This window comes from Clostridium intestinale (genome assembly GCF_035905475.1).
In the GTDB taxonomy this organism is placed as follows: Bacteria; Bacillota; Clostridia; order Clostridiales; family Clostridiaceae; genus Clostridium_T; species Clostridium_T intestinale.
In genome coordinates, this window is the sequence record NZ_CP121166.1 from 3,493,529 (window position 1) to 3,954,901 (window position 461,373).

411 protein-coding genes, 26 tRNA genes, 15 rRNA genes, 1 other RNA gene, 1 pseudogene, 1 riboswitch and 4 other annotated features (2 of these 459 only partly in view) are annotated in these 461,373 nt (G+C 30.8%); of the genes and pseudogenes, 272 read left to right on the plus strand and 182 right to left on the minus strand.

Annotated features, from left to right (window positions below; translation table 11 throughout):
- From P8F83_RS17860 to P8F83_RS17875, 4 genes are all read right to left on the minus strand, one after another.
- Positions 1–4,960, minus strand: the 5' portion of a protein-coding gene (locus P8F83_RS17860; protein ID WP_326512123.1) for a SpaA isopeptide-forming pilin-related protein. 3,053 nt of this gene lie to the left of the window's left edge; 4,960 of the gene's 8,013 nt are visible here — the first part of the coding sequence; the start codon lies at positions 4,958–4,960; its stop codon lies off the left edge, out of view.
- Between the two features lie 244 nt (positions 4,961–5,204).
- Positions 5,205–6,266, minus strand: coding sequence for an anti-sigma-I factor RsgI family protein (locus P8F83_RS17865; RefSeq protein ID WP_326512124.1), 1,062 nt, complete (start codon positions 6,264–6,266; stop codon positions 5,205–5,207).
- A gap of 2 nt (positions 6,267–6,268) precedes the next feature.
- On the minus strand, positions 6,269–6,970 hold the full coding sequence (sigI, locus tag P8F83_RS17870) for an RNA polymerase sigma-I factor (RefSeq protein WP_326512125.1): 702 nt from the start codon (positions 6,968–6,970) through the stop codon (positions 6,269–6,271).
- Between the two features lie 203 nt (positions 6,971–7,173).
- The gene (locus P8F83_RS17875; RefSeq protein ID WP_326512126.1) at positions 7,174–12,789 is read right to left on the minus strand and encodes a SpaA isopeptide-forming pilin-related protein; all 5,616 of its coding nucleotides are present in this window, start codon (positions 12,787–12,789) and stop codon (positions 7,174–7,176) included.
- 363 nt (positions 12,790–13,152) lie between these two features.
- Here P8F83_RS17875 and rsgA point away from each other — a divergent pair, with 363 nt between their 5' ends.
- The gene (gene rsgA / locus P8F83_RS17880) at positions 13,153–14,220 is read left to right on the plus strand and encodes a ribosome small subunit-dependent GTPase A (protein WP_326512127.1); all 1,068 of its coding nucleotides are present in this window, start codon (positions 13,153–13,155) and stop codon (positions 14,218–14,220) included.
- 63 nt (positions 14,221–14,283) lie between these two features.
- Here rsgA and P8F83_RS17885 read toward each other — a convergent pair whose 3' ends face one another.
- Positions 14,284–15,240, minus strand: a complete 957-nt coding sequence (locus P8F83_RS17885; RefSeq protein ID WP_326512128.1) for a metallophosphoesterase family protein — start codon at positions 15,238–15,240, stop codon at positions 14,284–14,286.
- A gap of 141 nt (positions 15,241–15,381) precedes the next feature.
- The gene (locus tag P8F83_RS17890) at positions 15,382–15,936 is read right to left on the minus strand and encodes a rubrerythrin family protein (RefSeq protein ID WP_238904314.1); all 555 of its coding nucleotides are present in this window, start codon (positions 15,934–15,936) and stop codon (positions 15,382–15,384) included.
- A 178-nt stretch (positions 15,937–16,114) separates the two neighbouring features.
- Here P8F83_RS17890 and P8F83_RS17895 point away from each other — a divergent pair, with 178 nt between their 5' ends.
- Together P8F83_RS17895 and P8F83_RS17900 are read left to right on the plus strand one after the other, a co-directional pair.
- Complete coding sequence (locus P8F83_RS17895) at positions 16,115–16,540, plus strand: Fur family transcriptional regulator (RefSeq protein ID WP_326512129.1); 426 nt, start codon at positions 16,115–16,117, stop codon at positions 16,538–16,540.
- A 177-nt stretch (positions 16,541–16,717) separates the two neighbouring features.
- Positions 16,718–17,194, plus strand: coding sequence for a Dps family protein (locus P8F83_RS17900; protein WP_326512130.1), 477 nt, complete (start codon positions 16,718–16,720; stop codon positions 17,192–17,194).
- Positions 17,195–17,454: 260 nt separating this feature from the next.
- On the opposite strand, the gene tyrS is transcribed toward P8F83_RS17900, so the two are convergent.
- The 3 genes from tyrS to P8F83_RS17915 all read right to left on the minus strand — a co-directional run bounded on the left by tyrS (position 17,455) and on the right by P8F83_RS17915 (position 21,416).
- Positions 17,455–18,648, minus strand: coding sequence for a tyrosine--tRNA ligase (gene tyrS / locus P8F83_RS17905; protein ID WP_326512131.1), 1,194 nt, complete (start codon positions 18,646–18,648; stop codon positions 17,455–17,457).
- A gap of 151 nt (positions 18,649–18,799) precedes the next feature.
- Positions 18,800–19,060: a binding site (T-box leader), on the minus strand.
- A gap of 154 nt (positions 19,061–19,214) precedes the next feature.
- Positions 19,215–21,101: a ribosomal protection-like ABC-F family protein gene (gene abc-f / locus P8F83_RS17910; protein ID WP_326512132.1), complete on the minus strand. Its 1,887-nt coding sequence runs from the start codon at positions 21,099–21,101 to the stop codon at positions 19,215–19,217.
- A gap of 183 nt (positions 21,102–21,284) precedes the next feature.
- Entirely contained in the window at positions 21,285–21,416 is a 132-nt protein-coding gene (locus tag P8F83_RS17915; protein WP_275299576.1) for a hypothetical protein, read from the minus strand.
- Between the two features lie 129 nt (positions 21,417–21,545).
- Between P8F83_RS17915 and P8F83_RS17920 the strand changes: the two genes are divergently transcribed.
- Complete coding sequence (locus P8F83_RS17920; RefSeq protein ID WP_326512133.1) at positions 21,546–22,301, plus strand: TSUP family transporter; 756 nt, start codon at positions 21,546–21,548, stop codon at positions 22,299–22,301.
- A 95-nt stretch (positions 22,302–22,396) separates the two neighbouring features.
- A complete protein-coding gene (locus P8F83_RS17925; RefSeq protein WP_326512134.1) occupies positions 22,397–23,098 on the plus strand; it encodes a hypothetical protein in 702 nt (233 codons plus the stop codon).
- On the opposite strand, the gene desB is transcribed toward P8F83_RS17925, so the two are convergent.
- A complete protein-coding gene (desB, locus tag P8F83_RS17930) occupies positions 23,095–24,153 on the minus strand; it encodes a Delta(10) desaturase DesB (protein ID WP_326512135.1) in 1,059 nt (352 codons plus the stop codon). The genes P8F83_RS17925 and desB overlap by 4 nt on opposite strands.
- Positions 24,154–24,307: 154 nt before the next feature.
- Positions 24,308–25,159 carry a GNAT family N-acetyltransferase gene (locus tag P8F83_RS17935; protein ID WP_326512136.1) on the minus strand — a complete coding sequence of 284 codons (852 nt, stop codon included), beginning with the start codon at positions 25,157–25,159 and terminating at the stop codon, positions 24,308–24,310.
- A 121-nt stretch (positions 25,160–25,280) separates the two neighbouring features.
- Here P8F83_RS17935 and P8F83_RS17940 point away from each other — a divergent pair, with 121 nt between their 5' ends.
- Both P8F83_RS17940 and P8F83_RS17945 read left to right on the plus strand, forming a co-directional pair.
- Entirely contained in the window at positions 25,281–26,108 is an 828-nt protein-coding gene (locus tag P8F83_RS17940; protein WP_326512137.1) for a TPM domain-containing protein, read from the plus strand.
- A gap of 26 nt (positions 26,109–26,134) precedes the next feature.
- On the plus strand, positions 26,135–26,698 hold the full coding sequence (locus P8F83_RS17945; RefSeq protein ID WP_073021077.1) for a LemA family protein: 564 nt from the start codon (positions 26,135–26,137) through the stop codon (positions 26,696–26,698).
- 50 nt (positions 26,699–26,748) lie between these two features.
- Here the strand turns inward: P8F83_RS17945 and P8F83_RS17950 are convergent, their stop codons facing one another.
- From P8F83_RS17950 to P8F83_RS18010, 13 genes are all read right to left on the minus strand, one after another.
- Entirely contained in the window at positions 26,749–27,723 is a 975-nt protein-coding gene (locus tag P8F83_RS17950) for a 2-hydroxyacid dehydrogenase (protein WP_326512138.1), read from the minus strand.
- 97 nt (positions 27,724–27,820) lie between these two features.
- Entirely contained in the window at positions 27,821–28,843 is a 1,023-nt protein-coding gene (locus P8F83_RS17955; RefSeq protein ID WP_326512139.1) for a DUF4179 domain-containing protein, read from the minus strand.
- Positions 28,815–29,408 (minus strand): sigma-70 family RNA polymerase sigma factor, encoded by a 594-nt coding sequence (locus P8F83_RS17960; protein ID WP_326512140.1) that lies wholly within the window; start codon positions 29,406–29,408, stop codon positions 28,815–28,817. The genes P8F83_RS17955 and P8F83_RS17960 overlap by 29 nt, the downstream gene beginning before the upstream one ends.
- Positions 29,409–29,532: 124 nt before the next feature.
- Positions 29,533–30,981, minus strand: a complete 1,449-nt coding sequence (pdxR, locus tag P8F83_RS17965) for a MocR-like pyridoxine biosynthesis transcription factor PdxR (protein WP_326512141.1) — start codon at positions 30,979–30,981, stop codon at positions 29,533–29,535.
- A gap of 14 nt (positions 30,982–30,995) precedes the next feature.
- Positions 30,996–31,892, minus strand: coding sequence for a D-alanine--D-alanine ligase (locus P8F83_RS17970; protein WP_326512142.1), 897 nt, complete (start codon positions 31,890–31,892; stop codon positions 30,996–30,998).
- A gap of 280 nt (positions 31,893–32,172) precedes the next feature.
- Positions 32,173–32,694 (minus strand): cysteine hydrolase family protein, encoded by a 522-nt coding sequence (locus P8F83_RS17975; RefSeq protein ID WP_326512143.1) that lies wholly within the window; start codon positions 32,692–32,694, stop codon positions 32,173–32,175.
- A 14-nt stretch (positions 32,695–32,708) separates the two neighbouring features.
- The gene (locus tag P8F83_RS17980) at positions 32,709–33,035 is read right to left on the minus strand and encodes a DUF1904 family protein (protein ID WP_326512144.1); all 327 of its coding nucleotides are present in this window, start codon (positions 33,033–33,035) and stop codon (positions 32,709–32,711) included.
- Between the two features lie 97 nt (positions 33,036–33,132).
- Positions 33,133–34,476: a M56 family metallopeptidase gene (locus tag P8F83_RS17985; RefSeq protein WP_326512145.1), complete on the minus strand. Its 1,344-nt coding sequence runs from the start codon at positions 34,474–34,476 to the stop codon at positions 33,133–33,135.
- Positions 34,473–34,832 carry a BlaI/MecI/CopY family transcriptional regulator gene (locus P8F83_RS17990; protein WP_073021105.1) on the minus strand — a complete coding sequence of 120 codons (360 nt, stop codon included), beginning with the start codon at positions 34,830–34,832 and terminating at the stop codon, positions 34,473–34,475. Before P8F83_RS17990 ends, P8F83_RS17985 begins: the two co-directional genes overlap by 4 nt.
- Positions 34,833–34,997: 165 nt before the next feature.
- Positions 34,998–36,140, minus strand: coding sequence for a glycerate kinase family protein (locus P8F83_RS17995; protein ID WP_326512146.1), 1,143 nt, complete (start codon positions 36,138–36,140; stop codon positions 34,998–35,000).
- 22 nt (positions 36,141–36,162) lie between these two features.
- Positions 36,163–36,675, minus strand: a complete 513-nt coding sequence (locus P8F83_RS18000; protein ID WP_326512147.1) for a PTS sugar transporter subunit IIA — start codon at positions 36,673–36,675, stop codon at positions 36,163–36,165.
- Positions 36,676–36,755: 80 nt separating this feature from the next.
- On the minus strand, positions 36,756–38,078 hold the full coding sequence (locus P8F83_RS18005) for a 6-phospho-alpha-glucosidase (protein WP_326512148.1): 1,323 nt from the start codon (positions 38,076–38,078) through the stop codon (positions 36,756–36,758).
- Between the two features lie 65 nt (positions 38,079–38,143).
- Positions 38,144–39,703 carry a PTS transporter subunit EIIC gene (locus P8F83_RS18010; protein WP_326512149.1) on the minus strand — a complete coding sequence of 520 codons (1,560 nt, stop codon included), beginning with the start codon at positions 39,701–39,703 and terminating at the stop codon, positions 38,144–38,146.
- A 239-nt stretch (positions 39,704–39,942) separates the two neighbouring features.
- On the opposite strand from P8F83_RS18010, the gene P8F83_RS18015 reads away from it, so the two are divergent.
- Complete coding sequence (locus tag P8F83_RS18015) at positions 39,943–40,713, plus strand: MurR/RpiR family transcriptional regulator (RefSeq protein WP_315111959.1); 771 nt, start codon at positions 39,943–39,945, stop codon at positions 40,711–40,713.
- 11 nt (positions 40,714–40,724) lie between these two features.
- On the opposite strand, the gene yeiL is transcribed toward P8F83_RS18015, so the two are convergent.
- Positions 40,725–41,399: a transcriptional regulator YeiL gene (yeiL, locus tag P8F83_RS18020; RefSeq protein ID WP_286908919.1), complete on the minus strand. Its 675-nt coding sequence runs from the start codon at positions 41,397–41,399 to the stop codon at positions 40,725–40,727.
- 134 nt (positions 41,400–41,533) lie between these two features.
- Here yeiL and P8F83_RS18025 point away from each other — a divergent pair, with 134 nt between their 5' ends.
- On the plus strand, positions 41,534–41,956 hold the full coding sequence (locus P8F83_RS18025; protein ID WP_326512150.1) for a DMT family transporter: 423 nt from the start codon (positions 41,534–41,536) through the stop codon (positions 41,954–41,956).
- Positions 41,957–41,968: 12 nt separating this feature from the next.
- Positions 41,969–42,439: a DMT family transporter gene (locus P8F83_RS18030; RefSeq protein WP_420022599.1), complete on the plus strand. Its 471-nt coding sequence runs from the start codon at positions 41,969–41,971 to the stop codon at positions 42,437–42,439.
- Positions 42,440–42,491: 52 nt separating this feature from the next.
- On the opposite strand, the gene P8F83_RS18035 is transcribed toward P8F83_RS18030, so the two are convergent.
- From P8F83_RS18035 to P8F83_RS18070, 8 genes are all read right to left on the minus strand, one after another.
- The gene (locus P8F83_RS18035) at positions 42,492–42,713 is read right to left on the minus strand and encodes a hypothetical protein (RefSeq protein WP_326512151.1); all 222 of its coding nucleotides are present in this window, start codon (positions 42,711–42,713) and stop codon (positions 42,492–42,494) included.
- Between the two features lie 32 nt (positions 42,714–42,745).
- On the minus strand, positions 42,746–43,810 hold the full coding sequence (locus P8F83_RS18040; RefSeq protein ID WP_326512152.1) for a galactose ABC transporter substrate-binding protein: 1,065 nt from the start codon (positions 43,808–43,810) through the stop codon (positions 42,746–42,748).
- Between the two features lie 345 nt (positions 43,811–44,155).
- Complete coding sequence (locus P8F83_RS18045; protein ID WP_326512153.1) at positions 44,156–45,517, minus strand: DUF4179 domain-containing protein; 1,362 nt, start codon at positions 45,515–45,517, stop codon at positions 44,156–44,158.
- Positions 45,510–45,821: an RNA polymerase sigma factor gene (locus tag P8F83_RS18050; protein WP_326512154.1), complete on the minus strand. Its 312-nt coding sequence runs from the start codon at positions 45,819–45,821 to the stop codon at positions 45,510–45,512. The genes P8F83_RS18045 and P8F83_RS18050 overlap by 8 nt, the downstream gene beginning before the upstream one ends.
- 3 nt (positions 45,822–45,824) lie before the next feature.
- Complete coding sequence (locus tag P8F83_RS18055) at positions 45,825–46,064, minus strand: RNA polymerase sigma factor (RefSeq protein WP_326512155.1); 240 nt, start codon at positions 46,062–46,064, stop codon at positions 45,825–45,827.
- 130 nt (positions 46,065–46,194) lie between these two features.
- Positions 46,195–46,932: an ABC transporter permease gene (locus tag P8F83_RS18060; RefSeq protein WP_326512156.1), complete on the minus strand. Its 738-nt coding sequence runs from the start codon at positions 46,930–46,932 to the stop codon at positions 46,195–46,197.
- Between the two features lie 2 nt (positions 46,933–46,934).
- Positions 46,935–47,690 (minus strand): ABC transporter permease, encoded by a 756-nt coding sequence (locus P8F83_RS18065; RefSeq protein ID WP_326512157.1) that lies wholly within the window; start codon positions 47,688–47,690, stop codon positions 46,935–46,937.
- The gene (locus tag P8F83_RS18070) at positions 47,690–48,601 is read right to left on the minus strand and encodes an ABC transporter ATP-binding protein (RefSeq protein WP_326512158.1); all 912 of its coding nucleotides are present in this window, start codon (positions 48,599–48,601) and stop codon (positions 47,690–47,692) included. Before P8F83_RS18070 ends, P8F83_RS18065 begins: the two co-directional genes overlap by 1 nt.
- Before the next feature lie 151 nt (positions 48,602–48,752).
- Between P8F83_RS18070 and P8F83_RS18075 the strand changes: the two genes are divergently transcribed.
- From P8F83_RS18075 to P8F83_RS18110, 8 genes are all read left to right on the plus strand, one after another.
- Complete coding sequence (locus P8F83_RS18075; RefSeq protein ID WP_326512159.1) at positions 48,753–49,466, plus strand: response regulator transcription factor; 714 nt, start codon at positions 48,753–48,755, stop codon at positions 49,464–49,466.
- The gene (locus P8F83_RS18080) at positions 49,466–50,875 is read left to right on the plus strand and encodes a sensor histidine kinase (RefSeq protein WP_326512160.1); all 1,410 of its coding nucleotides are present in this window, start codon (positions 49,466–49,468) and stop codon (positions 50,873–50,875) included. The genes P8F83_RS18075 and P8F83_RS18080 overlap by 1 nt, the downstream gene beginning before the upstream one ends.
- Positions 50,876–50,989: 114 nt before the next feature.
- The gene (locus tag P8F83_RS18085; protein WP_326512161.1) at positions 50,990–52,915 is read left to right on the plus strand and encodes a U32 family peptidase; all 1,926 of its coding nucleotides are present in this window, start codon (positions 50,990–50,992) and stop codon (positions 52,913–52,915) included.
- A gap of 15 nt (positions 52,916–52,930) precedes the next feature.
- On the plus strand, positions 52,931–54,199 hold the full coding sequence (locus tag P8F83_RS18090) for an aspartate aminotransferase family protein (protein ID WP_326512162.1): 1,269 nt from the start codon (positions 52,931–52,933) through the stop codon (positions 54,197–54,199).
- A gap of 81 nt (positions 54,200–54,280) precedes the next feature.
- Positions 54,281–55,150, plus strand: a complete 870-nt coding sequence (locus tag P8F83_RS18095) for a UbiA-like polyprenyltransferase (protein WP_326512163.1) — start codon at positions 54,281–54,283, stop codon at positions 55,148–55,150.
- Positions 55,151–55,169: 19 nt separating this feature from the next.
- Positions 55,170–56,120, plus strand: a complete 951-nt coding sequence (locus P8F83_RS18100) for an ABC transporter substrate-binding protein (RefSeq protein ID WP_286908943.1) — start codon at positions 55,170–55,172, stop codon at positions 56,118–56,120.
- A gap of 19 nt (positions 56,121–56,139) precedes the next feature.
- Positions 56,140–56,895: an ABC transporter ATP-binding protein gene (locus P8F83_RS18105; protein WP_326512164.1), complete on the plus strand. Its 756-nt coding sequence runs from the start codon at positions 56,140–56,142 to the stop codon at positions 56,893–56,895.
- The gene (locus P8F83_RS18110; protein WP_326512165.1) at positions 56,892–57,635 is read left to right on the plus strand and encodes an ABC transporter permease; all 744 of its coding nucleotides are present in this window, start codon (positions 56,892–56,894) and stop codon (positions 57,633–57,635) included. Before P8F83_RS18105 ends, P8F83_RS18110 begins: the two co-directional genes overlap by 4 nt.
- Before the next feature lie 64 nt (positions 57,636–57,699).
- Here P8F83_RS18110 and P8F83_RS18115 read toward each other — a convergent pair whose 3' ends face one another.
- Positions 57,700–57,861, minus strand: coding sequence for an aspartyl-phosphate phosphatase Spo0E family protein (locus tag P8F83_RS18115; protein WP_326512166.1), 162 nt, complete (start codon positions 57,859–57,861; stop codon positions 57,700–57,702).
- A 154-nt stretch (positions 57,862–58,015) separates the two neighbouring features.
- On the opposite strand from P8F83_RS18115, the gene P8F83_RS18120 reads away from it, so the two are divergent.
- Positions 58,016–58,399 (plus strand): helix-turn-helix domain-containing protein, encoded by a 384-nt coding sequence (locus tag P8F83_RS18120; RefSeq protein WP_181601928.1) that lies wholly within the window; start codon positions 58,016–58,018, stop codon positions 58,397–58,399.
- A gap of 81 nt (positions 58,400–58,480) precedes the next feature.
- Here the strand turns inward: P8F83_RS18120 and P8F83_RS18125 are convergent, their stop codons facing one another.
- The 4 genes from P8F83_RS18125 to P8F83_RS18140 all read right to left on the minus strand — a co-directional run bounded on the left by P8F83_RS18125 (position 58,481) and on the right by P8F83_RS18140 (position 61,887).
- Positions 58,481–58,963, minus strand: a complete 483-nt coding sequence (locus P8F83_RS18125) for an Hsp20/alpha crystallin family protein (protein WP_073021150.1) — start codon at positions 58,961–58,963, stop codon at positions 58,481–58,483.
- Positions 58,964–59,086: 123 nt separating this feature from the next.
- Complete coding sequence (serS, locus tag P8F83_RS18130) at positions 59,087–60,364, minus strand: serine--tRNA ligase (protein ID WP_326512167.1); 1,278 nt, start codon at positions 60,362–60,364, stop codon at positions 59,087–59,089.
- A 69-nt stretch (positions 60,365–60,433) separates the two neighbouring features.
- Positions 60,434–60,640 (minus strand) — a binding site (T-box leader).
- A 141-nt stretch (positions 60,641–60,781) separates the two neighbouring features.
- Positions 60,782–61,057, minus strand: coding sequence for a CD3324 family protein (locus tag P8F83_RS18135; RefSeq protein ID WP_326512168.1), 276 nt, complete (start codon positions 61,055–61,057; stop codon positions 60,782–60,784).
- 212 nt (positions 61,058–61,269) lie between these two features.
- Complete coding sequence (locus P8F83_RS18140; protein ID WP_326512169.1) at positions 61,270–61,887, minus strand: DUF1062 domain-containing protein; 618 nt, start codon at positions 61,885–61,887, stop codon at positions 61,270–61,272.
- Positions 61,888–62,199: 312 nt separating this feature from the next.
- Between P8F83_RS18140 and P8F83_RS18145 the strand changes: the two genes are divergently transcribed.
- From P8F83_RS18145 to P8F83_RS18175, 7 genes are all read left to right on the plus strand, one after another.
- The gene (locus P8F83_RS18145; protein ID WP_326512170.1) at positions 62,200–62,397 is read left to right on the plus strand and encodes an RNA polymerase sigma factor; all 198 of its coding nucleotides are present in this window, start codon (positions 62,200–62,202) and stop codon (positions 62,395–62,397) included.
- The gene (locus tag P8F83_RS18150) at positions 62,384–62,680 is read left to right on the plus strand and encodes an RNA polymerase sigma factor (protein WP_326512171.1); all 297 of its coding nucleotides are present in this window, start codon (positions 62,384–62,386) and stop codon (positions 62,678–62,680) included. The genes P8F83_RS18145 and P8F83_RS18150 overlap by 14 nt, the downstream gene beginning before the upstream one ends.
- Positions 62,673–63,821, plus strand: coding sequence for a hypothetical protein (locus P8F83_RS18155; protein WP_326512172.1), 1,149 nt, complete (start codon positions 62,673–62,675; stop codon positions 63,819–63,821). The genes P8F83_RS18150 and P8F83_RS18155 overlap by 8 nt, the downstream gene beginning before the upstream one ends.
- A gap of 280 nt (positions 63,822–64,101) precedes the next feature.
- Entirely contained in the window at positions 64,102–64,650 is a 549-nt protein-coding gene (locus P8F83_RS18160; RefSeq protein WP_326512173.1) for a PadR family transcriptional regulator, read from the plus strand.
- 265 nt (positions 64,651–64,915) lie between these two features.
- Entirely contained in the window at positions 64,916–66,151 is a 1,236-nt protein-coding gene (locus tag P8F83_RS18165) for an L-lactate MFS transporter (protein WP_326512174.1), read from the plus strand.
- A gap of 235 nt (positions 66,152–66,386) precedes the next feature.
- Positions 66,387–68,372 (plus strand): methyl-accepting chemotaxis protein, encoded by a 1,986-nt coding sequence (locus tag P8F83_RS18170; RefSeq protein WP_326512175.1) that lies wholly within the window; start codon positions 66,387–66,389, stop codon positions 68,370–68,372.
- Between the two features lie 259 nt (positions 68,373–68,631).
- Positions 68,632–69,267: a phage replisome organizer N-terminal domain-containing protein gene (locus tag P8F83_RS18175; protein WP_326512176.1), complete on the plus strand. Its 636-nt coding sequence runs from the start codon at positions 68,632–68,634 to the stop codon at positions 69,265–69,267.
- A gap of 268 nt (positions 69,268–69,535) precedes the next feature.
- Here P8F83_RS18175 and P8F83_RS18180 read toward each other — a convergent pair whose 3' ends face one another.
- From P8F83_RS18180 to P8F83_RS18260, 17 genes are all read right to left on the minus strand, one after another.
- Positions 69,536–69,784, minus strand: a complete 249-nt coding sequence (locus P8F83_RS18180) for a hypothetical protein (RefSeq protein ID WP_326512177.1) — start codon at positions 69,782–69,784, stop codon at positions 69,536–69,538.
- Between the two features lie 101 nt (positions 69,785–69,885).
- Positions 69,886–70,635 (minus strand): NAD(+)--rifampin ADP-ribosyltransferase, encoded by a 750-nt coding sequence (gene arr, locus P8F83_RS18185; RefSeq protein ID WP_326512178.1) that lies wholly within the window; start codon positions 70,633–70,635, stop codon positions 69,886–69,888.
- A gap of 696 nt (positions 70,636–71,331) precedes the next feature.
- Positions 71,332–71,865, minus strand: coding sequence for a hypothetical protein (locus tag P8F83_RS18190; protein WP_326512179.1), 534 nt, complete (start codon positions 71,863–71,865; stop codon positions 71,332–71,334).
- A 62-nt stretch (positions 71,866–71,927) separates the two neighbouring features.
- A complete protein-coding gene (locus P8F83_RS18195; protein WP_326512180.1) occupies positions 71,928–72,473 on the minus strand; it encodes a hypothetical protein in 546 nt (181 codons plus the stop codon).
- A gap of 41 nt (positions 72,474–72,514) precedes the next feature.
- Positions 72,515–73,549, minus strand: coding sequence for a hypothetical protein (locus tag P8F83_RS18200; protein ID WP_326512181.1), 1,035 nt, complete (start codon positions 73,547–73,549; stop codon positions 72,515–72,517).
- 171 nt (positions 73,550–73,720) lie between these two features.
- Positions 73,721–73,972 (minus strand): hypothetical protein, encoded by a 252-nt coding sequence (locus P8F83_RS18205; protein ID WP_326512182.1) that lies wholly within the window; start codon positions 73,970–73,972, stop codon positions 73,721–73,723.
- A gap of 120 nt (positions 73,973–74,092) precedes the next feature.
- Positions 74,093–74,695, minus strand: coding sequence for a hypothetical protein (locus tag P8F83_RS18210; protein WP_326512183.1), 603 nt, complete (start codon positions 74,693–74,695; stop codon positions 74,093–74,095).
- A 117-nt stretch (positions 74,696–74,812) separates the two neighbouring features.
- A complete protein-coding gene (locus P8F83_RS18215; RefSeq protein WP_326512184.1) occupies positions 74,813–76,429 on the minus strand; it encodes a recombinase family protein in 1,617 nt (538 codons plus the stop codon).
- A complete protein-coding gene (locus tag P8F83_RS18220; protein WP_326512185.1) occupies positions 76,422–76,562 on the minus strand; it encodes a hypothetical protein in 141 nt (46 codons plus the stop codon). The genes P8F83_RS18215 and P8F83_RS18220 overlap by 8 nt, the downstream gene beginning before the upstream one ends.
- Positions 76,563–76,781: 219 nt before the next feature.
- The gene (locus tag P8F83_RS18225) at positions 76,782–77,159 is read right to left on the minus strand and encodes a hypothetical protein (RefSeq protein WP_326512186.1); all 378 of its coding nucleotides are present in this window, start codon (positions 77,157–77,159) and stop codon (positions 76,782–76,784) included.
- Positions 77,160–77,471: 312 nt separating this feature from the next.
- Positions 77,472–79,196 carry a DNA polymerase gene (locus tag P8F83_RS18230; RefSeq protein ID WP_326512187.1) on the minus strand — a complete coding sequence of 575 codons (1,725 nt, stop codon included), beginning with the start codon at positions 79,194–79,196 and terminating at the stop codon, positions 77,472–77,474.
- Between the two features lie 66 nt (positions 79,197–79,262).
- A complete protein-coding gene (locus P8F83_RS18235; protein WP_326512188.1) occupies positions 79,263–82,067 on the minus strand; it encodes a phage/plasmid primase, P4 family in 2,805 nt (934 codons plus the stop codon).
- 288 nt (positions 82,068–82,355) lie between these two features.
- Positions 82,356–83,309 (minus strand): hypothetical protein, encoded by a 954-nt coding sequence (locus P8F83_RS18240; RefSeq protein ID WP_326512189.1) that lies wholly within the window; start codon positions 83,307–83,309, stop codon positions 82,356–82,358.
- 230 nt (positions 83,310–83,539) lie between these two features.
- Positions 83,540–83,782 (minus strand): hypothetical protein, encoded by a 243-nt coding sequence (locus P8F83_RS18245; protein ID WP_326512190.1) that lies wholly within the window; start codon positions 83,780–83,782, stop codon positions 83,540–83,542.
- 21 nt (positions 83,783–83,803) lie between these two features.
- Positions 83,804–84,442 carry a hypothetical protein gene (locus P8F83_RS18250; protein WP_326512191.1) on the minus strand — a complete coding sequence of 213 codons (639 nt, stop codon included), beginning with the start codon at positions 84,440–84,442 and terminating at the stop codon, positions 83,804–83,806.
- A gap of 9 nt (positions 84,443–84,451) precedes the next feature.
- Positions 84,452–84,757, minus strand: coding sequence for a hypothetical protein (locus P8F83_RS18255; RefSeq protein ID WP_326512192.1), 306 nt, complete (start codon positions 84,755–84,757; stop codon positions 84,452–84,454).
- A gap of 90 nt (positions 84,758–84,847) precedes the next feature.
- Positions 84,848–85,039, minus strand: a complete 192-nt coding sequence (locus P8F83_RS18260) for a helix-turn-helix domain-containing protein (RefSeq protein ID WP_326512193.1) — start codon at positions 85,037–85,039, stop codon at positions 84,848–84,850.
- A gap of 162 nt (positions 85,040–85,201) precedes the next feature.
- On the opposite strand from P8F83_RS18260, the gene P8F83_RS18265 reads away from it, so the two are divergent.
- On the plus strand, positions 85,202–85,558 hold the full coding sequence (locus P8F83_RS18265) for a helix-turn-helix domain-containing protein (protein WP_326512194.1): 357 nt from the start codon (positions 85,202–85,204) through the stop codon (positions 85,556–85,558).
- A gap of 76 nt (positions 85,559–85,634) precedes the next feature.
- Here the strand turns inward: P8F83_RS18265 and P8F83_RS18270 are convergent, their stop codons facing one another.
- From P8F83_RS18270 to P8F83_RS18345, 16 genes are all read right to left on the minus strand, one after another.
- On the minus strand, positions 85,635–85,772 hold the full coding sequence (locus tag P8F83_RS18270) for a hypothetical protein (RefSeq protein WP_326512195.1): 138 nt from the start codon (positions 85,770–85,772) through the stop codon (positions 85,635–85,637).
- A gap of 140 nt (positions 85,773–85,912) precedes the next feature.
- Positions 85,913–86,206, minus strand: coding sequence for a hypothetical protein (locus P8F83_RS18275; RefSeq protein WP_326512196.1), 294 nt, complete (start codon positions 86,204–86,206; stop codon positions 85,913–85,915).
- Positions 86,199–86,561, minus strand: a complete 363-nt coding sequence (locus tag P8F83_RS18280; RefSeq protein WP_326512197.1) for a hypothetical protein — start codon at positions 86,559–86,561, stop codon at positions 86,199–86,201. Before P8F83_RS18280 ends, P8F83_RS18275 begins: the two co-directional genes overlap by 8 nt.
- Positions 86,562–86,679: 118 nt before the next feature.
- A complete protein-coding gene (locus P8F83_RS18285) occupies positions 86,680–87,312 on the minus strand; it encodes a hypothetical protein (protein WP_326512198.1) in 633 nt (210 codons plus the stop codon).
- Positions 87,313–87,335: 23 nt separating this feature from the next.
- Positions 87,336–87,908, minus strand: a complete 573-nt coding sequence (locus P8F83_RS18290; protein WP_326512199.1) for a DUF6037 family protein — start codon at positions 87,906–87,908, stop codon at positions 87,336–87,338.
- Between the two features lie 106 nt (positions 87,909–88,014).
- Positions 88,015–88,536, minus strand: coding sequence for a hypothetical protein (locus tag P8F83_RS18295; protein ID WP_326512200.1), 522 nt, complete (start codon positions 88,534–88,536; stop codon positions 88,015–88,017).
- A gap of 143 nt (positions 88,537–88,679) precedes the next feature.
- A complete protein-coding gene (rlmH, locus tag P8F83_RS18300; RefSeq protein ID WP_326512201.1) occupies positions 88,680–89,159 on the minus strand; it encodes a 23S rRNA (pseudouridine(1915)-N(3))-methyltransferase RlmH in 480 nt (159 codons plus the stop codon).
- Positions 89,160–89,317: 158 nt separating this feature from the next.
- Positions 89,318–90,379 carry an ROK family protein gene (locus P8F83_RS18305; protein WP_326512202.1) on the minus strand — a complete coding sequence of 354 codons (1,062 nt, stop codon included), beginning with the start codon at positions 90,377–90,379 and terminating at the stop codon, positions 89,318–89,320.
- A 123-nt stretch (positions 90,380–90,502) separates the two neighbouring features.
- Positions 90,503–91,933 carry an MFS transporter gene (locus P8F83_RS18310; protein ID WP_326512203.1) on the minus strand — a complete coding sequence of 477 codons (1,431 nt, stop codon included), beginning with the start codon at positions 91,931–91,933 and terminating at the stop codon, positions 90,503–90,505.
- Between the two features lie 161 nt (positions 91,934–92,094).
- Positions 92,095–93,231: a trans-sulfuration enzyme family protein gene (locus P8F83_RS18315; protein ID WP_326512204.1), complete on the minus strand. Its 1,137-nt coding sequence runs from the start codon at positions 93,229–93,231 to the stop codon at positions 92,095–92,097.
- Positions 93,232–93,236: 5 nt separating this feature from the next.
- Positions 93,237–94,388 (minus strand): trans-sulfuration enzyme family protein, encoded by a 1,152-nt coding sequence (locus P8F83_RS18320; RefSeq protein WP_326512205.1) that lies wholly within the window; start codon positions 94,386–94,388, stop codon positions 93,237–93,239.
- 75 nt (positions 94,389–94,463) lie between these two features.
- A riboswitch (SAM riboswitch) is annotated at positions 94,464–94,578 on the minus strand.
- Between the two features lie 49 nt (positions 94,579–94,627).
- Positions 94,628–95,131, minus strand: coding sequence for an SEC-C metal-binding domain-containing protein (locus P8F83_RS18325; protein WP_073021211.1), 504 nt, complete (start codon positions 95,129–95,131; stop codon positions 94,628–94,630).
- A gap of 65 nt (positions 95,132–95,196) precedes the next feature.
- Positions 95,197–95,349, minus strand: a complete 153-nt coding sequence (locus tag P8F83_RS18330; protein ID WP_021804048.1) for a CxxH/CxxC protein — start codon at positions 95,347–95,349, stop codon at positions 95,197–95,199.
- A gap of 16 nt (positions 95,350–95,365) precedes the next feature.
- Positions 95,366–96,157, minus strand: a complete 792-nt coding sequence (locus P8F83_RS18335; RefSeq protein ID WP_326512206.1) for an MBL fold metallo-hydrolase — start codon at positions 96,155–96,157, stop codon at positions 95,366–95,368.
- 18 nt (positions 96,158–96,175) lie between these two features.
- On the minus strand, positions 96,176–97,438 hold the full coding sequence (locus P8F83_RS18340; RefSeq protein ID WP_286909013.1) for a UDP-N-acetylglucosamine 1-carboxyvinyltransferase: 1,263 nt from the start codon (positions 97,436–97,438) through the stop codon (positions 96,176–96,178).
- Between the two features lie 259 nt (positions 97,439–97,697).
- A complete protein-coding gene (locus tag P8F83_RS18345) occupies positions 97,698–97,865 on the minus strand; it encodes a DUF1540 domain-containing protein (protein WP_021804046.1) in 168 nt (55 codons plus the stop codon).
- A gap of 129 nt (positions 97,866–97,994) precedes the next feature.
- Between P8F83_RS18345 and P8F83_RS18350 the strand changes: the two genes are divergently transcribed.
- The 5 genes from P8F83_RS18350 to P8F83_RS18370 all read left to right on the plus strand — a co-directional run bounded on the left by P8F83_RS18350 (position 97,995) and on the right by P8F83_RS18370 (position 101,804).
- A complete protein-coding gene (locus tag P8F83_RS18350; protein ID WP_021804045.1) occupies positions 97,995–98,543 on the plus strand; it encodes a 2'-5' RNA ligase family protein in 549 nt (182 codons plus the stop codon).
- A gap of 135 nt (positions 98,544–98,678) precedes the next feature.
- On the plus strand, positions 98,679–99,158 hold the full coding sequence (locus P8F83_RS18355; protein ID WP_326512207.1) for a dUTP diphosphatase: 480 nt from the start codon (positions 98,679–98,681) through the stop codon (positions 99,156–99,158).
- A gap of 100 nt (positions 99,159–99,258) precedes the next feature.
- A complete protein-coding gene (locus P8F83_RS18360) occupies positions 99,259–99,690 on the plus strand; it encodes a DMT family transporter (RefSeq protein WP_021804043.1) in 432 nt (143 codons plus the stop codon).
- A gap of 14 nt (positions 99,691–99,704) precedes the next feature.
- Positions 99,705–100,520 (plus strand): MBL fold metallo-hydrolase, encoded by an 816-nt coding sequence (locus P8F83_RS18365; RefSeq protein WP_326512208.1) that lies wholly within the window; start codon positions 99,705–99,707, stop codon positions 100,518–100,520.
- Positions 100,521–100,607: 87 nt separating this feature from the next.
- A complete protein-coding gene (locus P8F83_RS18370) occupies positions 100,608–101,804 on the plus strand; it encodes a S8 family serine peptidase (RefSeq protein ID WP_326512209.1) in 1,197 nt (398 codons plus the stop codon).
- 30 nt (positions 101,805–101,834) lie between these two features.
- On the opposite strand, the gene P8F83_RS18375 is transcribed toward P8F83_RS18370, so the two are convergent.
- Positions 101,835–102,992, minus strand: coding sequence for a peptidoglycan DD-metalloendopeptidase family protein (locus P8F83_RS18375; RefSeq protein WP_326512210.1), 1,158 nt, complete (start codon positions 102,990–102,992; stop codon positions 101,835–101,837).
- Between the two features lie 252 nt (positions 102,993–103,244).
- On the opposite strand from P8F83_RS18375, the gene P8F83_RS18380 reads away from it, so the two are divergent.
- Both P8F83_RS18380 and P8F83_RS18385 read left to right on the plus strand, forming a co-directional pair.
- Complete coding sequence (locus P8F83_RS18380; protein WP_073021223.1) at positions 103,245–104,240, plus strand: DnaD domain protein; 996 nt, start codon at positions 103,245–103,247, stop codon at positions 104,238–104,240.
- Positions 104,233–105,219, plus strand: coding sequence for an ATP-binding protein (locus P8F83_RS18385; protein WP_326514860.1), 987 nt, complete (start codon positions 104,233–104,235; stop codon positions 105,217–105,219). The genes P8F83_RS18380 and P8F83_RS18385 overlap by 8 nt, the downstream gene beginning before the upstream one ends.
- Before the next feature lie 92 nt (positions 105,220–105,311).
- Here the strand turns inward: P8F83_RS18385 and P8F83_RS18390 are convergent.
- The 12 genes from P8F83_RS18390 to P8F83_RS18445 all read right to left on the minus strand — a co-directional run bounded on the left by P8F83_RS18390 (position 105,312) and on the right by P8F83_RS18445 (position 106,900).
- Positions 105,312–105,388: transfer RNA gene (locus P8F83_RS18390), tRNA-Asp, on the minus strand.
- 9 nt (positions 105,389–105,397) lie between these two features.
- Positions 105,398–105,473, minus strand: a tRNA-Val gene (locus P8F83_RS18395).
- A gap of 10 nt (positions 105,474–105,483) precedes the next feature.
- Positions 105,484–105,558, minus strand: a tRNA-Glu gene (locus P8F83_RS18400).
- A gap of 26 nt (positions 105,559–105,584) precedes the next feature.
- Positions 105,585–105,661 (minus strand) — tRNA-Asp (locus tag P8F83_RS18405).
- A gap of 10 nt (positions 105,662–105,671) precedes the next feature.
- Positions 105,672–105,747: transfer RNA gene (locus P8F83_RS18410), tRNA-Val, on the minus strand.
- An 11-nt stretch (positions 105,748–105,758) separates the two neighbouring features.
- A tRNA-Glu gene (locus P8F83_RS18415) sits at positions 105,759–105,833 on the minus strand.
- A gap of 22 nt (positions 105,834–105,855) precedes the next feature.
- Positions 105,856–105,930: transfer RNA gene (locus P8F83_RS18420), tRNA-Thr, on the minus strand.
- 5 nt (positions 105,931–105,935) lie between these two features.
- Positions 105,936–106,012, minus strand: a tRNA-Asp gene (locus P8F83_RS18425).
- 9 nt (positions 106,013–106,021) lie between these two features.
- Positions 106,022–106,097: transfer RNA gene (locus P8F83_RS18430), tRNA-Val, on the minus strand.
- 10 nt (positions 106,098–106,107) lie between these two features.
- Positions 106,108–106,182, minus strand: a tRNA-Glu gene (locus tag P8F83_RS18435).
- 191 nt (positions 106,183–106,373) lie between these two features.
- Entirely contained in the window at positions 106,374–106,520 is a 147-nt protein-coding gene (locus P8F83_RS18440; RefSeq protein WP_326512211.1) for a hypothetical protein, read from the minus strand.
- Between the two features lie 17 nt (positions 106,521–106,537).
- Entirely contained in the window at positions 106,538–106,900 is a 363-nt protein-coding gene (locus tag P8F83_RS18445) for a CoA-binding protein (RefSeq protein ID WP_326512212.1), read from the minus strand.
- 174 nt (positions 106,901–107,074) lie between these two features.
- On the opposite strand from P8F83_RS18445, the gene P8F83_RS18450 reads away from it, so the two are divergent.
- On the plus strand, positions 107,075–108,316 hold the full coding sequence (locus P8F83_RS18450; RefSeq protein ID WP_326512213.1) for a BaiN/RdsA family NAD(P)/FAD-dependent oxidoreductase: 1,242 nt from the start codon (positions 107,075–107,077) through the stop codon (positions 108,314–108,316).
- A 20-nt stretch (positions 108,317–108,336) separates the two neighbouring features.
- On the opposite strand, the gene P8F83_RS18455 is transcribed toward P8F83_RS18450, so the two are convergent.
- Together P8F83_RS18455 and P8F83_RS18460 are read right to left on the minus strand one after the other, a co-directional pair.
- Positions 108,337–109,086 (minus strand): acyl-[acyl-carrier-protein] thioesterase, encoded by a 750-nt coding sequence (locus P8F83_RS18455; protein WP_326512214.1) that lies wholly within the window; start codon positions 109,084–109,086, stop codon positions 108,337–108,339.
- Between the two features lie 73 nt (positions 109,087–109,159).
- Entirely contained in the window at positions 109,160–109,342 is a 183-nt protein-coding gene (locus P8F83_RS18460) for a DUF1858 domain-containing protein (protein WP_021804033.1), read from the minus strand.
- 161 nt (positions 109,343–109,503) lie between these two features.
- Between P8F83_RS18460 and P8F83_RS18465 the strand changes: the two genes are divergently transcribed.
- Entirely contained in the window at positions 109,504–110,559 is a 1,056-nt protein-coding gene (locus P8F83_RS18465) for an AI-2E family transporter (protein WP_326512215.1), read from the plus strand.
- A gap of 52 nt (positions 110,560–110,611) precedes the next feature.
- Here the strand turns inward: P8F83_RS18465 and P8F83_RS18470 are convergent, their stop codons facing one another.
- Positions 110,612–111,898 (minus strand): adenylosuccinate synthase, encoded by a 1,287-nt coding sequence (locus P8F83_RS18470; protein WP_326512216.1) that lies wholly within the window; start codon positions 111,896–111,898, stop codon positions 110,612–110,614.
- Between the two features lie 366 nt (positions 111,899–112,264).
- On the opposite strand from P8F83_RS18470, the gene P8F83_RS18475 reads away from it, so the two are divergent.
- Entirely contained in the window at positions 112,265–113,437 is a 1,173-nt protein-coding gene (locus P8F83_RS18475) for an NAD(P)-dependent malic enzyme (protein WP_315115606.1), read from the plus strand.
- A gap of 44 nt (positions 113,438–113,481) precedes the next feature.
- On the opposite strand, the gene P8F83_RS18480 is transcribed toward P8F83_RS18475, so the two are convergent.
- Complete coding sequence (locus P8F83_RS18480; RefSeq protein ID WP_238907101.1) at positions 113,482–113,625, minus strand: hypothetical protein; 144 nt, start codon at positions 113,623–113,625, stop codon at positions 113,482–113,484.
- Between the two features lie 627 nt (positions 113,626–114,252).
- On the opposite strand from P8F83_RS18480, the gene P8F83_RS18485 reads away from it, so the two are divergent.
- On the plus strand, positions 114,253–114,663 hold the full coding sequence (locus P8F83_RS18485) for an Hsp20 family protein (protein WP_238907102.1): 411 nt from the start codon (positions 114,253–114,255) through the stop codon (positions 114,661–114,663).
- A 5-nt stretch (positions 114,664–114,668) separates the two neighbouring features.
- Here P8F83_RS18485 and P8F83_RS18490 read toward each other — a convergent pair whose 3' ends face one another.
- The 16 genes from P8F83_RS18490 to P8F83_RS18565 all read right to left on the minus strand — a co-directional run bounded on the left by P8F83_RS18490 (position 114,669) and on the right by P8F83_RS18565 (position 131,659).
- Positions 114,669–116,168 carry a response regulator transcription factor gene (locus P8F83_RS18490; RefSeq protein WP_326512217.1) on the minus strand — a complete coding sequence of 500 codons (1,500 nt, stop codon included), beginning with the start codon at positions 116,166–116,168 and terminating at the stop codon, positions 114,669–114,671.
- Positions 116,146–117,888 (minus strand): sensor histidine kinase, encoded by a 1,743-nt coding sequence (locus tag P8F83_RS18495; RefSeq protein ID WP_326512218.1) that lies wholly within the window; start codon positions 117,886–117,888, stop codon positions 116,146–116,148. The genes P8F83_RS18490 and P8F83_RS18495 overlap by 23 nt, the downstream gene beginning before the upstream one ends.
- A gap of 70 nt (positions 117,889–117,958) precedes the next feature.
- Positions 117,959–118,678: an MgtC/SapB family protein gene (locus P8F83_RS18500; protein WP_021804025.1), complete on the minus strand. Its 720-nt coding sequence runs from the start codon at positions 118,676–118,678 to the stop codon at positions 117,959–117,961.
- Between the two features lie 49 nt (positions 118,679–118,727).
- Positions 118,728–119,801, minus strand: a complete 1,074-nt coding sequence (locus P8F83_RS18505) for an ABC transporter ATP-binding protein (protein WP_326512219.1) — start codon at positions 119,799–119,801, stop codon at positions 118,728–118,730.
- An 18-nt stretch (positions 119,802–119,819) separates the two neighbouring features.
- A complete protein-coding gene (locus P8F83_RS18510; protein ID WP_326512220.1) occupies positions 119,820–121,490 on the minus strand; it encodes an ABC transporter permease in 1,671 nt (556 codons plus the stop codon).
- Positions 121,491–121,579: 89 nt separating this feature from the next.
- Positions 121,580–122,614: an ABC transporter substrate-binding protein gene (locus tag P8F83_RS18515; protein ID WP_326512221.1), complete on the minus strand. Its 1,035-nt coding sequence runs from the start codon at positions 122,612–122,614 to the stop codon at positions 121,580–121,582.
- A 467-nt stretch (positions 122,615–123,081) separates the two neighbouring features.
- Positions 123,082–124,416, minus strand: a complete 1,335-nt coding sequence (locus tag P8F83_RS18520) for a replicative DNA helicase (protein WP_073021249.1) — start codon at positions 124,414–124,416, stop codon at positions 123,082–123,084.
- 138 nt (positions 124,417–124,554) lie between these two features.
- Complete coding sequence (lonC, locus tag P8F83_RS18525) at positions 124,555–126,414, minus strand: Lon family ATP-dependent protease (RefSeq protein WP_420022625.1); 1,860 nt, start codon at positions 126,412–126,414, stop codon at positions 124,555–124,557.
- 52 nt (positions 126,415–126,466) lie between these two features.
- On the minus strand, positions 126,467–126,913 hold the full coding sequence (gene rplI, locus P8F83_RS18530; RefSeq protein ID WP_021804019.1) for a 50S ribosomal protein L9: 447 nt from the start codon (positions 126,911–126,913) through the stop codon (positions 126,467–126,469).
- A 1-nt stretch (position 126,914) separates the two neighbouring features.
- Positions 126,915–128,873, minus strand: a complete 1,959-nt coding sequence (locus P8F83_RS18535; protein ID WP_326512223.1) for a DHH family phosphoesterase — start codon at positions 128,871–128,873, stop codon at positions 126,915–126,917.
- A 99-nt stretch (positions 128,874–128,972) separates the two neighbouring features.
- Positions 128,973–129,287 carry a MazG-like family protein gene (locus P8F83_RS18540; RefSeq protein WP_021804017.1) on the minus strand — a complete coding sequence of 105 codons (315 nt, stop codon included), beginning with the start codon at positions 129,285–129,287 and terminating at the stop codon, positions 128,973–128,975.
- A gap of 128 nt (positions 129,288–129,415) precedes the next feature.
- Positions 129,416–129,661, minus strand: coding sequence for a 30S ribosomal protein S18 (gene rpsR / locus P8F83_RS18545; protein WP_021804016.1), 246 nt, complete (start codon positions 129,659–129,661; stop codon positions 129,416–129,418).
- Positions 129,662–129,684: 23 nt separating this feature from the next.
- Positions 129,685–130,134: a single-stranded DNA-binding protein gene (locus P8F83_RS18550; protein WP_326512224.1), complete on the minus strand. Its 450-nt coding sequence runs from the start codon at positions 130,132–130,134 to the stop codon at positions 129,685–129,687.
- A 13-nt stretch (positions 130,135–130,147) separates the two neighbouring features.
- The gene (rpsF, locus tag P8F83_RS18555; protein WP_073021255.1) at positions 130,148–130,435 is read right to left on the minus strand and encodes a 30S ribosomal protein S6; all 288 of its coding nucleotides are present in this window, start codon (positions 130,433–130,435) and stop codon (positions 130,148–130,150) included.
- 105 nt (positions 130,436–130,540) lie between these two features.
- Positions 130,541–130,747 carry a DUF951 domain-containing protein gene (locus P8F83_RS18560; RefSeq protein WP_073021257.1) on the minus strand — a complete coding sequence of 69 codons (207 nt, stop codon included), beginning with the start codon at positions 130,745–130,747 and terminating at the stop codon, positions 130,541–130,543.
- Between the two features lie 15 nt (positions 130,748–130,762).
- A complete protein-coding gene (locus P8F83_RS18565) occupies positions 130,763–131,659 on the minus strand; it encodes a mechanosensitive ion channel family protein (RefSeq protein ID WP_326512225.1) in 897 nt (298 codons plus the stop codon).
- Positions 131,660–131,935: 276 nt separating this feature from the next.
- Between P8F83_RS18565 and ytvI the strand changes: the two genes are divergently transcribed.
- Together ytvI and yyaC are read left to right on the plus strand one after the other, a co-directional pair.
- Positions 131,936–132,994, plus strand: a complete 1,059-nt coding sequence (gene ytvI / locus P8F83_RS18570; protein WP_073021261.1) for a sporulation integral membrane protein YtvI — start codon at positions 131,936–131,938, stop codon at positions 132,992–132,994.
- A gap of 51 nt (positions 132,995–133,045) precedes the next feature.
- Entirely contained in the window at positions 133,046–133,630 is a 585-nt protein-coding gene (yyaC, locus tag P8F83_RS18575) for a spore protease YyaC (RefSeq protein ID WP_315114646.1), read from the plus strand.
- Positions 133,631–133,637: 7 nt separating this feature from the next.
- Here yyaC and P8F83_RS18580 read toward each other — a convergent pair whose 3' ends face one another.
- From P8F83_RS18580 to rpmH, 13 genes are all read right to left on the minus strand, one after another.
- A complete protein-coding gene (locus P8F83_RS18580; RefSeq protein ID WP_315114644.1) occupies positions 133,638–133,880 on the minus strand; it encodes a hypothetical protein in 243 nt (80 codons plus the stop codon).
- 57 nt (positions 133,881–133,937) lie between these two features.
- The gene (locus P8F83_RS18585) at positions 133,938–134,438 is read right to left on the minus strand and encodes a DUF4446 family protein (RefSeq protein WP_073021271.1); all 501 of its coding nucleotides are present in this window, start codon (positions 134,436–134,438) and stop codon (positions 133,938–133,940) included.
- 37 nt (positions 134,439–134,475) lie between these two features.
- Positions 134,476–135,339 carry a ParB/RepB/Spo0J family partition protein gene (locus P8F83_RS18590; protein ID WP_326512226.1) on the minus strand — a complete coding sequence of 288 codons (864 nt, stop codon included), beginning with the start codon at positions 135,337–135,339 and terminating at the stop codon, positions 134,476–134,478.
- Positions 135,340–135,349: 10 nt separating this feature from the next.
- Positions 135,350–136,111, minus strand: a complete 762-nt coding sequence (locus tag P8F83_RS18595) for a ParA family protein (RefSeq protein ID WP_073021276.1) — start codon at positions 136,109–136,111, stop codon at positions 135,350–135,352.
- 177 nt (positions 136,112–136,288) lie between these two features.
- Positions 136,289–137,065, minus strand: coding sequence for a nucleoid occlusion protein (gene noc / locus P8F83_RS18600; protein WP_073021279.1), 777 nt, complete (start codon positions 137,063–137,065; stop codon positions 136,289–136,291).
- A gap of 122 nt (positions 137,066–137,187) precedes the next feature.
- Positions 137,188–137,907 carry a 16S rRNA (guanine(527)-N(7))-methyltransferase RsmG gene (gene rsmG / locus P8F83_RS18605; RefSeq protein ID WP_326512227.1) on the minus strand — a complete coding sequence of 240 codons (720 nt, stop codon included), beginning with the start codon at positions 137,905–137,907 and terminating at the stop codon, positions 137,188–137,190.
- 11 nt (positions 137,908–137,918) lie between these two features.
- Positions 137,919–139,802 (minus strand): tRNA uridine-5-carboxymethylaminomethyl(34) synthesis enzyme MnmG, encoded by a 1,884-nt coding sequence (gene mnmG, locus P8F83_RS18610; RefSeq protein ID WP_326512228.1) that lies wholly within the window; start codon positions 139,800–139,802, stop codon positions 137,919–137,921.
- 8 nt (positions 139,803–139,810) lie between these two features.
- Positions 139,811–141,184 carry a tRNA uridine-5-carboxymethylaminomethyl(34) synthesis GTPase MnmE gene (gene mnmE, locus P8F83_RS18615; RefSeq protein WP_286906108.1) on the minus strand — a complete coding sequence of 458 codons (1,374 nt, stop codon included), beginning with the start codon at positions 141,182–141,184 and terminating at the stop codon, positions 139,811–139,813.
- A 122-nt stretch (positions 141,185–141,306) separates the two neighbouring features.
- The gene (gene jag / locus P8F83_RS18620; protein ID WP_021804001.1) at positions 141,307–141,933 is read right to left on the minus strand and encodes an RNA-binding cell elongation regulator Jag/EloR; all 627 of its coding nucleotides are present in this window, start codon (positions 141,931–141,933) and stop codon (positions 141,307–141,309) included.
- A 39-nt stretch (positions 141,934–141,972) separates the two neighbouring features.
- Positions 141,973–142,668 carry a membrane protein insertase YidC gene (gene yidC / locus P8F83_RS18625; RefSeq protein WP_242950183.1) on the minus strand — a complete coding sequence of 232 codons (696 nt, stop codon included), beginning with the start codon at positions 142,666–142,668 and terminating at the stop codon, positions 141,973–141,975.
- A 20-nt stretch (positions 142,669–142,688) separates the two neighbouring features.
- The gene (gene yidD / locus P8F83_RS18630) at positions 142,689–142,901 is read right to left on the minus strand and encodes a membrane protein insertion efficiency factor YidD (RefSeq protein ID WP_175550921.1); all 213 of its coding nucleotides are present in this window, start codon (positions 142,899–142,901) and stop codon (positions 142,689–142,691) included.
- Complete coding sequence (rnpA, locus tag P8F83_RS18635; protein ID WP_073021296.1) at positions 142,861–143,247, minus strand: ribonuclease P protein component; 387 nt, start codon at positions 143,245–143,247, stop codon at positions 142,861–142,863. Before rnpA ends, yidD begins: the two co-directional genes overlap by 41 nt.
- A gap of 56 nt (positions 143,248–143,303) precedes the next feature.
- Positions 143,304–143,438, minus strand: coding sequence for a 50S ribosomal protein L34 (gene rpmH, locus P8F83_RS18640; RefSeq protein ID WP_021803997.1), 135 nt, complete (start codon positions 143,436–143,438; stop codon positions 143,304–143,306).
- Between the two features lie 559 nt (positions 143,439–143,997).
- Between rpmH and dnaA the strand changes: the two genes are divergently transcribed.
- The 34 genes from dnaA to addA all read left to right on the plus strand — a co-directional run bounded on the left by dnaA (position 143,998) and on the right by addA (position 183,396).
- Complete coding sequence (gene dnaA, locus P8F83_RS18645; protein ID WP_073021299.1) at positions 143,998–145,353, plus strand: chromosomal replication initiator protein DnaA; 1,356 nt, start codon at positions 143,998–144,000, stop codon at positions 145,351–145,353.
- A gap of 258 nt (positions 145,354–145,611) precedes the next feature.
- Entirely contained in the window at positions 145,612–146,721 is a 1,110-nt protein-coding gene (gene dnaN / locus P8F83_RS18650; RefSeq protein ID WP_073021301.1) for a DNA polymerase III subunit beta, read from the plus strand.
- A gap of 77 nt (positions 146,722–146,798) precedes the next feature.
- Entirely contained in the window at positions 146,799–147,005 is a 207-nt protein-coding gene (yaaA, locus tag P8F83_RS18655) for a S4 domain-containing protein YaaA (RefSeq protein ID WP_073021303.1), read from the plus strand.
- A 57-nt stretch (positions 147,006–147,062) separates the two neighbouring features.
- Positions 147,063–148,148, plus strand: a complete 1,086-nt coding sequence (gene recF, locus P8F83_RS18660) for a DNA replication/repair protein RecF (RefSeq protein WP_238907118.1) — start codon at positions 147,063–147,065, stop codon at positions 148,146–148,148.
- Between the two features lie 13 nt (positions 148,149–148,161).
- Positions 148,162–148,422 (plus strand): extracellular matrix regulator RemB, encoded by a 261-nt coding sequence (gene remB / locus P8F83_RS18665; RefSeq protein ID WP_021803992.1) that lies wholly within the window; start codon positions 148,162–148,164, stop codon positions 148,420–148,422.
- 60 nt (positions 148,423–148,482) lie between these two features.
- Positions 148,483–150,399, plus strand: coding sequence for a DNA topoisomerase (ATP-hydrolyzing) subunit B (gene gyrB / locus P8F83_RS18670; protein ID WP_175550919.1), 1,917 nt, complete (start codon positions 148,483–148,485; stop codon positions 150,397–150,399).
- A 21-nt stretch (positions 150,400–150,420) separates the two neighbouring features.
- Positions 150,421–152,958, plus strand: coding sequence for a DNA gyrase subunit A (gene gyrA, locus P8F83_RS18675; protein ID WP_073021307.1), 2,538 nt, complete (start codon positions 150,421–150,423; stop codon positions 152,956–152,958).
- Positions 152,959–153,633: 675 nt separating this feature from the next.
- A 16S ribosomal RNA gene (locus tag P8F83_RS18680) occupies positions 153,634–155,154 on the plus strand.
- Between the two features lie 212 nt (positions 155,155–155,366).
- A 23S ribosomal RNA gene (locus P8F83_RS18685) occupies positions 155,367–158,270 on the plus strand.
- Positions 158,271–158,463: 193 nt separating this feature from the next.
- A 5S ribosomal RNA gene (rrf, locus tag P8F83_RS18690) occupies positions 158,464–158,580 on the plus strand.
- The 16S, 23S and 5S rRNA genes sit together here with 2 tRNA genes alongside, the layout of an rRNA operon.
- Before the next feature lie 7 nt (positions 158,581–158,587).
- Positions 158,588–158,664, plus strand: a tRNA-Ile gene (locus tag P8F83_RS18695).
- Between the two features lie 6 nt (positions 158,665–158,670).
- Positions 158,671–158,746, plus strand: a tRNA-Ala gene (locus P8F83_RS18700).
- A gap of 68 nt (positions 158,747–158,814) precedes the next feature.
- A complete protein-coding gene (locus P8F83_RS18705) occupies positions 158,815–159,351 on the plus strand; it encodes an HD domain-containing protein (protein WP_326512229.1) in 537 nt (178 codons plus the stop codon).
- Positions 159,352–159,372: 21 nt separating this feature from the next.
- Positions 159,373–159,885, plus strand: a complete 513-nt coding sequence (locus P8F83_RS18710; RefSeq protein WP_326512230.1) for a transcription repressor NadR — start codon at positions 159,373–159,375, stop codon at positions 159,883–159,885.
- A 13-nt stretch (positions 159,886–159,898) separates the two neighbouring features.
- A complete protein-coding gene (locus tag P8F83_RS18715; protein WP_326512231.1) occupies positions 159,899–162,553 on the plus strand; it encodes a UPF0182 family protein in 2,655 nt (884 codons plus the stop codon).
- Positions 162,554–162,585: 32 nt separating this feature from the next.
- Positions 162,586–163,983 carry an NAD(P)/FAD-dependent oxidoreductase gene (locus tag P8F83_RS18720; RefSeq protein ID WP_315110653.1) on the plus strand — a complete coding sequence of 466 codons (1,398 nt, stop codon included), beginning with the start codon at positions 162,586–162,588 and terminating at the stop codon, positions 163,981–163,983.
- A 2-nt stretch (positions 163,984–163,985) separates the two neighbouring features.
- The gene (locus P8F83_RS18725; protein ID WP_073021832.1) at positions 163,986–164,219 is read left to right on the plus strand and encodes a DUF1667 domain-containing protein; all 234 of its coding nucleotides are present in this window, start codon (positions 163,986–163,988) and stop codon (positions 164,217–164,219) included.
- A gap of 78 nt (positions 164,220–164,297) precedes the next feature.
- Positions 164,298–164,388, plus strand: a tRNA-Ser gene (locus P8F83_RS18730).
- Positions 164,389–164,504: 116 nt separating this feature from the next.
- Positions 164,505–165,680 (plus strand): sensor histidine kinase, encoded by a 1,176-nt coding sequence (locus P8F83_RS18735; RefSeq protein WP_326512232.1) that lies wholly within the window; start codon positions 164,505–164,507, stop codon positions 165,678–165,680.
- Positions 165,677–166,333, plus strand: coding sequence for a response regulator transcription factor (locus P8F83_RS18740; RefSeq protein ID WP_326512233.1), 657 nt, complete (start codon positions 165,677–165,679; stop codon positions 166,331–166,333). Before P8F83_RS18735 ends, P8F83_RS18740 begins: the two co-directional genes overlap by 4 nt.
- A 94-nt stretch (positions 166,334–166,427) precedes the next feature.
- Positions 166,428–167,366 carry an ABC transporter ATP-binding protein gene (locus tag P8F83_RS18745; protein WP_326512234.1) on the plus strand — a complete coding sequence of 313 codons (939 nt, stop codon included), beginning with the start codon at positions 166,428–166,430 and terminating at the stop codon, positions 167,364–167,366.
- A gap of 11 nt (positions 167,367–167,377) precedes the next feature.
- Positions 167,378–168,523 (plus strand): ABC transporter permease, encoded by a 1,146-nt coding sequence (locus tag P8F83_RS18750; RefSeq protein WP_326512235.1) that lies wholly within the window; start codon positions 167,378–167,380, stop codon positions 168,521–168,523.
- 3 nt (positions 168,524–168,526) lie between these two features.
- The gene (locus tag P8F83_RS18755; protein WP_326512236.1) at positions 168,527–169,618 is read left to right on the plus strand and encodes an ABC transporter permease; all 1,092 of its coding nucleotides are present in this window, start codon (positions 168,527–168,529) and stop codon (positions 169,616–169,618) included.
- Positions 169,619–169,724: 106 nt separating this feature from the next.
- A tRNA-Ser gene (locus P8F83_RS18760) sits at positions 169,725–169,815 on the plus strand.
- A 26-nt stretch (positions 169,816–169,841) separates the two neighbouring features.
- Positions 169,842–169,932: transfer RNA gene (locus P8F83_RS18765), tRNA-Ser, on the plus strand.
- Positions 169,933–170,035: 103 nt separating this feature from the next.
- Positions 170,036–170,974 carry a lysophospholipase gene (locus tag P8F83_RS18770; RefSeq protein WP_326512237.1) on the plus strand — a complete coding sequence of 313 codons (939 nt, stop codon included), beginning with the start codon at positions 170,036–170,038 and terminating at the stop codon, positions 170,972–170,974.
- 37 nt (positions 170,975–171,011) lie between these two features.
- Positions 171,012–171,102 (plus strand) — tRNA-Ser (locus tag P8F83_RS18775).
- Positions 171,103–171,128: 26 nt separating this feature from the next.
- Positions 171,129–171,219: transfer RNA gene (locus P8F83_RS18780), tRNA-Ser, on the plus strand.
- Between the two features lie 243 nt (positions 171,220–171,462).
- Positions 171,463–171,981, plus strand: a complete 519-nt coding sequence (locus P8F83_RS18785) for a GNAT family N-acetyltransferase (RefSeq protein ID WP_326512238.1) — start codon at positions 171,463–171,465, stop codon at positions 171,979–171,981.
- A 198-nt stretch (positions 171,982–172,179) separates the two neighbouring features.
- On the plus strand, positions 172,180–173,595 hold the full coding sequence (gene treP / locus P8F83_RS18790) for a PTS system trehalose-specific EIIBC component (protein WP_326512239.1): 1,416 nt from the start codon (positions 172,180–172,182) through the stop codon (positions 173,593–173,595).
- A gap of 75 nt (positions 173,596–173,670) precedes the next feature.
- Complete coding sequence (gene treC / locus P8F83_RS18795) at positions 173,671–175,317, plus strand: alpha,alpha-phosphotrehalase (RefSeq protein ID WP_326512240.1); 1,647 nt, start codon at positions 173,671–173,673, stop codon at positions 175,315–175,317.
- Positions 175,318–175,381: 64 nt separating this feature from the next.
- Positions 175,382–176,095, plus strand: a complete 714-nt coding sequence (gene treR / locus P8F83_RS18800; RefSeq protein WP_326512241.1) for a trehalose operon repressor — start codon at positions 175,382–175,384, stop codon at positions 176,093–176,095.
- Between the two features lie 99 nt (positions 176,096–176,194).
- On the plus strand, positions 176,195–179,659 hold the full coding sequence (gene addB / locus P8F83_RS18805; protein ID WP_326512242.1) for a helicase-exonuclease AddAB subunit AddB: 3,465 nt from the start codon (positions 176,195–176,197) through the stop codon (positions 179,657–179,659).
- On the plus strand, positions 179,659–183,396 hold the full coding sequence (addA, locus tag P8F83_RS18810) for a helicase-exonuclease AddAB subunit AddA (RefSeq protein WP_326512243.1): 3,738 nt from the start codon (positions 179,659–179,661) through the stop codon (positions 183,394–183,396). The genes addB and addA overlap by 1 nt, the downstream gene beginning before the upstream one ends.
- A 29-nt stretch (positions 183,397–183,425) precedes the next feature.
- Here the strand turns inward: addA and P8F83_RS18815 are convergent, their stop codons facing one another.
- The 3 genes from P8F83_RS18815 to P8F83_RS18825 form a co-directional block, all read right to left on the minus strand.
- Positions 183,426–184,775: a CCA tRNA nucleotidyltransferase gene (locus P8F83_RS18815; protein ID WP_326512244.1), complete on the minus strand. Its 1,350-nt coding sequence runs from the start codon at positions 184,773–184,775 to the stop codon at positions 183,426–183,428.
- Positions 184,776–184,856: 81 nt separating this feature from the next.
- Complete coding sequence (locus tag P8F83_RS18820; protein WP_326512245.1) at positions 184,857–186,071, minus strand: NAD(P)/FAD-dependent oxidoreductase; 1,215 nt, start codon at positions 186,069–186,071, stop codon at positions 184,857–184,859.
- A 301-nt stretch (positions 186,072–186,372) separates the two neighbouring features.
- The gene (locus P8F83_RS18825) at positions 186,373–187,551 is read right to left on the minus strand and encodes a L,D-transpeptidase (RefSeq protein ID WP_326512246.1); all 1,179 of its coding nucleotides are present in this window, start codon (positions 187,549–187,551) and stop codon (positions 186,373–186,375) included.
- Between the two features lie 144 nt (positions 187,552–187,695).
- Between P8F83_RS18825 and P8F83_RS18830 the strand changes: the two genes are divergently transcribed.
- From P8F83_RS18830 to P8F83_RS18855, 6 genes are all read left to right on the plus strand, one after another.
- The gene (locus P8F83_RS18830; RefSeq protein ID WP_326512247.1) at positions 187,696–188,469 is read left to right on the plus strand and encodes a DUF1189 domain-containing protein; all 774 of its coding nucleotides are present in this window, start codon (positions 187,696–187,698) and stop codon (positions 188,467–188,469) included.
- Between the two features lie 53 nt (positions 188,470–188,522).
- A complete protein-coding gene (locus P8F83_RS18835) occupies positions 188,523–189,329 on the plus strand; it encodes a DUF1189 domain-containing protein (RefSeq protein ID WP_326512248.1) in 807 nt (268 codons plus the stop codon).
- A gap of 16 nt (positions 189,330–189,345) precedes the next feature.
- Complete coding sequence (pepT, locus tag P8F83_RS18840; protein ID WP_326512249.1) at positions 189,346–190,566, plus strand: peptidase T; 1,221 nt, start codon at positions 189,346–189,348, stop codon at positions 190,564–190,566.
- A 67-nt stretch (positions 190,567–190,633) separates the two neighbouring features.
- Positions 190,634–192,100: a 4-alpha-glucanotransferase gene (gene malQ, locus P8F83_RS18845; protein WP_326512250.1), complete on the plus strand. Its 1,467-nt coding sequence runs from the start codon at positions 190,634–190,636 to the stop codon at positions 192,098–192,100.
- Positions 192,101–192,185: 85 nt separating this feature from the next.
- Complete coding sequence (locus P8F83_RS18850) at positions 192,186–193,388, plus strand: exonuclease SbcCD subunit D (RefSeq protein ID WP_326512251.1); 1,203 nt, start codon at positions 192,186–192,188, stop codon at positions 193,386–193,388.
- The gene (locus tag P8F83_RS18855; RefSeq protein WP_326512252.1) at positions 193,389–196,526 is read left to right on the plus strand and encodes an AAA family ATPase; all 3,138 of its coding nucleotides are present in this window, start codon (positions 193,389–193,391) and stop codon (positions 196,524–196,526) included.
- Positions 196,527–196,564: 38 nt separating this feature from the next.
- On the opposite strand, the gene P8F83_RS18860 is transcribed toward P8F83_RS18855, so the two are convergent.
- On the minus strand, positions 196,565–197,440 hold the full coding sequence (locus P8F83_RS18860; RefSeq protein WP_326512253.1) for a DegV family protein: 876 nt from the start codon (positions 197,438–197,440) through the stop codon (positions 196,565–196,567).
- A 217-nt stretch (positions 197,441–197,657) separates the two neighbouring features.
- Between P8F83_RS18860 and P8F83_RS18865 the strand changes: the two genes are divergently transcribed.
- The 8 genes from P8F83_RS18865 to P8F83_RS18900 all read left to right on the plus strand — a co-directional run bounded on the left by P8F83_RS18865 (position 197,658) and on the right by P8F83_RS18900 (position 204,289).
- Positions 197,658–198,521, plus strand: a complete 864-nt coding sequence (locus P8F83_RS18865) for a sensor histidine kinase (RefSeq protein WP_286905647.1) — start codon at positions 197,658–197,660, stop codon at positions 198,519–198,521.
- Positions 198,522–198,584: 63 nt separating this feature from the next.
- Positions 198,585–198,661 (plus strand) — tRNA-Arg (locus tag P8F83_RS18870).
- A 233-nt stretch (positions 198,662–198,894) separates the two neighbouring features.
- Positions 198,895–199,419 carry a JAB domain-containing protein gene (locus P8F83_RS18875; RefSeq protein ID WP_337250844.1) on the plus strand — a complete coding sequence of 175 codons (525 nt, stop codon included), beginning with the start codon at positions 198,895–198,897 and terminating at the stop codon, positions 199,417–199,419.
- Between the two features lie 321 nt (positions 199,420–199,740).
- A complete protein-coding gene (locus P8F83_RS18880; protein WP_326512254.1) occupies positions 199,741–200,856 on the plus strand; it encodes a DNA cytosine methyltransferase in 1,116 nt (371 codons plus the stop codon).
- A gap of 4 nt (positions 200,857–200,860) precedes the next feature.
- Positions 200,861–202,096: a DNA cytosine methyltransferase gene (locus P8F83_RS18885; RefSeq protein ID WP_326512255.1), complete on the plus strand. Its 1,236-nt coding sequence runs from the start codon at positions 200,861–200,863 to the stop codon at positions 202,094–202,096.
- A 178-nt stretch (positions 202,097–202,274) separates the two neighbouring features.
- Positions 202,275–203,567 carry an HNH endonuclease gene (locus P8F83_RS18890; protein ID WP_326512256.1) on the plus strand — a complete coding sequence of 431 codons (1,293 nt, stop codon included), beginning with the start codon at positions 202,275–202,277 and terminating at the stop codon, positions 203,565–203,567.
- 84 nt (positions 203,568–203,651) lie between these two features.
- Positions 203,652–203,969, plus strand: coding sequence for a hypothetical protein (locus P8F83_RS18895; protein WP_326512257.1), 318 nt, complete (start codon positions 203,652–203,654; stop codon positions 203,967–203,969).
- 143 nt (positions 203,970–204,112) lie between these two features.
- Entirely contained in the window at positions 204,113–204,289 is a 177-nt protein-coding gene (locus P8F83_RS18900; RefSeq protein ID WP_326512258.1) for a hypothetical protein, read from the plus strand.
- Between the two features lie 19 nt (positions 204,290–204,308).
- Here the strand turns inward: P8F83_RS18900 and P8F83_RS18905 are convergent, their stop codons facing one another.
- Positions 204,309–204,638 carry a helix-turn-helix domain-containing protein gene (locus P8F83_RS18905; protein ID WP_326512259.1) on the minus strand — a complete coding sequence of 110 codons (330 nt, stop codon included), beginning with the start codon at positions 204,636–204,638 and terminating at the stop codon, positions 204,309–204,311.
- Between the two features lie 193 nt (positions 204,639–204,831).
- Between P8F83_RS18905 and P8F83_RS18910 the strand changes: the two genes are divergently transcribed.
- Genes P8F83_RS18910 through P8F83_RS18920 form a run of 3 tightly spaced genes read left to right on the plus strand, consistent with a single transcriptional unit; the run spans position 204,832 to position 206,797 of the window.
- A complete protein-coding gene (locus P8F83_RS18910; protein ID WP_326512260.1) occupies positions 204,832–205,344 on the plus strand; it encodes a zinc ribbon domain-containing protein in 513 nt (170 codons plus the stop codon).
- A 21-nt stretch (positions 205,345–205,365) separates the two neighbouring features.
- Positions 205,366–205,866 carry a hypothetical protein gene (locus P8F83_RS18915; protein WP_326512261.1) on the plus strand — a complete coding sequence of 167 codons (501 nt, stop codon included), beginning with the start codon at positions 205,366–205,368 and terminating at the stop codon, positions 205,864–205,866.
- A 49-nt stretch (positions 205,867–205,915) separates the two neighbouring features.
- The gene (locus P8F83_RS18920) at positions 205,916–206,797 is read left to right on the plus strand and encodes a hypothetical protein (protein ID WP_326512262.1); all 882 of its coding nucleotides are present in this window, start codon (positions 205,916–205,918) and stop codon (positions 206,795–206,797) included.
- A 312-nt stretch (positions 206,798–207,109) separates the two neighbouring features.
- Here P8F83_RS18920 and P8F83_RS18925 read toward each other — a convergent pair whose 3' ends face one another.
- On the minus strand, positions 207,110–208,804 hold the full coding sequence (locus P8F83_RS18925) for a hypothetical protein (protein WP_326512263.1): 1,695 nt from the start codon (positions 208,802–208,804) through the stop codon (positions 207,110–207,112).
- 154 nt (positions 208,805–208,958) lie between these two features.
- Here P8F83_RS18925 and P8F83_RS18930 point away from each other — a divergent pair, with 154 nt between their 5' ends.
- The 3 genes from P8F83_RS18930 (at position 208,959) to P8F83_RS18940 (ending at position 212,621) form a co-directional block, all read left to right on the plus strand.
- The gene (locus P8F83_RS18930; protein WP_326512264.1) at positions 208,959–211,067 is read left to right on the plus strand and encodes a hypothetical protein; all 2,109 of its coding nucleotides are present in this window, start codon (positions 208,959–208,961) and stop codon (positions 211,065–211,067) included.
- A 208-nt stretch (positions 211,068–211,275) separates the two neighbouring features.
- A complete protein-coding gene (locus P8F83_RS18935; protein ID WP_326512265.1) occupies positions 211,276–211,461 on the plus strand; it encodes a helix-turn-helix domain-containing protein in 186 nt (61 codons plus the stop codon).
- A 38-nt stretch (positions 211,462–211,499) separates the two neighbouring features.
- Positions 211,500–212,621 carry a site-specific integrase gene (locus P8F83_RS18940; RefSeq protein WP_326512266.1) on the plus strand — a complete coding sequence of 374 codons (1,122 nt, stop codon included), beginning with the start codon at positions 211,500–211,502 and terminating at the stop codon, positions 212,619–212,621.
- A gap of 129 nt (positions 212,622–212,750) precedes the next feature.
- Here P8F83_RS18940 and P8F83_RS18945 read toward each other — a convergent pair whose 3' ends face one another.
- Positions 212,751–213,515, minus strand: coding sequence for a hypothetical protein (locus P8F83_RS18945; RefSeq protein ID WP_326512267.1), 765 nt, complete (start codon positions 213,513–213,515; stop codon positions 212,751–212,753).
- Positions 213,516–214,404: 889 nt separating this feature from the next.
- Between P8F83_RS18945 and P8F83_RS18950 the strand changes: the two genes are divergently transcribed.
- From P8F83_RS18950 to P8F83_RS18975, 6 genes are all read left to right on the plus strand, one after another.
- Entirely contained in the window at positions 214,405–216,183 is a 1,779-nt protein-coding gene (locus tag P8F83_RS18950; RefSeq protein WP_326512268.1) for an aminopeptidase P family protein, read from the plus strand.
- Positions 216,184–216,409: 226 nt separating this feature from the next.
- Positions 216,410–218,677, plus strand: a complete 2,268-nt coding sequence (locus P8F83_RS18955) for a glycosyltransferase (protein WP_326512269.1) — start codon at positions 216,410–216,412, stop codon at positions 218,675–218,677.
- A complete protein-coding gene (locus P8F83_RS18960) occupies positions 218,649–219,749 on the plus strand; it encodes a hypothetical protein (RefSeq protein ID WP_326512270.1) in 1,101 nt (366 codons plus the stop codon). Before P8F83_RS18955 ends, P8F83_RS18960 begins: the two co-directional genes overlap by 29 nt.
- A gap of 27 nt (positions 219,750–219,776) precedes the next feature.
- Complete coding sequence (locus tag P8F83_RS18965) at positions 219,777–221,195, plus strand: MBOAT family O-acyltransferase (RefSeq protein ID WP_326512271.1); 1,419 nt, start codon at positions 219,777–219,779, stop codon at positions 221,193–221,195.
- Between the two features lie 12 nt (positions 221,196–221,207).
- Entirely contained in the window at positions 221,208–222,413 is a 1,206-nt protein-coding gene (locus tag P8F83_RS18970; protein WP_326512272.1) for an alginate O-acetyltransferase AlgX-related protein, read from the plus strand.
- Between the two features lie 30 nt (positions 222,414–222,443).
- Entirely contained in the window at positions 222,444–223,502 is a 1,059-nt protein-coding gene (locus P8F83_RS18975; RefSeq protein WP_326512273.1) for a family 8 glycosyl hydrolase, read from the plus strand.
- Here the strand turns inward: P8F83_RS18975 and P8F83_RS18980 are convergent.
- Entirely contained in the window at positions 223,499–224,218 is a 720-nt protein-coding gene (locus P8F83_RS18980) for a GntR family transcriptional regulator (protein WP_326512274.1), read from the minus strand. The two genes, P8F83_RS18975 and P8F83_RS18980, sit on opposite strands and share 4 nt — an antisense overlap.
- 200 nt (positions 224,219–224,418) lie before the next feature.
- Between P8F83_RS18980 and P8F83_RS18985 the strand changes: the two genes are divergently transcribed.
- Both P8F83_RS18985 and P8F83_RS18990 read left to right on the plus strand, forming a co-directional pair.
- Positions 224,419–225,579, plus strand: coding sequence for a Card1-like endonuclease domain-containing protein (locus P8F83_RS18985; RefSeq protein ID WP_326512275.1), 1,161 nt, complete (start codon positions 224,419–224,421; stop codon positions 225,577–225,579).
- Between the two features lie 30 nt (positions 225,580–225,609).
- Entirely contained in the window at positions 225,610–225,975 is a 366-nt protein-coding gene (locus tag P8F83_RS18990; protein WP_021803954.1) for a zinc ribbon domain-containing protein, read from the plus strand.
- 31 nt (positions 225,976–226,006) lie between these two features.
- Here P8F83_RS18990 and P8F83_RS18995 read toward each other — a convergent pair whose 3' ends face one another.
- Entirely contained in the window at positions 226,007–226,894 is an 888-nt protein-coding gene (locus tag P8F83_RS18995) for a phosphatidylserine decarboxylase (protein WP_326512276.1), read from the minus strand.
- 305 nt (positions 226,895–227,199) lie between these two features.
- On the opposite strand from P8F83_RS18995, the gene P8F83_RS19000 reads away from it, so the two are divergent.
- The 5 genes from P8F83_RS19000 (at position 227,200) to P8F83_RS19020 (ending at position 234,597) form a co-directional block, all read left to right on the plus strand.
- Complete coding sequence (locus P8F83_RS19000; RefSeq protein WP_326512277.1) at positions 227,200–227,766, plus strand: TetR/AcrR family transcriptional regulator; 567 nt, start codon at positions 227,200–227,202, stop codon at positions 227,764–227,766.
- 235 nt (positions 227,767–228,001) lie between these two features.
- Positions 228,002–230,902 (plus strand): YhgE/Pip domain-containing protein, encoded by a 2,901-nt coding sequence (locus tag P8F83_RS19005; RefSeq protein ID WP_326512278.1) that lies wholly within the window; start codon positions 228,002–228,004, stop codon positions 230,900–230,902.
- Positions 230,903–231,030: 128 nt separating this feature from the next.
- On the plus strand, positions 231,031–232,014 hold the full coding sequence (locus tag P8F83_RS19010; RefSeq protein ID WP_326512279.1) for a DUF4003 family protein: 984 nt from the start codon (positions 231,031–231,033) through the stop codon (positions 232,012–232,014).
- 15 nt (positions 232,015–232,029) lie between these two features.
- On the plus strand, positions 232,030–233,649 hold the full coding sequence (locus tag P8F83_RS19015; RefSeq protein WP_326512280.1) for a DUF2207 domain-containing protein: 1,620 nt from the start codon (positions 232,030–232,032) through the stop codon (positions 233,647–233,649).
- An 87-nt stretch (positions 233,650–233,736) separates the two neighbouring features.
- Positions 233,737–234,597 carry a pyridoxamine kinase gene (locus tag P8F83_RS19020; RefSeq protein WP_021803948.1) on the plus strand — a complete coding sequence of 287 codons (861 nt, stop codon included), beginning with the start codon at positions 233,737–233,739 and terminating at the stop codon, positions 234,595–234,597.
- 45 nt (positions 234,598–234,642) lie between these two features.
- Here P8F83_RS19020 and P8F83_RS19025 read toward each other — a convergent pair whose 3' ends face one another.
- The gene (locus tag P8F83_RS19025; protein ID WP_181602005.1) at positions 234,643–235,722 is read right to left on the minus strand and encodes a tetratricopeptide repeat-containing glycosyltransferase family 2 protein; all 1,080 of its coding nucleotides are present in this window, start codon (positions 235,720–235,722) and stop codon (positions 234,643–234,645) included.
- 200 nt (positions 235,723–235,922) lie between these two features.
- Here P8F83_RS19025 and P8F83_RS19030 point away from each other — a divergent pair, with 200 nt between their 5' ends.
- On the plus strand, positions 235,923–237,290 hold the full coding sequence (locus P8F83_RS19030; protein WP_326512281.1) for a bifunctional glycosyltransferase family 2 protein/class I SAM-dependent methyltransferase: 1,368 nt from the start codon (positions 235,923–235,925) through the stop codon (positions 237,288–237,290).
- 258 nt (positions 237,291–237,548) lie between these two features.
- Here the strand turns inward: P8F83_RS19030 and P8F83_RS19035 are convergent, their stop codons facing one another.
- On the minus strand, positions 237,549–238,679 hold the full coding sequence (locus P8F83_RS19035) for an exosporium glycoprotein BclB-related protein (RefSeq protein ID WP_337250848.1): 1,131 nt from the start codon (positions 238,677–238,679) through the stop codon (positions 237,549–237,551).
- A 183-nt stretch (positions 238,680–238,862) separates the two neighbouring features.
- Here P8F83_RS19035 and P8F83_RS19040 point away from each other — a divergent pair.
- The 5 genes from P8F83_RS19040 to P8F83_RS19060 all read left to right on the plus strand — a co-directional run bounded on the left by P8F83_RS19040 (position 238,863) and on the right by P8F83_RS19060 (position 244,050).
- Positions 238,863–238,937: transfer RNA gene (locus P8F83_RS19040), tRNA-Arg, on the plus strand.
- A gap of 691 nt (positions 238,938–239,628) precedes the next feature.
- Positions 239,629–240,924, plus strand: coding sequence for a sensor histidine kinase (locus P8F83_RS19045; protein WP_326512282.1), 1,296 nt, complete (start codon positions 239,629–239,631; stop codon positions 240,922–240,924).
- Positions 240,925–241,072: 148 nt separating this feature from the next.
- On the plus strand, positions 241,073–242,191 hold the full coding sequence (locus P8F83_RS19050) for an efflux RND transporter periplasmic adaptor subunit (protein WP_326512283.1): 1,119 nt from the start codon (positions 241,073–241,075) through the stop codon (positions 242,189–242,191).
- On the plus strand, positions 242,181–242,903 hold the full coding sequence (locus P8F83_RS19055; protein ID WP_337250876.1) for an ABC transporter ATP-binding protein: 723 nt from the start codon (positions 242,181–242,183) through the stop codon (positions 242,901–242,903). Before P8F83_RS19050 ends, P8F83_RS19055 begins: the two co-directional genes overlap by 11 nt.
- Positions 242,866–244,050: an ABC transporter permease gene (locus tag P8F83_RS19060; protein ID WP_326512284.1), complete on the plus strand. Its 1,185-nt coding sequence runs from the start codon at positions 242,866–242,868 to the stop codon at positions 244,048–244,050. The genes P8F83_RS19055 and P8F83_RS19060 overlap by 38 nt, the downstream gene beginning before the upstream one ends.
- Before the next feature lie 75 nt (positions 244,051–244,125).
- Here P8F83_RS19060 and P8F83_RS19065 read toward each other — a convergent pair whose 3' ends face one another.
- Positions 244,126–244,563, minus strand: a complete 438-nt coding sequence (locus P8F83_RS19065) for a hypothetical protein (protein ID WP_326512285.1) — start codon at positions 244,561–244,563, stop codon at positions 244,126–244,128.
- A gap of 166 nt (positions 244,564–244,729) precedes the next feature.
- Between P8F83_RS19065 and P8F83_RS19070 the strand changes: the two genes are divergently transcribed.
- The 5 genes from P8F83_RS19070 to P8F83_RS19090 all read left to right on the plus strand — a co-directional run bounded on the left by P8F83_RS19070 (position 244,730) and on the right by P8F83_RS19090 (position 248,759).
- Positions 244,730–245,455: a LytR/AlgR family response regulator transcription factor gene (locus tag P8F83_RS19070; RefSeq protein ID WP_315110562.1), complete on the plus strand. Its 726-nt coding sequence runs from the start codon at positions 244,730–244,732 to the stop codon at positions 245,453–245,455.
- A 24-nt stretch (positions 245,456–245,479) separates the two neighbouring features.
- Positions 245,480–246,778, plus strand: coding sequence for a sensor histidine kinase (locus P8F83_RS19075; RefSeq protein WP_326512286.1), 1,299 nt, complete (start codon positions 245,480–245,482; stop codon positions 246,776–246,778).
- Between the two features lie 330 nt (positions 246,779–247,108).
- Positions 247,109–247,888, plus strand: a complete 780-nt coding sequence (locus tag P8F83_RS19080; protein WP_326512287.1) for a hypothetical protein — start codon at positions 247,109–247,111, stop codon at positions 247,886–247,888.
- A complete protein-coding gene (locus tag P8F83_RS19085) occupies positions 247,878–248,399 on the plus strand; it encodes a sigma-70 family RNA polymerase sigma factor (RefSeq protein ID WP_326512288.1) in 522 nt (173 codons plus the stop codon). The genes P8F83_RS19080 and P8F83_RS19085 overlap by 11 nt, the downstream gene beginning before the upstream one ends.
- Positions 248,400–248,411: 12 nt before the next feature.
- Positions 248,412–248,759 carry a hypothetical protein gene (locus P8F83_RS19090; protein ID WP_326512289.1) on the plus strand — a complete coding sequence of 116 codons (348 nt, stop codon included), beginning with the start codon at positions 248,412–248,414 and terminating at the stop codon, positions 248,757–248,759.
- Positions 248,760–248,836: 77 nt separating this feature from the next.
- On the opposite strand, the gene P8F83_RS19095 is transcribed toward P8F83_RS19090, so the two are convergent.
- Positions 248,837–249,781 carry an alpha/beta hydrolase gene (locus P8F83_RS19095; protein ID WP_326512290.1) on the minus strand — a complete coding sequence of 315 codons (945 nt, stop codon included), beginning with the start codon at positions 249,779–249,781 and terminating at the stop codon, positions 248,837–248,839.
- Between the two features lie 186 nt (positions 249,782–249,967).
- Here P8F83_RS19095 and P8F83_RS19100 point away from each other — a divergent pair, with 186 nt between their 5' ends.
- Complete coding sequence (locus P8F83_RS19100; RefSeq protein ID WP_326512291.1) at positions 249,968–250,156, plus strand: hypothetical protein; 189 nt, start codon at positions 249,968–249,970, stop codon at positions 250,154–250,156.
- Between the two features lie 47 nt (positions 250,157–250,203).
- Here P8F83_RS19100 and P8F83_RS19105 read toward each other — a convergent pair whose 3' ends face one another.
- The 3 genes from P8F83_RS19105 to P8F83_RS19115 all read right to left on the minus strand — a co-directional run bounded on the left by P8F83_RS19105 (position 250,204) and on the right by P8F83_RS19115 (position 254,051).
- Positions 250,204–251,904: an MFS transporter gene (locus P8F83_RS19105; RefSeq protein ID WP_326512292.1), complete on the minus strand. Its 1,701-nt coding sequence runs from the start codon at positions 251,902–251,904 to the stop codon at positions 250,204–250,206.
- Between the two features lie 71 nt (positions 251,905–251,975).
- On the minus strand, positions 251,976–252,500 hold the full coding sequence (locus tag P8F83_RS19110) for a TetR/AcrR family transcriptional regulator (protein ID WP_326512293.1): 525 nt from the start codon (positions 252,498–252,500) through the stop codon (positions 251,976–251,978).
- A gap of 168 nt (positions 252,501–252,668) precedes the next feature.
- Complete coding sequence (locus P8F83_RS19115; protein WP_326512294.1) at positions 252,669–254,051, minus strand: MATE family efflux transporter; 1,383 nt, start codon at positions 254,049–254,051, stop codon at positions 252,669–252,671.
- 290 nt (positions 254,052–254,341) lie between these two features.
- Here P8F83_RS19115 and P8F83_RS19120 point away from each other — a divergent pair, with 290 nt between their 5' ends.
- Positions 254,342–255,583, plus strand: a complete 1,242-nt coding sequence (locus P8F83_RS19120) for an HlyC/CorC family transporter (protein WP_073021687.1) — start codon at positions 254,342–254,344, stop codon at positions 255,581–255,583.
- A 25-nt stretch (positions 255,584–255,608) separates the two neighbouring features.
- A complete protein-coding gene (locus tag P8F83_RS19125) occupies positions 255,609–256,043 on the plus strand; it encodes a nucleoside deaminase (RefSeq protein ID WP_326514862.1) in 435 nt (144 codons plus the stop codon).
- A gap of 24 nt (positions 256,044–256,067) precedes the next feature.
- Here the strand turns inward: P8F83_RS19125 and P8F83_RS19130 are convergent, their stop codons facing one another.
- Entirely contained in the window at positions 256,068–256,598 is a 531-nt protein-coding gene (locus P8F83_RS19130; protein WP_326512295.1) for a hypothetical protein, read from the minus strand.
- A 121-nt stretch (positions 256,599–256,719) separates the two neighbouring features.
- Here P8F83_RS19130 and P8F83_RS19135 point away from each other — a divergent pair, with 121 nt between their 5' ends.
- The 4 genes from P8F83_RS19135 (at position 256,720) to P8F83_RS19150 (ending at position 260,168) form a co-directional block, all read left to right on the plus strand.
- Positions 256,720–257,733 (plus strand): homoserine dehydrogenase, encoded by a 1,014-nt coding sequence (locus P8F83_RS19135; RefSeq protein WP_326512296.1) that lies wholly within the window; start codon positions 256,720–256,722, stop codon positions 257,731–257,733.
- 110 nt (positions 257,734–257,843) lie between these two features.
- Positions 257,844–258,686, plus strand: coding sequence for a hypothetical protein (locus P8F83_RS19140; RefSeq protein ID WP_073021679.1), 843 nt, complete (start codon positions 257,844–257,846; stop codon positions 258,684–258,686).
- A gap of 71 nt (positions 258,687–258,757) precedes the next feature.
- Positions 258,758–259,021, plus strand: coding sequence for a putative Se/S carrier protein (locus P8F83_RS19145; protein WP_326512297.1), 264 nt, complete (start codon positions 258,758–258,760; stop codon positions 259,019–259,021).
- A gap of 10 nt (positions 259,022–259,031) precedes the next feature.
- Positions 259,032–260,168, plus strand: a complete 1,137-nt coding sequence (locus P8F83_RS19150) for an aminotransferase class V-fold PLP-dependent enzyme (protein ID WP_326512298.1) — start codon at positions 259,032–259,034, stop codon at positions 260,166–260,168.
- 49 nt (positions 260,169–260,217) lie between these two features.
- On the opposite strand, the gene P8F83_RS19155 is transcribed toward P8F83_RS19150, so the two are convergent.
- Complete coding sequence (locus tag P8F83_RS19155) at positions 260,218–261,747, minus strand: hypothetical protein (RefSeq protein WP_326512299.1); 1,530 nt, start codon at positions 261,745–261,747, stop codon at positions 260,218–260,220.
- Between the two features lie 116 nt (positions 261,748–261,863).
- On the opposite strand from P8F83_RS19155, the gene P8F83_RS19160 reads away from it, so the two are divergent.
- From P8F83_RS19160 to P8F83_RS19215, 12 genes are all read left to right on the plus strand, one after another.
- Positions 261,864–262,484, plus strand: a complete 621-nt coding sequence (locus P8F83_RS19160; RefSeq protein WP_238905234.1) for a GTP-binding protein — start codon at positions 261,864–261,866, stop codon at positions 262,482–262,484.
- Positions 262,485–262,505: 21 nt separating this feature from the next.
- Positions 262,506–263,393 carry a permease gene (locus P8F83_RS19165; RefSeq protein WP_326512300.1) on the plus strand — a complete coding sequence of 296 codons (888 nt, stop codon included), beginning with the start codon at positions 262,506–262,508 and terminating at the stop codon, positions 263,391–263,393.
- Positions 263,394–263,402: 9 nt separating this feature from the next.
- Positions 263,403–264,143, plus strand: a complete 741-nt coding sequence (locus P8F83_RS19170) for a TIGR03943 family putative permease subunit (RefSeq protein ID WP_326512301.1) — start codon at positions 263,403–263,405, stop codon at positions 264,141–264,143.
- 109 nt (positions 264,144–264,252) lie between these two features.
- Positions 264,253–265,785: a sensor histidine kinase gene (locus tag P8F83_RS19175; RefSeq protein WP_326512302.1), complete on the plus strand. Its 1,533-nt coding sequence runs from the start codon at positions 264,253–264,255 to the stop codon at positions 265,783–265,785.
- A gap of 14 nt (positions 265,786–265,799) precedes the next feature.
- A complete protein-coding gene (locus P8F83_RS19180) occupies positions 265,800–266,480 on the plus strand; it encodes a response regulator (RefSeq protein WP_326512303.1) in 681 nt (226 codons plus the stop codon).
- Between the two features lie 206 nt (positions 266,481–266,686).
- Positions 266,687–268,105 (plus strand): flavocytochrome c, encoded by a 1,419-nt coding sequence (locus P8F83_RS19185; protein ID WP_326512304.1) that lies wholly within the window; start codon positions 266,687–266,689, stop codon positions 268,103–268,105.
- Between the two features lie 24 nt (positions 268,106–268,129).
- Positions 268,130–268,474 carry an FMN-binding protein gene (locus P8F83_RS19190; protein WP_021803915.1) on the plus strand — a complete coding sequence of 115 codons (345 nt, stop codon included), beginning with the start codon at positions 268,130–268,132 and terminating at the stop codon, positions 268,472–268,474.
- Between the two features lie 276 nt (positions 268,475–268,750).
- Entirely contained in the window at positions 268,751–269,524 is a 774-nt protein-coding gene (lgt, locus tag P8F83_RS19195; RefSeq protein ID WP_021803914.1) for a prolipoprotein diacylglyceryl transferase, read from the plus strand.
- A 175-nt stretch (positions 269,525–269,699) separates the two neighbouring features.
- A tRNA-Ser gene (locus P8F83_RS19200) sits at positions 269,700–269,789 on the plus strand.
- A gap of 4 nt (positions 269,790–269,793) precedes the next feature.
- An RNA gene (ffs, locus tag P8F83_RS19205) (signal recognition particle sRNA large type) lies at positions 269,794–270,058 on the plus strand.
- A gap of 275 nt (positions 270,059–270,333) precedes the next feature.
- Positions 270,334–271,041, plus strand: coding sequence for a superoxide dismutase (locus tag P8F83_RS19210; RefSeq protein ID WP_474198366.1), 708 nt, complete (start codon positions 270,334–270,336; stop codon positions 271,039–271,041).
- 161 nt (positions 271,042–271,202) lie between these two features.
- Entirely contained in the window at positions 271,203–272,009 is an 807-nt protein-coding gene (locus P8F83_RS19215; protein WP_326514864.1) for a YitT family protein, read from the plus strand.
- A gap of 24 nt (positions 272,010–272,033) precedes the next feature.
- Here P8F83_RS19215 and P8F83_RS19220 read toward each other — a convergent pair whose 3' ends face one another.
- The gene (locus tag P8F83_RS19220) at positions 272,034–272,525 is read right to left on the minus strand and encodes a dihydrofolate reductase (protein ID WP_326512305.1); all 492 of its coding nucleotides are present in this window, start codon (positions 272,523–272,525) and stop codon (positions 272,034–272,036) included.
- Positions 272,526–272,791: 266 nt separating this feature from the next.
- On the opposite strand from P8F83_RS19220, the gene thiS reads away from it, so the two are divergent.
- From thiS to P8F83_RS19285, 13 genes are read left to right on the plus strand one after another with little or no spacing between them, the layout of a single operon-like run.
- Positions 272,792–273,007, plus strand: a complete 216-nt coding sequence (gene thiS / locus P8F83_RS19225) for a sulfur carrier protein ThiS (RefSeq protein WP_073021663.1) — start codon at positions 272,792–272,794, stop codon at positions 273,005–273,007.
- A complete protein-coding gene (locus P8F83_RS19230; protein WP_326512306.1) occupies positions 272,997–273,812 on the plus strand; it encodes a HesA/MoeB/ThiF family protein in 816 nt (271 codons plus the stop codon). The genes thiS and P8F83_RS19230 overlap by 11 nt, the downstream gene beginning before the upstream one ends.
- A 22-nt stretch (positions 273,813–273,834) precedes the next feature.
- Positions 273,835–274,242, plus strand: a complete 408-nt coding sequence (locus P8F83_RS19235; protein WP_326512307.1) for a M67 family metallopeptidase — start codon at positions 273,835–273,837, stop codon at positions 274,240–274,242.
- Between the two features lie 22 nt (positions 274,243–274,264).
- The gene (locus tag P8F83_RS19240) at positions 274,265–276,568 is read left to right on the plus strand and encodes a sulfurtransferase TusA family protein (protein ID WP_326512308.1); all 2,304 of its coding nucleotides are present in this window, start codon (positions 274,265–274,267) and stop codon (positions 276,566–276,568) included.
- A gap of 11 nt (positions 276,569–276,579) precedes the next feature.
- On the plus strand, positions 276,580–277,809 hold the full coding sequence (locus tag P8F83_RS19245) for an O-acetylhomoserine aminocarboxypropyltransferase/cysteine synthase family protein (protein ID WP_326512309.1): 1,230 nt from the start codon (positions 276,580–276,582) through the stop codon (positions 277,807–277,809).
- A gap of 9 nt (positions 277,810–277,818) precedes the next feature.
- Positions 277,819–278,418 carry an adenylyl-sulfate kinase gene (gene cysC, locus P8F83_RS19250; RefSeq protein ID WP_326512310.1) on the plus strand — a complete coding sequence of 200 codons (600 nt, stop codon included), beginning with the start codon at positions 277,819–277,821 and terminating at the stop codon, positions 278,416–278,418.
- Positions 278,409–280,100 carry an adenylyl-sulfate reductase subunit alpha gene (locus tag P8F83_RS19255; RefSeq protein ID WP_326512311.1) on the plus strand — a complete coding sequence of 564 codons (1,692 nt, stop codon included), beginning with the start codon at positions 278,409–278,411 and terminating at the stop codon, positions 280,098–280,100. The genes cysC and P8F83_RS19255 overlap by 10 nt, the downstream gene beginning before the upstream one ends.
- A complete protein-coding gene (locus P8F83_RS19260; RefSeq protein WP_073021647.1) occupies positions 280,081–280,395 on the plus strand; it encodes a 4Fe-4S dicluster domain-containing protein in 315 nt (104 codons plus the stop codon). Before P8F83_RS19255 ends, P8F83_RS19260 begins: the two co-directional genes overlap by 20 nt.
- A gap of 28 nt (positions 280,396–280,423) precedes the next feature.
- Entirely contained in the window at positions 280,424–281,446 is a 1,023-nt protein-coding gene (locus tag P8F83_RS19265) for an aliphatic sulfonate ABC transporter substrate-binding protein (RefSeq protein WP_326512312.1), read from the plus strand.
- Positions 281,443–282,282, plus strand: coding sequence for an ABC transporter ATP-binding protein (locus P8F83_RS19270; RefSeq protein WP_326512313.1), 840 nt, complete (start codon positions 281,443–281,445; stop codon positions 282,280–282,282). The genes P8F83_RS19265 and P8F83_RS19270 overlap by 4 nt, the downstream gene beginning before the upstream one ends.
- Complete coding sequence (locus P8F83_RS19275) at positions 282,248–282,988, plus strand: ABC transporter permease (RefSeq protein ID WP_326512314.1); 741 nt, start codon at positions 282,248–282,250, stop codon at positions 282,986–282,988. The genes P8F83_RS19270 and P8F83_RS19275 overlap by 35 nt, the downstream gene beginning before the upstream one ends.
- A 15-nt stretch (positions 282,989–283,003) precedes the next feature.
- A complete protein-coding gene (gene cysD / locus P8F83_RS19280; RefSeq protein WP_326512315.1) occupies positions 283,004–283,804 on the plus strand; it encodes a sulfate adenylyltransferase subunit CysD in 801 nt (266 codons plus the stop codon).
- Positions 283,805–283,821: 17 nt separating this feature from the next.
- On the plus strand, positions 283,822–285,672 hold the full coding sequence (locus P8F83_RS19285; protein WP_326512316.1) for a GTP-binding protein: 1,851 nt from the start codon (positions 283,822–283,824) through the stop codon (positions 285,670–285,672).
- Positions 285,673–285,716: 44 nt separating this feature from the next.
- Here the strand turns inward: P8F83_RS19285 and P8F83_RS19290 are convergent, their stop codons facing one another.
- The 7 genes from P8F83_RS19290 to P8F83_RS19320 form a co-directional block, all read right to left on the minus strand.
- Positions 285,717–286,823 carry a sensor histidine kinase gene (locus P8F83_RS19290; RefSeq protein ID WP_326512317.1) on the minus strand — a complete coding sequence of 369 codons (1,107 nt, stop codon included), beginning with the start codon at positions 286,821–286,823 and terminating at the stop codon, positions 285,717–285,719.
- Positions 286,810–287,511, minus strand: a complete 702-nt coding sequence (locus tag P8F83_RS19295) for a response regulator transcription factor (protein ID WP_326512318.1) — start codon at positions 287,509–287,511, stop codon at positions 286,810–286,812. Before P8F83_RS19295 ends, P8F83_RS19290 begins: the two co-directional genes overlap by 14 nt.
- A 31-nt stretch (positions 287,512–287,542) precedes the next feature.
- Positions 287,543–288,220 carry a M15 family metallopeptidase gene (locus P8F83_RS19300; RefSeq protein WP_326512319.1) on the minus strand — a complete coding sequence of 226 codons (678 nt, stop codon included), beginning with the start codon at positions 288,218–288,220 and terminating at the stop codon, positions 287,543–287,545.
- Between the two features lie 246 nt (positions 288,221–288,466).
- Complete coding sequence (locus tag P8F83_RS19305) at positions 288,467–289,381, minus strand: DUF4097 family beta strand repeat-containing protein (RefSeq protein WP_326512320.1); 915 nt, start codon at positions 289,379–289,381, stop codon at positions 288,467–288,469.
- 2 nt (positions 289,382–289,383) lie between these two features.
- Positions 289,384–290,043 carry a permease prefix domain 1-containing protein gene (locus P8F83_RS19310; protein ID WP_326512321.1) on the minus strand — a complete coding sequence of 220 codons (660 nt, stop codon included), beginning with the start codon at positions 290,041–290,043 and terminating at the stop codon, positions 289,384–289,386.
- Positions 290,044–290,057: 14 nt separating this feature from the next.
- Positions 290,058–290,378, minus strand: coding sequence for a PadR family transcriptional regulator (locus tag P8F83_RS19315; protein WP_021803892.1), 321 nt, complete (start codon positions 290,376–290,378; stop codon positions 290,058–290,060).
- Positions 290,379–290,735: 357 nt separating this feature from the next.
- Positions 290,736–291,527, minus strand: coding sequence for a thymidylate synthase (locus P8F83_RS19320; protein ID WP_326512322.1), 792 nt, complete (start codon positions 291,525–291,527; stop codon positions 290,736–290,738).
- Between the two features lie 174 nt (positions 291,528–291,701).
- Here P8F83_RS19320 and dnaX point away from each other — a divergent pair, with 174 nt between their 5' ends.
- From dnaX to P8F83_RS19340, 4 genes are all read left to right on the plus strand, one after another.
- The gene (gene dnaX, locus P8F83_RS19325; protein ID WP_326512323.1) at positions 291,702–293,327 is read left to right on the plus strand and encodes a DNA polymerase III subunit gamma/tau; all 1,626 of its coding nucleotides are present in this window, start codon (positions 291,702–291,704) and stop codon (positions 293,325–293,327) included.
- Positions 293,328–293,423: 96 nt separating this feature from the next.
- Entirely contained in the window at positions 293,424–293,768 is a 345-nt protein-coding gene (locus P8F83_RS19330) for a YbaB/EbfC family nucleoid-associated protein (protein ID WP_073021619.1), read from the plus strand.
- Between the two features lie 95 nt (positions 293,769–293,863).
- Positions 293,864–294,460, plus strand: a complete 597-nt coding sequence (gene recR, locus P8F83_RS19335) for a recombination mediator RecR (RefSeq protein WP_238905178.1) — start codon at positions 293,864–293,866, stop codon at positions 294,458–294,460.
- Between the two features lie 135 nt (positions 294,461–294,595).
- Entirely contained in the window at positions 294,596–295,513 is a 918-nt protein-coding gene (locus P8F83_RS19340) for an ROK family protein (RefSeq protein WP_326512324.1), read from the plus strand.
- A gap of 80 nt (positions 295,514–295,593) precedes the next feature.
- On the opposite strand, the gene P8F83_RS19345 is transcribed toward P8F83_RS19340, so the two are convergent.
- Entirely contained in the window at positions 295,594–296,193 is a 600-nt protein-coding gene (locus tag P8F83_RS19345) for a tyrosine-type recombinase/integrase (RefSeq protein ID WP_021803886.1), read from the minus strand.
- Positions 296,194–296,355: 162 nt separating this feature from the next.
- Between P8F83_RS19345 and P8F83_RS19350 the strand changes: the two genes are divergently transcribed.
- From P8F83_RS19350 to P8F83_RS19395, 10 genes are all read left to right on the plus strand, one after another.
- Entirely contained in the window at positions 296,356–296,628 is a 273-nt protein-coding gene (locus P8F83_RS19350) for a DUF2508 family protein (RefSeq protein WP_326512325.1), read from the plus strand.
- 26 nt (positions 296,629–296,654) lie between these two features.
- The gene (locus tag P8F83_RS19355; protein ID WP_238905173.1) at positions 296,655–296,915 is read left to right on the plus strand and encodes a pro-sigmaK processing inhibitor BofA family protein; all 261 of its coding nucleotides are present in this window, start codon (positions 296,655–296,657) and stop codon (positions 296,913–296,915) included.
- A gap of 316 nt (positions 296,916–297,231) precedes the next feature.
- The gene (locus P8F83_RS19360) at positions 297,232–298,251 is read left to right on the plus strand and encodes a hypothetical protein (RefSeq protein WP_326512326.1); all 1,020 of its coding nucleotides are present in this window, start codon (positions 297,232–297,234) and stop codon (positions 298,249–298,251) included.
- A gap of 264 nt (positions 298,252–298,515) precedes the next feature.
- Positions 298,516–299,778, plus strand: a complete 1,263-nt coding sequence (locus P8F83_RS19365) for an ammonium transporter (RefSeq protein WP_326512327.1) — start codon at positions 298,516–298,518, stop codon at positions 299,776–299,778.
- Between the two features lie 304 nt (positions 299,779–300,082).
- Positions 300,083–300,256 (plus strand): hypothetical protein, encoded by a 174-nt coding sequence (locus tag P8F83_RS19370; RefSeq protein ID WP_326512328.1) that lies wholly within the window; start codon positions 300,083–300,085, stop codon positions 300,254–300,256.
- A 15-nt stretch (positions 300,257–300,271) separates the two neighbouring features.
- On the plus strand, positions 300,272–301,780 hold the full coding sequence (locus P8F83_RS19375) for a carboxypeptidase M32 (RefSeq protein ID WP_326512329.1): 1,509 nt from the start codon (positions 300,272–300,274) through the stop codon (positions 301,778–301,780).
- 51 nt (positions 301,781–301,831) lie between these two features.
- Positions 301,832–302,014 carry a hypothetical protein gene (locus tag P8F83_RS19380; RefSeq protein ID WP_073022773.1) on the plus strand — a complete coding sequence of 61 codons (183 nt, stop codon included), beginning with the start codon at positions 301,832–301,834 and terminating at the stop codon, positions 302,012–302,014.
- 283 nt (positions 302,015–302,297) lie between these two features.
- Complete coding sequence (gene serC, locus P8F83_RS19385; RefSeq protein WP_326512330.1) at positions 302,298–303,380, plus strand: 3-phosphoserine/phosphohydroxythreonine transaminase; 1,083 nt, start codon at positions 302,298–302,300, stop codon at positions 303,378–303,380.
- A 21-nt stretch (positions 303,381–303,401) separates the two neighbouring features.
- Entirely contained in the window at positions 303,402–304,565 is a 1,164-nt protein-coding gene (locus tag P8F83_RS19390; RefSeq protein ID WP_315114299.1) for a phosphoglycerate dehydrogenase, read from the plus strand.
- A gap of 63 nt (positions 304,566–304,628) precedes the next feature.
- A complete protein-coding gene (locus tag P8F83_RS19395; RefSeq protein ID WP_326512331.1) occupies positions 304,629–305,867 on the plus strand; it encodes a DUF1015 domain-containing protein in 1,239 nt (412 codons plus the stop codon).
- Between the two features lie 199 nt (positions 305,868–306,066).
- On the opposite strand, the gene P8F83_RS19400 is transcribed toward P8F83_RS19395, so the two are convergent.
- Both P8F83_RS19400 and P8F83_RS19405 read right to left on the minus strand, forming a co-directional pair.
- Positions 306,067–306,501: an SRPBCC domain-containing protein gene (locus P8F83_RS19400; RefSeq protein ID WP_326512332.1), complete on the minus strand. Its 435-nt coding sequence runs from the start codon at positions 306,499–306,501 to the stop codon at positions 306,067–306,069.
- A gap of 21 nt (positions 306,502–306,522) precedes the next feature.
- Positions 306,523–307,110: a TetR family transcriptional regulator gene (locus P8F83_RS19405; RefSeq protein WP_326512333.1), complete on the minus strand. Its 588-nt coding sequence runs from the start codon at positions 307,108–307,110 to the stop codon at positions 306,523–306,525.
- 451 nt (positions 307,111–307,561) lie between these two features.
- Here P8F83_RS19405 and P8F83_RS19410 point away from each other — a divergent pair, with 451 nt between their 5' ends.
- Positions 307,562–309,088, plus strand: coding sequence for an MASE3 domain-containing protein (locus tag P8F83_RS19410; RefSeq protein WP_326512334.1), 1,527 nt, complete (start codon positions 307,562–307,564; stop codon positions 309,086–309,088).
- Positions 309,072–309,515, plus strand: a complete 444-nt coding sequence (locus tag P8F83_RS19415) for a sensor histidine kinase (RefSeq protein ID WP_326512335.1) — start codon at positions 309,072–309,074, stop codon at positions 309,513–309,515. Before P8F83_RS19410 ends, P8F83_RS19415 begins: the two co-directional genes overlap by 17 nt.
- 57 nt (positions 309,516–309,572) lie before the next feature.
- Here P8F83_RS19415 and P8F83_RS19420 read toward each other — a convergent pair whose 3' ends face one another.
- From P8F83_RS19420 to P8F83_RS19435, 4 genes are read right to left on the minus strand one after another with little or no spacing between them, the layout of a single operon-like run.
- Complete coding sequence (locus tag P8F83_RS19420) at positions 309,573–310,316, minus strand: TIGR03943 family putative permease subunit (protein WP_326512336.1); 744 nt, start codon at positions 310,314–310,316, stop codon at positions 309,573–309,575.
- On the minus strand, positions 310,313–311,356 hold the full coding sequence (locus P8F83_RS19425) for a permease (RefSeq protein ID WP_326512337.1): 1,044 nt from the start codon (positions 311,354–311,356) through the stop codon (positions 310,313–310,315). The genes P8F83_RS19420 and P8F83_RS19425 overlap by 4 nt, the downstream gene beginning before the upstream one ends.
- A gap of 4 nt (positions 311,357–311,360) precedes the next feature.
- Entirely contained in the window at positions 311,361–312,017 is a 657-nt protein-coding gene (locus P8F83_RS19430) for a GTP-binding protein (RefSeq protein ID WP_326512338.1), read from the minus strand.
- Positions 312,018–312,045: 28 nt separating this feature from the next.
- Positions 312,046–312,999 (minus strand): CobW family GTP-binding protein, encoded by a 954-nt coding sequence (locus tag P8F83_RS19435; protein ID WP_326512339.1) that lies wholly within the window; start codon positions 312,997–312,999, stop codon positions 312,046–312,048.
- 270 nt (positions 313,000–313,269) lie between these two features.
- Between P8F83_RS19435 and gshAB the strand changes: the two genes are divergently transcribed.
- From gshAB to P8F83_RS19460, 5 genes are all read left to right on the plus strand, one after another.
- On the plus strand, positions 313,270–315,612 hold the full coding sequence (gshAB, locus tag P8F83_RS19440) for a bifunctional glutamate--cysteine ligase GshA/glutathione synthetase GshB (RefSeq protein WP_326512340.1): 2,343 nt from the start codon (positions 313,270–313,272) through the stop codon (positions 315,610–315,612).
- An 18-nt stretch (positions 315,613–315,630) separates the two neighbouring features.
- Positions 315,631–315,909: an ArsR/SmtB family transcription factor gene (locus tag P8F83_RS19445; RefSeq protein ID WP_326512341.1), complete on the plus strand. Its 279-nt coding sequence runs from the start codon at positions 315,631–315,633 to the stop codon at positions 315,907–315,909.
- A gap of 204 nt (positions 315,910–316,113) precedes the next feature.
- A complete protein-coding gene (locus tag P8F83_RS19450) occupies positions 316,114–316,902 on the plus strand; it encodes a hypothetical protein (RefSeq protein WP_326512342.1) in 789 nt (262 codons plus the stop codon).
- A gap of 241 nt (positions 316,903–317,143) precedes the next feature.
- Positions 317,144–318,148, plus strand: coding sequence for an alpha/beta hydrolase (locus P8F83_RS19455; RefSeq protein ID WP_326512343.1), 1,005 nt, complete (start codon positions 317,144–317,146; stop codon positions 318,146–318,148).
- Positions 318,149–318,305: 157 nt separating this feature from the next.
- Positions 318,306–319,829: a C40 family peptidase gene (locus P8F83_RS19460; RefSeq protein WP_326512344.1), complete on the plus strand. Its 1,524-nt coding sequence runs from the start codon at positions 318,306–318,308 to the stop codon at positions 319,827–319,829.
- 73 nt (positions 319,830–319,902) lie between these two features.
- Here the strand turns inward: P8F83_RS19460 and P8F83_RS19465 are convergent, their stop codons facing one another.
- Entirely contained in the window at positions 319,903–320,595 is a 693-nt protein-coding gene (locus P8F83_RS19465) for a 5'-methylthioadenosine/adenosylhomocysteine nucleosidase (protein WP_326512345.1), read from the minus strand.
- 163 nt (positions 320,596–320,758) lie between these two features.
- Here P8F83_RS19465 and P8F83_RS19470 point away from each other — a divergent pair, with 163 nt between their 5' ends.
- Positions 320,759–321,514, plus strand: a complete 756-nt coding sequence (locus tag P8F83_RS19470) for a tRNA threonylcarbamoyladenosine dehydratase (protein ID WP_326512346.1) — start codon at positions 320,759–320,761, stop codon at positions 321,512–321,514.
- A 121-nt stretch (positions 321,515–321,635) separates the two neighbouring features.
- Here the strand turns inward: P8F83_RS19470 and P8F83_RS19475 are convergent, their stop codons facing one another.
- Entirely contained in the window at positions 321,636–322,292 is a 657-nt protein-coding gene (locus P8F83_RS19475; RefSeq protein ID WP_326512347.1) for a DUF4230 domain-containing protein, read from the minus strand.
- Positions 322,293–322,317: 25 nt separating this feature from the next.
- Positions 322,318–323,529, minus strand: coding sequence for a class I SAM-dependent methyltransferase (locus P8F83_RS19480; RefSeq protein WP_021803863.1), 1,212 nt, complete (start codon positions 323,527–323,529; stop codon positions 322,318–322,320).
- Positions 323,530–323,688: 159 nt separating this feature from the next.
- On the opposite strand from P8F83_RS19480, the gene P8F83_RS19485 reads away from it, so the two are divergent.
- From P8F83_RS19485 to P8F83_RS19545, 13 genes are all read left to right on the plus strand, one after another.
- Positions 323,689–324,636, plus strand: a complete 948-nt coding sequence (locus P8F83_RS19485; RefSeq protein ID WP_073022754.1) for a GNAT family N-acetyltransferase — start codon at positions 323,689–323,691, stop codon at positions 324,634–324,636.
- 78 nt (positions 324,637–324,714) lie between these two features.
- A complete protein-coding gene (locus tag P8F83_RS19490; protein WP_326514865.1) occupies positions 324,715–325,317 on the plus strand; it encodes a deoxynucleoside kinase in 603 nt (200 codons plus the stop codon).
- Between the two features lie 393 nt (positions 325,318–325,710).
- A complete protein-coding gene (locus P8F83_RS19495; RefSeq protein ID WP_326512348.1) occupies positions 325,711–327,006 on the plus strand; it encodes an IS30 family transposase in 1,296 nt (431 codons plus the stop codon).
- A gap of 418 nt (positions 327,007–327,424) precedes the next feature.
- On the plus strand, positions 327,425–328,033 hold the full coding sequence (locus P8F83_RS19500) for a B12-binding domain-containing radical SAM protein (RefSeq protein WP_326512349.1): 609 nt from the start codon (positions 327,425–327,427) through the stop codon (positions 328,031–328,033).
- A gap of 14 nt (positions 328,034–328,047) precedes the next feature.
- The gene (locus tag P8F83_RS19505; RefSeq protein WP_326512350.1) at positions 328,048–328,737 is read left to right on the plus strand and encodes a B12-binding domain-containing radical SAM protein; all 690 of its coding nucleotides are present in this window, start codon (positions 328,048–328,050) and stop codon (positions 328,735–328,737) included.
- On the plus strand, positions 328,734–329,225 hold the full coding sequence (locus P8F83_RS19510; protein ID WP_326512351.1) for a DUF2975 domain-containing protein: 492 nt from the start codon (positions 328,734–328,736) through the stop codon (positions 329,223–329,225). Before P8F83_RS19505 ends, P8F83_RS19510 begins: the two co-directional genes overlap by 4 nt.
- 17 nt (positions 329,226–329,242) lie before the next feature.
- Entirely contained in the window at positions 329,243–329,452 is a 210-nt protein-coding gene (locus P8F83_RS19515) for a helix-turn-helix domain-containing protein (RefSeq protein WP_021803858.1), read from the plus strand.
- Between the two features lies 1 nt (position 329,453).
- Complete coding sequence (locus tag P8F83_RS19520; protein ID WP_326512352.1) at positions 329,454–331,328, plus strand: DUF4153 domain-containing protein; 1,875 nt, start codon at positions 329,454–329,456, stop codon at positions 331,326–331,328.
- 12 nt (positions 331,329–331,340) lie between these two features.
- On the plus strand, positions 331,341–331,991 hold the full coding sequence (locus tag P8F83_RS19525; RefSeq protein WP_326512353.1) for a hypothetical protein: 651 nt from the start codon (positions 331,341–331,343) through the stop codon (positions 331,989–331,991).
- 439 nt (positions 331,992–332,430) lie between these two features.
- Positions 332,431–333,951 (plus strand): 16S ribosomal RNA (locus P8F83_RS19530).
- Between the two features lie 213 nt (positions 333,952–334,164).
- Positions 334,165–337,068: ribosomal RNA gene (locus P8F83_RS19535) — 23S ribosomal RNA — on the plus strand.
- Between the two features lie 74 nt (positions 337,069–337,142).
- Positions 337,143–337,259 (plus strand): 5S ribosomal RNA (rrf, locus tag P8F83_RS19540).
- A 5-nt stretch (positions 337,260–337,264) separates the two neighbouring features.
- Positions 337,265–337,340 (plus strand) — tRNA-Phe (locus tag P8F83_RS19545).
- A 76-nt stretch (positions 337,341–337,416) separates the two neighbouring features.
- Here P8F83_RS19545 and P8F83_RS19550 read toward each other — a convergent pair.
- On the minus strand, positions 337,417–337,995 hold the full coding sequence (locus tag P8F83_RS19550) for a hydrolase (RefSeq protein ID WP_326512354.1): 579 nt from the start codon (positions 337,993–337,995) through the stop codon (positions 337,417–337,419).
- Positions 337,996–338,116: 121 nt separating this feature from the next.
- Here P8F83_RS19550 and P8F83_RS19555 point away from each other — a divergent pair, with 121 nt between their 5' ends.
- A complete protein-coding gene (locus P8F83_RS19555; RefSeq protein WP_326512355.1) occupies positions 338,117–339,208 on the plus strand; it encodes a mechanosensitive ion channel family protein in 1,092 nt (363 codons plus the stop codon).
- A 131-nt stretch (positions 339,209–339,339) separates the two neighbouring features.
- Entirely contained in the window at positions 339,340–340,047 is a 708-nt protein-coding gene (locus P8F83_RS19560) for a DUF1287 domain-containing protein (protein ID WP_326512356.1), read from the plus strand.
- Positions 340,048–340,114: 67 nt separating this feature from the next.
- Here the strand turns inward: P8F83_RS19560 and P8F83_RS19565 are convergent, their stop codons facing one another.
- Positions 340,115–340,792 carry a uracil-DNA glycosylase gene (locus P8F83_RS19565; RefSeq protein ID WP_238907683.1) on the minus strand — a complete coding sequence of 226 codons (678 nt, stop codon included), beginning with the start codon at positions 340,790–340,792 and terminating at the stop codon, positions 340,115–340,117.
- Between the two features lie 525 nt (positions 340,793–341,317).
- On the opposite strand from P8F83_RS19565, the gene P8F83_RS19570 reads away from it, so the two are divergent.
- The 5 genes from P8F83_RS19570 (at position 341,318) to glcT (ending at position 347,291) form a co-directional block, all read left to right on the plus strand.
- Positions 341,318–342,838, plus strand: a 16S ribosomal RNA gene (locus P8F83_RS19570).
- Positions 342,839–343,051: 213 nt separating this feature from the next.
- A 23S ribosomal RNA gene (locus P8F83_RS19575) occupies positions 343,052–345,955 on the plus strand.
- Positions 345,956–346,029: 74 nt separating this feature from the next.
- Positions 346,030–346,146: ribosomal RNA gene (gene rrf, locus P8F83_RS19580) — 5S ribosomal RNA — on the plus strand.
- A gap of 5 nt (positions 346,147–346,151) precedes the next feature.
- A tRNA-Lys gene (locus P8F83_RS19585) sits at positions 346,152–346,227 on the plus strand.
- Positions 346,228–346,433: 206 nt separating this feature from the next.
- Positions 346,434–347,291: a glucose PTS transporter transcription antiterminator GlcT gene (gene glcT, locus P8F83_RS19590; protein ID WP_326512357.1), complete on the plus strand. Its 858-nt coding sequence runs from the start codon at positions 346,434–346,436 to the stop codon at positions 347,289–347,291.
- A 27-nt stretch (positions 347,292–347,318) separates the two neighbouring features.
- Here glcT and P8F83_RS19595 read toward each other — a convergent pair whose 3' ends face one another.
- Complete coding sequence (locus P8F83_RS19595; RefSeq protein ID WP_315113898.1) at positions 347,319–347,798, minus strand: PTS sugar transporter subunit IIA; 480 nt, start codon at positions 347,796–347,798, stop codon at positions 347,319–347,321.
- A gap of 470 nt (positions 347,799–348,268) precedes the next feature.
- Between P8F83_RS19595 and nagE the strand changes: the two genes are divergently transcribed.
- Positions 348,269–349,753 carry an N-acetylglucosamine-specific PTS transporter subunit IIBC gene (gene nagE, locus P8F83_RS19600; protein WP_238907585.1) on the plus strand — a complete coding sequence of 495 codons (1,485 nt, stop codon included), beginning with the start codon at positions 348,269–348,271 and terminating at the stop codon, positions 349,751–349,753.
- 41 nt (positions 349,754–349,794) lie between these two features.
- On the opposite strand, the gene asnB is transcribed toward nagE, so the two are convergent.
- Positions 349,795–351,636 carry an asparagine synthase (glutamine-hydrolyzing) gene (asnB, locus tag P8F83_RS19605; RefSeq protein WP_326512358.1) on the minus strand — a complete coding sequence of 614 codons (1,842 nt, stop codon included), beginning with the start codon at positions 351,634–351,636 and terminating at the stop codon, positions 349,795–349,797.
- Positions 351,637–351,777: 141 nt separating this feature from the next.
- Positions 351,778–352,215, minus strand: a complete 438-nt coding sequence (locus P8F83_RS19610) for an RrF2 family transcriptional regulator (RefSeq protein ID WP_073022680.1) — start codon at positions 352,213–352,215, stop codon at positions 351,778–351,780.
- Positions 352,216–352,512: 297 nt separating this feature from the next.
- On the opposite strand from P8F83_RS19610, the gene P8F83_RS19615 reads away from it, so the two are divergent.
- A complete protein-coding gene (locus tag P8F83_RS19615) occupies positions 352,513–353,463 on the plus strand; it encodes an L-lactate dehydrogenase (RefSeq protein WP_326512359.1) in 951 nt (316 codons plus the stop codon).
- Between the two features lie 59 nt (positions 353,464–353,522).
- Positions 353,523–353,598: transfer RNA gene (locus tag P8F83_RS19620), tRNA-Lys, on the plus strand.
- Positions 353,599–353,682: 84 nt separating this feature from the next.
- Here the strand turns inward: P8F83_RS19620 and P8F83_RS19625 are convergent.
- Positions 353,683–354,930: an MFS transporter gene (locus P8F83_RS19625; protein ID WP_326512360.1), complete on the minus strand. Its 1,248-nt coding sequence runs from the start codon at positions 354,928–354,930 to the stop codon at positions 353,683–353,685.
- A gap of 152 nt (positions 354,931–355,082) precedes the next feature.
- Between P8F83_RS19625 and P8F83_RS19630 the strand changes: the two genes are divergently transcribed.
- The 6 genes from P8F83_RS19630 to P8F83_RS19655 all read left to right on the plus strand — a co-directional run bounded on the left by P8F83_RS19630 (position 355,083) and on the right by P8F83_RS19655 (position 360,580).
- Positions 355,083–355,985: an AEC family transporter gene (locus P8F83_RS19630; RefSeq protein WP_326512361.1), complete on the plus strand. Its 903-nt coding sequence runs from the start codon at positions 355,083–355,085 to the stop codon at positions 355,983–355,985.
- 180 nt (positions 355,986–356,165) lie between these two features.
- The gene (locus P8F83_RS19635) at positions 356,166–358,091 is read left to right on the plus strand and encodes a methyl-accepting chemotaxis protein (protein ID WP_326512362.1); all 1,926 of its coding nucleotides are present in this window, start codon (positions 356,166–356,168) and stop codon (positions 358,089–358,091) included.
- Between the two features lie 114 nt (positions 358,092–358,205).
- Positions 358,206–358,454: a binding site (T-box leader), on the plus strand.
- 56 nt (positions 358,455–358,510) lie between these two features.
- Entirely contained in the window at positions 358,511–358,672 is a 162-nt protein-coding gene (locus P8F83_RS19640; RefSeq protein WP_238907244.1) for a YezD family protein, read from the plus strand.
- Positions 358,672–359,118 (plus strand): hypothetical protein, encoded by a 447-nt coding sequence (locus P8F83_RS19645; protein WP_326512363.1) that lies wholly within the window; start codon positions 358,672–358,674, stop codon positions 359,116–359,118. Before P8F83_RS19640 ends, P8F83_RS19645 begins: the two co-directional genes overlap by 1 nt.
- A 54-nt stretch (positions 359,119–359,172) precedes the next feature.
- On the plus strand, positions 359,173–359,586 hold the full coding sequence (locus tag P8F83_RS19650; protein ID WP_326514866.1) for an RrF2 family transcriptional regulator: 414 nt from the start codon (positions 359,173–359,175) through the stop codon (positions 359,584–359,586).
- 94 nt (positions 359,587–359,680) lie between these two features.
- Positions 359,681–360,580 (plus strand): radical SAM protein, encoded by a 900-nt coding sequence (locus P8F83_RS19655; RefSeq protein WP_326512364.1) that lies wholly within the window; start codon positions 359,681–359,683, stop codon positions 360,578–360,580.
- Positions 360,581–360,759: 179 nt separating this feature from the next.
- Here the strand turns inward: P8F83_RS19655 and hydF are convergent, their stop codons facing one another.
- From hydF to P8F83_RS19670, 3 genes are read right to left on the minus strand one after another with little or no spacing between them, the layout of a single operon-like run.
- A complete protein-coding gene (gene hydF, locus P8F83_RS19660) occupies positions 360,760–361,956 on the minus strand; it encodes a [FeFe] hydrogenase H-cluster maturation GTPase HydF (protein WP_326512365.1) in 1,197 nt (398 codons plus the stop codon).
- Between the two features lie 20 nt (positions 361,957–361,976).
- Positions 361,977–363,389 carry a [FeFe] hydrogenase H-cluster radical SAM maturase HydG gene (gene hydG, locus P8F83_RS19665; RefSeq protein WP_326512366.1) on the minus strand — a complete coding sequence of 471 codons (1,413 nt, stop codon included), beginning with the start codon at positions 363,387–363,389 and terminating at the stop codon, positions 361,977–361,979.
- Between the two features lie 23 nt (positions 363,390–363,412).
- A complete protein-coding gene (locus tag P8F83_RS19670; protein WP_021803840.1) occupies positions 363,413–363,658 on the minus strand; it encodes a TM1266 family iron-only hydrogenase system putative regulator in 246 nt (81 codons plus the stop codon).
- 281 nt (positions 363,659–363,939) lie between these two features.
- On the opposite strand from P8F83_RS19670, the gene P8F83_RS19675 reads away from it, so the two are divergent.
- Together P8F83_RS19675 and P8F83_RS19680 are read left to right on the plus strand one after the other, a co-directional pair.
- Positions 363,940–364,383 (plus strand): GNAT family N-acetyltransferase, encoded by a 444-nt coding sequence (locus P8F83_RS19675; protein WP_326512367.1) that lies wholly within the window; start codon positions 363,940–363,942, stop codon positions 364,381–364,383.
- 142 nt (positions 364,384–364,525) lie between these two features.
- Positions 364,526–365,563: a hypothetical protein gene (locus tag P8F83_RS19680; protein ID WP_326512368.1), complete on the plus strand. Its 1,038-nt coding sequence runs from the start codon at positions 364,526–364,528 to the stop codon at positions 365,561–365,563.
- Positions 365,564–365,608: 45 nt separating this feature from the next.
- On the opposite strand, the gene P8F83_RS19685 is transcribed toward P8F83_RS19680, so the two are convergent.
- From P8F83_RS19685 to P8F83_RS19700, 4 genes are all read right to left on the minus strand, one after another.
- Positions 365,609–366,229, minus strand: coding sequence for a hypothetical protein (locus P8F83_RS19685; RefSeq protein ID WP_326512369.1), 621 nt, complete (start codon positions 366,227–366,229; stop codon positions 365,609–365,611).
- A 126-nt stretch (positions 366,230–366,355) separates the two neighbouring features.
- Complete coding sequence (locus P8F83_RS19690; protein ID WP_326512370.1) at positions 366,356–367,570, minus strand: hypothetical protein; 1,215 nt, start codon at positions 367,568–367,570, stop codon at positions 366,356–366,358.
- Positions 367,571–367,628: 58 nt separating this feature from the next.
- Positions 367,629–369,071 carry a HAMP domain-containing sensor histidine kinase gene (locus P8F83_RS19695; protein ID WP_326512371.1) on the minus strand — a complete coding sequence of 481 codons (1,443 nt, stop codon included), beginning with the start codon at positions 369,069–369,071 and terminating at the stop codon, positions 367,629–367,631.
- A gap of 3 nt (positions 369,072–369,074) precedes the next feature.
- The gene (locus P8F83_RS19700; RefSeq protein WP_315113856.1) at positions 369,075–369,767 is read right to left on the minus strand and encodes a response regulator transcription factor; all 693 of its coding nucleotides are present in this window, start codon (positions 369,765–369,767) and stop codon (positions 369,075–369,077) included.
- 383 nt (positions 369,768–370,150) lie between these two features.
- Between P8F83_RS19700 and P8F83_RS19705 the strand changes: the two genes are divergently transcribed.
- From P8F83_RS19705 to P8F83_RS19755, 11 genes are all read left to right on the plus strand, one after another.
- Positions 370,151–371,881 (plus strand): ABC transporter ATP-binding protein, encoded by a 1,731-nt coding sequence (locus P8F83_RS19705; protein ID WP_326512372.1) that lies wholly within the window; start codon positions 370,151–370,153, stop codon positions 371,879–371,881.
- On the plus strand, positions 371,881–373,737 hold the full coding sequence (locus P8F83_RS19710; protein WP_326512373.1) for an ABC transporter ATP-binding protein: 1,857 nt from the start codon (positions 371,881–371,883) through the stop codon (positions 373,735–373,737). The genes P8F83_RS19705 and P8F83_RS19710 overlap by 1 nt, the downstream gene beginning before the upstream one ends.
- A gap of 58 nt (positions 373,738–373,795) precedes the next feature.
- Complete coding sequence (locus P8F83_RS19715; protein ID WP_326512374.1) at positions 373,796–374,563, plus strand: HAD-IIB family hydrolase; 768 nt, start codon at positions 373,796–373,798, stop codon at positions 374,561–374,563.
- Positions 374,564–374,826: 263 nt separating this feature from the next.
- Positions 374,827–376,158: a type I glutamate--ammonia ligase gene (gene glnA, locus P8F83_RS19720; protein ID WP_238907260.1), complete on the plus strand. Its 1,332-nt coding sequence runs from the start codon at positions 374,827–374,829 to the stop codon at positions 376,156–376,158.
- 22 nt (positions 376,159–376,180) lie between these two features.
- Positions 376,181–376,741 carry an ANTAR domain-containing response regulator gene (locus P8F83_RS19725; protein ID WP_021803828.1) on the plus strand — a complete coding sequence of 187 codons (561 nt, stop codon included), beginning with the start codon at positions 376,181–376,183 and terminating at the stop codon, positions 376,739–376,741.
- Positions 376,742–376,882: 141 nt separating this feature from the next.
- The gene (gltB, locus tag P8F83_RS19730; RefSeq protein WP_326512375.1) at positions 376,883–381,466 is read left to right on the plus strand and encodes a glutamate synthase large subunit; all 4,584 of its coding nucleotides are present in this window, start codon (positions 376,883–376,885) and stop codon (positions 381,464–381,466) included.
- Between the two features lie 15 nt (positions 381,467–381,481).
- Entirely contained in the window at positions 381,482–382,951 is a 1,470-nt protein-coding gene (locus P8F83_RS19735; RefSeq protein WP_326512376.1) for a glutamate synthase subunit beta, read from the plus strand.
- A 196-nt stretch (positions 382,952–383,147) separates the two neighbouring features.
- Positions 383,148–383,543 carry a VOC family protein gene (locus tag P8F83_RS19740; protein ID WP_238907263.1) on the plus strand — a complete coding sequence of 132 codons (396 nt, stop codon included), beginning with the start codon at positions 383,148–383,150 and terminating at the stop codon, positions 383,541–383,543.
- A 134-nt stretch (positions 383,544–383,677) separates the two neighbouring features.
- The gene (locus P8F83_RS19745; RefSeq protein WP_326512377.1) at positions 383,678–384,313 is read left to right on the plus strand and encodes an FMN-dependent NADH-azoreductase; all 636 of its coding nucleotides are present in this window, start codon (positions 383,678–383,680) and stop codon (positions 384,311–384,313) included.
- 168 nt (positions 384,314–384,481) lie between these two features.
- Positions 384,482–384,802, plus strand: coding sequence for a heavy metal-binding domain-containing protein (locus P8F83_RS19750; protein WP_021803823.1), 321 nt, complete (start codon positions 384,482–384,484; stop codon positions 384,800–384,802).
- 131 nt (positions 384,803–384,933) lie between these two features.
- Positions 384,934–385,407, plus strand: a complete 474-nt coding sequence (locus P8F83_RS19755) for a glutathione peroxidase (protein ID WP_315113833.1) — start codon at positions 384,934–384,936, stop codon at positions 385,405–385,407.
- Between the two features lie 68 nt (positions 385,408–385,475).
- On the opposite strand, the gene P8F83_RS19760 is transcribed toward P8F83_RS19755, so the two are convergent.
- Positions 385,476–386,147 carry an undecaprenyl diphosphate synthase family protein gene (locus P8F83_RS19760; protein ID WP_315113830.1) on the minus strand — a complete coding sequence of 224 codons (672 nt, stop codon included), beginning with the start codon at positions 386,145–386,147 and terminating at the stop codon, positions 385,476–385,478.
- 56 nt (positions 386,148–386,203) lie between these two features.
- Complete coding sequence (locus tag P8F83_RS19765; RefSeq protein WP_326512378.1) at positions 386,204–386,944, minus strand: signal peptidase II; 741 nt, start codon at positions 386,942–386,944, stop codon at positions 386,204–386,206.
- A 156-nt stretch (positions 386,945–387,100) separates the two neighbouring features.
- Between P8F83_RS19765 and P8F83_RS19770 the strand changes: the two genes are divergently transcribed.
- The 6 genes from P8F83_RS19770 to P8F83_RS19795 all read left to right on the plus strand — a co-directional run bounded on the left by P8F83_RS19770 (position 387,101) and on the right by P8F83_RS19795 (position 393,759).
- Positions 387,101–387,913: a pyruvate, water dikinase regulatory protein gene (locus tag P8F83_RS19770; protein WP_073022707.1), complete on the plus strand. Its 813-nt coding sequence runs from the start codon at positions 387,101–387,103 to the stop codon at positions 387,911–387,913.
- A gap of 186 nt (positions 387,914–388,099) precedes the next feature.
- The gene (locus P8F83_RS19775) at positions 388,100–388,606 is read left to right on the plus strand and encodes an NADH-quinone oxidoreductase subunit NuoE family protein (protein WP_073022708.1); all 507 of its coding nucleotides are present in this window, start codon (positions 388,100–388,102) and stop codon (positions 388,604–388,606) included.
- A gap of 61 nt (positions 388,607–388,667) precedes the next feature.
- Entirely contained in the window at positions 388,668–390,467 is a 1,800-nt protein-coding gene (locus P8F83_RS19780; protein ID WP_420022626.1) for an NADH-ubiquinone oxidoreductase-F iron-sulfur binding region domain-containing protein, read from the plus strand.
- An 11-nt stretch (positions 390,468–390,478) separates the two neighbouring features.
- Entirely contained in the window at positions 390,479–392,209 is a 1,731-nt protein-coding gene (locus P8F83_RS19785) for an NADH-dependent [FeFe] hydrogenase, group A6 (RefSeq protein WP_326512379.1), read from the plus strand.
- 357 nt (positions 392,210–392,566) lie between these two features.
- Positions 392,567–393,517: a patatin-like phospholipase family protein gene (locus P8F83_RS19790; protein ID WP_326512380.1), complete on the plus strand. Its 951-nt coding sequence runs from the start codon at positions 392,567–392,569 to the stop codon at positions 393,515–393,517.
- 38 nt (positions 393,518–393,555) lie between these two features.
- Positions 393,556–393,759: a cold-shock protein gene (locus P8F83_RS19795; RefSeq protein WP_326512381.1), complete on the plus strand. Its 204-nt coding sequence runs from the start codon at positions 393,556–393,558 to the stop codon at positions 393,757–393,759.
- 80 nt (positions 393,760–393,839) lie between these two features.
- Here P8F83_RS19795 and P8F83_RS19800 read toward each other — a convergent pair whose 3' ends face one another.
- Positions 393,840–394,400 carry a DUF6512 family protein gene (locus P8F83_RS19800; RefSeq protein ID WP_326512382.1) on the minus strand — a complete coding sequence of 187 codons (561 nt, stop codon included), beginning with the start codon at positions 394,398–394,400 and terminating at the stop codon, positions 393,840–393,842.
- A gap of 371 nt (positions 394,401–394,771) precedes the next feature.
- Here P8F83_RS19800 and P8F83_RS19805 point away from each other — a divergent pair.
- The 11 genes from P8F83_RS19805 (at position 394,772) to P8F83_RS19855 (ending at position 408,557) form a co-directional block, all read left to right on the plus strand.
- A 16S ribosomal RNA gene (locus tag P8F83_RS19805) occupies positions 394,772–396,292 on the plus strand.
- A gap of 212 nt (positions 396,293–396,504) precedes the next feature.
- Positions 396,505–399,408: ribosomal RNA gene (locus P8F83_RS19810) — 23S ribosomal RNA — on the plus strand.
- Between the two features lie 74 nt (positions 399,409–399,482).
- Positions 399,483–399,599 (plus strand): 5S ribosomal RNA (gene rrf, locus P8F83_RS19815).
- 7 nt (positions 399,600–399,606) lie between these two features.
- A tRNA-Ile gene (locus P8F83_RS19820) sits at positions 399,607–399,683 on the plus strand.
- A 5-nt stretch (positions 399,684–399,688) separates the two neighbouring features.
- A tRNA-Ala gene (locus P8F83_RS19825) sits at positions 399,689–399,764 on the plus strand.
- Positions 399,765–399,951: 187 nt separating this feature from the next.
- Entirely contained in the window at positions 399,952–400,224 is a 273-nt protein-coding gene (locus tag P8F83_RS19830) for a hypothetical protein (protein ID WP_073022855.1), read from the plus strand.
- Positions 400,225–400,504: 280 nt separating this feature from the next.
- Positions 400,505–400,657, plus strand: a complete 153-nt coding sequence (locus tag P8F83_RS19835) for a hypothetical protein (protein ID WP_175550948.1) — start codon at positions 400,505–400,507, stop codon at positions 400,655–400,657.
- Positions 400,658–400,769: 112 nt separating this feature from the next.
- The gene (glgB, locus tag P8F83_RS19840) at positions 400,770–402,806 is read left to right on the plus strand and encodes a 1,4-alpha-glucan branching protein GlgB (protein ID WP_420022600.1); all 2,037 of its coding nucleotides are present in this window, start codon (positions 400,770–400,772) and stop codon (positions 402,804–402,806) included.
- Between the two features lie 16 nt (positions 402,807–402,822).
- Positions 402,823–404,256, plus strand: a complete 1,434-nt coding sequence (glgA, locus tag P8F83_RS19845; protein ID WP_326512383.1) for a glycogen synthase GlgA — start codon at positions 402,823–402,825, stop codon at positions 404,254–404,256.
- A 23-nt stretch (positions 404,257–404,279) separates the two neighbouring features.
- Positions 404,280–406,715 (plus strand): glycogen/starch/alpha-glucan phosphorylase, encoded by a 2,436-nt coding sequence (locus P8F83_RS19850; protein ID WP_326512384.1) that lies wholly within the window; start codon positions 404,280–404,282, stop codon positions 406,713–406,715.
- A gap of 24 nt (positions 406,716–406,739) precedes the next feature.
- On the plus strand, positions 406,740–408,557 hold the full coding sequence (locus P8F83_RS19855) for a glycoside hydrolase family 13 protein (protein ID WP_326512385.1): 1,818 nt from the start codon (positions 406,740–406,742) through the stop codon (positions 408,555–408,557).
- A gap of 43 nt (positions 408,558–408,600) precedes the next feature.
- On the opposite strand, the gene P8F83_RS19860 is transcribed toward P8F83_RS19855, so the two are convergent.
- Complete coding sequence (locus P8F83_RS19860) at positions 408,601–408,843, minus strand: DUF2164 domain-containing protein (RefSeq protein WP_326512386.1); 243 nt, start codon at positions 408,841–408,843, stop codon at positions 408,601–408,603.
- Entirely contained in the window at positions 408,840–409,349 is a 510-nt protein-coding gene (locus tag P8F83_RS19865) for a deoxycytidylate deaminase (RefSeq protein WP_326512387.1), read from the minus strand. The genes P8F83_RS19860 and P8F83_RS19865 overlap by 4 nt, the downstream gene beginning before the upstream one ends.
- Positions 409,350–409,651: 302 nt before the next feature.
- Between P8F83_RS19865 and P8F83_RS19870 the strand changes: the two genes are divergently transcribed.
- From P8F83_RS19870 to P8F83_RS19890, 5 genes are all read left to right on the plus strand, one after another.
- Entirely contained in the window at positions 409,652–410,095 is a 444-nt protein-coding gene (locus P8F83_RS19870) for a hypothetical protein (protein ID WP_021803804.1), read from the plus strand.
- 256 nt (positions 410,096–410,351) lie between these two features.
- Positions 410,352–411,497: a glucose-1-phosphate adenylyltransferase gene (locus tag P8F83_RS19875; RefSeq protein ID WP_021803803.1), complete on the plus strand. Its 1,146-nt coding sequence runs from the start codon at positions 410,352–410,354 to the stop codon at positions 411,495–411,497.
- A gap of 34 nt (positions 411,498–411,531) precedes the next feature.
- The gene (glgD, locus tag P8F83_RS19880) at positions 411,532–412,638 is read left to right on the plus strand and encodes a glucose-1-phosphate adenylyltransferase subunit GlgD (RefSeq protein WP_181602101.1); all 1,107 of its coding nucleotides are present in this window, start codon (positions 411,532–411,534) and stop codon (positions 412,636–412,638) included.
- 127 nt (positions 412,639–412,765) lie between these two features.
- Positions 412,766–412,933 carry a hypothetical protein gene (locus tag P8F83_RS19885; RefSeq protein WP_181602102.1) on the plus strand — a complete coding sequence of 56 codons (168 nt, stop codon included), beginning with the start codon at positions 412,766–412,768 and terminating at the stop codon, positions 412,931–412,933.
- 11 nt (positions 412,934–412,944) lie between these two features.
- Positions 412,945–413,391, plus strand: a complete 447-nt coding sequence (locus tag P8F83_RS19890; RefSeq protein WP_326512388.1) for a VanZ family protein — start codon at positions 412,945–412,947, stop codon at positions 413,389–413,391.
- A 17-nt stretch (positions 413,392–413,408) separates the two neighbouring features.
- Here the strand turns inward: P8F83_RS19890 and P8F83_RS19895 are convergent, their stop codons facing one another.
- A complete protein-coding gene (locus tag P8F83_RS19895) occupies positions 413,409–414,119 on the minus strand; it encodes a GntR family transcriptional regulator (RefSeq protein ID WP_021803801.1) in 711 nt (236 codons plus the stop codon).
- Between the two features lie 189 nt (positions 414,120–414,308).
- Between P8F83_RS19895 and P8F83_RS19900 the strand changes: the two genes are divergently transcribed.
- From P8F83_RS19900 to truA, 5 genes are all read left to right on the plus strand, one after another.
- On the plus strand, positions 414,309–415,706 hold the full coding sequence (locus tag P8F83_RS19900; protein WP_326512389.1) for a glycoside hydrolase family 1 protein: 1,398 nt from the start codon (positions 414,309–414,311) through the stop codon (positions 415,704–415,706).
- 179 nt (positions 415,707–415,885) lie between these two features.
- Complete coding sequence (locus P8F83_RS19905; protein WP_021803800.1) at positions 415,886–416,185, plus strand: PTS sugar transporter subunit IIB; 300 nt, start codon at positions 415,886–415,888, stop codon at positions 416,183–416,185.
- A gap of 46 nt (positions 416,186–416,231) precedes the next feature.
- The gene (gene celB / locus P8F83_RS19910) at positions 416,232–417,647 is read left to right on the plus strand and encodes a PTS cellobiose transporter subunit IIC (RefSeq protein WP_073022845.1); all 1,416 of its coding nucleotides are present in this window, start codon (positions 416,232–416,234) and stop codon (positions 417,645–417,647) included.
- 85 nt (positions 417,648–417,732) lie between these two features.
- Positions 417,733–418,047 carry a PTS sugar transporter subunit IIA gene (locus P8F83_RS19915; protein WP_326512390.1) on the plus strand — a complete coding sequence of 105 codons (315 nt, stop codon included), beginning with the start codon at positions 417,733–417,735 and terminating at the stop codon, positions 418,045–418,047.
- Positions 418,048–418,126: 79 nt separating this feature from the next.
- Complete coding sequence (truA, locus tag P8F83_RS19920) at positions 418,127–418,864, plus strand: tRNA pseudouridine(38-40) synthase TruA (protein WP_238907618.1); 738 nt, start codon at positions 418,127–418,129, stop codon at positions 418,862–418,864.
- A gap of 144 nt (positions 418,865–419,008) precedes the next feature.
- Here truA and P8F83_RS19925 read toward each other — a convergent pair.
- Positions 419,009–420,208, minus strand: a pseudogene (locus P8F83_RS19925) (IS3 family transposase).
- A gap of 342 nt (positions 420,209–420,550) precedes the next feature.
- Here P8F83_RS19925 and P8F83_RS19930 point away from each other — a divergent pair.
- A complete protein-coding gene (locus P8F83_RS19930; protein ID WP_021803796.1) occupies positions 420,551–420,820 on the plus strand; it encodes a hypothetical protein in 270 nt (89 codons plus the stop codon).
- Between the two features lie 62 nt (positions 420,821–420,882).
- On the opposite strand, the gene P8F83_RS19935 is transcribed toward P8F83_RS19930, so the two are convergent.
- Entirely contained in the window at positions 420,883–421,119 is a 237-nt protein-coding gene (locus P8F83_RS19935) for a DUF1292 domain-containing protein (protein ID WP_326512391.1), read from the minus strand.
- 153 nt (positions 421,120–421,272) lie between these two features.
- On the opposite strand from P8F83_RS19935, the gene P8F83_RS19940 reads away from it, so the two are divergent.
- On the plus strand, positions 421,273–422,157 hold the full coding sequence (locus P8F83_RS19940; protein ID WP_326512392.1) for a VIT1/CCC1 transporter family protein: 885 nt from the start codon (positions 421,273–421,275) through the stop codon (positions 422,155–422,157).
- Positions 422,158–422,226: 69 nt separating this feature from the next.
- The gene (locus P8F83_RS19945) at positions 422,227–423,102 is read left to right on the plus strand and encodes an SPL family radical SAM protein (RefSeq protein WP_326512393.1); all 876 of its coding nucleotides are present in this window, start codon (positions 422,227–422,229) and stop codon (positions 423,100–423,102) included.
- Between the two features lie 47 nt (positions 423,103–423,149).
- On the opposite strand, the gene P8F83_RS19950 is transcribed toward P8F83_RS19945, so the two are convergent.
- Together P8F83_RS19950 and cls are read right to left on the minus strand one after the other, a co-directional pair.
- Positions 423,150–424,532, minus strand: a complete 1,383-nt coding sequence (locus P8F83_RS19950) for a DUF2334 domain-containing protein (RefSeq protein WP_326512394.1) — start codon at positions 424,530–424,532, stop codon at positions 423,150–423,152.
- 144 nt (positions 424,533–424,676) lie between these two features.
- Positions 424,677–426,110 carry a cardiolipin synthase gene (gene cls, locus P8F83_RS19955; protein WP_326512395.1) on the minus strand — a complete coding sequence of 478 codons (1,434 nt, stop codon included), beginning with the start codon at positions 426,108–426,110 and terminating at the stop codon, positions 424,677–424,679.
- 602 nt (positions 426,111–426,712) lie between these two features.
- Between cls and P8F83_RS19960 the strand changes: the two genes are divergently transcribed.
- The 21 genes from P8F83_RS19960 (at position 426,713) to P8F83_RS20060 (ending at position 449,947) form a co-directional block, all read left to right on the plus strand.
- Positions 426,713–428,233, plus strand: a 16S ribosomal RNA gene (locus P8F83_RS19960).
- Positions 428,234–428,445: 212 nt separating this feature from the next.
- Positions 428,446–431,349, plus strand: a 23S ribosomal RNA gene (locus P8F83_RS19965).
- 74 nt (positions 431,350–431,423) lie between these two features.
- Positions 431,424–431,540 (plus strand): 5S ribosomal RNA (gene rrf / locus P8F83_RS19970).
- Between the two features lie 5 nt (positions 431,541–431,545).
- A tRNA-Asn gene (locus tag P8F83_RS19975) sits at positions 431,546–431,620 on the plus strand.
- Between the two features lie 263 nt (positions 431,621–431,883).
- Positions 431,884–432,645 (plus strand): DeoR/GlpR family DNA-binding transcription regulator, encoded by a 762-nt coding sequence (locus P8F83_RS19980; RefSeq protein ID WP_073022129.1) that lies wholly within the window; start codon positions 431,884–431,886, stop codon positions 432,643–432,645.
- 17 nt (positions 432,646–432,662) lie between these two features.
- On the plus strand, positions 432,663–433,601 hold the full coding sequence (gene pfkB / locus P8F83_RS19985) for a 1-phosphofructokinase (RefSeq protein ID WP_326512396.1): 939 nt from the start codon (positions 432,663–432,665) through the stop codon (positions 433,599–433,601).
- 1 nt (position 433,602) lies between these two features.
- Positions 433,603–434,046: a PTS sugar transporter subunit IIA gene (locus P8F83_RS19990; RefSeq protein ID WP_021803788.1), complete on the plus strand. Its 444-nt coding sequence runs from the start codon at positions 433,603–433,605 to the stop codon at positions 434,044–434,046.
- 30 nt (positions 434,047–434,076) lie between these two features.
- The gene (locus P8F83_RS19995; protein WP_326512397.1) at positions 434,077–435,441 is read left to right on the plus strand and encodes a PTS fructose transporter subunit IIC; all 1,365 of its coding nucleotides are present in this window, start codon (positions 434,077–434,079) and stop codon (positions 435,439–435,441) included.
- A gap of 109 nt (positions 435,442–435,550) precedes the next feature.
- The gene (locus tag P8F83_RS20000) at positions 435,551–436,123 is read left to right on the plus strand and encodes a nitroreductase family protein (protein ID WP_326512398.1); all 573 of its coding nucleotides are present in this window, start codon (positions 435,551–435,553) and stop codon (positions 436,121–436,123) included.
- A gap of 56 nt (positions 436,124–436,179) precedes the next feature.
- Positions 436,180–436,396, plus strand: a binding site (T-box leader).
- 207 nt (positions 436,397–436,603) lie between these two features.
- Positions 436,604–437,887, plus strand: coding sequence for an aspartate--tRNA(Asn) ligase (gene aspS, locus P8F83_RS20005; protein WP_326512399.1), 1,284 nt, complete (start codon positions 436,604–436,606; stop codon positions 437,885–437,887).
- Between the two features lie 161 nt (positions 437,888–438,048).
- Positions 438,049–438,204, plus strand: a complete 156-nt coding sequence (locus tag P8F83_RS20010; RefSeq protein WP_073022141.1) for a zinc-ribbon domain-containing protein — start codon at positions 438,049–438,051, stop codon at positions 438,202–438,204.
- 173 nt (positions 438,205–438,377) lie between these two features.
- On the plus strand, positions 438,378–439,511 hold the full coding sequence (locus P8F83_RS20015; RefSeq protein ID WP_238907292.1) for a zinc-dependent alcohol dehydrogenase: 1,134 nt from the start codon (positions 438,378–438,380) through the stop codon (positions 439,509–439,511).
- Between the two features lie 266 nt (positions 439,512–439,777).
- Positions 439,778–441,874 carry an elongation factor G gene (fusA, locus tag P8F83_RS20020; protein WP_326512400.1) on the plus strand — a complete coding sequence of 699 codons (2,097 nt, stop codon included), beginning with the start codon at positions 439,778–439,780 and terminating at the stop codon, positions 441,872–441,874.
- A gap of 187 nt (positions 441,875–442,061) precedes the next feature.
- Complete coding sequence (locus tag P8F83_RS20025) at positions 442,062–442,298, plus strand: hypothetical protein (protein ID WP_073022147.1); 237 nt, start codon at positions 442,062–442,064, stop codon at positions 442,296–442,298.
- Positions 442,299–442,417: 119 nt separating this feature from the next.
- The gene (locus tag P8F83_RS20030) at positions 442,418–443,365 is read left to right on the plus strand and encodes an ROK family protein (protein ID WP_073022149.1); all 948 of its coding nucleotides are present in this window, start codon (positions 442,418–442,420) and stop codon (positions 443,363–443,365) included.
- Positions 443,366–443,494: 129 nt separating this feature from the next.
- A complete protein-coding gene (locus P8F83_RS20035; RefSeq protein WP_326512401.1) occupies positions 443,495–445,948 on the plus strand; it encodes a tetratricopeptide repeat protein in 2,454 nt (817 codons plus the stop codon).
- A 78-nt stretch (positions 445,949–446,026) separates the two neighbouring features.
- Complete coding sequence (locus P8F83_RS20040; protein ID WP_315115648.1) at positions 446,027–446,668, plus strand: histidine phosphatase family protein; 642 nt, start codon at positions 446,027–446,029, stop codon at positions 446,666–446,668.
- 219 nt (positions 446,669–446,887) lie between these two features.
- The gene (locus tag P8F83_RS20045) at positions 446,888–447,025 is read left to right on the plus strand and encodes a hypothetical protein (RefSeq protein ID WP_021803777.1); all 138 of its coding nucleotides are present in this window, start codon (positions 446,888–446,890) and stop codon (positions 447,023–447,025) included.
- A gap of 302 nt (positions 447,026–447,327) precedes the next feature.
- Positions 447,328–448,560, plus strand: coding sequence for a competence/damage-inducible protein A (locus P8F83_RS20050; RefSeq protein ID WP_326512402.1), 1,233 nt, complete (start codon positions 447,328–447,330; stop codon positions 448,558–448,560).
- A 170-nt stretch (positions 448,561–448,730) separates the two neighbouring features.
- The gene (locus P8F83_RS20055; RefSeq protein ID WP_326512403.1) at positions 448,731–449,753 is read left to right on the plus strand and encodes a CPBP family intramembrane glutamic endopeptidase; all 1,023 of its coding nucleotides are present in this window, start codon (positions 448,731–448,733) and stop codon (positions 449,751–449,753) included.
- Positions 449,754–449,812: 59 nt separating this feature from the next.
- Positions 449,813–449,947 carry a clostri-philic family protein gene (locus P8F83_RS20060; RefSeq protein WP_315112029.1) on the plus strand — a complete coding sequence of 45 codons (135 nt, stop codon included), beginning with the start codon at positions 449,813–449,815 and terminating at the stop codon, positions 449,945–449,947.
- Between the two features lie 40 nt (positions 449,948–449,987).
- Here the strand turns inward: P8F83_RS20060 and hisC are convergent, their stop codons facing one another.
- The 4 genes from hisC to P8F83_RS20080 all read right to left on the minus strand — a co-directional run bounded on the left by hisC (position 449,988) and on the right by P8F83_RS20080 (position 453,191).
- Positions 449,988–451,046 (minus strand): histidinol-phosphate transaminase, encoded by a 1,059-nt coding sequence (hisC, locus tag P8F83_RS20065; protein ID WP_326512404.1) that lies wholly within the window; start codon positions 451,044–451,046, stop codon positions 449,988–449,990.
- 12 nt (positions 451,047–451,058) lie between these two features.
- Positions 451,059–452,246 (minus strand): pyridoxal phosphate-dependent aminotransferase, encoded by a 1,188-nt coding sequence (locus tag P8F83_RS20070; RefSeq protein WP_326512405.1) that lies wholly within the window; start codon positions 452,244–452,246, stop codon positions 451,059–451,061.
- Positions 452,247–452,303: 57 nt separating this feature from the next.
- On the minus strand, positions 452,304–452,843 hold the full coding sequence (locus P8F83_RS20075) for a biotin transporter BioY (protein WP_326512406.1): 540 nt from the start codon (positions 452,841–452,843) through the stop codon (positions 452,304–452,306).
- A 144-nt stretch (positions 452,844–452,987) separates the two neighbouring features.
- Positions 452,988–453,191 (minus strand): hypothetical protein, encoded by a 204-nt coding sequence (locus P8F83_RS20080; protein ID WP_315112039.1) that lies wholly within the window; start codon positions 453,189–453,191, stop codon positions 452,988–452,990.
- A 371-nt stretch (positions 453,192–453,562) separates the two neighbouring features.
- Between P8F83_RS20080 and P8F83_RS20085 the strand changes: the two genes are divergently transcribed.
- Positions 453,563–455,119 carry an ABC-F family ATP-binding cassette domain-containing protein gene (locus P8F83_RS20085; RefSeq protein WP_326512407.1) on the plus strand — a complete coding sequence of 519 codons (1,557 nt, stop codon included), beginning with the start codon at positions 453,563–453,565 and terminating at the stop codon, positions 455,117–455,119.
- Between the two features lie 279 nt (positions 455,120–455,398).
- Positions 455,399–455,824 (plus strand): hypothetical protein, encoded by a 426-nt coding sequence (locus P8F83_RS20090; protein ID WP_315112043.1) that lies wholly within the window; start codon positions 455,399–455,401, stop codon positions 455,822–455,824.
- Positions 455,825–456,499: 675 nt separating this feature from the next.
- Here the strand turns inward: P8F83_RS20090 and P8F83_RS20095 are convergent.
- Positions 456,500–456,667, minus strand: coding sequence for a hypothetical protein (locus P8F83_RS20095; protein ID WP_326512408.1), 168 nt, complete (start codon positions 456,665–456,667; stop codon positions 456,500–456,502).
- 218 nt (positions 456,668–456,885) lie between these two features.
- Here P8F83_RS20095 and P8F83_RS20100 point away from each other — a divergent pair, with 218 nt between their 5' ends.
- Complete coding sequence (locus P8F83_RS20100; protein WP_326512409.1) at positions 456,886–457,368, plus strand: GNAT family N-acetyltransferase; 483 nt, start codon at positions 456,886–456,888, stop codon at positions 457,366–457,368.
- Here the strand turns inward: P8F83_RS20100 and P8F83_RS20105 are convergent.
- On the minus strand, positions 457,358–457,822 hold the full coding sequence (locus tag P8F83_RS20105) for a hypothetical protein (RefSeq protein WP_326512410.1): 465 nt from the start codon (positions 457,820–457,822) through the stop codon (positions 457,358–457,360). The genes P8F83_RS20100 and P8F83_RS20105 overlap by 11 nt on opposite strands.
- Before the next feature lie 271 nt (positions 457,823–458,093).
- On the opposite strand from P8F83_RS20105, the gene P8F83_RS20110 reads away from it, so the two are divergent.
- The 4 genes from P8F83_RS20110 to P8F83_RS20125 all read left to right on the plus strand — a co-directional run.
- Positions 458,094–459,389 carry an IS30 family transposase gene (locus P8F83_RS20110; protein WP_326512348.1) on the plus strand — a complete coding sequence of 432 codons (1,296 nt, stop codon included), beginning with the start codon at positions 458,094–458,096 and terminating at the stop codon, positions 459,387–459,389.
- Between the two features lie 464 nt (positions 459,390–459,853).
- Positions 459,854–460,300, plus strand: coding sequence for a DUF2975 domain-containing protein (locus tag P8F83_RS20115; RefSeq protein WP_315112056.1), 447 nt, complete (start codon positions 459,854–459,856; stop codon positions 460,298–460,300).
- Positions 460,301–460,396: 96 nt separating this feature from the next.
- The gene (locus P8F83_RS20120) at positions 460,397–461,242 is read left to right on the plus strand and encodes a DUF4367 domain-containing protein (protein WP_326512411.1); all 846 of its coding nucleotides are present in this window, start codon (positions 460,397–460,399) and stop codon (positions 461,240–461,242) included.
- A gap of 23 nt (positions 461,243–461,265) precedes the next feature.
- Positions 461,266–461,373, plus strand: the beginning of a protein-coding gene (locus P8F83_RS20125; RefSeq protein ID WP_326512412.1) for an ABC transporter ATP-binding protein. The gene runs 801 nt beyond the window's last position; 108 of the gene's 909 nt are visible here — the first part of the coding sequence; the start codon lies at positions 461,266–461,268; its stop codon lies beyond the right edge, outside the window.

Consider the following 461,373-nt stretch of genomic DNA (forward strand, 5'->3'; position numbering starts at 1 on the left):
AAACTTTACCGTCTTCAGTTACATTAATTGACTTTTCTTCATTATTAATATTAAATCCTGTAGGTGCTTTTGTTTCTTTTACGCTGTATTGTCCATATATTACGTTATTGAAAGTTACTAATCCATTGTTATCACTAATTACAGTCTCTACTTCATTTTCATTACTATCATAAAGAGTAAATTCTGCTCCTTTTAATGGATTTTCACCTATATCAGTTTTTTTGATTTTAATGGTTCCTTTTTTCTTAACATTTACAACAGGTCCTAACTCTATATTTTTACCATCATCATTATCACCTATTGCTGCATTTAAAGGAGTTGTTGAAAGCACAAAGCTATCATCAGATGTTTTAGTTTCAACTACAACATAATCTCCATATACTACATTTAAGAATTTAATCACTCCATCATCATCACTTAATACAACTGCTAATGGATTTAAATATAAAGTATCTGACTTATCATAAAGTGTAAATTCTGCACCTTTAATAGCACTACCCTTTTCGTCATTCTTTTGAAGGCTTATACTACCTGTTATTTTTACATTTGTAACATCATAAGTATATGTCTGAGCGTTATCGCTAGTTGAGCCTATCTCTCTTTTAATAATTATTTGAGATAAAACATATCCTTGTGGTGCTTTTGTTTCTTGCACTCTATATTTTCCATACTTTAAGTTTCCAAAAAGTATTATTCCACTTACATCAGTAGTTTTTGTCTCTATAACTTGATTCGTATCATCATTATAAAGTGTAAATTCTGCGCCTGCTAAAGGTGTTGTACCATCAGCTTCATATTTAACAATTTTAATAGTTGATTTAACTTTTGAATTATTAAATACAGAAACATCATTTCCTGAAATACTGTCTTTAGGTGTAACTGTGTTTCCTTGTACTTGTATGGTCGCATTTAAAACTTGATTTGATACATTGTATCCTGTAGGCGATAGAATTTCTTTTATCTTATAGCTACCATATTCAACTCCACTGAATCTTACTTTACCGTCAATATCACTGGTTGATGTTATATCTCCAAGTAAATTTGTAACTGGTGTAACTCCGTCTTCTTGATATAATCCAAATACTGCACCTTGAAGTGCTTGAGCATCTGAGCCTTCTCCAGTTTTGATAAACTCTATAGTTCCTCTTATTTTAATATTTTTCACAGTACTTACAGTTTGACCATCAATTTTAGGATTTACAGTTTGTCCATTATCATTTTCTCCAATTGTAGCTTCTAAAACTTCAGTATTCAAATTATAACCTACTGGTGGAGTTATTTCTTTTATCTTATAGTTTCCATACTCAATATTATTAAATACTACTTTTCCATCATTCCCGCTAGTAACTCTTACAGGTTGATTGCTTGAATTTCTAACTTCAGTAACCCCATCATTTTGATAAAGCCCAAAAACTGCTCCTTGAAGCTTACTACTATCACTGCCTTCTCCAACTTTTGTGAAAGATATGTTGCCTTTTACCTTTCTATTAGTAAAACTTAAAGCCTGAGGATTTGACGATGTGCTGTCTGCTTCGATTTTAAATGAATGATAAGTATTATCTAAAACATAGTTATCTGGAGAACTAATTTCTTGATAAAAATAATCTCCAAATTCCAAATTATCAAATTGAACTTGTCCGTTTGCATCTGTACTTTTAGCATTTCTAATCTGTTCTTTATTGTTATCAAAAATAGCTATTGATGCACCCTGTATTTTAGCTCCAGTTTCTTCGTCAGTTTTCGTTATTTTTACTGATCCTTTTATCTTAATATTAAATACTAGATAAGGAGCTGCATGCACGGATTGTCCATCTCCATTAATAGTTGTTAGGTCAGCTGTTATGTCTCCCTTATATATGCTATAAGATGTAGGTGCTGAAGTTTCCTTTATCTTATATTTTCCATAAGGTATGTTTGTAAATAACACCTTTCCATCGTTTCCACTAGTTGCAGTTATGTTGTTTCCGGAAGAATCCTTAACTATTGTGTTACCATCTTCTGTGTAAAGCATAAATACTGACCCTTGTAAAACTCCGTCTACCCCATTTTTATAAAATTCTATACTACCTTTAAATATGCTATCTGTATAGTTATAAGTAACAATTTTATTAGTATTATCACTACTTGAATATTTAAGTACTCCATCTGAACTATCGTAAGTAGTACCTTGGTTTAAACCTGTTTTAATTTGGAATGTATATACACTACTATTTAGTTTATACCCTGTTGGTGCTGTAATTTCTTTAATAGAGTAATCCCTATCATACTTAAGTTTACTAAATGTAACAGCTCCATCACTTCCGGTAGCAGCTGAAGTTGCCTTAACATTTCCATACTTATCTATAAGTTGGAATACTGCCCCACTTAATTTTTTAGAGCCATCATCATTATATTTCACTAACTTAATGCTAGCAGTATCTCCAGTAGCGCTTCCACCACCTACTGAAAACCAAACATTATTTCTATCATTACTAGAGCTTTGTTGAACTCCACTTCCTTTAAACTCAACTGTATTAGAAAAATTACCTGTTCTAGTTGTATTTGTTCTAAACTTAAGTATATATGCATTTGTACCTGCATCTGCTGGGAAGGTAAATTCAAATTTTCTAGTTACAGGGTCATATTTAACATTATCTCCTGTAAGTTCTATACTGCTTCCTTGAGTTAAACTTCCATCACTTGAACTTACTATTGCCTTATATAATTCTACGGTATCTGTATCTAACTCTAATCCACTAGGTAGCGAATCTGTTATAGTTGCGTTAGATAAATCGATATTCCAGTTAGAATTAGTTTTTACTGTCCAATCTATATATGAGTTACCATAACTATATGATGATGTCTTATTAACTACAGAATTACTAATGGTTCTACTACCTTGACTATTCGCTACTCCAGTTGTAGGGATTTCACTTCCAGTAATTAATGCAGTATTATAAACCGTTTTATTTCCATTTGTATTAAAAATACTTAAATCTATAATCTTTGTTTTAAAAGTTATAGTGTATGTTTTACTTATCTGACTATTAAAGGTATATTTAACTACACCTGTTGAACTTATATTGCTATTACTATCAAATGCACCTTTAGTGGAATCATCGATAGTAGCCGATCCGCTAACATACTGTTGACCTGCTGGAATTGCATCAGTAACTACTACATTAGTTATAGGCATCCCATTCTTATTAACTTCTATTTTCCAAGTAAGTTCTCTTGTTAAATAGTTATAATTTGTTCCTGTTTTAGTAATTACATTACTAGTAATACTTTGAGTTCCTGTAGTAGTTTGATTTATGCTTTGCGCTACTACTTTAGCATCATTACTAAAACTACCATTATAGTTTGCTCTAAACTTATTAACATCAGTCACTTGTGTTTTTAAAGTTATAGCATACGTTTTATTAAATCCATTATTAAAAGTATATACTACTTGACCTGATTCTAAAGTAGTGAATGAACCATTTGTAATATCATCTATACTTGCAGAACCCTCAACATATGTTTGTCCACTAGGAATTGTATCAGTAACTACTGCTCCTGCTCCTACATTGGTTAGATTGCTATTCACAGTAATTTTCCATGTAATTATACCTGTAGAGGCATCATATCCCATACCATCTTTTCTGATTATATTAGTAGGAACCCCAACTCCTATACTTGCAGATGTTCCACTTGCTACTCCATCTCCTGCTAATGTTGCTGTATTTGTATATGTTGGCTCATTATTGCTGTTGTAAACAGCTGAATCTACATTGGTAGAAAAAGTAATAACTTTTTGTGTATTTATATTACCTAGATTATAAGTAAAGTTCTGTCCTGAAATTGTATAGCTTGATCCATTAGTACCATCGACTTTAACTGTTGAAGGATCTAAGGTAAGCCCATTAGGAATTAGGTCACTAACTACCGCATTATTAATCGTTCTACCACTTTCATTGACAGTTATAGTCCAATTAATTCTCTTATTTTCACTATCATAACTTCCGCTTTTACTAATTAGCTTCACTGGAACAGAAACAGACTTAGTACTTGATGTTACACTTTTAGCTGAACCTTTTTCTGTGTATTTCAATGTTGCATTGTTACTATAAGTATAAGTATTTTGTCCTTTGGCTGCTAAATCATCGTGTATGCTTGTCTTAAATGTTATTATCTTTTGTGTGGTTATGTCACCAAAGTTATAAACAAATTTTTTGCTATCTGAATCATAAGTATAATTGTCACTGTTATCTATAGCTCCATTAACTTTAACTGATCCAGGTACAAAATTCTGCCCTGCCTGTATGGTATCCTCAATACTTGCACTATCTACATTTACATTTTCCTTATTAATAGTTATCTTCCATGTTATTTCATCAGTAGCTGCACTATATCCACCATCTACATCTTTTTGTATGGATGGATTTGCTTGAGCAAAGTCTACTTTTACTATAGTCGGTTCCTCAACACCAGGAATAGTAAACTCAATTGGTATAGGATTATTCGTACCTATTTTAGTAGAATCAAATCGACTACTAGCATAAAAATTTCCTACTACATTTGAGTGCGTGGATGGGTAATCTGTAAATGTAATTGTCACTAATCCACTAGTATTTATGTTCATGGTTGCTACTCTATTTCCACTAGTATCATTAATATTTGAACTTATAGCTGAATAAATTTTAATTTCTTGAGGTAATTGCAATCTATAATAATCACCTGAATTAACATCTAAATCTTGACCATCAATTCTATTAGGTATACTCCAAGTATAATTAATTCTTACCTCTGCATCTTTAGCTACATTTGCACCTAAAGCATTTCCATTGTTATCAGTTAAACTTATCCCAGTTATAAAATTAAATGTATTAGTAACATCCTTTCCTGTAGCTGCAAGACCCCTTACAGGCTGGATTATAGAAATAATCTGCATAATCAATGTAAAGATAGCAGTAACCATAGAAAATCTCTTTTTCTTCATTCTCTCACCTCTTTCAATAAAAAATTCAACATATTATCTATGTTACATTACAGTATACTAATGTATTCTAAACACTTTCTAAACATTTGGATGCATTTGTCGCAAAATATGCCTATGTTACATGCTTTTATACAATAATAATTAATATTTATAAGATATTTTTTTAAAAAATAAAAATAGAGCATTACAAAATTATTATTACTTGATTTTGCAATACTCTATTTACATATAAAACCCTTAGAAGTTATTTACCATTAGGTTTATTACCTTTACTTTTTTCACTAGCATTATTCTCTTTATCTTTTGAATTATTACTTTTTTCTTGTGAATTTGAGTTAGCATTTTCAGACTGTTGTTGACCTTTTTGGCTATTATCACTTGGAGAATTGTTAGCTTTACTCTTTACTTCAGTAGTTTTTTCAGATTGTTTCTCATCGTTTTTATTTATAGACTTGGTTTCAACTTTCTCTTCTGTTACTGCTTCGTTAGAAGATTGTTCTGTCCCCCCTAGTAATGAATTATCTTCAACACTACTATCTTTATCTTTTTTAGCCTCTTTTTTGATTTCTTTAGCTTCAGCTCTGTCTTCGGCCCTTTTAGCATTTAATACCTTCATTATTTCTCTCACTGATTTATTTGCATACTCCTCAGCATTAACCTCTAAATCAGCCGCTTTAAGCTTTTCTATTAATAACATCTTTCCTGGTGATATTCCTAATCGTTCTGCTTCTTTATGTCTTTCTGTATTTATATTTTCAGCTATAATCTCAGTATCTTCTAAATTTTGATTTTCAAGTTCAGATTTTACTGCTTCTTCGGCAGATTTTAGAATATCTTCTCCTTTAGCTTCATTGTCAGTTGAAACAGTAACCGCTACAGCATTATCTAAATTCTCATCAAGGTATCCTTCGTTCTTAGCTTCCTCAATTAAAGTTTGTAATGCATCTTCAACTTTCTGACCCTCAAGAGTTAACCCCTCGCTTATTTTCTCACCATCTTCATTTAATGGGTTAACATCAATAACTGTTCCAAAAGAATTAGTTGCTAATTCCACGCTAGGATTTATGTCAAGTGATACATATGCATTAGGCAATGCATATGCGTTATAACCAAACAGACCCAATGTTCCAACTATCATTAACGCAGATACTTTAAAAACTAATCCCTTGTTTAATCTTAAAAACCTAGCTTTCTCATATTCAGCTCCAACTATTATGTCATTTTTATCTTTCACTTTGTGAAACTTTCCTTGTTTATCCACCAAAACTGCATGCCCATCTTTTTTTTCTAAAACTATACCCTTCATCCTCATTCCTCCAAACTTATATAATCTCTTAAGTATTCATAATCTCCAACAAGTATTATTAATACCGCTACTATATATCTTCGCGCTCTTTCTATTTTTTTTCGGGGTATATTCGTAACTTTTTCTAACTCTCTAATATTTAATGTTTTATTTCTAGTAAAACTGTTCATAACTAAAGGGTTTTTAATAGATTCCTTAATCAATTCGTTATATAAAACTTTTGTTGACTTCCATTTAGGAGACACTTTAATTAAATCATCAAAGCTTATATCATACTCTAATAACTCCTTTGAAAATTGTTCTATCTCTAATTTTCTTAAATAATCTATTCCTTCTTGCTTATAGTTTTCTAAAGAAGCTTTATCTATATATTGAACTTTAATCTCATCTTCTAATTCCTCTAAACCTCTAAACTTAGCTTCTTTTTGCCTATTCTGTTTTCTATAATTATCAATTAATCTTAACTTTATTAATCTTTGAGCAAAAGATAAGAAGTCTCCCCTGTCTACTTTATAACTCTGAATTGCCTCTGAGAAAGCCATTAATGCTATACTATATTCTTCATCGTTATGATAATCTATGTATCTTTTAAGTATTTTACTGGTTGCAGATATTATAAATGGTCTATACTGCTCAATAAATATGTTTATATCTTCATTATTATTTTTAATGTCTATTATTTTATTATTAATACTTTTAATCAAGTGAATATCCTCCTAAAAGATATACTTAAATATATAATTCGAAAAAATGAATATATTTTTTAAGGTACAAGGAAACTTTTTATTATTATTTAACTTAGAATAGATTTTTATAATTTTAATTAACCTGTTAATATAAACAATTAAGGAGTATTATGAGTTTAAAACTTAAACTACACAATACTCCTAGATCTTAATCTTTTATTTTAGCTTATTTTTCTTTTCCTAATGAATATAAATACAAATCCTAATACTATAGAGAAAATCCCTATATATATTAAAGTTGTAAGACTTATTAATCCACCTGTTTGTGGAAGATCTATGACAACTTTCTTTGTATTTGTTATACTATCTTTTAATATTACACCATCTTCTTTTATGCTGAATTCATGCTTATCTGTATTCAATACATATCCATCCGGTGCATTTGTTTCTACAAAATAGTACTCTCCATAGTTTAGTTTTTCGAACTTAACTTTTCCATCTTTATCAGTTACTCCTTCAATCACTTTTCTACCATCTTTAGTGTAGATAGTTATTGTAGCTCCTGGTACTGGTGCTGAAGTTGAAATATCTGTCTTTGAGATTTCTATTCCTCCAGTTATCATAGTGTTACTTAGATTAGCTTTTAGTACTGCACCATCTTCCTTAATACTAAATTCATGCTTATCTGGATTTAGTAAATATCCTTCTGGTGCATTTGTTTCTAAGAAATAATAATCTCCGTAGTTTAGTTTTTTAAACTTAACTTTTCCATCTTCTCCTGTTACAGCTTCAACTACCTTTGTACCATCTTTAGTATAGATAGTAAGAGTTGCTCCTGGTACTGGTGCTGAAGTTGAGATATCGCTCTTAGATATTTCTATTCCTCCAGTTATCATGGTATTAGTCAATGTAGCTTTTAGTACTACACCATCTTCCCTAATACTAAACTCATGCTTATTTGTATTTAGTAAATATCCCTCTGGTGCCTTTGTTTCTAAGAAGTAGTAATCTCCATAGTTTAGTTTTTCGAATTTAACCTTTCCGTCTTTATCTGTCACTGCTTCAACTACCTTTGTACCATCTTTAGTATAGATAGTAAGAGTTGCTCCTGGTACTGGTGCTGATGTTGAGATATCTGTCTTTGAGATTTCAATTCCTCCAGTTATCATTGTATTAGTTAATGTAGCTTTTAATATAGTTCCATCTTCTTTTATGCTAAACTCATGCTTATCTGTATTTAGTAAATATCCTTCTGGGGCGTTTGTTTCTACGAAGTAGTAATCTCCATAGTTTAGTTTTTCGAACTTAACCTTTCCATCTTCTCCAGTTATAGCTTCAACTACCTTGTCCCCAGTTTTAGTATAGATAGTTATTGTTGCTCCTGGTACTGGAGCTGAGGTTGAGATATCTGTTTTAGAGATTTCAATTCCTCCTGTTATCATTGTGTTACTTAGATTAGCTTTTAGTATTGCTCCATCTTCTTTTATGCTAAACTCATGCTTATCTGGATTTAGCAAATATCCTTCAGGTGCGTTTGTTTCTAGGAAGTAGTAATCTCCGTAGTTTAATTTCTCAAATACTACTTTTCCGTCTTCTCCTGTTACAGCTTCAACTACCTTTGTACCATCTTTTGTATAGATAGCAATAGTTGCTCCTGGCACTGGTGCTGAGGTTGAGATATCTGTTTTAGAGATTTCAATTCCTCCAGTTATAATCTTGTTTATAAGAGAGCTTGCAGCAACTCCGCTAGCAAATGTCGGAGTAACAGTCACACCATCTTCTGTTATATTTGCGCTAAGAACTTCTTTAGATAAATTATATCCTTCTGGTGCTTTTGTCTCTTTTATTTTGTATTTTCCATACTTAATACCACTAAATCTTACCTTACCATTTTCATCGCTAGTTGAGGTTATATTACCTAATAAGTTTGTAACTGGCGTAATGCCATCTTCCTCGTAAAGTGTAAATTCAGCCCCTTTAAGAGCTTCTTTATCTAACAAGTCACCCTTTTTTGTAAATTCTATATTCCCTCTTATTTTAATGTTTTTAACTTTATCTCCACTTTCAGGTTTAACAGTTTTTCCGTTATCATCTTTCCCTATAACTGCTGTTAAAACTTCCGTAGATAATTTATATCCTGTTGGAGCATTTATTTCTATTATTTTATAGGTACCATATTCAATGTTCTTAAATTGAACTTTTCCATCATCTCCACTAGTTGAAGTTATGGCTTCTTCATTAGAACTTTTAACTGGAGTTACTCCATCATTTTGATAAAGCCCAAATACTGCTCCTTTAAGTTTACTGCTATCTGAATCTTCTCCAACCTTTGTAAACTCTATATCTCCTTTTACCTTTTTATTGGTAAAATTAATCAGTTGAGGAGCTAAAGCTGTACTATCTGATTCTATTTTAAATGCATGGTAGTTATCATCTAATACGTAATTATCAGGTGCAGAAATTTCTTTATAATAATAATCTCCATATTCTAAATTATCAAATTGAACTGATCCATCTTCTCCAGTAACCTTTGAGTTTCCCTTTTGTTCTTTTTCATTATCATAAAGTGCTATCTTAACTCCTTGTATCGGTTGTCCAGTATTTTCATCGGTTTTAATTATTTTTAGTGAGCCTTTAATTTTAGAATTATATACATTGTATGGATTAGCATAAATAACTTGTCCGTTTGCGGTTAAACTTGTTAAATCTACAGATATATCACCTTTATAGATGCTGTATGGTGCTGGTACAGATATTTCCTTGATCTTATATTTTCCATAAGGTATATTAGTGAATAATACTATTCCATCTTTTTTACTAGTTGAAATTATATTATTACCATCAGAATCCTTAACTGGAGTTATTCCATCTTCTTTATAAAGTTGAAATACTGCCCCCTCAATATCTTCTTCAATCCCTGCTTTGTGAAGTTGAATATTTCCTCTTAATATCTCATCTTTATAGTTATAAGTTACTACTTTTTTACTATTGTCACTACTTGAGAACTTAAGCACTCCATCAACACTATCATAAGATGTTCCTTGATTTAACCCATTTTTTATTTGGAAAGTATATATATTACTATTAAGTGTGTATCCTGTTGGCGCTGTTATTTCTCTAATTGAATAGTTTCTTTCATATTTAAGTTTATCAAACAAAACAGCTCCATCAGCTTTCGTTGGCTCTGAAATAGCTTTAACACTTCCATATTGATCTATAAGTTGGAATACTGCACCACTTAATGGTTTGGAATCTGCATCTGTTTTTACAATCTTAATTCCTGTTGTATCGCCTGTAGCACTACCTCCTCCATCTGAGAACCAAACTCCATTTTGAGTAGTTCCATCCTCATCACTTACTCCAGTAGCTTTAAAATTAACTGTATTTGTGTAATTACCTGTTTTAGATACATTAGTTCTGAATTTAAGAATAAATGCTCCAGACCCAGAATTTTGAGGAAATGTAAAATCAAATTTCCTAGTATTTATATCATACTTTACATTTTCTCCTGTAAGGGTTACTTTCTCGCCTTGAACAAGAGTTCCATCAGAGTTTACAGAAGCTTTGTATAGTTCAACTGTATCTGTATCTAGTGAAAGTCCATCTTGTAAAATATCAGTTATAGTAGCTCCAGACATAGGAACATTCCAGTTAGGATTACTTTTTACTGTCCAATCAATATAAGCATTACCATTAGTATAACTAGAGGTCTTACTAACTATTTCATTGCTAATAGTTTTACTTCCTTTACTATCATTATCTCCATTTGTTGGTATCTCATTTCCAGTAATACTTGCTGTATTTTCTACTGTTCTATTTCCACTAGTATTAAATATGCTTAAATCTATAATCTTAGTTTTAAATGTTATTGTATATGTCTTATTTATAGTGCCATTAAAAGTATATTTTAATATTCTTGTAGATTCTATATTACTATCACTATTAAAAAATCCTGCTGTACTATCATCTATCGTAGCTGAACCAGCCACATAATCATGTCCATTCGGAATTGCATCTGTAACAACAGCATTAGTTATTGGCATTTTATTTCTATTAACAACTATTTTCCACGTTACTTCTCTTGTAGCGTAATTATAGCTTACTCCTTCTTTTCTAATTATCTCGCTATCTACCCTCTGATACCCTGTAGTATTTTGATTTATATTAGGTGCAGTTAAATTAACTATATTTTTATAATTCTCGCTATGGTTTGCTCTATAATGAGTAGGGTTTATTACTTGAGTTTTAAATGTTATTACATACTTTTTATTAAAAGCGTTATTAAACTTATATACAACTTGACTACTGGATAAGTTAATAAAAGATCCATTACTTCCATCATCTATAGTGGCAGAACCTTCTAAATAACTCTGATTTGCTTCAATATTATCTGTAACTACCGCTCCAGCTCCTACATTTGTTTCATTACTATTTACAATAACCTGCCAAGTAATTATTCCTGTAGCTGCATCATAACCTGCTCCATTTTTCTGAATAATATTAGGGGTAAATCCTACTCCATTATTTGAAGACGTTCCTTCTTTTACTCCTTCTCCCGATAAAACAGCCTTATTATTATATCCTACTGGATTATTGGAATTATAAACATTTATATCAACATCAGTTGTAAAAGTTATAACCTTTTTGTCAGTTATATTTCCTAAATTAATATCAAGAATACTGTCTGTTTGGTAATCTACAAACTGATATTGATATTGGTTAGTCTGAAGAGTATTTCCATTAACTTTTAAACTTCCTTCTACTAGCTTTAATCCCTTAGGAAGAGTATCTTTTATAGTTGCATTATTAATTGTTCTACCACTTTCATTTACTGTTATTGTCCAGTCTATTTTCTTATTGGTATTTCCTTTATATTCTCCACTCTTCTTAATTAAATTTATAGGAACAGTAACCGATGCATTATTTGAAGTTACGCTCTTAGGGGTACCATCATCTTTATAATTTAAAGTAGCTTTATTACTATACGTGTAATCTCCTTGATCCTTAGTTGCTAAATCGTCATGTATGCTGGTCTTAAATGTTATGGTTTGTTGCTTAGTTATATCTCCAAGATTATAGGTGAACTTTCTAGTGGCTTCGTCATAATTATAATTTGTATTACTTGCTGGCTGCCCATTTATTGTTACTGAATTTGAAATAAACTTTTGTCCTGCTTCTATAGTATCCTCTATGCTAGCATCAGCAACATTAACATTCTCTTTGTTAACTACTATCTTCCATGTTATTTCATCAGTAGCCTTATTATATTCAACTGATTTTTGAATAGATGGATTTGGTTGCTCAAAATCAATATTAACTCTTACTGGCTCAGATTTACCTGGAATATTAAATATAATCTCAACCGGATTATTAGTTCCTATCTCATCGGCTTTAAAATGGCAGTTTACATAGAAGTTACCTGCTACATTCGAATAATTATTGGCGAAATTAGTAAAAGTAAGCTTTACCAATCCATTTGTATTTATATTCATATCAGCTACTTTTCCATCTGCTGCATTTATCTCTTTATTAATTGGGGCCACAATTTTAATTTCTTTTGGCAATTGAAGTGTGTAATAATCTCCTGGATTAACATCCTCACTATTAGGAATCATCCAGCTATACTTAATAAAAATAGCTGAATCTTTTTTTACATCTTCCCCTAATTCAGTATCATTATTATCCTTTTTGATCTCTACATTAGTAATCTGAAACTTAGATGTACCTGTAATATCTTCTCCTGTTTCGGCTAAAACACTAGCAGGTTGTATTATAAAAACAAGCTGCATAAACAATGTAAGTATAGCTGTAAACACTGAAAATTTTCTTTTTCTCATTTTTCCACTCCTTATTGAAATAAACTTAACTATGCAATCCCTATTTACATAGTTTGGTAATCTATATTATGTTTACTCAACAAGGTTTATTACATTAATTCTCATTTAATCAAAACTACGGAAAATCTATTTACCTTCTTGTGCATATTAAAATAAAATGCTATACTTATTAGGTATTAAACGAAAGGAGTGATGTTATATGAGCAAATATATATCAGAAATATTGGTTTTTAATAACAATTACTCCGGAGTTAAATTCGCTTAGAATTCATTTTATTTAACGCTATTTACCCGAGAGTAATTTGTTTGAACTACTCTCGGGTATTTTTATACCCAAATTTAATTAAATTGGAGGATTCAGCGTTGAATAATAATTTAGAAAAAATAGGTTTAAATCAAGAAATTTTAAATAGTTATGAAATTTATAAAGATGGTTATTTAGGAAGAGTCATCTCAGAGCATAAAGGATCTTATAAAGTTGCTACTGACATAGATACATTAATTGCAAAGGTTCCTGGAAAACTTCTTTATAGCTCTCAAGGAAGAGAAAGTTACCCAGCAGTTGGCGATTGGGTTGTATTAGATAGAAATGATAGCTCTTCTGGTGATGCAATTATAAATAAAATACTTCCTAGGAAAAGTAAACTTTCTAGAAAAATTGCTGGAAACACTATTGAGGAGCAAATTATAGCAGTAAATATAGATACTATATTTATTTGTATGTCTTTAAATAGAGATTTTAACTTAAGAAGATTAGAAAGATATATAAGCATTTCTTGGGATAGTGGGGCTACCCCAGTAGTTATTCTGACTAAAGCAGATTTATGTGAAGACTTAGACGATAAATTATCTGAGGTTTATAATACTGCAATTGGTATAGAAGTTCTAGTAGTAAGTTCCCTTAAAGATGCAGGAATTGATAAGGTGAAGTCTATAATAACAAATGGTTCTACAATAGCATTTTTAGGTTCTTCTGGAGTTGGTAAATCAACTTTAATAAATAAATTATTAGAGGAAGATAAGCAATTAGTAAGTAATATTAGTGAATTTAATGATAAAGGAAGGCATACAACAACTCATAGAGAACTAATTCCTCTACCTTTTAATGGGGCTGTAATAGATACACCTGGTATGAGGGAACTTCAGCTTTTAGATAATTCGGATGGCATAGATGATTCCTTTTCTGATATTCAGGAACTTTCTAATAAGTGTAAGTTCTCAAATTGTAATCATAACACTGAACCCGGCTGCGCAGTAAAAGAAGCTATAGAAAATGGCACCTTATCCTTGGATCGTTTTAATAGTTATAAAAAATTAAAAAAAGAAGCTTTATTTATGGAATCTAAGATAAATAAATCTCTTAAATCGGAAAAGAAAAAAGAATTTATTAAGATTAACAAATCTCAAAGAAAAAATAAAGATATATTTTAAAAATTAAGATAAAAAGTGGCTATTACAAATTGCTTTGTAATAGCCACTTAAATTATTAAGTTATTATTTTGAAATTTCCTTACTAAATATCCATTGTTTTTCTTTAAAATCTCTACCTTTAACTGTAACCTTATTTCCTTTAACTTCTACATATAAGCCTTTAATATAAGGTTCATTTCTTCTTCCACCTTCACTATTTTCATCTGGAATTATTGTGTAATGAATTGCTCCAGTATGAATAGTTGTGAAAGGTTGATCTAAAACTACACTACTTTCAGTTAAATCTCTATGAGTATGTGAAGTAAACAGAATAACTTCAGGATACTTATCTAATATCTGTCTAACCTCATCAGCTTGATCTGAACCTACCCATCCACCATTTTTACCATTACTTAAGTGTTGATGTAAAAATACAAATATAGGCTTACCCTTCTCATATTTCTCCTCCAATTTTTCTTTTAGCCAATTTTGCTGCTCTGAAGAAATATAAGCTTTTACAGAATTTAAAGTTTCGGAATTCCCATCTTCTGATCCTAAAGATATAAAATGATAGTTATTTACCCAAGTATCATGATATACCTTATCTTCTCCCGCAAAATCTAGATATCTATTAATAAATGATTGAACTTGCTCTTTAGAGTTAACCTCTATATCATAGTTAAAGAACTCATGATTACCTATATTTTTTATAATTTTATTAGGAAGTAAATCCTTATTTTTATCTATTATCTTTTTCATTGATTCATATTGTTTTTCAATCCCTTGGTCCACACTATCTCCATTTAGTACAAGTGCATTAATGGCAGGATTTATTGTATACATGTCATTAATGGCCTTCTGGAAACTATCTACATTTTCATGTACATCTCCAAAAACCCCAAAAGAAAGATCTACATCTGGAATCTCAGCAGTTTTTATATATTTACTAACAGGACTATTTTGATTTTTAATAACTAAGCTAGCAATAATTCCTACAACAAATATTACAGCTATAATAATTAACACTCTAAATCTCTTCATATATAAATCACCTCTAAAACAATTTAAACTTATATAAATTATACCATATAATTCCTAGTAAAATGGTCATGTTTTATTCATTTTAAAAAAAATTGCTAATACTCTTAAGTATTAACAATTTTTTTGTTTTATATATAAATTTTAGAATGCTTTAAATCTATCTTTACTTACTCCGCAAACTGGGCATTTTTCAACATTATCACCTATTTCAGTAAAGCCGCAAACAGGACAAATATATATAGTATCTGCTTCAATATCTTTTCCTTGTTTAGCTTTATCCTGAGCTTTTTGAAATAAGTCAGCATGGATTTTTTCTGCTTCTAAAGCATAATGAAATGCCCTTTGAGCATCTTTTTCATCTTGAAATTTGGCTGTCTCAAGATATACTGGATACATTTGTTCAACTTCATGAAGCTCTCCATCTATAGCCCCTTGAAGATTATCTACTATATTAGTTTCTCCAAATACAGCTCCTGCTGCTACAGTATTATCTCCAACTTGATTCTTAAGTACATTAAAATGGTTTTTTGCATGAGCCCATTCAGCATAAGCTACAGCCTTAAATAGTCTTGCTATGTTAGGATATCCATCCTTTTCAGCTGCATCACCCCAAATTAGATATCTCATATGAGCCATACTTTCTCCACCGTAAGCTGAACGTAAAAAATCTGCTGTCATCGCATTTTTTAATGCCATTGTAAACACATCCTCTCAAATAATCATTACTCCCCTATATTATGTACCTTATGAAGGATATTATACCTAAATATTCTAGTAATATAAGTTTATCCCCATTCACATACTTCATAAAATCTGATAATATTATAATAAATATAAAATTGTAACGTTTATAACTCTGAAGGAGGTTTTATATATGATTAACATAGACAATGTTGAAAAATACTTAAGAGATAATGGAATAAGTCCTTCTTATCAAAGAAAAAGAATACTTGAATACCTTTATGCAAATAAAAACCATCCAAATGTGATACAGATATATGAAAACTTAGTGAAAGAGATTCCCACTTTATCAAAAACTACAGTTTACAATACTCTTAATTTATTTGTGGAGAAAAAAATAGCTGAAGTAATTACTGTAGAAGATAATGAAGTTCGCTATGATTTATTTAATCCTAATGTTCATGGTCATTTCAAGTGTGAGAACTGTAATGAAGTATATGATATAGATATTGATTTTAACAATCTTGCAATTAAGGATTTAGAAGGTTTTACAATAAAAGAACAATACTTTAACTTTAAAGGTATTTGTAAAAAATGCGGGGATTTAAATAAAGAATAATCTTATTTCTTTTAGGGTATGTTAAGCACTGTAAAATTAAAATTTTACAGTGCTTTTTATTTATAATTTCTTAATAATCATTATTGACAAGACTTATCGATAATGTTATTATAATATTGTAATCATTGCAAAGTTTAAATGATTATAAAATTTATTTATTATTTGGAGGGATTATTTATGAGTAAAAATTTTATAGGTTTAGAAAAAAAATCGTTAGAAAATGTAGTAAAGGAACTTAATGTTTATTTAGCAAATTTAAATACATTATATACAAAAATACACAATCTTCACTGGAATGTTGAAGGACCTGCTTTCTTCCAATTACATGCAAAATTCGAAGAATTCTATAATGGAATATCAGAGGATTTAGATGCTGTTGCAGAAAGAATATTGATATTAGGTTTTAGACCGGCTGCTTCTTTAAAAGAATATTTAGGTTTAGCAACTATTAAAGAATTAGATAGCAAGGGAATCTCTGGAGATGAATCAATTAATATACTTCAAGAAGATTTTACTTCAATGGTCGAACATTCAAGAAAAATACTTACTTTAGCTGAAGATGCTAAAGATCAAGGAACTATAGATCTTGTAGCTGGATTTATATCAAATTACGAAAAAGCTTTATGGATGATAAGCGCATATAAAGCTAAATAATTTAAAGGAAGTTTTTTACTTCCTTTATTTGTTTTTAGGTATAAATTTCTAAATACTTGTCCACAATTTCTAATGAGGTGATTGTGGTGAGTTTAAAAAATATTTATCTTAATGAAAATTTCTATATAACCTTGGCTTTTATATCATGGTTTGGTTTTATGTGTATTCAACTAGCTCCTTAGAGGGAGCTTTTTCATTTATATAAAAAACTCCATAAGCCTAATTTCTAAGCTCATGGAGTTTTAATACTGGTACATATTCTAATCCTCAATTATAATTTTTATAAATTTCTTTTTTCCTATTTGTATAATCATTTCTTCAACTAATTTAATATTTTCTAGTTCTAAGATTCTAGTATCATTTATTTTTATTCCACCTTGTTCTATAAGTCTTCTAACTTCCTTTTTGCTTTGAACTAAAGAATGTTCAGTTAATATCTTCATTAAATCAAACTCACTTGAAGTTGCTTTTACAGTTAAAATATCATTAGGAATATTGCCTTTTTGAAAAATTTCAATAAATCTTTCTTCTGCTTCCTTAGCCTCTTCTTCTCCATGATAAAGTTTTACAATTTCTTTTGATAACTTCATTTTTATATTTCTTGGATTTTCACCATCATCTAAAGACTTTTTTATTAACTGTATATCATCTGGATGTACATCCGTTACTAATTCGTAGTACTTAATTATTAGTTCGTCTGGTATAGACATTGCTTTTTCATACATTACTTTACTAGGCTCATCTATTCCTATATAATTACCAAGACTCTTACTCATCTTCTCAATTCCATCTAAACCTTCTAATAAAGGCATAAATATAGTTGTTTGAGAGTCCTGTTTATATTCTTTTTGCAAAGTTCTCCCCATAAGAAGGTTAAACCTCTGATCTGTGCCTCCAAGTTCAATGTCTGCCTTAATTTCTACAGAATCATAAGCCTGCATTAATGGGTAAAAAAATTCGTGAATACCAATTGGTTCGTATTGAGTATATCTTTTCTTAAAATCCTCCCTTTCAAGCATTCTTGCTACAGTTGTGGTTGCCGCTAATTTAATTACATCTTCAAAATTTAACTTTGATAACCACTCACTGTTGAATCTAAGCTCTGTTTTACTTTTATCAAGTACTTTAAAAATCTGTTTTTCATAGGTTTTAGCATTTTCTATTACCTGCTCTTTTGTAAGCTGTTTTCTTGTTTTTGATTTTCCAGTAGGATCTCCTATCATTCCAGTAAAATCTCCAATAATTATCACTGCCTTATGACCTAAATCTTGAAGTTGTTTTATTTTTCTTAATACTACGGTATGACCTAGATGAATATCTGGTGCACTAGGATCTAATCCTAGTTTTACAGTTAAGGCTTTTCCTGTTTCAAGTTTTTCCTTAAGTTCATCTTTACCTACAACCTCATCTACTCCTTTCATAATTATTTTTAGTTGTTCTTCAATGCTTTTCATTTAAATTTCCTCCTTTAAACTAATATATATTCATACATAGATAATTACTTAATTACCTATTTATCTAAGTATCTACGTTCCTAATTACCTAATTATTTAATTAGATAATTAAGTATGCAGTTTTTTTGCGCAAAAAAACTCCCGTCCTTATAAAAAGGACGAGAGTAATAATCCCGTGTTACCACCTTAGTTTATCTATGCGTCACCACATAAACCTTATCAAGTACGCCAAAATTCTTGGTTATACTCTAGCACTATAACGTGTGCAGGATACGTCTTATTCCTACTAGTTGTTATCTTTCGGAATGCTGCTCAGAGATGTATTCAAATTAAAATCCTTTGCCCCTCTCACCTACCGGGAACTCTCTTTAAAGGTTATCCTAATCCTACTTATTCTCTTCAAAGCTTTTAACCATATATATTTTATCTGATGTCTAGCCATTGTAACACTCCCATTTCTTCAAGTGGGAAATAACAATGGCACGACCCTAGATAAGTTAAACTAAGATTCGGATGGAAATCAAACTCCATCCGAATCAAGTTTAACTTGATATTATTCTAATTTATTAACTTTGCTCTGTCAAGTATAACCACTCTTCCATACAAAGTTCTAGTTCAACTTGTAAATTTTCTTTATTTTTGAAACATTTATTTATTTCTTCGTAGTTTCCTTGAATAGTCTCCATCAATTCGTCCAAGGCTTTTATTTCTTTTTCTATTTCTACTATTTTTTCCTCTAACTTATTTAATTTATAGCTGTTATTTTGATTGTTGTTAGCTTTAGTCTTTTGTTGTTTTTCTATCTTTAAAGGTTTTATATCTATTTTGATTTCTTCTCTTTCATTTTTCTTAACCTTATAATAATCATAATCTCCTAAATAGCTGTTAAATTTTCCACCCTCTAAAGCTACTATTCTACTGCTCATTTTATTAATAAAATATCTGTCATGAGATATAAAAAATATTGTTCCTTTAAACTCATCTAAGGTATCTTCTAGGGTCTCTATAGAATCAATATCTAAGTGATTTGTAGGCTCATCTAATATTAATAAATTCGCCTCATGATATAACAGCTTACTAAGTTTTAATCTAGTTCTCTCTCCACCAGACAATCCCTTAACCTTTTTGAATACTATTTCTCCAAAAAACATATATTTAGCTAAATACTCTCTAGCTTTTCCTTCTAATATTTCTACATCTTCTCTAAAACACTCTAATACAGTTAATTCCTCATTATTAAATATAATATTTTGAGGTAGATAAGCTAATTTTACATTAGCACCAATCTCTGAAACTCCACTATCTAAGGATTCTTCCTTTAATAATGTTTTTAATAAAGTTGACTTTCCAGAACCATTCGCACCTATTAGGGCCACTCTTTCCTTAAATCTAACTAATAAATCACCTTCAACAAATAGAATCTTATCCTCAAATCTTTTAGAAGCACTTATAACTTTAATCACTTCCTGAGCTGACCTATCCCCTTGAGATATAGTAATGTGCATATTTACTTTTTCAGTTTTTGGTTTATCTACCTTATCCATTTTTTCTAATCTTTTTTGCATACTGAAAGCTCTTCTATAGAATTTTTCATTTCCAGAGCGATTAGCCCAATCTCTTAAGGTCTTTATGGACTTCTCCATTGAGTTTATCTTTTTTTGTTGTACCTTATATAACTCATATTGCTGCAATAGATTATCTTCTTTTTCTTTAACATAAGCTGAATAGTTCCCTTTATAACTAGTGCTTATTAAATCCTCTATTTCTATAGTTTTTGTTATTACATTATCTAAAAAATATCTGTCATGGGATACTATAATAACTGTTCCTTTATAATTTCTAAGATACTCTTCAAGCCATTCTAAGGACTCCATATCAAGATGATTAGTAGGCTCATCTAAAAGAAGAATATCTGGATTTTCTAGCAGTATCTTTCCAAGTACTACTGTAGTTTTCTCTCCGCCACTTAATAAATCAAAGCTCCTATCTAAAAAACTTTCTTTAAATTTAAGGCCTTCACAAACCTTACTAAGCTTCTCTTCCTTATCGTATCCTCCTAGAACTTCATAATTTTGCTGAAGCTCGCTATATTGACTTAATAACCTAGAAATATCTTCTCTCTCATCTGACATTATACTTTCTAGAGACTTCATTTTCTTCTCAAGCACTAATAGTTCATCAAATGCTATATTTAAAATTTCTCTTACTGTTGAACCTTCTTCGAACCCATGAATCTGTTCTAAATAGCCAATAGAAGCACCTCTTCTAATACTTATACTTCCATTATCAAGATTTTCAGTTCCATAAATGAGTTTTAAAACAGTACTTTTTCCACATCCATTCCTTCCTACTATACCTATCCTTTCACCTTTATTAACTTCAAAGGTTATATTTTTTAGAACTCTATTAGCTCCAAAATACTTTTCTACATTGTTTAATGATAATTCGATCATGTTAAAATCCTCCTTAATTTTAGGCAGGAATGTACTTGTGGAATTTTAAAGTATATTTTTAAATAGAGAAAAATCCGCACAAGTAAAACATTGCCCGGATAAGATAAAAAAACATATAAAAAAACCAGGCAAGGCCACACCCTACCTGGATACTATCTCTAAATAAAAAATATATCTGGTAAACTATGAATTACTCGCTTCTTGCATTGAATATCTAATTTTAGACGCACCTATCCCGTAAACTATAGAATTTGCTGAAATTCTAGTGGAAGTTGCTCTAACTTTTGACATTCTATCAATAAAGCAATTATTCATTTTCTACCCTCCTTAAATAATATATTTGGTTTAATTATAGTGTAAATATAAGTAAAAATCAATATTTAAATAAATTTCTGTGCTATCATAGTAATATTGATATATAAATCGCAGCATAGGAGGAGTATAATGAGCAGCACTTTAATATTTTTATGTATAGCAGGTTTTTTCGCCACTTTAGTAGATTCTATAGCTGGAGGTGGTGGACTTATAAGTCTTCCTGCATATATGCTTACAGGAATGCCTACATATTTAGCCTTAGGAACTAATAAATTTTCAGCATCTTGTGGTTCCTTTACTAGCTCTCTTGAATTTGCTAAATCTAAAATCCTAGACTTTAAACTTTTAAGAATTTTAGTACCTTTTACCTTTATAGGCGCTATATTAGGAGTTAATACAGTTTTAATTATTGATACAAAATATCTTAATGTTATTGTACTTATATTATTGTTATCTGTAGGTATTTATAGTCTATTTTCTAAAACTGCTGGGATGGAGGACAAGTTTCAAGGTCTTACTAACAAATCTATCTTTTTAGGAATAATATTAGCATTTTCATTAGGTTTTTATGATGGCTTTTTTGGTGCAGGAGTTGGATCATTTTTAATATTTGGACTGGTTAAAGTATTTTCTTTTAATTTTGTACGAGCTAGTGCCAACTCTAAAATCTTAAACTTTACTAGCAATATAACATCATTAGTTATGTTTGCAATAAAGGGGCAGATAGATTATAAACTTGGAATTCCTGTAGCTATATTTATGATATTAGGAGCCCAAGTAGGAACAAGAATGGCTTTGGATAAAGGTGTTAAACTAATAAAGCCACTATTTGTAACCATGTCTTTAGGAGTCGCCTTAAAGATGCTTTATGAAATTGTCTTATAATTCTTGTGAATAGAAACATAGATTAAAGAAAAAAATAGCTGAGAATAGAGTAAATCTGTTCTTAGCTATTTTTTATTTCACATAGGAGTTTTGATATGAGTAAAAGTTCAATAATCAAGTCATTAATAATATTAAATATACTTCTTTATTTCACTTTTCTAATTATAGATATAACCAATAAAGATACAGGAACTATATACTCCCAATTCTTAAAATATTCAACAATACTACTATGCTTTGTTATATCTTTACTAATAGATAAAGATGGTTTTAACAAAAAGGATACTAAATTTTTGCATATAGCATTATTTTTCACTACTTTAGCTGACTTGTTCTTAGTTATCTTAAATATACTAAGTCCAGGTCTAATCTTTTTTATATTAGTTCAGCTTACCTATATAAAAAGACATCTAAGCATTTATAAACCCTCCAAAAAAATAATTTTTCTAGTTTTATCTGTATATCTAGTGCTTCTTATTTCTTTATTTCCACTTAAGCCCACCTATATAGATTGGAGTTTATATTTCTTAGGCATAACCTATGGGGTTATCTTAATAACCAGCTTATTAATTGCCTTAAGCACACTAAAAAAGAAATCCTATCCTAAAGAGAACTCAATAATTATAGCCCTAGGTATGTTTCTATTTTTTATGTGCGATTTGAATGTAGGCCTAATGAACATTCTGAAGGGCTATAATTTTTATATAGCTTTTTTAATATGGTTATTCTATTTTCCTTCTCAGCTTCTTCTTTCATTAAGTGGTTTTTCATTTAAATATTTAAAAAGTTTATTTTAATTATCTTTTGCTAGCTTATAGGGTTTAATATTATTACTCTTCAAACCATTAGCTAAGGATTTGTATAATGTTTTTTTATGTGGATCAACTAGTTCTTCATCCTTATAATAAATCCTTGGAGTTTTCCACAAAGCCCTTAGTGCTGCAAATAAAGGCATCTCATGATACTTATCCGGCCAAAGCTCTAATATGTGTGCTTTAATAATAGGATAATGTTTGGGATTTATTCCTGGGAACAAATGATGTTCTGTGTGATAAGAGAAATTAAAATGCAATACATCTAACCATTTAGGTACTGTAACTGTAAGGCTATTTGCTAATGGATCATTTACAGGTACTAATGGATTTAACCTATGGTTGGTTGATATATATCCCATAACTATAAGATTACCAATAAGTACAGGTATTAGATATATATATGCCCACTTTTCAAAACCTACAATAGCTAATAACCCAAACCAAAAAGTCCAAGGGAAAATAAATTGAAACCAAGTACTTATTGACTTTTCTTCTACTAGCTCCTTAAAATACACAAAAAACATTCTAACGGAATGCAGAGTAAAAGAGATGCTTAATGCAGTAAAGCTAAATAAAGATCTAAACCATAGTGGAAGTTTATATACTAATTTTATAAAACCTCTTTTATTAAAACTCTCTAAACTCATCCATGCATCAGGATCTTTTTCATCATCTTGAGTATGAGCGTGGTGATTAAGATTATGCCACTTAACCCAAAGTCTTGGCCCAACACTTAAAGGTAAAAATGCTATTCCTCCTAAAAAATTTCTAAGCCACTTATTTCTAACAACAGTTCCATGTAGTATTTCATGACCTAAAAAACCCATAGAACCAAAACTAAAGCCTAATATTAAAGCTATAGCTAACTTCCCAACTGTATTTATATCAAATAGAACTACCACTGACATTCCTATAGCTACAACTATAAGATATATAAGTCCCCCAATAAGTCTTGTTGGGGCAGGTTTAAAAATATCCTTATCCAATTTAGGATGTATTTGCTTAGCATACCAACTCATATTATGAAGATCCTTCATATTTTTCACACCTTTCAATAATTACTTTGATTATCAAAGTAATATAATAAATAAATTTACTATATCTTATCAATAATATTTATCACTTGTCAATAGTTATCATTTAATAATTGTATTTCATAGAGAAAAAACAGACATAATTTTATGACTGTCTTTACAATAGTTTATACATTTCATGCTGTTCTATCTTTTGTTTATTAAAGTTTAGCTTTCTCAAAAATCCCTCAAGAAAAGAATTATTAGTAAAACCTATATTGATTTTATCTAGATTCAAGTTTTTTATTGCTTCAATAAGAAGATTCCTTGCGATACCTTTTAATCTATATGCTTTATCTACATACAAGTTCCCTATTCTCCCTTTATCATTTATTGAAATACAGCCTATTATCTGCTTTTCATCATAAGCTCCATAACAAATATAATCCTTAGAAGCTTTTATATAGTCAATATCATTTTGCCAAGGAATATGAAGGTTTTCTTTATTAGAAAAATATTTTTCGTATTCTTCTATAGTTATTATTTTAATTTCTATACCCTTTAATGGATAGTTTTTTATTTCCTGGGAATTTTCTAAAGAAAAATATGAAATGTTGTATATTTTTTCATACCCTTGCTTTTTATAAAAGTTAATAGCCCTATCATTTCCTTTTATAACTTCTAAAAACAGTTGTTTACATCCATTTTTTCTACCATCTTCTAAATGTAGTTTAAATAACTCTTCGCTTATACCTTGCCCTCTATAGTTATTATCTACTGCTAATGTTCCACATCTTAATGTCTTAATTCCTTCATAAGATTTTATTCCACCTAAAATTATTCCAAGACCTACTCCATCTTTAATGGCAATATAAGAATTATTTAAAGAATTTCCCTCAACTTCAAAAAATTTATGAAAAAAATCTTCTTCTTTCATTTCAAATTTGATTATATAATCACTAAATCCCTTTATAAATGTCTTATAAATTGTTTCTTTATCTATATCTATACATTTAATATAATTAATCATTTTATCCTTCCTTAAATATTATAATTTTAATCTTTCTACATACACTAATATTATCATATTAAGATTATTTTCAATATCTAATTGTCCAAATATGGTATAATTAAGTAAAAGGGAGGGTATTATGCGAATATATATTAAGAGATTTCTATTATCATCATTTTTAATAATATTGAGTTTATTATCAATAGGATACCCTAGTAAAGCTTCTGAACTTCCTAAGAAACCTACTTCTGAAATATATTTTCAGGATTATGCAGAGATGTTTTCTAGTGGCACTAAAAACTACATTTTAAATGCATCGGAAGATGTTAAAAGCAAAACCACTGCTGAAGTTGCAGTAGTTACAATAAATTCACTCGATGGTGATTCTATTGAAAATTATGCTAATAACCTTTTCAGATCATGGGGTATAGGAGATAAAGAAAAAAATAATGGAGTTTTAATTCTTATATCTAAGGATGACAGACAGTTTAGAATAGAGGTTGGATATGGATTAGAAGGAGCTATTCCTGATGGAAAAGCAGGTACATATCTAAGGGAACTTACTACTAATTTTAAATCTGGAAAATATGATGAAGGCATAACAACTCTATATAATAGGATTATTGGGGATATTGGACAAGAATATAATGTAGATGTTAGCAGTTATACCCAAGATACACCTAAACTTTCTTCTTCAAATTCAGGAGATGATTCATCCTTCTTTAATGTAGGATTAATAATATTTCTTTTATTAATAGGTATTTCTTTCATTGGAAGAGGAGGTCCTGAAGGCAGAGGAGGAAGAAGACGTAGAAGACCTTACAATAATGGTGGTTTCTTTGGTGGCGGTTTTTATGGCGGCGGCTTCGGAGGTGGCTCTGATGGTGGCTTTGGCGGCGGTTCATCTGGTGGTGGCGGCTTTGGTGGTGGTTCTTCAGGCGGCGGTGGCTCTTCTGGAGGGTGGTAATTAAATATTTAAGGAGGTTTGCATTAATGAAAAAAGGATTACTTTTTACTATAATAGGATTTGTTATAGTTATTATAATAGCAGTTGGAGGTTATATTGGAACTTACAATAGCCTAGTTTCTAAAGATCAGAATGTTTCTTCTAAATTAAGTCAAATAGACAATCAGCTTCAAAGAAGAAACGATTTGATACCTAACCTTGTTGAAACAGTAAAGGGATATACTAAACACGAAGAAAAGGTATTTGGTGATTTAGCTGCTGCAAGAGCTAAGATCTCAGGAGCATCTAGTGTTCAAGAAAAAGCAGAAGGAGATGCTGAATTAACTTCAGCTCTTAGAAGTCTTAATGTTATAGTTGAAAACTATCCAGTACTCAAAGCTAATGAAAATTACTTGAAACTTCAAGATGAATTAGCTGGAACTGAAAACAGAATTGCTGTTGCAAGAAAAGATTATAATGATTCAGTTCAAGTTTTCAATAGTTATAAAAAGAGATTTTTTGTGAATATGTTCTTTGGTGGAAGATACCCAGATAAAGAATACTTTAAAGCTGCAGAAGGAGCTACAGAAGTTCCTAATGTTAATTTCTAGAATATTAAAAGCTGTGCAATAGATAAAACTCTATGCCCAGCTTTTTTAATTTATATATTTTTAAGTTCTGGAACAATGTTTGAAGGAATTTCCCCGCTTACACCTTTTATAAGATTCTCTGCTCCCACCTTAGCCATTTCAAAACGTGTTTGATCATTAGATGAACCTATGTGAGGAAGTGTTACTACATTGTCTAGTTTAAGTAGAGGATTATCCTTATCTACAGGTTCCTTTTCAAAAACATCAAGACCTGCTGCATATATCTTTTTATTCTCTAAAGCATCAATTAACGCTTTTTCATTTACAGTCTGCCCTCTAGAAGCATTTATAAATATGGCTGTTTTCTTCATTAAATCAAATTCTTTATATCCTATTAATCCTTCAGTTTCCTTTGTTAGTGGAGTCATTAAAACTATAAAATCTGAAACCTTTAAAAGCTCTTCCATCTCACTATATTTAGCACCTAGTTTTTCTTCAACCTCTGGTTTTCTACTTCTATTATGATACATAACATCCATATCAAAACCTAATTTAGCTCTTTTAGCTACAGCTTCTCCTATTCTTCCCATACCTATTATTCCTAGGGTTTTATGATGTACATTTAAACCAAACAGATTTAAATCATCTCCTCTTTTCCACTTTCCATCTTTAACATACCTATCTAACTCAGGTATTCTTCTTGCTGAGGATAAAATAAGTCCAAATATTAAATCTGCCACAGTATCATCTAAAACATTAGGAGTATGCGTTCCTATTACATTTCTGGCTTTCATAGCCTCTAAATCAAAATTATTATATCCAACAGATATATTGCTAACTATCTTTAGATTTGGTGCATGACTTAATAACTCTTCATCTATACGAGTTCCAGTAGTTATTAACCCATCTTTATCTGAAAGCTTTTTATATAGTTCTTCTCTTGTTCTTTTCTCATCTGAGTCCCATTTTTCATAGTCACAGTACTTACCTATATACTCTAATATTTCATATGGAACCTTCCTTGCAATAAAAACCTTTGGCTTCATAACTATCCCTCCTGTTACAACTAATTAATAGTTTAATTATAGCATAATGTTAATTTTTAGCACAAAAAGTCTGTACATTAAATGTACAGACCCTCTTTTAATTTAGCTCTACTTCCATAGAGCTTATATTTTCATCATTATCTGTGTACTCTAGAATAATTTTATTAGGAATAGTAGTAATAGGCTCAAATTTATATAGTGCCTTAGCGCTATATATAAAGTTTGCATTAACATCAAAACTATACATTGTAGGGTTTAACTCTGTTCCGTCTTCAGCTTTAAATTTAACCTTAGTATAATCAAACTCTCCATCACCTTTAATAAGTATAGCCGTAGATATAGGAGAAAAACTTAATTTGTTAAAAGTTAAAGTCATATCTTTATTGTTTACATCTTTAATTTTAAGTTTTTTATCTATATCATAGCTCTTGATATCTTTATTTATTTTTTCTTTACTCATATTAAAAGAAAAATCCCAGTTTCCTGCTATATTATTGATTTTGTTAAATTTTATATCTATGGTAAAATTCGCAGGAATTTTAGTGTCTTCGATATCAAAATCATTTATTACTTGAACTGTATGTTCATCTATAATTCTATGACTTCCACCAGCTCCGCCTAAAAACTTTTTATTATTTAAAGTAATACTTGTACCAGGTGTATATGGGAAAGGATTATCTACACCTACATTATTAATTAAATCTTCAATCTTTTCAGGTGTTTTTATAGTATATATAAGCTTAAAGCTAAAGTCATCCATAACAGCTTCATTAATTGTAACCTCATACCCCTTATCTACTATACTCTTGTTTATTACCTCAGTATAATTTTCAAATTCTCCACTATATTTAAACTCATGAAATAAAGTGTTTAGAACAGGAATGTTATCGGCAAAAGCAGAAATCTGAGGGGAATATACAGTGACTACTCCAGCTAAAAACACTACCATAGCAGCTCCTACTATAATCTTTTTAGGAGTACTTTTTTTATTTCTTAAACTTTTATGGAGATTATTTTTTATTCTCTTTTTTGTCAACTCGTCCAGCTCTATATCCAATAAATTTATACTTTCCATGTCCATATCTATATCATTAAAGTACTCGTACAGGTTGTTTTCCATTATTATATTCCTCCTTACTATTAGCTTGTAATTTTAGTTTCAAGAAACGCCTTCCTCTTGATAGTCTTGAATCCACACTCCCTCTAGCTAGATTTAAGGATTTGGCTATATTATTTATAGATTCATCAAGAAAATATCTCGTTATAAATATCTTTTTATCTAAAGGTTCCATTAAATCAATATATTTAAGAAGTTCTGTACTATTTTCTTCACTAATTAGTTCTTCTTCAACTGATAAATCTGAGATAAGCACACAATCATCTATATCTGTAGTTTTCTTAGCCTTTGAGAGTTTACGCTGATAGTCTATAGCCTTGTATTTAGCAATAACACAAATCCACTTAGGGAACTTAGACTCCTCTCCTGAAAACTTGTTTATATTATTCCAAATATTTAAAAGTACATCATTTAAACATTCTTCAACAATTCCTGTGTCTCCATAACTTCCAATAACATTATAAATTACCTTATATAAAAGATTTCCATATACATCTACTAATGAATCCAAAGCTTTGGGATTTTTAGATTTTAATTGAGGAAGCAAATTATCCTTGCTTATTTTCATAACAGAAAAACCTCCTTGGTTTATTTTGAGCTGCTCATATATATAAACGAAAAGACCTATTAATTTCTTGCAAGAATTATGAAAAAAGTCCCAAAATCTTAATTTTGAGACTTAATTCTAATACCTATATGTTTTTAATTGAATTAATAACTTCCCCAATTACCCTAATCCCTTTTTCTATATCCTCTTCACTAACTCTAGAAAATCCTATTCTAAAGGTATCTTCTCCTCCTCCATCAGTATAGAAGATATCTCCTGGAGTAAAAACCACTCCTTTTTCATAACATTTTTGAAGAACTTCTCTTGCATTTATCCCTTTAAGTTTTATGAAGATATGCAGTCCACCTTCTCCAGTTATGCTTTTATAAGAAATATATTTATTAACCTGTTTTAAAGTAAATTCATATTTGTCCTTATAATGTTTTCTTACCTTTTTTACGTATTTATCAAAAGCCCCACTTTTCATATAATGATAGAATATTCCCTGATCAATAAAAGAACTGTGGATGGTTCTAGCTCTTTTAACGCTTTCTAGGGTATCAATTAAATCTTTATCTCCAAATATCCATCCAAGTCTTAAGCCTGGAAAAAGTATTTTAGATAAGCTCCCAACATACACGACCCCGTTTCCATCCGTACAAAAAGAGGCTAAAGAAGGTACAGGAGAACTAGTATATAAAAGTTCTTCATTAAACCCATCTTCTATAACTGGAATGGAGTGTTTTTGAAATATATTGAGTACTTCCTGCCTCTTTTCACCATTCATAACTATCCCTGTAGGATTGTGATAAGAAGGTATAATATATGCAAATTTAGGTGAAGTATTTTCTAGCGCCTTCTCTAAGGATCTAGTATCAATTCCATCCTCATTCATAGGAACTCCTATAATATCTAATCCATGAGCCTTCATTATTTTTATTGCTGTATTATGAGTAGGATTTTCACATATAATCACATCTCCAGGCTCTGTTAATGTATTTATTATTATATCAAAACCCTCTGTAAAGCCATTAGTTACAAGTATATCTTTTCCTTCAGTATTGATTCCCTTACTTTTCATATACTCCATCAAATATTCTAATAAAGGTTTATACCCTTTTGCATATCCATAGTTTAATATCTTATTTCCCTCTAAAGATATTACATCTAAAAAGGCTCTTTTAAATTCTTCTATATCAAATAAATTTTCCTCTGGTGCAATGCTTTTAAAAGAAATCATATTTTTTTCCCAAGGAAGTTCAGTTTTTAATATATCCATACTTTCACATATAGAGCCATAACTATTAATTCTAGTTCCCCAGTCAATATTAAATTCATTTTTAGGTTTAGAAGCCTCTATAGTAACAAAAGTTCCTTTGCCCCTTGAACTTTTTATTATTCCATCTATCTCTAGATTTTCATAAGCAACTACTACAGAATTTCTACTTATATTCAAAAAACTACTTACCTCTCTAGTAGATGGAAGTTTACTGCCTTTTTGAAGCATTCCTTTTTCTATACTTTCTTTTATATGATTTTCAACTTGAATATATATAGGCTCATCTTTATTAAGCTTTAGGGATGAAAATATCATCTACACTACCCCTCTCAAACTAGTGAATATTCTATAATCTTATCTAATAATTCACTATACTCCAAATTTGCTCCCTTTGCACTTTTAGGAAAAAGTGAGTTTTTAGTCATTCCTGGTAAAGTATTTATTTCAAGTACATAAGGAAGCCCCTTACTTACTATAATATCAATTCTTACATATGCTTTACAATTAAATATATCCCAGCATCTTTTTCCTATCTCTTCAAACTCTACTTGTAATTTTTTAGGCAAGGTTACTAATTCCTCTGTCGCTCCATCATCTGCATATTTTGATACATAATCAAAAAACTCTGTATCAGATTTTATTAAAAGTATAGGAAAAACCTCTCCATTTAATACTGGTATAGTATACTCTTCGCCTTCTAAATATTCCTCAACTAATATTTCTGTAGAATATTTTAATGCTTCTAGTATACTTTTTTGTAGTTCTTCTTTATTTCTAACTATTGATACTCCTATACTAGATCCTCCAGCATTAGGCTTAACCACCATGGGATAGCCTAATGCTTCTAAATCCTCTATGCTGAAGTTTTTATTTTTTAAATTAATTTTTATATCTTTAGCTACCCTTATTCCTTCGCTTTTTAATATTCTCTTAGTTTGCTTTTTATCCATACAAAGTGCACTAGTTAAAACTCCACATCCAGAATAATTCATTCCTATGCTTTCTAATAAAGCTTGAATACTTCCATCCTCTCCAAACTCACCATGCAAAGCTAAAAACACAAAATCCAAACCTTGAACTTTTTCTATTACTTCTTTTTTTGAATTTATTATTATAGGAAAAACCTCATATTTATTTTTATCTAAATTTTTTATTATTCCTTCTCCTGATTTTAAAGACACTTCTCTTTCTGATGATATGCCTCCCATTAAAACTCCAACCTTCATTTCTCTTCACTCCTATTAATTATATTTTCATTACAATTATATTCGTATTGAGAGCTTTACTTAAAATCCACTTTTATAGGAATTTTCTTATGAGGTGGAGAATTTCTATTCTTAAACTTTTTTTCCACAGCTTTTTTAAAACTTTTGTACAATTGTACAGCTGTACAATTTTTCTCCTGTACACTTGTACAACTGTACATCTGTACATCTGTACATCTGTACAAAATATTTTTTCCAAAATAAAAATAGCTAAAACCTTAAGTCTCAGCTATTTTTATATTTAAAATGTTATATCCTCTAAATTCTTTAACTCCCCAAAAGATCCCCAAGTTCTCTCATGATGTTTTATTATATCCTCTGCCTTTAATACTTCTGTATCAAAAGTTGTATGGCAACCTCTCACAAATGTATTTTTATATTCTTTACTAAAAGCTGCTCTTATTGTTGTATCTACACAGAACTCAGTTTGCATACCAACTATAGTCAATTTCTCTATGGCTTTTTCTTTAAGAACCTCTTCTAAATTAGTTTTAAAAAATGAATCACATTTAGTTTTAGCAACAACAACTTCATTTTCTCTAGGAGCTATCTCAGGATGTATATTCCAAGTTTCTGTCCCTCTTTTGTATGGACTATCATAGTCTACAGTATGTTGAACAAAAATAACTGGAGTTTCTTTTTCTCTTGCTCTTTCTAAGAGAGTTTTTATGTTAGCTAAAGTTTCCTCTCCTCTATATACTCCCCCGTCACACATAAACATAGCCAGTTGCACATCTATAATTAATAAAGCTTCCTTATTCATCTTGTTCCCCTCCCTTAAAAATGTTCGCCATTTTCATAGTACTTTTTCTCTTCAAGAGCAGTAAATATAACGTCAACGTCTTTATATCCAATGGAATTTATGTTTTTAGTAATTATTTTTGCAGCTTCATCTTGAACATCTTGACCTCTGTCAAACCAAGCTACTTCAACTACTGGACTTCCTTCAACATAGGCTCCATCTTTTATAAATTTTGATTCTACAAGCTCTAAGGAAAAATAGCTTCTTGGACATTTTATTAAAGACTCTAATTCATCTATAAGATTTTTACTAACTGTAATTAACTTTCTACCTTCTATAGCTTTAAACTTTAATAATGGCATAACTTTTCACCCCTACTTTAATTTAAATATAATTAAAGCATACCATAAATATAAAGGTAGTAGCTACAAAATCACCTTAGCTACTACCTTTATATTTTTATTCATAGATATTTTTTAATTTATCATTTAAATCCTTAAATTTCTCTATAGAAGTTACGTAATTAGTGATATCTTCACCAACTTTTTCAGAAGCCCACTCCCTTGTATATTCAGGAATTCTATCTCCCATAAAGTACTTTATATTATCCAAATTATCAATAAGGGCAAACATAAGAATTGCATTTTTCTCAAGTTTATCTCTGCCTTCCTCATTTAGATAATATATTTTATTTTCTCCTGATTCAACTAAATTTACAACTATCCCATAAGGAGGTCTATCTGTTTGAAGTTGTACTGTTCCTCTTTTAGCTCCTTCTGGAAAATCTAGTCCAGATACTATATTAACTACTTTCGAATTATCTCCTACATATGGTGTTTTATTTTTATACAAGGTTTCAGTTACATCTTCTTTAATAAAACTCCTAGTATAGGAGTTTGTAACTAATCCTATTATTACCGCTATGACTATAATTGAAGTTACCAAGATTCCTATAAAAGTTCTTTTTCTATTTATTAATATATTCTTTATACGAGTCTTTACACTACTTTCTCCAAAAGCAAAAGGTGTAGTTAAACTACTTTCCCTTACTGAATAAGAAAGTAATATATTAGAATATACTTTTTTATCCTTAACACTATAATTTTTTATAACACTCTCATCACAGGACATTTCCATGTCCTTTTCCATAAGATAATAACACATCCACACAACTGGATTAAACCAATGAAGCATAACAATAAAAAATGCAAACAGTTTTATAATATAATCTTTTCTTTTAACATGAACTTTTTCATGGTTAAGCATATACTCAAATTCACTTTGCTTTATATTTATAGGCATATAAATCCTTGGTTTTAACGCTCCGAACACAAAAGGCGACTCTATTAAATCTGTTTCATAAATATTTTCTTTAATAAGTGTAGCAAATTTCAACTTGTTTTTAAGCCTTATATAATCTAATAAACTTTTTAAAAGAAAAATAACAAACCCAACCATCCAAATTACTGCTAATGTTTTCATTATATTATCTATGTTGGTTAAATCATTATTTGAGTGATTAGGTAATATATTAGACTCAACTAATGCAGTTATATTACTATTTGATGATATGTTATTTGAATTTCCAACTTGATATGATATTGGAGTATTCATTTTGGGCATAAAGCTAAACATGCTATTAATTGAAAAAGGAACTATAAGTCTAAAGAATACAGGAATCCAAAGGATATAGCTAAATATCTTAGGTGACTTCTTTAATAAAACCCTAACTAATATTACAACTAAAGCTACATAAGTGCCGGTAATACTCATATTTAATAAATACTCAAATATATTTTTCACTCAATAGCCTCCTCTATCATTTTTTTGATTTCATCAGCTTCTTTGTTTGATAGCTTCTTTCCTTTTAAAAATGTTGTTATAAATTCTGGGATGGAACCATTAAAAGCTTTATCTAAAAGTGCATCACTTTCATATTTTTGAACCTGCTCCCTATTAATTAAACTTGTAACAATTGCATTATCATTTTTAAGTATTTCACGTTCAGAAAGCTTACGAATCATATTGAAAGTTGTGGATTTTTTCCACCCAAGCTTTTCTAAACACACTTTTGATAACTCAGTAGAATTAACTGGCTCTATTTCCCATATTATACTTATAAATTTAAATTCTGCATCAAAAAGTTTGTAATCTTTCATTTTAGTCCCCCTTTTGGTTTGTCTTAATAAACCTATTATATCTAGTTTATCGTGACAAACCTATTTTGTCAAACAAAAAAAGACATGCATATCACATGTCTCTTTTTTTATTCTTTAGGTATAGTTCATATCTATTAAATGAATTTTATGAAGCTGAAAAAGCTTCTACAGCAATAATGTGTGTAGCTTAACTATTCTCATTATTCTCTCAGCTGTATCTTCTAATAAATTTTCTGCATTTTCCATAGCTTCATCTAATGTCATAGGTTTATCTACTATTGAAAAAATACTATCTATTCCTTTGTTATAAAGGTCTGATGCATCTTTACCTATTCCTCCAGCTATAGCTATTACTGGTCTATTGTATTTTTTACTCGTCTCCGCTACCCCAAAAGGCGTTTTACCAAATTGGGTTTGATAATCTATCATTCCTTCTCCAGTTATAACTAGATCACTATCTTTAATCTTTTTTTCTAAATTTGAGGCCTCTATAACTATATCTATTCCCCTTTTAAGTTCTGCATTTAAAAAAGCTAAAAGCGCAGCTCCAAGTCCACCTGCTGCTCCTGCCCCTGGGTAGTTAAGTACTGATACATTAAGATTTTCCTCAAGTAAATTTCCATAATACTCTAAATACTCATCTAGAACTTTTACCATATCTTCATCTGCCCCCTTTTGAGGTCCAAAAATATGGGAAGCTCCCTTTTCCCCAACAAGAGGATTATCAACATCACAGGCAGCTATAAATTTACATTCTCTTATTTTCTCATCAAAAGTAGATAAATCTATGGTTTTAAGTTTTATTAATCCTTCAGCTCCTAAATGTATATCTTTCCCCTCTTTATCTAGAAGTTTTGCTCCTAATGCCATAGCCATACCAGCTCCACCATCATTTGTAGCACTTCCACCTATTCCAATTATTATATTTTTACAACCACTATTTACTGCATGTTTTATTAACTGTCCTGTTCCATAAGTAGTAGTTTTCATAGGATTTCTTTCTTCTTTTTTTAGTAGTGGTAACCCTGAGGCCTGAGCCATTTCTATTACTGCTGTTTTATTATCACCTAATATCCCATAAACAGCCTCTATTTCTCTCATTAAAGGGTCATTAACCTTAACTTTAATATATTTTCCACCTGTAGCTTCTACCAAGGACTCTACAGTTCCTTCTCCCCCATCTGCCATTGGAATCTTAACTGTTTCTATATTTTTATCAACTTTTTTTAGTCCTTTTTCAATGGCATTTGCAACTTCCGTAGCTGATAAACTTCCCTTAAAAGAATCTGGTGCAATAGCTATTTTCATTTTAATCCCACCTTATCACAAACTATTTTTTAATTATAACAGCTACAGCCTGCTCTGCAAGAGAAACTTGTTTGTATTTTTCTACTACAATTTTTTCATCCTCTTTTAGATTAGCTATAACTACTGGTGTGATAATTGATGGAACCTTATTTTTAATTTTTTCTATATCTATTTTTAGTAACTCATCGCCTATAGAAACTTTCTGCCCTATTTCAGCTAAAACCTCAAAACCTTCTCCATTTAAGTTAACTGTTTCTAATCCAAAATGTATTATTATCTCATATCCTTCTTTTGATGTAAGTCCAATAGCATGTTTTGTTGGAAATATACTTCCTACTGTTCCTTCTATAGGAGAGACTATTATGCCAAGAGTAGGTTTAATTGCAAAGCCCTCCCCCATCATTTTCTCTGAAAATACTGGATCTGGAACTTCTGTTATAGAAACCAGCTCACCCTCTAGTGGTGCTGCTAAAATTAGCTTAGGCTTAACTTGAGGTTCTTTATTAGAAAATATGTTTTTTATAGTATTAAACATTTTAAAATCCTCCTTTTTAAATAAGGAAAAAATCCAGCATAACTGAATTTTCTCCTTCATTGTACATTCTAAACTATCTATTACTTAAGTTCTGGCCAATATCCCTTATTAGCTTCTATTAAAGCATCTAATACTTGTCTCGCTTTTTTAGCAGATACTATAGTTCTATTTAAAGTTAATGCTTGTAAAGCCTTGTCATAAGATTCTTCAAAATAAGCATCCACTGCAAGTTTTTCATAAGCTAATTGAGATTCCATTAAACCTTTGTAGAAAGTTCCTATTTTTCCTACAGCTAGAGGACGTGGTCCGTTTGAAGTCATAACGGCTGCTACTTCTACCATTGCATCATCTTGAATATTAGATATTATTCCGTTATTCTCAATAATTACAATATATATGCGTTGTTTATTGTATGCTATAGATTCTGCTAGTTCTATTATAAACTCACTATGAGCATCATTGTGCACAAGTACTGAACCTTCAGAAGTCCCAACTTCTGCTACTCTTTTGCACTCTTCAAATATTCTCTTTTCTCTTCCGTTCATAACCTCGTTTGCACGAGTATAATTAGGATCTAAGTGTGATACTTTATAGTCTGGATAATAATAGTATTGTAAATAAGTGTTTGGTAGATATTCTGGGAAATCATCTAACATATCTTTAACCATTCCATAAGTATCTAACCAAGACTTGTCTCTTTGCTCTGCATCTACTGGTTTAAAGCCATTTTCTCTTATAGTGTCTCTTAATTTAGGTAACAAATCATTTCCTTGTCCATCATAAAGATTAGTAAACCAGCCAAAATGATTAAGCCCAAAGTATACTGGTTCAAACTGACTATCATTCATTCCTAATATTCTTCCATAAGATCTTAATAAGTTTACAGGCTGATCGCATATGTTTAGAATTCTCTTATCATCATGGAACACTCTATTAGTAGCCTCTGCAACTATAGCCGCTGGGTTTGTGTAGTTTAATATCCATGCATTTGGAGAATATTTACGTATATCCTTTATAGTCTTTATCATATCTCTTATAGACCTAAGGCCATATGCGAATCCTCCTGGACCACATGTTTCTTGTCCTAATACCCCAAGGCTTAGTGGAATTTTTTCATCTAGCTCACGCATCTTATATCCGCCAGTTCTCATTTGCATAAACACAAAATCTACATCTACATAAGCTTCTTCAACCTTTGTAGTATAGCTAAAATCTAATTCTGGGTAATTTTCTTTAAATAATATCCTTGCAAATTCACCTATAGTCGCTTGACGCTCTTCATTTACATCAAACATAACTAGTTTCTTTAGAGGAAAACTATCCTTCATTTTGCATAAACTTTGTAGAAGTCCTGGTGTCCAAGTACTGCCTCCACCTACTATTGTTATATTAAATTTCTTCATTATGAAATCCTCCTATGCTTCTAAAACTATATTATTTGTGTTGCTGTATTTATGTTAAAATTTAATTATGACTTTCTCTTAAGCTCTTTTGCTACTGAAGCTTTTATACTTGAAACTGAAGGTCCATATATTACTTGAATATCTGTCTCACTTGGTTTTATAACCCCAGCAGCTCCAGTTCTCTTAAATCCACTCTCTTCAACTAAACTCATATCTTTAACTACCACACGAAGTCTAGTAAAACAATTATTAACTGTCTCTATATTGTCTTTTCCACCTAAATACTTAATTATTTCTATAGCTTTTCCATCAAAATCACTATTGTCTAAAACTAAATTTTCTTCGTCTAGTTCTATATCATCTTCTCTACCTGGAGTTTTTAAGTTCATCTTTAATATTACGAACTTGAAAGTAAAGTAATATATAAATGCATAAGCAATCCCTATTAATAATGTTATAAACCATTTGGTATTAGGTTGAAGCATACCGAAAACTACTAAATCAATAGCGCCTCCTTGAGTATTACCTATTGCAACTCCTAAAATATGATTTAACATAAAGGATATTCCTGATAGTACTGAATGAATTCCATATAATACTGGTGCAACAAATAAGAAAGAGAATTCTAATGGTTCAGTTATTCCTGTAACCAGCGATGCTAAAGCCCCAGCTGTAAGTATTCCTTTTATTCTATTTCTATTTTCAGGATTTGCAGTTCTATACATTGCAAGGGCTGCCGCTGGTAAACCAAACATCATTATTGGTATTTTTCCTTGTGCTAAAAAACGTGTTGCTTCAGTTGAAAATGATGTAGTATTAGGGTCAGCAAGCTGAGCATAAAAAATATTTAGTGCTCCTGCTATAGAGTTTCCTCCTATAACCATTTCTCCACCAACAGGTGTAAATCTAAACATGGCATTTAATATATGATGTAACCCAAATGGTATAAGAAGTCTTTCAAGTAATCCAAATAAGAAGGTTCCAAAGTATCCTAACCTAGCTATTGTATATCCCAAACCTTGAATTCCAGCTCCTATTGGAGGCCATATTACTGGAATAAGCAATCCAACTACTGTAAATGCTAAAGTTGTTATAATTGGTACAAAACGTGTTCCCCCAAAAAATCCTATATAGTCAGGAAGTTTTATTGTATAGAACTTATTATGAAGCTCTGCCACAATTATCCCTACGATTATCCCTCCAAAAACACCTAACTCTATTGATTGAATACCTAGAGTCATTCCTTGACCAGCTGATCTTAAATTTTCTGCTGTTGCTAAGGTTTTGCTACTTATAAGAAATGCATTTATTGTTATGTGCATTACTATATATCCAATAAATCCTGAAAATCCAGCTACAGCTGTTTCATCCTTTGCAAGGCCTATAGCTAAAGAAATAGCAAAAAGTACTGGTAAGTTACTAAAAAGTACTCCTGTTATTGCTTTTGTAAATACAAATATTAATTGTAATATTTCATTGCCTAAGAAAGGCATTTTTGCTATAACATTAGGATTTGAAAATGCTGAACTGATTCCTAGGAATATACCTGCAAAAGATATCAATGCTATAGGAAGCATAAAGGCTTTACCTAGACGCTGAAAATAATTATTCATCTTTTTTAACATTTGAGATCCTCCTCTTAATTCATATTGTTTTGAATCTAATTATTAAATATAATTTGTTATAAATCCCTTTAATTTGTCGACAAATTTATTGATTAATTATATTATATATATGATAACGTATTTAAGAAACCGTTTCAGACCATTCAGTAATTATGTTCAAAGGTTGAATTTTTTTCACTTTCTGAAATTTTTTTCACCACTTTTTCTTTTATCGTTAATTATTGAAACGAGGTGTTATTTTGAATTTTTTTAATTACATTGAAAAAACAAGAGTAAATTTAAATAAAAATGAAAATGAACTGTTGCAGTATTTTATAGAAAACGCAAGCTCTGTTAAAAGCATGAAAATTCAAGACGTATCAAAAAAGACCTTTGTTTCTACAGCTGCAATAATAAGATTTTGTAAAAAGCTAGGCTTTAGCGGCTATTCAGAATTTAAAAACACTTTATATCATACTGTGGAAAACCAAGAAGATAATAATAAACTTCAAAGTCCTAAAAATATTGGATCACACTTTGATATATTTGATGATATATTGAAAACTAAAAACCTTATTAATGATTCGGTTATTGATGAAATAGTAGATTTAATCTATGAAAGTAATAGATTAGAGTTTTATGGGGAAGGTTCCTCAAGAATAGTTTGTGAAGATATGACTAGACGATTTAGATTGGTGGAAAAACAAGCATATTATTATGATGATACAAGTCTTATGTATTTATCCGCATCTAATTTAAACTCAAAAGATTTAGCATTTTGTATATCTATGTCTGGAGAAACATCTCAAATTGTCAAAGCTGCAAATATTGCTAAAACAAAAAAAGCTACTGTAATATCAGTAACTACTATGAGTAATAATACTTTATCTAATATTGCTCACAAACCTCTATTTGTATGCTCTACTAGATACTCAGTTGGAGAGATGAACTTTGTTTCAAGAATTCCTGCTACCACTGTATTAGAATATATATTTAATAAATACCTTCATAAATACTCTTCTCCTAAGTAAAAAGCGGAGATTTACTCATATAAATCTTCCGCAAGCCCTCTTAATACATCTTCATCTATAATTTCATAATAATTTTTCTTCTTTCTTATTATTGATTTACTACATAAAGAGTTTAGTGTTCTTAATAAATGTCTATAACTAGATCCTAAAAGCTCTGCAGTTTCTGTAAGATTTTCTTTAAAGGTGTTTTTTTCTTTATTAGATAATATATAACTAGCCACTCTATTTTCTAAAGGGTACAATAAATTAATTGAACTATACTTACTTAACCTTGTAAGTTTTTCAGCCAATCCATCGCATATAAATCTTAAAAACTTACTATCTTCAATGGAGTATTTTCTTATATGTTCAAAAGCTATTCCAACACAGTAGGTTTCTTCAATAGCTTGAACACTACAGTCGGCTTTATTAAAGTACATAAATTCAACATCACCTATTACCTTAAATGGTGTATAAAAACACAATAACAGAGACTTTCCATTGCTCATTACAGTGTAAACTTTAGCTTTTCCACTAACAAAAAAATATAAATACTCTAAATCCTCTTGTACTCTACATATATGTTCACCCTTATTAAACTTAAATAAATGCATATAGGGTTTCATATCATTACTGAAAACCTCGTCTATTTGATATTTATTTATATAGTTTTCTAAAATCTTCTTATCAATAATCTTTTCTCCCATATATTAACTCCACCCTCAATTTTACTCCAATATTAACATTAAAATTATAGCATAAATTCATATGACATATGTCATAATATCATTTATCTAATCTATGATAAATTTATATTAATCGTAGAAAAAGGAGAAATGTTATGTATAAAATATATTCTGCTCTAATAGGTATTTTAATTACTATAATGATTGTTTTTAACGGAAAACTCTCTTCCTCTTTGGGTAATTATACTGCTATTATAATAATTCATATCACTGGACTTATTGCAATGATTATATGGGTTATAGTAAAAAAACAAAAAATATCTTTTGATAAAAACATTCCACTTTATATCTATAGTGCCGGTTTAATAGGAATTTTTACTGTTTTATTTACAAATATAAGTTTTAATTATTTAGGTGCTTCTTTAACTCTTTCTTTAGGCCTCTTGGGTCAGTCAGTAGCTTCAATACTTATAGATCATTATGGTTTTCTTGGAGCTGAAGTTGTTAAATTTAATAAACAAAAGCTTATTGGATTAATCGCTATTTCTTTAGGTATTTTTATAATGAGCGTATATTAAGGGGGATTATCTATGATTTTAATTATAATATTATCTATACTAGCTGGTGCCTCTACGGTAATTGCTAGAAATATAAATTCTTCTTTAGCAGAAAAAATAGGACTAGTTCAAGGAACCTTTTATAACTATGTTACTGGACTTGCCGGAGGAATTCTTGTTTTCCTTATAAGCAGAGAATTTATGAATTTTTCCACAGACACCTTAAAATCTGTACCCTTTTGGGCATATTTAGGTGGACTAGTAGGTGTACTGGTTGTATCTTCATCAAATATAGTTACTCCCAAAGTTCCTGCTTTTTATCTAACCCTATTAATGTTTATAGGACAACTTTTTTCAGGAATGGCTGTTGATTACTTTAAAGACGGATTGTTGTCTAAAGGTAAGTTGATTGGTGGTATTCTTATATTAATAGGTCTTACCTATAACTTGTTTGTTGATAAAAAGGCTGAAAACAAAATTAAAACTGAAGAACTATCATCATAAAATAATAAGTCATGAAAATACAAATTTTCATGACTTATTATTATGCTAGTAGTTATTTTAAATCTATCCTTACTTGTTGGTCTTTTAGTAGCGTTATTTTTTCTGAAGTATACATTGATAATTTCACATATTTTGAGAAATCCTCAACATCCTTATATGATGTATAGGTAGTAGTGTAAACCCCTGTTTCTCTATTAACGTAGTTCTCAACAACGGCCTCATCAAACTCTAGTTTATTGTTATTATAATCATAGAATTTGAAATCTCCATCCATGTCAACTACTCCATTTTTTCGATAATTAATTTTTATTTAAACATTGGTCCGGTATATTCTTCATACGGAAAGTAAACCGCCACTCCTGATTCATCTAAGATATAAGGTTTAGATATACCTTCAATAGGATTTCTACCATAAACTAAATTCATCCCTACCGTATAAATTGCATTAACAATATTAACAGGATCTTGTGAAGCAGTACCTAACATAAAACCTTTTGAAATTAATTCTTTAGCTTCAGATACTCCATCTACCCCAACAACTGGAATAGATCTCAATTTATTTCCTTTGTTATATCCAGAATTCTGAAGAGCTTGAACTGCACCAATTGCCATAGTATCATCATTTGAAATTATTGCTTCTATTTTTTTATCATATCTTATAAGCAATGCACTCATGGTATTAAAAGCTGACTCCTTACTCCATCCCAAAATAGGTGATGCAAGATTTTCTGTTTTTATACGAGTTTCTTGAATAGTTAAGAGAGAGTATGCTGATCTATTAATAGCTGTTTCATTAAGCTCTTCACCAACTAACATTATATATTGCAATACGCCATCGTTGTTTTTATCAATTAATTCTTTATGATTTTTCCAAGCATTCACAATCATTTTCCCTTGCAACATTCCAGCTTGCACTGAATCTGATCCTACATAAAAAGCCTTTTTATAAAATTTAATAGCATCTAGTGTAAAAGGTATCCTGTTGAAGACTACAACTGGGACGTTATATTCCTCAATTTTGCTAATTAATCCTCTTAGTTCAAGCAGATTAACCGCATCTAATAATATAAGATCAATGCCTTTTTTAAGTGCATTTTCCATATCCGTATTTTGTGTTGATTCATCAAAATTAGCATTATAAAAACTAAATACAACTTTTCCTGGATTATTCTTTTGAACATCTTCAAAACCTTTGCGAAGAAACATAATGTAATCATCATTAATATCTCTTGTAAAGAAGCCTATCCTAACAGGAAGTTTTTGCTGATAATTTACACTGGCCCCTACAGTTATATATAAGTTATTTCCTAATGTTATAGTTAATATGATTATAATCAAAGCTATTTTTAAAATTCTATTAAATATCTTCATTTAACTCCTCCTAACCATTTGTTTTATAGTTCTATTATGCATTTTGAATAAAAATCTTATACTGGTTGCCCATATATCCATCAATCTTAGAAAACTTAAAGAAATGCTTAGTAAGCAAAATGAAATTTTATTACAAAAAGATAATACTTTATATACAGTTTTCACGAATTACCTCTATTATAAAAGGTGTTATTTCAAAATAGCACCTTCCCAAAATAAATCCAATCAAAACATTTAGAAATCGGTGGAATTAACTTAATCCCTTTTCTACCAATACTTACAAAAAAAGAGTTATTGCGCCTCTAGAAATCTAGATTTGCAACAACTCCATTATTTTTACTATTATTATTTTAAATCTACTCTTATCCTCTGATCTTCTGCTAGTTTTATTCCATTTCTGGGCTTACTAGTTGCTATTTTAGCATATTTTGAGAAGTCTTCTGACTCATTATAAGACGTATAAGTAGTTGTGTAAACCCCTGTTGATCTATCAACTGTTCTTTCAAGTGCACCTCCTTTACTAAACTCAAGTCCATTTCCATCTTTATCATAAAACTCAAACTCATCTGTGCTTAATACTACTCCAGTCTTTCTGAACTTAACTTTTATTTGATTCTTAGAGAATATAACATCATCTATAGTAATACTTCCATTATCATTTAAGTTAATAATAGAAGGTAGCTTTTTAACATCTATTTTTTCTGTATCTTCTAACCTACCATCATAATATTTTATAGGTATTATATTTACATAATCTGTATCTTTATCAAGTCCTATAAACTCAAAAGTATTCGTCATTTTATTCCCATCCGTACCCCTAGATGCGTAATTAAGAGGTGTAGTAATATTCTCCTTTGAATCCTCTATTGCAAAATTCTGAAAGCTATTAGCATCTTTATCTGTATATTCGGTTATAACTATTTGATTTCCTAAAGGTGACATAGCCACTTTATCTATTTTTATGTTATTAATTCTTACTCCATTATCAATTTTAACTTTTTTATTAGGGGTAACTATTTTACTTACTGCTACTACCTTACTTTTATCTACTGATGCTTCTATCTTCCAGTTACCTTCTGTTTTTAGAACTCTATCTGTAGATATTTTTATATTAAGTTTATCTGTTAATTTTGTTTCAGCTACATTAGCTCTATATACTCCTTTTAATATCTTATTAGTTTCAAGATATGCTTCGTCCTTATAGCTACCTGCATCCTTTATTCTCTGTCCATTTACATTTAAATCCAAGAAAGGTTTTGCCTCAAAAGCCGACCAATAATCTTGGTACTCTGACCTAGGTATATCATCTTTACTTTCAGCAGTATAGAAAATATTTAAAAAGTTATCATCTGCTACTATGTTGTCTATAGTAAGTTTAATCCCCTTATCTTCGGCACTTATTCCTATAGAATTATTAAACTCTTGAAATGTATTTGCTTCTCCTACATACTCCGAGTTTTTATTTATATTAAAGTATTCTATAACATTGCTAACTGCTGCCTTAACCGAAGAAGAGTTAAATGCTAGTAAAATTGTTAAAGTCACCACTGCAGCTGAGGCTATTTTTCTATAACCTCTACTATTTACGCTCTTAGGTTCACTAGGTAATTCATCAATAATTTTGCTTAATTTATCATCTAATGTCTTAGGCACTGCCCATGCTTCTTTATTAATTTTATTTTTAATAAGTTCGTCAAAACTACTCATTATATCCACCCCATTCACTATTTTCTAAAAGTTTTTTAAGTTTCTCCTTTGATCTACTGAGCCTAGATTTAACTGTCCCATTAGATATTTCTAAAACTTCGCTTATACTTTTTATACTCATATCTTCATAATAAAATAAGGTCAATATTACTCTAGCGTCTTTGTCTAACTTGTTTATATAATCAATCATATCTCCCTTATGGTTATCTTCGTAAGTTATATCATAAACACCCATGTCATCTTGAAGATCCACCCTTTTTTTCTTGTTTAATAGGCTATAACACTCATTTACAAGTATTCTCATAATCTATGCTTTAAAATTGTTTTTATCTTTTAGTTTATTTAAGTTTTTAAATGCTTTGAGAACTGATTCACTTACTGAATCTTCAACATCATATTCATTTCTTAATATCCCCTTTGCAACTCTGTATAGAGAAACTTTATAAGTTTCAATAAGTGTTGCAAACTCTTTCTTGTCTATTTCTTTCGTTTTTTCTCTTTTAAGTCCCATATTATAAATACTTATTACGTTCTCCCCTACTTTCAAATTATTCACCTCCTACACTACTAAGATAAACTCATATGTACAAAGGTTCCATTTTTGCATCAAGTTCATTATAAAACAAAAAGAACCGTTATACACGGCTCCATTTATCTTATACTTCTATACCTCTTACCTAAACCACTACGTCTATCTTTTTCATTCTTCTTATTGTAACTCTGCTAATTAAAACAATATAAAAAAGATTTACCACAAAAAATATTATCCACTGGATTCCTGAAATACTTTGCTGGCTTATTATTCCCATACCAATAGATAGTAATGAGTAAGGAAAAATCATACCTAACTTTACTACATATAATCCAAGTCCTATAAAAGAAAAACATAGTCCAATACCTATAGGAACTGCAAAACTCTTCATTCTAATTGATAAAGCTAGCTGAATTGTACTTATTGTTAAAGATGCTAACCATCCTCGTATAAACCATCCATATATCTCTATAGGAAAAGGACTGTTAAGACCTATAAGCTTCCCACTAAGATAATATAGTGTAAAAAATAATCCTTGAATAAAGAAACTTATTATTCCTGCCATAATAAGTTTTGACAAAAAAACATTACCTATTGGTACAGGAGTAGTCATTGTCATGTTCCAATTTCTATTTAAATGTTCTAATCTACATAAGTAGGCGCAACATATGCCAAGCAAAATAGGTAAAAAGAACTCTCCATAAAATAAGCCTACTTGAGACCATAAACTATACCACTCTTTTTGTAAAACTCCTATATTCATAGAAAAATTTGCACATCCAATTAACACACTTATACTTGGTAGCGTAACCATTACAATCCATATATGCGAATGCTTTATTTTTATAAATTCTGCTATAATACTACTTTTTAAACTTCTCACATTTACACCTCCTGGCTCTCTATATGCATACTTCCTAAGAAATAAATGATTATTCCCATCATAGCTATTATTGCTAACAATGAAGCCGAGGCTCCTATGTTTTGAACTGTAAAACTCATTTTCTCATTTTCATAAAGTTGGATGATAGGGCTTAATCCACTATAGTAAGACCATATAAATATTCTTCTTATAACTATAGGAAATAAGTCAGCTGATAGTCCTATAAATCCACCAATCATCCCAACACATAATGAAAAAGCTTGATTACTAATAGCCATAGATACCCATTGCTGTAAAGCTATTATTACTACATTTACTATAAATATACCCATGAAATATCTAATTAGTAAAGTTGTAGGCAAAGGTTGTGTAAAACCACTCTTTTTCCCATAAATAGCTACTGCAAAAATTTGAATAAGAGTTGCATAACTCATGATTATACATGAACATATATATTTAGCTTTATAGATATCTCCTCTCTTTAGTGAAACAGATAATAACAATTTCCATGTATTCCCCTTATTCTCCATATCACAAATCCTAGATACTACAATAGCGCAAAGTATAGGTAAAAAAAGCCCATTCATTGATGATAACATAGCAATTACAGGTTCCCACCCCGCTGTTTTAGGATTACGTGAAAAGGACATACTTGCTGCCATAAAGGCCCAGGCTATCTCCCCTAACATAAACATTGTAATCATACTAAATAAACGTTTATGTCTTAATTTATAAAATTCTAAACTAATGGCTTTCATTATAAGCTCTGCTCCTTTCCAGTAAGACTAAGAAAAATGTTTTCTAAACTTTTCTTATGTTCCTCTATACGCAATACACCAATATCATGATTAGTTAATTCTTTATTTATTTGAACTACTTGTCTATCGATGATATCTCTAAGCATTAAGAAATCCCCTTCTTGAGTATTTACAATCCCTCTTCTGACTAATATATCCTTAGCTAATCTATTATTATCTGTCTTAATTGCTATAGTTGACTTACTTTTCATCTTAAGCTCATCCATTTCTCCTTGGAAAAGCATTTTTCCGTTATTTATTATACCTACAGATGTAGCTATTTGCTCAATTTCAGAAAGAAGATGGCTTGATATTAAAACAGTAATTCCATATCTTCTTGGCAAAGTTTGAATTAGTTCTCTAATTTCACTAATACCAGCAGGATCAAGTCCATTTGTAGGTTCATCCAATATTAGCAATTTAGGAAACGCTAAAAGCGCCATAGCTATTCCTAATCTTTGCTTCATTCCAAGCGAATAATGAGAAACCTTTTTATCCTTTTGATTTTCTAATCTTACTATTCTTAATGCTTCCGCTACATTCTTATCTGGAACTTCTCTTAATCGTTGCATTACCCTCATATTCTCTATTCCACTAAGATGTCCATAATATGAAGATGATTCAATTAAAGAGCCTACCTCTTTTAAAATACTACTTCTATTACTCTCAAATTCTTGATCGAAAATCTTAAAAGTTCCGCTTGTTGGTTTAACTAATCCTAAAAGCATCTTTAAAGTAGTCGATTTACCAGCTCCATTAGGCCCTAAGAAACCATAAATATCTCCTTTTTTTACGAATAAATCAATATCCTTAACTCTATAGATATCACCATATTTTTTAGATAGTTTACTTGTTGAAACAATGTTATTCATTATTTACTCCATCCTTCCTAATGTTTTTATAGGTTAAGTATATATATCTTATATTTCTTCAATCTAACATCAACATTACGCTAACCTTAAATAATTACCAAGAATGTTTATAATATCTTATAACTGATATAATATTTTTAGGTGATTTAATATGAATGATATAAAAAACAAAAAGTTACTTATCGTTGATGATGAGTTTGAGATAAGAAATATGCTTCACGGTTTCTTACGTAAAAATGGATTCAATAGAATATATGAAGCGTCTAATTGTTCGGAGGCCTTAAAGATATTTTATGAAATAAGTCCAGATATTGCTGTTTTAGATATAATGTTACCTGATGGAGATGGATTTTCTCTTTTATCGACTATTCGTAAAACTTCAAGTATACCTGTAGTTTTTCTATCGGCAAAAGGAGAGGATGAGGATCGTTTATTAGGACTTGGTCTTGGGGCTGATGATTACATAGTTAAACCATTTTTGCCACGTGAATTAGTTTTAAGATTAACATCAATTCTACGAAGAGTTTATTCTCCAATTGTTCAAGAAAAGAAACCTATTTTTGAATTAGGAAATCATAAAATAGACTTAGAGAGTGGAATTGTATCATATGATGATAAAGAATGTCCTTTTACCGCAAAAGAGCTTATTTTATTAAATAAATTCTACGAAAATAAAAATCGTATTGTTACTAATGATGCCCTTTGCCAAGTTACCTGGGGTGATGATTATTATGGATATGAAAATACCTTAGCAGTTCATATACGTAGAATTCGTGAAAAGATTGAAGTCAATCCCTCAGACCCAAAACACCTAGTTACAGTTAGAGGTTTAGGCTATAAGCTTTTAATAAAGGAGATTTCTTGATGGAGGGAGCTATAAAAATTTTAAAGAGATTTATTGGGTCAACAATATTTATTGTTATATTTATATTGTTACTTAACTTTTTTTTGCTTTTTATTTGGTTATCTAAAGGCATGAACTCAGGTCACTCGCCTTCAGTTGTAGTAGAAGAAATATCAAAGGATATATGCGAAACAAATAATGATTTTTATTTATCCACACCCTCAAAAGAACTTTTAGATAAAAATTCTGCTTGGGCAATGCTACTTAATAATAATGGGGAAATATTATGGAGTTATGCTCTCCCTACTGAAACTATTAAAAATTATTCGATAACTGATGTAGCTAAATTCTCTCGAGGTTATCTTATGGATTATCCGGTATTTGTTTGGGAAAATGCTTACGGTCTAATGGTAGTAGGATACCCAAAAGGTACTCTCGCAAAATATCAGCATGTTCTTCCCTTTAACTGGATAAAAGATCTTCCTTTTAGAATCTTACTTCTAATAATGGGTAATATTTTTTTAATACTGATCTTATCATTATTAATAGGTTCAAAACTAATTACATCTATTCGTCCTCTTACTAAGGCTATAAAATCTTTAGAGGAAGATAAAAATGTATTTATAGAACCAAAAGGGGTTTTATCTAATCTTGCTGAAAGCATAAACCATGCTTCCTCATTATTAAGTAATAAAAACGCAGCTCTAAAATCTAGAGATGAAGCAAGATCTAACTGGATTGCAGGTATCTCTCATGATATACGTACTCCATTATCCATAATTCTCGGATATGCCAATGACTTAGAAGAAAACTATAATATTTCAAGTGAACAAAGATTGCAAGCAGGCATTATTCGTAAACAAGCTGAAAAATTAGGTGTTTTAGTTAGCGATTTAAACCTTGTTTCTATGCTAGAATATGAAATGCAGCCACTAAATAAAAAAATAGTTAGATTATCTTCCTTGGTTAGATACGTAGTATCAGATTTTTTAAATAATGATTTAAATGAAAAATTTGTTCTAGAAATAGATGAATTTGACGATAAATCAACTATAAACGGAGATGAACGTCTATTAATTCGTGCTATTACAAATCTTATACAAAATAGTATTCATCATAATGAAGATGGCTGTCATATACATCTAAAAGTCTCTTGTGATTCAATTTGTAACATAGCTTCTCTTTCTATATATGATAACGGAAAAGGAGTTAACAGAGACTCTTTAAATGACTTACTTGAACTTCCTTTTTCATCTAAAAGAAAACATCAGATTCACAATGGTCATGGACTTGGCTTACCCATGGTTTCAAGAATTATAAAAGCTCATGATGGTACGTTAACTTTATCAAGCGATATTGGAGAAGGCTTCTATTCAAAAATAGAACTTCCTTTAATAAATTCTTATAGTGGAAATTTACAAGAAAGATAGTTTTATTTTTAAACTATCTTTTGTTTATATTCCATTAATTTTGATTTGTGATAATATTATCTATATGATTATTTTATAAAATATAACTAATGAGGCATTTATATAGGAGGAAAAATGGCAAGATATTTTAATGGTAAAAAAGTAGAATTACTAGCTCCAGCAGGAAATATGGAGATTTTTAAAAGTGTGGTAAATGCAAATTGTGACGCCATCTATCTAGGTGGAAAATCCCTTAACATGAGAATGATGAGAAAAGGATATAATTTCTCAAACGAAGAGATTAAAGAAGCCTTAGATTTAGCTCATGAACAAGATAAAAAAATCTATATAACAGTGAATAATATGATGAATGATTCTGAAGTTGATGAAGCTATCGAATACTTAAGGTACTTAAATGATATTAAAGTAGATGGATTAATAGTTCAGGATCTAGGTATTCTTCAAATTTGTAAAGAACATAATTTCAACAATTTTGAGATACATTCTTCTGTTATGATGAACGTTCATAATATAGAGTTTGTAAATGCCCTTAAAGAACTTGGAGTTACAAGAGTCGTATTATCAAGGGAAATGGATTTAAAAACTGCTAAAGCTCTTCAAATTGCAACTGGAGTAGAAACTGAATATTTCATGCATGGAGATATGTGCACTGTAAATGGTGCTAATTGTTATTATAGCTCTGTAGTTTTAGGTAATAGCTCAAATAGAGGAAGATGTTTTAAACCTTGTAGATGGGCTTATACTATAAAAAAAGATGGATACTCTTATCCCTCAGAATACCCTTTAGCTGCAAAAGATATGTATATGTATGAACATATTCCTGAACTTATTGAGGCAAACATAACTTCATTTAAAGTTGAAGGACGTATGAGAGATACAGATTTTATTGTTAATTTAATAAACACTTATGGTGAAGCCATTGATCGTTACATAGAAGATCCATTAAGTTTTAATCGTAAAAAACATGCTGAAGAATTATTTGAAGGTAGAAAACGTGATTTTACTACTGCCTACGCCTTTTCAAAACCTGGTTTAGATTTCATAAATACTCGCTATGAAGGTACTGGAAAATTCTACTCTACCGGAAAAGTATTTTCTTCCCCAACAGAAGAGCCTGAAATTACTGACACTTCTATTGAGAAAGTTTTATCTGAATTAAATATTCCTGATTCTAAGTCTAACCTGAAACATAATTTATCTGTAAAGGTAAATAACTTTGAACAAGCTAAACTTGCTATAGAAAAAAATGTAGATAGGATTTATTTGCCTAGTGAAGTTCTTCTTCCTGATGAATTCATTAATTTAGATGAACTTAACACTTTGATGACTATAAAAAACTCTACTAAGATTTATTTGGAACTACCTCAAATGATGAATGAACTTCAATTTGATATTATAGATCAATATTTAAGCAAACATGGTCACCTATTTGATGGATTACTAGTTTCTAACTTAGGTGCTATAAAGAAGTATGCACATAAGTATAAAACTATTTCAAATTATAACTTAAATATTTATAACCATAAGGCTCTAGAGTTCTATAAAAATCTTGGAGTTAATGAATTTACCTTATCCATTGAAACAAGGAATAATGAACTTGGTTCTTTTATTACTTCTACCAAAGAACCTTTAGAGATGATTGTTCACGGCCCAATAAAGGTAATGTATTTAGATCACAATTTATACGACAATATAGATAGTCTAAAACCTATAGAAAAGGCAGATAATTCTTATGTAAATAATAGTATATTAGTACTTATGACAGATAAAGGAGAAAATCCAGTATATATAGATCAAAATGGGAAAAATCATTTATTTACTGCCAAGGAACTATGTTTATTACCTATTTTAGAGGGAATTAATAACTCTGTAAGTTTACGTATTGAAGGAGAAACATACTCAACTCAAGAACTTGAGAGTGTAATTGATGTTTATAAAAAGGCTATAGAAGACACTAGTAAATCTAAGGATTTATTTAATAAATTAAAAACACTTAGAGCTGGTTTCACTCTTGGTGCATTAAACTTTAAAGCTATTTAGAAGGGAGATTATATTATGACATTTATAGGACCTCAAAAGATATTAGAAAAAAGAAAAGAATACTTTTTCCCAGCTACTGCACACTTTTATAAAAATCCACCTCAAATAACAGCTGGAAGCATGCAATACTTATTTGACGAAAATAATAAAAAATATACTGACTTTTTCTCTGGTGTATCGGTTATGAATTGTGGTCATTCAAATCCAGAAATACTTAAGTCAACAATAGAACAGTTAAATACTCTTCAACATACAACAACGCTATATTTAACTCAACCTATGGTAGACCTAGCTGAAAAACTTTCTGAGATATTCCCGGGAAATATTAAAAGAACTTTCTTTTGTGCTACTGGTTCAGAAGCTAATGAAGGTGCTATGGCCTTAGCAAGACTACATACTAAAAAAAATGGATTTATAGCTTTAAATGGAGGATTACACGGCAGAACACATTTAACCTTAAGTGTCACAGGAATACCAATGTGGAGATTAGATGATAACCTAGTTAAAGAGAATATCTTCTTTATAGAAAGACCTTATTCTCCTGATACAAGTTATGAGGAAGCCATGGAAAAGTCTTTAACTCAATTGGAAGAAGTTCTAAAGGAAAATGGAGATAAAATAGCTGCCATGATGCTTGAACCACTTCAAGGAAACGGAGGCATAATTCTATATCCCTTTGATTATATAGTTAAAGTCAAAAGCCTTTTAGAAAAATATAATGTTTTACTAATTGTTGACGAAGTTCAAACTGGATATGGAAGAACAGGAAAAATGTTCTGTATAGAACACTATAACGTAGTTCCAGATATAATTGTAACTGCAAAAGCTCTAGGTAATGGTATTCCTATATCTACATTTTCTACTACAGATGAGATAGCTAAGTCTTTTGATAGACCTTCAGCATCTACTCTAGGAGGAAATCCAGTGGCTGCTTACACTGCTTTAAGTGTTCTTAATTATATTGAGAAGAATTCCTTAGTTAAAAAGTCCGAGGAACTAGGTGCTTATTTAAAGTCAAAATTAGAAGAGCTATCCTCTCCAGTTATTAAAGAAATTAGAGGTATAGGTCTTATGCTAGGAATACAAACTCAATCAAGCAATAACCTTACTTCTGCAGAGATCACAGACATTATATTAGAGGACATGAAGGATTCTGGATTCTTTATTGGGAAAAATGGTTTAAATAGAGATGTTATAGCCTTCCAGCCTCCTTTAATTATAACAAAGGAAGATATACACAATATGTTATTTGCTTTGAAAAACATTCTCAAAAAATTTGATTAACTAGTTACATTCATACTTTAGTTGTGCTATACTTTCATTTGTGAAAATTTACGTAGCATAATTGCCGAAAGGAGCATTAAAATGGTACTTAATAAAGCTATAAAAAAAGCCCATGATTATGGAGTATTAGTTATGTTTTCACATACAATATTCTCTCTATCCTTCGCATTAATATCCATGTTGCTTGCAAGTAAAGGACTTCCTTCTCCTTACGTTATATTTTGGATATTAGTAGCCTTCATGGGAGCTAGAACTGGTGCAAATGCTATTAATAGAGTTATAGATGCTGAAATAGACAAGAAGAACCCTCGTACTGCTACAAGACAATTACCTCAAGGACTTATGAAAAAGAAAGAGGTAATATTATTTTCTTCTATATGTTTCTTAGTAATGATTATAGGGGCCTATATGTTAAACCCTCTATGCTTATTGCTTTCACCTATAGCACTATTTTTATTAATTATATATTCATACACTAAACGCTTTACTTGGGCTTGCCACTTGGTTTTAGGCATAACCTCAGCAGCTGCCCCTGTTGGAGCTTGGCTTGCAGTTACAGGAAAAATATCTTGGCTTCCTCTTTTTATTGGAGCAGCTAACACATTATGGGTTGCTGGTTTTGACATAATATATGGATCTCAAGATTATGACTTCGATACAGCTAATGGAATTAATTCAATTCCTGCAAAATTCGGAGTTAAAAATGCCCTACATATTGCAGCTTTTTTTCATGCTATAACATTAGTAATATTAATCATAGTAGGATTATTAAGTCCACAACTTGGTTTAATATACTTTATTGGTATAGGAATCATTTCAGTTTTATTTATTTTAGAACACAGAATGGTTTCTCCAACTAATTTATCAAATGTTAAATTAGCTTCTTATAGCATAAATCAATTAATAAGTATTGTATTTTTAATCTTTGGCGTTATTGACGCATTAATTTAAAAAATAGGAGAATTATAAAATGACTAAATTAAAAAAACTATTAACTATATTAACCTCAGCAGCTGTATTATTATCACTTACAGCTTGTTCAAAAACTGAAGAAACTAAAACGCCTGAAAAACAAAGTTTAACTTTTGGAATGATGGGTTCTATAGACTCAGTACCTTTCGTAATTGCAAAAGAAAAAGGTCTTTTTGAAAAAGCAGGTGTTGATGTAACAATTGAAACCTTCAAAAACTCAAAAGACAGAGATGCAGCTTTTCAAGCTGGAAGCTTAGATGGAGTAATATGCGATGAAGTAGCTATATCCCTTTATCAAAATGCTGACTTTGATGTTAAAATAACTGGAATTACAGATGGTGATTTTATGCTTGTAGCTGGAGCTAAATCTGGAATAAAGTCCTTAAGCGATCTTAAAGAAAAAAGTGTAGCTATATCAGAAAAAACTTCAATAGAATACACTCTAGATAAAATATTAGAGAAAAATTCTATGAATCCTAAAGATGTAAAAAAATCAGTAGTTCCTGCTATACCAACTAGACTTGAGATGCTTAATAATGGTAATGTAGATGCTGCTTTACTTCCGGAACCATTCTCTTCAATGGCAATAAATAGTGGTGGAATTCTATTAGGAAGTGCTAGCAACTTAGCTTCATACCCTTCAGTATCTGCTTTCACTCAAAAAGCTATAGATGATAAATCTAGTGAAATACAAGCTTTCTACAAGGCATATAATGAAGCTGTTGAATATATAAATAGCACATCTGTTACTGAATATGAAGACTTAATTATAAAAACAGTTGGTTATCCAGAAGATATGAAAGGTAAAATTAAATTACCTACTTTTAGAAAAAATATGCTTCCTAAAGATGAAGAAGTTCAAGAAGCTATAAATTGGTGCAAGGATAATAACTTAATTACTAAAAACTTAACTCCTAAAGATGTTACAAATAATATAGGCGTTAAATAAATTTCTATGGAGGTCTCTTATGCTAAATATAAATAATCTTACAGTTAATTATAAATCAAATAATCAAATAATTAATGCATTAGGACCTATAAATATGACTATAGCAGAAGGGGATATCTATGCTATCATAGGCCCTTCTGGCTGTGGTAAATCCACTCTACTTAATGTTCTTAGTGGTATCATTAAAAGTTCTACCGGGGATGTTCTTTTGAATGATAAATCACTAAACCCAAAGACTCATAATATAGGCCTTATTCCTCAAAATTTTGGACTTCTGCCTTGGAAAAGTGTACAGAAAAATTGCCTATTAGCTCTTAAAATAAAAGGAGTAAAAGTTGACTCCTCTTTAACTGAAAGAATAGAGCTTATTCAAACTAAACTAGGCATAAATGAGCTAAAAGATAGGTATCCTAATGAATTAAGTGGTGGTCAAAAACAAAGAGTTGCCATAGCAAGAGCTTTTATAATGAATCCAGATATATTACTTATGGACGAGCCGTTCTCTGCACTTGATGCTTTAACTCGTGAAGAAGCTCAAGAACTTTTCATAAACATATGGAATCAATATAAGCTTACAACCCTATTTATAACTCATAACATAGAAGAAGCTATATATATGGGGAAAAAGATAGTTATAATGTCTCATTGTCCTGGAACTATAGTTGAAATTATTGATAATCCATTATTTAATACAGAAAACCTACGAGAGGATGAAAGATATTTAAAACTATCTTCATACTTAAGAAGCATTATAAAAAGAGGTTGGAAAATATGAAAATTAGAAAAAAACTATTAGTATTCATACAAGGATTCATTACCTTTAATTTGTTATGGTATCTTTTTTCACTAAAAGTTAATATGAAAATCCTTCCCCGCCCTACTGAAGTATACTTAAATATGTTCAAGTTATCTAATCAAGAGCTTTATAAACATGTTTTAGTAAGTCTCTATAGGGTTTCAAGTGGAATTATAATTTCCTTAATTATAGGATCATTGATTGGATTACTTATGGCTTACTCTAAAACGTGGAATAAAATTTTAAATCCATTAGTTTATTTCACCTATCCTATCCCTAAAACTGCTCTGCTTCCTATAGTGATGCTATTATATGGATTAGGGGATAAATCAAAAATTATTATTATAGTTCTTATTTTGGTATTCCAAATTATTGTAGCAGTAAGAGATGCAGCTCTTAATATACCCTATGAAACCTATAATCCTATACGAAGCCTTGGAGCCTCAAAACTTCAAATATTTTCTCACATAACATTACCAGCTATATTGCCAGAGCTACTTACAACCTTAAGACTATCTATAGGAACAGCACTCTCAATATTGTTTTTTGCAGAAGGTTATGGAACCAAATATGGCATAGGTTATTATATATTAGATGCATGGAGCAGAATTAGCTATTTGGAAATGTACACAGGAATAATAATCCTTGGTCTATTGGGATTTGTTTTGTTTATGTTAATAGATATACTTGAAGAAAGTTTATTTAAATGGAAATCTTAATAATTAGATGAGCATATTAATAAGCTTAATATGCTTATTCTTATTATAGATCAGGAAATATGTACTACAACTCATCTTTATCTTTATTCTTCTCTTTATTATTAATAAATTCCGCTATTAACTTGTCTAGTTCAACGCTTGTCTTTAATATTTCATTATAATCAGCATTTTCATTTATCAGCGAATGTAATTCATCTCTTAATTCGCTTATTTCTCTTTTAATCATCAACTCTCCTCCACCTTAGCTTAACTATCAGTAAATATTTAACATATATAATTTTACTGAACTACTATGCTATTTGCAAACAAAATATAATAGCTCTCTGCTTATTTATCTAATTAATTTTTATGTATAGAGTTATCTTGAGGAGTGAACTAAATTGAAGAATGAATTACTAAATATAGATAATAAAGCCATCGGGCATAGAATAAGAACTGAGCGAGAAGCATTAAGCCTGACTAGAGAGAAATTTGCTGAGATTGTTGACTTTTCACCCTTATATATTGGACAACTTGAACGTGGGGAAAGACAGATGAGCCTTATCGCTTTAGTTAAAATATCTAACTGTCTCCATATATCTACCGACTATTTGATATATGGAAATAAATACACTGATACTGCTAATGCGATTTTAAGAGAAGATTTAGAGAATTACTCTGTACAGAGTAAAAACTTAATATATGACTTAATTAATAAATGTTCCACTAAAGAACTACATTTAATTGAGGACATTATAAAATTAATACTACCTTACATAAAATAATAGCTTAATCTAGCCTTTTATTATCTTTAACAAAAAACCTCCTATGCACCCTATTTCCTTTGCAAAGGAGGTTTTTTTATTTCACTCAACTTCATAACTATCTACATCTACTATTATTGGAGTTTCCTCTTCCTCATATTTTTTTATCATCTTTTTCTTAGGTAAAGTTAATAGAAGTATGCTTCTATCAAAGGCTGCACCTATCTTACTTTTATCTATCTCTTCTATATTGAAAGTTTTAATTAAATTACCGCCAGTCTCAACTATACTCATCATTACGTTCAATCCATTACTATATACTTGTCTTCTTCTAATAGTTAAAATAGCTCTATTCCTTTCAAAATCTATACTTATATCTTTAGGTGAAACCCCTGGTAAATACCCTTTTAATAGATAATAATCTCCATGATCTTTCATCTCAACACTATAATCCTGCTCTCTTGGTCTTTCATTAACTAAACTACTCGCTAAGACTTGATTAATCATATTATTAAAAAATGTATCAGTAAACATACCACTGAAAATATTAATTCCGTTAAGCATAAAAGGAAACATTCTAAACATATATGCCATCCTTTCTAAAATATACTTTTACTATATAAGTATTAATATTTTCCTATTTTTGACACTGCTTTACCAAATAAATATAGCGCATTGAATTAAATAAATTCAATGCGCTAATATATACTATTTAATTACTTCATTATTACCCATATACGGTCTTAATGCTACAGGAATATTTATAGAGCCATCTTCATTTAAGTTATTCTCTAAAAATGCAATTAACATTCTTGGAGGCGCCACTACTGTATTATTTAAAGTGTGTGCAAAATATTTACCATCTTTTCCATCTACACGAATCTTTAAACGACGAGCTTGTGCATCACCTAAATTAGAGCAGCTTCCAACTTCAAAGTATTTCTTTTGTCTAGGAGACCAAGCTTCAACGTCAACTGACTTAACTTTCAAATCTGCTAAATCACCTGAACAACATTCTAATGTTCTTACTGGAATATCTAAAGAACGGAATAAATCTACAGTATCTCTCCATAATTTATCGTACCATTCCATACTTTCTTCTGGTTTACATACAACAATCATCTCTTGCTTTTCAAATTGATGAATTCTGTATACTCCCCTTTCCTCTATACCATGAGCCCCTTTTTCTTTTCTAAAACAAGGAGAATAACTAGTTAAAGTTTGTGGAAGTGAAGTTTCTGGCAATATAGTATCTATGAACTTTCCAATCATAGAATGTTCACTTGTTCCGATTAAATATAGATCTTCTCCTTCTATCTTGTACATCATAGCTTCCATCTCTGCGAAACTCATAACTCCAGTTACAACTTCACTACGAATCATAAATGGAGGAATACAGTATGTGAAGCCCCTATCTATCATGAAGTCTCTAGCATAAGAAATTATTGCTGAATGTAGTCTTGCAATGTTACCCATTAAATAGTAGAAACCATTTCCAGCTACCTTTCTAGCACTATCTAAATCTATTCCTTGTAATTTTTCCATTATCTCTGTGTGATATGGAATCTCAAACTCTGGAACAAATGGATCACCATAACGTTGAACTTCAACATTTTCACTGTCATCTTTACCTATTGGTACACTTGGATCAATTATATTTGGAATTACTAGCATAATATTTCTTACTTTTTCTTCTAGTTCAGCCTCTTTTGCTTCTAACTCAGCCAACTTTTCAGATTGCTCAGTAACCTTTTTCTTCATTTCTTCGGCTTCATCTCTTTTTCCTTGAGCCATTAATCCACCTATTTGTTTAGAAAATTTATTTCTATCAGCTCTTAGTCCATCGGCTATTACCTTTGCCCCTCTAAGCTCTGCATCTAACGCAATAACCTCATCTACTAATGGAAGTTTGTTATCTTGGAATTTATTCCTTATATTTTGTTTAACTAACTCTGGATTTTCTCTAACAAATTTTAAATCTAACATTTTTTATCCTCCTGATACATTTAATATAAATTGAAATAAAAAAAACCATCCCATATATAAAAATATATATATTGGGACGGAGATATCCGCGTTGCCACCCAACTTGCTAGTCTATAAATCAACTAGCCACTCGACAATAGTACAATAAAGAGTACAAACCTTTCGATTCATCACCGACAGCTCCAAAAGTGGAAAGATTTAACCTTTCACCGATTCACACCAACCATCGGCTCTCTTAAGAAATTTATAAATCGTAGCTTTTATAATCACTGTTTTCCATATATAACTATTATGTACTAATTATATATGCATTTATTCAGTTCTTCAAGATTTTTATTCATTAAATAGTTAAAATTACATATATGATAAAAATGGCTCTGTAACACTAATTATTTAGTGCTACAGCCCCATCTTCAATTATCCAATACTCTTTTTTTGTAAGATAATTCTTTGTATAGTCTTATATGACAAATAATATTTATCAGAAATACTTTGTATTGATTCTCCACTTAAGTAATCTTCGTATATATTTGTATTTCTATCTGAAAGTTCTTTTTTACTTTGTGATAGTTCTCCCCATGCAATTTTATTTTCTTCCTTTCTAGGTATATAAATATACTTCCCATCTACATACTTTTGAATTAACTCTAATATTTCATCAGGAAAAATATCCTTAGCATTTGCATAGCTCATTATATGCCCTCCTAAATATAATTTGTTTCTTTAGGATTGAGCAAAGGCTAAAACTATTTATTATTTGATTTTTATGCAGTAGCCTTTGCTATGCATATATAACATATTTTCTCATAAACAAACTATGCCCCTTTCAATGTTTTATATTTTACCTTATATATACAATTATAATGTTTTATTCAATATTTTGTCTAACAAAATGATTCAAACTTCTATACTATATGATGTAAGGCTTTCATAACCTCTTCTTCAATCCAAATACGTATCTCCATTCCATTCTTTATTTTGGTAGCTGAAGGATTTTCATTACCTTTAATATAAAGTTGTCCAAGTTTCTCCTTACTCTTTATTTTACTTCTAGATAATCCAAGCTTCTCACTTAATAGTCTATCTACTCTCACATCTATAGGATATCTACATTCTATTTCAATAATAAGTTCAGATTCCATTTTATAATTTATTCCTATTTTCTGTGATACTAACTTATATTTCAAATCTTCTAAAATAACTTCAACTTTATTTTTACTATATACGCTTAAATTAAATCCGTACTCTTTTATTAAATTCTCATCATTCACAAGAAATTTCTCATACTCATTTCTATTAATTTTATGAGATTTTACTCTCTCATGTATAGTCATATTCCAAGTTGATTTACACTTATCACATTGATAAATCATCCAAACATCTATATTATTCTTGTTTGCATTCACTCTAAATTTCCCACTATTAATGTAATGTGATTTTTCATTACATTTAGAACAAATTCTTTTCACCTTAGGTAAACTTTCAGGTATTAGTTCCCACCTATATTTATTTAAATAGCTCATATCGCTCCTCCTAATTATTAAAATCTTAGGATTAGCAAAGGCTACTTTATTATTTTTTAATAATGCACTAGCCTTTGCTATGCATTAAAAATCTCCGTAGTCATAAAAATCGCCTCCAATATTTTATATACTTATATTTTATCAATCCTAATTAATTCATAAAACCTCATTCTTATTTCATAAATAAAAATGAGGTTAGTGTAGTTCTTTCATTTGATTATTTTATATAATATTCTTATAAAATAGCACGATATTTTTCCAATTTAATCGTATATATAATGACAGACTTTAAAAAAGTATGGAGGTGACTGCTTGAAAGGGGACTCATTTATTAAAATTTATAAAGAATATTTTCCTTATGTATATAGATACCTTTATGGACTTACCTATAGCCACCAAACAGCAGAAGACTTGACTCAAGAGTCTTTCGTTAAAGCTTTAAGTATTCTTCAAATTTCAAATGAAAGCATAAAATCCTGGCTTCTCACAGTAGCTCATGGACTATGTTAAAAAAAATAGTAGATTAAGTTTTCATGAAGATAATTTTTTAAATGAAATAAACGTACAAGATTTTACAGATAAGTTAATGCTTAAGGAAAGTATAAACTCTGCTTTTATATTAATAAAACAACTTCCAGAGAATCAACGACAGGTAGTGCTGTTATGTCTAATAAACGAGTTATCTTATCATCAAGCATCAGAAATTTTAGATATAAGCGTTTCTGCAGTTACTAATTTAATCTACAGAGCTAGAAAAACACTTAGAGAATTAAGGAGGGAAATTGATGGATAACGAATTCCAAGAAAAACTCAAGTTATATAAAGAAGGAAAATTAAATAAAGAAGAAGTTTCTGAAATAGAATCCTCTATTGATAAATTCATTGCTATATCAGATTATCTTAATAATGATGAGAATGATTTCTTTGAAGAACTGAAACAGCAGCTACCAACAAGTAATGTACAAGAAAATAAATTTGACAAGGTATTAAAACGTAAAATAAATCTACGAATTATACTAATAACCGCAATTTCATCTATTTGTGTTTTTTTATTTTTTATATTTCTATATTTTACTTCATCTAAAATAATTACATCTTTGTTTGGATTAGACTATAAGGAATTATATGTAAAAAGAGAGATTATAGTTCAATTTGCAGGAATGTTTCAACCTCAATATAAATCAAATCGTAGCGGAGTTAGTTCATCACTTTTTGCTCAACAAAATATCGATATCTCTCTTGAAAATACTATTAGAAACACTAAAATAGATGAAATGAATCTAAAGGTAAAATACAGTTTTGGTGAGCCTTCTAAATCAAAAGAAACAACGACACCTCAACTAATATTTCAAGAATTTACTCCTTTTTTTGATCATGAATCTAATCCAAAAGCAGGTTTTAATGTACTTGAAAATGCTCCTCAAGGAACTAAAGCAAAAATATTTATACAATTTAATAAACCCTTAACCGCTGAAGAAATAAAAGAAACTTTTGTAGATAAGCTTGACTCTACAGATGCCGCTATGTCATCTTTTGATATCACACCTATAGCTGTATTTAACTCAAACTTTGTATTAGCAAATCCTTCTTATTTTCTATGTACAACAGTCTTTCCATATGACAATAAGAATGCAAAACAACTAGAGAATAACAGAGGAGAACAAACTCAATATGAAAATATGGATAATGAAGCCCATAAAGAATCTCTTATAGGAAATCTATATCTTATAAAGAACAATCTAAGCCTTCTGAGGTCTATGTACTATCAGGATATGTTTGAAAATATTAATATTGACGACTTAATTAAAGAATCTGAAGATAATGGTGCTGAATATGCTGGTATGTATATATCTGCTGACAGTAAAGATCTATTAAAACTTAAAGATAGTTCTTTTATTCACTGGGTTGGAGTTCAGAATATAGTTATCTGGTGAATTTAAGCATTTGATCAAAGTGTAAAAGATCATTTGGGAGATATCCTTAACCATATTAATAATCAAATAACTTTATTAAAAACATCATAATAATTATTTATGTGATATAATATACAAGTAATAATTTTACTGTTTACAATATGAGAAATACTAAACTAAAGATTCGAATTTGATAAAGGTGTTACCAAAACAGTAACACCTTTATATTGCTATAAAAATATAAAAATTATTTCTAGATAATCAAATATGAAAATAATTGTTAAAGTAATGGAGGATTAATATGAGAGTTCTTAAACACGCTATTTTAGGTCTACTGGATAGAGGCGAAATGAGCGGTTATGATATTATGACTGAATTTAAAGATAAAGAAATTAGACACTTTTGGAGCGCAAAGCATAGTCAGATATATCCAGAATTAAAAAAATTAACAGATGAAGGCCTAATAGAATTCAAAATAGAAATACAAGGGGAAAAATTAGAAAAGAAAGTTTATTCAATTACTAATGCGGGGAAAAAAGAGTTAAATAAATGGTTAAGTACACTAGAGCAAGAATTTATTACTTTAAAAGATGAGTTTATGTTAAAGGCTTATTTTATTTCATCTATACCCAAAGATGAGGCTAGAGAACAATTTTTAAATGAGTTAGAAAAACATAAAAACAGGTTATCTTTTTTAGAAGAGGAGTTTGAAAAACTAAAAGTAGTTATAGGTGATGAAATTACATATGAATCAAAAGAGTTTGGAAATTACTTAGTTTTAACCAATGCTCTAAAACGTGAAAATAGATACTGTGAATGGTTAGAAGACTCCTTACAATTTATGAAATAAATCATTTAAATTAATATCATTTTTATAAAGCAATTAGTTTTTAACTAATTGTTTTTTTTTTAACAAAAATATATTGATTTAGATTAAAATATATGATATTTTATACATGTAAATAGTGACATATATAAAATTTCTATGTATTTATAGTCTCTTGTTTTATATATTACTATTTATGAGAAATATATACAAAAATATTTGTTAAAAATATAATTATAGAGCAAATAAAATTACAAAAATATACATAAAAAAGGGAGAATGATTAGTAATGGTAGATAAAAAGATTAATCGTAATTTAGTTCTTTTAGCATCTGTAATGGTAAACTTATGTGTAGGTGCAGTTTATGCTTTTAGTGTACTTGCAGGACCACTTGGTGAAAAGTTTGGATGGTCTAAGGCGGTGGTAATGACAGCTTTTACTATAAACGCAGCAATATCACCAATTCCAATGATTTTAGGTGGAAAACTATTAGACAGAGGGTTAGCAAAACTATCTATTATAGGTGGTGGAGCACTGTTTGGTTTAGGATTTATGCTAACAGGTTTTGTGAAAGAACCTATACATCTATACTTAGCATATGGAGTACTTGGAGGTTTAGGACAAGGTATAGCATATTCAGGTACTATAGGTAATACTGTTAAACTATTCCCAGATAAGAAGGGATTAGCGACTGGTATAGTTACAGCAGGTTTTGGTGGAGCTACAATTCTAGCCGCTCCAATAGCTAACAACTTAATTCAAAATAGCGGAGTTTTATCAACATTTAAAATCATGGGAATAGCGTATATGGTGATTACAGTAGTTTTTGGTCTACTTATAACGGCTACCCCAGCAGGCTATAAGCCAGAAGGCTGGAATCCACCAACTACTAGTTCAGCTAATGGATCAAATGTAAATATTAATTGGATAGATATGATAAAAACTTCAAAATTCTATATAATTGCATCTATGTTTACAATTGGAGCTTTATCAGGAATGATGATAACATCTAATGCTTCAATTATTGGACAAACAATGTTTGGATTATCAGCAGCGGTAGCAGCATTATATGTAAGTCTATACTCATTAAGTAACTGTATGGGACGTATATTCTGGGGAGCTGTTTCCGATAAGCTTGGTCGTTACAATGCTTTAATTTGTATATATACTGTTGTAGCTGCTATGTTGTTAGTTCTTGCTACAACACACTCTGTAGTTGGATTTGCTATTGGATTAATAGGAATAGGTTTGTGCTTTGGTGGAACCTTAGGTATTTTCCCTTCAATAGTAGCTGAAAAATTTGGTATGAAATATTATGGAGTGAATTATGGAATCACATTTATAGGATACTCAGCAGCAGCATTTTTCGGACCTAAAATAGCAGTTCAAGTTGCTGGTGCAAATAATGGTAGCTTCACAAATGCATTTTATATAGCATTAGTACTTAGCTTAGTAGGTATAGCATTAACAACATTATTTATAAAAATAGAAAAAAAATCAGCAAATAAAAAACTTGCAGCATAAGTTGTTACATCAATATTTTAAGGTTAGATTATCTTAGTATGAAAAAGAGCTAATAAGACTTCGAAAGTGGTTTTATTAGCTCTTTTATAATTATATTAACAAATTTGTTAAAGTTTCTCTTATTATCAGTCGAATATACTTATATAATGTAAATTTTACAGATAAAAGCAGATTATAAATTATAACTAAAGATGGATAACCATCTTTAAATACATATATCTAAAAAGGAGATATTATGAAAAGTTTAAAATCAAAATTAATGGTATTATTCGGATCATTAGTTTGTGTTGTGTGTATAGGATTAGGTATAATTTCTTTCATTAACTCATCAAATGCTCTAAAATCTAACTTAAATAACACTATGCCTAGAATTGCTGAACAAACAGCTAGTAATATTCAAAGTAAGCTTCAAGGAGAATTAAATACACTAGAAGCTATTGCTGCAAGACTAGATATAAAAGATCCGAACAATTCAATAGAGAATAAAGTATCAATTCTTACAGATGAGTCTAAAAGAATTGGAAGTATTAGTATGGGTATTGTTGATATTAATGGAAATTCCATTCTTACTGATGGGTCAAAATCAAACTTTAGTGAGAGATCATATTTTAAACAAGCACTAGAAGGCAAAGCTAGTGTATCCGACCCAATAGTTAGCAAAACATACGGTATGGTAATCGTTGTATATGCAGTTCCAATTAAAGATAATAATAAAGTTGTAGGAGTACTTGTTCAAGCTAGAGATGGTAATTATTTAAGTGATATGACCGATGAAGTAAAAGTTGGTAAAACAGGTACCGCATTTATGCTAAACAAAGATGGAACCTCTATTGCAAATAGTAATAGAGATTTAGTTATACAAATGTCAAACATCATAGAAGAGTCAAAAGAAAATTCTGATTTTCAAGCCTTAGCTGATGTACAAAGAAAAATGCTTGCAAAAGAAGCTGGTCTAGGTGAGTATGAATATGGCGGGGAAGAAAAATATGTTGGGTATGCCCCAGTAGGCGGAACTGATTGGTCCGTAGGAATTACAGTAACTCAAAATGAAATATTATCAGAATTAAATAGTTTAAAAACTTTAGTTATACTAACGTCTATAATATTTATTATAATTGCATTTATCATAATTTACATAATCTCTAGTTCTTTAGCTAAAGGAATAAAATCAGCTTCAAGCCACCTGAGATTGTTATCAGACGGAAACTTATCTGTTGAGATTCCTACAAGGTATTTGAATTCAAAAGATGAAATTGGGGTTATGATTAATTCTATGAAATCAATGCAGGATTCTCTAAGAATGATGATTAAAAAAATTAAAAACAATTCCCTAAATATCAATACTCAATCGGAAAACTTATCTGCCATTTCAGAAGAGATAGCAAGCGTATCTGAAAGCTCTGTACAGTCAACATCTGAAATAGCTCAAGGTATAAATACTCAATCTCAAGATTTAATGCAAATGACAGAAATTCTAACTGAGTTTGGTAATAAGTTATCAGAAATGCTTGGAGAGATAAAAGTTGTAGACTCAAATTCTAGAGAAATAAGTATAATGGCTAATGATAGTAGTACTGAAATGAATGGATTAAATCAATCTGTAAAAAATATAAGTAATTCATTTAAGGCATTTAATTCAAAAATAATGGATCTAGGAAAAGATATAAACGAGATTACAAATATGATTAATAGTGTTGCTGAACAAACAAATTTATTAGCATTAAATGCAGCTATTGAGGCAGCTAGAGCTGGTGAGGCAGGCAGAGGCTTCACGGTGGTTTCAGAAGAAATAAGAAAACTCGCTGAACAATCAAAGACTTCATCAGAGAATATTAGTAATTTAATAAATGTAATATCTAATAATACAGCTATTATAGTACAAGAAGCTGTAACAATGGATGGTGAGATGATTAGTCAAGCTGGAATTATTGACAATACTATAGTTTCCTTTAAGCGAATAATACAAGCTGTGGATGAGGTAATTCCTAAAATAGAAATGGTTAAAAGTTCAGCTGATAATATAGATAACGATAAGGATATTATTCTAAGTAGAATAAACACATTATCATCAATTTCTGAAGAAATTTCAGGGTCATCTGAGGAAATCTCAGCATCCTCTGAGGAGCTTAATGCCTCTATAGAAGAAGTAGCCTCCTCCGCTCAAGATCTTAGTAACATGACTAATAAAATGATAGAGGAAGTAAATAGATTTAAAGTTTAAATTACTATTTATAGAAAAGGACGATTTACTTTGAGTAAGACGTCCTTTTTCTATAGAGTCAATACTTAATCCAGTATGGAGGTTGAAAAATTATTGATTGAGTTTAAAAGTTTTTTAATTTTTAAAAAAAATACTATAATACCCGCTAATTATTTCAATTATTGTATATATATTAACTGTAAGTATTTCTTCTATCTTAAGTCATAGTGCAAAGACAAGGAATGCTGAATTTTACAAAAATATTAGGAGGGTGAAACACATGAAAGAGAGAAAATATGTAAAATTAAGAGTCGATATGTATGAGGATACTAAATTAAAAATAATTGATATGAAGCCTGAAAGAGATGTTATTTATTATATCTGGAGCAGAATTTTGCTGTTAGCAGGCAAGGTTAATTTGGAGGGGGAGCTATATCTTTCTAAGAGTATTCCATATACTATGGAGACTTTCTCAATAGAGTTTAATAGAGATATTACTCAAATTAAATTAGCCTTAGATATATTTATAGAATTAGAAATGCTTGAACTTACTTTAGATAATGTTTATAAGGTGAGAAACTTTGCTAAACATCAAAATATCAAGGTGAAAGAAAAAGAAATATCTAAGAATAAAGAATTTGAGGTTAAGGATAATCCAACGTTAAGTGAAAACTTAACCCCTGAAATTCTTGATACAAAAGATAATAATATTAAAGGAAATAGTACCCTTAAAGATACGCAACTATTATTTGATACTATGAAAAACAAAAAGAAAACTAGAAAAAAGAAAGATACCGTAATAGATATTATTGATACAGATGAAGGGTTTATAGATGGTGATATAAGTAATTTTAGCGATGTATATATACCTTTAGATAAGGATGATAGCATGGTTTCAAAGTGGAGTTTTGAATAAAAGGAGACAGTACATCTGATTAAAAATAATTTTCTTTTACCATCTTAATTTTATATTTATCTTATACTAAAAATATTTTCCTTTTTATAGAACGCTTTATAATTAAAGCATTACTTGTGATACATTTTTTTACACAAAAATAGCCTTAACCAAGTAAATTCTATAGTTAAGGCCAAAACTTGTGCTTTTTTATGGTATCACTTAAAGTACAAATGAGGATTTTTTATTGGTATCACTAAAACAAATTTGCTGATTCATTCTTTTGTTGCTATATTGTATAATTAGTCTTTTTAAATATGTTACTTCCAATTGCTATTTTCTTTTCTGTGAACTTACAGTTTAATTCTCTACTCTCTATAAACTCTTTTGTCACATTGACAAGCAATTGATTTTGTTCCAACTCAACCAAATAGTAAATTGACATGTCATTTAACGAGTCAGCTACCTGTAATACACCCGGCTGAACTATGAAATCAACAATATTTTCTACTAAACTCAGTTTCTTATGTCGTGTCAAAGGATATATAATAAATGAATTCTATTATATCTCTTAAATTTATTCAATTATGCAATCACTTAACCTAAAAGTATTTTACTTAAAAATTATTAACTATACCTTTAATTAATAATTTCCCCCTTATTGTTAGCTAGTTTTTCACGCCATTTGCTAAGTTCTTCATCTGTCTGTTTCATATAGTCAACTTTTTCACCTACAATTCTTAAAGGAGCTTTCGAACGATAAGAACATGTCAAGTTTCCTGGGAATTTCTTATCAGTTACATTCGGATCATTTTCAAATGGTCCTGTTGGTTCTACAATATAAACACGTTCTCTACCTACTCCTTTTGCTAATGCAGCAGCAAGTCCAGCCCCATTAAGATTGGATGTGAAATAAATATGATTCATCTTAAGTTCATCATTATAATTTGAGTTTCTGCCTGCTACAAGCAAATCACCAGTCTGCAAATCTGCTCGAGTCCCGTGGTAAAAAGGTCCTTTATCATAAGGTTCAGTATTATATGAATTTGATAATTCATAGTTTGTTTTTGCCTTATTAGAATCACCTAATTCTTCATAGCATTTTGAGATACTTAAATATACTGCTGGAAAAGCACTCTTAACACTATCATCATTTGATTCTATTGCATACTTTAAAGATGTTTCCATCCATTTTAATCTATCTAGAATATCTTTTTCGTATTTAGCTATATGATAAGCTGCAATAAATCTTTCAAAGTCATTTACTGCTTCATTCCAAGCTTGAATAAATAACTCACTCGCTTCTTCAGATTTACCTTGGTTTTCCATCCCCATTCCCAACATGCATAGTCTTATAATTTTATTTTTCGGATTAAATTTATTGCTCATTTAGTATCCTCTTTTCTTATTACTATAGTTACATTATCTTAATATATATATAATAATAAATATAGACTTATATTTTCATTTTATATGTACTATAATTAAATTAGGGAGATGTATTTAAATAAATACGAGTAGTCTCTCTTTTTTATGTTTATTTTACATAAATTAACTCATAATGTAATAAACATTATTTCTCTAGATACTTAAACTAATCTAGTTCCTATTTATCTCTAATTAATTATCCAATTTTAGTAAAAACCTCACTTGTTTATACGGAAACTCGACTCACATGCGTTCGCTGAGTAAGTTCGAGATACCAAATATAAAATTTGGACTCTCACTTATGGTACGGTTCTCCGTAACGGGTATAACGTATACTTTTTTTTAAAGCTATTATCCTAGAATTAGCTTTTACCAATCATTTCTTCTTATTCGTTTATCCATTAGAATTGCATATAAATATGGTGGTGCTTGAAGATTTTGTAATGGTACTGTATATTCAAAGGCACTTCCTTTAATGCTTCATTAAATGCAGCTTTTGATATCGAACGGTTTGTCCTACTTAGTGTTATCAGATTTCCTTTTACTTTATACGAAAATTCACCACCTCTAATTTGCTGAAACATTTGTCCTTCACATTCTTTCTCATAAGTCTTCAATAGTCATAATACCTCTCCTTAAAACCAAACTTTTACAAATCTAAATATTAAAACAACAAATAATTACCTCACAGCTATTACTATTGTCTACAGGAACTTTAACTCTACTGCAATTCTCTTCTTCTGTTAATTCTTTACCTATTTCATTGGATATTCTACTTAAATATTCTATCCACCTATTATCACCAACTGGAACAGGAAACAATACAAATGCTATTATCCCATTTCCTACACACTTTTCAAGCTTCTTTGTATCAATAATAATTGAAGTAATATTTTTAGTAATAGGTCTCCCTTTATTCTCAATTCCTTCTATACGCCAATTAGCATTAGGAGTTTTTAATTCTACATCATAACGAATACCATTATAAGCAAATCCTAAATCAGCTCTATCATTACTATCGACATAGTTTGATTCAACTTCTACATTAGACATTCCAAGTTTTTGGAGATGGTCAGCAAGTTCAAATTTTAACCATCCTTCAAATTTAGCCCGTTGTCTTATGGCAATTGAAACCAACTGAGTATGATTTTTTATTATTTCTGAAATGCTTTTTCTTATTAATTCATCCATATAGGATTATCCTTTCAGTTCACAAGAAAATATTAGAAATACATTGCATGAATTCATTAATTTTATTCCCTTATTTGCCATAAAACAAAATCAATCTTTTTTACTTCAGTAATAGGTGTATCTGGATAATTTTTATCAAAAATCGAGATTATTTCTTTCCCTTCATCTGTTAATATAAATTTTTGATACCATTGATTTATTTTATCATACAAATTAATAATTTCCTGAATTCTATTCTTACTATAATAATGTGGTTGACTTAGATTTAAATTTTTTAATACTACAGAATCCCATATTGGTAAATTAGGATTAATTGTTGCAACTAATTTACTTGAAAATGAAGCTTCAACTCGCCCCAATTCACTATAAAAATATAACAATGTCTTATCGAACGAAATATCTCTGCTCTTATAACTTTCCATAAATGAATAGTATTTTTCATAGAAGATACTGCTTCTTTGACGTATCCTGTAAAAACCATTAAAAGCCTTTTGAAAGTTCTCATCTTTTGATACATCTACTTCATTTACAATATTCATTATATTTAAATACTTTTCAAGCCCTGGTTTGACTTTTTTCATCGCTTCGTTAATCTTTATAGCATCCATTTTAACTCCTCCAAATGTATTAAATATAAAAATATAACCGTTTATTCTATCTTTAATATCATCTTAATCTCATTTCTCAGTTCTTCTTCACTTATATTAATATATTTATCGTATATTCTCTGCATATCATCTGGTAAGCTTTCATATTGCCAATATCCTTTTCTTTTATTTCCTCTTGTTTTAATCGAATTACAGAATGGGTCAAATCTATCTCTTTTTTGCCTTAGAGTAGCATCTTTTATTTGTAATATTTCACTAATTCTTATGAACGCATCTGTCTGATTTAACTCTGGAAATAATAAATCATGTTCAAACCTGCTTAAATAATATGCCACTTTATGTTCGTTATCTAAAGCTTCATCACTAATCAAATCTCTTGTTCTATAATTACCTCTTTTCTGCGACTGAATTTTTATATCTTTTATATCATTCAATGTAGTTTCAAACATGTTTAGTAACTGATAACTCCTTAGAAATAATTCCGATGTATCTGCAATTACATTAGAGTTAACAAGCACTTTATTAAGTATTCCATCTTTAAAATCATCATTGGCTATTATTTTTATTTCATAATTATTATCTTTTATTGTTTCATTAATAATTTCTCTTAATTTTATTATTCCAGCATCTATTTCACTAAGATAGCTCATTTTAGGTGCTGTAAAAATAATCTTTCCTTTTTTTGAACCAAATTTACAGTACAAAATAAAAATAGCTCTTATTATTTTCTTTAGAATATTTGCTATAGTAATTTCTTTATTACCATAATTAACCCCACCTTCATGGAATGCTACTTCTACTAAATAATAATCTTGTACTTCATTACCTAATAGTTTTACTCCTAATACATCTATTTCAGCTTGTTTAATTAATTGATTCCAACTACTATTATTTTTAAAAATTCCTATCCCATTATTAGTGAACTCTACTCTTACTTTTTCAAATAGTTCACTAATGGTTTCCTCATCATATGTTCCCCATAGATTACTTGGTTTGTAATTTAATTCAGTTACATTACATTCTTCAATATGTTTTAACCAGCTTTTTACCAAGGATTCACACATCTCTATTTTCATAACTAAACCTCACATAGCTCATTCATTTATTAAAATTATACCATAATTTAAAATTATTAGGCTTTATTTGGCATTATATCTTTATCGTAATCAAAATAAAAGAAGAAGCCCCATCTTCTTGAGGATTCTCCTTCTTTATTATCAGCATGAACCATTATAGTTATAGTTAATTTAAGGTATATTATTTAATCTGAAATACGTCATGCTCCTAATAGGTTTTCCATCTTTCTCATATCTTCCACAGCTCCAATAATCATCTCTATCCATGAAAACCTTAAAAACTATTAACCCGAAAATTTGAGCGGCTATATCTATACTTCTACCACAGGCATAGTATATTGGTTCAAAAACAGTTCCAGTCCAATCATGTCCTGGTATCCATCCAGCAGTATGCACTTCATTACTATCTATTCTTTTATTCAATTCATCAACAATAATGTTATAATAATTATCGGTAATTCTTTTCCGCCATGTGTTAAAATCTTTTTCATGAGGTAACTTAGTAATTAACTGTTCTTTCCCCCCTAAAACGTTTCCGATAATTTATTTTGAGTACTGTAGCAATCCTACTGCTGCCTTTACTCTGATTTCCTCATTCTCTGATTGAAGTGCATCATTTAGTACCTGTATTGCTCTAGTAAGTATCTCTTCATCAAGATTTATATTAGTACCTTGAGTTGGATTGTTTGCTAAAGCTTTATCTAGTTCAGCTATATCTGCTGGATGTTTGAACTTAGTAACAATACTTCTATTCCTAAGTAATTCTCTAACATATTCATTTAGATTATCTCTTTTAACTTTACCAAGCCAGACTACACTTCTTCTATGGCACATTCCTTCTGCTTCAAAATTATCATCATATTTATAATCATCAAGTTTACCAATATGAACCCACTCATTTTCATTTATAAGAACAATATCATCTTTTTTCATACTATTTACAAAGACATTAACAGTCCCTAAATGGTTTCCCAACTGACTTCCAGTCCATTTGTATTTCTTGTTCAATCTATCTCTTATTTCGTCTTTATCAACATTTGTCAAATCGCCTATTCCAGGATACCCAATGCAAACAAAATCTTGTTTAATGAACAAATCAATTCTCTCTGTTCCATGTGGCTGTGTTTTAATTTGAAATATATTCATAACTTTACCTCCTAAAATCTCGTTACGATTCGTAACGGTTATAAATAAATTATAAGCGATAAAGTCGCATTTGTAAACCGTAATCATTCGTCAATATTCCTTACGAATAATTACGATTTATATCTTAATAGTAAACAAAATAAAAGAGGGAGAACCCCCATCATCTGGAGATTCTCCCTCTTCATTATTTATAAAATATTTCTGTGTCTTTTCATCAAAGTGTAACTCTATGCTGGCTATATCTTTTTTGTTCTTTATAGTTATCTTACTTATAATTAATTGTAGTAAAGTTTTTTTATCCTCTGTAGCGGAGACTTCTAATAATTTGTGGAAATTACTTAATGTATCCTTTACAACTTCGTACGGTATGTTTACAGAATTATTACTTTCTAATTCTTTTTGTATCTTTATTCTACGCTTGGATTTGACATCTATTTCTTTCGTCATATTTTCTATTCTTTGTGCTAGTGTTTGCTTATCTATTGTGCCATCTTCGTATAGCTCAAAGACTCTGTTTTTCCTGTTTTCAAGTTCTTTTAGGCTCTTAGTTAGTTGCTCCAACTCTCTTTCTAGTGGCTTTATTGTATCTTTTCTATCTTTATTTAAGTTCTTAACAATATCCTTGAGTATATTTTCATTAAATACTACTTCCTTAATCCTTGATACTACATACTCCTCTGCATAGTCAGCTCTAACCCCATTGGAATGGCAAGCTGCAGTACCTTTGCTTCTCCAATTGCCACAGACATAGTATCTAGTAACTAAGTAGGTTCCATCTTTACGTTTTTTCCTAGTCCTTGACGCTACCATAGAAGCTCCACAAACAGGACATTTCATTAAACCAGTCAAAATATAGTCGCTTTCAAAGGCTTTCTTTGGTTTACCAGATTTGAGCTTGTACATCTCTTGAACCTTTTCCCAAAGGTCTACTGGAATTATAGCTTCATGCTCTCCATCTACAATTATTGGATTCTTATTTATTCCTTTTCTTCTTTTTTCACCCCAATTTTCCCTAACATTATATCTTATCTTACCAATATAAGTAGGATTCATTAGAATGTCTTTAACTCCACCAGTAGTAAACATATTACCTTTTTTAGTTTTGTATCCTTCATGATTTATTTGATTAGTTATTGCTTTTAATCCTTTACCAGAAGAATACAGCTCAAATATCTTTTTTACTGTAGTTGCTTCTTCTTGCACTATTTCTAATCTTGTATCTTTCTCATTAACAGTTACAGTTCTATAACCAAGTATAATCCCACCATTCCATTTTCCAGTTTTTGCTCTTTGCTTCATTCCCATTTTTACGTTATCTACTATTGTTTCTCTTTCAAATTCCCCAATGGATGCTAAAACATTCATCATTAGTTTTCCTGCTGGAGTAGAAGTTTCAAAAGCTTCGGAGCAACTTCGAAATGCAACATCATACTTTTCAAGTCTTTTTACTATTGTAAGTAAATCATATTGATTACGAGCCATACGATTTGTCTTCCAAACCCACACTTCATCAAATTTATTGCTTTTAGCATCCTTAAGCATCTGCTGCAATTGAAGTCTATTGTTCATTGATTTACCGCTAATGCCTTTATCAGCATAAATAGCAACTAACTCACCTCCTTCCTGTTCACACTTCTGTCTAATTGCATTTTCCTGCGCATCAATACTGTATCCTTCCTCGGCTTGTTCTGCCGTGGATACTCTTAGATAGGCAACTATTCTTTTTTTATTCATCATTCCCCCTCCTTACTGGAGGTTTTTCTCTACAAATAATCACCTTAACTGTATCCTCTAAGTCCTTAATGCTGAGGTCTTTTTCATCAAAATCCTTTGTAGAAAATTTCAAATAAACTAGTGCTTTATTCATATTTTTCATCCTCCTTTGTTACTTTTTCTTTATCATCAATATACTTTTTAACTATGTTGGAAATTAAATCTATAATTAATTTATACCTTATATTTTCATTTCTCATTGAAACCCCTCCATTATCATTAGTTCAAATTAATAATATATATTTATTAGCATAATTTAGTACCCTAAAATCTCTTCAAAAGCCTCAGTAAGAAGCTTTTGAAGTTCTTAAAATTAATTGAATATCTGATACATATATTCATTACAAAAGTAATCTCCTGAAAAATCATTTTCCAAGTTCTTATCAATCTCTATATGAGTTTTACCATGTTTTCTAGATGTGAAAACCTGAATACCTCTTAAATTCAAATTGAGCCTAATCTTATTTAACTCTGTTTGAAATATACACTCACTACCAAAACTTCCCACATGGTTATAATCTCCTTCTAATGACTTCCTATATCTAGCAAGTATAATAATTAATTTATCTAAATTACCTTCCCATCTATGACATGTGTCTGTAAATTTAATAATATAGTTGAGTAGCAGACTACCTTCATTTCTTCTAATTTGTCTCATCTCATTTTTATAAGTTGAAAAATTCTTCTTCATCTTCTTCCCTCCATTTTTTTATAAATTGTTCCTCCAGAACCCTAAACCAGTTATCTCATCATTCTCGTGATTATTTTCCGATATACCTTGAGCATATTAATTAAGTAAACTCAATACTTCTCCGGAAAAACTCCGAAAATGAATTTTTATATATCTAAATCTCATATTTTTTCATTTTCATCATCTTAATTAAAAATAAATCTCTTAATTTATTATTAATATTTTCAATTTCGGAATATTTTTCGGAAATATCTTATGTTAACTAGATTTTATCTAAGTGCATTACTCCGAAATTTAACCTAAATTCCAAATTTATTTTTCAGACCAATTTTCAGCGATTTTAGCTTCTGAAATTATAGGAATTCTTTTAAGAATTAAACTACCTGCCTTTTCCATTACAGTTTTAAGTATCATCTTTACCTTTTCAGCATCAGCCTTTTCAGCTTCAATAATGATTTCATCATGTACTGTTGCTACTAATTTTGCAGAAGTATCTTTTAATGCTTTAGGAAGTACTGAAAGTGCTATTTTTAATATATCTGCTCCTGTTCCCTGTACTGGAAAGTTAGTAAATTCAGTAAAGGAAGGTTTTCCATTCCACAATCTTCTTCTATTTGCTAGAGTTCTTGCTTCTGATATTGCACTTTCACTAGTTCCTTTTACTTTTACTGAATTAACCATATGCCACTTCTTAAGACCTGAGTAATAAGTGAAAAATTTGTTTCTAAATTCATTTGCTTCCTCTAAACTCATTTCTACACCATAGTTATTCATGGCATACTCCTTAAATCTTTCACTTCCCATTCCGTAAAGTAATCCAAAATTTAGAGCTTTAGCAGCCTGCCTGTCATCTTTTGAAATTTCACTAGATTTTTTATTATTTATAAGTGAAGCTGTTAAACTATGAAGGTCTTGTCCATCAGTATAGGCTTTAATAATTCTATAATCATCAGCTATCTCTCCTGCTATCCTAAGTTCAACTTGTGAGTAATCTGCAATAACTAAAACCTTCTCATTTGGTGCAGAAAAGCACTCTCTTATTCTGTAATCATGAGGTATCTGTTGTAAATTAAAATCAGAACAAGAAAATCTCCCTGTTTTTGTAATGCATTGAAAGTAGTTAGAATACAATCTATTATCTTCACTGACATTTAGTAATATCTTTTCAATAAATTGTAGAAGTTTATCTAGTTTTTTATATTCAAGAATTATAGCAATTACAGGATATTTATTACTAAGAGGTATTAATACTTCTTTTGAGGTACTATTAACATAAATATTTATGCCCTCTAGTGCCCCCTTTAATTGCTTTGGACTATTAATATTAATGTCGGTATTAGGTAGGTACAATCTAATTTCTTTTTCTAACTGCTTTTTCTCTTCTAAAAACTTACTTTGAACCTCTCTAAGCTTGATTGTATCAACGTAAATACCATTTAACTCTATTTGTGCAACAGCTGGAACTGTTGAAAATTCTATACTTGCAATATAAGTGAGATTATCAGATTTAAGCTGCTTATTAATCTCTTCTCTCAAGGATAATAATATATAGGCATCATAAGCAGAATATTCTAGCTGTTCCTTAGATAATATTTCTTTGCTCCAATTACTTTTCTGTTGTTCTTTTCTCATTTCAATTCCAGTATAGTGGAACACAACATTTTCTAATTTGAAGTTGGTAGATCCAATGCCTGAATCAATTACCTGAGCTGCAAGCATCGTATCATATAAGTTATTGGAAATATCAATACTTTCAGTAATAAGGAATTTATAATCAAATTTTGAATTATGAAGTACCTTAATCACATCGCCTTCTAAAAATGTTTTTATTATGTTTTTTCCGTGACTAGATATTTTAAACCAATCTATGATTATTACATTCTTATTCTCTGGTGCTATCTGAACTAAACGTATTTTATATTTCTTAGGATTTAATCCAGTTGTTTCTATATCTAAACCAATGACTTTTGCATTTCTAATATCTTCTATAGCTCTTACTAATTCTTCATCATTTATAATATAATTATATTTAACCAATTCTCCCATCTCCTCTGTAACTAATAATATACAGCGAGGCTTGTCTACCTCGCTGTAATAAGAGTGTTATGCAAAAAGCTTTTTGTTGAACATATCATCTATTGTAATATTTAGTGCATCATCAGAAGCTATCACTTCTTTCGAGTCAGAAACTAATTCACTTTTCACTTTTATAGATTCTAGACCTTCTGATTTTCGGTATATTTTTCGGTTTATATCATCCCAATGTATTACAACACATAGTTGGTCGGGCTTTGATTTATGAATTACTTCAATGCCTTCTATATTTTCCAAAGCTGTTTTGAAGTTTCTTTTAATAAGAGGTTTCAGCTCTTCATTAATACAAAATGTTTTATAATCATCAAATAATTCTTTTAAAGTATAAAAATCTTTATTTGTATTTAATAAATCCTTCTGAGTTTTAAACCAGTAAACAACTGAGTTATTCTCCTCCCTCATCCTTTCTTTAAGCTCTATCATTGAAGGACTCTCAATGAAATATCCTCTTTTAAATAATCTTAATCTTCCTTCTATAGCCCAATTTAAAATCCCACTAAGCTCTCCTTCTAATTTCAATTTTAAATTTGGATCTCTTTCCTCAACTGGAACATAGTTATCAACCGATATTGCCAAAATCCTTTCATACATGGCATTTGACCTATCTTGTATTAGCGGTATATGATTACAAGAAAATATTAGTTTAGATTCATTTTTGAAGGAAATTGGGTTTTTATATAGCATTTTGCCTGAGATTTTATCTTCACCAGTCAACATTTTTACAAAAGAAACTTTGAATTTTTCATATGAATCAACTTCCCCACCTATGTTTGCTAATTTTCCAAGAAGCATTGCAGAGTTAACCTTATCATGCAATTCCCCAATGGAGAATGCAGAAACATTTTCCTGTCCAATTAAACATGCCATTATATGCTCTAACACCCCTTTTCCAGTTCTTGGTCTTCCAATAAGAAATAACATTCTTTGAAGTTGATTTCCCGGGATTAATAGGTATCCAAACCACTCTTGTAATGCTTGTATTATGATGGTTTTATCTTGCTCATCAAAATTTCTAAAACTCTTATCTAGAAAATTCAGCCACAGGTCACATTTAGCATTTTTATCGTACGCAATATTCAACTGGTTTAAGCAGTTGAACTGTGGATTATGTGGGTAAAGTACAGGTGCTTCTGTATCAGAAATTTTTAGCATCCCATTCTCACCACACACCATATTTTCTTTTTTGTTGAAATTAACATGTTCTTCCTTAATAGCTGTTTTAGATATTATGTAATATAAAATATTTTCAACATTATTTTTAGTATAATCATCCTCAATTTTCTCTATAATTTCTTTCTTCAATATCTCATCATCAATAATTTTGTAATAGCCGTTATTATATCTGTATAATACCTTTGCAATAGATATCATAGTTTTATTTTCAAGTATTTCATTTCCTATCTTAAGAAATAAATTTTCTTCAAGTGAATCGCTATTTTTTAACAGTTTCTTTAATGAAGATAAGCCACCTTTAATTTCAAGTTTTTTCATTGCTTTTTTAAGGTATTCTACCTTCACTAGTTCATCTTCTTTAGTTTTGTTTATATTATTGAAAATAAAGTCTCTAAGTTTCCTCATATTTTTTACATTATCATCTTCTGGTTCTAAAGCCTCAATAGCTTCATCTATTGCAATATCGTTATTTACTTGCTTTCTTATGTTGTATAAATTGCTAAATATATTACCAGCTATTGATTTCTTATTGCATTTACAACTACACTGAAAACCTTCCTTACAAATAGTTTCACATAATACTGAACCAACTTCCCCTGCAACTATCCTTTTTGAAACACTGTCAAAAACTGCAGTAGCTTCTTCAAAGTCATAATTTTCATATTGCTTGCTAATTAAGTGGAATGTCTCTCTTCCTAATTCACCAAATGATGCAAGCGTTGATGCTATGAATATCCAATATTGATAACTCTGCTCCTGTGGATTTTCATAAACATGTTTCATAAATTCACAATTTAAAATTTCATCTGTTAGTTCATCAATAGTAACATTATCAAGCTTTTTAAAAGCTTTATATAAGCTTTTTTCAAAGCTCTTATCACTATCTTTATTTATACTAACTTCATTAAACTTAACAAATTCAAATATTTTATCAAAGTCATGTATTATTTCATCATTAGAATCTATGGGTTCACAAGGCTTAGGATTGTCTATATCCTTGTAATTATAAGTTCCTGGGAGCCTTAACATGTGCGCTATATTACAAACTGCTCTATCCCCTTTAAATTCTGGAAGTATATTAGCAAAATACCTTAGCGTTGCTTCAAATTCCAACCTGCATTTTTGAACATCTATTGGAACTGTAGTTCTCCAATAACAATGTATTCCATTGCCTGAGTTTACGATATATGAAGGTTTAAAATATAAACTCCTCAATTCTTCAACTAATTTAACTTTTAATATATTCCTTTCATCAGGATTCATATCCTTAAATTTGATTCCGTTATGCTCATCAATATCTATGTAAAGAGTTGAGCATTTCACACAATGCTCCTTCTTTCCATCTTTCATATCTTTTACCACTGGTGCATAAAAAATATTATATTCTTTATGCTTGTCTACAATTTCAATAACGTCTCTGATAGTTTCATTAAAGTCATCCTTGATTTCAACGAAGTATTCTCTAGGCTTTAATTTACTTTCATTATTGGGAATAGCCCTAATATTAATAAATTCACCTTTCATACTTTCAAATAAATTTGAAACATGTGACTTAATCATTCTATTTAAATCTTTATTTATTTGATTAATTTTACTTTCTATTACAATATTGCTTTCTCTTCCTACAATGTTCTTATACATAAATAGTTCCTCCTAAGATTAAAGTTTTAAGTTAATAATCATTTTCTACTAAGTATTTCTTATTCTATTGATTTCTTATAAGCTCATTTTTAATTTCTTGAATCTGCATCTAAACCCCTCCCCTGTATGTTGGTTCTGGAAGTTTATATTGAATTTTCAAAGAACAATTAACCCTTTGTCGACGAAAGTTATAGTTACAGTATGCAATATTAACGAAAGTAAAAAATCCTTGGAAAATAAAAAAAATATTCTCCCACCTTTCTGTGAAAGAATATTTTCATTTCTTTTTTATTTCTTATTTTTCTTTTTATATCCAAGTTCAGCTAAAATTTTATTAAACTCTTCTCTAGTGTGTCCTATAGCATTTATAGGTTTTAACTTCTCTTTAATATCTTCTTGATAATTACTTATGGATAATTTTAACAAAGCCTCGCTTGAAATCAACTTACTTTTATTTATTACAAACTCTGAAACATTATCCTCTCTTAACTCAGCAGCAATATCAACAATCTTTTTCCATTCTTTAATATTACTTATTATAAAAACTTTTAAATATTTTAATAGTTTCAATCTATCCTCATGATTTAATTTTGCTCTATATGGTAATTCAACTGTATCCCCATTATTTATTGATTTAAAAAGCTCTTCTTCTGAAAACTCAGTATATTTACCATTATCTACTGTTACTAATCCGTCTAATTCACTTATAGACCCGACCTTTAGCATACATGCCTCCATTATCATATTTACCTCTAATTCTGTTTCTACAATTTCATCCTTTACTAGTTCACTATATTGGGCTTCACCCATCCAGCCTCTATGTAAATCCTCTAATTCTTTATATATTTTTTCTCTATTTTCATATTCTTTATATTTATCTTTCAACTCTTTGACTACTTTTTCAATAAATATTTCCTTCTCATTAAGAGATATCTCAAAAAACTTTTTTCCTTTTACATTACTTATGTAACTTCCCTTTCCGCTCTCCTCACTAAGATATAACTTAAATATTTCCGCTATTACAATTGGTATCTCATACCTTTCCTTATCATTTTTAAATTGTTCAATGTTAAATTTCATGGCTTTGAATATATCTTTTAATTTCTTTGTATTATCTTTAACAAAATTCTTATATTGAGAATCTGACGTATCTATATCACTTATGCTAATCTTCTCTTTTTCAGCATACAGCTCAATAAATATTTCATTTAATGCTACTCTTCTTTCATCAATATTATCCATAAAACACCTCTATCTTGCTTGTTATCAAAATATTATACTTTATTTCTAACTTATACGCTACTAGGAGCATAGTAAGTAAACTGCTATTACTTATTTCTTCCTAGTATAATCAAAAAAAATTCTATAAATATTTATTTATTATTTATAGAATTAACATTTAAAATTTACTATTTTAGGTAATATCCTACTAACCTAAAAGTTATCTCTAATGTATACACGACTATTAATTCTTAATAGCTAAAATCATCAGACTTAGCAGACCCAGTGTTATCTTCTTTAACTATTTCTAACAATTCATATGCCCCATTAGCATAAATTGCAAAATTGTTTATTAATTGATTATTATCTTTTAAATAAACCACTACCTTATAATATTTTCTTCCTTTTTGGTCATATTGAAAATCTGATATTACTTCAAATCTTGTGTTTCCAGTATTAATGCTTCTATTATTTTCAGCAAATTCTTTAGCCATTTCTACAGTAAACTTTTCATCTTAGCTCTTCAGCTCATTTGATTCTGATTCTAGTTGTTTCTTATCTTCTACTTTTCTTAATTCAAATAGTTCATCGTTAATTTTTGCATCTAATTCAGTTACTTTATCTCTCTTCTTAGAGGGCAAATCAAAATAAAATTTAGAACCATTAATATTAATAATTATCCCTTGTGCTTTTTTATATGCTTCATAATTTTTATTACTGATTGAACTCTCCACTTCTTTTATTAAGTTGTCAACCTCTACTATGTAGTCTTCTCTTTCTTTAATATCTATTTTTATCTTTTCAACATCTTCTTTCAATGTTGAATACTTTGTATAACTATCATCCATCTTATTTAAAAATTCTTTTGCTTTATCAATTTTTTTATTAGCATATAGTTCTGTACTTGCTTCTTGGAAACAGTATACTATATTCCATAACTTGTCCACTTCTTTGTTATTGCCTTCAACTACACTTCCTAATGCCTCTATTGCATATTCATAATCCCTATTTTCTATAGCTTTTATACTGTTATCAATCATTCTTTGTTCTTCTCTAGTAGTTCCTTTACACGCTGTTAAAATTAAACTTACTAATAATATGCCAAATATACTTATAAAACCTCTTTTATTTACTACTCTTCCTCTCATATTCATATGTATTTACTACTCCTTCTTACTATTTAGATTGCCATATATGAACTTTCCTATTGTAACTATAATCGCAATTATAGCTCCTACTTTTATCAGAAACCATATTACTGAAAAAATTCCCCCAACTATTCCACCTAAAAAGTTAACAATGAAAGCTGCCACTATACAACATACAAACCACATTGAAGCCATAGCTCCAAATCCGAAATGTATAATATCAAATATTTTATGTAGCAACATAAATATTACTGTACCGCCGAGTATAGTAGCGACCACTGCTATGAAAGTTGTTAATCCCCCTACGTCGAAAATATTCATTTTTCTTCATCTCCTTTATCTGATTTATTATTGTAATTTATATATTTCTAATTTCTTCATAATGTTTAACTGTAAAATGTATTAACTACTTTATAAAAATATCTTAATATCAACTTCTAATGCTTTTGATATCTTATCTAATGTTTTTAATGATATAGATGTTCTCCCTACTTCAATATCCGATAAATATGTATTACTTATTCCTGCTTTCTTAGCAAGCTCATATTGCTTTAAACTTTTCTTAAGCCTTTCACACTTTATTTTTTGACCTATATCTTCCAAAAATATCCCCCCTTAAACAATTACGTTATTACAGTAAAATTATAGCATTATTTTACGTTTTTAGCATGGTTTTTTTAGAAAATTTATAAAGAAATTTACATTTTTCCTTATTTTACTTATACTATAATTAGTACGGTATTTACGGAAAATTAGGAGGCTACTATGAACCTTGGAGAGAAACTTAAAGCTATTAGAAAGTCTAAAGGTCTTTCACTAAAAGAATTATCTAATACTACCAACGGAAATATATCAATATCATTTCTAAGTGATATTGAAAACGGTAGAGGTAAACCATCAATAGAAACACTAAAAGTTATTGCTACTGCACTTAATACACCTGTATCATATTTTATTGATGATTCGGAAAGTAACATTTTCAGTGAATCTATTGAAGATACTGACTTTGTGCCTATAGTTGAATTACTAAAAGACTTTAAGAATTGGAGTTTAGAAGATAAAAAAGAATTGCTACATTATTTAAAGGCTAAAAATATTATCAGAAATAATAAATTACAGTAGTATGTTGGGTGAAAGGCTTATTATTATGAATGCATATATTTAACAGCATATATCTGTTAAAGAAATCATTTCTACATTACATATATTGCTTTAACAGCTCCTTAGAAATCCCACTGCTACTAGCTATACTTGATATAGCACTTTCAGAGTCAATTCCTGCAACAATTAGATTTAAAATCATCACTATTAATCTTAATATTGTTATTATATTCATTGGTTGCTCTCCTTCTTATTACAAGTCTTTATGGTCATTTTTCCACTTCTAATTACTCCTACGCATATAATTCTTTTCATGTCATTTATCCTCCTTAAAATAATAAAAGCCTAATCACTATCTCTGTAGTAATTAGGACTTTATATCTTATTAATTTCTTTCTTTAGCGTTTCAATGAACTCATCTGAAAATACTTTTTCTTTAATAGCACCTCCTATTAATTGAACAAATTCTCCTTCTGTCACATCAAGACTCCTTGGAATGTATGTTTCGTCACCTCTTCTAGTACATTTATATAAGCAGAACCTAAGCTCATATCTTTTCAATGCCTTTATATATATCTTTTCTATTGAGTAAGTGTACTCATTTTCACTAACTTTCGCTTGACTTATTATATTACAGTATTTAGTTTCTTTTATTATTTTTTTAGTCATTAATTTCTTCCTTTCCTTTGTCTAGTAAAACTTTAGTTAGTTCTTCTGTCATAATTACTACAATTGAAAAATCACTTGAAAGTAAAAATAAAGAAGAAGTATAATTAACTCCTTCTTCACATTCAATTAAATCAGTATATTCTGCTATTAACCCTTGTAACTCATTTTGTTTCAATACTTCAATATCTACGATACTTTCAGCTATAAGCATATATCCACCTAAATCATTATCAACCGCCCTACCTTCTCCGTAATTATCATCTAGTATCTCTATAGTTTCTGATATACTATCAGTAATTTCTATGGGATAATCCTTTAATTCTTTTAATTGTTCCTTTAAATAAATCTTTTTCATTATATATTTCTCCCTTCTAAATATAAAAAACCCCTACCTGTATGTTTAACACAAGTAGGAGTTTTTATTATCTTTATAATATATATTTGAAGATAGCATTCTATACTTTAAATCTAGGTTATTCATAAATTAAAAACTTATTTTGTATTCCTATTTCTAATTCAATATCGTCTTTAATAAATCCTATAAGTTTTGCGGCTATTTCTTTGGTCATTTCTTCCTCGTTGATTACCTTATATCCTGAGTCTTTTGCTAATGCATACAAATACTTTTTTTGTTTTTCTGTTGGTATTTCTATTTCTCCTTTAAAACTAAATAGATTCTTTTCTAAAGTTTTTGATTGTTCGAAGCTGTAACTAATTTCTCCTTCAACCGATTTAATTCCGTTGTAGTGCTTGCGACCATCATGCCCAGAAATATCATTCTTTTTTATATAGTAAAAATATGGGATTTTTAAATCAATATACAGCGCTGTATCGTTTTTTAATCTTTCGTACAATGAAGTAATCATATATGCATTATATACAGATTTATTATACATTTTAAAATAACTTTTATACTTGTCCAAAAATATTTCTGCATGGTAAGTTCTATCAAGAGCATCTAATTTTTTTGGATTAAGTTTTTTACCTACTACTTCATGTGAAACATAATTTCCTAGCTTTATAGCAAATCTAAAATTATCTTTGTCAGGTTCATCTGAAATGAAACTAAAAAATCTGTAGTTTTTATAAACATATTCATTAGTCAATTAGCAGACCTCCTTTATCTATATTATTGCGGCAAAGAAAATTCAATAGCAGAATTTTTATCTGGTGTCCAACAACTACTTATATTTTTCCTTTTACACATCTCATAGGCTTCATTCCCTAATATCTCTTTGGTTTTTACTAGATTTTTGGGTTTTACGTTTTTACCAACCTTTTCATTGTCAAACCAACCACAAAAGTATCTCTTTTCTGATTCCTCAACATTTTTTTTATAATATGTAGTATCATGTGGTTGCCACTTGTTTTTTTTATCAGCTTTTTGTGGCACTTGTTTATTAAATTCTGAAAAGAAATGTATGGTTTTAAAAGGACTTTGAGGATTGTATTTTAACCCCAAAATTTCAATTAGTTTTAAATACTTATCCCCAATATTAGGATTAATAATAAAACCCCGCTTTACTTCCAATTCAAAATAAAAATTTTCTGCTCTTACACCAAATGCAAGCTTAAATGGTTGTTCATCAATGAAAAAGAACACATCAAAAATTACATTGTTATAATTAAACATAAATTTATATCTTTTTATGTCATTTTCTTTCATATCATTATATAATTTTACTAATCCATCTAACTTCATAACCCTAACCCCTTAAATAGTTATTTTATGTCTTTATTCAACAAATATCATATACCTATTATACCATAAAATAACAAAATTCTTTTGGATTAAATAAAGTACTTTACTACTTTTTCAATAATTGTTGTATTTCTACATAATCAAAAGCACATATAATTCTACTTCGTTGAACTTTATCTTTGCGTGCTAAGCAATTTCCTTTTGCACTTCCTTCAATTGGGATAAAATTCTCACATGAACTACAACGTCTTCTTTCCTTTTTCTTTCCACGTCCTTCGCATTTAATCATGTTGTATCCGACAATATATTTTTCTAATTCATTACAGAGTATACACTTTTCAAGTAACTCACCACTATTATTTCTCAATACAAAATGAACATCTTTTCCATTTATATCTGCTTTTAATCGAATATCGTTATTTATTAGTCCCTCTTCATTGTACTCATCAATTTTCTCACAATCTAACTCTTCAATATATTGCACTATATCTTGCATAACATCATATACTAATCCATATCCGTTACTACTATATTCATAGTAAATATTTCCGAAATAATCTCCTTCTTGTAATACAATTGCTACTACATAATCCCTAAACTTATAATCATCTGATAAATCATGGTACATAATTTGCCCCCTTTCTAATATTGGCATATTTAAATTAAAAAAGTATCTTACTATAGCATATCATTAATTACTTCTTATATTAGACTAAGTTTTCAGCGATTGATAAAACCATCTGCTACTCCTAATTTTAGTAAAAACCTCCGTTATTTATGGTACGGTTCCCCCTTCATAATCCTAAAGCTTCTATAAATTTGTTCCAAAAGCATAACTCTAAAAAGTTGATGTGGAAACGTCATTTTAGAAAAACAAAGCTTATAGTTAGACCTATTTAAAACGGCCTTAGATATACCTAAACTTCCCCCTATTATAAAAGCTATATTAGAGTTACCAGTTACTCCAAGATTATCTATGTAATCTGAAAATTCTTCTGAGGATAATTGCTTACCACCTAAATCCATAGCTATTACAAACATATTATCTTTAATTTTACTTAATATGTTTTGCCCTTCCTTTTCTTTAATTGCTTCCTCTTCTTTTGCGGATGCATTATCTGGAGTTTTTTCATCTGGAAGTTCTATTATATCTAATTTACAGTATCTACTTAGTCTTTTTGAGTACTCATCTATTGCATCTTTTAAATATTTTTCTTTTAACTTTCCTACTGTTATTATGGTTATGTTCATTATATTCTCCTTATAGCTGTAGAATCTTTTTCTTTATCAGCTTAATCATATCATAAAACAAGGGATGTGCATTTCATTTAGTATGCATCATCCCAAGTAATATTAAAAGTTTTAAGTTACGCTAACCATTATGTTATTGCGCCTTAATAAACTAATAATCAATTTTTTGTAATTTTTATATCCGAATACATAAATTCAGAAGTTATATATGCTATACCTGCTAAATAATCTTTTTCACTGTCTTCTGATAAAAGTATTGCTGGTTTTATATTATTAGCTAAATATTTTTCACAAGTGTTTTTTATTTTATCTATTAAGTTTTTTCTTAGTGTTTCTCCGCCTATAACTATAAAAGATGGATTAGTAACACAATTTAAAATTGCTATAGTTTGAGAAATAATATCTACATATGTATTATCATCAATGTTATTATCTAAAACTTTTTCCAAATGTCCCATGCCGTTTATAGGAAGAAATCCTAGTTCACCAGCAAAATTATTTCCACCTCTTATTAATTGACCATTTGCTATTATTCCAGCCCCTACTCCAGCTTCAGTAAAATGTATATATACAAGATTTAAATTCTCTATATCTAATACCTCTATGCTTTGAGAATAATTTAAACTAAATCCTAATGCCATAGAATTTAGATCATTTTCTAACACTACAGGTATGCCTATTTTTTTCTGTATGTAGTCTCCAAGTTCAAATTTTCTCCAGTCATTAAGCCCTTTTCCACTAAAAAAAGTTCCATTTTCAACTACTCCAGGAACCCCTATCCCTATAGCTCTTATATCCCTATCCTTAACTATATTGTTTATGAAACCATTAACCACAGTATCTATAAAGTCTTCTATAATCTTTTCATTATAATCAGAATATATTTTTACTTTGTTTTCCTCAATAATGTTTCCTAGTAGATTTGTTATTGCGTAATTTATATAACTGTCTTTAATATAAAAAGATAATGCATTATTATAATCCAAATTAAGTGAATATCTCTCAGCTCTTCTACCCCCACTTGAATCATCAAATCCTAAGCTTATTATCTCTTTTTTTAAAAGTAATTCCTCAATCAACGTCCTTACAGTTGTTATACTAATTCCAGTGATTTCAGATATTTCGGCTTTAGTTGCAGAACCATTATTCTTTAATGAATCTTTAATTAATGCACTATTTACTCTTTTCATTATTTGTGGCTTTGCTGATAAGTTGTTCATTTCTAATCACCCTTAATAAACTTATATCAGATACTTTTAAAAGTATCTGATATAAGTTTATTATATTTATTTGCAAAATACAATAGCACAGAAAAGAAAAAAGTTGATGCTTAACATCAACCTCTATAAAACCTCTGCTTTTTCTTTCAATTTTGAGCCATACAATCTATATGCAGTAAGTACAGCGCCTACTGAGCAAATTATAGCTGCTGATATATATACCCATCTCATTCCATATACAAATACATCATCTCTTCCTGATATATATCCAGTAACATGGTAACCTATCTTATTACTCATCCTATTGTATAAAAGGGTAGTAGAAAATGATATTCCAAATACAAGTCCTAGATTCCTAACTAAAGCATTGATACTTCCTGCTATACCTAGCTTATTTTTAGGAACAGTTGACATTACTAAAGAGTTGTTAGGCGACTGGAACATTCCATTTCCTATAGTCATTATTGCTATAAATGAAATTAATACACCTAAATGAGAATATTGATTTAAAGTAGACATTAAAAATAATCCTAAACTAGTTCCTAAAAGACCTAAGAAGGTAAGAATTTCTGAACCTATCTTGTCTGATATATATCCACTTAAAGGTGCTACAACTGCCAATATTATAGGTGATACCATCATAAGTAATCCAGTAACAGAAGGTGTTAATTTCATTACATATTGTAAATAGAATGGCAATATTATATTTGAGCAACTTATTGCTACAAATGATATAAATGCACAGAATATACTAAGTGAAAATAATGTGTTTTTAAATATCTCAAGATTTAATAGTGGAATTTTAACTCTTTTCTCTGTCTCTATAAAAACTACAAATAGTATTGCTGAAAGTGCAAAGCACATAATAATTATAGTATTATTATATCCAACTTCTTGGCCGTGAGTTAATGCTCCAAATAATAATATAATCGTAAGAGAAAATAAGCTTCCACCTTTCAAATCAAGTTTCTCATTAACCACTTCACTATGTTTTGATAATGTATTACTCGCAAGAATAAATGCTACTATTCCTATTGGAACATTTATTAAAAAAATATATTGCCAGCTTAACGCATCTACAATTAATCCACCAAGAGGGGGACCCACCATAGAACCTAATGCCACAAATGTACCATTTATACCAAGGGCTCTGCCTCTTTCATTGGGAGGAAATACGTGTGTTATAATTCCATGGCTTGTAGACATAGATGCTGCAGCGCCTATAGCTTGAAGTGCTCTAGATATTACTAACATCACTAAGGAATTAGATATTCCACAAGCTAATGATCCAATTGTAAAAATAATTATTCCTAACTTAAAAATATTTCCTTTGCCTTTAAGATCTGCAAGTCTTCCGAATATAAGTATAGTCGCTACAATGACAATTAAATAAATTGTTACTACCCATTCTATTGAAGCCATACTTACAGATAACTTATTTGATATGACAGGTAATGCAACATTTACTATACTACTATCTAGTGTGGCCATAAATGTTAGCATAACCGTGGTAAGCAGTATTACCCATCTCTTACTATCAACTTTATTCTCCATTATAATTTATCCTTTCACTGTTTAATAAAGAATAGTTGCGATTGCAACTATTCTTCATTATTATAATATATCTCTATTATTTATTCAAATACTAAAATTAATACTGTAGAAAAAAATTAAAGTAGAAGATTTAATTTCTTAATTCTCCTACTTTACTATAATTAAATATTTAATGCTTTATCAAAACTTTCTATCAAGTCCTCAAATTCCTCTAGCCCTACAGAAACTCTTATTAGTGTGTCTGTCACACCTAGTTTTTCTCTCTCTTCCCTAGGTATAGCAGCATGAGACATCTTTGCTGGATAAGACACTATAGTTTCAACGCCACCTAATGAAACTGCAAAGGCAGCATTTTCTATATTATTTAAAAAATACTTTGTTACATCTAAAGATTTTAGTCTAAAAGATAAAACAGCTCCTCCTCCTGATGCTTGAGCTAAATGAATCTCTCTACCTGGATGTCCTTCTAGTGATGGATAATATACAGTTTCTACTTCTTCTCTTTTTAGAAGCCAACTAGATAATTTTTCTGCTGTTTGTTGATGAACATCTAATCTTACCTTTAAGGTTTTTAATCCTCTAAGCAAAAGCCAACAATCCTGAGGTCCTAAAATTGCTCCAAAGGAATTCTGTATTGCATATATTCTATTTGCCAAATCTTCTGTCTTAGCTACAGCTAAACCTCCTACTACATCACTATGTCCTCCTATAAATTTAGTTGCACTATGAACTACTATATCAGCTCCTAAGTCTAAAGGTTTTTGAAGATATGGTGACATAAAAGTATTGTCAACTATAACAATTAATTCGTTACTCTTAGCTATTTCTATAGCACCCTTTAAATCTGTTATTTTTAATAATGGATTTGATGGTGTTTCTAAAAATATAGCTTTAGTATTTTCTCTTACAGCCGCTTTTATATTATCTAAATTAGATGCATCAACAAAAGTAAATTCAATATTAAATCTACTAAGAACTTTAGTAGTAATTCTATAAGTTCCGCCATAAACATCTTCGCAAATAATTATATGATCTCCAGCTGAAAATATTGAAAGTACCGATGATGTAGCAGCCATTCCTGATGAAAAAGCAAATCCGCTGCACCCATTCTCTAATTGAGCAATAGTATTTTCTAAAGCCTCTCTTGTAGGATTTCCACTTCTTGAATAATCGTATTTTCCAAAACTATCTATATCTCTTTGATGATAGGTAGATGCTTGATAAATAGGTATACTTAAAGCCCCTGTTTCTTCATCTATTTCATTTCCATTATGAATTAATTTTGTTCCAAATTTCATATTTATCACCCCAATGCTTTCTCTAAATCTTTAATTAAGTCCTCAACATTTTCTATTCCAACAGACAGCCTTAAAAGAGTTTTAGTTATACCTAATTTATTTTTTATTTCCTCTGGAATTTCCGCGTGAGTTTGAGTCTGAGGATATGTAATTAAAGTTTCTACTCCACCTAAGCTCTCCGCAAAGGTTATAACTTCTACACTTTTTAATATTTTTGCTACCTGCTCCTCTTCATAAACATTAAAAGAAATCATGGCTCCAAAACCTGTTGCTTGACTTTTAGATATTTCGTACCCCTTATGATCCTCTAAACCTACATAAAATACCTCTTTTACCTTATGATGATTCTTTAAATAATTAGCTATCTTTATAGCATTTTCCTGACTTTTATCCATTCTTAGATGTAGTGTTTTTATTCCTCTCAATAAAAGCCATGAATCAAATGGTGCTAGTACTGCTCCTGTAGATTTCTGATAAAATCTTATCTTATCATTTATCTCATCACTATTTGTTAATACAAATCCAGCTAAAGCATCATTGTGGCCACCAAGGAATTTTGTTCCACTATGAACTACTATGTCTGCTCCTAGATCTAAAGGCTTTTGATAATAAGGTGTTAAGAATGTATTATCAACAATTACTTTTAAATCTCTTTCTTTAGCTATCTCAACTATTTTTCTTATATCAGTTACCTTCATCATAGGATTTGAAGGTGTCTCTAAAAAGATTGCTTTAGTATTTTCCTTAAGGTTACTTAAAACCTCCTCAATACATGTAGTATCTATAAAATCATGTTCAATTCCATAAGGTTTATATATTTCCTCAAATAACCTGAATGTTCCTCCATATAAATCGTCTGAAACTAAAATGTGATCCCCACTTTTAAAAAGATTTATAATAGCTGTTATCCCCGCTACTCCAGTAGAAAAAGCTATGCCCCACTTTCCACCTTCTAACTTTGCTACTGTTCCCTCAACTTCTTCTCTAGTTGGATTTTGAAGTCTTGAATAATCATACCCCGTACTCTCATTTAAACCATTATGCTTAAATGTAGCTGTTTGATATATAGGAAAACTCAAAGCGCCTGTTAATGGATCTACTCCTTTTTTCCCATGAACCGCTATCGTCTCAAAGGATAAACATTTATCTTTACACATAATATAACCCCCTTATAAAATAAAAAATGCCAGAGATAAACTCTGGCATACAAATATGCTTATTACAGAAATCTACCCTCATCTACCAGTTTAAAAACTGCAGGAATTAGCACCACTACATAAATTGAATGAAATTTATGTTGGTTGCTGGGCTTCATAGGGCCAGTCCCTCCACCTCTCTTGATAAGTTTTTTAATTTATTAGTATTATTGCACTTTTATATTGCTTTGTCAAATTAATTACGCATTAACTCCACAACATTTTTTATATTTCTTTCCACTACCACATGGACATGGATCATTTCTTCCTATTTTATTTTCATTTCTTACTGTCTTAGATTCTTTATATGACTTAGATATTTCTTTTCTCTTTTCTTCTGAGAATATACCTTCCCATTGAGAAAGAGTATAAAGGTATTCAGCTTTTGCATCTAACATATTAAAATATAGTTTTTCTAGATCCATATCAAAAACTAACTCTTGTTCAGCAGTTACTGTTTCTAAATCGTATGGATTATTTAAACTGTCATTTATTCCATCTAAAAATCCCATAACGAATTCATTAGTAGCATTAAATTCTTTTGCTAACTCTTCAATAGTTGATTTTTTTATTTCCTTGTGGTTTGATAAAAGTTTTTTATATATTCTAGTTTCTATATCACTATATTCAGCCCAAAAAGCTTCTTCCCCTTTACTTTTAACATATTCTACAACCATGTCTGTCCATTGTTTATATAGACTCATATTATCTTCTCCTCTTTCTTATATGTATTAATTTATACCAAGCACCTTTAATATAGACAATTTCTCTATTTCTCTAAAGAATACTCTGCTTTATCATTGCAATAATTACATTTTCCTTCTTTTGCTTCGTTCATTATTGGAAAGGTCTCATTAACTACTAAGAATTCATCTAAAGCCTCGTCTATGTGTTCTTTACATGCCAACACTTTATTTTCCATGAGTATCTTCTCCTTACTAGAATTCTATATAATTACTAGGTTTGTGCCTTTCAGCTAAAGAAATAGCAACATCTTTACCTATATAAATATTATTCTCATTTAATATATTAAGTACTGTTTGATATGCTAAATCTGGATGATTATTTGTATTGCTTAAATGTCCTAAATATAGGTTTCTAAGTATTCCGTGATTTATCAGAGTTACTATAGCTTTACCACAGTCATCGTTAGATAAATGTCCTATTTCACTTAGAACTCTTCTCTTTAAAGGATATGGATAAGGTCCAAATTTAAGCATTTCAACATCATGATTACTTTCAAGTAACACTACTTCAGATGATTTTATATTCTCAAGAATTTCATCTGTAAATACTCCAAAATCAGTTGCTACACTTGACTGCTTTCCTTCTGCTTGTATGGTATATCCTACAGGGCCTGCCGCATCATGAGGTATACAAAATGACTTTACTTGCATGTCATTTACCTCCACCACTGTTCTTTTATCCATAATTTTTATATTATGTTCTTTTATTTTTCCTAGAGATGATTCCATTGCGCACCAAGTAGCATCATTTGCATATATAGGTATGTCATATTTCCTAGAAATTATGCCTACCCCCTTAATATGATCTGAATGCTCATGTGTTATAAATATTCCATTTAAATCTCTTGGATTTTGCCCAATCGAAACAATTGCTTCGTCTATCCTCTTTCCTGGAAGACCTGCATCTACTAAAATTTTTGTATTTTTGGTTCCTATAAAAACCGAATTTCCACTACTACCACTATATAATGGGCAAAAAATCATAATATATTTCCCCCAATGTTATTCGACTTCTTTTCTACAAATACTTGCTCCTAAGTCTTTAAATTTATTTTCTATATGAGGATATCCTCTATCTATATGCTCAATATTATGAATTTCAGTGACTCCTTCAGCTACTAATCCAGCTATAACCATTGCAGCTCCAGCTCTTAAATCTGTAGCTTTTACTATAGCTCCTGTCAATCTCTTAACTCCATCTATAATAGCAGTTCTTCCTTCTACTTTAATATCTGCACCCATTTTCTTCAATTCATCTATATGCTTATGTCTGCTTTCCCATATAGTTTCAGTTATTATACTTCTTCCTGAAACAGAACTTAATAAAGTTGACATAGGTTGTTGTATATCTGTAGGGAATCCTGGGTAAGGAGCAGTTTTTATATTAACTCCTTTTAAAGGCTCATCTACATATACTCTAACAGTGTCATCTCCCTCTTCAATCTTTACTCCCATTTCTATAAGTTTTGCAGAAATAGATTCTAAATGTTTTGGTATTACATTTTTAATTAAAATATTTCCTTTTGTTGCTGCTGCTGCAATCATGAATGTTGATGCTTCTATTTGATCTGGAATTACACTGTAATTACAACCTTTTAAAGATTCAACCCCTTTAATTCTTATAATATCAGTTCCCGCACCTTTAATATCCGCACCCATGGAATTTAAGAAGTTTGCTACATCAACAACATGTGGTTCTTTAGCAACATTCTCAAGACTTGTAGTACCCTCTGCTAAAGTAGCTGCTATCATAACATTTATAGTTGCTCCAACACTTACAACATCAAAAAATATATTTGCACCTTTTAATTCTTCCGCTTGAACTCTTACCGCTCCATGCTCTATACTTACCTTTGCTCCAAGTGCTTCAAAGCCTTTTATATGCTGATCTATAGGTCTTACACCTATAGGGCAACCCCCTGGAAGCTCTACTCTTGCTTCTTTAAATCTCGACAATAAAGCCCCTATAAAGTAATAAGAAGCTCTCATTCTTCTAACATCTTCAGTACAAGCATCAACTCTTTGTATAGTTGTTGCATCAACTTCTAATGTATTTCTATCAATTTTATTTATTTTACAACCTAAGTCAGTTAATATTCTTTCTAAACAATGTACGTCTTCAATATCAGGAATATTTTCAATCAAACATTTTCCATTACTAGCTAGTACTGCCGCTGGCAAAATTGCTACTGCTGCATTTTTAGCGCCATTAATATCAACTTCGCCTCTTAAGATTTTGCCTCCATCGATAACTAATTTTTCCATCCGTTTTCACCCTTACCAATTTATTTATATATATTAAAGTTCCCAAACAAAAAATATTTATCCATATTATAACATTAAATCATTTTATTCATTCTATCCATAGTTCCCATTATAACATAAAGCATAAATATTTAAATATTTTTTTAACTGTTTTTATTAGTAATTTATTGCTTTTGTACTTCTAGCATAAATATTTGATTCATATGGTTTTAATCTTATAATAAAATGAAGTCGAACTATTAAGTTCGACTTCATTTTATTAGTACATTCCTTTTTCAAAACTTCCACAATCTGTACATTCAACTGTTTCAGCTTTATGATCATGCTTTACCACCATTATTTTGTCTAAAGTACAAAACTCTTCACTTCTAGCATGAAATTTACATTCAGAAACATTGCAACCTATACTCTTATTCTTTTGATCCATTACAATCTACCTCCTTTCACACAAAATTAGTATTGGCATTACAAAATAATTTATACTAGTGTTTTGATTATTCAAATATGGTATAATCTAAAATAATAGTTAAATTTATTCCAATTGGTGAGGTTAAATATGAGATATTACTTAGTTGCATTATTTGATGATGACTCTTATAAACAAATAGAGCCTATACAAAAAAATTTATCAAAAAAATATAAATTATATAGAAATTTACCTAAATTACACATAACCTTGGAAGTAATAGAAGATCCTGACATAGAAAAATTAGATATTGTTCTATCGAAAATTTTTAAACCTTATAAAAGATTTAAAGTTGAGCTTAAAGATATTCTTTGTTTTAATGAACCATATAAATCTGTGAATCTTAAGGTTGAAAGTAAAGGTTATATAAAAAAGATAACAAGAAATGTCAACGATACTCTTAAACTACATGGCTTCCGTGTTAGAGATAACATAGATAACTGGGATTTACATGTATCCTTAGCTAATACTAACTTTGCTCAAAGAGAGTGGAAAAAGAATGAATATGAAATTGCTTGCAGTACTGCTAAAACTGAAGGATTTTATAATTTAGCTAAAATATCAAAGGTTGAACTATGGAAACCTATAAATAATAAAAAGGAAATGGTTATTAAATCTTATGAATTAAAAACCTTTTAAATTTTAATTATGAGAATATTCATAAATTTTTTATAGAAAAATCTTTGAATTCGTTTACCCAGTCTTTTCAATATCAAAAACTTTTTGTACAATATAAAAGACATAGTTCCTAAATGGAATAGGGGGATTTATAGAATGAATTTACAAAACTTTTTTAAAGTACAAGATGAAGCAAATAAACTATTAGTTATGGATAAAACTCTTAATGATTATAGGTTAACTGCTAGAAAACTGTTATCTCTTCATGTTAAATTAAGTGATCTAGCAAATGAAACTAAGTGTTTTAGATACTGGGAGGAAGAGGATAATTCCCCTTCTAAGGACGCTATTATGACAAAGTATATTGATTGCTTAAGTCACATATTAACTATAGGATTGGATAAAAATTATTCTGACTTAAAAGAAGTTGATTTAAACCCTAATGATGATTGCTTAAGTGATCAGTTTTTAAATCTATTTATAGATTTAAATGACATAATTATTTCTCCCTCAAAGGATCACTATCAAACATTGTTTGAAGATTTTATGAGTCTAGGAATCAGCTTAGGTTATTCTGAAAGTATTATTGATGATAAATATCACTCAAAAATGCACTCATTTATTTCTACTAAATAGAATTAAAGTTAACGGCTAAGAGAAAAGATACTTTTTAATTTCTCTTAGCTTTAATTATATTAATTTTTATTTTGAGAAATACTACTCTAGAGGTGATATTATGATAGGTGTTTTAATTTCTATACTTGCTGGAGTAGCTATGTCTTTTCAAGGAGTATTTAATACAAAACTTTCCGAAAAAATAGGTCTTTGGGAAACTAATACCTTTGTTCAAGGAAGTGCTTTTATTGTTACGTTAATAATCACATATTTTTTTGGTAAAGGAAGTTTTAAAGATATAACCACAGCTAAAAAAATATATCTTTTAGGTGGAATTTTAGGTGTAGTAATTATCTTCACAGTTATGATGGGAATTAAAAGTTTAGGTACTACCTGCTCAATTGCCATTATATTAGTTGCTCAATTAACAGCCGCCGCTCTTATAGATGCGTTTGGTTTATTTGATACTGACAAAATAACATTTGGAGTTAATGAGATAATAGGTATTATTCTAATGATTATAGGTATAGTTATTTTTAAATGGAAATTTTAATTAAGGGGTTATAGATGGATACTTTAAAAAATATTAAATTTCTTACCGCACTTACTTTAAATAATATAAAAACATACAGAACTAAACCGTATCTTACCAACAGTCAAGAAATCGAAGAAAATTCTATATATTGGTATGGTCATGCAACTACAATTATAAATATTGAAGGAAAGCTCATTTTAACTGATCCAGTTATCACTAAAAATTTGGGATACTTTAAACGACAAGCAGAAATTCCTATGGATATTACTAATTTAAAATTTGATTATATTCTTTTATCCCATGGTCATATGGATCATTTGAATTTCTCCTCTTTAAAAAGACTTAATAAGGATGCTATAATAATAGTCCCAAAAGGCTATAAAAGATTAATAAGTCTTTTGGGTTATAAAAATGTTCATGTAATTCGCCATAATGAAACATATAAAGATTCTTATTTAACTATAAAATCTTTTGAAGCTAATCATGATGGGAGAAGATATTATCTTGGAATAGATAATGAAAGCCATTCATTTTTAATTAGTGGTAAAACTAAAAAAGTTTTCTTTGCAGGAGATACTGCCTATACAGAGGCTTTTAAAGGAATTTCTTCTGATGTTGCACTATTACCTGTTGGGTGTTATAAACCAGAGAGATTTTCTAAGATGCATTGTAATCCTGAAGAGAGTTATAAGATCTTTAAAATGATGGATTGTCCATTAATGATTCCTATACACTATAAAACTTTTATTTTATCTTTAGAAAATTTTGATGAGACTATTACCTCTTTAAAATCATTAAATGATAATACTATTAATGTACTTCATATTGGAGAAGTCTCAAAATTTTAAAGCAGCTTAGGCTGCTTTTTATTTATAGTATCTAATTTGGTGGAATATAAATATACTATATAGTGTATTAATTTAAAGGAGTTATTAATGTTTTCTTTAAAGAACAAATTAGATCCTCAACTTAAACAAGTTTATACTTCACCTTTATATAAAAGCTTCAGAGTCATAATAAAGTGCAAAAACTTTTTAAAAGATATTGAAAAAAAACTTAATAGTTATAAATGTACTCATATAGGCTCAATTTCGTCTGAAAAACTTATCTTTGCTGAAGTTAATAAAAGAGGTCTCGATAGACTTCTTGAATTTCCTGAAGTATCATCTATACATTTTGATGAGTTTTGTCATATATGTGGTGGTATGTCCGTTTCCACAGCCAATAGAGTAAACTTTCCAGATAAATATAGATTAACTGGAAGGGGTGTATCTATTGGTATTATAGATACAGGGGTTTATCCTCATACAGACCTAACGCTTCCTTGGAATAAGATTTCTGGATTTAAGGATTTTATAAATAACTATAATTATGCTTATGATGACAATGGACATGGAACTATGGTAGCTGGAATAATAAGTGGTAGCGGATATATGTCTAAAAATATTTTTAAAGGTATAGCAGAAAATTCATCACTTTATGTTTATAAGTCATTTGATGCAAAAGGGAAAGGTTATATTTCTGATATACTATTGGCTATAGATGATGTTATTAATAAGAAATCTGAAACTAACATAAAACTATTATCTCTACCATTTGAATACTTAGGGAACAACCCCTTAATTTTAGACTTATTTTCAAAATTTTTCTCAAGATGTATTAACAATAATATAGTTCCTATAGTTCCTTCTGGAAGCCTACCCAATATTAGTCAAAGTATAATTGGTTTTAGTAGATTAGATAATTGTATAACGGTCGGTGGGATAGATACCACAAAAGATTTAAAACCTTATACCTATTCTTCCTGTGGTTTTATAGGAAAAACACTTAAGCCTGATTTATCGGCGGCTGCTAAAGATATTTTATCCTTAAATACTGAAGTCTCTTATATACCAGAAAAATCCGGAATAAAGATCTATCCACCTAAACTTGAAAAGTCATACTTAACATTTAGCGGAACTTCTTGCTCTTGTGCTTATATTACCGGAGTTTGTGCGCTTATATTTGAAAATAATCCAAACCTCTCTTTTAGTGACTTATTATCGCTCCTAAAACTATCTTGCGAGGAACTCCCTTATGATAAACCTCTTGGAGGTGAAGGGTATATTAACTTATCTAAGATAATGAATTAAAAAATCCACCGATTATGTCGGTGGATTTTCTTAATCTATGTACTTTATAGGATTTATAGCACTACCATTTACCTTTAATTCAAAGTGCAAATGTGGACCTGTGCTTCTTCCAGTATTACCAATCTTCGCTATGATATCCCCTCTTTTTACCTCTTGGCCTTCTTTAGCTAATAATTTACTACAATGAGCATATAAAGTTTGTATTCCATTTCCATGCTCTATGGTAATAACATTACCATAAGAACTACTATAATATGCTTCTATTACTTTTCCATCCAATGCAGCTTTTATAGGATCCCCTATGTTTCCTGCAATATCTATTCCTTTATGTACCTTTCCCCATCTAGCTCCATAGTTTGATGTAATACTCCCTCTGGATGGATTCTCTAAAAATGCTACTCCACCTGCAATAGGATCTTTTACCCCTTTATAAACTATGTTATCTTTAGGCTCCACTATAACTTTTTCAGATATATTTTTCTCATTTATCTTCTTACCATTTGAATATTTTATCTCCTTTAATACTTCTTTTTCACCTGCTACGCCTTCTTGATTTTTACTTTGCCCTAAATATATTTCGTTTGTAGATAATATTGTTGTTTTTGGCATTATAGTTTCTTTAAAAGTTTCATTTAATGTAATATCTATATTTAAAATAGGTTTATCTCCTTTATTAGTTTCATATAGTCTTTCAACAATAATTTCTAATGGATCTAAAGAAGATATATTAACCGTCTCTTTTTTAAGTTCTATGCTTCCATTTATATTTACAGATAAAACATTGTCTTTATCAACATTTATATCTTTTAAGTATTTTCCCACTAATGAATTTAGTGCGCTCTTTTTTTCTTCTTCCGATGATATATATCCAAATTCAATACCATTTATAATTAATCTATTAGTATTAACTGTACCTTCTAGACTCTTAAGTACATTTTTTTTAACTTCTACATCATTAGTTATTGTAGTTTCGCTTTTATTAATTTTTTTGAAGCTTAACTTATATTTTTTTATATTAATGGTTGGGTATTGATCTACAAGCCCATTAGCTATACTTTTAATAGACTCTTTAAAATCTTTTTTATTATCTACATATCCTATAAGTCTGTTACTTATATATGCAGAATAATTTAAATTATTTTTACTATATGCTCTATATGTGATTATTCCTATAGATGTTGTGAGCATAATTACAATAAAACATATATATATCACAACCCTTTTCAGTATAATATTTTCCTTATTACAATTTTTCAGACTATCTTCCATGCAATTTCCTCATTTACTTTAATTTTGAAATACAAATACTACTATTCCCGAAATTAAAAATACTATACATTTTTTTATACTGAATTAAGTTGTTAGATGTTTTCTGCTTTGTTATAATGATTTTACACTTATGAGTGTTATTAAATTTATGGGGAAGGTGTAAATAAATATATGAGTACTTTTATGCTAAAAAATTCACCTGTTACCTTTACTCCTATTAGTAATATTTTTATTGAAAAACATATGCCAAAAGCGCGAGGAGAATTTGTTAAAGTTTATATATTAATGCTTAAATATATTTTATCTGGAGAGCTTGGAGTAAGTTCTTCTATAATAGCCTCTAAACTTAATCTTTTAGAGTCAGATATTATGAATGCTTTTTATTATTGGCAAGATGAAGGATTACTAAAAATAGTTCCTATAGACAAAATGGGTAACTACAGTATTGAGTTTTCTACTTTATCAGAGGAAATAGAAGAAACAAATCCTAAGCTCAGTCTATTAGAAGCTTTAAATTCTAGTGGAACTAAAGATATGCTTAAGGATATAGAAAAACTTATAGGAAGACCTCTGTCTCCTAAAGAAATGTCTTCATATTTAGGTTGGCAAAAAGATTTTGGTTTTTCATCAGAACTTATTTTGCTTCTAATTGAATACTGTGTATCTAAAGGAAAAAAAGATTCCAGGTATATTGAAAAAGTTGCTCTTGCTTGGAACGATAACAATATTAAAACTATAGAAGCAGCTCAAAGCTATATAACTAAATCCGAGGACAAATGGGTAAAAATAAGAAGTATTCTTTCTTATTTGGGAATTAAAAATACAGATATTATGAAACCTCAAGAGGAGCTTTTAGATAAGTGGATTACTAAATACAATTATTCTCTAGAAGTTATATATAAAGCTGTACAAATTTGTTTTGATAGATTAGGACGCTCTGATTTTAAATATATTGATGGAATATTATCTAAATGGTATGGAAGTAATCTTAAAACCCTTAAAGACATAGAACAGAGTGAGGCTAACTATAAAGCTACTAACTCAAATAAAACCAAGTATACTCAAAAAAATGAAAAACCTAAGCTTAGGTTTGATAATTTTCAAGGAAGAAATTATGATTATGATTCCTTAGAAAAAAAATTATTAGGATGGGATAATGATGATTAAAGGATATAGGTCAGAAGTTTTATCTCTCTATGAGTTAATAAGAGAAAGAGAATCTAATGCCCTTAAAACTAGAAAAAAAGAAATTCAAGAGCTTCATCCAGAAATTATAGCTATAGACCAAGAAATAGGAAAACTATCTTTGAGTCTTTCTATGAATATTTTAAAAAATCATGATGATATAGCTCCAGTAATTACAAACTTAAAGAATAAAATAATGGATTTAAGAGCTAAAAAATATGAAATGCTTGTTCAAAACGGTTATCCTCAAAATTACTTAAATATACGTTATACATGTAGTAAATGTAAAGATACCGGTTATATAGGAATTGAACAATGCGAATGCTATAAACGTAAACTTATTGAAGTATATTATAAAAACTCCGAGTTATCTGATACTGTTAGAAATAATAATTTTGATAACTTCGATTTATCTTTATTTTCTTCCCATAGAGTTGGCGATGAAAAATTTTCGCCTAGAAAAAATATGGAAAGTATATTTCAAGATATAATAACCAGGTATATGCCCTCTTTTAAACATCATAATGAAAATCTATTGTTTTATGGAGATCCAGGTACAGGCAAAACGTACTTAACCAACTGTATAGCAAGAGAACTTTTAGATAGCGGAATTTTAGTTGTTTATAGAACAGCTGATGAGCTTATCAAAAATCTTAGGGAAGTTAGATTTGATAATAATAAAATCTTAGAAGAATTGCTTATTAACTGTGATTTGCTTATTATAGATGATTTAGGAACTGAACAAATAACAGAATTCTCTATAGCCGAGTTATTTAACTTATTAAATGTCAAACTATTAAGGAAGAAAAAGATGATAATATCAACAAATCTTACCTTAACTGATATAACAAAAACCTATACTGAAAGAATAGGCTCTAGGCTTATAGGAAATTTCAAACTTCATAAATTTTATGGAGATGATATTAGAGTACAAATTAATTTAAAGAAAAATAGAAGCTAGAATATTTAATTCTGGCTTCTATTTTTATAATTAATTATCTCATATTTATTTTTAATATAAAAAAAGCTTTAGTTTTAACTAAAGCTTTTTTGTGGCGACTCAGAAGGGGCTCGAACCCTCGACCTCCGGCGTGACAGGCCGGCACTCTAACCAACTGAGCTACTGAGCCATATTTATTTGGTGGGCACAACAGGGATCGAACCTGTGACCCCCTGCTTGTAAGGCAGGTGCTCTCCCAGCTGAGCTATGCGCCCAAATAAAAAATGGTGACCCCTAGGGGAATCGAACCCCTGTTACCACCGTGAAAGGGTGGTGTCTTGACCGCTTGACCAAGGGGCCATAATAAATATAATTTTAAGTAAAAGTGGCGACTCAGAAGGGGCTCGAACCCTCGACCTCCGGCGTGACAGGCCGGCACTCTAACCAACTGAGCTACTGAGCCATAATTTATTTGGTGGGCACAACAGGGATCGAACCTGTGACCCCCTGCTTGTAAGGCAGGTGCTCTCCCAGCTGAGCTATGCGCCCAAATAAAAAAATGGTGACCCCTAGGGGAATCGAACCCCTGTTACCACCGTGAAAGGGTGGTGTCTTGACCGCTTGACCAAGGGGCCATAATAAGTATTATGAAAAAAATGGAGCTGGCAATAGGAATCGAACCTACAACCTGCTGATTACAAGTCAGCTGCTCTACCGTTGAGCCATGCCAGCGTAAATGGCGACTCAGAAGGGGCTCGAACCCTCGACCTCCGGCGTGACAGGCCGGCACTCTAACCAACTGAGCTACTGAGCCATATTTATTTGGTGGGCACAACAGGGATCGAACCTGTGACCCCCTGCTTGTAAGGCAGGTGCTCTCCCAGCTGAGCTATGCGCCCAAATAAAAAATGGTGACCCCTAGGGGAATCGAACCCCTGTTACCACCGTGAAAGGGTGGTGTCTTGACCGCTTGACCAAGGGGCCATAATTATTTAATCTATTGTCGCCTTATCTTGCGACCCGACAATGAATATGATACCTAAAATTGATAATAGTGTCAACACTTTTTTTATTTTTTTTTAAATACTGCCTTAAATATTGATTTTATCTTAATTATAAACACAATTCTAATAAAACTTTTAAAAAAGCTATCATTTTTTGATAGCTTTTTTATATTATTTACTATGGTCTTTTGAATTCTCGTAATGACCTATCTTTTCTCCATCTATTACTCCAATTTCAGCACCATTTTTAGGATTCATTTTTCTTAATTCTGCGTTAGACTTTTCTCTATCTTTTCTTCTGTTTTTATTATTATCCATTAGACTTTCTCCTTTTCTTATCCAAGAGCTACTAATGCACAGCCTTCGATAGCTATAATACCATTATCTTTGCAGTAGCTTAAAATTTCTCTACTTTCTGCTCCTGGTTGTATTAGTATATATTTTATACCTAAAGCTTTTGCTTCTTCTATAAATTTTATTCCACTTAGAGGGTTTATACATAAATCTATAACATCAATTTTATATGGTACTTCTCCCAATGTTTTATAAATATTTTCTCCACCTTTAGGATGGACACCTTCAGTATTATACCCTCTTGAAATTAACTTGCTCAGTATTTTACTAGCATACTTCTCTTTATTTAATGTGTCACCTATTACAACCCAATTTTTGTATTTTAATAATTCTGTAGCATTCATAAAAAAATCTCCTTTTTTAATTCTATAATTTTATTATAATAAATTTCATTATTTATTAATATATGATACCATTAATTCTATTTATATAAAATTTATTATAAATATAAGCTCTAGTTATATTATTTCAATAATGATACAATTTATTTATTCCAATATAGTGAAGGAGGTTTCCTAATGATTCATCATAATATGCTCGTAGTTGGTGGTGGTGCATCAGGATTAATGAGTGCAATACTTTTAAAAGATTTTGGGTTAGATGTAGCAATTGTTGAAGGTACAGACAGAGTCGGAAAAAAGATTTTAACTACTGGTAATGGTAGGTGTAATATATCAAATAATAATATAGATTACCCCTTTTCAGGTTATTACAGTGATACTGAGAATTTTTTTATTGAAGCTTTAAATAAATTTTCTGTAGAAGATACCTTAAACTTTTTTTCATTTTTAGGATTACCTATTGTTGAATTAGAAAAAGGTAAACTTTATCCACAGTCTCTTCAGGCTTCTTCCGTTGTGGATATTTTTCGTTTAGCTTTAGAGGATAGAAAAATCCCTGTGTATAACTCCTGTAAAATTAAATCTATCCACAAACGCAAAAAATTTATTTTATCCACAGATAATGCTGATTTGAGTGAGTTTTCTTGTGATAAACTTATTTTATCTTGCGGAGGAAAATCTGCTGAAAAAACAGGCTCAGATGGTTCTGGTTATAAACTTGCTAAAGAATTAGGCCATAGCATAATAAAACCGCTTCCTGCTATAGTACAATTAAAGCTTAACTATCCTAGTTTAAAAGCTTTGTCTGGCATTAAGTTTGATGCTCTTGCTTCAATTTTAGTTGATGATATTGTCATAAGAAGTGATTTTGGAGAGGTACTTTTTACTGATTACGGCATCTCTGGTCCACCGATCCTTCAGCTTTCTCATATTGCATCTAAATCCTTAGAGAATGATAAGAAAGTTAGCGTAGTTGTAGATTTATTTCCTAATAAATCTAAAGAAGATATTGAAAATTTTATATATGGTCATTTTAGTATGTTTTCTCATAGAAAAGTTATAGATTCTCTCATAGGCGTTCTGAATAAAAAATTAATTCCTATATTCCTAAAAGAAGCTAAAGTAAATGATTTACATAAACCAGTCTATGATTTAACTTGGTCAGAAAAATCAAATATTATTTCTCTAATGAAAAAGTGGCAATTTTCTTGCGTTGGGACAAATGGATTTAACAATGCTCAGGTTACATCAGGTGGAATAAATACTTCTGAAGTTAACAGTTCAACTTTGGAGTCTAAAATCATTGATAACTTATATTTTACTGGGGAAATTTTAGATGTTCATGGAGATTGCGGCGGATTTAATTTACAATGGGCTTGGAGCTCAGCCTATACAGTTGCAACTGCATTAAAAAACTAGCAAAAGATGAAATTCTTTTGCTAGTTTTTTCTCCAAAAAGTATTTATAAGAGTAATATCTCTTCCCTCATCATCTTGAATTAAATGACGAATTTTCATTACTCCATTTTCTTCATTATGAACTGAACATTTAGTTTTTACCATATGTCCATAAGTGATTTCTTTAGAATATATAATACTAATATTATCTAATTCATATTCATCAACTATCTCATCAGGAATAACCTCTAGAGCCCATTCAACATACTTAGTGTTATTTACATGTTTGTTAGAATCTATATCACTACGTCTTACATAAAACTCTCTAAAATATTGATCTTCTTCCAGTTTTTCTGGATCTACTATTGTTGGATTATCCTTTATTTCATCCGCACATCCATAAGCTTCATACAAGTCCCTTGGTATTCTAGCAGGTCTTCTTTTAGCTAAATCTATTAGAAAGAAAAGGCTCTTTCCTTCACCTATAATCTTATCGGCTTCATCTAATATTGTATAATCTCTAAAGGCATAAAACTTTTTAAAGCCTATTGGATCTGTTATTATTTTTATTTTTTCCCCATATCTAGGGTATCTTTTCATATTTATATTGTATTTATAAAATACCCATGTTAAGTTTCTTCCAGTTAAGGAATCAACCCCTACCCCAAGTTCTTCCGATTGCTGCATACCTATATCACAGAAAAAGTCTAATATAGAAGTTATTTTACATTTTAAACTATTATCTAAATTATAATAATTTATTTCATATTGTTTTTCAAAAACTCTCCCCATAACGATCTCCCTTAAACCTATTTTAATAAACAAAAAGGCTTAACAAGTTTAACTTGTTAGCCTTTAATTATGTCTATTTATTTAATGCTTCTAATAAATTTTCAACATTTAATCCATGTACCATAGCCGCTTCTTCTAAAGTTTCTGCTTGAGCTGATGGGCATCCTACACAACCCATTCCAAAACTCATAAGTACATCTACTTTATCTGGATTTTCCCTTACTACTTGACCTATTGTCATGTCTTTAGTTACCATAATATACCACCCTCACTTTTATCATTTTATTTAACATAAAGAAATTATATATCTTTGTTAAAAGAAAGTCAAGTAAAATGGTCGGATTTAACTTGTAACAAACATATTTACCTAAACTATTGTAAATACTAACTAAAGACAACATTAAAAGGAGCAATACTATGAATAAGAAAAACATACTAATTAATTTATTAATCTATAACTTAGTACTTTTATTAATAATATTATTCTCTAAAACTCCCTTATTAATTATTTTAATAAAGAAACTCTTAATAGCTATATTTCTACCTATAGTCATAGGCGCTTTTTTATATTATTTAATAAGACCACTAAGAAATATATTTTTGAAGAAAGGTTTTAAAATAAGGTTTTCAATTTTTCTATCATTACTTATATCATGTTTAGTATTTGCATTATTAGTATCATCAATATCAAGAAGCCTTGTAAATCAAGTTTATTTACTTATAGATAGAGTAAGTTACTCTATTAAAAACTTTGATTTAACTAAATTTAACGATATTAATGCTTGGTTGGAAAACTACATAGATATTGATAATATAAAATCCTCTTTACTTCAGCAAAGCCAAAATTATATATATAAAATAGGAAGTATATTCAAGATTGTACTTGACTTTGGTTGGAATCTATTTGCTAATGTAATCTTATTTTTATTAATAACTTATCATCTTTTGAAAGATGATAAAAAATTCAAAAAATCTTTAAGTAATCTTCCATTTATAAAAAATCATTCAAAAGCTGAAACAATTATAAATAAGGCTGATGATGCTTTATTTAGTTACATAACAGGTCAGGCATCTGTTGCATTTTGCCTTGCAGTATTAGTTTTTATAGGTTACTGGATTTTAAATTTTCCTGGGAAATTAATATTTGCTATATCAACATTTATTTTAGCTTTTATACCATTTTTAGGATTCTTTATTTCTATGATAATACCCTATATAATAGCTCTTACTCTAGGCATTCCAATGATTATTAAATTAACTATTGTTTTTATGATAGCTCAAACCATAAAGGGCAGATTCGTAGTTCCATTAATTATGTCTAGAGCTATGAAGATTCACCCACTTACAGACATATTTTTAGTTATAGGTGCTGCTACTCTCTTTGGCATACCTGGCGCATTTTTAGTGGTTCCTATTTATGCTATATTAAAAATTATATGGGAAAATAGAGAAATTGATTTAGATAAATCATAAAATAAAATTAGCTGTATAAAGCAATTTTCCTTTGCTTTATACAGCTAATTAATTAGATTTCGCCTACTCTTATAGTTTGATCTCTCTTTGGACCTACTCCAACTATAGAAACCTTAGTTCCTGTAGCTTCTTCTATTCTTTTTAAATATACCTTTGCATTTTCTGGTAATTCTTCATAACTTCTTGCATCAGCTACAGAATCATCCCATCCATCAAATTCTTCGTATATAGGTTCACACTTAGCTAAATCTTCTAAAGATGCTGGGAAATAATCTATTACTTTATCTTCAAATTTATATCCTACACACATTTTTATTTTTTTAAGTCCTGCTAAAGTATCTATCTTTGTTATACAAAGAGAAGTTAATCCAGATACCCTTACAGTTGTTTTTAATATTACAAGATCTAACCATCCGCATCTTCTTGATCTTCCAGTATTAACTCCATACTCATGGCCTTTTTCTCTTATCCATTCTCCTACTTCATTATCTAATTCTGTTGGGAATGGTCCTTTGCCAACTCTTGTTGTATATGCTTTTGCAATACCTACTGCATTAGTTACCATATTAGGTCCAATACCAACACCACTAGCAACTCCACAAGCTGTAGTATTTGATGACGTAACATATGGATAAGTACCATAATCTATATCAAGTAACATTCCTTGAGCACCTTCAAATAAAACATTTTTATCAGCCTTTATTTCATTATAAACTCTAACTGATGTATCTTGTACATATGGTCTTAGTCTTTCTGCAGCACTTAAATATTCTGAAGCTATTTCTTCAAAATTTAATTCTTCTCCACCTAAAACCTTAGTTATATAAGGATTCTTAGCTTCTATATTTTGTTGTAATTTATCTTTAAATAAGGCTTCGCTCATAAGATCACATATTCTTATTCCGCATCTTTCAAATTTATCTGTATAACATGGGCCTATACCTCTACCAGTTGTACCTATGTCATTTTTTCCTCTTGATTTTTCTTTTAATTTATCTAAAACTTTATGATATGGCATTATAACATGAGCTCTATCACTTATTATAAGTTTCTCTGGAGTAACCTTAACTCCTTCTCTCTCAAGATAATCTATCTCTTCAAATAGAGCTATAGGATCTACAACAACACCATTACCTATTACATTCAACTTATCATCGTGTAATATACCTGATGGAATCAAACGAAGTTTATATTGTCTATCCTCAACTTCTACTGTATGTCCTGCGTTGTTTCCTCCTTGGAATCTAACTACTACATCTGCTTCTTCTGCTAGGTAATCTGTCATTTTACCTTTTCCTTCGTCTCCCCATTGAGCACCTAATACAACAAATGCTGACATATAAATTTCCTCCTTAAATGTGCTAATGTATAATATTAGCTTTATTTCATCTATTTAAAATATGTCTTTAATCATAAAACCCCTAAGTAAAGTAGAGAGTTTTATCTTAGTATTCACTATTGGGAAAAATTTATAAGTATTAAACTTGTCCCCTATACAATACTATCAAAGTAAATTCTTAAGGTCAATAAATTAGCGAATATTTATATTCATATGTTTATAAAAATTCGTGAAACTATCGGCTTTTGCTATATAAATAATAAAGAGTGTATAGCTTCAACCACTATTTATTATAATTATCTTTTGAAATAACGTAAATTTTGTTTATAATATACTTAAATAATAAATATGTCGAAGAGGTGTTTTATGAACATATATGAAGAGTCTTTAAAATTTCATAAAGAAAAAAAAGGTAAACTTGAAATAATCTCAAGAGTAAAAATAGAAAACTCTAAGGACTTAAGTTTAGCTTATACTCCCGGTGTCGCTGAACCATGTAAAGAGATACATAAAGATCCATCCACTGCTTATGAATATACTAGAAAGTGGAACACTATTGCTGTAATCTCAGATGGAACTGCTGTTTTAGGATTAGGTGATATAGGCCCCTTAGCTTCCTTGCCTGTTATGGAAGGTAAAAGTATCCTGTTTAAAGAATTTGGAAATGTAGATGCTTTCCCAATAGTTTTAGATACCAAAAATGTAGATGAAATAGTAGATACAATTGTAAGAATATCACCTTCATTAGGAGGAATAAATTTAGAAGATATTTCTGCTCCACGATGTTTTGAAATTGAAAAAAGATTAAAAGAAAAGCTAGATATTCCAGTATTTCATGACGACCAACATGGAACTGCTATAGTTACCTTAGCTGGTTTATTGAATGCTTTAAAAATAGTAAAAAAAGATCTTAAGGATTTAAAAATAGTAATGAATGGCGCCGGTGCAGCTGGAACTGCTATATGTAAATTATTACTTTCTTCTGGTGTTAAAAACATTATTGTTTGTAATAGAGATGGGGCTATACATAGAAATATGACTTTCAAAAACTCATCTGTTGAAGAATTAGCACAAATAACAAACCCTAATAATGAGTCAGGATCTTTAGAGGATGTTATTAAAAACTCTGATGTATTTATAGGTGTTTCTGCCCCAAATTCAGTTTCTAAAGATATGGTCAAATCTATGGCAAAAGATTCTATCATTTTTGCTATGGCAAACCCTATACCAGAAATTTTCCCAGAAGACGCTAAAGAAGCTGGCGCAAGAGTAATAGGTACTGGTCGTTCTGACTTCCCTAATCAAGTAAATAACGTATTAGCTTTTCCAGGGATATTTAGAGGCGCTCTTGATGTTAGAGCAAAAGATATAAATGAAGAAATGAAAGTTGCCGCTGCTTATGCTATAGCTAATGCTATTTCAGAAGATGAACTGAATGAGGATTATATTATCCCGAAATCTTTCGATAAAACAGTTCAAAATAAAGTTGCAGAAGCCGTAAAAAAAGCTGCTATAGAAAGTGGTATATCACGTATATAACCTTCAAAAGGATATCTTAACTTTAAGATATCCTTTTATAAACTCTATTTTTTCCCTTTAGTATTTATTCTTCCTGCTTGTTTTCCTGCATTTCCATTATTATTAAACCCATTAATAGCATTAGCTGATTGTTCACTTTTATCTTTTAACGATTGATTTTCTGGATTAACACTTCTATTCTTAGCCAAACATATCACTCCTTTAATTTAATTCTCTAATAGTTTTTCCTAAACATATTTGTATATGCAAAAAAATCTAGGTATGCCCAGTACCTAGATTCTTCTAACAAAAGTAATATTAAGAGGAGTTTTACTTTGTTACTAATATGTGTGCTTGTCAGTTCTAAATTCAGTAATAATCACCTCTTTCCCTGATAATGATTATCACTTGCTATGAATATAGTATATCTTATGATTATATTCTTGTCAATCACTTCTTTTATATTATTTTTAAACTTTTATGATAAATTTTATTGAACTTACTTTTTATACTTTTATAAAACAAAAAACCTAGGTATGCCCAGTACCTAGGTTTTTCCTAACAAAAGTAATATTAAGAGGAGTTTTACTTTGTTACTAATATGTGTGTTTGCCAGTTCTAAATTCAAGAATAATTATTTACTTGATAATGATTATCACTATCTTTAAATATAGTATATTTTATATTTCTATATCTGTCAATAGATTTATTAAAAACTTTTATTACTAATATTATGCTCTTGTTTTAAGTTTTATATACTACTCCAATAACATTACAGTATCATGATTTAATTACATCCATAAAATAAAGTTGTAATAGGAAAGGAGGCTTCATTTATGAGAGATCTACTTTCTACAAAGTCTACTTATTCAATGACATCTAGAGAGTTTTTTGATGTATTATGGGAAAAAGTTTACCTTAATGAAGATTTTAAAATCTTAGAAAATGAAAAAAACTTTAAGACTCATGTTTTAGAAACCTCTAAAGAATTTATTGTTTATGCTGATATTCCTGGTGTGGATAAGCAAGATTTAACTATTACTTACGAAAATAACTTTTTAGTTATCGCTATAAAGAGAGCGGAAGCTGATACAACATCAACCGATACTCTTTTTAATGAGAGATATTATGGTGAAACCAGAAGAATGTTCTATGTGCCTGATATAAAAATCGAAACTATTCGTTATACTTTAGAAAAAGGTGAATTAGCTTTAAGTTTACAAAAGAACCTAAAAAAGAGTGATTAAATTTTTTAGTCACTCTTTTTTAAGTATTCCCTTGGAATATAGCCTGTATACTTCTTAAAATTTAGAGAAAAACTTCTATAATCAGTATATCCCACTTCATTTGCTATTTCATTTATGCTCTTACCAGTCTTCATCAATTCAATTGCCTTTTTCATTCTTAGTTTTGTTATATACTCTGTAAAACTCATTCCTTTATGTTTTTTAAAACTTCTACTTAAATAACTTTCATTTAAATACACCTCTTTTGCAACAATTCCTAAAGATATATTTTTATTATAATTTTTTTGTATATATATAAGTGCTTTCTCCATAGATGTATCCTCAAGCTTAGAACTTTTTTCTCTTAACTTCTCTATAACCTCTAGTAAATAACTTTTTAAAAACTTTATTATATCCTCTAGGTATTTACTGTTATAAATATCCGATTTTTCTTCTATATTTATATCTATCTTATAATTTTCCATTTCTTCTTTAAATGAAATAATTATTTGCATAACCATATTTATTACAGTGGCTTTATTTAAGTTTACATCTTTGAAATATGCTGAGAGTTTATCAACGTATAATATTACTTTATCTTTCTTTTTGGCATTAACTGATAGAACTATGTCCTCTATTATTTGTGAAGCTATTTTTCTATCAAAGCTCTTATTTGCCTGTAGCTTATTTTTAATTATCAATCTTTTATTGAGATTAAATCTATTATCAAGCAGTTCTTTACTTTTATCATATAAGCCTTTTATATTTTCCACCTTATCATATTGAGTTAGAGCTACAGAAATAACAGTTTTATATTTATTTTCTGTTTCATATTTTAAACTTAATATACTATTTTCTAAATCAATGTCTGCCTTTTTAAATATAACTACAATCCTATGCTGATGTGCCTCTATTACATAGCCTTTTTCTTTAAATATATCTTTAAATCTATTTTTTAAATGATCTATAATACTGTAATTAACATTACTCTGCAAACTCTTAGCATAATAATCATAATAGTCATTTTCTATCAATGCAATTTTCACTTCATCTTGATTATCCCAAAAATTATAGATCTCAGTAATTTTTCTTTGTCCTCTTATTACCTCAAGCAGCATCTTTTCTCTAGATATTATACTATTACTTTTTTCTTCCTTAATTACTTCTACTGCCTTTTTTATTGCATTTATAAGTTCTTCATAATCTATAGGTTTTAAAATAAAATCTAATGCATTAATTTTAATAGCTCTTCTAGCATATTGAAAATCATCATACCCAGTAATTATAATAAATTTACTACTTGGTAAATATTTTTTTATTTCCTGGGACATAGAGATTCCATCTATCCCAGGCATGTTTATATCCGTTATAATTAACTCTGGCTTATATACTTTTGCTACCTCAATGGCTTTTAACGCATTATCTGCTTCACCACATATTTCACATTCCAGGTTATTCCAAGGTATTGTTCTTTTCATCCCTTCTCTTGCATAATACTCATCATCAACTATTAGGGTTTTTATCATTATTAACACCACCGTCTTTAGGAATTATTATTAAAGCCTCTGTTAATCCATTTATATTACTATAGGTTACTCCATAATCCTTTCCATAATAAATTTTTATTCTCTTGTTTACATTACTTATCCCAATTCCTTCTCCATTATGTTTACTTTGCCCAAACCCTATTCCGTCATCTATTATTTTAAATATTAATAAGTTATCTTTAATAAAACCTTTTATTATTAATTTACCTGAATCTATCTTAGGTTCAAGCCCATGTATTATTGCATTCTCTACTAGAGGCTGCAGTATTAATTTTAATATTTTTAGATTTAAGATCTCTTCACTTACTTCTATTGATATGCTAAGTTTATCTCTGTATCTATTTTTTTGTATCTTTAAATAATTGTTTATCTGCTCTATCTCTTGCTTAACTTCAACTATTTCCCCAGTATTGCTTATACTATATCTAAAAAACTTACTAAGTGCATTAGTCATATCTTCTACTTCATTGTTTAATCCTAATCTAGCCATCCAACTTATAGAATTAAGTGCATTATAGAGGAAATGAGGGTTTATTTGAGCCTTTAAAGCTTTAAACTCTGTTTGTTGAATTAATATTTGTTTTTTATAATCCTCTTCTATTAATCTATTTATTTCTTTTATCATATTATTAAATCTTTTTACTAATAGGCCTGTTTCGTCATTACTATTAAAATCTACATAAACATCTCTATTTCCTAATTCAACTTCTTTCATCTGTAATGATATCTCATGAATTGGTTTAGATATCTTATTAGAAAGTATTCTTGATAAAACATAACCAATTATTGCAACGAATAAAATTATAATCATAAATATTTCAATATTCTTAAAGGCTTCTGTAAAGAAATAATTAGATGGTATAGTTTGAATAACTTTTACATTATTGCTTTTAGAAGTAGTATAGTATGCCTTATATTTTTCATTATTTATAGTAATACTTAGATCCCCGCTTTCTTTATTCATTTTTTTTAAATACTCTTCATTAAATCTAAATCCTGTTTGATTCTTAAGCAATTTATCAGTTATTATATAGCCCTTTTCATCTAATAAATAAATATTACTATCCTCTACAAAAGATATATTATTTAATATATTATCGTAATAACTATCATAGATATCTGCAACTACATACCCTATTATTTCTCCATTATCCTTATTTTTTATAGCCTCTCCTATTACCATTACTATATCCTGAGCATTTTCACCATCTACTCTTCTATGTATCTGTTTGACTACCTTCCCTTCATTTTTAGCTAATGTATCAAAAAAGTTCCCTCTTTCATCACTATATATAGGTTTATAATAATTAGTTGTAGAAAATCTACTCATGCCATTTTTATTAACTATATGTATGGGTATTTTCAAAGCTTGTGCAGCTGTTATACCATTTATTATAGTATACATTTTTTGTGTATCTTCAAACCTTTCATTCCTGTCAACGTATTCATCGTTTTTATTTGCTATTTTTCTTACTTCTTCATTTTGAGCTATAAAATTTACTATATTAAAGAAATTATTCATGTTATCATCTAACAAATTTGCTGTTAACTTTATATTACTTTCAGTATACTTTTCTATACTTTTAGTTGAATATCTTACTTCAAATATAAAATTATATATAGCAAGTATCAGTAATGGTATTACCCCAACAATTAAAAAAGTAGTCTGTAGTTTTTTTCTAAAAGTTTGATTTTTCACAGCATATACTCTCCTTGCATATATATTATTTCTATACCAATAAACGACAGACACTTGTCCGTCGTTTATCTTATTCCTCTATTTCACTAGCTTTTATTATATTATCATTTAAAATTATTTCATTTAAGATTCTAGTACCATCCATATATTTAGGTAGTCTAATGGTATATAGGCATGTGTGGAGCTTTTCATTTTGAAAATAAGTATCCTCTTCTTCATTTATAGAAAACTCTATGTTTTTTATAAGAATATTTTTATAATTAAAGTATTCCTCAAGAAATTGTAGTAGCTTTTTTTTATCAAGAAAATGTATCTCTATCTTTGTAACACCTGCCTGAGATATAAATTTATTTTGAAATCTCTTAAGAATTACAAGTATTAAAACTATAGCTACCCCTGAAAATATACTTATTTCATAATACCCCATTCCTATAGCTAAACCTACACATGCTACCACCCAAAGAGTAGCCGCCGTAGTTAGCCCTTTTATAGAACCTTTTGTATGGAGTATTGTACCTGCACCTAAAAATCCTACCCCACTTATCACTTGAGCTCCTAATCTCCCGTAGTCTACCTTTATTACCTGAGCTAGCTCAGGTCTATCAGAAATCATTTTAATAGCCTCATTTGCCATATTAATCTGAATTAATGATATTATAGCTGCACCTACACACACAAGAATGTGTGTCCTAAATCCCGCTGGGCTATTTCTAAAAGCTCTCTCATATCCTATAGCCCCTCCTATTAATATAGCTAAGCTTAATCTTAAAATGATCTCAATAGTTGACATTATCACCTCAACCCCTCTTGATTATTGTCTTTTATTATATTTAATATTTCTAAAGAATATGAACGTTGTCAGATATAAAGTCTAACATTATATCTTGTCCTACATCAAATACATCCTTACCTTGAGGATTATTATCTTCTACCATTACTACTTTTTCTCCAACTTTAACTCTATAATCTTGGAATGCTCCCATAAATGTAGAATCTACTATATTCCCAGATATTTTACCCTTATGACCAATTTTTATAGCTTCAGGTCTTAAAATAATTTTACATATATCTCCGACTTCTTTGCTACCATTATATTTTAATTCTAATATATTTCCCTCTATATCAAGCTTAATTTTCTCATCTTTTTTCTCTAATATTTTCCCATTTAAAAAGTTAGCCTCTCCTATGAAGTCTGCAACAAACTCTGATGCTGGTTTATAATATATCTCCTTGGGTGTTCCTACTTGTTCAATAACCCCTTTATTCATTATTATTATTCTATCTGATAAACTCATAGCTTCTGATTGGTCATGAGTTACATATATAGCTGTAATCTTAACTTTTTTCTGTATCTTTCTTATTTCTGTTCTCATGTATACCCTTAATTTAGCATCAAGGTTTGATAAAGGTTCATCAAATAGAAGTACTCCAGGCTCCATAACTAAAGCTCTAGCTAAAGCCACTCTTTGCTGTTGTCCACCTGATAATTGATTTGGATATCTTAATTCCATCCCTTCAAGTCCTACTAAATTTATTATATCATTTACTCTGTTTTTTATTTCCTCTTTTGATATCTTTTTTAATTTTAATCCATATGCTACATTATCATATATATTTAAATGAGGAAATAAAGCATAGCTTTGGAATACCATGGCTGTATCCCTTTTATCTGGAGTTAAATCATTTATAACATCTCCTCCTAGATATATTTCTCCATCTGTTGGCACTTCAAACCCAGCTATCATTCTAAGTATAGTGGTCTTTCCACATCCTGAAGGCCCCAAAAGAGTAACAAACTCTCCTGCATTAATATCTACAGAGACATTATCTACTGCCTTAAATTCTGATTTTTTTTCATGAGTTATATATATCTTAGTTATATCTTTTATATTTACACCTTTACTTCTTTGCATATCTCTCACCCCTATTAGTTATATAATATTACTTTCTGTTTTACTTACTCCGAACTTACCTAAAACAAAATACATTATAGCTATTGCTGCATAAACTATAATTATTAATATTGTTGAAAATGCCGATGCAACTCCAAACCTACCATTATCAACCTGAGATAATATAGATGCTGTAAGCAATTGATATTTAGGAGTTACTAAAAATATAACTGCACTTACAGCTGTCATACTTCTAACAAATGTATATACTAACCCACTAAAAAATGCAGATTTTATTAATGGTAAAGTAACTGAAGTAAATACTTTAGTTGTACTAGCGCCTAAGTCTTGAGCAGCTTCCTCTATTGCAGGATCTATTTGCTGAAGTGCAGTGACTCCTGATCTTACACCTACAGGAATACTTCTAACTATAAATGCTATTACTATTATTAAAGCTGTCCCCGTTAATATAAGGGGCTTAGTATTATATGCACTTATATAACCTAATCCTAAAACAGTTCCTGGTACAGCCATAGCTAGTAGTGATGTAAATTCTATAAAACCTTTTCCCCAGAATTTCTTTCTTACTATAAGGAATGCTATAACCATTCCTAATATACCTGTTATAGGGGTAGCCCATAAAGATAGAATTGTTGTATCTTTAAGCGACTTCATTCCTAAATCAAATACATACTTAAAATGATTTAATGTAAATGAATAATCTATTCCCATTACTTTAAAGAAGCCACCTAATGGTATTAATAAGTAAAATGAAAATACAAATATGGATACTAATAAACAAAATACATCTATGGGCCATACTATATGATTTTCTTTAATTAGATCCCTCTCTCTTGATGCCTTACCTGTTACTGTAACGTAGGACTTTTTCTCTAGCCAGAATTTTTCAACTACAAACAATAAAATGGATAAACAAAGTAATACTACTGCTATAGCAGCTCCTCCTGCCATATCATAATTTCCTATTGCCTGCATATATATTTTTGTTGCCAAGGTTGAAAAATTTCCTCCTATAACCATAGGATTAGAAAAGTCTGCAACAACCTCTATAAAAGTTAATAAAAATGCATTTGCAAGTCCTGGCAGCATAAGTGGTAGCGTAACTGTCCTAAAGGTTTTCCATCTAGAGGCTCCCATATTTCTTGCAGCTTCTTCTAAAGATGGATCTATTCTATTTAATAATCCTATAAGTAAAAGATAAGCTACTGGAAAAAATGTCATGGTTTGAACCATAACTACTCCCTTAAATCCGTATATATTAAAATTAGTTATACCAAGGAGTTGCCTTGTCACTAATCCAAATTGTCCAAATAACATTATAGCTGATAAAGCTAATACAAACGGTGGTGATATTACTGGTAATATAGATACTATTTTAAATAATCTTTTAAAATGTGAACGCATATAAGCATCCGCGTAAGCAAATATAAAGCCTATTAATGTTGCTAATATTCCCACTGTAGTTCCTAATAATAATGTGTTTAAAAATGTCTTTCTAAAGTCAATATCTCTTAATACCTTTAAATATGCATTCATAGAAAATCCCTGATTTTCTATAAAGCTTACTTTTAATACTGAATATAATGGGTATATTATAAATATTGATAATGTAATTATTAAAAATATTATAGTTGTTAAAAGCATTGGATCTCTCCAAATCTTTTTCATATCATTTATTTCATGTTTCATCCGAATTTTTCGCGAACTAAAACCCATTTTTACCACTCCTATATAAAATTATTTTATAATAGAGGGGATAAAACCCCTCTATTAATAATTTATTTTATTGCTTGATTCCATTTTTCAACTAAAGCACTTCTATTTTTACCTGCCCAGTCTAAATCATAGTCAATTAATTTTGTGTCTTTGATTTCATTTGCTAACTCTGGTGCTACAGCTTTTTCATTTGTTAAGAATTGATAGGAACCTACAGTTTTTCCAAGCTCTTGAACCTCTTTTGTTAATACGTAATCTATAAACATCTTAGCAGCCTCTTGATCTGGACCACCTTTAAGAATTGCTGTTGAACCGATCTCATAGCCGGTACCTTCTACAGGTGCTGTTAATACTAAATCCTTCATGCCTTCTTCTCTATATTTAATTCCATCATGTAAAAATGATATCCCAACCATTACTTCACCTTGTCCAGCCATTCTAGCTGGAGCAGTTCCTGATTTTTCATAAGACTTAATATTAGCATTTAACTCCTTCATGTATTTTAATCCCTCTTCTTCGCCCATTAACTGTATCATTGTTGCTAACATTGTATAAGCAGTTCCTGAAGATCCTGGATTAGCTATAGATACTTGTCCCTTAAATTCTGGTTTTAATAAATCTTTCCATGAAGTTGGTGCTTTAACACCCTTTTCCTCTAATAACTTCTCGTTAGACGCAAACCCTAAATACCCAACATATATTCCTGTCCAAGCTCCGTCTTTATCCTTATATTTATCTGGTATATCCGATGCATTTTTAGATATATAATTCTCAAGCAACCCCTCTTCCTTTGCTTGAACAAATGCATCTGCTGGTCCCCCATACCATATTGACGCTTTTGGATTATCCTTTTCTGCTCTTATTCTTCCTAAGATTTCTCCAGAAGACATTCTAACAGCTTCAGCCTGAACCCCTGTTTCTTTTTTAAATTCTTCTACAACCTTTACCATGTGATCTTCCATTAATCCGCAGTAAATTGTTAATTTTAAGTCCTTCTTGCCATCAGCACTTGAGTCATCCTTCTTACCGCATGCTGTAATAGCTCCAGCTAACATTAATGTACTTAGTGTTAAAGCAAATATTCTTCTTTTTTTCATTAATGAACCCCTCCAACTCATTTTTATTACAAGATTATTTTACAGTAAACAATTTCATTTTTGTTTATTAAGGTAATAATTTCATACATATAGGTAAAAATTTATTACATACCAAGCTGTAACCCGCATAAACACTATATATAGTTATATATATAACTACTTTTCTATTTTTCTATTTAACTTCTTTTCTACTTTTCTATTTAAGTATTTTTCTATTTTTCTACTTAAGTACTTAACTTCTTATTAAACATAAATCAAGCAAAATGACTTTGATGAAGCTGAGGAACGCTTCTACAATACTAAAGTGCTTAACTTCTTATTAAACATAATTACTAAAAGGATTTTAATGAAAATTGAGAAAAAGCCCCTACAAATCAGAAGTTAAAATAGTTTTAATGGTTTTTATATAGAAAAAAAGCTACCACAAAATAATTGTGATAGCTTATAAGATAGTTCGTTATATACTATTAATCCCTATGAACAGTATCTAAATTACCAAATTTACTGAATTGTCCTAACCATGCAAGCTTTACTGTTCCTACAGGACCGTTTCTTTGCTTTGCTATTATACATTCACCTACATTTTTTTCTTCTGTTTCTTTGTTATAGTATTCATCTCTATATAAAAACATAACAACGTCAGCATCCTGCTCTATTGACCCAGATTCTCTTAAGTCAGATAACATAGGTCTATGGTCTGCTCTTTGCTCTGGAGCACGTGATAGCTGTGATAAGGCTATTACAGGGCATTCCATTTCTTTAGCTAATGCTTTTATACTTCTTGATATTTCAGAAACTTCTTGTTGTCTACTTTCACTTCCTGAACCCGACATAAGCTGAAGATAGTCTATCATTATTAGATCTATGCCGTGTTCTATTTTTATTCTTCTACACTTGCTTCTCATTTCCATTACTGTTACGCCGGCTGTATCATCAATATATATTTTAGCCTTTGATAATGGTCCTGAAGCCCTAGCTATGCTATCCCAATCTTTGTCTTCTAAGTTTCCCGTTCTAAGCGCAAGCATATCTACATTTGCCTCTGAACAAAGTAATTTGTATGCAAGCTGATCTTTAGACATTTCCAGCGAAAATATAACTACACTTTTTCCTTCTCTTAAAGCCGCATGCTCAGCTATATTTAGTGCAAACGTAGTTTTTCCCATTGATGGTCTTGCCGCAATCAGAACCATGTCACCTTTTTGGAATCCTGATGTTTTTGCATCTAAATCCATAAAGCCTGATCCTACTCCAGTTATATCACCTTTATTATTAAAAAGCTTCTCTATTTGTTGAAAACTTCTTTCCAAAACATCGCTTAAAGCTTCATAATCAGAAGTGCTTCTCTTCTCAGATATATCAAATATTCTTTTTTCCGCAGTATCTAATACTTTTTCTACATTACCTTGCTCATTATAACTAGACTCAATAATCTCAGTAGACGCCCTTATAAGCCTTCTTAGTAAAGACTTTTCTGAAACAATCTTTATGTATGAACTTAAATTTGCAGTTGTTGGAACTGATCCGCTGATCTCAGTAACATAAGTGGCTCCCCCTGCATTTTCAAGTTGACTAGTAGATTTTAAATATTCTAATAATGTTACTAAGTCTACAGCCATATCTTTTTGAAACATTTTTATTATTGCTTTAAATATTACTTTATGTGAATCTCTATAAAAATCTTCTTCTTTTAAACCTTCTGCAGCTTGAGCTATAGCTGTTTTATCTATAATCATTGACCCTATTACAGACTGCTCAGCTTCAATGCTTTGTGGCAAACTCTTCATTATGCTGTTTTCCATACTCTTCACCACCCTATATTAATGCCTATATAAAAAGATTATAGTAATTTTACACCCAAAAGTAAATTACCTTTGGATTAATTAACCTATATTTTCACATGCGATAAAAAATAGAGGCTATGCCTCTATTTTTTAGTATTAACCAAATATTATATTCATAACCTCTTCTACAGAGCTTACCGTTTTAACTGTAATATCTTTTAAACCATCAGGAATCTCTTTTTCATTATCTTTAGGTATGATAACAAGATTAATTCCTTTTCTTCTTGCGCCGTATATCTTTTCAAATATTCCTCCTACAGGCTTAACTTTACCTCTTAAAGATACTTCTCCTGTAATTGCAACATCTTGTCTTATTGGTTTTTCTTCTAAAGCACTTATTATACACATTGTAATAGCTACTCCAGCTGATGGACCATCTATATTTCCTCCACCAACTACATTTACATGTATATTATAATCTTTAATATCTTTGTTTGTGACTTTTCTTATAACAGATGCAGCATTAAATACTGAGTCCTTAGCCATAGATCCTGCTGTTTCATTGAACCTTATTGAACCTGTCCCTTTTTCCTTTGCAGGATATACTGTAGCTTCTATTTCTAGAGTTGAGCCTAAAAATCCTGAAACTCCAAGTCCATATACATGTCCAATTTCACTATCTGTATTTTTATCTAATCTCTCATAAGGAATAAATCTTCCTATAGCTAATACTTCTTCAACATCTTTTAATGTTATAGTGGATTGTTCTGGAATATCTTCTTTATTATTATAAAGTGAATATCCATAGGCATCTGCTAATATGTTTACTGCTTTTCTTCCTTCAATTGTATATCTACTTATTAATTCAGATACACCATCTTCTAGAATAACATTAAGTTTTTTAGCTGCATTTTTTATAATATCTTCTATATCACTTACTGCTAATGGTTCAAAATATACTTCTGTACATCTTGATCTTAATGCTGGGTTTATTTCTCCCGGATCTCTTGTTGTAGCACCTATTAATACAAAATCTGCTGGCGCTCCATTTTCAAAAAGATACTTTATATATTTAGGTGTATTTTCATCATCTGGATCATAATATGAAGATGAGAACTCCACTCTTTTATCTTCTAATACTTTTAATAATTTATTTTGAAGAATATCATCTAATTCTCCAATTTCATCAATAAATAATACTCCACCATGAGCTTCAGTTACTAGACCTGGCTTTGGTTCTGGAACTCCTATTTCTGCCAAATCTCTTTTGCTTCCTTGGTAAATAGGGTCGTGAACTGATCCTAATAACGGATTAGTTATTTCTCTTGGATCCCATCTTACGGTTGTTCCATCTACTTCAACGAATTTTGAGTCCTCATCAAAAGGTGTAAAATTCATCTTTTTTACGGCTTCAAGAGCTATTCTTGCAGCTGTGGTTTTACCTACCCCTGGAGGCCCATAAAGAATTATATGTTGAGGATATGGAGAAGCCATTTTGGATAATAGAGATTTAATAGCTCTCTCCTGTCCAACTATTTCATCAAAATCTGAAGGCCTTAATAAACTCATTATATTTTTGCTTGTTTTTCTAGCATCAAGGACTTCTAAATCTGCATATTTTTTAAGAGTTTTTGCATTTTCAGGACCTTTCTGTTTGCGTATTATTCCAAGTCTCATTTCATCTATATATTTATCTTGTCTTTCCATTAGTGCCTGTTCTACATCAGACTCTATTCTATTTTGAATATATTTTCTTGCTAGTTCTTCTGATACCCAGCCAAAAACTTCTTCCATAACTTCATGAATATTTTTGGAATCCGGAACTACTTTTATTCCTTTTCCATCTGATGCAATTTTATTTAATGCATAAACCCTTTCATATATAGAGTCAGATTTAACGTATTTTTGAAGCTTATATTTTACGGTTCTTGCTCTTATAGCTCCTTCATCTAATACATTCTTTAATATATCAAATAGTACATTAACTTGTGATTCTAAAGAAAGCTCGTTATTCATCAATTCTTGTAATACATTAGCTTCATTTTTTGTTCTCAATATATTATCCTCCTTATGCTTCAGGAACAATAACAACCTTCATTTTTGTTGTAACTTCTGGATAAAGCTTTAACTCTATTTCATAAGTTCCAGCTATCTTAATTGTATCCATAGATATTTTTTTCTTATCAATTTCAACTTTGTGTTGAACTTTAATAAGTGCTGCAACATCTTTACTAGTTATAGCTCCAAATAGTCTCCCTTGTTCCCCTGCTTTAGCCTTTACTGTTATTTCTTTATTCTTTAATTCACCTGCTAATTTCTGAGCAGCTTCAATTTCAGCTAGTTTTTTCTTTCTTTCATTTTCTTTTTGAGTATTTAAAATGTGTAAGTTATTGCCTGTAGCTTCTTGTGCTAATTTCCTAGGAAATAGAAAATTTCTAGCGTATCCATCTGACGCCTCAATAACCTCACCTTTCTTTCCAACTTTTTTAACATCTTGAAGTAATATTACTTTCATGTTATTCACCTTCCTTTAAGTAGTTTTTTATAGCTTTTTTCAATTTCTCTTTTGCTTGAGCTATTGTTAAGTCACTTAACTTAGCTCCTGCCATGGTCATATGACCACCACCACCTAAAGCTTCTAAAATAACCTGAACATTTATATCACCAAGTGATCTTGCACTAATATAAATTTCTCCTTCTATTTTAACAAATACAAAGGACGCTTGAATACCAGTAATATTTAGAAGATCATCCGCAGCTTGGGCTGCTAATACAATTTCTGTGGTTTCTGGTGGACAGGTGGCAATAGCCATATTATTTTCAACTTCTGCTGATTTAATAGTTTCTGCTTTTTTTATATAATTCTCTAAATCATCAGAAAAGAGTTTTTTAATGTGTATTGTGTCAGCTCCCAATCTTCTTAAGAATGAGGCAGCTTCAAAGGTTCTTACACCTGTTTTAAATATAAAGTTTTTAGTATCTATAAATATACCTGCAAGTAAAGCTTCTGCTTCTATAGTTTCTAGTTTAGGTTTATCCAGCATATATTGAACTACTTCTGTTACCAATTCTGATGTTGAAGAGGCATATATTTCTATAAAGTTTAGGAGCGCCCCCTCTATCATATCTGGACTTCTTCTATGGTGATCAATTATAACTAATTTTTGTGCTTTATTTACAGTTTCTATATCTTGAACATAATTACTGTTATGAACGTCAACTATTATAACTAAAGTTTCTTTATCAATTTTCTCTACGGCTTCTTGAGCTGAAATAAATAAGTCATCGTATTTACTATGACCCTTCACTTCCTCCATAAAGAATTCTATATTTCTGTTGTCATTTCCTAGTATTATCTTACATTCCTTACCTAGTTGCTTTATTGCTGATGATAACCCAAAAGCTGAACCAAAGCAATCCATATCCGGATTTTTATGTCCCATTATATATATTTTAGAACTTTCATATACTAAGTCTTTTAAAGCTCTTGCTACTACTCTTGCTCTAACTCTAGTTCTTTTTTCTAATTCTTTAGTGTTACCACCAAAAAATGATATTTTTTCTTTCCATTTTACTACCGCTTGGTCTCCGCCTCTTCCTAGGGCAAGCTCTTTTGCTGTTACTGCATAACTATGATTTTCTGCAGATGAATTTTCACCTATTCCAACCCCTATACTTAATGTAACATCTATTTTATTTCCCATATCTATATCTCTTATTGCATCAAGGATATCAAATTTTTTCTTTATCTGTTCCTCAATTAATTTATTTGATACAGATAATACATATTTATTTGATTCATACTTCCTTATCATTGCTCCTAGGTTGGACGCATAGTTATTTATGGTTCTCTCAACTTCTGCTACTAAAAGCGGTCCATTATCATCCTCCATAGATTTTACTACATCGCTTAAATTATCTACTTCTATAAGCATGATACTTTCTTTAGTTGCAGTGCTACTTTTTAGATATGTTACATCATTAAAATATATTATAAATGATTCTTTCTCATCTACAAATTCTATTTTCTGTGCATAAACATCATAAATCTTACCTTTAAGATTTATTCTATGAGGTATATTTGTATCTTGTTTAATTAGTTTATCTAAAGATACTCCTCTAATGATATTCAAAATATTATAATGTGGATTTTTATCCGAATTTAATTCTTTATGAAACTTTTTATTGTTCCATATTATGTCTCCATTATCTTTTATTATAGCTACTGGATATATGTTGGTTTGTATGTTTTTTTCTATAGAATTAGTTAAATACTTACTAACGTTATCTATTTTCGTAGAAAAACTCTTTTGTAATTGATTACTTTTATATATATTATAGAGGCCATCTACTACTATTAGTAATAAAGTTATAAATAAATATCCTATTTTCTCTGATATATAAAATACAGACGCCAATGTCAGTAATATGATCAGTATAATTAATTTATCATACTTTTTAATACTTTCTTTCATTAATTGCCTCCTTTATGGCTATTTTTGAGGCTACTCTATTGTTTTCTATAAATAATTTGCATTCATTTAAATAAATTTTTAGTACTCTATATTTATAAATTATACTCTATCTTTTAAATGGCTATGCAATTTATTTAATGAACTTCCATATTTATCTTCTTCATCGTCTAATATACCAATTCTTATTTTTTCTTTTGTATTTTCATCTATCTGTATATATGAATATCCGAGCTTTTCTCCTAGTAGATATAATATTATCATTGCTGAAGATATACATTCTAAAACTGCATCCTTAGCCACATTACTTCCCTTAGTTAATAATAAATAAAATTCCCCTATTATACACAATAATTGAGCTTTCATTTCTTCAATTAACTTTATGTCACCCATTATATTTAAATTATCTTTCTTCAAGGACCGCTCCCCCCTTTATTGTTCAATACCCTGTATATCTATTTTAGTTTTTTTTTGATACTATTTCAACTATACCTTTTTAAAATTCTCATAATAAAAAATAAAACCCCTTATACAGGGGTTTTTGTTTACTCTGTTGTAAATGGTAATAAAGCTATATTTCTAGCTCTCTTTACAGCATCAGTTAATTGTCTTTGATGTTTTGCGCATGTACCTGAAATTCTTCTTGGTAATATCTTACCTCTTTCAGTAACATACTTTCTTAGCTTATTTATATCTTTATAATCTATAGAGTCAGCTTTATCAACACAAAAAGCACAAACTTTTCTCTTTGGTCTTCTCATCTTGCCGCCTTTTCTTACTTCTCTGCTCATCATTTTCCCTCCTTACCTAAATTTTAGAATGGAATGTCTCCATCATCTACAGGAGTCATATCCTCTGCAAAGCTCATTCCACCACCGAATGTATCTTGTGGCGCATTATATTCAGAACCATTGTTGAAACCATTGTTTCTTCCATTTGAAGAAGAATTAGATTTGCTCAAGAAGCTTACTTCATTAGCAACAACTTCTGTAACATATCTCTTGGTTCCATCTTTAGCATCATAAGATCTAGTTTGTATTCTACCGCTAATAGCCATTAAGCTTCCTTTGCTCATGTAATTAGCCGTAGATTCCGCTTGTTTACCCCATATTGTTACTGAGATAAAGTCCGCTTCTCTTTGTCCAGTTGAAGAATTATACTTATCAACTGCTAGAGTTACAGTGGTTACTGCAGTACCATTTCCTGGAGTAAACTTTAACTCAGGATCTTTAGTAAGTCTGCCTATTAGAACTACTTTATTCATTCAAAACACCACCTTATTTCTCTTCTTTAACTATTATGTGTCTTATGATTCCGTCTGTTATTCTAAATACTCTGTCTAACTCGCTTGGTAATTCTGGGTTAGCACTGAAGTTGAATAATGTGTAGAATCCTTCGTTAACTTTTTTTATTTCATAAGCAAGTTTTCTCTTACCCCAGAAATCTACGTTGTCAACAGTTCCTCCACCATTTTCAATAACACCTTTAAACTTCTCGATTGTAGCTTTAACAGCCTCCTCTTCGAATGATGGGTGTATTACAAATATAGTTTCATATTTTCTCATTCTTTTCACCTCCCTCCGGACTATTGGCTATGCTAAACATAGCAGGGACTTACAATAAACTAGTATATCACTTTTATATATCTATTTCAAGCATTATTATGTAAATTATTTGCTTTTTTCCTCTTTAGTAGAATTTACGATTTTTTTTACCCCTTTTTGAAATTTATTTCTAGGTAGCATTACTAGCCTTCCACATCCAACACATTTTATTTTTATATCTGCTCCTAGCCTTATTATTTCCCATTCAGAGCTTCCACAAGGATGTTGTTTTTTCATTAATACTACATCCCCTAAATTAAATTCTTCCATTATTTATTCCCCCACTCTTTACTCGTTATCAGTACTTTTAATTGTTATCATTTCAGTTCTAGGATATGGTATTTCTATTGATCCTTCTTCTAATGCTTTTTTGATTTCCTTCTTCAAGGTTCTTTCTATTTCCCATTGTCCCATTGGCTTACTTGTTCCATTTACTCTTATTGTCATTGATGAACTATCTAATGAAACTATTCCTAATACCTTAGGCTCATCTATAACATTTTCATTTTCTTCAACGACTTTCTTACATGCATTATTTATTATATTTGATACTTTATCATAGTTTTCTTTATAAGGTACAACAACATCAACTTCTACCTTCATTGCTCCTCTAGAATGGTTTGTTACTTGCTGTATTGTTCCATTTGGTATTAAATGAATATCTCCACTAAATCCTTTTAGTACTGTTGTCCTAATACCAATTGTTTCAACTGTTCCAGAAAATGAACCTATGGTTACATAATCTCCTACAGCATATTGATCTTCAAATAATATAAAAAATCCGTTTATCAAGTCCTTAACTAAATTTTGAGCTCCAAACCCTAAAGCTACCCCTCCAATAGATGCTAAAGTTAATGAAATACCAGTAAATATATTTGCAACAATTGCAGCTACTCCAAAAAAGTAAACTGAATATCTTAATATACTTTTTAAAACTTCCCCAATAGTAGTAGCTTTCTTTTCATCTAATGTAAAACTTGCTCTACTCATCGCCTGTCTTTTCACAAACCTATTTATAATATAATTACCCACTTTAATAGCTATTGCCATTAATATTAGTATTATTATAATCTGAATAATTTTACCTATTATAATTTGAATTTTTTCTAGATCAATAGGGTATTTTCCTATATATACCTTCTCACTATCAAAATCTATCGAAAAAAAAGAGTTTAATATATACATTTAATCTTCCTCCAGTTATTTACTTGTGCTTATCTTTCATTAGTTTTACGCAAAACTTATTTCATGCTTTTTCATATTATATTATACAAAACATCCATTATTTTTTTAAGTTATATTTTAATATTATTGATTAAAATTTTTTTGTATAGTCTAAAATTTAATATTCTATCTTTTATACTTCACTTATCAATTAGACTTTATGTATTATGAAATATTTGGTATAATGTGTAGAACAAGCTTATTGCTTATAAGTACTTTATTAAAGGGGAGATGATCATGAAAAAATTTGAAGATAAAATTAGCAAATTAGCACTTTTTTTTATTCTTTACACATTGGGATTTATTATTTTCTTTAAAACCTTGCCATATACAGTTCCATTTGTGCTTGCTGCTTTATTTGCTTTGATTTTGCGTAAACCAACTAAGTATCTAATTAAAAGCTTTAAATTAAAGGATTCATTAGCTTCAATTATAACAACGCTTTTGTTTTTCTCTATACTTATTATAACAATAACTATACTAATAGGATCATTATCTTCTCAAATTGTAAATTTAACAAAAAATGTTCAGGAATACTTATCCAAAAATCCTGCTGATATTGCGACTAAGTTTACTGAAATTCAGGATTACTTTTATAATCTAGATATAGACCCAGTTATAATTAGCTCTATTCAAGATGCTACATCAGGGTCTATAAGTAAAATTGTAAATATTAGTGTTTCAGTTGGATCATCAGTTGTTACTTTTGTTTTATCAGTTGCTTCTTATATTCCTTACATGCTTATGATAATAATTTTTACACTTTTAACAACATACTTCTTTACAAAAAAATTTGCAACCTCTGACTCAAGAGATTTGATGTCTTCATTACCTTTAGAGAACAATTCTTTTTTTGTTATTTTTGCCAAGGTAAGACATAAACTTATTACTTATGGAATTTCATATATGTTATTAATTTTGATGTCTTTTGTAATCACTCTTATTGGCTTTACTATCTTTAGAGTTAAATATGCACTTATCCTTAGTATGTTATGTGCATTGTTAGATCTGTTACCTGTGTTGGGAATGCCTATGATTTATATACCATTAATTATTTATAATCTGTTTATTGGAAATCATTTGGTTGGCGTAGGTTTATTGATTTGGTATGTCATTGTATTTATCACAAGACAAATTATTGAACCTAAGGTTATGTCAACTTCATTAGGATTAAATCCTGTTGCAGTATTAGCTGCCATATTTATTGGATTAAAAGCTAATGGTGTTTCAGGTATGTTCTTTTGTATGTTTATGGTAGTGTTTTATGCTATATTTAAAGAAGAAGGTATTCTTTAAGTATAGAAACCTCCTTAAATGGAAATAATTCCATTTAAAGGAGGTTTTTTTATGTCTAAATTAATTTGCGATGCTACGTCTTCAAAAACTATATTTGAAATAAGAGATTATCTATTTGAAAATTTAAAACCTATAATAAGTGATAATAGAACTATTGTTTTTATATGCATTGGCACTGATAGATCCACTGGAGATTCTCTTGGTCCTTTAGTCGGTTATAAACTCAAATGTTTAATCAGAAAAAATATTATACTTTATGGAGATTTAGAGAATCCTGTACATGCAAAAAATCTTCACCAAACACTTAATGAAATTAATTCTTTATATGATGATCCATATATCATTGCCATTGATGCTTGTTTAGGTAATCTTCAGAATGTAGGTAAGGTTATATTGGACCAAAAACCGTTGTTTCCTGGCCTAGCTGTTAATAAAGACCTACCGGCTGTAGGAGATTTAAGTATAACTGGTATTGTTAATATTTCTGGAAATTTTGAATTTATGGTTCTTCAAAATACTAGACTTTTCACAGTTATGACTTTAGCTGACACTATATCTAAAGGTATTTATCATTTTGCTATTAAAGCTATTGGTGGTAGAAATAACTCCATCGTTAAAGTTTTAGAAAATTTATAGAATATATTTAATACAATTCATTTCCATAGTAGTTTGTTAATATATTCTCTATATCTTTTATATTCCTACTTACAGAATCTATTATTATTATATTTGAATTTCTCATTCTATTATTGATATTACTTAAGTTTGTTTCTTTTAGATTGGTTAATATTACATCACTTTTGTAAGGATCCTTTACTAATTTATATCCTTTACTTATAAAATCTTTTCTTAGATACTCTAGTTCATCACTTATGTATATATTCATGTAAAAAACCTCCCTTAAAGCTAGTATTTCTTTAAGGGAGGTTTTTATACTTTTGTATTAAACAGTTCCAATTGCTTTATTTAAAACACTCATCTCTTCTTCTGATAAATCATATCTTGATATTCCTTTATCTATTGGTTTTGCATAAGTAGTGCTTTCATTTCTTCCATATATTCCTGTAAGTATCACACCATCATTGTTTTCATCTAAAAGTGCTACAGAGAAACTCAAATCGCTTCCAACATCTTCAAACGCCTTATATCTTATAACAGAAACCTTTTGAATTGACTTTTTCATTTTTTCTTCAACTTTATTGCATAGATCAAATGCCTCTTGAGACTTTTCATTTGCTTTATCTACTTTGTCTAGATATCCCATTATTAGCTCTTCAATATTTTTACTATTTGCTCCACGCATTAATTTTCTATACCTATTTTCAACCTTATTAAGAGATCTAAATAATATCATTATTAGAATGAATAAGAATACTATTACTACTCCCATACCTATAAATATATATGCTCCGTAAGAATTTATAATACTAAGTATATTTTCCATCATTTTCTCCTTTTCATTATGTTTCACGTGAAACTGTCTATTGCATATTAATTATATCTAATATTCTTTGTAAATCTTCTTCAGAATAATACTCTATTTCTATTTTACCTTTATTCTTCTTTTTTTCAATATTGACCTTAGTTCCAAAGTAGTTTTCTAATTTTTCTCTAATATCCTTGTAGTAAATAGATAAATCTTTAATCTTTTCCTCTAATTTTTTTTCATTTTTAATATCCGTAATATTTCTAACTATTTTTTCTAGTTCACGTACAGATATTTTATCATCTATAACTTTTTGTGCAAGTTCATATTGAATATCCTTTTCTTTAATTCCTAATAAAGTTCTTCCATGACCTTCACTAATAACGCCATCTATTATATAATCTTGAACTCTATCATCTAAATTAAGTAATCTCATAGTATTAGTTATAGATGTTCTGGATTTGGATAGAGTTTCACTCAAAGATTCCTGAGTTAAATTAAAATCCTCAAGTAATTTTTTAAAAGCTTTTCCTTCTTCTATAGGATTTAAATCCTCTCTTTGGATATTTTCTATTAAAGAAAGTTCTAGCAACTCTCTATCTGTGATATCCATTATAATTGCTGGAACCTCTTTTAAACCTGCCAATTTTGCGGCTCTCCATCTTCTTTCTCCTGCAATTATTACATAAAAATCATCTTTCTTTTTTAAAATTAAAGGTTGAATAATGCCATGATTTTTAATTGATTGTGATAACTCCAATATTTTTTCATTATCAAAACTTTTTCTTGGCTGCTCTCTATTAGCTTTAATATCATTTAGTGATATTAAAGTTTGACTGCTTTTTTCCACTGCTATTTCTTCATAATCATTAGGGATTAAAGCATTTAACCCTTTCCCTAGTCCAAATTTTTTACTCATATCCTACCCCTTATTGCCTACTTAAAAATTCTTTTGTCAAATTTGCATATGATTCTGCACCTTTACATTTATCATCATATAACATTATAGGTAGTCCAAAACTTGGAGCCTCAGCTAACCTAATATTTCTAGGAATTGTTGTTTTATATACCTTATCTCCGAAATATTTATCAACTTCCTTAAGCACTTCATTACTCAAATTTGTTCTGCTGTCATACATAGTCATAACAACACCCTCGATATCTATATTCTTATTTAAGGACTTTTTTACTAAACCAATTGTATTTATAAGTTGACCAACGCCTTCCAAAGCATAAAATTCACATTGAATTGGTATAAAAACAGAATTTGAACTGGTTAATGCATTAATAGTTAGTATCCCTAACGAAGGCGGGCAATCAATAAATACAAAATCGAATTTTCCATCTAACTTCTTAATTTGATTTAATAAAATTTTTTCTCTCTGAGTATTATTTATTATCTCAACTTCTGCTCCAGCTAATTCCATTGTTGCAGGTGCTATGTATAGATTTTCTACCAAACTTGACTGCTGTATAATTTCTTCTAAGGGTACATCTGAAGTTATAACGTCATATATGGATTTTTCTAATATCCTCTTATCTATGCCAACTCCAGAAGTAGTGTTTCCCTGAGGATCCATATCTATTGCTAAAACCTTGTACCCTTCCATTGCTAAATATGAACATAAATTTATATTAGTAGTAGTTTTACCAACTCCGCCTTTTTGATTAAAAACACATATAACTTTCATAGTTCCCCCTCTTTTATCCCTTAATTTTATTATGTACAATAACATTATATATTTTAAATACATATATTAAAAGCATTTATCTAATTTATAATTCAAATTTAATAAAAATGTTTCACGTGAAACACTTTATTCTTTTATAACAAAAAAATCCACCTACTAATAGATGGATTTCTAGATTTATTTCTTTGGTATATTTACGGTAATCTGAATATACTCGCCACAGTCTTTAGATTTGTATTGAGCTGGAATCTTGAACTTATCAAATACTTGTTTTATTGAATTAACATATATCTTAGGAGAAAATATTCCTGTTATTCTTTTTGTACCTTTTGAGCTTAGCTCATCCCCAGCTAATTTTAATAGTTCTTTATTTATAAGTTCTTCAGTTTTCTTAACATTTAAACCTTGTTCTATAATTTTCTTTACAACTTTTAATTGCATTTCTTCATTTGGTAAAGATAATAAAGCCCTAGCATGTCTTTCTGTCAAACTATTTTCTAAGCATAACTCTCTAATTTTAGAGTCAAGTTTTAGTAACCTCAGTTTATTTGCAATTGTAGATTGCTTTTTTCCCATTCTATTAGCTAATTCATCTTGAGTAAAATTATGTTCATTTATTAGGTTATAATATGCTTCCGCTTCTTCAATAAAGTTTAAGTCCTCTCTTTGTAGATTTTCCAATAAAGCAATCTCAGCCGATTCTGTATCAGTTATATCAATTATATTACAAGGAACAGTTTGAATATTTGCTAATTTTGCTGCACGCCATCTTCTTTCACCTGCAACTAATTCATAGCTAACTCCCCTTTTTCTAACAGTTAAAGGTTGTATAATTCCATATTGTTTTATAGATTGAGATAATTCTACTAAAGTTTCTTCATCGAAGAATTTCCTAGGTTGATAAGTATTTGGTATAATACTTTCTATATTTACATACAAGACTTCATTTTGCATAGACCTCTACCATCCCTTACTATTGGTTTAACATTATTTCCCATTATTTAACATTTTCTACAAAGACATTAATTTATCCTTCTTTTATATTTAAAAATCGTTAGACAAAATAATCTAAGAATTTACACAATCGGTTTTTTATTTATAGTTCCAGCCTTCCTTGGATAAATATTTGAGGTTGATTTAATCTTTTTCACTAAAACTAAATTGTGTTTTAAATCAGTATCCTCAACTTCAACTTCTACCACATCTATTAATTTTGCACCAAGTACCTTTAATGCATTTCGAGACCCTTCTAACTCACCTTCAATAGATGGACCTTTAAGTGCAATGAAATGTCCATTGTTTTTGACATAAGGAATACATAACTCTGATAACATACTCATGTTCGCAACTGCTCTAGATGTTGCTATATCAAATTTTTCTCTTAATTCACTGTTCCTAGCACCATCTTCTGCTCTAGAGTGAATAGTTGTAACGTTATTAAGATTTAATTTATTAACTACAACATTAAGGAAATTAACTCTTTTATTTAGTGAATCTAGAAGAGTTATTTCCACATCTTCATTCATTATAGCTAATGGAATACCAGGAAATCCTGCTCCTGTTCCAACATCAATTATAGATTTAGCATTTTTAAATTCATCAACTTTAAAAGCTTTTATACAATCTATAAAATGTTTTTTTATTATGTCTTCATCTTCAATAATAGTTGTAAGATTTATTTGTTTATTCCATTCTTGTATAAGATCTTTATACATTATAAATTTATTGTATTTCTCTTCTGTTAATTCTAAACCTACATCTTTACAAGCTCTACTCATTAAATCAAAGAATTCCATATAACTCTCCTTTAAGAATTTTTTTGTCTACTATATTGTTCCATATAAATTAATAAAACAGAAATATCAGCTGGAGATACACCAGAAATTCTTGATGCCTGCCCTATATTAATTGGTCTAATCTTCGCAAGCTTTTGAATAGCTTCTTTTCTTAATCCTCTAATATCGTTAAAATCTAATTCCTGCGGTATTAATCTCTTTTCTATTTTTTTAAACTGTTCTACCTGTTCTAGTTGCTTATCTATATAACCTTCATATTTTGCAATTATATTTACTTGTTCTCCAATATTATAAGGTAAACCTACTCTCTCTTCATCCAATCGGCTTACAGAAAAATAATCTAATTCTGGCCTTTTAATAAGCTCATACATGGAAATAGGTTTCTTTAACTCTGAAGAGTCTAAAGATAACAATATTTCGTTATTCTCTCTTTTATTAGTTACTTGAAGCTTCTTCATTCTATCAATTTCTTGTTCTATATTATTTTTTCTATTCAAATATCTTTTATATCGCTCTTCTGTTACTAATCCAACTTTATATCCAAATTCAGTTAATCTTAAATCCGCGTTGTCCTGCCTTAATAATAACCTGTACTCTGAACGAGATGTCATCATTCTATATGGTTCAGATGTTCCCTTAGTAACAAGATCATCTATTAAAACACCAATATAAGCATCAGATCTAGTTAAAATCAAAGGCTCTTCATTTTTTACGTTTAAAGCTGCATTTATTCCAGCAATTATACCTTGCGCTGCCGCCTCTTCATAACCCGAACTTCCATTAAGTTGACCTGCACCAAATAATCCTTTTATATTTTTGAATTCCAAAGAAGGTTTTAATTGAGTTGGATCAATGCAATCATACTCTATTGCATAGGCAGTTCTCATTATTTCAACATTCTCCAAACCCTTTATAGTTCTTAACATTTCTATTTGAACATCCTCAGGCAATGATGAGCTCATTCCACCAACATACATTTCTTCAGTATCATTACCCTCAGGCTCTATAAAAATTTGATGTTGCAATTTATCCGGGAATCTCATTACTTTATCTTCAATAGATGGGCAGTATCTAGGACCTATTCCTTCGATTGACCCATTATAAATTGGAGATCTATTTATATTTTTTCTTATAACCTCATGAGTATTTTCATTAGTATAAGCTAACCAACAAGATACCTGCTCTTTATCAATATTATCATGCATAAATGAGAATGGGACTATTTTTTCATCACCTTTTTGCTCGGACATATTGCTGAAATCCACACTACGTTTATTTATTCTTGCAGGAGTACCTGTTTTGAACCTTCTTAACGATATATCTAAATCTAATAATGACTGAGATAAATCATTTGCAGGAAATAATCCATTAGGACCACTACTATACGCAGTTTCCCCAATTATAACTTTTCCTTTAAGATATGTACCTGTTGCCAATACAACTGATGCAGCTTTAAAGACTGCTCCATTTTTAGTAACTACTCCAGTAACCTTTCCATCTTCCACTTCAAGTTCTGTTACTTCAAGTTGACGCAAAAAAAGATTTTCTTGATTCTCAATTATATTTTTCATTCTCTCTTGGTACCTTTTTTTATCAGCTTGAGCTCTTAAAGAGTGTACTGCAGGTCCTTTTGAGGTATTTAACATTCTCGATTGAATAAAAGTATAATCTATATTAACGCCCATTTCTCCCCCTAAGGCATCAACTTCTTTTACTAAATGTCCTTTTGCTGTTCCACCAATATTGGGATTGCAAGGCATAAATGCTACAGAATCTAAATTCATTGTGCACAATAAAGTCTTGCATCCCATTCTCGCTGAAGCAAGAGCAGCTTCACTACCTGCATGACCTGCTCCAACTATTATAACATCAAATATTCCGCCTAAATACTTCATATTTTTTCCTACTTTCCTACACAGAATTCTGAGAAGATCTTATTCACTAAATCTTCTTCAATCTCTGAACCAGTAATCTCACCAAGAGCCTTTAATCCAGAGGTTACATATATAGATATTAAATCCAAAAACTCATTTTTCCTTACACTCATTAAAGCTAATTCACAATTTTCTTTTGCTCTATATAGAGCTTCTTTATGCCTTGTATTGGATATAATAATACTTTCACTTTGTAATTTTCCACCAAAAAATAACTCTTTAATCTTATTTTTAAAAGATTCTATGCCTTCATCATTTCTAATAGAGACTTCCAAGATATTTTCTAAATCTATAAGACTATCTCTATTTATCTTATAATCTAAATCCACCTTATTTAAAAGTACTATATGTTTTTTATCTTTAATATAGTTAACTATCTCTCTATCTTGTTCTTCAAAATCCCTACTAATATCCAGCATTAATACCACTAAATCTGCCTCATCTATTTTTTCTTTAGATTTTTCAACACCTATTTTCTCTACAATGTCTTCTGTTTCTCTAATACCAGCGGTATCAACAATTTTAACTGGAATTCCATCTAAATTTATATATTCTTCTATTACATCTCGAGTTGTTCCAGGAATATCAGTTACTATAGCCCTTTTTTCTTGAAGTAAATAGTTAAGCAAAGAAGATTTTCCAACATTAGGTTTTCCTATTATAACCATGTTTAAACCTTCCCTTAATATTTTACCTTCCTCAGCATTTACAATTAGTTTATTAATTTTGTCTATAGACTCTACCAAATTTTCTTCTACTCTTATTGGAATAGTCTCATCTGGTTCTTCTTCATCTTCCGTAAAATCAACATCATACTCTATTAACGCCAAAGCATTAAGAAGATGTTCTTTTAATTTATTTATTTCCTGGGAAAGTAATCCCTGACTTTGAGCTAAAGCAGATTTCATAGACAAGTCTGTTTTTGCTCTTATTATATCAATAACAGCCTCTGCTTGACTTAAGTCTATTCTTCCATTTAAAAATGCCCTTTTAGTAAACTCACCTGGTTCTGCAAGTCTAGCACCAAATCTTATAACCGAATCTAAAACTTTATTTGTTGAAACAACTCCACCATGACAATTTATCTCAACTATATCTTCTGAAGTAAAACTCTTAGGACCTTTCATAAAGCTTACTATTACTTCATCTATAATATCTCCATCATTTACTATATATCCGTATCTCATAGTATAAGATTTCATATCTAAAATACTTTTATTATTTTTAGCCTTGAATATTTTATCAACAATATCCAATGAATTACTTCCAGAAATTCTTATTATAGATATGCCCCCTTCTCCAACTGGAGTAGCAATGGCAGCTATAGTATCAAACTCTTTCATTATTAACTAGGCCTCCTTAAAAAATTTATACCTAATATATCCCTACTACAAAATATTTTACATAATAGATTTATCTTAGTCAAAATTTATTGAATATATAAAAGAAAGCCCAAACAGGCTTTCTAATCTCTTTTAAAATCAATAACTATTTTTCTGAAAGGCTCTTCTCCCTCACTGTAAGTGTATACGGATTTATCATTTTGTAATGCCGCATGTATTATCCTTCTTTCGTAAGGATTCATAGGTTCTAATTTAATAGCCTTTTTAAATTTTCGTACTTTAAATGCAGTTTTTCCAGCTAATCGTTTAAGAGTTTCTTCTCTCTTAGCTCTATAGTTTTCAGTATCTAGTACTACCCTTTTATAAGGATTTTCATGCCCTTTATTAACTACAAGAGAAATAAGATATTGCAAAGAATCTAAGGTTTCCCCCCTATAACCAATAATTAATCCCATATTAGGACCAATTAGATTAATATTTAGAGTATCATCTTCTTCCTTCATTCTTATTTCAGCCTTAATTTCCATAGAATTTAAAACATTTCTCAAAAAACTTTTTGCTTCAACTATATAATCTCTTTTAACTTTAACTTTTATTCTGGCAGGTTTTGCACCAAAAATGTTTAAGAATCCTTTATTTCCTTCATCTAGGATTTCAATTTCAACTTTATCTTTAGTAACATTCAGTTCCTTTAAGGCAGAATCTACTGCCTCATCTACAGTTCTTCCATTAACTTCTATTAACTTCATATTAAATTCACCTACCCTGCAGTTATATAAAATAAATATCTATGAAATTTGAGCTTGCTTTGCTTTTCTTTTCTTAGGTAAAGTAACTATAACATATGTTTGGATTATTTGTATTACGCTACCCATTATCCAATATAAAACTAGTAATGATCTAAAATTAATCGCTGATACTCCTATCATAACAGACATAGCTATATTCATAGAACCCATATTTGGAGTTCCTGGCGCCTGAGCTGCAGATGCAGAATTTGCTTTTGTAGAATACACCGTTGATAAGTATGTTAAAGCCGCTGCTAAAACTGGTAATATAAAAGACGGATCTTTTTTAGATAAATCTGCTATCCATAAAAATGACTGTCCTTCTACTGCAGTAATTTTCATAAATGCACCGTATAAAGCAAATAATATCGGCATCTGAATTATCATTGGAAGACATCCACCCGTCATACTAACATTATTTTCTTTATACAACTTTACTGTTTCTTGTTGTAATTTTTCAGGATTATTTTTATACTTAGTTTGTATCTTTTTTAATTCAGGTTGAATCTCTTGCATCTTAGCTGTTGACTTCATAGACTTTATATTTAGTGGTAATATCAACAATCTTATTATTAATGTAAGAAGTAATACTGATAAAACATAAGATACACCTATATCTGTTATTCCTATATTTGAAATAAAACCTTGTAACTTTTCTACAACCGTATATAAAAATTCAGCTATACCATTAAACAAAATAAATACCTCCTAGTAATTTACTTAACTGGATCATAACCACCCTTGTGGAAAGGATGACATCTTAAAATTCTTTTTATAGCCATAAAACTTCCTTTTATAGCTCCATATTTTTCAATTGCATCAATTGCATATTGAGAGCAAGTTGGTATGTATATACAATTGGACCTCATCATAGGAGAAATGAACCTTTTATAAAACTTTATCAGAATTATTAAAATCCTTTTCATTATATATCATCCCTGACCTTTTAAATAAATTAAGCATAGCTTTTTCTATATCCCAATAGCTCTTATCTTTAATAGCATTTCTAGCAATAAAAACTAAATCGTGTCCTTCTTTCAAGTTATTACAATTTAATCTATAACACTCGCTAATTAACCTTTTAACTCTACTCCTAACTACACTCTTTCCAACTTTTTTGCTTACTGATATCCCAATCCTATTAAATTTATCATTATTATCTCTATTTCTTCTATTATAAAATATATATAAAACTAAAGTATCATTAGAAAAAGACTTTCCTCTTCTATATACATTTCTAAACTCAAGATTTTTTCTTAGTTTTTGTATACTCATTTATCAAGTCTCCCTTTTATTTCTGCATTTGCAGAAAAAGGCCACAAAAGCGGCCCTTATGCTGTTAATCTTTTTCTTCCTTTTAGTCTTCTTCTCTTAAGCACGTTTCTTCCAGATAAAGTGCTCATTCTCTTTCTAAATCCATGTTCTCTTTTTCTTTGTTTCTTTTTAGGTTGGTATGTCATGAACATGTAGCTACACCCCCTTCAAATTATATTTTATATAGTAAAACTATATTATTGCTCATTTTGAGTTTTACCTTTTAATTATATATTTCCTTAATAGTCATGTCAAGAAAACTTAATATGTTAATAAAATACTTAACAAAGATAAAAATTGTGGATAAATTATTGAACCCCTTTGTTTATTTATGTTATTATTAATAATATGTTGTGAATAAATTAATTTCACACCAAACTTATCCACAGCTGTGGATATTTATGTGTATAACTTGTTCAACTTTTGGCAGTTCTCATCATCACCTTATATATTTTTATCTTATTTCAAGATATTATTCATTGTTTATAGTGTTGATTTTATTTTTTCCACAATTGTTGATAACATAACTTTTTATATACACTTTAAAACATATCAACAAATTTATTAACATGTGAATATTTTTTTATACATAGTCAATCATTATAGGATGTGTACATATTTTCTGTTAGTAAGTTGTTTATATTTATAGATTTTTTTATTTATACATACTTTTTTTGAAATTTTTATAATTAGGTAACTGGAGGATATACGATGGATACCCAACTAAATCAACTATGGGAAAAAACATTAAACATAATAAAAAGTGAAATGTCTGAAGTTAGTTTTAATACTTGGATAAAAAGTTGCGAACCTTTATCTATATCTTCTGATAGCATAAAACTAGGCGTTCCTAACGAATTTACTAAGGACATATTGGAACAACGATACAAGGATTTGGTAGCTAACGCAATAAAACTTATTTCATCTAAGAAATATAATATAGAGTTTTTAATTGAATCCGATACTAGTGAATTACATTCAGAAGATACTACGTTGAGACATAATAAAAAAAACAGTGCTGTTGTAGTAAATGATTTAATGCTAGCAACCTTAAATCCTAAATATACTTTTGACTCGTTCGTTATAGGTAATTCCAACAGATTTGCCCATGCCGCATCACTTGCTGTTGCTGAATCACCTGCTAAGGCTTATAATCCTTTATTTATATATGGGGGAGTTGGTCTAGGAAAAACTCACTTAATGCATGCTATAGGACACTATATTCTTCAAAATAACTCAAAATCTAAAGTTGTTTATGTATCATCTGAAAAATTTACTAATGAACTTATTAATGCAATTAAAGATGATAAAAATGAAGAATTTCGAAATAAATATAGAAATATAGATGTGCTTCTTATTGATGATATTCAATTTATAGCTGGTAAAGAGCGAACTCAAGAGGAATTTTTCCATACATTTAACGCTCTTCATGAAGCCAGTAAACAAATAATTCTATCATCTGATAGACCACCTAAAGAAATCCCTACTTTAGAAGACAGATTAAGAAGTAGATTCGAATGGGGGCTTATCGCTGATATTCAAGCACCTGATTTTGAAACTAGAATGGCGATATTAAAGAAGAAAGCAGATGTAGAAAATTTAAATGTTGCTAACGAAGTAATGGTATATATAGCTACAAAAATAAAATCTAACATAAGAGAGTTAGAAGGCGCCCTTATTAGAATAGTTGCGTATTCATCTCTTACCGGTAGAGATATTACAGTAGATCTAGCTACAGAGGCCTTAAAAGATATCATATCAAATAAACAAAGCAAAAATATAACCATTGAAACAATACAAGATGTTGTTTCATCATATTATAACTTAAGAGTAGAGGACTTAAAATCTCAAAGAAGAACTAGAAATATAGCGTACCCAAGACAAATAGCTATGTATTTAAGTAGAAAACTTACAGATTTATCTTTGCCTAAAATAGGAGAAGAATTTGGTGGAAGAGATCACACTACCGTTATTCATGCATATGAGAAAATATCAGGCGGTTTAAAAAATGATGAATCCACACAAAATACAATAAATGATTTAACAAAGAAGCTTACTCAAAAATAATTAACATTGTACATAACTAAAGTTAATATTCTGTTGATAAAATTTTAATTAACATTTTGCTTTTAATAATGTGGATAGTTTATAGTAAATACGCTCAACTTATCCACAGTATTTTTTTGTTAACTTTTTTGTATTTATAAGGCCTAGAGGTACTTATGAACAAATCCACAGCCCCTACTACTATTGTTACTATATTTTATTATTAATTTTATCTATATTTAGAGCGATTTTGCTGTGAATAATTAGGGAGGTTTTATATTGAAATTCATATGTGAAAAAACAAAATTACAAGAAGCTATATCAATAGCGCAAAAAGCTATAACTGGAAAATCTACTATGCCTATTCTAGAAGGTATTTATATAAAGGCAGATTCAGAAGGATTAACATTAATTGGATCTGACATAGATATATCAATAGAAACAAAAATAAATGCTGAAGTACTACAAAAAGGAACAATAGTTGTAGATGCTAAATTATTTGGAGAAATTATAAGAAAACTACCAAATGACAAAATTGTAATAGAACAACTACAAATTGGCGAAGATAATACTATACAAATAACTTGTAAAAAATCTGTCTTTAATTTACTTTATATGAACAGCGATGAATTTCCATCTTTACCAAACATAAACGAAACTAAAATATTTTCAATTCCTCAAAACTTATTAAAAAATATGATTAAAGGTACATCTTTTGCTATAGCTCAAGATGAAGCAAGACCTATACTTCAAGGAATTCTTTTTGAAGTAAACAATTCATATTTAAATTTAGTTGCATTAGATGGCTATAGATTAGCTATAAGAAAAGAAATCATAGACTCAGAAAATACAATAAGTTCTGTTATTCCAGGAAAAACATTAAATGAAGTTGCAAAAATATTAGAAGATACAGATAAAGACGTAGATATAACATTTACTACTAATCACATATTATTTAATTTAGGTGAAACTAAAGTTATATCAAGATTATTAGAGGGAGAATTTATAAAATACAGCTCTTTACTTCCTCAAGAATATAAAGGATTGGTAACTGCAAATAAACAAGAACTTCAAAATGGAATAGAAAGAGCTTCACTTATGGCAAAGGAAGGAAACACTAATCTTATAAAATTTGAATTAAAAGAAGACACTTTAATCATAACATCCAATTCTCAATTGGGAAAAGTAAGAGAAGAGGTTTCGGTGAATTTGCAAGGAGATGAAATGCAAATTGCATTTAACTCTAGATATTTATTAGATGTGCTAAAAGTCATGGATGAAGAGGAAGTTATTTTGGAGTTAACATCTAGTGTAAGTCCTTGTGTTATTAGAAATAAAAATATAGAAGATAGTAAATATCTAGTTTTACCTGTAAGATTAGCTAGATAATTTAAGGGAGGAGCAAATTTACAGATGCATAAATATACTAAAATTAATAATTATGCATCTGTAATTAGGAGTTATGTATGAATGAAATTAGTATAAATACAGAATTTATAAAGTTAGATTCATTTCTAAAATGGGTAGGAGCAGTTTCATTAGGATCTGAGGCTAAAATGATAATTCAAGATGGTGAAGTTTTAGTTAATGGAGAAGTATGTACCCAAAGAGGAAGAAAATTAAGAAGTGGAGATATAATTTCTATAGAGAATGAAAGTTTTAAAATTGTTTAAAATTTTCATGTAAAGCCACAAAAGATATTATGTGTTATAATTAAGTTGGGTGTTTTTATGTATATAAAAAAATTAATGTTATTAAATTATAGGAATTATAGGAAGCTGGATATAGAACTTGGTCCAGCTGTAAATGTGTTTATAGGAAATAATGCTCAAGGAAAAACTAATATACTAGAATCAATTTATTATTGTGGTTTTGCAAGATCTCATAGAAATTCAAAAGATAGGGAACTTGTTAATTGGAATGAAAATAATGCTTATGTTAGTGTGAGTGTAAGTAAGGATAGACTGGATAAAAAAATAGATATTAATATTTTGAAAGATGGAAAAAAATCTATTCGGGTTAATTCTATAAAAATAACTAAAATAGGGGAACTAATTGGAGTTTTCAATGTAGTTATGTTTTCTCCAGAAGACTTAAAAATAGTTAAAGAATCTCCAGGGATAAGACGAAGATTTATAGATATGGAGTTGTGCCAACTAAGTAATAGGTATTATTATAATCTGGTTCAATATAATAAGGTTTTAAATGAAAGAAATTTAGTTTTAAAAAATAGAAAAATAGATGAATTCATTCTAGATGTTTATGATGAACAATTATCAAATTTTGCAGAACAAATAATAAAAGACCGTATTAATTATATAAATAACTTGAATAATCATGGGAAAGCAATTCATAAAGACATTACTTCTGGAAAAGAAGATATTGAATTTAAATATGTCTCTAGTGTGAAAGATTTAGGAAATATAAAAATATCCATGAAAGAAGGGCTTTTAAAAAACAGACCGAAGGATATCGAAAGAAGAATTACTAGTATTGGACCACATAGAGATGATTTTATAATACTTATAAATAATATTGATGCTAAGAGTTATGGATCGCAGGGACAACAAAGAACGGCAGTTTTAACCATAAAATTCGCTTCGTTGAACATCATAAAAGATATCACGAAAGAATATCCTGTACTTCTTTTAGATGATGTATTATCAGAATTAGATTTTACTAGAAAAGCATATATTTTAAATTCTATTCACGGAATACAAACCTTAATAACCTGTACAGGAATAGAAGATATATCTAAATATATAAAAGAAAGTGCAAAAGTTTTTAACGTTAAGGATGGTAGCGTTAAAGTTTAAAGGAGGAATATTTGTGTTTTTACACTTGGGAGAAAATGTTGTAGTTCCTATAAAAGATGTTATAGGAATATTTGATTTACAAAATACTATGTATAGTTCAGATACTAGTCAGTTTTTAAGGCTAGCTGAGGAGGATGGATTCGTACAAAGAATATCAAAAGAAAAACCAAAATCTTTTGTTATTGCTGAAGTTAATAAAAAAAGTAAAATATATCTTTCGCCGATATCCTCATCTACTTTAACAAAAAGAACAGACATAGATTACAATACATAAGTTGTTCCAATGTTTAACTTAATATAGATAAAAAATAAAATTATAGTTTAGGAGGAGTTAATGTTGGAGGAAAATAAGCAAAAATATGACGACAGCCAGATTCAAGTTCTTGAAGGACTTGAGGCAGTAAGAAAAAGACCAGGAATGTATATAGGAAGCACTAGTTCTAGAGGTCTTCATCATTTGGTTTATGAAATAGTTGATAATAGTATAGATGAGGCCTTAGCAGGTTATTGTAAAAATATAGATGTTTATATACATGAAGATAATTCAATAACTGTAATAGATGATGGTAGAGGCATGCCGGTAGGGATAAATGATAAGCTAGGAAAAGCTACTGTTGAAGTTATAATGACAGTGCTACATGCTGGAGGAAAATTCGGCGGTGGAGGATATAAAGTATCCGGTGGATTACATGGGGTAGGAGCATCAGTTGTTAATGCTCTCTCAGAAGCTTGCGAAGTTATAGTAACAAGAGATGGATATATATGGAAACAAAGCTATTCTAAAGGTAATGTATTAACACCACTAATTAAACTAGAAGAATCAGAACCAGAAGCTCATGGTACTAAAACTCATTTTAAGCCTGATGAAGAAATTTTTGAAGAAACAGTTTTTGATTTTGAAATTTTATCGAAAAGGTTAAGAGAGTTAGCTTTTTTAAATAAAGGAATAAACATAAGACTTGTAGATGAAAGAGATGAAAATGAGGAATTATATTACTACGAAGGTGGAATTAAATCTTTTGTTAGTTATTTAAATAGAAACAAAGAAGTTCTTCATAAGGAGCCTATATATGTTGAAGGATTAAAAGATGGTGTAGCTGTTGAAGTAGCACTTCAATACCACGATGGTTATAATGAAAACATATTTTCTTTTGCAAATAACATAGATACTATAGAGGGGGGAACCCATCTAGTAGGATTTAAAACTGCATTAACAAGAGCTGTTAACGACTATGGAAAAAAATTCGGGCATTTAAAGGATGCTGACAAAAATTTATCTGGAGATGATATTAGAGAAGGGCTAACTGCGGTTGTATCAGTAAAAATATCAGATCCACAATTTGAAGGTCAAACAAAAACTAAGTTGGGAAATTCAGAGGTTAGAGGAATAGTAGACGGAGTAGTAGGAGAAACGGTTTCTTTATTCTTAGAAGAAAATCCCAATATAGGTAAAATAATAATAGATAAAGCTTTAGTTGCAGCTAGAGCTAGAGAAGCTGCTAGGAAAGCTAGAGAATTAACAAGAAAATCAGTATTGGAAAGAAGTTCTTTACCAGGGAAACTTGCAGACTGTTCATCTAAAGATCCTCTAGAATGTGAAATTTATATAGTTGAGGGTGATTCTGCGGGGGGATCGGCTAAACAAGGTAGAAATAGACGATTCCAAGCTATATTACCACTTAGAGGAAAAATATTAAACGTTGAGAAACAAAGATTAGATAGAATTCTTAATGCTGATTCGATTAGAAGTATGATTACTGCGTTTGGTGCTGGAATAGGAACCGATTTTGATGTAGAAAAAATAAGGTATAACAGAATAATAATAATGACAGATGCAGATGTAGATGGAGCTCATATAAGAACACTATTATTGACGTTCTTCTATAGATATATGAGAGAGCTTATAGACGGAGGGCATGTATATATAGCGCAACCACCACTATATAAAGTTACTAGAAATAAAAAAGAGTGGTATGCATATACTGATGCTGAATTAGAAGTAGTCTTAAAAGAAATAGGCGGAAAAGATAATAATACCAACATACAAAGATATAAGGGACTTGGAGAAATGAATGCAAGTCAACTTTGGGAAACTACAATGGATCCTGATAAAAGAACCTTATTAAAAGCTACTGTTGATGATGCAATGGCAGCAGATGAAATATTCACTATTTTAATGGGAGACAAAGTAGAACCTAGAAGAGAGTTCATAACTAATAATGCAAAAAAAGTAGTTAATCTAGATATATAGTTAAAAATTGAGGTGAAACCTATGAGTTTAAATGAGGGAAAAGTAGTACCCGTTGACATAAGAAATGAAATGAAAAAGTGTTATATTGATTATGCTATGAGTGTAATTGTAGGCCGTGCACTTCCTGATGTTAGAGATGGATTAAAACCAGTGCATAGAAGAATTTTATTTTCTATGCATGAATTGGGGATAAGACCAGATAAGGGATACAGAAAATGCGCAAGAATAGTTGGAGAAGTTTTAGGTAAGTATCATCCACATGGAGATTCATCTGTATATGATGCTTTAGTTAGAATGGCACAAGATTTCTCTATGAGATATATGTTAGTTGATGGACATGGAAATTTTGGTTCTGTAGACGGTGACTCAGCAGCAGCAATGAGATATACAGAAGCAAAAATGAACAAAATTTCATCAGAAATATTAAGAGACATCAATAAAAATACCGTAGACTTTATAGATAATTTCGATGGAGAAGAGCAAGAGCCAGTAGTACTACCATCAAGATTTCCAAATCTTTTAGTTAATGGGTCATCTGGTATTGCAGTTGGAATGGCAACTAATATACCTCCACATAATTTAGGTGAAATTATAGATGGAACAATAATGCTAATAGATAATTCAGAGGTTACGGTTCTTGATTTAATGTCTAAAATTAAAGGACCAGACTTTCCAACAGCGGCAACTATAATGGGCAAAAATGGAATAAGAGAAGCTTATGAAACTGGAAAAGGTAAAGTTATAGTTAGAGCAAAAGCTGATATAGAAGAGGAAAATGGAAGACATAGAATAGTTGTTACAGAAATACCGTACCAAGTAAATAAAGCTAAATTAATAGAAAATATAGCAGATTTAGTTAAAGATAAAAAAATAAATGGAATATATGATTTAAGAGATGAGTCAGATAGAGATGGTATGAGAATAGTAATTGAACTAAAAAGAGATGCAAATCCTAGTGTAGTTCTTAATTTATTATATAAACATACTAAAATGCAGGATACTTTTGGAGTAATAATGTTGGCATTAGTTGATAATGAACCAAAGGTACTTAATTTAAAAGAAATACTAGTTCATTATATAAACTTCCAAAAGCAAGTAATAACTAGAAGAACAGAATTTGAACTAAGTAAAGCTGAAGAAAGAGCTCATATTTTAGAAGGATTAAAGATAGCATTAGATAATATTGATGAAGTTATAAGCATTATAAGAGGATCTAAAAACTCAGAAATAGCTAGAAACACTCTTATTGAAAGATTTGCATTAAGTGAAAAACAATCTCAAGCTATACTAGATATGAGACTTGCAAGATTAACAGGACTAGAAAGAGATAAAATAGAAGATGAATATAACGAGCTTATGGTACTAATAAATAGATTAAAAGATATATTAGGATCAGAAGTCAAACTTCTAGAAGTTATAAAAGAAGAACTTTTAGAAATAAAGAGTAGATATGGCGATGAAAGAAGAACTCAAATAGAGAAACAAGAAAATGAAATTGATCTAGAAGACTTAATACAAGAAGAGGATATAGTTATTACATTAACTCATAGTGGATATGTAAAAAGAATTGCAGCTGATACTTATTCTGCTCAAAAAAGAGGGGGAAAAGGCATACAGGCAATGACTACTAAAGAGGATGATTTTGTTGATCATGTTGTAGTAACATCAACTCACTCAGATGTATTATTCTTTACTAATAGAGGTAGAGTATATAAAGTTAGAGCATATGAGATACCTGATGCAGGAAGATCAGCAAAAGGAACTAATCTTGTTAATATAATTCCAATAGAACAAGATGAAAGAGTTGAAACTGTACTTTCTATAAAGGATCCTAATTTAGAGGGATACTTATTTATGGCTACAAAAAATGGAATAGTCAAAAAGACACCTTTAAGTGAATTTAAGAATCTAAGAAAGAATGGATTAATAGCTCTTAATTTGAGAGATGAAGATGAACTTCTTAAAGTTAAGTTAACATTTGGAGATGCTAAGATAATTATTGTTACTCAAGATGGATATGCTATAAAATTCAGTGAAAAAGATGTAAGACCAATGGGTAGAACAGCATCTGGGGTAAAGGCAATATCCTTAAGAAAGAATGACATTGCAGTTTGTATGGATATAGCAACAGATGATGAAGAATTATTAGTTATAAGTGAAAATGGTTTTGGTAAAAGAACACCTTTAACAGAGTATAAAACTCAAAATAGAGGTGGAGTAGGACTTATAACTTATAAAGTTGCAGAGAAGACTGGTAAATTAGTAGGAGCGTCTGTATGCAAAAAAGATGATGAAATGATGCTTATAAACACATCAGGAGTAGCTATAAGAATTAATGTAGCTGATATATCAATAACTAGTAGATCTGCAATGGGAGTAACTCTTATGAGAACATTAGGAGAGGAAAAAGTTGTTGCAGTTGCAAAAATATCTTCAGCAGATAGCAGTGAAAAGAATGAAATTCTACAGGAAGTAGTAGTAGAAAGCATAGATACAGTAAAGACTGAGGATGATACTTCTATAGAGAAGCTATTAGAAAGATCAGAAGAAGAAAAATAAACAAAAAATAATAAAAAGTCATTACAAATTATAAAATTGTAGTGGCTTTTTATTATTATAAATTAGTAAATCAAATAGGAAAATATATAATACATTCAAATATTATAAATAAAAATAAAACATATTTATTTATAAAAAGTACAAAAAATAAGCTAAACAAAGGAGTATATAAATAATAAATATAGAAGAAAATATAGTGTATTTAAATTTAAATAGCAATTTAGTATAGAAACATGTCCTAGTGTATCAATAATAAGAAAACAAAGAAATTAAAAGGAATTATTAGATAAATAAGAATAATTTAATATTACTAGGAATATAGAGAAATATTATGTATTGTAGAGGTGGTAAGATAAAACACGTCGCAAGAACAACAAAACATTTCAGATAAGAAATAAATCAACAAAAATTGATTAAAAAGAAATGAAAAAACTTGTTGACAGAGAAAAGTGTATATGATAAGATAACACTTGTCGCTGAGAGAGATTAGCGAAAAAGAAAAAATGGTCTTTGAAAATTAAACAGAGGAAACTTAAGAAGTTTTGAATAAAACTTACACAACGAAAGTTGTGAGTAAGTAATTGTAACAAATGTAAAGTTTGGAACAACTACTTAAAGTCAACGTAATTCTTAGAGTAAGATTAAACTAAAATTTGTGCACATTAGTGTGACACTTAAATTGAGAGTTTGATCCTGGCTCAGGACGAACGCTGGCGGCGTGCTTAACACATGCAAGTCGAGCGAGGAAATTGCTTCGGTAATTTCCTAGCGGCGGACGGGTGAGTAACACGTGGGCAACCTGCCTGATAGAGGGGGATAGCCTCCCGAAAGGGAGATTAATACCGCATAAAGTCAAATGAAGGCATCTTCAAATGACCAAAGGAGTAATCCGCTATCAGATGGGCCCGCGGCGCATTAGCTAGTTGGTGAGGTAACGGCTCACCAAGGCGACGATGCGTAGCCGACCTGAGAGGGTGATCGGCCACATTGGGACTGAGACACGGCCCAGACTCCTACGGGAGGCAGCAGTGGGGAATATTGCACAATGGGGGAAACCCTGATGCAGCAACGCCGCGTGAGTGATGAAGGCCTTCGGGTTGTAAAGCTCTGTCTTCAGGGACGATAATGACGGTACCTGAGGAGGAAGCCACGGCTAACTACGTGCCAGCAGCCGCGGTAATACGTAGGTGGCAAGCGTTGTCCGGATTTACTGGGCGTAAAGGGAGCGTAGGCGGATACTTAAGTGGGATGTGAAATACCTGGGCTTAACTTGGGTGCTGCATTCCAAACTGGGTGTCTAGAGTGTTGGAGAGGAAAGTGGAATTCCTAGTGTAGCGGTGAAATGCGTAGAGATTAGGAAGAACACCAGTGGCGAAGGCGACTTTCTGGACAATAACTGACGCTGAGGCTCGAAAGCGTGGGGAGCAAACAGGATTAGATACCCTGGTAGTCCACGCCGTAAACGATGGGTACTAGGTGTAGGGGGTATCGACTCCCCCTGTGCCGCCGTTAACACAATAAGTACCCCGCCTGGGGAGTACGGTCGCAAGATTAAAACTCAAAGGAATTGACGGGGGCCCGCACAAGCAGCGGAGCATGTGGTTTAATTCGAAGCAACGCGAAGAACCTTACCTAGACTTGACATCTCCTGAATTACTCTTAATCGAGGAAGTTCTCCCTTCGGGGAGGACAGGAAGACAGGTGGTGCATGGTTGTCGTCAGCTCGTGTCGTGAGATGTTGGGTTAAGTCCCGCAACGAGCGCAACCCTTATTGTTAGTTGCTACCATTTAGTTGAGCACTCTAGCAAGACTGCCGTGGTTAACGCGGAGGAAGGTGGGGATGACGTCAAATCATCATGCCCCTTATGTCTAGGGCTACACACGTGCTACAATGGCGAGTACAAAGAGACGCAAAGCCGCGAGGTGGAGCAAAACTTATAAAACTCGTCTCAGTTCGGATTGCAGGCTGAAACTCGCCTGCATGAAGCTGGAGTTGCTAGTAATCGCGAATCAGAATGTCGCGGTGAATACGTTCCCGGGCCTTGTACACACCGCCCGTCACACCATGAGAGTTGGCAATACCCGAAGTCCGTAGCCTAACCTTTTAGGAGGGCGCGGCCGAAGGTAGGGTCAGCGATTGGGGTGAAGTCGTAACAAGGTAGCCGTAGGAGAACCTGCGGCTGGATCACCTCCTTTCTATGGAGAAATTACTTAAAACTACAACTTAGTAGAATTTAAGTATAAAATTCAGTCAATATAATTGACAAAGATTTACGTTTTCCTCTGTTTAATTTTGAACGACCATAAGTTGTTCAATGTTCTTTGAAAATTGCACATAAGTAAGTAAAGTAATATATAATAAAGCCAGTTGGCAATTAATTAATCAAATTCTTTTATAGAATGACATAGGTCAAGATATAAAGGGCGTATGGTGAATGCCTTGGCATCGGGAGCCGAAGAAGGACGCGATAAGCTGCGAAAAGCTCTGGGTAGGCGCAAATAGCCTGTGATCCAGAGATGTCCGAATGAGGAAACTCACATGGGAAACCCCATGTATCCATAAGTGAATACATAGCTTATGGAGGGTAAACTCAGGGAACTGAAACATCTAAGTACCTGAAGGAAGAGAAAGAAAAATCGATTTCCTAAGTAGCGGCGAGCGAAAGGGAAAGAGCCCAAACCAGAAATTTATTTCTGGGGTTGCGGACAGAACATAAAAGCTAAATTACGTTAATCGAAGAGAACTGGAAAGTTCCACCGCATAAGGTAATAGTCCTGTAGATGAAAACGCGAAATAGTAAGTTCTGATCCAGAGTACCACGAGACACGTGAAACCTTGTGGGAAGCAGGGAGGACCACCTCCCAAGGCTAAATACTACCCGATGACCGATAGTGAAGAAGTACCGTGAGGGAAAGGTGAAAAGAACCCCGGGAGGGGAGTGAAATAGAACCTGAAACCGTATGCCCACAACCGGTCATAGCACTTTATATGTGTGATGACGTGCTTTTTGTAGAACGAGCCAACGAGTCACGATATGTAGCGAGGTTAAGTACTTAAGGTACGGAGCCGAAGGGAAACCGAGTCTTAATAGGGCACAAAGTTGCATGTCGTGGACCCGAAACCGGGTGACCTATCCATGGCCAGGTTGAAGCGAGAGTAAAATCTCGTGGAGGACCGAACCACGTTGGTGTTGAAAAACCATGGGATGAGCTGTGGATAGCGGAGAAATTCCAATCGAACTCGGAGATAGCTGGTTCTCCTCGAAATAGCTTTAGGGCTAGCGTCGAATATGAGTAATGGAGGTAGAGCACTGAATGGGCTAGGGGGCATATCGCTTACCGAACCTTATCAAACTCCGAATGCCATATACTATTAGTTCGGCAGTCAGACTGCGAATGATAAGATCCGTAGTCAAAAGGGAAACAGCCCAGATCGTCAGCTAAGGTCCCAAAGTGTAAGTTAAGTGGAAAAGGATGTGGGATTTCGAAGACAACTAGGATGTTGGCTTAGAAGCAGCCACTCATTAAAAGAGTGCGTAATAGCTCACTAGTCGAGAGATCCTGCGCCGAAGATGTTCGGGGCTCAAACTTACCACCGAAGCTACGGGCTTACAGTAATGTAAGCGGTAGAGGAGCGTCGTAAACGGGCAGAAGTCGTACCGAAAGGAGCGGTGGACTGTTTACGAGTGAGAATGTTGGCATTAGTAGCGAGATGTGAGTGAGAATCTCACAGGCCGAAAACCTAAGGTTTCCTCAGGAAGGCTCGTCCGCTGAGGGTTAGTCGGGACCTAAGCCGAGGCCGAAAGGCGTAGGTGATGGACAATAGGTTGATATTCCTATACCACTACCATCGTTATTACCGATGGCGTGACGCAGGAGGATAGTGTGTGCTAGCTATTGGATGCTAGTCTAAGCACTTAGGGAGTTAAGACAGGAAAATCCGTTTTAACAATTCTGAGGTGTGATGGGGAAGTCCATTTATGGATGAAGTACATGATTCCACGCTGCCAAGAAAAGCGTCTAGGGAGAAAAGTAGTGCCCGTACCGCAAACCGACACAGGTAGGTGAGGAGAGAATCCTAAGGCCGGCGGAAGAATTGCAGTTAAGGAACTCGGCAAATTGACCCCGTAACTTCGGGAGAAGGGGTGCCTACGAGAGTAGGTCGCAGAGAATAGGCCCAAGCAACTGTTTAGCAAAAACACAGGTCTCTGCTAAAGCGAAAGCTGATGTATAGGGGCTGACGCCTGCCCGGTGCTGGAAGGTTAAGGGGAACACTTAGCGCAAGCGAAGGTGTGAACTTAAGCCCCAGTAAACGGCGGCCGTAACTATAACGGTCCTAAGGTAGCGAAATTCCTTGTCGGGTAAGTTCCGACCCGCACGAATGGCGTAATGATTTGGGCACTGTCTCAACTGCAAATCCGGCGAAGTTGTAGTGCAAGTGAAGATGCTTGCTACCCGCGATTGGACGGAAAGACCCCGTAGAGCTTTACTGTAGTTTAGCATTGAGTTTCGGTATTGTCTGTACAGGATAGGTGGGAGACTGGGAAACTAGGGCGTCAGCTTTAGTGGAGTCAACCTTGGGATACCACCCTGATAGTACTGGAATTCTAACTGGACACCATGAAACTGGTGACAGGACATTGTTAGATGGGCAGTTTGACTGGGGCGGTCGCCTCCGAAAAAGTAACGGAGGCGCTCAAAGGTTCCCTCAGAAGGGTCGGAAATCCTTCGAAGAGTGCAAAGGCAGAAGGGAGCCTGACTGCGACACCTACAAGTGGAGCAGGGACGAAAGTCGGACTTAGTGATCCGGTGGTACCTCGTGGGAGGGCCATCGCTCAACGGATAAAAGCTACCTCGGGGATAACAGGCTGATCTCCCCCAAGAGTCCACATCGACGGGGAGGTTTGGCACCTCGATGTCGGCTCGTCGCATCCTGGGGCTGAAGTAGGTCCCAAGGGTTGGGCTGTTCGCCCATTAAAGCGGCACGCGAGCTGGGTTCAGAACGTCGTGAGACAGTTCGGTCCCTATCCGTCGCGGGCGTAGGAAATTTGAGAGGAGCTGTCCTTAGTACGAGAGGACCGGGATGGACTGACCTCTGGTGTACCAGTTGTTCCGCCAGGAGCATAGCTGGGTAGCTAAGTCGGGAAGGGATAAACGCTGAAGGCATCTAAGCGTGAAGCCCACCTCAAGATAAGATTTCCCATAGAGTAATCTAGTAAGATCCCTTGAAGAACACAAGGTTGATAGGTGAGGGGTGTAAGTGTGGTAACATATTTAGCTGACTCATACTAATAGATCGAGGGCTTGACCAATAAGTTAACTGGAATATATATTATTAGAAGGAAACTCCTTAGCTAAAGCTAATGAGTAACTTCGAAGGACTAAATCAAAGATTTAGATTCTCACTTATGTGCAATTTTCAGAGAATAATTTCTTTGAAAAAGTGTTGACAAAGCTTTGACAGCACTATATAATAATCAATGTAACATGTAACTGACAAGTAAATCTGGTGATAATGGCATAAAGGTAACACCCCTTCCCATTCCGAACAGGATCGTTAAGCTTTATTACGCCGATGGTACTGCATGGGAGACTGTGTGGGAGAGTAGGAAGTCGCCAGTTTACATGAGGATCTTTAGCTCAGTTGGTTAGAGCAACCGGCTCATAACCGGTAGGTCCGGGGTTCGAGTCCCTGAAGGTCCACCATTTTTTGGGGGTATAGCTCAGCTGGGAGAGCACCTGCCTTGCACGCAGGGGGTCAAGAGTTCGAATCTCTTTATCTCCACCAATGAAAAGCTATGAACAATTGTTCATAGCTTTTTTTGTAATATAAAGGTTAAGGAGGATTGTTTAGAGATGCTATATAGAATAAAACAATTTATATGGGCAGTTGAATCTTTATATAAATCATTAGATGATAAGTACATAAAAAAGTATTTAGATGAAGATGAGATACAACTATTCTCTCTTTTAAAGAAAACGGATAAACATCATTGTGTCAGAGTATCAAAGGATATTCTAAAGCATATAGAGAATTTAAATAATATACCAGAAGTGAATGACGAAGTTTCTGTAGATATGGATGTTGATAAGGATAGAATATTAAAGTTAGCACTACTTCATGATATAGGAAAAATCAAAAGACCTCTTAACGTAATTGAAAAATCTATAATTGTTATATTTGATAAAATAACTAAAGGAAAAATAAAAAAATATGATAATATAAAAAGTATAGATATATATTATAATCATCCTAAAATAGGATCAGACATATTGAGGAAAAGTTCAAAATATGATGATGAGTTTTTAGAGATAGTAGAGAACCATCACATAAAAAAAGATACTTCTAATAAGTTACTAGAGATAGTACAATATTATGATAATAAAAATTAGAATTTAATATGGGGTGAATTTATGAACAGTTTAATTAGGAGAAAAGAGATTATAAGTCATATAGCTAAAATACATAGGCCTATTAAAGGCGTAGAATTGGCTAATATTTTTGGCGTAACTAGACAGGTTATAGTTAAAGATATAGCTATTATAAGAGCAGCAGGCGTTAATATAATAGCTACTCCTGAAGGTTATATGATAACAAAAGAAGAATCAAGATATAAGAAAGTTTTAGCTTTAGCTCATAAAGAAGAAGAAATGGTAAGTGAACTAGAAATAGTTATAAAATTTGGTGGAATAATTGAAGATGTTATAATAGAACATCCTATATATGGCGAAATAAAAGCAAATTTAATGATCAGAAATTTGAATGATTTAGATAATTTTATAGATTTATATAAAAAGAATAAAGCTAGACCCTTATCAGCATTGACTGAAGGGATTCATCTTCATACTATATCTACTGATAATGAAAAAGATATGCAACTAATAGTAGAAAACCTAGAAAAGGCTGGATATATATTAAAAGATTAGCGGGGGTAAGGAGATGAAGAAAAAACAGTTTTTGATACTAATAGGGGTTTTGTTTATGATATTAGCTTTAATAATATCGTCAACAAAGCTTATTATAGATATCGAATGGTTTCAAGAAGTAGGTTATATAAAGGTGTATCTTACAAAAATGCTAGCAGTATTAAAGCTTATGGGCCCCTTATTCCTATCATGTTTTGTATTAATATATCTATTGAGCAAAAGTATATTAATAAGCATAGAGAAAGAATTTAAATCTGAGAGTTTATTTAAATTGAGAAAAGCTGTATTAGTTTTTAATATAATAATCTCCTTTATTATATCTATAAATGCTTCTATGAAATATTGGTATAATATATTATTATTTACTAATTCAAATCTTTTTAATTATAAAGATCCTATCTTTAATATAGATGCATCTTTTTATATATTTAAATTACCATTAATAGATATAATTTATAATTTTTTTAAAGATATTTTATTTATTGCTTTAATCATAACAATAGGGATTTATGTATTTATTAGTTTAAAGAAATATGCTATAAATAAAAATTATATGAAATTTAGTCAGCATTTAAAAGAGTTTAAAGAAATATTAGGTAAACAAGCAGCTACTTTAGTATCTATGATTATATTCCTTATAGGAGTAGGATATATATTGAAAAGTTTCTATATATTATATAGTAATAATGGAGGATCATTTGGTGCTAGTTTTACAGATATAAATATAACACTAAACTTTTATAAAGTAATAATAATAGTTTCAATAATATCATCAATTATCGCATTTATTATGTTAAGAAGAAATAAATTTAAGCCACTAATATTTTTTACAGGAATAATATTGTTTTTAATAATAATACAGCCACTAATATATAATATTGTGTATAAATTCTTTGTAAAACCTAATGAAATAGAATATGAAAGCCCTTATATATCTTATAACATAGATGCAACCAATGAAGGTTTTAATATAAATAATATAGAAGAAAAAGATTTTGATCCAGGAATGGATTTAAATAGTACTAAAATAAAAAATAATAAACAAATAATATCAAATCTTAAAGTAAACTCTTCAGGACCAGTTTTAAACTTTTATAATCAAGTACAAGAAATAAGAAGTTATTATAAATTTTTAGATATAGATACAGATCGCTATATTATAGATGGTAAGTACACACAAGTATTTTTGGCACCAAGAGAGATAGAAACATCAGCCATAGATAATTGGCAGAGTAATCACATGGTATATACACATGGGTATGGAGTGGTTATGAGTAAAGTAAATAAGGTTACAGATGAGGGGCAACCAGATTTTTTGATGAAAAATTTGCCCACTGAAAATCTTACTAATATATATTTGAAAAATCCTAGAATCTATTTTGGTGAAGTTACAAATGATTATGCAATTGTAAATACCTCAAGTGGTGAATTGGATTACCCTAAAGAAAATGGAGATACTAACTATAAGTATGATGATAAAGGTGGCATAAAATTAAGCCTATTTAATAGAATATTATTTAGTTTAAGAGAGCAAAATTTTAAAATTTTATTCTCTGGAAATATTACAAACGAAAGTAAGATTTTAATTAATAGAAATATATTAGAGAGAGTAAAAAAGATAGCTCCTTTTTTGGAATATGATGAAGATCCTTATATGGTAATAAATGAAGGCAAGTTATATTGGGTTATTGATGGATATACAACTGCTAATAATTTTCCTTACTCTCAGCCATATGGAGGAATAAATTATATTAGAAATTCATTTAAAGTTGTTGTAGATGCTTCATCAGGAGAAACTAATTATTATATTGTAGATGAAAAAGACCCTATAGTTTTAGGATATTCTAAAATATTTAAAGGATTATTTAAAAATAAAGAAGAAATTCCTTCAGGATTACAAAGCCATTTTAAATATCCTAAGAAGATATTTGATATTCAAAGCAACGTGTTATCAACCTATCATATAAAAGACCCTAAAGAGTTTTTTACTTTAGAAGATGTATGGGAAGTTTCTAGTAATAGCTCGGATGCTAAAGAAAGCTTAAATAATAATGAAGGGTTGTATCTTGTTACACAATTGCCTGGAGAGAAAAATGAAGAGATGGTATTATTCAATTACTTTAATATGAAAAGTAAGAAGAATATGATTTCTATGTTAGGTGCAAGAATGGATGGAGAAAATTATGGGGATTTAGTATTATTTAAATTTTCACCTGAAAAAACTATCTATGGACCATACTTATTTAGAAATCAGATACTACAAGATCCATATATTTCGCAGGAGATTTCTTTATGGGAAGGTAAAGGTTCTAAAGTTGAATATGGTGAGACCGTAATATTACCTATAGAAAATTCCCTTATATATATGCTTCCAATTTATCTTAAGGCAGATGTAGAAAAAACTATACCAGAAATGAAGAGAATTATTTTATCAGATGGTAAAAAAATAGTTATGGAAGAAGATTTAAATAAAGCATTAGAAAGCTTATTTAATTATAAAGAAAAAATAATAAATGAAAATACTATAAATGAAGAACAAAGAGAAACTAATATAGAGATTCAAGATTTATATAATAAAGCAATTGAATCGCAAACAAAAGGAAATTGGGCTGAATATGGAGAATATATAAAGAAGCTAGGAGAAGCCATAGAAAAGTTAAATAAGTAATAAACAAAAAGGGAAAAGTTGAGGTTAGATTTATGGATTACGACATACTTATATTAGGTGGTGGTGTAATAGGATGTGCCGCTGCCTATGAGTTATCTAAATATAACTTAAATATAGCTCTAATAGAAAGAGATTATGATATAGCTGATGATCTATCATCAGTTCATACAGCTATAGTTTATGACGGATCAGAGGCATCTAATAATCTCATGTCATCATTAGAATACATGGGAAATGAATTAATTGAAGAAATAGCTTTAAAATTTGATGTTCCTTTTAAAAGAATAGGATCTATGAGAATTGCTCAAACAGATAAGTCAGTAGAAAAATTAAATAAGATATACGATAGGGCAATAAAAAGAGGAATAAAGGATATACATTTAATAGAAGAGGAACATGCTAAAGAATTAAACGGTAATTTGAAGGTTCCTATAAAAAAGGCATTATATTCTCAAAATACAGCAATAATAAGTCCTTATGACTTAGCATTAGCTTACGCAGAAGTAGCTGCCGATAATGGTGTTTTTTTTAGGTTAGAGGAAACAGTACTAAATATTCAAAAAGCAGCTAAAGGATTTAGAGTAACTACAAATAAAAATAAATTTAACTGTAGAGTAGTTATTAATACAATACCTAGTGAACAATATGATTTAAATTATAATACTAATGCTGAAGAGAAAAGAAAAGATAAGAAATTGTATTATCTCTTATTAGATCATGATTTTAAGGATACTGTTAATAGTTTAGTGATAAATGAGTTAGATACTAATGGGTTTATATTTCAAACGCCTACCTTTTCATCAGGAACGCTTATAGCAGTGAAAAGTGATGTTACTTTAAGTTTAGATGAAATAATAAAAACATCCAATACTATATTACCTAATTTATCTAAAAAGGATGTAAATCATATGTTTTCTGATGAATTTAATGTAGATTCAATGCTCATAGATGAAAGTGAAATATCTAAAGGATATATAAGTGTTACAGGAAATCATTATGGTGAAGTTACTATAGCTCCAGCTTTATCTCAGATGTTATGTGAGACTATAGTAAATAATCTAAAATGTTCTTTAAAGAAAAATTTTGTAGATAAAAGAAGAGATTATTATAGATTTAAAGATTTATCAAACAAAGAACGCAATGAAATAATAAAGTTAGAACCTAGATACGGGAAGATAATTTGTTTATGTAATATGATTTCTGAAGGTGAAATAGTTGATTCTATTAGAAGACCTTTAGGCGCAAGGACAGTAGAGGGTGTTAAGAGAAGAACTGGAGCTACATTTGGTAATTGCCATGGTTCATATTGTATAAATAAAGTAATTGATATACTTTCTAAAGAATTAAATAAAAAATCAACAGACATAGTTAAGGATTCTAAGGGGTCAAGGGTTTTAGCAGCTAGGATTAAAGAATTTGATGGGGTGTAAATATGGGAAGAAAAGATATATTTACAAGTGTGGTAAGAACTAAAGGGAGTAATAAATATAAGGTTATACCAGTTAAAAGTACAGAAGAGATAGATGTAGATCTTTGGAAAGAATTTTCTAAAGTATTAAGTAGACTTTATATAAGTACTCCAATAAAAATAGGCGATAGTATCTGCTCAAATATATTAAATACTGGAGTAGACATTATATGTACCAGAGATGTTGATAAAGATTAAAAATATATTATTATAATAAAAACACAAATAAGTATTGACATAATTATTTTTTTTGGTAAAATAGTCTTTGTGAGACTTGGAGAGATGGTCGAGTTGGTTTAAGGCACCGGTCTTGAAAACCGGCGTACGTGTGAGCGTACCGTGGGTTCGAATCCCACTTTCTCCGCCAAAAAAAGTTAGCTAAGATTTTAGCTAGCTTTTTTATTTTATGTAAGATAAAACATCTAGAAGAATTTCTAGATGTTTTTTTATGATATAATCTTTTTAGGATTATAAGGAGGATTTATGTGGAATAAGAAATTATTAACAGTAATTAGATATTCATTGCTACTTATTATCATTGCAAGTATAGTAATGCATAAAAATGATATAGATAAAATTGAAATAGTTTTTGTCCTTACATTTATAATAAACAATCAACTAAGGTTCTTTTCTTTGGATAAGATAAGTTATAGATGCCTATCTTTTATCGTAGAATTAGCTATGATAATATTTTGCTACAAATATATAGGTGGATATCTGTTCGCATATCTTGTACTAATAGCTTTAGATAGTAACATACTCTTTAAGAACCCAATAAAAACTATACTAAATGTATTAATAACATTTGAAGGAATGATGTTATCTTTAAAAGATCCATTAGATACTCAGATAATGAATATGAGCATAGTTATAATATTAATCTTAATATTATATTTTATAAATGATGAATATAATAAGAAAATAGAGGCACAGGAATTATATGATAAGCTTAGAATATCTGAAGATAAGCTTAAAAAAGCTAATAATGATTTAGAGATGTATGCAAGTTCAATTGAGGAAATAACTCTGTTAAGAGAAAGAAATAGACTGTCTAGAGAAATACATGATAGCGTAGGGCATGCTCTATCTACAATTATTATACAATTAGGTGCTATTGAGAAAGTAGTAGATAAAAACCCTACTGGAGGAAAACAATTAGCAGCTAATCTTAGAGAATTTACGCAAAAAAGTCTAAATGATGTAAGAGGTGCAGTAAGAGAAATAAAACCTAAGGAATTTGAAAATTATGAAGGAATTATAATCATTGATGAGTTAATAAATAAATTTAAAAAACTTACAGGGGTGGATGTAAGATTATCATTCACAAAGGAAAAGTGGGCATTAAATTCAGATCAAACCTTTGTAATATATAGAATAATACAAGAATTTTTATCTAATTCATTAAGACATGGGAAATCCACTGTAATAAAAATAACAATGGCATTTAACGAATATAGTTTAATAGTTGCATTAAAGGATAATGGAATAGGTAAAGATAAGGTAATTGAAGGTTTAGGTCTACGAAGCATGAGAGAAAGAGTAGAGGAACTAGGTGGTGCCTTTGATTATTCTACAAAACCTAATGATGGATTTTTAGTAAGAATAGAATTAGATAAAAAAGAAAAATTAAAAATCTATTCACAGGAGGAAGAATCTTGAATAAGATAAAACTAATACTGGTAGATGATGAAAAGTTAATAAGGGATGGATTAAAAATTATATTAGAAAGTTATGATGATATAGAAGTAATAGATGTTTGTTCTAATGGAAGAGAAGCCTTAGAGTCTTGTAAAAAAAATCCTCCTAATGTAGTTTTAATGGATATAAGAATGCCTCAGTGTGATGGAGTTACAGGAACAAAACTTATAAAAGAACAGTTTAAGGATATAAAAATTCTTATATTAACAACATTTAATGATGTAGAATATATTCAAGAAGCCTTAAAATATGGGGCATCAGGATATATACTTAAAGATAGTGATTACGACTTAATATATGAGGGAATAAAGGCCTGCATAAAAGGTACAATAGTAATTAATCAAGAAGTCGCTAATAAAATGCTAGGATCAGGGCTAAAAACTAATAAAAAGAATTTAGAAGATGTAAAAATCCGATACAATTTGAATTCTAAAGAGATTAATATTATAAAAGAAATAGCAAATGGACTATCTAATAAGGAAATAGGAGAGAGGTTATTCCTATCAGAAGGAACTATTAAGAACAATATAAGTAATATATTATCAAAATTATCGTTAAGAGATAGAACACAATTGACTATATTTGCATTTAAAAATGATATAGCAGATGAATAGTGACTTAAGTAACGGCTTATAGTTACTTAGGATAATAGTAAATCCCCTTTTAGTATTTTAAAATATTATTAAAGTACTAAAGGGGGATTTTTTTATGAATTATATAGAAGTTAAAAATATTACAAAAAGATTTGATGATAAGTTGGTTTTAGATAATATATCCTTTAATATCGAAGAAGGAGATATATTTGGTTTAATAGGACCTAATGGAGCGGGAAAATCTACATTAATAAATATAATTACTGGATTATTAAAAAGTAATGGTGGAGAAGTAAATATAGGTGGATATTCTATAGAGAAGCAACCGCTAGATGCTAAGGGGCTAATAGGACTTGTACCTCAGGAGTTAGCTCTTATGGAAGAATTAACAGCCTATGATAACTTAGAATACTTTGGAGCCTTTTATGGGTTAGGGGGAAAGCTACTAAAGGAAAGAATTGAAGAAGCTTTAGTGGTGACTGGATTAGTAGATAAGAGGAAGGAAAAAGTCAAAAAATTCTCAGGCGGAATGAAAAGACGATTAAATCTAGCTGTAGCTATAATGCATAAGCCAAAAGTATTGATTATGGATGAACCTACAGTAGGAGTTGATCCTCAATCAAGAAACTATATATTTGAGTTTATAAAAAGAATTAATAAAGAAAATAAAACAACAGTAATTTACACGTCTCACTATATGGAAGAAGTAGAAAGCTTGTGTAACAGCATATTTATAATAGATTTAGGTAAAGAAATAGCATCTGGATCAAAATCTACTATAAAGGCTATGTCTAGTGAAAATGGAACAATAAAATTAAGAATAGACGATTATAACGAGGAGTTTATAGTTAAAATAAAGGAATTAAAAGGGGTAAAAGATTGTTTTAGAGAAGAAGATAATATAAAAATATTAGTTAGAGAATTAGTTTTTAAAATAGAAGATTTATTGAATTTAGTAAGTAAAGAAGGAAAGAAAATAAAGTATTTAAATATAGAAGAAGCATCTTTAGAAGAGGTCTTTCTAGCACTTACTGGCAAGAAATTAAGGGATTAGGAGGGCTAAAAATGAAAGTAAAAGCTACTATAAAAGTTACAGTTAAAGCGTTACTGGCACAATGGAAGCAAGTATTACTAATGTATGCAGTATTTCCATTACTGTTAATAGGGGTAATGGGATATTTTCAAAGAGATTTATACAAGCCTGAGACAAAAATAGATGCGATAAATATTTCTATAGTAGATAAAGATAAAAGCGATGTATCTAAAAATTTTATAAGTTTACTAAATTCTGATGAATTGAAAAATCTGTTTAATATATCTGACAATGGAGATTATATAATTAATATTCCTAAAAATTATGAAAAAGATTTACTCCAGCTTAAAGATACTACAATTACTATAGATGAAAAAAACAGAGTATCAAGGCAGAATGAAGTAATATTAAAGTCATTAATAGAGCAATATGGAAAAAGCTTAACAGAATCTTTAATAGTAAATAATAATATGGATTTAAGAGACAATGAAGAAATAATAAATAAAATAACGACAACATTAAAATCAATAAATGAAACAACTTCTATAAAAAGCAATAAAATAGAAGCTGAAAGAGTTCTTACATCCTTTGAGAACCAATCTGCATCTATGATGACTTTTATGCTTTTTACTATTATTATGGGCTGTGTTGCAGGATATCATCTAGATAAAGAAAATGGAAGTTTTAAACGATTGATGTCTACATCAATAACTAAACAAACATTTTTTAAACTTGATTTATTAATATTTTTTATGTCTAGCTTTGTATATGGAGGTATATATGTTATAGTTTCTAGAATTGCAGGGTTTGCATTTAAAGGAGTATCTTTGATTAATATAATAGTTTTATTATCAGTACAAAGCATACTTATAACTGCACTGTCAGGATTGATAATTGCATTTTTAAGCAAAAAGGTTTCACAGATAGTAATAATTCTGTTTATGTATTTTCAAATTATATTTGGTGGAGGATTTATACCGTTAAAGGAAATATCTAATAAAGTATTTTTAACTATAGCTAAGTTCTCACCTGGGGATATAATTACAGATGCATATAGAAAATGTATGCTGTTTAATTCTATTAAGGATATCTCTACTGAATTAATATTGATGTTAGCAATATCAATAGCTGCATATTTAATAAGTATAACTAAAGTAAGACTTAGATGGGAGGAATAGTGGATGAAATTTATTAGAATGGTATTAGTAAATTGTAAAAAATACATCAGGGATTATGCCAATATAGTAATGATGTTTGTAGTTCCCATAGTCTGTGTAGGAATGGTAAATGTGTTAGCTGGCAAAGGTAGTAGTGGATTAGATATAAAGGCAGCTATAGTAAATTTAGATAAAGGTGATTTAGGGAATAAGCTAGTAGAGGATTTAGATGTAAATAGCATATATTCTGATAAGGATAAGGCACTAGAAGATTTAAAAAAATATGAATCTATAGCTGTGTATGAAATTCCAGAGAACTTCACTGAAAATATAAATAAAGGAATTAAGCCTATAGTTAATTCTTATAAGATCGAAGAGGGAAATAGTACTTTAATATTTGAATCTAAGCTTGAGAAAGATATAAATAATCTAATGAAGATAAAATTGTTTAAAGATAATAATGTAATAAATGAGGAAAGTGAATTAGATAAGAATATAGTAAATGTAGAATATAATATGCACAAAGGGTTGTTATCAACTGAGTCATTTATGCCTATAGTTTTAATAATATTCTTTTTAGTAACATTTTCTGCAAATATAACTGTTGACTTATTAAGACTTAGAAAACAGAGAATATTAGAAAGATTTTTAACTACAAATAATAGAGGTTATGAAATAATGGGAAGTATTTATATTTCTATGTGGTTAGTGCAAATAATTTTTTATACAGCCTCATTTGTAGTTCTTAATACTATATTTAAATATAATTTTGAGAATTTTGGGATACTGCTTTTGAATATTTCATTGATGAGTTTGGTATCTATAAGTTTAGGAATAATGATTAGCAGATTGTTTAAAAATGAAGGTGTAGCAAGTTTGGTAGTTTATTTAACATCACTACTAATGTTCTTTGTATATATTAATACTATAGAATCAGGTGGAAAATCAGAAGGAATTATGGCAACATTAGCTAAGTTCACACCATTTTATTGGTCATTAGGAAGTATAGAAAAATCTGTATTGTTTCCAAATGTATTTATTTTATTATTGTTTGCATTGATATTCTTTAGTGCAGGAAGTATTAAATATTCAAATTTTGCTAAAAAAATTAATTAATTAAGAGGGTGACTAATATTTTTAAATTAGTTGCCCTTAAATTTCTATTAAAAAGATGTTGACATTACATAAGCTCGTTGATATAATACTAATTGTTGTAACATACGGAGAGATGGTCGAGTTGGTTTAAGGCACCGGTCTTGAAAACCGGCGTACGTGTGAGCGTACCGTGGGTTCGAATCCCACTTTCTCCGCCATTATAATTTAAAGATATTTTCAGCTTGGAGAAATACTCAAGTGGCTGAAGAGGCGCCCCTGCTAAGGGCGTAGGTTGGGCAACCGGCGCCCGGGTTCAAATCCCGGTTTCTCCGCCAAAAATACACTGATATTTATATCAGTGTATTTTTTTGTTATAATATTTATAATTACATTCCTGTTAATTTTAAAATATTTATAAGATATATTAGGAGTAAAGAGATGAGAGAAAATATTATAAAACATAAATCAAGAGACTCTAAAGAATTGTCATTATATAAATGGGAACCAGAAAATAAAGAGAATATAAAAGGAATAGTTCAAATAGTTCATGGATCCTGTGAACATTCAGGGAGATACAGAGATTTTAGTAGTTTTTTAGTTCAAAATGGATATGTAGTTTATTCTAATGATCATAGAGGACATGGATTGACAGCAGAAAGTGAAGAGGAGTTAGGTTTTATTGCGGATAAAAATGGATGGGAAGTTTTAGTTGAAGATGTTTTAGAAATAAATAAACTAATAACTAATGATTACCCTAACTTACCTATATTTATGATTGGTCATAGCATGGGTTCTTTTATAGCGAGGCATTACGCTACTTTATATGGAAACACTATAAAGGGAGTTGTGTTAAGTGGTACGGCTCATAATAATAGATTACTTTTAAAGTTTGCGATAACACTTTCTGATATATATATAAAAATACATGGAAACAAATATAGAAGTAAGTTCATAAATTATTTAACTTATGGAGCATTTAATAGAAAAGTAAACAGCCATAGAACAAAATATGATTGGATTTGTATAGATGAAAAAGTAGTAGATGAATATGAAAAAGATGTTCATTGCGGATATATATTCACCAGTAATGCGTTTAAAGAAATGTTTAGAGGACTTTATTATATAACAAACATTAAAAATATAAAAAAGACACCAAAAGATCTTCCTATATTATTACTATCAGGTAAAAAAGATGTAGTAGGAAATGAAGGGAAGATGGTTATCAAATGTTATGAAAAATATAAAGAAGCAGGAATAGAAGACTTAGATATAAAGTTGTATGAGAAAATGAGGCATGAGATATTAAATGAAGTTGGAAAAAAAGAGGTATATGAGGATATACTAAGCTGGATCAGAAAACATTTAACTATTGACTAATACTATGTTGGTTGATATAATAAATTTTGTGAAAAATGGAGAGATGGTCGAGTTGGTTTAAGGCACCGGTCTTGAAAACCGGCGTACGTGTGAGCGTACCGTGGGTTCGAATCCCACTTTCTCCGCCATTATAATTTAAAGATATTTTCAGCTTGGAGAAATACTCAAGTGGCTGAAGAGGCGCCCCTGCTAAGGGCGTAGGTCGGGCAACCGGCGCCCGGGTTCAAATCCCGGTTTCTCCGCCAAAGAACAATTTTAAATTGTTCTTTTTTTGTTTATAAAAGAAAATGTGATTTAATTTATTTTGTACTTAAGAAATTTCTCATAAAGAAAAATAAAAAAGTAAGAGAACAATAATATAATGACAGATATTTCAAATAGATTTAAAAACATTAATTGATATAGTCACAGAAGCACATTGAGATAAATATATAAGAAGAATATAATATTATTGGTCAGTTAAAATTTGCTAGTAAGAAGGTGGGATATTGCTAAAGGGTGACAAAGTTTATTTAAGGTTAGTAGAGAAAAAAGATGTAAGTAGAATTTATAATATATGTTCTGAGCCAGAGGTTAGAGAGTATGATGGTGGGCAGTCTACATTACCATCTTTACAGTATATGCTTAAGCATTTTGATGATATGTTTAATATTGAAAGAAAAAGACTTTCTATAATAAATGAAAAAGATGTTTTAGTAGGGTATATAACTTATAAGGAAATAAAAGATACTTTAGATGTGTATTCTATAGGGATAACTATAGGAAGTAAGTTCTGGGGACGAGGATATGGGAAAGACTCTATAAAAACGTTAGTAGATTATTTATTTGTGAATAATAATGCTCATAGAGTAGAATTAGAGGTTGTAGATTATAACCTAAGAGCGATAAGATGTTATCTTTCTTGTGGTTTTATAGAAGAGGGACGCAAAAGAAAAAGATATTTCTTTCAAGGAAAATATAGCGATACAGTTATGATGAGTATTTTGAGAGATGAATATTTAAAATAATATAGAGAGAAAACCTAAGATTATAATTAAATCTATATATCTTAGGTTTTTTTATTTTTTGAAATAAATGATGAAAACGTATTGACTAACATATACGTACAAGTTATAATTAAAACATAGAGAACTTGTACGTATATGTTTAGATTGCAAAAAAGTTTTCTGTTTCTGGAATTATAAATATTTTAGGGGGTTTTTTTAATGGGTAAATTTCAAAATGATGCTCAAGAGTTATTAGCACTTGTTGGTGGAAAAGAGAACATATCAGCAGTAACTCATTGTGCTACAAGAATGCGTTTTGTTCTAGTAGAGCCTAAAAAGGCAGATGTAAAATCTATTGAAGCTTTAAAGAGTGTGAAAGGCACATTCACTCAAGCAGGACAGTTTCAAGTTATCATAGGTAATGAAGTTTCAACTTTTTACAACGACTTTACAGCAATAGCAGGAATAGACGGGGTAAGTAAAGATCAAGTAAAATCAGTTGCTAAGGGAAATATGAATGTTTTCCAAAGATTATTAGCTGATTTAGCAGAAATATTTGCACCACTTATACCAGCTCTTGTAGTTGGAGGTTTGATATTAGGTTTCCGTAATGTAATAGGTGATATAAAACTTCTAGAGGGAGGTACTAAAAGTTTAGTTGAAGTATCTCAGTTCTGGGCAGGAACTCATGCATTCTTATGGCTTATTGGAGAAGCTATATTTCACTTCTTACCAGTAGGAATCACTTGGTCAATATCTAAAAAGATGGGCACAACTCAAATATTAGGAATTGTATTAGGTATTACTTTAGTTTCACCTCAGCTTTTAAATGCTTATGGAGTGGCTGGAGCTACAGAAATTCCTTTCTGGGATTTTGGTTTTGCAAAAGTTCAGATGATAGGATACCAAGCACAAGTAATTCCAGCTATGCTTGCAGGATTTGTTTTAGTGTTCTTGGAAAAGAATATACGTAAAGTAGTTCCTGAATATATATCTATGATAGTAGTTCCATTTTTAGCATTAGTACCAACAGTTTTAATAGCTCATACTGTATTAGGTCCAATAGGTTGGAAAATAGGTTCAGCTATATCAACTGTAGTTTATGCAGGATTAACATCAGGATTAAATTGGTTATTTGCAGCTTTATTTGGCTTTGCATATGCACCACTTGTTATAACAGGATTACATCATATGACAAATGCTATAGACATGCAGTTAGTTGCTGAATTTGGAGGAACTAACCTATGGCCTATGATAGCATTATCAAATATTGCTCAAGGTTCAGCTGTACTAGCTATGATATTCTTAAATAGACATGATGAAGATGAAAAGCAAGTATCTATTCCAGCGGCTATTTCATGTTATTTAGGTGTAACTGAGCCTGCTATGTTTGGTATTAATTTAAAATATGTATATCCTTTCTTCGCAGCAATGATAGGTTCAGCTACAGCGGCAGTAGTTTCAGTAGGAGCTGGCGTTATGGCTAACTCAATAGGTGTTGGAGGACTTCCAGGGATATTATCAATACAGCCTAAATATATGGGGATATTTGCAATAAGTATGCTTATAGCCATAGTAGTACCATTTATACTGACTGTAATATTTAATAAAAATAAAATACTAGCTAAAAAATAATTTGCATTTATAGGAAGGAACCTAATTAGTTCCTTCCTTTAGTACTATAAATTGAAGCATAAGGAGTAAATAAATATGAAGGACTTTAAAAAGAGTGTGTTTTATCAAATATATCCTAAATCTTTTAAGGACTCGAATGGAGATGGGTTTGGGGATATAAAAGGGGTTACTACTAGTTTAGGATATTTAAAAGATTTGGGCGTTGATTATATATGGCTGACACCTTTTTATATATCTCCTCAGAAGGATAATGGATATGATGTTGAGGATTATAAGAGTATAGATAAAAGATTTGGAACTATGGAAGACTTTGAAGAATTAGTAGCAGAATCTAAAAAACTTGATATAGATATAATGTTAGATATGGTTTTTAATCATACATCAACAGAACATCAATGGTTTAAAAATGCATTAAATGGAGATAAAAAGTTTAAAGATTACTATATATTTAAAGCTCCTGTGGATGGAAAAGAACCTACTAACTGGATATCAAAATTTGGGGGAAATACCTGGGAGTATGTAGAAAAGTTTGATGAGTATTATTTACATCTATTTGATAAGACTCAAGCTGATTTAAACTGGGAGAATGAAGCTGTTAGAGAGGAAATATATGATGTTGTTAACTATTGGGTAAAAAAAGGCGTGAAAGGCTTCAGATTAGATGTTATAAATCTGATATCTAAACCAGAAGAATTTATAAATGATTACGAAGGTGATGGTCGTAGGTTCTATACAGATGGTCCTAAGATACATGAATATCTAAAGGAGCTTAATAGTAATAGTTTTGGGAAAAATAAAGATTTAATCACAGTAGGTGAGATGTCTTCAACAAGTATAGAAAACTGTGTTAGATATTCAAATCCACAAGAACAGGAATTAGATATGGTGTTTAACTTTCATCATTTAAAAGTAGATTATAAAAATGGTGAAAAGTGGACCTTGATGGATTTTGACTTCATGAAATTAAAGAATCTATTAAACGAATGGCAAATAGGAATGGAAAAAGGATGGAATGCCTTATTTTGGTGTAATCATGATCAGCCTAGAATAGTATCGCGTTTTGGAGATGATAAAAACTATCCCAAGGAATCAGCAAAAATGCTAGCTACAACCCTTCATTTGTTAAGAGGCACTCCCTATATTTATCAAGGAGAAGAAATAGGCATGACAAATGCATATTTTGATAATATAGAGGAGTATAGAGATATAGAATCAATTAATTATTATAATATTTTAAAGTCAGAAGGAAAAAGTGAAAAAGAAATAATAAAAATACTGCAAGCTAAATCTAGGGATAATTCACGTACACCAATGCAATGGAGTAGTGAAAAAAATTCTGGATTTACAGAAGGGATTCCATGGATACCACTAAGTAAAAATACAGATATAACGGTTGAAAGTTCTTTAAGAGATGAAGACTCAGTTTATTATCATTATAAGAAGCTAATATCTCTAAGAAAAGAGCATGATATTATAGCTTATGGAAACTATAGACCTATATTAGAAGAAAACTTAAAGGTTTTTGGGTATATAAGAAGTTATGAAAATAAGGAGCTTATAGTTTTAAATAACTTTTATGGAGAAACTATAGATGTAAAAGAATTTGTAGATGAGTATAAGACGTTAGATATATTAATATCTAATTATAAAGATTCTACTAAAGATTTAAAAAATATTAAACTTAGACCTTATGAATCCATTGCATATATTATTGAAAAATAAATATAAGAGAGTATATTGTTGAGAAGTAGATATAGTCATGTTAAAATATTTATGGTGATAATATATGAATAGTAAATATATAACTCTCTATAATAAAATTATAGAAAAAATAGAACAAGGAAGTTATCCTCCTAGTTCAAAACTTCCATCGGAAAATGAGTTGATGGAAAAATATAAATTCTCTAGAGATACAGTGAGAAAAGCACTAAATATGCTTGAACACAATGGATATATAAATAAAGTAAAAGGTAAAGGCTCCTTTGTCCTAGATATAAATAGGCATAAATTTCCGGTATCTGGCTTAATAAGCTTTAAGGAAATGGCTGAAAGTATGGAGGGGGAGTCTAAAACCTTAGTTAAAAATTTAGAACTAACTAAAGGTGATAAATTTTTAAGAAATAAGTTAGTTTTGGAAGATGATGAAAAGCTCTGGAAGGTTGTCAGAGTAAGAGAAATTGGTGGTAAAAAAATTATATTAGATAAAGACCACTTTAACAGTACATATATTCCAGAATTAACTGAAGAGATATGTAGAGACTCTATATATGACTACATAGAAAAAGAGCTGGGACTAAAGATAGGATTTGCAAAAAAAGAGATAACAGTTAGATCTAGCTCAGAAGAAGACATAGAACATTTAGACTTAGAAGGATATGATATGATAGTAGTAGTAGATACCATGGTTTATTTACAAGATGGAACTCTATTTCAATACACAGAATCAAGACATAGACCTGATAAATTTAAATTTGTAGACTTTGCTAGAAGAGCTTATTAATATTGTTCTAAAAGATTCCTAAAAAGGTAATAATCTTTGTTAGGAGTCTTTTTTTACTTTATAATAATATATAATGACAAATTTAAGGAGAAATTTTCTATGGGTATTAGGTTTGTATATGGTAAATCTGGAGCTGGAAAGACTCATTTTTGTCTTCAAGCTATAAAAAAGAGAATAGATGAAAATAAAGAAGGAAAGTTTATACTAATAGTTCCTGAACAATTTACATTTAGAGCTGAAAATGCATTACTAAATCAAGTTGGAGAGAGAGCCTTACTTAAAACAGAAGTATTAAGCTTTAAAAGGATGGCTCAAAGAGTTTTTTCAGAATGTGGTGGATTAACTATTAGGAAGATGCAGGATTCAGGAAAAGCTATGATAATATATAAGGTTCTTCAAGAAATAGAAAAAGAACTTAAGATATTTAATAAAGCATCTAAGCAAAATGGATTTATAGATATTATAGATAAGACAATAACTGAATTTAAAAAGTATAATATTACCCCGGAAATATTAGAGGAAATATCAAAGGATTTAAGCGATGAAAATTTAGAGTTAAAATATAAGCTTATAGATTTAGAAAAGATATATTTACGTTTTAACGAAGTTTTACATGAAAATTATATTGATACAGATGATGAACTTACTATGTTGTCTACTAAGTTAGAGGATTGTAAGCTATATGATAAAACAGAAATTTGGATAGACGAATTCACTACATTTACTCCTCAGCAGTTAGACATAATAAAAACTATTTCTAAAAAAGCGAAGAGAGTAAATATAACCTTAGTAGGCGATGAATGGAATCCCAGAGAAGAGGTTGAATCTACAGATTTATTTAATGTAACTAAAAGTACAGAAAAGAGAATTCTTAAGATTATGGAGGAAAATAGAATTCCTTTTGATGGAGTTATAAATGTTAATGATGGAACCCCATACAAGTTAAGAGGTTCTAAGGAACTAGCCCATCTTGAAAAATACTTTTATTCGTATCCATTTAATGAGTTTAAAAACAAAATAGAAGGCTTAAGCATATATAAGGCTTCTAATAGTTATGAGGAGATTCAAACTATCGCTAAAAAGATTAAGGAATATGTTAGAGATAGAGGATATAGGTATAAAGATATATCCATAGTTTGTAGAAATATTGATGACTATGAAAAAATAACCTCAGTTGTATTTAATGAATACGAAATTCCTTATTATATTGATAAAAAAAGAGATATATTAAATAATCCCTTTGTGGTTTTAGTTACATCTCTGTTTGAAGTTTATAATAAGAATTGGAATTATGAGAGCTTATTTAAGTATCTAAAGACAGGGCTTACAGGGCTTGAAACTAAATATATAGATATAATAGAGAATTATGTCCTTGCTTATGGAGTAAATAAAAAACATTGGATATCAGAAGAGGAATGGGATTATTATCCATTAGGTTTCTCCAATGAGAATGAGCAAGATGAGAATATGAAAATACTTATAAATGAGATTAAAGATGAGGTAAAAAGGCCTCTTATAAGTTTTTATAATAAAACTAAGGGAGAAAAGAAAGTAAGAGAAATATGTGAAGCTATTTATGACTTTTTAACTGAGATAAATGCAGTAAACAGGGTATCAAGTTGGATAGACAAATTTAATGAAGAAGGTATTCAAGATAAAGAAAAAGAATATTCTCAAATTCTTTCTATAGTAATGGAAGTTTTAGATCAAGCTGTAGATGTAATGGGAAATGAGAAAATGGATATAAAGAAATTCTCGAAAGTATTAACTGGAGGTTTTGAGAAATATGAGTTAGGACTTATCCCACTATCTTTGGATGAGGTAACAGTAGGTGACATAACAAGGGTAAGAAGTAAAGAGGTAAGGATTTTATTTTTAATAGGAGTTAACGATGGGGTTATTCCAGCTACTACTAAAGATGAAGGAATATTGTCTGATAGAGATAGAGAATTATTAAAAAATAAAGGGGTAACATTAGCATCGGATTCAAAAGCAAAAGCATTTGAAGAGCAGCTATTAGTTTATACAGCTCTAACAATATCAAGTGAAATATTAATAATAACCTATCCTATGGCAGACTTTGAAGGAAAGTCTCTAAGACCTTCAATAATAATACCTAGAATAAAAAAATTATTTCCTAAGTTAATTGAGGATAGTGATATAAATAAAAAGGTTCAGGATTTTGATAAGATAGTTGCGCCTATTCCAACCTTTAATGAACTTATAGGAGCAGTAAGAAAAGACTATGATGAAGAGGTTGTAGAGGAATATTGGGGAGAGGTTTATAGCTGGTACAAGAAAGCGGATAAGTGGAAGCAAAAAGCTAAAAATCTTGAAAGAGCTTTAAATTACACAAATCAAGATGAAGATTTACCTAAAGATAAAGCTAGAAAGATATACTCCTCCCAAAATGGAAAACTTTTGTTTTCAGTTTCTAGGCTTGAAAAATATGCTCAGTGTCCATTTTCTTATTATGTTCAATATGGATTAAAAGCAAAAGATAGAAAGATATATGAGTTCTCAGCGCCAGATTTGGGTTCCTTTATGCATGAGATATTAGATGGTTTTACTACTTATGTAAGAGATAAGAAGCTAAACTGGAGTGAACTAGATAAGGATAAGTGCAGCAATATAATTTCTATGCTTGTAGATAAAAAACTAGATGAAAATCAAGGGTTTATATTAAATAGTTCAAAAAGATATAAGTATTTTACAGATAGATTTAAAAGAATATTATCTAAATCTGTATCAGCGGTATCTGAACATATGAAAAGAAGTACTTTTGAAATCTATAAAAATGAGTTTGAGTTCTCAAGTTTTAAGGATGCAGAGCCTATAAAAATCAAACTTGATGATGGGGAAGAAGTATCTCTAGTAGGAAGAGTTGATAGAGTTGATGTAGCTGATATAGATGGAGAAAGCTATATTAGGGTTATTGATTATAAGTCAGGTAGTAAGAAGTTTGACTTAACAAAGCTTTATCATGGTCTCCAAATTCAGCTTTTAGTATATTTAGATGCTTTAATAAAGAATTCTAAATACTTCTTAAATAAAAGCACTCTTCCAGGAGCTATATTATATTTTAGGATAGATGATCCACTTATAGCAGCTGAAAAGAGAATAACTGAAGAAGAGATACAAAAGAAGGTCCTATCCTCTTTTAAGATGGATGGATTGGTACTTAAAGATCCTAAGATAATAAAAGCTATGGATAATGATCCAGGACTTTATTCCGTAGTTATACCAGCAGGAATAAAAAAGGACGGAGATGTTTCTTCCACAAGCTCAGTTGCTACTGAAGAACAGTTTGAAACCTTAAGGAAGTATGTTAACTATAAGATAAAAGAAATATGTTCAGATATGCTAAAAGGTAACATAAAGATAAATCCTGCTAAAGAGAGCAATTTTGCTTACTGTGATTTTTGTGATTACTCATCAGTATGTCAGTTTGATACTAGCTTAAAGGATAATAAATATAAGCTAATTAAGTTAAAGAAAAAAGAAGAAGTATGGCAAGAAATGCAGGAAGATATAAAAAAGAATGAAGAAGGAGGGGAAAGGTAATGGCAACTAAATGGACAGAAGAACAGCTTCAGGCTATTAATACTAGAGACTGTAACCTTTTAGTAGCAGCAGCAGCTGGTTCAGGTAAAACAGCTGTTTTGGTTGAAAGAATAATAAAAATAATAACGGATAAAGAAAATCCTGTTGATATTGATAAACTATTAGTTGTTACTTTTACCTCAGCAGCGGCAGGAGAAATGAGAGAAAGAATAGCTGATGCCATATCTAAAGAGTTAGAGCACGAGCCTAACTCTAAAAACCTTCAAAGGCAACTAACCTTATTAAGTAAAGCTAATATAACTACCATGCACTCTTTTTGTTTAGATACTATAAAAAACAACTTTCATCATATAGATTTAGACCCAGCCTTTAGAATAAGTGATGATACTGAAGGAACTTTAATGAAGCTTGAAACTTTAACAGAACTTTTTGAAGAAAAGTATGATCAGGAGAATAAAGAGTTCATACTTCTCTTAGATGCTTATGGAAGTGGTAAAGATGATAAAAAACTACAAGAGTTAGTTTTAAATCTCTATGAGTTTTCAATGAGTGGTCCTTGGCCAGAAAACTGGCTTAAAGAGAAATCAGAAGATTTTAATATAGATAATGAAGAGGAGTTAGAAAATACTCCTTGGATAAAGGTATTAAAGGAATCAGTACTTCTTGAACTAAACAGTCTTATAAAAAATCTCTATATAGCGTTAGACCTAGCTGAAAACAGCGGAGGACTAGAGCCTTATGGGGAAAATCTCAATGATGATATTAATATTCTTAATAATATAAGAGTGAGCTTAGAGGAAGGTTACTTAAATGAAATATATCTAAAGGTAAGTGGAGTAAAATTTTCAACACTTAAAAGGGTTCTAGCTAAAAATGTTGAAGATCCAGATACCCAAGAAAGAGTAAAAAAGATAAGAGATGAAGTGAAAAAATCTATAGCTAAAATGGGAGATGGGGCCTTTAATGTAGCTCCAGAAGAAATCTTAGAAGGTTTAAAACTTCTACATCCTCTTATGAAGTCTCTTTCTAACTTAGTAATAGACTTTAAGAATAGATATGAAGCTAAAAAAAGAGAACGAGGAGTTTTAGATTTTAATGACCTAGAGCATTTATGTTTAAAGATTCTTATAGATGAGGACAATGGAGAAATAAAACCTTCTTCAGTCTCAAGTTCTTTAAGAGAGAAGTTTAATGAAGTGCTTGTAGATGAATATCAAGACTCTAACAATGTACAAGAAACCATAATAAACCTTGTTTCAAGAAAAGAATTAGAAAATCCTAATGTGTTTATGGTTGGAGATGTAAAACAGAGTATATATAGGTTTAGGCAAGCAAAACCAGAGCTTTTCTTAGAGAAATACAATAGCTATGGAACTGAAGATACAGATAAAAATAGAAAAATAATGCTCTATAAAAATTTTAGAAGTAGAGAAGAAGTTATAAATGGAGTTAACTTTATATTCACTCAGCTTATGTCAACTACTGTGGGAGAGCTTGAATATGATGAGAAAGAAGCCTTAAACTTAGGAGCTAGCTATTCATATCCTGAAGAAGAAGGGGTACAGGTAGCTGGAGATATTGAGCTTCACATAATAGATAAAAGTGGAGAAGAAGAAAAAGAAGAGTATGAAGTTACAGAAGAAATAGAGATAGATCCAGAGGAAGAAGAGGACTTAACCGCTGTTCAAATAGAGGCAAGAATAGTTGGAAACAGAATTAATAATCTTATGAATCCTAAGGACGGAAGTATATATAAGGTTTTAGATAAAGGTACTGGAGAATATAGAAAAATAAGATTTAAAGATATAGTAATTCTTTTAAGAGCAACTAAAAACTGGGCTGACACTTTCTTAGAAGAACTGGGAGCTATGGGTATACCAATCTATGCTGATACTGGAAGTGGATATTTTGAAACTATAGAAATAAGAACTATACTTTCTGTACTTAAAGTTATAGATAACCCACTTCAAGATGTTCCTATAATATCAACATTAAGAAGTCCTATATTTTCTTTTACAGCAGAAGAACTTGCGGATTTAAGAATTATAGGTGAAGAAGACTACTACTATGAAACCATAGAAAAAATAGCTTTAGGGGAAAAAGAAGTAAATCAAAGCCTAAAGGAAAAATGTATTTATTTTATAGAGAGCATAAAACGTTGGAGAGAAAAGGCTATATATATTCCTATAGATGAGTTTATATGGTACTTATACATGGACACATCTTATTATGGATATGTAGGAGCTATGAGCAATGGAATACAAAGGCAAGCTAACTTAAGAATATTATTCCAAAGAGCTAGACAATTTGAAAGAACTAGCTTTAAAGGATTATTTAATTTTATAAACTTCATTCATAGACTTAGAAGCTCCTCTGGTGATATGGGAAGTGCTAAAATTCTTGGTGAAAATGAAGATGTAGTAAGAATAATGAGCATTCATAAAAGTAAGGGTCTTGAATTTCCAGTAGTATTTTTAAGTGGCTGTGGAAAACAATTTAATCTTATGGATTTAAATAAAGAAGTTCTTTTTCATGAGGATTTAGGATTTGGCCCTCAGGTTATAGATGTAGAAAGAAGAGTATCCTATCCATCTATAGCTAAAAATGCTATAAAGAAAAAATTCTTAGTAGAAGCATTATCAGAGGAAATGAGAATACTTTATGTAGCCTTAACTAGAGCTAAGGAAAAGCTTATAATAACAGGAGCTACAACTAATTTTGATAGAAATGTAGATAAGTGGAGAAGAGCAACATCCTTAGGTGATAATAAAATATCTCCATCAGAGGTACTGAAGAAAAGAAGCTTTTTAGATTGGATAGCCTTAGCTTTATGTAGACATAAAGATGGTGGTATATTGAGAGGCGAAAATAACTTTGTGGAAAACTTAAGCCTTGATAATTCTCACTGGAATATAAACTTGTGGAGAAAATCTCAAATGCCTGTGGAAGAAAATTTTATTGCTGTGGATAAAAATGAAGAAAAAGAATTGTTTATAAATAAGGAATATAAGTCTATAAATAAAGAGATAGAAAGAAGACTAGGCTTTAAATATAAGTACAGAGAGTCGTCTTTACTTCCTTCAAATATATCAGTATCTGATTTAAAGAAAAGAGCTTATGAGGATTTGCAAGAAGAAGCTACTTATGATGTATTTAAAGTTGAAAAAGTAGTAAAACCAGTATTTTTACAAGAAGAGAGAGGATTATCACCAGCAGAAAGAGGAACCATAGTTCATTTCTTTATGCAGAAGTTAGAACTAGGAAAAAGTAATACTTATGGTGATATAAAAGAGCAAATAGAAGACTTAATAAACAGGGACTTACTAAGAGAAGATGAAAGTAAAGTAATAAACATAAAGAAAATACTAAACTTTATGAATAGTAATTTAGGGCAGCGAATGAAGAGCGCTTTTGAAGAAGGCAGAGAAGTAAATAGGGAATTAGCTTTCTATACAGAAATAAGTGCCTTAAATTTTGATAAAACTCTTCCTAAAGAATATGAAACTGAGAAGGTAAGACTTCAAGGAGTAATAGATGCCTACTTTGAAGAAGAAGATGGAATAGTTCTTCTAGACTATAAAACCGATTATGTAGGGGAAAAAGGTGCAGAGGAAATAATAGATAGGTATAGATTACAGCTAGACTACTATGAAGAAGCTTTAGAGAAAATAACAGGTAAAAAAGTTAAAGAAAGATATCTATATTTATTTAATATAGATAAAGAAGTTAAGATATAAAAAGGAAACCCTTAGGATTTTAAATATTCCTAAGGGTTTGTTTTATCATTTATATAATCTCTAGCTAAAGTTAATAAATCAGCTTCGGTGTTTAAGTTAGGCTCATCTATAACTTTATTCATAAGATAATCAATTATTTCTCCAACTATTTTTCCAGGTGTTATATTTAAGGATTTCATTAATATGTTTCCATTTATATTTAAAGAAGATTTATCTAAAGGTTCGTCTGCTTCTAAAATTTCTTTTGTTTTTTCTTTAGTAGACTCCAGAGCTTCCAATGCTATAAACGGAGGTGCGGAAGATAAGATATCTGCTTTTTGTAAATCATATAAATCAAATATAAGATCTTTTCCTACTCGATTAATTAACCTTTTAATAGCAGCGGATTTGGGTTTAAAAAGTATACTCATATGTTCTCTAACAAGGGTAGAAACTTTATCTATAGTATCATTATCAAAGGATAGGCTTTTTAGTATATTTTTAGATAAATCTTTTCCTACCTTTTGATGTTCGTAAAAATGGCCTATACCATCTTCTCCAATAAAAAAACATTGAGGTTTAGCTATATCATGAAAAAGGGCCGCTAATCTTAAGGTTAAATTATTAGGAACTTTTTCTACAACAGAAAGAGTGTGCTCAAATATATCTTTATCATGATAAGGCGTTTTTTGATCAAAACCAACAGCCTTTTGAAGCTCAGGAAGTATATATTTAAGTATTCCTGTAGAGTTTAAAAGTCTAAATCCCTTAGCAGGATTAGGTGAAGTTAGGATTTTACAAAGTTCATCTCGTATTCTTTCAGAACTTATATTTAAAATAAGAGAACTATTTTTTTCTATAGCTTTTAGTGTTTTTAATTCTATATTAAAGTTAAGCTGACAGGAAAAACGTATAGCTCTAAGCATTCTTAAAGCATCTTCATTAAAGCGCTTATCAGCATTACCTACAGCTTTAATAAGTTTTGAGGATAAGTCCTCTGTGCCATTAAAAAAGTCCTGTAGACCATCTTTATTGTTATAAGCTAAAGCATTTATCGTGAAGTCTCTTCTAGATAGATCATCTTTAAGTGAAGAAACAAACTGAACATCTTCAGGTCTTCGATTATCTTTATAATCACCATCAATTCTATAGGTTGTAACTTCGTATGGAGTATCATTAATTAAAACAGTCACTGTTCCATGTTTTAAACCAGTAGGTATTGTTTTTGAAAATAATGACATGACCTGCTCAGGTAGAGCGTTAGTTGTTATATCATAGTCCTTAGGTTTTGTATCTAAAAGAATATCTCTAACACATCCTCCAACTAAAAAAGCTTCATAATTATTTTTAGTTAATGTATCTATAACGTATTGAACATCTTTAGGATAAAAAATAACCATATAAATCACCTCAATTAATTTTACTACAAAAACATTAAATAAAAAAAGGAGCTATTGCACTAATTTCTTAGTGCAATAGCTCTAGATAGTATTTCTACTAAATTCAAATAAGTCCAAGTGGGAGGCATTCTGATTAAGATAGAGATCTAATAGCATCTTTGCTCCAAAGGTTGAATATAAAATTCCATTAGAACCGTAGCCTAAGCAAAAATAGTGATTTGGAAAGTCTTGATTTTCTCCTATTATAGGAAGACTATCATTTGTATCATCAAATACACCATTAAATTGGAATTCAATCTTAAAATCTTTAGGAGAACAGAGCAAATCTCTTAATCTCTTTTCTAGTATTAGATATTTTTTAGAATTTAATTCATCATTATATTCTAAATTATCTATGTCCTCTCCGCCTATTAATATCCTACCATCTACAGTTGGTCTAAGGTATGTATAAGGATCACTCATATCTCTAACTATAGAATTTTTATACCAAACTTCTTCATTTTCATTTAAAAATTTTGTTGTACTAATAGTAAAACTTCTAGTTAATTTTTGATTAGGTATATGATAATCTTCTATAGCCTCGTAACCAGTAGCAATAATAACTTTTTTTGCATTTATTTTGGCTTTAGGGGTATTTATTAAAACACCTGTATAAAGAGATTTTATATTATCTACAGGAGTATGTTCAAAGACTCTAGCCCCATTATCAAAAGCATTTCTTATTAAAGCATTTATTAATTTGTAAGGATCAACTATTCCAGAACCTTCGTGAGAAAGTATTCCTGAATAAATTGGGAAAGGGAAATAATCTCTGGAATTATTGAAGTCTATATACTGAACATCAAATCCAGCAGATTTTCTAAGATTATATTCATTTCTTAATGCCTGTGAATGTGCAGGTTTATTAGTATAAAGTAAAGATGGAACAGCTTTAAAGTCACAATCAATATTTAATTCATTTATTATATCTTTTAAATCATTAAAAGCTTGAAGGGTTTCGGAAAAAGCCTCAAAAGCTTTTTCTTTTCCGAGCTTACTACTTAAACCTGAAATATTTGAATCAATTTCATATTGAAGAATAGAGGTAGAGCAAGAACTACTGCTGTAACCAAGAATATTTGATTCAAGTAGAACAGTTTTTATACCTGCCTTAGCAAAGTAATAACAACATAAAGCTCCAGATATTCCTCCACCAACAATAACAACATCACAATCAATATTTTCATTTAAACTTGGATAATGATAACTTATTGGATTTACACTGGTCCAAATTGGATTATCACCTATGGTTTTCATATAATCAACTCCTATCATTAAAACTTATCTATATATTTGTTACCATAAGATAGAGGGTTTATGCTAAAGTATCTAAGTAAGTTATATAAAAAAATGTAGAAGTCTATTTAATTGATTTTAAACAGGTATTAGTTAAGCATTTACCTAAGATAATTTATATTATGAATGTACAATTGTACAAAAAAATAAGTGTACAGTTGTACAAATGTACAGAAATTTCTAAAGATATTAGAAAAAGATATTTTAAAAGGAAAATATAAAAATAAACTAAAAAAGCGGCTCAATATATTGAGCCACCTTCTTAGTTTATTATTACCTTAGTTCCCTTTTTAGCATTTTCATATAGCCATTTAGCATTAGCGACATCAAGCCTTATACAGCCATGGGAGGATGGTTTGCCTAAAGTTGTATCTAATATAGTTTTTTTATCTTCAGCAAATGGTAGTGAGTGGAATAAATAATCGCCTTTAAACTGCACCCAATACTTACCACCTTGCTCATATTTTTCTGAGAAAAACCATTCACCCTTTTCTAAAACTTCAAATATACCAGAAGGAGTATCTTTTCCAGATATACCTGTAGAGGAAGAAAAGGTTTTGTCTAACTTCCAAGAATTTTTAGATCCCTTATAAACATAAGTTTTTTGAGTATTTTTATTAACATATATAAGCATTGATGTTGAACTACTTAGATTTAAGGTATTGATATTACTTGAACTTATTACAGGTAAAGATGCTGATGCAGCGACAGTAGAAGAATTTTTACCCGTTGAAGCAAGATAACTCTTTTTATCGCTTTCATAAGATGCTAGTAGATCCTCTATTTCTTTATCCTGAGATATGTATTCACCTAAGTTGTTATTGATTAAGTCAATGGCCTTAGTATAATATTTATCTTCAGCTAATTTTTTACTTTCATCTATTATTGATACTTTATAATTATTAAAAGCTTCTTTTTTATATTCTAATGCTGATTTATAGCTGGAATCAAAAAGAGATACTTTAGAGAAACTATCAATAGCTTCCTTGTATTTCTCATTATTTAAGCTAGCGATTCCATTTTTTAAATTATCTTCGGACTCTTTAATAGTTGGTAAAGAGGTTTTAAATGATTGTATATCTTCATTAAAAAAACCGTAACTTTCTACCTCTTTAACTAAAAATAAAGCTTCATTTTCACCGAGTTCCTTATTGTCATAGGATGATACTACATCATCAAAAAACTGCCTTAAAAATTTCTGTAAATCTCTATTTATTAACAGAGTTTTAACTGGATTATATTTTTGCTGATTAATGATTATATTATTAGCAGAACTATATTGACCATTATTAAATTGAGATCTAAAGGCACTAATTAAGTAGTTATATGAAATAACTGAAGCTACTATAAGGGAGGTAGCCAAGGTAACTAAGGTTAGATATATAAATATAAAACCTTTATTATCCTTTATTAAAGTCTTAAGTGATGATTTTTTACGCATAAGCAGAACCTCCTAGTAAAGAATTCTTTAAAAAGTATTACCAAAAATTCTATTAATAATCATTTTATAGGAAATATAGTTATTAATTTTAATATTGGGAAAAATGGTAATAATATAAAAAAAGAATTAAGATTAGGTGAAAACATGAAAAAAATAAATTTTGTTAAAGCGTTTTTTATAAGTATTTTTAAGCCAGGAGAATATTATAATTTAATAAAGGAAAGTCTTGTAAGAGCTTTTGTATACATGATATCTATAACTGTTATCACTGGACTTATTAGCTTTACGACACCAGCTAGAGACTATTTAGACTTTATTAATCTTATAGAAGATGAGGTGGGAAATGGTTTTCCTGAGTTTACCTTATACAATGGGATTTTAGATGTAAAAGAAAAGGAGCCAATAATAATAATAAAGGCTAAAAAACCTACTATAATCATAGATACTTCAGGAGAAACAACAGAAAGTAAACTGGATGAATATGACAAATGTATTTTAATTTTGAAAGATAAGCTTTTTTATAAAAAAAGTAATATAAATATAGATCAAGCAACCTATGATTTTTTTAAGTGGATTAATTTAGATAAAGAAAAAACACAAGAACTTTTACCTAAGTTAAAAATGGGAGCTTATTTAATTGAATTTGTAACCCCAGTTTTGATGATAGTTTTAAATTTATTTTCTGCATTTATAATATCTTTAGCTGGGGTAATTATTAATGCTTTATTAAGATGGCCTCTAAAATATAGAAATATTTATAAAATGAGTTTATACTCTATTACAACAGGTATAATTTTAGGAGCTATTTTGAGATTTTTAAATATATCTTTATTATTTACAAATTATATTTATTTGATCATTGGAATTATATATGTTTTTATAGCATTTAAAGGAGTGGTAATTAATATAGAAGATTGATTTAAAGTATAGTATAATAGAAATGATATGGAAATTTAAGGGGGAAACTTTTTATGAAGAAAATGAATGTAGCAGAGAAGTTTATAAAAAGTATTATAGATATAAAAAGTTATTTGGTCTTTTTGAAAGAAAGAACAAGTAAGGCTATAATATATATTTTGTTATTGTCTATAATACTTGGTGGCATTAAAGGATTTAATGTATCTAGAAATATTCAAAAGGCAATAAATGAAACTAAAAACTACCTAACTGAAAATGAAGACACTTTTAAATTAGAAAATGGAGAATTAACCGTTGGGGAAAATCCCATACTTATAAAAGAAGAAGGTGTATTGGTATTAGTTGACACTAGCTATACATATGATTCTTATGGACAGAAAAATCTATCTGATCTTAATCTAGAAAAATATATAAATTCAGTTTTGATTTTTAAAGATAGAGTTATAATCAACAATAATGGGCAACAAACGGTTCAGAATTTTTCAGATATAACAACTAATATATATCCTAGAGATATAATCAATATATTAAATGCTGCTAGTATAGTGTGGATTTTTGTATTGCTTATTTATACAATAGGTGGTTTTATAGGAAACCTACTATGGGCATTAATTATAGCATTAGTTGGAACTGTAGTTAGTTATATTGTTAAGGTGAAAATTAAATTTAAAGGTTTATATAGAATATCATTATATTCTATTACATTGCCAGTAATAATAGATACTATATTTGTATCTGCAAATGTAAGAGTACCTATGTTTAGCCTTATATTTTTAGCTGTTTCTATGGTTTATATATACCTAGCGCTAAAGCTTATAAAGAAAGAAGTTACAGAAGAGGAATTGTTTATAATAGGTTAATAAAGGAGTATAAATTATGAAAAAGGTTCAAGATAGATTTTTAGAATATGTAAAAATCAATACAACAGCTGATGAAAGTACAGGCACAACTCCAAGTTTTGAAGGTGAGTTTGACTTAGCTAAAATTTTAGTTGAGGAATTAAAAACTTTAGGTCTTAAAAATGTAGAAATGTGTGAACATGGTTATGTGTATGCTACTTTAGAAAGCAATATAGATAAAAAAGTACCAGTTATAGGATTTATTGCACACATGGACACATCGCCAGATATGACAGGTAAAAATGTAAATCCTCAAATAGTTGATTATAAAGGTGGAGATATAATATTAAACAAAGAAAAAAATGTAGTATTATCTCCAAAAAACTTCCCAGAGCTAAAACTTTATGAGGGAAAAACTTTAATAACTACAGATGGAACTACTCTTTTAGGTGCTGATGATAAGGCTGGAATAGCAGAAATCATAACAGCAATAGAATATTTGATAGAACATCCAGAAATTAAGCATGGAGAAATAAGAATAGCATTTACTCCAGATGAAGAAATAGGAGAAGGAACTAAATTCTTTAATGTAGAGAAATTTGGAGCTAAATATGCCTACACTATGGATGGTGGAAGAATAGGTGAACTTGAATATGAAAACTTTAATGCTGCAAGTGCTAAGGTAGTCGTTAAAGGAAGAAATGTTCATCCAGGATATGCATTTAATAAGATGATTAATTCTATGACTGTAGCTATGGAATATGCAGATCTTCTACCGAAACATCAAGTTCCAGAAAAAACAGAAGGTTACGATGGATTTTATCATTTAGTAGGAATAGAAGGTGGAGTAGAGGAAACTACTTTAACTTATATAATAAGAGACTTTTCTCTTGAGATATATAAATCAAGATTAAAGGTGTTAGAAGAAAAGCAGCATGCTATAAATAGTAAATACGGAATGGATCTAGTAAATATAGAGATAACAGAAAGTTATAGGAATATGAAGGAAAAAATAGAGCCTGTTATGTTTGTAGTAGATCATGCTAAAAAGGCTATGGAAAAAGCTAGAGTTAAAGCTGATATAAGACCTATAAGAGGTGGTACAGATGGCGCTAGACTATCATTTATGGGAATACCAACACCTAATATATTTGCTGGGGGAGAGAACTTCCATGGTAAATATGAATATGTTCCTATAGAGTCTATGGAAAAGGCTGTAGAAGTAATAATAAATTTAGTTCAGATATATTGTGAGTAAAATTTTAAGAGTGTTGACTAAAATCAGCACTCTTAATTTTTTAATATATTAAAAAGGGGAGAATTTTATGGAAAGAGGCAGTGGAATAATAATGCACATTACATCTCTTCCTAATAAACATGGTATAGGAAGTTTTGGGGAAGAGTCTTTTAAGTTTGTTGATTTTCTTAAAAATGCTGGTCAAAAATATTGGCAGGTACTGCCTTTAGGACCCACGGGATATGGAGATTCACCATATCAATGTTTTTCTGCTTTTGCAGGGAATCCATATTTTATAGGGTTAGATCTTTTAGTTAAGGATGGGTTACTTAAGCTAGAGGATATAGAAAATATAGATTTAGGAAAAGAAAAAGAGAGAGTAGATTATTATAAAATATTTAGAAATAAGATGGAGATTTTAAAAAAAGCTTATAAAAACAATAAAGAAAGTTTAGATGAATTTAAAGTAGAAAATAAAAAATGGATAGAAGACTATGGTTTATTTATGGCTTTAAAGAATAAATTTGATTTAAAGGCTTGGTATACTTGGGATAAGAATATTAGGTTTAGAGAAAAAGAAGCTATGGATAAATATAAAAAAGAGTTAGAGGATGAAATAGGCTACTGGACATTTTTACAATATGTATTTCATAAGCAATGGAGCTCCTTAAAAGAGTACGCTAATAGTAATGGTATTAAAATAATTGGAGATATACCTATTTATGTGGCTGGAGATAGCTGTGATGTTTGGGCAAATCATAAGATGTTTTTATTAGATGAGGAGCGTGTTCCTTTAAGGGTGGCAGGATGTCCTCCGGATTATTTCTCTGAAACAGGGCAGTTATGGGGAAATCCATTATATGATTGGGAGTATTTAGATAAAAATAATTATATCTGGTGGATTAATAGGATAAAGACGAGTTTAAAATTATACGATTTAGTTAGAATAGATCATTTTAGAGGGTTTGAAGCTTTTTGGTCAATACCTTATGGAGATGAAACTGCTATTAATGGGAAGTGGGTAAAGGGACCAGGAGTAAAATTGTTTAATAAAATTAAAGAAGAACTAGGAGAGGTTAATATAATTGCTGAAGATTTAGGACTATTAACTCAAGAAGTAATAGATTTTCTTAAGGAAACTGGATTCCCAGGTATGAAAGTATTACAATTTGCCTTTAGTAGAGATTATGAAAGTCAATATGTTCCTCATAATCACATTAAAAACTGTGTTGTTTATACAGGAACACACGATAATGATACTTTTTTAGGATGGTTTCAGGATGAAAGAAACAAAGGTGATGTAGAATATGCTAAAGAGTATTTAAAATTAAGTAAGGAAGAGGGATACAACTGGGGATTTATAAGAGGGGCATGGAGCTCAGTTGCTGCTTTAGCCATAGCGCCTATGCAGGATTTTTTAGGACTAGATAATAATTATAGAATGAATAAGCCCTCAATTGCCGAAAATAATTGGACGTGGAGAGCTAGAGAAGAACAGCTTAATGAAGATTTAGAAATTAAGATTAAGAAGTTAACTGAACTATATAAAAGATGATGAAGTTTAGAATTCTAATCGTAAGATTGGAATTCTTTTTTAATTTTGTTAGAATAAAAATAAGAAAGTCTAATGGAGGTATATTATGAAATTTATTCATACAGCTGATTGGCATATAGGTAAAATAGTAAATGAGTTTAGCATGCTAGAAGATCAAGAGTTTATATTAAATGAACTTATAAAATTAATAGTTGAGGAGAAACCAGATGCCTTAATAATAGCAGGAGATTTATATGATAGATCAGTGCCACCAGCTGATGGAGTAGAACTTTTAGATAAATTTTTAAGTAAAATAGTAGTAGAACTAAAAGTTCCTGTCTTAGCCGTATCAGGAAATCATGATAGTCCAGAGCGATTATCTTTTGGAAGTTCACTTTTAAAAAATAGTGGTCTTCATATAGAAGGATTATTAGGAAAAGAGATAACTAAGGTTCCTCTAAAAGATGTGTATGGAATTGTTAATTTTTATTTAGTACCATATACAGATCCTGCTTATGTTAGAGAACTTTATGAAGATAGCGCTATAAAAACTCATGAAGATGGGGCTAAAAAGATAATTGAAAATATTGAAACTCAATTAGATATAAATCAAAGGAATATACTTATAACTCATGGATATATAACAAATATGAAAGATAAAGAGCAAGAAATAACTGAAGATGGTGAAGAGGAAAGGGCTGGACTTGTTACATCATCTTCCGAGAGACCTCTATCTATAGGGGGAACAGATTTAATATCAGCAGAAGTTTTTAATAAATTTAATTATGTAGCGTTAGGTCATCTTCATAGACCACAAAAAGTTGGATCAGATAAGATTAGATATTCTGGATCACTATTAAAGTATTCTATCTCAGAGGCGAGACAAAAGAAAAGCGTAACTATAGTAAACATAGATTCAAAAGGAGAAGTTGATATTGAAATAAAGGAGCTTAAAGCTCTTAGAGACTTAAGAACCATTAAAGGGCCAATTGATGAAATAATATCTCCAAAAGTTTATAAAGGCACAAATACCGATGACTATGTATTTGCTATATTAACAGACGAAGGAGAACTATTAGACCCAATATCTAAGCTAAGAGCTGTATATCCTAATATAATGGGCTTAAGCAGAGAAGCTTTTATAAATACAGAAAGTAATAGAACTTCAGCAGAAGAGGGATATAAAAGCAAAAGCAAAGAAGAATTATTTAATGAATTTTATAAAACTCTTACAGGAAAAGAGTTAGATGATGAAAGAGTAGAAGTTCTTAAAAAGGTAATAGAAGAAGTTCAAAGAGAGGTAATATAGATGAGACCAATTAAACTCGTTATGAGTGCGTTTGGACCTTATGCAAAAGAAGAGGTATTAGATTTTACTAATCTTAGAGAAAAAAACATATTTCTAATAACTGGCCCAACGGGAGCAGGAAAAACAACTATATTTGATGCCTTAAGTGTTGCCTTATATGGAGAAGCTTCTGGAAGTAGCAGAGATAAGGATAGCTTAAGGAGTGATTTTGCAGAAGATGGAATAGATACTTATGTGGAGTTATCATTTTCTCTTAGAGGTAAAAACTATACTATAAAAAGGCATCCTCAGCAGTTTAAAAAGAAATCAAGAGGAGAAGGGTATATTCAAAAAAGTGCTGAAGCAGAGTTAATGCTTCCAGAAGGTAAAATAGTTACTGGGGTAAAATCGGTAGACGAAAAGATAGCTGAAATATTGGGTATAACAAGTCAACAATTTAAACAAATAGTAATGCTTCCTCAGGGAGAGTTTAGAAGACTATTAGAGGCAGAGAGTTTAGAGCGAGAGAAAATATTTAGAAAGATATTTGGGACAGAAGCCTTTTTAATGGTTCAAAAGAACTTAGAAGAAAAAGAAAGAGAGTTAAATAAAGGAATATCTAAAATTATTGAAGAAAGAGATGTTTACATAAGAAGTATAGACCCTGGTGAGGAAGAGTATCTTTTTGCACTAAAGGAAGCTAAGGATAAAAACCTACAAGAGATATTAGATTTAACTAAAGATTTAGTAGCTAGAGATGAAGAGGCGATGTGGAAGTTTAAAGAGGATATAGAGAATATTAAGCTTACTACAGAAGAACATCAAACCAAACTCACAAGAGCTTTAGATATAAATAAAAAGTTAAAATATAAAATAGAACTTAAAGAGCACTTAGAAAGAGAATTGTTAAAAGATAGTGAGATTAAATATAAGGTGAAAGAACTTGATTTAGGAAGAAAAGCCTTAGAATTAATGCCTATTGAAGAGCAGTTAATACAAAAAAATCAAACCAAGATTAATAGAGAAAAAGAATTAATAGAGAGTAGAAATGCATTCGAGATAAATTCTAGAAAATTAGAAGAAGCAAAGAAGGTTTTAGAGCAAGAAAATAAAAATGAGGATTTAAGAAAAAAAATAACAGAAATAATAGGAAATCTTAAAAGCTTTGAGCCAAAGGTCATTAATTATGAGAAGAAGAAATCTAATTTAAGAGAAATAATAAGCAGAAGTAAAGATATAGAAGCAAAAAGAAGTAATGTTAAAATAGAAATAATAAATCTAAAAGCTGAACTTGAAAAAATAGATAGTACTATTAATGATATTCAGAGGAAAGAACTATTAAAAGTAAAAAAAGAACAAGAACTAGATTTTATATCGAAGGATATAAAACTATTGCTTGAGCTTCATAATAAGTGCAGTAAGTATTATAACAAAAAATTAGAATATAAAAAAGCTTTAATAGAATTAGATGTATTAAGAAAAAATCATGAGGAATGTAATAAAGTTTACATGGAAGCTTATGATTTGTTTATAAAAGGGCAGGCAGGTATCTTAGCGGAAGCTTTAGAAGCGAATAAACCTTGCCCTGTATGTGGGTCGATGGAACATCCTAAAAAAGCATTAAAGCTTAAAGAAACACCTACAGCAGAGCAGGTGGATGATAAGAAACTTATACTTAATAAGTCAGAGCAAGAACTTACAGCCAAGGGAAATGATATAGCAGCTATAAAAGCATCTTTAGAGGAGTTAAAAACCTCTTATATGGATAGCTATGAAAATACATCACATATAATAAAAGAAAATTTAGAAGATCTTAAAATTGAAGAGAAGTTAAATGTAATAAAATCCAAAGGTATAGAAATAAGGAATTTACAAAAGGGTTTAGAGAAGGAAATAGAAGAACTTAATACCATTATAATTATAAAAGATAGAGTTCAGAAGCAAAGGGAAGAGATAATTACTAAGTCTAATGAAAAAGAAAAACAAAGAGAAAGTTTAGAAAAAGATTTTACTGAAATATATGGTGTTGTTAAATCTGAAAAAGAACTTTTATTAAATATTGAACTAGAGATACCTGAAGATAAGAGAGAACTTAATTTGCTAAAGGCTGAGATAGAAAAGTATACACTTTCTCTTGAAACCTTAGAAAAAGCCTATAAAGATGCAATAAACAATTTTAGTAACTTAAGTTCTATAAAAGCATCAAGTGAGGAAAATTTAAAAGGTAAAGAGAATAATTTAAAAGAAATAATTAAGGAATTAGAGGAAAGTAAAGATAAGTTTAATGATTCTTTAAAGAAACATGGCTTTATGGATTACAATGAATACATTAATTTAAAGAGAACTAAGGTTCAAATAGATATTTTAGATAAAGAAATAAAAAAATATAATGAAAACTTGAAATCCTTAAAAGACAGATTGTTAGAAATAGAAAAAGAAACACAGGGCTTGAATGAAATAGATATAGAAATCATAAATGAAAAAATAAAGTTATTGAAAAATAAAGAAGAAGCCATAAATGAAGAAAATAGCAGAATATTCTCAAGGGTGGATAATAATAAAAAACAGTTAAATAAAATTGTAAAATTAACGGCTAGTATAGCTAAAGGAGAAAAAGAATACAGTATAATAGGTGACTTATCAAGATTAGCTAAAGGTGATAACAGTGAGAAAATTAGCTTTGAAAGATATGTTCTGGCAGCTTATTTTAATGAAATAATAAATGCTGCAAATATAAGACTTATGAAAATGACTAGTAGAAGGTTTATGCTCAAAAGAAAAGAAAACAGAGTAAAGGGAAGTAAACAGTCAGGTTTAGAATTAGAGGTATTTGATAATTATACAGGTAAAGCGAGACATGTAAAAACTTTATCTGGTGGAGAAAGTTTTAAAGCTTCCTTAGCTTTAGCATTAGGATTAGCAGATGTTGTCCAAAGCTATACTGGTGGAATAAAAGTTGATACCATGTTTATAGATGAAGGATTTGGAAGCCTAGACCAAGAATCTTTAGATAATGCAATAAACTGCTTAATTGACCTTCAGCAAGGGGGAAGGCTAGTAGGCATAATATCTCACGTGTCTGAGTTAAAAGAAAGAATAGATGCAAGGTTAGAAGTAACTCCTGCAAAAGAAGGAAGTCATATAAGATTTAATCTATGATTTATTAAAAAAGGGGCTTTAACTAGCCCCTTAAAATTTTATGGATTTCTATCATTACCTAAGAAAAATACAGTCATAGCATCTGCACCAGTATGGCTGCCTATTGCACATCCTATATAATTTATGATAACTTCTTTTACTTTAATAGCTTCTTTTAAAGATGTAGCAAGTCCTTCAGCATCCTCTAAACAATCTGCATGAGTAATAATGATTGTTTGGTTTTCTGAATTAACTATCTTTCTCTCCAGACTATCTAGAAGATATTTTATTGCCTTTTTTCTTCCTTTTGCTTTAGCGATGTTTATTAGTTTTCCTTCTTCATTTACATGAAGAACAGGTTTTATGTTAAGCAATCCGCCAACTATAGCAGAAGTAGAAGAAATTCTACCACCTCTTCTTAAATGATTTAAGTCTTCAACAAAAAAGTAACTATTGAGCTTTAAATAATTTTCTTCAAGCCATGTAACTAATTCTTCTTTTGTAGCTCCTTCTTGCCTTTTTTTAGCTGCAAGGTAAACTAAAAGACCGTGACCACCAGAGGCAGCTTTACTATCAAAAACTGTTATATCAGCATCAGGATATTTTTCTAATACTTCATTTCTAGCTACTAAAGAACTACTATAGGTGCCACTTAGAGCGGATGAAAATGAAATATAAACTATTGCCTTATTAGCCTCTACATGTTTTTCAAACTCTTGAACAAACCTATAAGAGTTTACTTGACCGGTAGTAGGTTGTTCTCCCTCTCTAATACCTTTATAGAAGTCTTTATAGGAAAGAGATTGACCACAATCTTCGATATATTCTGAACCTTTAAATAAGCATACTAGACCAATATAATTTACGTCTAAATCTTTAACTAAATCTTTAGGTAAATCACAACCCGAATCAGTTAAGATAACATAATCCTTCATAAAATTTATCTCCTTAAGAAATTATTATTATATTGATTTTAATATAATGGGTGGAAATATTCAATTAATAACTATAATAAAATAAGTTATTAATTTTATTTGTTAAAAATTTACAAATAAAAGCATGAATGGTATAATATAGTAGACACGCGAGGAAAAGTAAATTAAAATTATAATATATATGGTATATAAGATTTGTGAAGATGAGGTTTTGAAAATGGAGGAGAAATTAAAATATAGCGATTTTAATGCATTTGAAAGTATTTTAAATGATTATGAGGCTAAAATTAGTGACTTAAGACAAAAAGATTATTTAAAAGAAGAATTTATACTTAATATTTCTCATGATTTGAGAACTCATCTAAATGTGGTATTAAGTATAATGCAATTATTAAAAAATAAAGAATATTATACAAATAATAATGAAAATAAGTGGAATGAGTATTCTAACTCAATTAAAAAAAGTTGTTATAAGATGTTAAAACTTATAAACAATCTAATTGACGTAACAAAATTAGAAAATAATTACTTCATATGCAATAAAGAAAACCTAGATATAGTAAGTTTTCTTGAAAACATAGTAACTTCAGTGGACAAGTATGCAAAAGATAAAAATATATCATTAATATTTGATACTAATGAGGAAGAATGTATTATAGGGGTAGATCCAGAAGTAATAGATAGAATAGTTATGAATTTATTATCAAATGCAATAAAGTTTTCGCCTAAATCCTCTGAGATACTTATAACATTAGACATAGATAAAAATAGTGTTTGTATATCAGTAAGGGATCAAGGGCCAGGAATTCCTGAACAAGAAAAACAATTAGTATTTAATAGGTTCCATAAGGTTAATAAGCTATTAACTTCTGAATATGAAGGTAGTGGAATAGGTCTTAACTTAGTTAATAATCTAGTTAAAACACATAAAGGATCTATAGATATAATAAATCATAAAGATGGCTGTGAATTTGTCGTAAAATTTCCAAGAGAATATTGTCAAGAATGTCAAACCAGAAAGAAAATATCATCAAACAATAAGGTGGAAGTTTTAGAAATAGAGTTTTCTGATATTTACTAACAGGTAACTATTGACTTTTTAAAAATGATTATGTTAATATAAGTCTTGACGTGTTTTATATCTGCGGTGGTAGCTCAGCTGGATAGAGCATTTGGCTACGGACCAAAGGGCCGGGAGTTCGAATCTTCTCCGCCGCACCAACAAAAGCCTTGCAATAGCAAGGCTTTTGTTTATTTTAAATTATAAATTGTAGACATTTTGTAGACATAGGTTAATTTTAAGGCTATAAATATTGAAAATCGTGGCTACATTTAATCATATAGTAAATTATATCAAAATAATAGAATGTAATAAAGTATTTTAAAAGAGTAGTTGTTCTCTAAACTAGAACAACTACTCTTTTTATTTTATTTAAATGAAAGGAGTTTTTATAATGTCAAAACAATTATATTGTTCAGGGAAAATTGATGGAGGAAAATATGAAATAAATATAGGCGATAAAAAATCTGCTAAACATAGAAAAAGAATTGATATTGTGTCTATAAAGATGATAAGGGAATCTAGTATGCTATACGGAATCAGAAGAATAAATCAGCCTAATGATGCGGTTGGAATAGCAAGAAGATTTCTTGATGATGCAGATAGAGAGCAACTATTAGTATGTAGCATAGATGTGAAGAATCAACCTACTTCTATAGCGGTAGTAAGTATAGGTTCTATAAACTCATCTATAGTACATCCAAGGGAAGTATTTAAAACAGCAATATTAAGTAATGCAGCTAGCATAATAGTATTTCATAATCACCCATCAGGGGATACTACTCCATCAAAAGAAGATATAAATGTTACTAATAGGCTAAAAGAAGCAGGAAAGATATTGGGTATAGAAGTTTTAGATCATATAATAATAGGGAAAAATGGTAATTTTCATAGCATCCGAGAAAGTGGAGTTATTTAGATGAATATATATGGAATAATTAATTTATTTTAGTTTATGATGGGTTATAATGGTCAAATATAATAATTAGACAATTATGAAGATATTAATGTCTATTAACAGATGGTATAATAGAAAATATAACTTTTATAATAGAGTAAAACTCTATATTGAATATATACAGAGTTATTAGAAATAAATTACTCTATGTAAAACACCATTATATTAGTATAGGTGAGATTAAAAATATAGGTAAAAAAGAACGTACGTTTGAAAAAAATACGTTTTTTGTGTATATTAATATATAGTAGTTAAATTGATAGATTTTGATAGGAGGAACATATGATTACAGAAGATAACAAAAAATTAAAAGTTATTGATTTATTTTGTGGTTGTGGTGGATTATCCCATGGTTTTTTAGATGCAGGATTTGATGTAGTTATTGGTGTAGATCATGAGGAAGCTGCATTGAAAACTTATAGATATAATCATAAAAATTCATTTGCACTAAATGCAGATTTATTTAGGGATGAGACAATACTTGAAATAAGAAACAAGTATGTGGAAATAACTGGGGAAGAAAATGTAGATTTAATAATAGGAGGGCCTCCATGTCAAGGATTTTCTTTGACAGGTTCAAGAGATATTAATGACACAAGAAATACTTTATATCTAGCCGTAGTAAAAAGCGTAGATAAATTAAGACCAAAAGCTTTTTTAATTGAAAATGTTCCAGGAATTGCAACATTATATGGAGGCTTAGTAAAGGAACAAATAGTAAATACATTTGAAGATATGGGGTATAGAGTAAGTGTCACACCAAAGCCTTTAGTAGCAGCTGATTATGGTGTGCCTCAAGTAAGAAAAAGAATGTTTTTTGTAGGAATAAGAGAGGATATAGCTAATAGGGTAGGAGCTAAATTTAGTTTTCCTTCACCAACACATGTGCCTATAAATTATATCACTTGTGAGGATGCTCTAAGTGATTTACAAGATAGAGAAGATGAATTAGGTTTAGAGGAGGATATATATATTTCTAAACCTAAGAGTAAGTATCAACAAGTAATGAGAAAGAACAGTTCTAAATTATATAATCATGTTGCAACAAAGCATACTGATATGGTCAAAAAAACTATAGCGTTAGTACCTGATGGAGGAAATTATAAAGACTTGCCTGAAGGAATTGGAGGAAGCAGAAAGTTTAATGAGGCATGGACTAGATATTCAGCAAACAAACCATCAAGAACAATAGATACTGGGCACAGAAATCACTTTCACTATAAATATAATAGAGTACCAACTATAAGAGAAAATGCAAGATTACAATCATTCCCAGATGATTTTATATTTTTAGGAACAAAAACTCAACAAAATAAACAAGTAGGAAATGCTGTGCCGCCTTTGCTATCATACAATATTGCAAAAAAGCTTAAAGAATATCTTAAAATGGGTGATTAGAAAAATGAATAAACTAAATACTATTGAGTTATTTGCAGGTTGTGGTGGATTAGTTGATGGATTTGAAAAAACTAATAGGTATACTACACTTGCATGTGTTGAATGGAATGTAAAGCCATATGAAGTATTGAAAAATAGGCTAAAAAATAAGTACAAATATAATGATACTGAAAAAAGAGTCCTTAGATTTGATATTCAGAGAACAGATGAATTAATAAATGGGTGGAATAATGATCATGAATATGGTGATGGAGTAGGATTATCAAATTTAATTAAAGATAAAAAGGTTGATTTGATAGTTGGGGGACCGCCTTGCCAAGCTTATTCTATGGCAGGAAGAATTCAAGATGAAAATGGAATGCATTATGACTATAGAAATTATCTTTTTGAAAGCTATATTGAAGTTGTTCGGAGATTTAGACCGAAAGTAATTGTATTTGAAAATGTAGAAGGAATATTATCAGCTAATCCCGGTGGAATAAATATTATATCTAGGATAAAGCAATCATTTTCAGAAGTAGGATATTGTATTACTGATGATATAAGAAGAAATGCATTATTAGATTTAAGTGAATTTGGTGTTGCACAAAAAAGAAAAAGAGTAATATTAATAGGACTAAACAAGGACATATTTGGAGAAAATTGCAATGAAATATTAGAAGATTTTTATAATAATAAGTTGCATAAATATAAAACGAAAAAGATAAAAACTGTATATGATGTAATAGGTGATTTACCTAAACTATTACCTAGAGATGTAGAAGTAAAAATAGGAAGAACAAAATACTCACATTTTCCAGAGCAAACTGAATATAGGGATCATTATCCTAGATATCATAATAATAGAGATATTGAAATTTTTAGGGAATTAGCTTTAGATATAGAAAGTGGAACAAATAAGTATAATTCAACTGAAGCAATAAAAAAGTTATATACAGAAAAGACAGGGAAAGAATCTAATATACATAAATATAATGTGTTAAGATGGAATGATAGAAGTAACACAATCCCTGCACATTTGAAAAAGGATGGATTAAGGCATATACATCCTGACCCACAACAAGCTAGGACAATAACAGTTCGTGAAGCTGCTAGACTACAAAGTTTTGACGATGATTTTGAATTCTCAGGAAGTATGTCATCTGATTATGAGATGATAGGGAATGCTGTTCCTCCGGAATTCTCAAAAAGATTAGCGGAGTGTATTTTTCATCTATTTAAAGAGCATGACTTAATATAAAGGTTGTGCTCTTTAAGAATTTTCATTGCTGTTATATAAGGAGTTAATTATAGAAAAAATAAAAAAATGACATATCTCTCCAGAAAAAAGTATTGCATATCAATTTAATTGCTGTTATAATGGGTTTATACCGGTGATAATTATAAAAAGTATTGCAATACTCCAGAGGAGAGGTTTTATGTTAGAGGAAATATATAAAAAATATGGTTTAACTAAAAATCATTTAGCCAATTTATTATCAAAAACTGAAAAAGCAATAGATGATGAATTGATGAATACTAATCAATTATCAAAAGCATTAGTTGAAATTTTAGCAACACCATCTAAGCTTCTTAAACTCTTAAATGACAATAAGGATAATATCCCATTTACGATATATAAAAGAGCAAAATCAAGCCTAGAAACAGAAATAGTCAATCAATTTAGTGAAGTTTTTAAAAATAGAGCTTTTGTAAAACAAGTAAAAAGTAATGAATTAGGGTTTAGGAATGGTATTTCTGGAAGAGCAGGATCTTTTATACTTGTGCCGAAAAATTGTTTGGAGATATTTCCAGAGCTTTCAGAGATTATAGAAAATGATAAGCAAACAATAAGAGTTTCTATAGAACCAGAAAGAGAGACAAGATTAATTGAATTTACTTATCATAACAGCAAAATAACTCAAGGTGATGAAACTGGGCGAGATGAATTTAGACTATATAATAATAATTTTATCAATGGCAGAGTATTATTATCTCCAGAAGATATTATAATTATGATGAAAGATTTAGATGATAATGGTGAATTTTATCATTTATATAGGTTTAGTCAAAACAGCGAAGAGCATGAAAAGTTATTACAACTTATTATAAAATATAAGAATGGAAGAGCCTTTGCGACTATGATTCCAATATCTGAATTCATACTAAATGGATTTTTAATTAATGAAGTATTACAAATAGATGATATAGAGCAAGATAATAGTGAAGAAGATAAAGTGATGCATTATGATGAAATTGATAACTTTGAATTAAGTAAAAGAAGCCTTGAAAAGATGATGTCTCAAGATGTTCAAGAGAATGTCGAAGTTGTATTAAGAAAAATTAAACAGATTAAAAGAAATATGAAGTTTAGAAAATTGATAGTAAGTGCTTATGAAAATAAATGTTCTATAACTGGACTAAATATTTCATATAATGGAGTTTCTAATATACAAGCCTGTCATATTATAGGAAAGTCATATGGTGGAAGTGATAATCCAACTAATGGAATTGCATTAGATATGAATTTGCATTGGGCATTTGACAAAGGAATGTTTACAATAAATGATTCTTACGAGGTAGAAGTACATCCTTTAATGGCAGAAAATGAAATATTAAGAGGATTAAATGGTACAAAAATATTTTTACCTAAAGATGAAAGGTATCATCCAAGTAAGGATGCTCTAGAATATCACAGAACAAAAATATTTGGAGAGTTTTTGAGAAATTAGATATATATAAATATTAATAAATAGCTCATATCAATTGATTTGATATGAGCTATTTATTTAGTATAAAATAGGAGATGTAAAATTATGAATAAGTATAATAAAAGAAATCTAATAATAAATTTTCTACAATGGAATGATAGAAATGGTTGCTATACAGATAAGAATCGTGATTTAGATGGAATTCCTAGAATGACGTATGAGGATGCTGTAAAGTACTTTTTTAGTATAATTAATGATGATTTTTATTATAAAATTGTAGATAATATATTTGAATTAACATATGATGAGGTAATTAATTACGCAAAGGAACAAGATATTTATAAAATAACAATTAAAAAGCTACATAAGCTAATTGGTGAAAATAATCCTTCAGCAAATTTTTATAAAGGGTTTATTATATAAACGAATAAAATAATAGAGCTAAAATAACTATTCTTTATATCGAATTTTTATATAAATTTGATTATATATTATATAAATGTGCGATACCTAGTCGATAGGTAATCTCTCTAGAGAAATTGGAACATAGAAAGGATCATAAAAATATGAGTGATAAATTTAATTCAAAAGTAATCTTAAATATAAAAATAAAAGACCCTGATTTAATATCAGAGTTTAATATTATTGCTATGGAAATGTCATTATCACTAGATGAATTTATTATAAATTCTATTAACAAATTGATTAATGATATAAAATTTATTAGACAGTTAAGAAAATAGACTAATAAGTTATTAATTACTATAGTTCATCAACATGAGAAAACATTATCTTTAAAACATCTAAAGCCATTTGCTTTTCTTTTAAATTTCTACCATCCATAAGTTGAGTAACTTGATTTAAAAATGTATCGTTATTTACATTTACGTATTCCTGTAATAAATAATCTATAGTAACCCCTAGCCTTTTAGAGAGCCTAATTAGTTTATCGATTGTGAGACTACGTTCTCCTCTTTCTATTTGTCCCATATATGAATTTGAAATATCTATACTTTCAGATAATTGTTCTTGAGTTAAATTGAGTTTTAACCTTTCTTCTCTAATTCTTTTCCCTAAAGCTTTGTAATCCATTAAAATCACTCCTTATCTCTTACTTTAAAAGGAAAAGATAAGAAAATTAACATGCTATATGAGTTATATACATTTACTGATAGTATTATTTTTGTTATACTATCTGTATATTTGAAGAATTACTATAAATTTGTAGTAATTCTTTTATCAAAGATTAATATTTAGAAACCAATTATTAAAGGGGGATTTTATAATGAGTAAACTAGTATTATGCAAAACATGTGGCAAGGAGATTGCAAGTTCAGCTAAGCAATGTCCTAATTGTGGAACGAAACAAAAAAGTAAAAAGTTAAAGATAATAGTAGGAACTATACTAGCGTTAGCAGTTGTTTTTATTTTTGCTATGGCTGGAAATAATGATTCTTCTTCTAGACTAAACTCAAATAATAGTAAAAATTCTATTATATTTTGTGAAAGCGTGGATGAAAAATTAAATCCAATAAATGAGGGAAATAAATTTTCTCTTGGGAATGTAACAGCAAGACTTAAAATGTCCAAATCATTTGGAACAGATAAAATTAAAGTAACTGTATATAAGATGAATGGAGCTGCTGAATCTATATATGATTCTGCTAATCAAGAAGTTAATCCTGAATGGACTACAATGGCTATTCCTATAAACTTTACTGATGTAGGAGATTATAAGGTAACAATATCTATTAATGATACAGAAATATTAGGAAGCGGATCAGTAACTATACAATAATAGAGATTTTAGGAGGAATTTATGAATAATAAATTTAATGATAATATTGACTCTAATTACTATGAAAAAAATATAAGTTTAGAATCTCAAGAATTTCAATTCATTAGACATAAAAGTTTAGGAAGATTAGATATTTCTCATATCATATCTGATTTAAAGATAACAGGAGAAGATTTAACGATTGTTCAACAAAAGATAGTCTTATATTTCTTTAAAAAGAATCAAATAAAAACAGTACATAATATAAATGATATAGCATCTGTTAAAGTAAAAAGAATATTTGATATAAGTGATATGATATTCTCTGTAATATTTGCATTACTTGGGTTATCACAACCAGTATTTTTTATTGTAGCAGCAATATTGTTTTGGGTAGGAGTGGGTAAAAAAATTGAAATTAAAAAGAAAAATAATTTTGTTATAACTATACCTACTGGTAGCAGTACTATGTGTTTAGAATTAGTAAAAAGTATAAATAGGATTAATAAGAGCGTAGTAGTTGAAAATATTAAATCTTTATAATCAAAAGTACAAGCTATAAAATAAATACAATTATAGGAGGAATTTTTATATGTTCGTAAGAGTTAAAAATACATTAAGTCTATTGCTGCTGTGTTTTGTTACACTAGGTTTCTTAGGTTGTACTAATACTGAAAAAGAAGAGCAAATAAATAGTAGTGAAACTACTACTGAATCAAATACATCAAGTAATATAGGTATAACTAAAAAAGAATTTAACTTATTAGATTACATTGGAAAATCTTCAAAGGATTTAGAAAATGATTTTGGGAAACCCATAAAAATTGATAATACTGAATTAGGGCAGTTATATATCTATGACAGCATAAATTTTTCAATAGATGATGACAAGGTTATTGTTATAAGTGTAAAAGATGCAGAATCTACTATAAATGTAAATGGTGTAACGTTTGGAATGACTCCAAAAGATATTAAAGCTAAAATTGGAGAGCCAACCAAAGAAACTAATAGTAATGGATTCATTATGGAGTATAGACTTAACAATAACACTATATCACTTCAATACTATTGTGATGACTTTCGTAGTCCAATAAGCCTAATTACAGTTACAGATTTAACTTTTGGTAAAGAAAAACCTATGGAGGTTACAAAAGAACAAGTTAACCAATTAATGAACGGCACGTGGATACTTGAAAAAAATATTTATGAAGAGAATCTCTCTTTTTATAAACACATTTTTTCAAATGGGATTATGGATATCCAGCTCTCAGAGCACTTACAAAAAAAGTACGAAGTTACAAGCTACAATGCATTAATCATACGTGGGGAAACTCTAAATGGATTTGGGAGTACAGAATATCTTGAAGCAGAGTTCTTTATTGAATTCTTTGATAATGGAGATAAGATGGTAATATATCACTTAGATGAAGTAGGAGATAAAGATTCTGAAGATATGTATGTTAGGTATAATTGAAAAATATTAAATATACAAAATTGAGAAATAGTCATTTAAATATTTGGTACAGATTGTATTTGGAAGAATTTTGAAAAATATATAAGAATATTATTGCTTGGAACTGGATTAAAAAAGCAGTGACAGTTAAGTCACTGCTTTAAACTTGTTAAAATTAATATAAAATAGGAAAATATTATTTAAAATTGTAAAATGTTATATTAATTATTTAAAGGGTATTTGTGATTAAAAAATAAAATATTTACTACAATATAGTAATAATTAAAGGTATAAGTTTTACTTTAAAATGCCTATATACTAACTGATTGTATCTTATAAACTATTATTTTTAAAAATCTTATAATTTGAATATAGCCTATTGAAAGGAAAGTTATCATAATAGATATAATTATTATATCTATTTGCTAAAACCTGATTTTTTAGAGAGTCTTCACCATTTAGAATATCCATATAATCAAGGATATTCTCCTCATCAAGAGTAGGAGAGTGATAATAATTGTAATTATAAATCAATTCAGTTACATTTATTTGAAATGCCTCACTGCCTATATTTCTAAATATATCTCTATCTTCATCATTAATCATAATAGTATTTAAGTTATAGTAATCAAAATTATTTTTTATATAATCTTCTAAAAGGTCTTTTATAAAATTTACAACTTCTTCTTCAGTAGAATATATATCTTTAAAATGTGTATATAAAAGATAGTAATATGTCTTTGATATAAGAGGAAGGATATAATTACTTAAATATAAAAATTTGTTTTTTAATCTATCAGCCCAATAAATATCTTTTTCATCGACTTTTTCATATGCAGTGGAAATAATATCAATGTAATTATATCTTGAAAAGATCATAGGTATAGATAAAAGTTGTGTTGATAACATCAGTCTTATTGAAGCATTTATTTGAGAGTTAATGTAAGGGAATCTCTCTGGATTATTAATATCAAGATATTTTTCTTGTAATAGATTTAAAATAATTTTATCTAGTTCTTCATCATCTTTATAGGGGATAGTTTTAGAAACATAAATATTTGAACTTTTATATATTTTTTCTTTTGTTAGTCTTATTATCTTAGATTTCATTAAGGCTTCTTTATCAGGTTTAAAAGGCGAATTAATGAACTTATATTTTCCTTTTAAAAATTTATATATTTTATCTATTTTTAGTTTGATTATCTTAGAGTGTTTTAGTAATTTAATTATTTTATAGCATTCAATATATTTAATTCTATATTCTAGTTCACTTTCAAATTTATTTTGAATATATTCGGATAAATTTTTTAAAAAAGAAATATTAAATATTCTTTCTATATAATATGCATTTATAGTTTTACTAAGACGGCTATGGGATAAATCAACAACATTCTTTAACTCTCCATAAAATTTTTCTAACTTGGAAAAATTCATTCCTAAAATGTTTTTTTTGTTATAAGGGCAAGAGTTCCAACTATTTATTACTGTATAGAATAACTTAGGGTCTGCATATATGGCGTATTGATTAATTCTTTTTCTTTGAGTAAAAGTACTATACTCATCAAAACTATCTTTATAGAAATAAGAATAGAAATCAGAATCACCAACCCAGTCATTATAATCAGGAGAAAAAATTGATTTTATAGATTTTACCCATTTCTTATCAAAATTGTAATATTTATAGTCAAAATCAGTATCATCATCAGTATAGTCATAATTTTTGCTGAAGCATTGCCTTAGTGATAGAGGCTTTTTATTTTTATTAAGAATAGATATGTAAACATTAAAAATTATATGAAATTTAATATCTTTTAAAAGTTCAGACTTATCTATTTCTATATTCAAAAGATCAGTATCTATAAACTTATTGCATACAAATTCTGTTTCGTCCCAAATTAATCCTAATAAATTAGAATTATTATCAGTATATCGTTCTTTTTTTAAATTTTTAAGTTGTTTTAGAATATCGGATGGTAAATCATTAATTATTGTTTCATTAAAGTTATTAATCATACCATGTAAAATCATAATATCACCTCAAACTAATAATTATATCATAATTAAAATATAAAAGTATATATAGTAAAAAAAACTTTAAATTTATTATTCTAACTTTTTCCAATAAGTAATGTTAAACTTATCTCACTAAAAAAATCATTAATTAATTTTAGGAGGTAATTTTATGCAAGAAGAGTTTAAAGTTAGAATTATTGGAAGAGAATCAAAAGAATCGGATAATTATGTTACAGAAACATTAAGTAAGGAGAATAATATTACAGATAATAAAAAAAAATTAGATATTGTGAGTTCTGGTAAGAAATCACCCATAAGTTTTGGTAAGAAATCACCCATAAGTTTTGGTAAGAAATCACCCATAAGTTTTGGTAAGAAGGGAGAAAAGCAAACAATCATTAGCATTGAAGATGAACAAAGAGACAGTCATTACAATAGAGAGAATAATGCGTTTACAGACTTAAGAGAGAGAGAAATATCAGTAACTAATGCAGAGCATGATAGGATTACTAAAATCAATGCAAATGTTAAAGAAGAACAAAAAAATCAAAATTTAATATATGCTTTTAGCGAAAATGATGAGATTAAATTTATAAAAGGATATAATGGACACTTATATATAAGAGGAGGAGATAGGGAATTTGAATTATGTAATTTCATAATACTACCAGTAAAAATCATTATTAGAGATAACGGAGTAGACTTGAAAACTGTATATAAAATGAAATGCATATTGGAAAATGGAGATGAAGAAAAAGAGATATACATTTCTAATTCTGATTTGAATGATTTTAAGTGGATAGGAATGAAGTTAGGGGTTAAATACTATATTTCGGCTCAAAATGATTCATACGCTTTACTTAAGATTTACATTTCTAAATCTTTCAAAGATACATTACAAGAATATAAGTACGATATGATAGGTTGGAGATTTGTAAAAGGTAAATATGTTTATCTACATGGGGGTGGAGCTATTGGGATGAATAATTCAAATATAAAAGGTGAGATTAATAAAATTATAGAGATAAATAATTCACTAAATCCATATGATGCCTTAAAGAATTCATTGACACTAATAGATATGAGTAGAAACAAAGGCAAAACAGTTCCTTTATTTTTATATGCACACTTAAGTGTTTTAACGCAATTATTTATTTCGTGCAATGCTAGACCTCAATTCACATTGTGGATATATGGAGTTAGTGGTTCAATGAAGACTTCAATAAGCAAGGTGTTTTTCAATTTATTTAATAGATCTAGTAATAAAGAAATATCAAGTACATTTAAAGATACTCAATCAGTCGTAGAAATTAAAGCCTTTGAAGCTAAAGATTCTGTACTATTAGTGGATGATTATCATCCTACAACATCATCTACTGAAAAGAAAAGTATGGAGGGATTAGCATCTCATATTCTTAGAATGTATGGTGATGGTATAACGAAGGGCAGAGCTACTAAAAATATGGAAAAGCAGAGAGAGTATCCCCCAAGAGGTATATGTGTGATAACTGGAGAAGATGTGTTGGGGGGAGAATCTACTGTTGCAAGATATGTTGGTATAGAAGTTACAAGAGAAGATTATGATACAAATATACTAAGATATCATCAAGATAATCCATTAATATTCTCAACACATATGTACCATTTTATTAATTGGGTTAGTTGTAATTATCAGCATATTAAGAGCCAGATAGATAGTAAATTTGCTCAACATAGAAATGATGGAGTTGATTTCTTTAGACATAAAAGATTTGGTGAATGTTTAGCTATCTTTAATTTGATTAGTGATATATTTCTGAAATATTGTTGTAGTATAGGATATTTGGATAGTTATAGCGCAGGATTAATAGCAAATGATTGGAATGATGTAATAATAGATACTATAAAATTACATGAAGATAATAGCACAAATCAAGATCCTGCAATAATGTATCTTATAGCTATTGATGAGTTAATACGTAGTAATAGATGTATTCTTCTAGAAGTAGGACAAACATCATCAACAAGAGCTAATATAATAGGCTATAGAGATGATAGTTACTACTATTTAATTCCTGAAACATCGTATAATAATGTAAAAAGTTTCTGGAAAAATCAAGGTGTTGAATTTCCTATTGGAAAAGAATCCACACATAAAGCTTTAGATAAATTAAATGTCATTGAGACTGTTATGGAGTCAGGAAAAGTAAGAAGGACTGTTAAATGTACACTAGATGGGAATAGAACAAGATACTTGAAAATAGACAGAAATATAGTGAGTATACTATTAAATAAATAGCTATTAATATTTAGTGGGACAATGGGACATATACCTAAAGTCAACACAAATAAAGGCTTTAGAAGAAAAAGAGTGAATATTTAATGGGACAATAATTGGGGCGTGCAATAGAAATTATTCATGTGTCACATGAGAGGTAAAATAACAAAGTAACTTTGTAAAAAGGTTTAGAAATAATTATATATTATATTATTGAGGAGGAAAAGGCATGAATGAAATTAAAACTACTTTAACTGTCGAGGATATTGGTAGGATTTTAAATATAGGAAGAAATAAGGCATATTCATTAGTAAAGGAAGAGGGTTTTCCAAAGATAAGAATTGGAAAACAGTTTAGAATTCCTTATGATGCTTTTAATCATTGGATAGAAAATAAGGTTTCAAATAATAGTTAACAGTGCTAGTTTTTTATATAAGATAGGGGGAGTAACTAATGGCAAGTATACAAAAGAGAGGAAAGAAATACAGAGTAACTTTAGAATACGGAAAAGATTCAAATGGAAAAAGAATAAGAAAATATGTAACAGCTAATAGCAAAGATGAAGCTGAAAAAATAATAAATGAGTTTGAATACAATAAGAATAAGAATTTATTAGTGAATCCAGAAGACATAAGTATGGAGGAGTATTTAGAAATTTGGCTCTCTAACTATGTAAAATATAGCTGTGAGATTACTACGATGAGTGGATATATTAATATAATAAAGAACCATATAAATCCGCATCTAGGGAATATTAAATTACAAAAGTTACAGCCTATTCAAATACAACAGTATTACGTGTATATTATGGATAAGAAAGGGCTATCGCCTAATACAGTTATAAAACATCATGCTCTTATTAGAAAGAGTTTAGATTATGCTTTAAAGCAACAATTAGTATATAGAAATGTTGCTGATGCAGTAAGTTTACCTAAAAAAATAAAATATGAAGCAAAAGTATATAATAAGGATCAACTAAAAAAACTCCTAGAGCTATTAGAAGGAGAAAAAATAGAATTGCCAGTTAACTTAGCTGCTTATTTAGGATTAAGGAGAGAAGAGATTTTAGGATTGAAATGGAGTAAGATAAACCTAGATGAGAAATTAATGTATATTCATGAGGTTAGAGTAAGGGCAGGAAAGAATGTGGTTACTAAAAAACCTAAAACAGATAAAAGTATGAGAACACTTCATATTCCAGAAAGAGTGTACAACATATTGTTAAAAGAGAAAAATAAACAAAACTATTTTAAATCAATATTAGGTAAAGATTACTATGACAATGATTATGTTTATTGTCATGAAGATGGAAAAGAGTTTAGAGTAAATACAATAACAGATAACTTTAGAAAGTTTTTAGATAAAAATAATTTACCTAAAATTAGATTACATGATTTAAGACATACATTTGCAAGTATATTATATGATGAGGGAGTAGATTTAAAATCAATTTCTGAGGTTTTAGGTCATTCAGATTTAGCAACTACTAATAAGATATATACTCATAGATTTGATAAGACTCACTCTAAGACAATTGATGTGATGAATAGAGTACTAAGTATTAACAAGATTTAATCTAAGGTAGAATAAATAAAAATATGAAAAGAAGATAGAGCTATTAGTAATTTACTAATAGCTCTATTTAAAATTAGAGGTTATTATCTTCCTAAAAACAATTATTTATTAAATATGTAACTTTAAAATTTAATAAATAGCTTCAACATCCCAAATTTGACCTGAAGATGGTGCTCCTAGACCAACAACTCGTGCACGTCCAGTAGTCTGAGCATTTTCTAATTGATTAATTGCAGGCAGGTAAGTTATTGCAGCTCCAAACATAAGTGCAGCAGCATTAGCAGCACCAACAAATGGGATGAAGCCGATTAGAGCAGCGCCTGCTCCTTGAGCAGCAAGTTCAGCTGTAAGATTATTCTTCAGCATAGCACAACCATCTTTATTTACTATAGTGTTATATCCCCACCAATACCATGTGTAATTTGAACAATATGAGTAATTGGATAAAATACTTCCATTAGAAGTTGCAGAAGCTCTTGCAAAAGATTTTTGAATTCCATTATTTAATGTTCTTGAACTATTATCTTCAATTACTTTTACATCTACTTGTCCATTAGCATTTTTGACTTCAAACTTTATTGTGTTAGAAAGTATTAGAGTGTTTATCTCTGCCATTTTTGATTTTAAAAAATCAACTGCTTCGGCATCTATAACATCATAAGCTTCATCAAGAATATAAAAAGTACCGTTTTCATTTTGTTTTAAATAGTTTTGTTCAATTATATCGATTGCATTTTTGCCTACTGTATCATTTTGAGTGTACTCAGTAGGTGTATTTGTTGTTATAGGATATACCTCAGCCGCATGTACTACTTTAGGTTGAATAATTGAGGATACTCCCGCAACCAATACACAATTTAATGTTAATACACATAGTATTTTTTTGAAATTCATTCAAATTCCCCCTTATTTGTGTTAAAATTATAATAAAATAATAAATTAAAGAAAGGATTGTATTATGAAAATTGCAATATATATACTTTTTATACTTTTTAATATTGAATATACTAAAATATTAATTAAAATCAATTTAAATAAGTTTCCAGTGAGATATTTTTGTTTTTCAGAAATAAAAGAAACTATATCATATAAGAGTTTAAAATATATAAATTTATACTGTGTAATTAGTATTTTTATTAATTTCTTAACCATATATTTGATAAGTAAAGATTCATATTTCTTTTTAACTACTATTTTATTTCATTTATTATTAGTACATCAGACACAAAAAATATTGTAATTAATAATACCTTTTTCTTCAATTTAAAATAATATTTTACAATAATACTATTTATATGATTCTACAAGGAATATTTTAACACGGATATTGTTGGAAAACAATACAATATATTACTTTATAAGAATTAAATATACAAATATAAATAGGTTTATAAAATAATTGAAATAATGTTGAATAAGGAAAATAATTATATTAATCATTATTTAAGTAAAATTAATATAAAAAATTATTACGCAGTAAAAAATGTTATTATGTAGACCATAGTAGACAAATAATAAAAAAATTGAATTACCGTATAAAATAGATTGTAATTCGAAAATCTAGGGATTATTGATTTTTAAAGGATTAGATAATATTCAAGAGTATAGAGTAAAAATAGCTAAAACCATAGGGGCAAGAGTTCGAATCTTCTCCGCCGCACCAATAAAAGCCTTGCAATAGCAAGGCTTTTATTTTTTATATTTTTAAAGTAAAATTCTTGAATCAATTGATGTATAATATCATTAAAGCAGTAGGAGATTTAGGAAAGAGAAGGTAAGAACTATGGATGTTAAAAAAAGAATAGAAAAATTAAGAAATTTAATGAAAGAAAATAAAATAGATGCATATATAATTCCTAGTTTTGATGCACATCAAAGCGAATATGTAGCAGACCATTGGAAAAGTAGACAGTGGATATCGGGTTTTACAGGTTCTGCTGGTACTGTTGTTATTACTTTAGATGATGCTGGATTATGGACAGATGGGAGATATTATATTCAAGCAGAAAAGCAACTTGAAGGTTCAGGTATAAGACTGTTTAAGATGGTAGATTTAGGGGTTCCTTCATACACAGAGTGGTTAAGAAGTACTCTTAAAGAAGGTAGTACAGTTGGATTTGATGGAAGTGTTTTTTCAGTAGATTTATTTAAAGGAATGGAGAAAGCATTTAAATCTAAAAACATAAATATAAAAATAGAAAAAGATTTAATTGATGAAATATGGGAAGATAGACCAGAAATACCTAAGGAATTAGTTTTTTTACATGGAATAAAATATGCTGGGAAATCAAGAGTAGAAAAATTAAGTAAAGTAAGAGCTAACATGAGTACTAAGGGGGCAAATTGTTATTTATTAACCTCTTTAGATGATATAGCATGGCTACTTAATATTAGAGGAAATGATGTTCCCAATAATCCTGTTGTAATTTCCAATGTATTAGTGGGTGAGGATAAGTGCTATTTGTTTGTTGATGGGTCAAAAGTTACTAATGATATAAGATTAGAGTTAGAGAATGATGGAATAGAAATTAAAGGATATAATGAGATACATCAAATTTTAAATCAGCTATCTATTGATGATTCAGTTATTTTTGATGCAAATAAAACAAGTATTAGTATGTATAATTCTATTAACACTGATACAACTAAACTTGATGAACCTAATATAACTACAGCTTTAAAAGCTATTAAAAATGAAGTTGAAATAGAAAATCTAAGAAACTGCCAAGTAAGTGATGGATTAGCTATGGTTAAGTTTATAAAATGGCTTAAAGAATCTGTTACTAAGGAAAAGATCACTGAAATATCAGCACAAGAAATGCTAGAGTCTTTTAGAAGACAACAAGATTTATTTGTTGAACCTAGCTTTGATACAATAGCAGGATATAAAGATCATGCTGCTATGATGCATTATAAGGCAACTAAAGAAACTCAATATACCCTTAAAGATGAAGGGTTTTTCTTAGTAGATTCAGGTGGACAATATTTTAATGGAACAACAGATACTACAAGAACTATAACATTAGGAAAGCTTAGTGAAGAAGAAAAAAGAGACTTCACTTTAGTATTAAAGGGGCATATTGCATTAAGTTCAGTTAAGTTCTTGGAGGGAGCAACAGGATCTAGTTTAGATGTACTGGCTAGACAACCTATTTGGGAATATGGATTAGATTATAAATGTGGAACTGGTCATGGAGTAGGATTTTTCTTAAATGTCCATGAAGGACCTCAAGGTTTTAGAAAAGAACCTAATAGCGTTAAGTTAGAAAAAGGAATGGTTATTACTAATGAGCCTGGAATATACAAAGAAGGAAAACACGGTGTTAGAACTGAAAATATAATGCTTGTAGTAGAAGAAGAAAAAACAGAATTTGGGCAATTTATGAGCTTTGAGGCTATTACTTACTGTCCTATAGACTTAGATGGAATAGATAAAGATATGCTTACATATAAGGAAAAGCAATGGTTAAATGACTATCATAAAATGGTATATAAAAGATTATCTCCTTATTTAGATGATGAGCATAAATCTTGGTTAAAAAAAGAAACTAGAGAAATATAAGAGAGTTATATATTAAGGTTAGATTTCAATAATAAGAAATCTGACCTTTTTTGCTTATATATAATTATTTAATAAAAAATAAATATAAAACAATACTATAAATACAAGTTATATTTATAAATAGTAAATATTTTGAGAAATATTGTAGAAATTTGGTTTTAATTGTATTAAATATAATATATAATAATTATTAGTTGATTTTAAATATTAGAAAGGTATGGTGATTATGAATTATAAAAGAGTAAGGAATTATTCATTAATAATAGCGACAGTAATAATGAATATAATTTATTTGATATGGAGAATTTTTTTTACTATACCTACTAAGGCTGGAATAATATCTTTAGTTTCAGCTATTATTCTATTAATAGTTGAAATAGTGGGAATGTTAGAAGCAGCAGTACACTATTACAATATGTACGATATAAAACATCCAGAAAAACCACAGATAGATGATGAAAGTCTTTTTCCTCATGTAGATGTTTTTATAACAACATATAATGAACCAGAAGAATTACTTTTTAAAACTATAAATGGATGCAAGAATATGGACTATCCAGATAAAAAGAAGATACATATATATTTATGTGATGATGGAAATCGTGAATCAATGAAAAAATTAGCTTATGAAATGGGAATAGGATATTTAACTCGAACTGAAAGAAAAGGAGCAAAGGCTGGGAATCTTAACAACGCTCTTGAGAAGTCAAACTCAACATTAATAGCAAACTTTGATGCAGATATGATTCCTATGCATGATTTTTTAATGGCTACAGTTCCATATTTCCTAGGCAATGAAAAAGTTGGATTTGTGCAGACGCCTCAAAGCTTTTATAATACGGACTTATTTCAGTATTATCTTTTTTCAGAAGGAAGAATTCCTAATGAACAAGATTATTTCTACAGAGATGTACAGATTTCTAAAAATAAAAACAACTCCATAATATATGGAGGAACAAATACAGTAATATCTAGAAAAGCTCTTGAAGATGCTGGTGGATATTATACAAAGGCAATAACAGAAGATTTTGCTACAGGGTTAATAATACAAAGTAAAGGGTATCAATGTTTTGCAGTAGGAGAAGTTCACGCGTCTGGTTTAGCGCCCTCTGATTTAATGAGTCTTGTTAAACAACGTCAAAGATGGGCAAGAGGATGTATCCAGACAGGAAGAAGACTAAATATATTATTTAGAAAGGGACTTAATTTCAGTCAAAAGATTAGTTATATATCCTCAATTTCTTATTGGTATTCAGGTCTTAAAAGAGTTGCATATATAATGGCTCCAATATTATTTGCTGTATTTGGGGTAATAGTTGTTGATTGTAATCTGACAGAAGTTCTGATATTTTGGCTTCCTATGTATTATTTAAGTAATAAAGAGCTAAGGAGTTTATCTAGAAATATTAGAACAACCAAATGGACTAACATATATGAAACTATTTTATTTCCATCTCTTGTAGTACCAGTTATATTAGAAACCTTTGGAATATCACAAAACAGCTTTTTAGTTACAAGGAAAGACAACGCTAAAGTAGATGATAGAGTATATAGATTAAAAAAAGCTATACCACATATAGCATTTGCAGTACTTTCTATAATAGGAATCTTTAATTGTATAAGAATGATTTTTGAGGCAGGATCAGCCACATATAGTGTAGTTTTATTTTGGCTTGTAGTTAATTTTTATAATATTTTAATGGCAATATTTTTTATGGTAGGAAGAAAGTCCTTTAGAAAAACAGAGAGAGTTTTAGCAGAGGTTCCTTGTAAAATAACCTATAACAATAAAGAGTTAAACTGCAAAACTATAGATGTATCAGAAGGTGGATTAGCAGTTAGATTCGAATTTCCAGAATACATACCTTATGACGAAGTAATAAAGATTAAGTTATTTACAGATAGATATCTATCTGAATTTAGTGGGAAAGTTGTACATATTGCAAAAGGGGAAAAAGAGTGGAAATATGCATTTGAAATAACAGATATAGATAAAGATAATTTTAAACAACTATTATACATAACCTATGATAGAGTTCCAACTCTCCCTAATAATTTAGATGAAAACACCAGTATTTTTGATGATATAAGAGTAAACATTCTTACAAGAAATAAAAAGTTGTTTCTGTTTAAGAGAAAATTACCAAGAGTGGATTTAGATAAAACAATAGATTCAAAAGAGTGTGGAGATGTAAAACTTAAATCCTTTAATTATGAGTATATGGCTTTAGAAGGAATTAGTGAATCAATACTAAAAGATAAAATTACTTTAAGAATAAAAGAAGATAGGGAAATGGTAGGTATTTTAGAGAAGGTCCAAGACAAAAACATCTACCTTTATAAAATTAAAAACTACAAAGAAATAGCTGACGATAAAGAGATAAGAAATATATTAAATGACTGTATCAGAGAATACAATGAAAGTTTATCAGAAAGCTCTGTAGTTAGAAGAGAGGAGTCCTTTGATGAATTTAATGAAATGCAATTTTTATAAGATATTTATGACTTTTTCTCTTGTATTTTTAGTAATAGGTAATAATAGAGTAGCTTTAGCTGAGGAAATAAATAATTATCAGAAAATATCTCCACAAAATATATATGTAGAAGAAGATAAAGCTAAATTAAATTATGACTTTGATAAAGCTAATAATAGCTTAGAGATAAAAGTTAATTCTATAGGTTTAGAGGAAGGATATTATACATCAAACTTATATAGCAAAGGAAAGTATGATTGGAATAGCTTTGGTATGATATCATTTAATGCTCAAAATAATTCTCAAGAAGAATTGAAGTTTAACTTTTCTGTTGTAAAAACTGATGGAACCTTTCTCTCAGTTAGTGAAGATAAATCTGTTTTAATAAAAAATGAAAACAATCAGGATTTTGAGAAACTGTCACCTGCTTACGGGACTATAAATATACCCTCTGGATTTAAGGGAGTAGTTTATGTACCTTTTACGAGTTTAAATAGTAAATCAGGTGATAATAATCAACACTTATTTTCCAATATAAGTTCGTGGGGAATAAGCATAACAACAGAGGAAAATAAAGAAAAAGATATACACCTAAGTAACTTTGCACTTATACCTAAAGATGATCCATTTATTAAATATGGGGATTTGAATTTTAAAATAGAAGGCGACGATAGAGTACAAATACCTGTTCAAGGGGAAGCTATATCCATATATAAAACCTCACTAAATAAAGATAATGTGATCTATAGTTTAGCTGAGGATTATGAGGGAGTTTCTATAGATAAGTCTGGAAAATTAACTTTAAGTACTTCAGTAGATGTAGAAAAGATAAAAATAGAAGCAAAATATGAATACTTAATGGTTAAAAAAGAAATTCAATTATATAAATCATGGACTCTAGGTGCAAAAGAGATAGATGGAACTAGCAAGAGTATTCCAGGATTTGAAGAAGTTAAAAATCTTATGGGAGGAATTTATCCATTAATTATGTCCCAAAGATTTATAGATTTCATTAGAGCAATATGGATAGTCTTTGTTTTAATATTCTCTGGATTATATATTTTTTGGAGTAGAAAAAAGAATATTAGATAAAGTATTGTTTGATTGAGAGGTAATAAAATGCTGTTTTCAAGTGTTATATTTATATTATATTTTTTACCAGTAGCTTTAATATTATATTATGGAGCTTTTTTTTCTAAGGGCTTACAGAATTATATACTACTATTCTTAAGCCTAGGATTTTATGCTTGGGGAGAGCCTTATTATGTAATTCTGATGATAGCTTCAATATTTTTTAACTATGTAGTGGGGCATCTGATAGTAGGCTTTAAAAATAAATCGTATAGTAAATATTTTTTAATATTAGGTTGCGTAGGTAATTTAGGATCACTGTTTATTTTTAAATACTTAAATTTTTTTATAAAAAACATAAATCAACTGCAAGGATATCAAATTCCTTTGCCTAAAATAGCTTTACCAATAGGGATTTCATTTTTTACATTTAAAGCAGTGTCTTATCTAGTAGACCTGTATAGAGAAAAAACTACGGCTGAAAAGAATCCTCTATATGTAGGATTATATATAGCATTATTTCCGCAACTTTTAGCTGGGCCTATTTCACGTTATGGAGATATAGTAGAGCAAATCAAAAATAGAAAATTTACTTGGCAGAAGTTTTCGGTAGGTACTTGTAGATTTGTAATTGGTATGGGAAAAAAGATTTTAATATCTAATAGTATGGCAGTTATTGTAGATAGAGTTTTTCAAATGAACTTAAACTCTGACATTGCAGTGACTTTAGCTTGGCTTGGCTCTATAGCATACACCTTTCAAATATATTTTGACTTCTCAGGATATTCTAACATGGCTATAGGAATAGGGCTAATGTTTGGATTTAAGTTTGAAGAGAATTTCAATTATCCTTACATATCGAAATCTATTACTGAATTTTGGAGAAGGTGGCATATATCTTTAAGCCTTTGGTTTAAGGATTATCTATATTTTCCCCTAGGTGGATCTAGAGTTAAAAACAAAGATAAACTTATAAGAAACCTATTGATAGTATGGGTTTCAACAGGAGTATGGCATGGAGCAGAGTGGACTTTTGTAGTATGGGGTTTTTTAAATTTTGTATGCATAGCCTTTGAAAGGTTAATATCCTTTAATCAGATTGATATAGCTGCAAAATATAAGAGAATATATGCATTATTTATTATAAATTTAGGGTGGGTAATATTTAGATCTTCTGATCTTTTAGAAGCAGGAAAATACATATCTTCAATGTTTGGATTTACACAAGGGGGATTCTGGAGTCCATACACATACATGTTTATAAAAGAAAATTTAGTATTTCTAATAGCAGCAATAATTTTCTCCACTCCAATAGCAAGAAAAGTTAATAAATTTATTGTAGATAAGTCCTTGGGACATAATATTTTAGAGGGATTATATCCACTTGCTATACTTGGTATCTTCTTAATATGTATGTCTTATATTGTAAAGGGTAGCTACAATCCTTTCATATACTTTAAATTTTAAAGGGGGGATAGTATGGAGAGATTTTTTTTCAAAAAGCTTATAACTTCCATTTTGATTGTTTTAATAATCTTTGGATTATCCATAACAAATCTAATAAATAATTATAAGACTATAATTGATACAGTAGAAGCTCAAAAGGATATTTCCATAAGTAATAGTATAAAAAACATAGACGCATCAATTAAAGATAATACCTATGGGAAGTATGCTTTTATTGATTTTTATGGATATCTACAAAAACTAATGGATAAAAATGAAGAATCAAATTTTGAGGTTGTTAAAGATGATAATGGAACACTTCATTACACCTTTTTCGGTGATAAAGCTAATCCTGTATATGAATTAGTTAAAAGGACTGAGGCACTTAAAAATGGATTAAAAGATGAAAGTGTAAAGTTTGCATATATAATGCCACCAGATAAATTTTATAAAGGTTATAGTAATTTACCTTATGGAATTCCATATAATTATGCAAATGAAACTGCAGATTCATTTCTTGATTTATTAAAGCAAAATAATATAGATACCATAGATTTAAGAGAAAATCTAGCTGAAAGTGGTATTGAACCTAAAGATTTATTTTTTAAAACTGACCATCATTGGAAAACAGAAACTGCTTTTTGGGAGTTTGGACAGTTAGCTAATACTTTAAAAAATAAATATGGAGCTAATATAGAGGACATTGATTTTTATACTAATAAAGATAACTATAATTTTATAACTTATAAAGATTCTTATGTAGGGTCAATGGGGAGAAAAACAGGAATACCTTATTCAGGAGTAGATGATTTTACCCTTATATATCCTAAATTCAATACTGATTATACATATTATTCAAAAACGGGAGAACAGGAAACCAATTTAAAGGGAAGATTTGAAGAAGCACTTATAACTATATCTCCATTTAGAACAAATAAGGGAGTATATGCTTTAGAAGGAGATAAGTATTCTTCATACTTGTTTGGTAATCAAGGGATAGTTCATGTAGTAAATAAAAAAGTGGATAATGGACCTAAGATATTGTTTGTGAAGGACTCCTATACGGTAGCCCTGGCAGCCTTTTTATCAACAGTGTGTTCAGATATTTATATGGTAGATCCAAGATATTATACAGGAAGTATTCCAGAATATATAGATAGTGTTAAAACTGATTTTGTATTTGTGTCTTTTTATCCTCAAGACTTAACAGAAGATTTCTTTAAGTTTCATGATAAATAAACTAGAAAAAAAGTAGGTGTTAAAGCTTTTATGAAAATAACATATAAGTTTATAGGAATATTTATTGCAATTATTTTAACAGCCTTACTTATATTTAAATTTATAAATAATAATATTAGTGAAGATAAAGATATGTATAGTAAAGACTATTATGAAAAATGGAAACAAAACTTTGTAGTAGATGTAGATTCAAATAAAAGTAAAGTAATAGATCCACAAAGAAATAACATAACAGTAAGTGAAGGAATGGGTTATGGTATGTTATTTGCTGTAGCATTAAATGATTTGGTGGAGTTTGATAAACTTTGGAACTTTACTAAGAATTATTTAGATGAATACGGACTTATGAATTGGCAAATAGGTGAAGATGGAAAGGTAATAGGTGAAGGTTCAGCATCTGATGCAGATGAAGACATAGCCTATGCCCTACATCTTGCAGCTAAAAAGTGGAAAAATGCTGATTATTCTAAAGCAGCAAGTGATATGATAAATTCAATAAAAAAATATGATATATCTTCTGAATATATATTGCTGCCTGGAGATAAGTGGAGAGATAATATAAAACTTAATCCTTCATATATAGCACCATTATATTATTTAGATTTTCAGAATATAGAAGGTCAAGATAAAAATTATTGGAAAAAAGTTAGTGAAACAAACATGAGTTTACTTGAAAAGTATGCTGATAAAGATACAGGTTTTCTACCAGATTGGATTAAAGAGGATGGAACTGTAGAGGATAAAGATAATATAGTAGGTTACGATTCAGTAAGAGTTCCTATAAGATTATTAAGCTTTTACAAGAGAAGCGAGGATTCAAGAGTAAAAAATATATTATTAAAACAAGAAGGCTTTTTAAATAAAATAGGTGCAAATAACCTAGTAGCAGGATACAGCACCAGAGGAGAAGGTCTACAAAGCTATATAAATACTACTTATTTAGCTTCATACACTTCCTCTGCACTTATAAAACCTAAATCTTCATTAAGTAAAGAGCTTATAAATAAACTTAAAGAGGATGATGACAATAGTTATTATGGAAGCTCTTTAAAGCTTTGGATACTTCTTATTGAAGAAGGAAGATTCTAAACATTCATTTCCATTGAATAAGAATAGTCAAGTGGGTTAATAAAAGCATTTGTACATGAGATAGGAATATTTTTATCTGTATAATAGATTCTTGTGAATCTTACTATAAGAGAACCTTTTTTTATTGAAAGAATATCTTTTGGGGCAGTAATAATATTAACTATCTCTTTTTTCTTAACTATATCTATATCATTATATTTTTCTAAGGTTTCACGTAAATCTAAGTCAATTTCATCTATATTTTTAGGAAGAATAATATCATTTTTTATTAGGTTTTGCAAAAGACCAATAGTTCTATCATTGGAAGATATTTCAGTTTCAACTACAATTGCCCTATACCCTTCATTTACATTTAATAGAGTTGCATAACGACTAGGAAGTTCATTTGAATATAGAGAATTGCGTAGGATGTAATTTTTTGTATTATTACTCAAGAAACTATCTGAATCAGTTAAAATGTTTTTAAAACTTCTTTGAAGCTTGTTGTTTATAACGACAGTTCTTTGTCCTTTCTTTTTAGAAATATAACCATCCTTAACTAATTGATCTAATGCTCTTACAATTGTAGTTCTGTTTACATTAAACTCATTGGATAGATCTATCTCAGAAGGAATAAAGTCGCCCACCTTATACACTTCATTCTCAATTTTTTCTTTTAAAATTTCTTTTATTTGATAATAGATTGGTAATGTGTGTTTATTACGATTTATTTTCATTTGTTTAAGCTCCTTTTTACTTATACTTATAAATTATTCTTAAAAGTTATATTTTGTACCGCCATTGTATGATAGCCTGAGTACTTGAGTCCTCAGGTAGTCAAGTCCTCAGGTACTCAAGTACTTATATAGTCAGGCTGTTAAAATATTTATTTTTAAAATTGGATAAACTAATAAAAAACTAGAAAGGTAAAAATAATATGAATTATGATTTTTTTATTAGTTCTTTAGATGACCATAATCAAGAAAGTATTTTATTATCTGAAAAAATAAAACCTAAAGAAGTTATATATGTTTGTGAAGATGAAGAAAAAAGTATAAATAGATTAGAGGCTTTAAAAGAGTTTTATAAAGAAAAGTTTCCTAAGATTATTTTTAATAGCATAATAATTAAAAATATTAATTTAAAAGAGATCATAGGGGAACTAGAGAAATACTTAAAAAAGAAATGTATCGTAAATTTAAGCGCTTCAGACAAAATATTGAATATTATACTAATGCATATATGTGAGGTTTATAATCTTGAAGGTATTTGCCTTGATATAGAAAAGGGTAGGGTACTAGAAGTTATAAATGGTCAGATATTTATGAATAAACACAGTAATATGGATTTAGATATAGATGAGATAATAGAAAGCTTTGGAGGAAGCATATTAGTAGAGTCTACGGACATTGATAATAGTGAAGTTATTAGAAAAATAAGTCACACAATAGCTAATAACTTAGATAAATGGGAAAGTTTAAAATATAGGCTTTACGATAAAAGAATTTTTATGGTAGATGAGATAGATTCTAGAATTATGAGAATTAATTTAGAGTTTCTGACTAATGAAGAAAAAAGTATATGCACTTCTACTCTTAATTTCTTAAGAGAATATGAGCAGCTTAGTTATAGTGAAAAATCAGAAAATATAACTGTAGAGTTTAAAAATGATTATATAAGAAGTTTTATATTTAAGAGTGGAAGTTGGTTAGAAGCATATGTGAAAGATGTAATATCTGAAATTAAACAAATAGATGAAGTAAAAAGTGGTGTGGTTTTTTTATGGAATGATGAGAGGGCAAGAATTAAAAATGAAATAGATGTTATGGCAATTAAGGATTCAACTCTTATATGTATATCCTGTAAAGATAGTGCTAAATATGATGATGTAGCCTTAAATGAGCTTAATGTATATAGTGAAAAAGTTGGAGGAGATAATATTAAAAAGATTCTTGTTGCTACAAAAGAGCCATTAAAGACCTCTATGTTTTCAAGAGCTAAAGAGATGGATATTAATATAGTAATATTTGATGGAAATAGAGAGAAGTTTAAAAAGTCCTTGGAAGCGGTTGTAAAAGGAGAGCTAGTACACTTATAATAGAGTTAATATATAGAAGGTGGGATTAGCATGTTTTTTATAGGGATCTTTGGAATAGATAGAAGGCATAAAGAGATAAAAGAAATTAAAGATGTTTCATGCAAAGAGTGTAAGGATGGAACTTTAAAGTTATACAAAGAGTATTCTTTATTTCACTTTTTCTTTTTACCTTTAATTAAGTGGGGAGAAGAGTATTTTATATTCTGTAGTAAATGTGGAACGACATATGAACTTAATAAAGAGAAGGGTAAAAATGTAGAAAAAGGAATAGAAGAAATCAATTATTGGGATTTAAAAGTTCTAAAAAGAGGCGTAATAAAAACTTATTGCAATAACTGTCATAAAGAACTTAATGAAGATTATGAGTTTTGTCCATATTGTGGAGAAAAAATTTAAGCAGTACTCAGTGGGAGTACTGCTTAAATTTCTATATTTTTTTACCTATTGTTTCGCCCATTAAAACCTTAGTTTCATATCCTAAAGCAGTTTGAGCTAGGATGTCTCCATCTATTTTTAAGGTATCCTTTTTAAAGAATAAAATTGTGGTAGAACCTCCAAATTTAAAGTAACCTTTTTCAGATCCTTTTTTAACTGGTTCTCCAGTCTTATAGGTTTGAATTATTGTTCCAACACAGGTAGCACCAACTTCTACATGTATGATGTCATCGAAGTTTTCAGATTTAAATATACTCCATTCTCTTTTGTTTTGGCAGAAAAGTTTAGGTATTCTTTCTAGGGCTATAGGATTTACTGAATAATAGCCTCCATTAATAAATCTACTTTCACCACATACACCATTATCTACAAAATGAAATCTATGATAATCAGTAGGGCATAATCTTAATATTAAACATACCCCACCATCATATTCTTTAGCTACTTCGTCATCTTGAAGAAGTTCTTTTAAAGAATATGTTAATCCCTTAATTTGAACTAGTTTATGCATATCTATATTTTCAAAAGCACTTAATCTTCCATCACCTGGAGATACTAATATATTAGGGTTTTTATCGATAGGTCTAGCTTCATCAGTTAATTCTCTAATAAAAAAGTCATTAAAACTATTAAAATCAGATGCTTTTTTTCTGCTTTTAGTCATATCTATATCAAAATCATTTATAAACGAGTTTATCTTTTTTATACTTCCTCTTGTATCACAGTAAGAGCCATATATTTTAGAAAATAGCTTTTTCTTTATCAAAAGCTCAGTTATATTTTTCCCTACAGGAGAAGAGTAAGACCATTCGATGTATTTTCTACCAGCCACCTTTTCTTCTTCATATTCTTTAGTTTCTCTATTATATACTTTTATCATAATTTGCCCTCACTTTTTAAATATTATAGACTTAATTTTAACATAATATATATAAAATATTAATACTCAATAATAATCATGTATAATAAAAGATAGGGTCTAAATCTTTGATTTAGTTTTCAAAGACTTACTCTGTGAGAATTTAATAGTTATTCATAATTTAAAGTGATATAATTAATATACTTATATGTTTAAATATACTGACTAGTTATCAAGTTGAACTATCTAGGATTGTACCAATTTTAAATTACTATTTTGTGGTGCCGTAGCTAGATATAAGACAAAACATATGGAGAGGATGCGGAATGAATAAAACAAAAAAGTCGATCTTCGATTCGGCTATTAAAATTTTTTCTAAAAGCGGATATAATGGTGCTACCATGGACGAAATAGCTCTAGAGGCAGGGGTAGCAAAGGGAACCTTATATTATCATTTTAAAAGTAAAGAGGAAATCTTTAGATTTATTATAAATGAAGGTTTAGGAATATTAGCAGATAAGGTTAACTATGTTGATAAAAATGAAAATCCTATAGAGAATCTAAAAAATATTTGCAGAGCTCAATTAGCAGCGCTATATGAGAATAAAGACTTTTTTAAGGTTTTATTAAGTCAACTATGGGGACAGGAAATAAGACAACTAGAACTTAGACAACAATTAAGAAAATATGTAGACAGGATAGAACTTTATATAAAAGATGCAATTAAGATGGGATATATAAGAGAAGGAAATGCTAATTTCATGGCCTATGCATTTTTTGGAAGTCTATTATCTGTTGCTGTATATGAAGTTATAAATATAGATCATATTAATTTAGATGAGATTGTAGATAATCTTGTATTATACAATCTTAAAGGATTAGAAAAAAGATAAAAATATGAGTATTAAATTTTACACATAAAGCTTGCTGAAAGTTATCAGTAGCTTTATGTGTTTTTTGTTTTAGTAAGTAAAGATAATCAAAGAAAATTAAAGAAAGATAGATTAAATACAGAAAATATACGATTACTTAAACTAAAAATAAAAGAAATTATACTTTACAAGAAAAAAGTTTAGATGCAAAATATAACTGACTAGTCAGTACAAAAAAGCAGTAAGAGGTGAAGTTATGAATTTCTTAAAAATAGTTAAAGAGGATCTATCATCAATATATAAAAACAGATTCTTGAGATTTGCAGTAGCGGGAATAGTAATCGTACCATTACTCTATAGCTTACTTTACTTAGCTGCCTTTTGGGACCCTTATTCAAGAATGGATAAGCTTCCTGTTGCGATTGTTAATCTTGACAAAGGTGCAACAATGGACGGAGATGAAGTAAACTACGGACAAAATGTTTGTGATGAGCTAAAAGATAATAAGGATATGGGGTGGAGATTTGTAGGTTATGAGGATGCAGTTGATGGTGTAAATGGAGACAAATATTACTCAATGTTTGTAATTCCTGAAAACTTTTCAGAGAATGTCACCAGTGCAAAAGCCGATACTCCTGTAAAAGCTGATATTATCTACACTTCTAATAACAAGAAAAACTTCTTGGCATCACAAATAGGAGGAAAGGTAGAAGATAAACTTAAAGAACAAATTACTCAAACCATATCAAAAGAATATGCTAAGGTTACTTTTGAACAGTTTGATACAGTAAAAGATGGCATGAATAAAGCGGCTGATGGAAGTAAACAAATAGCTGATGGAATGAGTACATTAAAAGAGAACATACCAACATTAGAGGATGGGGTTGGTAAACTTTATGACGGATCTAAACAGTTAAATGACGGAATAGGGGTGCTTAACTCTAAAGTTTCAACAATAAATCCAGCAGAACTTGTAAAGTTATCTAGATATTTAAATGATGATACTGTAGCTAAGTTAAAAGGAGCTATTAGTGTAGCTAATAAGTTTCAAAACATGGATTTATCAGATTTAGATAAAATTAATCCTGAAACAGTGAGCCTAATAGAAAAAAGTTATACTGACATACAATCTTTAGGTAATTCAAAGGGGTTAGGATTAATAATGTCAGAGCCTTCTATACAAAACTTAGCTGAGCAACTTAATCCAAGCAATCCTCAAGGTATAATATCTTTACAACAAAAAATGCAAGGGTTAAATGTTCTAGTTGATGATGCGAATGTTCTAAAAGCGCAGATAGCAGCTTTAGAAAGTCAAGTTCCTAAGGAACTATTAAATCAAGATTTACAAACTCAAATAGTGAATTTAAAGCAGGCTATAGCATCAGTAAATACTTTAAGTGAAGCTAGTAAACTTATAAGCAAAGAGGATACTCAAATGCTTTTGGGAATACTTAATGACCCATCTTCAATAGTTAATACACTTGGAGATGTAAATACAAAACTTCAAGGTATAAACAAACTTTATGAGAGTTTATCTCCAACAGATCCAGATGCGCAAGCAAAACAACAACAATTCCAACAAGGCTTTGGTGCTGTAGTTTTAAAAATGCAAACCGCAGCTAAAAGTGGACAAAATGTTGAATTAACTCCACAAGAAACTGGTTTAGTATTAACATATATTAATAACATGAATCAGTTAACTGAAGCTTTAAAAGGTTATAAACCAACTTTTGATAAATTAAATACAGATGTAGCTAAATATTCAAAAGTTATAAATAGCAAGCTAACTTTAATGCAAGCAAACCCACAGAGTGTTGAGGCATTAAAGAGTTTACTTACAAATTATGATAGTACTATGGCATTAATAAATAGTGAAAAACCATTATTAAATTCTATAGATAAGCTAATAACTCCAGAGAATATGAAGAACTTACAAGGAGTTATGGCAACAGTTAATAAACTAAAAGTTGATTTAAATAATAATGAGCAAACTATAAATGAACTTACTACCTTAGCTAACGGATTATCAAAAACTATGAGCAATAAAGATGTTCAAGCTTTAATACCACAATTGCAGTCAATTCAAAATGATTTAAACACTGCAAAACCATTATTAAATGGCTTGAATACAGATAAAATGACTAGTCTACTCAATGATAGTCCTAAATATGTAGCTATGATAAAGACAGTTCAAAATGATGTAAAAAATAATCAAGAGTTATTAAACAAGGCTAACAATGCTTTAACTTCCGGAAATGTTAATAAAGCAAAAGAACTAATAAATAGTGTTCCAACCTTAACAGGTGGAGTTAAGCAGCTATATGAAGGTTCATCACAATTAACAAATGGACTTGGACAACTTCAAGGAAATATACCAGAGTTAAAAGATGGCGTGGTTAAGCTTTCAGATGGTTCCAATGAACTTTCAACAAGTTTAAAAGATGGCGCTGATAAGCTAGATGACAATTTAGTTAATACTCCAGAGGAAATGGGAACATTTATTTCAGAGCCAGTAGTTATGGATAATAAGATTATAGATGAAGTTAAAAATTATGGAACAGGATTTGCACCTTACTTTATCCCATTATCATTATGGGTTGGAGCTCTTATGATGTTCTTTGTAATATCACCTAAGTCTAAGGAAGAGAGAGAAGGCAAAGAGGTAAGTTCAACATCTGTAGTTTTAGGAAAGTTTGTAATCTATGGTGTTGTAGGAGTAATCCAAGCTGTTTTAGCAAGTTTAGTTGTTTTAGGTTTAGGATTAAATCCTTCAAACTTACCTATGTATTTCTTCTTTAATATACTTATGTCATTAACTTTTGTAGCTATGATGCAGTTCTTTATAAGTACATTAGGAGATGCAGGAAGGCTTATAGCTATAGTTTTACTAATACTACAATTAACAGCTTGTGCAGGAACATTCCCACTTGAGGTAGTTCCAAATTTATTTAAAGTATTAAATCCATATATGCCATTTACTTATGCAGTAAAAGCATTAAGGGAAGCCATATCAGGAACTGATACTTCAGTAATTGTACAATGTTCAACTATTTTTGGAGCAATATTAGTGGTATTTGTAGGTTTATCAGTAATATTGAGAAGAAAAGGAAATATTATACAAAGTAGATTAGAAGAAATAAAAAGCCAAGCAATGTAATAAATAAAAAGAGCACTCAATGGAGTGTTCTTTTTATTTATGGTAAAATATTGACAAGAGATAAGACTGGTGATATTATAAAACTTATAAAGAGTTAATTTATAACTTATAAAATGGAGTGAGAATTTGTGAGAGTAGAGTTACAAGAAAAATTAGAATTACTAAAAGATAATTATAGTGAAGCTAAAAAAGAATTTAAATGGGACATGGCTATATTTAATCATTTTATAGCACTAAGTTATGCTAGCAAAGGTAAGAGGGCAGATACAGAAAAAATTAAAGAAATAAAAACTTATATTAAAGATAATACGGGCTTTTTCTCGAAATTTAGAGGGAATAGTTTATCTTTAATGTCGTTACTTTTATCTTTTGAGGAAGATTATAAAACTACCTTTAAAGAGATAGAAGAAATGACAATTAAACTTAAAGAAAATGGAATAGCCTCTTATGAATATAGTTCAATGATAGCATACACATTTTTGAAGAATTCTAATAAAGAAAACATGGACGAAAATATTCAAAGAGCTAGATTATTTTATGAAGATATGAAAGATAATCATGTATTTTTGACATCTAAGGATGACTATGTATATGCGGCATTATTAGGATGTACAGATTTAGATGTAAAAGGAACTTGCGATAAAATAGAATATATATATTATAAATTACACAGTATTGGATATAGTAGGAGCAATGGACTTCAGACAGTATCTCATATTCTATCACTGAGAGATGACTATGAGTTTAGGGTAGAACTGTTTAATCAGATAGTAGTTAAGTTAAAGCAATTAAGGGTTAAAGTTAATAGTTATAATCTAGCTTCCATAGCAGTAGTTGCTTTAATCGTTGATGATTACTCAGAGATTTGTAATGAAATACTAGAAGTATATGATGATATAAAAAATGCAAAAGGTTATAAATATGGGGTGCAGGCACATATAAAAACAATGTTTAGCTCTATTTTAGTTACAAGTATATATACAGATGAAAAAAATAAACTTATGGATATATCATCAGGGTTAACAATGCAGCTAATTGCAGTTGCTCAGCAACAGGCTATGATGGCAGCCGCATCTGCAGCAGCCGCTTCAGCCGCTGCATCATCATCATAAATTAAGGAGGTTTTTATGAGAGTTATTAGTAGAAGTATGGCTATTTTTATATTAGGGATTATAGGATTTTTTATTTTTCTAAGTCCAAGTAATACTTGGGCAGCATCCAAGGAATATTATATTTCAAATATAAATATAGAAGCTAAAGTCGATGATAAAGGTAATATGAATATTGAAGAAACCTACAGATACAATTTTACAGGAAAGTTTAATGGGATAAAAAGAAACGTAAAAACTAAAGGTTCTGATGGGGTTGAGGATGTTAAGGTATCCATAGTAAATAATAACAAGGATGAATTTATAAATGAAAGTAATAGCGAAAACAACAATACTTTTCAGTTAAATAAATCAAGTAGTGAAACTGAAGTAAAAATATTTAGCCAAAGCCAAGATGAAGAAAAAGTGTTTAAGATAAGGTACACTTTAAAAAATGTAGTAACCAGTTATAGTGATTTATCAGAGCTTAAATGGGTGTTTTTTGAGAATGAAGATGATGTAAAAATAGATAATATTACTGTATTTTTGACTCTTCCTAATGAGATCACCAAAGAGGTTACTTATAGTGGAGAGGGTCCCAAAAGAGGAGAATTAAGAAATATTGACAATAAATATATAAGACTTACTTTAAATGATATGGAGGATAATGACGTTATAGGAGCTTCGGTATTATTTCCATCAACGTGGATTAATACTTCTAAAGTAGTAGATAAAACCTATGATGAATACTCTAAAGAGGCTAAAAAACAAAAAACAATTACCACAGTTGTTATAGCTTCAGGAATATCAATAGCAGTACTTTTAATAACTATTCCTTTATATTTAAGTAACAAGCGTAGAAAAAAAGCAATAGATAAATATAGGGAAGATTATGTGTTTTTTAATGGAAACCTATATGAAGATATACCATCAGATTTAACTCCTGCATTAGTATCTATATTAGTAAATGGAAGAATAGATATAAATGATTTCCTAGCTACGATATTATACCTCTCAAACAAAGGAATAATAAAATTTGAGGGGAATTACAGTGAAGATGATTATGAAGATGTCTCTATATCAATAGATGAAAATCATAGCTCGGCTTATCTTTTAGATAGTGAAAAGTATTTAATAGGCTGGTTAAAAGGATATATGAAAAATGGGAAGGTTAAACTTTCAAAATTGCAAAAGGTATCTAAAAGTGAAAGCTTTAGAGAAGAGTACTCAAGCTGGGAAAATGTAGTTGATATAGATGCTAAAAATCTTAATTTCTACACAAATATTTTAGGAAAGCAGATATTAACAAATGAGTATGAGGATGAAAGACTTAAGTGGAGAGCTTTTGAGAGATACTTTACTAATTTAAATGATGTTGATGATTTAAAGGACTTAAACATATGGAGCAGAATATTACCTTATGCAATAGCTTTAGATATATTTGAGGATGTACAAGATTTTATAAAAGAAGATTCAAATTATTATGATTCATATAATCCTATGTATAACTATGGATTTATGTATTTCTATGCAAGTAGTTATCATGATAATTTTAACCACAATTTCTCTAGCTCAGATAGTAGCAGTTCCACAAGTAACTTCTCCGGTGGAAGTGGAGGAGGAGGCTTTGGTGGCGGAGGGGGAAGTAGTGCCTTCTAAAATCTCTTAACTGTGATATAATTTAATATATATTTTAATAGTGGATATATGTGTTATTATCCACTATTTTCTTTGGAGGAGTAGGATATGAAAAGAGTTGCAGCTGTTCATGATTTGTGTGGATTTGGAAAAGCTTCTTTAAATACAATTGTACCTATATTATCTTCTATGGCAATTCAAGTGTGTGCTGTACCAACTGCTGTGTTGTCTACTCATACAGGCGGGTATAAGGATATTGCTGTAAGAGATTTAACTGAATATATGGAGGAGCATATAAATCATTGGAAGAAGTTAAATTTGAGTTTTGATTGTATATATTCTGGATATTTAGGTTCTCCCAAACAAGCAAAAATAATAAAAGAGTTTATAGAATACTTTAAAACTAAAGATAATATAGTATTAATTGACCCTGTAATGGGAGATGATGGAGAACTATACTCATCAATAACAAATGAAATGGTATTAGAAATGAAAGATCTAGTATCCCATGCAGACATAGTAACTCCTAATGTAACAGAAGCTTTAATGATATTGGGTAAAGAATATAAAGAAAAAGAAGATTTATTATATTGGAAAGAAATTTTAATTAACTTGGCAGAATTAGGTCCTAAAAAAGTAGTATTAACATCTGTAAAAGTTTTTGGTAACGAGAATGTATTTACTTTGGCTTATGACAAAGATTTAAATAAATTTTATAAGGTTGAGACCCAGCATATAAACATATCATTTCCAGGAACTGGTGACACCTTTGCATCTATAATGCTTTCGTACATACTAAAAGGGGAAAGTTTTGATAAAAGTGTGAGTAGAGCCTGTAGCTTTATATATAAGCTTATAGAAGAAGGTAAACATCATGTAGAAGATATACGTGAAGGATTACCATTAGAAATGTTTTTAAAAGAACTTATTTTAGATGATTATTATTTAATAGATTCTAAAGAACTATAATAAATAGAAGCCCTCTAGTATGATTTTTAGAAGGCTTCTATTTATTTATTTTAATTGTGTAGCAAGGTATTCTCTATTATGAATTACACTTTGGTTATTCGGAATGTATTTTGCAGCAAGTTCATTATGAAGGTTTGCTTCTACAAATTTACCTTGTCTAGAATAACAAACACATAATTGAATATGAGGAATCCAGGTAGAATAGCTAGCTTGAACTAAAGCAAGGGAACCTTTGTTTTCAGGTAGTTTTGTAGCTAAGTCATACCAGAATATAGCTTGATCTAATTGATTGCTACTAAAGAAATAATAAGCTATTTTACAACAAAAATCAGCTCTAGGTATATCATACTGGAATGTTTTTAAGCAATAATACATAAAGCTATCCATGTCTTTCTTTTTAGCATAACATTCAGCTATATTTGAGCAAGCTGTTTTATTATCTTCAACCCATCCTTGTTTTGAATTTATAAATTTTTCATAATAAGTTATAGCCTCATCAGTTCGATTGTTATAATAAAGCTCATTAGCAAAATAAAATGTATCTCTTGGAGAAAATTCTTCTCCTCTTGAAGCTCTTGCCTCAAAAATTCTTAAGTTTCTATTGCCGCTAGATTTAAGTTTCTTGTGATATACGTTAATATCAGCACTATGGATATTACCATACACAGATAGATACTCGTGAACTGGCCCTATCCACTCGAAGTTGTTGCTCCTTTTTACAAGTCTATTTCTCCTAAGTTGGCTTGTAGCATTGCCATATTCATCTTGACCTAAAATATAGTTCATAGTTACTGAATCTATAGTAGTGTCAAAATTACTTTTTAAATTTATAAGTTTATTTACGTCTTCCTCCAATAAAATATCGTCAGCATCTAACCACATAATATAATCTTTAGTGGCCTTACTAAAAGAAAAGTTTCTAGCCTTTGCAAAATCATCAATCCATTCAAAATCATAAACCTTAGCACCAAGCTCTTCTACAATACTTTTAGTGTTATCTGTAGAACCAGTATCAACGATTATAATTTCATCTAAAGCATCTCGAACGGAGTTTAGACATCTTGCAATAACATCAGCCTCATCTTTTACTATCATACATAAACTTATAGATATTTTTTCATTCATAAGTGCACCTCTTTTGTAATTTATAAAAATACTTTCAAAGTATATTATGAATTTACTCTATAAATGTACACTGTAAATTCCTCCAAAATAATATGAAAGGCTAAGAAAATACAATTTATATATATAAAATATAAATTTCATGAACAGGTAAGTAGATATAATAATAATTTATATAGTAAGTAAAATTTTTGGAGGAAAAAATGAAAACTAGTATAATCATATTAACTTATAATAAACTTGAATATACAAAACAATGTATAGAAAGTATTAGAGAATTTACAGAAAAAGATTCATATGAATTAATCGTTATAGACAATAATTCAACTGACGAAACACCTAAGTGGTTAGAAGAGCAAGAGGACATAATATCAATATTAAATGAAGATAATAAGGGATTTCCTAAAGGATGTAATCAAGGGATAGAGATAGCCACAGGAGATAATATATTACTTCTTAATAATGATACTGTAGTTACAAAAAATTGGCTTGAGAATTTAACTACTGCTTTATACAGTGATGAAAGTGTAGGGGCAGTTGGGCCAGTAACTAATAACTGTTCTAATTTTCAAAATATAGCTGTAAATTATAATAATCTAGAAGAAATGAAAGTGTTTGCTGAAGAGTATAATAAATCAAACAGTGAAAATTGGGAGCATAGACTTATATTAATAGGATTTTGTTTACTTGTAAAAAAAGAAGTTGTAGATAAGATAGGGCTCCTAGATGAAAGATTTTCACCAGGGAATTATGAAGATGATGACTATTGCTTTAGAATTACTGAGGCAGGATACAAATTGATTTTATGTAAAGATACCTTTATTCATCACTATGGAAGCCTAAGTTTTAGTGCAGATTTACTAGCTTTTAATCATTTAATGGCTACTAATGGTATTAAATTTAAAGCTAAGTGGGGTTTTGATGTAGGATATTCATGTGGAGTTAGAAATGACATTATAGGACTTATAGATTCACCAAAAGATAAGGCGATAAATGTATTAGAGGTTGGATGTGCTTGTGGAGCTACATTAATAAGAATAAAAGACCTTTATAAAAATGCCAATATATATGGGGTAGAGTACAATTTAAATGCAGCTAAAATTGCTGGGAAAAATGTTAAACTGCTAGGATATAATATAGAAACTGATAAAATAGAATGTGAAGAGGAATTTTTTGATTATATTATATTTGGAGATGTACTAGAACATTTACATGATCCTTCTAAAGTATTATTAGACTTAAAGAAGTTTCTAAAAAAGGATGGCTTTGTAGTAGCTAGTATACCAAATGTTATGCATTATAGTGTTATAAGAGGACTTTTAAATGGAAACTGGACTTATGAGGATGCTGGATTACTAGATAGAACACATTTAAGATTTTTTACTTTTAATGAAATTAAAAAAATGTTTATTAATACGGGCTATGTTGATAGATTTTATCTAAAGGTATTTATAGGAAGAACTCCTCAAGACGATGAATTTATTAACAAAATATCTGAATTAATTGATGATAGCTTAAAATGGCAATTAGATGCATATCAATATCTTGTTAAAGCTCAAAGAATAAACTAAAAATAGGAATATTTTTAATTAATAGATAATATACATGTATAAAATACGTATATATTATCTATTTTTTTATTTTTTAGATAAGTATAGTTTACAGTAAATGAATTTAATGCAACCACTACGTGGTATGCTACAGTAATAAGGTGTCTATTTTTTTAGATAAGTATAGAATAAAAAAACATCCTTTTAGAAATAGGTTTCTAAAAGGATGCATGGTTAAATTATTTTAGATTCTTATAGTTATTATAAACTATAGAATAACTAGTTGATAGTTAAACCTGCACTTGCATATCCAAGTACTGTATTTATTAGTGTTACTCCAGCAGCAGTTGCAGAGAATACTAATAGAAGACGAGTCTGAGCTGTTACAGGAATAGCTAAACCAGTTGTAATTCCGTTACTTACGGCTCCTATAGCTACTATACCAGTTAATGCTGGTGCTAAAGTTACAGTTGCACCTGGAACAGCAGTAAAGGTATCGTCAGGTGTAGGTGAACTAAATAATTGAGCTGTAATTGTTATAGTAGTTCCTACAAGAGTTAAGGCAGCTGCTGTACTGAAGTATGCTGCTATTGAAGTAATTGTTCCATCACGAGGAGCTGAGAATGCAAAATTATTAATACCAGTTAGATCTATAGTACCACCAAGTATGCTTATACCTGTTTCATTTGAACCAAATCCAATAATACTAGTAGTACCAACCAAACCACCTGCTATAGTAGTAAGTGCAGCAGGTGTACCAGAAGCAAATGGGATTATAGCACCTGCAGCAGTAGCACCAGTAACACCAGTAACACCAGTAGCGCCAGTAGCACCGGTAACGCCAGTAACACCAGTAGCACCAGTATCTCCAGTAACACCAGTAGCGCCAGTAGCACCAGTAACGCCAGTATCTCCAGTAGCGCCAGTAGCACCAGTATCTCCAGTAACACCAGTAGCGCCGGTAGCACCAGTAGCGCCAGTAACACCAGCAAGACCAGCGGCACCAGTAGCACCGGTATCTCCAGTAGCACCAGTTACGCCAGTAGCACCAGTAGCGCCAGTATCTCCAGTAGCACCAGTATCGCCGGTAGCGCCAGTAGCTCCAGTTACGCCAGTAACACCAGTAGCGCCAGTAATACCAGGATCACCAGTAGGACCAGTAGCGCCGGTAGCACCAGTTACGCCAGTAACACCAGTAGCGCCAGTAGCGCCAGTAATACCAGGATTACCAGTAGGTCCTGTGGCACCAGTAGCGCCAGTTACACCGGTAGCACCAGTGACCCCAATACCAGGACCAGTAGGACCAGTAGGTCCTGTAGCACCAGTAGCGCCAGTAGCACTAGTGGCACCTCTAAAAACAAGTGTGCAGCAAGCATTATTGCAACAACCATTATTTAATCTATATACCATATTTAAAAGTACCTCCTAATATATAATTAGAAATAAAATATCTCCTATATATAGATTATGGAATTTGGTGAGATTTGCCACATTTTATAATAAACATAGAAATTTTTTAATTATTGCTAATATATAAATATAGTGAAAGTTGACATAAGGAAAACAATGTATTAGAATTTAATAGTAATTTATGTCCTCATAGTTCAATGGATAGAACAGTCCCCTCCTAAGGGACAAATGTAGGTTCGATTCCTACTGGGGATACCAAGAACAAATAAGCCGACTTAAACTCAAAGTTTAGTCGGCTTATTTATATTAAGATTGTTAAACTATTAAATCATAACAATAGAACTCGAACATTAAATCCAAATAAGTAAATTATATACAGAAAAATTGAGAAAATAATTATTAAACACAAATTAAATAGAATTTTAACAAAAAAATAGTGAATATTCACACTATTTTAGTGTACAATAGAATTAAGATACACACTTATAAAATAAATGTGTAGAAAAGGGGCCATAGGAAATGTATCAGTTTTACTGAACGTTATCCTATGGTTTTTTTATTCTTTAGGAAATTATATTATTTCAAAGTTGTGGATAACTTAAATTAGATATGAATATAAGAAGGCTACATGAAGCTCCTAAAGAATAAAAAACAAGAAAATTGAGCGCCTGCCAGTTTTTCCTCACATTCGTTTGGAAAGGCAGATGCGCAAAAAAAATCGACAGCTCATAGTCGCCTTAGCGATTTTTTTATCTGTATTATTACCATATAAGCTATTCCACGAATTACTTACAAAAACTAAGAGAAAATGAGATAACATAAGAAAAAGATTGACAAATCACTTAAAAAGATATTAAATAACCTATTTAATGGTTAAAAATAAGTTGTGATAGGAATGCTAATGGTTTATAATGGAATAAAGTAAGAGATGGAGGAGAATATAGAATATATGCCCGTATACATACAAATTTTAATAACTGTATTATTAATATATGTGTCAATAATAAATCTAGTTAGTTACAAATTAAGTCTTAAAGATCTTTTTATAATGATATTAGCTGCTGAGCTTATTGCAGTACCTGTAGCTCAAATAGAAGAGTTTTTAGCCATAATTCCAATGATAATAATAACAGGAGTTATTTTATATAAATATGATAAGAATCTTATGATAAGCATAATAATTCCAATAGGGGCAGTGCTTATAGGAGTGGTTGCAGATTATATAGTGAGTAATACCTATATATCCTTATTTGGTATAAATGTAACTAGAGGAAATTTTAACATAGGAGTTGCCTTACTAGAGTTTTTTATATGCATAGTGATAAGTAAGGGTATAGGCTACTTATTAAATAAAAAAATCAAGTTAACTAATATTAATCTAAAAGGAAAGTATGGAGTACTTATAGTTTTAAGCTTACTATTAACATTAATTATTTTTTATACAAACATTTATCTAGGTAGCAAGGCTGGTTTTAATGAAGATGTATTAAGAGCTAATGGAATTTTATTTTTAACATACTTTATTTTGCTGGGAGTAATTCTTTTTGTATTAATTAGAAGCTTAACTAAGGAGTTAGAATTTAGAAATAAACAAAAGGAATTTGAGAATCTAAAACAATATACTGAGAGTTTGGAAAAGCTTTATTCTGATATGAGAGTATTTAGACATGATTATATAAACATAATATCATCAATGATTGGATATATAGATAATAGAGATATGGACGGTTTAGAAAGACATTTTTATGAAAATATAATTCCTGTAAGTAAAAGTATGCAAAAAAAGGATTTTAAAATTGGAGCAATAAAAAATATCGATATACCCGAGATAAAAGGAATAGTTTCTTCTAAGCTTATAAGAGCGCAGGAATTAGGATTAGATGTTCATGTAGAGGTAGTTGAAAATATAGATGATATAAAAATGAATATTATAGATTTAAGTAGGATATTAGGAATTTTATTAGATAATGCAATTGAAGCATCTAAAGAAAGTTTAGAATTTAAGTTAAAGCTCGCATTTATTAAAACAGAAAAAGCAATAATTATTGTAATATCCAATAGCTATAAGGAAAAAAATATTTCTCTTAATAAAATATTTAAACCTAATTATTCTACAAAGGGATCAGGGAGAGGTATTGGACTAAACAATTTAAAAAAGATAATAGATGATTATGATAATGTATTTTTAGAGACAAAAATGATAGATAATTACTTTATACAAGAGCTACAAATAACTAATACTTAAGATAAAATCTCTGAATTATTTTTCAGAGATTTTTTTAAAAAGTGACGTTTATTACAAAAATAAGCACGTTTACTGCATAATCAACACAAAATTTTACAAATATGTTACATTAAAATAATATACATATAATAAGACAAGGGGGATATTAATGAAGAAACTGAAAAAAAACCACATAATATTAATAGCTATAGCAGTTATAATTTTGGCAACCAGTATAGGATTTTATTTATTAAAGAAAAATATGCAAACGCCCAAAAGTAGTAAAATAAGCACCTATACAATATCATCAGGAGAAAAGGTATTTGTTAATGGTATCATTGGTCCAGAGGGTACTGAAGATATATATCTAGATGCAACAAAAGGAAAAGTAGATAAGGTTTCAGTCAAAGATGGACAAGTAATTAAAAAAGGAGACAACCTACTTACTTATAAAAATGAGCAGGTAACTGAACAAATTAATCAAATTAACTCTCAATTAAAGGCAAGTAAATCACAAAGGGAAGAGCTTTTGGCACAAAAAAAGGCTCAAGAAGAGGCTATTAAAAATCAAGCTTTATTAGCAAGTCAAAATCCAACAGAAGATAAAGCTACTAATACATCAAATATAAATAGTAGCCTTGTATCTACAGCAAGCATAGACAGTCAAATAAGTGCTTACGAGGAGCAATTAGCTTCACTTAAAAATAAAGAATATGCAGGTATAAATGCACCTATAGACGGAAGAGTTATACTACATGGCGAGTCTAACAATATGACGAGTCCATATATAACTATAGAATCAGTTAATTTTTATATTAAAGGAACTGTTAATGAAAAGGATCAACCTAAATTAAAAGAAAATCAACTGGCAGAGATAATAATCCTTCCTACAAACAAAAAAATAACAGGAAAAGTTACTACAGTAGGAAACAGACCAGTAACTAATAATATAGCCATTGCTAATGCAACTGCAGCAACTGCTGGTGCAAATATTTCTAACTATGAAGTAATAATAACACTGGATTCACAAGAAAATTTAACTAATGGATTCCATGTACAAGCTACCATAAAGTTAGATGATAAAGGGGTAGAAATACCTAAAACTTCAATCTTAAAAGAGGGTGAAGAGTCTTATGTTTTCAAGGTTTTAGATAAAAAATTAGTTAAACAAGTTATAACTTATAGCGAAGATGGAGAAAAAGCAAGAGTTACAAGTGGTTTATCAGAAGGTGATGAAATAGCAGAGAATCCTAATGATGAAATGAAAGAAGGGATATCTGTTGAGTAAGGTTATAGAGCTTAAGAATATAGATAAATACTATAAATTAAAAGGCGATAGATTACATGCACTAAAATCTATAAATTTAGATATAGAACAGGGAGATTTTTTAATGATTATGGGTAAGTCAGGTAGTGGTAAGACAACCCTTCTAAATCTGCTTGGTTTTCTAGATAGCTTTGATAGTGGTAATTATATATTCAATGGGAAAGATGTAACTAACTTAAATGAAAATGAAAAATCAGAATTTAGAAATGAATATTTGGGTTTTATATTTCAACAGTTCCACCTTATAGAATCGTTAACTATAGGGCAAAATGTTGAATTACCACTACTTTATAAGGGAAATATACCCCATAAGGAAAGAGATAAAAGTATAGAAAAATATCTAGACATGGTTGGATTATTAAATAAAAAAAATCAGATACCTACAGAATTATCAGGAGGTCAGCAGCAGCGTATAGCAATTGCTAGAGCTCTAATAAATAACCCCTATGTAATATTTGCAGATGAACCTACAGGAGCCTTAGACAGTAATACAAGCACTGAGATAATGAACATACTTAAAAAGCTTAATGAAGAGAATAAAACCATAATAATGGTTACTCATGATGAGGATTTAGTTAAATATGCAAATAAAGTAATAAATATAAAAGATGGGGTTATAACAAAGGGGATAGGATATGTCGATAATAAGCTTAATCAAAACAGCGCTCTATAGTTTAAGATCGCATAAACTAAGGGCATTTCTAACCATGATAGGGATAATAATAGGAATAAGTTCAGTAGTAACTATACTTTCCATAGGAAATGGGCTTAAAGCTGAGGTTCTATCGTCAGCAGAAGATACAAGTGCAAATAAAGTAAATATGTATTTTCAAGCAGAAAATATTGGAGCCGATACAAGTTTAATAGAACCATTTAATAAAGATGATATATATAATATTCAAAGGATACAAGGAGTGCAGCAAGTAGAGGCCGCTCAAGGTATTCTAGCAGGATTAAATTTTATAACTAGTGAAGCAAGTTATTTTGATAAAAGAAATTTTATCATGCTAAATTCATATAAAGATAAAAAGTTAAATATAGAGCATGGAAGAAACTTTAGAGATGGTGAAGAAGATAAGAAATTAATAGTACTAGATAAAAATGTTACTAAGGAGCTTTTTGGTTCTCCAGAAAATGCTTTGGGAAAAGCTATAACAATAGGAGGATATAACTATGAAGTTATAGGAACATTAGCTGAAGCTGGGATGCTCTCATTAGATGGAGGGTCAAGCTACATATCAGAAGAAGCCAAAAAGTCTATGACATCAGAGAGTGCTATTAATGCAATAGACATTTATATTAAACCTAATGAAGATAAAGAGTCAGTTCTTGAAGATATAAAGAAAGAATTAAAGAGTAGCCACCCAAACATACAAGGAACTTATGAGGTACAAGATCCTCAAGCTATAACAAAAGCTTTTGAGAAAATTATAGATGGATTAACAACATTTATAGCCTTAGTTACTGGAATTTCATTATTCGTAGGTGGAATAGGCGTAATGAATATAATGTATGTATCAGTAACAGAAAGAAAGCGAGAAATAGGAATAAGACGAGCTATAGGGGCTAAACCTAAGAGTATTATGCTACAATTCCTATTTGAAGCAATAATAGTAACAGGAACAGGTGGGATTATAGGAATAGGCTTTGGATATATAGTATCAAGGATAGTAGGAGCATTTTTACCATTTACCCCAGTATTAACTGTAAGTAGTTTTATAGGGGCAACTTTAACATCAGTTATAGTTGGAATAATATTTGGTATAATACCAGCCTACAATGCTTCGAAACTAGATCCTATTAAAGCAATATATATGTAAAAAATATAAGGGCAATTACTTGGCGTAGTTAAGTAATTGCCCTTATTATATATGGTTGTAAATTTAGAGGCTATATTAATTATATGTGTTTAGATTTCCATCTTTATCCCCAAAATAAAGATGTTTTTTCTTATATATAAAGAAAGCCATAAGTGCTGGTAGTATTAAAGACACAACTGATAGTGGTCTGAATCCTCCCATTATTATTGCGTATATATAATTTACTGCTATACAAGTAAAGTAAGTATATACTCCTAAAGACTTTTTAAATAAAATAACAATTAGTGCTATAAACAATAATGAATAGATAACTAGTTGTATGGTTAGTTGACTTGTAGTTATAGATTCTAAAGCTTGCGCTCCTCCAGGTTGAGTACTAAGAAAGTCTGCAATTTGATCCTTCATAAATAAATTAACTACTAATCCTAAAAGAGTAAATCCATAAAGAACTAGTTGAATTATAGATACAGTTAATATTCCTGCACCTAAAGTATACCTTTTATAATCTTCCATAAATAAATCCCCCTCATAAATAATCATGAAAATATTATATCAAAGCCTAATTGAAAATAGTTAAAAGTGTAATAAACGTTGGAAAAACTGTAATAATCGTTAATATTTTACCAAAATTATGCTATAATTTATGGTGCATGCTTTAAAATCAGTTAGGAGGATTGTGATGCTTAAGATATTTATATGCGAAGATAGCGATATTCAAAGAAAAAGATTTTTAAATATAGTAGAAGATTGTATAGAATTCAGTAATTATAATATGGAAGTAGCATTAGAGACAGGTAATCCTAAAGAATTAATAAATCATGTACGTAACAATGATGAGATTGGTATATATTTTTTAGATGTGGATTTAAAGTCTGATATAAATGGAATAGAACTAGCTGCTGAAATAAGAAAATACGATCCACGTGGTTTTATTGTTTTCGTAACGACCCATGGAGAAATGAGTTACTTGACCTTCAAATATAAGGTTGAAGCAATGGATTATATAGTAAAGGAAGACTATAAAGAACTTAAACCTAAAATAAGGCAATGTCTAGAAGAAGCCTGTAATAAGTTATCAGATAAAAGAATAGACGATAAAATCTTTAGTGTAAAGGTTGGAGATAAAATAATTAAAATACCTTTTAATAAAATTCTATTTTTTGAAACATCAACCTTTATAAGAAAAATTGTTTTACACGGAGAAAATAGATACATAGAATTTATTGCCCAAATGAAAGATGTAGAAGAAAAGTTAGATTCAAGATTTTATAGATGTCATAAGTCATATATAGTAAACAAGGATAATATAGAAGAGATAGACGTTAAAAAAAGAATAATATATATGAAAAATGGAGAAGAATGTTTAGTTTCTATAAGGCATATGAAGAATTTAATAGGGGATTAGACACATGTATTAAGGAGACAGAAGATGGATCAATATAGCTCAGTAGTTGTTATCACTATATATACTTATATAGTGATAATTAACTTATCTAATGTTAGATCTAAATATAAAGAAATATTACCTATAGTGGTATTAACAATACTAGTAGCTACAGTTCTATTTGAAATTAATAGTATATTGAAAATAATACCAAGCATTATTGGTGGGGCATTGTATTTATATAGGAATACGAAGAAGGCAGTTTATAGTATAGTATATACATTAGCTTCAGTGTTTTTAATACTTATAACTGATTATGCTCTTTGTGCGCTATATTATATGTTAACTAATTCAAATTATTTTGGAGTTTTATTTATAATAGTTGAGCTAATAAGTATGTTCTTGGTAAGTTATTTATTGGGGAATTTAATAAGAAAATTAAAATTAAAGTATATATTATTAAACTATAAGTTTTGGATATTCATGATGATATCAATAGCTTTAATATTAATAAGAATCTATATAGGGGCTGTTGAATACTACGGTTATGCAGTTAATAATAAACGTATAGAATATATTAATACATTCTTGTTTTTTATATTATTTACATTGATGATTTTAATAATTTATATATTATTTAGAGGAATAACAAAAGAAGCAGAATTAAAAAGCAAGCAGATTAATTTTGAAATGTTACAAAACTATACTACAAAAATAGAAGGTATGTATAGTGATATGAGGTCTTTTAAACATGATTACGCTAACATAATATCATCAATGATGGGATATATAGATGAAGAAGACATGACAGGTTTAAAAAAGCATTTCTATGAAAACATATTACCCTTAAACAAAAAGATTGGAAAAAATGATTCAGAAATAGGACGTCTTAGGCAGATAAAAGTGCCTGAGATTAAAGGACTATTATCATTAAAACTAATAAGAGCACAGGAAATGGGCATAGAAGTCTTAATTGATATAAAGGAACCCATAGAACAAATAAGTATGAACATAATAGATTTGACTAGAGTACTGGGAATATTATTAGATAATGCTATAGAGGCTACAGAAGAATGTGTTTTACCTAAAATTAAGATAGGATTTATAAAAGACAACCAGTCCCTAATAATAGTTATATGCAATAGATACAAGGGGGACATACTATCTGTAGACAAGCTTTATAAAAAGGGGTATTCAACTAAAGGCGCCAATAGAGGAATAGGTCTTACAAGTTTAAGAGAGATAATAAATAAATATGAAACCATTTATCTAGACACCTTAATCGAAGAGGGAGAGTTTACGCAAACTATAATTCTGGATAAAAACTTTAAACATAGCCATTAATTATATTTTGGTTGTTATAATTACATATTAAAATACTCTGCTTTGAGTTTATCTTAAGCAGAGTATTATTTTATTCTAATTCTTCTAAAAAGTTTAAATAAGATCATGAAAATATATTTATAAAAACTTTTGTACAGATGTACAACTGTACACCTGTACATCTGTAAATTTGTAAATTTGTTAATTTGTACACCTGTACAATTGTACAAGGTTAACAAAATATTGAGATATATAATTTATACAAAAACTTTTAATAATTAGAAATTTTTGTCCAATATCTTCAATTAATTTACGAATATATGGTAAAGAACCTTATTAGGAGGGAGTAATATGAATAAAGAAATAGCAAAACTATTGAATGAAAACACTTATGATGAAGATGAGATAGAAAGTTATATGAACTTTTCTGATATTGATGATAACAGTTTAAATAGGATAACAAATGATGTTAGGACAAGAATAGCTAGAGGTGGGCTTAAGAAAAGTGGATTACGTGTCCAAGAAATGTTGGAGCAAGGTGAATTTATAGAGAAAACTATTAAAGGTACAGATATAGATGTTTTAGAGGATTCAATGATGATAAACATGATAGCTAAAATACCATTTATGTCTGGTGATGGTTACTCTTTTAATAGGTTAATGTTTTGCACAAATAAGAGAATTATGATAACTTCAGCAAATTATTATAACAACCCATTTGTAACAGAGAGTTATTTAAAAGAAGAAATCAAAAAGATAAGTTTAGGCAAAAAGGTTAAAAGGCAATTTAGACTTAAAAGGTTGCTTGAAAGTAATTTAAGTTTAACAAAAGCTCTTATAACACTTGTAGCTGCAATACCTTTTTTATTTTCAATAGGAGCTGCTGGAGGTACGTTAGCCGCTGGAATATATTTTGCTACAAAGTCTGAAGTTTTAGCATTGCTTGGTTTTTATAGCGCTATATTAGGTCTTGGATATATTGTAGTAGTAAGACCTAAACTTATCACAGAAGTTTTATTAGAAACTAAGGATGGTAAAAGTTATGATGTAATTATTAGAAACGAGGATTATGAGGAAATCCATGAGTATTTAAACACTTTTCTAGTTAGGGGGGAGGAGTTTGACAGATAGAGATATAGTCACAGGTATACTAAATAGAAAAGAAGATGCTTTAATCGAGCTTAAAAATAATTATGGACGCCTTCTTTATGGTGTTATAAATAAGATATTATCATCTTTTTGCGGGGTAATGGATATAGAAGAGTGTTTTAATGATGCGCTTATGAGCATATGGGAAAATATTGATTGTTATGATGAAACTAAAGGGGAACTCAGAAATTTTCTAATATCTGTAGCAAAATTTAGAGCTTTAGATTATAAGAGAAAAATAAGTAAGCAGAAAATAAATCTTGAGTTAAAAGATGATATCCATAAAGACCAGGATAACATTCAAATAGATGATGAAGGTTTTTACGAACTTATAGAGAATTTAAAAGAAAAGGATAAAGTTATATTCGTAAAAAAGTATTTACTGGATGAGTCTGTAGAGAAAATAGCTAAAGATATAAATATGGCTAAAGATACAGTATATAAACGGTTAATGAGAGGAAGAGAGAAAATAAAAGAATATATTGAGAATTAGGGAGGGGTATTAATGTCTAGCTATTATCAAAAGTGTTTTCCAATCATGCATGTAGTTAATTCAACTGATGAGGTCTTAAGAAATCTATATTTTACCTATGAAGGAATGATGGGAACAGATGTAAAAATTAAAAAGATAGGTAAGGATAGTATGGAGTCTACTGCCATAGTAACTAGAGATGCAAATGAATATAAAAAATTATTTATGTATCATTATGACAAAGAAAATATAAAACACGAATATATAATAACTAATAGACTATTATGGGGAGATATTAGGGATAGAAAAATTGAAATATTAGGTGTTAATGAGGATGGTTCATACAAACTTAAAATAGAGCATGATTTTGTATTGGCATAATAAAGAAAAGCTAGAATGCTAGATAGATGCATTCTAGCTTTAATTATATTAATTTTAAAATAGTTAACATAGTTGTCCTAATTTACATATTTATTAAGAAAGTCACTAATTTTTTTCTCATAACCTTCTTTATCTTCTCTATAGGCTGTTGCATGAGTAGCATTAGGAACAACGAATAGGTCTTTTTCACTGCTACATGCTTCATATAGTTCATAGACCATTTCATAAGGAACAAAGGTATCTTTATCTCCATGTATAAATAAGGTTGGTTTATTAGATTTAGCTACTTGCTTAATAGCTGAGGCTTCACCGAAAAAGTAGCCAGCCTTTATCCTAGTTAATAAGCTTGTGGTATTAACTAAAGGGAAGGATGGAAGGTTGTACATTCTTTTCATCTGGTAAGACAACTCAGCTTTTACTGAAGTATAAGCACAATCTGAAATTATAGCTTTTACATTGTCTGGTAAAGTTTCACCGCTAGTCATTAAAACTGTGGCACCACCCATAGATACACCATGTAATATTATTTCAGCCTCTGGATTAATATTTGTAACTATATAATCTATCCATTGCAAATAATCTTTTCTATCATGCCAACCAAAACCTATATAATCTCCTTCACTTTCACCATGACCTCTATTATCAGGCATTAAAACATTATACCCTAAAGTCTCATAATAAAATCTTGCATATTGGGACATTTCTTTAGCTTTACTAAAATATCCATGAACAATTATAGCAGTTTTATTGGTGGGTTTATTTGCTTTAAGATAATAGCCACGAAGCTTCAAATTATCAAAAGATGTGATTTCTATATCCTCATATCCAATCTCATCAAGCCAAGTTTTTCTAGGGGTTACGGCAGGGACTGATTGTTTGAAATCTAGAGATGAGTCACCCTTTAAGAAATCTTTGCTTGTACGAGCTACTGATAAATCATAAAAATAGAAGCTTGCCAAAGTCAGTCCTATTAATAATATAAGAGTTATTAGGAGTAACGTAATCCTTAGTAAAATTTTCATTAATTCAGTCCTTTCTATAGTTTTATTGTATTTATAATAATATATTAGCTTACATAAGGCAATTGGTTAATAAATGAAATAAAATATAACGATTATTACATAATTTGCAACGTTTACTACATATTTCACACAAATAAATTTATGTATGATAGAATCAAAATAGTAAAAATAAAAGGAGGGATATAGATGAAATATGAAAAACCTAAAACTAAGGAAAGAAGCAAAGTTAAAGGGATGCTTTTTATTAGTTTGCTTGTTATTACATACATATTATTAAGAATTAATATTCCCTCTTTTAATAATAATGAAAACTTAGGTTTATTAATATTTATGTTTATAATTTTAACTATAACTTTTAGAAAAAGAATTTCTTAGGAAATATTTTAAAAGCCATCTCTAAAATTTTTTAGAGATGGCTTTTATTAAATTTCAGATTTGGTTTTGTTAGTTGAGAGCATTAAGGTGAATAGTAATCCTACACCAGCTATAACAGCAGCACCTATGAATAGTTTAGCGAAACCGCCATTTAATACACTTTGGAATGTAGATTCTATAGTAGCTCTATTTGCATCTAAAGATGATAGATAACTAGCTTTAATTCCCTCTATAATAGAATCAGATGAAACATTAGGAGGTAAGGTGTTAGCTAAAGATGCTTTAATCATAGGACTTACTTTATCTATCATAGATAGAGCAAAGTTTTTAATTGCATCAAATATTGTAGTTACATCAGCATTTTGTAATGATGATAATGTATCACTTGTCATTCCACCTCCGCTTAAAGCTGATACGGGCATTCCTTCAGGTTGAGGGAGAACCTTCATAAGTTCAGGAGCCATATTTTTGCCTGCATCTGCTATAAAATTAATCAATATGTTTGGAGAAATAGCTACTCCTATAGAACGAATAAGAGAAAGTGTTGCTTGAGCTGAAGAAGTCTCATTTTTAGGAACATAGCTTTGCATTAAATAATTTAAAGGTGTTCCCATATAAAAGCCCATTCCAATTCCTATAAATGCTAAACCAATAAATAGAGTTATTGGAGAGTTTGTTTTGGCTGTTATAAGTGATAAAGTAAGAGTTCCTATAATTGTAGATATAAAGCCTATTATAAGTATAAATTTTGCGGAGTATTTATCTATCAGTTTCCCACCTAAAGGAGCGGATACTCCAGAAAATATAGCCATTAAGGTTACTAAATATCCACCGGAACCAGTTTTTAGTTTAAGAATATTTTCCCCAAATTGAGGAACAAAAACAATACCCATAAGACCAGAACCTACAATGAAACTTATTATTAAAGTTAGTGTTATATTTCTATCTTTAAAGTATTTTAAGTTTATGACTGGATTTTCAGCTCTTTTTTCAACGTATATAAATACAGGTACCAATAAAACAAATATTATTAAAAATGGATAAACAGTAATAGATTTTATAGAATTAATAAAGTCATGGAAGTTTAAGTTAGTTAATGCATACATTAGAGAAAGAATAAGGGCACTAACAACTATGCTTCCTTTTGTATCTAGCTTACTGTCAGGATTTTTTGAACTTTCATCTGTAGTAAGTTTTGATAATATAAGAATAACTACTACTATAGGTACATTGATAAAGAATAAAAATCCCCAATTATCATTACCTACTAGACTTAATAGTCCAGAACCTATAGTAGGACCTAAAGTGGTTGCAATTCCATATATAGCACCAACCATGCCTAGAGCAGAACCTCTTTTTTCAGGAGGAAAAGTCTCACCTATATATGCTGTAGCAATAGGCATAATTCCGCCACCACCTATGGCTTGAATAACTCTAGCTACTAAAAGAAGGGTAAATCCACCATAAAAATCTGAGATACCACAAAGTAAAGAACCTAATCCAAATATTAGTATGCTGATAGTATATATTTTTTTCTTACCATATATATCAGAGAGTTTTCCTGATATAGGCATGGTAACAGCGTAAGCTAAAGTATATATGGTTATCATCCATATAGAACTACTGGCATCAATTCCAAAGGAGTTAGCTATTACTGTTCTAGCTGGAGAAACTATACCAGTATCCATAGCTCCTATGAATATACCTAATAAAAATAATATAAGTGCTAAAGTTTTTTTCTTATTCATTTAATACACTCCTTTTATGAACTGCGTTCACATAAATTTAAAAAATATATTTAGGAGATACTCCTAAATATTTATAGTACTAATAAACTGTAAAATTCCTCAAAAGTAATATATTTGGTTTTAGCCATATTATTAAAGTTATATATTATAAAAGCAGCTAATTTTTTTACTTCTATGCTAGTATTAAGAGTTCCTTTATGCAAAACAAGAATTTCTTCTACAGCTTCATATAATGGTGCCATTGTAGACATATCTTGCTTATAGCTGCAGTTATCAGAGGACATTTCAATAAAAATAGATATATGATCACTTAAAAACCCATCTATACAAAGGTATATTTGAAAAAGTTTATTTTTTAAACTTATATCTGCCTTTACAATAGATTTAACAGAAGAGATTATATTGGCCCAATCTCTTTCAAAAATAGCTATAGCCATTTCCTCTTTATTTTTAAAGTAATTATAAAAAGTTCCTGTACCAATTCCACAGGCTTTAGTTATTTCTCTTATATTTAAATTTTTGTAATTGGAATTAGTTAAGGCTTTTTTTCCTTCATCCAAAATTAATTCTCTTATGTTTTCTATAATCTTTGGCAAATCCTATCCCTCACTTTATATGAACCATGTTCATATTATAGCCCTATGAGAAATTTTTTGCAATAGTATTATATAAAGAAAAAGAGTCAATTAACACGAAATGGTTAATTGACTCTTTTACTGTTTTTAAATTATATAGATACCAAAACAAGGTTTTGGATTATCACTTTATGATAACTTCGGTTTAAGAACTCTTTTTGGTTCTTTAACTTTTGGAGTAAGAGTTCTCTTCATGAAGAATATAGATGTTATCGCAGATATTAAATCTGATAAGGGATAAGCAATCCAAGCTCCCATGGCTCCAAATGAATTAATGAGTATTATTGCTAGCGGAATAAATACTATTATTTGTCTATAAACTGAAAGTAAAAAAGATTTTCCAGATTCCTCTATAGCTTGATAGTAGTAAATGCCAATATAATATATCCCTACTACAGGAAGGATAGATATACATATTCTAAAGGCATTTATGGTTTCTTTTAATAATTCAATTTCTTTAAGGAAAAATCCTATTATAGATGGAGTGAATAACATAAGTACGCTCCATATTGCTAAGGAAAATATAGTTACCCATTTTATAGAAACCTTTAAGGCTTTAAGCATTCTTTCTCTATTTTCTGCACCATAGTTATAAGAAACTATAGGTTGCATAGATGAGCTTACTCCTATTATCGTAACAAACATAAACATAGAAACCTTTGTTATAACTCCTATCATAATTATAGCATTGTCTCCAGCTGTTGATAAAAGTAAGTTATTAAGTACTACTGAAACTACAGCATCTGAAATTTCTATAACAAAAGTTGAAAAACCTATAGTAAATATATCTTTTATTAAACTTCTTGAAAACTCTTTGCTTAATCCAGAAGCAGTAATATCTAGTTTTAAAGTATTCTTTGTTTTATAGAATTTATAACTTATAAATAGGAAAGCTATAAATTGAGATATTATTGTTGCAATAGCTGCACCTTTTACTCCATAGCCAAGCATTGCAACAAATAAGTGATTTATAAATACATTAGCAATAGCACCTAAAGAGTTTGCATAGAGATTTATTCTAGTATCACCTAAAGAGGTCATTATATATCCCATAACTATTGTTAGTCCCTGAAATACTGTTCCTATAAGAATTATAGATATATAGTCTTCAGCAAATGGATATAAATTTTCACTAGCCCCTAATTTAGTTATTATAGGTTGATGAAATACATATATTATTAAAGATAAAATTCCTAAAGATAAAAGTGTCATTATTATACTGTTTATTATTGTTTTTTTTATGCCATTATAATTTTTCTCTCCTAGATTTTTAGCAACAAAGGTAGAAGTTCCAACTGAAATCAACATACCTATGGATGTCATAAATCTTTGTACAGGAAAGGCTATGGTTAATGCTCCTATAGCGTTAGAACCGATGTATCTACCTACATATATAGTATCTACCATGTTATAAAGTTCAACTACTAAGAGAGAAATCATTGCAGGAATAGCAAACTTTAATAAAGTTTTTCCTATTTTACCTTCTGTAAATATTTTATCATTAACTCCCATAGCCCTCACCTCCTTTAACATTATTTAATCTCATAATAATATTATAAGTCAGCGATTCAGTTAATTTGAGTGACTTAAATGAGGTGTTTGAGGTATTAATATGGGCATATAAGAATAACTAATAATGCACAAAAAGCATAAAAAACTTAAAATAAACAACATTAAACCTAGGATTAGTACTTTTTTAAGTTAGTTTATTAGATATTTTGTCTGGTAAATATTAATCGAAAGATATAAATATGGTATAATATTTGAAATAACATTTACCAAACTATAGGAGAGTGATTTTTTTGGATTCAAGTTATACGTTGCAGATAATAGTGCTTATATTTCTACTTTTATTATCTGCGTTTTTTTCAGCATCGGAAACAGCACTTATGTCTTTAAGTAAAATAAGAATAAGGCATATGGTTGAAGATGGGGTTAAGGGAGCTAAATTAATAGAAAAACTTACAGAAGACCCAAACAAACTTCTTGGAAGTATATTGGTTGGAAATAATGTAGTAAATATAGGAGCATCTGCATTAGCTACATCAGTGGCTATGAAGACGTTTGGTGAATCAGGAGTAGGAGTAGCTACTGCAATAATGACTATTTTAATACTTATATTTGGAGAAATAACACCTAAATCAATAGCAAAGCAAAGGTCAGAAGGGGTCGCGTTAAAGGTTTCAAGCAGTGTGAATATAATAGTGAAAATTTTAAGACCCTTTGTAGCAATATTTACATTTATATCTTCTACCGTATTAAAGTTGTTTGGAGGAGATTTAAATAAAGATCAACCATTTATAACTCAAGAAGAGCTAAAAACTATGGTTGATGTAGGTGAAGAGGAAGGCGTTTTAGAAGAAGAAGAAAAGGAAATGATCTTTAATGTGTTTGAATTTGGTGATATTCAAGTTAAAGATGTAATGGTTCAAAGAGTAGATATAGTGGCCTTAGGTTTAGACTCAACCTATGATGATGTTATAGATATAATTAAGGAAGAACAGTTCTCTAGGATTCCTGTTTATAATGATAGTATTGATGATATTATAGGAATAATGTATGTTAAGGATTTAATCCTTTTAAATAATAAAGACAACTTTAAGGTTCAGGATTGTATAAGAGAAGCCTATTATACCTTTGAATTTAAGAAGGTAACAGAGCTATTTAAAGAGATGAAAAAAAGTAGAAATCATATGGCTGTTGTATTAGATGAATATGGTGGAACGGTTGGAATAGTGACTATAGAAGACTTATTAGAAGAAATAGTTGGAGAAATAGAGGATGAGTATGATGAGCTAGAGGAAGAAATTGAAGTTGTTAAAGAGGATGAATATATTGTAGATGGTAGAATAAGATTAGATGATTTAAGTGAGTTAATAGGTGTAAAAATGGAGTCTGAGGAGTTTGATTCTATAGGAGGATTTGTTATAGGTCAACTAGGCAGAATACCAGAACCTAAGGAAGAAGTAAGCTACGAGAACATGAGGTTTGTAGTTGAAGAAATAGATAAAAATAGGATTAAAAAAGTTAGGATATTTACTTAAGAGGAGAGGTTTTCCATTGAGTTATATGAAAGAAGCTATAAAAGAAGCTTATAAGGCTCTGGAGAAGGATGAGGTGCCTGTTGGAGCTATAATAGTAAAAGATGGGCATATTATAGCTAGGGCTCACAATTTAAGAGAAAGCCTAAAGTCTTCTTTAGCCCATGCAGAGGTATTAGCTATAGAAGAGGCGTCTAGATATTTAGGGGACTGGAGATTAAATGGTTGTGAATTATATGTAACCTTAGAGCCTTGTGTTATGTGTGCTGGAGCTATAATTCAAAGTAGAATAAGCAAGTTATTTATAGGAACTTTTGATCCTAAACTAGGGGCATGTGGATCGGTTGCAAATATAGTTAATCATCCACACTTAAGTAGTTTTGTAGAAGTGAATTGGACTTATGATACAAAATGTAGTGAAATATTAAGTAACTTTTTTAAAAATAAACGCAAAAAAAATTGACCATTATGTATTAGTGGTCAATTTTTAATATGCAGCTATTTGATAGTTGTTTAATGGTCCCTGGTATACTATTTCAGCAGAAGGTATTTCTAATAAATCCATAGGTTCTACAAAGTTAAGAGGCTTGTCAAATTTATAGACATTAGTTTCTTTAAGTAAATAAGCAATCATTTCTGAACAAAAGAACTTGTCCCTCGCTTGATATTCCTTGTTAAATAATCTAAAGAATATCCCTATTAAGTTATATTTAACTTGCTTTCTATTAAAATCTTTAAGTATTGAATTCATTTGTGTGTATTGAGTTTCGTCTACAGTTATTTTTATTACTACAGATGGACAATTTGGATAAAATGAAAAAACACCCTTATTTATTTCTTCTTTTTTAAATTCTCCTAAAAACGGGTTTCTAGCATACTTTCTGCACATGCTGTACATATTGCTTAATTCTTCATCAAGAGAAATGGAAGAATGAGTATATTGTTTTTTTGTGTATAAACGTATAGCTCTAGCATAAAATGTACCTGTTGCTGTAAGTACAATATAAATATCTCTCATCGTCTTAATCACCTCATAGTTTTTATCAAGTAATATAATTATATAACATTAAGTCGTATAAGTGTATTTAATAAATCTTAAATTTATATAAAGAATTAATAAAAGTGTTGGAGGTACTGTGATGAATTTGGCATTAGTGGGTTTCGGTGGAGTAGGAAAATCATTTATAAAGCTATTAGTTGATAAAAATGATGAACTTATAGACCAAGGTTTAAATATTAATGTAGTAGCTATATTAAATTCTAAGGGAGGAATTTATAGTAGTGAGGGTATAGATTTACAGGAAGTATGTAGTTTAAATGATTTAAGTGAATATTCATTATGGAATAAGGACTTAGATTATAGAGAGGTGTTGAATTCTAATTGCGTTGATTTAATGGTAGAGTTAACACCAACTAATAAAGAAACTGGAGAACCAGGGTTAAGTCATATAAGATATGCACTTGATAATAGGATAAATGTAGTGACTGGAAATAAGGGACCTATATTATTAGCATATAGTGATTTAAAAGACCGAGCATTAAAGAGTGGGGTGTCTATGGGGCTGGGGTGTACTACAGGAGGAGCTCTACCTTCTTTAAATTCTGGGTTAATAGAATTAGCAGGTTCTAAAATTTTGTCTATAGAAGGGATATTAAATGGTACAAGTAATTTTATATTAGATGAGATGGAAAGTAAGAGTATATCCTTTAATGAGGCCTTAGAATTAGCTAAGGCGTTAGGAATAGCTGAGGCAGATCCATCTTTAGATATAGAAGGGTGGGATACTGCAATTAAAATGACTATAATGGCAAATGTTATTATGAATAAAGATATATCCTTAAAAGATATTAGTGTAAAAGGTATAACCCATCTAAAGAAAGAAGATATAGAAAAAGCAAAGGGAAATGGCTTTAGATACAAGTTAGTAGGACTTATATCTAATATAGATAATAATGTTTCCATAGAGGTCAAACCTAGATTAGTAGAAAAAAATAATGTTTTAGCTTCAATTAATGGTAAAAATAAAGGTTTGAGATTTAAAACAGATACTTTAGGGGAGTTAGTTGTTATGGGTGGGGCGTCTGGAACTATAAATGCAGCTGCTTCTATTTTAAGAGATATTATAAACATACATAAAGGATATAAATATTAATTTAAAATTAGAAAATTTTTACAATAACAAATCACACATATCGAAGGTCCTCCATATTATATTATTGAAACTAATATAGAATCCTATAATTTTAATAAGGAGGATAAAAAATGCAAGATAATTTTGAAGTTAATGGTTTAGCAAGGCAACAAGAAATCATAGATGAATGTATAATAGCTAAAAAAGTATACGGAAAGTGTAAACAAAAAGATTGTTTAAGCACTTTTTCTCCTAACACTTGTTGTGGTTGTTCTAGCCATGAAATCTCTAAACATGGTGATTTAGATCCTATACCTATAACAGCGTTAGCGCTAGCAGCACCAGCTATAAACCCAGCTATTATAGCTGTTCTAGTATCCAATGTTCCTGGGGACTCTTTAGCATTTACTGAACCTGTAACATTATTAATAGTTGATTCAGTAATTACTGGAATTACAACTAGTGTTGTTCAAAGTCCATTCTGTGAAAATGGCTATTGGAATGTAAATATAACTTATAATTTTACTATAACACTAACTGTTACAACTGCTGGAGGAGTAAGTGAAACTTTAATTGCTACAACATCTTTCAGTAAGGTTGCTTATTTATTTGGAGGAGAAACAGGAAATTCAACTATTTATACTTTTGACTCAACAACTGTTCCTCAATTCGTTATAAATCCAGAAGCACCAAATGTATTTGTTCAAGCAATTGTTAATCCATTAGCAGCTACTTTAGTTCCTATAGATGTTGAGGGCGTTCTACAATATGTTCCTAATGCAGTAATAGGATTGTTTACTATAATTAAACTTTATAGAATTGTTAATTTATCAGTATCTTCAGCAGGACCTTGCGAGCTTCCAGATTGTGAAACAATCATTCCTGGAGACCCATGCAAGTATTTTGATACTTTAGATTTTCCAATGGATTGTTTTGATCCACCATCTTCAAATGATTATTTCTGCGGAGAATAAAGGAAGATACTATCAACCCCCTGTAAATTTAAGATATGGGGGTTGATTTACGTAATACAAAGGAGGCTGTTATGAAAATTGCTTATATAGTTGTTTTTTACTCTAATAGTGAGTGCCTACAGCTTTTTAAGATACTAAAGAATAAAGAATTTGATATAAGCATGATTGCAACACCATGCACAATTACAGCTGGTTGCTCTCGTGCAATAGAATTTACTGAGAACGATCTTGATAAAATAATAGAGGAGATTAAGAGCAATTCAATAAGAATTAGAAATGTATATAAAAGAGTGATTAATGGGAAAAGCCTACGTTATGTTCTTGTGAAGATATAGGAGGATATAAATGATATATTTAGATAATGGAGCTACTTCTTTTCCTAAGCCTCGTAGTGTATATGAAGAGATGATAAAGTGTGTAAGGGATTATTGTGCTAATCCAGGAAGAGGTGCTCATGATATGTCTATAAGATGTGATATGGAGATATATGAGTGCAGAGAAAGGATAGCTAAACTTTTTAATATAAATAATCCATTAAATGTGATTTTTACAGCAAATGCTACAGATGGATTAAATATAGCTATACATGGGTTATTAGAAAAAGGAGATCACATTATTACCTCTTACCTTGAGCATAATTCGGTATTAAGACCTGTTAAGCAAAAAGAGAGACAAGGAGTTGAAGTATCTTTATTAAAAGGTGATAAAGATGGACTTCTTTCAGTAGATGAAATAGAAAAAGAAATTAAATCTAATACTAAAGCTATAATAATAAATCACGGTTCAAATGTAATTGGGACAATTCAAGATATAAAAGCTATTGGGGACTTGGCTAGAAGGAATAATATTAAGTTTATAGTTGATGGCGCACAAACTGCCGGAACTATAGAAATAGATATAGATAAGTATAATATAGATCTTTTAGCGGTACCTGGACATAAAGGTTTATTAGGCCCTCAAGGAACAGGAGCTTTGATTATAAATAAAAATGTTGCTTTAAAAGAGCTTAAGTACGGAGGGACAGGAAGTCAATCACATAGCTTAGAGCAACCTCAATTTTTACCTGATAAGTTTGAGAGCGGGACTTTAAATACACCAGGAATTGTAGGTTTAAATAGCGGACTAAAGTTTATTGAAGATGAGGGTATTAACAATATAAGGATAAAAGAAAAAACTCTTGTAGATTTTTTATTAGGTGAATTTGAATCTATGCCTTTTATAGAATGTTATGGGACAAATTCTAAAGATAGCTCAGCTATTATATCAATAAATGTAGAAGGTATGGAAAGCTCTGAAGTAGGAAAATTATTAAATAAAAAAGATATATACGTAAGGACTGGGTATCATTGTGCTCCATTAGTGCATAAAGTTATAGGGACGGAAAAACGGGGAACCGTAAGGATAAGTCCAGGTTACTTTAATACACTTGATGAAATGAAGCAACTATTGATTGAATTGAAAAATATATATATCAATAAATAAATATTAAGGATACTGAAATTTCTAGAATCAGAAACTTCAGTATCCTTCTCTATTCAAAAAATTTTTTTAATATAGAGCCTCTTGAGGTCTTTAAGGTCTCAATTTCGTTTTGCAAAGTTTTTATCTCCAATCTAAGGTTTGATATAGTGGATTCTTTATCTAATAATTGAAGTTTAAGTTTAGATACAGTGTCACTGTTTTCTTGTAATAAGGTAATCCTATCAAAAAGCTCCTTGTTGCTTAAAGTCAAAGAATCTATGACTTTACGCTTATCAGATAACTTCTCTTGTAGGTCAGATACAATACTATTTAAGTTTTTTATTAGGATGTCTTTATCCTTTAGTCTTCTTTCATATTCCTGAACTGTAGAAGAATTTTTTCTTAAGGAATCTTCTTTTAAGGCTCTAATTTCATTATCTTTTGATTCAACAGTTGTCCTAGTTCTCTCTAGTTGAGATATGTCATTTTTTAAATTTGAAATATCTAAATTTAATTTGTTTATTAAGCGTTCTTTTTCAATAAGTTGCCTTTCATAATATAAGGTTGTATCCACTTTTTTTGTTGCGGCACTATATTTAGGTTCATTATTTATAACTCTTGATATTAAAGATAATACTGAATATTTCAATTTATTATTTTCATATAATATAAAAGCAGATGTAAAAGAAACGCTCTCCAAATCACTTTGAACAATATATTTTTCTATTTTGCTTTCTTTAGAATAAGGAATAGTATCTATAGATATTAGATCTCCGCCAACAGATAAAAGATTTAGAAATAACTTATTCTTAAATGTATAGGTTAAGTAAAAGTGGTCTTTTTCATATATAAGATATGAATAATTATTTACATTTTCTGTTGTCTTTAAAGTTTTCCCCTTGAAAACATTATCTATTATAATTCCATATCGCAAGAAAGAATTATAATTGTCCTTTATAGAATAACTAAGAGCTGATAGATTATTTTCTCCTAATATAAATGAATAATCATAAGGAAGAAGAGGGGATTTATCTAAAGTTATGAATGATCCCCAGGCATATTTTGTAGGTGAAAATGCTCTATAACCTATATAGTAGTCTTGAGATTTCTTTATATATAATACAATTAAATCAGTAGAGTTAACAGCAGCTATAAAGGGAAAATCAGTAGTTTTTTGAATTCTATCAATTAAAACTGGTGCGGTTATATACAAATTAGAATCAATTATTCTATGATAAAGGCTTAATGAGCTATTATCGTATCTTGTATATATTAAATTTAACGAGTTATTTAGAGAAATAACTTGAATATACTCCATATCAAAAGAGTAGTTTAATAAGGTATTTTCTCTTATGCCTAAGTCACTATAAGTATAAAACATTAAGGCCTTAGTTGAGGATATAGCTAATATATAGATATATCCATTGTTACTCAAAATAACCGAAAGTAACTTCTGACAGTCTTTTATTAAAGAAACCTCCTCTCCAGAAGAATCTTCTTTCAATATTGTATAACAAATTTCGTTTTTATAGTTTTTATAAAATGTCCATAACTCTTCATTTTTCATGATTAAAAACTCATCTTTTTTATATGAAATCATATTTCCTCCTAAATAATTAATTTCCTTATAAAATATATGATAAGTAATAATGTAATATTTAAAAGAATATAAATATTAAAGTAAATATAGGAAAAATATTTATGTGAGGGCGTAGAATGGCAAAAAAATGCACAGTAGAAATAGTAGGAGGTTTTTTATCCTGGGGTAAAACTTCATTTATTAATGCTTACTTGGAAGAAACTTTGACTAAGGATGAAAAAGTACTTATTATGCAGTGTGAAAAGGGCAACACAGAAATAAGAGATGATTTAAAGTCAGATGATAGAGTTGTTATAAAGGAATTTAGAAGCAACGCCCAAATAGATAAGAGAGTGTTAAATAGAGCTATAAACTTTCATGAACCACATAGAATAATAATAGAAGCAAATGGGGTACAAACTGTAAATAATCTTATAGAAAATGTAGATGAATCAAAAGGAACTTTAGGAGCTTTATTCGTAATTGTAGATGGAAGGATTATTGAAATATTTCTAAAAAGTATGGGAGCTATCATATTATCTTATATTCATAGAGCAAATATGATAATAATAAATAATTGCGGAGATCTTCTCGATGAAAAAAAGAATAAGGTTGAGGATACTATTATGAATCTAAATAAGGATTCATACATATTGATAAGTAAATCAATAGATTCGCTACAAGAAGAAATTAAAAGCAGCAAAATAATAAGTAAGGGAATATACAAAATGATAACAGATTATTTTAAAAATATGTGAATAGGGGGTGGGTAAGAATTAATGGCTTTGAATGATATGTTTAAAAGTTTTTGTGTTTTATTTATTGGAATATTTATAGAAGCTATTCCTTTTATTTTAATAGGTGCTTTAGTAGCAGGTATTATTACCACCTTTTTGACTGAGGAATTAATAAAGAAAGTTCTACCTAAAAACAAGTTAGGAGGAGCCATAGTAGCATCACTATTAGGGCTCTTTTTTCCTCTATGCGAATGTGCCACTGTTCCAGTAACTAGGGGACTTGTAAAAAAAGGTGTTCCTACTAACATAGCAATTACATTTATGCTTGCTGCACCTATAGTAAACCCTGTGGTTATGCTCTCTACATATCAAGCATTTGGTCAAAGTGCCAAGGTTTTGTTATTAAGGGTAGGTATAGGGATTACATTAGCCATAATTATTGGTTTTTTATTAGAGGTTCTAAATAATAACAAATATGTTCTAAAAGAAGGAAATATAAGCTTTACTTGTGACTGTGGATGTGAAGAACTTAAAAAAGAAAAAAGCCTTAAGGTATTAATAAGACATATAGGTGAAGAGTTATACAGCATAGGTAAATATTTAATAATAGGAAGTATATTAGCTTCTTTATTTCAAGTGGTAATACCTAGTGATGTTGTAAATAGACTAGCTGTTAATAAATTATTAGCCGTAATTGTTATGATGGTTTTATCTTACTTATTATCACTTTGTTCTGAGGCTGATGCTTTTGTTGCTAGAAGCTTTTTAACTCAATTTTCATTAGGTCCAGTTATGGCATTTTTAATACTTGGACCAATGTTAGATTTAAAAAATAATTTAATGCTTTTTAGTGGGTTTAAGAAAGGGTTTGTATTTAAACTTATGTTTTTAGTATTTTCTTCATGTTTTATAGTAGGTTGCTTAATATAGGAGGTATGGATGAAGAAATTAAATTTAAATGAATTTATATGGTTTTTGTGTTTGACATTTATTGATTTGTACTTAATATACTTATTAAAAACGGAAGGACTCTACAACTATGTGCATCCTAAAATGTTTTATTACACTGTATTTGCAATAATACTAATAGGAATTATTTCTTTGTTCCAATTAACTAGAGTATTCACAATTCCTTCAAGACAAGGGGTTAAAAAAGGTTATGGTATTTTTTTTATAGCCTTTATCTTGATGATGTATGGAAGAGAAGTAAGTGGAATAGAAGCTACTGAATATAAGGGGGTTACACTAATATTAAACAATCAAGATATACATGAAGATAAAGAAAGTCATGAAAAGATTAATGAGACGGGAATAATAAAATTTGATAAAGAACACTTTTTTTGTTATTTTGAGGAGCTTCAGGAGAATCCTAAAAATTATTTAGGGAGAGAAGTGGATATAAGTGGATTTGTATATAAGGTAGAAAAAGAGAAGGGACTTTTTTATCTAGGTAGAAGTGTACTTAATTGTTGTGTGGCTGATTCTCAGAATCTAGCATTAGTATTTAAGTCTGATGAAGTAAACATGCCAGAAAAAGGACAGTGGCTTCAGGTAAATGGATTTATAAATGTTAATGAAGTAGAGTATAAAGGAAACAAGGTAGCCTTACCAACTATTAAGGTGAAATCAACAAACAGAATTCCAAATGACCAAAATGAATTTTTATATAAAGAAGCTTAAATTAATATTATAGAGGCCCCTTTTGGGGCTTAATTTATTTCCCTGTTATTATGAACCCTCGTTTTTTGTTATACTAGTTTTATTAGAGTTTGTTACTTAGGAGAATAATATGAAACTTGGAAATAAAATAATGTTATTAACTATTGTAGTAATTATGGCGGTTATAGGTGTAATTTCTAACTTCGCCATGAAAATGGTTAGAGATAAAGTAAATGCAAAAAATGAAAATTATCTATTAGATACAGCTGAAGCTGTAGCTTCTGTACCACTTATAGAAGATGAACTTGAGAAGGGTGTTAATAACTTCAAGATTCAGACATTTACAGAAAAACTTAATTTAAAAATGAAGGTTAATTTTATAGTTGTTATTGATATGAATGGAATAAGGTATTCTCATCCATTAAGACAATACATAGGTATGCCTTTTGAAGGTGGAGATGATAAAAGAGTACTTGAAAGTGGAGAAAGTTACATATCAGAGGGTCTAGGGAGAATAGGATATTCAGTAAGGGCTTTTGCTCCAGTTTATAAAGAGGGTATACAAGTAGGTGCTGTATGTGTAGGGATTTTAAAAACTGACTGGAAACAAGAGGCAACATCTTTTATGTACAAATTAATTCCATATATAGGGCTAGCATTTATAATAGGTGTTATTGGTGCATATGCTCTTTCAAATAACATAAAGAAAACTATATTTGGATTAGAGCCTAAGGAAATAGCTCTGTTAGTTGAGGAAAGAAAAGCAGTAATAGATAATACAAACGATGGTCTAATAGCAATAAACACTAAAGGTGAGATAACCGTTTTAAATAAAAAGGCAAAGGAAATTTTAAATATAGATGATAAAGAATACATTTATCCAATCATATTAAATAATTTAAAAGAAGTGCTTGAAACTGGAGAAGAGTATTATAATAGAACTGAAAAATTATCTGATGATACTATAATATTAAGTAATTATAAAGGTATCACAGGTAACGAGGGAAATATAATAGGTGCTTTAGTTAATTTCCAAGATAGATCATTAGTAACAAAAATGGCAGAAGAGCTTACAGGGATAAAGTTATTAACTTGGGATTTAAGAGCACAAAACCATGAATTTATGAACAAACTACATACTATTGCTGGATTAATTCAATTAGAGAGATATGATAAAGCTTTAAAATATATTTTTGATGTATCTGAGATGGGAAATAAGGTAGTGGAATCTCTCAAGAAAATAGAAGATGTGTCAATACAAGGTCTGATCTTAGCTAAGTACCATAAAGCTCAGGAAGCAAAAATAAAATTTATAATAGAAGAGGGCTGTAATCTGAAAAAAGAGCGTGAGAAGGTAGGAACTCATGATTTACTCACCATAATAGGAAATCTTTTAGATAATTCTATAGATGTATTAAAAGATAAAGAAAATGGAGAAATGTCTATATTTATATCTGAGGAAGATGATATTATGATACAAGTAAGAAATAATGGTGAGCCGATAAAGGAAGAAATAGGAATTAATTTATTTGATAGAGGATTTACAACTAAAAAAGGTGATAGAGGATATGGTCTATATAATGTAAAAGAGATACTTGATTCTTTAGGTGGAGAAATAAGCTTTACCAGCGGAAAAATAACAGAATGGAAAGTTAGAATATAAGAGGGGATGATTATTTGATAAAGGTTATTATTGTAGAAGATGATCCTATGGTTAGAGAGATAAACAAAGAGTTTTTAGGTAAAATTGATGGCTTTAATGTAATCTATGAATGTTCAAGAATTAAAGAAGCTCAAGAGTTTTTATTAGAAAATAGTGTAGACTTAATCTTGTTAGATGTTTTTTTACCAAATGGGAATGGAATTGATTTATTAAAATGGGTAAGGAAAAATGATATTAATTGTGATGCTATATTAATAACAGCAGAAAAAGGCGTTCAAAGTGTAGATGAATCCTTTAGATATGGAGCAGTTGATTATTTAGTTAAGCCATTTTCTAAAGATAGATTTAATGAGGCATTGATAAAATATAAAAATAGACATGATAAGATGAGTTCTTTAGTTGATTTAAAGCAAGAGCATATTGATAAATACATAGTTAACAGTGAAAATTCTAATGTAAGTAAAAAAGAAACTGTAAAAGGGTTAAGTTTAGTAACTTATAATGAGATATGGAGAACAATAAATAATAATCCAACTAAGGAGGTTACGGCTGATAGCTTAGCTGATGAGGTGGGATTAGCTAGAGTTACAGTAAGAAGATATTTAGAGTATATGGTTGAGGAAGGAAAAATGGAATTAACCTTAGAATATGGAAAAGTAGGAAGACCAAATAATTACTATAGATTAAAAAAGTAGCGGAAGCTACTTTTTTTCTTATATATGTGAATAAAATAACATAGAAAAACTAGTTTTCTCAATAAAAAATTAAATGAAATCGGTTAACCAGTAAAAAACTGTGAACAAAAAGACCAAAATAAACAATAAGAGCAGAATGTTGTTTGTTTATTAATTAACAAATATACTCTAGGTGTAGAAAAAAACTTTTACAGGGGGATACAATAATGAAGAAAAAGATTTTAGCGGTAATGATGGTTTTGACAATTGCTATACCAGTTTTAGCGTTAACTGGATGTAAAAAAACTGAAAGTGCTGATGTAGTAGTAATAGGTGCTGGCGGAGCAGGGCTTTCAGCAGCTGTACAAGCTAAACAAGATGGTGCCAAAAATGTTGTAGTTTTAGAAAAGATGCCTATGGTTGGAGGAAATACTAACAGAGCTACAGGTGGATTAAATGCAGCAGAAACTGAGCAACAAAAAGAAAAAGGAATAAAAGATAGCATAGAAACTATGTATGAAGATACAATGAAGGGTGGATATAACAAAAATAACCCAGATTTAGTTAGAAAATTAGCAAACGAAGCTAAAGATTCTGTTGCATGGTTAACTAAGTTAGGAGCTGACTTAAGTGACGTTGGAAGAATGGCGGGAGCAACTAACTATAGAACACATAGACCTACAGGTGGTGCAGCAGCAGGAGCAAGCATAGTAAAAACATTAAAAGAAGCAGCGGATAAAGAAAAAGTTGATATAAGATTATGGAATAAAGCTACAGAGATAGTATTAGATAAAGATGGAAAAGTATCTGGAGTTAAAGCTACAGATAAAGAAGGCAAAGATTATACAATAAATACAAAGGCGGTTATACTTACAGCTGGTGGTTTTGGAGCAAATGAAGAAATGATTGTATCGTATAATGCGAACTTAAAAGGATTTGCAACTACTAACCATAGTGGTGCTACAGGAGATGGTATAAAATTAGCTGAAGCAATAAATGTAGATTTTGTTGACATGGCAGAAATTCAAACTCATCCAACAGTTGTACCGGATAAAGCAGTAATGGTAACAGAAGCAGTAAGAGGTAATGGAGCTATACTTATAAATAAAGATGGTAAAAGATTCTGTAATGAGTTAGAAACTAGAGATGTAGTTTCAGCTGCAATACTAGAGCAAAAAGATAAATTAGCATATTTATTCTTTGAAGATGGATTAAAAGAAAGTTTAAAGGCTACAGAAGAATATTTTAATATGGGACTAGTTATAGAAGCAGATAATTTAGAAGAATTAGCAAAGAAAATAGAAGTAAACCCAGCAGCATTAACTGAAAGTGTTAATAAATACAATACAGGTGTTGAATCTAAAAATGATGAGTTTAAGAGACCAGACCTTCCAAGACAGTTAAACAAAGGGAAAGTATATGCAATTCCTGTTACTCCAGCAGTTCACCACACAATGGGTGGAGTTAAAATAAACACAAATGCAGAAGTTATAAATAAAGATGGAAATACAATCCCAGGATTATATGCAGCAGGAGAAGTTACAGGTGGAGTTCACGGTGGAAATAGATTAGGTGGTAACGCATTAGCAGATATAGTTACTTATGGAAGAACAGCAGGAAAAAATGCAGTAACATTTATAAAATAATTTATAATTTGGAGGATTCATATAGTGAAAAAGTTAATGAGATTAATGAGCATATTAATGGTTTTAAGTGTTTTGTTTGTTGCATGTAGCAGCGGCAAATATAAAGATGGAACATATACAGGAGAAGGAAAAGGAGCTTCAAGTAATATAAAAGTTGAAGTAACTGTAAAAAGCGGTAAGATAGATAATATAGAAGTTCTTGAGCATAAAGAAACTGAGACAATTATAGATGGTGTTAAAAATGAATTAATACCAAATATAATAAAAAAACAAAGCACTGAAGATGTAGAAGCTGTTAGTGGAGCATCGTCTTCATCTCATGGAGTGTTAGAAGCAGTTAACCAAGCTCTAGAAGGAGCTAAAAAATAGAATCCCTTAAAGAACCGTTACAATTAAATTTGTAGCGGTTTTTATTTTGTAGGAGAAGATAAAAAGATAAGAATATAAGAATATATCTTCTTATAAATATATATTGTTAAGAAGATATAGTGTTTATGCTCCTTAGAGAGCCATGGATATAAAATAGAATAAATATAAAACGGTATTAATTTCTATCATTATAGAATACACTTCAAATTCTTCATATAAATTCTATAAAAATGTGGTATCATAGAAAATATAAAAAAAAGTATGGAGGAGAAAGACATGAATCCAGTTGCGTTTGATTTATTTGGAATAGAATTTAGATGGTATGGAATTCTTATTTCTTTAGGGATTATACTTGCATTTTTATTAGCGTATATAAATGCGCCTAAAAGAAAAATAGATTTTGAGAAATTAATTGATATATTTATAGTAGCATTTCCACTAGCGATAGTGGGAGCAAGAGCTTATTATGTTATATTTGAATTAGATTATTATAGAAATAATTTATCTGAAATTATAAATATAAGACAAGGTGGCTTAGCAATACATGGAGGTCTTATTGGAGCTATGCTTGGAGCTTTTATATATACGAGATGGAAGAAGATATCTATGTTAGATTATGCAGATTTAGCAGCACCATCAATAATACTAGCTCAAGCATTAGGTAGATGGGGAAACTTTTTTAATTCTGAAGCGCATGGTGGAAAAGTATCAGAAGAATTTATAAGTAAATTTCCAGAGTTTATTCAAAAAGGAATGTATATAAATGGATCTTATTATAATCCAACATTCTTATATGAATCTATTTGGAATGTTCTTGTGTGTATATTTTTAGTGTGGATATATAGAACATATAGAGGAGATCTTAAGGGAAGATTGTTCTTTGCTTACTTTGCATTATATTCATTAGGAAGAGTGTTTATTGAGGGCTTAAGGACAGACAGCTTATACTTTATGGGAATAAGAGTAGCCCAATTAGTAAGTGTTATAGGTATAATAGTTGGAGTTATATATATAGCAGCTGTAACTTTTAGAGAAAGAAATAAAGCTTAAGATATATGGGAATAGTTATTGATAGCTATTCCCATATAGTTTTCAATAAGTGAAAACTTACCACAGGTCTATTTTAGTATAATGCCTTGACTCAATACTTTTAAATTGTTATAATGGAATACGTGTCAGGAAATTAGGTGATAACCTAATATACCTAGAGGAAATGCACTGATATGGAGAGATGTCTGAGCGGTTGAAGGAGCTCGCCTGGAAAGCGGGTGTAGGGGAAACTCTACCGGGGGTTCGAATCCCCCTCTCTCCGCCATATACCGTGCTAGATGGGGAGTTAGCGGTGCCCTGTAACCTGCAATCCGCTATAGCAGGATTGAATTCCTCGCCTAGGCTTTAATTTGTGGAGTCTGCCCTAAGCAAGTAGTGTTGAGGATTGGGTCCCACGCAACGGAAGCTCATGAACCTCGTCAGGTCCGGAAGGAAGCAGCGATAAGTGAATCCTTCCGTGTGCCGTGGATTAACCTGGTCTGAGCTAACTACTTAGGTAACGTTCATAGATTACTGTCGAAGTGAGGTGCACGGTGTTATATTGTATATTAACCTTTAAGAGAAATCTTAAAGGTTTTTTTCATTTTAAAGGAAGATTAAAAAAAGAATATACTATAAAAAAGTTATCAACAACATATTGTGGACAATGTGGATAACCTATACTATATGTAGAAATTTCGACGGCGTGCGGCTGGAAAACAAGAAAAAATATGTAAAAAAATATCACAAAAGAAAATTTGGTAGAATTTACATTAATAAAACGCCTTAATAAAGTAAAAAATACTTTAGAAAAAAGGAGGGCTTATATAATGAAAAAATTATTAAGAATACTTTTAGCAGCTATGCTGATTTTAGGAATAGTTATGGTTCCAGTAAAGGCTAAAGATGATAAAGTTGTAGGAAATACATACCCATTTCAGTTGCCAGCATTAAAATATGCATACAATGCACTAGAGCCATATATAGATGAAGCCACAATGAGAATACATCATGACAAACATCATCAAGCTTATATTGATAACTTAAACAAGGCATTAGAAAAATATCCAGAGCTTCAAGATAAAACTTTAGAATACTTATTATCTAATTTAGAAAAATTACCTAAGGAAATTAAAGAACAAATTAGAAATAATGCAGGTGGACATTATAATCATACATTCTTTTGGGAAATAATAGGGCCTAATAAAGGTGGAGAAGCAAAAGGGGAACTAAAAACTGCTATAGATAAAACTTTTGGTTCATTTGATAAGTTTAAAGAGGAATTTAAAAAAGAGGCGTTAGGTAGATTTGGATCTGGTTGGGCATGGTTAGTTAAAGATGATAAAGGAAATCTTAAGATAGTATCTACTCCAAATCAAGACGGACCAGTAGAATTAGGAGTAAAGCCTATAATAGCTATAGATGTATGGGAACATGCATATTATCTGAAGTATCAAAATAAAAGGGCTGAATACATAGATAATTGGTGGAATGTTGTAAATTGGGATAAAGCTGAAGAGCTATATAAAGCTAGATAGATTTTTATAAAAGGGAGATATCTTATCTCCCTTTTATTATGGATAAAATTAATATTTACTAAAGCTTATTAGAAAATGTATAATTATAAATAAACTAAAAGGGGGGAGGAAGTAAAGTGAAAGTAAAAAAGAGAGTTAATTATGTAGTAAATGGATTATTTATGATTTTAGGATGTGTTTTAGTATCAATAGGATTAGAGATATTTTTGGTTCCCAATGGGCTTGTAGATGGGGGCGTCGTAGGAATGTCAATTATGGCAAGTCATGTATCAGGGCTTCCTCTAGGACTATTTACATTTTTGTTTAATGTTCCATTTTTTATACTGGGATATAAACATATAGGAAAGACTTTTACTATATGTACTTTATTTTCAGTAATTTGCTTATCTATAGGAGTAAGTGTATTACATCCTGTACCAGGAATAACCCATGATATATTATTAGCAGCGGTTTTTGGTGGTGTAATAATGGGGGCAGGAGTAGGACTTATAATAAGAAATGGCGGTTCTTTAGATGGTACAGAAATAGTAGCTATTATCTTAGATAAGAGGGTTAGTTTTTCTATAGGTGAGATTGTCATGTTTTTTAACCTTTTTATATTAGGAATATCTTCCCTAATATTTGGATGGGATAAGGCAATGTACTCATTATTAGCATATTTCATAGCATTTAAGGTAATAGATATTGTTGTAGAAGGATTAGATGAAGCTAAAGCTGTAATGATTATATCAGAACAGTATGATGACATAACAAGTGCAATAATGGACAGGCTGGGAAGAGGGCTTACATTATTAGATGGAAAAGGTGCATATAAAGGTTTAGAAACTAATGTTATATATGTAATAGTCTCTAGACTTGAGATAACTAAATTAAAATCTATAGTTTTAGGGTTTGATGAAAATGCCTTAATAACCATAGGAAATGTTGAGGTAACGGGTAAGAGATATAAAAAGAGAGCTATACATTAATAAAAAGAGAGTATTAGAAATTTTCTAATGCTCTCTTTTTATTATATTTGTATACTGATATTTTAAATTGTTTTCTTCTTGTACAGGACTCTCATAAGTCTTTTCCCACTTAGAGTAGTCTATTTCTGGAAAGAAAGTATCACCATTAAAATTTTTATAAACTTTGGTTAAATAAATCTTTTCAACATATGGGAAGAACGAAGCGTAAATTTCTCCGCCACCAATTATAAAAACCTCTTCAGGATTATTAGAGTATTTTTCTAAAATAGTTTCTAATGAATTAATAACAGTCACGTTTTTATCATCTATACTAAAATTTTTATCTCTAGTTATAACTATATGATGTCTGTTAGGAAGAACTTTTGGTAGAGAAAGAAATGTTTTTCTTCCCATAACGATAGTATTACCATCAGTTATTTCTTTAAATCTTTTTAGATCCCCTGGCAATCTCCATAGGAGATTGTTATCTTTACCAATAGAATTATTTTCAGCTACAGCTACTATTATTGAAAGCATAAGAACATCCTCCTTTATCTAGTAATTATATAATAAAATGGCGTAAGTATAAAGATACAAAAATATTATATATTTAAAAATATATTTTCCAAATAAGTAAGTGTGACTACATGCGGATTGATGTGAATTTACTATGTATAAGCTCTTTAATAAATGGAAAATTCATATTGACAATTTAAATACAAAGTGGTATTTTTAATAATAATTCAAGAAAAATATAGTATTCATACTAAAAAACTAGGCAATAACGATTAGGGGGAGAAAACATGAATATTAAAGTTAACGGAGAACAAAAAAGTTATGAAGAAATTTTAACAGTAACTGAGCTTTTAAAAGCAGAGGATGTAGAAATGCCGGATATGGTTTCAGTTCAATTAAATGGGGAGTTTTTAGAAAGAGATAGTTTTTCTGACACTAAGCTTAAAGAAAATGACGAAGTAGATTTCTTATACTTTATGGGAGGTGGAAGTATTGGACTTTAGAGATGATCAAATAGAGAGATATTCTAGACACATAATACTTTCAGAAGTTGGAGTAGAAGGACAAGAAAAACTTCTTAATTCTAAGGTTCTTATAATAGGCACTGGTGGACTTGGGGCCCCAGCGGCAATGTTTTTAGCGGCAGCAGGTGTTGGAACTATAGGACTCGTTGATGCTGATGTTGTTGATTTATCTAATCTTCAAAGACAAATAATTCACCAAACAAAAGATGTGGGCAAGCTCAAAGTCCAATCAGGAAAAGAAACTATAAATGAAATGAATCCGGATATAAACGTAATAACTTATCATGAGTTTGTTACATCAGAAAATATATTGAAGATAATAGCAGATCAAGATTATGACTTTATCATAGATGGTACAGATAATTTTTCAGCTAAGTTTTTAATAAATGATGCCTGTGTATTAGCTAAAAAGCCATTCTCTCATGGTGGGATAATAAGATTCCAAGGACAACTTACAACATATATACCTGATAATGGAACACCTTGTTATAGATGTATATTCCAAACACCACCACCAGAAGGTGCAGTTCCAACTTGTAGAGAAGCTGGAGTTTTAGGGGTTATGGGAGGAGTGATAGGAACTCTTCAAGCTACTGAAGCATTAAAATATTTGCTTGGAATCGGGGAACCACTTGCAGGATATCTTCTTACTTATGATTCATTAAAGATGCAGTTTAAGAAAATCAAAGTAAATCATAATAAGAAATGTGGAGTTTGTGGAGAACATCCTACTATAACTGAACTTATAGATTATGCAGCTCCAACTTGTGACCTTAGGCTTTAGGTTTAATTTAGGAGGGCTATAAATGATATATTTACCAAAAGTAGAGTATGAAAAGATAATTAACCAAGCTAAAGCAGAATATCCATTAGAGTGTTGTGGACTTATCGCAGGTACAAAAAAAGAAGAGGATGTCTATATAGAAAAGGTATATGCATTAAGAAACATAGATGAAAGTAGTGAACACTTTTCCATGGATCCTAAAGAGCAGTTTGATACTATTAGAGCTATAAGAGGAAAAGCACTGATATTATTAGGGAATTACCACTCCCATCCTTATACTCCATCAAGACCATCAGAGGAGGATAAGAAACTTGCCTACGATCCTAAAGCGCTATATGGAATAGTTTCGCTAGAAAAAGAGGAGCCAGTTTTTAATATATTCAAGATAACTAAAGAAGGTGTAGAAAAGTTAGAATACCTGATTAGTTAAATAATTATTTGGGGTGGATAAAATGATAAATGTATTAGAAGAGCATTTTAAAAGTGTAGAGGAATTTGATGTAAAATCAAAGCAGTATTTAAATAAAGAAATAGACCCATTAAGATTTAAAGCATTTAGAGTAGCTATGGGAATTTATGAACAAAGAGAAAAAGAAACTTACATGGTTAGACTTAGAGTACCTGGTGGAGTAATTAACCTAGAGCAGTTCGAAACAGTATCTAAACTAGCAGATAAGTATTCTAACGGGAAAATACATCTGACTTCTAGAGAAGATATTCAGTTTCAAAATGTAGAATTAACAAATGTTCATGCAATTATGGAAAAGTTAATAAAGGTTGGGATAATTACAAAAGGAACTGGTGGAAATACAGTAAGAAATGTGGCTTTATCACCATTATCAGGAGTTTCTAGTGATGAAGTCTTTGACGTAACTGCTTATGTAAAAGAGGTTACAGACTATCTTATTAAGGATCCATCAACTATGAATCTTCCAAGAAAGTATAAAATAGCTTTTTCAAACTCTCCAGAAGATACAGCCAATGCGACTATTTCTGACTTAGGATTTATTGCAAAGCTTCAGGATGGAGTTAAGGGCTTTGAAGTATATGGTGGAGGCGGCTTTGGTGGAAATCCACGAGTAGCTATTAAGTTATCAGATTTTATAGAAACTAAAGAAGCTTTATATTATGTACAGGCTATGAAAGAACTTTTTGAAAAAGAAGGAGATAGAAGCAATAAACATAAAGCTAGAATTAGATATATAGTTCATAGATTAGGGGAAGAAAAATTCCTTGAGCTATTCAATAATGAGTTAAATAGGGTAAAAGCGAGTAGAGACCTAGATTTAGTTATAGAGGACAGTGCTTTTGAAAATACTGACTATGATGCAGGATATTCTATAGAGATAAAAGATGAATATAAAAATGTTATATTCAAGCAAAAGCAAGATGGATATTATTCAGTTTATGTTCATCCTCAAAGCGGAAATATGAATTCAGAATCTATAAACAAGATAATAAATTTTGTTAAGAATTTAAGCTATGATTCTGATATTAGACTAACTACCACACAAGGATTTTATGTAAGAAACTTAAAAGGAAATGATGCAGAAAAACTAGTAGAAGAGATTGAAGATTTTTCATCTAAGTTTAATTTAGATAATTCAGTAACCTGTGCTGGAGCATCAACCTGTCAGTTAGGATTGTGTCTATCACAAGGGTTATTAAATGGGATAAAAGAAGAGTTTAAGGGAGCAAGTGATGAAATTAAGGATGCTTTACCTAGACTATTTATTTCTGGATGTCCTAACTCTTGTGGACAACATCAAAAAGGGTCAATTGGATTTAGTGGAAGAGCAATAAGATCTGAGGATGGATTAGTTCCATCTTATTCAATATCCTTTGGTGGATTTGTAGGTGCTGGTGGAGCAAAGATGGGTGAAGTTTTTGGAGATATTCCAGCTAAAAAGATTCCTAAATATCTACTAGAGCTTGCAGGGTTAAAAGTTTCTTCAGAAATTAAGGGCTTTGAGAACTTCCTAAAAGAAAAAAGAGAAGATATAAAGAAATTAGTTGAAGACTATTCTTCTGTAGATAGTGCTAATGAGAATCCAGAGCTTTATTATGATTTTGGTGCTTCTAAAAAGTTCTCTATAGAGGGTAGAGGAGCCGGAGAATGTAGTACAGGAGTATTTGATGTTATAAAGTTAGATTTAGCCAATGCAGATAGCTCACTTCAAAAATTCTCTGTAAGCAAAAACTCAGCCGATCTATATAGCGGAGCAGTATCAGCAGCAAGAGCGCTTTTAATATTAAAAGGTGTTGATACAGATAAGGATAGACAAATATTTAAAGAGTTTAGCAAACATTTTATAGAAGAGGGATATGTAAAAGAAAGTATAAAAGATCTTTTTGATGAACTTATAGATTACAAATTAGGAGATGTAAGTGATATAACCTCTAAAGAAGATGATATTAAATACTTAGCAACTAAGGTTAGGGATATGTATGCTTCTTTAAATGGACAATTAGAAATAACCTTAGCGAAAGAAACTGAAATAGAGGCAGAAAAGGTTGAAGATTCTAAATCTTCTGTTCAAGTTGTTGACTTTAGAGGTGTTCAATGTCCTATAAACTTTGTAAAAGTTAAGGTAGAGCTATCTAAGATAAAATCTGGAGATCAGAGAGGGTTTTACTTAGATGATGGAGCGCCAATAAATAATGTTCCTAAGAGTGTTGAAAAAGAAGGACACAAAATAGTTTCTATAGACACTAACTATGATGGCTATAACTTATTAGTTATAGAAAAGAAGTAGGGGGTACGTTTATGAAGTTTACCACGAAGTTAATTCATGGAAATGAGGCTTTAGATAGTACAGGAGCTACTAACACTCCTGTGTTTCTATCCAATGCATATGCTCACACTTCACCAGAAAAGCTTGAAGGAATATTTAAGGGAACAGCTATGGGGTTTGCCTATACAAGAATATCAAATCCTACTATAAATGCCTTTGAAAGAAGAATAGCTAGCGTAGAAGGTGCAATGGCGGCTACAGCAGCAGCTTCAGGTATGAGTGCTATATATCTAGCTATTATGAACATAGTTGAAAGTGGAGACGAAATAATATCTTCTTCAGGATTATTTGGAGGAACTTATACTTTATTTAGAAACCTAAAATCCTATGGAATAAAAACTAACTTTCTTGAGAATTTAGATGAAGAAAGTTTAGAAAAAGTAGTTACTGAAAAAACTAAGGTTCTATTTGCAGAAGCTATAGGAAATCCTAAGCTAGACATTTTAGATATTGAAAAAGTAAGTGAGTTCTGTAATAAACACAATATTATATTTATTGTGGATTCAACCATAACAACTCCATACCTAATAAATCCTATAAAATATGGAGCTGATGTTGTTATACACTCAACTTCAAAATATATAAACGGAACTTCTAACTCAATAGGTGGAGTTATAGTTGATGGCGGAAGTACTAAATATAAAAATGAGAAGTTTGAGAACTTCAGTAACTACTCTAAGAAGTTTGGAAAGATGGCCTTCACAGGTAAGCTAAGAGATACCATAGGAAAAGATTTAGGAGCAGCTTTATCTCCTATGAGTGCTTTCTTAAATCTTACTGGAATAGAAACTTTATCTTTAAGAATGAAACAGCACTGTGAGAATACTTTAAAGGTTGCGGAATATTTAGAAGCTCATGAGAAGGTAGTTTCAGTAAATTATCCTAAATTAAAATCTTCACCTTATTATGATTTAGCTGAAAAATATTATGAAAAAGGTGCCAGTGGGATTTTAACTTTTAGACTAGGAACTAAAGAGAGAAGCTTTAAGTTTATAAATGAATTAAAACTAATAGTTAATCTTACTAACGTAGGAGATACAAAAACACTTATAATACACCCTGCATCAACTATATGCCTAAACAATACAGCGGAAGAAAAGCTTCAAATGGGAGTTTATGAAGATCTAATAAGATTATCTGTTGGAATTGAGGATATAGAAGATATAATCGGGGACATTGAAGAAGCATTAAAGGCTATATGAGGTGATAGGATGGAGAAAAAATCAACTAATGTAGTGTGGCACAAAATGAATGTCTCTAGAGAAGATAGAGAAGAGCTATTAAAACAAAAGGGAGTTGTTCTATGGTTTACTGGTCTATCTGGGTCAGGAAAGTCTACAGTAGCATCAAGCTTAGAGAAGAGGCTTCATGATATGGGAAAACTGACTTACACCTTAGATGGAGATAATGTAAGACATGGATTAAATTCTGATTTAGGTTTTTCAGATGAAGATAGGATGGAGAATATAAGAAGAATAGGAGAAATATGTAAACTTTTTGTAGATGCTGGAGTGATAACTATAACTACTTTTGTGTCTCCATTTAGAGAAGATAGACAAAAGGTAAGGGATCTACTTGAAAAAGATTTTGTTGAGATATACATTGACTGCCCAATAGAAGTATGCGAGAAACGAGATCCTAAAGGAATTTATAAAAAGGCTAGAGCAGGAGAGATAAAACATTTCACTGGAATTGATTCGCCTTATGAAAATCCTATAAACCCAGAAATAGTGGTATCAACCCATTTAAACACCCTAGACGAATGTGTAGATAAGTTAATAGCTTATCTAGAGGAGGGTTTATGGAGCTAAAAACTAAGGTTTTAACTACGGATATTTTAATAATAGGGGGAGGAGCAGCTGGCTGCTTCTCTGCTTTAAAGGCTAGTGAAAGTGAATCAATAAGGGTCTTAGTAGCTGAAAAAGCAAATATAAAAAGAAGTGGTTGTCTAGCGGCTGGAGTGAATGCGTTAAATGCTTATATAGTTGATGGAGAAACACCACAATCATTTTTAGATTATGTAAAAGAGGAGTTTTACGGTGTTATTAGAGAAGATTTAGTTTACACAATTGCAGAGAGACTAAATAGTGTAACTAAAAAAGTAGAAGAATATGGACTTCCTATATTAAAAGATGATAAGGGCAATTACCAATCAAGAGGTAAAAGAAGTATAAAAATAAACGGTGAAAATATAAAACCACTTTTAGCAGAACAACTAGCTAAGAGAGAAAATATAGAAGTTCTAAATGGAGTTAATATAACTGATTATATAGTGAAGGATAATAAGGTTATAGGTGCTTACGGCTTCTCTATAAAAGAAAATATTTTCTATGTGATATATAGCAAAGCAACTATTTGTGCAACAGGAGGAGCTGCTGGAATATATAAACCTAATAATGCAGGCTTTTCAAGGCACAAAATGTGGTACAGCCCTTTTAATACTGGAGCGGGATATGCTATGGGAATAAGAGCTGGAGCTGAGATGACTACCTTTGAGATGAGGTTTATAGCTTTAAGATGTAAAGATACTATAGCTCCTACAGGAACTATAGCTCAAGGTATAAGAACTCCACAAATTAATGGCAGTGGAGAAACCTATGTCAGAAAGTATGGAAATCCTACTACTATAAATAGACTTCACTCAACCTTAATGGAGAATATGCAGGGACTTGGACCATGTTACCTTAAAACTCAAGGTATATCAGAAGAGCAGGGAATGGACTTATTAAAGGCTTATCTTAATATGGCTCCTAGCCAAACTTTAAAGTGGGTTGAAAATAATACATCACCATCTACAGAGAATGTTGAGATAGATGGAACTGAGCCATATATAGTTGGGGGACATACAGCTAGTGGTTATTGGGTGGATAGAAATAGGAAGAGTACATTAGAAGGGTTATATGCAGCAGGAGATGTGACAGGGGGAAGCCCTAAGAAGTATGTTACAGGATGTTTTGTTGAGGGAGAAATAGCATCTGAGGATGCCTTAGAGTATATAAAGAAGCAACAGTTAGAAACTTTAGCTGATATTAAAATTAATAGTAAGCTTGAAGAGTTAAATAAATTCTTCTTAAATGAAGAAGCTAGCATGTCTATAGAAGACTTAGAAAAAGAAATGCAGACCATAATGGATGAGTATGCAGGTGGAATATCTAAATACTATAGATATAGCAAAGAAAGCTTAACTATAGCTAAAACTAAAATCAAAGAGCTGTTTGAAAAAGTTAATAGATTAAAGGCTAATGATTTACATGAGCTTCTATTTATTTATGAAATAATAGATAGACTTCAAGTTTCAGAGGTACTTATAGAACATTTACTAACAAGAGAAGAAACTAGATGGAGATGTTATGAAGAGAATATTGATTCTCCTGAAAGAGATGATGGTAACTGGTTTAAGTATGTAAACTCTGTATATAAAGATGGGGCTATAGAGATTATTTTAAGAGATATAGTAGGAAAGGATGAAAATTATGAGCATAAGAATTCGTAAAGAAACATGTATTAAATGTGGAAAATGCTTAGAGGTTTGTCCTGGAAGCTTAATATATAGAGACTCTGAAGGCAAGGCATATATTAAGTATGAAAAAGACTGTTGGGGTTGTACGGCATGTTTAAAAGAATGCCCAGTAAAAGCCATAGAGTATTACTTAGGTGAAGATATAGGTGGAAAAGGTGCTTATCTTTATGTTAATAAACAAAAGGAGGATCTTCACTGGCATATAGTAGATAAAAACGGAAATGAAAAAGTTATAACAACCAATAGAAAAGAATCGAACAAGTATTAGGTTATAAAATCTAAGAAGGGGGAGAAGCATGGGGAGAAGAACCATAAGCCTAGCTTTAAGTTTTATTTTTATCCTTGCAATGTTAGTAGGCTGTGATTCTAAAAAAAGTAATGAAGATTCTTCTACAGTAAGAGTAGGTTTTTTTGCAAATTTTACTCATTCACAAGCTTTGATAGGTAAAAACAGAGGAGATTATCAGAAAGCTTTAGGAAGCAACATTACTATTGATTGGAAGCAATTTAATGCAGGTTCTTCAGAAATAGAGGCTTTTCTAGCAGGAGAACTTGATTTAGGATTTATAGGACCTGGACCAGCTATAAATGGATTTACAAAATCCAAAGGAGATGTGGTTATTATTGCTGGATCTACGGATGCTGGAGCTATTTTAGTATCTAAAAAGGATTCTGATATTAAAACTGTTAAAGATTTAGATGGGAAGAGAATAGCTATACCTCAGTATGGAAATACTCAGGATTTATGTCTTAGATATCTATTAAGAGAAAATGGATTAATGGAAACAACTAAAGGTGGAACTGTTGATGTAGTCCAGGCTACTAATGCAGATATAAAAACTCTTTTAGATAAAGGAGATATAGATGGAGCTTTAGTTCCAGAACCTTGGGGAGCTAGATTACAAAAAGAAGTAGGCGCTAATTTAGTTCTAGACTATAACGATATATGGAGAAATGGAGAATATCCTACAACTGTTGTTATAGCCCGTAGGGAATTTTTAGAGAATCATCCTGATGTAGTGGAAAATTTTTTAAGAGCCCATGTAGAACTGACAAGCTATGTAAATAACAATAAAAAAGAGGCAGCTTCTTTGGTTAATGAGGAAATAAAGAATCTGACTAAAAAATCTTTAGATGAAGATGTATTAGAAAAAGCTTTCAGTAGAATTACAGTAACAAATGACCCAAATCCAGAAATTATGAACGAGATGATAAATTTATCCTTGAGGGTTAGTTTTATAAAAGAAGAGTATAAAGGAAGCAATTTATTTGAATTAGATATACTTAATAAAGTTCTACTTAAGGGGGATACCAGGTGAGTTTAAGAATAGAAGCAGTAAGCAAAAGATTTATAACGAAGCATAAAGATACACACACCCTAGATACTATAAATCTCACCTTCAAAAAGGGGGAATTTATATGTCTTTTAGGCCCTTCAGGATGTGGAAAATCCACCTTGTTAAATATAATTGCGGGGCTTGAAAAACCTACAGAAGGTAGATTGTTTTTAGATGATAAAGAGATAAAAGGTGTTGGGCCAGATAGAGCGGTAATGTTTCAGGAATCAGCATTATTTCCTTGGCTTAAGGTTATAGATAATGTGGAATTTGGAATGAAGGTAGCAGGAGTTCCAAAAGAAGAAAGAAGAGAAAAGGCCTTAAAGTATATAAAAATGGTGCATTTAAGTAAGTTTCAAAACTCTTATATACATGAACTATCAGGAGGAATGAGGCAAAGAATAGCTTTAGCTAGAGCATTAACTCTAGATTCAGATGTACTACTTATGGATGAACCTTTTTCAGCATTAGATTCTCAAACTAAAAGTATCTTAAGATTACAACTTCAAAATATATGGTGGGAAACTAAAAAAACCATAATATTTGTTACGCATAATGTTGAGGAGGCTATCTTACTAGGAGATAGGGTCATTGTAATGGCAGCTAACCCTGGTAGAGTTAAAAAGGAATTTAAGATACAGCTTGGAAGACCTAGAGAAGAAGGGAATCTAGATGTTGCAGCAGTAACCGCTGAAATCATGAAAGAACTTAAAGAGGAGGTGGAGAAGGTTGCAAAAGCAGAATACGATAGTGATTGGAGTATTAAAGAAAGTAGCATTTTATATGATTCTACTAATGATCTGGGAGCTGGTTTATAAACTTGGAGTAGATGTATTTAAGATATGGAAGCCATATATTTTCCCATCTCCAATAGATGTAGCCAAAACCTTAGGAGAACTTATAAGTGATAATACTTTGTTTATAGCTATAGCAGCTAGTATAAAAAGGCTTTTCATAGGCTATTTAATATCTTTAGTAGTAGGAATAGCTTTAGGACTTTTAATTGTAAGATATAAATATTTGGATGAAAACTTTAGATCTATGATATTAGGGCTTCAAACACTACCTAGTATATGCTGGATACCTTTTTCAATCCTTTGGTTTGGAATAAATGAGCAGGCAATTATATTTGTTATAGCTATAGGATCAATATTTGCAATATCTATAGCTACAGAATCAGGTATTAAAAATGTTAATCCTATATATGTTAAGGCAGCAAGTACTATGGGAGCAAAAGGCTTTAGGCTATATTGGAGCGTAATAATTCCATCAGCACTTCCGGCTATAATATCTGGTATGAAGCAAGGCTGGTCCTTTGCTTGGAGAGCTTTAATGGCTGGAGAAATGATGTCAGCAACTAAGGGACTGGGGCAGGTCCTTACAGTTGGGAGAGAACTTGGAGATATAAGCCAAGTAATGGCTATTATGATAGTGATAATATTGTTAGGTTTTATTTTTGATAAATTAGTATTCGAAAAGTTAGAGAGAAATATTAGATATAAGTGTGGATTAGAAGTTAAATAAGAAGGGGGCTATCAAATGGATCATTTAGATAGATTAGAAGCAGAAAGTATTTATATATTAAGAGAAGCATATAAGCATTTAGGAAAGTTAGGTATGCTTTGGTCAATAGGTAAGGATTCTACAGTAATGTTATGGCTTGCTCAAAAAGCCTTCTATGGAAATTGTCCGTTTCCATTAATACATGTAGATACAACTCACAAAATACCAGCAATGATAGAGTTTAGAGATAAGGTAGCAAAAGAATATAATCTTAATCTTATAGTAAACACAAATCATAAGGCTTTAGCAGAAGGAATGGGCCCAGAGCAAGGAAGATTAGTATGTTGTAAAGCTCTTAAGACAGATGCTCTTAATGAAATCACAAAAAGAGAAGAGTTTGATGGACTTATAGTTGGGGTTAGAAGAGATGAGGAAGGTTCAAGATCTAAGGAAAGAATATTTAGTGAAAGAAATTCTGAATCCGAATGGGATTATACTGATCAACCACCGGAACTATGGAACCAATTCAAAACAGACTTCAGAAAAGGAAATCACATAAGGGTCCATCCTATCTTAAACTGGACTGAACTTGACGTGTGGGAATATATAAAGAGAGAAAACATTCCTCTAATTGATTTGTATTTTGCTAAAGATGGCAAGAGATATAGAAGCTTAGGTTGTGCACCATGTACAAATCCTATAGACTCAAATGCTACTACTATTGACGAAATCATAGAAGAACTTAAAAATACCAAGGAAACTGAAAGATCAGGTAGAGCACAAGACCAAGAGGATGCACATGCATTACAAAAACTAAGAAAACTTGGATACATGTAGGAATGGGGGGCAACATAGTGAGTAAGGAAAGAGAAAATTTAAATATAGTAGTTGTAGGACACGTAGATCATGGTAAATCAACCCTTATAGGCAGACTTCTTTATGATACAGATTCACTTCCAGCAGGGGCTATAGAGAAGGTGAAAAGAATATCAGCAGAGAAGGGAAAAAGCTTTGAATATGCGTACCTTTTAGATGCTTTTGAAGAAGAACAAAAGCAAGGTATAACAATAGATATAACAATGCTTCAATTTTTTACTGAAAAAAGAGATTACGTAATTATAGATGCACCTGGACATAAGGAATTTTTAAAGAATATGATATCAGGAGTAGCTAGTGCAGAAGCTGCAATACTAGTAGTAGATGCTAAAGAAGGTATCCAAGAGCAATCCAAAAGACATGGATATATACTTTCACTTTTAGGAATAAAGAAAGTATATGTAGCAGTAAATAAGATGGACTTAGTTGATTATTCAGAGGAAAGATTTAATGAGATACAAACTCAATTTAATGAATTCCTAAATAACTTAAATATATATCCAGAAAGGTATATTCCTATATCAGCCTTCTATGGAGAAAATATAGTTTCAAAAGCTAAAAACATTCCTTGGTATAGGGGTGGCTCAATCCTAGAAACTATGGACAGTATAAAGAAAGATCAAGGAATTGAACGTAAAGGCTTAAGATTCCCTATTCAAGATGTATATAAATTCGATACAAGAAGAATTATAGCAGGAAGATTAGAAGCAGGAACTCTAAAAACTGGAGATGAAATAGTTATATATCCAAGCGGAAAAACTACAAAGGTTAAAACTATAGAATACTGGCAAGAAAAAGATAAAACAGATAAAGTAACAGCCGAAATGTCTGTAGGAATAACGGTTGAAGATGAATTCTTTAATAAAAGAGGAGAAGTAATCTGCCATAAAGATGATCCTGTTACAGTTGCCAATGTATTTAATGCAAATATATTCTGGCTTGGAAAAACTCCACTTGTAGCTAATAAAAAGTATAAACTTAAAATAACTACAGATGAAGTTGAATTCGAAGTTTTATCAGTGAACAAGATAATAGATGCAGCAACATTAGAGAGCAAAGCTGATTTAACAGAAATCAATAAAAATGACGTAGCAGAAGTAACAATAAAAACAAAGCACGCTATATGCTTTGATGAATTCACAAAACTTCAAGCTACAGGAAGATTTGTAATTGTAGATGGATATGATGTAAGCGGCGGTGGAATTATATCTGGAGTTGAGGATTCTTTAAGAAGAGAAATTAAAGAGCTTAAAACTAATAATCTAGCAATTAGAAAAAGACTTGTAACTAGGAAAGAAAGAGAAGCTAAGCTTAATCAAAAAGGAAAAGTAATATGGCTTACAGGGCTTCCTGGTTGCGGAAAAAATGAGATAGCAGTTAAGCTTGAAAAGAAATTATTTGATTTAGGTAAAAAGGTATATTACTTAGACTCCTCTAATTTAAGATTCGGATTAAGTTCAGACTTAGCATTTGATAGAAAAGATACGTATGAACAAACAAGAAGAATTGCAGAAGTAGCGAATCTTTTTGCAGATAGTGGAACAATAACAATAGTTTCAGCAGTAAGTAGATTCAAAGAAGACAGAGAATATGCAAAAGATATCATAGGTAAAGACAGCTATACAGAAATATATGTAGAAGCTCCTAGTGAAATCTGCAAAAAGAGAAATCCAAATGCATTTAAGAATGATAATGCAAAGGAATATCTATATGAAAAATCAGATTATCCAACACTTTCTCTCTATATAGATGATGCTGAATTTAACTCAGATAAAAAAGCAGAAGCTATTTTAGAAACTCTTAATTTAACAGTAGAATATTATATATAAATAGAAAAGACTCACTATGTTCTCTGGTATAGTGAGTCTTTTTTCTATGTAGAGCTAATGGGAAAAGTTATAATAAATGAGGTTTCTTCTATAGAACTTTCAACAATTATATTTCCTTCATGAAGTTCTATAATATTTTTAGCTATAGCGAGTCCTAAGCCTGATCCCCCAGATTCTTCTGAACGAGATTTTTCAACTCTATAAAATCTCTCAAATATAAAGGGGATGTCTATAGCTGGTATAGGTTCACCATAATTTATAAATTTAAGAATTACTTTATCAACATTTTTATGTACGTATATATCTATAAAAGGACTAGACTTAGAATGTTTTACACAATTAGTTATGAGATTTTCGAAAGCTCTTACTAATTTATTTACATCCCCGAAAATAAAGATTTTTTCATCAGGAAAATATAACCTACATTCCATATTAGCTTTTCTAAAATTCAATCTATTCTCAAGAGTAATTTGATTTAATAACTCTATTAGATTTATATTTTCTTTAGATAGTTTAAGTCCATAATTATTTAAGGTAGTAAGTTCAAACAGATCATCTATTAAAAATTTTAATCTTTTAGATTTTAAGTAGGCTATATTAGTATAGTGCCTTAAGGTAAGTTCATCTTTATATTTATCTGAATCAACTAGTTCTAAATATCCTATTATAGAAGTAAGAGGGGTTCTTAAATCATGAGATATATTAGTTATAAGATCTCTTTTAGTCTGCTCAGATTTACGTTCTTCTAAAATGGCATCATTAAATTTACTCATTATGGTATTTATATTTTTAGCAAAACCTCCTAATGAAAGTTTTGGATTTACGGGAATACGAGCTTTAAAATTACCGTTAGATATATCCTTTACTTGATTGCTTATTTCTAAAAAGTATATAATCTTATTTTTAGAAACCATATGAAAGCTAAAAAGGAATATAAAGATTGCAAAGATATTTTTAATCAAATCAAAGTTCAATAATAACCTAAATTTATATATATACATTGTTAAAGTTGAGTTATCACTAACTATAAAAAATAAAAAAGCTTTCCAAATAATTAAGGACATTAGAAAGATTAAACCAGTAAGCAATACTGGATAAATAAACATAGATAATAATAGTAATTCATGTTTATAAATATCAGATTTTTTCAATTTTATATCCCACCCCCCAAACAGTATGAATGATTTTTTCACCTTCGGTATAATATTCAAGTTTATCTCTAAGATTGCTTATATGAACCATAACGGTGTTATTTGATTGGTAATACTTTTCTTTCCATATCTTTTCAAATATTTCTTCGCTAGAAAAGATTCTGCTAGGGTTTGTTGCTAAAAGAATCAGTATATCGAATTCTTTAGCAGTTAAGGTTATCTCGTTATCATTTACGGAAACAAAATGTGTAGACTTCCTAATAGACAAATTACCAAGCTCTAATAAATCATCATCTTTGTTTATTTCAGAGGAGTTATTGAATAAATAAGTCCTTCTCAATAAGGTTTTTACACGAACAACTAATTCTAAGGGATCAAAAGGTTTAGTTATATAATCATCAGCTCCAGTTAAAAGGCCGGTGATTTTATCTGTGTTTTGTCCCTTAGCACTGAGCATTATTATTGGTATATTCATAGTTTGACGGATTTCTCTACACACTTCTATACCATCTATACCGGGCATCATTACATCTAAAATTACTAAATGGGGAGTTTCTTTACTTAACATATGTAAAGCGGAATATCCATCTGATGCCTTAAGGATTGAGTAACCTTCATTACCCAAATATATTTTTAAAAGGTTTAATATTTCTTTGTCATCGTCTACAAGTAAAATTCTTTCTCTCAATTTTATCACCCCAGTAGATTATAATACAAAATTATTTCTCTAGGTATTGTTCTAATACTAAGTCCTTAGTAAATATCTCTTTTGAAGCCTTTTTCCCAACATAACGTATATGCCAAGACTCGTAACTATATCCAGTAATAGATTCTTTCCCTAATGGATATCTTATAATGAAACCATACTTATAAGCATTTTTTGATAGCCATTTTGCTTCTGGAGTGTTTTCGAAAATCACATAAGAATCCTTAGTTGTTACATCCATAGCTAGACCTGTTTGATGTTCGCTGTATCCTGGTTTCGCTACGTATTCGTCAGCATGTTTTCTCCCTTGCTGCTTAATAGTTCTCTCATAAATTGCTTTCTGAGTAGAATAGGAGCGGTATCCAGATAAGGAGTATAAATAAATATTATCCTTTTTTGCAGCATTGAATAATTCTTCTAAAGCTGTTGAGGCTTCTTTTCTCAAAAAATGCTCTTCCTCAATTGAGTTTGGGGAAAAATTAACATTTGGTATAGTTAGGTCATCAGGCTTATAATCTTTATCTAATTTATTATCTTTATTTACAAGCAACAAAATACTAGAATAATCCTTTGAATTGTCTATAGAGGATTTTATTAAGTGTTTAGGAAAACTAATTAATATTAGTATCAGTAGTAATATTAATAAAAATACTTTTTTATTACCTCTCCTTCTCTTATTATACCTCTTCACAGTTTATACCTCCTAAATATTTATCTGATATCTAGCCCAAAGTGGCAAGATTTTAGCCTTATTGCTCCCTGCGAGAATAAGTTCAATAAGGCAATTTTACAGATAATTATTAAAGAGGCTTATAATTAAACCTTAAGAAACCTAAAGAAATTATTAATAAGTTAGTATATTTAAGAAATTCGTTAGATTATATAAAAATAGTGGCTAAAAACTAGATTTTCACTTAGTTTTTAGCCACTTATAATATTATAATTTTCCTAAAGTTAGCTTTCCAGAAGAAACACTTAGATTATAAGCATTACCTCCATCTTTATATTTTGCAACACCACTTTTATTATCTTTATTAAAGTCGGATAGGGGGAAGTCCAACACTATACTTCCAGAAGATCTTTTATATCTAACTTCAAAACCATTATTATCAGGTAGTAATATATCTGTTTTACCAGAAGATACTTTAGAACTTAAGGTTTCAGGAGTTATTTTGCTAGATATTTTTGTGCTACCACTAGAGGTTTGAGTATCTATATTAGAGAATTCTCCCTCTACCACTAACTTACCAGAACTAATATCTGTTGTAATGATGTTAGATTTAATAGCTTTCCCATTAAGAGTACCGCTTGACAATCCCAAATCCGTGTTTTCAGCAGTTAGATTTTTTAAATCACAAGTGCCTGAACTAAGATATACATCTAAATTTTTAAAGTTCAGACCATCCATTGAAAGTTTACCAGAGGACATAGATATAGATAAATCATCAGAATAATCTTTTGGTATATATAAGTCTATTTTCTGAGAAAAAATCTTCACACTAAAGAATCTAATTTTGTTAGGTTTAGTAAATATAAGAGAATTACCTTCTTTTGAAATAGAAATTAAATCTTCATTTTTAAGAGTAGAAGTTGAGCTTTGCAAAAGCTTAACTTCAGTAGAATCTGTAGGATATATAGTTACTAGTTCACTTCCAAAATTTCTTAAGTCTATTTTATTAATAGAGTCAATAGAAGCTGTCAGCTCGTTTGTAGAATTATACTTACTATTTAATCTAAATATAAAATCTGTAGGACTAAAGTTTCCACGTATTAAAGACACTAATATAAATAAAGACACAATTGCTAATATAGAAGAAGCAATTATTCTTGCTATAGCAAACTTTTTATTCATAACTACCTCCTTTTCTTTAAGTCGAAGGCAGCTGAAATAATCTGATCAATTGCCGCACCTATGACAAAAATTATCCAAGAGAATGGCCAAGCATTAAAATAAAAACTTATAACAAGATATATAGATACAATTGTAATCCACATAGCAGAAGTGATTGATTTTTTAATTCGCACATTTTCTGAATTAGCAGCTTTCCATTCTTTAAATTCTTCAACCAAGGTTTCATCCTTTTTAAGATATTTAGGACTAGTCATTCCTGTATATATAAGAATTCCAGTAGCTATTGCTATACATATAAACATAGGTATAATTCCTAAATCCTCGTTTAGAGAAAGAATATCAAAAATTATTATAAAGCAAGGACTCAAGATATATAATCCAACTGCTACAGCTACTAATAAAGCAGATTTCTTTTTTCTTTCATCAATTAAATCCGAGTTAACTTCATCTGGAGAGTTAAGGCGATTAATTAATTCATCCACATCTCCTATACTTGAAATAACGATATTGCAAGCTTCATCTTCCGGATATCCATCTGACATTAAATCAGTGTATTTCGCATCTAAGTTTGAAAGCAGCTCTTCTTTTAAGTCGTAAGTTTTCTTATTTTTAGGTGCATCTTCAAATAAGTTGTTAACGTATCTATAAAGTTTATCATTCATTAATAACCCCTCCATTAAATTAAACTATCAATTAGTTTTTTTGTTCTTTCCCATTCCGCTTTATTATAAGTATAAGATTCACGCCCAAGCTTCGTTATTGAGTAGTACTTTCTTCTGGCAGCTGTATTTTCTTCTCCCCAATAAGAAGTTATTAAACCTGCCTGTTCTAATCTACGAAAAGCTGTATATAAAGTTGCTTCTTTTAATTCGTATTCATTATTTGTTTTCATTTGTATGGATTTATTTATTTCATAGCCGTAGCTATCTTTTTCTAATAATTGAGATAAAATAATAGTCTCTGTATGACCTCTAATCAAATCTGATGCAATAGACATAGTTTCCTCCTTTGCAATATATCGTCTCTATAGTTATATAATATAAATATATACCTCGCCTGTCAAGGTATATCTGAATAAAAAAGCAAACAATATTAAGTTTATAAAATTAGTAATTTAGGATAAATTTATTTTAATTTTGTCAGAAAACTATTGTATAAACAGATTTTATGTTAAAATTCCTAAACACAGAAACACAGAAACACAGAAACACAGAAACACAGAAACACAGAAACACAGAAACACAGAAACACAGAAACACAGGAATATAGGAACATAGAAGTGTAGAAATTATTAGACTTAAAGGTTTTGTATAAAAAATAAGAAGCCTCTTCGAGACTCCTTATTTATAGCTGATTAAACAGCCACTTCCATCTTGATTGAAGGATGATGTTTATAATCTACAAGTTTAATATCATCAGGTGTAAAATCGTAGAAGTTTTTAATTTCAGGGTTTATCCAAAGTTTAGGTGCATCATAAGCTTCATTGGCTCTTCCTAGTTGAATTTTAAGTCCTTCTACTTGATTTTCATATATATGAGCATTGTTAATTACATGAGTAAATAGACCTGGTTTTAATCCTGTTGCTTGTGCTACTAAATGAACTAATACTGCATACTGGCTGGTGTTAAATGGAACTCCAAGTCCCCAATCTCCACTACGTTGTACAAGCATACAGTTAAGTTTTCCGTCAGTTACATCCCACATAGTTAAGAAACAGCAAGGATGAAGTGGAGCGGTATCTAAATAAGGAATCTGCCAAAGGTTAATCATCATTCTTCTATCTTGAGGATTATTTCTTAAAGCTTCTAAAAGATTATCCATTTGATTAAACTTTTTTACTACCCATCCATAAGATGTTCCTATAGTACCATCATCTTGAATCCATTCATCCCATATGGATACATTTTGCTCTTGAAGTTTCTTTACATCATTTGATTGATCTTTAAATATCCAAAGAAGTTCTTTAACAGCAGTTTTAAAAGCTACAAATTTTGTTGTTAATATAGGAAATTCTTTTTCTAAGTTAAATTGCATTATTTGATGGGGAAGTTTATAAGTTCTGATTCCCGTTCTGTTGTTGTCGAAGTATCCATTTTCTAAAATTTCTTCAGCTATTGCTAAATATTTTTTATCATAAAGACTCATTAATTATTCATCCTTTCTTATTTCCAAAAATCCTACATTAATTTTATAATAAGTCGGCGATTATGTAAAATTAATTTAATTGTTTTATTGAACTTTTGTTCTCATTGATGTAATTAAGTCAATAATAAGATATAATATAAGAAGAATATTAAAGAAATTGAGAGGTGGGTTACGTTGGCTTATAAGGCTTTATATAGAGAGTGGAGACCTAAGACCTTTGAGGATATAATAGGTCAGGAACATGTAACAACTACATTAAAAAATCAGATATTAACTAATAGAATAGCCCATGCCTATCTTTTTTGTGGTACTAGAGGAACAGGAAAAACCTCTACTTCAAAGGTTTTTGCAAAGGCTTTGAATTGTCTTAATCCGCATGATGGAGAACCATGTAATGAGTGTGAAATGTGCGTAAAGATAAACGAGGGTTTAGCTATAGATATAAGTGAAATGGATGCTGCATCTAGAAATAAAGTAGAAAATATGAGAGATATTATTGATGAGGTTCAATATCCTCCTCAAGAAGCTAAGTACAAGATATACATACTGGATGAGGTTCATATGCTTACAACTGGGGCTGTAAATGCATTTTTAAAGACTCTAGAAGAGCCACCAAGTAATGTTATTTTTATTTTAGCTACCACTGATCCACAGAAGCTACCTATTACGATTCTTTCAAGATGCCAAAGGTTTGATTTTAAGAGAATATCTAATAATCATATGGTAAATAGGCTGAGAAAGATAGTAAAGGAAAAAGGGGTATTTGCAGATGATAAAAGCTTAGCTCTTATATGCAGAGTTTCTGATGGGGCTATGAGAGATGCACTTAGTATATTAGATCAATCTATATCTATGGGAGATGGAAAGGTTGATTATGATGAATTAGTATCTATGCTTGGACTTGTAACGAATGATCATTTACTAAAGATAACAGATGCTGTTATAGAAAAAAACATAGAGAAGACTATGCGAGTAATTGAGGACATTGTGTTTTCTGGAAAGGATATGTCTTTATTTATAAAAGATCTTACAAGCCATTTTAGAAACCTTCTTATGGTTAAGGTAACAAATAATCCAGAAGAAGTTTTAGACATGTCAGAAGAGAATATAGAGCTAATAAAAGGGCAAGGAGAACGCTTAAGAATAGAAGAGATTATGAGAGACATAAGAATCCTTCAAGAGTGTGAGGAAAGCTCAAAGGTTAGTAAGCAGGCAAGACTCTATATGGAATTAGCTGCTATAAAGATGTGTAAAATTGAATATGATACTTCTAAAGAAGTAATAATATCTAGAATAAATAGAATAGAAGAAGCTATAAAAAGCGGAAAGATAGCTGTTAGAGCAAAAGCAGAAACTAAGGAACCAGATATGGTTAAGGAATCTAAAGTAGCTCAAGTCACTAGAAGATCAGAAAAGAAAGAGGATGCTTCTATAAATACTAGTTTTAATGAAGATTCCAAAATTAGTATAGATGAAGTTAAGAGGGCTTGGAAAGATATACTAGAGAGGTTTAAAGCTAGAAGGGCTATGGTTGTATACGCTTCTCTTAGCACTGGAAAACCAGTATCTTGTAATAATGGGGTCATCGAAATTCAATATGAAGATCAATATGGTTTTAATAAGTCTAGGCTTGAAAAGCCAGATACATCTAAATTAGTAAATGAAGTGTTTAGTGAAGTTCTAAAGGATGGAGTAAGGGTTAAATATTCTGTAATAACTGAAGAAGTTAGAGGTAAAACTACTGAAGAAATACTTTTAGATACGATTGGAGAAGATGCTTTAGAAATTTTAGATGAATAAAAGTTGTAAATACTTTATATAGTAAGGAAAGGTTTGTATAGTCAAATAAAATACTATATAATATTAGTAGATTTATTGTTATAAGGAGGATAAGACATGGCAAAAGGTGGATTCCCTGGCGGTGGACTTGGAAATATGAATAACTTAATGAAGCAGGCTCAAAAGCTTCAACAAGAAATGGAAAAAGTGCAAAAAGATTTAGAGGTTGCTGAATTTGAAGCAACAGTTGGTGGCGGAGCTGTTTTAGTTAAAGTTAATGGTAAAAAAGAATTAACTCACATAGAAATAAAACCAGAAGTAGTAGATCCTGATGATGTTGAAATGCTTCAAGACTTAGTTCTTAGTGCTGTAAATCAAGCTATAAAGAAAGCAGATGAAGAAACATCAAGCAAGATGGGAAAATTAACAGGCGGAATGGGAATGCCTGGAGGACTATTTTAATAGACTAGAATGAGAAATTGAAATATTTAGGTGTGTCTTAAGGATTTATTATTTTTAAGTCACACCTGTATTGTTTCTGAGAGGAAGGGAAATAAATGGACTTTTATCCTATTGCTATAGAAAAATTAATAGAAGAATTTGCGAAGTTGCCAAGCATTGGAAATAAGACTGCGCAAAGATTAACTTTACATATATTAAATCTTCCAGAAGATGAGGTTAAGGATTTTGCAAGAGCCTTAGTTCAAGCTAGAGGAACTATAAAATACTGTTCAGTATGTGGAAATTATACAGATAAAGATCCTTGCGCTATATGTTCTAACCCTAGTAGAGAAAAAAATGTTGTGTGCGTAGTAGAGCAACCTAAAGATATAATGACAATGGAGAGAGTAAAAGAATTTAATGGAGTATATCACGTGCTTCATGGAAATATATCTCCTATGCAGGGAAGAGGTCCTCAAGATATAAAGATAAGAGAACTTGTAGCTAGAATGAATTCCGATATAGAAGAAGTAATAGTTGCAACTAACCCTAATATAGAAGGTGAAGCTACAGCTATGTATATAGCTAAGATTCTTAAACCACTCGATGTTAAGGTAACTAGAATAGCAGCTGGTATTCCTGTAGGTGGAGACTTAGAATATGCAGATGAAGTCACTTTATCCAAGGCACTTGAAGGAAGAAAACAAATATAATAGAAACCATGTTTTTAGATAGGCATAAGCTAAGAACATGGTTTTATTTTATAAATTATTAAAAAGATATATGAATATGTTTACAAATATGATAGAATTATAAGTATATACTTTTAATAGATGGAGGGTAAATCTATGAATTATTATATGACCTTTGATATTGGTGGAGGATCAGTAAAGTATGGCATAATAGATGAAAATGCTGAAATAATAGAAAAGGAATCTTTTAAAACCCCACATAGTGGTGATGGTGAAAAAGATCTAGATGAGCTTATAAAAAACATATCAGAAGTGACAAATGAATTTAAATCTAAATATAATTTAGTAGGGGTAGCTCTTAGTGCACCAGGAGCAGTTAATAACAAAACAGGCTTTATAAACGGTGCTAGTGCATTGCCTTATATACACGGTCCTAATATTAAGGAGTTAATAGAAAATAGTACAAACTTAAAAATGGCTATGGAAAACGATGCTAATTGTGCCGCTTTAGCAGAAGTTTGGAATGGAGTAGCTAAAGGTTGTAAAAATGTGTTATTCGTAGTATGTGGAACAGGTATTGGAGGAGCTGTTATAGTTGATGGAAAGCTTCATACAGGTAAAAACCTTTATGGTGGAGAGTTTGGCTTTATGATAGCTGAAGCTGATTTTAAAAATAAGAAATTCTCAACATGGAGTGATAAAGGCTCTACTAATGCGATTGTAAGGAGAGCAGCTGAGCTTAAAGGAATAGATAAAAGTGAGTTAGATGGTAAAAAAGTTTTTGAATTAGCTGATAATGGAGATGAAGATGCAATTTTAGCTATAGATGAGTATTTTGAAACAACTGCAAAATGTATATACAATTTACAATACTCATTTGACCCTGAAATAATAGTTATCGGGGGAGCTATAAGCGCAAGAAAAGATTTAGTTGAAAGAATAGAACAAAAGCTAGATATAATACATGAAGGAATATCTATTGCAGATATAAGAGCTAATATAAAAGTATGTAAATATTTTAATGATTCAAACTTATTAGGAGCTGTATATAATTTTAAGGCTACCTATAACTAATATAAAAAAATGAGTATGATAATATAAAGTTGAATTATCATACTCAAATTTATTATATTCTATAATGGAATGTATAGAGGCTAGACCATTTCACTTTTTTCTTCTAATTTAGCATACATCTTTTCTTGTTGTCTTGTAGTGAATTGAAAATATATTTCGGTATTTGAAATAGATTTGTGACCAAGCCACCATTGTAATTCTTTTATATCCATATCTGATTCTGCCAAGTGAACAGCAGTACTATGTTTTAAAGCATGGAAATGGTGTTTCTTTTTATCATCAATATCAGCAGTTGCGCAATATTTTTTCATTAAGTAGTCTAAGGTATGTCTAGAAATAGGTTTGTCCTTTTGGCTCTTAAATAAAGCTTCACTATCTATATGTATATTAGCTATTGTTATGTGTTTATCAACAATTTCTTTAGTAATAGAATCCAATCTTATAGTATTATTTTTACTTCCTTTAAGTCGTTTGCAATAAATCTCCCCTTTGGAGATGTTGTAGTCTTCTAGTCTTAATAATGCTATCTCAGAAGCCCTTAAGCCACATCTATAAGCTACTCTAAATATTGCTAAATCTCTAATTGAATGTATACCTCTAGAATTTTTAATTGAGTTAAAAAGTCTAGACGCTTCTTGTTGCGTTAGATATTTAATTTTTTCACTAGCATCTCTGCCCATATACAATCCTCCTTAGTAAATACAACAAAACATTTATTTTGTTGAGTAAATAATACAATTTATTAAGATTAATGTCAAAACTAAAAATAACTATTCAAGAAATTTATGCATATAACTTGTAATTATTGTCAATAATTAAGATAAAATTATAGGAGGTATAGTATGAATAAAAATTCGATTTTAAAAATATTATTTTCTAAGGATGAGAATTTAAGGTATGATAATATAACAGAGGATATATACAAAGCTATAAAAGATATAGAGTCCGCACAAATGATGTTTGAAACTGTAAATAATCCAACTTTAATTGAAGTTGCCATATATACAGAGCAGGCAGCTAAGAGAAGATTAGATTTTTTAATTAAGGAAGCCAAAGAAAGAGGCGTAAAGGTTGATAACCAGTACATTTTGGACAAATATACGAAACTAGCTTAGTTAATTAAATTAAGGAGGGGGTCATTATGTTTCCTATAGAAATTCTTTATGGGGTAATTGGGCTAATAGCATTAGTGCTTCTATTTAAGATATTTTCATGGCCATTTAAGGTTTTAATGAAATTAATAGTAAATGGTATATTAGGAGCAATATTACTAATAATTTTCAATTTTTTTGGACAGGCATTTGGTCTGTACATAGGAATAAATGCAACTACAGCTTTAATAGCAGGATTCTTTGGGATTCCAGGAGTAATATTTTTGGTTATATTTAAGTTATTTTTATAAGAAATTATTTTTGAGGTATTAGAATTAAAAATTCTGGTACCTTTTTATTACATAATAAAAGAATAGTAGTTCTGAAGAGCAATTAGCCAGTGGTCAATTAACCACTGGCTGAGGTTTATTTATAGATGGGAGTTGAGGTATTCAAAAAAAGAAAAGGAAACAAACTTGAGAGGTTCCTGATAAGGACACTATCACGTATATCCCTATAGAACTAATATATGAAATATATAATAATGTGTTACAAAAAATAAATAAAAATTATAAATTTAATCTTTCATTAATACAATATATAGAAGCAATTAATGAAAGGAAAGAAATGAAAAAATTTATTAACCAAGAAATAATTTTAAAGGACAAAAAAACTATTCTGTTATCTCTGTTTTTTATTGTAGTAATTAGTTTTTTCTTAACTAATACTCATACAATGTTTTTAGCACAAGAAAATATATCAGAAAGTGAGGTATTAATAAGAAAGTATCTATCTTTAGCTCCAATTAAAGCTTGTATTTTATACTTTGTATATGGATTATTTATAGTTTTTTTGTTTAAAGACAAAAAAGAATTATTTAATGACATTGACAAAAACACATATAGCTTTAAGGAAGTTTTTTTTACTAAATATTTATCATTTATTTCTGTGGTAGCTCTAAACACTTTAATAATTTCTTTATTTAAATTAATGGCTTATTTTGTTAATAGTGATATTTTTTCAAGTTATTCCATAGGTGCATCTAGAGTTGTTATGTTTTTCATAATATTTACTTTGGTATCTATTACTGCAGGATCTTTAGGATTTTTATCTATGTTTTTGATAAAAAATAATTTTATAGCAGTGGTATTGCTACCTATGATAGAGTATAGCTTGTTTTTACTTTTTGGATTATTTAACCTTCTAATTAGTAGCTATTTATGGCCTATTCAATGGTTATTAAATAAAATAAGTACATTTCTAGTAGATTATTTTGTGTTTTTTATTGCTTTTGATTGGAGAATAGAACTTCAGAGTTTAGGAATGCAACTTGGAAGTATAGCATTTTTCATGGCTTCTAGTGCTTTATTAATGCTATTATCTTACAAGGCAATGAAAAGAATAAAAGGAAATATAATAGATAGAGATTATTATTTTCTTTGGATTAAAGAAGTTATATCAGTAATTTTAGCTTTTATAGGAGCTTTTACAGTACTTGTATTTTTAGATTTAGCAGTACTATTAGTTATGCCTCAAGCTTTTGATAAAATCAATTTAGGAATAAATATTTTTATGTTTATAATAGCGATAATTATATACAAAATGCTAGGGATTAAAAATATTGATAATAAATTAGAGAAAAATTAATCAAATTGCAAATGTTAATGGTTACAAAATGAACTTTTGTAAATTTCAAAAAGTGTATTGCTTTTTTCTTTACAGCTTATATAATAGAAATATATTAAACGAAGGCGTTTAATAGAGCAACAGCTCTATTAAGCGTCTTTTTCTTTTTTAGTGAAAACAAATGCAAGAACTTGAATTAAACCATGGTAATTCATCTTTTAGTATTTGAGGATTAAGGAATTATAAAATAAAAATAAATGTAAACTTAAAGAGGGGGACCTTAATATGGGATTTAATGGAGCAGATTCAGTTTTTGTATTAGTTTGTACGGCACTTGTTATGTTAATGACACCAGCTTTAGCACTTTTTTACGGTGGTATGGTTAGAAAGAAAAATGTTGTAAGTACCACTATGCATAGTTACGTAACTATTGCACTTGTATCAATACAATGGATATTAATAGGTTATACATTGGTATTTGGGAATGATATTGGAGGAATTATAGGAGATTTAAAATATGCTTTATTAAATGGTGTAGGGTTTGAACCTAATGCAGATTATGCAGCAACAATACCTCATCAAGGATTTATGTTATTTCAAATGATGTTTGCAATTATAACACCTGCATTAATATCAGGATCTTTTGCTGAAAGAATGAGATTCCCAGCAGTTATACTATTCGTATTAGCATGGACTACTTTAGTTTATGATCCAATAGCTCACTGGGTATGGGGAGTTGGAGGATGGATTAGAAACCTTGGTGCATTAGACTTCGCTGGCGGAAATGTTGTTCATATAAGTTCAGGTATTTCGGCTTTGGTAGTGGCTTTACTTATAGGTAAGAGAAAAAATATAAAAGATATTACTGCACATCATATACCAATGACAATACTTGGAGGAGGACTTCTTTGGTTCGGATGGTTTGGATTTAATGCAGGAAGTGCTTTAGGTTTAAATGATGTAGCTTTAGATGCTTTCATAACTACTAATACTTCAGCAGCAGCTGCTGCATTAGCTTGGATGTTATTTGAATATGCTCATACTAAGAAATTCTCAGCTATTGGTTTCATAAGTGGAGCTGTAGCAGGTCTTGTAGCAATAACACCAGGAGCTGGATTTGTTACACCAATAGCTTCATTAGCTATAGGTGCTATCGGCGGAGCAATTTGTTATGGGGCAGTAACTTTCCTAAAAGAAAAATTCGGTTATGATGATGCATTAGATGCATTTGGATGCCACGGGATAGGTGGTATATGGGGAGGAATAGCAGTAGGACTATTCGGAACAACAGGAATTAATGCAGCTGGAGCAGATGGACTTTTCTACGGTGGTGGAGTTACTCTTTTATCAGCGCAAATTATAAGTATTGCAGCAACCATAGTGTATTCAGCTATAGTAACATTTGCAATAGTAAAAGTTATAGGATTAGTTACAGTATTCAGAGCTACAAATATTGAAGAAGATTATGGTTTAGATGTAACTATGCATGGAAAAGATGCATATGGTGAATTTGGAGTAATAGAAGAAAAAGAAAGCTATAGTGCATAGTTTTTAAGTAAGTTAAAAATATAAGTTTATTTTTATAATATTGTGTGAAAAATTAAGTATAAAACCAATTTTTAATTGGTTTTATACTTTTTTTATTACATAGGAAAGAGTATTCTTCCTATGTAATAAAAAATGCAAGGGGTGTAGGGGAGGTTGTGCTCCCATGCTTCTTAAGGAGGGTGCTCAGACACGCAGTGTCGTCGAAGGGAACCATAGGGTTTCCTAGCGAAGTGGCGTAGCCACTTTTTTATGGATTTGTTATAATACTTATATATAAATAGGATAGGAAAGGAATAAAAGACTAATGACTAGAGGAAACGGATTTAATTGTGCTCATTGTCCAGAATACAAAAAAGGAACTTGTAATGGAGATAGGGATTGCATGTGTTACGAATGTCCTAGAAATTTGGGACAGTGTTTATGCGTAAAGTATTGTAGAGAAACAGAATCTATTTTGACTATAGAAGAAGAGTTATAAGGAGGACTTTTAAGTATGGAAAAAAAGTTAGAACAAAAACTTGTAGAGTTTAAAGAATATATCAAAACCATGGAAATTACTAAACAGGCTATAGATTTAATTTATTGGGATAAGCTTGTATGTATGCCTAAAAAAGCTGTTGAAGGAAGAGCAGAAGTTATAGGCCTTCTTTCAGAACAATTATTTAATCAACAGACTTCTAAAGAGATGAGAGAGTTTCTAAAGTTTTTTAAAGAAAACTCAGATGGGTTAAGCCAAGTTGATAAAGCAATGATAAAAAGATTAGATAAAGAATATAATGAAACTAAAAAAATACCAGTAGAAAGGTATAAAGAATTTGTAATACTTACATCTAAATCGGAAGCTGCTTGGGAAGAAGCTAAGGACAAAAATGATTTTAATATTTTTAAGCCTTATTTATCAAAGGTTGTAAACTTTCAAAAAGAGTTTGTAGGCTATTGGGGATATAAAGATCATAAATATAATACCCTTTTAGATAAGTATGAAGAAGGAATAACAGTTGAAGTTCTTGATAAGGTATTTGGAGATTTAAGAGATGCTTTAGTAGAGCTTCTAAATAAGATAAAGAATAGTAAAATAACTATAAATTCTGATTTATTAAATTCAAGTTATGATAAAGAAAAACAAAAAGAATTAAGTTTATATGCACTTAAGTTAATCGGCTTTGACATGGAAGCAGGTAGGTTAGATGAAAGTACACATCCCTTTACTACTAACTTTACTAATAAAGATGTAAGATTAACTACTCATTATTATGAACATGATTTATTATCTGCTTTGTTTTCTACTATACATGAAGGTGGACATGGGATATATGAGCAAAATATATCTGATGATTTACAAAACACTTGGTTGTCTACTGGAGCATCAATGGGTATCCACGAATCACAATCTAGATTTTATGAAAATATTATAGGAAGAAGTGAGGAGTTTTTAAGACACTTATATCCTAAGATTAAAGAGCTTTTCAAAAGCTTTGATAAAATATATTTCAATGAATTTTATAAGTTAGTAAATAAAGTTGAACCATCTTTAATTAGAACAGAAGCAGATGAACTTACTTATTCTCTTCATGTAATAATTAGATATGAGATAGAAAAAGCTTTATTTAATGATGAAATAACAGTAGAAGAGTTACCAGAAGTGTGGAAGAAAAAATATAAAGAGTACTTAGGGGTTGAGCCTGATACAGATTCTTTAGGAGTACTTCAAGACATGCATTGGTCAGATGGATCTTTTGGATATTTCCCAAGTTATGCATTAGGTAATTTATATGGGGCTCAAATTTTTAATACCATGAAAAAGGATATTCCGGATGTCCATGAATTAATATCTAAAGGAGATATTATATCTATTACAAAATGGCTAAAAGATAATGTTCATAAATATGGTTCATTATATTCTCCTAAAGAATTAATTCTTAAGGTTACAGGAGAAGAATTAAACTCTCAATATTTTATTGATTATTTAGAAGAGAAATATTCAAAGCTTTATAGTATTTAAGTAGAAATTTAGAGCAAAATAATATATATCTATACATAAGAGGTGAATAATATGAATAGACCTTATTTATCAGTTATGAATGGTGAAGTATGTGAAGATTTTTGCTCTATGAATGAATTAAATAATTTAAGTATGAGAGAAATATATTCTAGTTGTAGTAACTGTATACAATATAAAAATGGTAATTGTATAAAAGGAAACTATGAATTTATTTTAGAAATTAGTAAAAATTGATATAAGTATTTATAATAAAAGCATCAATGTTGTGGTGATTTTATTTTTTAGGTACTATTTTTGAAGTTATAAACATATATTAATTTCTTAAGGTTTACAATTATAAATTTATAAAATAATATAAATACTTAGGAATTAAGGTAAATTTAATAATAAAAACATTGTTTTGAGTATAAAAAAGTAGTAGAATTAACAAATAAAATGTTAAAATAACAATATGTCTAATTGATAATATTTTAACAGTGTTTTACGCTTAGAGAAAAATTTAAGGGGGCTTTTATTAATGGGAAGAGTATATAATTTTTCTGCTGGTCCAGCAGTATTACCAGAAGAGGTGCTTAAGGAAGCAGCTGAAGAAATGTTAGACTACAAAGGAACAGGAATGTCTGTTATGGAAATGAGCCATCGTTCCAAAGCTTTTGAAGGCATAATTGGGGATGCCGAAGCTTCGTTAAGAGAACTCATGAATATACCTGACAATTATAAGGTTTTATTTCTTCAAGGTGGGGCATCTCAACAGTTTGCTATGATTCCTATGAATTTAATGAAAAATAAAGTTGCTGACTATATAAATACTGGACAATGGTCTAAAAAAGCAATATCAGAAGCAAAGATTTATGGAAAGGTTAATGTTTTAGCTTCTTCAGAGGATAAAACTTTTTCTTATATACCAGATTTAAAAGATATAAAAGTATCAGAAGATGCTGATTACGTATATATATGTCACAACAACACTATATATGGAACTAAGTTTAATGAACTTCCTGAAACAGGGGACAAGATATTAATTGCAGATATGTCATCAGATATATTATCTGAACCAGTAGATGTTTCTAAATATGGATTAATATTTGCGGGAGCTCAAAAAAATATTGGTCCTGCAGGGGTTGTGGTTGTTATTATTCGTGAAGATTTAATAACTGAAGATGTATTACCAGGAACTCCTACAATGCTTAAATATAAGATACATGTAGACAACGCTTCATTATATAACACACCACCAGCTTATGGAATATACGTATGTGGTAAGGTGTTTAAGTGGATTCAAAATAAAGGTGGCTTAGAGGCTATGAAGAAAATTAATGAAGAAAAAGCTGCCATATTATATGATTACTTAGATTTGAGTAAGATGTTTAGAGGAACTGTTGTTAAAAAAGATCGTTCTTTAATGAATGTTCCTTTTGTAACTGACTCTGAAGAATTAAATGCTAAATTTATAAAAGAAGCTAAGGAACTAGGCTTTGAAAATCTAAAAGGGCATAGAAGTGTTGGCGGAATGAGAGCTAGTATATATAATGCTATGCCAATAGAAGGAGTTAAAACCTTAGTAGAATTTATGAAAAAATTTGAAACAGAAAATAGCTAAAGAGAATTGGGGAGTGAAAAAATGTTTAAGATAAATTGTCTAAATCCTATAGCGGATATTGGATTAAAAATATTTGATGATAAATATACGCAAGTAGAAGCTTTTGGTGATGCTGAAGCTGTGTTAGTAAGAAGTGCAAGCGTCCATGATTTAGAACTGTCAGATAGCTTAGAAGCTATAGCAAGAGCAGGGGCTGGAGTTAATAATATCCCACTTGAAAAATGTGCTGAAAAAGGTATAGTAGTATTTAATACTCCTGGTGCTAATGCTAATGGAGTAAAAGAAATAGTTATAGCTGGGTTACTTTTATCTTCTCGTGACATAGTTGGAGGCGTGAATTGGGTAGAGTCAGTAAAAGAAGATCAAGATGTAGCAAAACTTGTAGAAAAAAATAAATCTAAATTTTCTGGAATAGAAATTCAAGGTAAAAAACTAGGTGTAATAGGGCTTGGGGCTATTGGAGTATTAGTAGCTAATGCAGCTAATAGATTAGGTATGGAAGTGTATGGTTATGATCCTTTTATATCGGTTGATGCTGCATGGAACCTTTCTAGAGATATAAGACATAGTAAGTCTTTAGAAGAAATATTCAGAGAATGTGATTTTATAACAGTTCACGTTCCAGCATTAGATTCTACAAAAGGTATGTTTAATAAAGACTCTTTTTCAATAATGAAAGATGGAGTTAAGATATTAAATTTCTCAAGAGATACTTTAGTAAATGATGATGATATGTTAGAAGCATTAAACTCAGGAAAGGTTTATAGATACGTAACAGACTTTCCAAATCCAAAGATTGCAGGAGCAAAGGGAGTTATAGCAATTCCTCATTTGGGAGCATCAACTAATGAATCAGAGGACAACTGTGCAGTTATGGCAGTAAAACAACTAAGAGATTACCTGGAAAATGGTAATATAAAAAATTCTGTTAATTACCCTAATTGTGATATGGGAGTTTGTACTCAGGTTGGACGTATAGCAATAAATCATAAAAATATTCCTAATATGTTAAGTCAATTTACTTCCGTTTTAGCTAATGAAAATATAAATATATCAGACATGATTAATAAGAGTAGAGGTCAATGGGCATACACTATGCTAGATATAGAAGCACCAGCTACAACGGAATTTGTAGAGAAAATTAAGGAAATTGATGGAGTAGTAAAAGTAAGAATTATTAAATAATTAAGGTTAAGGGGACAAGTTAAGTTGCCCCCTTAAATTTTATATTAGATAAGGAGAGATATTATGGCTACTATAAAACCTTTTAAATGTATAAGACCGGAGAAAAACGTGGTAAGTAAGGTGGCTGCACTTCCTTACGATGTTTATAATAGAGACGAGGCGCTAGAAGAAGTATTAAAAGAACCATTATCCTTTTTAAAAATAGATAGAGCTGAAACGCAGTTTGATAAAGATTTTAATCCTTACGATAAACAAGTATATGAAAAAGCAAGAGATATACTTCAAGAAATGCTTCAAGATGGAACTTTATTAAATGATAATGAAGAAGGATATTATATATATGAGCTTACTATGAATGGACGTTCTCAAACAGGAGTAGTAGGTTGTGCATCTATTGATGATTATTTAAATGATGTTATAAAAAAACATGAGAAAACTAGAGAAGATAAAGAAATAGATAGAATAAATCATGTTGATATATGTAATGCTCAAACTGGTCCTATATTTTTAGCTTATAGATCACAAGAAATAATTAATGAGGTTGTTAATAAGATTAAAACTGAAGAGGTTTTATATAATTTTATAGCACAAGATGGAGTTAAGCATGTAGTTTGGAAGGTAAGTGAGGAAGCTGATGTAAAAGTCATAGCAGAAGCATTTAAAAATATAGACAATATATATATAGCAGATGGACATCATAGAACAGCATCAGCAGTAAAGGTAGGTCTAAAAAGAAGAGAAGAGAATCCAGGTTATACTGGAGATGAGGAATTTAACTTCTTTCTTTCAGTGTTATTCCCACATGACCAACTTATGATACTAGATTACAATCGTGTAGTAAAAGACTTAAATGGATATTCCAAGGAAGATTTTTTGTACGAAGTATCAAGGAATTTCAAGGTTGAAGAAGTTGGGTCAGAAGCGTATAAACCAGAAGAAAAAGCAACCTTTGGAATGTATTTAGATAATACGTGGTACAAGCTAGCTTTAGATGAGGAGTTACTTTCAGATGATCCAGTACAAGGATTAGATGTTGCAATATTAGAAAATAATTTATTAAGTCCTATACTTAATATAAAAGATATAAGAACAGACAAAAGAATAGATTTTGTTGGTGGAATAAGAGGGCTAAAAGAACTAGAGAAAAGAGTAGATAGCGGAGAAATGAAAGTAGCATTTTCTATGCATCCTACATCAATAACAGAATTATTTGATGTATCTGATGCAAATGAGTTGATGCCACCAAAATCAACTTGGTTTGAACCAAAACTTAGAAGTGGAATATTCATACATGAACTATAGTATATGTCTCAGTCAAAAAAAGATCGTCCAAGAAGTAAAACTAAGATAAAACAATTAAAAGCATAAAAAAATATAGATAGCATAAAATCAAGAAAACTATAACTGTTAAGTTAATGTACAATCTTGATTTCATGCTATTTTTTGTTCAAATTTAATTATATATTTAACGAAGTAAATTTTGTATTTTGTTAATAGGTATCTATAAAGTCATCTCGCAAATTTCCTTAATTTTTTTATTCATCAACTCAAATCCGGCTTTTGTATCATCAAGAGAGTTCTTTAAAAGAGGTACTAATATACCACCAAACTTTTCACGTTGAATAAATGTTGTGGTGCCATCACTGTTAGATATTAATTCAAATATATGTTCACCGTCAAATAAACCTGATATCAAAGTGTGACCTAACCATCGAAGTTCTTTATTGGGTATAAATTTTAGTATAGTTGGTTTAAAAACCATACCTTTAGAGTTAGGAGGTACTAATTTTACCTCTATTCTATTACCTTCTTTTGGAGTTCCTTTAAAATATTTAATAAATGGATTCCAATTAGGATAAGAATCAAAATCTGTTAATGTGCTCCATACTTTGTCTACAGTTGAATTTATTAGTATTTCAGTTTTAATTTCCTTCATAACCTTCATCTCCTTGTTATATTAATTAACGCTTAGACCTTTTAAAATAAAATTAACCAGTTCATTTATAGTATTATCAATATTTAAACGGTTTGTATTAGAATTAGTTGACTCAATAAAATACCGGTTTTGACGAGGGAAAATTGCAACAGACATGGTGAAGGACAATGCATTATCAATATTCTCAAATTTAAATAATTCGTTTTCTTTACCTTCAAGCAATAAAAGTTTCATACGATTCCAAATAGGAGTTAGTGAGTCTTTAATTTTATCGCACCGACTGCTATTTAAAATAATTTCATGGTGAAGTATTTTAACTAATTGAGGATCCTCAAATCTAAGGCTTATTATATACTTTATTATTGATTTAAATTCATCAAGAATAGCGGAAGGCGTTATGTTAGTTTCGTTATGATATGTATCTTCCATAAAATGATCAAACATAGAGAAAAATAGATTTTCTTTACCCCCAAAATGATATGCTATTAGAGAGATATTAACTCCTGCAGCATTAACAATTTCTCTTGTAGATGTACCATCAAAACCTTTTTTTGCAAATAATTCTTTAGCCGCTGCTAATATCTTGTCTTTAGTCTCAGTATTATTCATAAAAGTCACCTCGTATTTTATTTACGTAACTGCATTTGTATACAATAGATTTCAATTGTAAACTTATTTAGTTTTCTTAATTCATTAAATATTCATATTAATCAGTTATAACTCTAGTTATCTAAAGAAAAATTTAATCAATCGATTGATTAAATTATATTCGTGAAAAAAATGTTTGTCAATATATTATGACATTATTATTTATCCTTGCTTTTATTAAATATATGACAAAAGTTGTGGATAAACTCATTTAATTATAGATTATCAACAAATATTGTTAATAATGCTGTGGATAATATGTTAATATCTATTGTAAAATATGACAATATTTGTTATACTATTTTTAGAAATATGTAAGATTATAGTAAACAATGTATTAATGATAAAATTTGATAGTATGAATTGGGGTATAGGGTAGAAGATAGTAAATAATATTTAATAAGGGGTATTTATGAGTATATTGAGTCTAAAGTATGAAAAAAATTACGAAAGATTGTATAAAAATATAGTTATTAGATTAGTTGGGACGTTTTTAGTAGCTGTAAGTGCATCTTTATTAATATGGATGGTATTTTGGAGCATAAATAGCCAACTAACAAATATTATTTTGGGGCTAATTAATATTTTTATTTTATTAGCTATATTTTTAATTGCTTTTAATATACATTCTGATAAAAAAAGCCTTAATATTTTGTGTCCTGGCTTTCTTATAGTATCAATAGTGGATTTTATACATTTTTATAATTACAGTCACTTATTACAAGATATTGAGATTAATGGGGTAAATATATCTTTAAAATACTGGATGGTAGCGAGGATTTTGGAGATTATAGTTTTATTTATACACTTATGTGGAACTAAGAAATTAGCGAGTTATAAAAAAACTATTATATTATGTTTTGGAATTATTAGTGTTAATTTGATTCTAATTCTTCACATACAAGTTTTACAATTTTTAAATGAGTATGATAAATACAATTTAAACACTATAAAGATAATATTAAGTTCTGTTAGTTTAGGTATAGCCATATATATGATTAATAAAATTAAAGATAGCTTTACGAGGAATATAATTTTAGAATCGAGGTACCTTTATTTAAGTATATTTTTTGTTATTTTAGCTGAAATTTCTTCTATTTTTTTAGAAGGAGTTAGTTCTTTTTGGGTAATCCTTGTTACTATCCTTAGAACTTGTAGTTATTTATATCTTTATAAAGGGGTTTTTGAAGATTTAATTGGTAGAAATAATCAGTCTATAAATAAAGAGATGAAAACATATAGAAAAAATCATCATGTATTGTTGAATAGTAGCATAAAAAAAGAACCAATTGTTAAAAGTCTTAGTTTAAATGTGGAAGAAATATTAAATGCTGTGTCAGTACCAACAATAATTGTAGATTATAAAGGTAAAATAGTTGTATGTAGTGAATCATATACAAATTTAGTGGATATGGAATATAGTGATATAATAAATACTAATATAAACGAACTTATTAAGATTATAAAGTTAACTGATAAAGATATACCTAAAAGGTTTGATTTTGATAATTACAAGAATAAAATAGATGATTGGCAAATTAAAACTCCAAAGGGAAATAAAAAATATGTACAAGTTACCTTCTCTATTATTACAGACAATTATAATGATAAAATCGGTGTAGTTTGTGTAATGCATGATATTACAAGGATAAAAGAGGAACAAAAGAAGTTAATAAATCAAGAGAAACTAGCTTTAATGGGACAAATGGGAGCTACAATTGTTCATGAAACTAGAAATTTTTTAACTACTATAAAGGGAAATAGTCAGCTAATAGAGTTATATTGTAATAATGATAAGATTAAAAAATATGCTCAGAAAATTAATTGTGATACAAATGAAGTAAATAGAATAATTACTGATTTCTTGAATTTATCAAAGCCTAGAGAAACCGAGTTAGTTGAAGTATCATTTAGTACTTTCAATGAGGAATACTATTGAAACATCTTCATTAATGAATAATTCACAATTGGTTTTAGATATAGACTATGATGAAAGATATATACTATGTGATGAGACACAGATTAAGCAGGTTATACTTAATATATGTAAAAATGCTGTAGAATCTATGGATAAGGTGTTGAATCCAACATTAAAGATAAGTACAGGATTAGATGAAGAGTGCAAAGAAGTTTTTATAAATATATCTGATAATGGAACTGGAATCGATGAAGAAACTAAAAAGAAAATAGGTACACCATTTTTTACAACTAAAAAGACAGGTACAGGCCTAGGACTTAATGCATGTTATCAAATAATAAAAGAACATGAGGGAAGAATAGAAATACAAAGCAAACTAGGGGTAGGAACTACCTTCAAAATTGTTATGCCATATATAGATGAAGATATAGAGGATGAAATTATATAGTTTTAAATATAAGTGTAAATGATAACATTACTAGCTGAGGTGCCCATGGGCACCTCATTATTTTATATAAACATACCCATCTTGTGGAGTAGGAATTTCTTCAAACTTATCAATAACAACAACAGGAGTTGTAGTTAATTGATTATCAAAGGAATAGGTTTTAGAAGAAATTTTCCCTTGGACTTTAATCCAAGTACCTTCACTTAACTGAGAAGAATCATGAGGAAGCCTTCCTATTGGACCTATAAGTTGAGAATCGGCTACACAGCAGCTCATAAATAATCTACCTATTACAAATTCATTTTTGTCTAAGCCTTCATCTTTGTGCACAAACCCGCTTATGGTTACAATTCTTCCGTTATATGAATCTGTGTGCTCAAAAATATCTGATAGTATAGAAACAAAATTTTCTTGAGTTATGTCTAATGGAAGCTTCAGCTGCCTTTCTTCTTTAGTTAACTCCCCAGATACATTTGCAATTTTATTAATAGCTTTTACACCTTTATTATCTACTATAGTTGCATCTATTCCAGCTTTTGCAGCACCTTTTCCTATAAGAATCATAAATAAGAACAATAGGAAAACTTTATTAATAGGCCTGTTGCTCATTGTAGTAAAACTTCTGCTTAACTGATATATAGTTAACACGGCTAAAGCAACTTGAAATATATTAACAAATAAAATTATTTTAGGACTTATAAAGAGCTTAATTTTGCCTGTAGACGTTAAATCATATAAAAATAAAGATAACAAAAGAAAAGTTATAAATTTTATAAACTCATTTATATTGAATCTTCTCATTTAAAAAACCTCACAATCTCTATTATATTTATAGAAGAACCTATCAAATAGCAGAGTACGCATATTGAGACTAACAGTAATAAAATATATCTCTTTTTAAAAGCACCAATAAGCATTAAAGTATTTTTTATATCCAGCATAGGACCAAAAATAAGGAACGCTATTATAGAACCATTTGTAAACTGTCCAACAAACGTTGAGGCTATAAAAGCATCAGCTTCAGAGCATATAGACAGTAAAAATGCTAAGGACATCATAGCAACTACAGACAAGAGCGAATTATTTCCTAGGTAATTCAAACTATCTCTTGAAACTAAAACCTGAAATATAGCTGAAAGCATCGCTCCTAATATAACATATTTACTCACATCTAAGAATTCTGATCCTACGGTATCAAATAGAGTAGAGATTTTTGATTTTTTTTCTGAGTAATTATGTGAAGTCCCACATAGACATAAATCATCATCAAAGTCATAATCTGTTGATTTTAAAACCTCATCTTTATTTTTATCAAGAGTACTAATTATAAAACCTATTATTATAGCGGCAATAATTCCACCTAAAACTCTTAAAAAAAGGAATTGAATATTATTACTAAATGCATAGTAGGTTGATAGAATAACAACAGGATTAATAATAGGTGTAGCTAACATAAAGGTAGTTGCAACCCCAACAGGAACTCCTTTTTTTATTAATCTTTTTGCGATTGGTATTATTGCACATTCACATATAGGAAGAAAAATACCAACTACTGAAGCAGCCATTAAAGCTAATAATTTATTTTTAGGTAGTATCTTGGCTAGGGTTTCTTCAGATACAAATAGTTGAATTAATGAAGATATTAAAGACCCAATGAAAATAAAAGGTAGTGCCTCTAAAATTATACTTGTAAATATAACCGAAAAATTGCTTAAAGTTCTCATATTAATAACTATTTTAAACTTTATAGATAACAGAATTATAAGTGCTATTATAGGGAGTATAGCTAGTTTTGATAAAATATTTATAATGTTTTTAGAATCAGTACTTCTATATTGCAAGATATCATCTCCTCAGAGTTAATTTAGAAATAAAATTTTTAGTTAATATGCGAGTGGCTTTAAAAAAACCTCTATCCATAAATCCTGTTTCATCTAGTAAGGTATCTAGCTTAGAAATATCATCAATATTTAAGAAGAAAGAATCTTTGTTTATAGAACGTATTTCTTTAGTTATAGTAGATAAATTTTTTTCGGGAATTTTGTTAGAGTTATTAAATATTATAAGATTACTGTGATATAGGTTAGGCGTAATTAAAGTAGGCATGTTATTTAAAAACATATCATAAGTCAAACAATCTGTAATAAAAAATGTAGAAGTGACTTTAGCTATCTTTTTTATGCTTTTTGAATATAAAACATCTAATAAATCTGAAAGATTTTTAGTTCCGTTATATTCTATAATAACTCTATGCGGTTTATATTTTTTTATAATATTTTCTAAATGAAAAGAATCTAGAGGAGATCCCCCAGGAATCACCTCTAGATTTATATTATTATCATTTGTAATTACCTCAAGAATTTTCTGATTACCTTGTTCATATTGAATTATAAGTAAGTTTTCTATATTTAAATAGGTATTTTTTATAAGAGAATTAATAAATGTGGTTTTCCCAGCACCTATAAATCCTGTAACTATCTCTATATCCGCTTTAGTATTCATAAGATAAGTCCTTTCTAAATCTCAAATATTAACGAAATAACTTTTCTATATTATCTTTACTCAAGTTTTCGCCTATAACACAAATTCTTCCGCTATAATCTGGCAAGGATTTTCTAATTTCAAATTCATTTGGTACATAATCAAACTCCACCCATTCTCCATTAGTACACTCAACAATACCTTTTGCACGTAGCACAAGACCATACATAGAGTTATTTAGCTTCTCTAAATTATTTTTCAATTGACTTTTAGTAAGTATTTTTGGAGTTTCAATACCTATGGTTTTGAAGGTAGTCTTAGTGGTATTTACTGTGGAAGTTCTTACTGACACCTTGCTAGGTACCTTATTTAGTAAATTAATTTTATTAAAAATAGTGTTTTCTGAATTATCTTCAGCAGTTTCTAATATATTTTTAGCTTTAATGTTATTCCATGGGGTGGTTATTATGCTTGCTGAATTGTTTAATGTTTTTATCTTACTGACAACATCAACAACAGTTTCATTAGAAACATTTTGAGTTCTACTTAATATAATAGTTTTGGCTTTTCTTATTTGATCTTTATAAAACTCATCAAAATTAGCAACATACATATCATATTTAGTTATATCTATGACCGTCATTATTATATTGAGTGAAAGCTTTTCTTTAAAATCTGACTCTTTAAAAACAGAAAGAACTTCAGATAATTTAGCCACCCCAGAAGGTTCAATAATTATTCTTTCAGGGTGATACTTATCTATTACTTCTTTAATACCTGCTTTAAAATCTCCGTAAACGCTGCAACAAATACAACCAGCATTTATCTCCTTAACATCTATAGCGGAATTTCTTAAAAATCCTCCATCTATGCCTATCTCTCCAAACTCATTTTCAATTATAGCTATTTTTTCATTCTTTAAATTTTCTTCTATTAATTTTTTAATTAACAGTGTTTTACCGGCACCTAAAAATCCTGAAAATACATCAACTTTAATTTTCATAAAACCATCCTTATTATTATTTTTATAATATATATTTTAAAGCATATAAGAGTTTGAATCAATGCAAATGAATTGCATTTACCAAAATTTAAGAGAATGTTAATTTGATTTACACAATACGAAAGTCATTGACTATATAAGCAAATTCTAATATACTTATAATACTTTATGGCAAAATTTAAAAATTATTAATAGTATTTTTACATCAAGAATAATTTATAATTATGGAACAAATAATTTTAAATAGTATTATGCGTAGAAGGTGTTAGGATGGAAGGTATTGATAATAAATTACTGGATTTTTTAGTTAAAGAAAACTTAAGTGAAGACTTGTTTAAAGGTAATTTTGGAATAGAGAAAGAGAATGTTAGAGTATATAAAGATGGACATTTAGCTTTAACTGCGCATCCAGCGGAGTTTGGAGATAAATTAGAAAATGCTTTTATTAAAACAGACTTTTCTGAAAGTCAGGTAGAGGTAGTAACACCGGCCTGTAAAAGCTTAGAGGAAATGTATGACTTTTTGGAGAATCTCCAGAATATAGTTTCTAGTACATTAAAAGATGAATATCTATGGCCTCAAAGCAATCCTCCTATATTACCAAGTGATGGTGAAATTCCAATAGCTTGTTATGGAGAGGCAGGTAAAGTTGAGAGAGAATATAGAGAGAAATTAGCAGAGAAGTATGGTAGAAAGAAACAACTATTATCAGGAATACATTTTAACTTCTCATTTGATGAGGATTTTTTAAGACATTTATATAGAGAGTTTAGCAGCAGTAAAGACTTTAAGGATTTTAAAAGCTCTATATATTTAAGAACAGTAAAAAATTTCTTAAAATATAGATGGTTTCTAATATATCTTACTGGGGCAAGTCCAGTATTTCATAAAAGCTATATGGATAGTTGCGTAGAAATTAGTGAAAGTTTAGAAGATGAAACTAGCTACTCTGAAAATCTAGTATCCCTTAGAAATGGAATATGTGGATATAAAAACAAAGAAGATTTTCCTATTAATTATGATAGTTTAAGTGGTTATATAGAAAGTATAAAAGAATTAATTCACTGTAATAAGATTGAAAATGCAAGTGAATTATATAGTCCTATTAGGGTTAAATCAATAGGCGGTAAGAATTCTTTAGAGATATTAAAAAGCGATGGAATAAAGTACGTAGAAGTAAGAATATTAGATTTAAATCCATTAAGTAAAAATGGAATATTTCTAGAGGATTTGTATTTAATAAATACTTTCTTAATTTATATGTTGTTAAAGGAAGATAGCCAGTTTAATGAAAAAGAGCAGGAAATTTCTAATATAAATCATAATATAGTAGCAACATTAGGAAGAAAGTCAGACTTAACAATATTGAATAGTGAGTCTGAAAAAGTACTTCTAAAGGATGAAGCTTTAAAAATTATATATGATATGGAGCATTTAGTTAGAAAATTAGGAATTAAAGAAGAATTTTTATTAAATATAGTAGCTAATGCTAAGGAAAAAATATTAGATTCAAAGCAGACCTATTCTTATAAGGTTCTTCAAGGAATAAAAGAGAAATCATACGTAGACTTTCATATAGATAAAGCTAAAGAATATTTAGAAGAAACTCAAAAAAAGAACTTTAATTTAATAGGATATGAAGATTTAGAATTATCAACTCAGATATTAATAAAAGATTCTATAAAAAGAGGTATAGAATTTAAAGTAATAGATAGAAAAGAGAATTTTATAAGTCTTAGCTTTAATGGAAAAACAGAGTACGTAAAGCAAGCTACTAAAACTTCCAAAGATTCTTATAGTACTGTTCTTGTTATGGAAAATAAAGTGGTTACTAAGGAAGTATTGAAAGAAAATGAAGTTAGAATACCTAGTGGAGAAAATTATAATAGCATAGAAGAAGCTATGAAGTTCTACGATAAGTTCGAGAATAAGAAGATAGTTATAAAACCTAAATCTACTAACTTTGGTATAGGTATATCTATATTTAAGGATGGATTTAATAAAGATGACTTTAGAAGAGCGCTAGAAATAGCATTTGATAATGATAATACGGTTTTAGTAGAAGAGTTTATAGAAGGCAAAGAATATAGATTTTTAGTTATAGATGATGAAGTAGTAGGAATACTTCACAGAGTACCAGCCAATGTATGTGGTAATGGAGTAAATAATATATCAGAGCTAGTTAAGGAAAAGAATAAGGATAGTTTAAGAGGAAAGGGATATAAAACACCTCTTGAAAAAATATCTTTAGGTGAAATAGAAGAGATGTTCTTAAAAGCTCAAGGTAAGCACTTTACTTATGTGCCAAATAAAGATGAGATTGTATATTTAAGAGAAAATTCTAATGTTAGTACTGGTGGGGACAGTATTGATTATACAGATAAGATAGATGAAAGCTATAAAGAAATGGCTATAAAAGCAGCTAAAGCAGTGGGTGCATCTATATGTGGAGTGGATATGATGATTACTAACATTAATGAGAAAATATCTAAAGATAACTATGGAATTATAGAGTTAAACTTTAACCCAGCTATACACATTCATTGTTATCCTTACAAAGGAAAGAATAGAAACGTAGGGGAAAAAGTTCTTAATTTACTATTCAGGGGCTAGATTTAAGAGGTGTGTTATATGGAAGAATTTCAAGTTAATATATTTAAAGCATTAGCCCATCCAATAAGAATAAAAATACTAAAGAAGTTGTATGAAGGTGAAGGGTGTGTTTGTGAGATTAATGAAGACATTGAATTTAGCCAGGCAAACCTATCACAGCATCTTAAGATACTAAAGGATGCAAAAATAGTAGAGGCTGAAAAAAGAGGAATGTTTATCTATTATAAGATTAGAAGTCCTAAGGTTATGGATCTAATTAAAGTTACTGAAGAGATTTATGAAAAAGAAAATAGGTAATCAGTAAGGCTGCATAGAAAAAATTATCTATGCAGCCTTTTATTATATCAGCATATATACTTATTAACTAATAGCAGATAAAATATAGATAGAAAAAGTTATTAGTATCCATATAGTTAAGTTGATTCCAATTAAGATAAATGATAGTATAGTAATAATAAAATGTGACTATGAGACTTAATTATATTGAGGAGGTTAAGGGATTTGAGATTTTTAGATAAATTACAGAGAAAATATGGTCGATACGCAATACATGGATTAATGAAATATATAGTAATTATAACTGCAGGGGTTCTATTTATTGAGTATATGATTCCAGCCGCTAATATATCATCTAGATTGATGTTAAGCCGCTCATCAATATTAAATGGTGAGGTGTGGAGATTAATAACTTTCATATTCATACCAGAAGGAAATTCTTTTTGGACTTTGATAACTCTATATTTCTATTATATGATAGGTAATTCTTTAGAATATGAGTGGGGTGCGTTTAAATTCAACATATATTATTTAGTTGGAATATTAGGAACTATAGTAGCTACTTTTATAACTGGTGGAATAGGGGTTCCAACATATTTAAATATGTCATTGTTTTTTGCATTTGCATATATTTATCCTAACTTTGAAATATTAGTATTCTTTGTACTTCCAGTTAAGATGAAATATTTAGGATGGCTTAGTGGCGCTTTCTTATTTTTTTCCTTTGCTACAGGAAGCTTAACAACAAAGATTGTGATCATAGTAGCTTTATTAAATTTTATTTTATTCTTCGGAAGAGATATATACCAATCTTTAGTTAATAGAAATAAAAAGGTTCATAGAAAATATAAAAATAATGTAATTGAAATGAAAAGAACAATGCATAGATGTACTATATGCGGAGCAACAGAAAGAACAAATCCTGATATGGAGTTTAGATATTGTAGCAAATGTGATGGTGAGCATGAGTATTGCATGGATCACTTAAATAATCATGAGCACATTAAACACTAGTAGTTAATATAAGGTGTAGCAAAAACATTTTGCTGCACCTTTTTAAATTTTACTAGCTAGAATTTATATTTTAAAAAATAAAAGAACATAAGAACAAAAGAATATAACAACAAAAGAATATAAGAATATAAGAATATATAGTGTTTATGCGAGCTTGAGGATTTACTTGAGAACAAGAGAGTGTCTCTCTAGTAATAAAATGAATATACTGTTTATATATTAATTTTAAGGAATTTTATAAATGGATATAGACTTTAGATACAGAACCAAACCTATTAAATATGTAGAGGGCTATATAATGAAGGGTGTAAATTATAGATGTAACTATACTAAGTTTGAAACTTTGTATAAGGCACCTGCAATAGGTACGGAGACTGTTGAAGTATATAATTTTGAACCTAAAAAAGAAGTAAGGGCATCTGTTATACTTCTTCATGGCTTAGGTAGTAGAAATATAAGATTTTTCTTATGGATGGGAAGTCATCTAGCATCAGCTGGAGTGCATTGTGCTATACCAGTTCTTCCAGGGAATTATACAAGAGTAGAGAGTGCCTCAGTTAGTGGCAGAAGTTTTTTATATCCTGATATTAAAAGAATGTATAAGTTTTGGGAGCACGCTGTTGTAGATGTTAGATCAACTATAGATTTATTAGAACAAAAGGGAATATGGAAACCTAATAATTTAATAATGGGGTATTGTTTAGGGGGGATGCTGTCTTCCATAACAATGTCTATTGATAAAAGAATAAACAAAGGTATATTTATGACCACAGGGGGACATCTGCCTAAGATATTACATAGGTCGCCTACAGCGGCTTTTGTGAGAAGGCTGTTCAAAGCTGGTCTTAGAGAAGAATATTTTCTTCATGATAAGAAAAAACTTTATGAAACTTACAGGCAGCAACTTGGAAAAGTTAAGAAAATGACTTTAGCAGAGTTATGTAAATCTAGTGAAATACATCCTTTATTCAAAATAGATCCTCTTTCTTATGCTCATTTTATAGATAAGTCAAAGGTCACTTTTATTGATGCGTTATTAGATGAAACAATTCCGTTAGGAAGTAGAACCTCTTTGTTTAGAGAGATGAGAGGTGGAGTAAGATATATATTACCAATGACCCATGGAAGTTGGCTACCCTTTGAAAGATTTTTAGCACAATATATATTATTTAAAGTAAATATAAATGACAAATCAAGTTTAAAACAGGTGTGTAAAAAACTCAATATAGATAGAGATTTGTTTTAATTATTGGATTTAAACTAAGTTAGGAAAAAAATATTAAGATTCTTAACTTAGTTTTTTTGTTAATTAAAATTTTATTAAATAAAACATTAACTTTCTCGAAAATTAAAGTATAATTAATTTAGAAGAATAATCCAGAGAAGTAAGGTGGGATGTAAAGGTGAATAAGAAAAAAATAACTCAGCTATTAATAGTAGCAGCTACCGTTTCGGCAAGTTCACATATTTTAGGTGAAGAAGCTAATGCAGTACAGCAAACAAATGATGTTTCGATACAATCAGTAGCTCAGCTTAAAGGACAAGTTGTAAACGTAAGTAGTAATTTAAGAATAAGAAAGGCTGCGGACATTAACTCTGAAGTTATTGGTTATCTAGTAAATGGACAAGAGTTTGATATTAAGGGAAAATCAGGTGACTGGTATAATATAGATGCAAAAGGTGTAGTTGGATATGTATATAAGGATTATGTTAAAGAATCTGGCGCTACACCAGTAACTAATCCACCAAGTGGAAATGAAAATATATCATCAAAAGGACAAGTTATTAATGTCAGTAGTGCTTTAAATATAAGAGGCGGAGCTAGTACTTCAGCGCAAATAATAGGAACCTTAAAAAATGGACAAGAGCTTAATCTCAAAGGTAAATCTGGAGATTGGTATAGTATAGATATAAATGGAACAATAGGGTATGTGTACAAGGACTATGTAAAAGAAGTCCAAGGATCAAACACGCCCGAAAATCCAACTAATCCAACAAGTCCAACAACTCCAGTTAAAAGCAAGGGACAAGTTATTAATGTGAGTTCAAGTTTAAGAATAAGAAAAGAAGCAAATACATCTTCCTCTATAGTGGGATATTTAATTAATGGACAATCAATAAGTATAAAAGGTCAGAGTGGAGATTGGTATAGTATAGATGCAAATGGGGTTACGGGATATGCTCATAAAGACTATATAAAACTTATAGATGATTCTTCACCTACCACACCTACGAATCCCCCTGAAACTGTAGAAGAGATAGGAATAGTTGTTAATGTTAGTACTAATTTAAGGCTTAGAGATAAACCTACTTCAGATTATACTAGTGCAGTTATAGGTTATCTATTACCGGGAGATTCCTTTAAAATATTAGGAACTTCTGGAGATTGGGTTAACATAAATTATAATGGTAAAGTTGGATATGTACTCAAGGACTATGTTAAAAAAGTAGAGGCGTCAAATGAAGAGGATATATCAAAAACATATACTGCTATTTTAAATATATTAAAAGCTCAAATAGGAGCCCCTTATGTATATGGAGGAGCAGGAGAACTTTTAACAACATCCTTTTTAAATGAGATAAAAGTAAGATTTCCAGCTGCAGCTCAAAGTGGAGAATATAATTTAGCTCAGCAGTACGTAGATAAAGGATATAGGTCTTTTGACTGTTCAGGATTTTTATATTGGGGATTTAAACAAGCAGGAATAAATATAGGAAGAACTACTTATGATCAGATAAATAATGGGGTAGAGATTTCAAAAGAAAATGTAAAACCAGGAGACTTTCTATTCTATTCAGATATAGGACATGTAGGTATGTATATAGGAAACAATCAATGGATTGAATCCTCTAACTCAAAAAGCTATGTTAAAATTGCAGATGTACCTTGGAGTAAAATAGGAAGAATAAGAAGAATTTTAAATTAAAAATAGGTGTAGTTTACTAAATTTAAGTAAACTACACCTTATTACTCATACTAAAAGCAGGGAAAGCCCTGCTTTACATCTTTTTAATCATTTTTTCTAAAATAGTAGTAGAGTTTTTAACTCCAATTGGAACAAATTTCTCAAAATCCATATGAGCGCCGTTGTTAGCATTATCTGAAATGGAACGTATAACTACAAATGGTATACTATTTAAATAACAAGTATGAGCTATACTTCCACCTTCCATTTCACAAGCAAAAGCTTCAAATTCAGAAGATAACCATTGAATCTTTTCTATATTTGCAACAAACTGATCTCCAGTAACTATTCTTCCTAAAAATGTTTTAATATCTTTGGCTTCATCGCAAGCTTCTAATGCAAATTTAACCAACTCATCATCACATTTAAAATCAAAAGTGTCAAGTCTAGGAATTTGACCGTGTTTATCTCCAAAAGCTGTAGTATCCATATCATGCTCTACTAGATTGTTAGCTATTACTACATCCCCTGGGTAAATATCTTTACCTATTCCTCCAGCAACCCCAACATTTATTACTTTATCTACTTTATATTCACTAGCTAATATTTGAGTGCAAATAGCTGCATTAACCTTACCAACTCCACATACTACTGCGATAACTTCTTTTCCCCATAAACTTCCTTTATTGAAAGTCATTTTAGCTTTTTCCTCTGTTGATTGAACGTGCATATCCTTTAGAAGAATTTCTAGTTCCTCATTCATTGCGGCAATTATTCCTATAATCATTTAAATTCCTCCCAGAAAATATTACTCTTATACATTATAACCTTAGGAATTATTTTACTCAACAAAAGTACGTATTGTTTTATTATAAAATATAAACTAAAATGATATAGTGATTCAATTAATTATGTAATTGTAACTTTCATATATAAAGGAGAAATGCCATATGTTGCAACATTCATTATCTAGAACAGAGCTTCTAATAGGCTCAGAGGGACTAGAAAAGTTAAAAAATTCTAAAGTAATTGTATTTGGAATAGGTGGAGTTGGAAGTTATACTGTAGAATCATTAGCTAGAGCAGGAGTAGGTACCCTTGTTTTAATTGATGATGATACTATTTGTCTTACTAATTTAAACAGACAAGTGCATGCAACTTATAGTACTATAAGTAAGTCAAAAGTTGAAGTTATGAAAGAAAGAGTTCTTTCTATAAACAGAAAATGTAATGTTATAACTTATGAAACATTTGTTACTGAAGAGAATATTCCAGAATTTATTTCAGAAGATACTGACTACGTAGTTGATGCTATAGATACTGTATCTGCAAAAATTGCACTTGCAGTGTATTGCCAAGATAAAAATATAAAAATAATGAGTTCTATGGGAACTGGTAATAAACTTGACCCATCTCAGTTTAAAGTTACAGATATATATAAGACAAGAGTATGCCCTTTAGCTAAAGTTATGAGATATGAGCTTAGAAAAAGAGGAGTTAAGTCATTAAAAGTTGTATATTCTGAGGAAACTCCAATAAAGCCAAAATCAGAAGATGTAGTAACCTGTAAAACAGGGTGTGTATGTACAGGTGGTACTAAAAAATGTACCATAAGACGTCAAATACCAGGAAGTATTAGCTTCGTTCCACCAGTTGCAGGGATGATTATAGCTTCACAAGTGGTTAAAGATATACTGAATATATAAAAAAAGAGAAAGTATCCACAGAAAACAGTTGATAAGTAATGAAAAATTGTGGATAAGCATGTTTATAAAAATATATACTGTGGATAACTATAATAAAAGAGTCCTAGCTAGGACTCTTTTATTATACAAAGTATATATCTATAATTGTGGATTCATTAGGAAATAAAGGCCTCAAAAGTTTTTCTATAGAGCTTTTTGCGTTGGTTTCGGCATTGGAGTAAAGTTCATCTTCCACCATTTTATCTTTCATCAATTTTTTTACCTCTTTAGAAATAGAAATAGTCTGTTCTGGGGATAACTTTATATCTCCAAATCTTAATAAGCCATTAGTAGTTGTTTCATAAACAGTTTTTTCTTCATATATAGTTACATCTTCTACAATAGGTTTTGGTAAAGTTATAGAAATTGAATTTTGAGATTTATCAATTTTTATGTTCCCCTTATCTATATTTGAAAAATCTAATGAATAACTGCCTTTCCCGTAAAAAGTTATTCCTTTGACTTTTTTAAACACTTCCCACTCTCCCCAGCTATCATTTAGCAAAATTCTTTCTTTTAGGTCTGCTTCTAGGGTGATTAATTTTTGAGTTTCGTGTATTTTGTCAATAATGCTTTCTTGAGAGATAAATTTAGTATTTTCTGTTGAATCAGGTGAAACCCATTGTTCGACTTTATCTGTAGGTTTGTTGAATAATTTGTAACAAGTATAAAAACCTATAGAAACAAAAAATACTGCTAAAATAGAGAGAAAAACAACCTTTCTTTTAAATTTCCTCATAAAACCCCCCAATCATATTAAATTCTTATTCTGCCATCCATCCTTCATTTAAAAACTCATATAAAGCAGGATATACATTTAAAGAACTCATCAAATTTAAATACTCACTCATTAAATCGTAATTTTCATCTGAGGTTTTTAAAGCTCTTATCATTAAGTTCTTAGGAGTTTCTAAAGGTGATATATACTCAACTACAGAAACATCATACCCTTTAGCTTCTAACATCATACTTCTCATTCCATCAGTTAAAACATCTGCAAGCCTTGCTTTTAAGATGCCGTGTTTAGTAATTCCTTCAAAAGGTTCGTAATTATATTGAGAAAGCATTTGTCTATGGCAGCAAGGAACAGCTATAATACAATCACTCTCAAGTTTAATTCCTAGAGCAAGTGCCATATCTGTAGCTGTATCGCAAGCATGTAAAGACATAACGACATTTATCTTTTCCTTAGGTTTATACATTTTTATATCTATAGCATGGAACTCCATATTTCTATAACCAAGATTTTTAGCCATTTCTTTGGAAGAATTAATAACTCCCTCAGATATATCAAGCCCTATAAACTTACACTTTCTTCTCTTAATTTCAGTTAAATAATAGTTCAAAACAAAGGTTAAATAAGACTTTCCACATCCACAATCTAATATTGTAATAACTTTATTTTTAGGAAGTGAATCTAAAACTCCCTCTAAAAGTTCTACATAATGGTCTATTTGATTATATTTACGTATCTTATTATTTTTAATTTTCCCGTCTTTACTCATTATGCCGATTTCTTTTAACAATGCATCCGCTTTTCCGACCTTTATGTAGTAGTCTCTGTTTAAAAGAGTAGAAGTTTCTTGCGAATGGTTAGCTGGAGAAGTTTCTTTTGCTTCATTAGAAGAAATTATTGTAGAATCTTCTGGCACTTCTTTGTTCTGCATTTTTACATTTTTGTTGTCCCCAGTGATTAAAATGTCGGTTCCACGCTCTCTATATAGAATAGAAACCTCGTCATAATTTTCAGCTTCTTTAGTTACTCTGTTCCAAAGTTCAGATAGAGTGTAGTTTTCTGTCTTCCCATTAAAATTATATGAGATATTTTCCTCATTATAACTACCTACTCCCTTAAATTCTTTTAAACCAGATTTATAAACAACATGTATATCTTTAAATATAGAACTGTTTTCGCTAAATCTATTCTCTAGTCCTATTAAGAATAATTTTATTTTACCGATGTTCTGTTTATTCATAAAATCACTACCTTCCATAATAATTAATATAAAACAATATTAAGATTATAATGCTTTAAGTGGAAATAGTAAATTATTAAGTGAAGAGGAGTTCTATTTGTGATATAATTATGAAATGTTAAGTATGCACAAATATACGCTAATCTAGGAGATGGACTTATGGCAAGTAAGTTTGGAGTGAGCATTGAACCTATAGGTAAAAGTGACTTTGAGTACTCTATTAAAGATTATTTAAAACTAAATATAGGTAAAATAAACGTAATAAACTTAGATCGTGAGAACAAGAGCTGTTCTTTAAGACTTAAGTTTTTTAAGAGTGAAAAAAAAGAACTTTTAAGAGATTCACTTATAAACATAGCTAGTTATTTTTTTGAAAAAGAAAAATTTTACAAGATTAACTTATATGTAAGTGAAGACATGCCTATAAATAGTTTGTTATTAGTAGGTTTTGAGTTAGAGGGAGTATTGAGTGATAGCCTAATAGTGTCTGGTGCTCATAAAAGTGAACTTATTTTTGGCCTTAATATGTATGATTACAGAATTAAAAATAGGAAACCTTCTGTTATAGAGCTAAAAGGGAGCAATATTGAAGTTAAAAATCTTACTCCTGATAATGCTCAAGAAATGTTAGATTATTATATAAGGAACTTTAATCATTTAAAAGAATTTGAACCTCAAAAAGATAGAAGTTTTTATACCTATGAGGTACAATATTCTATTTTAATGGAAAGCTATAAACAGCTTATTGATGGCACAGGGATAGACTTAGGAATATTTAAAGATAAGAAGATTATAGGAAAAATAAGAATATCAAACATAGTTTATGGAGTTTTTAGAAATGCATTTATAGGATATTCTATTGATGAAAATGAACAGGGAAAGGGATATATGAAGGAAGCTGTTAAGCTTGTACTTAAATATGCTTTTAGTGAATTAGAACTCCATAGAATAGAAGCCACTGCTATGGTTGAAAATACTAAGTCTCAAAGAGTTCTTAGAAGCTGTGGTTTTAAGGAACTTGGAATAAGTGAAAAATATTTATTTATAAATGGTGAATGGAAAGATCACGTAGTTTTTTATAACGTTAATAGTGAATATTCCTGCTAACTAAGGAGGAAAATAAGAGTGCAGTTCAATGTGTATGGTGAGATATTAAAAAAAGTAGATAGAAAAGGAATTTGGGATATGATTGTTATAGATGGTGTAGTAGGATCAGGAAAAAGCACTCTGATGAATATTTTAGAAGAGCTAGGGTATACAGCATTTAAAGAACCTGTTGTAAATAATCCAATACTAGAGAAGTTTTATTATGATAGAAAGAAGTATGCTTTTGCACTTCAAGTATTCTTTTTAAATAATAGATTCAAGTATATAAAGGAAGCAGCAGAATTAGAGAATTCTGTGATGGACAGAAGTATATATGGAGATGCTATTTTTGCAAAATTGTTAGAGATAACTGGAGATATGACATCAGAAGAATTTGATGTTTATAGAGAACTTTTAGAAAATATATTAGAACACGTTAAAGCACCTAAGCTTATGGTTTATTTAGAAATATCAGTAGACCAAGCTATTAATAGGATAAGAAAAAGAGGACGAGACTACGAACAGGTAGTTGAAAGAGCTTATTGGGAAACTCTTAATAAGGAGTATACTGAATACTTTAATGCTTATGATATATCACCAGTATTAAAAATAAATGTAGATTCCATAGACTTTGAAAATAATCTTGAAGATAGAAAATATGTCTTAAGTTTAATAGATGAAAAATTAAAAGAACTTCAATAATAAAGAGGAAATTGCAAACTATTTTGTAATTTCCTTATTTTTTTTACTCCTATCCTGTAGAGACTTCTTCTAAAGTCTCATAAAATCAATTGAATTCTATGATTATATGCTAAAAAAATAAAAGCATAAAAACACAGGACTGCAGGAAAATAGGAAAACAGCAAAATAGGAAAAGTGGAGCAGTGAAGAATAGGAGAATAAGAGCATAGCCTCAATTGCAAATCGAAACGCAACCATATAGATTCTAAATTGAGTATTAATTCTTAAATTTAATATATATGCAAGGCGGTTGCACCTTGGCTTACAAAAAGATTGGATCATACCAGTCTTTTTTGTTTTGATAAGTTTAAAATTCATATATCCTAAAAGAGTTGGCGGCAGAATGGAGGATATATGTCTAAATTTTTTACTTATGAAGAAAGACTTGAATTACAAAAATTTCTGAAAGAAAGTCTTTCCTTCAAAGAAATTAGTCGCAGATTGGATAAAAATCCAACTACCATTTCTAGAGAAGTGCGTAAATACACTTCAGAAGTTGCTACCGGCTATCCGGGCTATCCATTTAATGCCTGTAAGAACCGGTTCAACTGTAGGGTAAAAGATGTATGTGAAAAAAACTGCACCAGAAAAGCTACAGTCTACTGTAAGCTCTGCCAATCCTGTAATGATAACTGCCCCGATTTCGTTTTAGAAATCTGTACTGCACGATTCCGCATTCCTTACGTTTGCAATGGCTGCGAAACGCTCGGCAAGTGCTCCCTATTAAAAAGTATTTACGATGCAGAACTTGCACATCGTAAAGCACATGAATCTATCTCGCAATCCAGAAGTGGATTATGTGTTTCTGAGGCCGAGATAGGTCGGTTGAATAAGATAATTTCACCACTCGTTCAGAATGGGCAATCCGTTCATCAAATATATGTTAGTCATGAAGATGAACTTATGTGCAGTGAGAAAACAATTTATAACTATATCGATGCCTGCCTTTTTGATGTCAGGAATATTGACTTACCCCGTAAGGTAAAGTTTCGTGAACGTTACAAAAAGGCAGAGTTCAAAGTAGATAAAGGATGCCGTATTGGGCGCAACTACGAAGCATTTAGTGCATTTATTGAAAAAAATCCAGATACAGCAGTTGTTCAGATGGATTCCGTCATTGGAGCAAAAGGAGGCAAATGCCTTCTAACCATACACTTTGTGGATACAAGTATGATGTTGGCTTTCTTGCGGGACGCTAATACTTCAAAATCAGTAATTGATATTTTCAATCAGCTAGATGAAACATTAGGAAAAGAGCTTTTTAGTAAGCTTTTCCCAGTCATACTTACCGACAATGGAAGTGAATTTTCAAATCCTAAAGCCATTGAATATAGGGGGTCATTTCCTATGTTGAGAACACATGTATTTTATTGCGATGCTGGAAGTCCGTATCAAAAAGGTGCTATTGAAGTAAATCACGAGTTGATTCGAAGAATACTTCCAAAAGGCACTAACTTTAATCAACTTACGCAGGAATATGTTAGTTTAATGATGAATCACATCAACTCATACAAAAGAAAAAAACTGAACAACCGTAGCCCATACGAAACGTTCAGCTTTTATCACGGAGAAGAAGTTCTACATAAACTAGGATGTTCACCGGTTGCCGCCAGTGACATCATGATGAAACCTGCTCTTCTCAAAAAATAATATAAACTATGCCGCCAACAGCTCATATAGAACTGATATTAGAGGTGGATTCTCCGATTACAAAAAAAATTGAGAGAGAATCGACTTCCTTTTAGCATGCCTATTTTTAATATCATACGGCATAAAAACGGAAAAATCAAACTGCATTTTCATTACAAATGTAGCTTCTCATTTACAAAACTTGCTTTTCGATTTCAAAAGTTGCGTTTCGCTTACAAATATTCAGTTGTTGGTTATAAACATTGCATATCAGTTTACAAAGTGGCATCTCATGTTACTATTGAGTAATAAGAGCATAGGAGTGCAGAAGATTTTGAAGAGAATGACAATAAAACAATATATTTTTATTGAAAAACAATAAAAATATATTGTAGTTTGCTTAGTGAGGATATATAATGCTCATATAGGGGGTGAACATGTGAAGAAGAAAATTCTTTTAATAACTCCAGAGAACAAGGAGATAAATAAATTTAGGAGAAAGCAGTTTAATAATTTTATTCAAATTACTATGCCTTATTTAGCTGCTTTTATAGATGAAAGTAAATATAAAATAACACTAATTGATGAATATAATCAAAAGATTCCTTATAAAGAGAGCTTTGATTTAGTTGCAATAACAGTAAATACCTCTAATGCCAGTCACTGTTACACTATATCGAAAGTCTTTAGAGAAAAAGGTTCTAAGATAGTTATGGGTGGACCTCATGCTACATTGCTTCCAGAAGAAGTTAAAAACAATTGTGATTATATAATGATAGGTGAAGGAGAACTTATATGGCCTGAATTCTTAGAGGACTTTTATAATGGGGAAGCTAAAAAAGAATATATTTGCAAAGAAGTTCCTAACCTAAACAATATTCCAATTGCTAGAAGAGATTTAATTTATGGTAGGCATTTCACAAAGGGAGCAGTTATATCTTCTAGGGGATGTCCTTATAAATGTAGTTATTGTAATTTAAAGCAAATATATTGTGAGCCATATAGAACTAGACCTGTTGAAGAGGTTATAGAGGAAATAAAAAAATAAAAAGTAGATATTTTGTGTTTTGGGATGATAATTTTTGGGGAGATACTGACTACTCAAAAATACTTTTAAAGGAATTAAAAAAACTAAATAAAAGATGGGCAGCTCAAGTGACTTTAGAAAGGTGTAAAGATGAAGCATTACTTAAATTAGCTAAGGAAGCTGGATGTGTTTATCTTTTTCTAGGAATTGAATCTTTTTCTAAAGAGAGTTTAATGAGTGTTAATAAAGGAATAAATAATGTTGATAAATACAAAAGTATAATAGATAAGGTACATTCTAATGGTATCTGTATTCAAGCGGGAATAATTTTTGGTTTTGATACAGATAGAAAGGATGTGTTTAAAAGAACTCTAGATGCCTGCAATAAACTAGGAATAGATGGAGTAACAGTTAGTATATTAACACCTCTACCTAAAACTCCTATATACGAGCAGCTAAAGGAGGAGGGTAGATTGCTTAGTGAGGATTGGAGTTACTATAACGGAAAGACTAGAGTAGCTTTTATGCCTAAAAATATGCACCCCGAGGAATTATTCGATGGTTATATGTGGTTTAGAAAAGAATTTTACTCATTTAAATCTATATTTAAGAGATTAAAGAAGTCTAAAACAAATATTTTTTACAATTTAGCCATGAACTTAGGGTATAAAATAAGTCTTGGAGATACAAAAACTAGTTTAAATATACGAGGTGAATTTATATGAAATACTATGGAAAAAAATCATTATCTCAAGCATTAAAAATTATGTTAGATATTTTATTAGTAGGAGGTGCTTTATATTTTTTTCAAGCATTAAAACAAGCTTTTAAATTGAAAGGAGAAATAACTAATTTAGAAAGCTTTGGAGTATTTTTGTTACTTATAATTGGTTGTTTGTGTGTGTTTATTATAGTTTTTAATATAAGATCTATAATGGATAGTTTAGTTAAAGAAAATCCATTTACAAGAGAAAATGTTAAAGCGTTAAAAAGAATGTCAATATGTTGCATTACAGTAGCTACATGCTATATTATAAATCTCATAATAAATTTTTCTAGCGGACAATATAAACTTATTTATATAGATAACACAGGAATCCATACAGATATGGAGTTTTTAATATTTATTTTTGCTGGATTATTTATATATGTTTTATCAAAAGTCTTTGAAAATGCAATAGAATTTAAAGAGGAAAATGATTATACAGTGTAAGAGAAAGGGGCGTAAATATGCCTATAATAGTAAATTTAGATGTTATGATGGCTAAAAGAAAGATGTCTTTAAATGAATTAGCAGAGCGAGTAGGAATTACGAATGCTAATCTATCTATATTAAAAAATAATAAGGCTAAGGCTATTAGATTTTCAACCTTAGAGGCTATATGCAAGGAGCTGAAGTGTCAGCCAGGTGATATTTTAGAGTTTGTAGAGGAGGAATAATGTGTGGGTTAATGTAATTCCATCAAAGGGAAATGATATCTTATGTAAAAAAATAGATAATGCTTTTGGATTTATAAAGTTTGAATGTGAAAATGAGAATGGTATAGAAAAAATCATTAAACTTATTGTAAAAGAAGACTATGATGTAAGATTTAAGTTTAAATCTAATAAGCTTAATAATGAGGAATTGTTTTATTTTATAGAAATAGAGAATGAAGAGGGATTTTTTAATATACTTACGGGGGATAAATTTTTAATGCTTTCCTATGGAGAAAGTTCTAATCTTATGAGGGCAGTAGAGGCTATGATAGATTTAGATATAGGATATGCTTCTTATAATATATTAGAAACCTTTGTGAACCTGCCTCAAAACTCTCAGTGGTTTAAATATATAGTTAGCAGGAAAAAACGAAATAAAAGAATGGTAGAAAAATCTTCAAGTAGTAATTCTATGATAATTATATATTCATTAGTATTAACAATATTATTTGATTTTCTTATAGGACAAGTAGCTTCTGATTTAAGACCATTAGGGATAAATATTGCCATTTTCAATATATTATTTCTGACTTGCTTTTTTATAAATAATAAAAATAAAATAAAGAAAAGTATCCTAGGTTTGGGTTTTCTTATCTTAAGTCTTGTTACTTCATTTTACTTTGGGATATATAATGTAGCTTTTATAAAATGGATAAACGTACTACTTCTACCTATCATAAATATTCTCTTAGCAAATGCTCTAGTTAATGATTTCAGTATATCTTTTAGGTCTTTAGGAGCATTTTTATCTGAAACGATACTTACTCCATTTATATTCATTAAAATCAGTTTTGGAAAACTTAAAAATACTATAAAAGTCAATAAAAAGGAAGGAACACATAGGGAGAGTATTAATGCAGTAATAGTGGGATTTTTAATCTTTATACCTCTAGCAATTATATTGATAAGCCTACTTTCTCAATCAGATTTATATTTCAGTCAGTTTATTTCTTCGATTTTTTCAAGTTTAAAACAATTGTTTAACTTTAAAAATATAGGGCTAGAACAATGGATATTACGAATGTTATTAATGATTTGGATGTTTTTATATAGTGTGGCGGTTTTCCTTGGCACTAGTGATTATAAAGCCTCGCCTAGAGTAAGTATCAAAAAAACTATATCACCACTAATAATTATAAGTTTTCTTATATCATTATTAGGGTTATATACTATCTATACATTAATACAAATTCCTAATTTATATATAAATAAAAATTCAATAGGAGCTTTGTATTCACAATATGCAAGAGAGGGCTTTATGCAGTTAGTTGTTGTAGTGATAATAAACTTTATAATTATAGCTATATGTAGCTTTCTTACAAGAGATGTTGTCTCTAAATATAGAAACATCTTAAAAATACAATACACATATTTAATTTTATTAACTTCAAATATGATTATTTCATCTAACTATAAAATGAATATGTATATAGATAAATATGGTTTTACAAGATTAAGATTTTCTGTAAAAGTTGGTTTAGCCTTTTTAGGAATAGTATTTCTTCTATATATAATTAATATATGGAGAAAGATTGCATTTAAACATGCATTGATTATAACATTGTTCGTGTTTTGTGCTTTTATAAATATAATAAACGTAGATGGGTATATAGCTAAACAAAATCTAGAACAATATAAGGTAACAAAAACAATAGACATAGGATATATCACAGAAGAGTTATCCATAGATTCATTAGTAGAGATAAAGAAGGTAAAAGATGAGACTGCATATTCTGAATTAAAAGAGAGCTTTGAACAGGCTTTAAGGAAAAGATATAAGAATGAGGACTTTAGAGAGTTCAATATTAACAAATATAGATTGGAGAAGGTAAAGTAAGGAGAAGTTTATATGTCTAAGAAGCTTGGAGTGGTAATATTACTAAGTTTATTAATATTATTATTAATTGATATACCCATACTTATAAAGGGATCTGTAGGTTTGGGATTATGTGTAATGTTCATTGTCTGGATATCAATTGAATATAAATCTATAGGTAAATTCGAGTTTTTAAAAACAAGTTTATGGTTTTTTACTTTTATATTTTCATTTAGTTTGATAATTGGGATAGTAAAATATATAGATGAAAAAAATTTTTATAAAAGAACAATAGGAATAGATATACCTAAATACTCCTCAATATTAACAGGAAAAGATACTCATGGAGGATTCAATGGGGATGGGGAGTATTTCTCTATAATAGAAATTAGTGATTCGGATAAAGATGAGTTTATTAATGACATAAAACAGAACAGTAGCTGGTATGCATTACCTATAAGTGCTGAGAAAAAAAGAAAAATTTATTTTGGAGATAAAGAGTATATATATGGAGAGTATCTAGGTAAAATTCCTAGAGATATCAAAAATGGTGCTTATTATTTTAGAGATAGGGCTGCAGAAGAATATCCAGATGATAGTATGAATATGGCAGCTCATAATTTTGATTTTGGGGTTATGGATTATGATAAAAATATTCTTTATATCTATGTTTTAGATACTTAAATAAGATTTAATACCAGAGAAATGCTAGTTTAGTGATACAATCATATGAACACTATTCCTAGTGTATCAATAATAAGAAAACAAAGAAACTAAAAGGAATTATTAGATAAATAAGAATAATTTAATATAACTAGGAATATAGAGAAATATTATGTATTGTAGAGGTGGTAAGATAAAACACGTCGCAAGAACAACAAAACATTTCAGATAAGAAATTAATCAACAAAAATTGATTAAAAAGAAATGAAAAAACTTGTTGACAGAGAAAAGTGTATATGATAAGATAACACTTGTCGCTGAGAGAGATTAGCGAAGAAGAAAAATGGTCTTTGAAAATTAAACAGAGGAAACTTAAGAAGTTTTGAATAAACTTATTTTATAGTCAACGTAATTCTTAGAGTAAGATTAAACTAAAATTTGTGCACATTAGTGTGACACTTAAATTGAGAGTTTGATCCTGGCTCAGGACGAACGCTGGCGGCGTGCTTAACACATGCAAGTCGAGCGAGGAAATTGCTTCGGTAATTTCCTAGCGGCGGACGGGTGAGTAACACGTGGGCAACCTGCCTGATAGAGGGGGATAGCCTCCCGAAAGGGAGATTAATACCGCATAAAGTCAAATGAAGGCATCTTCAAATGACCAAAGGAGTAATCCGCTATCAGATGGGCCCGCGGCGCATTAGCTAGTTGGTGAGGTAACGGCTCACCAAGGCGACGATGCGTAGCCGACCTGAGAGGGTGATCGGCCACATTGGGACTGAGACACGGCCCAGACTCCTACGGGAGGCAGCAGTGGGGAATATTGCACAATGGGGGAAACCCTGATGCAGCAACGCCGCGTGAGTGATGAAGGCCTTCGGGTTGTAAAGCTCTGTCTTCAGGGACGATAATGACGGTACCTGAGGAGGAAGCCACGGCTAACTACGTGCCAGCAGCCGCGGTAATACGTAGGTGGCAAGCGTTGTCCGGATTTACTGGGCGTAAAGGGAGCGTAGGCGGATACTTAAGTGGGATGTGAAATACCTGGGCTTAACTTGGGTGCTGCATTCCAAACTGGGTGTCTAGAGTGTTGGAGAGGAAAGTGGAATTCCTAGTGTAGCGGTGAAATGCGTAGAGATTAGGAAGAACACCAGTGGCGAAGGCGACTTTCTGGACAATAACTGACGCTGAGGCTCGAAAGCGTGGGGAGCAAACAGGATTAGATACCCTGGTAGTCCACGCCGTAAACGATGGGTACTAGGTGTAGGGGGTATCGACTCCCCCTGTGCCGCCGTTAACACAATAAGTACCCCGCCTGGGGAGTACGGTCGCAAGATTAAAACTCAAAGGAATTGACGGGGGCCCGCACAAGCAGCGGAGCATGTGGTTTAATTCGAAGCAACGCGAAGAACCTTACCTAGACTTGACATCTCCTGAATTACTCTTAATCGAGGAAGTTCTCCCTTCGGGGAGGACAGGAAGACAGGTGGTGCATGGTTGTCGTCAGCTCGTGTCGTGAGATGTTGGGTTAAGTCCCGCAACGAGCGCAACCCTTATTGTTAGTTGCTACCATTTAGTTGAGCACTCTAGCAAGACTGCCGTGGTTAACGCGGAGGAAGGTGGGGATGACGTCAAATCATCATGCCCCTTATGTCTAGGGCTACACACGTGCTACAATGGCGAGTACAAAGAGACGCAAAGCCGCGAGGTGGAGCAAAACTTATAAAACTCGTCTCAGTTCGGATTGCAGGCTGAAACTCGCCTGCATGAAGCTGGAGTTGCTAGTAATCGCGAATCAGAATGTCGCGGTGAATACGTTCCCGGGCCTTGTACACACCGCCCGTCACACCATGAGAGTTGGCAATACCCGAAGTCCGTAGCCTAACCTTTTAGGAGGGCGCGGCCGAAGGTAGGGTCAGCGATTGGGGTGAAGTCGTAACAAGGTAGCCGTAGGAGAACCTGCGGCTGGATCACCTCCTTTCTATGGAGAAATTACTTAAAACTACAACTTAGTAGAATTTAAGTATAAAATTCAGTCAATATAATTGACAAAGATTTACGTTTTCCTCTGTTTAATTTTGAACGACCATAAGTTGTTCAGATGTTCTTTGAAAATTGCACATAAGTAAGTAAAGTAATATATAATAAAGCCAGTTGGCAATTAATTAATCAATTTCTTTTATAGAATGACATAGGTCAAGATATAAAGGGCGTATGGTGAATGCCTTGGCATCGGGAGCCGAAGAAGGACGCGATAAGCTGCGAAAAGCTCTGGGTAGGCGCAAATAGCCTGTGATCCAGAGATGTCCGAATGAGGAAACTCACATGGGAAACCCCATGTATCCATAAGTGAATACATAGCTTATGGAGGGTAAACTCAGGGAACTGAAACATCTAAGTACCTGAAGGAAGAGAAAGAAAAATCGATTTCCTAAGTAGCGGCGAGCGAAAGGGAAAGAGCCCAAACCAGAAATTTATTTCTGGGGTTGCGGACAGAACATAAAAGCTAAATTACGTTAATCGAAGAGAACTGGAAAGTTCCACCGCATAAGGTAATAGTCCTGTAGATGAAAACGCGAAATAGTAAGTTCTGATCCAGAGTACCACGAGACACGTGAAACCTTGTGGGAAGCAGGGAGGACCACCTCCCAAGGCTAAATACTACCCGATGACCGATAGTGAAGAAGTACCGTGAGGGAAAGGTGAAAAGAACCCCGGGAGGGGAGTGAAATAGAACCTGAAACCGTATGCCCACAACCGGTCATAGCACTTTATATGTGTGATGACGTGCTTTTTGTAGAACGAGCCAACGAGTCACGATATGTAGCGAGGTTAAGTACTTAAGGTACGGAGCCGAAGGGAAACCGAGTCTTAATAGGGCACAAAGTTGCATGTCGTGGACCCGAAACCGGGTGACCTATCCATGGCCAGGTTGAAGCGAGAGTAAAATCTCGTGGAGGACCGAACCACGTTGGTGTTGAAAAACCATGGGATGAGCTGTGGATAGCGGAGAAATTCCAATCGAACTCGGAGATAGCTGGTTCTCCTCGAAATAGCTTTAGGGCTAGCGTCGAATATGAGTAATGGAGGTAGAGCACTGAATGGGCTAGGGGGCATATCGCTTACCGAACCTTATCAAACTCCGAATGCCATATACTATTAGTTCGGCAGTCAGACTGCGAATGATAAGATCCGTAGTCAAAAGGGAAACAGCCCAGATCGTCAGCTAAGGTCCCAAAGTGTAAGTTAAGTGGAAAAGGATGTGGGATTTCGAAGACAACTAGGATGTTGGCTTAGAAGCAGCCACTCATTAAAAGAGTGCGTAATAGCTCACTAGTCGAGAGATCCTGCGCCGAAGATGTTCGGGGCTCAAACTTACCACCGAAGCTACGGGCTTACAGTAATGTAAGCGGTAGAGGAGCGTCGTAAACGGGCAGAAGTCGTACCGAAAGGAGCGGTGGACTGTTTACGAGTGAGAATGTTGGCATTAGTAGCGAGATGTGAGTGAGAATCTCACAGGCCGAAAACCTAAGGTTTCCTCAGGAAGGCTCGTCCGCTGAGGGTTAGTCGGGACCTAAGCCGAGGCCGAAAGGCGTAGGTGATGGACAATAGGTTGATATTCCTATACCACTACCATCGTTATTACCGATGGCGTGACGCAGGAGGATAGTGTGTGCTAGCTATTGGATGCTAGTCTAAGCACTTAGGGAGTTAAGACAGGAAAATCCGTTTTAACAATTCTGAGGTGTGATGGGGAAGTCCATTTATGGATGAAGTACATGATTCCACGCTGCCAAGAAAAGCGTCTAGGGAGAAAAGTAGTGCCCGTACCGCAAACCGACACAGGTAGGTGAGGAGAGAATCCTAAGGCCGGCGGAAGAATTGCAGTTAAGGAACTCGGCAAATTGACCCCGTAACTTCGGGAGAAGGGGTGCCTACGAGAGTAGGTCGCAGAGAATAGGCCCAAGCAACTGTTTAGCAAAAACACAGGTCTCTGCTAAAGCGAAAGCTGATGTATAGGGGCTGACGCCTGCCCGGTGCTGGAAGGTTAAGGGGAACACTTAGCGCAAGCGAAGGTGTGAACTTAAGCCCCAGTAAACGGCGGCCGTAACTATAACGGTCCTAAGGTAGCGAAATTCCTTGTCGGGTAAGTTCCGACCCGCACGAATGGCGTAATGATTTGGGCACTGTCTCAACTGCAAATCCGGCGAAGTTGTAGTGCAAGTGAAGATGCTTGCTACCCGCGATTGGACGGAAAGACCCCGTAGAGCTTTACTGTAGTTTAGCATTGAGTTTCGGTATTGTCTGTACAGGATAGGTGGGAGACTGGGAAACTAGGGCGTCAGCTTTAGTGGAGTCAACCTTGGGATACCACCCTGATAGTACTGGAATTCTAACTGGACACCATGAAACTGGTGACAGGACATTGTTAGATGGGCAGTTTGACTGGGGCGGTCGCCTCCGAAAAAGTAACGGAGGCGCTCAAAGGTTCCCTCAGAAGGGTCGGAAATCCTTCGAAGAGTGCAAAGGCAGAAGGGAGCCTGACTGCGACACCTACAAGTGGAGCAGGGACGAAAGTCGGACTTAGTGATCCGGTGGTACCTCGTGGGAGGGCCATCGCTCAACGGATAAAAGCTACCTCGGGGATAACAGGCTGATCTCCCCCAAGAGTCCACATCGACGGGGAGGTTTGGCACCTCGATGTCGGCTCGTCGCATCCTGGGGCTGAAGTAGGTCCCAAGGGTTGGGCTGTTCGCCCATTAAAGCGGCACGCGAGCTGGGTTCAGAACGTCGTGAGACAGTTCGGTCCCTATCCGTCGCGGGCGTAGGAAATTTGAGAGGAGCTGTCCTTAGTACGAGAGGACCGGGATGGACTGACCTCTGGTGTACCAGTTGTTCCGCCAGGAGCATAGCTGGGTAGCTAAGTCGGGAAGGGATAAACGCTGAAGGCATCTAAGCGTGAAGCCCACCTCAAGATAAGATTTCCCATAGAGTAATCTAGTAAGATCCCTTGAAGAACACAAGGTTGATAGGTGAGAGGTGTAAGTGTGGTAACATATTTAGCTGACTCATACTAATAGATCGAGGGCTTGACCAATAAGTTAACTGGAATATATATTATTAAATGAACTTACGTGCAATTTTGAAAGAACAAAATTCTTTCATAATATATTTGGTGATAATGGCATAAAGGTAACACCCCTTCCCATTCCGAACAGGATCGTTAAGCTTTATTACGCCGATGGTACTGCATGGGAGACTGTGTGGGAGAGTAGGAAGTCGCCAAATATTATGGCTCGATAGCTCAGTCGGTAGAGCAGAGGACTGAAAATCCTCGTGTCGCTGGTTCGATTCCTGCTCGAGCCACCAAAAGTCTAGCATTTTGCTAGACTTTTTTTGTGTATTTAATTAAATTGAATATAAAAAATTAAAAATACCTGAATCTTTATATAGCGCCTTTTAACCCGATATCCTCAGCAACAGTTTTCATTCCTTCAATGGTTTCTTTGATTACAAAATCTAATTCTAAATCAAGCATTTTTGCTCCATTCTCGATTATGTTTCTATCAACACCAGAGGCAAATCCTTTAGATTTATATTTCTTTTTAACTGACTTCAATTCTAAATCTAAAATGCTTTTGGAGGGTCTCATTATAGCGGCTGCGCTTATAAGTCCAGTGAGTTCATCTATGGTATATAATACTTTCTCCATTTTGTGAACTGGTTCAATATCGCAACATATACCATAACCATGACTTGCTACAGCATGTATATATTCATCAGATATATTATGGTCTTTCATTATTTCTTGGACTTTTATACAATGTTCATCTGGATACATTTCATAATCAAGATCATGAAGAAGTCCTACTATTCCCCATTTATCTATATCTTTTTCACCCAATAATTTTGTAAAATGTCTCATTACTCCTTCAACAGCAAGAGCATGTTTAAGTAGAGAATCACTTTTGGTATATTTACATAATAAAGACCAAGCATCATCTCTAGAAAGTTTCGAATCCATATTACCAGCCTCCTTAGAAAATATAACTATATTTTACTATTATAAATAAATATTGCAAGGTTAGAATGAAAAATCCTTAAGTACACATAATAAAGAATAATGATTTTTTTGGGTGGTAACTATGGATGAAATAAATAAAATTATTAATATAATAGCGCATTCACCTTTTGATGTGCTTGTAATAGCCCTATTAATTTATATAGGGTTTCTTATTTTTAAAAAGCTTTTTGTAAAATATATTTGCACATATTGTTGCAAATTTATAAAAAAAACTGAAAACACTTTAGACGATAAAATATTTGAATCTTTGGAGAAACCGTTAAAGTTTCTAATAGATATATTAGGATTATACTTTTCATTAAAATATTTAGCTTTGAGTATATATAAAGAAGAACTTACGTTAATAACTGAAAAGGTATTAAGATGTGGGTTAGTTATATTTTTTACTTGGATAATCTACAATGTTACAATGGAAGATTCTCTTCTATATAATAGAATAAAAAATAAATATACAGATAAAGTTAATAAGATAATTTTCCCCTTTATATCTATCATAATTAGAATATTGGCGTTAATAGCTGCTGTGAGTATATTTTCAAGAGAATTTGGATTTTCTGGATTTGTTACTGGACTTGGAGTATCAGGAGTAGTTATAGCTTTGGCAGCTCAAGAGACTTTTTCAAATTTATTTGGAGGAATGGTTATTTTATTTGATAGACCTTTTTCTATAGGTGATTGGATTCAAACTTCAGACGTTGAAGGTATAGTGAAAGAAATAACATTTAGAAGTACAAAAATAAGGACTTTCTCAAAGGCATTGGTTACTGTACCAAACTCTAAGCTTGCTAATTCCTATATAATTAATTGGACTGATAGAAAAAAGAGGCGTATATTTTTTAAGTTACCATTAGATTACGGGACTCGCAGTAAAAAGATTAAAATCTTAGTTAAAGAAATTGAAGATTTTCTTTTAAATGATGAAAGAGTTGATAAAGAGCTAGTGATAGTATCTTTTAATGCTTTTTCAGAACATAGCTTAGATGTATCTATATATTTTTATACCAATGTGATGGAATATTTAGCTTATGAGAAAACTAAAGAGGATATAAATCTTACTATACTTGAGATATTAGAAAAAAATGAAGTTAGGCTTGCTATCCCATGGAGTAGAGTAGAATTATATAAAGATGAGGAAGCTGAGAATGGGAAGTAAATATATTACTAACATGAATAATATTAGAAAGATAGAAGGAAAAGAGTAATACAATAGAGAATATAAAATTTAAGAAGTTATTATATTAAAATGAAATATAGATATTTCTATGTTTTAATAAAGGGGAGTATATGAGGAAAAGAAAAGTATTAATTTTTTATGTTCTCTTAATTATTATAAGTGTTGCTACGATAACATTTTTAAAACAAAAATATAGAAGTGCTTTAGAAGGTAACTCCATAGGAGATATAATAGAAAATTTGCCAATAAAAAAGGTTGTAGTACCTGATGAAAGTTCTAAAGAAGATAAAAATAATAATGGGATACCTGATCCAATAGACATAGTAAATGAGGCAAGAAAAGAAGTGGAAAGAGAAACCGTATATAAAGATGCATATTATACAGGCGGTTATCCACCAGAAGGTGAAGGCGTATGTACTGATGTAATATGGAGAGGGTTCAATGCGATAAATGTCTCAATTAAAGAATTGCTGGATAAGGATATTAGAGAAAATTTAAAAGAATATAGGAGAGTAAACAGTAAACCAGATCCTAATATAGATTTTAGACGAGTATTAAATCAAGAGATTTTCTTTAAAAGATATTGTGAGAGTTTAACAATAGAACTCAATGTTGATGATGTAAATAATCTTAAAGAGTGGCAACCTGGTGATATAGTGGTATTTGTAGAAGGGTATGAACATATTGCTATAGTCTCTGACAAAAGAGATAGTGATGGAATACCATATGTAATTCATAATTCCACCCCAAAGGCATCTGAAGCTAAACTAAGTTGGTTTAATAATCCTATATATGCTCATTATAGATGGAAATATTAATAAATAATGCAATTATATATGCTCTTAGAAAAGCTAAAGGGAAAAACAAATATTTTTCCCTTTAACCTTAAATATTTTCTATTTGCCAATCTATAGGATTTTTACCTATAGATTTTAGAAAGTCATTACATTTAGAAAATGGTTTTGAGCCAAAAAAACCTCTAGATGCGGATAGTGGACTAGGATGTACTGATTTTATTATGTAGTGATATTTGTTTGTTATGAGTTTCTCTTTTGAAATAGCATTATTTCCCCAAAGTATAAATACGACAGGATCTTTCCTATCATTTAATAAAGAGATTATTTTATCGGTTAATATCTCCCATCCTTTCCCTTTGTGAGAATTAGCAGTATGAGCTCTTACTGTTAAGGATGCATTTAATAATAAAATTCCTTGATCAGCCCATTTTTTTAGGTATCCATTATTAGGTATATAACAACCTAGGTCTGTCTGTAATTCCTTATACATATTGAGAAGGGAAGGGGGAATACCAACACCTGGTTTTACAGAAAAGCTTAAACCATGTGCTTGATTAGGTCCGTGATAAGGGTCTTGCCCTAAAATCACTACTTTAACATCTTTATATGCCGTATAGTGTAATGCATTAAAAATATCATGCATATTAGGATAAATTGTTGTTGTCTTATATTCTGTTATGAGAAATTGCCTAAGTTTTAAATAATATTCTTTAGAAAGTTCTTCTTCTAAAAGCTCTTGCCAATCATTTTTAAAATTAATAGCCATAAAAATCACCCCAATATATTATAACACTTAATAAAAAATAATAGTCGAATAAAGAAAACAAAGAAATAGTAAACGTTATACATCAATAAAACAGCTCCAGGTGTATCCATAATATGAAATCAAAGAAATATGGAGATATATTAAGAATTACTGGTATAAGTTTGTGTGAATATGTTATAATAATAAATAGACATCTGATATAGATGTTAAGATAAAACACGTTCCGCAGAAAACATAAAGTTTCTGAGAATATAAATGTTAACTGAAAAATATTAAAAAAACAGTTGACATAACAAAAACAACATGATAATATATTATATGTTGCCGCTAAACGGTGACGAATAATGACGAAATTGGTCTTTGAAAATTAAACAGAGGAAACTTAAGAAGTTTTGAATAAAACTTACACAACGAAAGTTGTGAGTAAGTAATTGTAACAAATGTAAAGTTTGAAACAACTACTTAAAGTCAACGTAATTCTTAGAGTAAGATTAAACTAAAATTTGTGCACATTAGTGTGACACTTAAATTGAGAGTTTGATCCTGGCTCAGGACGAACGCTGGCGGCGTGCTTAACACATGCAAGTCGAGCGAGGAAATTGCTTCGGTAATTTCCTAGCGGCGGACGGGTGAGTAACACGTGGGCAACCTGCCTGATAGAGGGGGATAGCCTCCCGAAAGGGAGATTAATACCGCATAAAGTCAAATGAAGGCATCTTCAAATGACCAAAGGAGTAATCCGCTATCAGATGGGCCCGCGGCGCATTAGCTAGTTGGTGAGGTAACGGCTCACCAAGGCGACGATGCGTAGCCGACCTGAGAGGGTGATCGGCCACATTGGGACTGAGACACGGCCCAGACTCCTACGGGAGGCAGCAGTGGGGAATATTGCACAATGGGGGAAACCCTGATGCAGCAACGCCGCGTGAGTGATGAAGGCCTTCGGGTTGTAAAGCTCTGTCTTCAGGGACGATAATGACGGTACCTGAGGAGGAAGCCACGGCTAACTACGTGCCAGCAGCCGCGGTAATACGTAGGTGGCAAGCGTTGTCCGGATTTACTGGGCGTAAAGGGAGCGTAGGCGGATACTTAAGTGGGATGTGAAATACCTGGGCTTAACTTGGGTGCTGCATTCCAAACTGGGTGTCTAGAGTGTTGGAGAGGAAAGTGGAATTCCTAGTGTAGCGGTGAAATGCGTAGAGATTAGGAAGAACACCAGTGGCGAAGGCGACTTTCTGGACAATAACTGACGCTGAGGCTCGAAAGCGTGGGGAGCAAACAGGATTAGATACCCTGGTAGTCCACGCCGTAAACGATGGGTACTAGGTGTAGGGGGTATCGACTCCCCCTGTGCCGCCGTTAACACAATAAGTACCCCGCCTGGGGAGTACGGTCGCAAGATTAAAACTCAAAGGAATTGACGGGGGCCCGCACAAGCAGCGGAGCATGTGGTTTAATTCGAAGCAACGCGAAGAACCTTACCTAGACTTGACATCTCCTGAATTACTCTTAATCGAGGAAGTTCTCCCTTCGGGGAGGACAGGAAGACAGGTGGTGCATGGTTGTCGTCAGCTCGTGTCGTGAGATGTTGGGTTAAGTCCCGCAACGAGCGCAACCCTTATTGTTAGTTGCTACCATTTAGTTGAGCACTCTAGCAAGACTGCCGTGGTTAACGCGGAGGAAGGTGGGGATGACGTCAAATCATCATGCCCCTTATGTCTAGGGCTACACACGTGCTACAATGGCGAGTACAAAGAGACGCAAAGCCGCGAGGTGGAGCAAAACTTATAAAACTCGTCTCAGTTCGGATTGCAGGCTGAAACTCGCCTGCATGAAGCTGGAGTTGCTAGTAATCGCGAATCAGAATGTCGCGGTGAATACGTTCCCGGGCCTTGTACACACCGCCCGTCACACCATGAGAGTTGGCAATACCCGAAGTCCGTAGCCTAACCTTTTAGGAGGGCGCGGCCGAAGGTAGGGTCAGCGATTGGGGTGAAGTCGTAACAAGGTAGCCGTAGGAGAACCTGCGGCTGGATCACCTCCTTTCTATGGAGAAATTACTTAAAACTACAACTTAGTAGAATTTAAGTATAAAATTCAGTCAATATAATTGACAAAGATTTACGTTTTCCTCTGTTTAATTTTGAACGACCATAAGTTGTTCAGATGTTCTTTGAAAATTGCACATAAGTAAGTAAAGTAATATATAATAAAGCCAGTTGGCAATTAATTAATCAATTTCTTTTATAGAATGACATAGGTCAAGATATAAAGGGCGTATGGTGAATGCCTTGGCATCGGGAGCCGAAGAAGGACGCGATAAGCTGCGAAAAGCTCTGGGTAGGCGCAAATAGCCTGTGATCCAGAGATGTCCGAATGAGGAAACTCACATGGGAAACCCCATGTATCCATAAGTGAATACATAGCTTATGGAGGGTAAACTCAGGGAACTGAAACATCTAAGTACCTGAAGGAAGAGAAAGAAAAATCGATTTCCTAAGTAGCGGCGAGCGAAAGGGAAAGAGCCCAAACCAGAAATTTATTTCTGGGGTTGCGGACAGAACATAAAAGCTAAATTACGTTAATCGAAGAGAACTGGAAAGTTCCACCGCATAAGGTAATAGTCCTGTAGATGAAAACGCGAAATAGTAAGTTCTGATCCAGAGTACCACGAGACACGTGAAACCTTGTGGGAAGCAGGGAGGACCACCTCCCAAGGCTAAATACTACCCGATGACCGATAGTGAAGAAGTACCGTGAGGGAAAGGTGAAAAGAACCCCGGGAGGGGAGTGAAATAGAACCTGAAACCGTATGCCCACAACCGGTCATAGCACTTTATATGTGTGATGACGTGCTTTTTGTAGAACGAGCCAACGAGTCACGATATGTAGCGAGGTTAAGTACTTAAGGTACGGAGCCGAAGGGAAACCGAGTCTTAATAGGGCACAAAGTTGCATGTCGTGGACCCGAAACCGGGTGACCTATCCATGGCCAGGTTGAAGCGAGAGTAAAATCTCGTGGAGGACCGAACCACGTTGGTGTTGAAAAACCATGGGATGAGCTGTGGATAGCGGAGAAATTCCAATCGAACTCGGAGATAGCTGGTTCTCCTCGAAATAGCTTTAGGGCTAGCGTCGAATATGAGTAATGGAGGTAGAGCACTGAATGGGCTAGGGGGCATATCGCTTACCGAACCTTATCAAACTCCGAATGCCATATACTATTAGTTCGGCAGTCAGACTGCGAATGATAAGATCCGTAGTCAAAAGGGAAACAGCCCAGATCGTCAGCTAAGGTCCCAAAGTGTAAGTTAAGTGGAAAAGGATGTGGGATTTCGAAGACAACTAGGATGTTGGCTTAGAAGCAGCCACTCATTAAAAGAGTGCGTAATAGCTCACTAGTCGAGAGATCCTGCGCCGAAGATGTTCGGGGCTCAAACTTACCACCGAAGCTACGGGCTTACAGTAATGTAAGCGGTAGAGGAGCGTCGTAAACGGGCAGAAGTCGTACCGAAAGGAGCGGTGGACTGTTTACGAGTGAGAATGTTGGCATTAGTAGCGAGATGTGAGTGAGAATCTCACAGGCCGAAAACCTAAGGTTTCCTCAGGAAGGCTCGTCCGCTGAGGGTTAGTCGGGACCTAAGCCGAGGCCGAAAGGCGTAGGTGATGGACAATAGGTTGATATTCCTATACCACTACCATCGTTATTACCGATGGCGTGACGCAGGAGGATAGTGTGTGCTAGCTATTGGATGCTAGTCTAAGCACTTAGGGAGTTAAGACAGGAAAATCCGTTTTAACAATTCTGAGGTGTGATGGGGAAGTCCATTTATGGATGAAGTACATGATTCCACGCTGCCAAGAAAAGCGTCTAGGGAGAAAAGTAGTGCCCGTACCGCAAACCGACACAGGTAGGTGAGGAGAGAATCCTAAGGCCGGCGGAAGAATTGCAGTTAAGGAACTCGGCAAATTGACCCCGTAACTTCGGGAGAAGGGGTGCCTACGAGAGTAGGTCGCAGAGAATAGGCCCAAGCAACTGTTTAGCAAAAACACAGGTCTCTGCTAAAGCGAAAGCTGATGTATAGGGGCTGACGCCTGCCCGGTGCTGGAAGGTTAAGGGGAACACTTAGCGCAAGCGAAGGTGTGAACTTAAGCCCCAGTAAACGGCGGCCGTAACTATAACGGTCCTAAGGTAGCGAAATTCCTTGTCGGGTAAGTTCCGACCCGCACGAATGGCGTAATGATTTGGGCACTGTCTCAACTGCAAATCCGGCGAAGTTGTAGTGCAAGTGAAGATGCTTGCTACCCGCGATTGGACGGAAAGACCCCGTAGAGCTTTACTGTAGTTTAGCATTGAGTTTCGGTATTGTCTGTACAGGATAGGTGGGAGACTGGGAAACTAGGGCGTCAGCTTTAGTGGAGTCAACCTTGGGATACCACCCTGATAGTACTGGAATTCTAACTGGACACCATGAAACTGGTGACAGGACATTGTTAGATGGGCAGTTTGACTGGGGCGGTCGCCTCCGAAAAAGTAACGGAGGCGCTCAAAGGTTCCCTCAGAAGGGTCGGAAATCCTTCGAAGAGTGCAAAGGCAGAAGGGAGCCTGACTGCGACACCTACAAGTGGAGCAGGGACGAAAGTCGGACTTAGTGATCCGGTGGTACCTCGTGGGAGGGCCATCGCTCAACGGATAAAAGCTACCTCGGGGATAACAGGCTGATCTCCCCCAAGAGTCCACATCGACGGGGAGGTTTGGCACCTCGATGTCGGCTCGTCGCATCCTGGGGCTGAAGTAGGTCCCAAGGGTTGGGCTGTTCGCCCATTAAAGCGGCACGCGAGCTGGGTTCAGAACGTCGTGAGACAGTTCGGTCCCTATCCGTCGCGGGCGTAGGAAATTTGAGAGGAGCTGTCCTTAGTACGAGAGGACCGGGATGGACTGACCTCTGGTGTACCAGTTGTTCCGCCAGGAGCATAGCTGGGTAGCTAAGTCGGGAAGGGATAAACGCTGAAGGCATCTAAGCGTGAAGCCCACCTCAAGATAAGATTTCCCATAGAGTAATCTAGTAAGATCCCTTGAAGAACACAAGGTTGATAGGTGAGAGGTGTAAGTGTGGTAACATATTTAGCTGACTCATACTAATAGATCGAGGGCTTGACCAATAAGTTAACTGGAATATATATTATTAAATGAACTTACGTGCAATTTTGAAAGAACAAAATTCTTTCATAATATATTTGGTGATAATGGCATAAAGGTAACACCCCTTCCCATTCCGAACAGGATCGTTAAGCTTTATTACGCCGATGGTACTGCATGGGAGACTGTGTGGGAGAGTAGGAAGTCGCCAAATATTATGGTTCACTAGCTCAGTCGGTAGAGCACATGACTTTTAATCATGGTGTCCGGGGTTCGATTCCCCGGTGAGCCACCAAAAGATTCTAGAATTTTCTAGGATCTTTTTTATTTTTAAAAGTTTATAATAAAACGATTGATTATTAGTTTATTTAATAAATTTTAAAAAATATAGTTGTGTTTTATATGTTTACACTTTACAATTGACATTATAAGGTTTTAAAACAGGTATTAGTTGAATGAAGTTAAAGTCTTATATTATCATTTTAGTAAGAAGGTGAACATGTGAATAGCTCTTTAAAAGAAGATTGTGAAATAATTAAAGCATTTAATAACAACATAGTACTTGTTCAATCGGAAGGAAAAGAAAAAATGCTCTTTCAGAAGGGGATTGGATTTAGCAAAAGACCAGGAGATAAAGTACTTAAAGGAACAGAAATAGAAAAGATATTCATAATTGAAGATAAAGATAATATAAGAAATTTTAAGACTTTAATAAGTAACTTAGAAGAAGAGTTTGTTGGTTTTTGTGAAGAACTTATATTTTTTATATCTAAAGAATTAAATGAGGAGTTAAGTGAAAATATACATATAGGATTAATAGATCACTTATTCTTCGCAATAAAAAGATTAAAAGGTAATGAAGAAATACAAAATCCATTTATAGCTGAAATCGAGACTTTATACAATAAAGAGTTTACTTTAGCGCAACAGGTTGCAATAAAAATAGAAGAATCTTTAGGTGTATATATACCTGACGGAGAGGCTGGATTTATTGCTTTGCATATACATTCTGCAAGAAATAATGGTAGACTTTCTAATACCATTAAATATAGTTTTATAAGTAATACTATAATCGAATATATTGAGGATACATTAGATATTGAAATAGATAAGAAATCATTAGATTATGCTCGATTTTTAACACATCTAAGATTCGCAATAGAAAGAATAAGAACTAATACACCTATAACAAATGATTTTATAGATGTCATAAAGCGTAAATACCGTAAATCATATAATATTGCTAAGTATGTTGCAGAAATATTAAAAGAAAATTTAGATGATGTTGATGTAGTTGAAGATGAAATAGCCTATTTAGCTATGCATATAGAAAGGTTTAGAGTTTCTCTATCAAAATAAAAAGGTGCTAAGATTTAGCACCTTTTCTTATTTTGTTTTATAAGTTAAAATAGTATCTTTTCCCGCTTCTACAGATTGACCGATAGAAGGATTAAGTGACTTTACAGAATCCATATTTGTAATAACTATAGGAGTTACTAATGGTAAATTTTTTGATTTTATGAATTCTCTATCTATTTTTAAAAGAGGAGTTCCAGCTTTAACCTTTGTACCTTGTTCACATAGAAGCTCAAAACCTTCTCCATTTAAAGAAACTGTATCCATGCCAATATGAATTAATAATTCTATTCCATTGGATAAAGTCATAGCTAGAGCATGTTTAGTTTTAAATACTAGAGTTAATTCTCCGTCAGCTGGAGCTACTACTAAGTCTCCTGTTGGGTCTATTGCTATACCATCACCAGTCATTTTTTCTGCGAAAACTGGATCTGGTACAGCGGAAAGGTCTACAGTTTTACCTGAAATAGGAGCTACAAGTTTTAATTCTTTACTAAATAATCCAAACATAAATATCAACTAATTATTTTATAAAAACAATTAGTACAGTTCACTTCCTTTCAATTACAACTTTAAATATACATGCAAAATGAAGTGCAATCTAATAAGCATTTCCTTAATTAGTTCTTATAAATTTACACAACCTATTAAAAAAAGGCATAAGTTTAATATTAAACTTATGCCTGATTAACAGTTACATGTTCAATGTAATTATATACACTGATATATATTTTGTCAATCAATAGTATTTTATATAAAAATAAAAATTTAAAAAATAATTTAATGTAACCGTTGACTAATAAAAAATAATAGTATATACTTGTCTTGTAATTAATAAGTAACTGATACAGCGTGTAACTAGTATAGGGCATTAGCTGGAAAGAGTATATTATGTGTATATTCTTTTCCAGCTTTTTTATTTGCAATTATTTATGATAATTTGCTGATATCAGTAAAAACTATATTCAGGAGGGATTTATATGTCAAAAGGAAACAACAGAGTATTAGCTTTCTTACAAAAGATAGGTAAAGCACTAATGACTCCAGTAGCAGTAATGCCAGCTGCCGCTATACTATTAAGATTAGGTCAAAATGATGTATGGACATGGACTGGTAATAAGTACTTAATGGAAAAAGGTATTCCAATAATAGCTCAAGCTGGAGATGCTATTTTTGGTACTTTATATTTAGGTAAAGGTGATGGGGCAACACCTATTTCGATACTTGGGTTATTATTTGCAGTAGGTATTGCAATTGGTTTAGCTGAAGAAAATAATGGAGTAGCGGCACTATCAGCAACAGTAGGATTTTTAGTATTACAAAAGGTTGCATCAGCTATTAACCCAACTATAAACATGGGAGTATTTGCAGGATTTATAGCAGGTATATTAGCAGGTATATTATATAATAAATTTAAAGATATTCAACTTCCACAGTTTTTAGGATTTTTTGCCGGTAAAAGGTTTGTACCGATAGCTACATCTTTCATTATGATAGCGTTAGGTGTATTAGCAGGTTATGTATGGCCAGCTATCCAAACAGGATTAGATTCATTTGGAAACTTCGTTGCTGATTCAGGTTCAGCAGGAACATTTGGATTTGGACTATTAAACAGATTACTAATACCATTTGGATTACATCACGTAATGAACTCTATATTCTGGTTTACATTTGGAACATTCACTAATGCAGCTGGGGAAATAGTTAGAGGAGATTTAACAAGATACTTTGCAGGAGATCCAGCTTCTGGAGCATTTATGACTGGATTTTTCCCAATAATGATGTTTGGTCTTCCAGCAGCATGTTTAGCAATGATAACAGCCGCTAAAAAAGAAAAGAAAAAAGAAGTTACAGGAATGCTTTTAGGAATAGCATTTACATCTTTCTTAACAGGTATTACTGAACCAATAGAATTCTTATTTATGTTCTTAGCTCCAGTATTATATGGAATACATGCAGTTTTAACTGGTATAGCAGGAGCAGTAACATATGCTCTAAACATGAAATTAGGATTTGGATTCTCAGCTGGATTTATAGATTATGCATTAAACTTTAGCAAATCTAATACAAGTAATCCATTAGGATTAGCATTAGTTGGTTTAGTATTTGGAGCTATATACTACTTCGTATTCTTATTCTACATTAAGAAATTTGATGTAAAAACTCCAGGTAGAGAAGATGATGATGAAGTTGAGGTTGAAGTAAAGGCATCAACAAAATCTTCTGATTTAGCAGGTAAAGCTAAAGGAATACTTGAAGCAATAGGCGGAAAAGAAAATATACAAACAATAGATGCTTGTGTAACAAGAATAAGATTATCTTTAAATGACGGAAACAAGATAAATGAGAGAGAACTTAAGAAATTAGGTGCTTCAGGAGTAATGAAGATGGGCGAAGGTAACTACCAAATAGTAGTAGGTACTTTAGCAGATCCAATAGTTAGTCAGATGAAAAAATTATTATAAGTAATATATTAAGAGGCTAGGAAATTTCCTAGCCTTTAATTTTATATTTTAATATTAACATTATAAATATCAAGCCACATATTTAATTGAATCAAATAAGCTATAAATTGAGGACCCATCATAAGTTGACCATACCAAGGAATTTTATATGATTCTCCTTTACTATCGACAATTTGCTGTATTTTTGTTTTATCAACAATTTCGAGTATAGGGGAAGATGGATTATTTAAGATCTTGTTCATCTCTTTGCATACAGCTTCAGTATAAATAGGATGATAAGTCTTTGGGTAAGGACTTTTCTTTCTTTCAACAATTTCTTTCGGCAATATATTTTTTAATGAGCTTCTTAATAGACCCTTTTCACGTCCATGTAGGAATTTGATTTTTGAAGGAATATTAAAAGCATATTGAACTAATCTAGGATCAGCAAAGGGAACTCTAACTTCAAGAGAGTTAGACATGCTCATTCTATCTTTTCTGTTTAATAAGTTTACCATAAACCACTTTATATTAAGATAAAATAATTCTCTCATTCTATGCTCATAACTATCTTCATTATCTAAATGAGGAACTTTAGCTAATGAAGAATTATAATGATAATTTACCATTTCTTCTATCTTCAATTTTTTCATAGATGGACTTAAAATATCAAGTCTATTTGAAGTGAATCTAGACCAAGGAAAGGTATTGGCTTCATACATGTCTTTATTGGTAAACCAAGGATAACCACCAAATATTTCATCTGCACATTCACCGGATAAGGCTACTACGTAATCTTTTCTTATTTCTTTACAAGCTAAGAAAAGAGATGAATCTATATCTGCCATACCAGGTAAATCCTTTGCTATTAAAGAATCCTTTAAATAACTTACTAAATCTATATTTTTTATCATTATTGTTTTATGGTTGCTATCTATATATTTAGATGTGAATAAAGCCCACTCCTCGTCAGAGGTTGGTTGAAAAAGCGAAGCTTTAAAATAGTTTTCATTATCCTCAAAGTCAATTGAGTAGGTAGTTAATTTTTTACCTTTGTCTTTAAAGTTTTTTGATGCTACTGCAGCTATAGCAGAGGAGTCTAATCCTCCAGATAAAAAGGTGCATAAAGGAACATCACCTACAAGTTGTCTACTAATTGCATCAACTAATAAAGACTCTAAATGTTCAACAGCTTCATCTTCGTTTTCGGTGTATTCCTCTGCCTTAAGAGTCCAATATTCTTTTAAATTAAAGTCTGTTGGAGAAAAGGATATAAAATTTCCAGGCGGAACTTCATCTATATCATTAAATATACCACTACCTAGAGCTGTAGCAGGGCCAAGTGAAAGAAGTTCTGTAATTCCAGTTTCATCTACTAAAGTTGATATATAAGGATGAGCTAAGAGTGTTTTTATTTCAGAACCAAATATTAAAGAGTTTCCTTTAACTGAATAGAATAGGGGTTTAACACCTAACGGATCTCTAGCTAAAAATATTTCATTAGTTTTTTTATTAAAAATACAGAATGCAAAAATTCCATTAAATTTATCTAAACAGTCTATACCCCAATGAATATATGAGGTTAAGAGAACTTCTGTATCTGAATATGAATCAAATTTATATCCATAAGACAATAAATCTTTTCTTAGATCCTCTGTGTTATATAATTCACCATTATAGACTAAAATATACTCATTTCCATTAATAACTTTAGTCATAGGTTGGCTACCGCCCTCTGGATCTACTACTACTAGACGTCTATGACCTAATAGTACATTTTCATTTGTATAAAAACCTCCACTATTTGGACCTCTGAGTTTAAGAGTATCCGTCATACTTTCAATTATATGATAAAAAGAAGATAAATCTTTAGAAAAATCAATCCAACCAGCTATTCCACACATAATCATTACCTCGCTATAAATTTAATATATTTTATTGTATAAGTTATACTATGAAATATTAAAAAATATAGTTACAAATGAATGTTTTACTGAGGATTTTAGTAAAGATAAAAGGCTTTATAAAGAAAGTCTTTATAAAGCCTATATACAGAAATCTGGTTCAATTTTAGATTTATATTCATCAACTAAATCTGCTAAAGTTATATTATCAACAACATTATCAACAGCGTCCCTCATCTTATTCCATATTCCTATAGTTACATAAATAGTAGCGTTATCGGAATTAGGTTTGTTAGTTGGATTGTAATCTACTGGGTAAAAAGGACCTTCCAATACTCTCAGTAACATACCTATGGTTATATCTGATGGATCAGATGCTAACATATATCCGCCTTGAGATCCACGTACACTTCTAACATATCCAGATTTATTTAGTGGAGTTACTATCTGTTCCAGATATTTTTCAGAGATTTCTTGTCTTGCTGCAATATCTTTTAATGGTACTAAATCTTGATTATAATGAATAGCTAAATCAATCATTAGCTGAACGCCGTATCTACCTTTTGTGGATATTTTCACTACATACACCTCTTTTGATTAAAAATTCTTTTCTCATTATAAGTTATTATAAAGCATATCAAGTTACTAGGCAATTATAATATTTATGTAAAGTAGTAAAGTATTTGTACAATATAAAAAATAGTAATATTATTTTAGCTAAATTATAATAATATTATTGATAAAATTATAACTACATTAAAATCCTATAGGAATTATATCAATTAACTATTTTCATATAAAAATTAAAATAAATTGATATTCACAGATAATAGAATTTAGTATAATAAAAACTATAAAACTTAAGGAGGAAAATCAATGGGAATTAAATCTAGAAAAGTAGCAATTGTAGGAACTGGATTAGTGGGATCTAGCATAGGATTTAGTTTGATTACTCAGGGTGTATGCGAAGAGATTCTTATGATAGATATCAATGAAGAAAAAGCACTTGGGGAAGCGATGGATTTAAATCACTGCATTGAGTATTTAGATCAACATACAAAAGTAAAATTAGGAAGGTATGAAGATTGTGGAGATGTTGATGCCATAATAATAACGGCTGGACCACCACCAAAGCCAGGAAAATCAAGACTCGACACCTTGGATGCATCAGCTAGGATAATGGAATCTATAATAACACCTATAATGGAAAGTGGGTTTAGCGGTCATTTTATAATAATATCAAATCCTGTAGATATAATGGCTTATCATGTTTGGAAGTTATCAGGATTACCTAAAAGTCATGTTATAGGTACTGGAACTTCAGTAGATTCAGCTAGATTGAAGCACTTTATTGCAGATTTATTTGATGTAGATCCTAGAAGTGTTCAGGCATATTCTATGGGAGAACATGGTGACTCTCAAATGGTGCCTTGGTCGCATGTATATATAGGTGGAAAGCCATTTAATAAAGTTATAAATGATAACAAACATAGAGTTGGCCATATAGACTTAGATAAGTTAGTATCAGATACAGCTAAAGCTGGATGGGAAGTATTTAATAGAAAAGGTACGACTTATTATGGAATAGCTACTGCTGCAGTAGGTGTTTTAAAGGCTATATTTAATGATGAAAATAGAATTATACCCGTGTCTACGCTATTAGAAGGTGAGTATGGATTTGATGGAGTTTTCGCAGGAGTACCAGCAGTATTAAATAGAAATGGAGTTAAAGAACTAGTTGAAATAGAGATGACAGAAGAGGAAAAAGTAAAATTTGATAAATCAGTTAACCTAATTAAAGATCACTGTAGTACATTGAAATACTAATTATTATTGACAATAATAATTAAATAATATATAATTTAAAATTGTGTTATGTAGTACGGGATTCACTAGCTCAGTCGGTAGAGCACATGACTTTTAATCATGGTGTCCGGGGTTCGATTCCCCGGTGAGTCACCAATTATATAATTTAACAAGATAACTTGCTTAGCTTAAAATAAGAAAATGCTGTTTTTTGTATCTTACAAGAAACAGCATTTTTATTTAGTCTGTAATAAATTCTGCTTTTGGTTCTTCTTCAACTTTTAAAAATATTACTCCACCAACAATAAATAATATAATTAAACTTAAAATTCCATATCTAGATTCTCCAGTAATGGTTCCGACAATACCTATTAGTAAGGGACCAAATATTGATGAAATTCTTCCAAAGATATTATATATACCAAAATATTCAGCAGAATTTTCTTTAGGAATTAACTTTCCAAAATAAGATCTACTTAAAGCTTGTATACCACCTTGAGCACTAGCTACAAGAAATGATAATATCCAAAAGTCTAATGGTGTTTTTAAAAAGAAACCATATATAGAAACTATGCTATAGGTTATTATCCCTACTAAAATCATTATTCTAGGAGAAAAAACCTTAGATAATTTGCCGTATAAAAGTGCAAAAGGAAAAGCTATTATTTGTATAAATATGAGTATTATCATTAGTGTATTGCTATTGATTCCAACATCTATACCATAAGCAGTAGCCATGGTTATTACTGTATGAACACCATCTATATAAAAGAAATATGCTAAAAGAAAATAGAAAACATTTTTATTATTTTTAGTAGCCTTTATTGTAGTAATTAGTTTTTTAATGCTAGTGCTTAAATGTTTAGGACTACCTTCTATATAGTATTTTTGATGAACATTTTTAAACATAGGGACAGTAAATATAAACCACCAAACAGCTGTAAGTAGAAAAGAAATTTGTGTAGCAAGTATTGTATTCATATTTAAACTTGCAGCGTTTGTTATTAATAAAATAGATAAGATAAATGGAATTGTTCCACCTATGTATCCCCAGGCAAAACCAGAAGATGAGATTAAATCCATTCTTTCATTATCAGTTACATCTGTTAAAAATGAATCATAAAATATATTTGAGCCAGAAAATCCTATGGTAGTGATGATATAAATAACTAAGCAATAAATCCAATTGTTTTCTCCAACAGTAGCTAAAAGCGCTGTTGAAATAATAGAAATAAGTGCAAAAATAGAAAATAGTTTTTTCTTAAATCCTTTATAATCTGCAATAGTTCCTAATAATGGAGCTAGTACTGCTATTATTAAAGTAGCAAAAGAATTGGCATATCCCCAGTAGGCTGTAGAAATATTATCTTCTAATCCAACGCCTGCAACACTCTTAAAAAACACAGGTAAAATAGCAGTAGTTATGGTTATGGAATAAGCAGAATTTCCGAAATCTTGTAGTATCCAGCTTCTTTCTTCTTTATTCACTTACACTCCCCCTTAAACTTTTTCGTAATTTAATTATAAATCAGAATAGGTGAAATATTTGTATAAATTGGGAGAGTTAACAATAATTAATTTAGCTTTAACAAATCTTTTCATAATATTACATACTTTAATTAATTTTGTGGAGGCTGTTTATGAATATATATAATCAAATTGCAAATTTGTTTTTAATGATGCTTATAGGAGGTTACGCTAGAAAAAAAGATATATTGAATGAAATTTTAGAAATAGGATTATCAAATTTTTTATTAAATATAACATTACCTCTACTTGTAATTAATTCTTTTGATTTTAGTTTTAGTAAAGATATGTTCAACAATATTATATCAGCGCTTATTTACAGCATTATTGCATTTATAATTGCTATAATTTTGTCTAATATCATATTTAATAGAGTTGAAGTTGGAAGAAGAGAGGTATTAAAGTTCTGTGGAGTATTTTGTAATTGTGGATTCATGGGATTTCCTATAATAGAAAGTATTTATGGAAAAGAAGGATTAGTTTATGCATCTATATTTAATATGATTTTTACTATACTTATTTGGACCTATGGAGTAAGGCTTTATGGAGGTAAAAGCAGTATAAGTAATTTAAGAAATCTACTTAAAAATCCAGGAATACTATCAGTAATAATTGGATTATTTATAATGCTTACACCAATAAGTATTCCAGTCGTTATAAAATCTGTTCTTGAGATTGTAGGAGGTATGACAACTCCACTATCTATGATAATTACAGGGAGTATGATGGCAGGTATATCATTAAAATCACAATTTAAAGATAAAAGTATGTATTTAGGCATAGCTGCAAGACTTTTGATTATACCTTTAGTTTTATATATTATTACATTAGCGATAAATCTAAAATCTGTGCCAGTAAGTAGTATAGTGATAATTGAGGCTATGCCAGTTGGGGCTACGGCATCTATTTTCTCTCAGACCTTTAATAAGGAAAAAGAACTGTCAGCTTTTTCTGTTTTTATGAGTACCTTAATATCAATGATTACTATACCTATAATAGTTGGACTTGTTGTATAGAGATAGGGTTTTCCTATCTCTATTTAAGAATATTTTTATACAAAACATAAAGTAAACGTTTATATTTAAGTAAAAATATGGTAAGATATAAGTGGTTTGATATAGTTTATAATTTAAGTATAGCTAGGAGTGTATATTATGACAAAAAGAACTCATATTATAGGAATCCGGTATAAATTAATGACAAGCTTATTATCTATTTGCTTAGTACCACTATTAATATTAGGTATCGGTAGTTACTTGCAGGCCAGATCATCATTAATAGACAAGTTTGAGATTTCCAGTGAACAAGTGATTCCTGAAGTAATTGAAAAGTTTAATAAATACCCTGTGCAGATATCAATGGCTTCAAGTAACACTATACTTATGGATTCTAAATCAGAGCAGAAAGATATCATCGATTATTTACAGAAATTCAAAGAGAGAAATGAAGATGTGTTAAATGTATTTTTCTTTACTGAAAAGGGAGAAGCTTTTTCTTATCCTGATGAGAAAAAAATAACCAACCCTAAAAGTGAAGTTTGGTATGAAAAAGCTATAAATAATAATGGAAAAGTTATAAATAGCGACCCGCATAAAAGTTTGATAGCTGATGAATCGGTAGTTACTTTTGCGAAAACTGTTGAAGATAAAGGAAAGATTGTGGGTGTTATAGGTATGGAGATATCTATTAATAAACTTTCCTCAATAACTAATAAATATAGAATAGGAAACAAGGGATACATTTTTGTGATTAATGAAGAAGGAAATGTAGTTACCTACCCAAGCAGGATAATCGGAAGTGATTCAGATACTAAAATATCTAATTGGGATGTAATTAAAAACAATGAAAATGGATCTACAGAAATAGATTTTAATAAAAGTCATATATTTACGACTTTTGGTACAGATTCAGGTACAGGCTTTAAAATTATTGCAGCTATGGACGAGTCTGAGTTAAAAGCTGATATAAGTGGAATAAAAAATATGATTTTCATAACCATTGGGGCAGTGATTGTGATAGCCGCATTGTTTTCTTTTTGGTTAAGCAATGGATTAGCTAAAAGTGCAAAGAAGCTAGAACAAGGGTTTAAAAAGGCTGCTGAAGGTGATTTAACAGTTAAGGTTGACATAAAGTCAAAAGACGAGTTTGGAGAATTAGGAAAAAACTTTAATTTTATGATAAAAAATATGTCAGCACTAATGCTAGAAGTTAAAAATTCTTCTAAAACGGTCTTTGATACATCAACGAATTTAGGAGTTATGGCAGAGGAGAGCACGGCGTCTGTAGGACAAGTATATAATTCTATAGAAGAAATATCTAGAGGAATAATAGAACAAGCTGGAAGTGCTCAAGAAGGAGTAAGTAATATAAATGAACTCTCAAACGAGATAGATGGAATAGTTGAAAATACTAAGGTTCTAAAATCTGTATCATTAAATGCCTTAGAACTAGGAAATAAAGGCTTGAACATGGTTAAAGTTCTTGGTGAAAAATCAGATAGAAGTAAAATATCATCAAATGAAGCTAGCAAAATTGTATTAAATATGAATAAGAATACTGAAGAAATTAATAGAATTTCTGATGCTATAAAGGAAATAACAGAACAAACCAACCTTTTATCACTAAATGCGAGTATTGAAGCTGCAAGAGCAGGGGAAGCTGGAAGAGGGTTTGCTGTGGTAGCTGATGAAATAAGAAAATTAGCAGAGCAATCTAGAAAATCTACTGAAGAAATAAGAAAAATAATTGAGAGCGTTCAAAGTATGTCTAAAGTAGCTATAAGTGCTATGGAGGAATCAAAAGTAACTGTAGAGGAGCAAGAGGTAGCGGTAAATGAGACAGAGAAAATATTTACACAAATACTAGATGCTATAAATCAGTTAACTAATAGAATAAAAGGTATTGCAGAATCAACTAGTGAAATATATTCAAAGAAAAATAAAGTAGTTCAAAAAATAGAAAGTATATCTGAGATATCGGAAGGGACAGCAGCCTCGTCGGAAGAAGTAGCAGCATCTACTGAACAAATAAATACAACTATGGATGCGGTAGCAAAGGGAGTAGAGGAACTTAGTCTAATAGCAAGTAATCTACAGTATGCTGTAGGAAAATTCAAATTATAATATTAGTTAGCCGTTGTATGGGAGTGCAACGGCTTTAAATTTTTTTAAATAAAATATATTGACATCTATTTAACTATGATTTAATATAGTATAAAGTACATCGGAATAGTAGGAATAAAAGCTATGAAAAAGTAGAGTAGCATAGAAAGTAGTCTCAGAGAGAAGGATTATGGTGGAAGTCCTTTACGAAAGTCTATGTGAAGTGCACTTTCGAGCTGAAGCTTGAACATATCTTCTATGAATAGATGATAAAGTAGGGCTATTCGGAGTCATCCGTTATAATGATAGAATATGTTAGTATTCAATAAGTGGAGTCATTTTGACTTAAATAGAGTGGAACCGCGGGATAATCTCGTCTCTGTATATTAAATTATATAGAGGCGACTTTTTTATATAGTAACAATAAGGGGAGTGGTACTATGAAGGTGGAAAAATTATTAAGAGAAAGTCCGGTTAATGAACAAGTATCCCAAAAATTAAATGAGCTAATAAAGGGAATTAGTTATGGAACAGTTACAATAGTAATTCAAGACGGCAAGATTATACAGATAGAGAAAAATGAGAAATTCAGAATGAGGTGATGAGTATAGTTACAAAATTAGATATAGGTTTAATAAACCTTATAAATAAGACAAGTTCAACTATGGATATATCTATTTATAATGAAAATTTTTGGCATAGTATTTCTAAGGGGGGACTTTACGGTAATAATCAAGGAAAACTTGTGTGTTTTCAAGAGATACAATCACCAATGATAAATAGAGATATAGTAAATAGTAGGATTGAGATAAACATTATTGAGGACAAGAAAGTAAGCTTAAAGGTAATTGGAATTATTGAGAGATTTATAATAGATGAAGATGAGTTTAAGAAGTATGAAAAGACAATTAATAAGCTATTTGAAGATGTATTTTTAGATAATATATCTATAATTCGTCCTTATGAGATAATCAGCGATGACTTTGTATTTAGATTAGGGTCTGGGGATATTGATACATTAAGTATTCAGATAGATAAGGTGGTTTAGGAAGACTTGAAAGTTCGAAATTTAAATTAGAGCAAAGGAGAGTTTATTATTAATATATCAACTAAAGGAAGATATGGATTAATAGCTATGGTTTTTATAGCAATGAATCAACAAGAAGAGTACATTCCTTTGAATTTAATTGCAGAAAGACAAAATATTTCTCAGAATTATTTGTCCCAAATCTTTTTTTTGCTAAGGGGGGCTAATTTAGTTAAGAGTGTAAGAGGGTTTCAAGGAGGATACTCACTTGCTAGAAAAGCCTCAGAGATATATGTAGGAGATATACTTAGGGTAATAGAAGGAGAAACAAATTTAGCAAACATTCATAGTCACAATGACATTGAGGAAAGAATAAATATAGCTGTGTGGGAAAATATAGATAAGCAGATAAATTCAGTATTATATTCAATTACTTTGGAACAATTAGCTAGTTCAGAGGGAGTATTCTTTTTAAATTCTATAAATTAAACATAGTATAGTAAATACTGACTAGAGAACTAGAGGTATAAATCATGGAATAGTGATTTATACCTCTATTTTTTATATAAACGGAGGAGATTTTATGGCGGATTTTAATTTAGTTAAAAAGAAAAGCAGGGATTTTACACACCTTGCAAAATCCCATCCATGTTTGGGGGGAGAGGCACATAATAAGTTTGGTAGACTACATTTGCCAGTCAGTCCATCTTGTAATATACAGTGTAATTTTTGTAAAAGAGATTGTAATGGAGATGAAGACAGACCAGGAGTTGCTAATGGGATATTAAATTATAATGATGCGGTAGATACAGTAAGAAAAGCTTTGGAACTTTGTCCTGAAATAACTGTTGTAGGAATAGCTGGACCAGGGGACACATTGGCAACCCCACATGCGTTGAAAGCTTTCGAATTAGTGGACAAGGAGTATCCAGACCTTATAAAATGTTTGAGTACAAATGGGTTACTACTCCCTAAATATTATAAAAAAATTTATGATGTTGGTGTAAGAACTATAACAGTTACAGTTAATGCTGTTGATCCTAAGATACAAGGTCAAATAACTTCCTATATAGTACATGATAAAAAAGTATATTATGGTGAAGAAGGAGCTTCAATATTGATAAAAAATCAATTAGAAGGTATCAGCTTAATTAGTAGATTAGGAGTAATAGTAAAAGTAAATTCTGTATTAATACCTGGAATTAATGATGAGCATATTGAGGTTATATCTAAAACAGTTAAAGAAGCCGGAGCTACTTTATACAATATAATTCCACTTATTCCTCAACATGATCTAAGCCATATCGAGGCACCAGATTGTAATCAACTAGATAAAGCAAGGATTGAAGCTGAAAAACATCTTGAGGTATTTAGGCACTGTAAACATTGCCGAGCAGATGCTTGTGGTATACCAGGAAAACAAGATTTATCAAGTAAGTTATATGGGGCTAATAAATTTCTTGAAACTTTTTCCCATGGGTAGAGTTTGGATAAGTTTCTTACGGGTATAAAATTCAGGTATTTAAAACTTTAGAAACGTAGAAATTTAGAAAATTACAAACGTACAAATTTACAAAATTAGAAATTTAGAAACGTAGAAATTTTTAGTTCAAAAAAAGAACTTCTATGAAAAATCACAGAAGTTCTTTAAAAATAACTAGATTATTTTACTTCAGGGAACATGTTTACAACTCTATCTAAAATTCCATTTAGATGAGCAATAGCAGTACCAAAGTTTGTTATAGGCATATCATCAGCTTCAGCTTTAATAAGTCTACTCATTAATTGTTTTCTAGTGAACATACAGCTTCCACATTGAATTATAAGCTTAAATTCTTTAAGATCTTCAGGGAAGTCTACTCCAGTTAAGTTTACAAATTCAACATCGCCATATCTTTCTTTAATCCATATAGGAAGTTTTTCTCTTGCTATATCGCCTTTTAATGCATGGTGAGTACAAGCTTCTGCTATAAGAACTTTATCTCCAGGTTTTAGAGAATCCATAGCTCTAGCTCCTCTAACGAAGGTAGCTAAATCTCCTTTATATCTTGCCATAAGAATTGAGAAAGAAGTTAAAGGAATATCTTCAGGAACTATTTTACTTACCTTATCAAACATTTGAGAATCTGTTATAACTAGATCTGGAGCGCATTTTAAATCTTCTAATACGTCTATAAGCTCAGTATCTTTAACAGTTAGAGCCATTCCATCATAGTCTAATATGTCTCTGATTATTTGAACTTGAGGAAGTATAAGTCTTCCTTTTGGAGCTTGGATATCTTGAGGTGCTACTAAAACAACTCTTGCTTTTGGTCTAAGTATATCTCCAACTATAGCAGGAAGTTCAAAATCTGTAGGGGCAATATCTATGATAGCTTGTTTAAAACTACCTATATTTTTCTTTTCCTTAGCGCTTAAAGATACAAAAGGAATGTCAAAATCAGATTTTAAAGAAGTTTCATCTAAAGAAAATTGATCTATCTTATTTATTACTCCTATTATAGGAATATTTCTTTTAGTTAATTCTTCTTTCCATGTCATCTCCATCGAGAAATCAGTAGATTCTCCTGTAAATACTAAAATAGCTAAATCTGTTCTGTCCATTATATCGAAGGTTTTCTTTATTCTAAGTTCTCCTAAAGCACCTTCATCGTCTAAACCAGCTGTATCAACTATCATTACAGGGCCTAATGGAAGTAATTCCATTGCCTTAAATACTGGATCTGTAGTAGTTCCAGGAGTATCAGACACAAGGGCTATGTCTTGATTTGTTAGGGCATTTACTAAACTTGATTTTCCTGCATTTCTCTTTCCAAAAAAAGATATATGGAGTCTATTGGCTTTTGGGGTATCTAACATGTTTTTATTCCTCCTCTTAATTAGAAACGTAAATCTCTTTCTCCATTTTCTATTCTTTCAAGCTTCTTTAAGCAAGCTTCTTTAGCAGCTTCATTTGGTATGGTTTCAAGGTTTTTAAGTATTGCTTTTTCACCAACTTCTTTAGTTTCTTCATCAGCATAATCTATTAAGTATTCTTTAAAAGTAAGTAAGGCATTAGGAAGACATACATTGTGTATTTGTCCAGATTTAGCTAAAGCCATAAATCTTTCTCCAGTTCTTCCTTCTCTATAACAAGCTGTACAGTAACTTGGGACATATCCTTGATTACATAGGCTTCTCATAACTTCGCTAGGACTTCTTTCATCACTTACTTCAAATTGTGCTGTGTTTTCTTTAATTTTATTTTCATCAGCATATCCACCTACTCCAGTACAAGAACCTGCAGAAACTTGGGATACACCTACAGATAATACTTCTTCTCTAAAATTAGCTTCTTCTCTAGTTGATAATATAATTCCTGTATAAGGAACAGTTATTCTAAGGATAGCTACTAATTTCTTAAATTCTTCATCATTTAACATGTGAGGATATTTATTTGTATCAACACCTTCAGCTGGCCTTAACCTTGGAACAGATAAAGTGTGTGGGCCTACCCCTGTTTCTTTATCTAAATGTTCAGCATGCATAAGTAAAGCTATAGTGTCGTATTTATGTTCATATAATCCGTAAAGTACACCCATTCCAACATCATCAATTCCAGCGGCTCTAGCTCTATGCATTGCTGTAGTATGCCAGTTGTAATTATGTTTTGGACCATTTGGATGTAGATTTTCGTAAGTCGGTTTATGGTATGTTTCTTGGAATAATATATAAGTACCTATACCAGCATCCTTAAGCATTTCATATTCTTCTACAGTTGTTGCAGCTATATTTACGTTACATCTTCTTATAGCTCCATTATCAAATTTTAATGAATATATAGTTTTTAAAGATTCAAGAACATACTCTATAGGATTGTTAATTGGGTCTTCTCCAAGTTCTAAAGCAAGTCGCTTATGGCCCATAGCCTCTAAAGCTTGTACCTCTTTTGCTATTTGATTTTGAGTTAATTTCTTTCTTAATAAATCGCTGTTACAGTGTTGATAACCGCAATATTCACAATTATTTACACAGTGATTAGAAAGATATAAGGGAGCAAATAAAACGATTCTGTTTCCATAAATTCTTTCTTTAATTTCTCCAGCAACTTTAAACATTTCTTGAACTAATTCTTCATCTTCTACAGATAGAAGTACAGCTGCTTCTCTGTGAGTTAATCCTTTAAAGTCTCTAGATCTTTCAAGAAGGTTTTTTACATATTCTTTATCTTGGGCTAATTTTTCACCTTCTTCAATACTTGAGTAAATTTCTTCATCAATAATAAATTCTTCTGCCTTATATTCTCTTATCATAATAAAAACACACTCCTCTAATATTACTTCTTTGTAATAGCAGACTTAACTTGAACGTACTTTATTCTTCCAAGCTTACCTGTTAAAGCACCTATTTCATCCGTTGTGCCATCTACAATAATAGAAATTACAGATACCCCTTTTTCTCTATAGGGAATACCCATTCTGCCTACTATTATCTTGGCATAGTCATGAAGTATTTCATTAACAGAAGGAGCAGCTTCTAAGTTATCTAAAACAATGGCAACTACACCGACTCTATTTTCCATAATTACCTCCAAAAAATAAAACCCTCTGTTAGCAGAGGGTTAAAATTTTAACAAACTAGGAAAAACATAAATTTATTTAATCCAGTTGTCATATTAATCCTTTTGCTTAGAAACTTCCTTGCAATTAGAATGAAACTATATAACTAATTCCTAAAGTCAATTAAAAGAGAAAAGCTCTTCTAATTCAGTTTAAGAAGAATTACAATATATATTGTACATCAGTTAAATCTAGATATCAATAAATGGATATAAATAAAACATATGAAAAGAGGTTTGAAAATATGAAATGGTATATAAAAGAATTTAAGGATTTAAGTATAAATGAACTTTATGAGATAGTTAAATCAAGGTTTGAGGTTTTTGTTTGTGGACAGAAAATAGATGAACAAGACTTTGATGATGTTGATAAAAAATGTGCACATATATTTTGTGTAGATAATGATAGAGTGGTAGCTTATAGCAGAATAATACCAAAAGGAATAAGTTATGATGCTCCTTCAATAGGAAGAGTTTTAGTTTTAAATAGCTATAGAAGAAGAGGATTAGCTGTAGAAATGATGAATAGAGCCATTGAATATATAAAGGATGTCTATAAAGAAAAAGAAATAATATTATCTGCTCAAGAGTATGTGGTAGCCTTATATAAATCAGTAGGATTTGAAGAAATATCTGAGGTTTATTTAGAGGCTGGAATTCCTCATAAAAAAATGAAGAAATATTTGTAGTTATAGAAAACTCTAACCATCACTATCCTCTGTGTTTTTGCATATTATGGAAATATGTACCAAAGAACGATAAAGAGGAAGTGGTCGTATGACACCTAATATTATTAATTACTATGGGGGAGGAAATACAGCACGAGGGTTCGTGAATTACTATGACTCTGTATTAGAAAATATAAAGGACATATATGTTATAAGAAATGCTCCCCAGGTGATAAAGACATCGGTTATAAAAAATATTGCACAAGCCTATTTAGCAAAAGGTTACGAGATAGAACTTATAAATAGTTATATGGGAGATGAATATGTAGAAGGTGTAGTTATTCCTAATGGGAATGTAGCTTTTATTGATGGAAACCCTATATACGGAACAAAACTTGAGAGTATAAAAAAAGATAAACAATATATAGACTTATCTCAAATTATGGATGAAAACTCATTGAAAAAAAGGCACAAAAATATAGAAAACTTAAAAGTATTAATGAAGGAAGAAATAAAAAAAGCTCATGTTGCATTTGGAGAGGGACTTAAAATTCATGATAAATGGGAAGCAATATATATAGAAAACATGGATTTTAGTAGAGCAGATGATTTTGCAAAGGAATTAATAATTAGAATATTAGCAGAAACAAACTTAAATAAAAAATCAAAAATTGTGCATAGGTTTTTAGGAGCAGCGACTCCGGATGGACCAAAGGATTTTATACCAAGCATTACTAGAAACATTGGGAAGAGGTACCTTATAAAGGGCAGACCAGGCACAGGAAAATCAACTATATTAGGAAAATTATTAAATGAAGCTGAAAAAAGAGGATATGATATTGAAGCTTATCATTGTGGTTTTGATCCTAAAAGCTATGATATGATAGTGCTTAGAGAACTTAGCATTGCAGTTTTTGATAGTACTAGACCTCATGAATATCTAGCAGAACGACATACAGATGAGATTGTAGATACCTATGAAGAACTAGTTTATCCTGGAACTGAAGAGAAATATAAAGACGATATTGAAAATATTAAACAAGAATATACTAAAAAAATAAAAGAAGCAACAAGTTACCTAGCCGCAGGTAAAAAATATATGCTAGAACTAGAAAGCCTATATCTTCAGTCTATAAACAAGGAGAAGTTAAGAAATCTAGAAAAAGGCTTAGGAACATTAATTGAGATGTTTGTTAAATAGAGTAAAAAAGAAATCCATAAATTAAGTGGATTTCTTTTTTGTTTCCTATTTTCTATTTAACTCAAAAAATATTCCGTCCCATAAAGTTATCAAGGTATTGTCGTCCTTAACATAAAAGGTGTTTCCAAAAAAGGAAGCCCAGTTAGAATTAACATTTTGAATAACATCAACCTTTTTAACAGAAGCTGAGCTTATTCCTATAGTTTTTAAAGAAACTCTGTTTTCTGAATTAAAATCATTATCAGATAAAGTAGTTTCTTCAAAGGTAGGATTAACTAGATTTTCCTTATCAAAAGATACCTTTTTTTCTGTTAAATAAAGCTCTTTTCCTATATAAGACTTTATCTTATCTTCAGACATAGCGTACACTGGAGTAGTTGCAATTTTTTTACTTACAACCCAGGTTCCAAAATAAGATTTAGAAGATGTACTAGTGTTGTCAGTATTAGTTATAGGAGAAGAGGGTTTTTCAGGAGCCTTATTCAAATTAGAAGTAGTTTCTTCTTTATTAGAATCGCTAGTATTTTCATCTTTTATGGTTTCTGTATTAACCTCTTCTTTTATTTCATTGCTGCTAGTATCCTCCTTTGTGTTTTTAGAACAAGATACTAAAGCTAAAGTTAGCATTATAATTGATATCATTAAGACAAATAGTTTTTTTTTCATAATTTCCTCCACTTGACGTTACTTTAATCATTTATAATTATAGAACTATAAATTTGTAACTTAAAGTTTTTAATGAAAGAATTAAGAAAAAATTAGTTTTTGAGATTATTTTGTAAATTAATAATGTTATTTTGTTTTTTCGTAAAGTGAGTATTGGAATGATTTGCGATTCTGGGTATCTTCTCCAGACTCAGTATTTGTATATGCGACTATAGAACTAAAAATCTTAGTACCATCATTGGTTAAATAAAACATAATAGAAGAATTTTCTGCAACTGGAGAACTATATAAGAGTTGATTATTAGTGATAGAATCTTCAGATATATTTGCTGCATAAAGTTTATTTTTAGTTAGAAAAGGCTCATAATCAGAAGCTCTATTAGTGAAAAAAGCATAAACAAGTGTATTGCCAACTATATCAAAATTAGTCCAAAATAAATCTTCATCTTTTTCTTTAGGAGATATTTTTAATAGAGTTATTGTATTTTGGGTTTGTAAATCAAATTTACAAAACGAAAGTTCTCTACTATCTCTATCTTTTTGCATAAAATAAATATATTTACCGTTATAACTCATCTTAAAGTTCTCAACTTTAATTCCAGGAATACGAGCAATTTCTTTAGGATTTAAATCATCAAGAGAAAATTCTAATATATTCTCTGAATACGGTGTAGAAGTATAAAATTTATTTGTTGCTTTACTATATAAAAAATATTGAGAAAGAGATAAATCTTTTAATGGAGCACTTTTATAGACTTCACCTGTTTCTAAATCTAATATACGAATAATATTTTTATGATATCCATCATATTGAGTTCGCGTGACTATACTTAAATAACTATTGTCTCCAGAAATTTTAAGAGGGTGCATTGAGCCTGCGTTTTCTGATTCCTCTTTTATATCTGGAAGATTAACAAGCATTTGCTTTTCTTTTGTGTTAGCATCATATATCCATAATTCAGTACCCTTGAAATAGGTTATTAAGTTTTTATTCACCATTGTAAATAGTCCATTTAAATTATTTTCGATTATGTTAATAGAGTTATCAGAGTTTAAGGTGAATAAATTAGTATAGGTATAAGAGGTGTTTGGAGTCAAATTTTTAGAAAATACAGGAGAAGCATCATTTGCAATTGTGTATATATAAGCATTCTCGGTTTCAGAAATTTCTAGATCCCTAACCTTAGTAAATATCCTACCATCTTCATCTAATTCATTACTCATCTTCTGTACATCATCCTGTACTGTAATAATCTTTTCTTCAGTGGTACAACCAGTTAAAAATAAAGAAGAGATTAATATTGATATTGTAAGAACTTTTAATAAAGTGTTTTTAGACATAAAATTTCCCCCTTTCAGTGTTATTTTTATGATAACTTTTAGTAATTACAAAACTTAATTAAATTGTTTCAGAGATATTACAGAAAGAAGGAAAAGTTGTTGTAAGTTTAAATATTTCTTCAGTTAGTTCTATAGTGATTTCTCCATTTAATGAATTAATTATCTCTTTGCATATATATAAACCTAGGCCATTGCTGTCTTCTGTTGAGTTAGTACCTTTAACAAAAGGTTCAAACAGCTTATCTTTTATAAATGAAGAAGAACTTTCATAAGAATTTTCTACTGTTAAATAAACTAAGTTATCTTGATTTTTTAGATTTATAGCTATAATTCCATTATCTAGAGAATATTTTATAGAGTTATCTAAGATGTTTGTTAGTAATGAAGTTATGTTTTCAGTATCTGATAGTATTAAAGCATCCTCCATATCTAGATTTAGGGAATAAGCTTTATTTTTCCACTTAATTTTTAAGTTATCAAGAATTCTTGATATAAATGTGGATAATTCTATAGGAATTAATTCTTTCTGTGGATTATTTAAGTTTTTAGAAATATTTATTAGCTCCACTATTAAGGAATGCATTCTTTCACTTTCTTGAAAGATACCATTTATGGCTCTGTCTCTAAAATTCTTATCCTTTACCTTGGGAGAAAGCAATAACTGGCTATAACCTGATATAGTAGTTAAGGGAGTTTTAAGCTCATGGGTTACATTATTAAAGAAGCTGCTTTTACTTTTTTGAAGAAGTAGAGCATTTTCTTTTTCTTTCATAAGATATTCCAATTGATTTTTTATCTCTTTTTTCATATTAGAAAATTCTCTTGATAATATTCCTATTTCATCTGAAGATGAAGATTCAAAACAGTAATCAAAATTACCTAAAGAAACTTCCTTTACTCCTTTAATTAATGAGGATATAGGTTTAGTTATACGAGAAGAGATTAGATATGTAATCAAAAGTATTAGAATACCAAAAAAAACTTGAAGCAAAGTTATAATATTTAATATTTTTATATAATCTAAATAATTTTCACTAAAATCTTTTGTCAGATAAAGATTATAATCACTTTTATCATTTATATAAATTGGATAGGAAATTGAGGAAGTATAGGTGTTTTTAACTCTATATAGTTTTATTACAGCTTTGTTCTTTGAAGCTTCATTAAGTAATGATATATCCTCTTCTGAATTATTTGTGGTGGTTAAGGGGTTCTTATTATCTGAAGAATAAAGGCTTCCATAGGTTTGGTAGAGTTTTTTTATATCCCATAAAACCTCAGAGCCTACATCAATCCAATCAGAATCAGAGTAAGAATCTTTTAATAAAAGTTTGTTTTTTATTAATTCTCTAGAATTTATCATTAAATTATTCATTGAGTTAGTTGTGTTTTTTTCAAAATCCTTTTTGATAAAAAATCTTATAGATAAATTAAGCACAATGGAAAAAATAATAAATAAACACATAAACCACAAGGTTATTTTGCTTTTTATACTTTTCATAAATTACCTCATTACATATCCAACACCAAATACAGTCTCTATATGAGAAAAATCAGGTGTATCTATTTTAGCTCTAAGTCTCCTTATATGAACATCAACTGTTCTATCTTCTCCAAAATACTCATAACCCCAAATAGTGTTTAATAAAGCATCTCGAGTGAAAATTTTATTTCTATTTTTAGAAAGTAAAGAGAGAATTTCAAATTCTTTTGGATTCAGTTTTATCTCCTCGTTATTTTTAAGAATTATTCTGCTATCAAAATCAACCTTTAGCACTGGGCTTATGGCTACAGGCTGGTTTGATAAATCATTTGTGAATATAGAAGAATATTTAGTTGTGGATCTTAAGGCAGCTCTAATTCTAGCTATAACTTCTTTTATATGAAAAGGCTTAGTTATATAATCATGAGCCCCTAACTCTAAGCCTAGAACCTTATCAACAACGTCATTTCTAGCAGTAATTAAAATTATAGGAATACTAAGTTCTTTATTTATATACTTGCACAACTCAAATCCATTTGTATCTGGCAAATTAACATCTAAAAGAACTATATCTGGAGCAAAATCCATTAAGTTTTCCTTTAAAGATTCTCCATTGAAAAGACTTAAAACTTGAAATTTTTCTTCTTCTAAAGCAGTGGTTAAAATATCATTTATATAAAATTCATCCTCAACAACAATAATCTTTTCTCTCATAAACAAATACCTCTCAAATTATACTAAATATATTTTAACATGAGCTTGTTACAAAGTTGTTATAATTTAGAAAATAACTGATTCATAGGAGCTTCATCAAAGTCATTCTAGCTAATAAAAAAATTAAATATTAAAAACAGAAAAACAGAAAAACAGTTAACCAGTTAACCAGTTAACCAGTTAAGAATATAAGAAGTTTACCAGTTAAGCAGTTAACCAGTTAACTGGCAAAAAAAATAGATTTAAATTAATATATTGTTTGTGAAGATTAAGATAATTTTTAAATTAAAAGTAATAACAGATTTTGAAAATTAGGCATAGTTTTCTATGAGGTTGAGTTATAATTTATATTGAACGGTTTGCTTATTTAAATAAAGATGGAGATGAAGTTTTTGAAGCATTATAAGAAGTATATAGAGAAATATAAAAAACCATTTGTTATAGCGTTATTTTTTCTATCAATAGAGGCGGTTTGTGATCTTATGCAGCCAACTATAATGTCAAAGATAGTTGATGAAGGTGTTGCTAGTAGAAATATGGATTATGTTTTAGTAAATACGCTGATTATGCTTGGAGTGACTGTTATGGGAGCTATAGGAGCTACTATGAGGAGCATAATAGCAAGTCATGTATCTCAAAAATTTGGGAGAGATTTAAGAGTTGATATGTATGAGAAGATTCAAAGTTTTTCCTTTGATAATATAGATAATTTTGATAAAGCTTCATTAGTTACTAGACTTACTAATGATGTTAATCAAGTGCAGATGTTTGTAAATGGAATGATGAGGGTTTTTGTTAAGGCGCCAATGTTATGTATAGGAAGTTTAATAATGGCGGCTAGATTAAATTTATCTTTATCAGTAATATTTTTAATAATAATTCCACTAGTCATTGGGATAATAATTTTAAATATGAGGGTAGGATACCCTAATTTTAGAAAGATACAAAAATCTTTGGACAATGTTAATAGTAATATAAGAGAGTATTTATCTGGGGTTAGAGTTGTTAAAGCATTTAATAGGTTTAAATACGAAGAAGAACGATTTGGTAAAAAAAATGATGAGCTTTTTAAGGTTTCTACTAAGGCTATGAAAACTATAGCCATATTTAGTCCAACTATTACGGCTACAGTTAATATTGGAATAATAGCAGTGCTTTGGCTGGGTAATATAAAGATAAATAACGGCAGTATACAGGTCGGAGCAGTTATGGCATTTATAAATTATATGACTCAAATACTGTCTTCTCTTATGACCATGACCTTTGTGTTTAATATGTTTGTTAAAGCCAGAGCATCTTCTGAGAGAATAGTTGAAGTTTTTGATCAAGAACCAACTATAGAAAATGGGGATGAAAAAGTTAAAAAGGGAGAATTACAAATAAGTTTTGAAGATGTAAGTTTCACTTATAGTGGGGGAGTTAGGGAAGCTGCTCTTAAAAATATTAACCTTAATATTAATTCTGGTGAGCTTTTGGGAATAATAGGTTCTACGGGTTCTGGGAAGAGCACTTTAGTTAAATTGCTCCTTAGATTTTATGATGTTACTAAGGGAAAGATAAAAATCAATGGAGTTGATATAAAGAATATTTCTATGGAAAGTTTAAGAGATAGGATTTCTATAGTTCCTCAGGCTTCTTTATTATTTACAGGAAGTATAGTAGATAATATAAGGTGGGGGAAGGCTGATGCTACTATGGAAGAGGTTATAAATGCAGCTTCATTAGCAGAGGCTCATGAATTTATATTAAAACAGGCAAAAGGATATGATACAAAACTCGGTCAAGGTGGAGTGAATCTTTCAGGAGGACAGAAACAGAGGATATCAATAGCTAGAGCGTTAATTAAGGAACCTCATATATTGATATTAGATGATTCAACTAGTGCTGTAGATGTTACTACTGAAAAGAAAATAAAAGAAGGATTAAAGAAGTTCTCAAAAGACTTAGTTACTATAATAATATCTCAAAAAATAACTTCAGTAATGGAAGCTGATAATATACTGGTACTTGATGATGGAGAGATAGTAGGTTTAGGTTCTCATAATGAACTTATGGATGACTGCAGTGTGTATAAGGATATATTTAATTCTCAGATTGGGAAGGAGTTAATATAATGGGAGAAAAAAATAAGAAGATAGATGAAATACCTTCCATAAATATATCTGGAAGAAGAACGACAAAGGGCATGGATAGATTTGCTCCTAAAGTTAAACCTAAGAATTTTAAGAAAACTCTAAAAAGACTTTTTGGATATATTTCTAGTGAGAAAAGATCCCTTGTATTTATATTTAGTTTAATAATAATAGATAGCTTTATAGGACTTATGGCACCATATCTAATAGGTAAAGCTGTTGATTATATGGCAGATTTTCAAGGGACTAAAAATTCAAGTGGTTTAATAATAGTGATATTTGTTTTACTTATTTCTTATATAGTTAGCGGAGGAATAAATATTGTTGAAGGTAGAATCATGGCAAAAATATCCCAAGGAATTGTTAGAAAGTTAAGAGGTAATTTATTCTCTAAACTGCATAAGCTACCTATAAGCTTTTTTGATACTCACAGTCATGGAGAAGTTATGAGCAGACTTACTAATGATATTGAAAATGTAAGTAGTACTGTTTCTAGCTCAACCACTCAGTTAATGTCTGGAGTAATAACCATAGCAGGATCCTTTATAATGATGCTTATTTTAAGCCCACTTTTGACACTTGCAAGTTTAATAACTGTACCTTTAGTAGGAGGATTAACAAAAGTAATAGCCAGTAAAACTAAGGTTTTATTTAAGAAGCAACAAGTTGAGCTTGGAAATTTAAATGGATATATAGAGGAAACTATATCTGGAGTAGATATAGTGAAGGCCTTTAATCGTGAAAAAGAAGCTATGGATTCCTTTAGGGGGATTAATGACAGGCTTTGTGAGGTTGGATTAAAGGCTCAGATTTGGTCAGGATTTTTAATGCCTATTATGAATGTAATAAATAATATAGGTTTTATGGCAGTAGCTTCTGTTGGAGGGATACTTGCGGTTAAGGGACTTATAACTGTAGGATTAATAGCTAGTTTTTTAAGCTATTCAAGACAATTCTCTAGACCCTTAAATGATTTGGCTAGTATATTTAATAATTTGCAATCAGCAGTGGCTGGAGCTGAAAGAGTATTTGAGATTTTAGATGAAAATGAAGAAAGTATGGATAGCGAGAAATCTAAGAAAATAACAAATCCTAAGGGTGAAGTTGTATTCAAAAATGTGAGTTTTGGATATTCAAAAGATATAAGTGTATTAAAAAATATAAGCTTTAGTGCTAAGGAGGGAAGTTCTACTGCTTTAGTTGGAGCTACAGGAGCTGGAAAAACCACAATAATAAGTTTACTTACTAGATTTTATGAGGTTACGGATGGAAGTATATTAATAGATGGAGAGGATATACGTAAATATACGAGAGATAGTTTGAGGAATATATTTGGTATAGTACTCCAAGATACTTATCTATTTAGCGAAAGTATAAAAGATAATATACGTTATGGAAATCCAAAGGCTACAGATGAGGAAATAGAAAAAGCAGCTAAATTGGCCTGTGCAGATAGTTTTATAAAAAGGCTTCCAGAAGGATATGAAACTAAAATTGTAGAGGGGGGAAGTAACCTTAGTCAAGGACAAAGACAACTTATAACTATTGCTAGAGCTATGTTATCTAAACCTTCTATACTAATTCTAGATGAGGCAACAAGTAGTGTTGATACGCGTACAGAAAAGCAGGTTCAAAAGGGTATGTTAAATATAATGAAGGGAAGAACTAGCTTTATTATAGCTCATAGATTAAGTACCATTAGAGATGCAGATAATATACTTGTTGTTGGAAATGGGGAGATTTTAGAAAGTGGGAATCATTATGAACTATTAGATAAAAAAGGTGTATATTACAATATGTACTTTAGCCAGTTTAATAATGAAACTAATGATATTTAGTTATGGTGTATGTTATAATTAAAACTGATAAAATACTGTAAGATAAGGGGTATGGTTGATGAGAAAAATGCTAGCTACTGATTTAGATGGAACTTTAGTAGAGGGTTTTGATATTACAGATGATAATATTAAGGCTGTAAAAAAACTAGAAGAACTAGGACACGCTATAGCAATTACTACTGGAAGACCCTACAATGGAGTAGAGTTTTTGAAAAGTAAATATGATATAACAGCGGACTACTTTGTTCTACTAAATGGAGCACTTATTTTTGATAAGGATTTAAATCTAATGCATAGCGAAGAGTTAGATTTAAATATATGTGATTCTGTTATAAAGGATTTTAGATATAGAACTACTGGGGTAGCACTAGAAACTGGATTTACTACTTATATAGTAGGCGAGGGATTTGAAAACTTTGAGGTTCCTAGCATGAAAAGTATAGAGACCTTAGTAGAGTTAGGAGATGACAAGGTGTCATTACTTTGCTTTGAGTTTGAGGGGAAGGATGCAGCCTACATTAAAGAAGTTTGTGATGATATCAATAAAAAGTATGGGGATTATCTTGTAGCTTATAGAAATACTAGATATATAGATATAGTTAAGGTAGGTTGTTCAAAAGGAAATGCCTTAGAAATGATTATGGAAAAAGAGATAATAGATGCTAACAGAGTTTACTCTATAGGAGACTCATGGAATGATCTATCAATGTTTAAAGTCGCAGGAAATTCCTTTACGTTTACTAGTTCAGAGGAAAGCTTAAAAGAGCATGTAGATTATGTAGTTAATTCAGTAAGTGAATGTATATTAAATAATATGGTATCATAACTTTAAATAGGTATGGTATTAACATATTATTAATGAAATCAGATGCATATTAACAAAAGTATACGGTTAGAATAATAAATTTAAACAAAACAAAAAATAACAGTTGATTTTTTGATAGTATGAGAATATAATATTAACAAGATTTAGTCGAACAACGGTGTTCTACAGAGTTACTTACAAATTTTTAAAAGTATTTCTAGTAGTGCGCCGTTTTATTGCATATGTAATTTTGCAAATAATAAATGCGAAAAGGGGAGTATATTATGGCAAAGTATTCTAAAGAGGATATTATTAATATCGTTAAAGAAAATGGTATTAAATTTATAAGACTTCAATTCACTGACTTATTTGGAACACTTAAAAATGTTGCGATAACTGATAGTCAACTTGAAAAGGCTTTAAATAATGAGTGTATGTTTGATGGGTCTTCTATAGACGGTTTTGTAAGAATAGAAGAATCAGACATGTATCTTAGACCAGACTTAGATACATTCGTTATTTTCCCATGGAGACCTCAACAAGGTAAAGTTGCAAGATTAATTTGTGATGTTTATAGACCAGACGGAACTCCATTTGAAGGAGATCCAAGAAATATATTAAAGAAAGTATTAAAAGAAGCTGAAGAGTTAGGGTACAGCATGAATGTTGGACCAGAATGTGAATTTTTCTTATTTAATACAGATGAAAAAGGTGAACCTACCACTGTAACTCACGATGAAGCTGGATACTTTGATTTAGGACCAGTAGATTTGGGAGAAAATGCTAGAAGAGATATGAGTCTTGCCTTAGAAGAAATGGGCTTTGAGATAGAAGCATCTCACCATGAAGTTGCAGCAGGACAACATGAAATAGATTTTAAATATGCAGATGCACTTACAACAGCTGATAATATAATGACTTTTAAATTAGTTGTTAAAACAATAGCTCAAAGACATGGAGTGCATGCTACATTCATGCCTAAACCTGTATATGGAATCAATGGTTCAGGAATGCATGTTAATATGTCACTAAATAAAGATGGAAAAAATGCTTTTGTTGATGAAAATGGAGAATTAGGATTAAGTAAGACGGCATACAGCTTTATAGCTGGTCTTGTTGATAATATTAAGGGAATAGCAGCCATAACTAATCCTCTAGTTAACTCATATAAGAGATTAGTTCCAGGTTATGAAGCACCAGTTTATATAGCATGGTCTGGAAGTAACAGAACATGTCTAGTAAGAGTACCAGCTTCAAGAGGCGCTGGAACAAGAGTAGAATTAAGATGTCCGGATCCAAGCTCAAATCCATATTTAGTATTAGCTACATTACTTTCAGCTGGACTAGAAGGAATAAAGAAGGATCTTACACCTCCACCATCTGCTGAAAAGAATATATTCAAGATGAATGAAGATGAAAGAGAAGCAGAAGGAATAGATTCGTTACCAGGAAGCTTAGAAGAAGCTATTAAATATATGAAAGAAAGTGAATTGGTGAGAAAAACATTAGGTGAACATGCGTTTAATACTTATTTAAAGGCTAAATCCTCTGAATATAAAGATTATGCTATAAGTGTTCATCAATGGGAAATTGACAATTATATCAAGAAATATTAATCAGAAAAAAGGTGAGTTTGCCATGGACTTTCGCAGAGGAATAATTATAGCCTTAAACAATATTGATACAGCTAAAAAGGTAGAGATTATTTTAAGAAATGAAGGATACGAGGTACTTGGAGTATGTACTTCAGCTAATGATTTAATAAGAAGAGCCATGCAAGAATCTCCTAGCTTAATAATAATGAGTTATAAGCTTTCTGAAATGACAATTATAGATATTAGTAGTAATCTAGGTGATATATGCGGATTCTTGGCTATAGTAAATGAACCTTACAAATCCTTCGTTCAAGAAGAAACGGATATATATTGCATAAGTAATCCTATATCTAAGCCAGTTCTATTAAATGCTGTAGATTTAATTTTTCAAAGTCAAAGAAGAATAATGAAGCTTAGAGAACAAGTTGAGAAGTTAGAACACAGCATTGAAGATAGGAAGCTTGTTGAAAAAGCAAAGGGAATCTTAATGACGAATAAAGGACTTTCTGAAAAGGAAGCTTTTAGATACATTCAGAAGACAAGTATGAATAATGGACAAAAGATGAGTGAAGTTGCAAAGGCAATTCTTGCCCAAGAAACTTAACTTTCTTTACCAGTAAACCCCAACAATTTAACTTATTTTTTAATTGATTTTGCGAGTGCTATATTTTATGATATAGTTACTCGCTGTTTGTTCCTACAATGATATCAAAGGCGATATTAATAAACTAAGGGGGGGCTATAAATGCACAAAAATTATCCAGAGAAAATGGGATTATATAATCCTAGTTTTGAGCATGATGCATGCGGAATTGGTGCAGTTGCTAATATTAAAGGAATAAAAACACATAAGGTTTTAGAGGATGCTCTAAATATTTTAATCAACTTGGAACATAGGGGTGGAATAGGTTCAGAAGAAAACACAGGAGATGGTGCGGGAGTATTATTCCAAATACCACATAGATTCTTCAAACAAGAAGCCCAAAAACTTGGAGTAATTCTGCCACAAGCAGGAGATTATGCAGTAGCAATGGTGTTCCTACCTCAGAAGGAAACTATGAGGATAGAAGCAAAAACTCTTTTTGAGGAAACTCTTAAAGAAGAGGGAGTTAAATTGTTAGCGTGGAGAAAGGTGCCAGTAAATTCTAAGGATTTAGGGGAAACTGCGCTTTCTTGTATGCCATACATACTTCAAGCAATTGTTGAAAAACCAGAAGAAGTTAATAGGGGTATAGACTTCGAAAGAAAATTATACGTAGTTAGAAGAAAAGTTGAGAAAAAGGCTCTTAAAGATACTTTACTTCATGGAGAGACTTTCTACATTCCATCTTTTTCTTCTAGAACAATAGTTTATAAAGGAATGCTTTTAGCAACACAGCTTAAAGATTTCTATAGAGATCTAGGAAATGCTAAAGTAGAATCATCTTTAGCTTTAGTACACTCAAGATATAGTACTAATACTTTCCCAAGCTGGGAGAGAGCACATCCTAACAGATATATGATACACAATGGGGAAATTAATACATTAAGAGGTAATGTAAATAAAGTACACTCAAGAGAAGCAAAACTTGTCTCAAAATACTTAGGTGAAGATTTAGGTAAGGTATTGCCTGTAATTGATCGAGAAGGATCAGATTCAGCCATTTTAGATAATACCTTAGAGTTCTTGTTAATGAATGGTAGAGACTTACCAAAAGCTGTAATGATGGCTATTCCTGAACCATGGGCTAAAAATGAAACTATGAGTAAGGAAAAAAGAGATTTTTATGAATATTATGCTACTATGATGGAACCATGGGATGGTCCTGCTGCTATAGTATTTACTGATGGAGAAAAATTAGGTGCCGTTTTAGATAGAAATGGACTTAGACCAGCTAGATACTATGTAACAGATGATGATTATTTAATACTTTCATCTGAAGTAGGGGTATTAGATGTTGAGCCTCATAAAGTAGTTGAGAAAAATAGACTAACTCCAGGAAAAATGCTATTAGTTGATACTGTAAAGGGTGAATTGATAGATGATAAGGAATTAAAAGATAAATACGCTAAGGAAAATCCTTATGGAGAATGGCTAAAAGAAAATCTTATAAATATAGAAGATATTGATGATATAGAAGTGAAGGATGAGGCTATAGAACCAGAAGAAAGAGCAAAGCTTCAGAAATCTTTTGGTTATTCTTATGAAGATTTAAAGAATAATATTTTAAAGATGGCAGAAGTGGGAGAAGAAGCTCTAGGAGCTATGGGTATAGATACTCCGCTTGCTGTATTATCAGAAAAACCTCAGCCACTATTCAATTACTTCAAGCAACTATTTGCTCAGGTTACTAACCCACCAATAGATGCTATAAGAGAAGAAATAGTTACAGCTACAGATGTTTTCTTAGGTACAGAAAGAAACTTATTAGAGGATGTTAAAGAAAATTGTAGACAAATAAAACTTAGTTCTCCAATATTATCAAATGAAAACTTCCTAAAAATTAAAAACATAAATAGAGAAGGCTTTAAGGTTAAGACTTTAAGTATATTGTTTAATAAAAATAAGGGTAAAAATGCTTTAGAAGAAGCTTTGGAAGGTTTATTTAATGAGGCTGATAAAGCATTTGCGGATGGATACAATGTATTAATCCTTAGTGATAGAGGAGTAGATAAAGATAATATTTCAATTCCATCACTACTAGCAGTTTCTTCGCTTCATCATCATTTAGTAAGAAAGGGTGCAAGAACATCCTTAGCTCTTATACTTGAAAGTGGAGAACCAAGAGAAATACATCATTTTGCTACGTTATTAGGGTTTGGTGCTTCAGCTATAAATCCTTATTTAGCATATGAATCTATAAGAGAACTTATTGAGGAAGAATTACTAGAAATTCCTTATGAAAAAGGTGTTTACCATTTTAATAAAGCAATACTTAAGGGAATAGTTAAGATATTATCTAAAATGGGTATATCTACTATACAATCTTACCAAGGAGCACAAATATTTGAGGCTCTAGGAATTGCGGACAAGGTAATAGATAAATACTTCACTAATACTATAAGTAGAATTGGTGGAATAGAGATAAAGGATATACAAAAAGAAGCTGAATTAAGACATGCGACTGCATTTGATAAGAGAGGACTTACTCTAGATTTAACTTTAGACTCAGTGGGAAGCCACAAGTTTAGAAGTAATCAAGAAGAACATATGTATAATCCTCTAACAATTCACAAGCTTCAAGAAGCTGCTAAAACAGCTGATTACAGATTGTTTAAAGAATATACTTCTTTATTAAACCAAGAAGAAAGTACATTAACATTAAGAGGCTTAATTGATTTTGATTACTCAGGTGTATCAGTACCTTTAGATGAAGTAGAGTCAGTGGATTCAATAGTTAAGAGATTTAAAACTGGTGCTATGTCATATGGTTCTATATCTAAAGAAGCACATGAAACTTTAGCTATAGCTATGAATAGATTAGGTGGAAAATCTAATACTGGTGAAGGTGGAGAAGACCCAGAAAGATGGATACTAGATGAAAATGGAGATTCTAGAAATTCAGCTATAAAACAAGTTGCATCAGGTAGATTTGGAGTTACTTCAGAATACTTAGTAAATGCTAAAGAGTTACAAATAAAAATGGCTCAAGGAGCAAAACCTGGTGAAGGTGGGCAACTTCCAGCTAGTAAGGTATACCCATGGGTTGCTAAAACTAGAAGATCAACTACGGGAGTTGGTTTAATATCGCCACCACCACACCATGATATATACTCAATAGAAGATTTAGCACAGTTAATATACGACCTTAAAAACTCTAATACTGGAGCAAGAGTATCTGTTAAACTTGTTTCTGAAGGTGGAGTTGGAACTATTGCAGCTGGAGTTGCTAAAGGTGGAGCAGATGTTATCCTTATATCAGGTTATGATGGAGGAACTGGTGCGTCACCAAGAACATCTATTCAACATGCAGGATTACCATGGGAACTTGGACTTGCAGAAGCTCATCAAACTCTAGTTATGAATAACCTTAGAGAAAGAGTAGTAGTTGAAGCTGATGGTAAACTTATGACTGGTAAAGATGTAGCTATTGCAGCTTTATTAGGTGCAGAAGAGTTTGGATTTGCTACGGCTCCATTAGTAGTTATAGGCTGCGTAATGATGAGAGTATGTAACTTAGATACATGTCCAGTAGGTATAGCAACTCAAAATGAAGAACTGAGAAAAAGATTTGCCGGAAAGCCTGATTACGTAGTTAACTTCATGAGATTCATAGCTGAAGAGTTAAGAGAATACATGGCTAAACTTGGATTCAGAAGTATCGATGAAATGGTTGGTAGATTTGATAAGTTAAAAGCTAAGGAAGATATTAAGGGTTGGAAAGCAAAAAAGGTTGATATAAATTCAATCATAAATGCTCCACAATTAGAAAAGGGTAAAGCTATAAGCTTTAAAGCAGAAAAAGCTCATTCTCATAAATTAAATGAAGTTCTAGATAGCGAATTATTCTTAAAGTTAGCTAAAGATGCTTTAGAGAATGGAAATAAGGTTGATATAGAAGTTGATATAACTAATATAAATAGAACTTTAGGAACTATATTAGGTTCAGAAATAACTAGAAAATATGATTCAGTTGGACTTCCAGAGGATACTATAAGTATAAAATGTAACGGATCTGGAGGACAAAGCTTTGGTGCATTTATACCTAAGGGGCTTACTTTAAAAATAGAAGGAGATTCTAATGACTACTTAGGTAAGGGATTATCAGGTGGTAAGCTTGTGGTTTATCCTTCAAAAGATAGTAAGTTTAAAGCAGAAGAAAATATAATAATAGGAAATGTTGCTTTATATGGAGCAACTTCTGGAAAAGTATTTATAAATGGTATAGCAGGAGAAAGATTCTGCGTAAGAAACTCTGGAGCTACAGCAGTAGTTGAAGGAGTCGGTGATCATGGCTGCGAGTACATGACTGGGGGTAGAGCTGTTATCTTAGGATCAACAGGACTAAACTTTGGTGCAGGTATGAGTGGTGGAGTTGCTTATGTTCTTGATGAAGATGAAAGCTTTAAAAACAAAGTTAACTTACAAATGATCGCAGTAGAAGAATTAGGTGAAGAAGATATAGAAGAGCTTAAGGGTTTAATTGAAGAACACGTAGAAGCTACTGGATCTAATAAAGGTAAATTAATATTAGAAAACTTTAATGAGTTCTTACCTAAATTCCATAAGATTATGCCTCACGACTATAAGAGAATGCTTTCTATTGTAAAAGAGAAAGAGAAGCAAGGGCTTAAAGGTGAAGATGCTTTAATAGCTGCATTTTATGAAAATACTAGGATTAATAAGTAGGAGGGAGGAAGTATTATGGGAAAACCAACAGGATTTTTAGAATTTGAAAGAGAAGAAGGTAAAAACATTGATCCTATAGAAAGGTTGGAAGGCTTCGAAGAATTTCATAAACTCCTACCTAAGGAACAACAAGAAAAGCAAGGCGCAAGATGTATGGATTGCGGTATACCATTTTGTCAATCAGGAATATTGATAAATGGTATGGTTTCAGGATGTCCTATAAATAATCTTATACCTGAGTGGAATGACCTTATTTATAGAGGTAAATGGAAATTAGCACTTAAACGTCTTTTAAAAACAAATAACTTTCCTGAATTTACAGGAAGAGTATGTCCAGCTCCATGTGAAGCTGCATGTACAGCAGGTATAAACGGACCTGCTATTGCAATAAAGGAAAATGAAAGATCAATTATTGATAGAGCATTTGAGGAGGGTTTAATAAAACCAGAACCTCCAAAAGTAAGAAGTGGTAAAAAAGTAGCTGTAATAGGTTCAGGTCCAGCAGGACTTGCAACAGCTGACTCCTTAAATAAGAGAGGACACAATGTAGTTGTGTTTGAAAGACACGATAGAATAGGTGGACTTCTTATGTATGGAATTCCAAACATGAAGCTTGATAAATCTGTTATAGATAGAAGAGTTAACTTGATGAAGGAAGAAGGAGTAGAGTTTGTAACTAATGCAAATGTAGGAGATGACTATAGAACAGAAGATATTCTAAATAATTTTGATGCTGTAGTTCTAGCTACAGGTGCTTCAAATCCAAGAGATTTAAAAGCTCCAGGAAGAGAGCTTAATGGTGTACATTTTGCGGTAGACTTCTTAAGAGCTAACACTAAGAGCTTATTAGATTCTAACTTAAGCGATGGAAACTTTATTTCAGCTAAAGACAAAAACGTAATAGTCATTGGTGGTGGAGATACTGGAACAGACTGTGTGGGAACTTCATTAAGACATGGCTGTAAATCTCTTGTACAATTTGAAATTATGAATAAACCACCTTTAGAAAGAGCTGATAATAATCCATGGCCACAATGGCCAAGAATTCTTAAAGTTGATTACGGTCAACAAGAATTTGAAGCAAAATATGGAGAAGATCCTAGAAAATATGCTATAAATGTTAAGAGTTTTGAAGGCGATAGCGAAGGTAATCTGACAAAGGTTAACACTGTAGATGTTAAATGGGAAAAAAATGATAAAGGTGCTTTTGTTCCTGTAGAAGTACCAGGTAGCGAAAAGGTATGGAAAGCTGAACTAGTATTATTAGCAATGGGATTCTTAGGAACTCAAGACTATGTTTCAAATGCTTTCGGAGTTGAACTAGACGCAAGAACTAATGTTAAAGCAGGTTATGGAAACTTTAGAACAAATGTAGATAAAGTTTTTGCAGCTGGAGACTCAAGAAGAGGTCAGTCCTTAGTAGTATGGGCTATAAATGAAGGTAGAGCTGTAGCTAAAGAAGTAGATAGCTATTTAGCAGAATAATAAGTAAAGAGAGAAATCTAAATTTTATAATTAGATCTCTCTCTTTTTTAAGTTATATAAAAATAAACTCAATAAAAGATTAAATAATGCAGCATATTTTTATTGATTATGTAAATAAATGATGAATTATTGATAAATAGGACGAGCTTTGTTAATATATAATTAAGTAATTTGATATGGCAAAGGAGCTAAAAAAATGAAAAATATTATTCCAGAAATTTTTGTAGATAACTGCAAAGAGGCATTAGAGTATTACAAAGAGATCTTTGGTGGAGAAATAAAAAATGTTCAATTAGCTGACGGAAACCCTATGTTTAAAGGTAAAGAGGGTAAAATCATTCATTCTGAGTTACATATTAATGAAAACTGCATAATATATTTAGTTGATATATTAAGTGAAGAACACGATAGTAAAAACGTAAATATATTGCTTGAATTAGAAAATGAAGAAGAAATAAATAAAATATACGCACTATTGAAAAATAAGGGATCTGTAAAGTTTGAATTACAAAAAACTTTCTGGGGAGCTTATCATGCCGTAGTTACTGACATAAACGGAATCATATGGGGATTAAATTATTCTAATAACTAAAAAAGAAATGCATTGTAAAATTTTACAGTGCATTTCTTTTTTTTATTACTTGACAAAAGCATGTGAAATTTGATAATATACTTACATAAAGTAAGTGAAAATAATTATCAATTATATTTATAAAGGAGATAGAAATGAGTAAAGTATTATATATTAAAGGAAATGCACAATTAGAGGAAAAATCAAAGTCATTACAAGTAGGAAAGATATTTTTAAATGAGTATAAAGGGGTTAACCCAGAAGATGAAATCATAGAGATTGATTTATATGAAGATAATATACCAATGTTAGATAAAGAAGTGTTTAATGCATGGGACTATTTAGCTAAAGGGGAAGTTTTTGAAAGTCTATCAGAAAGTCAAAAAAATAAAATAATAAGATTAGGTGAAATAGTTGATCAGTTTATGGAAGCAGATAAATATGTATTTGTAACACCATTATGGAATTTCTCAATACCACCAATGGTTAAGGCATATATAGATGCTATATGTATAGCAGGTAAAACATTTAAATATACTGAAAATGGACCTGTAGGTTTATTAAAAGGTAAAAAATTATTGAACATTCAAGCTAGTGGAACTAAGTTCTCTGAGACACCAATAGAAAACCTTGAGCATGGTTCAAACTATATTAAAGTTGTATCAAACTTTGTAGGTATAGAAGATGTTAGTGTGTTCCACGTTGAAGGGATTGCTCAAAACCCTGATAGAGCAGAAGAAATATTTGATAAAGCAAAAGCAGATGTTGTTGCAGTAGCTAAGAATTTTTAGATTAGGTATATTAAAAGGCATTCGTAAGGATGTCTTTTTATTATATAAAATAATAAATTACATATACTTATAGAAAGATATTGACAATGAAATTAATGATGATATAATAACATTAATAAGAGTAATAAATAACTCTTTATGAGTTATTTGAAATTATAGGAGGGTATTATGATAGTAACAACAACTAATAATATTGAGGGAAAAGTAGTAAAAGAGTATTTGGGAGTAACATTTGGAGAAGTAATCACTGGAGTAAACTTTGTAAAAGACTTTATGGCAGGAATAAGAGATTTAGTAGGTGGAAGATCTAAAACATATGAAGATGAGCTTATAAATGCTAGAAGAGAAGCTATGGAAGAGCTAAAGAGAAGAGCTGCTTCAATGGGAGCAAATGCAGTTATAGGAATTGATGTAGATTATGAGGTTTTAGGAGCTAGTTCAGGTATGTTAATGGTAACAGTTTCTGGAACTGCGGTAATAGTTGAATAGATTAATATAAGTTAGAAATAATAAAGTCAGAATGATATCATTCTGGTTTTATTTTTTTATTGACATTGAAATACAAAAGTTATAAAATTTAATTGTACACAATTTAATTTTATAAAGAGAGGTTGGTTAGGATGAATATATATGATTTTAAAGCTGTAGATTCAATGGGAAAAGAGAGAGATTTTGAAGAGTTTAAGGGTGAGGTGTTATTAATAGCTAATACTGCAAGTAAATGTGGGTTTACACCTCAATATAAAGAACTAGAAGAACTGCATAAAAAATATAAAGATCAAGGGCTAAAAGTTTTGGCATTTCCTTGCAATCAATTTGGAAAACAAGAGCCAGGTAGTAACGAAGAAATAAAGAACTTTTGCGAAATAAACTATGGAGTAACCTTTGATGTATTTGAAAAGGTTGATGTTAATGGAGAAAATACTCATCCAGTATTTAAGTACTTAAAAGAACAAACTGGTGGGATATTAGGAAAAAGTATTAAGTGGAACTTTACTAAGTTTCTAATAGATAAAGATGGTAATGTTATTGACAGATATGCACCAACTACAACTCCATTAAGCTTAGAAGGAAAGATAAAAGAATTACTTTAGAAAATAGATATAGATTATAAGGATGATGCAGAATTAATAAAAATTAGTTTTGCATCATCCTTATTATTTTAACCACCTAAGGTTATATCTTGAGTATCATACCAATTTAATGCATCATATATATGATCAGTTTTAAAATTAGGCCAATAGTCATTTATTATATAAAAATCAGAATAAACAGATTGAATAGGAAGAAATCCACTAAGTCTCCTTCTGCCACCCCATCTTATAATTAAATCAATTCTAGATATTTCAGATGAAGCTAAGGAGTTTAGTATCTCTGAAGTTTTTTTACCTCTACTTTTATCTGTTAGGCAATAGTTTAGATCCCAATTCCAACCATAATTAATAAGGAAGTTTACATTAATAAGTCCCTTTCCAAAATTAACACGCTTATTAGCATAAGGAAGCAATTCTTTAGGGAAAACTGGTGAATCACTATTTCCAACAACTAATATATTGGCATCTTTATTAATTAGAGAAAATACCGCATCTACACATGCTTTTTGAAAAGCTTTGGTTTGAGAAGATGGTCTTTTGGTATTATCAGTTGTAAATCCATAAAAGGTTAATTCTTTAACACCTAAACTTAAGCAAGTATCATATAATTTAATACCAGGTTCAATACCAAACTCATAACCTTCATGTTTTTCTTTATTATTACTTTGAGCCCAGCGTCTATTTCCATCAGGAATAATTCCAATATGAGAAGGAATTCTTTTATAATTTATATTGTTCATAATATACTTCCTTTCATGTCGTATATATGAAATTATTTCCTAATTATCTTAAAATATTACTTAACTAATCTCAAATCTTTTAAAATAAAAACAAAAAAATCCTTTACTCCCTCAATATCTTCTTTCATAGTACTATCTTCTTCGCTGGTCAAATATCCATTTATGTACATACCTAAAAATAAAAATAATATTGATAGATTTATATAGATATCTTTAAAATCAGCTATAAATAAATTACTAATACCTATAAAGTCTAAACTTCCTCCATAGAATACCTTATCTATTAAGGAACATAAGCATCCTGCTATTAAGAAAACAAAACACATATCACCCCAAAAATCTTTATTTCCTTTGAAATTATAATATCTATAAATCTCGATGAAAAAAAGTAGGGCTAAAACATTAAGAGCTATTAATATATTAAAACTTACACCAGCACCAAAACGTGCATTTAACCAAGAACCTTCAGTATTAATTATAGGTGAAAAGTATAGAAAGTCTTTTATAATAGTAAATTCTTTGTGGAAAAAATATAGTTTAATGATAAGTTTGAGACCTTGATCAATTAAAAATATTATTCCGAATATTATCCAAAGGACTTTAACTGAAAAGCCATTTTGGTGGTTTATACCTATTTTATATATTATATAACCTGTTAAAGCGAATAATATAGTTATAAGAAGATTCATAATAATACTATAGGAATCGGTTAATCTTCCAGTTACTAATTCGAATAAAAAATAGGCAAGCCACATTACAGGCAAGACACCTATTGCTACAAGTTTTTCTTTTTTCATAAAAAATCCTCCCATTTATATCTTATGATATTATATCATAAATCTATAAATGGATATATTAAAACAGTTAAAGGATTTTAGGTAGAAATTTTCAGAAAATTGAGATATTATAGGATTATATAGGAATAATATAGGGTATAAAAGGAGTGCTTAAATATGTTAACAATGTATGCAATATCGGATTCTATAGGTGAAACTGCAGCACAAGTAGCAAATGCAGCAGCAAGTCAGTTTAAAGAAAAAGTTGAAGTTAAGAGAATACCATATGTAAAGACATTAGAGGATGTAGATGATGTTATAAAAACTATAGATGCTTGTTGCGATCAATGTATGGTCATATCTACAGTTATAACAGTAAATGTAAGAGAATTTTTGACTCAAAAATGTGTAGAGAAAAACATTAATATAATAAATGTATTAGGCCCTATAATAAATGTAGCGTCCAATATAATTAATACTTTACCAGACTACAATCCAGGAGCTATGTGGAAAACTGATGAGGTATATTTCAAGAGAATTGAAGCTATGGAATTTGCGATGCAATATGATGATAGTAAGGATTATAGAGGGCTAAAAAATGCAGATGTTGTTTTACTAGGTTTATCAAGAACCTCAAAAACTCCTTTATGTATGTACTTAGCAAACAAGGGTATAAAAGCTATAAACATACCACTAGTTCCAGAAGTAGGTGTACCAGATGAGCTTTATCAAGTAGATAAGAAAAAGGTTTTTGGATTAACTATAAATCCACTTCAGCTTATTGAAATAAGAAAAAGAAGATTAGATAAATTCCATCGAATATCCTCTAGTATAGAATATGCAGGGGACGCAAGAGTTTTAGAGGAATTTGAATTTGCCGATAAAATAATGCGAAAAGTTGGTTGCAAAACTATAGATGTTACACAAAGAGCTATAGAAGATACAGCGTTAATAATAATGGATTATATAGGACATAACAGAAATAAATAATATCTCATAGCCAAGAGCTAATAATAAAGCTCTTGGCTTTTTTTATGCGCGAAAAACAGAAAATATTGTCTATTCTAAATATTGATAATATTCTAACAATTTATATTGTATACATATGGAAGAGGGTGTAAAATTAAGATATCATTGTTAAATTATTAGCATTAAATAATGAAAGGAAGAAACAATATGTGTGATTGTAAGACAAGTTCTAAATTCAAAGATCTGGACAGATTTATTGAAACACAAAATAACGATGAAGCTGCCCTAATACCTGTACTTCATAAAGCCCAAGAATTATATGGTTATGTCAGTGAAGAAACTCAAGTATTTATTGCAAAAAGGTTAGGTATTCCGCCATCACAAGTTTATGGAGTTGTTACATTTTACTCTTACTTCTCAACAAAACCTAAAGGGAAATTTGTTGTAAGCGTATGCACAGGAACAGCATGTTTTGTTAGAGGTGCGGGAGATATACTTCAAGAATTTAAATCCCAGCTGTCTATTAAGGAAGGCGAAACTACCGAGGATGGTCTTTTTACACTAGATACCTTAAGATGTGTTGGTGCATGTGGAATAGCTCCTGTAGTATCTATTAACAATAAGGTATATGGACACTTTTCTAAATCAGAAGTAATAAACATTCTAAAGAGTTGTGAGGAGTTTGATAAAGATGGAGATCATAAACAATTATAGTGAGTTAATTGATTTAAAAAATAAATACGCACATAAATTAAACTTAAGAAAATCAAGAGGAATGAGAACTGAATTAGTAAAAGAAAGAAACATAATGGTTTGCGGAGGGACAGGCTGTAAATCATCTGGCTCAGATGAAATAATAAATGCACTTAATGAAAATATAGAGAAACTTGGTCTTAAAGATAGTGTTAAGGTCATAGCTACAGGATGTTTTGGATTCTGTGCTAGAGGCCCAATTATGCATATACAACCAGACAATATATTTTATACTCAGGTAACGGAAAAAGATGTTCAGGAAATAGTTTTTAGTCATCTATTAGAAGGGAATATAGTTCAAAGATTATTGTATGAAGATCCAGAAACAAAAATAAAGTTATTGTCTCAGGAGGAAATGCCATTTTATAAAAAACAAAATAGAATAGCACTAAGAAACTGCGGGATAATAGACCCTGAAAACATTGAAGAAGTCATAGCTAGCGGAGGATATCAAGCACTAGGAAAAGCTGTATCAGAAATGACTCAAGATGAAGTTATTAATGAGGTTAAAATATCAGGGCTTAGAGGTAGAGGAGGCGGAGGTTTCCCTACAGGCAGGAAGTGGGAAGCAACAAAAAGAGCTAATAATGATACAAAATACGTAATTTGTAATGCTGATGAAGGTGATCCTGGCGCATTTATGGATAGAGCTATATTAGAAGGTGATCCACACAGTGTAATAGAAGCAATGGCTATATGCGGATATTCTATAGGATCAAGCAAGGGATTTGTATATATAAGGGCTGAATATCCTTTAGCTGTTCATAGATTAAAGATTGCTATTTCACAAGCAAAAAATGCAGGGCTATTAGGAGAAAATATATTAGGAAGTAACTTTAACTTCGATATTGAAATAAAATATGGAGCTGGAGCCTTTGTATGTGGAGAGGCTACTGCTTTAATACATTCTATAGAAGGAATGAGAGGGGAACCTACCATGAAACCCCCTAGAACTTCAGAAAAAGGATTGTGGTTAAAACCGACCTGTGTAAATAATGTTGAGACATTTTCAAACATAGCTCCTATTATAAATAATGGAGGCTCATGGTACGCATCTATAGGAACCCCTAAATCTACAGGAACTAAAGTTTTCGCTTTAGCTGGAAAGATTAATAATGTAGGACTTGTTGAAGTTCCTATGGGGATAACATTAAGGGAGATAATATATGAAATAGGTGGAGGAATAAAAGATGGAAAAGCTCTAAAAGCAGTACAGAGCGGTGGTCCATCTGGTGGATGTATACCTGCATCTTTAATTGACACGCCTATTGAATATGAAACTTTATTAGAAATAGGTTCAATGATGGGTTCTGGTGGAATGATTGTAATGGATGAAGATAACTGCATGGTAGACATTGCAAAGTTCTATATGGAATTTATAGTGGATGAGTCCTGTGGTAAATGTACACCTTGTAGAGTAGGTAATAAAAGATTACTAGAAATACTAAATAGAATAACTGATGGTAAAGGCAGTAGAGATGACCTAAGTGCATTAAGAGATTTATCAGAAATCATTCAAGATACATCCTTATGTGGACTTGGACAATCAGCTCCAAACCCAGTTTTAAGTACTATGAATTATTTCACTAATGAATATATGGATCATATAGTTAATAAAAAATGTGCATCTAAGGTTTGTAAAAACTTGCTTACTTATACAATAGAAGATAATTGTATTGGTTGTACTAAGTGCGCTAGAAATTGTCCTGTACATTGTATTAAGGGTAAGGTTAAAGAAAAACATGAAATAGATGTAGATAAGTGCATAAAATGTGGAACTTGCTTTAATGAATGTCCAGTTAAAGCAGTAATAATGGTATAGGGGGAAGTATTATGGATAAAGTAAAAATTATTCTTAATGATAAAAGCGTAGAAGTAGAAAAAGGCACAATGCTTCTAGATGCTGCTAAAGAATTAGATATAACAATACCTACATTATGCCATATGGTTATGCAAGATGGTGAAACAAAAAATTGTAAAGGTACCTGTAGAGTATGTATGGTTGAACTGGAAAATAGAAAAAAATTAGTCCCAGCATGCTGCACTGAGGTTTCAGATGGGATGGTAGTTAGAACCAATTCCCCAAGGGCATTAAATGCTAGAAAAATGATGATTGAGTTACTATTATCAGATCACCCAACTGATTGCCTTGAATGTGTTAAAAATGCTAACTGTGAGCTTCAAAAATTAGCAGCAGACATGGGTATAAGAAAGATAAGATATAAAGGTGAGATATCTATGCATAAACTAGATTTAACCTCACCTGCAATAGTTAGAGATATGTCTAAATGTATATTATGCAGAAGGTGCGTTACAGCCTGTAACGATGTTCAAAGAGTTAATCTGCTTACAACAATAGGTAGAGGATTTGACTCCGTAGTATCAACCTTCTTTGATGAGCCCTTAACTGAGTCTAACTGTACTTTCTGTGGACAATGTATAGCAGCATGTCCTGTAGGTGCATTAACAGAAGTTCAAACTTATCCAAAGGTTTGGGAGATGTTAGATAATAAAGAAAAATACGTAGTAGTGCAGACAGCACCGGCAGTAAGAGTAGCCCTTGGAGAAGAATTCAATTTGGAACCAGGAACTATAACCACATCTAAGATGGTTGGGGCATTAAAAGCTTTAGGTTTTGATAAGGTGTTTGATACTAATTTTGCAGCTGATTTAACTATAATGGAAGAGGCAAATGAGTTTATTCATAGATTAGAGAAAAATGAAAACCTACCACTAATAACAAGTTGCTGTCCAGCTTGGGTAAAGTTTGCAGAAATAAAATTTAAGGAAAATATGAATTTAATATCCACTTGTAAATCTCCACATCAAATGCTAGGAGCAGTAACTAAAACTTATTTAGCAGAGATGCTTAATATAAATCCAGAAGATATAGTTGTTGTATCTGTAATGCCTTGTGTTGCTAAAAAGAATGAGGCAGATAGAGAAGAAATGATGATAGATGACATGAAAGATGTAGATTTAGTTATTACAACTAGAGAATTAGCTACAATGATAAAAGAAGCTGGATTAGATATAAGAAATATAAAAGATGGTGAGTTTGATAATCCCCTAGGCGTAAGTTCAGGAGCAGGCGTTATATTTGGAAGCAGTGGAGGCGTTATGGAGGCAGCCCTTAGAAGTGCATATGAATGGATTACCAAAGAAACTTTAGAAAATGTAAACTTTAATGAAGTAAGAGGAATTCAAGGCGTAAAGGAAGCTACCGTTAACATAGATGGGAAAGAAATAAATATAGCTGTTGTAAACTCCCTTAAAAATGCTGAAAAAGTAATGAAAGATATAAATGCTGGAAACTCAAAATACCAATTCATAGAAGTTATGGCCTGCCCAGGAGGATGTATAGGCGGAGGAGGACAACCTTATATAAAAGGAGACAGAAACATTCTTAAGAAGAGAATGGAAGCCATATATAAGGATGATTTAAATCACAAAAGCAGGAAATCCCATGAAAATGAAGCAATACTAAAACTATATGAGGACTACCTAGGAGAAAAAGGTAGTAGTAAAGCCAAGAAAATATTACATGTACACTATACTAAATGAACAATAAGGGGCTGTAGCTTTGTGCTGCGGCTCTTTGTTGTTTTTAACCTATGCCCTGTAGAAGGTGTTCCTTAATCTTCATTAAAGTCATTATTTTTTAAATTATGCACCTATTTCTCTGTAGGAGCTTCTTTTCAAGCTCCATCAAATTCCTTCAATTATTATGTTTAATAAAAAGTTAAATGCTTAAACATTTAAAAAGAAAAACATTTAAAAAGTTAAAAAGAAAAACATGCTAGAAAAGGAAATAGGTTTTTTATCAAAAATAAATATATTTCATATATAAATAGTAGAAGAGTGATAAAAGTGGCTATAATTATAAGTAAGAAATAAGTTTCAAAAGAGAGGAGGAGACACATGAAATTAGGATTGGTATTTGCAGGGGGAGGAGCTAGAGGCTCTTATCAAATAGGCGCATGGAAAGCGTTAAAAGAGTTAGGGATAGATAAATACGTAAAAGGAGTATCAGGAACATCTATAGGAGCACTAAATGCAGTTATGTATCTCCAAGGTGATATAGAGATAGCTGAAAAAGTATGGCTAAGTATTTCAAAGGATAAGATTCTACCAACAGGAAATATAGATTTACTTAAGAGGGGAATATTTATAACTTTAGGAAATAGAAACCTGAATTTCGTAAAAAAGTACTTACCAACTACATTAGAGCAAGGAAACATATCTAGAAGTGGTCTTATAGAAATAATGAATCAATATGTGGATATTGAAAAGATTCGTTTAGATAAGAGAAGTTGTTATGCTACATGTAGTGCTGTACCTGATTTAAGCCCAAGGTACTTTAAATTAAATGATTATAATGATGAAGCTATAAAAAATATACTTTTAGCAACCTCGGCTATTCCTATGATATATGAAAGTAAGGAAGTAGAGGAGTTTAAGTATCTGGATGGTGGGATGGCAGATAATGTTCCAGTTCAACCATTGTATGGAGAAGGACTTGATATCATAATAATAGTTCATTTAAGTAAAGATTCATTAGTTAATAGATATAAATTTCCTAGAGCTAGAATAATAGAGATATATCCAAGAGATATGGCAGACGGGGATCTTGCAGAAATACTAGATTTTTCTTCATCGGGAATAAGGAAGAGAATGAAACAGGGGTATATTGACACCATGTACTTACTAGAACCTATAATAACAATAGCCAATTATCAAAGAGATCAACTACCTAAAGAAACTATAATTAAAGCAGGATTAGGGATAGTTGAAAAATCTAGAGGTATATTTAAAAAGAAAACTGAAGAGAAAAGTGATATAGATGAGGATAAAGATAAAATAAGTGGGTAAATTATCTAGTGAAATATATTTCTGGAGGTTTTAGATTTATGATTACTGGAGTTGTTAAATGGTACGACACCCAAAAAGGATATGGATTTATTTCAGCAAATGAAGGAAATGATGTGTTTGTTCATCACTCTCAAATAAAAGAGGGTAATGGAATACAAGAACTTCATGAGGGGGAGTCAGTTTCATTTGATATAGTTGAAAAAGAAAAAGGCCCACAAGCTATAAACGTACAAAAATTTTAATCAATAATACAGCCTAGGTAATATCTTACCTAGGCTGTATTATTGATCAGCAGTTTCTATAAAAAAATAGAGACTATAGCCTAAGCCATAATCTCAGGGGTTATGAATTTATAAAATGTTGGTTTATTGAGAGATTTAAATAAGTTGCAGTTTGGTGGATTTAACGTAAAAGCAAAAAATAATATAGTTAGTGATATTAAAAATACTAAACTTATCAAATTTGCTAATGCATAATGCTTGTTAAGAATCAGAATTCTAAAAGAAATAATTTGAGCCACAATACATCCCAGTACATACGTAATTATATTTAGTAAGAAATTTGCTCCACCCAAAAAGCTTTGAGTGTAATTTAATATAAATAATATAAATGCGCTAAGAAATATAACTGAAGTAACTTTTGCTGTGAAAAAATTACTAAGGCTAGAGCTGAAAGAAAAATATTCTATACAAGAAAAAAATACAATTGAAAAAAAGTAAGGTTTTATACTCTCCCATAAACTTTCGTTTATAGAACTAAATAATCCAACAATAAAATTGTAGTTAGATAGTTCATAAGTAAAATGCAATGTTATTCCGCATACGCTTATAAATACAGCCCCTAATAGTTCCCAAAGAAATAGCTCTTTTTTATTAATTTTCATATAAGCACTTCTCCTTTTAAAGTCAGGATAATAAGGAATGAAACTCATCATTAAAATAGTGAGAAGTCCTTTTATATAGATGTATGAGAATAAAAATAATATTATTACATAATTTTTTAATAAAAGGTGTTGACATTGATTTTGGGCTATGATAATATAATTATTGTCGCTGCGAGAGAGTAGCGAAAAAACAAGAAAAATGGTCTTTGAAAATTAAACAGAGGAAACTTAAGAAGTTTTGAATAAAACTTACACAACGAAAGTTGTGAGTAAGTAATTGCAACAAGTGTAAAACCTGAAGCAACTACTTAAAGTCAACGTAATTCTTAGAGTAAGATTAAACTAAAATTTGTGCACATCAGTGTGACACTTAAATTGAGAGTTTGATCCTGGCTCAGGACGAACGCTGGCGGCGTGCTTAACACATGCAAGTCGAGCGAGGAAATTGCTTCGGTAATTTCCTAGCGGCGGACGGGTGAGTAACACGTGGGCAACCTGCCTGATAGAGGGGGATAGCCTCCCGAAAGGGAGATTAATACCGCATAAAGTCAAATGAAGGCATCTTCAAATGACCAAAGGAGTAATCCGCTATCAGATGGGCCCGCGGCGCATTAGCTAGTTGGTGAGGTAACGGCTCACCAAGGCGACGATGCGTAGCCGACCTGAGAGGGTGATCGGCCACATTGGGACTGAGACACGGCCCAGACTCCTACGGGAGGCAGCAGTGGGGAATATTGCACAATGGGGGAAACCCTGATGCAGCAACGCCGCGTGAGTGATGAAGGCCTTCGGGTTGTAAAGCTCTGTCTTCAGGGACGATAATGACGGTACCTGAGGAGGAAGCCACGGCTAACTACGTGCCAGCAGCCGCGGTAATACGTAGGTGGCAAGCGTTGTCCGGATTTACTGGGCGTAAAGGGAGCGTAGGCGGATACTTAAGTGGGATGTGAAATACCTGGGCTTAACTTGGGTGCTGCATTCCAAACTGGGTGTCTAGAGTGTTGGAGAGGAAAGTGGAATTCCTAGTGTAGCGGTGAAATGCGTAGAGATTAGGAAGAACACCAGTGGCGAAGGCGACTTTCTGGACAATAACTGACGCTGAGGCTCGAAAGCGTGGGGAGCAAACAGGATTAGATACCCTGGTAGTCCACGCCGTAAACGATGGGTACTAGGTGTAGGGGGTATCGACTCCCCCTGTGCCGCCGTTAACACAATAAGTACCCCGCCTGGGGAGTACGGTCGCAAGATTAAAACTCAAAGGAATTGACGGGGGCCCGCACAAGCAGCGGAGCATGTGGTTTAATTCGAAGCAACGCGAAGAACCTTACCTAGACTTGACATCTCCTGAATTACTCTTAATCGAGGAAGTTCTCCCTTCGGGGAGGACAGGAAGACAGGTGGTGCATGGTTGTCGTCAGCTCGTGTCGTGAGATGTTGGGTTAAGTCCCGCAACGAGCGCAACCCTTATTGTTAGTTGCTACCATTTAGTTGAGCACTCTAGCAAGACTGCCGTGGTTAACGCGGAGGAAGGTGGGGATGACGTCAAATCATCATGCCCCTTATGTCTAGGGCTACACACGTGCTACAATGGCGAGTACAAAGAGACGCAAAGCCGCGAGGTGGAGCAAAACTTATAAAACTCGTCTCAGTTCGGATTGCAGGCTGAAACTCGCCTGCATGAAGCTGGAGTTGCTAGTAATCGCGAATCAGAATGTCGCGGTGAATACGTTCCCGGGCCTTGTACACACCGCCCGTCACACCATGAGAGTTGGCAATACCCGAAGTCCGTAGCCTAACCTTTTAGGAGGGCGCGGCCGAAGGTAGGGTCAGCGATTGGGGTGAAGTCGTAACAAGGTAGCCGTAGGAGAACCTGCGGCTGGATCACCTCCTTTCTATGGAGAAATTACTTAAAACTACAACTTAGTAGAATTTAAGTATAAAATTCAGTCAATATAATTGACAAAGATTTACGTTTTCCTCTGTTTAATTTTGAACGACCATAAGTTGTTCAATGTTCTTTGAAAATTGCACATAAGTAAGTAAAGTAATATATAATAAAGCCAGTTGGCAATTAATTAATCAAATTCTTTTATAGAATGACATAGGTCAAGATATAAAGGGCGTATGGTGAATGCCTTGGCATCGGGAGCCGAAGAAGGACGCGATAAGCTGCGAAAAGCTCTGGGTAGGCGCAAATAGCCTGTGATCCAGAGATGTCCGAATGAGGAAACTCACATGGGAAACCCCATGTATCCATAAGTGAATACATAGCTTATGGAGGGTAAACTCAGGGAACTGAAACATCTAAGTACCTGAAGGAAGAGAAAGAAAAATCGATTTCCTAAGTAGCGGCGAGCGAAAGGGAAAGAGCCCAAACCAGAAATTTATTTCTGGGGTTGCGGACAGAACATAAAAGCTAAATTACGTTAATCGAAGAGAACTGGAAAGTTCCACCGCATAAGGTAATAGTCCTGTAGATGAAAACGCGAAATAGTAAGTTCTGATCCAGAGTACCACGAGACACGTGAAACCTTGTGGGAAGCAGGGAGGACCACCTCCCAAGGCTAAATACTACCCGATGACCGATAGTGAAGAAGTACCGTGAGGGAAAGGTGAAAAGAACCCCGGGAGGGGAGTGAAATAGAACCTGAAACCGTATGCCCACAACCGGTCATAGCACTTTATATGTGTGATGACGTGCTTTTTGTAGAACGAGCCAACGAGTCACGATATGTAGCGAGGTTAAGTACTTAAGGTACGGAGCCGAAGGGAAACCGAGTCTTAATAGGGCACAAAGTTGCATGTCGTGGACCCGAAACCGGGTGACCTATCCATGGCCAGGTTGAAGCGAGAGTAAAATCTCGTGGAGGACCGAACCACGTTGGTGTTGAAAAACCATGGGATGAGCTGTGGATAGCGGAGAAATTCCAATCGAACTCGGAGATAGCTGGTTCTCCTCGAAATAGCTTTAGGGCTAGCGTCGAATATGAGTAATGGAGGTAGAGCACTGAATGGGCTAGGGGGCATATCGCTTACCGAACCTTATCAAACTCCGAATGCCATATACTATTAGTTCGGCAGTCAGACTGCGAATGATAAGATCCGTAGTCAAAAGGGAAACAGCCCAGATCGTCAGCTAAGGTCCCAAAGTGTAAGTTAAGTGGAAAAGGATGTGGGATTTCGAAGACAACTAGGATGTTGGCTTAGAAGCAGCCACTCATTAAAAGAGTGCGTAATAGCTCACTAGTCGAGAGATCCTGCGCCGAAGATGTTCGGGGCTCAAACTTACCACCGAAGCTACGGGCTTACAGTAATGTAAGCGGTAGAGGAGCGTCGTAAACGGGCAGAAGTCGTACCGAAAGGAGCGGTGGACTGTTTACGAGTGAGAATGTTGGCATTAGTAGCGAGATGTGAGTGAGAATCTCACAGGCCGAAAACCTAAGGTTTCCTCAGGAAGGCTCGTCCGCTGAGGGTTAGTCGGGACCTAAGCCGAGGCCGAAAGGCGTAGGTGATGGACAATAGGTTGATATTCCTATACCACTACCATCGTTATTACCGATGGCGTGACGCAGGAGGATAGTGTGTGCTAGCTATTGGATGCTAGTCTAAGCACTTAGGGAGTTAAGACAGGAAAATCCGTTTTAACAATTCTGAGGTGTGATGGGGAAGTCCATTTATGGATGAAGTACATGATTCCACGCTGCCAAGAAAAGCGTCTAGGGAGAAAAGTAGTGCCCGTACCGCAAACCGACACAGGTAGGTGAGGAGAGAATCCTAAGGCCGGCGGAAGAATTGCAGTTAAGGAACTCGGCAAATTGACCCCGTAACTTCGGGAGAAGGGGTGCCTACGAGAGTAGGTCGCAGAGAATAGGCCCAAGCAACTGTTTAGCAAAAACACAGGTCTCTGCTAAAGCGAAAGCTGATGTATAGGGGCTGACGCCTGCCCGGTGCTGGAAGGTTAAGGGGAACACTTAGCGCAAGCGAAGGTGTGAACTTAAGCCCCAGTAAACGGCGGCCGTAACTATAACGGTCCTAAGGTAGCGAAATTCCTTGTCGGGTAAGTTCCGACCCGCACGAATGGCGTAATGATTTGGGCACTGTCTCAACTGCAAATCCGGCGAAGTTGTAGTGCAAGTGAAGATGCTTGCTACCCGCGATTGGACGGAAAGACCCCGTAGAGCTTTACTGTAGTTTAGCATTGAGTTTCGGTATTGTCTGTACAGGATAGGTGGGAGACTGGGAAACTAGGGCGTCAGCTTTAGTGGAGTCAACCTTGGGATACCACCCTGATAGTACTGGAATTCTAACTGGACACCATGAAACTGGTGACAGGACATTGTTAGATGGGCAGTTTGACTGGGGCGGTCGCCTCCGAAAAAGTAACGGAGGCGCTCAAAGGTTCCCTCAGAAGGGTCGGAAATCCTTCGAAGAGTGCAAAGGCAGAAGGGAGCCTGACTGCGACACCTACAAGTGGAGCAGGGACGAAAGTCGGACTTAGTGATCCGGTGGTACCTCGTGGGAGGGCCATCGCTCAACGGATAAAAGCTACCTCGGGGATAACAGGCTGATCTCCCCCAAGAGTCCACATCGACGGGGAGGTTTGGCACCTCGATGTCGGCTCGTCGCATCCTGGGGCTGAAGTAGGTCCCAAGGGTTGGGCTGTTCGCCCATTAAAGCGGCACGCGAGCTGGGTTCAGAACGTCGTGAGACAGTTCGGTCCCTATCCGTCGCGGGCGTAGGAAATTTGAGAGGAGCTGTCCTTAGTACGAGAGGACCGGGATGGACTGACCTCTGGTGTACCAGTTGTTCCGCCAGGAGCATAGCTGGGTAGCTAAGTCGGGAAGGGATAAACGCTGAAGGCATCTAAGCGTGAAGCCCACCTCAAGATAAGATTTCCCATAGAGTAATCTAGTAAGATCCCTTGAAGAACACAAGGTTGATAGGTGAGGGGTGTAAGTGTGGTAACATATTTAGCTGACTCATACTAATAGATCGAGGGCTTGACCAATAAGTTAACTGGAATATATATTATTAAATGAACTTACGTGCAATTTTGAAAGAACAAAATTCTTTCATAATATATTTGGTGATAATGGCATAAAGGTAACACCCCTTCCCATTCCGAACAGGATCGTTAAGCTTTATTACGCCGATGGTACTGCATGGGAGACTGTGTGGGAGAGTAGGAAGTCGCCAAATAATTTATGGATCTTTAGCTCAGTTGGTTAGAGCAACCGGCTCATAACCGGTAGGTCCGGGGTTCGAGTCCCTGAAGGTCCACCATTTCTGGGGGTATAGCTCAGTTGGGAGAGCACCTGCCTTGCACGCAGGGGGTCAAGAGTTCGAATCTCTTTATCTCCACCAAAAAAGACACATGTTAAGCATGTGTCTTTTTTGTTTTAACTTATTTCTAAATAACATTTTCTATTGTAACAGTAGTTTTTTTGTGATCATATTTAAATCTTTTGAAGCAAGATATAATTAAAAATAAGCATTATTTTTTTAGCTTTTTCATATATTACATAAGGATTAATTAAAGGTGATGAATTTTTTGAAGGTGAAAAGATTTATAAACATTATTAAATATTTTATTTTAATATTTATTTTTCTAATTTTCATAATAATTATAAAAGGCAGGGGATACGAGTTACAGGATATATATCAGAAATCCCTAGGAGATGGATGGCTTATGGTTTATAATTATAGAAAAGTAAATACATCATTTAGAGTAGATTTTGGATATGGATTTTTAGTAATAACTATAATTTTAAGTGTATTTATAGAGTTAATGAAAGCTTATATATGCAAGATAAAATTAAAGTAAATATTAGGAATGACATATATTTTATTAATTATATTGAAATGAAAGGAACTATACTTTAAAATAAGAGTTATATTAGAAAAATTTTAGGGTATTGTTTCTGTATATAATTAAATAAAAAATTTATATAAATGTATAAATAGGATGACTTGAATACGTTTAAGGGGTTAATGTAAATTGGCATCGAACTTAAAAAAACATATTATATAAGTATAGTATTTTTTTACTTGTTAATTATATAAAATTATTGGGAAAAAGAGAGTGGAAGATGGGGAGTGTTTCTATGTCAAAAATACAAGAGCTGAAAGAAAAACTAGTAGAATTGAAATTGAAAAAAAGAGAATTAATTTTAGCGGGTAAAAATACAAACAAAATAGACGAAGAGATTGACGAACTAGAGAAACAAATAAAATTAGAAGATAAAAAAGATGAATAGATTTAATAAATTTTAAAAGTCGCTTAAGGCGACTTTTTGTTTTATATCTAAATGGATTATGGAAAGGTTTTAAATTATGTAACTTATAAAAAATATCAATACTATAGAATTAATGGAAAATTATGTTATAATTACATTATTAAGATTTCAAGGGGTTGAGAATATGGTTGAACTTAAAGATAGAGTAGAGGATGAAAAGACAGAAATAATAGATATTAAAAATATATCAGAGTATGATACATATCTATTTCACAATGGCAGTCATTATAATGCATATAAATTTATGGGAGCTCATCTTATTACTGAGAAAAGAAAAAGAGGGGTTCGTTTTACAACATGGGCACCTAAGGCAAAAGCAATAAATGTAGTAGGAGACTTTAATAATTGGGAAGTTCTTGAGGAATATTCATTAGAGAGGATAACAAAGTCTGGTTTATGGAGTTCTTTTATCCCTAGTATGAAAGAAGGTCAGGTTTATAAATATGCTATAACTACTGAACAAAATAAAATTATATTAAAATCAGACCCATATTCAATATATAGTGAATTAAGACCTAATACCGCATCTATTATAACGAGAGATTTAAAATATAGATGGAAAGATAGAAAGTGGATAAATTCAAGAAATAAAACTGATATTTATAAAAGTCCAGTAAATATATATGAACTTCATCTTGGGTCATGGAGAACTGATGAGAATGGAGAATTTCTATCTTATTTAGAACTAGCAAAAAGGTTACCAGAATACGTGAAAAGTATGGGTTACACGCATGTAGAATTGATGCCAATAATGGAACATCCTCTAGATGATTCTTGGGGATATCAGGTAGTTGGATATTATTCCGTTACTAGTAGGTATGGGACAAGAGATGAATTCAAGGAGCTTATAAACGCTCTACATAATGAAGGAATAGGGGTTATTTTAGACTGGGTACCAGGACATTTTTGTAAAGATAATCATGGTTTATATAAGTATGATGGCTCTGTTACCTATGAATATGAAGAGCTAAGTAAACAAGAAAATAAGGGCTGGGGAGCTGCGAATTTTGATTTAGGAAGGCCGGAGGTTAAGAGCTTTTTAATATCAAATGCATTGTATTGGCTCAGAGAATTCCATATAGATGGATTGAGAGTCGATGCAGTTGCTAATATATTATATTTAGATTATGGAAGAGAAAAAGGAGAGTGGAGTCCTAATAAATATGGAGGACGTGAAAACCTAGAAGCAGCAGAATTTATTAAAGAATTAAATACAGCAGTATTTAAAGAGTTTTCTAATATTTTAATGATTGCTGAAGAATCAACAACATGGCCAATGGTAACTAAACCTGTGGAGATGGGTGGATTAGGGTTTAACTTTAAGTGGAATATGGGTTGGATGAATGATGTATTAAAATATGTTGAGATCGATCCTATATATAGAAAGTATCATCATAATCTTATTAATTTTGCTATGATGTATCATTATACAGAAAACTTTATTCTTCCAATATCTCATGATGAGGTTGTACATGGAAAGAAATCTTTAATAGATAAAATGTGGGGAGATTATTGGAATAAGTTCTCTGGACTAAGAGCGTTTTTAGGTTTTATGATGACTCATCCAGGTAAAAAAACTACCTTTATGGGGAATGAATTTGCTCAATTCATAGAATGGAGAAGTTATGAGCAGCTTGAGTGGAAACTTATAGATGAATTTCCGAGACATAAGCAAACTCAGGACTTTTATAAGGATTTAAATAATTTATATAAAACTGAAAAGGCTTTATGGCAGCTAGATTATGAGCACGATGGTTTTAAATGGATTGATGCAGATAATAAAGATCAAAGCATATTTATATACTGCAGAATGGGTGAAGATAAAAAAGATACTTTAATAGTGATATGTAATTTTACTCCTAAGGTGTATTATGATTTTAAGGTTGGAGTTCCATATTTAGGTGAATATTATGAGTTGTTTAATAGTGACGCTAGCAGTTATGGTGGTTCAGGACAAGTTATGGATGAAGTGATTACAGCTAGTTCACAAGGATGGCATAAGGAGAAATATAGTATAAAAATTAAGGTTCCACCTATGGCAACATTGATCTTAAAGCCACAAAAAATTGAGGAAGAAATATTAGAAGATGAATTAGTTGAAAGTAAGTGAGTATGGAGGGTATTTTATGAAAATATTGTTTGTAACTTCTGAGGCAGATCCATTTATAAAAACAGGTGGTCTAGGGGATGTAGCAGGTGCCTTGCCAAAAGAGCTAAATAAAGAAGGGGTAGATATTAGGGTAATATTACCTAAATATAAGAATTTGAAGAGTGAATATAAAGATAAATTGAGATTCGTAAAGTGGTTTATGGTACAGGTTGGATGGAGAAGGCAATATTGTGGGATTTTTGAATATGATATAAAAGGTGTAAGATATTATTTTATAGATAACGAGCAGTATTTTTCAAGAGATGGATTATATGGTTATTATGATGATGGAGAAAGATTTGCATTTTTCGATAGAGCAGTAGTGGAAGCTATGAAGGAGTTAGATTTTAAACCAGATGTAATTCACTGTAATGATTGGCAGAGTGGGTTAATTCCTATGCTTTTAAAATTAGAGTATTCAAAGGATAGTTTTTATAGTGGAATTAAATCAGTATACAGTATTCATAATTTATTGTTTAAGGGAGTTTTTGATCCTAACATTCTTCCGGAGCTCTTTGGTTATGATATGGAACCATATAACAATGGAAGCATAGAATTTAATGGTGGGGTATCCTTTATGAAAGGTGGAATTAATTATTGTGATAAAGTATCAACAGTTAGTTCTAGCTATGCAGAAGAAATACAAACAGAGTATTATGGGGAAGGATTAGATGGGCTCTTAAGAAGTAGAAACCATCAACTAATTGGCATACTAAACGGGATTGATTATGAGAGCTATGACCCTGAAACAGATAAAAGTATATATGAAAATTACAGTTTTGAGACTATAAGTAAAAAGATTCTAAATAAGAAATTGCTTCAGTCAGAGTTAAATCTTCCCGTAAGAGAAGATGTGCCTATGATATCTATAATATCAAGATTAACAAGCCAAAAGGGAATTGATTTAGTTATAGATATTGCAGACAGGATATTAAAGGATGATGTGCAACTAGTTATTTTAGGTACTGGGGATAATATCTACGAAGAGCATTTTAGAAACTTACACTATAGATATCCAGAAAAGGTATCTACAAATATTAAATTTAATGATGCTTTAGCACATAAGATATATGCAGCTTCAGATATATTTTTTATGCCATCATTATTTGAACCATGTGGTCTTGGACAGTTAACTGCTTTAAGATATGGTACTATACCTGTAGTTAGAGAGACAGGGGGACTTAAAGATACTGTAATACCATATAATAAATATGAGGGAACTGGCAGAGGGTTCACTTTTAGAAATTTCAACTCGAATGAGTTTTTAGAAGCCACAACCACTGCTTTAGAATGTTTTAAGAATAAAGAAATATGGATGGGGTTAGTTAGGGAAGCTATGAATACTGATAATAGTTGGACAAAATCAGCTAAAGTATATCTAGATATGTATAAGGAATTGGTTAATACTTAAATAATATTACGGGAGTGATGACCATGCTCACAATAAGCAAAGATAGATTTAAAAAAGATTATATACAAAAATTTATAGAACTACACGGAAAAGACTTAGATGAGGGGACTAATTTAAATAAATACGAAACCTTAGGGAGCTTAATTAGAGATTACGTATCTAGAATGTGGATAGAAACTAATAAAAGATATAACAGAGAGAAAGAGAAACAAGTATATTATTTTTCTATGGAATTTCTTTTAGGAAGGCTATTAGGAAATAGTTTATTAAATCTTGGAATAAGAGATGTTTGTAAAAAAGCGTTAAAGGAATTAGGAGTAGACCTTGAAGATTTAGAAAATCTTGAACAGGACCAAGGCTTAGGTAATGGTGGTTTAGGAAGACTAGCAGCTTGCTTTTTAGATTCTATGGCATCTTTAAAGATACCTGGTAATGGGTGTGGAATAAGATATAAGTACGGCTTTTTTGAACAAAAAATAATAGAAGGCTCTCAGGTCGAATCTCCTGATAAATGGTTAAGAGAAGGCAATGTATGGGAGATTAAAAAAACAGATAAGGCTGAGGTTGTGAAATTTGGAGGAGAAATAAAAACTGAGTATATAGGAGGAAGATTGACCTTCACTCATATTAATTATGAGCCTGTATTAGCAGTTCCATATGATACTCCAATAGTAGGTTTTGAGAATGAAGTAATAAATACATTGAGACTTTGGAGTGCTGAACCTGTAGTAAATGAGTTTGATTTTTCATCTTTCAGTAGAGGAGAATTTTTAAAAGCTATAGAATATAAGAACTCAGTGGAGGCTATATCTCAAGTTCTTTATCCAGATGATTCATTCTATGAGGGAAAAATATTAAGACTTAAGCAACAGTACTTTTTTGTATCAGCAGGTATACAAAGTATAATTAGACATTATAAAAAACATCTAGGAGATTTATGTTTATTAAATGAAAAAATAGCAATACACATAAATGACACGCATCCAACTCTAGCTATTCCAGAACTTATGAGAATACTATTAGATGAAGAAGGCCTTTCATGGGAAGATGCTTGGAGAATAACTACAAATTCTGTATCTTATACTAATCATACTATTTTACAAGAGGCTTTAGAAAAATGGCCAATAGATATGTTTAAGAAGTTATTGCCTAGAATCTTTATGATAGTAGAAGAAATAAATGAAAGATTTACAAGAAAGTTATGGAGTAAGTATGAAGGGCAGTGGGATAAGATATCTCAAATGGCTATAGTAGGGGATGGGTATGTAAGAATGGCTCATTTAGCTATAGTAGGTAGCCATAGTGTTAATGGGGTTGCAAAACTTCATACAGAAATCTTAAAAAATCAGCAAATGTCTGATTTCTATTACATGTATCCTAGAAAGTTTAACAATAAAACAAATGGAATTACTCATAGAAGGTGGTTAATAAAAGCAAATCCTAAGTTAACTAAATTGCTTAATGAAACTATAGGAGAAAGTTGGATTAAACATCCAACGGATATGGAGAAGTTTGAAAGGTTTAAAAATGATAGTTTTGTTAAAGAAAGTTTATTTAAAATAAAAAATGAAAACAAACAAAAGTTAGCGAAGATTATTAAAGATAATCAGGGAATAGTAGTAGATACTAACTCTATTTTCGATGTTCAAGTAAAGAGAATTCACGCATATAAAAGACAAACTTTAAATGCCCTTAGGATAATGGATTTATACAATAAGCTATTAGAAAATCCAAGTATTGATATAGCTCCAAGAACTTTTATATTTGCAGGAAAAGCAGCGCCAGCTTATTATTTAGCGAAAAAGACCATAGAGATTATAACTGCACTAGCAGACAAAATAAATAATGATCCTAGAGTTTCAGATAAAATGAAAATAGTTTTTATGGAGAACTACAGGGTATCCTTAGCTGAAGATATAGTACCAGCTACAGAAGTAAGTGAACAAATATCAACAACTACAAAAGAGGCTTCGGGAACAAGCAATATGAAGTTTATGATGAATGGAGCTATAACAATAGCTACTCTTGATGGAGCAAATGTGGAGATTAGAGATGAGGTTGGAGATGATAATATAGTCATCTTTGGATTAACAGAGAGGGAAGTGTTAGAGTATTATAGGCATGGAAAGTATTCGGCCTGGGATACACGAAATGGCGATGAAAGATTAATAAAGATAACTGATCAACTTGTAAATGGATTTTATCATGATGAAAAGGATAGATTCAGAATTATTTATGAAAATTTATTAAATTATAATGATGAATTTTTTGTCTTAAAAGATTTTGATTCTTATATTGAAGCTCAAGACAAAGTAGACAAATTATATAAAAATAAAGAGAAGTGGCAGGAGATGAGTTGTGTTAATATAGCTCACTCAGGTATTTTTTCAAGTGATAGAACCATAAAAGAATATGCTACAGGTATATGGGGATCAGGATATTTATATAAAAATTTATAAAATCAATATGAGAGGATAGTGAGTATGGATAATGTAACTATATATCATAACTCTCAAGACTTAAGCTTTAGAAAACCCTTTGGAGCAGTGAGAGTAGATACAAAAGTAGAATTATTTTTAGAATCCCAAGTAAATATTCATGAGGTTTTTCTAAATATTATTGATTTCAATAATGATATGAGAATTATACCCATGAATAGGCGAACTTTAGAGTATGGAAAAGAGAAATATTCAATAGTTTTGGAGCTTAATAAAGTTGGAGTTGTTAAATATTATTTTTCATTTAAGATTAATGAGGATATAGTTTATTACGGGAATAATGAAGAAGAATTAGGTGGAGAAGGTCAAATATATTATCATAATCCTAAGGGATTTCAGATAACAGTTTATGAAGAAGCTTTAGTACCTAATTGGTATAAACATGGGGTAATATATCAAATATTTGTAGATAGATTCTATAATGGCAATGAAAATGGTTTGGTTAGTAATCCTAAGAAAAACTCTTTTATATATGGTAGGTGGGATGATGAACCTATGTATATAAAAGACAACAATGGAGATATAGCAAGATGGGATTTTTATGGAGGAAACCTAAGGGGTGTAATAAATAAGCTGGATTATTTGAAAAGTCTAGGTGTTACTATAATCTATTTTAATCCTATATTTAAAGCTTCCTCAAATCATAAATATAATACAGGGGACTACAAAAAAATTGATGAGATGTTCGGAGATGAAAAGATTTTTAAAGAATTATGCCTAAAAGCTAGAGAACGAGGTATAAGGATAATATTAGATGGTGTTTTCTCTCATACTGGACAGGACTCTATATACTTTAATAAGTATAAAAATGAAAATTCTTTAGGTGCCTATGAGTCAAAGGATTCACCTTATTATGATTGGTATAGATTTTATAATTATCCAGATGACTATGAGTGTTGGTGGGGAATAAAAGATTTGCCAAATGTAAATGAAATGAATCCAACATACTTAGATTATATTATAAGAAATAAGGAGTCTGTTATATCTAAGTGGATGAGTTTAGGTGTACATGGATGGAGATTGGATGTAGCAGATGAGCTTCCAGACGAATTTATTGAGATCTTAAGGGAGAGAGTTAAAAAAGAAAATCCAGATGGGGTTATAATAGGTGAGGTTTGGGAAGATGCATCTAATAAGGTTAGCTATGGAGTAAAAAGAAGATATTTTCTTGGTAAGGAGCTGGATTCAGTTACTAACTATCCATTAAAGAATGCATTAATTGCATTCTTAAGAGGAGATATTACTTCTAATAGGTTCTCTAGAATTATTTTAAGTTTAAAAGAGAATTATCCAAAAGAAAATTTTTATAGCCTTATGAATATCTTAGGAAACCATGATACGGAGAGAATCTTAACTTCATTAGGTGGAAAAGATTTGATTAATCTAGCATTAGTTATTCAAATGACTATGGTAGGGGTTCCGCTTATATATTATGGTGATGAAGCAGGACTAACAGGAGGAAAAGACCCTGATAATAGAAAGACATTTCCATGGGGAAAAGAAGATAAAGAAATTTTCTATATGTATAAAAAGATGGTTTCTATTAGAAATGAAAATGAAGAATTGATAAATGGAGATATAGAATTTATTAGTTCAGAAGAAGATATTTTATTATTTAGAAGAATTTTAAATAATAAATATCTATGTATAGCTGTTAATAGAAACCTATCTGAAGAAAAGGAAGTTGTACTTCCTGAGAAAAGTAAAGTTATATACAAAAAAGACCTTCTTACTAATATCCGAAAACCTATAATAAATGGGAATTTGGCATTAAAACCACTTGAAGGCGTAATATTAGAATAAAAGAAAGAATTACTATGAGCTTTTAATTCTCATAGTAATTTTTTTAATATCTTTGGATAGATAATAAATCTTCAATTGAATTTCCCATATATTTATATGAATCAAGAACTCCTTGATTATAAAATTCAGGAGCAAGTTTATCCACAATGAAGTTTAAAATTAAACTTGCTGCTAAGTCACCTATTTCTTCATCTCTATCATTATAGAAATAAGTTTTAATCAAAGAGATCATCTCTTCTCTTTTTTCTTTTGATAGTTCAAGTTCATTCTTTTTTTGTGCACTCATTTTGTATCCTCCATATTTTCAAAAGAAATAAATAAATCTTTTCTGTTTGTTTGAAATTTAGTGAATGTGACGTTTGAAGTATTAAGCATACGTTTAGATGCCTTTACTATATCAGTAACTGAATATTTATCTGAAAGATATATTATATCTTTTATTCCAACCTGTATAAGTGCTTTAGTACATTCATTACAAGGGAAAAGGGTAGTATATATTTTGCAATTCTCTAAGCTAGTACCTATGCTGTTTAATATAGCATTTAGTTCGGCATGACAGGTATATGGGTATTTTGTTTGCAAAAAATCTCCGGAATTCCCCCAAGGAAAATCATCATCAGAGCAACCTTTAGGAAGTCCATTATAACCTATTCCGATTATTTTATTGTCAGAATTAACTATGCAAGAGCCGACTTGAGTATTAGGATCCTTACTTCTTAATGAGGAGATAAGAGCTATCCCCATGAAATATTCATCCCAAGATATATAATTTTCTCTTTTAGTATCAACCATAAATAAACTCCTTTACATAAAACATTATAGTTACATTATAACTTTTTTTATTAAATAATGTATTGAAAATAATTATCAATTAGAGTATACTATATTTAATAAACTTAACACTTTTTATTTATTTACTAGCGATAAAATATAAAATTAAGCGTTAAGTATATCCTCCATTAAAATTCACCTATAGCTAGAGAGTCAGCTTTTAAAGTTGGCTCTTTTTGATTTTTAAAAATACTTAGCTGACATAAATATATAGGAATAAATATATTAAAATGAACATATTAAATATCTAGGAGGTGATATTTGTGATAAGAACTGTGGTGTGTGAAAAGGAAGGATGCAGTGGAAATAGTTTTTATTTAGAAAATAAGGATGAAAAATTAATATTAACTTGTAAAGAATGTGGAAGTAATTATGAAATAGATGTGAGTTATTATGATTATACTTTATTATCAGAATGCTCTAGGTGTAGAAATGATACATTTAAAATATTTAGAGATAGAGATAAAGAGGGTATATATTTAAAATGCGTAGAATGTGGTGGACCTCCAGAACACATTTATTTAGATGAATATGGCAATCAAATTAATTATGAAAGTAAAATTTTAAATGATGTTAAAGATAGGATAACTCTGTTAGATCAACGTATGTTTTCTTTAGAGAAAAAAATGGAAGAGTTAGAAAATGGACAAGATTTGATAGAAGAATCCTTGGCATATGTTTCAAAGTTCTTAACTGAGCGTAGTTAACATTTATGAGAGTACTAATTAAAGCCTAGTAGTACTCTCTTTTTATTTATGAATTCGTTTCATAAATGAAGGATATGTAAAAAAGTTCACTTACCATATAAATCCAGAAAAGCTTATTGAAGTAATACAGTTATGTTGCTATAATTAGAGCATATGGGAAAAAATGTAATGAGGATATGTTTAAACAAATGATAATAAAATAGATTGATAAATTTATCTATTAGGGAAAAACATCATTAGAAAGGGAGGTTATAAAATGGTCAAAGAAAATATTATTGCTATGATTTTAGCTGGTGGACAAGGATCTAGGTTAGGAGTATTAACTAAAAAGTTGGCAAAACCAGCTGTACCATTTGGAGGAAAATACAGAATTATCGATTTTACTCTAAGCAATTGCTCTAATTCTAATATTCACACGGTAGGTGTGCTTACACAATATCAACCACTAGAATTAAACTCTCACATAGGAATAGGAGACCCCTGGGATTTGGATAGAAGAGATGGGGGGGTAAATATTCTACCACCTTATCAAGAAGAAAAGGGCGGAAATTGGTATAAGGGTACTGCTAATGCTATATATCAAAACATACCTTTTGTAGATGACCATGATCCAGAATATTTGTTGATACTTTCAGGTGATCACATTTATAAGATGGATTATGAAAAAATGTTAGATTTCCATAAAGAACATGAAGCAGATGTAACAATTGCAGTTATTGACGTTTCTTTAGAAGAGGCATCTAGGTTTGGAATAATGAATACAAGAGAGGATTTAAGTATATATGAATTTGAAGAAAAACCAGCTGAACCTAAAAGCACTAAGGCATCTATGGGAATATATATTTTTAACTGGAGAACATTAAAAAAACTATTAAAAGAGGATGAAGCTGATAAAAACTCTAATAATGATTTTGGAAAAAATATAATACCTAAAATGCTAGAGCAAGGTAAGAAGTTAATGGCATATCCTTTTGAAGGATATTGGAAAGATGTTGGCACCATAGAAAGTCTTTGGGAAGCTAATATGGATTTATTAAAAGATGATAATGAATTGAATTTATATGACAATGAATGGAGAATATATTCTATTAATCCAGTAAGGCCAGCTCAATATATAGGACCACATGCTAGTGTAAAATCTTCCTTGGTAGTAGAGGGGTGTATAGTTCATGGAGAAGTAGAAAATTCAGTTTTATTTCCTGGAGTTTTTGTAGGTAAAAATACAGTGATAAAAAACTCTGTAATAATGCCAAATACTAAAATAGGTGAAAATGTAATTATCGATAAAGCTATAGTTGGAAATAATGTAACAATTAGAAGAGAATGTAGAATAGGGCATGGAAACAAGATAACTGTAATACCAGCAAAAGAAGATATTAAAAGTGGTACCATAATGGAATAAACCTAATGTTTATATAGATAAAGGGAGTGGGATTTTGAAAACTTACATGGGAATTATTAACCTAGATGAAAATGAGGGAAGAATAAATGAACTTACTAGAACCAGACCATTGGCATCTGTACCTATGGCGGGAAGATATAGAATCATAGATTTTATACTTTCTAATATGACTAATTCTGGTATCAACAATATAGGGATTTTCACAAAAAACAAATCAAGGTCCTTAATAGATCACTTAAGTAACGGAAGACCTTGGGACTTGCATAGAAAGATAGATGGATTAAGAGTTTTTAATTTTTCAGATGACGATTTATACTATGATGACGTGCATATATTCGCAAACAATATTGAGTTTTTTAAGTTCAGTAGACAAGAATATGTACTAATGGCTCCATCATATATGATTTGTAATATAGATTTTAGTAAAATTAGTGAATATCATGAGAATAATAACTCAGATGTTACAGTAGTTTATAAGAAAATAAATAATGGTGATAGTAGTTTTATTAATTGTGATGCATTAAGCATAGATGAGGAAAATAGAGTAAGAAGTGTAGGCAAAAATATTGGAAGTAATAAAGAACTTAATATATGTATGGAAATGTTTCTTTTGAAAAAAGATTTATTTATAGAGATAATTTATGATTGTATAAAGACCGGTAAGTATAGAAAAATAAAAAAAGCTATTTATGAAAAGTTAGATGAGCTTAAAGTAAATGCTTATGAATTTAAAGGATACCTAAGTTGTATAGATTCTTTGGGTTCTTATTATAAGGCTAACATGGATTTATTAAATGTAAAGATAAATACAGAGTTGTTTTTTGATAATGGTCCAATATATACAAAAACTAAAGATGGAGGACCAACAAAATATACTAAAGATAGTGATGTTAAAAATTCTATAATAGCTAATGGATGTTATATAGAAGGAAGCGTAGAAAATTGTGTTATTTCTAGAAGTGTTCATATAAGAAAAAATGCCAAACTAAAAGACTGTATTATTTTTCAAAATGTAATAATAGCAGAAGATGCTAGCTTAGAGAATGTTCTTATTGATAAATATGGTCATGTGGAAAAAGGTGAAGTTTTAAAAGGTTTAGACAAGCATCCACTAGTTATGGAAAAAGAAAGAGTGTTTTAAGGGGCCACCTCTCAATCTTTTTACAGTAAACTGTAAATTTAAGGTTGATTTAATAAACAATCATAGAGAAACAGGCTATAATTATTAAAGGATAGTGATTTATATTGAAGATTGTGGGGTGGATATAATGAAGAAGAGTAACGTGTGTTTAATAGATATAATGGTTATAATACTTGGGATGGTGATGATTTTATTTGTTAAAAACTCTACAAGATTTTTAGGAGTGGGTTTAATATCTTTAGCCTTTACTTATCTATTAAGAGATAGATATAATATAATAAAAAAACTAAAGTAAGGGTTGATTATATGAATGACAAAAACAGAAAGTTGATAAGATGGATATTATGGGTAGCTTGGATGATAGTAATATTTATCTTTTCTCAATTGCCTGGGGATGTATCAGATGAACAAAGTAAACTAGTAATATATATATTTAATGTATTAGGATTAGATCTTAACAGCCATTTAGGCAATTTAGCCAATTTTGTTGTAAGAAAAGGGGCTCATTTTACTGAGTACTTTATTTTATATATTCTAACGCTAAATGTATTAAGAATGTATATGGATAAAAGAAAGGCTTGGAACTATTCATTAGCATTTGTATTTTTATATGCGTGTAGTGATGAATTTCATCAATCTTTTGTACCAGGAAGAGGTCCAGCGGTTAGAGATGTACTTATAGACACTAGTGGAGGAGCTTTTGCATATATTGTGACTAGCGTAATCAATAGATTTAAAATAGGGAAGAAGTAGCGTAAAGCTACTTCTTTTTATTTTATAATAACAGTCTTAAATTCATAAAATGAGTAATGATGAAATGAAAGTGAATATTCAAAAGGCTGTCCGTTATCCAAAAATCCAACCTGTTGAACATCAGCGATAGGGTCATTTTCCTCTAAACGTAGATGTTCTATTTCAAAAGGAGTAGCTTTTCTAACATGTATAGTTCTATGAGCACTTTGAATTTTATACCCAAGGGTATCTTCAATATATTCATATAAAGAACCTTCCAAAATAGATTTTTTAAAATTAGGCATAAGTGCTAGAGGCATATAAGTCTCTTCAATGACAGTAGGTTTGCCATCTATTAATCTTAAACGAATGATTTTATAAACAAAAGAATCAGGTTCTAATTTAAGTTTTTCACAAATATCCTCATTTGCTGGAATAACTGCAAATTCAATTACTTGGCTAGTAACTTCATGTTTATAATTACTAGCTGTAAGTCCTTCAAATTGACTGGAAAGTAATAATCTTTGAATATCTTTGATCTGTACATCTTTAACAAAGGTACCAGCTCCACGTCTCTTAACAATTAGACCTTCGGCAACAAGCATATCTAAAGCTTTTTTCACAGTCATTTTACTAGCTTTATATTGTTCGCCTAAATCCTTTTCAAAAGGTAATTGTTCATTTGGAATATAAACTTCTTGCAAAATCTTATCTCTTATATCATTAGCAATCTCAACATATTTTAGCATTATGAATCTCCTGATCATATCAAAAGTATATTTATTATGGTTTATATTTATAGTATAACAAAATTTATGAAATAAGAATAGATATTTACCATAAATTTAAAAGTATAGACTTTTATATTAAAAGTATGATATTATTTAACCGTAAAATAATATTTGAACCAAAATATATACTTTTAAGGGGGAAAATAAATGAATTATAAATTTCCAAAAAACTTTTTATGGGGAGCAGCTTCTTCAGGTCCTCAATCAGAAGGAGCTTCAAATAAAGATGGTAAAGGTAAAAACATCTGGGATCACTGGTATGAAATCGATCCAGAAAAGTTTTTTAACCAAGTAGGGCCACAAGATACATCAAATTTTTATAATTTGTACAAAGAAGATATTAAAAGAATGAAAGATATAGGTTTTAACTCTTATAGAACATCAATAACTTGGTCAAGATTAATCCCAGATGGTGATGGCGCGGTTAATGAAAAAGCAGTAGAATTCTATAATAATATTATAGATGAGCTAATAAAAAATGGTATAAAACCAATCATAAACTTATATCACTTTGATATGCCTTTAGCTATGCAAGAAAAAGGCGGCTGGGAAAGTAGAGAAGTAGTAGAAGCTTATGCTAGATATGCACGTAAGTGTTTTGAACTATTCTCTGATAGAGTTAAATATTGGACTACTCATAATGAACCTATAGTTCCAGTAGAAGGCGGATATCTATATCAATTCCATTATCCTTTAGTAACAGATATGAAAAGAGCTGTTCAAGTAGCATATAACACTATGTTATCAAGTGCTAAAGCAGTTGCAGAATTTCATAAGCTAAATGTTGAAGATGGAAAGATAGGAATAATACTTAACCTTACACCTTCTTATCCAAGAGATATAAATAATCCTGATGATGTAAAAGCAGCAAATATTGCAGATTTATTCTTTAATAGAAGCTTTTTAGATCCATCAATATTAGGGGAATATCCTGAGGAATTAATTCAAATTATAAAAGATAACGATATAATTCCAGAAATCCATGAAAATGATCTTGAAGTGATCAAAAATAATACAGTGGATTATTTAGGCGTTAACTATTACCAACCACGTAGAATAAAAGCAAGAGAAAAGGCAGTAGATCCAAGTGAAGCCTTAATGCCAGAAACATTTTTTGGTAACTATGAGTGGCCAGAACGTAAAATGAATATCTATAGAGGCTGGGAGATATATGAAAAGGCTATCTATGATATAGCAGTAAACATTAAAAATAACTATAAAAACATACCTTGGTATATTTCAGAAAATGGTATGGGAGTTCAAGATGAAGACAGATTTATAGATGAAAATGGAATGGTTAAAGACGATTATAGAATTGAGTTTCTTTTTGAGCACTTAAGATGGCTTCATAAAGGAATAGAGGAAGGATCTAATTGCTTTGGATACCATATGTGGACATTTGTAGATAACTGGTCTTGGACTAATGCATATAAAAATCGCTATGGATTCTATAGAGTTGATTTAGATAACAACTTTAAAAGAAGTGTTAAGAAAAGTGGTTTATGGTATAAAAAAGTTGCAGAAAATAATGAGTTAGTTGATTAATATTTCAAAAAATCGGCATTAGTTTTTAATGTCGATTTTTCTGATTTTATGGCATTGTATATCTCTTAAAAACAAAAGTATATATTTTTATGTAATAATATATTGACTTTTAATAGATATGGATATATAATTGTTTTGTAAGCATTTACATCATCTATTAAAAAGGGAGGGATTTTAATATGAAAAAAATTAGATTATTCTGTTCGGCAGGAATGTCAACATCATTATTAGTTAGTAAGATGCAAGAAGCAGCTAAAAGCAAAAATATTGATGTAGATATATTTGCATATCCAGAAGCAGAAGTAAGTGAAAGAGGACAAGAAGCTGACGTAATACTACTTGGGCCGCAAATAAAATATCGTTTAAATGCGATAAAAGAAATTTATCCAGACAAGCCTGTAGATGTTATAGAAATGAGAATGTACGGGTTAATGGATGGAAACGCAGTATTAGAAAAAGCATTGAAATTATTAGGGTAATAATAAAATTTTTAAAATATAAAAACATTATTTTGGAGGGTTAAATATGAATAAGTTAATTGCTGTTCTGGAAGAAAAAGTTGTGCCAGTAGCTATGAAGATAGGAAATAATGCCTATCTAAATGCAATTAAAAATGCGTTCTTAAGACTTATGCCGCTATCATTAATAGGTGCTATGTTTATACTTATTAACAACGTATTTTTAAACTTTGGGGAAGGAACTTTCTTCTATCAAATGGGTATAAGATTATCAGAAGACACTGTTAAGTCTATTGCTCAATTCCAAAGCATCGGTAACGCTGCTATAAATGGAACAATAGGTATAATGTCGTTAATGATACCTTATATGCTAGCTAGTGAAATAGGTAAAAAGAACAATGTTGATGAAGGAGCTACTGGTTTAATGGGTATAGTTTCATTCATAACATTAACACCAGCTGCAATAGGCATTGATTATACAAGCCTAATAAAAGATGGAGTTATAACAATAGACGTAGCATCTAAATTAACTCAATCAGTTGGAGGATTCTCAACATCATTCTTTGGTGGACAAAACGTTATATCAGGTATGCTTATAGGTTTATTTGTTGGAGAACTTTATTCATTTATAGTAAAAAGAGGATGGGTAATAAAAATGCCAGCGAACGTTCCGCCAGCAGTATCTCGTTCTTTCAGTTCATTAATCCCAGGATTTATAATTTTAACTATATTAGGTTCATTGTCAACTATATTATCAAGAAACGGTATGAATTTCCATGATCTTATAATTAAGTTTATAGCTACACCACTAACTAATGCAGGTGGATTAGTAGGAGCTGTATATGTATTCTTCTCAGCATTCTTATGGTTCTTTGGAGTACATGGAGCATTAGCATTGTCAGCGCTAGACAGCCCAGTTATGGGAGTTATGGCACTTCAAAATGTTGACTTATTCCAAAAATATGGATCAGTTGATGCTGCAGTTAAAGCAGGAGAGCATTTCAATATGTGGGCTAAGCCTATGATAGATTCTTATATATTCTTAGGAGGAACTGGAGCAACTTTAGGACTTGTAATAGCTATATTCTTAGCATCAAAACGTCCAGACTGGAGACAAGTTGCGAAGTTTGGTTTACCATCAGGTATATTCCAAATAAACGAACCAATATTATTTGGTCTTCCAATAATACTTAATCCAGTACTATTTATACCATATATAATTGTACAACCTATACTTGCTATAGTTACAACAATCGCATATACAATAGGATTTATTCCTCCAATAACTAACATGGCACCATGGACAATGCCAGTAGGTTTAGGAGCGTTCTTTAACACTAACGGAAGCATAAACGCTATGATACTTGCTTTAGTAAACTTAGCAATAGCTACATTAATATACTTCCCATTTGTAGTTGTAGGTAACAAGGTAGCAGAAAAAGAAAGACAAGAAGCTTTAGATAACCCAGAAGTAACTGCATAATATAAAATCTTAGGAGAATAGGCGTAAGCTGTTCTCCTAAGTTATCTTTTCACAAATATAATTAAAGCATTTAGGAGGAACAATAATGGAAGAATTACAATTAGCAGCATTTCAAATAATAAGTGAAGTAGGTACAGCAAAATCATACATAATAGAAGCTTTAGGATTTGCAAGAGAAAAGAAGTTAGAAGAAGCTAAAGAAACATTAAAAAAAGCAGAAGAACATTTAAAAGAAGGACACAAAGGACACTTTGATTTAGTTCAAAAAGAAGCAAGAGGAGAAAAGCTTGAGTTCTCTATATTATTTATGCATGCTGAAGATCAATTGTTAACTACAGCCACATTAAAAGATGTTGTAACAGAAATGATAAACATGTATACAATGATTCACGAAAAATAAGCTATTAATTTAGTCTATTTTAATTTATAATAAGGCTATTGTTTTAAATAAATACTAAATAGACTAAAGGTGGAATTAGATGAGAAACTTAAAAATGATCATACAATATGATGGAACACGCTATAAAGGATGGCAAAGACAGAAGGATAACGACTTAACTATACAAGGAAAATTAGAAAATGTTTTATCTAAAATGACAGGTGAAACTATACAAGTAATAGGTTGCGGAAGAACAGATTCAGGAGTTCATGCTGAGAATTATGTAGCAAACTTCCACACTAATTGCGATTATAGTATCAATACTATAATGGGATATCTATACGACTTTTTGCCAGAAGACATAGTAGTAAAATCTATAAAAGATACTGGTGAGAGATTCCATGCAAGATATAATGTTAAATCAAAAACTTATATTTATAGAATATATAATAGTAAAGTTAGAAATGTTTTTAACAGAAAGTATGTATATCATACTGATGAGAAATTAGATTTAGAAAACATGAGAAAAGGTGCTGAATATTTAATCGGAACTAATGATTTTCAAAGTTTTACTAGTCTAAAACCTAATACCAAATCTACCGTTAGAACTATTAATTATATAGACATAAAAGAAAATGATGGTTTAATAGAAATTGAGGTTAATGGAAATGGATTCTTATTAAATATGGTGAGAATTATTACAGGAACTCTTTTAGAAGTTGCAAAAGGAAAACTTAAACCAGAGGATGTAAAGAGAATTTTAGATGAAAAAAGAAGAGCAGAGGCTGGTCCTATAGCTCAACCTAAAGGATTAATATTAAAAGATGTAACATTTTAATAAACTTAAAGCTATTGTAATTAAATTTGCAATAGCTTTTTTTCTATTTAAATACTTTTCTATTTTTCTATTTAAGTACTTAACTTCTTATTAAACATAATAATATAATGGACCTAGGTCAATATCTTGGACACATTTTAAGTCTCAAATTGTCATTCTAAAAAGATCTTCTTTCATTTGCGGAGTTATGTAATCAATAGAACTATGAATTCTTTTACGGTTATACCAAGACTCAATGAAAATAAATAAGTCTAACTTTGCACTTTCATAATCATAATATTGAACATTGTTAACTTGTTCTTTCTTTAAAATAGAATGAAAAGACTCTATACAGGCGTTATCATAAGGGCATGCTTTTCTGCTATTTGAAGCTTTTATTCCATATTTTTTTAGTCTATTAATAAACTCTGTACTTGTGTATTGAACTCCAAGATCAGAGTGGAAAATAAGCGATTCAGTTGGCTTCTGGATTTTATATGCATTATCTAAAGCAGCTATTACTACAGAAGAATCCATAGTCTTTGAAAATGAGTAGCCAACTATCTTTCTCGTATACAAGTCCATATATAGAAGCTAAGTAGCACCAGCCGTCCTTTAATGTATGAATATAAGTTATATCTCCTACCCATTTTTCATTTAGTTTGGTAGTTTTAAAATCCTGTTTGAGTAAGTTTACTCTTTCCAATACTTTCTTAGTAGATTTCGGTGGTCTAAATTTTTTAATTACTATAGAACGAATATTTAGCTCCTTCATTAATCTCTGAACTCGTTTAATACTTATATAAGTACCTGACTTTTCAAGAGTTTTTTGTATTTTGGGAGCACCATATCTACATTTGTTTTCATTATAAATTTGTAGTATTCTTTCTTTCAATATTATGTTTTCCGATTCCCTCCGGGACGGAGTATGGTGATGAGATTGGTAGTAAGTACTCTTAGGCATATTCAGTAATTTACACATGAGTCTTACTGGATAAATTCCATGATTATTATCAATAAATTTAATTATATCTCTTGGTCCTTTGAGAATATGGCGATAGCTTTTTTGGCTAAAGCCCGCCTTTGGTGTAATATTTCAAGTTCCATTTTAATTCGTTCATTTTCTTTCTTTAATTTTGCGAACTCTTTAGAGTCTTCCTTACTCTTTTCTTCAGTAGCTTTACTCTTTTTAGCTATAATAGGCTTTTTCGAGATTTTCTCTTTCACTTGAACACTATTAGTCCAGTTATTCAGAGTAGCTGTTGACACGCCATATTCTTCACATATCGCTTTAATTGGTTTTCCGGTATTGTATACTTCGATTACCATCTTCTTAAAATCATCTGTATAAGTTTTTCTTCTCACTTGAACACACCTCTCTTAACTTTATTATAAATAATTATTAAAATGTGTCCATAAAACCATACTAGCATCAATAAATTAAGGAAAATGACTTTGATGAAGCTGAGGAAGAAGGAATCTAATGAAGGTTAAGGAACACCTTCTACAGGTCAGATGTGCATAATAATTGAATGAATTTTATGGAGCTTGAAAAGAAGCTCCTACAGAGAAATACGTGCATAATTATCAATCTATGACTTTAATGAGCATTGAGGAGAATGTTCTACAGAATAGTAATGAGAAGGAATTAAATAGATTAAAATGGATAGAATAGTATTGTAATAATGTTATTTAGGAGGAAAAATTATGACAGAGCTTGAAGATGCAATTGAGAAGATAAGAGAATTGGAGTGTCCTACTGGGGAAGTTGAGGATCGTGTAGCAGAAATACTTGAAGAGTATGAGGTGGCTGAAGGGAACGATATAATCGTATTAAGAGATGAAAACTATGATACCAATGAAGCTGAGGCATATAGTGCCAAAATTCCAGGGGAAATAGATAAATCTCTTGTGGTATTATCAAAATCAGGATTAGATGACTATGTTGCTAAAGTTATTGACGTGTACATAGATTAATCAACTTGTTTTATGATATAAGACTGTACTTAAAATCAAATTTAAGTACAGTCTTATTATTTCTAACTAATATGTGCAGCTTTTTTTACCATAGAAATTTCACTTTCGCTTTCAACAGCTTCTAGGCTTTCATTTAATTTAGCATCAAATAGCATTTTGTATATTTCTATATTTTGTTCGTTTCCGACTGGAGCCATGACTACATATTCTTTAGAGTTTATTAGTAATTGGTCAAGTATTGTGTAATCAACTTTTTCTCCATTTTCATCAGTAAAGGTCATTTTTCTTTTTTCGCTCATTTATCTTCACTCCTTAAAAATTATTCAAGTTTATTATTCTCAAATTAAATAAATTAAATTATAAATATTAATGGAAGTTGTTTATTTATTTTAACTTTTTTATAATATACTTATAGAAGACATGGATATATATGTAAAAGAGGTGAAGGTATTATGAGTGAAATTTTATTAAGTGATCCAATAAAAAAATTAGTAGAGAAAATGCAAGTAGATGAAATTACTGAATACTATATTTATAGTAAAGTAGCGAAAGGAATAAAAAATGATAATAATAGAAAAGTTCTAGAAAAAATAGCTAATGAAGAAAAAGCTCATAGCTTTGTATGGAAAAAATACACCAATAAAGAAGCTAAACCTAAAAAGTTAAAGGTGTTTTGGTATGTACTAATAAGCAGAATTTTAGGCTTTACCTTTGCTTTAAAACTTTTAGAAAAAGGAGAAGAGGCTGCTGGGGTTAATTATGATATTATAGCAAAGGAAATACCTAAAGCAAAGGAGATTGCAGATGATGAGGACAGGCATGAAAAAGAGCTTTTAGGACTTCTTGATGAGGAAAAACTTAAATACGTAGGATCTATGGTTCTTGGATTAAATGATGCCTTAGTAGAACTTACTGGAACCTTAGCAGGTTTATCTTTGGCTATTCAAAATACTAGAATAATAGCACTGTCTGGATTGATTACAGGAATTTCAGCAACTTTATCTATGGCATCATCAGAATTCCTTTCTGCTAGATCAGAGGGAAGAAAAGATGCATTAAAGTCTTGTACTTATACAGGAATAGCATATTTGTTTACTGTAATTATATTGATATTACCATTTTTACTTTTACCTCCTGAGGATTACTTAGTGGCACTTGGAATAATGATCGCTTCAGTAGTCTTAATAATAGCAGGATTTAATTATTATATTTCAATAGCTAAAGATTTAAAGTTTAAAAGACGTTTTTTAGAAATGACAGGTATAAGCTTAGGTGTTGCAGTAATATCTTTTGGTATTGGAATATTAGTTAAAAAGTTTTTAGGAATTGATATTTAAATATGACACACTTATGTGTAATTATGTTTGGTAAGATTAGATTAAGTATATATGAAGAGGTTAAATAGTATGATAGAGGAAATAGAGGCTAAATCAATTTTAGTTAAAAATAAATATCCAAATCAATGGTTTGGAGTGCAATATACTATGAATATATATAAAGGCTGCCAACATGGTTGTATATATTGTGATTCTAGAAGTGAGTGTTATAGGATAGAAAACTTCGATAATATATTAGTAAAAACAAATGCAGTGGAACTTTTAAAAAATGAATTAGCTAGAAAAAGAATTAAAGGAACTATAGGAACTGGGGCTATGAGTGACCCTTATACTCATGTGGAAAGAAAGTATAAGCTTACTAGAAAAGCATTAGAGGTAATTGCAGACTTTAGATATCCAGTTAATATTGTAACTAAAAGTAATCTAATTTTAAGAGATATAGATTTGTTAAAAGAAATAAACAAGATATATGCATCTGTAGCTATAACAATAACAACAGCTGATGATAACTTGGCCAAAAAGATAGAACCTTTTGCATCAAGTCCAACAGAAAGATTTGAGGCTATAGGTATATTATCAGAGCTTGGTATTAATGTAGGTATAACTATGATGCCTATTTTACCATTCATAGAAGATAATGAAGAGAATATCTTGGAAATATTGAATATGGCAAGAAAATATGGGGTTAAATATATTTACCCGTTTTTTGGAGTAACATTAAGGGATAGACAACGTGATTATTATTATGAGAAACTAGATAAGTTATTTCCTGGAGTGAAGGAACAGTATCAAAGTCATTATAAAAATTACTATAGCTGTAGGATTTTAAAATACGAAAAGATAAAAAAGATGTTTTATGATTATTGTAGAATACACGAAATATCTACGGAAATGCCATCTTATTATGAGGAGATATCTTCAACTCAATTAAGTTTTTTAGAGTAAATTTAAAGAAAAAGATTAGCTAATTTAACATCAGCTAATCTTTTTTTCTATTTTATATCAGTAAGTTTTATTGTTACATATCCACAATCATCAAGTGTTTTTAATATTCTATTTAATGGAGCATCTTGAGAATATGTATAATTTAGTTGTCCATCTTTAATATCAATGTTTATATAATCAAATTCTTTGTATGGATGGTAAAAGAAGCTTGCAAGAGATGAGCTTTTGTTGCTTTTAATATTATCTAATAACTCTTGAACATTGTTGTCTTTTACATAACTTAAAGGTGCTGGAACATATATAGTAGTATTATTCCTAGGACTAACCAAAGGGAGCTTGTTCCATATACCTACGTAAGGTTCATATATATAATCAAAATACTTTTCGAGTATAGATTGTTGATATTCAGTAGCTCTATAATGTGGAGATTCAAAAAACTTATAAGGTATATTCAATGAGTTTGCTGTAGTTATTGCTGAATTTACAATGTTTATAACATCCTCTTCTTTAGTATTATAATCTTTTGTAAGTTCAGAACTAACAATGCTCTTTTCATTTCCATACTGATGTGTATAGCCATGAAGACCGATAATACCACCCCTATTTATAATGTAATCTAGGGTATTTATAAATGCAGCATTAGTCATGTTAAAATCTTTTAAAAGATCTATATCTACGTTATTTTCAGGATCCTTAAATCTAGGAACCCATGCTATTGAGAAATTTGCATTATTTATATAAAGATTTTGTGCTACCATTTTAAATTTAAGTAGATTATCTCCATTATATTCTTCACCCACAGAAATGTCTTCTAATCTAATTAAAGATATAGTACCATTAGCCTTGGGGATTTTTATCTTCAAATTATCTATAGGGAAGAATGATATTTTATTATTATCAATATCCCAATAACTTATAAAAGAAAATATTTCTTCAATATCAGAAACTGATAAATATTCTGTTTTATGATTAGTTAAAGCTTCACCTCTAAGCTCTATTGTGCCTGCTTTTGAGGATATATTTTTATTTTCTTTTGATACCGTGTATATTTGATTGTTAAATTCTATTGTATACCTATCTCCAAAGTAATTATAAACTGCACCTACTGATTCACAAAAATCTTTTATTGATATGTAGTATCTTTGTCCTTTTTGAAGAATCGGAGATGAGAGGTCTAATTTATCATCGTTATAAATTAAATCTACATTATTTACTTTAGATATAGAAGTTATGTCATTAGGAAGGGATGGAATTTTTCTAGATAGTTTCCGCTTTTTAAAACTATGTACAAGTTTATCATTTTTTAGTGATGTGAGACTTTTTCCATCAAACTCTTCAATAAATTTAACCCTCAAATCTGGTTTGAAATAAACATATAAAATAATTACGATTATAGATATTGGAATTAAATAGAGAAATTTTTTTATCATTGGAATTAACTCCTTTTAGTTGATATTACTGAATAACACTATTCTATAATATTAGCTAATATAAACATATAGAAGTAATAAAAATTTAATGTAAATATAATAAAAAATACTCAATTAATGTAATTGATACACTAATTGAGTATTTTATAGTAGAGATGAAAAAATTCTAGCAATTCCCTCTATGAATTTATCAACTTTTCCTTCATTTTCATATTCTTCTAGAGGAAATTCTCTGCATCTAAGTAAATCATTATTGAAGATATCATCAAGTTCTTTAGTTTTATGCTCATCATAAACCACACAGTTAATTTCATAATTTAAATCATAACTTCTGATATCCATGTTAGCTGTACCTAAAGTAAATAGTTTCCCATCTACAGTCATAGTTTTAGAATGGATAAAAGCTGTTTTATCATAAAAATATACTTTTACTCCACAACGCATCAGTTCTCCTAAATATGTCCGTGAAGCTTTATTAACAGTAAAGTGGTCTGCTTGCTCCGGGAAAATTATTTTAATATCCACTCCACCTAATGAAGCTATTCTTAAAGCATCCATTATACTTTCGTTAGGGACAAAATAAGGTGTGGATATATAAATATTCTTTTTTGCCATTGTTATCATTTTTAACATTCCCTGCATTATTGCTGGAAATTCAGAGTCAGGTCCACTTTTAACTAGTTGCATAAGAACATCATTTTTTACTGAAGTTGCAGGAAAGTATTGATCAAATTCATCATCATAAAAAGAGTATTCGTTATTTGCCTTTTGTATTGTTAAAAAATCATCTAAAAAAACTGCCTGAAGAGCCATAACGAAGTCACCACTAACCATAAGATGAGTATCTCTCCAGTAACCGAATTTACTTTTGCCTAGGTATTCATCTCCGATGTTTATACCACCTAAAAAACCTACCTTTCCATCTATTATGGCTATTTTTCTATGGTTTCTATAATTTATTTGGGTATTTATAGGGCGTAATAGTGGAGCTAAGAAATAAGAGTAGAATACAATATCGATTCCATTGTCTTTTAAATCTTTTATATAAGCCTTTTTCATTTTAGCGCCCACTCTATCTATAATGAATCTAACTCTAACGCCTTCTTTCGCCTTTTTTATAAGGATATCCTTTATTTCGTTTCCTATATTATCACTTTTTACAATATAATACTCTAAATGAATATGATGAGTGGCATTTAGGAGTTGTTCTTTTAAATCATTAAACTTATCCTCTCCATTAGTATAGAATTTGATATCGTTATTTGGAAATATAGGAGAATCACTATTATTAGCAAGGAGTTCAATAAGCGGAGTATATTGTTTAAGTTTATATTCCTTTATTATAGGAGTTATTAAATCCTTTATTTCATTAGATATGCGATCATTCAATTTATGTATTTTCCAATTTTGACCTAAGAATATATAAAGAATTAAACCAACAGGAGGGAGTAATAATAGAATTAGTAACCAAGCTATTGTTTTTTCGGGTTTTTTTCTTTCCAAAACAACTATAGCAGTACCAACAATAATATTAATGGCCATTATTGCATATGTAATGTAGTTAGTAAAATCTTTCATCTAATTTCCCCCTTTATAGAATATATGATTAATATTATACCAGTTATTTAAATTGTGGTTAAGATATTATAATAGTGAAAGATTATTAAATTTGATATAAAATCTCTATACTTTAATCTGGTATTACATATTATTAACATAAATAAGTATTTAATATCAGATAGGAGAATATTCTTATATGAAGTCATAATTGTATTAAATAAGAAAAAATAAATATAAACATATCCTAGTGTATCAATAATAAAAAAAGTGAGAAAAAATGAGTATTTTGTAGTAAAGGGAATTTATATGCGTTAATTTAGTTTTGATAGGAGGATTTATATGTTTCGTAGATGTTAAGATAAAACACGTCGCAAGTGAAGGCAAACATTTCTTAGTAAGAAATTGATCAACAAAAAATGAAAAAAAGTTGTTGACATGCAAAAAGCTGTGTGATAAGATAACACTTGTCGCTGAGAGAGATTAGCGAAAAAGAAAAAATGGTCTTTGAAAATTAAACAGAGGAAACTTAAGAAGTTTTGAATAAACTTATTTTATAGTCAACGTAATTCTTAGAGTAAGATTAAACTGAAATTTGTGCACTTAATTATTTAAGCGTCACTTAAATTGAGAGTTTGATCCTGGCTCAGGACGAACGCTGGCGGCGTGCTTAACACATGCAAGTCGAGCGAGGAAATTGCTTCGGTAATTTCCTAGCGGCGGACGGGTGAGTAACACGTGGGCAACCTGCCTGATAGAGGGGGATAGCCTCCCGAAAGGGAGATTAATACCGCATAAAGTCAAATGAAGGCATCTTCAAATGACCAAAGGAGTAATCCGCTATCAGATGGGCCCGCGGCGCATTAGCTAGTTGGTGAGGTAACGGCTCACCAAGGCGACGATGCGTAGCCGACCTGAGAGGGTGATCGGCCACATTGGGACTGAGACACGGCCCAGACTCCTACGGGAGGCAGCAGTGGGGAATATTGCACAATGGGGGAAACCCTGATGCAGCAACGCCGCGTGAGTGATGAAGGCCTTCGGGTTGTAAAGCTCTGTCTTCAGGGACGATAATGACGGTACCTGAGGAGGAAGCCACGGCTAACTACGTGCCAGCAGCCGCGGTAATACGTAGGTGGCAAGCGTTGTCCGGATTTACTGGGCGTAAAGGGAGCGTAGGCGGATACTTAAGTGGGATGTGAAATACCTGGGCTTAACTTGGGTGCTGCATTCCAAACTGGGTGTCTAGAGTGTTGGAGAGGAAAGTGGAATTCCTAGTGTAGCGGTGAAATGCGTAGAGATTAGGAAGAACACCAGTGGCGAAGGCGACTTTCTGGACAATAACTGACGCTGAGGCTCGAAAGCGTGGGGAGCAAACAGGATTAGATACCCTGGTAGTCCACGCCGTAAACGATGGGTACTAGGTGTAGGGGGTATCGACTCCCCCTGTGCCGCCGTTAACACAATAAGTACCCCGCCTGGGGAGTACGGTCGCAAGATTAAAACTCAAAGGAATTGACGGGGGCCCGCACAAGCAGCGGAGCATGTGGTTTAATTCGAAGCAACGCGAAGAACCTTACCTAGACTTGACATCTCCTGAATTACTCTTAATCGAGGAAGTTCTCCCTTCGGGGAGGACAGGAAGACAGGTGGTGCATGGTTGTCGTCAGCTCGTGTCGTGAGATGTTGGGTTAAGTCCCGCAACGAGCGCAACCCTTATTGTTAGTTGCTACCATTTAGTTGAGCACTCTAGCAAGACTGCCGTGGTTAACGCGGAGGAAGGTGGGGATGACGTCAAATCATCATGCCCCTTATGTCTAGGGCTACACACGTGCTACAATGGCGAGTACAAAGAGACGCAAAGCCGCGAGGTGGAGCAAAACTTATAAAACTCGTCTCAGTTCGGATTGCAGGCTGAAACTCGCCTGCATGAAGCTGGAGTTGCTAGTAATCGCGAATCAGAATGTCGCGGTGAATACGTTCCCGGGCCTTGTACACACCGCCCGTCACACCATGAGAGTTGGCAATACCCGAAGTCCGTAGCCTAACCTTTTAGGAGGGCGCGGCCGAAGGTAGGGTCAGCGATTGGGGTGAAGTCGTAACAAGGTAGCCGTAGGAGAACCTGCGGCTGGATCACCTCCTTTCTATGGAGAAATTACTTAAAACTACAACTTAGTAGAATTTAAGTATAAAATTCAGTCAATATAATTGACAAAGATTTACGTTTTCCTCTGTTTAATTTTGAACGACCATAAGTTGTTCAATGTTCTTTGAAAATTGCACATAAGTAAGTAAAGTAATATATAATAAAGCCAGTTGGCAATTAATTAATCAAATTCTTTTATAGAATGACATAGGTCAAGATATAAAGGGCGTATGGTGAATGCCTTGGCATCGGGAGCCGAAGAAGGACGCGATAAGCTGCGAAAAGCTCTGGGTAGGCGCAAATAGCCTGTGATCCAGAGATGTCCGAATGAGGAAACTCACATGGGAAACCCCATGTATCCATAAGTGAATACATAGCTTATGGAGGGTAAACTCAGGGAACTGAAACATCTAAGTACCTGAAGGAAGAGAAAGAAAAATCGATTTCCTAAGTAGCGGCGAGCGAAAGGGAAAGAGCCCAAACCAGAAATTTATTTCTGGGGTTGCGGACAGAACATAAAAGCTAAATTACGTTAATCGAAGAGAACTGGAAAGTTCCACCGCATAAGGTAATAGTCCTGTAGATGAAAACGCGAAATAGTAAGTTCTGATCCAGAGTACCACGAGACACGTGAAACCTTGTGGGAAGCAGGGAGGACCACCTCCCAAGGCTAAATACTACCCGATGACCGATAGTGAAGAAGTACCGTGAGGGAAAGGTGAAAAGAACCCCGGGAGGGGAGTGAAATAGAACCTGAAACCGTATGCCCACAACCGGTCATAGCACTTTATATGTGTGATGACGTGCTTTTTGTAGAACGAGCCAACGAGTCACGATATGTAGCGAGGTTAAGTACTTAAGGTACGGAGCCGAAGGGAAACCGAGTCTTAATAGGGCACAAAGTTGCATGTCGTGGACCCGAAACCGGGTGACCTATCCATGGCCAGGTTGAAGCGAGAGTAAAATCTCGTGGAGGACCGAACCACGTTGGTGTTGAAAAACCATGGGATGAGCTGTGGATAGCGGAGAAATTCCAATCGAACTCGGAGATAGCTGGTTCTCCTCGAAATAGCTTTAGGGCTAGCGTCGAATATGAGTAATGGAGGTAGAGCACTGAATGGGCTAGGGGGCATATCGCTTACCGAACCTTATCAAACTCCGAATGCCATATACTATTAGTTCGGCAGTCAGACTGCGAATGATAAGATCCGTAGTCAAAAGGGAAACAGCCCAGATCGTCAGCTAAGGTCCCAAAGTGTAAGTTAAGTGGAAAAGGATGTGGGATTTCGAAGACAACTAGGATGTTGGCTTAGAAGCAGCCACTCATTAAAAGAGTGCGTAATAGCTCACTAGTCGAGAGATCCTGCGCCGAAGATGTTCGGGGCTCAAACTTACCACCGAAGCTACGGGCTTACAGTAATGTAAGCGGTAGAGGAGCGTCGTAAACGGGCAGAAGTCGTACCGAAAGGAGCGGTGGACTGTTTACGAGTGAGAATGTTGGCATTAGTAGCGAGATGTGAGTGAGAATCTCACAGGCCGAAAACCTAAGGTTTCCTCAGGAAGGCTCGTCCGCTGAGGGTTAGTCGGGACCTAAGCCGAGGCCGAAAGGCGTAGGTGATGGACAATAGGTTGATATTCCTATACCACTACCATCGTTATTACCGATGGCGTGACGCAGGAGGATAGTGTGTGCTAGCTATTGGATGCTAGTCTAAGCACTTAGGGAGTTAAGACAGGAAAATCCGTTTTAACAATTCTGAGGTGTGATGGGGAAGTCCATTTATGGATGAAGTACATGATTCCACGCTGCCAAGAAAAGCGTCTAGGGAGAAAAGTAGTGCCCGTACCGCAAACCGACACAGGTAGGTGAGGAGAGAATCCTAAGGCCGGCGGAAGAATTGCAGTTAAGGAACTCGGCAAATTGACCCCGTAACTTCGGGAGAAGGGGTGCCTACGAGAGTAGGTCGCAGAGAATAGGCCCAAGCAACTGTTTAGCAAAAACACAGGTCTCTGCTAAAGCGAAAGCTGATGTATAGGGGCTGACGCCTGCCCGGTGCTGGAAGGTTAAGGGGAACACTTAGCGCAAGCGAAGGTGTGAACTTAAGCCCCAGTAAACGGCGGCCGTAACTATAACGGTCCTAAGGTAGCGAAATTCCTTGTCGGGTAAGTTCCGACCCGCACGAATGGCGTAATGATTTGGGCACTGTCTCAACTGCAAATCCGGCGAAGTTGTAGTGCAAGTGAAGATGCTTGCTACCCGCGATTGGACGGAAAGACCCCGTAGAGCTTTACTGTAGTTTAGCATTGAGTTTCGGTATTGTCTGTACAGGATAGGTGGGAGACTGGGAAACTAGGGCGTCAGCTTTAGTGGAGTCAACCTTGGGATACCACCCTGATAGTACTGGAATTCTAACTGGACACCATGAAACTGGTGACAGGACATTGTTAGATGGGCAGTTTGACTGGGGCGGTCGCCTCCGAAAAAGTAACGGAGGCGCTCAAAGGTTCCCTCAGAAGGGTCGGAAATCCTTCGAAGAGTGCAAAGGCAGAAGGGAGCCTGACTGCGACACCTACAAGTGGAGCAGGGACGAAAGTCGGACTTAGTGATCCGGTGGTACCTCGTGGGAGGGCCATCGCTCAACGGATAAAAGCTACCTCGGGGATAACAGGCTGATCTCCCCCAAGAGTCCACATCGACGGGGAGGTTTGGCACCTCGATGTCGGCTCGTCGCATCCTGGGGCTGAAGTAGGTCCCAAGGGTTGGGCTGTTCGCCCATTAAAGCGGCACGCGAGCTGGGTTCAGAACGTCGTGAGACAGTTCGGTCCCTATCCGTCGCGGGCGTAGGAAATTTGAGAGGAGCTGTCCTTAGTACGAGAGGACCGGGATGGACTGACCTCTGGTGTACCAGTTGTTCCGCCAGGAGCATAGCTGGGTAGCTAAGTCGGGAAGGGATAAACGCTGAAGGCATCTAAGCGTGAAGCCCACCTCAAGATAAGATTTCCCATAGAGTAATCTAGTAAGATCCCTTGAAGAACACAAGGTTGATAGGTGAGAGGTGTAAGTGTGGTAACATATTTAGCTGACTCATACTAATAGATCGAGGGCTTGACCAATAAGTTAACTGGAATATATATTATTAAATGAACTTACGTGCAATTTTGAAAGAACAAAATTCTTTCATAATATATTTGGTGATAATGGCATAAAGGTAACACCCCTTCCCATTCCGAACAGGATCGTTAAGCTTTATTACGCCGATGGTACTGCATGGGAGACTGTGTGGGAGAGTAGGAAGTCGCCAAATTTTGTTCCGCGATAGCTCAATGGTGGAGCACTCGGCTGTTAACCGATAGGTTGGAGGTTCGAGCCCTCTTCGCGGAGCCAATTTGATTATTACACTAGGATTTTTCCTAGTGTTTTTTTGTTTTTAATCTAATATAATTAATATAGTATCCTAAAAACATTCAAATGAATGTTTTATTTTATATAAGAAAAGTATAAGATGTCGATTTATTCGTTTGTGCTCATTTGTGAATAAATATGATTATTTTTGTTGACAAGTTTAAGTTGTTAATATAAAATGAGATTAAGCAATCAAACAAATGCAAAAATGAGCAAATATTTTAAGATAAGGTGTGAAATATATCATGTTTGCGCAACAAAGACAACAAATCATTTCTGAAATTTTAAAAGAAAAGAGCAGTATAAAGGTAAATGAAATATCATTAATGCTCAATGTATCAGAGTCAACCATAAGAAGAGATTTGCAGGAGATGGAAGAAAAGAATCTTCTTACGAGAACACATGGGGGAGCTGTAGGGTTAGATAATAAAACGAATTATGAACCTTCATTTCAAGATAAGAAAGACGAAAGAATTGATCAGAAAAAAAAGATAGCAGAAACTGCAAGTGAATTCATTCAAGATGGAGATACAATAATAATGGATTCTGGGACAACTACTTTAGAGTTAGCAAAAAGAATTAAAGCTAAAAACTTGACTATAATAACTAATTCTATTGATATTGCATCAGAACTATCTAGTAATAAAGATATAGAAATAATAGTAACAGGTGGATCATTAAGAGTTAATACAAGAGCAATGGTTGGTAACATGGCAGAAGCCGTACTTCGAAACTTTAGAGTAGATAAAGTTTTTTTAGGGGCTAACGGTATATCTATAGAAGAGGGAATAACTACTCCTAACTATGCAGAGGCCCAAACTAAAAAAATTATGATGAATCATGCTAAAAAAGTTATAGTAATGGCAGATAGTAGCAAATTCGAAAACGTTTCGTTTTCAGTTATATGTCCAGTTAAAGCTGTAAGTATGATAATAACTAGTGATGATATTGATAAAAGAATAATTGAGGAATATGAAGAAGTTGGAGTGGAAATAATAACAACTTAGATATAGGAGGTGATTTGATGGTAATAACTGTGACGCTTAATCCAGCAATAGATAAAACACTAATTGTAGATGGCTTTCAGTTGGGATCTGTAAATAGAACCATGGATGTGAGACATGATATTGGAGGAAAAGGTGTTAACGTTTCTAAGGTTCTAAAAAATTTAGGAATAGATTCCTTAGCAATAGGTTTTTTAGGCGGAGTATTTAGAAAATCTTTTGAATCTGAATTAGATAAAAGGAATATAACTCATAGATTTGTGAAGATAAAAAATGATACTAGAACCAATATGAAGATAGTAGATAATATTAATAAAACTTATACTGATATAAATGAAGCTGGTCCTCAGATATCTACAGAAGAGCTGAATGAATTTATAGATATATATAAAGAAGTTTGCAAAGAAGGGGATATAGTTGTTCTATCAGGTGGAGTACCTCGAGGTGTATCAAAAGATATATATAAAGTTTTGACAGGAATCGCAAAAGAAAAAGGTGCTTTAGTAATTATTGATGCTGAAGGGGAGCTTTTGGAAGAAGGAATGAAAGAAAAACCTTTTGCCATAAAGCCAAATGATCATGAATTGTCAATTATGTTCAATGAGGATCTAAAGGACGAAAAAAGTATATTAGAAAAAGCTTTGTTGGTAAAAAATAATATGAAGATATCTAATATACTAGTATCTATGGGATCCAGAGGAGCGTTATATATAACTGATAAAGGAAAATACATAGCTGGAGGATTAAAAGTACCTGTAAAAAGCACCGTAGGTGCAGGAGACTCCATGGTTGCAGCTTTAGTGTATTCTATGGTAAAAGAATTAGATGACGAAAATACATTAGGTTTTGCTCAAGCTTGTGGAGCGGCTACAGTTACTTTAGAAGGTACAGAGGCATGTAGCAAAAAACAAGTTGAAGAATTACTACCAAAATCAATGGAACTTATAAGGAGGATATAACATGGAAATAAAAGATATGTTTTCTAAAGAAAGAGTTTGCTTACAATTAGGAGCTAAAAATAAATTAGAAGCAATAGATGAATTAATAGATATATTAGTTAAAGATGGCAAGATTAACGACAAAGAGACATTTAGAAAAGCAGTACTAAAAAGAGAGGAGGAGTTTTCTACAGGAATAGGAATGGGAATAGCTATACCACATGGTAAAAGCGATTCAGTAAATGAGGCTGCTATAGTTTTTGGTAAAAGTGATCAGGGAATAGATTATGGTTCAATGGATGATAAGCCTGCACACTTATTTTTCTTAATAGCAGTACCACAAGATAGTAACGACATACACTTAAGAGCATTAAGTCAAATATCAAGAAAATTAATGCATGAAAATGTAAGAAACGCAATCATGAATTCAAGTAATTTTGAAGAATTTATAAAAGTATTTGAGTAAAATATTAAAATTTATTATGGGGGTATTATTATGAAAATAGTAGCAATAACATCCTGTCCAACAGGAATAGCCCATACATACATGGCTGCCGAGGCATTAGAAATGGCAGCTAAAGAAATGGGTCATCAAATTAAGGTTGAAACTCAAGGTTCTGTAGGTGTTGAAAACGTATTAACAGAAAAAGACATTGCTGAAGCAAACTGTGTTATCATAGCAGCAGACACTAACGTATCTAAAGATAGATTTGTTGGAAAAGCATTAGTAGAAGTGGCGGTTTCTGAAGCAATAAAGGATGCTAAAGGACTTATTGAAAAAGCTAAAGGTGCTAAGGTTTTAAAAGCTGAAGTATCTGAAGAAGCAAATAAGGAGAAAAAAGAAGGTTCTTCACAAAAGAAAGGTGTATATAAACATCTTATGACTGGTGTATCATACATGATTCCTTTTGTTGTTGCAGGTGGTATATTAATAGCATTAGGATTTGCATTTGGCGGAATCTATGTTTATGAAAATGTAGGTTCATTTGGAGAAGTAATATTCTCAACAGGTAAAGCAGCATTCGCATTCATGGTACCTGTACTTGCTGGATTTATAGCATACTCAATAGCAGATAGACCTGGTATAGTACCTGGATTTGTAGGTGGAGCTTTAGCTAATACCATAGGTGCTGGATTCTTAGGAGCATTACTTGCTGGATTTATAGCTGGTTATGTTGTTATAGGAATTAGAAAATATATCAAATTACCAAAATCTATGGATGGATTAATGCCAGTACTAATTATCCCAGTATTATCAACTTTTATAATCGCAATCATAATGACTTTTGTTTTAGGTGGTCCTGTTAAGGCAATTAACGATGCAATGAATTCTGGATTAGTTAGTTTAAGCGGAAGTAGTAAAGTTCTTTTAGGTTTAATCTTAGGAATAATGATGGCCGCAGATATGGGTGGTCCTATAAATAAAGCTGCATACGTATTTGGAACAGCAACTTTAGCTAATGGAAGTTCTTCAGCTATAATGGCAGCGGTTATGGTAGCTGGTATGGTACCTCCTTTAGGAATAGCATTGGCAACAGTTATGTCAAAGAAAAAATTTACTGTTGAAGAAAGAGAAGCTGGAAAAGCTAACTGGGTAATGGGATTAGCATTCATAACAGAAGGAGCTATACCATTTGCAGCAGCTGACCCTGTAAGAGTAATACCTTCACTTATGGCTGGATCAGGAGTAGCAGGAGCACTTTCAATGTTATTTAATGTTACATTAGCAGTTCCTCACGGTGGAGCATTCGTATTAGCTTTACCAAACGTAGTAACTGGGCTTGGAATGTATTTAATAGCTATGGTAGCAGGAACTGTAGTAAGTGGAGTTCTTCTATCAGCACTTAAAAAAGAAGTATAGAATATAAATACAAGGAAGTTATAGCTAAACTATCAAATAGTTTGCTATAACTTCTTTTTTATTTTATAATTTAATTAAGAATTATTATCAATTACTAGGAGTGATGACTATGGAATTAAAAGAGGCGATAATTAATAGAAGATCCATAGGCAATGTTGAGAATAAAGAGGTTCCTAAAGAAATAATTGAAGAAATAATAGAGTCTGCAAAGTGGGCACCTACAAGATTCTTAACACAACCTTGGAGATTTTTTGTTATAACAAAGGAAGGAAGACATTCTTTATCTAAGGTAATTGAAGAGATTGCAATTGATTTAGGTACAGATCCAAATACAGAAGAAGGAAAAAAGAGATTAGAATTAGAACGAAATAAACCATTCAGAGCACCAGTCATTATAGCTGTTGCAGCAGAAGTAAGTGAAAAGGAAAGAGTAATAAGGATTGAGGAGCTTGGAGCGGTATATGCTGGAATACAAAATATGTTGCTTACAGCTCATTCATTAGGAATATCTGCATATTGGAAGACTGGCAAGGAGTGTTATCACCCTAGGATGAAAGAGTTTTTTTATCTTAAGGAAAAAGATGAAGTATTAGCATTTATATATTTAGGTTACTCTGAGAGTACTAAAAATGCAGTACAAAGAATATCAACAAAAGAACTGACTACATGGATTGAGTATTAAGATATTTAATAGTATTGACTTTCTTTTGGGTTTAGGAATATAATATATAAAATATTATAAATTCTATGAAGAGGATAGTAACTAATTAGAATTCTTATAGAGAGCGAAGGATGGTGAAAGCTTCGCAGAAAAATTTTTAGTGAAAGACACCTTAGAGAAATTTATTTGAAATTTAGTAGGATAAATCGGTTGCTACCGTTAAAAGGCTTAAAGATAATCTTTTTAGATATTAGATTAAATAAGGATGGCACCGTGGGTAAACTCACTCCTGTTATGGAGTGAGTTTTTTGTTTTTATTTATATATATTCTAAGGTTAATTAGGATGGTACCGTGAAGTATAGCTTTGCTCCTAAATGGAGTGAAGCTTTTTTTATTATTTGAGAGTTAGTTTTTTATTCAAATGTCCGAACATTCGAACATTAGAATGTTCGGACATTTGAAAAATTAAATAAAAGTTTTTAAAATGAAAGGAGTCAATTATGAAAAGAATAATGATTAGTAGGCTAGAAGGGTCTATAGGAGAAAAAATATTTATACAAGGTTGGGTTCACAGAGTTAGAATTTTAAAAAATATTTCCTTTGTAATAGTAAGAGATAGAAGTGGAATGGTTCAATGTGTGGTTGACAAAGATATAGATTTAAATAATTTAACAAATGAATCTGTAGTAGAGATAACTGGAGTAGCTAAAGAAGGAAAAAACTCTTTAAATAATTTTGAAGTAATAGTTGAAGAAATTAACGTTATAAATAAAGTAGATGAGATACTTCCTATAGAAGTAAATAAAAATTCTTTAGATATTTCTTTAGAAACATTATTAAATAATAGAGTTCTAAGTCTTAGAAATGAAAAAAATAATGCAATATTTAAAGTTCAGCATATATTGTTGCAGGGGTTTAGAGAGTTTTTATCAAAAGAAGATTTTACAGAAATATTTTCCCCTAAAATTGTAGCTGAGGGTGCTGAAGGAGGAACATCTGTATTCAAATTAAATTATTTCGGGAAAGAAGCCTATTTATCTCAAAGTCCACAGTTTTATAAGCAGATGATGATAGCGGCAGGATATGAAAGAGTTTTCGAAATTGGAAACTTTTTTAGAGCAGAAGAGCATGATACAAGAAGACATCTAAACCAATTTACAAGTATGGACGTAGAGTTGGCATTTATAGAAGATGAAAATTCAATTATAGATATTGAAGAAAACTTACTAAAATATATGTTTAACAAGTTAATTAATGAAGGGGAAAGATATATTAAGTTATTGAATGTTGATGTGCCTCAAATCGATATGATACCAAGAATAGAATTTAAAGAGGCTTTAAAAATATTAAAAGAAAACTATGGAAAGATTATTAATGACATTGATTTAGATTCTGAAGGAGAAGAACTTATAAGCAAATATGCTAAAGAGAAGTTTAATTCAGATTTTATATTCATAACTAATTATTACAGAGAAAAAAGACCTATGTATACAATGCCTAAGGGAAACGAGGGGACTAAATCTTTTGACCTTATATTTAGAGGAATGGAAATAACATCTGGGGGACAAAGAATTGATGATTACTCTATGTTAATAGAGAGCTTTACAGCTAAAGGGTTAAATCCGGAAGATTTTAAAAGTTATATTGATATTTTTAAATATGGAGTTCCACCACATGGAGGTTTTGCTATAGGTTTGGAAAGGTTTTTAGCCTTATTGCTAGGATTTAGTAATGTGAGGGAAACAACTCTATTTCCAAGGGATAAGAGCAGACTTGTTCCTTAGAGAATTAGTGACTTTACAAGGAAAATAATCCTTGCATCAAAATAATAAATGTGATATTATAAATGAGTAATAAAAAGTAAAGATATAAGAAGATAATAATTTTCTCCAGTTTTAGAGAATTTGTTAATCACTTATAAATCTTTAAAAATGGAGGAATTGAAATGGCAGATAAAACTATCGTTTGCAGAGATTGCGGAAAAGACTTCGTTTTCACTGAAGGAGAACAAGCTTTTTACAAAGAAAAAGGATTCGACAATGAACCAGTAAGATGCGTTGATTGTAGAAGAGCTAAAAAACAACAAAACAATAGAAGATAATTATTGTAAATGTTGAAGCTATAAGATCTAATCTTATAGCTTTTTTGCGTTTAAAAATATATTTAGATAATAAGATTTATGTTTAATATAAAAGTAAAGTATAACTAAATAAATTATAGGCTTTAAGCAGATACTACCTAAGAATAAAATAAATTTATTTGGAGGAGTTACAGATGAAAGCTATAGTTTATGAAGGTATTAGAGATGTAGAAGTTAAACAAGTAAAAGATCCTACTATTCAAAAATCGGATGATATAATAGTTAAAGTAACTTCTACAGCTATCTGCGGATCAGACTTACATTTAGTTCATGGCTTTATACCTAACCTTCCTAAAGGGTTTGTATTAGGACATGAAACCATGGGGATTGTAGAAGAGGTAGGAAAAGATGTAACTAAGGTTAAAAAAGGAGATAGAGTAATAGTTCCATTTCCGGTTTCTTGCGGACATTGTTGGTATTGTGAACATGATTTATGGAGTCAATGTGATAACTCAAATCCAAATGGAGAAGCTGGAGGATTATTGGGATACAGTAATACTTTTGGAGGTTATGATGGAGGGCAAGCGCAATATTTAAGAGTTCCTTATGCAAATGTAGGCCCTACTATAATTCCTGAGGAGTTAACAGATGAACAAGTTTTGTTTTTAACTGATATTTTACCAACATCACTTTGGGGTGTTGATATTGCAGAAGTAAAACCAAATGATACAGTTGTGGTTTTAGGATCTGGGCCAGTAGGCTTATTAGCTCAAAAGTGGGCTATATATAAAGGAGCTAAAAGAGTAATTGCAGTTGATAGAGTAGGATATAGATTAGAGCATGCTAGAAAGTATAATCAAGTTGAAACTATCAATTTTGAAGATTATGATAATACAGGTGAATATATTAAAGAAATAACTGGAGGAGGAGCAGATGCAGTAGTAGATTGTGTTGGGATGGATGGAAAGATGTCTACCATAGAAAAAATAGAAAGTGCATTAAAGCTTCAAGGCGGATCAAAGTCAGCTATTGAAATAGCCTCTCAAGCTATTAGAAAAGGTGGGACAGTAGCTTTAGTAGGTGTTTATGGATCTAAGTATAATGCATTTCCATTAGGAGATTTCTTCTCAAGGAACATTACTTTAAGAATGGGTCAATGTCCAGCACATACATATGTAGATCCTATATTAGAATTAATTAAAGAAGGTAAGTTTGATGCTACAGATATAATAACTCATAGGTTATCAATTGATGAAGGAAAACACGCTTATGGTATATTTGATGCTAAAGAAGACAATTGCATAAAGGTTGTTTTAAAACCTAATTAATATATGGAAGAATACAGTATGAAAATATTGTATTCTTTTTTATTTATAAATAGAAATAGTTTGAATATTTAGAAAATTAAAAGGAAATATAATAAATATGGAGAATATATAATAATAAAAGCGTTCTATCTATAGAGTTAGGAATAATATTTTAATACTATTAATATTTTAATATAGATGACTTAGCTGAAATTTTTTCAGCATCATATAGCCTAAACTTTAAAGAAAGGTGGGTGAATGTTAAGGCGCAGGACCTTAACGCACGTATGAAAGAGTACAAAATTTCCAATTTAAGAAATGTAGGAATAGTTGGACACAGTTCATCAGGAAAGACATCTTTGGTAGAGGCTTTATTATTTACAACAAATACAATAGACAGATTAGGAAAGACAGAGGAAGGAACTACTGTAAGTGACTATGATTTAGAAGAAAGAAAAAGGAGGATATCTTTAAACACAACAATTTTACCTTTAGAATATGAGGATAAAAAAATAAATTTATTAGATACTCCAGGTTACTTTGATTTCGTAGGAGAAATGGTTCAAGGCATGAGAGCAGTAGATGTAGCAACAATAGTAGTATGCGGTGTATCAGGTGTTGCAGTAGGCGATGAAAAAGCGTGGGATTATTGTAATAAAATAAAACTCCCTAGGAGCTTTTTTATAAATAAGCTAGATAGAGAAAACTCTGATTTTGATAGAGTTTTAGAAGACTTAAAAAATAGATTTGGGATAAGTGTTGTACCTATTCAATATCCAATTGGAAAAGAAGATGATTTTCACGGAGTAGTAAATGTTATATCTAGAAAGGCGAGAATATATAGTAAAGGAAATCCTAAAGGAGTTTTCTGTGATATACCACCTGAACTAGAGGAAAAGATAGATAGCTGTAAACAGGCTATCATGGAAGCTGTTGCAGAGACTGATGAAGAGCTTCTAGATAAATACTTCTCAGAAGGAGAATTATCTGATGAAGAAATATATAAAGGACTAATTAGAGGTTGTGCAAATGGGGATGTGGCACCTGTTATGTGTGGCAGTTCTACATCAGCTATAGGAATGGATGTATTACTTGAAGATATATGCGAATGTTTCCCATCACCTGAATATGCACTTCCACAAAAGGGAATTGATTTACAAACTGATGAAGAGGTTTTCATGAACTATGATGAAAATAAGCCTTTTTCTGCATTTATTTTTAAAACAATTGCAGATCCTTTTGTAGGAAAATTATCTCTATTTAAAGTAATTACAGGAAAAGCTAAAAGTGATTTAAGTATATATAATTCTAATAAAGATAAAAGTGAGAAGCTAAGTAATTTATATTTCATGAGAGGGAAACAGCAGGTAGTAGCTAAAGAGATTATAGCTGGTGATATAGGTGCAATAGCTAAACTGCAATATAGTGCGACAGGGGATACCCTATGTGAATCTACCTTCAAGATAAAATATGATAAAATAAACTTCCCAGAGCCTGTAATATCTATGTCTATAGTACCAAAGAGTAAAGGTGATGAGGAGAAGATATCATTGTCTTTGGGCAAATTATTAGAAGAAGACCCAACTTTTAAGATAAGTAGAGATATTGAGAATGCAGAAACTATAGTATCTGGGGTAGGAGAAGCACATCTAGAGGTTATAGCTGCAAAGATAAAGAATAAGTTTGGCGTTGATGTATTGCTTCAAGAACCAAAGGTTCCATATAGAGAGGCTATAAAAGGGGTTGCTGATGTTCAAGGAAAGCATAAAAAGCAATCTGGTGGACATGGTCAATATGGAGATGTATGGATTAAATTTGAAGCAAGAAATGATGGAGAAGATGAGCTAGAATTTATTGATAAGGTTGTTGGTGGGTCTGTACCTAGAAACTTTATACCAGCAGTTGAAAAAGGCTTAAAAGAATGCATTCGTCACGGGGTATTGGCTGGCTATCCAGTTATAGGATTAAAAGCTACTCTTCATGACGGCTCTTATCATACAGTAGACTCATCAGAAATGGCATTTAAGATAGCTGCTTCTCAAGCCTATAAGAGAGGTTTAGAGAAAGCTAATCCTATTTTGTTAGAACCTATAATGTCTGTAACCATAAGTATACCAGAAGATTATATGGGAGATATAATAGGAGATATAAACAAGAGAAGAGGAAGAGTGTTAGGAATGGAGCCAGATAAAAAGCTTCAAAAGATTATAGCAGAAGTACCGATGGCTGAGATGTTTAAGTATGCTACAGACCTTAGAAGTATAACTGGAGCTAGAGGTAGTTTTGAGATGAAGTTTGAGAGATATGAAGAAGTTCCAACTTCAGAAACCTTAATTATAATAGATGAAGTTAAAAGGAATAGGGAGCTTAGAAACGAAGCTTAATAATACGATAATGAGAAATATAAACACCCTTAGGATAAAATTTCCTATGGGTGTTTTCTATTAAATAGGGTATATATTTATGCTTTCTTGGTTAAATTAATTTCAATAAAGAATATAGGAATATAAAGGGGAATATGCTAAGTAATAGGTGCCTGAAATTAGAGTGGTTCACTAGGAGGGTTCACATATGTCAGAATATAAAATGGAGATAAAAGGAGAAATAGGATTAAGTGATTATAGTAATATTTATGATTATATAGGAGTTGTAGATACTGCGGATAACTTTACTATAACATTAGATTCATCCCAAACTGAAAACCTAGACATAATATGCTCGATGCTTAAAGATAATAAGTTTAACATATTGTATCAAGGGGAAGATTCACAAGGAAATTATTTTATTAATGCTATAAAAAAGAAGTGAGAATTTGTATATACTTATGTTATAATAAGTATGTTATGTATTGAGAATACTAGTTTTAAGAGAACTAGTATTTTATTAGAGTTTTATTGGGACAAGTTATAAATCTAGGAGGGAAATCTATGAAAAATTATGTAGTAGGTGTTGACTTAGGAGGAACAAAGATCAGCTGTGCCTTATCTGATCTTGAGGGTAGAGTTGTAGCTCAAACTACAATACCAACTTTAGCGCATGAAGGAGATAATCCTGTATTAGGAAGAATAATCAAAACTATAGAGATGGTTTTAGAAGAAGGAAACGTTGCAACTAATGAAGTAGCTGCAATCGGAATAGGATCTCCAGGACCTCTTGATGCAAAAAAAGGAATTATAGTAACTACACCGAATCTTCCATTTAAAAACTTTCAATTAGTACAGCCAATAGAAGAAAAATTTTCTATTCCAACTTATCTAGACAATGACGCTAATGTAGCTGCAATAGCGGAATTTATGTTTGGAGCAGGTAAAGGAACTGAAAATATGGTATATATAACAGTAAGCACAGGTGTTGGTGGAGGAGCTATATTAAATGGTAAAATATATAGAGGAAGCACCACTAATGCATTAGAAGTAGGTCATACTACTGTATTCCCAGGTGGCCCAAGATGTGGATGTGGAAATTTAGGATGTCTAGAAGCTACTTCTTCAGGAACAGCTATAGGTAGACGTGCAAATGAAGCAGTAAACAGTAAGGTAGAAACATCATTAAGAGATTACGAAACTGTTACTTCATATGAAGTGTTTAAAGAAGCAGAAAAAGGTGATGCTGTATCTAAGAAGATATTAGATGAAGCATTCAGCTATCTAGGAATTGGTGTAGCTAACATAATAGCAAGCTTTGATCCAGATAAGGTTATAATAGGTGGAGGAGTTTCAAAGGGCGGAGATGTACTATTTAATAAAGTACAAGAAGTTGTAAACGAAAGATGCTTCAAATCAATGGCAGAATATTGCAAGATAGTTCCAGCTGGATTAGGAACAGATGCTGGTGTTTTAGGAGCTGTGGCTCTAGCTATAATGGAAAGTAAATAGATTTTATATAAAGGTAGGGATTGTTGCTCCTTACCTTTTTTTCATGTGAAACTTCTTTTTATTGCATTGAAAAAATATTATGATATATAATATTAAGAACAGGAAAATAAATACAGTAAGGAGTAAGGCATGGATTATAATTATAGATTTTTGAAACTAGAATTTTTAGACATATATGAAGAGCTAACTAAGCTAGAGATGACATCAGAAGAATATCATTATATTCTGGAAAATGCAGTTCTTCTAGTAGTAAAAAGAGTTTATGAAAAACTTTCTATAGAATATATAAATGAAGATATTAAAATATGCCTTAGAAACCTTATGGTTAAAGGATATATAAACGAGGAACTATACCATGATGTTATTAATCTCCTAAATACAAAGAGAAGCTTTGATGAGGAGTGTGGGAGAGTCATGTATGAAGTAAGTACATGGCTTGTAACAGAATTTGGAGAAGAGGATTATTCTCTATTTATGGACAGCCTAACAGAAAAGGAAAAGAATATATTTAAGAAATACATCTATCCAAAAGAAATAAGTATTGAAATAGTCGAAAATGAAGAAGAGAATTTAAAAACACTAGAGAATATACTTCCTTATTATGAAGAAGAAGTTGAGGATGAGGAGCTATCTGCTTTAATAAATGATGGTGAAAATTATTACTATGGAAGAAATGATAAAGAGAAGAACTTGGAAAAATGTTTTGAATGTTTTAGCGAAGCTGCAGACTTAGGAAGTTCTTATGCTCAATCTTGGATAGGATATTTGTATGAACTTGGACTAGGAGTGGAGAAAGACTATGACAAAGCGTTAGAATGGTATAAAAAATCTTCCTTAAGCGACAATGCCTATTCTCAGTGGGCAATAGGAATGATGTATCTCTCTGACAAAAAGCCGGATAATGACTATAAGATGTCTTTATATTGGTTTACAAAGTCAGCGGAAAATGAATATGCTCCAGGACAATATCAGCTTGCAAATCTATACTATGATGGTGATGGAGTAAATCAAAACTATGAGGAAGCTTTCAAATATTATTCTAAGTCGGCAGGGTATGGTTATTCACCAGCAGAATTCATGTTAAGTACTATGTATAAGAATGCACTTGGTATAGAGGAAGATATGGTAAAGGCTGTGTATTGGTGTAAAAAGGCAGCGGAGCATGGTTATCCACCAGCACAATTAATAGCAGGAAAACTATTAACACAAGGGTTTAATATAGAACAAGATAAAAATAAGGGAATAGAGTTCATAGAGAAAGCAGCAGAAGAGGGAATGACGGAAGCATACAATTATTTGGCCGAATTATATGAAGGTAATTATGGACAAGAAAAGGATCTTAATAAAGCACTAAACTATTATGAGAAATCTACAGAGTTAAATGATATTGAAGGAAAGCTTTCTCTTGGATTATATAAATTATATGGTTATGCTGGAGAAACTGACTATAAAGGGGCTTATGAAATATTTTCAGAGCTTGTAGATAAAGAAAAAGATCCTAGTGCAATGGTAAGACTAGCAATAATGTATATGGAAGGTTACTATGTTGAGAAGGATTTAGATGAGGCATTAGAGCTATCTATTAATGCTTCTGATCTAGATTATGGGAGTGCGTATATAAATGCCGGTTATATATACGAAAGAAAAGATTTTTTGAAAAAAGATGTTAACAGAGCGCTAGAATATTATAATAAAGCTTGTGAAAAGGAAATGCCAGAGGCATTCTTTAACATTGCTATGTTATATAGAAATGGTGAATTAGGTGAAATCAATGGAATAAAAGCCTTTGAATACTTTAAAAAGGCGGCTGACTTAGGAGATTTGGAAGCTGCAGCTTATGTAGGAGATTATTTAGAGTATTCTTATGGAGTAATACCTAAAGATCACTATGAGGCATATAGATATTATTATATGGGATATGAATATGGGCTTAACCAATCTAGTTATGCTATGGGAAGATTCTATAAAGATGGTATGGTAGTAAAAAAAGATTATAAAAAGGCTTTTGATATTTTTTCAAGCATTTATGAAAAGGGATATAAATATGCTTCAGCAGAATTAGGAGAATGTTATATATTTGGATATGGAGTTAAACAGGATGTAGAAAAGGGCATAGCCTTATTAAATCAAGGAATGGAGCTAGAAAATCCTAGGGCATTTTTAATAATGGGGGATTGTTATCAACTTGGATTGGGTGTAAAAAGAAAAAAGAGTAAAGCCATAGATTACTATATACAAGCTTTTAAAAAGGCAGAATGGGATGCGGCACTTAAGCTTGCGGAAAATCAATATAAATTAGGTGGAATAATAAAAAAATATAGTAGTATATTTAGATTTTTAGAAGTTGGAGCAGATAATGGACATGGTGGATGCTGCTTTAATCTAGGGATATTATATTATTATGGAAAAGGACATAGGAAAGATTTAAGAAAATCAAAGGAATATATATTAAAGGCCTGTGACTATGGAATACCAGAAGCTGAAAATTTCTATAGATTAAAGCTTTCAAAAATAGGGGAAAGTTCTATAGAAGCAACAAAGATATCTTCAGGGCAATATTTTGTTAATATTTTAAAAAAATGATTTTATAAAAAAGATATCTCTTTTGGGATATCTTTTTTACACTTATAATTAAAAGAGAAAAAGTTTTAGGAGGAGAATATGAAAACTACTATATATTTAACAAGACATGGAGAAACTATATGGAATTTAGAGAAAAGGCTACAAGGATGGAATAACTCTCCTTTGACAAAAGACGGAATAGATCAGGCAAAAAATTTAAGCAAAAGACTAGAAGATATAAACATTGATGTAATATATACAAGTCCTTCAGAGAGAGCGTTTAAAACGGCAAAGATTTTAAAAGGAGAAAAAGATTTAGAAATAAAGCTTCATGAAGGTTTAAAAGAAATGGGTTTTGGACTATGGGAAGGAATGATATGGGAAGAAATAGAGAACTCTGAGAAATATGGAAAGGAACTATATAACCTATATTATAACCCTAAAGAATATAAGCCTTTTGAAGGAGAAGAAATAGATATTTTTGAAAAAAGAACTAAAGAAGCTCTAGAGGAGATAATTGAGAACAATAAAGGAAAAGATGTTTTAATAGTTACTCATGGAATTACTTTAAAGCTGATGGTTGGGTATTTTGAGAACTTAGGAATTGAAGAAACTATTAAAGGGATAGTTATGGGACAAACTTCTCTTACAAAGATAACTATTGAAGAAGATACATATAATATAGAATTTAAAAATGATACTAGTCATTATCAAGATGACTACATAAAAAAAGGCTGGTAATAAGAAGATAAGTAGGACGAAATTTTAAAATTCTGTCCTACTTTTATGTAAGTTATAGCCCATTAATATTATCTAAAAACGGCAATAACAATTATAACCTTAAAAGCTTGTCTGGTCAATATAAAATAACTAATGAAAAAATTTCTAAGAATAAAAAGAGCAAATCTGCATAGATTAAATAGTGTACAGGACAAGAATTCACGAATAGGAGTGATTAATATGCCGAAAGATAGTCAAGTTGATAATAAATTATCTAGAAAATTGAAATCTAATTGGGATGATACATCTGCATCAGAGGAAGGCAAAAATAAAAACAAAACTAGAAAGAAACAATCTGCCCCAGTAACTTGGCAATAAATTCTTTTGCCTCATACATAACCTCCATCTAGCTTTTACCCCACCTTAAAGCTAAAGGTTACAAATATAAACTACTTAATTATACTTAGATGTTTAGGTTTTGAGGTAAGAGAGTTTTTAACATAAAGGTCTGTCCGAAGTAGAGTTACTCTACTTTTAGGACAGATTTTTTATTGCATAAGAAATTTGGAGCATTATTGCTTTGATAATTTTTTGAAAGTTTAAATTAAGCTATTACCTAGAAAATTCCAACAACAAATGATATCATTATAATTAATAAATTTATTAAGAAGGTGAATTAAATGAATGCTGAAATTATTGCAGTAGGTACAGAGATTTTATTAGGAGATATAGTAAACACGAATGCGCAATATATATCTAGAGAGTTAGCTAACCTTGGAATAAATGTATATAAACAAGAAGTTGTTGGAGATAATGAAGAAAGAGTTTTGGAAAGTTTTAAAAATGCTTTTGAAAATTCAGATATTATAATAACTACAGGTGGACTTGGACCGACACCAGATGATTTGACAAAAGAAATGGCAGCTAAATATTTTAATAAGGAGCTTGTGCTTCATGAAGAATCTTATGAGAATTTAAAAACGTTTTTTGATAAAAGTGGAAGAGAATTAGTAGGAAGTAATGAGAAACAAGTTTATTTTCCAAAAGATGCAATAGTTTTTAAAAATGATCATGGAACAGCTCCAGGAGCAATTATAGAAGGGGATAATGGTAAGAAGATAATAGTATTGCCTGGACCTCCAAGAGAAATGAAACCTATGTTTGATAATTATGTTGTTCCATATCTTAAGGAATTTACAGATAGTGTTTTGGTTTCAAAGGTGTTAAGAACTTTTGGCATTGGAGAAAGTCGTATGGCAGAAATAGTTAATGACTTAATAGTTAATCAAACCAATCCTACAGTAGCACCTTATGCTAAAGATATAGAAGCTATTTTAAGAATAACAGCTAAAGCTAAAAATGAAAAAGAAGCAGAAGAACTTATAAAACCTGTTGAAAAAGAGATTAGAAGAAGATTAGAAGAATATATATATGGAGAGGGAGAAACTTCTTTAGAAGAGGTTGTGGGAGAGCTCCTAGTTAAAAAAGGAATAAAAATAGCAACTGCAGAAAGTTGCACAGGTGGGATGGTGGCAGAGAAACTTATTAACTACGCTGGAATATCTGAAAGCTTTTTGGAAGGGACAGTTACTTATTCAAATGAAGCTAAAATGAAGAGATTAGGTGTAAAAAAAGAAACCTTAGATAAATATGGTGCAGTAAGTAAAGAGACTGCTAAAGAAATGGCTGAGGGTATAGCTAAAGTAGCAGGAGCTGATTTAGGAGTTTCAACCACAGGAATTGCAGGACCAGGTGGTGGAACAGCTGAAAAACCAGTTGGACTAGTTTATATTGGGGTATATTATAAAGGGAATTGTTTAGTTAAGGAATTTAACTTTACAGGTGATAGAAATAGAGTTAGAGTAAGAACTACTATGAGTGCACTTGACCTTGTAAGAAGAACTATAAAGTAATAAAACAACAAACCCTCCAAGACTCATAAGGACTCCTAGAGGGATGTTAATTATATTAAAATGGGGGAGAGGCAATATCATATAAAGCTTAGTAGCTTCATTTATATTTTAGACAACTCTAATGGATATTATACAAAATAATAAAAAAAATTTAAGAAAGTAGGCATTTTATGAGAAAGATTTTTAGAGCTAATTTGTATTTTCTAATGATACTTTTAATAAGCACTTTTGTTCCATATCTTTTGGGGATAGTATATGAAAACATAAATTTAACTGATTCTAGAATTATCTTATTTCTGAATCATGTAATCTTATTTTTAGTTCCAGCGGCTATATATATACTAGTAACAAAATCATCTGTCAAAAAAACTTTTAGATTAAATCCTATAAGTTTTAAAAATATATTTTGGATAATGATTTTAGCATTTGCAATACAACCTGTTGTAATGTTATTTTCACTAATATCAGGTTTCTTTTTTTCAAATGATGTAGGCGCTTTTATCGGATCTATAATGGACACACCATACCCAATATTACTTTTATTAATAGCAGTAATGCCTGCTATTACAGAAGAGGTAACACTAAGAGGTATAGTTTTATCAGGATATGATTTTAAAAATAAATGGATAGCATCTATAGTTACAGGATTATTGTTTGGAGTATTTCATTTAAATGCACAGCAGTTCCTATATGCAGCAGTTTTAGGAATGATTTTAGCATATTTAGTTAGAATAACAAATAGTATATTTGCATCTGTAGTTATGCATTTTATGATAAATGGATTTCAAGTAACCTTGCAGAAGATAGTTTCATTATTTATGGAGAACAATGTGAGTCCAGATGCTATTTCACAATTTAGTATGAGTGAAAAAATGGCAGCATTGTCTGTGTGGGGATTTTTAGGGATAATATTTGGAGCTATATCTATAATAATAATCAAAAAAATTGAAGATGACTGTAAATCTAGAGGAATATATGATTCCTATGAGAGATTAGGAGCAAGTTCAAGACATTCTTATATGAGAGTGGATTTGGACTCTAATTCTGTCACAGAAGTGACTTCGGACATACTTTCAACAAAAGAAAGAGTGCTAAATGGACCTTTAATAGCCACTATAATAATTTATTTTATAGTAATGAATTTACCTACTTTGGTACTTGCCTTCAATAGATTAGTCAATTTTAGAAGATAATACTTAGAATTAAAACTCTTTAATAAGTAAAAAATACTTATTGAAGGGAGTTGATTATTATGCCACAAAACAAACCTAATGATTCAATGCAAAAAGGTGAAAGAAGACAAAAACTTCATGAAAAGCAAGACAATAAAGGAAATGATAAAGTAGATAAGGGATATAGAAGTTTTGAAGATGAGAAAATAAAATAATATATTAAAGAGGTCTTTGTTATTCAAAGACCTCTTTAAATTAAGCTATATAATCTTTTATGAAATTTAAAAATCTCTCCATTTCAGAATCAGTACCGATGGTTACTCTTAAATAATTATCAATTCTAGAAGAACTAAAGTATCTAACGAATATACCATCTTTCTTTAAGGCTTCGAATAAATCCTTAGCCTTTATAGTAGGATGAGTTATAAATATGAAGTTAGCTTTTGATTCAGGAATTATAAAACCTAATTCTTTTAATTCCTCAATAGTATTTTCTCTAGTTTTGATTATTTTTGCACAAGTATCTTTAAAATACTCATCATCCTTAAGAGAAGCTATGGCTAACCTTTGAGATATATAATCTAAAGGATAAGAGTTAAAAGAGTTCTTAACATCATTTAAGTAAGATATAGCCTCCTTAGAACCTAAAGCTACACCAACCCTTAAACCTGCTAAAGATCTTGATTTAGAATAAGTTTGAATAACAACTAGATTATCATATTTATTTATAAGCTTAACAGCAGATTTTCCACCAAAATCTATATAAGCCTCATCAACAATCACTATTACATCTCTATTTTTTATCAAAATATCTTCTATAAAGGACAAATCCACACCAACGCCAGTAGGTGCATTAGGATTAGGGAATATAATTCCTCCATTTTTTCTAAAGTAGTCCTCTTTAGTTATGGTTAAATCCTCATTTAAAGGAATTTTATCATAACTGATATTAAATAAATCACCGTATACAGGATAAAAAGAATAAGTTATATCAGGGAACAATAGTGGTTTGTCTGAATTAAAATAAGTCATAAAAGATAAAGCTAAAACATCATCAGAACCATTTCCAACAAAAATTTGATCTTTTTCTAAACCATAATAATCAGCCAAAGTTTCTACTAATTCACTAGCAGTAGGATCAGGATATAATCTTAAGTTTGAGCCCTCTACATTTTTAAGCTCCTCAATAACCTTAGGAGCCGGAGGATAAGGGTTTTCATTTGTATTTAACTTTAAGATATTAACTACCTTAGGCTGTTCGCCTGGAATATATGGGTCTACCTTTCTTATCTTATCTAACCAAAGTGTACTCATAGTGATCACCTGCTATCCTAAATATAATTCAGCTAGTTTATTGAAAGCAGCTAAAGATTTTTCAATTTTATCATAAGAAACACAATATGCAATTCTAAAATGTCCAGGACAACCAAAAGCAGAACCAGGAACTATTAATAAATTAAACTTTTTAGCATCTTGACAGAACTTAACATCATCTTCTATTAAAGATTTTGGGAAAAGATAGAAAGCTCCTTGAGGTTTTACACAAGAAAAACCTATTTTTGTAAGGTGATTATATAATAAGTCTCTATTTTTCTTATAAATATCAACATCTACTTCGGAATCTAGAGTTCTAGCAACTACTCTTTGGAATAGAGAAGGAGCGTTAACGAAACCTAGGACTCTGTTAGCAACATTTAGCCCCTGCATAAGTTCATCCAAATAATCAAGTCCGTTATTAGCTATTATGTATCCTATTCTCTCACCAGGTAAGGATAAAGATTTACTATAAGAATAACAAATTAAAGAATTATTATAGTAATTCAATATATTAGGCACTTCTACCCCATCATAAATAATTTCTTTATAAGGTTCATCAGCCATTAAATATATACTTGTATTAAATTCCTTTTGTTTCCTAGTTAAAATTCTAGCTAAAGCCTTGATAGTTTCTTTTGAATAAACAGCACCTGTAGGATTATTAGGTGAGTTAATAAGAACTCCTTTAGTCTTACTTGTAATTTTGGATTCTAAATCATTTAAGTTAGGTTGGAAGTTATCTAAATTGGAAGAAGCTATAATTAATCTTCCATCATAATTATTAACGTAGTTTTTATATTCTCCAAAGTAAGGAGCAAATGTTATAATTTCATCACCAGGATTAAGTAAGGTTTTAAAAATTATATTTAATCCTCCCGCTGCTCCACAAGTCATTATTATATTATTTTCATTTAAGTTAAGCGTATATTTTTTATTAGTAAAGTCAGCAATCTTAGCTCTAACATCAGGATAACCTGAGTTATTCATATAACCATGGACTAGATTAGGCGACTCCTCAGATAGTATGTCTATTATAGTGTTTTTTACGGTTTCAGGTGGTTCAGCGTATGGATTTCCAAGACTATAGTCAAAAACATTTTCTTCCCCATGTATTACTGCCAGTCTTTTACCTTCTTCAAACATTGCTCTAATAGCAGAACTACTAACCATAAGATCTTTTATTCTGTTAGATAACATTTATTAGCCCCCATTCTTTAAAATAATAATATTATTTTATCATACCCTAATGGAGATTTAAAGAAAAGCGCTAGAAAGCCTTTTTCTAATTTTAATCCCTAATAAAACAGTTAAGAATACAACAATAATGTCTTTAATAATAAATGGATATAATCCTGCAGCAAGTGCAGCTGGAAGAGATAAGTGAGCAACTATGGATAATTGCAGAACACCAGTAAAATAGTCAACAGCAATAGCTATATAAACTAAAATGAAAGTTAATAGAGGATTGTCCTGTTTTTTAGAATAGCCAATGATTAAAGCCATTAGGGGGAAGCCTATAATATATCCTCCTGTAGGGCCAAGAATTACATTTAGTCCTCCATGAAAATTAGAGAAAACAGGTAAACCAACAGCACCTAATAAAATAAAAATAATAACGGATAAAAATGATTGCTTTGGAGTATAAATAAGGGCTAATAATATAACTGCTGGAACTTGTAGAGTTATTGGAACAGTAGAAAAGGGAATAGGTATTGAAAATTGAGATAAAACAGCTAATATAGCAGCGCCCATACCTATAAAGGTTAAGTCTCTAATAGATAATTTTTGGTTCATAATAAAACTCCTTTAAAATAAATTATATGGTAAATATATACCATAGTATAAAAGAGCAAAAAACAATTGTCAACCAAATTATTTTAAAATAGGTTTACAATTAAAACAAAAAAAGAACTTCAATAAAAGAAGCTCTAGGTAAAACTAATCACAAATTTTTTCAAGATTTTCAGTATACTTTTCAATATCAAAATTTAATATTTCTACGTCTTTTACTAAGTATGAAGCTTGGGTAAGATCTGAGTTAATTAGATTTTCAAACATCTTTTCTGTTGGGATAATGCTTTGACCTAGAATTGTTTCAACTTCAATTACTATCTTGCTTTTAATAGTGTAATTTCTATTCATAAAAATCCTCCTTTAAATATTTATATCTTATAAAATAATAATAACAGTAAATTAGTAAAAATTAATGCATAATATCGTTAAGAATTATTAAAAGGAAGTTAAAAAAATACACCGACAAACTATAAAGTAAGCCAGTGTATTTCTTTAAGTTGATAGCTGCTTATTTCGTTGAAGTTGAGGTTTATTGATTTATCACATTTGATAATCTTTAAAATCTTTCTTCAACAATATTATTTTGTCCACGTAAAAAATATAAATGCTATTAAAACAATTCATACATTGGATAAAATTATAAAGTGAAATACTCTTGTAATAAACTTGGCCATCTATTAAAATTATCCTAGCGAAGTTAATACTAAGGAGAGAAGAAAATGAGTGTTTTAACAGTTAAAGACATGAGCCATGGATTTGGTGATAGAGCTATATTTGAAGATGTGTCCTTTAGATTATTAAAAGGAGAGCATGTAGGTTTAATTGGAGCTAACGGAGAAGGAAAATCTACATTCATGAACATAGTTACAAACAAACTTATGCCAGACGAAGGTAAGGTACTTTGGTCAAATAATGTTAGAATTGGATACATGGATCAACATGCAGCTTTAGAAAAAGGAATATCCATAAGAGATGCACTTAGAGATGCATTTAAGTACCTATTTGATTTAGAGGAAGAAATGAATTCTCTTTATGGAAAAATGGGAGAAGTAGAACCAGAAGAATTAGAAAAAATGCTTGAAAGAACAGCAACGATTCAAGATTTATTAGACCATAATGGATTTTATGTAATAGATGCAAAGGTAGAAGAAGTTGCTAAAGGTCTTGGACTTTTAGATTTAGGTTTAGATAGAGATGTAGATGACTTATCAGGTGGACAAAGAACAAAAATATTATTAGGGAAGTTATTACTACAAAACTCAGAAATATTACTTTTAGATGAGCCTACTAACTATTTAGATGAAGAGCACATAGAATGGTTAAAGAGATATTTGAATAACTACGAAAATGCTTTTATATTAATATCCCATGATATTCCATTTTTAAATTCAGTAGTTAATCTCATATATCATGTAGAAGAAAGAAAACTAACAAGATATGTTGGAGATTATGATGAATTTAGAAGATTATACGAAGAAAACAAAAAGAGATTAGAAGCAGCATATGAAAAACAACAAAAAGAAATAGCTAGACTAGAAGACTTTGTTGCAAGAAATAAGGCTAATGTTGCTACTGCAAATATGGCTAAATCAAGACAAAAGAAACTTGATAAAATGGACGTAATAGAACTTTCAAAGGAAAAACCAAAACCAGAATTTAACTTCAAAGCAGCTAGAGCTTCAGGAAAAGTAATATTTGAAACTAAAGGGTTAGTAATAGGATATGATTCACCATTAACTAAACCATTAGATCTTTATATGGAAAGAGGCCAAAAAATAGCTTTAGTTGGAGCAAATGGATTAGGTAAATCTACCCTATTGAAGAGTTTACTTGGCAAAGTAAAACCTTTAAGTGGAGAAGTTGAACTTGGAGATTACCAGTACATAGGTTACTTTGAACAAGAAGATAGATCTGGAAATACTAACACTTGTATAGAAGAAGTATGGCAAGAGTTCCCAAGCAAAACTCAATATGAAATAAGAGCAGCCTTAGCTAAATGCGGATTAACAACTAAACAGTTAGAATCAAAAATAATGGTTTTATCTGGAGGAGAAGCTGCAAAAGTAAGACTATGCAAAATCTTAAACACAGAAACAAACATACTAATTCTAGATGAGCCTACAAACCATTTAGACGTAGAAGCAAAAGAAGAATTAAAAAGAGCCTTAAGAGAATATAAAGGCTCAATATTACTAGTATCCCATGAACCAGAATTCTACAGAGATGTAGTTAATGAAATATGGAATTGTGAAGATTGGACTACTAAGATAGTTTAAAAAACAGATAGAGGTGTAAATTTAAATCAATTTATGAATTTAAGTAAATACATGTAACAAAAAAGAAGGTACCTCAGCTAAAGGATACCTTCTTTTTTTATATCTAAATAATTAAGTAGCGTATTTTGATTATTAATAGAGTTTAAGTTTTTTATGTAATATAGTGTTAATTAATCTTAAATAGTTAATATCTTAATTTGCATTTATAAGATGAATTGCATATAATAATCTATATAGAATCCGTATGGAATACAAACAGAGCGTTAAAGGAGGCGCAAAATGAAAAAAGAAGTTTATAACAATGAAAAGGTTAGTGTTAATTTTAGTGCAATGGAATTAGGTCAGATAGATGCACTTGTAGAACAAGGCTTTTATTCAGATCGTTCTGACTTAATTAGAACCGCTGTACGTGCTGAATTAGATAAGCGTTCAAATGATTTAGAAATTATATTAAAAGGAACACTACCACATGAGTTTTTAACAGTGGACAAAGATGAATTAATTATTATGACAGGTATCCTAAGACTGGGATGCAAAGAACTAGAAGCATATAAAACAAGAGGTACAAAGCTAGTTATTAAAATGATTGGTGCATTTATCATTGAAAAAGATGTACCTGTGGATTTAGTAAAAGATACTATTAAAAGTATAAAGATATGGGGTAAAATAAGTGCTACAGATGAAGTTAAAAAGATATTTCAGTAAATTAATTTACAAAATGAGAGTTGTGAAAGCAGCACTCTTTTTGTATGCAGATAAAATTATTGATAAAATAAAGAATCAAAAGAGATTAAAGAAAACTTTTAGGAGTACAATACAAAGCCCCTGTATCGATTAAGACACAGGAGCTAGAAAAAATATACTGTTTACAAAAATGGTTTATTTGTAGCTATAAGCAATGTTAAAACAACAGACTAATAAGTCTGTAATATAATATGTGCGGATTGTAAGATAATTGATACAAATGAGGATAGTTTTACATGGTTGTATTTTTTATTTTAAAACTAAAAAACAAATAAATTTATTTATAAAAGAATCAAATTATTAACTATAGTCAATAATAAAATTGTGAATAGTTAATAAAATTAAAGAAACGTAGTAGTTTATAGTTTTCGAAATAATATTTATAAATTTATATTAGATATTAGGAATATAATATACTATAATTATTTAATATTAAAAAACAAATAAAATTGAGTTGTGATAATTTAAGAAAATCTGATATAATATAAGTAAGATTCTAAATCTTTGATTTAGATAACTGAACGTACACTTGTAGTGTAAATAAGAAAAGGCTTAGTGCGCGAACACTAAGCCAATCCTAGAACGTTTTTAGTTTTAGGGCTATTGGATTTTAGTTATGTTAGCAAGAAAAAAGCACTAATCTTTGGAGGATGGGTGCTTTTTCTCTTTTCCTTGAACTTCTATATCTAAACCAAGAAATTTGACCTTGATTTTTATAGTTGAAATAAAAAGATTGTGTTTTAATATTAATCTAATAATATAAACAACAAAAGTACCTTTTATTATAGTTTCTAACATATCCAATACCACCCCCTTAAGCTATAGTGAAATATCACCAATAGCCCAAGGTGGGAGAAACGTACAAACCACCGTAACCATCCACTTCTACGGTACGAGTTTTACTTGGATAGTATAGCATAATTTATATATTAAGTATAGTAAGTCATTTAAATGAAAAAGAATGAAGGTAAGTTTTAATAAAGACATAAAGAAGTAAATAATTTTGAAAGGATAAGAGAGAAATGGATATAAAAATCATAAAAGGAAACCTAGATCACATAAATGACTGCGAAGAAGCCCTAATAAATTCAGAACTAGGAAAAAGATATTTCACAGAATCAGGAAGAGCTAAGAAGGCATTAGAAGAAGGATTTTCTAAAGAAGAAATATATGTAGCCGTAGATATGCACAACAACTGTTTGGGGTTTTTGTGGTTTATTTTAAGTGGAGCGTTTCATGCATTTCCATATCTACATATAATTGCATTAAAAGAAGAAAGTCGTAACCATGGAGTAGGCAAAAAGCTATTGCAATACTTCGAAGATGTTTGTTTTAAAGACTTTTCAAAAGTATTTTTAGTGGTTGGAGATTTTAATCCAGATGCAAAAAGACTATATGAAAAAATCGGATATACTGAAGTAGGGTGTTTACCTAGTTTGTATAGAGAGGGAATAAATGAACACTTAATGATGAAACTAAGAGAGGAAAACTTAGTTAATCATTAGTTTTATTTTTAATCAATTCTATTTCAGCCATTAAGGAATTAATACGGGCTTCTAGTTCATTAATTTTATCAGTTTGACTTTGAGTATTTTCAGTTTTTGGAGCAGTAGGGCTATTAGGGCCACAATATGGATTATTTATATTATAATTTTTAGGATTATAATATAATCCTGGGCCACCTTGAAAATACTGTTGTTGTGCATTATATGTTAATATTACTTGCCCCAGTAGTTCAAACCAGTTTCCTAGTGCATTCTGAACATTAAAAGGCATATTACCTGCTAATATTTCTCCAAGAATTGCTCCTATAATAACGAATAGTTCAGGATTTAAGCTTTGAAATCCATTGGGGATATCTTTGCAACCTTCATTAGTAGATTCATTCTCATTGTTTGACTTAGTATAGCCGCAGGCTCTAGCAAAATCTTCAAAATTACTCCACCCATTAAAATTCACAGCTTCCCCTCAGACATAATTACTTTAATCTATGATATTCTTTTTAATTAATAGATGATACTTTTTAATATAAAAATTATAGTAAAGCCTCAATTGCAAATCGAAACGCAACCATATAGATTCTAAATTGAGTATTAATTCTTAAATTTAATATATATGCAAGGCGGTTGCACCTTGGCTTACAAAAAGATTGGATCATACCAGTCTTTTTTGTTTTGATAAGTTTAAAATTCATATATCCTAAAAGAGTTGGCGGCAGAATGGAGGATATATGTCTAAATTTTTTACTTATGAAGAAAGACTTGAATTACAAAAATTTCTGAAAGAAAGTCTTTCCTTCAAAGAAATTAGTCGCAGATTGGATAAAAATCCAACTACCATTTCTAGAGAAGTGCGTAAATACACTTCAGAAGTTGCTACCGGCTATCCGGGCTATCCATTTAATGCCTGTAAGAACCGGTTCAACTGTAGGGTAAAAGATGTATGTGAAAAAAACTGCACCAGAAAAGCTACAGTCTACTGTAAGCTCTGCCAATCCTGTAATGATAACTGCCCCGATTTCGTTTTAGAAATCTGTACTGCACGATTCCGCATTCCTTACGTTTGCAATGGCTGCGAAACGCTCGGCAAGTGCTCCCTATTAAAAAGTATTTACGATGCAGAACTTGCACATCGTAAAGCACATGAATCTATCTCGCAATCCAGAAGTGGATTATGTGTTTCTGAGGCCGAGATAGGTCGGTTGAATAAGATAATTTCACCACTCGTTCAGAATGGGCAATCCGTTCATCAAATATATGTTAGTCATGAAGATGAACTTATGTGCAGTGAGAAAACAATTTATAACTATATCGATGCCTGCCTTTTTGATGTCAGGAATATTGACTTACCCCGTAAGGTAAAGTTTCGTGAACGTTACAAAAAGGCAGAGTTCAAAGTAGATAAAGGATGCCGTATTGGGCGCAACTACGAAGCATTTAGTGCATTTATTGAAAAAAATCCAGATACAGCAGTTGTTCAGATGGATTCCGTCATTGGAGCAAAAGGAGGCAAATGCCTTCTAACCATACACTTTGTGGATACAAGTATGATGTTGGCTTTCTTGCGGGACGCTAATACTTCAAAATCAGTAATTGATATTTTCAATCAGCTAGATGAAACATTAGGAAAAGAGCTTTTTAGTAAGCTTTTCCCAGTCATACTTACCGACAATGGAAGTGAATTTTCAAATCCTAAAGCCATTGAATATAGGGGGTCATTTCCTATGTTGAGAACACATGTATTTTATTGCGATGCTGGAAGTCCGTATCAAAAAGGTGCTATTGAAGTAAATCACGAGTTGATTCGAAGAATACTTCCAAAAGGCACTAACTTTAATCAACTTACGCAGGAATATGTTAGTTTAATGATGAATCACATCAACTCATACAAAAGAAAAAAACTGAACAACCGTAGCCCATACGAAACGTTCAGCTTTTATCACGGAGAAGAAGTTCTACATAAACTAGGATGTTCACCGGTTGCCGCCAGTGACATCATGATGAAACCTGCTCTTCTCAAAAAATAATATAAACTATGCCGCCAACAGCTCATATAGAACTGATATTAGAGGTGGATTCTCCGATTACAAAAAAAATTGAGAGAGAATCGACTTCCTTTTAGCATGCCTATTTTTAATATCATACGGCATAAAAACGGAAAAATCAAACTGCATTTTCATTACAAATGTAGCTTCTCATTTACAAAACTTGCTTTTCGATTTCAAAAGTTGCGTTTCGCTTACAAATATTCAGTTGTTGGTTATAAACATTGCATATCAGTTTACAAAGTGGCATCTCATGTTACTATTGAGTAATTATAGTAAAGTATAAATAGCAGTTCTACAAGCAAGGATTGCTTTTTTGCTGTTAAAAAATAAATATAAAGTGAAAATAGATAAATATTTATTGATAAACAATAAAAAGTGTGATATTCTTTATTTACAAATTAAAGTGAAATGAAAAGATCATCAATTTTTCAGGAGGATTTGTTATGAAAAGAAATTCAACATTTTTATTAAAGGTAGTTAGTTTTGTTATTGTAATTCCTATGGTTAGTTTATTTATATTACTGTTACCTTGGGTAATGAGTGGTCTTGCAGAAGTTATTCCAGTATCCAATTACATAAAATATCTAGGTTTTATAGGATTGTATGGAGCAATGATACCTTTTTGCTTTGGGGTTTATCAGGTTATAAAACTTTTTAGTTATATGAAGAATAAAGTTTCTTCTGAATTGTATTTAGAGACTTTAAGAAACATAAAATATTCTTCACTTACAGTTAGTTTTTTATATGTATTAGGAATGCCTTTATTATTTCTTATGGCAGATAAAGATGACTCGCCAGGGATTTTACTTTTTGGGTTAATTGTATTTTTAGTAAATTGTATGAGTGCAATCTTATCAGCTGTTTTTGAAAGAAGAAGTCATGCTTTCTAAAAAATAGTATTAAAAATTATAGTATACACTTTAGTGTGCAGCTTGAAATAAAAAAAACAATGTGTAAATATGAAAAATAAAGGAGAGTTTATCTATATGTTAAAGAATAAAAAAACTATAGCTTTAATCTGTACAGCAATACTAGCTGTAGCAATTATAAATGGTCAAACTGTTAATGCAGCAATTTCAAAAACACTATCTATTTTTAGGGCTCAGGATTTAAAAGGAGTAACTGTAACTCTTGATGATATTCAACAGATTCAGAGTAAGCTTTCAAGTGGGCAGGGAGAGATAAACCTTGAAAAGATGGGAAACATAAAGGTACAAGGAGGACAGAAGAAAGTTTCTTCAAAAGAAGATGTAAAAAACATTACAGATGTTATAGTAGCTTTTCCATCAGTTCTTGATGGGGTAGTACCAAGTGTTAATGTTGTTGAACCTACAGCTATTGAGTTCACACTGAAGGCAGAGAATGTAAATGAAATAATGAAATCCTATGGAGCTACAAAACTTCTGCCAGCAAATATTGATGGTAAGACTTTTAAAATAGATTTTGCTTCTCAGGTGACTATGAACTACAGTATAAACAATAAACCTATAACAATTATGGAGACAAAATCTCCAGAAATAACAGTACCTGATGATGTGGATATTGACGCAGTGTATGATGCAGTTGTAGAAATGCCTATAATTCCTCAAAGGCTACAATCACAGCTTAAGTCTATGAAGGATTGGAAAAACACTCTTTATATTCCAGTGATAGAATCAGAAATGACAGAAGTTAATATAAACGGTGCAAAAGGATATATGTCTAAGGATTATGGAAATTCAGAAGAGAACTCTGAATCAGCGGTAATTTGGTACGATAAGGGTATTATCTATGTTGTATCCGGACAAGTAGACAGTGAGGAGCTTTTAAAGATTGCAAAATCTGTTAAATAAAGCTTTGCTTATGAGGTGATAGGATGGTAATAGAGACAGAAAGTTTAACAAAATATTATGGAAATAAAATTGGCTGTAAAGACATATCAATATCAGTAGGTGCGGGAGAAATTTTTGGATTTCTTGGTCCT

Bases quoted from the DNA above. Each gene is read 5' to 3' on its own strand.
- P8F83_RS19145 (WP_326512297.1), top strand. From the start codon at position 258,758: ATGAAAATTGCTTATATAGTTGTTTTTTACTCTAATAGTGAGTGCCTA.
- P8F83_RS18025 (WP_326512150.1), top strand. From the start codon at position 41,534: ATGTATAAAATATATTCTGCTCTAATAGGTATTTTAATTACTATAATG.
- glgA (WP_326512383.1), top strand. From the start codon at position 402,823: ATGAAAATATTGTTTGTAACTTCTGAGGCAGATCCATTTATAAAAACA.
- P8F83_RS19765 (WP_326512378.1), bottom strand. From the start codon at position 386,944: ATGAAAAAAGAAAAACTTGTAGCAATAGGTGTCTTGCCTGTAATGTGG.
- glgB (WP_420022600.1), top strand. From the start codon at position 400,770: ATGGAAAATTATGTTATAATTACATTATTAAGATTTCAAGGGGTTGAG.
- gyrB (WP_175550919.1), top strand. From the start codon at position 148,483: ATGTTGGAGGAAAATAAGCAAAAATATGACGACAGCCAGATTCAAGTT.
- P8F83_RS19075 (WP_326512286.1), top strand. From the start codon at position 245,480: ATGGATCAATATAGCTCAGTAGTTGTTATCACTATATATACTTATATA.
- P8F83_RS18475 (WP_315115606.1), top strand. From the start codon at position 112,265: ATGAACATATATGAAGAGTCTTTAAAATTTCATAAAGAAAAAAAAGGT.
- P8F83_RS19215 (WP_326514864.1), top strand. From the start codon at position 271,203: ATGATTTTAGGATGTGTTTTAGTATCAATAGGATTAGAGATATTTTTG.
- P8F83_RS18340 (WP_286909013.1), bottom strand. From the start codon at position 97,438: ATGGAAAAATTAGTTATCGATGGAGGCAAAATCTTAAGAGGCGAAGTT.
- P8F83_RS19240 (WP_326512308.1), top strand. From the start codon at position 274,265: ATGATAAATGTATTAGAAGAGCATTTTAAAAGTGTAGAGGAATTTGAT.
- P8F83_RS19940 (WP_326512392.1), top strand. From the start codon at position 421,273: ATGAGTGAAATTTTATTAAGTGATCCAATAAAAAAATTAGTAGAGAAA.
- P8F83_RS18440 (WP_326512211.1), bottom strand. From the start codon at position 106,520: ATGGATAATAATAAAAACAGAAGAAAAGATAGAGAAAAGTCTAACGCA.
- P8F83_RS19905 (WP_021803800.1), top strand. From the start codon at position 415,886: ATGAAAAAAATTAGATTATTCTGTTCGGCAGGAATGTCAACATCATTA.
- P8F83_RS18955 (WP_326512269.1), top strand. From the start codon at position 216,410: ATGAATTATAAAAGAGTAAGGAATTATTCATTAATAATAGCGACAGTA.
- P8F83_RS19795 (WP_326512381.1), top strand. From the start codon at position 393,556: ATGATTACTGGAGTTGTTAAATGGTACGACACCCAAAAAGGATATGGA.
- P8F83_RS19555 (WP_326512355.1), top strand. From the start codon at position 338,117: ATGGATGAAATAAATAAAATTATTAATATAATAGCGCATTCACCTTTT.
- P8F83_RS19835 (WP_175550948.1), top strand. From the start codon at position 400,505: ATGTCAAAAATACAAGAGCTGAAAGAAAAACTAGTAGAATTGAAATTG.
- P8F83_RS18745 (WP_326512234.1), top strand. From the start codon at position 166,428: ATGAATTATATAGAAGTTAAAAATATTACAAAAAGATTTGATGATAAG.
- P8F83_RS19130 (WP_326512295.1), bottom strand. From the start codon at position 256,598: ATGAGAGATATTTATATTGTACTTACAGCAACAGGTACATTTTATGCT.
- addA (WP_326512243.1), top strand. From the start codon at position 179,659: ATGGCAACTAAATGGACAGAAGAACAGCTTCAGGCTATTAATACTAGA.
- P8F83_RS19675 (WP_326512367.1), top strand. From the start codon at position 363,940: ATGAAATGGTATATAAAAGAATTTAAGGATTTAAGTATAAATGAACTT.
- P8F83_RS19350 (WP_326512325.1), top strand. From the start codon at position 296,356: ATGAATAAAAATTCGATTTTAAAAATATTATTTTCTAAGGATGAGAAT.
- P8F83_RS19475 (WP_326512347.1), bottom strand. From the start codon at position 322,292: ATGAGGAAATTTAAAAGAAAGGTTGTTTTTCTCTCTATTTTAGCAGTA.
- P8F83_RS18235 (WP_326512188.1), bottom strand. From the start codon at position 82,067: ATGTATAAGAACATTGTAGGAAGAGAAAGCAATATTGTAATAGAAAGT.
- P8F83_RS17955 (WP_326512139.1), bottom strand. From the start codon at position 28,843: ATGGAAAACAACCTGTACGAGTACTTTAATGATATAGATATGGACATG.
- P8F83_RS18715 (WP_326512231.1), top strand. From the start codon at position 159,899: ATGAAGAAAAAACAGTTTTTGATACTAATAGGGGTTTTGTTTATGATA.
- P8F83_RS18830 (WP_326512247.1), top strand. From the start codon at position 187,696: ATGAAAAAAATAAATTTTGTTAAAGCGTTTTTTATAAGTATTTTTAAG.
- P8F83_RS20000 (WP_326512398.1), top strand. From the start codon at position 435,551: ATGGAATTAAAAGAGGCGATAATTAATAGAAGATCCATAGGCAATGTT.
- P8F83_RS19175 (WP_326512302.1), top strand. From the start codon at position 264,253: ATGAAACTTGGAAATAAAATAATGTTATTAACTATTGTAGTAATTATG.
- P8F83_RS19140 (WP_073021679.1), top strand. From the start codon at position 257,844: ATGCAAGATAATTTTGAAGTTAATGGTTTAGCAAGGCAACAAGAAATC.
- P8F83_RS18070 (WP_326512158.1), bottom strand. From the start codon at position 48,601: ATGAATAACATTGTTTCAACAAGTAAACTATCTAAAAAATATGGTGAT.
- P8F83_RS18565 (WP_326512225.1), bottom strand. From the start codon at position 131,659: ATGTATATATTAAACTCTTTTTTTTCGATAGATTTTGATAGTGAGAAG.
- P8F83_RS18770 (WP_326512237.1), top strand. From the start codon at position 170,036: ATGAGAGAAAATATTATAAAACATAAATCAAGAGACTCTAAAGAATTG.
- treC (WP_326512240.1), top strand. From the start codon at position 173,671: ATGAAGGACTTTAAAAAGAGTGTGTTTTATCAAATATATCCTAAATCT.
- P8F83_RS19275 (WP_326512314.1), top strand. From the start codon at position 282,248: ATGATTCTACTAATGATCTGGGAGCTGGTTTATAAACTTGGAGTAGAT.
- yeiL (WP_286908919.1), bottom strand. From the start codon at position 41,399: ATGGGAGAAAAGATTATTGATAAGAAGATTTTAGAAAACTATATAAAT.
- P8F83_RS17920 (WP_326512133.1), top strand. From the start codon at position 21,546: ATGAGCAGCACTTTAATATTTTTATGTATAGCAGGTTTTTTCGCCACT.
- P8F83_RS18350 (WP_021804045.1), top strand. From the start codon at position 97,995: ATGAGATATTACTTAGTTGCATTATTTGATGATGACTCTTATAAACAA.
- mnmG (WP_326512228.1), bottom strand. From the start codon at position 139,802: ATGAAGTATTTAGGCGGAATATTTGATGTTATAATAGTTGGAGCAGGT.
- P8F83_RS19980 (WP_073022129.1), top strand. From the start codon at position 431,884: ATGTTTGCGCAACAAAGACAACAAATCATTTCTGAAATTTTAAAAGAA.
- P8F83_RS19490 (WP_326514865.1), top strand. From the start codon at position 324,715: ATGATTGTTATAGATGGTGTAGTAGGATCAGGAAAAAGCACTCTGATG.
- P8F83_RS19775 (WP_073022708.1), top strand. From the start codon at position 388,100: ATGTGTGATTGTAAGACAAGTTCTAAATTCAAAGATCTGGACAGATTT.
- P8F83_RS18090 (WP_326512162.1), top strand. From the start codon at position 52,931: ATGACATTTATAGGACCTCAAAAGATATTAGAAAAAAGAAAAGAATAC.
- P8F83_RS18470 (WP_326512216.1), bottom strand. From the start codon at position 111,898: ATGTCAGCATTTGTTGTATTAGGTGCTCAATGGGGAGACGAAGGAAAA.
- P8F83_RS19695 (WP_326512371.1), bottom strand. From the start codon at position 369,071: ATGAAAAGTATAAAAAGCAAAATAACCTTGTGGTTTATGTGTTTATTT.
- P8F83_RS19510 (WP_326512351.1), top strand. From the start codon at position 328,734: ATGAAATACTATGGAAAAAAATCATTATCTCAAGCATTAAAAATTATG.
- P8F83_RS18855 (WP_326512252.1), top strand. From the start codon at position 193,389: ATGAGACCAATTAAACTCGTTATGAGTGCGTTTGGACCTTATGCAAAA.
- P8F83_RS18750 (WP_326512235.1), top strand. From the start codon at position 167,378: ATGAAAGTAAAAGCTACTATAAAAGTTACAGTTAAAGCGTTACTGGCA.
- gyrA (WP_073021307.1), top strand. From the start codon at position 150,421: ATGAGTTTAAATGAGGGAAAAGTAGTACCCGTTGACATAAGAAATGAA.
- P8F83_RS19220 (WP_326512305.1), bottom strand. From the start codon at position 272,525: ATGCTTTCAATAATAGTAGCTGTAGCTGAAAATAATTCTATTGGTAAA.
- lgt (WP_021803914.1), top strand. From the start codon at position 268,751: ATGAATCCAGTTGCGTTTGATTTATTTGGAATAGAATTTAGATGGTAT.
- P8F83_RS18380 (WP_073021223.1), top strand. From the start codon at position 103,245: ATGAGTACTTTTATGCTAAAAAATTCACCTGTTACCTTTACTCCTATT.
- P8F83_RS17945 (WP_073021077.1), top strand. From the start codon at position 26,135: ATGAAAAAAGGATTACTTTTTACTATAATAGGATTTGTTATAGTTATT.
- P8F83_RS19995 (WP_326512397.1), top strand. From the start codon at position 434,077: ATGAAAATAGTAGCAATAACATCCTGTCCAACAGGAATAGCCCATACA.
- P8F83_RS19255 (WP_326512311.1), top strand. From the start codon at position 278,409: ATGGAGCTAAAAACTAAGGTTTTAACTACGGATATTTTAATAATAGGG.
- P8F83_RS19095 (WP_326512290.1), bottom strand. From the start codon at position 249,781: ATGAAAATTTTACTAAGGATTACGTTACTCCTAATAACTCTTATATTA.
- malQ (WP_326512250.1), top strand. From the start codon at position 190,634: ATGGAAAGAGGCAGTGGAATAATAATGCACATTACATCTCTTCCTAAT.
- P8F83_RS18970 (WP_326512272.1), top strand. From the start codon at position 221,208: ATGGAGAGATTTTTTTTCAAAAAGCTTATAACTTCCATTTTGATTGTT.
- serC (WP_326512330.1), top strand. From the start codon at position 302,298: ATGGGAAGAGTATATAATTTTTCTGCTGGTCCAGCAGTATTACCAGAA.
- P8F83_RS19000 (WP_326512277.1), top strand. From the start codon at position 227,200: ATGAATAAAACAAAAAAGTCGATCTTCGATTCGGCTATTAAAATTTTT.
- P8F83_RS18885 (WP_326512255.1), top strand. From the start codon at position 200,861: ATGAATAAACTAAATACTATTGAGTTATTTGCAGGTTGTGGTGGATTA.
- P8F83_RS18725 (WP_073021832.1), top strand. From the start codon at position 163,986: ATGGGAAGAAAAGATATATTTACAAGTGTGGTAAGAACTAAAGGGAGT.
- P8F83_RS18170 (WP_326512175.1), top strand. From the start codon at position 66,387: ATGAAAAGTTTAAAATCAAAATTAATGGTATTATTCGGATCATTAGTT.
- yyaC (WP_315114646.1), top strand. From the start codon at position 133,046: ATGTCTAAATTAATTTGCGATGCTACGTCTTCAAAAACTATATTTGAA.
- P8F83_RS18310 (WP_326512203.1), bottom strand. From the start codon at position 91,933: ATGGAGAATAAAGTTGATAGTAAGAGATGGGTAATACTGCTTACCACG.
- P8F83_RS18550 (WP_326512224.1), bottom strand. From the start codon at position 130,134: ATGAATAAAGTAGTTCTAATAGGCAGACTTACTAAAGATCCTGAGTTA.
- P8F83_RS19310 (WP_326512321.1), bottom strand. From the start codon at position 290,043: ATGAATGATAAACTTTATAGATACGTTAACAACTTATTTGAAGATGCA.
- P8F83_RS19515 (WP_021803858.1), top strand. From the start codon at position 329,243: ATGCCTATAATAGTAAATTTAGATGTTATGATGGCTAAAAGAAAGATG.
- P8F83_RS19065 (WP_326512285.1), bottom strand. From the start codon at position 244,563: ATGGAAGATTATAAAAGGTATACTTTAGGTGCAGGAATATTAACTGTA.
- P8F83_RS19860 (WP_326512386.1), bottom strand. From the start codon at position 408,843: ATGAGTGCACAAAAAAAGAATGAACTTGAACTATCAAAAGAAAAAAGA.
- rpsF (WP_073021255.1), bottom strand. From the start codon at position 130,435: ATGAGAAAATATGAAACTATATTTGTAATACACCCATCATTCGAAGAG.
- P8F83_RS20030 (WP_073022149.1), top strand. From the start codon at position 442,418: ATGAAAAATTATGTAGTAGGTGTTGACTTAGGAGGAACAAAGATCAGC.
- P8F83_RS18105 (WP_326512164.1), top strand. From the start codon at position 56,140: ATGCTAAATATAAATAATCTTACAGTTAATTATAAATCAAATAATCAA.
- P8F83_RS18095 (WP_326512163.1), top strand. From the start codon at position 54,281: ATGGTACTTAATAAAGCTATAAAAAAAGCCCATGATTATGGAGTATTA.
- P8F83_RS19700 (WP_315113856.1), bottom strand. From the start codon at position 369,767: ATGAGAGAAAAGATTATTGTTGTTGAGGATGAATTTTATATAAATGAT.
- P8F83_RS19895 (WP_021803801.1), bottom strand. From the start codon at position 414,119: ATGCTAAAATATGTTGAGATTGCTAATGATATAAGAGATAAGATTTTG.
- P8F83_RS19465 (WP_326512345.1), bottom strand. From the start codon at position 320,595: ATGATTATAGGAATAATTGCCGCAATGAATGAGGAACTAGAAATTCTT.
- P8F83_RS19655 (WP_326512364.1), top strand. From the start codon at position 359,681: ATGGCGGATTTTAATTTAGTTAAAAAGAAAAGCAGGGATTTTACACAC.
- P8F83_RS19885 (WP_181602102.1), top strand. From the start codon at position 412,766: ATGAAGAAGAGTAACGTGTGTTTAATAGATATAATGGTTATAATACTT.
- P8F83_RS18165 (WP_326512174.1), top strand. From the start codon at position 64,916: ATGGTAGATAAAAAGATTAATCGTAATTTAGTTCTTTTAGCATCTGTA.
- P8F83_RS18705 (WP_326512229.1), top strand. From the start codon at position 158,815: ATGCTATATAGAATAAAACAATTTATATGGGCAGTTGAATCTTTATAT.
- P8F83_RS18080 (WP_326512160.1), top strand. From the start codon at position 49,466: ATGGAGGGAGCTATAAAAATTTTAAAGAGATTTATTGGGTCAACAATA.
- P8F83_RS18875 (WP_337250844.1), top strand. From the start codon at position 198,895: ATGTCAAAACAATTATATTGTTCAGGGAAAATTGATGGAGGAAAATAT.
- P8F83_RS17925 (WP_326512134.1), top strand. From the start codon at position 22,397: ATGAGTAAAAGTTCAATAATCAAGTCATTAATAATATTAAATATACTT.
- P8F83_RS20070 (WP_326512405.1), bottom strand. From the start codon at position 452,246: ATGTTATCTAACAGAATAAAAGATCTTATGGTTAGTAGTTCTGCTATT.
- P8F83_RS18290 (WP_326512199.1), bottom strand. From the start codon at position 87,908: ATGAAGTTAGATGGATTAGTAAAATTATATAATGATATGAAAGAAAAT.
- P8F83_RS18465 (WP_326512215.1), top strand. From the start codon at position 109,504: ATGAATAAGAAAAACATACTAATTAATTTATTAATCTATAACTTAGTA.
- abc-f (WP_326512132.1), bottom strand. From the start codon at position 21,101: ATGATCGAATTATCATTAAACAATGTAGAAAAGTATTTTGGAGCTAAT.
- P8F83_RS18450 (WP_326512213.1), top strand. From the start codon at position 107,075: ATGATTCATCATAATATGCTCGTAGTTGGTGGTGGTGCATCAGGATTA.
- P8F83_RS19890 (WP_326512388.1), top strand. From the start codon at position 412,945: ATGAATGACAAAAACAGAAAGTTGATAAGATGGATATTATGGGTAGCT.
- P8F83_RS19050 (WP_326512283.1), top strand. From the start codon at position 241,073: ATGAAGAAACTGAAAAAAAACCACATAATATTAATAGCTATAGCAGTT.
- P8F83_RS19855 (WP_326512385.1), top strand. From the start codon at position 406,740: ATGGATAATGTAACTATATATCATAACTCTCAAGACTTAAGCTTTAGA.
- P8F83_RS20025 (WP_073022147.1), top strand. From the start codon at position 442,062: ATGTCAGAATATAAAATGGAGATAAAAGGAGAAATAGGATTAAGTGAT.
- P8F83_RS18860 (WP_326512253.1), bottom strand. From the start codon at position 197,440: ATGAAGGATTATGTTATCTTAACTGATTCGGGTTGTGATTTACCTAAA.
- P8F83_RS18580 (WP_315114644.1), bottom strand. From the start codon at position 133,880: ATGAATATATACATAAGTGATGAACTAGAGTATCTAAGAAAAGATTTT.
- P8F83_RS19320 (WP_326512322.1), bottom strand. From the start codon at position 291,527: ATGAGTCTTTATGATAAAAAATATTTAGCAATAGCTGAAGAAATTTTA.
- P8F83_RS19355 (WP_238905173.1), top strand. From the start codon at position 296,655: ATGTTTCCTATAGAAATTCTTTATGGGGTAATTGGGCTAATAGCATTA.
- P8F83_RS18365 (WP_326512208.1), top strand. From the start codon at position 99,705: ATGGATACTTTAAAAAATATTAAATTTCTTACCGCACTTACTTTAAAT.
- P8F83_RS19045 (WP_326512282.1), top strand. From the start codon at position 239,629: ATGCCCGTATACATACAAATTTTAATAACTGTATTATTAATATATGTG.
- P8F83_RS19340 (WP_326512324.1), top strand. From the start codon at position 294,596: ATGAATTATTATATGACCTTTGATATTGGTGGAGGATCAGTAAAGTAT.
- P8F83_RS18485 (WP_238907102.1), top strand. From the start codon at position 114,253: ATGAGAGATCTACTTTCTACAAAGTCTACTTATTCAATGACATCTAGA.
- P8F83_RS19395 (WP_326512331.1), top strand. From the start codon at position 304,629: ATGGCTACTATAAAACCTTTTAAATGTATAAGACCGGAGAAAAACGTG.
- P8F83_RS18995 (WP_326512276.1), bottom strand. From the start codon at position 226,894: ATGATAAAAGTATATAATAGAGAAACTAAAGAATATGAAGAAGAAAAG.
- P8F83_RS18360 (WP_021804043.1), top strand. From the start codon at position 99,259: ATGATAGGTGTTTTAATTTCTATACTTGCTGGAGTAGCTATGTCTTTT.
- P8F83_RS20120 (WP_326512411.1), top strand. From the start codon at position 460,397: ATGTTAAAGAATAAAAAAACTATAGCTTTAATCTGTACAGCAATACTA.
- recF (WP_238907118.1), top strand. From the start codon at position 147,063: ATGTATATAAAAAAATTAATGTTATTAAATTATAGGAATTATAGGAAG.
- P8F83_RS19550 (WP_326512354.1), bottom strand. From the start codon at position 337,995: ATGGATTCGAAACTTTCTAGAGATGATGCTTGGTCTTTATTATGTAAA.
- arr (WP_326512178.1), bottom strand. From the start codon at position 70,635: ATGAGCAATAAATTTAATCCGAAAAATAAAATTATAAGACTATGCATG.
- P8F83_RS18210 (WP_326512183.1), bottom strand. From the start codon at position 74,695: ATGAATATATTTCAAATTAAAACACAGCCACATGGAACAGAGAGAATT.
- P8F83_RS20080 (WP_315112039.1), bottom strand. From the start codon at position 453,191: ATGAATAGAAATTACACTATTAAAAGCAAGATAGTAATTGAAGTTGAA.
- P8F83_RS19800 (WP_326512382.1), bottom strand. From the start codon at position 394,400: ATGAAAATTAATAAAAAAGAGCTATTTCTTTGGGAACTATTAGGGGCT.
- P8F83_RS18010 (WP_326512149.1), bottom strand. From the start codon at position 39,703: ATGTTAAAAAAGATGAATAATTATTTTCAGCGTCTAGGTAAAGCCTTT.
- P8F83_RS18595 (WP_073021276.1), bottom strand. From the start codon at position 136,111: ATGAAAGTTATATGTGTTTTTAATCAAAAAGGCGGAGTTGGTAAAACT.
- P8F83_RS20100 (WP_326512409.1), top strand. From the start codon at position 456,886: ATGGATATAAAAATCATAAAAGGAAACCTAGATCACATAAATGACTGC.
- P8F83_RS18005 (WP_326512148.1), bottom strand. From the start codon at position 38,078: ATGAAGAAATTTAATATAACAATAGTAGGTGGAGGCAGTACTTGGACA.
- hisC (WP_326512404.1), bottom strand. From the start codon at position 451,046: ATGAGTACACTTTGGTTAGATAAGATAAGAAAGGTAGACCCATATATT.
- P8F83_RS18050 (WP_326512154.1), bottom strand. From the start codon at position 45,821: ATGAGAATACTTGTAAATGAGTGTTATAGCCTATTAAACAAGAAAAAA.
- P8F83_RS19150 (WP_326512298.1), top strand. From the start codon at position 259,032: ATGATATATTTAGATAATGGAGCTACTTCTTTTCCTAAGCCTCGTAGT.
- P8F83_RS18035 (WP_326512151.1), bottom strand. From the start codon at position 42,713: ATGGATGGAGATTTCAAATTCTATGATTATAATAACAATAAACTAGAG.
- P8F83_RS18115 (WP_326512166.1), bottom strand. From the start codon at position 57,861: ATGATTAAAAGAGAAATAAGCGAATTAAGAGATGAATTACATTCGCTG.
- P8F83_RS19015 (WP_326512280.1), top strand. From the start codon at position 232,030: ATGAGAGTTATTAGTAGAAGTATGGCTATTTTTATATTAGGGATTATA.
- P8F83_RS17995 (WP_326512146.1), bottom strand. From the start codon at position 36,140: ATGAAAATAGCTATTGCACCAGATTCTTTTAAGGGAAGTTTATCAGCT.
- P8F83_RS19090 (WP_326512289.1), top strand. From the start codon at position 248,412: ATGTCTAGCTATTATCAAAAGTGTTTTCCAATCATGCATGTAGTTAAT.
- rlmH (WP_326512201.1), bottom strand. From the start codon at position 89,159: ATGAACATAACCATAATAACAGTAGGAAAGTTAAAAGAAAAATATTTA.
- P8F83_RS19865 (WP_326512387.1), bottom strand. From the start codon at position 409,349: ATGGTTGATACTAAAAGAGAAAATTATATATCTTGGGATGAATATTTC.
- P8F83_RS18960 (WP_326512270.1), top strand. From the start codon at position 218,649: ATGAATTTAATGAAATGCAATTTTTATAAGATATTTATGACTTTTTCT.
- P8F83_RS19740 (WP_238907263.1), top strand. From the start codon at position 383,148: ATGAAAAATATTATTCCAGAAATTTTTGTAGATAACTGCAAAGAGGCA.
- P8F83_RS18490 (WP_326512217.1), bottom strand. From the start codon at position 116,168: ATGATAAAAACCCTAATAGTTGATGATGAGTATTATGCAAGAGAAGGG.
- P8F83_RS19595 (WP_315113898.1), bottom strand. From the start codon at position 347,798: ATGTTTGGATTATTTAGTAAAGAATTAAAACTTGTAGCTCCTATTTCA.
- P8F83_RS19305 (WP_326512320.1), bottom strand. From the start codon at position 289,381: ATGAATAAAAAGTTTGCTATAGCAAGAATAATTGCTTCTTCTATATTA.
- P8F83_RS18460 (WP_021804033.1), bottom strand. From the start codon at position 109,342: ATGGTAACTAAAGACATGACAATAGGTCAAGTAGTAAGGGAAAATCCA.
- rnpA (WP_073021296.1), bottom strand. From the start codon at position 143,247: ATGAGTATACAAAAACTAAGAAAAAATCTTGAGTTTAGAAATGTATAT.
- P8F83_RS18135 (WP_326512168.1), bottom strand. From the start codon at position 61,057: ATGAGCTATGCAAATGCTAAGGATATTTTTCCTGATGAAATATTAGAG.
- P8F83_RS19670 (WP_021803840.1), bottom strand. From the start codon at position 363,658: ATGGAAAATAGAGTCGGTGTAGTTGCCATTGTTTTAGATAACTTAGAA.
- P8F83_RS18190 (WP_326512179.1), bottom strand. From the start codon at position 71,865: ATGGATGAATTAATAAGAAAAAGCATTTCAGAAATAATAAAAAATCAT.
- P8F83_RS19430 (WP_326512338.1), bottom strand. From the start codon at position 312,017: ATGAATACTAAAGCGGATATAGAGATAGTTACAGGATTTATAGGTGCT.
- P8F83_RS18045 (WP_326512153.1), bottom strand. From the start codon at position 45,517: ATGAGTAGTTTTGACGAACTTATTAAAAATAAAATTAATAAAGAAGCA.
- pepT (WP_326512249.1), top strand. From the start codon at position 189,346: ATGAAAAAGGTTCAAGATAGATTTTTAGAATATGTAAAAATCAATACA.
- P8F83_RS19080 (WP_326512287.1), top strand. From the start codon at position 247,109: ATGAATAAAGAAATAGCAAAACTATTGAATGAAAACACTTATGATGAA.
- P8F83_RS18950 (WP_326512268.1), top strand. From the start codon at position 214,405: ATGGATGTTAAAAAAAGAATAGAAAAATTAAGAAATTTAATGAAAGAA.
- P8F83_RS19160 (WP_238905234.1), top strand. From the start codon at position 261,864: ATGGCAAAAAAATGCACAGTAGAAATAGTAGGAGGTTTTTTATCCTGG.
- P8F83_RS18225 (WP_326512186.1), bottom strand. From the start codon at position 77,159: ATGAAGAAGAATTTTTCAACTTATAAAAATGAGATGAGACAAATTAGA.
- P8F83_RS18500 (WP_021804025.1), bottom strand. From the start codon at position 118,678: ATGTCAACTATTGAGATCATTTTAAGATTAAGCTTAGCTATATTAATA.
- glnA (WP_238907260.1), top strand. From the start codon at position 374,827: ATGGCAAAGTATTCTAAAGAGGATATTATTAATATCGTTAAAGAAAAT.
- P8F83_RS19365 (WP_326512327.1), top strand. From the start codon at position 298,516: ATGGGATTTAATGGAGCAGATTCAGTTTTTGTATTAGTTTGTACGGCA.
- P8F83_RS20045 (WP_021803777.1), top strand. From the start codon at position 446,888: ATGCCGAAAGATAGTCAAGTTGATAATAAATTATCTAGAAAATTGAAA.
- P8F83_RS17975 (WP_326512143.1), bottom strand. From the start codon at position 32,694: ATGAATAAGGAAGCTTTATTAATTATAGATGTGCAACTGGCTATGTTT.
- P8F83_RS17940 (WP_326512137.1), top strand. From the start codon at position 25,281: ATGCGAATATATATTAAGAGATTTCTATTATCATCATTTTTAATAATA.
- P8F83_RS19375 (WP_326512329.1), top strand. From the start codon at position 300,272: ATGGAAAAAAAGTTAGAACAAAAACTTGTAGAGTTTAAAGAATATATC.
- P8F83_RS18940 (WP_326512266.1), top strand. From the start codon at position 211,500: ATGGCAAGTATACAAAAGAGAGGAAAGAAATACAGAGTAACTTTAGAA.
- ytvI (WP_073021261.1), top strand. From the start codon at position 131,936: ATGAAAAAATTTGAAGATAAAATTAGCAAATTAGCACTTTTTTTTATT.
- P8F83_RS19380 (WP_073022773.1), top strand. From the start codon at position 301,832: ATGAATAGACCTTATTTATCAGTTATGAATGGTGAAGTATGTGAAGAT.
- P8F83_RS18445 (WP_326512212.1), bottom strand. From the start codon at position 106,900: ATGAATGCTACAGAATTATTAAAATACAAAAATTGGGTTGTAATAGGT.
- P8F83_RS18710 (WP_326512230.1), top strand. From the start codon at position 159,373: ATGAACAGTTTAATTAGGAGAAAAGAGATTATAAGTCATATAGCTAAA.
- P8F83_RS18305 (WP_326512202.1), bottom strand. From the start codon at position 90,379: ATGAACAACTTATCAGCAAAGCCACAAATAATGAAAAGAGTAAATAGT.
- dnaA (WP_073021299.1), top strand. From the start codon at position 143,998: ATGGATACCCAACTAAATCAACTATGGGAAAAAACATTAAACATAATA.
- P8F83_RS18275 (WP_326512196.1), bottom strand. From the start codon at position 86,206: ATGACTAAAAAAATAATAAAAGAAACTAAATACTGTAATATAATAAGT.
- P8F83_RS19770 (WP_073022707.1), top strand. From the start codon at position 387,101: ATGTTAACAATGTATGCAATATCGGATTCTATAGGTGAAACTGCAGCA.
- P8F83_RS19470 (WP_326512346.1), top strand. From the start codon at position 320,759: ATGTTGCAACATTCATTATCTAGAACAGAGCTTCTAATAGGCTCAGAG.
- P8F83_RS17960 (WP_326512140.1), bottom strand. From the start codon at position 29,408: ATGAAAATAAGCAAGGATAATTTGCTTCCTCAATTAAAATCTAAAAAT.
- P8F83_RS18030 (WP_420022599.1), top strand. From the start codon at position 41,969: ATGATTTTAATTATAATATTATCTATACTAGCTGGTGCCTCTACGGTA.
- rsmG (WP_326512227.1), bottom strand. From the start codon at position 137,907: ATGGAATTCTTTGATTTAATGAGTAGAGCTTGTAAAGATGTAGGTTTA.
- P8F83_RS18890 (WP_326512256.1), top strand. From the start codon at position 202,275: ATGTTAGAGGAAATATATAAAAAATATGGTTTAACTAAAAATCATTTA.
- P8F83_RS18320 (WP_326512205.1), bottom strand. From the start codon at position 94,388: ATGTGTAAAGATAAATGTTTATCCTTTGAGACGATAGCGGTTCATGGG.
- P8F83_RS20015 (WP_238907292.1), top strand. From the start codon at position 438,378: ATGAAAGCTATAGTTTATGAAGGTATTAGAGATGTAGAAGTTAAACAA.
- P8F83_RS19760 (WP_315113830.1), bottom strand. From the start codon at position 386,147: ATGAACAATATAAATTATAAAAGAATTCCTTCTCATATTGGAATTATT.
- P8F83_RS18930 (WP_326512264.1), top strand. From the start codon at position 208,959: ATGCAAGAAGAGTTTAAAGTTAGAATTATTGGAAGAGAATCAAAAGAA.
- mnmE (WP_286906108.1), bottom strand. From the start codon at position 141,184: ATGAAAGAGTTTGATACTATAGCTGCCATTGCTACTCCAGTTGGAGAA.
- P8F83_RS19025 (WP_181602005.1), bottom strand. From the start codon at position 235,722: ATGAATGAAAAAATATCTATAAGTTTATGTATGATAGTAAAAGATGAG.
- P8F83_RS18835 (WP_326512248.1), top strand. From the start codon at position 188,523: ATGAAGAAAATGAATGTAGCAGAGAAGTTTATAAAAAGTATTATAGAT.
- P8F83_RS19435 (WP_326512339.1), bottom strand. From the start codon at position 312,999: ATGAAAATTAAAGTTGATGTATTTTCAGGATTTTTAGGTGCCGGTAAA.
- P8F83_RS18335 (WP_326512206.1), bottom strand. From the start codon at position 96,157: ATGATTTTTTGCCCATTATATAGTGGTAGTAGTGGAAATTCGGTTTTT.
- P8F83_RS19735 (WP_326512376.1), top strand. From the start codon at position 381,482: ATGGGAAAACCAACAGGATTTTTAGAATTTGAAAGAGAAGAAGGTAAA.
- P8F83_RS18245 (WP_326512190.1), bottom strand. From the start codon at position 83,782: ATGGCTAAAGAATTTGCTGAAAATAATAGAAGCATTAATACTGGAAAC.
- serS (WP_326512167.1), bottom strand. From the start codon at position 60,364: ATGTTAGATTTAAAATTTGTTAGAGAAAATCCAGAGTTAGTTAAACAA.
- P8F83_RS19315 (WP_021803892.1), bottom strand. From the start codon at position 290,378: ATGTCTATTGCATCAGATTTGATTAGAGGTCATACAGAGACTATTATT.
- celB (WP_073022845.1), top strand. From the start codon at position 416,232: ATGAATAAGTTAATTGCTGTTCTGGAAGAAAAAGTTGTGCCAGTAGCT.
- rplI (WP_021804019.1), bottom strand. From the start codon at position 126,913: ATGAAAGTAATATTACTTCAAGATGTTAAAAAAGTTGGAAAGAAAGGT.
- P8F83_RS19260 (WP_073021647.1), top strand. From the start codon at position 280,081: ATGAGCATAAGAATTCGTAAAGAAACATGTATTAAATGTGGAAAATGC.
- pdxR (WP_326512141.1), bottom strand. From the start codon at position 30,981: ATGATATTTTCATCCCTAAAGCTTAATAAAGATGAGCCTATATATATT.
- cysC (WP_326512310.1), top strand. From the start codon at position 277,819: ATGGAGAAAAAATCAACTAATGTAGTGTGGCACAAAATGAATGTCTCT.
- P8F83_RS19710 (WP_326512373.1), top strand. From the start codon at position 371,881: ATGGGAGAAAAAAATAAGAAGATAGATGAAATACCTTCCATAAATATA.
- P8F83_RS19690 (WP_326512370.1), bottom strand. From the start codon at position 367,570: ATGTCTAAAAACACTTTATTAAAAGTTCTTACAATATCAATATTAATC.
- P8F83_RS18175 (WP_326512176.1), top strand. From the start codon at position 68,632: ATGAAAGAGAGAAAATATGTAAAATTAAGAGTCGATATGTATGAGGAT.
- P8F83_RS18220 (WP_326512185.1), bottom strand. From the start codon at position 76,562: ATGAATAAAGCACTAGTTTATTTGAAATTTTCTACAAAGGATTTTGAT.
- P8F83_RS19185 (WP_326512304.1), top strand. From the start codon at position 266,687: ATGAAGAAAAAGATTTTAGCGGTAATGATGGTTTTGACAATTGCTATA.
- P8F83_RS17950 (WP_326512138.1), bottom strand. From the start codon at position 27,723: ATGAAGCCAAAGGTTTTTATTGCAAGGAAGGTTCCATATGAAATATTA.
- P8F83_RS18935 (WP_326512265.1), top strand. From the start codon at position 211,276: ATGAATGAAATTAAAACTACTTTAACTGTCGAGGATATTGGTAGGATT.
- P8F83_RS18520 (WP_073021249.1), bottom strand. From the start codon at position 124,416: ATGGAAAACAGCATAATGAAGAGTTTGCCACAAAGCATTGAAGCTGAG.
- P8F83_RS18505 (WP_326512219.1), bottom strand. From the start codon at position 119,801: ATGCAAAGAAGTAAAGGTGTAAATATAAAAGATATAACTAAGATATAT.
- P8F83_RS19135 (WP_326512296.1), top strand. From the start codon at position 256,720: ATGAATTTGGCATTAGTGGGTTTCGGTGGAGTAGGAAAATCATTTATA.
- P8F83_RS19645 (WP_326512363.1), top strand. From the start codon at position 358,672: ATGAGTATAGTTACAAAATTAGATATAGGTTTAATAAACCTTATAAAT.
- P8F83_RS18085 (WP_326512161.1), top strand. From the start codon at position 50,990: ATGGCAAGATATTTTAATGGTAAAAAAGTAGAATTACTAGCTCCAGCA.
- P8F83_RS18040 (WP_326512152.1), bottom strand. From the start codon at position 43,810: ATGAAGATATTTAATAGAATTTTAAAAATAGCTTTGATTATAATCATA.
- P8F83_RS17970 (WP_326512142.1), bottom strand. From the start codon at position 31,892: ATGAAGGTTGGAGTTTTAATGGGAGGCATATCATCAGAAAGAGAAGTG.
- P8F83_RS20090 (WP_315112043.1), top strand. From the start codon at position 455,399: ATGAAAAAAGAAGTTTATAACAATGAAAAGGTTAGTGTTAATTTTAGT.
- P8F83_RS18820 (WP_326512245.1), bottom strand. From the start codon at position 186,071: ATGAAAACCATAGGTGATAATCCAATTTGGACCAGTGTAAATCCAATA.
- P8F83_RS20115 (WP_315112056.1), top strand. From the start codon at position 459,854: ATGAAAAGAAATTCAACATTTTTATTAAAGGTAGTTAGTTTTGTTATT.
- P8F83_RS19105 (WP_326512292.1), bottom strand. From the start codon at position 251,904: ATGAATAAGAAAAAAACTTTAGCACTTATATTATTTTTATTAGGTATA.
- P8F83_RS18270 (WP_326512195.1), bottom strand. From the start codon at position 85,772: ATGAATATAATAACAATATTAAGATTAATAGTGATGATTTTAAATCTA.
- P8F83_RS19035 (WP_337250848.1), bottom strand. From the start codon at position 238,679: ATGGTATATAGATTAAATAATGGTTGTTGCAATAATGCTTGCTGCACA.
- P8F83_RS18915 (WP_326512261.1), top strand. From the start codon at position 205,366: ATGAATAATAAATTTAATGATAATATTGACTCTAATTACTATGAAAAA.
- P8F83_RS18330 (WP_021804048.1), bottom strand. From the start codon at position 95,349: ATGGAAAATAAAGTGTTGGCATGTAAAGAACACATAGACGAGGCTTTA.
- P8F83_RS18815 (WP_326512244.1), bottom strand. From the start codon at position 184,775: ATGGTTATTTTTTATCCTAAAGATGTTCAATACGTTATAGATACATTA.
- P8F83_RS17890 (WP_238904314.1), bottom strand. From the start codon at position 15,936: ATGGCATTAAAAAATGCGATGACAGCAGATTTTTTACGTTCAGCTTAC.
- P8F83_RS19445 (WP_326512341.1), top strand. From the start codon at position 315,631: ATGGAAGAATTTCAAGTTAATATATTTAAAGCATTAGCCCATCCAATA.
- P8F83_RS19785 (WP_326512379.1), top strand. From the start codon at position 390,479: ATGGATAAAGTAAAAATTATTCTTAATGATAAAAGCGTAGAAGTAGAA.
- addB (WP_326512242.1), top strand. From the start codon at position 176,195: ATGGGTATTAGGTTTGTATATGGTAAATCTGGAGCTGGAAAGACTCAT.
- P8F83_RS19070 (WP_315110562.1), top strand. From the start codon at position 244,730: ATGCTTAAGATATTTATATGCGAAGATAGCGATATTCAAAGAAAAAGA.
- P8F83_RS18455 (WP_326512214.1), bottom strand. From the start codon at position 109,086: ATGGGGAGAGTTTTTGAAAAACAATATGAAATAAATTATTATAATTTA.
- P8F83_RS19725 (WP_021803828.1), top strand. From the start codon at position 376,181: ATGGACTTTCGCAGAGGAATAATTATAGCCTTAAACAATATTGATACA.
- P8F83_RS19790 (WP_326512380.1), top strand. From the start codon at position 392,567: ATGAAATTAGGATTGGTATTTGCAGGGGGAGGAGCTAGAGGCTCTTAT.
- P8F83_RS19875 (WP_021803803.1), top strand. From the start codon at position 410,352: ATGGTCAAAGAAAATATTATTGCTATGATTTTAGCTGGTGGACAAGGA.
- gshAB (WP_326512340.1), top strand. From the start codon at position 313,270: ATGGAAGGTATTGATAATAAATTACTGGATTTTTTAGTTAAAGAAAAC.
- P8F83_RS17915 (WP_275299576.1), bottom strand. From the start codon at position 21,416: ATGAATAATTGCTTTATTGATAGAATGTCAAAAGTTAGAGCAACTTCC.
- P8F83_RS19495 (WP_326512348.1), top strand. From the start codon at position 325,711: ATGTCTAAATTTTTTACTTATGAAGAAAGACTTGAATTACAAAAATTT.
- P8F83_RS18910 (WP_326512260.1), top strand. From the start codon at position 204,832: ATGAGTAAACTAGTATTATGCAAAACATGTGGCAAGGAGATTGCAAGT.
- P8F83_RS18110 (WP_326512165.1), top strand. From the start codon at position 56,892: ATGAAAATTAGAAAAAAACTATTAGTATTCATACAAGGATTCATTACC.
- P8F83_RS18150 (WP_326512171.1), top strand. From the start codon at position 62,384: ATGGACTATGTTAAAAAAAATAGTAGATTAAGTTTTCATGAAGATAAT.
- P8F83_RS19245 (WP_326512309.1), top strand. From the start codon at position 276,580: ATGAAGTTTACCACGAAGTTAATTCATGGAAATGAGGCTTTAGATAGT.
- fusA (WP_326512400.1), top strand. From the start codon at position 439,778: ATGAAAGAGTACAAAATTTCCAATTTAAGAAATGTAGGAATAGTTGGA.
- treP (WP_326512239.1), top strand. From the start codon at position 172,180: ATGGGTAAATTTCAAAATGATGCTCAAGAGTTATTAGCACTTGTTGGT.
- P8F83_RS19930 (WP_021803796.1), top strand. From the start codon at position 420,551: ATGACAGAGCTTGAAGATGCAATTGAGAAGATAAGAGAATTGGAGTGT.
- P8F83_RS18825 (WP_326512246.1), bottom strand. From the start codon at position 187,551: ATGCGTAAAAAATCATCACTTAAGACTTTAATAAAGGATAATAAAGGT.
- cls (WP_326512395.1), bottom strand. From the start codon at position 426,110: ATGAAAGATTTTACTAACTACATTACATATGCAATAATGGCCATTAAT.
- P8F83_RS18250 (WP_326512191.1), bottom strand. From the start codon at position 84,442: ATGAATATGAGAGGAAGAGTAGTAAATAAAAGAGGTTTTATAAGTATA.
- P8F83_RS19630 (WP_326512361.1), top strand. From the start codon at position 355,083: ATGAATATATATAATCAAATTGCAAATTTGTTTTTAATGATGCTTATA.
- pfkB (WP_326512396.1), top strand. From the start codon at position 432,663: ATGGTAATAACTGTGACGCTTAATCCAGCAATAGATAAAACACTAATT.
- P8F83_RS18900 (WP_326512258.1), top strand. From the start codon at position 204,113: ATGAGTGATAAATTTAATTCAAAAGTAATCTTAAATATAAAAATAAAA.
- P8F83_RS19330 (WP_073021619.1), top strand. From the start codon at position 293,424: ATGGCAAAAGGTGGATTCCCTGGCGGTGGACTTGGAAATATGAATAAC.
- P8F83_RS19915 (WP_326512390.1), top strand. From the start codon at position 417,733: ATGGAAGAATTACAATTAGCAGCATTTCAAATAATAAGTGAAGTAGGT.
- P8F83_RS19155 (WP_326512299.1), bottom strand. From the start codon at position 261,747: ATGATTTCATATAAAAAAGATGAGTTTTTAATCATGAAAAATGAAGAG.
- P8F83_RS19525 (WP_326512353.1), top strand. From the start codon at position 331,341: ATGTCTAAGAAGCTTGGAGTGGTAATATTACTAAGTTTATTAATATTA.
- P8F83_RS20075 (WP_326512406.1), bottom strand. From the start codon at position 452,843: ATGAACCAAAAATTATCTATTAGAGACTTAACCTTTATAGGTATGGGC.
- P8F83_RS18140 (WP_326512169.1), bottom strand. From the start codon at position 61,887: ATGAGCTATTTAAATAAATATAGGTGGGAACTAATACCTGAAAGTTTA.
- P8F83_RS19780 (WP_420022626.1), top strand. From the start codon at position 388,668: ATGAGAACTGAATTAGTAAAAGAAAGAAACATAATGGTTTGCGGAGGG.
- P8F83_RS18355 (WP_326512207.1), top strand. From the start codon at position 98,679: ATGAATTTACAAAACTTTTTTAAAGTACAAGATGAAGCAAATAAACTA.
- P8F83_RS18325 (WP_073021211.1), bottom strand. From the start codon at position 95,131: ATGAGTCTATATAAACAATGGACAGACATGGTTGTAGAATATGTTAAA.
- P8F83_RS19745 (WP_326512377.1), top strand. From the start codon at position 383,678: ATGAGTAAAGTATTATATATTAAAGGAAATGCACAATTAGAGGAAAAA.
- P8F83_RS20055 (WP_326512403.1), top strand. From the start codon at position 448,731: ATGAGAAAGATTTTTAGAGCTAATTTGTATTTTCTAATGATACTTTTA.
- yaaA (WP_073021303.1), top strand. From the start codon at position 146,799: ATGAATGAAATTAGTATAAATACAGAATTTATAAAGTTAGATTCATTT.
- P8F83_RS18160 (WP_326512173.1), top strand. From the start codon at position 64,102: ATGAGAGTTCTTAAACACGCTATTTTAGGTCTACTGGATAGAGGCGAA.
- hydF (WP_326512365.1), bottom strand. From the start codon at position 361,956: ATGTTAGATACCCCAAAAGCCAATAGACTCCATATATCTTTTTTTGGA.
- P8F83_RS19560 (WP_326512356.1), top strand. From the start codon at position 339,340: ATGAGGAAAAGAAAAGTATTAATTTTTTATGTTCTCTTAATTATTATA.
- P8F83_RS19455 (WP_326512343.1), top strand. From the start codon at position 317,144: ATGGATATAGACTTTAGATACAGAACCAAACCTATTAAATATGTAGAG.
- jag (WP_021804001.1), bottom strand. From the start codon at position 141,933: ATGAAGTTAATAGAAGTTAATGGAAGAACTGTAGATGAGGCAGTAGAT.
- P8F83_RS18965 (WP_326512271.1), top strand. From the start codon at position 219,777: ATGCTGTTTTCAAGTGTTATATTTATATTATATTTTTTACCAGTAGCT.
- P8F83_RS20110 (WP_326512348.1), top strand. From the start codon at position 458,094: ATGTCTAAATTTTTTACTTATGAAGAAAGACTTGAATTACAAAAATTT.
- P8F83_RS19635 (WP_326512362.1), top strand. From the start codon at position 356,166: ATGACAAGCTTATTATCTATTTGCTTAGTACCACTATTAATATTAGGT.
- P8F83_RS19360 (WP_326512326.1), top strand. From the start codon at position 297,232: ATGAAAAAATTTATTAACCAAGAAATAATTTTAAAGGACAAAAAAACT.
- P8F83_RS18215 (WP_326512184.1), bottom strand. From the start codon at position 76,429: ATGAATAAAAAAAGAATAGTTGCCTATCTAAGAGTATCCACGGCAGAA.
- P8F83_RS18755 (WP_326512236.1), top strand. From the start codon at position 168,527: ATGAAATTTATTAGAATGGTATTAGTAAATTGTAAAAAATACATCAGG.
- truA (WP_238907618.1), top strand. From the start codon at position 418,127: ATGAGAAACTTAAAAATGATCATACAATATGATGGAACACGCTATAAA.
- P8F83_RS18000 (WP_326512147.1), bottom strand. From the start codon at position 36,675: ATGTTTAATACTATAAAAAACATATTTTCTAATAAAGAACCTCAAGTT.
- P8F83_RS19615 (WP_326512359.1), top strand. From the start codon at position 352,513: ATGGGAATTAAATCTAGAAAAGTAGCAATTGTAGGAACTGGATTAGTG.
- P8F83_RS18075 (WP_326512159.1), top strand. From the start codon at position 48,753: ATGAATGATATAAAAAACAAAAAGTTACTTATCGTTGATGATGAGTTT.
- P8F83_RS19405 (WP_326512333.1), bottom strand. From the start codon at position 307,110: ATGAATAATACTGAGACTAAAGACAAGATATTAGCAGCGGCTAAAGAA.
- aspS (WP_326512399.1), top strand. From the start codon at position 436,604: ATGAAAAGAATAATGATTAGTAGGCTAGAAGGGTCTATAGGAGAAAAA.
- P8F83_RS19935 (WP_326512391.1), bottom strand. From the start codon at position 421,119: ATGAGCGAAAAAAGAAAAATGACCTTTACTGATGAAAATGGAGAAAAA.
- P8F83_RS18975 (WP_326512273.1), top strand. From the start codon at position 222,444: ATGAAAATAACATATAAGTTTATAGGAATATTTATTGCAATTATTTTA.
- P8F83_RS20060 (WP_315112029.1), top strand. From the start codon at position 449,813: ATGCCACAAAACAAACCTAATGATTCAATGCAAAAAGGTGAAAGAAGA.
- P8F83_RS18315 (WP_326512204.1), bottom strand. From the start codon at position 93,231: ATGAAATTTGGAACAAAATTAATTCATAATGGAAATGAAATAGATGAA.
- P8F83_RS19990 (WP_021803788.1), top strand. From the start codon at position 433,603: ATGGAAATAAAAGATATGTTTTCTAAAGAAAGAGTTTGCTTACAATTA.
- P8F83_RS19345 (WP_021803886.1), bottom strand. From the start codon at position 296,193: ATGGGCAGAGATGCTAGTGAAAAAATTAAATATCTAACGCAACAAGAA.
- P8F83_RS17935 (WP_326512136.1), bottom strand. From the start codon at position 25,159: ATGATTAATTATATTAAATGTATAGATATAGATAAAGAAACAATTTAT.
- P8F83_RS19005 (WP_326512278.1), top strand. From the start codon at position 228,002: ATGAATTTCTTAAAAATAGTTAAAGAGGATCTATCATCAATATATAAA.
- P8F83_RS18535 (WP_326512223.1), bottom strand. From the start codon at position 128,873: ATGAAAGAAAGTATTAAAAAGTATGATAAATTAATTATACTGATCATA.
- P8F83_RS20010 (WP_073022141.1), top strand. From the start codon at position 438,049: ATGGCAGATAAAACTATCGTTTGCAGAGATTGCGGAAAAGACTTCGTT.
- P8F83_RS18065 (WP_326512157.1), bottom strand. From the start codon at position 47,690: ATGAAAGCCATTAGTTTAGAATTTTATAAATTAAGACATAAACGTTTA.
- asnB (WP_326512358.1), bottom strand. From the start codon at position 351,636: ATGTGTGGAATAGCTGGTTGGATTGATTTTTCTAAAGATTTATCTTCT.
- P8F83_RS20050 (WP_326512402.1), top strand. From the start codon at position 447,328: ATGAATGCTGAAATTATTGCAGTAGGTACAGAGATTTTATTAGGAGAT.
- P8F83_RS19755 (WP_315113833.1), top strand. From the start codon at position 384,934: ATGAATATATATGATTTTAAAGCTGTAGATTCAATGGGAAAAGAGAGA.
- P8F83_RS18980 (WP_326512274.1), bottom strand. From the start codon at position 224,218: ATGAAAATAAATCGTAATAAACACACATTACCAATCTATTATCAAATA.
- P8F83_RS19265 (WP_326512312.1), top strand. From the start codon at position 280,424: ATGGGGAGAAGAACCATAAGCCTAGCTTTAAGTTTTATTTTTATCCTT.
- P8F83_RS17900 (WP_326512130.1), top strand. From the start codon at position 16,718: ATGAGTAAAAATTTTATAGGTTTAGAAAAAAAATCGTTAGAAAATGTA.
- P8F83_RS18865 (WP_286905647.1), top strand. From the start codon at position 197,658: ATGGAGGAGAAATTAAAATATAGCGATTTTAATGCATTTGAAAGTATT.
- hydG (WP_326512366.1), bottom strand. From the start codon at position 363,389: ATGATAAGAGAATATAAGGCAGAAGAATTTATTATTGATGAAGAAATT.
- P8F83_RS19410 (WP_326512334.1), top strand. From the start codon at position 307,562: ATGAGTATATTGAGTCTAAAGTATGAAAAAAATTACGAAAGATTGTAT.
- P8F83_RS18370 (WP_326512209.1), top strand. From the start codon at position 100,608: ATGTTTTCTTTAAAGAACAAATTAGATCCTCAACTTAAACAAGTTTAT.
- P8F83_RS19485 (WP_073022754.1), top strand. From the start codon at position 323,689: ATGGCAAGTAAGTTTGGAGTGAGCATTGAACCTATAGGTAAAAGTGAC.
- P8F83_RS19210 (WP_474198366.1), top strand. From the start codon at position 270,334: ATGAAAAAATTATTAAGAATACTTTTAGCAGCTATGCTGATTTTAGGA.
- recR (WP_238905178.1), top strand. From the start codon at position 293,864: ATGGACTTTTATCCTATTGCTATAGAAAAATTAATAGAAGAATTTGCG.
- P8F83_RS19900 (WP_326512389.1), top strand. From the start codon at position 414,309: ATGAATTATAAATTTCCAAAAAACTTTTTATGGGGAGCAGCTTCTTCA.
- P8F83_RS18985 (WP_326512275.1), top strand. From the start codon at position 224,419: ATGAATTATGATTTTTTTATTAGTTCTTTAGATGACCATAATCAAGAA.
- P8F83_RS19115 (WP_326512294.1), bottom strand. From the start codon at position 254,051: ATGGGAGTTAATGATAAAATATTTACAGAAGGTAAAATAGGAAAAACT.
- P8F83_RS19640 (WP_238907244.1), top strand. From the start codon at position 358,511: ATGAAGGTGGAAAAATTATTAAGAGAAAGTCCGGTTAATGAACAAGTA.
- P8F83_RS17875 (WP_326512126.1), bottom strand. From the start codon at position 12,789: ATGAGAAAAAGAAAATTTTCAGTGTTTACAGCTATACTTACATTGTTT.
- P8F83_RS18195 (WP_326512180.1), bottom strand. From the start codon at position 72,473: ATGGATGCTATAAAGATTAACGAAGCGATGAAAAAAGTCAAACCAGGG.
- P8F83_RS17990 (WP_073021105.1), bottom strand. From the start codon at position 34,832: ATGAAAGATTACAAACTTTTTGATGCAGAATTTAAATTTATAAGTATA.
- rpmH (WP_021803997.1), bottom strand. From the start codon at position 143,438: ATGTTCATGACATACCAACCTAAAAAGAAACAAAGAAAAAGAGAACAT.
- P8F83_RS19480 (WP_021803863.1), bottom strand. From the start codon at position 323,529: ATGAATAAACAGAACATCGGTAAAATAAAATTATTCTTAATAGGACTA.
- P8F83_RS18240 (WP_326512189.1), bottom strand. From the start codon at position 83,309: ATGGATAATATTGATGAAAGAAGAGTAGCATTAAATGAAATATTTATT.
- P8F83_RS18280 (WP_326512197.1), bottom strand. From the start codon at position 86,561: ATGAAAAAGATTTATTTAAAGGAACAATTAAAAGAATTAAAGGATTAT.
- P8F83_RS18880 (WP_326512254.1), top strand. From the start codon at position 199,741: ATGATTACAGAAGATAACAAAAAATTAAAAGTTATTGATTTATTTTGT.
- P8F83_RS19170 (WP_326512301.1), top strand. From the start codon at position 263,403: ATGAAGAAATTAAATTTAAATGAATTTATATGGTTTTTGTGTTTGACA.
- P8F83_RS18200 (WP_326512181.1), bottom strand. From the start codon at position 73,549: ATGAAAATAGAGATGTGTGAATCCTTGGTAAAAAGCTGGTTAAAACAT.
- P8F83_RS18155 (WP_326512172.1), top strand. From the start codon at position 62,673: ATGGATAACGAATTCCAAGAAAAACTCAAGTTATATAAAGAAGGAAAA.
- P8F83_RS19370 (WP_326512328.1), top strand. From the start codon at position 300,083: ATGACTAGAGGAAACGGATTTAATTGTGCTCATTGTCCAGAATACAAA.
- P8F83_RS19750 (WP_021803823.1), top strand. From the start codon at position 384,482: ATGATAGTAACAACAACTAATAATATTGAGGGAAAAGTAGTAAAAGAG.
- P8F83_RS19950 (WP_326512394.1), bottom strand. From the start codon at position 424,532: ATGATAAAAAAATTTCTCTATTTAATTCCAATATCTATAATCGTAATT.
- P8F83_RS19420 (WP_326512336.1), bottom strand. From the start codon at position 310,316: ATGAGAAGATTCAATATAAATGAGTTTATAAAATTTATAACTTTTCTT.
- P8F83_RS18945 (WP_326512267.1), bottom strand. From the start codon at position 213,515: ATGAATTTCAAAAAAATACTATGTGTATTAACATTAAATTGTGTATTG.
- P8F83_RS19715 (WP_326512374.1), top strand. From the start codon at position 373,796: ATGAGAAAAATGCTAGCTACTGATTTAGATGGAACTTTAGTAGAGGGT.
- tyrS (WP_326512131.1), bottom strand. From the start codon at position 18,648: ATGAAAAGCATTGAAGAACAACTAAAAATAATTATGAAAGGAGTAGAT.
- P8F83_RS18125 (WP_073021150.1), bottom strand. From the start codon at position 58,963: ATGTTTAGAATGTTTCCTTTTATGCTTAACGGAATTAATATTTTCAGT.
- P8F83_RS18920 (WP_326512262.1), top strand. From the start codon at position 205,916: ATGTTCGTAAGAGTTAAAAATACATTAAGTCTATTGCTGCTGTGTTTT.
- P8F83_RS18345 (WP_021804046.1), bottom strand. From the start codon at position 97,865: ATGGATCAAAAGAATAAGAGTATAGGTTGCAATGTTTCTGAATGTAAA.
- P8F83_RS18895 (WP_326512257.1), top strand. From the start codon at position 203,652: ATGAATAAGTATAATAAAAGAAATCTAATAATAAATTTTCTACAATGG.
- P8F83_RS19390 (WP_315114299.1), top strand. From the start codon at position 303,402: ATGTTTAAGATAAATTGTCTAAATCCTATAGCGGATATTGGATTAAAA.
- P8F83_RS20085 (WP_326512407.1), top strand. From the start codon at position 453,563: ATGAGTGTTTTAACAGTTAAAGACATGAGCCATGGATTTGGTGATAGA.
- lonC (WP_420022625.1), bottom strand. From the start codon at position 126,414: ATGAATAACGAGCTTTCTTTAGAATCACAAGTTAATGTACTATTTGAT.
- P8F83_RS18515 (WP_326512221.1), bottom strand. From the start codon at position 122,614: ATGAAAAAAAGAAGAATATTTGCTTTAACACTAAGTACATTAATGTTA.
- gltB (WP_326512375.1), top strand. From the start codon at position 376,883: ATGCACAAAAATTATCCAGAGAAAATGGGATTATATAATCCTAGTTTT.
- P8F83_RS18585 (WP_073021271.1), bottom strand. From the start codon at position 134,438: ATGGAAAATATACTTAGTATTATAAATTCTTACGGAGCATATATATTT.
- P8F83_RS18720 (WP_315110653.1), top strand. From the start codon at position 162,586: ATGGATTACGACATACTTATATTAGGTGGTGGTGTAATAGGATGTGCC.
- P8F83_RS18510 (WP_326512220.1), bottom strand. From the start codon at position 121,490: ATGAAACATGAAATAAATGATATGAAAAAGATTTGGAGAGATCCAATG.
- P8F83_RS20040 (WP_315115648.1), top strand. From the start codon at position 446,027: ATGAAAACTACTATATATTTAACAAGACATGGAGAAACTATATGGAAT.
- P8F83_RS20035 (WP_326512401.1), top strand. From the start codon at position 443,495: ATGGATTATAATTATAGATTTTTGAAACTAGAATTTTTAGACATATAT.
- cysD (WP_326512315.1), top strand. From the start codon at position 283,004: ATGGATCATTTAGATAGATTAGAAGCAGAAAGTATTTATATATTAAGA.
- P8F83_RS19165 (WP_326512300.1), top strand. From the start codon at position 262,506: ATGGCTTTGAATGATATGTTTAAAAGTTTTTGTGTTTTATTTATTGGA.
- P8F83_RS19685 (WP_326512369.1), bottom strand. From the start codon at position 366,229: ATGAAAAAAAAACTATTTGTCTTAATGATATCAATTATAATGCTAACT.
- P8F83_RS18925 (WP_326512263.1), bottom strand. From the start codon at position 208,804: ATGATTTTACATGGTATGATTAATAACTTTAATGAAACAATAATTAAT.
- P8F83_RS19030 (WP_326512281.1), top strand. From the start codon at position 235,923: ATGAAAACTAGTATAATCATATTAACTTATAATAAACTTGAATATACA.
- P8F83_RS17885 (WP_326512128.1), bottom strand. From the start codon at position 15,240: ATGAAGAGATTTAGAGTGTTAATTATTATAGCTGTAATATTTGTTGTA.
- P8F83_RS18375 (WP_326512210.1), bottom strand. From the start codon at position 102,992: ATGCTCACAACATCTATAGGAATAATCACATATAGAGCATATAGTAAA.
- P8F83_RS19400 (WP_326512332.1), bottom strand. From the start codon at position 306,501: ATGAAGGAAATTAAAACTGAAATACTAATAAATTCAACTGTAGACAAA.
- P8F83_RS19850 (WP_326512384.1), top strand. From the start codon at position 404,280: ATGCTCACAATAAGCAAAGATAGATTTAAAAAAGATTATATACAAAAA.
- desB (WP_326512135.1), bottom strand. From the start codon at position 24,153: ATGAAGGATCTTCATAATATGAGTTGGTATGCTAAGCAAATACATCCT.
- P8F83_RS18385 (WP_326514860.1), top strand. From the start codon at position 104,233: ATGATTAAAGGATATAGGTCAGAAGTTTTATCTCTCTATGAGTTAATA.
- P8F83_RS18255 (WP_326512192.1), bottom strand. From the start codon at position 84,757: ATGAATATTTTCGACGTAGGGGGATTAACAACTTTCATAGCAGTGGTC.
- noc (WP_073021279.1), bottom strand. From the start codon at position 137,065: ATGCAAAATGAAGTCTTGTATGTAAATATAGAAAGTATTATACCAAAT.
- treR (WP_326512241.1), top strand. From the start codon at position 175,382: ATGAATAGTAAATATATAACTCTCTATAATAAAATTATAGAAAAAATA.
- P8F83_RS19565 (WP_238907683.1), bottom strand. From the start codon at position 340,792: ATGGCTATTAATTTTAAAAATGATTGGCAAGAGCTTTTAGAAGAAGAA.
- P8F83_RS18990 (WP_021803954.1), top strand. From the start codon at position 225,610: ATGTTTTTTATAGGGATCTTTGGAATAGATAGAAGGCATAAAGAGATA.
- P8F83_RS19060 (WP_326512284.1), top strand. From the start codon at position 242,866: ATGTCGATAATAAGCTTAATCAAAACAGCGCTCTATAGTTTAAGATCG.
- thiS (WP_073021663.1), top strand. From the start codon at position 272,792: ATGAATATTAAAGTTAACGGAGAACAAAAAAGTTATGAAGAAATTTTA.
- nagE (WP_238907585.1), top strand. From the start codon at position 348,269: ATGTCAAAAGGAAACAACAGAGTATTAGCTTTCTTACAAAAGATAGGT.
- P8F83_RS17865 (WP_326512124.1), bottom strand. From the start codon at position 6,266: ATGAAGGGTATAGTTTTAGAAAAAAAAGATGGGCATGCAGTTTTGGTG.
- P8F83_RS18100 (WP_286908943.1), top strand. From the start codon at position 55,170: ATGACTAAATTAAAAAAACTATTAACTATATTAACCTCAGCAGCTGTA.
- P8F83_RS17980 (WP_326512144.1), bottom strand. From the start codon at position 33,035: ATGCCATTATTAAAGTTTAAAGCTATAGAAGGTAGAAAGTTAATTACA.
- P8F83_RS18735 (WP_326512232.1), top strand. From the start codon at position 164,505: ATGTGGAATAAGAAATTATTAACAGTAATTAGATATTCATTGCTACTT.
- P8F83_RS18265 (WP_326512194.1), top strand. From the start codon at position 85,202: ATGAACCTTGGAGAGAAACTTAAAGCTATTAGAAAGTCTAAAGGTCTT.
- rpsR (WP_021804016.1), bottom strand. From the start codon at position 129,661: ATGAGCAGAGAAGTAAGAAAAGGCGGCAAGATGAGAAGACCAAAGAGA.
- P8F83_RS19705 (WP_326512372.1), top strand. From the start codon at position 370,151: ATGAAGTTTTTGAAGCATTATAAGAAGTATATAGAGAAATATAAAAAA.
- P8F83_RS19125 (WP_326514862.1), top strand. From the start codon at position 255,609: ATGAAAGAAGCTATAAAAGAAGCTTATAAGGCTCTGGAGAAGGATGAG.
- P8F83_RS18905 (WP_326512259.1), bottom strand. From the start codon at position 204,638: ATGGATTACAAAGCTTTAGGGAAAAGAATTAGAGAAGAAAGGTTAAAA.
- P8F83_RS19020 (WP_021803948.1), top strand. From the start codon at position 233,737: ATGAAAAGAGTTGCAGCTGTTCATGATTTGTGTGGATTTGGAAAAGCT.
- P8F83_RS19235 (WP_326512307.1), top strand. From the start codon at position 273,835: ATGATATATTTACCAAAAGTAGAGTATGAAAAGATAATTAACCAAGCT.
- P8F83_RS17895 (WP_326512129.1), top strand. From the start codon at position 16,115: ATGATTAACATAGACAATGTTGAAAAATACTTAAGAGATAATGGAATA.
- P8F83_RS18295 (WP_326512200.1), bottom strand. From the start codon at position 88,536: ATGTACCATGATTTATCAGATGATTATAAGTTTAGGGATTATGTAGTA.
- P8F83_RS19415 (WP_326512335.1), top strand. From the start codon at position 309,072: ATGAGGAATACTATTGAAACATCTTCATTAATGAATAATTCACAATTG.
- P8F83_RS19100 (WP_326512291.1), top strand. From the start codon at position 249,968: ATGAAATATGAAAAACCTAAAACTAAGGAAAGAAGCAAAGTTAAAGGG.
- P8F83_RS19945 (WP_326512393.1), top strand. From the start codon at position 422,227: ATGATAGAGGAAATAGAGGCTAAATCAATTTTAGTTAAAAATAAATAT.
- P8F83_RS18590 (WP_326512226.1), bottom strand. From the start codon at position 135,339: ATGAGTAAAAAATTTGGACTAGGGAAAGGGTTAAATGCTTTAATCCCT.
- P8F83_RS18850 (WP_326512251.1), top strand. From the start codon at position 192,186: ATGAAATTTATTCATACAGCTGATTGGCATATAGGTAAAATAGTAAAT.